The organism is Flagellimonas spongiicola (assembly GCF_023502425.1).
GTDB lineage: Bacteria > Bacteroidota > Bacteroidia > Flavobacteriales > Flavobacteriaceae > Flagellimonas > Flagellimonas spongiicola.
This window is the reverse complement of the sequence record NZ_JAMFMA010000002.1, coordinates 1-461,373: the sequence shown is the minus strand read 5'-3', so window position 1 is coordinate 461,373 and position 461,373 is coordinate 1. Positions and strand designations below refer to the sequence as shown.

Below are 461,373 nucleotides of genomic sequence, written 5' to 3'. Positions count from 1 at the left end.
TGATGATATTTCTAAGGGATTGTTCCATGGTCATACGTATACTGCTAATCCATTGGCATGTACAGCAGCAATGGCCGCATTGGAGTTGCTTCAATCAGACGAAATCCAAGGAAATATTGCCAATATCATTCAATGGCATAAAAGTTTTGACAAGACCATAAAAAATCATCCCAAAGTGGCAACTACCCGTCAATTGGGAGTTATTTATGCGTTGGATTTGAACGTGGAAATGGAGCGCTATGGGAATTTAAGGGACAAACTATTTTCCCATTTTATGTCAAATGGCGTGTTTTTACGCCCACTAGGGAATACCATTTATATTTTACCTCCTTTTGTAATTGAACAAGAACAGATGGATCAGATATATCAATCCATTGTAGATGTTCTTGAAATTGTATAGCTGTTGAATTATGTTGAAGGAGTCAATTTCAATTACTGCATTATCTTCCACGTCAGCATTGGGCGATACACCAGTGGAAGTCTGGGAATCGTATTTGGATGGTCAGCATAAAATGGCAGAGATCCAAATCGGAGAACATTCCGTTTGGGCAAGCAAGTTGACAACTATTGGTGAATCGAACATAAGGCAGTTACGATTATCGGATACAAAGTATAAGGAATTAGATCCATCGGTACTTTTGGCAATGCATACTGCACGTAAGGCTATAACCGCAGCGAAATGGAGGGAAGAATCCAATTTTGGGGTTAATATTGGCTCTTCTCGTGGGGCAACAACCCTTTTTGAAAAGTATCATCAATCGTTCTTAAAGGACAGTTCAGCTGCAACTTTGTCAAGTCCAACAACTACCCTGGGTAATATTTCGTCTTGGGTAGCCCATGATTTAAAATCCAAGGGACCTGATATATCTCATTCCATAACCTGTTCCACTGCGCTACATGCTGTTTTGAATGCGGTGGCCTGGTTGCAAAGTGGTTTGACGGATAAATTTTTAGTAGGTGGGAGCGAATCTCCGTTGACTCCATTTACAATTGCGCAAATGCAAGCTTTGAAAATATATAGTAAGGAGCGGGAAATTCCTTGCAGGGCCATGGATTTGGGCAAGAAGCGAAATAGCATGGTACTTGGGGAGGCTGCGGCAATGGCTTGTCTAGAGCTAGGTAAAAAGGGTAATGCACTGGCTTACATTGATGGAATAGGTTATGCCACTGAACCCTTGGAACATAATGTTTCCATATCCACTGATGCTAAATGTTTCCAGGACTCCATGAAGATGGCATTAGGAGATATGGACCCAACCACAGTAGATGCGATTGTGTTACATGCTCCAGGTACAATAAAGGGTGATCTTCACGAAAAAAGGGCTATCGAAAAAGTTTTCTGTAACAAAATCCCATTTTTAACTACCAATAAATGGAAAGTAGGTCACACATTTGGAGCCTCAGGTCTTTTGAGCATGGAATTGGCCCTTCAAATGTTGCAGCATCAAACCTATATTTCAGTTCCTTTTTTTAATCAAGAACCAAAGTCGGATACCATAAAAAAAGTTATGGTCAATGCCGTGGGCTTTGGTGGGAACGCGGTGTCAATATTACTTTCCAAATAAGACATTTTTAAATTATTAATGTCTTATCTTTTTGTTCAAAACAATAACCTTAAACTGTTGATTATGGATGAATGGTTCTCCGCCTTGACTTTATTTGAAAAAGTATATTGGATTACTGCAATTGCTGGTTCAATTATATTGTTGATACTGATGGTATTGACTTTTGTTGGAGGGGATGTTGACGATTTAAGTGGAGATGTGGATGTTGATATCGATGGTGATTCAGGTATAGGTTTTCAGTTCCTGTCATTCAAGAACCTCATGGGCTTCTTCACAATTTTTGGATGGTCTGGGATATCATGTATTGAAAATGGACTTTCGACCAGTACAACAATACTAATATCGGTTATATGTGGTCTTTTAATGATGCTGATTATGGCAGCCTTGTTTTACTACCTCAGTAAAATGCAAAGTAGCGGCACATTGAAACTCAAAAATGCATTGGATCAGATAGGCGAAGTTTACCTTACCATTGGGGCTAATAGGTCCAGTATTGGAAAAGTAAGCATCAATGTGCAAGGAACACTCCGCGAATTACAGGCCTTAACAGATGAGGACACCGACCTAAAACAAGGAAACGTTGTCCAAGTAAAAGAGGTAACCGATAATGGAATTTTAATTGTTCAACTCCTAAATAAATAATTATATGCTATTACTACCCTTACAGTTTGGTGGCGGTGCTTCACTGCTGACCATCGGTTTTGCAATACTTTTTGTATTTATCATCATCATATCCTTCATCAGGCGTTACAAAAGATGTCCGTCTGATAGAATATTGGTGGTCTACGGAAAAGTAGGTTCCGGCAACTCTGCAAAATGTATTCATGGTGGGGCTGCTTTTATATGGCCAGTAATCCAAGATTATGAATTTTTGGATTTAACCCCAATTTCCATTGAAGTGGATCTTACCAACGCTCTGAGTAGGCAAAACATTAGGGTAAATGTCCCATCCCGATTTACCATTGGTATTTCTACAGAACCTGGAATAATGCAGAACGCTGCAGAAAGACTACTTGGATTGGGAATGCAAGAAGTTCAGGACCTAGCCAAGGAAATTATATTTGGGCAATTGCGTTTGGTCGTTGCTTCCATGGATATTGAGGAAATTAATTCGGATCGGGATAAATTTCTTTCCAATATTTCCCAAAGTGTGGAATCGGAGCTGAAAAAAGTTGGTCTTAAACTAATCAACGTAAACATTACGGATATCGTTGATGAATCTGGTTATATAGAAGCACTTGGTAAAGAAGCTGCCGCCCATGCCATCAATGCTGCTCGTAAATCAGTGGCGGAAAAAAACAGGGATGGTTCCATTGGGGAAGCGAACGCATTGCAAGATGAAAGAACACAGGTTGCCGCCGCAAATGCCAAGGCTGTAGAAGGAGAGAACGTTGCCAAAATAGATGTTGCCAATTCAGATTCATTGCGTAGACAGCGAGAAGCTGAAGCGGAGCGTACGGCAATTGCAGCAGAAAAGGTGCAAGCTGCAAAGGCGCTTGAGGAGTCGTATGCCGCTGAAAAGGATGCGGAAATGGCACGGGCAGAAAGGGAGCGTAGTTCTCAAGTTGCTGATGTCGTAGTACCAGCTGAAATTGACAAACGAAAAGTTGAAATAGACGCGGAGGCGGAAGCGGAAATGATACGCAGAAAAGCAAAAGGTGAGGCGGATGCGATTTTATTTAAGGCTGAAGCAGAGGCAAAAGGTATTTTTGAGGTATTGACCAAACAGGCGGAAGGTTTAGATCAAATAGTAAAGGCAGCAGGGAACGACCCCAAGGATGCAGTTTTACTACTAATTGCCGATAAGTTGCCTGAATTGGTTGAAAAACAGGCAGAAGCAATCAAGAACATTAAAATTGATAAAGTTACAGTTTGGGATTCCGGGACTAAAACAGAAGATGGGAAAAACTCAACGGCTAATTTCATTTCGGGAATGTACAAATCAGTCCCACCATTACAAGAAATGTTCAATATGGCAGGGATGCAATTACCGGAGTATCTAAAAGGTAAAGATGTTAATGAGTCTGCGGCAAAACCAGACTCAAAGGATGAGCCAAAAGAATCTTCAAAAGATTGAATTATCCAAAGTAGCATAAAAAGGTCATGATTAATGTCATGGCCTTTTTCTTTTTAACGCCGTATAATTGCGGGGTTAATTTGAATTGGGCTATTTTTGAATTTGAATTATATTCAACCTATGAGTACACCAAGACACAACTGGACAAAGGAGGAGATATTAGAGGTATATAACAAACCCTTAATGGAATTGCTATATGATGCAGCAACGGTACATAGGGTACACCATGACCCTAATACAGTCCAAGTTTCTACACTATTGTCCATTAAAACAGGTGGCTGTCCAGAAGATTGCGGTTATTGCCCACAGGCGGCAAGATACCATACGGATATCGAAGGAAATGACTTAATGACCGTCTCACATGTGAAGGCCCAGGCTTTAAGAGCAAAAGCTTCAGGAAGCTCCAGAGTATGTATGGGGGCTGCATGGCGTAACGTAAAGGATGGGCCAGAGTTTGATCAAGTATTGGAAATGGTTCGTACGATAAACAAATTGGATATGGAAGTTTGTTGTACGCTTGGAATGCTCACGGAAAATCAAGCAAAGCGATTGGCTGAAGCTGGGCTATATGCCTATAACCATAATTTGGATACATCTGAGGATTACTATAAAGACGTAATCTCTACACGTGCCTTCCAAGATCGTTTGGATACCATTGACAATGTTAGAAAGAGTAATGTGACGGTCTGTAGTGGAGGTATCATAGGTATGGGTGAAAAGTTGGAAGATAGGGCAGGTATGCTTGTGGCTTTGGCTTCTTTAAACCCTCAACCAGAATCTGTCCCGATTAATGCTTTGGTAGCAGTTGAAGGTACACCTATGGAAGACATGGAACCTATTTCAATTTGGGAAATGGTCCGAATGGTCGCCACAACAAGAATTGTTATGCCTGAGACACAGGTTCGTTTGTCTGCAGGGAGAACTGAGATGAGTAGAGAAGGCCAGGCCATGTGCTTTTTTGCAGGAGCCAACTCCATCTTTGCAGGTGATAAATTATTGACCACTCCAAATCCTGACGTGAACGAGGATATGGAAATGTTTAAACTTCTTGGTTTGAATCCACAAAAGCCATTTACCAAAATTTCACAACCTAAAACCGTGGAAGCCTCTGATTCGGAATTTGTAGCTAAAGGAGAAAAACCAAAATGGACAAGACCCGAACATAAAATAGCCAGAAACGAGGAAGCAAAAGAAAAAGGAAAGCTGGTTGCTAAGGACTAATACTACAAATAGCCGTTTAAAAACCTTTTCTTAATTTAGTTGTTTCAAAATTTTTACATTTTGGAACTTAACCTTGAACAAATCCCGCGGGAAAAGAGTCTTTCCAAAAAAGATTTCCTAAAGAAATACTTTAAACCCCAAAAACCTGTGGTTATAGAGAATTTCATTGAGGATTGGCCTGCTCATTCCAAATGGAACTTAGATTACATCAAGGAATTGGCAGGAGAGAAGACGGTGCCGCTTTACGATGATCGCCCGGTTAAGCATGACGAAGGTTTTAATGAACCTCATGCAAAAATGAAGATGAAGGACTACATTGACCTTCTAAAAAGCAAACCTACCAAGTATAGGATTTTTTTATGGAATGTCTTGAAGGAAGTGCCTGAATTGCAAAAAGATTTTACGTATCCGGATTTTGGACTTCGATTGATGAAGGGGTTACCAATGTTATTTTTTGGAGGGAGTGATTCCCATACATTTATGCACTACGACATAGATTTGGCCAATATTTTCCATTTTCATTTTGAAGGTAAAAAGCAATGTATCTTGTTCTCGCAGTCTGAAACAAGATACTTGTATAAAATCCCGCATTCCCTAATCACCAGGGAAGATATTGATTTTGATAACCCGGATTTGGAAAAATGGCCTGCTTTAAAGCATGCTAAAGGTCATATAACCCAATTGGAGCATGGTAATGTGTTGTATATACCAGAAGGGTATTGGCATCACATGAAGTACAAAAGCCCTGGATTTTCAATGAGCTTGAGGGCAATTGCCAGAAAACCGGGAAATTTTGGAAAAGCGGTCTACAACATATTGTTTATGCGGCATTTTGATAACCTAATGCGAAGAATAAAAGGTCAGGAGTGGATAGATTGGAAGAATGAAAAGGCTGTGCTTCGAACCAATAATCTCGTTTCTAAGAAGTGAAACTTGTTAAGGTTTTAATTCTTGAATTTTCTCATAGACAAGATGGCTCTCCCAACCGCGATAAAACAAATAGTCTGTCAATTTTTTCTTGCGCCTTTGGAGGTTTTCAGTATTTAGTTGTTCCCACTTTTTAATTGCAAGTTCATTAAAGGCATTCAGGTAATCTTCTTCTGAAATTTCAGAAAGTGCACATTTGATATTGAATGTGGAAATTTGCCTACGTTTTAATTCATTCACAATCCTGTTTTTGCCCCATTTTTTAATGTTGAACTTGCCTCGGGCAAAGCTTCTTGCAAAACGTTCTTCATTCAGATAGTTTTCCTGGATCAAATGGGCTACGATGACATCAATAGCCTCAGGAATCATTCGCATTTCCTTTAACTTGCTCACCACCTCTAGATGACAACGATCTTGGTATGCACAATAGCGTTCCAATTTTTGCTGTGCCTCTTGTACGGTTATGTGTTTTCTCGAAGGATATTTTCCTTGCATCAAGATTTGGATTGGTGAACCACTATTTTTTGAGATGTGGAAGTAAATACCGTCTTGGAACCTGTAGTTGTGGTTTCAGCGTCGCCCTCCACAATTTCATAAGTGCTTTTAGGGAATTCCAATTGAACGGTCCATTCAGGATTTGATTGTATTACTTCAACCTGCATACCCTGTTCTCCTTTTTTATATGAAATGGAAATTGTGTTGTCTGCAACGGCTACATTTTCCAGTTTGGCGCCTTCTTCCCATTTTTTGGGCATTTGTGGCGTAATGATGACCTTTTTCTGACTTGCCATTGGTTGTATTCCAAAAAACTGCTGTACAATTGGAATGGCATAGGCGTAAATGTTCCAGGCTTGAGTCATCATGCCGTAATCCGGAGAAACTTCATAAATACTTCCCGGAAGGGCGTAGCTAAATGTTCGGGTCATCCGTTCTAGATAATCCAATGCATCATCTGGCCTGCCGTAGTTGTTTTCTGCCACAGCCAGCACCCCAGTTGGCAATGTCATTACTGCACCGGTATAGGAAAAGACCTTACTTCCTTCAAACGAACCGAAATCCTTTCCGGCTGAATCATCTCGGTCTATTCCGGTGACAAAAACCCCAAATGGATTGGTGAATTTTTTCGCTGTATCAAGACCGATTATTGCTTTGGAACTGTCCGTGATTTTCATTTCCATAGGCGTATTGACTACCCAATTGTGATGTAGGACAAATGGTTTCAATTTCTTTGAGGGGTTATGTTGAATTTGTGCTTTTGTTGTTTCCAGTTCTTCTATGGCCCATGGTTTGTTCAAAGTATCTGCTCTAACGATGGCATCCTCAATTAGATGGATTGCCTGTTCATCTGTACCTAAAAAATCAGCGTATGACCCAAAGTCATCGGACCATAATTCGGTATTGATTTTTAAGGCTAGTTCCTTGGCCGCACTGGCATATTCTTCAGCTAGGTTGGTTTGGTCCAGTTCCATGGCCATTTTGGACGCATCATCGAAAGCGCGCTGTGTATAGGCAGCTACATCTATCATCTCGCTGTTCAAGCCATGGATTTCCATCATCCCAAAGCCGTCTGGAAATAAGTTGCCGTTGCTATCGTTTTCCTCCATTAGCCAAACAAGGCCTTTTTGTACAGTGGGGAAATATTTTTCAAGGAATTGTTTGTCTCCGTTCCAAGTGTAGATTTCCCAAATCAATGATGCAAACTGCGGGGTTTCATTAATATTTCCCTTATTGAAGACAAATCCGTTGGTTGACATTTCATGCAGGATTTTGCCATTTCCATTTACTGCATTGGACACACTATCCAAAAGTTGGATTGTTTGGTTTACGATATTGTCTTGTCCTATAGCCATATAACCTTTCAAGGCGTATTCACTATCCACACCAAACCACCATGGGTAATCCGGGATTCCCGCTCCAATACCTGTACCTATTTCGGGAACGGTTCTTACCAGCCAATCGCAATTGTATTTTAGCCATTCAAAAGTTTGCTGAAGTTCTTTATCGGGAATGGTCAATTTGGATTTCTCAGCCAACTCACCATAACGTTGCTTCTTTTGGGAAGCCATTGCATGGAAGTTCTCAAGAATGGCATTGTACGTATTTAGTGCGTTTTCTTTGGATGTATAGGATCCTGCAATTGCAAAGGTTAAGGTATTTGGAGAAGAAGTCTTTAACTTGATTGAATAGGATAGCGAATTGGATGCACCATTACCGTCGCCGGTAAAGGTATCATGTTCGTTGGGGTTCCGGTCAGACCCGAAAATGGAGAACCAAGGATTATTGGTGTCCTTAACAATCCATTTGTTGTTTTCAAAAGTACCTTGGTCTTTGGCATCAATCATTTGTGTTTCTTCACCAAGCCATGTTGGCTGTAAATCTGTATGTCCAATAAACTCAAAAGTTGCCGCAGGTACGTTGTTGGCTGAGGTGATTTCAAATTGGACTAACATGCCTTCTTGCCCATCAGGAACAAATTGCCATCTTTTGACTTCAATCTCTTTTTCTGGCCATTCAAAACGATGCATATTGGCCATGGGGTAATTAACGAACTCAATGGCATTGTTTAAAGTTAGGGTATCATTAGCTACAACAATTTGCGCATCAAATCCATCCATTAACTTAATAGGATGGTTCCATATGCCACCCATTTCACCTTTTATATGCCATCCTAAATCGGGAAAACTACCATTCTGATGTCCAACCATATAAACACGGTCGCCGGCGGTAACGTAAGGAGAGTTTAAATAATTGGTGTTCCCTTTTATAACCGGGGAATCCGATAGGATTTCTGATAGCGTTTCAGTGGAATTAGTGGTACAGCTTAGGATAAGTAATGAAAAACATAGCGTGGAGAAGGGCTTCATAATCATGGCAAACTAGGTGATACCCAAAAATACCATAATGTTCTCAATTCCGTAAAACAAAAAAGCGACCCCAAAATTGGAGTCGCTTTTGTTATCTAATTGTTTTACCGTCTTTGTTTTTAAAACGATATTCAAGGTACGTGTATGCATCCCTTGGTTGGATTTTCACCCATTTTTTATACTCTAAAAACCATTTAAAGCGTTGAGATGGGAATCCTTGGTTGAGGTAAGCGGCAATGAATGGATGGATATTCAGAATAATACCCTTGTCTTTATGATTTCCTTTCATTATGCGTTCCAAATCCGAATTGATTTTGTCAATTAGGACAATTGGTGCTTCCACTTCCTTTCCTGATCCATTGGGATTTTCCTCACTGGTTTTGATATTCATCTCTGGTCGTACCCTTTGACGGGTAATCTGTACCAGACCAAATTTACTAGGGGGAAGGATTTTGTGCTTTGCACGATCATCCTTCATTTCTTCCCTTAAATGATCAAACAACTTACGTCTGTGATCACCTTTGGTCATATCGATAAAATCAATTACTATAATTCCTCCCATATCCCGCAAACGTAATTGCCTTGCGATTTCTGATGCAGCTAAAAGGTTTACTTCCAATGCCGTATCTTCTTGGTTCTTTGCCTTGTTGGAACGATTACCACTGTTCACATCTATTACGTGAAGCGCTTCGGTATGTTCTATTACAAGGTATGCACCTCTGCTCATTGACGCTGTGCGTCCAAATGAAGTCTTTATTTGGCGTTCGATGCCAAATTTTTCATAAATGGGTGCGGAACCGGAATACAGTTTTACTATAGATTCTTTTTGAGGAGCAATTTCATGCAAGTAATCCTTGATTTGATTGTAAAGTGTTTCATCATCCACATGAATTCCTGTAAAGGAATCATTGAATACATCTCTAAGGATGGAAGAAGCTCTATTGAGTTCTACTAATACTTTGGATGGATGATCAGCTCTATGCAATCTCTTGCACATTGTTATCCATTTGGAAAACAAATTTTGAAGATCTTTGTCGAGTTCTGCAACTTTCTTGCCTTCTGCAACGGTACGTATTATTACCCCAAATCCTTTGGGCTTAATACTTTTTACAAGTCGTATTAACCTATCTTTTTCTTCTTTGCTTCCAATTTTTTGAGAAACTGAAACTCGGTCGGAAAAAGGTACCATGACCAAATAACGCCCAGCTAATGATAGCTCGGAGCTAATTCTTGGACCTTTGGTGGAAATAGGTTCTTTTACTATTTGTACCAATAATGACTGATTGGCCTTAATAACTTCGTTAATACTGCCATTCTTGTCTATATCTTTTTCAAATGGAAAATCTTTGAGGGAATAATCCTTTACTTTCCCTGTTCTTGCTTTTTTAATGAATTTTAACATGGAGGACAACTGCGGACCAAGGTCATGATAGTGCAGGAACGCATCTTTTTCATAACCTACATTTACGAACGCCGCATTGAGGCCGGTAACGGGTTTTCTTATCTTGGCTAGGAAGATATCCCCTACTGAAAATTTGTTGTCATCCTCATCTTTGTGTAATTCAATGAGTTTTCCATCCTTTAACAAGGCAAAATCGACTGCATCGGAACTAGATCTAACGATTAATTCTCTATTCACCTGAATCGATTTTTATTTACCCCAATATTGCTGGGATAAATGATTAAACAATATGTAGAATCGGTTACTACCGATTGAAATTCTTTTCGTGAATCTCTATGTCAAAGAACGTAGGTGTGAAAAGTGAAAAAGTAGTTGTAACAACTACTTTTTCTTGTGTCGGTTAGCTCTTCTACGCTTTTTGCGCTTATGGGTAGCTACCTTATGTCTTTTTCTTTTTTTACCACTTGGCATATGGCTCTTCCTTTTGTGTTAGTTATATTATTTTACTTGAACGTTGCTCTTTACACCTTCAACAAACACTTTTGCAGGTTTGAAGGCAGGAATATTGTGTGCAGGAATTTTGATGGTAGTATTCTTTGAAATGTTTCTACCTGTTTTTTCCGCTCTCGTCTTGATGATAAAGCTTCCAAAACCTCTTAAATAAACATTATCTCCATTCTCCAAGGACGATTTTACCTCCTCCATAAAAGATTCCACTGTTGCTTGTACGTCTCCTTTTTCTATACCTAGTTTTTCTGAGATTCTAGTTACAATATCTGCTTTCGTCATTTCGTATTACTGTTTTCTAATTTTTTAGGCTTGCAAATATAAAAATTAAAATTAATCTTTCGTTTAAACCCTTTAATTTTAAGTATATAAACTGCTACTTTTAACCCTTATTATTTCCTTACATGTCTTTTTCGCAGATTATTTTGGAATGGTATGGTGTTCATAAGCGGGATTTGCCTTGGAGAACTACCATTAACCCTTATAATATTTGGCTTTCAGAGATTATGCTCCAGCAAACCCGGGTAGCACAAGGTATACCTTATTATAATAAGTTCTTAGAGGCCTTCCCAACGGTACATGATTTGGCAAGGGCACCTGAAGAAAAGGTCTTGAAGCTTTGGCAAGGATTGGGTTATTATTCCCGAGCACGTAATTTGCACACTACTGCAAAAATCATAGTAGATACATATAGTGGTGAATTTCCAACAACGTATAAGGAAGTCCTTACTTTAAAAGGTATTGGTGATTATACGGCAAGCGCCATTGTTTCCATTTGTTTCAATCAACCTGAACCTGTTGTTGATGGCAATGTGTATAGAGTTTTGGCTCGATATTTTGGAGTTGATATGCCAATTAACAGCACTTCTGGGATAAAGTATTTCAAATCCTTGGCACGGGAAGTCATGGATATTGAAAATATTAGGGATTATAATCAAGGAATAATGGAGTTTGGAGCAATTCAATGCGCACCAAAAAGTCCTGATTGTGATGTTTGCCCGTTAAACCATGCTTGTGTCGCACTAAAAGAAGATAGGGTGCGGGAATTGCCAGTTAAGTTGAAAAAGGCCAAAATCAAGAGTAGATATTTCAATTATCTTGTTTTTATTGATGAACACGGGAAAACCTTATGGGAACAGCGTAAAGGAAAAGGAATTTGGCAAAATATGTATCAATTTCCGTTAATGGAAACAGATCAATCAGTTGATGTAAGTAAAATTAGGGAATTGGCCGTCAAGAATATTGGCGTGGACGTTGGAAGGGTTACCTTATATAATACGGATGTAATCATCCATAAATTATCCCATCAACACCTTTATACACAATTCTGGGTTTTGGAGTCTACCACACCACTTACAAACGGAATATCTTGGCAAAGTATATTTGATTTTCCAGTTCCTGTTTTGATTTCAGATTTTATAAAGACGTTTAAAATTTAGTACTTTTGACCAATTAAAGAATTATGAGCGGAACATTGAACAAAGTGATGCTGATTGGGCATTTGGGTGATGAAGTAAAAGTCCACTATTTTGAAGGTGGTGGATGTGTTGGACGCTTCCCATTGGCCACCAATGAGACCTACACCAGCCGTCAGACAGGAGAAAAAGTCACTAATACGGATTGGCATAATATTGTGGTTCGCAATAAAGCAGCCGAAATTTGCGAAAAGTATTTAAGCAAAGGAGATAAAGTATATCTGGAAGGCCGTTTGAAAAACAGACAGTGGCAAGGAGAGGATGGGAATACACGCTACACTACCGAGGTGCATGTCCAAGATTTCACATTTTTGTCCACTAAGCAAGAAAGTATGGCAAATACGCAGCAATCACAAAACATGCCTGCACCTGAACAAACTGCCAAACCTGTTGAACCTGCGTCAACTGCTACCGAAACCGAACAGGATGATGACCTTCCATTCTGATTCATAGCATAAACCTTAAATTGTGGATCCCGAGCCCTATTGTTTGGCATTTATCTTTACTATATTTAATGGTATGTTCACCGCTAAAGTGATTGTGCTGTTGATTCTTCTTATCTGTTCGGCTTTGATATCCGGGGCCGAGGTTGCACTTTTTGGCTTATCCCAAACAGATTTAAACGAAATGGAGGAATCGGATAGCTCGCGGGATAAGCTTATTGTAAAATTGCTGGACAGACCTAAGAAATTGTTGGCCACCATCCTTATTACCAATAATGCCATCAATATTGGGATTGTCTTATTGTTCAGTTCAATAGGCAATGTCATATTTTCAGCTATTGACCAAGTCCTATTTGGTGTTATTTCTGTTCGCTTTTTGTTGGAAGTTGTAGTTGCTACCTTCCTGATTTTGATGTTTGGCGAAATACTACCAAAAATTTATGCCAACAGGAATCGGGTTCAGTTTTCGCAGTTCATGTCTTTGCCAATACGTGTCTTGAATACGCTTTTTACCCCATTCAGTGCACCTATGAGTTCGGCAACAGGTTTTTTGCAAGAGAAATTGGGGAAACAAAAATCCAATCTAAGCGTAGATCATTTATCGCAAGCCCTTGAATTGGCCTCAGAAGGCGATACCACAAAGGAAGAACAGAAAATTCTTGAGGGTATTGTGAGTTTTGGGAACACAGATACCAAGCAAGTAATGCGTCCACGCATCGATATATTTGCTCTGAATGAGGAGATGAAATTTCCAGAAGTACTAGAGGAAATCAAAAAGAATGGCTATTCCCGAATTCCAGTGTTTTCTGAAAATATGGATAATGTACTGGGTGTCCTATATGTTAAAGACCTTCTCCCATATATTGACCGGAAAAACTTCAATTGGATGTCCTTGATCAGGGAGCCCTATTTTGTGCCTGAGAATAAAAAGTTGGATGATCTTTTACTCGAATTTCAAGATAAGAAAAACCATTTGGCGGTTGTTGTGGATGAATATGGCGGCACCTCTGGTATCGTTACCTTGGAAGATATCATTGAGGAAATAGTTGGGGATATCAGTGACGAGTTTGATGATGAGGATTTGATTTTCTCCAAGCTAGATGACTTCAATTATGTTTTTGATGGCAAAACAACCTTAAAGGATTTTTACCGCGTGGTAAAGATTGAGGATGAAGAAGATTTTGAAAATCAAAAAGGAGAATCAGAGACCATAGCGGGATTTGTATTGGAGATTTCAGGGAGTTTTCCAAAAAGAGGTGAAAAAGTATTGTTTAAGAACTACCAGTTCTTGATTGAAAGCCTAGATAAAAAAAGATTGAAACGCATAAAAGTGACTTTGCCAAATGAATCGTAGTTGGATTGTTCTTTGTAATATATTAATTCTGTTGGGTTGCAAGGATGAAACTATCCCTAAACCAAATGCAATGCTACGTTTGGAATACCCGAATGCCACTTATAGCCTAATGGACAACGAGTGCAACTATACTTTTGAGCAAAACACACTTTCGGTAATGAAAGACAGCAAAGACTGTTCTTTGGTATTGGATTATCCAATGATGAACGGCTCGGTCTACATAACATACAAGTCCGTTGAAGGGAATCTAAGGACCCTATTGACCGATGCCCAAAAATTATCTTATGAGCATGTGGTTAAAGCGGACAATATTCTTGAACAGCCTTTTGTAAATACAGAAGATAAGGTCTATGGCATGTTCTATGAAGTCAGTGGTGATGCAGCTTCACAGTCCCAGTTTTATGTAACGGATAGCATTAATCACTTTGTGACAGGTTCGTTGTATTTCTACGCCAAACCCAATTATGACTCCATACTTCCGGCTGCGGTATATCTTCAGAAAGATATCCGTAGGATCATGGAAACCCTTAAATGGAGTGAATAATACTACTATTCTTTGCCTAACAGCGCTTCTGCATTTGCAATACTGGAGTTTATCTGCTCTTTTAGGTCCTTTACTTTTACTTCCTCTAAATCCAGCCATTTTTGCTTTTCATCAGAAAGTGCCTTGCCATTTAATATTTCATCCGAGTCAAAACGGTCACCAAATCCTTTCATCCAATCCATCATGGAATTATGGGCGGCTTGAAGGTCTTTCATGGCAGCTTCATATTTAAGTCCCATTTCAGTTGTATCGATTTTGGTATTTAATTCCCCGACCAATTTTCCAAGGGTGCTCATTTTTGGCATCACCTCGTCATGGATTGCCATTACTTGTTCCATTTGAGAAGGGCCTTCAACCTCCTTTTCTTTTTCTTTACAGGAGAATGATAAAGTCAAAAGCAATATGGTTAGATAAACGTAGTTTTTCATTTTTTAGATTTTTTATTGAAAATTCTTGATGTAAAAATATTGAATCTCAACGCAGAATATATACTGAAACTTTAAAAACATTCAGAATCGTCAATTAAACGCAAATACTATTTTTGGTTTTTTAAAAAGAAAAAAGGCGCCCATATTTTTGAGCGCCTTTTTCGATTATTGTTTTTTGGATTTACTCAAAATCAGATGGTACCACCCCTTCATTTACTTTGATTTCCTTTATCTGAAACTCAAAATTTTGAGGTCCAAAGGATTGTGTCATCTTAAAAGGAAATTGAATCCCCGAAACTTCTTGATACGCGTCGTAAATCAAGGTGTTTGGGATTGCTTGGCCTTGGATATCTTCGATGCTTACCTCTTGCAATTTTAATCCCGTTTCAGTATCGTAATAGCAATATTTGTTTTCGGTGATTTTAAGTTTATAGGCCTTTTTATCGCCAATGGTCTCTACACCTTCAACACTAATGTTTCCGGCTATTAGATAGTTCAATTCCGGAAATGCTGCAGATTCTTCTTTGATACGTTCAATCTCTTCAGGGGTTAGGTCTTTGCGTTGACCTTGTGCAATAGCGTACCCGGAATCACCATCCAGAACTTGTTTTTGCACCGAATTTCCCTGCACTTTAATATTCTGCATGAATTGATTTTTATCGGTCTTTTTCATTTCCAATTCCAGGGTCATTCCTTGCATTTCGGCTTCTGCTATCAAGGCAAATGAACTAACACCTTCCAATTTGGTTTTGCCGCCAATTACTTCAAGGTACTTCTCCAAAATAGATGTTGCATTAACACCGTCAGGAAGAGGGGCCGAATAATCAGGTTTATCAGTCTTGGTTGCATTTTTATCAAAATACAATACAGGAACTTTCTTGTCTTTATAGGTAACCTTTTCAAGGTTTTCCATCACTTCGCTTCCTTTTCCAGCAACCACAATTCTAGAATTGGAAGTTGTAAAGTGTTTTTGAGCTGCTTTCTGAACGTCTTCAATAGTTATCTTATCAATCCGCTCCAAATAGTTTTTATAGAAATCTTTATCAAGCCCCTCAGTCTCAATATTCAATGCATAATTTGCTACAGTTGCCGGACTTTCCAAGGCCATCACAAAACTACCTGCGTATTCTGCTTTGGCGTTTTTCAGTTCCTCTTCTGTTATGGGTTCCTGTATTATACGGTCTATTTCGTGTAAGATTTGGACAATTGAACTGTCGGTTACCATATTACGAACTTGGGCAAAGGCATTAAAACGCATGGGGCTGTATTTGTTATCCCGAATACTGGAATAACTACCATACGTGTACCCCTTATCTTCTCGCAGATTTTGATATAGTCTAGCTTGCGAACCCCCACCAAGAATCCTATTTGCAAGTAGTGCAGGTAAGTAATCCGGGTCTTTCATTTGAAGCTTCGTGATGTTCTGAACCGTGACCTCCGATTGCACTGCATTGGGCATATCAACAAAGTTGATTTGGCTATACTGAACATCTGTGGGTTCTGCATAGCTAAAGGAAGGTGGCGTGGCTTTAGACCATGGTGTGAAATGAGTCGTTACCAATTCTTTCGCGGTTTCAAAATCAACATCACCAAGAATGACCAAATAAGCATTGGCAGGCACAAAATATGATCTATAATGCTGGTCTACGTCTGCCAAGGTTACGTTATTCACTGTCGCCTCAGAAGTAATTTCCCCAAACGGATGCTTTTTACCGTAAGCAAGGGCAGATTGCACTCTATAAGCAATAGCGGATACATCTTTTTCTTCCGATTTTAGACCGGTTAAAATGCGGTTTTTCTCGGTGTCGAATTCTTCTTGGGTAAAATTGGGATTAAGAGCGGCATCAGCCATTAATTCCAATATCCTAGGGAAATATTTGGACAAACAGGATGCTGTAGCACTTTGGTCTCCAATACTGATACTCGCACCCAAGAAATCCACTTCTTCATAAAAATCATCTTTGGGGATAGACTTGGAACCTTTACCCATCAAACTTGCAGTTAAGCTGGCCACGCCTGCTTTATCACCTTCTAAAATTGGTGGATTGTCTATAGTTAAGTGCATGGAAACCCTAGGCAGTTTATGATTTTCTGCTACCATAACCTTCAAACCATTATTAAGTTCAAATTGGGTGGGTTCTTTTAAATTGACTTCAGGTGCAGGTCCTCTTTTGGGAGGTTTGGTGCGGTCAATTTGTCCGTGTGATAATGCGGCAAACAATACAATAAAACTAAATACGATATACTTTTTCATGCTAATTGGCTTCATTTTGTTCCGGTAAATATTCAAGTTCCACACGTTGATTGACCTTTAAATATTTTTTGGCCACTTCCATAATCTCTTCCCTGGTAATAGATCTATAGATTTCAATCTCCGTATTGATCAGATTTGTATTGTCTCGTAACATGTAATTTTCGGCAAGTGAATTTGCAATTCCAGAGATGCTACTATTGGCATTCACAAAATTGTTTTCAAATTTGTTTTGCAGTTTTTGGTAATCCTTTTCCGAAATCAATTCGGATTGTATTTTCAATATCTCCGCATCAATTTCGTTTTTGATATCCTGAATTGAGTTTTCGCCTACTGGTAAACCACCTACCACATAACAACTGTAATCTTCGGCGTTTATAGGGACTGAGAAAATTTGAAGGGCAATTTTCTTTTCGTCTACTAATTTTTTATAAAGTTTGGAGCTTTCCCCGTCACTTAAATAGGTAGAGATCATATCAACCACATAGGCTTCTCGTTCTGCCTGACCAGGGGTTCTATATGCCAACAAAATGGCTGGTATTTGAATATTGGAATCGTAATGAACCGCTTTTTTGGTGTTAACAATTGGGTCCTCAATTATGGTGGTTCTTTTTATGTCAGCTCCTCTAGGTATTGGTCCAAAGTAATCTTGGATCATACTTTTGGTTTTGGCGGAATCTATATCACCAGCAACCACCAGTACTGCGTTGTTTGGCACATAAAATGTTTCATTGAATTTTTTAAAGTCATCCAATGTTGCACTTGCAATATGATCCATGGAACCGATAACACCCCATCGGTATGGGTGCTTGGTATAAAGATTTTTAAGTAGGACTTCAAAAAATGCACCATATGGGGAATTATCCACACGGGAACGACGTTCTTCCTGCACCACCTCCTTCTGGGTGTCCACTCCAATTTGTCCAATTATAGGATGCATTAGTCGTTCAGATTCTAACCACAATCCCGTTTCCAAGCTGTTGGATGGAAATGTTTCGTAATAATACGTGCGGTCCAAAAAGGTATTTGCATTATTGCCACCACCAACGGAGGAGACTATTTTATCCCATTCGCCACGTTTAATATTTTTTGTCCCCTCGAATAATAAGTGTTCAAAAAAGTGGGCAAATCCTGTTTTTTCTGGATTTTCATCCTTGGAGCCCACATGATACATAACCGAAGTTGTGACCACAGGGGCAGAATTGTCTTGATGCAGAATAACATGAAGTCCATTATCAAGATCATATTCCTCAAAGACTACCTGCTGGGCAAAAAGAAACCCAAAGCTGCTAAATGTTAGAATTGCGGATAGTAGGTATCGCTTCATTAGAATTAGAATTTAAATTATTGTATTGATTTAGTGTGGAACTATTGATTGATGTTACACTAAATATAGGTTAAAATTTAAAAGTTTTAAGTTAATTTACTTTAGTCTTTTGCAATAAACACTAGCATAATTGCCCAACATTCAGTAAATTAAAGGATCCACCGCAAAATTTATTGAAATGAAAAATCTCACCCTCCCAATCCGATTTGGAATTGTGACCAGTGCCTGTTTGATGGCCTATTTCTTGATTTTGTCCCTTATGGGTAAACACACCAATGTTTTCTTTAGTTTGTTCAATGGCATAATTACTGGATTTGGGATCTATGAAACCATTAAGTACACCAAGATGCGTGAGGGGAATGATTTTAATTATGGAAAAGGATTTGCAGCGGGAGTTACCACCGGCTTTGTAGCCACACTTTTGTTTACCATTTTCTTTGCGTTCTATGCAACGGAATTAAGCGGAAGTTTTTTAACGGAACTCTCGGATGTGTGGTCCAAGGATTACAGTAATTTTGAAGGCATTGTATTCTTTACAGTAGCCGTTATGGGTTTTGCTACCACCTTGGTTTTGACGTTATCCTTTATGCAGCTTTTCAAAACGTCAAATAATCCTAAAAAATAATTGGTTAAATAGCCCAAGAATACTTGTTAATTAAGGATTTAAGGCTATATTTGCACCCGCTAATTTCAATAGCGCCAAAGTAATTTAATCTAATTAACGCATTATGTACGCAATTGTAGAGATGGCAGGGCAGCAATTCAAAGTTGCAAAAGACCAGAAAGTGTACGTTCACCGTTTGCAAACAGAAGAAGGTAAAAAGGTAACTTTTGACAAGGTGCTTCTTTTGGAGGATAATGGAAACGTAACTGTTGGCGCCCCAGTCATAGAAGGTGCAGCCGTAGAGGCAAAAGTAGTTAAACACCTAAAAGGAGATAAGGTAATTGTTTTCAAAAAGAAAAGACGTAAAGGTTACCGAGTGAAAAATGGTCACAGACAATCTTTAACTGAAATAGTAGTTGAGAGTATTGTTGCAAAAGGTGCCAAAAAAGCTGCTCCAGCAAAAGCAAAAGCTGAAAAGCCAGTAGCGGAACCTAAAAAGGAGGCAAAGCCAAAAGCGGCTGCTCCTAAGAAAGAAGCTCCTAAAAAGGAAGTAGCAGAGGATTTGAGTTCAAAAACTGTTGCTGAATTGAAGGAATTGGCAAAAGCCAAAGGTATTTCCGGAATTTCTTCCATGAAGAAAGCAGAGTTGATTGAAGCGTTATCAAAATAATAAAGAACTAAAATTTATATATCATGGCACACAAGAAAGGTGTAGGTAGTTCGAAAAACGGTAGAGAATCAGAATCGAAACGACTTGGGGTCAAGATTTTTGGTGGACAAGCAGCAATTGCAGGTAACATTATCGTTAGACAAAGAGGTACAAAACACAATCCAGGTGAAAACGTATACGCCAGTAAGGATCATACCTTGCATGCCAAAGTTGATGGTATTGTAAGATTCCAGAAAAAAGCTGGAGGTAAATCTTTCGTATCCATTGAGCCTTTTGAGGCATAAGGACACGGTTTTAAAAAAAATAAACGCCTTACTTTAAGAAGTAGGGCGTTTTTTTATGCTTATTTAGAAGCTAATAGTGAATAACAATTCAGTATTTAAAACCTAAGTTTTCTTTTGCGGGCGGTAATTTCCCAAGTATCGGTTTTAACGCCCGCTTCTATCAAGGAAACTTCATCATGTAGATTAATGGTGGGGCAAACATGATAGGGAACTCCGTACAGCACATCGCCAACATGATACTGGTCCCAGTCCTGCACTTGGATTACGCCATGTTCTTCACTTTGCGAAACAAGTTCGTAGTTTTCTAAATTGAGAAACTTGATTCGTTTATCAATTGGGTTTTCGGAGGCGATAGATTTATGACCCATATCAACAGTTATGATTCCTTCAGTTGGTTTGGAAATAATCCTTGTAACCAAGAGTGCGGCATAATTGAATTTTTGCTCCTTAAGTTTGTCGGAATAGCCCCAATCCCATAAAACACAGGTTCCTGGACTGGTAACTCTATTTTTCTTGAGCAAATGTGAAGTAAAGGAAGGCGTTCCTCCACAAATCATTTGAAGTGAAGGATGTTGCGCTTTCAAACGTTCAAATATTTCTGTAATAGCTCCAAATCCAGATTCGATTTTTTCATTTCTGAGGTTAAAATCGGTGTCGCGTAGATGACCATCGTAAACATGGAAACCGCTAAAAATCAAATTAGGACTTTCCAAGAGTGCATCAATTAACTCAAGTAATCCAGCACCAACTTCAATTCCTGAGCGGTTCATGCCATTGTTTATGTCAATATAAACACGTAGAGAAATCCCAATTTGACCGCATTTGTCGTTTAGAACTTTGACCGTGTCGAGACAGTCCACAATTGTCGAGAATTCAACGTGCTGATAATTTTGCGCCAAGTCCAACAATCGCTCCACTTTAGGTCCTACTAGTTGATGGGCAATTAAAACGGAACCGGCGCCAGCTTCCGCGGCAATTTCAGCCTCAGCAATGGTGGAAGCCTTGAAACGTCCAATTCCAGAAGCGACCAAAACTTCCATCACCTTGGGCATTTTGTTGGTTTTGATATGTGGCATGAGTCGCTCCATCTCTCCATCGACACCTGTAATCATGTGTTCGATATTTTGTGTTAAATGTTCCTTGTAAACTGCTACTGAGGGCGAGTCTATAGTGTCAATATTTTTAATTTCCCACCACATGTTGGTCATAATATAGGTTTAGAGGTAATGTACTCAATTGTTGATAATCAAGTACCGCTTAAGTTTGCTTTTTAATAATATCACGGACAATTTTTAGATGATGTAGCGTATGCAGTTTTAGAAACCGCTTCGTTTGGTTTTTATTGATGTTCTTGAAATAAGGATGCTTAAAATGAGCCCTCGCATCTAATTGTTCCAATTCCGAAACACATCCTCTAGCAGTAGCCAATTGATCATAAATACCATTAGTCTCTATCACATCAGAAGGTCTGACCGATCTTGGTGCTTTCGCCACTCCTCTGGGGATGTATCCTGTTACAAAAACCATGGTTCGGATAAAACTGTAACTAGGTTTGAATTCCTCTGGATTGGATTTTTGTAAAATGGCACAGGTGGCAATTATTACTTTGAGCATATGGTCTAGATGCCATGCTACATCCACTTTGGAGACCATCGAACTCTTGGAATCCCGGTGCGCTATATATCCGATTATCCGAGAAAATTCTTCATCCAAAAAGGTTGGTGGATGGTTAGGATCTGTTTTCAACAAAAATTGATTAAGCGTTTATATAACAATCGAAGATATAAAAAGAAACCCTCGCAATTGCGAGGGTCCTATATATTGTTTTCCAAGTTGACCCTTGGTCATCCACGTTGTTAATACCTGTAGTATTCTGGTTTGAAAGGTCCTTTGACCGTAACGCCGATATAGGATGCTTGATCTTCGCGTAATTCGGTCAATTCCGCACCTAAACGTGCCAAATGTAACTTGGCCACTTTTTCATCCAAGTGTTTAGGAAGCATGTAAACATCATTTTCATACTTGTCACTATTGTTCCAAAGCTCAATCTGCGCCAAGGTTTGATTGGTAAATGAGTTACTCATTACAAAACTTGGGTGACCAGTGGCACAACCAAGATTCACCAAACGGCCTTCAGCCAAAACAATAACATCCTTTCCGTCTATGGTGTATTTATCTACTTGTGGTTTTATTTCATCTTTAGTTGAACCATAAGTATCATTCAACCAGGCCATATCGATTTCGTTATCAAAGTGCCCAATATTACATACAATGGCTTTATCCTTCATTCCTCTGAAATGTTCTTCGCGAATGATATCCTTGTTTCCTGTGGTAGTGATGACCACATCAGCTTTCCCAACTACAGTTTCTAACTTTTTCACTTCATATCCGTCCATACAGGCCTGAAGTGCACAAATAGGATCTATTTCAGTAACGGTAACAATAGCTCCAGCGCCTCTAAAAGAAGCGGCAGTTCCTTTACCAACATCACCGTATCCGGCAACAACTACTTGTTTCCCCGCGAGCATGGTGTCCGTAGCTCTACGAATAGCATCAACGGCACTTTCACGACATCCATATTTATTGTCAAATTTTGATTTGGTCACTGAATCATTGACATTGATAGCAGGCATGGGAAGTGTACCATTCTTAACTCTTTCGTATAAACGGTGTACGCCAGTTGTAGTTTCCTCAGAAAGACCTTTAATTGCTGCAGTCAACTCTGGATATTGGTCCAATACCATATTAGTAAGATCACCTCCATCGTCCAAAATCATATTCAGTGGTTGCCTCTCTTCACCAAAAAACAAAGTTTGCTCAATACACCAATCAAACTCCTCTTCATTCATACCCTTCCATGCATATACTGGGATTCCAGCTGCAGCAATAGCAGCTGCGGCATGGTCTTGAGTGGAAAAAATATTGCAAGAACTCCATGTAACATCGGCACCAAGCTCCACCAAGGTTTCAATAAGAACCGCAGTTTGAATGGTCATATGCAGACATCCAGCAATTCGCGCGCCCTTCAAAGGTTGCTCGTCTTTATACTCCTCACGTAACGACATCAGTCCTGGCATTTCAGCCTCAGCCAACTCAATCTCTTTTCGCCCCCAATCAGCAAGGGAAATATCTTTTACCTTAAAAGGTACATACGGAATTGTCTTTGTACTCATCTTTGTTTTTAATTAACTTTATGTAGCTTAGCTTTTACAGTCAGCAAAGATACGAAATCACCCAACTATTAGTCGTGCCATTATATAAAACCATTACGGTATCACCCACTACATCGGTATACATTTGGAAAGTTACTGAATTGGAAGAAGAATTGTCCAAAGATGTGGTACTTACGGATCATTGTGCAAATCGAATGAATAGCATGAAGTCCGAGTTTCATAGGCGCGCTTTTCTCAGCATACGGCATTTAATGAAAGAGGCAGATTATGTTGACCACGATCTGTATTATGATGATTTTGGCAAGCCACATTTGCATGATGGCAACCATATATCGATAACCCATTCACATAACTTCACGGGAATCATTGTAAGTTCTACAGATGAAGTAGGGATTGATATTGAGATGCAGCGTGATAAAATCTTACGGATTGCCAATAAATTCACCCCTTTAGAGGAGTATAGGACCTTGGCGAACACAGAAGCAATAATCCGAAAATTGACTATAGTTTGGGGTGCAAAAGAATCGCTATATAAAATCTATGCGCAACAGGGACTTAGTTTTTTGAAGCATATTGATGTCATGGATTTTGCCTTTGATGATAAACGTACAGTGGCAAAGATCACGCACCAAGGAAACAAATCACATTACGGTATTGAGTTTTTGGAATTTGAAGGTTTTACTTGTGTCTTTGCGCAGAAGATGATGGGGCGTTGATAATACCCACTTTTTACTAGCTTTGCGGCTTAAATCCTCCTAACCTATGAACATTTCGGTAGAACTTACCTTAACCCCTCTTCAGGATAATTTTGAACCACCTATCATTGATTTTATTAAAAAACTGAGAGCTTCCGGGCTAAAGGTTCTTGAAAATCCGTTAAGCACCCAAGTTTACGGAGACTACGACGCAGTGATGGAATTACTGCAAACAGAAATTAAAGCGACCTTTATTAATTTGGAACATGTGGTTTTGACAATGAAGATGGTAAAATCTGACCGTAGTGGATATGAGCCAAATTTTTGAATGGATATTTTCCCAGTACGCTGGAGTTCCTACCCATATTATTGTTCTAGAGCTTGTTAGTGTTGTTTTTGCATTACTAAGCGTATGGTATTCCAAACGTGAAAATATTCTTGTATATCCAACCGGAATAATAGGTACTGGTATTGCGGCTTACATCTTGCTTTTTTGGGGGTTGTTGGGTGATATGCTCATCAACACCTACTATTTTATCATGAGTATTGTGGGATGGTACATGTGGACACGAAAAGTTGATGACACACATTTTGTTCCAATTACCAAGACAACCAAGAATGAAAAAAAATGGTCAGTCCTATTGTTTATCGGAACTATTGTTTTTGTTTCTGTTGTTTATGCCATTGCCGATAAGTTCAATGTATGGACTGCTTATGTGGATACCCTGACAACCGCCATCTTTTTTGTGGGTATGTGGTTAATGGCCAAAAAGAAACTGGAGAACTGGATATATTGGATTGTGGGTGATATCATTACAGTACCTTTGTATGCCTATAAAGGACTAATTTTTAGCTCACTCCTTTATTTTTTGTTAACCATAATTGCCATTTACGGGTATAAGGCATGGAAGAAAAACTTAGGCAAGAGCCCTCAAACCTTGTTAAAGTAGTCCTATTTGGACCGGAATCAACAGGAAAAACTACACTTTCCCAACAATTAGCTAGGCACTATAATTCTGTTTGGGTTCCAGAATATGCGCGGGAGTATCTACAGAACAAATGGAACAACGAACGCAAAACCTGTGAACCGAAAGATCTTTTGCCCATTGCATATGGGCAGATGACATTGGAAAATGAGCTTACCAAAAAGGCAACCGATGTTTTGATTTGCGACACCGACCTACTTGAAACAAAGGTGTATTCCGAAGCCTATTACTTAGGTTATTGTGACCCTTTATTGGAGAAGCATGCATTGGAGAATAGTTATCACCTTTATTTTCTAACCTACATAGATACACCATGGGAGGCAGATGACCTTCGGGATAGACCAAATGAAAGACAACGGATGTTCGATTATTTCCATGATACCTTGAAGAAATATGATCGGAATTTCGTTATTTTAAAGGGAGATAAATCCACTCGATTAGCAACAGCAGTCAAACATATAGATAAACTCCTAAATTCTATGACCAACCTAAACCAAAACGACTTGGATCAGCTTCAAAAAAAAGGGATTTCCAAGGAAAAAGTCGAGCAACAAATAGAAACGTTTAAAGCTGGAATTCCATTTGTGGATTTAGTGAAAGCGGCCGTTGTTTCAGATGGAATACTTCGCTTTTCTGAATCTGAACAGGAAGAATATGTACAATACTTTGAACAGTCAAGAGGAAACTTGCATCTACTCAAATTTGTACCGGCATCTGGTGCGGCGAGTAGAATGTTCAAGGCAACATTCAATTTTTTGGACGCCTTTGATCCAAGCCAAGAGACACTTGCTGACTATTTTAAGCGTACCGTGGATTCGGCAATGGAGAGTTTCATTTCAAGTATATCTCAATTTCCATTTTACAATTTGATAATGGAACGCATTAAAGAAAAAGCCAAAAACAAGGATGAAGAAGCCTATTTGTTTGTTAAGGAAATGTTGGTAGACCAAGGACTGAATTATGGCTTTTATCCAAAAGGATTACTTCCTTTTCATAAGTATAACGATATCTCCTCAACTCCGTTTGAAGAACATTTAAAGGAGGCTGCTTTATATGCCAAAACCGATGGAAAGGCCAATTTGCATTTTACGATTTCGGAACAGCACAATGCGATGTTCAAGGAAGAGCAACAAAATTCTGGACCTAGGGTTTCAGCAGCAACCACAACTGATTTCAATATATCGTATTCCAATCAAAAGCCCTCAACCGATACGATAGCGGTGGATATGGACAACAATCCCTTCAAAAACAATGATGGGTCTATATTGTTTAGACCTGGAGGACATGGGGCTTTGATAGAAAATTTGAACGATCAAGATGCAGATATCATTTTCATTAAAAACATTGACAATGTTGTAATTGATGAAAATCTGGAGGCAGTGGCCAATAGTAAAAAGATGTTGGCAGGAATCTTGAAAAAAGTGCAGGATCAGGCTTTTAAATATGCAAAATTGTTGGATGGAGGTTTAATCGATGAATCAACCCAAGATGCGATAAAATCATTTTTGGAAAAGGAACTGAATGTTCGGTTTTCCAACGATTTTGATGGTATGACTACCCAAGATAGATTGAAGCTGCTACAAGATAGAATCAATAGACCAATTCGGATATGTGGTATGGTAAAGAATGAAGGTGAACCTGGGGGTGGCCCATTCTGGATAAAAGATAGTGCAGGAAATGTTTCGTTACAGATAATAGAATCAGCACAAATAGATACTTCCAATTCCGCTCAAGCATCAATTTTGAAGAATTCCACCCATTTTAACCCTGTAGATTTGGTGTGTGCGGTTAGAAACTACAAAGGTGAAAAATTTGACCTACTGCAATTTGTAGATGAGAAACAAGGATTTATCACGGAAAAAACCAAAGAAGGAAAAGAACTCAAAGCACTGGAACTACCTGGGCTGTGGAATGGAGCAATGGCATATTGGAATACCTTGTTCGTGGAGGTGCCCTTGGTAACCTTCAATCCTGTAAAGACTGTAAACGACTTATTGAAACCTTCACATCAAGTCTAGACAGTGTATTTCAAAATTTAAAAGCCTCGCATCGTCGAGGCTTTTTTTTATGTAAATGTGACTTCTTAAAATATTTGGTGTCCAATAAATAGAAAGTAAATTACGATGAGGTGATGAGCATCGTAAAAGTCTAAATCTAAGCATAAGTAGCTTAGTTTTTTGGTTGGTTGATTTGGTTGAAGGTCGTACAAAGTGCGACCTTTTTTTGTGACTTAATGCAAATAGCAGTGTCAAATTAAATAGAAACCAAAACCATGCTATTTACCATTGTACTGACCATTAGTATCATTTCGTTTGTTCTGGCTATGATATTGGCAATACCACAAGTAAGAAAGGATTACAAGGCAAGGAAACGTAAGAAAAAAGGGTAATGCTATGCAAACACTAACCATGCGTTATCCATAGTGCCGGTGGGCGATCGCTGCCCCATGCAAGGTCAACTATTGGCACACAAAGCTCCGAGAAATCGGAGCTTTTCTTTTTTTGAAATTAGCCACTCTTTAGTTGTGAGAAGTGAAATGAGGTAGTACATTTGCGCCATCTCAAAGGGGTGCTTGTATATATCAGGCTGAGATTATACCCAATGAACCTGGGCGGGTAATGCTGCCAAGGGAATACGCAAAGCGTATCTTGGAATTTCTATGTTTCCGCGGAAACAAACATCAATTATTAACCAGAATAATGGCCCCTTTTATTCGTAAACAATTTTACGGATGAAACCATTTAGCTCAATGCGAACGCAAAAAAAGATATCATGGCGTCGCAAAAATTCATCACTGTCATTTTTACTCTTTTTGGGAATATCATTGACCGCAATGGCCCAGGAAAATCAAACGGACACCATCCAAGGAACCAAGGTTGTCCTTGATGAAGTATTGGTGCAAGCCATACGGGTGACTAAGGAGTTCCCAATCACTTTTTCCAATTTGGATAAGGAAGAGATTGCACCACGAAACTTGGGTCAGGACATCCCAATTTTAATGAATTACCTTCCGGCAGTTGTGACCACTTCTGATGCGGGTGCAGGGGTTGGATACACAGGCATACGTGTTCGAGGAAGTGATGCCACCAGAGTCAATGTCACCATTAATGGAATACCATACAATGATGCTGAATCACAGGGTACATTTTGGGTAAATATGCCCGATTTTGCCTCTTCTACCCAAAGTTTACAGTTACAAAGAGGAGTTGGAACGTCTACCAATGGGGCAGGTGCTTTTGGAGCGAGTCTTAACCTATTGACAGATGCTTTTTCTGAGGAAGCATACGGACAAATTTCTTCCTCGATTGGAAGCTTCAATACATTACGCAACAATGTAAAGTTCAGTACTGGGCTCATGAATGAGCATTTTGAACTTTCTGGTAGGCTCTCAAGAATTACTTCGGACGGCTATATTGACCGTGCAAGCTCCCAGTTGGATTCTTATTTCTTACAGGGAACATACAAGGACGACAACACCTTGGTCAAAGCATTGCTTTTTGGAGGACATGAAGTAACCTACCAGTCTTGGTTTGGCATTGATGCCGCAACCTTGGAGAGCAACAGAACGTTTAACCCAGCAGGGATGTATACGGATGAAAATGGAGTGACCCAATTCTATGACAAAGAAGAGGACAATTACAAACAAGATCATTTTCAATTGCATTGGAATGAAACATTAAATCCAAATTGGAGCGCGAACATTGCGGTACACTACACACGCGGTAGGGGTTATTTTGAACAATTTAGGGAAGACGATGATTTTGCTACCTATGGTTTTGAACCAATTGACGTAAATGGAGAAACTGTAAACACTACGGACTTAATCCGAAGACGATGGTTAGATAACGATTTTTATGGTACAGTGGCTTCCGTGAACCACACCAAGGAAAATCTGGATTTGATTATTGGAGGGGGTTATAACGTTTATAAAGGTGATCATTTTGGAGAAGTGATCTGGGCAAGATTTGCGGGGAATAGCTCCATTAGAGATCGCTATTATGATGATAATTCTACCAAGACTGATTTCAATTCCTACATTAAGGCAAATTACAAATTGGATGGTCGTTGGAGTATTTTCGGAGATTTGCAATACCGAGGTGTTGGCTTTGAGGCCAATGGTGAAGAAACAGGACTAGTGGATGATACTTTTAATTTCTTTAATCCAAAGGCAGGTATCACATTCAATTTGAACAAGAACAACAATTTTTACTTCTCTTATGCCAGAGCCAATAGGGAACCCAACAGGAATGATTACGAAAATGGTAATCCAAGACCTGAAAAACTAAACGATTTTGAATTGGGCTGGCGTTACGTTTCGTCAAGTTTCCAATTGAATGCCAATGCATATTATATGCGTTATAAGGATCAGTTGGTGCTCACTGGTGAGTTAAATGATGTTGGTGCACCATTACGAGCCAATGTTGGTGACAGTTACCGTCTAGGACTTGAACTTGATGCCAACATTTCATTGGGAAGCCAATGGGTCATTCGCCCAAACATAGCCTTGAGCGATAACCGAAATGTGGATTTTGTATTCCAAAGAGATGGTTCGCTTCAGGATTTAGGAAACACCAATATCGCTTATTCCCCTAACCTAGTCGCCGGAAACATATTGGCGTTTATGCCAAATGAAAATGTGCAGATTTCAGTATTATCCAAATTCGTAGGCAAACAGTACATGGGGAATATAGATTCTGATACATCGGTTTTGGATAGCTATTCCCAAACGGATTTGAATGTACAATACGTGATCAATACCAACTCATTTGTTAAGAGTATTGTACTTTCTGGTTTGGTGAATAATCTATTTGATGCCGATATCGTATCAAACGGTTACTTTTTCACTTTTGATGATGATTTTTCAAATCCTGGAACCATCACAACAGTTGAAGGAGCTGGGTTCTATCCTCAAGCAGGTATTAACTTATTAGTAGGGGCCACACTGAATTTTTAGTACATTAAAAGTAGAGTAATAAAGGGATTCTGTACATTTATCCATATGACAGAATCCCTTTCTTTTTTAAATACAGCTGCAGTCCGATGGGGTGTTATTGGCTGCGGTGGCGTAACTGAAATCAAGAGCGTGCCCGCTTATCAAAAAACACCTGGTTTTGAAGTAGCGATGGTCATGGGCAGGAGTGAATCAAAAGTTGCGGATTATGCAAAAAGACATGGCATCCCAGAATGGACTACAAATGCTGATGAACTTATAGAAAACCCTGGAATAGATGCCATCTATATTGCTACACCTCCTGATTCGCATAAGTTTTACGCATTAAAAGTGGCAAAGCACAAAAAACCTTGCTGTATAGAAAAGCCAATGGCTCCAAATTATGCGGATAGTTTGGAAATGGTAGAAGCATTTGCCGCAGCTGAAGTTCCATTATTCGTTGCCTATTACAGAAGATCGTTGCCGCGCTTTCTAAAAGTAAAGGAATGGTTGGATGACAAATTGATCGGAGAGATTCGACATATTCATTGGACCAAGACCAAATCGCCAACTCCAATTGATGAATCTGGTTCATGTAACTGGCGAACAGATAAGGCAATTGCACCAGGGGGGTATTTTGATGATCTGGCAAGCCATGGATTGGATTTGTTCATCTATTTATTGGGAGATATCAAGAAGGCAAATGGACTGGCTGTGAATCAACTTGGACTTTATTCTGCCGCTGATAGTATATGCGGCAATTGGCTTCATGAAAATGGAATTACAGGTGAAGGGTACTGGAATTTTGGAACCCATTTTCGGGAAGATAAGGTCGAAATACATGGGTCTGAGGGCAAAATTACATTTGCAGTTTTGGATGAGGCTCCATTGGTATTGGAAAATGCTTCAGGCAAAAAGACGTTGGAAATCGAAAACCCAAGGCATGTACAGCACTTTCATGTGCAAAACATCCATGACCATCTTAAAGGATTATCCAAACATCCATCTACCGGGACTACCGGGTTACAAACAAGTTGGGTTATGGATAAAATTTTGGGAAACTAATTGGAAATAGTCACAACATCCCCGTTTCGTACTGCCCTGTAAAACAATAAGTCATAATACCGATTACCATCATCTGGCCTGTTCAATTGCTGGCCTGTAAACAAGCTATAGGTGAAATCCTCACACGAACAAGTAACATTCTGGCCGTCCAACTGAAGGGTTGAACAACTACTAGGCGTATGATTAGGGCAACTGGCTTCAAAAGCGAAAAACGTATCCAGGCCAGTACGCATAACATAGGCACCTCGTGTACCAACACCATTATTACCCACATAAACTGGATTACCAATGTTGCTGAGGTCATTATACAATGGTAGATTCAAATTCAAATCAAACCTAAAACTTACCTCTTGCAGATAGGGATTTCTGTTGGTCGGGTCCGATTCACAGGATATAAGTAAAATCAATAATGGAAGGCCCCAGATGTATTTCATAGCACGGATTTGATAGTATTACAGCGGCAAAATTGGTCAAAAATTGCCTATATTTGCGTTAAATCCTCGCAAAAACTATGTTGAACGTAGTTGCAGTAGAGGATTTTTGTATTTGTAGCGAAACAGTGCATTGGGAAAATTTTTCATTTTCTCCAATGTTCTTTTGCTTTTAAAAAAGGACGATATGAGTAAAGTATCTTATTATACAGCTGAAGGATTAAAAAAGCTTCGAGAGGAATTAAATCATCTAAAGGATGTAGAGCGCCCAAAAGCTTCACAGGCTATAGCAGAAGCAAGAGATAAAGGAGACCTTTCTGAAAATGCGGAGTACGATGCAGCCAAAGAGGCTCAAGGCCTTTTGGAAATGAAAATCTCCAAAATGGAAGAAACCTTGTCCAACGCACGACTAATAGATGAATCTCAGTTGGATACTTCAAAAGTATTGGTATTGTCCACTGTTAAGCTAAAGAACCAGACCAATGGGATGGAAATGAAATATACTTTGGTAGCTGAGAGTGAGGCCGATTTGAAGGCTGGCAAAATATCAGTAACATCTCCTATAGGAAAAGGTCTCTTAGGGAAGTCGGTAGGTGATGTGGCGGAAATACAAGTACCTAACGGAACGTTAAAGTTTGATATTTTGGAAATTACAAGAGCCTAAAAGCATTAAAAAGTTCTAATTTTAATCCTGTCGAAAGACGGGATTTTTTAGTTCAGAACCAAACCAAACCACACCTAATGCCTAGTATATTCACCAAAATCATAAATGGGGATATTCCCTGCTATAAAATTGCCGAGGACGAAGATAATTTCGCTTTTTTGGATATCAACCCCAATGCCAAGGGTCACACCCTGTGCGTCCCTAAAAAAGAGGTAGACCGTATAATGGACTTGGATGAGGATGCCTATATGAAGTTGATGTCATTCTCCAGAAAAGTGGGGCAAGCGATTGAAAAATCAGTTCCATGTGAACGTGTTGGTATGACTGTAATTGGTTTGGAGGTACCTCATGTGCATGTACATTTAATTCCGTTGCACAGCATGAAAAATGCAACTTTCCAACACAAGGAAAAGTTGACTGCAATTGAATTTGAGGAAGTTGCGGAGCAGATTCGGGATGCTATTAAATAATCCCCTCCATGCGCAAGTAAATTACCGTGCCTACAAGACCAATAACCACTACCAAAAGGATATAGAATAATGTAGTGAACCTTACTTGAGGTTTATCAGGCTCTACAAGTTTGTTGTAATATTCAAAAACACGTTCAATATCATCTGTCCAATTCACCGGATAGATAATCGAATAGCATTTTTTACATTTAATTTCATGGGTGACCTTGTCAGTTGTCCTATGAAAAAATGCATTATAAGTATGTTTTTGATAAAATGTAAGTTTTAGCTCCTGATTGAAACATTCAGGGCAATTGTTGGTTATTTCTGCATCTTTAATTGCAATTTGTTTCTCTTTTGCCATGACTCCTACACATTTGTTTTTAGCGTAATTTGCATGATTGTTCCTTCTTTATTTGATGAAAGTACTTTAATTTTTCCTTTATGGTACTCTTCAACAATTCTTTTAACTAAAGACAGACCAAGCCCCCATCCTCTTTTTTTTGAGGTCACACCAGGATTGAAAATGTTCTGGAAATCGCTTTTGGGAATACCATGACCTGTATCAGATACTAAGATGTTCACGTTGGCCCCTTTTTGTTCAATCTGAATGCTTATGGCGCCTTTCCCTTTCATGGCATCAATCCCATTCTTGACTAAATTTTCAATACTCCAGTTAAATAGAGGAGGATTTAGAAGTACTGGTAAATGATCCACATCTGAACCAAATTCAAATTGTATGAGTTTGGAACTTCTTCTTTTAAGGTATTGATAAGCTCTTTCCGTCTCGGCAACTATGTCATGTTCTTGCAATTCAGGAATAGATCCAATTTTGGAAAAACGCTCGGTAATGGTTTGCAAGCGCGTAATATCTTTTGCTATCTCTTTGGTGATATCCGGATTGATGTCTTCGGATTTCAAAAGTTCATTCCATCCCAATAATGAGGTTAACGGAGTTCCAATTTGGTGTGCTGTTTCCTTGGCCATGCCGGCCCAAAGTTTGTTTTGCTCAGAAGCCTTGTTAGTCCTAAAGAAAAAGAAAATCACCGCTCCAAATAGGAAGATGATCAACAGCAAGGCCAATGGATAAAATTTCAACTTATTCAAAACCTCAGAATTGCCATAGTACAAAGTTTCCAAAAGCTCGCCTTCCTGAACAATGTGTATGGGCTCGTTTTCACTTGCAAATTGTCTAATCTTCTTTTGGATATATAAGCTATCGGATGCCCGTTCTTCTAGAATGTTATGAGTTTTAAAGGACCCTTCTTCATTGACCAAGATCATAGGTGTAGAAGTGTTGTTCCCCATGACCTTGAGCGTCAAATTTCCGAGTTCTTGGTCTACTGAAGATTGAATAAGTTCCAATTGGGCGGTAGCCCAAATCTCCATTTTCAATCGCTCTTCCTCTTTGAATTTCTTAAAAAAACTATTGGTGTTCCATAATATCAAGCTTACAATTACAAAGGCTGAAATCAATAAAGTGATATTGGTTGCTTTGTTCTTGCGGCTGAAGTTCATACGGCGGTGGAATTCTGATTAAAGATAATCGAATTGTGAGAATTTGTTGATAGTTAGGTGTTGCTGGACGTTTTTATTGGATGGCATTTTGTTTATTTTTGAGCCTTATTGAAAATAGCACTTATGGAAGTTCAGGGAAGAATTAAAATGATTGATGAAACCAAAACCTACGGTAATAACGGTTTTAGGAAAAGAGAAATTGTGATAACCACAGAAGAACAATACCCTCAGCATATTTTAGTGGAGTTTGTTCAAGATAAATGTGATTTACTGAACAGTTATAGTGTCGGTCAACAAGTGAAGATCAGCATCAATTTAAGAGGTAGGGAATGGGTAAATCCACAAGGTGAGACCAAATATTTCAATTCCATTCAAGGTTGGAGAATTGAAAACTTGGAAACTGCCCAACCTGCTGGTGATATGCCACCAGTTCCACCAATGGAAGCCTTTGAACCTGCCGATGATATCAATGAGGAAGATCACGACGATTTACCTTTTTAATCCATTTTGGCACTTACTCGGGTTATAGAAAAAGTGTTTAAAAGGTATTTGCCTTCACCTTTTACTATTGCCATATTATTAACGGTCGTTACCGTGATCTTGGCGCTTTGTTTTACCGAAAACAAAGAAGGTCATAATCATGTGGTGACCGTTCTTTCGTATTGGGAATCTGGAATTTGGAACAATGGGCTTCTGGTTTTTGCCTACCAAATGATGCTCATTTTGGTTTTAGGACATGTATTGGTACTAAGCAAACCAATGGAGAAACTGATCTTGGGAATCACAAGTTTGGTGAGAACCACTTCCAGCGCGGCTGTACTGGTGGTTTTACCAACAATGTTGGTTTCCTTTTTCAATTGGGGATTGGGGCTCATTTTTGGTGCTATTTTAGCTCGTAAGGTGGGTGAGTATGCGCAGGCGAACAATATTCCAATAAACTATCCATTAGTAGGAGCAGCTGGATATGGTGGACTGATGGTTTGGCATGGCGGTATAAGTGGTTCCGCACCAATTAAGGCTTCAGAAGAAGGGCATGTGCAAGAATTGATGCAGCATGTAACCAACAGTCAATTGTTGGAACAATTACCAGACATCATATCAACATCATCAACAGTTTTCAGTGCATGGAATTTGATACTCTTCACAGTTGTGGCGCTTTCTATCACTTTTGTGGTTCACTGGATGGGGAAAAAGACAGAACCAACAAAACTACATCTCAAGGAGTATCAATTTAAATCGGTTGATTCGGAAATTGTGGAGGGAGCGGAGCGATTTGACCGCTCCACATGGATGTCCACGATATTCGGATTACTACTTCTAGCTACATTTTTTATTCAGTATTTACCCGGATTGATTAAACTTAATATCACTCCGAACATGCTTAACTTTTTTATGTTGGGATTGGCAATTCTATTGCATGGAAGTTTCAAGAGCTTTTTGAATGCAGTGGAAGAAGCCATTGGGGATACTGCCGGTATTTTAATCCAATTCCCGTTGTATTTTGGTATTATGGGGATTATGGCAAATAGCGGGATGATCAATGGGATTTCGGATTTTTTCGTTTCCGTGAGTAATACCACCACGCTTCCAATATTTACATTTATTAGTGCAGGATTGGTCAATATTTTTGTGCCAAGTGGCGGTGGTCAATGGGCGGTTCAAGGTCCGTTGGTATTAGAATCCGCTTTGCAATTGGGTGTGCCCCTACCAAAAGCTGTTATGGCATTGGTATATGGTGATCAGATTACCAATATGCTACAACCCTTTTGGGCTTTGCCACTGTTGGGCATTACAAAATTAAAGGCCAAGGAAATTCTCCCCTATACTTTGGTATTCATGCTAGTCGGTAGTGTTATTTACATTGCAGGACTCCTTATTTGGTAATACATTTTCAGTAATTTTAAAGGAAAATTGTGCCATGGAAAAAGACAGTAACAACTTTCCATTGTATTTCATTGGGGAACGATTGGAGTTTCCATTACCGGATATGGCTAATGAAGATGGACTACTTGCCGTAGGGGGCGATCTTTCGCCTGAACGGTTATTGGCCGCCTATAAAAATGGAATTTTCCCTTGGTTCAATGACGATTCCTTGATTTTATGGTGGAGTCCGGACCCAAGAATGGTCTTAATACCAGAAGAAGTTAAAGTTTCAAAAAGTATGCGAAAATTAATTCGGGAAAATAGGTTTACCCTCACCCAAAATACCTGCTTTGATCGTGTGCTGGAACATTGTGCACATGTAAAGCGCAAAGATCAAGAGGGTACATGGATTACACCAAATATGAATTTGGCTTATAAGGAATTGTTCAATAGAGGAATTGCGAAATCTTTTGAGGTATGGGAAAATAATGAACTAATTGGCGGGCTCTACGGTGTGGATTTAGGCCATGTTTTTTGTGGAGAGAGCATGTTCAGTTTACGACCCAACGCTTCAAAGTATGCGTTCATTAAATTGGCGGAACATTGTCAATTGAACCACTATAAACTCATAGATTGCCAAGTTCATACTGCTCATTTGGAAAGTTTGGGGGCGAAGCTGGTGCCAAGGGATGATTTTCTGGCCAAATTAAAGGGATAGTTGTGCGCTGGTTAGAAAGAAGAGGATGTTCAATGGATTTTTCGCACCATAATTTTCCAAGCGATATTCCAATCCTCCCAACAATTTGAATCCTTTTTGAAGTTGCCAACCTATTTGTGTGTTCAATCGAATATCGAATTCAGGACGTGAGGTTTTAGCAAAACTGCCAAGTTGTTCTATGCTTGCAACAAAGAAAGGTTCGCCAATATCTACTTTTTCACCAACCAAAGGGAAATCGGAGGTAAATCTATACCGGAAACGATGGATGGTTGAATTCCTGGTAATGCGCTGTTCCGAACGAAATCGATGACCATACCGAACAACAAGTGGCCTTACTGTTAAATTGTATTGCTGGGTAAGGCGCAGTTCGTTGGACCCTCCATCAAAAATATCCCTGAACCGATATTGGATACCTAGTGCAAGACTTTGATTATCCTGAATTTCAAACTTTGAAAAATGCACCATGTCCAATTGCCGTCCCCTAAATCCAGAGTTTCCTTCTTCAATGAGATATGCGCGATGTGCCACGGAAAAATTATGAGTATAAAAACTACTAACCCTATAATTAAGCGCAACTTGCGGTTGCCAATAACTGGTAAAATTTTCTTGACCTTTCACCAATATTGGAATTAAGAATAGAAGCAGAATAAACCGCCAATCAATAGAGGATATGTTCATAATTGGCAGGGAAGGATTTGCGAAGCCGGATTAAATCCCCGTTAGCATCAAATAGTGCTTCATAATGTTGGTAACCCTTGGTTTCTTTGGTAGAAAAAACCAATTCGTAGTTGATGTAAGGAAGAATGAGATTTTGAAATGCATCTTTCAACACCATTTCCGTTTTCCTTTCTTGTGAGGGGTATTGCTGTTGTATTTTTCGAATCCGATGTTTTTCGAATTTCCTATTCAGTTGTGCATTTATATTTTCCCAACTTAGTTCAGGAACATCTGTGGGTTGGATAATGAATTCGACATCTTCCAATTTTCCCTCAATATCAAATTCCACACTATAATGGAGTTTTCCTTTTTTAAATTTCAACTCAAAGCTTTGCTTTAAGCTATCCGTTTCCTTATAAAAACGAATCCGCTTTGCATTATCCATATATGTTGAAACCAAATCAAATGCTTCACTTGGAAACTCGGATTTTGAAATACGAACTTCTTTTTCATACTTATTTTGACCAACAATAGCGTTGAAGCTCAATAGAAAAACAACCAGAGAAGGAAATTTATACTTCATGATATCTAATACAAGAAATTTCGTGGTCATTTAACATACCGGTCGCCTGCATAAATGCATAAATCACCGTACTTCCAACAAATTTAAACCCGCGTTTTTTCAAATCTTTGCTTATTTGATCTGAAAGTGGAGTTGTAGCTGGACAATCCTTATAATTTTCCCATTTGTTCTTAATGGGTTTATGATTGACGTAATTCCAGATGTAGGTGCTAAAACTTCCAAATTCTTCTTGCACTTGCATAAAAGCTATTGCATTGGATATGGTAGCATGCACCTTAAGTTTATTTCTTATGATTCCTGCATCTAAAAGCAAGGCATCTATTTTGGCTTGTTGATACTTTGCAATGGTTTTAAAATCAAAATTGTCAAACGCTTTTCTGAAGTTTTCACGTTTTCGAAGTACCGTTATCCAGCTCAGACCTGCTTGAAAGGTTTCAAGTACCAAAAACTCAAATAAGGTATGGTCGTCTTTCACGGGGACCCCCCATTCTTCATCATGATAGGCCTCATAAAGTGAATCGCCTAAACACCAACCACATCGATGTTTCTCCATAGTAAATTTCGCTTTCGATAAAGATAGCGGAATTGTGATGTAATTGATTTAGCGGTAGCTTTTTGTTATAACGATTTTCTTAATTCTCCATTTTCCAAGGCATCTTCTGCATTAGCAGTGAATGTGTTGTAAACCCTGAAAAATTTCTTCCCATCTTTTCGTTTCAAAGTGATTTTGGTTTCTTTTCCATAGCTTATGTCGGTAATAACGACGGCCCGATCGCTTAAACTTGACATATCAGCAATTCCCCCTCTTTTTATGATAAAATTCTTCCTGGGTACATCCACATATTTATAATGTGATCCGGCAGGCTCACCCAAAACCAAAACATCTCCAACCTCGAGGGTTGAGATATTATTTTCTTGTGCTGATGCGGTAAAAAGTGCAAAAACACATGCAATAACAGTACAGATTTGTTTCATTTTCGTCAGATTTTGTTTAACAGATTAAAAATCAGTCAATTTCTTTAAAATACGCATTTTAACTGACTTACTCAAGTGTAGGAAAGCAAATTTGCGTCTGTGAAAATAACGATTCGAATCAAAAATAACTTAAACACTTTTGTTAAAGTGTGTTAAACCATCAATATATGATAGTAATACTATTAAATTTGAGTGCAATTGATTAAAATAGTACGCCATGGATAGATTAATGCAATCCATTAAAATTGGAATTAACGAAAAGATCTATGTGAAAGATCCGGAATCATCAGACCTAGGGAAACGTATTGTTGAGCAAAGTATTTTGATGATTGATGAGATGGGTTTTGAAAGTTTTACATTTCGAAAACTAGGCGATCGGATAAACTCCAATGAAAGTTCCATTTATAGGTACTTTGAGAACAAGCATAAATTATTGCTGTACTTAACATCTTGGTACTGGGGGTGGTTAGAATACAAAATGGTGTTCGCCACAAACTCCATTTCCGAACCACATATCAAACTTAAAAAGGCCATAGAGGTCCTTACTCAAACTGTGAAAGAAGATATTTCGTTTTCGCATGTCAATGAAATTCTGCTGAATAAAATTGTTATCAACGAATATTCGAAGTCCTATTTGACCAAAGAAGTTGATCAGGAAAACAAGGAGGGATATTTCGTGATCTACAAAAGATTGGTCAACCGTCTTCAAGAAATAATTATAGCGGTGGATAAGGATTATCCATACCCTTCTAGCCTTGCAAGTACAGTACTTGAAGGATCATTGCATCAATATTTCCTTAGGGAGCATTTCCCTAAGTTAACGGATTGCAATGCCTCCGTTACCCCGACCCAATATTTTACTGATTTAGTTTTTAGAGCCTTAAACCATAACGACAATGGCTGAAATGGTCCTCACCGCTTGGCAACGATTAATGGGTTTACTGGCATTGGATAAAAAAGACATCCTTCAGATTTTCTACTATGCAATCTTTGCTGGGGTAGTCAATTTATCACTACCTCTTGGGATTCAGGCTATAATTAACTTGATTCAGGGAGCCCAAGTAAGTACCTCCTGGATTGTGTTGGTTATTTTGGTAACCTTGGGAGTTGCCTTCGCAGGAACTTTACAATTGATGCAGATGCGCATCATAGAGAATGTTCAGCAAAAAATATTTACAAGATCCTCTTTTGAGTTTGCCTATCGATTTCCTAAAATCAAGATGAACGAACTTCGGAATTATTATCCGCCGGAGCTGGCAAACCGATTTTTTGATACGCTTACGGTACAAAAAGGGCTTTCCAAAATATTGATTGACTTCCCTGCGGCTTTCTTGCAGATTGTTTTTGGGTTGTTGTTATTGTCGTTCTATCACCCGTTTTTCATAATCTATGGACTTCTATTGGTGCTATTGATTTATGTGGTGTTCAAATTTACAGCGCAAAGAGGATTGGAAACCAGTTTGGATGAATCGAAGAACAAATACAAAGTCGCCCACTGGATTCAGGAAGTGGCCAGATCATTGGTCAGTTTTAAATTATCCGGAAAAACAAGTCATGCACTTGATAAGAACGATACGCTCGTAGCAGATTATCTAGATGCCAGGGAAGGGCACTTTAAAGTTCTTGTTTTGCAGTTCATCCAGATGATTGGCTTTAAAGTCCTAGTTACCGCAGGTCTGTTGCTAATTGGTGGCTTGTTGGTACTCAATCAGGAAATGAACATAGGACAGTTTGTTGCTGCAGAAATCATCATCATTTTAGTGATAAGCTCAGTTGAAAAAATGATTTTGGGCCTTGAAACATTCTACGATCTATTAACCTCTCTGGAAAAATTAGGTCAAGTTGTAGATAAAAAGTTAGAGCCGCAAGATGGTGAAAAACCATTCGAAAAGGATCAAGGATTTACCGTGGAATTACAAGATGTGAGCTATCATGTTCCAGACAGGGATAAGAAGATAATAGATGATGTCTCGTTAACGATTTCCCCAACATGTACCATTTTACTCCAAGGGTCCAGTGGATCAGGAAAATCTACGCTGCTACGATTGATTGCAGGTATTTTGGAGCCGGATAATGGTAAAGTATTTGTGAATGATGTAGCTCTGCAAGGGATGAATCTCAACTACTACCGTTCCCATTTAGGTCAATCCCTTAGCGAGGAAACACCTTTTGAAGGCACATTATTGAACAATATCACTTTTGGAGATGCAAACGTAACTCAGGAAGATGTGTATTGGGCCTTGGAAAAGACTGGGTTGACCCAATTTGTTAAGGAACAACCCCAAGGACTGAATACCGTACTTTATCCAGAAGGAAGACAAATCCCCTATGCCATATCCAAAAAGATTGTGTTGGCAAGAAGCATTGTACGTAAACCAAAATTATTGGTTTTAAAAGACCCTTTAGATCAATTTGGGGAAGCTGAGGCAGTAACCATCATGGATTTCTTAACGGATCCAGCCAATGGATGGGCCTTGGTTATTGTAAGCGAAAATCCAAAGTGGATAGAGCGCTGTGGAAGGATCATAACCATGGAAAAAGGAAAAATAACGAACGAAAAATAAAGTCATGCTGAATATATCGCCCAACAAATTAAATGAAAAGGTGGATTTGAGCGTATACAAAGCGGCTCAAAAAGTCTTTGGCAGGAGGCACAATAAACATTTTAACCGATTGCTGACGGTGTTTTCCGTAATCACATTGATTGTAATGTTCTTGCCTTGGACGCAGACCATCTCCGGAAAGGGATTTTTAACCACCCTAAAGCCTGACCAACGTCCACAAACAATACAATCGCCAATACCAGGAAGAATAGAAAAATGGTTCGTTCGGGAAGGGGATTTTGTGGAGAAAGGGGATACCATTCTACATATATCAGAGGTAAAGAGTGAGTATTTTGATCCGAATCTAGTGGAAAGAACCGGCCAGCAGATTAAGGCTAAATCCATGGCTGTTACTTCCTATCAGGAGAAGGTTAAGGCTTTGAATAGCCAAATACAGGCTTTGACCACTGAAAGGCAACTAAAATTGAGACAAGCCAAAAACAAGTTGGTGCAGTCTAAACTTAAAGTGGAGAGTGACAGTATTGATTTGGAAGCTGCCAAGACAAACATCACAATTGCAGAAAGACAGTTTAATCGGATTGCACAATTGGAAAAAGAGGGCTTGAAGGCATTGACTGATGTGGAAGAAAAAAGATTAAAACTTCAAGAGACCCAAGCCAAGTTGATATCACAACAAAACAAATTACTGACCAGTAAGAACGAAGTCATTAATTCTGAAGTTGAAATCAATCGTGTTCAAGCCGAATATACCGATAAGATATCGAAAGCACGAAGCGATATGCTCACCGCGCAATCCAATCAATTTGATTCTGAAGCACAAGTAACCAAATTGGAGAACCAATACACCAATTACGAAATCCGAAATAGCATGATGTTTATTCGGGCTCCGCAAAGTGGTTTCATCAACAAGGCTTTGCAATCTGGTATAGGTGAAACGTTTAAAGAAGGTGATCGTTTGGTGGGTATCATGCCTGCAAAATATGATATGGCTGTTGAAACTTATGTAGAACCCATAGACTTGCCTTTGATTCACATAGGAGAAAAGGTCCGGATTCAATTTGACGGCTGGCCCGCAATTGTATTCAACGGCTGGCCCAACGTTTCGTTTGGAACGTTTGGGGGTGAAGTAGTGGCTATTGAAACCTTTATCAGTGATAATGGAAAGTATAGGGTGCTATTGGCTCCTGATGAGGAAGATGGTGTGTGGCCAGACGCCTTGCGGGTAGGTAGTGGTGCAAATACCATTGCTTTGTTGAATGATGTGCCCATTTGGTTCGAGTTATGGAGACAATTAAATGGCTTCCCACCAAATTATTATCAACCGCAAAATAACATGGCCAATGTGGGCAATAAATAAATCTCTAGTATTTGTTTTCGCATTCCTCTTGTCTGCGGTGTCTTATTCACAGCAAGATACCTTATTGTTGGAATTTCGGGAATATTTAGGCTATGTCAAGAAATACCATCCCATTGCTAAGCAAGCACAGCTTACTATTGCCATTGGGGAGGCTAATTTAATGAAAGCTCGTGGGGGCTTCGACCCTAAAATCGAGGTGGATTATGAACGAAAGGAATTTAAGGGAACCGAATACTGGGACCGACTGAATACCACATTTAAAATACCTACATGGTTGGGTATTGAGTTAAAAGGGAATTTTGAACAAAACCAAGGGGATTTCATTAATCCAGATGAGACCCTACCAGTGGACGGCCTTTACAGCGCAGGAGTTTCCATGTCACTTGCAAGGGGTTTTTGGGTCAATGAGCGAATGGCCACATTACGCAAGGCCAAGTTCTTCCGAGAGCAGTCCAAAGCAGATCAGGATTTGGCAGTTAACGAAGTACTCTTCAGGGCTTCTCTGGCTTATTTTGATTGGCTTCAGGCCTACCTTGATTTTAAAGTATACGATGCTTTTGTGTTAAATGCAGAGCAACGATTTGACGGAATAAAGCAGCGTGCAGCAATTGGTGATATGGCGGCAATTGATACTGTTGAGGCAAAAATTGCTTATCAGAGTAGATTGCTGGGCAGGGAACAGGCCAAGGTCAAATACATGAAAAAGTCATTGGCACTATCCAATTTTTTATGGATCAACGACATTCCTGTAGAATTGCAAGAGGAAGTGATCCCAGACACCCAATTGGATACCAAAGTGGATTTGGCATTGCAAATCAATGAGCGGCCCCTGGACAGTTTTACGCTGGAAAATCATCCCAAATTACGCTCACTTAATTATAAAATTGATGGATTGGTTGTAGATAAAAGGTTAAAAGCAAACAAGTTGTTACCTAAGCTGGATGTAGAGTACAATTTTCTGACAGAGACACCAGATCAATTGAATTCGTTTGTAACTGATCAGTTTAAAGGAGGAGTGACCTTTAGATTGCCCTTATTTCTAAGAAAGGAAAGGGGCGATTTAAAATTGGCCAAATTCAAATTGAGGGATGTTGAATTTGAAAGGGACAATGCTGAAGTGGAAATCTTTAACAAAGTCACGGCACTTTACCGTGAATTGGATTCATTTACGGTGCAAAACCAACTCACAACTGAGATTGTCTCCAACTATGGGAGTTTGCTTAGAGCTGAAGAACGCAAGTTCTCCCTTGGTGAAAGTTCAGTTTTCTTGGTTAATTCGAGGGAAAGCAAGCTGATAGATGCAAATCTTAAACAAAATGAGGTTCAGAATAAATTTCTGCACACCAAAGCAAAATTGTTCAAGAGTTTGGCCATAAACCCTATTGATATTTAAATCAAGTTATGCCGCAGGATAAAAGTAGGTTGATGACGACGAAAAAGACCAAATCAGGTAGAATCTTGAAGGATTCCTTCTTTATCACTATTGGAATCTTCGCTGCTGCTTTTGGCCTTGAAAGCTTCCTATTGCCCAATATTTTTATTGATGGTGGCGTAACTGGAATCTCATTGTTGATTTCCGAAATCACGCAAGTACCCTTGTGGTTGCTCATCGTTATAATCAATCTTCCCTTCATTTTCATGGCATACAAGGTGATAGGGAGACAGTTTGCGCTAAAAACAGCAATTGCGATTTTAGGTTTGGCGTTAACACTTTTGTTTGTTGAATTTCCAGAAGTAACCCAGGATAGATTGTTGGTCGCTGTTTTTGGTGGTTTTTTCTTGGGTGCCGGAATTGGGTTGTCAATTCGGGGAGGTGGGGTATTGGATGGAACAGAGGTTTTGGCCATATTCTTAAGTAAAAAATGGGGATTGAAAATTGGGGACATCATAATTCTCATCAACGGGGTTATTTTCTTAGCGGCTGCTTATTTGTTGTCCATTGAATCCGCTTTGTATTCCATGCTTACCTATTTGGCAGCTTCCAAAACATTGGATTTTGTTGTGGAAGGGATCGAGGAATATACTGGAGTCACCATTATTTCCAAACAAAGCGAGGAAATACGTAAAATGATTGTGGAAAAAATGGGAAGGGGACTTACCATATATGAAGCTAAAGGTGGCTATGGCAATCATGGGGAGCAAAACGAATACAATGTTATTTATACCGTCATTACACGATTGGAAATTCGCAAACTCCACATTGAAATAGATAAAATAGACAGTACTGCCTTTGTGGTTATGAGCAGTATTAATGATACCAGAGGAGGAATGGTTAAAAAACGGTTTTTGGGTTCTTAATTTCAGGTTAATCATTCCGATAATTGGGTTGAACTACCTGATTGTAAGGTTTGTTGAAAAAAACCAACCAATGACAAAAATCAGATTTAGGGTGAAAATGCTGAGCTAAATTTGAAAAAAATCTTATGGAAGTACTAAACGGAAATACACAGAAAGCTACATTGGACTTGGTTCAAAAAGCTATTGCAAAAGGGATGGACTACACAGCTTACAGGACTTTAGTTGGTGAATTGGCGGAGGCTAAACAAACCACTGGTCCAGAGCAGTTGGAATCATTGATAAATTACACGGAACTAAACAACCGTCGTATGAAGCGATGGGATAAGACCATTAAGCTTTCGGATGTAGCCAAAGCTAAAATTGCAAAAGTTGACAAGAAATTGGTCTTTTTGGTTCTTAGCGAAAGTTGGTGTGGTGATGCAGCCCCAAGCTTGCCAGTGATGAATAAGATTACGGAGTTGAATCCAAATATTGAGTTTAAAATTGTACTGCGGGATGATAATCTTGAATTGATGGATCAATTTTTGACCAATGGTGGCCGTTCCATTCCAAAGTTATTGGTATTGGACAAGGCGCAAAAGGATATCATTGGTGAATGGGGTCCAAGGCCAAGTATTGCAACGGATATGGTTCAAGCTTATAAATTGGAACATGGAGCATTGGATTCTGCATTCAAACAAGACCTTCAGGTTTGGTACAATAAGGACAAGGGCCAAAATATATTGGAGGATTTATTGGAATTACTTCCCTTGGAATAAATAGGTGATTGTACCTATTTGCGAAGATTTGGTAGATGGGCTGAACCTGGCCTTTTGGGCATAAGTAATTGCATTTTCAATAAGGCAGTAGTTATTGGTACCGGAGCTTTTGTCATTGAAACTGGCTTCCGTTACATAACCGTTAGTATCTACCTTGATATTTATGACCACTTTTCCACCCTCTATACAAGTATATATTGGAGGAGGTAATGCATACGCGTTTCGTTCAACCAAAGAGAATGAGATTGAAGTCCTTCTATCTTTGAGATGATTGGTGAATTCTTCTTTTTGGGCTTCTCGCTCTCCTAAAAGCTCTTTCTTCTCTTCCCTTTTTGCAGCGAGCTCTTTCAATTGATTGGCAAAGTCGCTGTCCGAATTTGAAAATTCACCATCTTCACTACTCAACGCCCTTTCCTCCATAAGTTCTTCCAAGGTTTTCAATGGCTCTGGATTTCCTATGGTAGGTTTTGCCGTTTCATTGAATGCCATATGGCTTTTAATAGGCTCATTGTTGGCCAGTTCCTCTAAACGCTCTTCCTCTTCTTCCAACAACTCTTGAATATCCTCATCCGCCAGACTCATTTCAATAACATACTCTTCCTCCTTCATCCCGCCCAAATGAATGTTGAAAAGCAACAATACCATTATGGACATGGAGAAAAAAGTTATTACTAACGATAACTGGTTTCTGTTCAAGTTCATGGTGCTAAATAATAACCACTTTTTTTTAAAAATATTTTATTGACAACCGTTCAATAAAACGCTTGTTTAAAAGGTATTTCTAGGCTTCCAGGCCAAGATTTTCCTTGAAAACTGCTGGGGTGACAGCATTATCTACGTTAAAATCGCCTATTTTGGTTCTTCGCAGCGCCGACAAATAAGCTCCGGTCTCCAATGATTTCCCAAAATCATGGGCCAGAGATCTAATATATGTGCCTTTGCCGCAAACCACTCTAAAATGCACTTCGGGCATGGTTATTTGCGTAATCTCGAATGTTGAAATGTGGATGGTTCTAGGTTTGATTTCAACCGTCTTACCTTCTCTTGCAAATTCATACAAGCGCTTGCCATCTTTTTTTAGCGCAGAAAATATAGGAGGATATTGCTCAATAGCTCCAATGAATTGCCTGGTTGCCTGCTGAATTTGATTTTCATTGATGTGATCAATAGGAAAGGTTTGGTCGATTTCAGTCTCAAGATCATAAGAAGGCCTTGTGGCACCCAAAGTTATTGTTCCTGTGTATTCTTTCACCTGCCCTTGCAGTTCAGGAATTTTCTTAGTGAATTTACCGGTACAAATTAGGAGCAGGCCAGTAGCCAAAGGATCTAATGTGCCTGCATGGCCAATCTTGATTTTTTTTAGATTGAATTTCTTCCGAATTGCCCATTTTAAAGCATTGACTGCTTGAAAGGAGCTCCACTCCAAAGGCTTGTCAATTACTAAAATCTGACCGTCTAAGAAATCTTCTTGTGTCTTCAACTGCATTAGGATTTGGGCTCAAAGGTAAGAATCCGTCCAAACTAGCCCCAAATACTCCATGCTATGGCGATCAATCCGACTACTAAGCAATAAAGGGCGAAATAGGTCAATTTACTCTGGCGGACCAGTTTGATCATCCATGTACAAGCAGCCAAACCTGCAATGAAAGCCGCTAAAAAACCAACACCCATCGCTACTGCTTGGTCCCCAACAAAATTAATGTCACCACTCAACAAATCTTTAGCCATTTTACCTATGATCAATGGAACAACCATCAAAAAGGAAAACCTAGCGGACTTACTCTTATCCACACCTAACAGAACAGCTGCGGAAATTGTAGCTCCACTTCTTGAAATTCCAGGTAATATGGCCACAGCTTGTGCCATTCCAATCACAAAAGCACTGCGATAGGAAACACCCTTATCCGTGGTTTTGGCCAAATCGGCCAAATAGAGCAATATTGCGGTAATGAGCAGCATGATTCCAACAATGATTATTGCACCATCAAAAAACACTTCCAAAAAATCTTCCAAGAAAAATCCGACCAATGCTGCGGGAATCATCGAAATGATGATTTTCAATGAAAATTGTGTTTCCTCGTTCCATTTAAATTGGAATAATCCGCTAAGGATTTCCCATACATCTTTTCGAAAAACCACAATAGTACTAAGCGCTGTTGCAAAATGTAGGACTACAGTAAACAATAGGCTTTCTTCGGGAAGGGATTCAGCACCTAAAATGGCTTTTCCCAATTCAAGATGACCACTGGATGATACGGGTAAGAATTCAGTAAGACCTTGAATGATTCCAAGGATAATGGCATCAATTAACTCCAAATTATTTCTTGTTTTTGTTAGGATTCAGCAATATGGCATATACTTGAATGCCAAGACCTATGAGGATTAATGTGGGTGCTAAACGGATTCTCCGAAAACTATAGATGTCTGGATTGAAAACATTTGGGTCATCGCTACCGCCCCCGCTCATGAGAATAAAACCCAACGCTATAAATGCCAATCCAATAAAAAGGAAAATGTAGTTTTTCTTTTGAAAAAGAAAAGGTTTAGTTGATTCTGGAACCTGTTTATTTTTCTTACTCATACTGTAAAGTTAATAATAAAGATCGTCAGTCCTTAAATTCAAAAAACGTTGTGTAGCAACATGCGTACTTGCCCATGAAATTAAAACGCCCAAACCAAAAACGCCACCGAACAACAACACAAGAACAAGAACATCCTGAAAGACATTCAATTCTGGGAACTGGGTATTCACATAATATAAAACTATGGCCAAAGCAATCAATGCCAAGGCAGACCCAATCATACCCAATCTGATGTTTTGCCAAATAAAAGGCCTGCGGATAAATTTCTTGGTTGCTCCAACCATTTGCATTGTTTTGATTATAAACCGTTTGGAGTAGATAGAAAGGCGGATGGAACTATTGATTAGCAAAACTGCGATCGCAGTGAACACAGCACTGGCAATCAATATCCAAAGACTGATTTTTCTAACATTGTCGTTAAGTAAGGCAATCAGCGGTTTGTCATAGCTTACATCTTCTACATACGTTTTTGCCATTAAATCGGAAGCAATCTCATCAATTTGCGCAGGCGAAACATAATCCGCTTTAAGATGTACATCAATTGAATTTTTAAGTGGATTGTAACCTAAAAATTCAACGAAATTCTCCCCAATATCCTCACTGTACTGCTCTGCAGCATCTTCTTTGGACACATAGTCTGCAGATTTGGTGTATTCTGCCAATGCCAGGCTTTTTTGTAATTGTTCAATTTCAGCAAGTTTGGCATTGTCCTTTAAAAACACAGATATCGTGATTTGCTCTTTAAAGTGATCAGCAAGTTTTTTGGTATTGAGGACCAGAAGGCCCAGAACACCCACTAAAAACAGGACCAAAGCAATACTTAAAACCACTGAAAAGTAGGATGAGATTAGCCTTCTTCGCTGATATCTTTCAATATATTGGCTCATATGGGAAAATCAGTACGTAAAAATAGAAAAGTAAATCGTAATTAGTGGATTAAAGCTATTTTTGCAATTCGAAAAATGACGGAAAGACCATGAATTACAATTTCAGGGAGATAGAAGCCAAGTGGCAAAAATATTGGGCAAGCAACCAAACCTTCAAAGCAACCAACAATTCGGACAGTCCCAAATTCTACGTTTTGGATATGTTTCCTTATCCATCTGGAGCGGGATTGCACGTTGGACATCCGTTAGGGTATATTGCCAGTGATATTTATGCTCGTTACAAAAGGCATAAGGGCTTTAATGTCTTGCACCCCATGGGTTACGATTCTTTTGGTCTTCCCGCAGAACAATACGCCATCCAAACAGGACAGCATCCTGCCATAACCACTGATGCCAATATCAAAAGATATCGAGAACAATTAGACCAACTAGGGTTCTCATTTGATTGGAGTAGAGAAGTACGAACCTCCGACCCAAAATATTACAAATGGACGCAATGGGTATTTATCCAATTATTCAATTCCTGGTACAACAAAGAATCGGACAAGGCGGAAGACATAAAACAATTGATTTCTGAGTTTGAAAAGAATGGAAATTCACAAATCAATGCTGTTTGTGATGATGATACACCTATCTTCAATTCAGAAGAATGGTCCACTTTTTCAGATAAAAAGAAACAGGAGATTCTACTTAAATACCGTTTGACCTATTTGGCGGATACAGAGGTGAATTGGTGTCCTACACTGGGCACGGTTTTGGCCAATGATGAAATCGTTAATGGGGTATCTGAACGTGGAGGTCATCCGGTAATTAGAAAGAAAATGACCCAATGGAGCATGCGCATTACAGCATATGCACAAAGGTTGTTGGATGGATTGGAAACAATAGATTGGCCGCAACCTTTAAAAGATACCCAAACCAATTGGATTGGTCGTTCAGAAGGAGCGCATGTGGAATTCAAGGTTAAGGATTCGGAGCACAGAATTCCAGTTTTCACCACAAGACCCGATACCATATTTGGAGCAAGTTTCATGACATTGGCGCCAGAACATGATTTGGTGTCCAAGATAACCACCGCTGAACAGAAAGAAGCCGTTGAGTCTTACGTGGAAGCTACAGCAAAACGCTCAGAACGTGATCGTATGGCGGATGTTAAAACTATTTCTGGTGTTTTTACCGGGGCATATGCAGAGCATCCATTTACAAAAGAACCAATACCAATTTGGATTGGTGACTATGTTTTAGCTTCTTACGGCACAGGAGCTGTTATGGCAGTACCATGTGGAGATCAAAGGGATTATGATTACGCCAAGCATTTTGATATACCCATACCGAACATTTTTGAAGGAGTGGATATTTCCGAAGAAGCATTTGCGGACAAGGCAAATACAATTATTGGGAATTCTGACTTTTTGAATGGTTTGGGGTTCAAAGAAGCCACACGAAAGGTTATTGATGAGCTTGAAAAAATCGGTCAAGGTCAGGGAAAAATCAATTATCGACTTCGGGATGCGGTATTCAGCCGACAACGTTATTGGGGGGAACCGTTTCCAGTGTATTACGTGGATGGAATGCCACAGATGATTGCAGATGAACATTTACCATTAGAGTTGCCAGATGTAGAGAAATACCTTCCAACCGAAGCTGGGGACCCACCTTTGGGTAATGCAACGCACTGGGCTTGGGACAGGAATAATGCCACTGTGGTCAACAATGATTTGATTGATAACAAAAATGTATTTCCATTAGAGTTGAATACGATGCCAGGCTGGGCGGGTAGTTCCCAATACTTTAACAGATATATGGACGCTCATAATGAAGAAGCTATCTATGACTCGGAAATTATAGGGTATTGGCAAGATGTGGATCTTTATATAGGAGGTAGTGAGCACGCAACTGGGCATTTATTGTATTCTCGTTTTTGGCAAAAATTTCTTTTTGATAGAGGTATAGCCCCTAAAGACGAATTTGCCAGAAAACTCATTAATCAAGGAATGATAACTGGTACAAGTGCATTTGTCTATAAGGATATGGATTCAGGTAAAGTGTACTCAAAAGGGTTAATAAATGGTAAAAATGTAATTCCCATCCATGCTGATGTTTCCTTGGTGAATGCTTCTGACGAATTGGACATTGAAGCATTCAAGGAATGGTTACCAGAATACAAAAACGCCACATTTGTACTTGAAGACGGAAAATATATAGTGGGTAGGGAAGTTGAAAAAATGTCCAAATCCAAATATAATGTTGTGAACCCAGATAATATCTGCGAAGAATATGGAGCAGACTCCTTACGCTTGTATGAAATGTTCCTAGGTCCGTTGGAGCAATCCAAGCCCTGGAATACAGCAGGAATAACCGGGGTGCATTCCTTCCTTAAAAAGTTGTGCAAATTGTATGGGAACATTCAGGATAATGCAGAACCTTCAGCAGAGAATTTAAAGACCCTGCATAAAACCATAAAGAAGGTGGAGGAAGATATTGAGAACTTCTCGTTCAATACCTCAGTGTCCACTTTTATGATTTGTGTAAACGAATTGACCGCTCAAAAATGTACAAGTAAGGCCATTTTGGAGCCGCTAGCTATTTTGGTTTCTCCATATGCCCCACATATTGCGGAAGAGTTGTGGGAAGAATTGGGACATCAAGAATCAATTTCCACGGCAGCTTTTCCAAAATTTGAAGCGCAATACCTTGTTGAAAACAGCAAGGAATATCCAATTTCATTCAATGGGAAGATGCGATTTAAAATGGAATTGCCGATGGACATGGGTAAAGATGAGATTGAAGCCGCGGTAATGGCACATGAAAAGACCATAGCGCAGCTAAATGGCAGAGCGCCCAAGAAGGTGATCGTTGTGCCAGGTAAAATCGTAAATATTGTGGGATAACGCATAGCGTCCCCATTTTTCAAATACTCAATAATGGATCCAATTGAAATAATTGGGCTGATTGCTGCCACGCTTACCACAAGTGCTTTTGTCCCACAGGTTGTCAAAACATGGAAGACTAAATCCACAAAGGATATTTCTCTAACCATGTATTCCGCTTTTTTCTTGGGTACGATGCTTTGGCTGTATTATGGATACGAACACCAAAGTTTGGCCATTATGCTTGCAAATGGCATCACAGGTATTTTGGTGATTTTCATGTTGGTGCTGAAAATTCGGCATAAGTAGTTTCGCTGAAACAGCTAGAAACAAAGCTTCGTTGTACAATTTGTCAGTAAAAATAGCCCTGCCATGGATTGGCGGGGTTTTTGCTTTAGAGTTGGTATCTTTATAAGACAAAACTAGAAGCTATGATGACATACTATATATTAATCGGTGGAATTGCTTTAATTAGTTGGTTGGTCAGCCGCCGCTTAAAAAGTAAATTCAAGACGTACTCTAAAATCCATTTACGAAATGGGATGAGCGGAGCTGAAATTGCACAAAAAATGTTGGATGATCATGGGATACATGATGTTAAAGTGATATCAACTGCAGGGATGCTCACCGATCATTACAATCCAAAAAATAAAACGGTTAACCTGAGTGAAGCTGTTTATGCGCAAAGAAATGCTGCTGCTGCAGCCGTAGCGGCCCATGAAGTGGGTCATGCCGTACAGCATGCGCAAGCTTATGAATGGTTGACCATGCGATCTAAATTGGTACCTGTGGTTAGTGTTACTTCCGGTATGTCCACATGGATTGTATTTGGCGGGATTGCACTTATGGCAGCAACTGGTGTAGCCGGCGGGCTTGGGTTTTACATAGCTGTGGCTGGATTGGTAATGATGGCATTTGCCACATTATTCAGTTTTATCACGTTACCTGTTGAATATGATGCAAGTAACAGAGCCTTGGCATGGCTAAAACAAAAAAATATGGTAAGCCAGCAGGAATATGCTGGAGCGGAAGATGCCCTGAAGTGGGCTGCAAGAACCTATTTAGTTGCCGCCTTAGGTGCTTTGGCCTCCCTCTTATACTGGGCGTTCCAAGTTTTTGGAGGAAGAGATTAATCCAATATTTATCGAATAACAAAAACGGAGCCTATTGGCTCCGTTTTTTGTTTTGAGATAGTTAGTTATCTATTCTATCCAGTTACCAACATGATCATCTATCATTTGAAGTCCAACACCCTCGGTGCCTGTAACTGAAATCATATCCAGAATGTCCCGGATTGTGTTTTCTTCTTCCACTTGCTCCATTACAAACCAGTCCAAAAAGCGTTCAGTGGCAATATCACCAACTTCCCTTGACTTGAGTACAATTGCATGAATGGATTTTGTCACCGCAATTTCATGATCTAAGGTAGATTCAAACACATCAACTATGGATGCATAATCGTGGTTGATGTTTGTAATTTCTGGCGAAATTGGACTGCCGCCAGCATCTATTAGAAAATTAAAAATCTTCATCATGTGTTCCCGCTCTTCTTCCGCTTGTTTATGGAAGAATTTGGCGCTGGTAAAAAAACCATTTTGATCACACCAGGAAGCCATTGCCAAGTAAGTGGCAGATGCATGTGCTTCCATTTTTATTTGAATGTTGAGCATATCCATGGATTCCACTTTTATGCTCATGCCTTGTCGTGCTATATCTTTCATCGCTATTTTTCTTGTGATTCCTGTAAAAGTAGGCAAATTCAATAGGAATTACTGTGCTAACAGCTTATTTGAAAGCAATTTAAGACTGAATAAAAATAAGAAGGGATTGCAACGATTTATGCCATTAAAATCTCTTCGGTAGAGGATATGCCAAGCTGAACAAAACCATTTTGAATCAGTTGTTTTAAATCCAGTACTTCATGTGTGTTCAGGATAAATAAATGTTCCTTGTTGCAAAGCTGCAACAACTCAAATCCGTGTTGGTTTAAATCACTATCAAAATGATCTTCAATTTCGATGGATAGAACTTTTTGACGAAGGGCTAATAGTTGACAAAAAGAGGCGCGCACAGTTTTTTGACCAAAGTCAATATAAAAGCATCGTTCCTGTTGCGATTGGAACAATGCATAAAACTGGGATTTATAAATCGCCTTCATGAAGGCAAAAATAAAATTTATTTAGATTGAATACAAATACTATATGCGTATTTGTCGATCAATTTGTTGGGCAAGTGAAATAAAGGTTTCAGTTCTAGATACGCCTTCAATGGGTTGTATCTTTTTATTGAGTAGTACCATTAAATGCTCATTGTCCATACAGAGAACTTTTATCAATATGGACCAGTTTCCAGTAGTATAATGACATTCTAGGACTTCTGGGATTTTTTCCAATTGCTTAACTGCTTGAGGATTTGCCATTGCCTTATCCAGAAAAATACCAATGTAGGCCATAGTCGTATACCCTAAAACCTTGGGGTTGATGACAAATTTCGACCCAGATAACAAACCGGAATCCTCCAACTTACGTAGCCTTTGATGAATTGCAGCACCTGAAATACCAATGTTCCTCGCTATCTCTAGAATAGGAGTTCGTGCATCTTCCATCAAAAATCTTAGGATCTTTTTGTCTATTCCGTCAATTTTAACGGATTTGTTAGGTTTTTTCATCTAAAGCTTCTTTTTTGAAACTAAAGATATTGAAAAAGTCACCAAAAATCAATTCCCTATAGAGTCTGGATTGTACCCTAAATAGGGCACTTCAAATTCATTGAATGTAATGCCATAGGTTTTTAATTCATCCAAAATAGGGCTATACACTTCTTTACTTATTGGAATTTGAACTCCAGCCGTTGTGATTTTTTTATTCAGGATTTGTAATGCTGCCATAGCAACAGGAAGACCTACTGTTTTGGCCATGGCAGTATAGGTCTGGTTTTCTCCTAAAACCACCATATTGGCATCCAGTTGTTTCTTCTCACCATTGATTTCATAGCCAAATTTATGGTACATGACAATCATGTCTTTTTCATTTGGTTCCAACGTCCAGCTATCTTCTAAAATGTGTTGTAGCATTTGTGCTGGAGTGGCGTTCTTTAATGGAATCTTATTGGTATGGTCAAAAAGGTTCAATTCCAATAGTTTTCCCCAACGAATATCATCTTGGTCGATTTTCAGATAATGCCGTAGTTTCAATTCTACGGAATCAGTAGGAGAGTAGGGCAAAAATAGATTGACGAATTCACGATAGGACATACCTTCGGAGTTTTCAATGGTATACGTATCGTCGGTCATGCCAAGCATTACAAATATGTGCCATGCTTTGGAAAAACCAACTCTTCTCATGGTACCTCTAAACAGTGTCAGGGCGTCTTGTAATCCATAGGCGTCCCTATATTTCAATGAATCCCTATTTGCATATACTTCGAACGTACCATAACCTTCAACATCAACCAATTCCGTACGCCTGAATATTTTTTGATAAGGGATGTATTTATAGGTCCCTTCTTGAATGAATTTTGCAGCACCCCCTTGAGCAGCCACGACTACATTTCTAGGATTCCAGGTGAATTTATAACTCCACAAATTCGTGTCATCCTCTGGAGCTACCAAACCTCCTGTAAAAGATTCAAATAGTAACATTTTTCCGCCTTTATCACGAATCCTGTCAATGATCTCCATTGCACTCATGTGGTCTATCCCTGGATCTAGACCAATTTCATTCATGAAAACCAGCCCGTGCTTCTTCGCGTCTGCGTCCAAAGCTTCAATTTCCTTACTTACATAGGAAGCTGTCACCAAATGCTTTTTGAATTCTATGCAGTCTTTTGCCACATTAATGTGCATTCGGGCAGGCAACATGGAGATGACCAAGTCGGAATTTGCAATAGCTTTTTTCCGTGCCTCGTCATCGAATATATCCAACTTGCAGACTTCACAATTTTCGTGTGAGGCAAATTCCTGAGGTATGTTCTCCGGATGGAGATCGCCAATGATCAACTTTAGATTTTCTGCTGTTGACTTTTTCAGAATGTAATCCAATAAGTAGGAGGTTGACTTACCTGCGCCGACAACCAAAATAGTGCGGACCATACGTTTTATTTACTTTTGATTAAAACGGATACTAAGGTATCAAATTGTTATATTTCTAAAAAAACAAAGCATAAAAGTTATGAACAGAACAATAGTATTGATGGGTATCATCTTGGGATTCTTAGCGATCATACTTGGAGCCTTTGGTGCACATGGGTTGGAAAAGCTAGTTCCTGAAAGTGCCGTGGATACCTTTGAAACAGGGGTTCGATATCAAATGTATCATGCTTTGATGTTATTGATTTTAGGGAGTTTTCCATTGGTGAGGAAATCTAAATTGAGGGTGGTATTTAGGCTAATATGTTTAGGTGTACTTCTGTTCTCAGGTTCGATCTATCTATTGGCCATAAATGGTATTACCACTTTTGATTTTAGAGTTATTGGATTTATAACACCAATAGGGGGAACCATTTTGATCCTGGGTTGGGCACTGTTGGGGTATTATGTTTGGGCTGATAAAACGAACAAATAATCGGAAAATAGGTTTGGTGGCGGTGAGAATTTTCTAGCTTTGCACCAATATAAAAACTAAACAATGGATACCTATACCCCAACTACGAAAACGATTTCGTTAAAGCAGTATGGAATAGCGCACAATAATGTGCATTATCAGCTGTCTCCCAAGGAATTACAGGGAGCTACAATTCAGAAAGAAATGGGTAAGCAAGCCTCGTCTGGAGCGCTCGCCGTAAATACGGGAGAGTTTACAGGAAGGTCCCCCATGGATCGTTTTATTGTAAAGGATGAAATTACCGAAGAGAAAATTTGGTGGGGAGATATCAATATCCCATTTGACTCTGAAAAATTCGACAAGCTATATGACAAAGTAATAGCTTATTTAAATGAAAAAGAGCTTTTTGTAAGGGATTGTTATGCTTGTGCAGATGAAGCCTACAAGCTGAACATCAGGGTAATCAACGAATATCCGTGGTCCAACATGTTTGCCTACAATATGTTTTTGAGGCCAACTGTGGAGGAATTGGAAAATTTCGACCCAGAATGGACGGTTGTCAATGCGCCTGGATTTTTGGCTGACGCGGATTTAGATGGTACTCGACAACACAATTTTGCGATTCTGAATTTTAGCAAGAAGATTGCCCTGATTGGAGGAACCGGTTACACGGGAGAAATCAAAAAAGGAATATTCTCTGCATTAAATTTTATCCTTCCAGTCTTCAAGAATACGCTACCAATGCATTGCTCTGCCAATATTGGTAATGATGGAGACACAGCTGTATTTTTTGGATTGTCTGGAACAGGGAAAACCACCTTATCAACGGACCCAAACCGCAAATTGATTGGAGATGACGAGCACGGATGGACCGCACAAAACACGGTTTTCAATTTTGAAGGCGGTTGTTATGCAAAGGTGATTGACCTTTCTAAGGAAAAGGAACCTGAAATTTATGGTGCTATAAAAGAGGGCGCCATTTTGGAAAATGTTATCATGGATGCTAATGGTGTGGTCGATTATGCAGATACTTCCATCACCCAAAATACAAGGGTAAGCTATCCAATCTATCATATCGATAATATTCAACAACCTTCCATTGGCGAGAATGTAAAGAATATATTCTTCCTTACTGCAGATGCCTTTGGGGTATTGCCTCCTATTTCTAAATTGACTCCATCCCAGGCTGCGTATCATTTTATTTCCGGTTATACCGCTAAGGTGGCAGGTACGGAGGCTGGTGTTGTAGAGCCGCAACCATCCTTCTCAGCTTGTTTTGGCGCACCATTTATGCCTTTACATCCTGCTGTATATGCAGAAATGCTTAGTAAGAAAATGCAAGAGTCCGGTGTTGATGTTTGGTTGATCAATACGGGATGGACAGGTGGACCTTACGGGGTGGGAAAACGTATGGAACTAAAATATACGCGAGCCATGATCACTGCAGTTTTAAATGGTGATTTAGGACTGTATAGCTATGATAATTACCATATCCATTCTGTATTTGGTGTAGCACAACCTAGGGAATGTCCAGGTGTACCTACACAGGTACTAAGCCCTAGAGCTACCTGGAATGACGATGAAGCTTATTATACAACTGCCTTTAAGTTGACCAACGCGTTCCGCGAGAACTTTAAAAAGTTTGAAGCTTATGCGAGCGAAGAGATTCGACGAGGAGGACCTCAACGATATGCCTTTTAAAAAAGAAAAGCCCCGAGAATCGGGGCTTTTTTATTTTTCACAGTGAAACAGTTATTTGTTTACACTGGTAATGTACTTCTGTAATGCCATGGTCATTGAAGGTGTTTCGGGAGTAGGGGCTTGAATGTCAATGCGAAGCCCTGCTTCTGTAGCGGCTTTTACCGTACTGTTCCCGAACACTGCAATTCGCGTGTCGTTTTGTTCAAAATCAGGGAAATTCTTCAATAAGGACTCTATGCCTGAAGGGCTAAAGAACACCAAAACATCATAATAGACATCCCTTAAATCCGATAAATCGCTGATAACCGTTTTGTAGAATATGCCTCTGGTCCAATCAACACCTAAATCATCTAAAGATTGAGGAACAATGGCCTTTAAGGTATCCGAAGAGGGTAAAAGGAATTTCTCGTCCTTGTACTTTTTAATCAACGGAACCAATTCATTAAAGGTGCGTGTGCCAACATAGATTTTACGCTTGCGATAAACAACGTATTTCTGCAAGTAGTAGGCTACAGCTTCAGATTGACAGAAATATTTCATGGTATCTGGTACCTTGAAGCGCATTTCTTCGGCAATTCTGAAAAAGTGATCAACAGAATTTCTGCTGGTTAAGATGATGGCCGTAAAATTGTTTAAATCAATTTTTTGCTGTCTTACTGATTTCGCTTGAACTCCTTCAACGTGAATAAAAGGTCTAAAATCCACTTTGACCTTCTCTTTCTCTATAAGACGTGAATAGGGGGAATTTTCTATTTTGGGTTCTGGTTGGGAAACCAAAATTGTCTTTACTTTCATAAGCTTTCAATCTTTTAGATAGCTTCCAACTATTACTAGGGGCGCAAATTCGAGTGTGCAAAGGTACAAAATAAAATAGAAAAAGTGGGAAATTATGACTTTTTGATGGTTCTTCAACAGCTTGAACAATCCAATGGCATTAATGGAAATAATTAAGACCAATGCCGTGATTATTACCACTTTTGAATCTTTTGCAATGTAGAAAAGGATGATGTTGGATATGAACATAACCAAGCTGCTATGGTTCAAATATGATATTTTGTTAAATATCAACTGTGCTATCAAACTTTCGGTATTGAATACATAGCCTTGACCCAACTGCACCAACATTTTCAATAACTCAAATGCTGAGAACAATCCTAATATGATGAAAAATTGAGTCAATTGGCTTTCTGTAGTGTAGGTAAAGAATACTTTTTGAATGGTCAGTGCAAAGAGTGAGATATTGATCAGTTGAAAGACAGTCAATATAATGTGAAACCAACTAAAAAGCCTTCCTTTTTTATTATGAAGGACCACATATTTGTTGTTGAATGGTAAAATCAGAAAATTTAGGAACTTGTTTTGGAAGAGGTATTTGCCCAACGCAAGTAAAAGCATGCTGAAAAACAACAATGATGTTGCCCAATCCAAATACTCAAAATGTTTATATATGGGTTCCATTATTCAATTTTGGTGGGCATGCCCTGAAGTCCTGTTAAAAGACCCTTATTTGCTAAACCAATCCTAAAATAGCTAGGTTTTTCCATTTTTTTGGATTTTGGAAGCTCAAAGCTGTAAAACACCGTATCCTTGGATTTTAGAATGTGCTGTTGTTCGTCAATGGATGTTACTTCTAAAGAGACTTGTTCTTTTACCTGCTTGTATGCATTGGAATAGGCAACAGCAAAATTCAAGTTTTCCAAGGGTACATCAAATTCGTATGGATTATGGATTTTAAGTTCCCAAGGTTCATTCTCATTTTCCTTTTCTACCAGACATTGTAATTTACGGTAAGATTGAAAGTCCTTTAGGAAACTGCCGTAAAAAACAGAACTATCTGGGTGTTTGAATTGCACATCTCCAGCATTTCTATATTTGGTAACATAAAGGACGTCCTTGCCTCTTACCCTATCTTCTGACCCATCAATAGAGTATTGGTTTTTCCGATACATAAAATTGTTCAATGAAAAAGAGGGCTTGCCAGCATAAAATTCGTACATCGGAGCCTGTCGATATGAATTCTCGAAAACCACAGGAACATCACCTGCTTTGGATTTAAGGTCCATCACCCAGTTTTTGTTTCCATGTGCTTCGTAAAGAATGGGTAACAAAGGTTGATAAATTAGCCAGGCTCTAGCGTAAATCAGTAAAATGGCGCTGATCATTGCCATTCGAAACATCCATTTTCTACTTTTCTCGTTTTCCAATAAGTGCCTAAAAGCAATGATTGCCATAGGAATGGAAATAACGATAATCCATTGGGTCTGCACCCTTCGGTTAAAACTGGAAACAAAAAAGAAAATCAGTACCCCATAGGTTAGATATCTCAAGGCTTTTGAAAATTGGTCCTTGCGTTTATCGGTTACTAAAGCATAGTACACCCAGTAAAACAAAAGTCCAAAAATTGCAACAAGGTTCACCAAATAGCCTAAAGTGAATTTTTCAAACGAATAAGCTTGATTAGGTCGCTCGAAAAGATGGTATTTTATGGATACAAAGTCATACTCCATCAACCATAAAAAATGAGGAACGTAACATACCAAAGCAATACCAACAGCAAGCCAGGCCTTCCAGTTGAACACCAATTTAAAATTGGATAAAAACACAAATAATATAACTAGGACCGCGTGATACTTGCTATACATCAACGCTGCCATTGTCACCCCTAATGCCAAACTGATATAGATGTTGGGATTATTCAGAAAGCGCTTATAGAGTAAAAGGAACAATGCGGTAAAAAACAACAATGGCGTATCTGGCAGGGTGAAAAATCCATAGGCATTCATCAACGTCATTGAAAACAGCAGTAGGAAAAAGTGGATCACATATTCCCTTTTTTTCGGATGGTCTATGATTTCCCAAACAATTAGATAAATTCCTACCGAAAGCAGGCAACTCATGAATCGAACACCCAATTCTCCCGTAAAAAACAAACTACTGATTTTTATAAGCAAGGCAACCATGGATGGATGGTCAAAGTAACCCCAATCCATGTTTTGGGCATAGTACCAATAATAGGCCTCATCATAAATCAGTTCCGTGAAAGCAGCTTGCAAGAGGTTGAGAACAAAAAGAACGGTTAGTAGAAGGTAAAATAACCGTGGAGTCTTTTGGGCCATCAATAGTTTTTTAGATGGCGCAAAGTTACAAATATTGGCACGTAACAAGAGGTGGGCAGTTGACCTAAAGACTTTCCGCTAACTAGAAAAGCTTATTTTTGCACTCTAATTATGCGCTAATGGCAGATGGTATCGTGATTATACCCACCTTCAATGAGATTGAAAACATTGAAGCTATCATTAAAACGGTTTTTGATCTTAAAAAGGACTTCCATGTATTGGTGGTAGATGATAATTCACCGGATGGAACGGCGCAAAATGTCCAACAATTACAAGAACAATTTCCAAATAGACTTTTCCTTGAGGTGCGTAAGAAAAAATCAGGATTAGGTACAGCCTACATTCATGGGTTTAAGTGGGCATTGGATCACGATTACGAGTACATTTTTGAAATGGATGCGGATTTTTCCCATCGCCCTGCTGACCTTTCCCGCTTGCATCGTGCTTGCTTAAATGGCGCTGACGTTGCCGTTGGATCAAGATATAAAAAGGGGGTAAATGTCGTAAACTGGCCTTTATTCCGGATTTTGTTGAGTTACGGTGCATCATTCTATGTCAAGATCATCACTGGTATGAAGGTCCACGACCCTACGGCCGGTTTTGTATGCTATCATCGAAAGGTGCTCGAAGCCATTGATTTGGACAGAGTCCGCTTTATTGGCTATGCCTTTCAGATTGAAATGAAGTATAGGGCGTATCTCAAAAAGTTCAGAATCGAAGAGGTTTCCATCATTTTTACCGACCGAATCAATGGAAAATCAAAAATGAATTCCGCAATCGTGAGAGAAGCCATTTTTGGGGTTATTGCCATGAAATTTAGAAGCATGTTTTTCAAAAAGAGTTTTTAGAATGTCCAAGATCTTACTTAAAAATGCGACGATTGTCAACGAAAACAAGGTTTTCGAATCTGATGTTTTAATCGATGGTGAACAGATCTCACGTATTGACAGGGATATTTCCAGTGAAAATGCCAAAATCATTGATTTAAATGGCGACTTGTTACTACCCGGGATTATTGATGATCAGGTGCATTTTAGGGAACCTGGTTTAACACATAAGGGAAACATTGCTTCGGAAAGTCGGGCTGCACTTGTAGGGGGGATTACCACTTTTATGGAGCAACCCAATACCAATCCGCAAACCACAACTATAGAAAAGCTTGAAGAAAAATTTACAATAGCCGCTAACAGTTCGTTTGCCAATTACTCTTTTCTATTCGGTGGCACCAATGATAATTTGGAAGAATTAAAGCGTTTGGATAAAAACGCTTGCTCTGGAGTTAAACTATTTCTAGGGTCTTCAACCGGTAATATGTTGGTCGATAATGAGGAAGTGTTGGAAAAGATTTTCAGCAACACAGAAATGGTCATTTCTACCCATTGTGAAGATGAAGGTACGATTCGCGCCAATCTGGCCCATTATAAAGAACTATACGGAGATGACATTCCAATTAAATATCACCCCGTAATCCGCAGTGCCGAAGCATGCTACCTTTCTTCATCCAATGCTATTGCCTTGGCAAAGAAAACTGGCGCAAGATTACATGTTTTTCACCTTTCCACGGGGATTGAAACTGATCTGTTCACCAATGAAATCCCGCTTGAGGAGAAGAAAATCACTGCTGAGGTTTGTATACACCACTTATGGTTTTCTGATGCCGATTATGATGAAAAAGGAACCTTGATCAAGTGGAATCCGGCTGTAAAAACAAGCGAGGACCGGTCCAAATTATGGGAAGCATTATTGGATGATAGAATTGATGTAATTGCCACAGACCATGCCCCTCATACTTTGGAAGAAAAGAACAATCCCTATACCAAGGCGCCGTCAGGAGGGCCTTTAGTGCAACACGCCTTGTTGGCAATGCTTCAAAAAGAAGAAGAAGGGATTATTAGCCTCGAGAAAATAGTTGAAAAAATGTGCCATAATCCTGCAAAACTCTTTGATTTGGACCGAAGAGGTTTTATACGAGAGGGATACTACGCTGATTTGGTACAAGTGAAAAGAAAATCACAAAATCAGGTTAAAAAATCCAATATTCTATATAATTGTGGATGGTCACCATTTGAAGGTGTTACCTTTGATTCTGAAGTCTTGCGTACATTCTTAAATGGCCATTTGGCTTTTGAAAATGGAAAAATTAGTCCAGAACGCCATGCAATGCGACTTACGTTTAATAGGTAATATGAAAAAGCTGATTATCTACGGTCTTGGATTGTTGATGCTCTCATGTGCAGAGGAGGTTATTGAAAAACCTCAAAATTTGATTCCTAAGGATAAAATGGTGGGAATCTATCATGATTTAGCCCTGTACAACGCAGCCAAAAACAACATCGAACCTATGATGGATTATAAGGAAATCTCCATTATGGAACACCTTTATGAAAAATATGGTGTGGATAGTGTTCAGCTTGCTGCAAGTGACTTGTATTATGCCTCTGTTCCACTTGAATACGAGGAAATCTATGAGAAGGTTGAAGCTATCCTAATGGAAAAGAAAAGTAGCTTGGAACTCAAAAATCAGCGACGGAACGACAGTATACGCCAAATTAGATTGGACAAGCAAGAAGCAGATAGGGCAGGCACAACGACTAAAAAAGAAGTTAGCGAGTATTAGGCTTTAAATTTTTCGCAGCAAAAATCCAAGGTCTCGTCCAAAGGTTCAAATGCAAACTCCAGGGCTTTTTTGATTTTGGAATTGTCATAAATTTCTTGATGATACATTCCTTTGACCATGTTTTTTGTCAATCGCCTACGTTTGCCTCTAATAATACTTCTAACCCAATCATACCTCCAGAATAATTCCAATGCCCAGAAAGAAACCTTCTTGTTAGGCGGATTTACAGCTAATCGCTGTGTAATTTTTTGAAACAAGGTTTGGTATGTCAAATTTTCGTTGACCAAAATAAAGCGCTCATTGTGGATATCCGAACGCATTAAACCTACCATGGCATTAACCACATCATTAACCGAGACAAAACCAGTGCCACCGGGTAGGAAGTGCTTTTTGCCTTTGTTTGCATAAGTAAACAATGATCCGCTGCCAGATTTCCAAAAACCTGGGCCCAAAATTACGCCAGGATTCACAACCACTACTTTAAGCCCCTCTTGACTACCTCGCCAGACTTCAAGTTCCGCATCATGCTTGGTAAGTCCATAGACCGAAACATTGGTTTCATTCCATTCATTTTCCTCATTCGCCATTTGTCCTTTGGTACTTGGACCAATCGCCGCAATGGAGCTAACGTAGCATAATTTGCGAACTCCATGGGCAACAGAAAGATTCACAACGTTTGCCGTTGCTTCTGGATTAGATCGTATTAAGTCATCCAAATGATTGGGGTCAAAAGATATAAGTGCTGCACAATGGTATACCTGCTCAACACCCGCAAAATGACTTTCCATGGATGATAAATCGGTGATATCTCCTTTGATCCATGTTATTTGTTCAATGAGTTTAGCAGGCGCTTCGGAATAATAAGAAAACACTTGGGTTACTTTATCCAGAGTTTCCTTTTTGCGGTAAAATGCTCGTATTTGTTTGCCTTGTTGTGCTAAATGGAACAACAAATGAGAACCTACCAAACCTGTACCACCCGTAACTAAAATCATGAAGTAAAAATACCTATTTGCATTGGAATTGTTAACGTAAGTAAGATCTTCATTTTATATTTGCAGCTATTCTAAGCAACGGTAATGGAAAAGAATTTTGTAGAAGAGTTACAGTGGCGTGGAATGGTACACGATATCATGCCTGGAGCCGAAGATCATTTGATGGAAGGAATGCAAGCCGCCTATGTTGGGATTGATCCAACTGCTGATTCCTTGCATATTGGTCATCTAGTGAGCGTGATGATGTTGAGGCATTTTCAGCTATCCGGCCATAAACCTTTTGCTCTTGTGGGAGGGGCTACGGGTATGATTGGTGATCCTTCTGGTAAATCTGCCGAACGGAATTTGTTGGATGAAGCAACGCTAAGACACAATCAGGAGGCTATAAAATCCCAATTGGGACGTTTTCTGGACTTTGAAAGCAATGCGCCCAACGCCGCTGTGTTGGTCAATAATTATGACTGGATGAAGGATTTTTCATTCCTTGATTTTATCCGTGATGTGGGCAAGCATATTACTGTGAATTATATGATGGCGAAGGATTCCGTTAAGAAACGACTTTCTTCAGACGCTAAAGAGGGAATGTCCTTTACTGAATTCACCTATCAGTTGGTACAAGGGTATGATTTTCTTTATCTCTTCCAGAACCACAATTGCACAATTCAAATGGGCGGGAGTGACCAGTGGGGAAATATTACCACCGGAACGGAGTTGATTAGACGAATTGGTGGCGGAAAAGGATTTGCCTTGACTTGTCCTTTGATTACAAAAGCAGATGGCGCCAAATTCGGAAAAACGGAAGGGGGAAATGTGTGGTTGGATGCAGAGCGTACCTCTCCATACAAATTTTACCAATATTGGTTAAATACCTCAGATGAGGATGCTGAGAAATACATCAAGATTTTTACGTTCTTAACACAAGATGAAATTAAGGACTTGGTGGAAACGCATAAAGCGGAACCTCATTTGAGAACGCTACAGAAAAAATTGGCCGAAGAAATAACCACAATGGTGCATTCCAAGGAAGAGTTGGACAACGCTATTAAAGCCAGTTCTATTTTGTTCGGAAAATCCACCTCAGAAGATTTAATGCAGCTGGACGCCAAAACCTTTTTGGATGTCTTTGAAGGAGTTCCACAAGCAGAAATTTCAAAATCAGATTTGGAATCTGGATTGGATATGATTGGTGCACTAGCTGCCAAAACGGGATTTTTAGGGTCCAATGGTGAAGCGCGTCGGGAACTAAAACAGAATTCCATTTCCGTTAACAAGCAAAAGGTCAAGGAAGATCACCAAATCACAACTTCTGATTTGATCAACAATAAATTTGTTCTGCTGCAAAGAGGTAAGAAGAATTATTTTGTGCTAGTGGTTAACTAAGAAGCGCAACCGAAGTAACTTATATTCATCTCATTGAAGTAATGGAATTCAATAGTATGAGATACGTATTAATTATATTATCCTTATTCTTGGTTACTTCCTGTTCTTCGGATAATGCCATTAACCCTGGCAACGATGTTTGGGTGCTACAAAATGTTTCTTGTTTTTGCTACTTTGGTGAAGATTATGATTTTAGTCAACACACCATCCAGTTTGATAGTTCCACCAAACAAGTAACCTTTTCGCACAACGGAGAATTGGAGTTTCTTGTACCTGCTGGCACGTACCCATATACGGACAATGGTACCGAAATAGGTATTGAAGGGCGGCAGTATTTATATCGTGAAGAAGGTGACTTGCTTGTACTTAATTATGTGGATAATCCTCAAATTGCAGATGATGAGGTCACGTATTCATTTCAGCGGAATTAAAGCGCCATTAAGTTGCAACCTCGTACATCGGAATGATCAAACCGGCCTATTACTTCAAAAGAACCATCTGAATAACATTTTCCCAAATCTTGTGTAGCAATAAATGAGCAGGAATTGATATTGGCTAAGTCAATAATATTTAAACCGCCGGTTTTGCCAAAAGATTGAAGCGTTAAAGGGTCTTCAGTGTCGCGAGTCACTATTTTCATCCATGGCGGACAGTTAAAAACACCGTTTCCTTTGGAATAGGCTTGTGATAGCAATTCCGTCATCCCATATTCGGAATGAATGTTTTCGACACCTAAACCTTTTCTTAAGATTTGATGCAATTCAGCTCGAATCAATTCCTTTCTTCTTCCTTTCATACCACCGGTTTCCATTATTGTGGTGTGTTTTAGATTCATTTGGAAGTCTTCAGCTAAATCCAGTAATGCAAACGAAACACCAATTAAAAGTGTCTTGGTTTCGGAAGTTTCCAGTTCATGCAGCTTTTGTTTTAGTTGACCTAAATCGTACAGATAAAAACCGCTACTGGGATGTTTTGATCGTTTCACCAAGTCGTTTACCATATAGACCAAGGAAGACCCATCGCGCTCTAAATAAGAAGGTAACAATGCTAAGATGCAATAAGAGTCAATGGGGCCATAGAACAACTCAAATGCTTGGATAAAGCTCTTTTGGTATACTTCCAAGTCGGTTACATAGTGCTTACTGGTATGGGTTTTGGTGGTCCCGCTACTTTCAAAAATCACCTGCGGTAATTTTGTGTTTGAGACGACTTTATGGGATTTGAAGAATTGTATAGGAAGAAAGGGAATAGCTGCAAGGGAATCTACATTATTTGAGGATTTCCCTAAATGCTTGCAGTACGTCTGATAGACGCTGTTATTTTCAAATTGGTACGAAAAGACCTCAAGAGCCAGGGCCTCAAATTCCTTTGTGGATGCTATAGAAAATACCCTTTGCGACAAACGCTGTTGCATGGGTTCAAAATTACCCAAAAAAAATACCCTTCTAAAGAAGGGTGATAAAAGTTTTTGCTATTTGATGACCAGTTTTCGGGTCATGGTTTTTTTGTCTTCGGTAACTTGTAAAACGTAGACACCAGGAACCAATCTTGAAACATTAAGTGTATTGGTTGAAATCCTATCGGTTAGTACCACATCACCAAAAACATCATAAATTTTGATTTGCTTGGTACCGTTGGTGGATGTAGTCACATAAACTTCATCCCCATAGGCTGGGTTAGGGTACATTTTAAAACCTTTAAGCTCCTGGACTTGTTCCGTGTTTACACTAACAAGCTCCTGACCGTAAGTAAATAGAGGTAAAGCCATAATAAGAACTAAGTAGATTTTCTTCATACATGCTGATTTGGGGTATAAGCAATATAAAAGTAGCCAAAGAGCCTTGAAAACGCTATAAAATGTTGTGAAACCGGGAAATGTGTAGGTAAAGAAGCTTATTTTGATGTCTGCTCGACGAAATGCACGGTAAAATGGCCCGTATTACTTGATAATCAACTTTCTGGTAGCCACCTTGTTGTGTTCAAAAACACGTAGAATATATACGCCTTTATCCAGATTGGAAAGATTAAGTTCCCTCCCCAAAATAGTAGTTTGTAACACTTGCGTGCCCAATACATCAAAAATTAAGATTTTCTTAGGAGCATTTAAGGTAGTCTCAATATAGACCTTGCCATGAGGAACCGGATTGGGATACAACTTAAACCCGTCAATATCTGAACCTGCTTGGGAATTCTGCGCGAATCCAAGGGTACAAATAAAAAAGAAGAAGACGAGGTAAAGGTGCTTCATAAAGTATTGGTTACAAAGGCTATGCCACAAATATAAAAAAATACAATACTGATTGTTGGGGTGTTACGGAAAAAACCCACACTTTTCGATGAAGTGCAAAAAAAAGCCTCCTAAAATGTAGGAGGCTTTTTATGAAAAATTGATTGTGAACTAGAAACCAGTGGTCCAGCCGTCAGCCCAAGTAGGTTGATCGGCGCCATTTCCTGCGCCTGTATTGTCACCTACAGTTATGAAATCTTGGTTTGCACCAGCATAATCGGTTCTAGCAAACCCATTTGCTGGATTGGCGAATTGCATTGGATCTAGAGAAAGTGCGTCAGCTTCGATACGCACCCCAGCTTCAACATCAGTATCTTTTACCTTTACCCCTAAATCAATACCACTTGTAAAGAAATTTGTAATTGTAAAGTTACCGCCACCTTCTTTAAAGAATAGCGCTCCTTCTGTTACAGGTCCTACTACGGTAATATTGCTTAAGGTAGTAGTTGTAACAGGTGTGGCATCGCCATCATCACCATTGTTAGAACCTTCAATACCTGCTTTTGCACCACCGGCAATGTACCAGTTACTTCCGTTACCAGTCCAGCCGTCTGCAAAATCTATGGAGTCATCTCCACTTCCTATTGATACCAAGAAATTTCCGTCTACAGTACCACCGAAGAACTCAATTCCATCATCTCCGCCATTAAAGGATTCAACATATTCAAAGGTGGTTCCAGAACCAACACCAAAAAGGGATACGCCGTTGAATTCCTTGTCATTTGAGAATGTAGCCCCTGTGTATTCTACACGTAGGTATCTGATGCTTCCAGAATTATCATCACTTACATTACCTCCATAGGTAAGTTCACCAACTTCGGAAGTAATATTAGTTCCCTTGTTGGTAGGTGCGTTTCCTGCAATTACCAATCCACCCCAATCACCAGGTGCTGGGGTATCACTATTGGAAGTCATTACCACTGGATTGTCAGATTCACCATTGATGAATATCTGTGCACCTCTTTCCACACCTATAAATGCTGCTGTACCCCCGGCTGCTTTAATAGTTGTACCTGCTGGAATGGTCAAAGATCCACCAGATTTAACAACCAATCCGCTGGTAAGGAAGTACTCTGTAGTAGCTGCCAAGGTAACATCGCCAGTGATTTCACCTGCTAGGTTTTCAGTTCCTGCGCCACTGTTGCTAAGACCTGTAGTCCATCCAGCTGCCCAAGTTGGAGCTGCAGCTCCATTGCCGGCACCAGAAGTTACACCTTCGGTATAAAAGGCTTGATTCGCACCGGTGTAATCGGTTGCTTCAAATGCTTGAGGAGCATCTGCAAATTGGATGTTGGTAATGGTCAAATCACCAGCTTCTATGCGTACTCTGGCTTCTGTGTCTGTGTCTTTCACCTTGATACCTAAGTCGATATTACTGGTATAGAAGTTGTCTATTGTAAAGTTACCGCCACCTTCTTTGTAGAACAATGCGCCTTCAGTAACTGGACCAACAACCGTGATATTACTTAGAGAAGTATTTGTTACAGGCGTTGCATCACCGTCATCACCATTATTGGAACCTTCAATTCCTGCTTTTGCGCCACCTGCGATGTACCAGTTGCTGCCACTACCGATCCAACCATCTGCAAAGTCTATAGAGTCGTCACCACTTCCAATGGAAACCAAGAAATCACCATCTACAGAACCGCCAAAAAATTCAATTCCGTCGTCTCCACCGTTAAAAGATTGGATATATCTGAAAACGGTACCAGAACCAACACCAAACAAGGAAACACCATTGAATTCCTTGTCGTTGGAGAAAGTAGCTCCAGTATATTCCACTCTTAAATATTGAATGGAACCGGAATTATCTCCTGCATTGGAACCACCATAGGTTAAGTCTCCAACCTCTGTGGTGATATCAGTTCCCTTATTGGTAGGAGCATCACCGGCAATTACCAGTCCTCCCCAATCACCTGGAGCAGGAGTAGTAGCGCCAGAAGTCATAACAACTGGATTTGAAGAGGTTCCGTTTACAAAGATTTGAGCGCCTCTTTCTACACCAATAAATGCTGCTGTTCCTCCCGCTGCTTTGATTGTTGTACCTGCTGGAATGGTCAAAGATCCACCAGCTTTGATAATGTATGCTCCGGTTAATGTATAATCTTGACTTGCATCTAATGTCACGTCTGTGTTAACATCGCCATTAAGTTCTACAGCATTTACAGGACATGCGTTACAAGATGATCCGCCGCAATCCACACCTGTTTCATCACCATTTTGAATACCATCGGTACAAGTAGCGCTGCCACTACCACCTGTACTGTCATCTCCACTGCATGAAACCACTAGGGTCATCGTGGAAAGTCCAAAAATGAATTTTAAAAGTGTTTTTTTCATTGTCTTAGTTTTAAAATAAAGGTTATTGAGAGTTTGATATTTGTTTCAGTGAATTTTAAAATCTATACGTCAATGACAATCTTAGGTCTATTCCTTTTTTATAGGTAAGAATGTCCACTTCCTCTTCAAGTAATCCCCGCTCTATGAAGATTGGGTCAATATCACCAGTTGCATCATCCTGATATCTTTCGACTGTTGGGTTCAATATGTTTTTTGCATTTAGCCCTAGTGAAAGGTGATTGTTGATTTGGTACTTTGTAATAAAGTCCAAGGTTGGTACACCGCGATCAATTAAATTACCTCTACCTTCCGAACCAAGTGCAAATACTCTTTCAGAGAAATAATTGAATGCCATAGTGGCTTGTAGGTTGCTATCTTCCTTGAATTCGGTATAGTAGCTTACGTCTGCATTGACAATAAAGTCAGATGCACCACTCAAATTTGTTTCGGTATACGTAGGTCTAACAGTAAATGTGGTTTCCTCGGCGATTTTATCCGGGTCTATTTTCTGATTTGTGTTCAGGTATGAAAAGTTAGCTCCAACGGTAAGGTTTTCGGTAAGAATGTTATCTGCTGTTTCCTTTTCCATAGAAAACAGCTCTTTTCTTACTTCCAATTCTGCTCCAATTGCTGTAGCATTGTCTCCTGTATTTGCCCAACTGATATCGTTTGCGGCAGATGCAACCGTAATTTGGTTGATAGGGTCTTGAATGAATCGTCCGAAAGCCGTCAAGGAAACAACTTCACTTGAAGAAGGGAACAATTCCCATCGTAGGTCAAAGTTGTAATTCGTGGAGCTTTGAAGATTAGGATTACCAAAGGAATCTTGGTTCACCTCTTCTTGGAACAAGAAAGGCGCTCTTTCCTTGAATTGCGGTAATGTGTAGGTTTTACTTGCCGCCAATCTTAAGTTTTGCTTATCGTTAAGCGAATATTTGAACGATACAGATGGAAGTACTTCAAAATTGTCCAACTCGTTACTACCTTCACCTTGAATTACCGTATTCCAATTAATGGATTGGTTGATTTGTTCTCCACGAATACCGGCAAGCAAAGTGAATTTGTCACTGAATTTGTATTCCAAGTTCAGATAACCAGCATGAATATCCTGACTACCATTATAGAACTGGGGCTGCAAAGCGCCTGGGAAAGACAAAGGCCCTCTAAAAGTTCTAATCTGGTATAAACCATTTGTAAGGTTTTCTTGGTTGAAGTAGGCGTCTATATTTCTTGGATCAACGATGGGTTGATCGATTGGGTTGTTGTTGGAATCCCGAAGTAAAATTTGGAAGTTGAATTGTTCAGCTTCGAATTCAACATCTTTAAGTCTTCCGCTATAGCCAAATGTGATTTTGCCGTCAAAGTCTTCATCGTCGTTCTCCTTGAATTTATAGGTGAACGCAAGATTGGCAGATATTTCTTCTTCATCCAAATCTTGAAAAAACCTATGGTTACTGGACGCAGCAGAAACCAAACGGAATGACTTTGGCCCATCAGGGTCGTTGTTGTTATCAGGTAAAACTGTATTCTGTCTTCTATCCGGCACTCTATTGGCCAAGAAATTGTACGCAGCTCCCCAGTTTACATCAAATTTTTCGCTGAAGTTATGTTCTCCTAATAATTGATGTACGAACAAAGTGTTTCTTGTAAAAGTGGCTCGTTGAATAAAACCACCACCTTCAGGAGCGTCATCTTCACGGTCAATAATTCCCTCAAACTCATCTTGTCTTTGGGAAGAAGTATTTAGGAACAGAAAATTATACTTAAGTCTATGTTGCTTGTGTTTAATTCCAATATTACCCATAGCTGTGGTATTGGTTGTATACCTGTAGCTTACATAGTCATATTCGGAATTGGGCAATGCGGTACCAATGTTCACACCACCATTATTGATTCCCTCCCTAAACTGGAAATTGTTACTAAAAGAACCAGTGGCAAAAAAGTTAATACGAGTGTCTTCCCCTAGGTTAAAACTGTCACCACCTCTAAGGGAAGCTCCAATATTGGTAGGAGAACCACCATCTTCACGATCCCAACTTGTGTCGAAGTTGTAGTTGCTCAATGGAAACTCAGGCGAGTTGGTATTGTAAAATCCAGAATAATTTGGTCCTTCATTAAGGTAGAAATCTTCACCAGCGGCTATGGTATTAATGCCAGATTGGATCCCTACTTCCAGAAAACCGGAACCATTGTAATCTTTGGATATAATGTCAATATTAGCACCTGCAAAATCACCATAATTTCGGGTGCTGTAAGTTTTATCAATTCCTATGGATTGAACAATGCTGGTCCCAAAAATCCCTAGGTCAATATTTTTTCTAGAAGGATCGTTGGAAGGCAAAGGAAGACCATTTAAAGTAGTTACGTTGTAACGATCACCAAGACCACGTACAAATACGTTACCAGAACCTTCTTGTTTGGAAACACCGGTTACTTTGGATACTGCCGTTGCTACGTCACCAACACCTTTTCGCGCCAATTCCTGGGCACCAATGGAAGTTTTTATTTCAACTGCTCTTTTTTGATCTAAGAGCAATGCGGCCTCAGAGTCTTTTCTTGCAACAGTGGTAACAACAACTTCATCCAATGCAAGTCCGGTAGAAGCGCTCATTGGAACATCAATATTGGTTACTTTATCCGCAAGGATCTCTACATTCGGAATTTCAATGGTCTCGTAACCCAAATAGCTAAATACAACAGTATAAGTTCCGGGTTCAATACCAGATATTTCATAGAGACCATCAAAATCAGATGTAGTCCCCATGGTTGTTCCTTTGATCAGTACATTGGCAAATGCCAATGGTTCATTGTTTAATTCTTTGTCAGTTAATTTACCCACGACGCTCCCCGTGGTTTCTTGCGCACTCATTTGCAATCCTACAAATAGTGTGAAAATCAATAAAATATACTTCATTAGGTAATAAATCTAGATGGCGCAAAGAAAGACCTGTGCTGTAAAAGCGATGTTACTTGCGTGTTAAGTGTTTATTTGAAAACTGTTACAATAATGTTATTAGATTAAATGAACGTTAAGCATTTATGCTGTTATAGTATTATCTTTACATTTGGGTGATCAACCCTATAAATTACCTTCTCATGAAAACCAAGGACATTAAGATTTTACTGGTAGATGATGAGCCGGACATTCTGGAAATTGTAAGCTATAACCTTTCTGCCGAGGGCTATGAAGTCTTTACCGCCAAAAATGGTGTAGAAGCAGTGGCAAAAGCCAAAAAGAAAAATCCACACTTAATTATTTTGGATGTGATGATGCCAGAAATGGATGGTATCGAAGCTTGTGAGATCATTAGGAATACCCCTGGCCTTGAAAACACGATCATAACTTTTTTGACGGCTCGTGGGGAGGATTATTCCCAGGTTGCCGGTTTTGATGCTGGTGCTGATGATTATATCACCAAACCCATTAAACCAAAGGTCTTGGTAAGCAAGGTAAAAGCCTTGTTGAGAAGACTTAAAAAAGAGAATGTCGAAACGGAGGATATTGTTAAAGTAGGCAATATCATCATCAACCGAGAAGAGTATAAAATCATCAATAATGGTGAAGAGATTATACTTCCCCGAAAAGAATTTGAATTGCTATCCTTATTGACGTCCAAACCCAGCAAAGTGTTTAAGCGCGAAGTGATTTTGGATAAGGTATGGGGTAATGAAGTGGTTGTAGGAGGCCGAACAATTGATGTGCACATTCGCAAATTACGAGGTAAAATAGGTGACGAACACTTTAAAACCGTAAAGGGCGTAGGCTATAAGTTTGTGTTATAATGGCTGTAAAATTAAGAAGGTCCTTTACTTTTGCCCTTAGATCTTCTATTCTGATTACCCCAATTCTTACGGTGCTCTACATTGCGCTGTTGTATTTTAAAGCACAGCTGGATTGGCTTTCACCATTCGTATTCGCCATAGCTTGTTTTGTCTTATGTTTCGCCGTGCTGCAATATCGCGTAGAACGTTTTATTTATAGACGTATCAAGAAAATCTACGACGATGTATCCTTACTTGAATCCTCCTCCTTTTCTTCCAAACCGGTTACTACCGATATGCGGACCTTGACCCAGGAAATTGAAAAATTTGCAGAGGACAAGAAAATAGAAATTGATACCCTTAAAATCCGTGAAGAATACCGAAAAGACTTTTTGGGGAATGTATCCCACGAATTAAAAACGCCATTGTTTACCGTTCAGGGCTATATATTAACGCTATTGGATGGGGCCATGCATGATAAAAAAATCAGGGAAAAGTACCTGAATCGCGCAAATAAGGGTGTGGAGCGCTTAATATATATTGTTCGTGATTTGGATTTGATCACTAAATTGGAAGTAGGCGGTTTAAAACTGGAGCGCGAAGAGTTTGACATCATTGAATTGGTTCAAAACGTATTTGAGCTACTGGAGATGAAGGCTGCAGAAAAGGAAATTACGCTCACTTTTGACATGGAATATGATCAGCCAATTTACGTGAATGCTGATCGCGAAAAAATACAGCAGGTGGTGACCAATCTTTTGGTGAATTCCATTAAATATGGGCATACTAATGGTACCACTGAGGTTAGTGTAGAAAACCTGATAAAAAACAAAGTCATTATCCGAGTGACCGATAACGGGGAAGGAATTCCCAAACAACATATTCCCCGGCTATTCGAACGTTTTTATCGCGTGGATCAAAGCGGTAGTAGGAAAGAAGGAGGTTCGGGCTTGGGGCTTTCAATTGTTAAGCACATCATTGAAGCACATGACGAGAAAATCTATGTTGAAAGTGAAGCAGATGTAGGTTCAGAATTCTCCTTTACTTTGGAAAAAACCTCGAAGAGCGTGGTATAATCCATCACAAAATCAAATCTGGCCAAGCCTTCATATTCATCTATTCTTTCCAGCTGCTCTAGTTTAAAATCCTCTTGCGTGCAAAACGGAACTAAACCTTGTTTTTGCAGTCTTTTTGCCAAATATTCCTGTTCATATTGGCCTGGAGTAGGGATAAAGAATGCTTTCTTTTCCAGTTTGGCCAAATCCATAACAGTCGTATAGCCGGAGCGACAAAGGACTTTACTGCTTTTGTTTAAAGCCTGTTGCAATTCTTGGGATTGCATAAAATTGTACAACGAAATGCGTCCAGTATCAGTTTTAAGTTGTTCGACGGTTTGCTCGGTTTCGATTTTTCCCTTAACAAACAACACATTGCCGGAGAAGCCTTTCAGCTCAGCTAAGATCTTATTTTCCAATAATGTACGCTGAGGTTCAGGGCCAGAAAGTAATACCATCAAATCATAGATTAATTCGGTTTCCTGTCTTTCGAATCTACTTAGCGGTCCAAGATATTCAATGGTGAATTTCTCCTTTTTTAAATGCCCGAGTTTGCCGGTCAAATTTGGCTTTCCTTTGACATCGGGTACCCAGCAAGCGTCATATTTCCTTATGATTTTCTGATGGGCTTTGGAACTCATCCAAGTCGTGTTCCCGGATAAGACATTTAGTTGATGGGTGATAAACACGCTGGGCACTTTTTTGGAATAAGCGCCTAGCCTATTATCTGAGATTATGCCTTCCAATTGATGCTCTTTTAGCAGTTTTTTTACCGCCTTTTTTTCATTTGCCATGGCCTTGACCACCTTTGGTGAATCCCAAATCATCTTGATTTTGAAGTTCTTTCCTTTTTCGGCATAAGTGATTTTGTAAGAGGGGAGTTCAAAGGAAGGAAGATTGGGAAATTCCTTTTGCAATAAGGCCAATGCCACACCATCTGAAGCAATATAAGGCTGGTGACCCGCCTCCACTAACGCTTTGATAATTGGTATACATCGTGTTGCGTGTCCCAGTCCCCAATTCAATGGTGCTACTAGAATTCGTTTGGAAGTTTCCATAAATGCAAAAGAACTGAACATAATTTGCAAGGGGATTTCCTTAGTTTTGCCAAAACATTAAATTTTGCACATTTTCGATTGTGGGAAGTAAGAATAAACTAAAGCGATTTAAGGAGAACGAAGGTTTTTCAAATGTAATCCAACCTACGCGTGAGGAGATATTGGAAGGCTTTGAATTGAAGGGGAATTGGCGTTCGTTTTTCAACAACGAAAACCCTATTGTCTTAGAATTAGGTTGTGGAAAAGGGGAATATACAGTTGGTCTTGCTAAACGTAATGCCGATAAAAACCACATTGGAATTGATATCAAAGGAGCACGATTTTGGCGTGGTGCCAAAACAGCCGTGGAAGAAGACCTTGGTAATGTAGCCTTTTTGCGCACCCAAATAGAATTGGTAGATCAATTGTTCGATGCCAACGAAGTGGACGAGATATGGATCACATTTCCCGACCCTCAAATTAAATATAAGCGAACAAAACACCGAATGACCAACCCGGATTTTCTATCCAAGTACAACAAGATATTAAAACCGGGAGGACTTATGAATCTAAAGACGGACAGTGAATTTATGCACGGATACACCCTTGGCTTGCTTCAAGGTTTAGGGCATGAAATTGTTTATTCAAACCACGATGTTTACAAAAACGCTGGTAGTCCTGAGGAAGTTTTGGAAATCCAGACTTTCTACGAAAATCAGTATCTTGAAAAAGGAAAACCAATAACCTACATCCAGTTCAGGATCAACTAACCAATGACGCATATCCTAATACTTTTTTTTGCCACCTTCTCGGCTGCATTTATGGCCACGGTTCCGCCAGGTTTATTGAATATGAACGCAGCTAAGACCAGCGTGGAAAAAGGAAAGCTCAACGGAGTTATTTTTAGTTTGGGCGTGTCCTCCATGATCATGCTCCAAGCCTACATTGCAGTATTGATATCCAAATTTCTGTATCGCAATCCAGATGTGATTGATATGCTGCTAAAAGCAGCGATTCTGGTATTTGCGTTTTTTGCCGTTTACTTCTTTGTGATTGCCAAACGAAATAAGGAAAAGCCGATTACGGATGTGAATCTTAGTAAGAAAAATAGCTTTTTTAAAGGGGTGTTATTGGCCGCTTTGAATCTGTTGACCATACCCTACTACAGTGGTTTAAATGCCATGTGGAACGAAGCCGGTTGGATTAAATTTGAAGCCGCGGATATTGTTACATTCATCCTTGCAGCCGGAACAGGCACATTCTCCGTACTCTATCTTTACACCTTCTATTTCAATAAACTAGAGCGTAAGACGAACCGGTTTTCAAGAAATTCCAATTATATCTTGAGTGCCTTGATGCTAGTGTTATTGGTTATAACTTTATTTCGAATTTTTTATCAGTAAATGCAGGAAGCCAATTTTTTTGATAAAGTTTATGAGGTCGCTCGCCAAATTCCTTATGGCAGGGTAACCTCGTATGGTGCTATTGCAAAATACCTTGGTGCGGCCCGTAGCGCTAGAATGGTCGGTTGGGCTTTGAATAATTCCGGAATTAAGGATGTGCCAGCTCATCGAGTGGTAAATAGAGTTGGAGTGCTAACAGGAAAACAACACTTTGACGGAACCAATCTCATGCAGCAATTACTCGAAAATGAAGGTGTCAAAGTCCAAGACAACCAAATAGTGGATTTTCAGAAACACTTTTGGGACCCAGTCAAGGAGCTGGATTAGCTTAAACAAGTTTAATTGTAGGGCTTTTAAGCAATAGTAATAGGCTATTTAACCATGTTCATTTTCAATGCCCAAACTTCTTATTCTAAGCAGCATGGACTATCTTTGTAATTTAGAATCAGTTTAAGCGACTGCTAGCAAAATAAGATAAATGAAGCTGAAAAAAGCAGACATCATAAAAGCATTGGAATTGATTTCCGCACCAGGAGAAGGACAAAATTTGGTGGAGAGCGGAGCAGTGACCAATGTGCAGGTATTTGGAGATGAGGTAGAAGTGGATGTGACCATCAAAAACCCAAGTCTTCAGGCCCGAAAAAAAACCGAGGTGGAAATCTTGAAAATTATCCATAGTGAGGTTTATGAAAAGGCGAAGATTAAAATCAATCTTAAGGTTGATGCTCCTGCAAAACCAAAGGTGAATCAAATAAAAGGGAATCCGATTCCAGGAATTCAGAACATTATTGCCGTAGCTTCCGGTAAAGGCGGAGTTGGCAAGTCCACGGTTACTGCCAATCTAGCCGTTACTTTGGCAAAAATGGGTTTTAAAGTAGGTTTATTGGATACGGACATTTATGGGCCATCCATGCCCATTATGTTTGATGTAGCCTTGGAAAAACCATTGTCCGTGAATATTGACGGGAAGAATAAAATGAAGCCCATCGAAAATTATGGGGTTAAAATTCTCTCAATCGGATTTTTCACACAACCCAATCAGGCAGTGATCTGGAGAGGGCCAATGGCTTCTAAAGCTTTGAACCAAATGATTTTTGATGCACATTGGGGTGAATTGGACTTTTTGTTGTTGGATCTGCCACCTGGAACTGGGGATATACATTTGAGCATTATGCAATCGTTGCCGGTAACCGGAGCAGTGGTTGTAAGTACGCCTCAGGAAATTGCCTTGGCCGATGCCAGAAAAGGAGTTGCCATGTTCAATCAAGAAGCCATAAATGTTCCTGTACTGGGCATTGTTGAAAATATGGCCTACTTTACTCCAGAAGAGTTACCTAACAACAAATACCATATCTTTGGTAAGGATGGGGCCAAAAACCTGGCAGAGGATTTGGAGGTACCATTCCTTGGAGAGATTCCTTTAGTACAAAGCATACGGGAAGCAGGTGATGTGGGAAGACCAGCAGCAATGCAGACCGCAACTCCAACAGAAACAGCTTTTGAGGAATTGACCAAAAATGTGGTTCAGGAACTGGTTCGCAGAAACACGGATTTACCTCCTACTGAGGCGATTAAAATTACCACCATGGCAGGTTGTGCTGCCGTTAAAAAGAAATAGGCATGACATCAGAAGAAATTAGAAGCAACGTAGAGAAGGCATTGGAAGAGATTAGACCGTTTCTACAAAGCGATGGAGGAGATATTTCATTGATTTCAATAGACAATGATAGTTCGGTAAAAGTGAAATTGGAAGGCAATTGCGTTGGCTGTAGTGTGAACCAAATGACCTTGAAAAGTGGTGTGGAAATGACGATCAAAAAGTATGCACCACAGATAGAAGAGGTCGTAAATGTAGCTTAATCTGATAGAAGTCATTTTTCCAAAGGATCACAAATCTTAAGTTGCCCAAAAATCCAAAATACCTCTATTAAATGATTAAAACCGATATTCTGATTATTGGTTCCGGACCTACAGGGCTTTTTGCCGTTTTTGAAGCCGGATTGTTGCAATTAAAATGCCATTTAATCGATGCTTTGCCCCAACCAGGTGGGCAATGTGCGGAAATCTACCCTAAAAAACCCATTTATGATATCCCAGGCTTTCCAGAAGTGCTGGCAGGGAAATTGGTGGATAACCTTATGGAACAGATAGCGCCGTTCCAACCCGGTTTTACTTTGGGAGAACGTGCTGATACCATTGAAAAATTGGAGGATGGTACCTTTATAGTGACAACAAATAAAGGAACAAAGCACCATGCACCTATTGTAGCCATTGCTGGTGGTTTGGGAAGTTTTGAGCCGCGGAAACCTCAATTGGAAAACCTCGCACAATTTGAAGATAAGGGAGTTGCATACATCATTAAGGAGCCAGAAGTTTATCGGGATAAAAAAGTAGTGATTGCAGGTGGTGGTGATTCTGCGCTGGATTGGTCCATTTTCTTGTCTGATGTGGCATCTGAAGTGACATTGGTGCACCGTAGAAATGAATTCCGGGGCGCCTTGGATTCTGTTGAAAAAGTACAACAATTGAAAAATGAGGGCAAAATCAATTTGATTACCCCTGCTGAAGTAAAACAGCTGGTTGGTACAGATCGTTTAGAGAAAGTAATTGTTAGAAAAACCGACAATTCCGAAGAAATTGAACTGGAAGTGGATAATTTCATACCTCTTTTTGGGCTTTCCCCTAAATTGGGCCCAATTGCGGACTGGGGCTTGGAAATTGAAAAAAATGCCATCAAAGTTGATAATACGTTAGATTATCAAACAAATATTCCTGGCGTGTATGCCATTGGCGATGTTAATACCTATCCAGGCAAATTGAAGTTGATTCTTTGTGGTTTCCATGAGGCAACCTTAATGTGCCAGAGTGCCTACCAGAGGATCTATCCGGATAAAAAATATGTCATGAAATATACTACCGTTGGTGGTGTTACAGGATTTGATGGAAGTAAAAAAGAGGCACCCAAAGCTGTAGTAAAAAGTATTGAATAGTAATGTCTGACATCAAGATAAAAATAACCGATAGGGATGGCGTACTACATGAAGTGGACGCACCTACTGATATGAACATGAACCTTATGGAGGTGGTTCGTTCTTACGAACTGGCACCTGAAGGAACCATTGGTATTTGCGGCGGGATGGCCATGTGTGCTTCTTGTCAATGTTATGTAAAGTCAGATCATGATCTTCCAGAAAAGTCAGATGATGAAGAAGCCATGTTGGCCGAAGCATTTTTTGTGGAAGACAATAGTCGCTTGGGTTGCCAGCTCCATATCACTCCAGAATTGGAAGGATTGGAAGTGGAATTGGCTCCAGAAGAGGGATAATCGGATTCGTTGGAGCAGTCGTATCCAACGTACATCATTTTTTTAAATTCGAGCTTGATAGGTAAAGAGGTTATAATACCTTCCTTCGGCCGCTATTAATTCATCGTGGGTACCTTGCTCTTTGATATGGCCATTTTCTATGACCAATATCTGATCTGCTTTTCTAATGGTACTCAATCTGTGGGCAATTACAAAAGTGGTTCTTCCCTTGGTAAGTTCTGCAAGACTTTTTTGAATCAAAGCTTCAGATTCAGTGTCCAAGCTAGAAGTAGCTTCATCCAATATCAGGATTTTTGGATCGGCAAGAACAGCACGCGCAATAGCAATACGCTGACGTTGTCCTCCGGAAAGTTTCACGCCCCGCTCTCCAATCAGGGTATCCAATCCTTCATCAAACCTATCGGTGAATTCATCTACATAAGCGGCCTTTATGGCTTTTTGCAAATGGGCCTCTGATGCCTCTGGTCTTGGGAATAGGATATTCTCTCGGATAGTGCCTTCAAAAAGAAAATCGTCTTGAAGAACTACGCCCAGATTCTTTCTAAAACTGGTTAAATCAACTTTTGAAAGATCTTGATTGTCAATGGTGATTTTACCACTATCCGGGGTTAAAAAACTGGCTGCCAAACCGGCAATAGTGGATTTACCTGAACCTGAGCTTCCTACCAAGGCAATTACTTGTCCCGGTTTTACATCAAACGAAATATTGTGTAATACCTCCTTGTCCTCTTCGTAAGCGAAGGACACGTTTCTGAAGTGCATTTTTCCAATTATGTTGGACAATACGATATTGCGTTCCCCAATTCGGGATTCTTCTTCCATATTCATCAATTCCTCTGTACGGTCCAACCCTGCCAAAGCCTCTGTCAATTGGCTGCCAATATTGCTCATTTGTACAATTGGTGCTATCATTAAACCAAGTAATACCGTGAATTCCACAAACTCGCCAACGGTTAATTCAGCTTGTATGATTTTATAGCCACCAAATCCCATAACACTAGTTGTTGCAACACCTAATAGGAATGTTGATGAACTGGTCATAAAAGCGGTGGTGGTTAAACTCTTTTTGACGTTTTGATACAATTTGTCTACCCCAGCTTCAAATACCTGTTGTTCCTGTGTTTCCGCATTAAATCCTTTAATGACACGGATACCACCCAAGGTTTCGGTAAGCCTTCCTTTTACTTCTGCATTTAGCTTCCCACGATCCCTGAATATTGGACGTATGATTTTGAATGCCTTTAATGCGATAATTGCGAAAATGATCAACGGGATGAAGGTGAAGAGCGTCATGTAAACATCGATGTCCAATAATAGTATCAAAGAAACCACAGCAGTAATAACACCACCCACGAGTTGCACCAAACCTGTTCCCACCAGATTGCGAACGCCTTCCACGTCAGTCATTATTCTGGACACCAACGCTCCTGATTTGGTGTTGTCAAAAAACCTAATGGGTAAGGCCAATACCTTTTTTTGAACCTGTGCGCGCAATTCACTTATCAAATATTGTGCTTGGACACTCAAAATCCGAGTCAATAAAAAAGAAGTAACCGCCTGAACCAAAATGGCCAGCATTACACTGGCAACCAGATATTTCAACATGGTAAGGTCCTTGTTCACGATTACATCATCAATTAGGTATTTGGAGGCAATTGGCGCGACAAAACTTGCGGCTTTACTTAATGCTATCAATAGCAATCCAATAAAAACCAAATTTCGTTTAGGCCAAATAATGGTTTTGAATGCGGTGAGTATACTTACTTTTTTATCGGGCATATTCAATGTAAAAGGAAGATGCAAGTTACTCCAAAAACCAAAAGGTTCATTGGCTTTTGAAAAAGTGCCGAAGGAACTTTCAATTCCCGTCCAACAAATGGTATATTTAGATGTTTCAATGCGTAGCAATTTGATTAAAAGAATGCTACATCAACATCTGGATAAATGAAAGCTATCTTCAATAAACTACCTATTGCTTTAAGCCTTGCTTTGGTACTAGCATGCACTGAAAAAAAGTCCGACGAGATTTTGGCTTGGGAGTCTCAGGCTGAGAATGTAACTATAATTCGTGATGATTTTGGGGTACCTCATATTTATGGTAAATCTGACGCCGATGCCGTTTTTGGGTTGCTTTATGCGCAATGCGAAGACGACTTTAACCGTGTAGAACAAAATTACATTTGGGCAACTGGGCGGTTGGCAGAAGTGGAAGGTGAAGAAGCTATTTATAGTGACTTAAGGGCGCAGCTTTTTATGACAAAGGAAGAAGCCATAGCAAACTATGAAAAAAGTCCTGATTGGTTAAAAGAACTATGCAATGCCTTTGCTGACGGAATCAACTACTATTTACATACACATCCTGAGGTAAAGCCGAGATTAATAACCCATTTTGAACCCTGGATGCCTATGTATTTTAGTGAGGGCTCTATTGGTGGTGATATCGAACGAATCTCAATTGAAAAGATAAAGGCTTTTTATGATGGTGGATTGGAACTTCCTGAAATGCAATTGAAACAACTCGAAAAAAATGCTGAAATGGCCGAACCACAAGGTTCCAATGGAATTGCCATTTCTGGAGAATTGACCGAATCCGGCAATGCAATGCTGTTAATCAATCCCCATACTTCATTTTATTTTAGGGGTGAAGTGCATGTAGTAAGCGAAGAAGGATTGAATGCCTACGGCGCCGTTACTTGGGGACAGTTTTTTGTCTATCAGGGATTCAATGAAAAAACTGGGTGGATGCATACATCGACCTACACTGATGTGATGGATGAATTTGTGGAAACCATAGTTCAAAATGACGGAAACTTATTCTACCAATATGGCGAGGAATTGCGTCCGGTGGATAAAATGGAGGTAAGTTTAAAATTTAAGGATGGAGAGGAATTAAGGGAAAAAACATTTCCAATGTACCGTACACATCATGGTCCTATTACGCATGCGGTAAATGGTCAGTGGACTGCATCTGCAATGATGTGGGAACCTGTTAAAGCCTTGGAACAATCGTATATCCGAACCAAACAAAACCGATATGAAGGCTTTCGAAATATGATGGATATACGAACCAATTCCAGTAACAATACGGTATATGCGGATGCGGAAGGAAACATAGCTTATTTCCATGGGAATTATATTCCAAAACGAGATACGATTTATGATTTCACAAAGCCTGTAGATGGAAGTGACCCAAATACGGATTGGAAGGGATTGCATACTGTTGATGAAAATATATTGGTATTGAATCCATCCAACGGTTGGATTCAGAATTGTAATTCCACACCGTACACCGCAGCTCTGGAAAACAGTCCACAGCGGGAAGATTATCCACGTTATATGTCCAGGGACCAAGAAAATTTTAGAGGCGTACATGCGATTGAATTGTTGACTGGAAGAGAAAACTATACATTGGATAATTTGATAACATTGGCCCATGACCCATATTTACCAGCCTTTAAAGCCTTGATTCCAGGTCTGGTAAAAGCATATGAAGCTAACCCAAAACCGGATTTAAAAGGACCAATCCAATCTTTGAAGGGGTGGGATTTCAAAACGTCAAAGGAATCAGTTGCGATGACCTTGGCACATTATTACGGCACCTTATGCTATAAAAAAGCGCAAAGACCCGAGGGAATGTACGCCATGCAACTGGTAGAATATTGGGGAAGCGATTCTTCAGATGATGAGAAATTAGCATTGTTTGAAGAGACCATTGCGAACTTAAATCGTGATTTTGGAACTTGGGACACACCATGGGGCGAAGTAAATCGATACCAACGATTAAATGGAGACATAACACAACCTTTTGATGATGCCAAACCTAGTATTCCAATTGGTTTTGCTAGCGGGAGATGGGGTGCTTTGGCTGCCTACGGTGCTCGTTACAACAATAACACCAAGAAAATCTATGGCACAAGAGGAAATAGCTTTGTAGCCCTAGTTGAGTTTGGCGAAAAGGTAAAGGCGAAAACCATGTTAGCTGGAGGGCAAAGTGGTGACCCGGAATCCCCACATTTTGATGATCAAACACAGCGCTACGCAGACCAGATGTTCAAAGATGCGGCTTACTATAAGGAAGATGTGTTAAAGCGTGCAGTTGAAACCTACCAACCAGGAAAAAGATAAGGGATGGTGGAAGCGACTACTCCGCTTCTTTAATCACAATTAGACTGGCTTTAGAACCTGTTGAAAGGTTCCACTTGTTATTGTGAATTACTTCACCTTTTTCGTCGGCAACGACTACTTGGGCGGTATTAGGTCCAGAAGATCCTTGGTTGAGTGCTTCAAAGTCCAAACGATTGAAGCCTTCTATTAAATCAATATTTACACCTTTAAAGTTTCCGGCCAGTAGAATATTGGGTTCAATAACCTCCCCGTTCAAGTAGATTCGGACTCTATCACCATCTACATATTCATGATCCCTACAAACGATACCGATAAACTTTGCTTTGGTTTTTACATCACCCAAGTACTGGTCGCCAAAATGTTCCTTGGAACCTTTCTTTTCCTTTTCACCTACTTTAGGATCGATCTTGAGATTGTATCCAGCTTGCAGTAATTCGCGGTCAGGAAGCATCTTCACACCAGGTTTGTCATTTTTGGAGGTCAAAGATTCATCTAAAACGGATGGAATGCGTAGGGAAGTACCTTGGTTACTGGGTAAAATATCCAAATTATTACGCTCGCCGATTTTCAACGGCTTGGTTGTGGGAATATCACCTTGAGCCAAAATATGGCCAAACCCAAAAGCGGTAAACAAGAAAATTAAAACCAGTTTTTTCATAGCAACTTGGTCGATAGCGTTAATTAAAGTTAACAAATACCTTGCCATCAACCTGATAAAGAGACGTTAAATAACAAATTATTCGATGAATAGTTGCCTTTTACTTTAACTCCTAAAAGTCGTAAATTGAATCGATTGGCATTTGTTAGTCAGTTGTTTAATAACCAAACCATGAAGAAAAGGCAATTTTTAAAGCATATAGGAATGGCGGCAATGGCCACATCTGTTGCTCCGCTATATGCCGGAAATAAGGATTTTGATTCGAATGCTTTAGAATATCCAAAGGGATACGGTGAAGATTTTTGGAATCGTATCCGTCAAGATTTTGACCTGAAACCTGATTACATCAATCTGGAAAATGGGTATTACTGTATAATTCCAAGACCAACGCTTAGTAAACTCCATGAGCTCACTAACATGGTAAACTATGAAGGTTCGTATTATATGCGAACCGTACAATGGGATAACAAGGAAAAAGTGACAAGCAGATTGGCCAATTTTGTGAGTTGCGACCCAAAATCCTTGTTGATTACCAGAAATACTACTGAATCGTTGGATATGATCATTGGTGGTTTTCCTTGGAAAAAGGGTGATGAAGCAGTTTTTGCATTACAGGATTATGGGGCAATGCGAGACCATTTTTATATGGTTCGCGATCGCTACGGTATAGTTTGCAAGGAGGTTTCAGTACCGAATAATCCCAAAACGGATGATGAACTTGTAGAACTTTATGAATCTCAAATTACGGCTAAGACCAAATTACTAATGGTCTGCCATATGATCAATATCACTGGACAGATTCTACCCATAAAAAAGATTTGTGCCATGGCACACAAGCATGGCGTTGAGGTCTTGGTAGATGGTGCTCATGCCGTTGGTCATATCGATGTTGATATTTCGGATTTGGACTGTGATTATTATGGCTCCAGCTTACACAAATGGCTAAATGCACCACTAGGAGTGGGCTTGTTGTATGTCGCGCCGAAGCATGTGGGTAAAATCTGGCCGTTACTCTCCGAATACAATCGTAAGCCTGATGATATTCTTCGTTTAGGGCATACAGGTACCAATCCAGTGCATATTTACCTTGCCATTGATGCAGCCCTTGATTATCTAGAACAAATAGGCATCCAAAGAAAGGAGGAGCGTTTGCACTACCTCCAAAGATATTGGAGTGATAAGCTACGAGGGTATCCCAAAATAGTGGTGAACACGCCTGAGCAAGCACATCGTTCGTGTGGTATCGCAAATGTTGGCCTGGAAAATATGAAACCTGCAGACTTGGCCAAAACCTTGTTGGATGAATTCAAAGTTTGGACTGTGGCCATTGACGGTGCCAACGTACATGGATGCAGAATTACACCGAACATTTATACAACCACTAAAGACTTGGATGTATTTGTGGAAGCTATGAAAACCCTAGCGCAAAGAGCGTAAATCAAGTGGATGGTTTAATCAATATAATCCACCAATTTTTCAGGTCCTTCCAGCAGGACTCTTACGATTTGTAGTGTGCCATCAGGTTTTGTGGCAATCTGCCATTTGATTAGTGACAATTCCCCATTCTCAAGTTCAATGCCTGTAATGCTTCGTGGGTGTACACAACTTCCATCGTTGAAAAACGGAATTTGACCTGGTTCCGGAAATCTAGGTCTGTGCGTGTGTCCGGCAATGGTGATTCTGAGATCATTCTCCAAAATCCATTTCTTAATCCTTTTTTCAATTCGGATCAGTTCCTTGTAATTTTTAGCCGGACTTGTTGGGTCGGCAATTCCAACAACCTGCAAGGGTTTCCAGAGTATACGTACCAAAAAACGACCTATTCGCCAGAAATTGTAGTTCCACCAATCTGCTTGATGGCCATGAGTACAGAATAATTCCTGTTGCGTTTCACGATGTTGTAACAATAAGGCTTCATGATAGGTGATTCCTTCAAATAACTCCTTGTCGGAATCGTCAATGGGTTCAAAATAGCTGGATAAATGTTTATCTACATACCATTTATTGCGATAGACCATATCGTGATTGCCCCAAACCATATGCAAGCGGTTTTCCATGTGGAACTGACGCAGCAACTGATACACATTTTTATGGGCTTCAAAAATGGATTCAAAATGGAGATTTTCCCAAAGCTCGTCCCCATCACCTAATTCGCAATACTGAAATCCATTGCGATAATAATGGTTCAATGCATGAAAATAGATGTTCCGATTATTGGCGAAATCATCCGCAAAACTGTTGTCCCCTCTATGACAATCACTAAAAAAGATGAACTTGGAGGTATCATCGAACGGGATTGTCTTGGCACTTTTATATGCTCTATCTAGCCTTCTTCTTGAGGACATGGATCAAATTTTCCTAAATATCCTAAAAATGTGAACAATAGCATAAAGATTCCCTTAACAAAGGGGCATTTTTTCTTTTTGTAACTTTACCTGCTAAAACTCGACTAAATAGGCATATGAAGCAGAACTACAACGATGATGGCCCAATGCTTCAATTGGTTAGCTTTAATAAGCTATTGGAGCATTATGACGAGCAGCTGAAAAGCAAGAACAAGTTTTTGGCTGATAGGGCTAAATACATATTGGAGGCGCAGGCCCCTTACCCAGAATTAAGGGAAGGTTTCAATGATGTGGCACTATTGGAAAAGCACAAGGAACTGATAGAGTTGATTCTTACAGACACCTTTGCACCAATGCTTACCAATAACGAAATAAAAGCAGCTACTACTCCTTTTGAAAATAATATTTTCAATTCCTCGGATAGGTTCAAGAAAATATTGAGTGAGGCCGGCGATGGTTTTGAATTGGAAATACGTAATCTGCCAAAGGACCTCAACTATATAATGAAATGTACCGTGGTCCTAGGGTTTTACTATGGCTTTAAAATGGATTTTAGAAGACCTCTGTTCTTCGATATTCCAGATGCAAACGGGGTTATGCGCCATTATAGAATCCTTTACAATGCCGATTTTATGGAAATAAGTCCTACGGAAAATGCCAAGGAACTTACCCAATCGGATGTAGATGAACTACTCGCCAATTTTGATGATATTGAATTGTGGAAGGAAAAGATTCCGCCACACAGTTTCATATCCAAAGGGTTTGTTATTGCCAATATGTTCGATGTTACCGCCGAACAGTCCATTTCTAATATTAAATCCACATTGATTGGGAACAATAAGCGGGGCAATGAAGATTTCATGGACAATTTCCAGGATACATTCAGGTCACTGTTCAATTTAAAAACCATCAATGTTGGTTTCACAGGATACGACTCCAAAACCAATAGATTTCTTAAGATTTACGGTAAGGGAATAGAAAGTTATATCCTTAAAGGAAAGGATATGGAATCTTGTGATAGTCTCTTGTGCGAATATTCCAAGGGCAAATTACTTGGTGAGATGAGTACATATTTCGCTATTCCTAATGTTGAAAAGATCTTTAAGATTTCTGAAGGAGGTCAGCCTTATGAAAACCTGCACAGGCAAGGCATCAAAAGTGCCATTTTAGCACCAATTACAGATGATGGTGTGTTGTTGGGTGTGCTGGAGTTGGTTTCAAACACGGTCAATGAGCTTAATAGTGTAAATGCCAACAAGTTGGATGATGTAATGCCATTCATTGTTTCTGCGGTTATACGATCTATTGAGGAGGAAGAGAATTTAGTGGATGCGATAATACAGCACGAATGTACCACAGTGCATTCCTCCGTATATTGGAAATTCCAAGAGGAGGCCAAACGATTCATGGCAGATGAACTGGTCGGCAACCAAGCAGTGTTCAAGGAAATCGTATTTAAAGATGTATATCCGCTTTATGGCCAAGTGGATATTAAAGAATCTTCCAAAGAGCGAAATCTTTCTATCCAAAAAGACTTGATGATTCAACTTTCTGAAATCAACACGGTCTTGGATGTGGCTTTCAAAGCCCACAAGCTTCCGATTTATGAAGAATTGATGTTTCGTGTAAATACGTATTTGGATGAAGTTAAGGAAGCTTTGTATACACATACGGAACAAGCCATATTCGATTTTGTCAAGGAAGAGGTCAATCCCGTCTTCAAACATTTAAAGGAAACGGATGCCAAAGTTGCTCCGTTTATCACGCAATATGAAGCTGATATAGATCCAGAGACGGAGTCTTACTATGACCATCGTAGAAATTATGACGATAGTGTGATGGAAGCCAATATGGAACTTGCCGCACTTCTGGATAAGAAACAGTTGGAAGCCCAAGAAATGTTCCCTCATTATTTTGAGCGTTACAAGACTGATGGCGTCGAACACAATATGTACATCGGTAGTTCTATAGCCAATGACAGGAAATTTGATGAACTGTACTTAAGCAATTTAAGATTGTGGCAGCTTCAGGTAATGTGCGATATGGAAAACAAGTACTATGCACTAAAACCGAAACTTCCGGTAAAACTGGATGTGGCTTCCTTGATTTTGGTATACAGTACTTCGTTGGCCATTCGTTTTAGGATGGACGAGAAACGCTTTGATGTGGATGGCACTTACAATGCGCGCTATGAGATCATCAAGAAACGTATTGATAAATCATACATCAAAGGCACCAATGAGCGCCTTACCCAAAAAGGCAAACTGGCCATTGTTTATAGCCAACGTAAGGATGAGAAAGAGTATATGAGGTACATCAAATTCCTGAAAGCCAAGGGGTACTTTACGAACAACATAGAAATTGTGGAGTTGGAAGGTTTGCAAGGTGTAACAGGCTTAAAGGCTATTCGTGCTGAAATTCTCTATACGGGTGATAAGGACACCAAATCCGAAAGGACGTACACCTATGAGGACCTTATGGAAGAATTGAAATCCTAATGTAAACTACATCCGTTCCAATCCGCCCAAGAAATTAAAGGATAGCGCGAATGTAATTACGGATATGATAATACCAAGCATGAAAATGGTATAGGTCAATCGAAGGATTTTGTATTTCCTGTTTAGGACTAACCCCAGAAAGTAAAGGTCTTTGGTTAAGGAGGAATAAATATAATCCTTGTCCTTTACCAATTCTTGAATTGCCCATTCATAATCAGCAAGGCTCATTTTATGGAAATTCCCAAAGAACAATAGGTTGACCTTCTTTTGTTCCACATCTGATTTTGTGAACTGCCCGCTGGTAACATTAGGTCTTGTTGCCAAAACAGCCAGAATCATGGATACTACGCTAAAGGTTATGAATACAGCAGTGGGCAATATCAAATAAGCATTGGTGGGGTTGTCCAGTTTAGGTATAAGATTGGACAGGGCCACCGAAATAATGATTGCATTTACCGAGAGTAGGATATTCGCTTTGGTATCGGCAATATCACTTAAGGTCAAATGGTTTTTAAGGGTGACCCGGAACAAGGTTTGGATTCCGCGGTCTGGGCTTTCATTCTTGTATTTGGCCTTAAGGGCTTCTTTTTTGGCAATTTCCTTTTCGGTCTTTTTCTCTTTTACCAGTTGTTTTAGGTTCTTCTCCTTACCATCAGACCAATTTTCCTTGGCATAATCTGTATAAAATTGATGTTCGTTACGGAACATCTTGATATTAATGTCTCGCCAATCTTTGTTGGAGTAATCCGCCAGTCCCAATTCTTTGAGTTCGTCCCTTAAGTAATCCGTGGTTTCCCAATAACTACCCTGCGCAAAATGAGACGCATCCGCATCCCTAATGATTTCTTCAGTAAGGTTTGTTGGTTCATGGTACCTTTTGGTGGCCATTATGGAAGCACAAATCTCTTCAATAGCATTTGCATCATACTTTTCTTTCTTCAAAAAGTCTGTGGCGATTACACAACTTGCTGCCTCATGGTCCTTCACACCTTTGGTGTATCCTGTATCATGAAACCAAGCGGTAAGCAATAGCTTTTCATCTGCAGCATCTCCCAGATTGTAGAAATTGAGCAATTCTTTAGTACTTTTAACTACACGTTGGGTATGTTTAAGATTGTGGTAAAGAAATTTGGGATCTAAATTTTTTTCCAAAATTTCCGTAACAAAAGATTCAGCTTTTTCTACAATTTCCGACATATTAGTACTTTGAACAATCCAAAATACAAAATTTTGGACTCAACCTCATCGATATGAAACAACATTACCTCTTAATACTCTTGATATTCCTTTCGGCTGGATGTGCCACTTATGAGGCCAAATATGCCGAGCCATTCGTTCCTAGTAGTATAAGTTCGGAAAAAGAAGTAGAACATACATTTTATTTGATCGGTGATGCTGGAAAATCTCCGGTTGGTGATTTGAACCCTGCTTTAAAGAAGATAAAGCGGGAATTGACCGATGCATCCAAAAACAGTACTGCGATTTTTTTGGGTGACAATATCTATCCTGCAGGTTTCTCTAGTAAAAACGAAGATCCTGAAGGTCATGAATTGGCAAAAAACCATTTGGACGCCCAGCTAGAGACCTTGAAAGAGTTTAAAGGTCGGACAGTTTTTATTCCTGGAAACCACGATTGGTATGCCAATGGTCTCAAGGGATTGGAAAGAGAGGAGAAATACATTCAAAAAGCATTGGATAGCAAAGAGGTGTTCTTGCCGGATAACGGATGTCCTATTGAGAAAATTGAGATTAGTGATAAGGTGATGGTCATTGCCATCGACACCGAATGGTATCTGGTGGATTGGGACAAACACCCCACGATGAACGACGAATGTGAAATCAAAAGCCGAACACGTTTTTTTGAGGAATTCGAAAGTTTGATCAAAAAGAATCTGGATAAAACCATTATTGTTGCAATGCACCATCCCATGTTTACTTATGGATCGCATGGAGGTTACTTTTCATTCAAACAACATATTTCTCCTAGTGGAAATGTACCCTTGCCTATTATGGGTTCATTCATTAACTTTTTACGTAGAACTTCCGGCGCAACCATTGAAGATGTTTCCAACAAAATGTACGATCGCCTTCGAAATCGGATAGTAACCTTGTCACAGTTTTCTGATAAGGTGATTTTCACTTCTGGACATGAACATACCTTACAATATATTGTTGAAGAGGGCATTCCACAGATTGTTAGTGGTTCTGGTGCAAAAAAGGGAGCCACTAAACTCTTGAATGGTAGTAAGTTCTCTACAGGAAAAATGGGCTATGCGGTGTTAACGGTATATAAAGACGGTTCTTCAGATGTAGATTTCCGGGGAGCTGAAGAAAATGAAGATGTATTATACCAAACCCAAGTACTTCCACCAGATGAAACGGGGCAAACCAATGATTATGGCAATGATTTTCCAGCTTATGGAACATCATCGGTATACACCGAAGAGGAAATTCAGGCGAATGGGTTCCATAAATGGTTTTGGGGAGAGCGGTATAGAAAATATTACGGGACTAAGGTAAAAGCTCCCACTGTACTTTTGGATACGATTATGGGTGGGCTGAAAGTCATTCGCAAGGGAGGTGGAAACCAATCCAATTCGTTACGACTACAGCACGCTGATGGTCGACAGTTTGTATTACGTGCACTACGAAAAAGTGCGGAACGCTATCTGCAAGCCATGTTGTTCCAAGAGTCGTATGTAATTGGAAAGTTTGAAGATTCATATCCAGAGCGGTTGCTACTGGATTTGTATACAGGAGCACATCCTTATGCACCATTTACATTAGGTCCTTTGTCAGATGCAATAGGTGTGTATCATACCAATCCAAAATTGTATTATTTACCTAGGCAGAATGCACTAGGGGACTTTAATAGTGAATTTGGGGATGAACTGGTCATGATAGAAGAACATGTGTCTAAAGGACATGATATTGAAAGTTTTGGGCGTACCAAGGATATTGAGAGTACATACGACCTAATCAAGAAGCTCCGAAAAGATGAAAAATATGCAATGGACCAGGTGCTGTATGCTAGGGCCAGACTTTTTGATATGATGCTAGGTGATTGGGATAGGCATGTGGATCAATGGAGATGGGCGGAGTTTGAAGAAGGAGATAAAGTAATCTATCGACCCATCCCAAGAGATCGCGACCAAGCTTATTCAATTTGGGGTGATGGATTTTTCATGGGAATTGCTTCCAAAACTGTTCCTAGCCTAAAAATATTTGAGGGCTTTGGTGATGAAATCCGAAGTGTGAAGGGATTTACATCTTCTCCCAAAACCTTTGCCTTGGATATGGCGGTTTTGTCTGAAACAACCCTTGAGCAATGGTTAGAACAAGCCAAATACATTCAACAGCATATTACTGAGCGTACAATTGATGAAGCACTGCTGTTGTTTCCTGAAGAGGTTCGGGATGAAACAATGGATGAAATCAAAAGAAAGCTGTTAAGAAGAAAGCATAATTTGGTGGAAACGGCAAGGGAATATTTTGGTGTCATCAACAAATATAGTGTGGTTACGGGTACGGACAAGGACGATTATTTTCATATTACCTCCGATGGCAAAGGGAATTTGGAAGTTCGTGCATATCGCATAAAAGGTGGCGAGCGCGAAGATTTGTTTTTCCAGAAAACCTATAAACCAGAGCATACCAAAGAAGTATGGATCTATGGTCTGGATGATGACGATGTATTTGACATAAATACCAATTCATCCAAAATTGTATTGCGATTGGTGGGAGGGCAAAACAACGATGTTTATAAAATCGCGGAACGATCAAAAAAGGTGCATGCCTACGATTCTAGAAGCAAGAACAATACCTATGATGAAGCTTTCGGGGGCAACATCCATAGAATCAACGACTATGATACCAATACCTATGATTTTCTAAAAATAAAAGCCAGTAGCAATACTTTTTTGCCTGCGGTAGGTTTCAATCCTGATGACGGCTTTAGATTGGGATTTGTAAATATGTATACGCATAATGGGTTTAGGCAAAATCCGTTTACCCAACAACATACATTTAACGGAGCATTTTACTTTGCCACCAATGGTTTTGATTTTGGATACAATGGTGAATTCGCCAATGTCATAGAAGGGGTGAACTTAGAGCTGGATGCACGGTTTACCAGCCCCAATTTTTCCATTAACTTCTTTGGTTTTGGAAATGAAACTGAGAACATTGATGATGATCATCCATTAGGCCTTGATTACAATAGGGTAAAGCTAAGTACAATCAAATTTGCACCAGCCTTGGTATGGCGTGGTCGATTGGGCTCTAAGGTTAAAGTTGGGGTTTCCTATGAAGATTATGAAGTGGAAGAAACCGAAGATCGATTCATCAATGAATTCTTTGTGGACAATGGCGAAGAAAATGAGCAGAGCTTTTTTGGTGTGGAAGCAGGGTATAGTTATTCAAATACAGATAGTGAAGCATTTCCAACCCTGGGCATGAGCATTTCAGTTGCTGGGGGGTTCAAAACCAATCTTACGGAAACCGGTAATAGTTACTCTTATTTGATACCTAGCTTATCTGTTGATCATAAACTAACGGGAGACGGAAATTTAGTATTGGCCACAAAAGTAAAAGGTCATATTAACTTTGGGGATGGATTTGAATTTTACCAAGGAGCAACTATTGGAGCTAATGATGGACTTCGCGGTTTTAGGTTTCAAAGATTCACTGGAAAATCCTCGTTTTATCAAAATACCGACCTACGTTTGAGCCTAAGGAAAGGAAAAGCAGGATTTTTACCCGTAACACCTGGTATATATGGCGCATTTGATTATGGTAGAGTTTGGTTCCCAGGTGATGATTCTGATAAATGGCATAATTCTTACGGTGGTGGATTCTTTGTGGATGGCGCGGGAATCTTATCAGCCAATATGGGATTGTTCGGGAGCGCAGATGGTATGCGTTTTGCCTTTGGAATCGGATTTGGTTTTTAGTCCAAGGTATACGAATACAGGTTTCTTCCTTTAGTTTTGGATTGCTCATCAGCAATCAAGATGGTTTTATTATCCTTAAAACAGATGGATTCCTGTTGTGTACGATGCAATACATCTATCGTTCGTAAGTTGCCTTTGGTGAAATTTTCAGAACCAAAATCACTGAACAACCAGATAAAACCAGAACCTAGTAAGACTACTTTTTTTCCATCCGGAGAAATAGCGGCACCAGTAATGGAACAGAATTGTGTGTCTTCACAGGATTTAAACGTGCCAATTAACTCAGCCTCGTAGTTCCCTTCTTTTGCTGGAATTTTATAAATGAACGCCTTCCCTTGGTATGGCCTTGACCTGTCTTTTGTAATCAAAAAAAGATGGTCTTCATGATGAAAAAAGGCCTCGCAATCAAAATGCAATTTTGATTTTTTGGGCGGGAATTTGGTCTGTTCGGGATAGTGGAAACTAATTTTTTCAGCTTTGATTTTTTTACCCTTCGCCTTGTCAGGATTAGGGATTTTAAGAATGCTTAGGTTTTTTCTGTCGTTGGCATTATTTCCAAAATCCCCTATGTATAAATTCCCAGAATTGTCATTCGCCAAATCTTCCCAGTCATGGTTTTTTCCATTTTCTATTTCAAATTCCTTGACTAAAGTCCCTTGCAAATTAAGCCCGTAGATATGGTCTTTATTGCCATTATCCTCTATGGCCCAGATTATTTTACCATTATTGGTAGCTATGCCTGAGACTTCATTAAGTTTGGCCGGCAGTTTTCCTAAATAATTAAAATCACCATACCAAGGTTTTTGAGCGCAAGCACTCATCATACTCAAGAGCAATAACAGGCCCGTTCTAATCATTGCTTTCCTTTATTGGCAAGTAGATTTCCGCTTTCCAATTCAATTCGTCACCACCCATATTTGGGTTATTGTAAAATACTTCCACAGGTTTGTTTTCAACGGCAATATTGTTCTTTTTCGCATAATCCAACAACGCATACCATGCTCTATCAGAAGTAATGTAATTGCCATTGTAAACCGCTTTGAGGGCTCTTTGAGGGAAAATTCGCTTGTATTGAATATCAGTTCCTATTGGAAGTTTTTCGGAGCGGATTATAGGATGCCCAAAATTGTATTCAATACTATCTTTTTCCATATCCCATTTTGTGACTTGCACCATTGGTGGGCCATTCAATTCCACTTGGTGTTCCAACAACATCTGGCTGATATAGGCTAGATTTTCCATCATGCCGCCAGCCTTTTGAAATTGGGTACACTTTACTGGAACGTAAGCAATGTATTTTTCCGGAATTTCTTCAATCCCTTCAATCGTTACCTTAAACTTATCAATATGATCATTGATGTTTTCCATAAAGTTGAGTACTGTTTTTCGAGATCGCTTCTCAAAATCGGTATCGGAGAAAGGAACTTTTATCTTGTTTGACAAGCTGAAATTCTCATCTCGAATATTCACAACAACCTTGGAAAGGGAGTCGCCCAGTGGAATAATTTCCCAGTCATAAATGTGTGTGGAATCATTGAACTTAAGCCTTTGGTGTAAGTGCAGTATATCTCTATCAAACTGTACCGGTGCATCGGAATCCAAACTTAAATTCCAAAGTTTTATGGTCTGGTTAATCGCTCCTGGAAATGTTTTTGCTTCAAATCGAATAGTGTAATCCGATGGTTTTACAAATAGATACCAGGCTAATAGAATTAAAAGCAGTGCTGAGAATATCCACAGAAATTTCTTCATTCCTTTTTGTCGTTCTAATATGATAAATTAATTCATGTCTAGATTATCCACCACAAATTGCCCAAGATCTCGGCCCTGTTTTACACCAACATTTACGGCCGCTCTATAATGGATTCCACCATACATACGACTTATTGCTGCTTCGTCTGCCGCAGCATTGAACGATTTAAATGATCTGACAGGAAGTCCATATGGGATTTCAGTGTCATCGTCAAAAGCAAAATTGTCTCCAAAGATGCTTGTCAATGTGATGCCAGCAGCACCAGAAACCACACTATGACCACTTGTGTATTCTGGGAATGGAGGTGTCTGCAACACTGGTTCCCAACTATCATCTATATGTTCATTGATCAATGTTTCTGGCCGAATTAGATTACTGCGGTACTTTTCATCCCAACAACTAATGAAGGCATCAGCGATAGCCATGGAAGTTTTGGTATAGGCATATACGGTTTTTGCAAAATCGGAATTTGTTTTGCGCGTAGCAATTTTAACAATACCAATCCAGTGCGCTCCAGGGGTTATTTTTTTTGTGGCAAACATTAAATGCCCACGAGTGACCGAAACATAGGGATTACAATCCCAGAATTGTGCAATGGCCACTTCCTCAGAATCGTCGCCTTTGGCGGTAATTTCCTGACTGATATCGTAAACTTCCTTCACTTCTTTGAAAAAATCCGTGCCTTCTTCCATAGAAAAGAGAGGAGGAGGTAATGGTTTGAATTGAGCTGCAGAATCGATGACAAAGGGTCTGATTTTACTCCAATGCGGTTCAATACCACTCATGTACGCCGGAGGCGTGGGTTGCCATCTTGACGGATTTTCGGAATTCACCGTAAACTTCGGCATGGTACGGGTCTGTTTGTAATTGTCCCCATCCATCCAAGCCCCTATATGATCAGAAACTTCCAGTGCATAAGCCTTCGAGGCATTGAACACAGTTTCATTTTTATCGGACCAAATGGCGTAAAGACTATCGCGGTAAGTTTCAATACGGTCTTCTGAGAAAATCAACTTTTTGCTCATATCGATATGCGCAATCAAAGCGGCTAACTCATAATTGATCACCTCTGGATTGGCTGGCGCAGGTATTTCAGTCAAATCCCTTGCTTGTCCTGCCAACGACTTATAATCGTCATGTTTTTGTGCTAGAATTTGATAGGCAGCAACGTTTGGATAGGCAAAAATCCGACTTGCGACTGGTGGTGAGAAAATATCATGAATCATCACCTCGGTGACTTTATCCACCGAACTGTGGTAGTCTTCTGGGCTAATGATTATTGCCTCTTCCTTTGGAGCACACGATGCCAATAGCAAAACAAGTAGTGCAATGGTTCCAATTCTCTCTTTCATTGTATCAGGTTTAGTTGTTGTATTTGTATAACTGGGCGCGATCATTGTTAAAGACCACCAACAAGTGTTTTTCGCCTTTAAATTCAATTATTTTCAAGTGTCTAATTGATTTTTTGGTGAAATCCAAGCCCAATTGATTTCCCAAAGTTACTTTTTCTTCATTTTCCAGCAATGCACCTGGAAATGAATCAAATCTACCATGATAAGGTTTAACACCAAAGTAGTTTCCGCCAATCAAAACTTCAGCATTCCCATCTCCGTCAAAATCGTCTGAAACAAAGTCCTTGATAGGTGAAAGTTGTAATTCCGGCCCAAATGGAACAAACTCAAATGTACCATTGTTGTTTTTAAGATAGCCCGAGTGTAGCGTATTGACTTCCAATATTGTAGCTTGACTCAATACTTCTTCCGGGAACAATCCATCCATTGTAGTACCGGCAAACGACTTATAGTTCGTGAAACGTTTTTTCAATACGACCATCTGGGAAGACAAGCCATCCAATGATTCCAATGGATAGTAGGTGCCATTTTTTTCCATGGCCGTTATGGTTTCTATCTGACCATTATTGTCAAAATCATGACGGTACAGCTTCATAGGGAAAGCTGTGGATGCTTTGAATTTGGAATTGGTCCCCCAATTGCCCAGTAGGTAATCTTTATCGCCATCTGAGTCAATATCAAAGGCTTCGATGGTTTGCCATAACCCATTTAGTTCTATCCCTTGGACTTGTATGAATTGTCCATTTCTGTTTTCAAAAAAAGTAGGGGACATCCATTCACCTATCACGATGAGGTCCGTTTGTCCATCTTTGTTCCAATCATCCCATAAAGCATCAGTAACCATACCTCGGAAACCGTTGTTGGCAAAACCTTTTTGTTCCGAAAATTGACCATTTTCATTGATCAATAACTGGGAAGGGATTGGTACACCAAAATTGGAGGTCAAAGTATGCCCGCCGATAAAAACATCAAGATCTCCATCATCGTCAATATCATAGGGTCTGATAACCGATGAATTTTGGAATAGTTTTGGCAATTCCTGTTTTTCGAAACCTTTATCATTTTGAAGGTAAAGCTGATCCAATAATTCTTCTGATTCCCCAAAGAAATCGCCACCCCCTGAGCTTATCAGGATATCCATGGTTTGATCATTGTTGAAATCGGAAATGACAGCATCCACATTTTCCTTAATTGAATCCCGCACTAATTCAGGGTAATATGATGCTTCAAAACCTGAATCTGTCTGAATATAAACTTTTGCTGACTTGTATTTAGAAGCCCCAAAATAGATGTCCGTATATCCGTCACCATTCAAATCGCCTAAAGCTACCGCTGGACCTTGATCGGAAATTTGATATGGAATCAGTTTTTCCCGGTTGAAATCAGTATAGATGTCTTCTTCATGAACATAGTCCAGACCTAAACTGTCCGGGATTTTTGTGAACAATGGGTTTGCGGCAGGAGTAAGCTGGCCATAGGAAAAAGGTTTTGTGCCCTCTGGGCTCACAATTATGGTTTGATTGACCGAAACATCCTTTAAAACTTGAAACTGTTTATTGGGCCACACAATTTTCATGGAATCCACCTGTGTGCTATTCCCAAATCCAAAATGAACAATTGGTTCTGAAGAAGCTTGAAAACCACGGGATGGAAACAATTCCTTGAATTGGAGTTTCCCATTTGTGTAGGCATACACTTTTGATCCAACTCCAAACTGGTTTTTTTCCGAAAAGTTCAGCTTCAAATTCAGATAATTCCTTTGCGCATCAGTTTTGTTAATGTAAAGTCGAGCCGGTGCGAATAAGTTGTTGGTCACCAAGTCCAAATCACCGTCCCCATCTAGATCACCCATGGCAGTGGCTCCAGAAATCAAGGTGTCGTTGGTAATCCAAGAGGTGGACATATCCTCAAATCCAAGTCCTTCAGTGCCTTTGAAAATGTAGTTGGAAGCTGTTCCCGACGGCATTAAACCCAACGCTTCCTGATCTACAAGTTTAGTGTTGTCAATCTTACTTTTGATTTGATCGCTAGAAAGAAAATTGATGAAATCCAAATCATTCGGTCGTTTAGGAATTCCATTGGAAACGAATAGATCCTGTTTTCCATCTTGATCATAATCCCCGAATAATGCGCTCCAACTCCAATCTGTTGCGGATACACCACTCATTAACGCAGTTTCCAAATAGTTGCCATCAGGTTGGTTAATGAACAGCATATTTCTCGTAAACTGGTAATGGTATCCAAATTCATTGATGCGGAGGCGCTGTGTTTGTATGTTGTCATCCCCTTCGGAGGATTTTAAGGCTACTTCATCCTCTGGTAACATATCCAAAGAAATTAAATCTGGCCGTCCATCACCATTAATATCCGCAACATCACTTCCCATAGAGAAGCGACTTGTATGACCAAAATACGCCCTTAAACTTTCGGTAAATGTTCCATCCCCGTTGTTCAAATAGTAGTAATCATCTTCATGGAAGTCGTTGCCAACATAAACATCTGGGTAACCATCTAGATTGAAATCGGATATGGCCAAGCCCAACCCATAGGCGTTGATACCGCCAAAAATCCCTGCTTCTTCGCTTACATCCACGAATTTGCCAGAATCATTGCGCAATAGTTTGTCCCCAGTCTCGTAATTGCGTTCAAATCTCAAATCGTACTTACCGTACGAATTTTGGGTATGCACCGCATGGTTGAGAAGATACATATCTAGGTCACCATCTAGGTCGTAATCGAAAAAAGCAGCATTGGAACTGTAAGAATCGAAGTCCAGTCCATACGCTGCAGCACTTTCCGTGAAGGTATTGTCACCATTATTGATGAAAAGCTCATTATAACCATCAAAGCCGTTTATTCCTACTACTGCGCAGGCATAAATATCCAAAAACCCATCACCATTGACATCTGCCATTACCGTACCCGTGTTCCAGCTGCTCTGGCCCTCAACTCCAGCAGATTCCGTAATGTCTTCGAATTTTAGATTTCCTTTGTTGAGATAAAGTTTGTTTTTTACTTGATTTCCGGTAAAATAAATATCTGGAAGTCCATCATTATTGATGTCACCAATGGCAACCCCTCCGCCATTATAAAAATAGAGGTAGTCCAAAATGCTGAGGTTTTCGGATTCGCTCAACAAATTTTCAAATTGAATTCCGGTTTCACTAGGGCTTGGATTTTTGAACAAATCCCCTTGCTTGGCACAACTTGCCACTAACAACGAACCAAAAAATATGCTAAGAATCCTATTCATTTATGGCAAAAATCTTGGGTTTTTCATTATTGATGGCTGCTATCAGGTATTCTTTACCAGCACTGTCCGTAATTTTTTGGAGCTGTTTTACCTCCTCTTTGATGGCAAAGCCGCTTTTATCATAGTTAAGCCATTCATAACCAAGGTTCCCATCACCCAATAGTAAATTTCCATAGCTGGCATCCAAGCGTGAAAATTGCGGTTTGAACTCAAAGTTGTTTCCCGCCATGATCAAATCTAAATTGCCATCGTTGTTTACATCCGTGCATGTGATATCGCAGATGCATGACAATTGGGCTCGAGGAGGTAGTTGTTTGATGGTAAATTTTCCTCCTCCTTCGTTTATGGCGATTACAGATGCTGAGGTGTTTACCTGCTTCACAATGGATTTATCCAATACTTCTTTTGGGATCAATTGATGAATGGTCCTTTTGGAGTAGTCTGAAGCCTTTAGGTTCTCTTTTTTAAGAGATACCATTTGCTCGGTTAACTCCCTTTTTTGATGGATTGGATAGTCACCTCCATCATAATTTTGGGTCACAATTTGTTCTATGGTTCCATTATCATCAAAATCGTTGATCCAGATTTTCATGGGTTGATATTCCAAGGGGCGATAATGGATATTCAGTCCTTGATTACCTAGAATCAAGTCTTGGTCGCCATCATTATCAAGGTCGGCTGCTTCCACGGTATTCCACCATCCATGTAAGCTATCCAAACTAGAAGGCATTGTGGACAAACGTCTTCCAGAATTTCTATAAATTTTTGGGGTACCCCATTCTGAACTTACGATCAAATCCAATTTACCATCCGAATTAACATCAGCCCACTCGGCATCCGTAATCATCCCAGCATCCTTTAATCCGTATGCCAATTTTTCCGTTGCATCAGCAAAGGTTCCATCACCTTTGTTTTCCAAAAACAAATGATCTGGTGATAGGCCATAAACACCAACAACACTTCGAGAACCAACAAAAACATCAATATCACCATCTTGATCAAAATCATGCGGAGCTAGTGTAGAAATGTTTTTGAAAGTGGAGGGAAGTTCCTGTTCTGATTTTGTAAAATTGCCTTTCCCATCATTAAGATACAGTCGTGCACGATATGTTGTTTGCTGGTTGACATTATTTCCGCCAGTACCCACCATAAGATCTAGGTCGGAATCCCCATCCGCATCGAACATTGCCGCAGCCACATCCTCAAAATTTTTGTCAAGCTCAAAAACTGGATTCGATTTTTGTTGGATGTTCCCATTGCCTTGGTGTAAATAAAGGGCGCCTGCTTGACCTTGTGCGCCTCCAATGAAGAAATCCTCATTACCGTCACCATTTACATCTCCAGTGGCCAATGATGGACCTTCTTGTGATAATTTGCTATAGATAAGACCCTCAAAATCAAAATCGTTGTAATGGTTCTCTTGATGACTTTGTAAGGTGTTCGAAGTCAACTCGGTAATCATAGTGGATTGACCATCAGGATTAGGTGGCGTATAATTGCCCGTATTGTTTTTGTAATCAACAGTGATGACTTGATTGGAGGGCACCTTGTTCAGTACTTGCGTTTTGTCATCTGGCCATACAATTCTGATGGAATCCAATTCGCTTGTTTTACCCAAGCCTAAGGTCATTCCATAATCCATTGAAGATTGAAATCCACGGGAAGGAATCAACTCTTGGTTTACAATATTTCCGTCAAAATAGAATTTTACCAATGTTCCAACTCCAAATTTGTTCGCTTCAGAACCGTTGAATTTTAATTGGATATAGTTATTGTCCAGCTGGGTGTTCGTGTTGTTTCGATAAATGAACGATTCGGTATTTACATTATTGATGACCATGTCCAAATCCCCATCATTGTCCAAATCCCCATATGCAGCTCCGTTGGAACGCGTTGGAAGTTCAAATCCCCATTCCTTGTTCGCATTTTTAAAGGTGATGTCTCCGTTGTTTTTATAGGCGTAATTGGGTTGTGGCTTAATTGGCATTTTGTTGATGATGGAATCAATGGATTCTTTCCGACCTGTCAATGCCATCTTTTGAATAATCTCATTGGCGAAGAAATCCACGAAATCCAAATCTGTCAGATCATGATTGATTCCATTGGTAATGAAGATATCCTTGAGTCCGTCATTGTCCATATCAAATATCAAACCAGCCCAACTCCAATCCGTTGCATCTATTCCGCTGTAATAGGCTACTTCAGAGAAAGTACCATTGCCATTGTTCAATTGCAAGGTGTTTTGAATATACTGCTGGAAGAAATCCTTGCTCTGCTTTAATTCAAAGACATTGTATCCTTCAAATTCCATTACGGATTTAACACGTTGTTCGTGTTCGGGAAGCATGTCAGTGATGAAAATATCGTTATGGCCATCGTTATTGACGTCTGCAATGTCTATCCCCATGGCGGAAAGACTCAGGTGCGATGTCCAATCCTTTATTTGCTCGTCAAACGTGCCATCTTTTTGGTTGATGTAGAGATAATCTCTTTCATAAAAATCATTGGAAACGTAGATGTCTGGATAAAGATCATTATTAAGGTCGGTCACCATTACGCCCAAACCAAAACCAATTAGACTGCCATAAATACCAGACTCTTCGCTGACATCCACAAAACGGCCATTATCATTTCGCAGCAACATATCACCCACACCTCTAAAAATATGAGGAACTCCTTCCCAGTCTTGTGCTCTTACTTCCCGTTGCTCTGCATAACCTAGACTACTTACTGGTATATTGCTGTTATTGAGGATGTAAGCGTCCAAATCGCCATCTTTGTCATAATCAAAAAAGGAAGCATGGGTCGTAAAACCTGTTTCCGCCAGATTAAATTCGGCGGCTTTTTCGGAAAAAGTCAAATCCCCATTGTTGATGTAGAGATCATTGTCATGGTTGTTTCCTTCCATGTTACCCGCGTTGCTTACGTAAATATCCAATAATCCATCCTGATTGATATCTACCATAACGACACCTGTGGACCATGGTTTGTTACCTGTAATACCTGCCGATTCCGAGATGTCCTCAAATTTTAAATCTCCTTTATTCAAGTACAATTTATTTGGCACCATATTCCCCGTTAGGTAGATGTCCGGAAGGCCATCATTGTTGATGTCACCAATAGCTACGCCACCACCATTGTAAAAATTACGGTATTTGAAAATGTTGAAGTTTTTTTGGTTTTCGACCTTATTAACGAAGGTCACCCCTGTTTCTTCTGAGGGTAATAGCGTAAATAGGGTTTCCTTATTTACATTGGAATCACTTTCATTTTGACCATTGCATGACACAAATAGAATAGTCAGTAAGGTTAGCTTCAATATGTTTGTGTTCATCTTCATCATTGTTGTCTTTTAACCAAAAATTTTGGTGCGGCATTGTTTCTACCCACGATAAAAACCTCTTTATCGTCTATGGTAATTTTTTTCATAGATCTTGTGGCACCGGAAACATCAAATCCAGTATTTTTCATCACCTCGTAAACTCCATTTGCGGTGCGGTGCAAAATTAGTCCATGAAAGGCATCCAACCTTCCTAATTGGGTGCTAATTTCATAGTTATTGCCCAAGAAAATCAGTTCTTTAACGTTGTCATTGTCCAAGTCTTCGAGGTCAATTTCAAACACGGCTGAGGACTGGACTAAATTAGGCAGTAGATACTTGGTAAATGTATCGTTGCCTTCGTTTATAAAATAGCAACTAGCCAATTCATAAACGTGTTTCGTTGTGGCGGAATTCAGCTTTTCACTTCCAAATAACTCGGTAATGGATGCTTTGGCGAATGTAGCGTAGGAGAGATATTTCTTGTTTAGAAATGGCATTTGCTTAACCAGTTCGTCCTTGGATGCAAATGGGGTTTCGGTATTCTTGTGAAAATGGGTCACGACGGGTTCCATGGACCCATTGTCATCAAAATCATTTAGATACAGATTTATTGGGTGGTTTGCGGTTGCTTTTAGTTTGCTATTAAGACCCCAATTCCCAGCTATCAGGTCTAAATCACCATCGCCATCCAAATCATCCATTTGTATAGTATTCCACCAGCCATGGGTATTTTCAAGCCCATTGTTCTTTTGTAGTGTTAAGGTTTGTCCGTCATTTAAAAAAACGGCTATGGGCATCCAATGACCGGCCACAATTAAATCCATAAAACCGTTATTGTCGATATCCACAGAAAGGGCATCCTTTATATTTCCCAATTCTACTAATTCAGGTATCGTTTGTTCGGTAGCATCAATGAATTTGCCTTGACTGTTTCTTTTTAGGAGATACTGCCTAGGTGTTTTTCCATATTGTGATGGAACTTGATCAGACAATAGGAGAATTTCCTGCACATTGTCATTATCAAAATCTACCGCCATAACTTTGGATGCATTGACTTCTAATTTGGGCAGTAATAGGGTGTCAATTTCCATTTGCCCATTTCTATTGAGGTAGATTCTTGGTTGAATTGGTTTGCCAGAGAGAAACTCATTTCCTCCACTACCAACCAACAAATCAGGATAGGCATCATCATTGGCATTGAAGACCGTATGGGTGACATCTTCATTGACCTTATCTTGATCAAATAGCTCGGGTTGACGAGTAGTAAAGCTTCCATCGGTCTCCTGAATGTAAAGAACAGAACTTTGTCTTTTCGCCCCGCTGATAAAAAAGTCCTCAAGGCCATCTTTATTCACATCAAAAACAGTAATATCCGGTCCTTGATTGGAATTGGCGAAAGGTATCAGGGGTTCACGGTCAAAATCTAATGAAGCTGTTTCACTATGTTGAAAATCCACCAGGGAATCCAAACGAACAAAGACATGCTCTTTTTCTTGTGTGGTATAGTGGTATTTTTTCAGTTTTGTAGCATCCTTTTTTAATGCTAAAGATGCAGATGCTTTTAGATCGTACAGCATTTGATATTTACCATCTGGCCAAATAATCTGAAGGGAATCTATAATAGAATCTGTTCCCAGACCTAGATGAATTGATGGGTCAACCGCGGACAAGTAGCCTTTGGAAATATAGTTTTCTTGTGTAATGGTTTTGGTTGGCGTGTAGGCTGTCACTTTTGTTCCAATACCAAACTTATTTTTGGGGCCTGCGTTGATTGTTAAAGACAGATGATTGCCAGACGTGCTGGTATTCTCCATGATAAAAGCTTGTTCGTCAACATTGTTTACCACAATATCTAAATCCCCATCATTGTCCAAATCTGCATAAATGCTGCCATTGCTAAAGGAACTTACATTACCAATCCAAGATGCTGTTTTGTCTACAAAACTGGTTCCGTCGGTATTTTTATAAATGTAGTTTGGAATTTTTTTAACTGGAATTTCATCGATCAAAGGCATGTCAGATTCCAACATTCCTTGACTTAATCGTTTTTGGATACCTTCATTGGAGATAAAATTGATGAAGTCCATGTCATTGGTGGCCCCTTTGATGCCATTGGAGATGAAAACATCCTTTAGACCATCATTATCAAAGTCTGCCAATAATGTACCCCACGACCACTCGGTTGCAGCAATACCGCTAAGACTACCAATTTCAGCAAAGTTTCCATTGTTCAAATTAAGGTGCAAGGTGTTCTGCATATATTGTGGAGCGTAGCCGTTTTTTAAATATTGCTGATAAATAGGATAGCTATATTCAAGTCCGGAGGTCTTATAAGTTTGTAGATTTTCAGGGAGCATATCCAAGGAAATAATGTCAGTAAGGCCGTCATTGTTTATGTCGGCTACATCATTACCCATTGAAAAATGGGTGGTATGTCCTAATCTATTGTTATCGTTGGAGATAATTTCCTTAAACGTTCCATCTTTTTGGTTGATGTAGAGGTAGTCATTTTCGAAGAAATCATTACCAACGTAAATGTCAGGAAATCCGTCGTTGTTTAGGTCGCTTATGGATAGGCCTAGACCATAGCCACTCTTTCCTTGAAAAATTCCTGTAGATTCACTTACATCATCAAATGTAGCGCCGTTATTTTCATAAATGCGATCACCAGAATAAGGGTCAACATTCTTTCTTTGCGAACCCCGGCCATATGCCCTATTTGGATATACAGAGTGATTCATGAGATATAGATCTAAATCCCCATCTAAATCATAATCAAAAAAGGCAGCGTGGGTTGAGAATCCTGAAAAGTCCAAATTGTATTTTGCTGCTTCTTCCTTGAATGAGGGCATGCCATCGGTATTAACACCTTGGTTTACATATAATAAATTATGCCCTGAAAGGTTTTGATATTGCCCGACTTTGCATACATAAATATCCAATAGACCATCGTTGTTGATATCAATGCTGGTAACGCCCGTTGTCCATCCGTCAGGGTTGTCAATCCCAGCAACTGCGGTTATATTTTCAAATTGGAAATCTCCTTTGTTTAGATAAAGTTCATCAGCAACTTGATTTCCTGTAAAGTAAAGATCGATAAGACCATCATTGTTAAAATCCGCTGATGCAACTCCTCCACCATTATAGTAGTAGAGGTAATTCAAAATATTCAACTCCGGTTTAACGTTCAGTGTATTTGCAAATTGGATATTTGTTTTTGAGGATGGGATTTTTTTGAACAAGGTGGTTTTCCCATTGTCGCAGGATGTGGCGCTAATGCATAGTAATAGTATGTATAACCAAGATTTCGTCATTAATCAGCTTGATATGCTAAATGCTTGTATATTAAGGATTTGCCCCAAATGGTTATGGGCCTTAAAACAGGGTATAATATAGGTGACTAAAAGCTATCTCGAAATAGACGAAGTGTTAATTTCTTACTTGTAGTGCTTATTTCCAGAACATGGCATAAAGCACTGCCAATACCAAAAGAACCGCAAAAGAGCCAATGTTGAAAGTTGGACTGGTTTTAAAGAGACTTTTTGATAATGGAATGCCTTTGGCATCATCCTGACCTTTATTTTGACTAAGACTGGCTAAAACAATAATCAACATGGTCAAAAGTAGGGTATAACCCATTTGGTCCAAGAACGGAACATCCACAAACAATGAACTTGAAGACCAACCTTTAGGTGCAACTTTAAAGTACATGGCAATTGGTATTGATACCAAAGCACCAGTAATTGCAGCTTTGTTTGTAGTTTTCTTCCAGAACAGTCCTAACAAGAAAACAGCGAGGATTCCTGGACTTACAATTCCTGTATATTCTTGAATGAATTGGAATGCTTGGTCTATTCCACCTAATAATGGTGCCATAATAGAAGCAATGATCAAAGCAACAGCAGCAGAAAGTCTACCAACATTAACCGTTTTTTTATCTGATGCATCTTTATTGATGTATTGACGGTAAATATCCATGGTGAATATTGTTGATGTTGAGTTGAGCATGGAGGCCAAAGAAGATACTATAGCTGCAGCCAAAGCCGCAAAAGCAAGTCCTTTTAGACCAACAGGTAGAAATTGCAGTAACCAAGGGTAAGCTTTATCCGCTTGTTCCAAACTTGGTAAATTGGTTACGGCAGCATCACCAAGGCCAGCTAAAATTTCAGGATCATTTACCATTACATAGGCTGCGATACCGGGGATTACTACAATCAAAGGAATGATCAATTTGAGACATGCCGCTAATAAAATACCTTTTTGTGATTCCCGAAGTGATTTGGCAGCAAGGGTCCTTTGAATAATGTATTGGTTAAAACCCCAATAATAAAGATTCGCGACCCAAAGACCACCAACCAATACCCCTAAACCAGGAAGATTCTTGTACTCTGGATTGGACTTGTCCAAAATCATCGCAAATTTTTCAGGTACATTTTCGAAAACGGTTTGCATCCCTGCCATTACACCTTCGCCTCCGGATACAGTATTTAGTGCCAAATACGTAGTGACCAATCCGCCCAAAATCAAGAATACCACTTGTATTACATCTGTCCAAGCTACTGCGGATAGACCACCATATAGGGAATACGCAGCTGCAAATAATGCTAGTCCTATAATACTATAAATCATTGGGATACCCATGATGGTTTCCATGGCCAATGAACCCAAGTAAAGGACTGATGCCAGATTTACGAATACGTAAAGCGCAATCCAAAACAAGGCTAAAATGGTCTTTAACGTTGTGGAAAAACGTTTCTCGACAAATTCTGGAATAGTATATAGCCCTTTTTCAATAAAAATGGGGAGGAAGTATTTTCCAACGATAAGGAGGGTCAAAGCCGCCATCCATTCATAGGAAGCAATTGCCAAACCTACCGCAAATCCGGAACCCGACATCCCAATAAATTGTTCCGCTGAGATATTGGCAGCAATCAATGATGCTCCAATGGCCCACCAAGGGAGTGATTTACTTGCCAAAAAGTAATCTTCTGCATTTTTTTGGTGTCCTTTTTTATCTCGGGAGACCCAAAGGCCAACCCCAAGGATTAAAACGGCATACAACGCAAAAACTAGGTAATCCCAAGAACTGAAAGAAGATGTCATAACTGGTATAGGTTGATTGTTGTTAGGGCGATACCCTTTGTTGCTAATTTAAACAAAAAAGGTCGCCAAAAAATTTGACAACCTTTTTATGTTTGTTATATACTCTTAGTAATCAGGGTTTTGAACCAAGTTTGGGTTAGCTAAAAGCTGTGGGTTCGGAATAGGGAACAATTTATACTTATCGTTTCCAACAGAATTGGCAGCTTTAAACTCCCATTGTCTTGTGTACTGTCCAAAACGGATCATATCATTCCTTCTCCAAGTCTCTGCGTAAAGCTCACGACCTCTTTCTGCCAATAACTCTGCTTCACCAACAGAAGCCAATGGTGTAGCTCCTCTAAGTACGCGAAGTTCGTTAACTTCAGAAGTTGGATCACCACCAGATCTCATCATAGCCTCAGCTCTCATTAAGTGGGCATCTGAAAAACGGAAAATGATTTCATGGTTTGTAAATCCACCGTTATAACGAGCACCGTATTTTTGAACACGGATACCTGTTCTTTCACTGTTATTGATCAAGCTGTTTGCACCGCTATTGTCAACAAAATCCCTTGAAAATTCCAATGGGTTTCCAGGACGATCATTCAATGGCGTACCATCTAAATCATATTGTTGCCCAACCAAGAATCCAAAACCTACGTTAGATCCTAGTTCGAAACCATCATCACTTTCTTCAGTTTGGTCAGCACCAGAGAAAACGGTTCCCATGGGAGGAACACCACCTCTACGCTCTTCTTGACCATCAATAGCAGCTCCAGAAGCATCCAATCTGTTGTTGTTGGCATCACCTTCAAACATGTCATAGTATTCAGCCAAAGTACTGAAACCATTCCATCCACCACCACCGTTGGAAGTGGAGTTGTAGTGAAGACCATTATAGATTCTGTTACCAGTACCAGCAGCCAACCACCAGATGGTTTCATTATCTGGGGAATCTCTAAATAAATCAAAATAACCAGCTTCCAAAGCATATCCGTCAGCTTCAATGGCATCAATCAAGGAAATTACCTCTGCCATATCTCCAGCGTTAGGAGTACCCCCGCCGCCAGTCAATTGATTTTCAAAGATGTGTCTGTTCAAAAGCACTTTTGCTCTAAGATATCTAGCTGCAGCTTTACTACCCGTTTGGTTGGCATCTCCGCTTCCGGCAGCAACTGTTGGAAGACCAGAAATGGCGGCATCCAAATCAGCTAAGATGAAATTTACCGCATCCGCCCCTGTCAATACTTCTGGAATTGAAGAAGAAGGAAGTTGGGTATCTCTAACTGGAACTTGGCCGAATAAATCCAAAATAATGTACATGGAATAGGCTCTTAAGAAGCTTGCATCCGCAACATCTTGTCCAGAAGGGTTACTTCTTGAATCCAGAATTTGGGAAGCTACCAATTGGTTACCGTTCCATTGTTGGAATGGTGTAACAATATCTACAGCTTCTGCATTCCATTCATGGGTATGCAAATTTCTCCATCTACCGTTATCCCCCCAGTCAGTACCTCTTGTTGGTACTAGAAAGGCATCGGTAGTAACTTCGTCCAAGGCAAACTTGTTTGCCTGATCAGCGTACTGCCCAGCAATAGAACTGTACAGTCCTGTAACCCCTGAGGCGGGGTCATCTAGACCCTGGAAACCAGCACTGATAATAGAATCAGTTTCTTCAATTTCCAAATCAGTACAGGATGCAATAGTCCCTACTGATAATAAGGTCAACAAATAAAATCTTATTTGATTTCTCTTCATGATAAACAATTTTTTTTAATTAAAATGATGCGCTAATTCCAAGTGTGAATGTTCTAGCAGCTGGGAAAGCAGCCCAGTCAATACCTCTTGTTGGGATACCAGAACCAAGGTCACCAGTTTGTACGGTAACTTCAGGATCAATACCACTATAATCGGTAATCAGGAACAAGTTTTGCCCAGTCAAAGAAAAACGTAGAGTCTTGAACAGCCCATCACCACTTACAGGCCAGTTATAGCCTAAGGTTGCGTTCTGTAACCTTACAAAATCACCACTTTCCAAGAAGCGCGTCGAAACATCTGCAGAAGCTCCACCAGCCTCACCACTTGTAATCACATCTTGCGTTACGTTTCGGGCGTTGTTGATTGAACCGGCAGTAAAGAAACCATTGGCTGAGTTATTGTATACATGGAATCCAAATTGACCTGCAAAATATGCAGAAGCATCCCATCTTTTTACTCTAAGGTTTAAAGAAAGACCAGTAGTGATATCTGGTAAAGCGTCTTCTCCAACGAATGTTTGGTCACCAATAGGATCACCAGTTCCATTACCATCTATATCTTGGTAAATTGGGAATCCATCAGAATCAAACCCTTCAAAGATGGCCATATAGTAGGAGAACAAGGATTGACCTGCTTCAAAACGCTGCGCAAATGCACCGGAAAGTCCCTGTCCATTAATTGCACCAGTGTTTGCAGAGCTAGCAAAATCCTGAACTTCATTTTCGTTATATGCAATGTTGAAAGCCGTAGAGAACGTTACATCCTCTGATTGAACCCAATCATAGTTGATTGCAAATTCAATACCCTGGTTGATGATAGTAGCATCTTGGTTACCAAACTGGAACGGGTCAACTGCAGGAGCAGCTGGAGGAGTTTGTAACAATACATCTGTAGTTTCGTTCTTATAAACATCGATACTACCACTTAATCGGTCATTGTTGAATCCAAAATCCAAACCAACGTTCAAGTTTAAAGTAGGCTCCCATTTCAAATCAGGAACATCTGTTGCAACAATTGCTAAACCGTTAGGGTTGATGGTCAAATCATTTTGAATACCTAGACCACCAAATCTTTGACGTGCAACGAAATTACCATATCCTAAACCATCTTGGTTACCAGTAACTCCAGCACTCAATCTAAGTTTTAAAGTGGAAACATTTTCACCTACAAAATCTTCTTCGGAAAGCTTCCAGGCAAATGCACCGGAAGGGAATACCCCGTATTGGTTATCAGGACCAAAACGAGAAGAACCATCCGCTCTTACTGTAGCAGTGAACAAATACTTGTCATTTAAGCTGTAGTTGACACGACCGAAGAACGATTGAAGTTCGTCGGTGAAATCAAATACATCACCAGTAACTGCTGTTACATTTCTTTGGTCACCAAATCCAACTACTTCACCAGCAACAACGTCTGGGAACAATCTGTTTACAACAACACCATTAGTGGCATCGTTTAAATAGAATTGTTGGTAGCTGCCTTGAATCGCATCATTTGTGCTCTCTACTGTTGAGATTAAATCTTGGCCCATTTGATCCAAGTTGGTAGTGGAGAAACCTCTACCTGCAGCATTGATACCGAAATCTTGGAAATCTTGATAAGAATAACCAACTAAAATATCCAAGTTGGAGTTACCAAAATCTTTTTGGTAGTTTAATGTGGCTTCAATCAATCTATTTTCTTTATTCAATACATTATAGAAAGCGGCACCTGTTTCTTCAATTCCTGTTAAGTTTTGAACGTTAGAAGAAATTGCGGAAATCGCCTCACTTTCAGACTTGTCATAACCTAGGTTGATTTTACCGGTTAATTCAGGAGTGAATTTGTAATCAATAGAACCATTGATCAATACTCTGTCCGTAAACGTTTGAAGTTGTGTGTACTCCAACAAGTTGGCAGGAAGAATCTGTGTACCTCCATCCGTAAAGTCAGGATCTGTTGGCCATGTTGGATTTGCTGAATAAACAGCACCCAATACATCCCCACGGAAACCAGCAGTTGCACTAAAAGGTGCAGTTTCATCGTTGGTTCTGGAAATAGTGGCGTTTAACCCTAAGGTCAACTTGTCATCCAATAAACGGTGAACTGCGTTGATTCTACCCGTAATTCTTTCTAAGTCTGTTTTCTTAACAATACCATACTGTTTACCATAGCTAAATGTAGCTCTCACATTTCCTTGCCCGTAATTGCGGGAGTAAGAAAGGTTGTGATTGTTGGAAGTAGCATTTCTAGTAATGAAGTCTTGCCAATCCGTATTCGCTCCAAAATCAACATCAGAAGCATTTCCTCCAAATTGCGTAACGGCAGCAAGGAATTGATCTCTATTTAGAAGATCGTACTCACGGATTGGTTTGGAGAAACCAAGGTTAGTAGTATACTCAATTGTACCTCCTTGACCAGTCTTACCACTTTTAGTTGTGATAATTACAACACCATTTGCACCTCTAGACCCATAGATCGCAGTTGCAGAAGCGTCTTTCAAGATACTGATGCTTTCAATGTCATTTGGGTTCAGGAAGTTAAGTGGGTTTCTTACAGCTGTATTACCAAAACCAGTATTACCTGCTGGAGAAGTGTCACCACCTGCCAAAGGAATACCATCTACTACGAATAGTGGATTGTTGTTGGATCGTACAGAATTCGAACCCCTAATGTTTACTGAGATTGCTGCACCAGGTTCTCCACTGGAAGCGGAAATGTTCACACCAGCAGTTTTACCTTGGATCAATTGTTCCGGAGAGGCAATAACACCTCCATTGAAATCTTCCGCAGTAACTGCTGATACCGAACCGGTGGCATCTTTAACGGTAGTTGTACCGTACCCGATGATTACTACTTCATCCAAGGCTTGAGCATCTTCCTGAAGTGTAACATTAATCGTGGTCTGCCCGTTAGCCGGCATTTCCACGGTAGTGTAACCAATGTAACTAAAAACCAAAACTGATGAACTTTCTACACCGTCCAAGGTATAATTACCATCAAAATCAGTTTGCGTACCATTGGTAGTGCCCTTAACAAGAACACTTGCCCCCGGTAACGGTCCGTTCACATCCGTAACAGTACCAGATACCGTCTGAGCCTTTGCCAAACCAAAGCATAAAAATGCTCCAGAAAGCAAAATGCTTTTTAGTAGCGTAATCTTCATAAATAATTAATTTTAAGTTTAGTTAATTTCAATTCAATTGTTAAACATATATAAAAAAAAAGTTAATCGGTAGTTAAGCTGAGAATGAAATGTAACGAAAACGGTTTCGTGTTAATAACTTTGGGATTTTGAGAGTTTGATAATCCTACAAAGCGTAAATCAATCATTTCATAAAAATTCATCCAAGATTTGGAGATATCTGCAATTTTAAGCTAATATACTATTTTTATTTTTTAGTAACTTTTAATTAAAATTAGGTTAATAATCAACCTGCTGTTAAGGAAGGTTTTTTCTGCTGTATTTTTTTGTCTAAGGGGGCTATGTGGTGTATATTGGCTTACCTCTAAAAGTTACCCTAAAATTAACACGAGCAAAAGTGAAATCTAAAATCACATTAAAGGACATTGCAAGGGAGTTGGAAGTCTCCATTTCGACGGTTTCAAAAGCGCTCAAAAACAGCGAGGAAATAAGTAGGGATACCAAAGAAAAAATCCAAGCTTTTGCCAAACTTTATAATTATCGACCTAACAATATTGCGATAAGCTTAAAGAATAAACGTACCAAGAATATTGGTGTGGTTATACCTGATATAGTACACCATTTCTTCACTACGGTTATTCGGGGTATTGAAAAGTATGCAAATGCAAGGGGTTACAATGTTATTGTGTGCTCTTCCGATGAATCCTTTGATAGGGAAGTCATCAACATGGAAATGTTAGCCAACGGGAGCATCGACGGTTTTATAATGTCCTTATCCTCTGAAACACAACTTAAAAACGATTACAATCATTTAAAGGAAGTGACCGATCAGGGTATTCCGGTGGTTTTGTTTGATAGAATTACCAATGAAGTGGAATGTGATAAGGTAATCATCGATGATCTGTTGGGAGCATACACGGCGACCAAGAAGATGATTGATCAAGGAAGGAAAAAGATTGGCCTAATTACGACTGCTGATTATCTAAGTGTGAGTAAGGCAAGGACGGATGGCTATCAAAAAGCACTGACCGAACATGGGCTGGAAGTTGATGAATCCAGAATCCTGAAGTTATCCAGTATGGAGATGGATGAAGAATTGATACAAGATTTTTTTGAAAACTCAGATATTGATGCATTACTCACTGTCAATGAGATTTTCGCAGTTTACAGTATGAGACTTGCACAAAAGAAAGGTATGCGGATTCCAGAGGACATGTCTTTCATTGGATTTACAGATGGTTTTTTATCGCAATATGCCTACCCGAGTCTTACAGTAGTTGCACAACATGGGATACGTATGGGCGAGGTAGCTGCACAAATGCTCATAGAAAAAGTTGAAAGCGAGGCGGAAGTTGAAACCTATCAAACCAAAATTTTGGAACCTACTTTAGTGGTTAGGGATTCCACAATTAATTAATTTTGCGCGCACTTTAGGCACACTTGTGCCAAAAACTAACTATTACTTATATACATAGCAGCTTAAGTTATGAATCAAGATTATATTAAGGCGGACGAGTGGTCCATCGTTGAAGAAGGTTTTGAAAAGGATCGAGTTAAATCTTCTGAAAGTTTGTTCAGTATCGGAAATGGGGCCATGGGTCAACGTGCCAATTTTGAAGAACATTATTCAGGGGCCACTTTTCAGGGCAGTTATATTGCTGGGGTCTATTATCCAGATAAAACACGTGTGGGATGGTGGAAAAATGGATATCCCGAGTATTTTGCAAAAGTACTGAATGCACCCAACTGGATTGGAATTGACGTGGTTGTCAATGGCGAACAATTGGATTTGAATTCTTGCAAGTCTGTCTCCAACTTTAGACGCGAACTCAATATGCAAGAAGGATGGTATCAACGTAGTTTTGAGGTAGAATTGCAGAATGGTGTTGCGTTAGCCATAAGATCCACGCGATTTTTAAGTTTGGATTTGGATGAACTTGGAGCCATTCGTTATGAGATACAAGTCTTGAACCAAGAAACCCAAGTTTCGGTTCAGCCCTATTTGGATAGTGGAATCACCAATGAGGATAGCAACTGGGATGACAAATTTTGGAATACAACAGCTATTTCGTCCAATAAAAATCGAGCGTACATTGAATCACATACCATGAAAACCAACTTTGGGGTATGTACTTATATGCAGAGCAAAGTTTATTTGGAAGGAAAAGAACTTAGCGAGGAACCTTCCTGTACTACGGACGAGCTATCCGTTAAAAACACATATACACAAACGGTTGCAAAGGGACAAAAGTTGACTGTTGTGAAGTTTGCTGGATATACCGTGGACCGTAACCACAAAACCGATGCGTTAAAAAGTGCAGCCGATGAAGTATTGGATAAAGCCTCAGAACTAGGATTTGAAGCCTTGATGGGTCAGCAGAAGGCCAGTTGGGGGAAAATCTGGGAAATGAGTGACATCACCATTGAAGGTGACGCCAAAGCACAACAAGGAATCCGATTCAATATTTTCCAGTTGAACCAGACTTACTTAGGGAAAGATTCAAGGTTGAATATTGGTCCAAAAGGATTTACAGGGGAAAAATATGGCGGAAGTACCTACTGGGACACCGAAGCCTATTGCCTTCCTTTTTATATGGCCACTAAAAATCAAGAAGTGGCTTGGAGTTTATTGGAATACCGCTACCACCATTTGGACAAGGCCATCGAAAATGCCGAAAAACTAGGTTTTGCAAATGGAGCTGCCTTGTATCCTATGGTAACTATGAATGGCGAGGAATGTCATAATGAATGGGAAATCACTTTTGAGGAGATCCATCGCAATGGTGCCATAGCATTTGCCATTTACAACTACCATAGATTCACTGGTGATTACAGTTATGTTCCTAAAATGGGATTGGAAGTTTTGATAGGAATCGCAAGATTTTGGCATCTGCGGGTAAATTTCTCCGAGGATAAACAGAAATACGTATTGTTGGGAGTTACCGGCCCCAACGAATATGAGAACAACGTTAACAACAATTGGTATACGAACTATTTGGCCAAGTGGTGTATTGATTACACATTGGAGCAGTTGGAGAAAGTCAAAACGGAATATGCCAGTGACTTTGATCGTATTTACACCAAAACGAAATTGTCTTCAGAAGAAACAGCAGATTGGAAAAAAGTTGCAGACAACATGTTCTTCCCATACTCGGAAAAGTATGAAGTTTACTTGCAACAAGATGGTTTCCTAGATAAGGAGCTGGTAAAGGTTCAAGATTTGGATAAGTCGGAAAGACCTGTTAACCAAAAGTGGAGTTGGGATAGGATCTTACGCTCACCTTACATTAAACAAGCTGATGTTTTGCAAGGGTTTTACTTTTTTGAAGATCATTTCACGAATAAGGATTTGGAAAGACATTTCAATTTTTATGAACCCTTTACCGTACATGAATCCTCGCTTTCACCATGTGTCCATAGCATTCAGGCTGCCAAATTAGGTAGAATGGAACAGGCTTACACCTTTTATTTAAGAACTTCCCGACTAGACCTGGATGATTATAATAAAGAAGTAGAGGAAGGGCTGCATATAACCTCAATGGCAGGAACATGGATGAGTATTGTGGAAGGATTTGGGGGTATGCGTATTGCCGAAGACCTGTTACAATTCACACCACAAATTCCGAACCAGTGGGATGCATACTCCTTTAAAATCAATTTTAGAGATCAGATTCTAACCGTGACCGTAAATAAGCAAGGTTCAACCTATCAGCTTTCCGGCGACCAAACCATTTCAATAAAAGTCAATAATGATTTAGTGAAACTTCAACCGGGACAATCTGTGGCAGTATGATGCGACTTTTCATTTTTACCCTGATTCTAATATGCCATACCACGTTGATTGGTCAGATAGAACGAATAGAACCGCTCAACTGGTGGGTAGGAATGAAAAACTCAGAATTACAGCTCATGCTTTACGGACAAGGTTTGGGAGCTTACTCGGTGACCTTGGATGATCAAGGAAATGGTGTTGAGTTAAAGAAGACGAATCCGGCGAAGAGCAAGAATTATCTGTTTTTGGATTTGCAGTTCGCAACGGACGCAAAGGCTGGAACCCTTTCTTTCACATTAAGTCATCCCAAATCCGGCGATTCCATTGTAATGGAATACGAATTGAAAGATCGAGACCCAAAGATGTTAACTATACAAGGTTTTGATAGTTCAGATGTAGTTTATTTAATTACCCCGGACCGATTTGCCAACGCAGACCCTGAGAACGATAGTGTTGAAGGTATGTTGGAGATGGATTTGGATAGATCCCATGATTACAAGCGGCATGGAGGTGATATTGGTGGGATTACCCAACATATAGATTATCTGGCCGATATGGGATTCACTGCAATTTGGTCAAGCCCAGTCTTGGAAAACAACATGCCCGAACAGTCCTATCATGGTTACGCTATGACAGATTTTTACAAGGTTGACCCTAGATTTGGAACTTTGGAGGACTATAAAGAGCTGTCCAATAAATCGTCGACTAATGGCATCAAGTTGATTATGGACCAAGTGGCCAATCATTGTGGTAGTGAACATTGGTGGATGCAGGATTTACCATTTGAAGATTGGGTCAATTACCAATCGGAATTTGAAAACGGGGAAAGACTTACCGTAACGAATCATAGACGTACTACAAATCAAGATCCATATGCTTCGGCATACGACAAACAATTGATGGAAAAAGGGTGGTTTGTATCCGCTATGCCGGATTTGAATCAGAACAATCCGTATTTGGCCAATTACTTAATTCAAAATAGCATTTGGTGGATAGAGACTTTGGCCCTAGGCGGCATCCGACAGGATACCTACCCTTATCCGAACAAGGAATTTATGGCCAAATGGGCAAATACAATTATGACCGAGTATCCTAACTTCAATATTGTAGGCGAAGAATGGAGCTATAACCCGCTGTTGGTTGGGTATTGGCAATCTGGTTCGTCCAATAAAGATGGGTATGAGTCACATTTAAAATCCACAATGGATTTCCCCCTTCAGAAGGCATTGGTAGAGGCTTTGACAGAAGAAGAAAGTTGGGATAAAGGTTTGATCAAGTTATATGAGGGGCTTGCAAATGATTTTCATTACACAGATCCAAATTCAATACTGTTATTTGGTGATAACCACGATATGGATAGGATCTATACACAGTTGGGCGAAGACGTGAACTTGACCAAAATGGCATTAGCATTTATTCTAACATCACCTAGAATTCCACAGGTATACTACGGTACCGAAATCTTAATGCAAAATTCAGCTAAACCAGGTGATCACGGCCTGATTAGAACGGATTTTCCTGGCGGATGGAATGGAGATACACAAAATGCCTTTACGGGAAAAGGTTTAACGGAAAATCAAGTTAAAATGCAGGAATTTTTGCGGACAATGCTTCAGTTTCGCAAAGGCTCAAATGCGATTCATAGAGGAACTACCAAACATTTTGCGCCAGCTAACGGGGTATATACGCTGTTTCGAACAATAGGTGATGAAATGGTAATCCTTATACTCAATAAGAATGAATCGCCGGTAACAATTTCATTGGATAGGTTTAAGGAAATGGAAATTGAAGGGAAACGATTTTTCGATGTTCTGGAAAACTATTCTTTGGAGTTAAATGGTGAATTGGATTTAGATTCTAGAGGCATATTGGTTTTATCTAAAATTGCTTCAAAATGAAAAAAAAGTCAATTACTCTGCTATTCTTCATAATCTGTTTACTTGCAAGTTGTGAACAGAAGAAGCCTATTAAAAAAGAAAAAGAAATGTCAATAGAAAAAAAGGCGGTCGTCTACCAAGTATTTACAAGATTGTTCGGAAACACTAATACGACCAACAAGCCTTGGGGCACAATTGAAGAAAATGGTGTTGGTAAGTTTGCCGATTTCACAGAAAAAGCACTTACCGAAATAAAGGATTTGGGTGTTACACATATCTGGTATACAGGTGTTCCGCATCATGCCGTAATCAATGATTATACTTCCCATGGCATTTCCAATGATGACCCAGATGTGGTAAAAGGTAGGGCGGGGTCGCCTTATGCGGTCAAGGATTATTACAATGTTAATCCGGATTTGGCCATAGATCCATCCAATAGGTTGGAAGAGTTCAAAGCATTGATAAACAGATCTCATGACGCCGGTCTGGAAGTTATTATCGATATCGTTCCAAATCATGTTGCACGAAATTACCAAGGTTTAACCAACCCAGAAGGTGTAAAGGATTTTGGGGAAAATGACGATACATCAGTGGCATATGCCCGTGATAATAACTTCTATTACATTCCCGGAGAAGATTTTAAAACCCCAAATTGGGAAAATAACTATTTGCCATTAGGAGGGGAGCCACAGGATATGGCAGATGGAAAATTTGAGGAAAAACCTGCGAAATGGACGGGAAATGGTTCTCGATTGGCGCAACCACATTTCAATGATTGGTATGAAACGGTTAAAGTAAATTACGGTGTTCGCCCGGATGGGAGCAAGGATTTTGATGAACTTCCTTCAGGGATTGAGCAAGAAGATTATAAAGCACACTATAGTTTCTGGAAAGGAAAGAATGTTCCTGATTCGTGGGTAAAGTTCAAGGATATTACGGCTTATTGGCTGGATTTGGGGGTTGATGGATTTAGATATGATATGGCTGAAATGGTTCCGGTTGAATTCTGGAGTTACTTGAATTCCAATATCAAAATAAAGAATCCAGATGCATTTTTATTGGCAGAGGTATATAATCCAAATCTGTATCGTGATTACATCCATAAAGGCAAGATGGATTACCTCTATGACAAGGTAGAGCTTTATGATAGTATCAAGCACATCATGAAGGGTTATGGATGGACAGATCATATTCCGGTAGTTCAAAAAGGAATGGCGGACATTGAACATCATATGCTTCATTTCTTGGAAAATCATGACGAACAACGAATAGCAAGTCCCGACTTTGCTGGCTCTGCCGAACTAGGTAAACCTGCAATGGTGGTTTCCGCAACATTGAGTACTTCACCTACCATGATATATTTTGGACAGGAAGTTGGCGAACCTGGAGCGGAAGATGCTGGTTTTGGAAAACCTACACGTACATCTATTTTCGATTACATCGGTGTGCCACATCATCAAAGATGGTCTAACGATAAAAACTTTGATGGTGGTCAGCTTTCCGAAGCGGAAAAAGAGCATAGGGATTTTTACAAGCGACTTCTTAATTTTACAATTGGCAGTGATGCATTGATGGGTGAATACCAAGAAATTCATTTTTACAACAAAGAAAATACGGAAGGTTATGACCATAGAGTATTGTCTTATGCGCGATGGTCAACTAACGAAAAGCTGGTGGTGGTATCAAACTTTGATGCCCAAAAATCGTATGCTTTTGATTTGAAGTTACCGGAGGATTTACTTCAAAAATGGGAGATTACAGATGGTACCTATAAGGTTAAGGATGAACTTTATGGGGAACTTGGTTCCACGCTTCAAATAATCAATGGTACGGGTAGTGTTGCGCTGCAGTTAGCACCCCTTCAATCCTATATTTTAAGTATCAAAAAATAAAAGGCGGATCATATAATGATCCGCCAAAGTTTGGTGGTTGGTTAATTACCGTTATTCCTTCGCTGCTGTTTTTTGATATACAAGTGCAATTACAGCACCTACTATTCCGTAATAAATAATATCCATTATTCCAGAAACAAGATGACCTGTGAGGTCCATGAAATTAGCAGTTGCGTACCATATCAAACCGACAGCTATACCTAGTAATGCGCCTATCCAAGCGCCAAACTGAAATCCTTGACCTAACGAATGATGTCCTCTGGCCCATTTGCTATAAAGCGTACTTACAATAAAGGCGCCGAGTAGATTTCCTAAAGCGATCATGCCCATGTCAGGAGGGTCTTTCATTACGTTGATAATTGAATGTTGATCGAAATAATCAGCCATGGCATACCCCCATATGAGATATCCCAAAAAGAACATTACAACGGCACCTGCAAGGGTAGCCAGTAAATTAGATTTTGAAAACATGTTGGTTAATTTATTGATTATTAGTCTTATAAAAATATCAAAATAAAATTAACGGTATCGTAATTAATTGAATAAAATATTGTGAATGTGTCAATTTCAGTCTAAAAAAGGATGTGTCAAAGGGTATTGCAATTAGACTGGTGAATATCATTTTCAAATTGTATTTTTAATGCCAAATAAACAATGGAATGAAGAAAAAACTACTTGGCTTATTTCTGGTAATTTTAATGTTAAATGGGTGTGGGATGATGGAATCAAAACCTTTGGTCATTGGACATAGAGGTGCAATGGGTCATGAAACTGAAAATACTTTGGCCTCAGTGCAGAAAGCCCTTGATCTTGGAGTGGATATGATAGAGATTGATGTGTTCAAGATTGAAAGCGGGGAAATAGTGGTATTCCATGATGAAAGAGTTGAACGTTTGTCCAACGGAGGGGGTAAATTGGAAGATTATAATATTGTGGATCTGAACCAATTGATTTTAGATGGCAACCACAGGATTCCAATGCTTCAGGATGTGCTCAAGTTAATTGATAATCAAGTAGCCTTGAATATTGAATTAAAGGGCGCCAATACGTCTGATCGCGTAAATTTTATTACCAATTATTATATCAAGGAAAGAGGCTGGTTACGCGAGAACATCCTTATATCAAGTTTCAACTGGGATGAGTTGAGAGCTTATCGTGAATTGAACCCAGAGGCTCAAATTGCAGTTTTGACTGAAGATGATCCTTTGGCTGCTATGGAGGTGGCAAAAGAACTAAATGCCATTGCAATACATCCAAATTACCAGATGCTAACTGCCGAAAACACTGCAAAAATGCAAGATGCTGGTTATAAAGTCTACACTTGGACTGTAAATGAGGCAGAGGATATCCAAAAAATGAAATCTTTCGGTGTTGATGGAATCATCACCAACTATCCGGAGCGGGCACATTAATGTTCGACGTAATCATTGTTGGTGGGGGTGCAGCAGGGTTTTATACGGCAATTCATATTGCTGAAAAATCACCTGCGCTAAAAATAGCCATATTCGAAAAAGGGAAAACCGTACTCTCCAAAGTGCGTGTTTCAGGTGGAGGTCGATGCAATGTAACGCATGCTGAATTTATTCCGCAGAATCTGGTATTGAATTACCCGAGAGGTCAAAAAGAACTGTTAGGTCCTTTTCATACACATGCTCCAGGAGATGTAATGGCGTTTTTCGAGGACCGGGGAGTATCATTGAAAATTGAGGAGGACGGTCGTGTTTTTCCAGTGAGTGATAATTCCCAATCCATTATAGATTGCTTGTTAGGCGAAGCAAACCGGCTAGATGTTCGGGTTCTAAAAAATAGCGCAGTCAAGCAAATTTCAAAATTGGAAAATGATTCATGGCAGATTACTACCATGAATAAGCATTATTCTACCAAGCATCTTGTTATTACCACAGGTAGCAGCCCAAAAGTTTGGAATTTTATGGCAGGGTTAGGGCATCAAATAGTCAGCCCGGTTCCGTCACTTTTTACGTTTAATATTAAAGATGAACGGTTAAAGGGAATACAGGGCGTTAGTAAGAATGTTTCTGTTGAAATACCAGCAAAAAAGATTTTTAGTTCGAAAGTTTCAGTCACTTTGAAAAGTGCCGTAATTGATGAACCTGTGTTACAATCCGAAGGTCCACTTTTGGTTACACACTGGGGTCTAAGCGGTCCGGCCATTCTAAAACTATCCGCTTGGGGCGCCAACATCCTTAACGAATACCAGTATAATTTTAGGATTACCGTTAATTGGATGCCCGACTATACTACTGGTGCCATGGAAAACTTTCTTTGGGAAATAAAAGCTTCGGAACCCAAAAAGACCGTGTTGCGCACCAAAGCCATGAACATTGCCAAACGTTTATGGATTAAACTGGTCTATGCCGCCGGTATAGAAAACGAAACACGTTGGGCGGATTTGACAAAAATCCAACTTCAAAATTTGGCCATGCAGTTAACGGCAAGTTCCTTTAAAGTGGAAGGTAAAAGCACCTTCAAGGAAGAATTTGTGACCGCTGGGGGGATTGATCTCAAAGAAATAAACTTCAAAACATTCGAAAGCAAGATTCACCAAAATCTATTCTTTGCAGGTGAAGTCATCAATGTTGACGCTATTACAGGTGGTTTCAATTTTCAAAATGCTTGGACTGGAGGCTATATGGTAGCACAAGCAATTTCAAAAAGGGTAAAATAAGCTTAGTGTTGAAGTAAAAAATCTACGCCAGCAGCTAGTGCGGCTCCAAGAACTGGTCCTATCACAGGAATCCAGCTGTAACCCCAACCGTTGGAACCCTTATCTTTTATCGGAACCAAAGCGTGAATGATCCTCGGGCCCAGATCCCTGGCAGGATTGATGGCGTAACCCGTGGTACCTCCCAAAGAAAGACCGATTCCCCAAACGATCAATGCCACTGGTAATGCCCCGAGGGATCCCAATCCAATTATGGTATTGTCGTCTGTATTTACAGCATCGGTGAAATAGAGTACGGCAAAGACCAATACAAAAGTGCCCATGATTTCAGTTAGCATATTCTGGAAAGTATTTGGTATGGCAGGTGCATTGCAGAACACCCCTCTTTTAGTATTGCCATCCGCTGTGGCGTCAAAATGATCCTTGTTCATTAACCAAACTATAAATGCACCAAGCATTGCGCCAATAAATTGGGCAATAACATAACTCGGTACATCATAAATTGAAAACTCTCCGGCCAGTGCCAATCCAATTGTGACTGCTGGATTCAAATGGGCACCACTATGCGGGCCAGCAACCACTACTCCCGTGAAAACGGCAAATGCCCAGCCTGTGGTTATTACAATCCATCCGGATCCGCTACCGTAGGTTTTGTTAAGTGATACATTGGCATTAACGCCACACCCCAATAAAATCAATAAAAAAGTTCCAATGATTTCAGAAATAAACGGAGTCATTTTATACGTGTTGGTTAAAAGTTAGGTTTGATTATCAATGTTGTTTTGCCCAGTGTTCCAAGGCTTCAACCGCTCTATGCCATCCTTTGATGCCATTTTCGATAGGTTTACGTTCCTGGGTTGGATTGAAATGAACGTCGGTTTGCCAAATATCATGAATTTCTTCTGCATTTTTCCAATATTCCACAGCTAAACCTGCTAAATATGCTGCGCCCATCACCGTGGTTTCAACAACTTTGGGTCGCACGGTTTCGGTTCCTAATACATCTGCTTGAAATTGCATTAACAGGTTGTTGACTGTTGCCCCTCCGTCTACCCTTAATTCATTGATGGAAATCCCTGAATCCGCTTCCATGGCTCTCAAAATATCCATGGTTTGGTAGGCTATGGATTCTAAAGCGGCCCGAGCAATATGTGCATCGGTGCTACCTCTGGTAAGTCCGAAAATAGTCCCTTGGGCATGTTGGTTCCAATACGGAGCACCAAGTCCAGCAAATGCGGGTACAAGATAAACACCTTCTGTACTTTTGACGGATGAGGCCAGTGCTTCGACCTCAGCAGATGTTTTTATGATTTTTAAGCTGTCTCTTAACCATTGAACCACTGCTCCGGCAATGAATACACTACCTTCAAAGGCATAGGTGGATTTTCCGTTGATTTTCCAGGCTATGGTGGTTAACAGATTGTTCTTGGAGACAATAGGTTGATCTCCAATGTTCATCAACATAAAACAACCGGTGCCATAGGTATTTTTGACCATGCCTTTTTGCGTGCACATTTGACCAAAAAGAGCAGCCTGTTGATCTCCTGCAATGCCTGCTATTGGAATTTTTGAGGCGAAGAAATTAGGACTTGTATAGCCGTAAACCTCACTTGATTGTTTGACCTCAGGAAGCATGCTTGCAGGAATTCCCATTAAGTCCAAAAGTTCTTGGTCCCATTCAAGATTGTTGATGTTAAACAACAATGTTCGGGAGGCATTGGTCACGTCAGTTATGTGCAATTGACCTTCGGTCATCTTCCAAATGAGCCAAGTATCTATGGTCCCCATTAATAGATTTCCAGCTTCAGCCTCAGTTCTGGCCCCAGCAACATTGTCCAAAATCCATTTCACCTTGGTTCCTGAAAAATAAGAATCGATAACCAAACCAGTTTTTTCCCGAATCATAGCAGATTTACCCTGGTCCTTTAGTTCATCACAATAATCAGCCGTACGCTTATCTTGCCATACAATTGCATTGTAAACCGGTTCGCCCGTGATCTTATTCCAAACGACTACGGTTTCCCGCTGGTTGGTAATTCCGATTGCAGCTATTTGTTCTGCCTTGAGGCCTTTTTGAGTAACTGCCTCTGCTGCCATTCCTGCCTGGGTAGCCCATATTTCTTTTGGATCATGTTCCACCCAACCTGGTTGTGGGAATATTTGAGTGAATTCTTTTTGAGCCACCGCCACTATAGTACCTTTTTTATCTACTACAACAGCTCTTGAGCTTGTGGTTCCCTGATCAAGGGCAAGTATATACTGGTCCATTTGATTTTTTAATATCCCTGAATTTAATAAAATTAATCTGCGTAGATTCACAATCCATATTAAGAAAAATGAAAACATATATCGTCCTACTTCGAGGAATCAATGTGAGCGGTCAGAAGAAAATCAAAATGGCAGAGTTGAGGAACAGTTTGAAGCAAAGGGGCCTTGAGCAATTGGAGACCTATATCCAAAGTGGAAATATAGTTTGCAAGACTAAGGAAATAGATAGCAAGGCAATTGAGAAATTGGTTCACGAAGCTATTTTGAAGGACTTTGGATTTGATGTTCCCACATTGGTTCTATTGAAAGAGGAATTGGAAGGGATTTTAAAGCACAGTCCCTATCTATCAGAAGAAGAAAAGAGTCAATACTTCGTGTTTCTAAAACAGACACCTAATGCGGAGCGGATAGAGGATTTCAATAAATTGAGCTTTGATCATGAGGATTTTCATATTACTACGGACTGTGTTTATCTCTGTTGTAAAGCGGGATATGGGAAAGCAAAACTGAGTAATAACCTTGTTGAACGAAAGTTACAAGTAAGTGCCACAGCGCGAAATCTTAAAACGGTAAGGAAACTATTGGAACTCTGTGAGGCTTAATTCAACTCCCAAATCTTGTAGTTCAGCAAGGTTGCAAAACAGACCCAAAGCAAATAAGGAATTAGCAAATAGGAGGCAGCTTTGCTCACCACTCGAAACCATTTTATAGTGAGCATAATGAGCGTTAATAGCACCAGAATAACCAAAAAAGCCCAAAACGGATTCTTAAGTCCAAAGAAAACAATACTCCACAGTGCATTGAAAAGCAATTGGAATCCGAAATGATAAAGGGCGGTCTTCACCCAAATATGATGGAAGCCTTTGGACCAAACGATTCCTGCAGCAATGCCCATCATGATGTATAAAGTCGTCCAAACGGGTGCGAATACCCAATTAGGGGGATTAAAGCTTGGTTTTATTAGTCCTACATACCAATCATTTACTGAACTTTGGGTGGCAAAACTAGAGAGAAACCCTATCAACAAACAGATGAGTACAGCAATGGTGATATAGGTCAACCTTTTCTTCATGGCAATTGTGTTCACGTCTAAAATAAGAATTTATTTAATCCCAATCCCAACTACGCCTTGTCCTGCCTTATCTTTGCCCAAAATCTATTAAATGACCGAAAAGGAGTTTTTGCCATCATACAATAACAACTTGCCCGAGTCGGGTACGGTAACTTGGAAAGCACCCAGTAATATAGCGTTGGTAAAATATTGGGGTAAGAAGGAAAATCAAATTCCAGCAAATCCATCCATAAGTTTTACCTTGGATGCCTGTGCAACTACTACTGCTTTAACCTATCAAAAAAAGGAAAATTCCGATGGTTTTGCTTTTGAATTACATTTGGACGGGAAACCAAAACCTGATTTTAAACCAAAGATTGAGCACTTTTTTACACGCGTCGAGGATTACCTTCCGTTTCTAAAGCAATATCACTTTACCATAAATACATCCAACTCATTTCCCCATAGTAGTGGGATAGCTTCATCTGCTAGTGGAATGGCTGCTCTTGCCCTTTGCTTGATGGAAATAGAGCGGCAAATCTCTGTTAAGATGGATGATGATTTTTTTAAAAGGAAGGTGTCATTTTTGGCACGTTTGGGCTCTGGGAGTGCATGCAGAAGTATTGAAGGAGATTTGATTCAATGGGGGAGTCATAATAATATTCAGAACAGTTCTGATCTATATGGAGTGCCTTATCCCTATCAAGTACATTCAAATTTCAAAAATTTCCATGATACCATTTTATTGGTGCACAAGGGTCAAAAACAGGTGAGTAGTACTGTAGGCCACAATCTAATGCATGGTCATCCCTATGCACAAACCAGATTTACCCAAGCACATGAAAATCTGGATAAACTACAATCCATTTTGGCAAAAGGTGATCTGGAAGGATTTATTGCAATTGTGGAAAGTGAGGCATTAACACTTCATGCCATGATGATGACCAGTTTGCCCTATTTTATCTTAATGAAACCGGATACCTTGGAAATCATCCACAAGATTTGGGATTTTAGAAAGGAAACCAAATTACCTATTTGTTTTACCCTTGATGCAGGGGCCAATGTTCATGTATTGTATCCTGAACACATTAAAGACCAGGCGATCACATTTATTCAAGAAAGATTAGTCATGCATTGCGAACAAGGGCATTATATCTGTGATAGGGCAGGAAATGGAGCGAAAAAAATAGTATCATCAACCGTATAATTGATTATTGTTTTCCACGTTTTGAAAGCAAGATTGTACATTATAGCTGTCAAAATGGTTGTTAATCAGTTGGGTTAGGCAAGGATTAAAGAAAAAACACTAATTTTACCTTCGATTTCAAGAAATGAAAGGACCTCTATTTTATTCCAAGATTCTTCTTTTTGGTGAGTACGGAATCATCAAAGATTCCAAGGGACTTTCCATTCCCTATAATTTTTTTAAAGGTGCGTTGAAAACGGATGATCAACCATCCGAGACAGCAAAGAATTCCAACAATGCCCTCAAAAGGTATGTGGAATATCTTAGAACTTTAGAAAATGAATCCAATGGACTTGTTTCGTTTGATTTGAAATCATTGGAAAAGGATGTGGACAATGGAATGTATTTTGACAGTTCCATCCCGCAAGGATATGGTATTGGAAGTAGTGGCGCTTTAGTAGCAGCTGTTTATGATAAATATGCCACAAACAAGATAACGGTCCTTGAAAACCTTACTCGTGAGAAATTATTGAAGCTCAAGGAAATTTTTGGAAAGATGGAGTCATTTTTCCATGGTAAGTCTTCTGGTTTGGATCCTTTGAACAGTTATCTGAGTATACCTATCCTGATAAATTCCAAGGACAATATTGAATCTACAAGCATTCCTTCTCAAAACAAGGAGGGAAAGGGCGCGGTTTTCTTATTGGATAGTGGAATGACGGGAGAAACTGCCCCAATGGTGCAGATTTTCTTAGAAAAAATGAAGCAGGAAGGGTTTAGGAATATGCTGAAAAATCAATTCATAAAGCACACGGATGCTTGTGTCGACGATTTTTTAAGTGGTAATGTCAAATCCCTATTTGGAAACCTCAAAGAGTTGTCGCATGTGGTTTTGGATCATTTTAAACCGATGATCCCTGCTAAATTCCACAAATTGTGGCAACAAGGTATTGAAAGCAACGACTACTATCTAAAACTTTGTGGTTCCGGTGGTGGAGGCTATATTTTAGGATTCACCCAAGACTTGGATAAGGCCAAAAAAGCGCTTAAAGACTACAATTTGGAAGTGGTTTACAACTTCTAGTCATCATCATGCTTAGTAGAAAAAATAAACTCCTGCTTTTTAAGCTAATGAGTTTATTTTCGGTGGTTCGTGGGTATAATATATTGGTCATAACCTTGGCGCAATACCTTGCGTCAATTTTTATTCTTTCTTCACAATCTAGCCTACGGGAAGTAGTATTAGACCTCAATCTCTTTTTGATTGTTACAGCTTCTGCCTTGGTAATTGCCAGTGGTTATATCATCAATAACTTTTATGATGCCGAAAAGGACTTGATCAACAAACCACGAAAGAGCATGTTGGATAGATTGGTAAGCCAAAGATTTAAACTTACCACATATTTTATCCTTAACTTTTTGGCTGTGTTGGCCGCTAGCTACATTTCGTTTAGGGCAGTGCTGTTTTTTTCAAGTTATATTTTTGGAATCTGGTTCTATTCACATAAACTTAAAAGAATTCCCTTTGTTGGCAATTTGATCTCCGCGTCCTTGGCCATAGCACCTTTTTTTGTGGTTTTTGTTTATTATGGAAATTTTGAGCAGGTCATTTTTGTTCATGCCTTGTTTCTTTTTCTTCTGATTTTGGCACGGGAAATGATCAAGGATTTGGAAAATATGGCAGGGGATATGGCACAAAACTATAAAACCATTCCTATACTTTATGGGCAGCGGTTTTCTAAAACGATTATTGCTTTGCTCATTGCTATGACCCTAATACCATCCTTACTGCTTATCAATTATTTTGATGTAGGATATATGTACTTGTACTTTATTGCCTGTATAATCCTGCTAGGCATTTTTATCATTTTATTATGGAAAGCAGCAGGTAAAAAACACTATGTTTGGTTACATAATATTCTCAAGTTTATTATTGTGGGAGGCGTAGTCAGTATTTTATTGATAGATGTTGATTTGGTCATAAATCGGTTTTTATAATGGAGAATTTACTTAAAGTGGGGATGGCCCAAATTGCCCCTGTCTGGTTGGATAAATTGGCAACAATCAAAAGAATTGAAACCAGTATACAACAGGCTGCCATGGAAAATGTTGAGTTGCTGGTGTTCGGTGAGGCGTTTTTACCGGGCTATCCATTTTGGCTGGCCCATACAGAGGGAGCAGCTTGGGATTTGAAAGTGAATAAGGAGTTGCATGCTCATTACGCTCGAAACTCAATCCAGATTGAGACTGGCGAGTTGAATTCCATTTGTGAATTGGCAAAAACAAATAAGATGGCCATCTATTTAGGTATGATGGAACGCGCCAAAGATCGTGGAGGTCATAGCCTGTATTGTTCTTTGGTCTATATTGATCAAACGGGAACCATAAAATCGGTACATCGCAAACTGCAACCTACCTATGATGAGCGTTTGACCTGGGCACCTGGAGATGGCAATGGATTACAAGTGCATTCCCTGAAGCAGTTTACGGTTGGCGGGCTTAATTGTTGGGAAAATTGGATGCCTTTACCTAGAACTGCGCTATACGGTCAAGGAGAAAATTTACACGTGGCAGTTTGGCCAGGAGGATTGCATAACACAAAAGATATTACCCGATTCATCGCTAGAGAATCCAGAAGTTTTGTGATTTCGGTTTCTTCTTTGATGCGTACTTCTGATTTTCCTGCTGAAACTCCACATCTTGATAAAATTTTGGAAAAAGCGCCCAAAATATTGGCAGATGGTGGAAGCTGCATAGCAGGGCCAAATGGTGAATGGGTTCTGGAACCAGTGGTAAATCAAGAAGGGATCATATATCAAACCTTGGATTTCAATCGGGTTTATGAGGAAAGACAGAATTTTGACCCAGTTGGACATTATTCGCGTCCGGATGTCACAAAACTTATTGTTAACCGTGAGCGACAATCCACGGTGGCGTTTGAAAAATAGAGAACTATAATGTCCAAAGCGACATAAAGCAGTACTTTTGCAAAAAATTAATGACTGATGGCGAAATCAGACAATCCGAGAAATAGGAGATCTTCACAACAATCTGGGCGAAACCCCAAAAAATCCTTCCGTAAACCGCAAGGGAATCAAACTCGAAAAACTGCAGCATCTAAAAAATCCAATCCGAATGAGATTCGATTGAATAGGTATATAGCCAATGCTGGTATTTGTTCTCGAAGAGAAGCGGACACCTATATTGCGGCAGGCAATGTTTCTGTTAATGGTAAAGTAATTACAGAGATGGGGTATAAGGTAAAACCATCAGACGAAGTGCGTTTTGATGGTCGCAAACTGAATCCGGAGAAAAAGGAATATATACTTCTGAACAAGCCTAAGAATTTTATTACTACAACTAATGACGAGAAAGGGAGACGTACGGTTATGGAATTGGTCTCCAGTGCCTCCAAAAATAGATTGCTTCCAGTAGGGCGATTGGACCGAAATACCACAGGTTTATTGTTGTTCACCAATGATGGGGATTTGACCAAAAAACTGACGCATCCTACACATGGTGTTCGTAAAATCTATCATGTACATCTGGATAAGAGTCTTGCTTTGACTGATTTAAGAAAAATTGAAGCAGGCCTGGATTTGGAAGATGGGAGTGTTCAGGTGGACGATGTAAGTTATATCCAAGGTGCTCCAAAACGAGAGGTTGGGGTGCAAATCCATAGCGGTAGAAACCGCATAGTTCGAAGGATTTTTGAGCATTTAGGGTACAATGTCACAAAACTGGATCGGGTGATTTTTGCTGGATTGACCAAGAAAGATTTACCCCGCGGCCATTGGCGGCATCTTACCGAACAGGAGGTGGTTAACCTAAAGATGATTAAATAAACATATCAATTTAAGGACACAGTAATTTACCGTCTCGAACCAGTTCATCGCACGGCTTTTCAAGGATAATAGTTTCAACTGTATTGGTGTCACAATCAAAGATGTAGTAACGGGGAATTACCAAAGTTGACGTTTCTGATTGCGAATCGTAGTAACAATCGTAAGGCGTTTTTGTTTTATCATTTTCAACCCAATCCCAGAAATAGAGTTTGTTAGCTAACTCAACAACATTTATGCAACAATTGAAGAAAGGATAGTACTTTTTACGCTCTTCTTGAACCATAGCATAATTGATTTGAGTTCCCGATTTGTCAAAAATGAGCATACCCCTATTGTTTTCCATTTCATCAAAGATTTGGACCAAAACAAATCTTTCCCCAACAGTAATGTCATGACCTTCTATTTGTTCAACACAAGAGTTGTTTGAAATGGCAATAGATGTAACTGTTCCAGAGGTAAATTGTTGAACACCGTCAACTGTTGTTATGGAATAGTTTAATTCTTGCTGAGCTGTCAAATACTTTAAACAGAACATACAACTTAAGAGACTAACAAATGATTTAAAGACCATAGAAGGAAGTTTTTGAATTGCTGTAAATTCCTTCTTTCTTTTCGTTTTTTAAGAAACGAATTGATGTATGTCAGATTTGAGTTGACGGATAGTCGCTTTTTTGGAAATCAGATTCTATTTTGAAATAACATTTTCCATCTTTTCTCGAATTCCATCCAAACATAAATTTCCTAAACTGCCTTCATGGGTATGGACAATGTTTCGTTTAGGTTTAAAAGTTCCATTCTCAATGGCTTTACCCATACTTTTATAAGCATCCCTAAATGGCATACCACTTTTAACCAGTTCGTTAAGTGTATCCACACTAAAAAGATAGTCGTACTTTGGGTCCTCTAAAATGGCCTGATTGATTTCAATTTCCTTGAGACTGAACGTCATCATTTCCAGACACGCTTTAATTTCTTGTATTGCAGGCACTATCACCTCTTTGACCAATTGCAGATCTCTGTGGTACCCACTAGGTAAATTATTTGTGATCAACGTCAATTGGTTAGGAACAGCCTGGATTTTATTGCACTTAGCCCGAATCAATTCGAACACATCTGGGTTTTTTTTATGTGGCATGATGCTACTACCTGTGGTCAACTCATTTGGGAAGGTGATAAAATCAAAATTTTGACTCATGTACAGGCAGATGTCCATTGCCAATTTAGAAAGGGTAGCTGCGACACTGGAAATTCCGAATGCGGTCGCTTTTTCCACTTTACCCCTGCCCATTTGAGCAGCGACCACATTGTATTTTAGTGTTTCAAATCCCATTTCCGTTGTCGTAAAGGAGCGATCTATTTGGAAAGAACTTCCATATCCTGCAGCACTGCCTAATGGGTTTTGATCGGCAATTTTAAAGGCAGCTTGTATAAATTGCAAGTCGTCTATCAAACTTTCTGCGTAGGCCGAAAACCAAAGTCCAAAAGAAGAAGGCATAGCAATCTGCAAATGGGTATAACCTGGTAATAAGACCGATTTATGTTGCGCTGCAAGATTGACAAGTAAATCAAAAAGTTCCTTTACCCCAGATTGGATTTCAGTTAATTCATTTTTTAGATACAATTGCATGGCCACCAAAACCTGGTCGTTTCTAGATCTCGCGGTATGGATTTTTTTACCTGTATCCCCTAGTTTCTCCGTAAGCATGAATTCGATTTTAGAATGCATGTCTTCAAATGATTCTTCTATGGTGAAATTTCCTTTCTCAATGTCCTTGGAAATACGTTTCAATTCTTTGACCAGGACTTTTACCTCCTCCTCAGAGATCAAACCTACCTTCCCTAGCATCTTTGCGTGTGCGGATGACGCAATTACATCATATTTGGCCAACAAAAGATCCAATTCCCTGTCATTTCCAACTGTGAAACGGTCTATTTTTTTGTCTGTACTAAAGCCTTTGTCCCATAGTTTCATACGAATTCTTTTTTTATGGTTTGGGTTTGATTATTGTAAAAAACCTGTTAGAAGTTTAATGTATAAGTCGATTCCATCCTTAATCTCATGGACATAAATAAATTCATCTGCGGAATGGGACCTCGTACTGTCTCCAGGACCCAATTTAACCGATTGACAGGTTAATGCAGCTTGATCTGACAGTGTGGGTGAACCATAAGTGCTGCGCCCCAATGCTAGACCGCTTTGAACCAGCTTATGATTCGCGTCAATCGCAGATGAATTCAATCGCAATGATCTTGGTGTCATTTTACAGGGTGCTTGTTGCTCTAAAAGCGTTGCAATCTCTTGGTTGGTGTAACAATCGTTCACGCGTACATCCACAACCATCTCCACTTGTGCAGGCACAACATTGTGTTGCTTTCCGGCATTGATTTGTGTTACTGTTAGTTTTACCTCACCCAATACCTCAGAAACCATATCGAAGGAACAGTCTTTGAACCAATTCAACACTTCAATGGTATTGTAAATGGAATTGTCCTTATTTGGATGGGCGGCGTGCGATGGTGTACCTGAAACCACTGCGTCAAAAACAATCAGTCCTTTCTCTGCAATGGCCAAATCTAACAAGGTGGGTTCCCCTACGATTGCCACATCGATATTTGGGAGGATGGGCAACAGCCCTCTGAGACTTTTATCCCCGGCGCTCTCTTCTTCTGCAGTTGCCGCTATTATGATATTATGGGATAGATTTTCCAACGTATAAAAATGAACAAATGTGGCCAACAAAGAAACCAAGCAACCACCGGCATCATTGCTTCCAAGCCCAAACAGTTTACCATTTTCAATATGAGGATGAAATGGATCCTTGGTGTAAGCAGCGTTGGGTTTTACGGTATCATGATGCGAATTCAGTAGTAACGTAGGCTTGCGTTCATCAAAATGTTGGTTGAAGGCATAAATATTGTTGAATTGTCGCTTCGTTTTCACTCCATAGGTGTGTAACCATTCCGCAATGGCATCTGCAGTTTTATCCTCCTCACTTGAAAACGAAGGAATTGCAATTAACTGCTGTAACAGTTCTATTGCACTTTGGGTTATTTTTTCTTGATCTACTTTCATAGCGTTAGTGTGGTGAAGTTTGTACTTCCTTCTTGGAGCATCGTTTGATCCCCAATACAGACCTGTTTGACATGATTTTGAAGCGCATGAAAGCAATTATGCATTTTTGGGAGCATACCATCTGCAATTATGCCTTCATTTAAGAGTGTTTGGTAATTTTTTGAATCAATATGTTGGATAACAGAATCCGCATTGGTAATATCTTGAAGCACACCTTTCTTTTCAAAGCAGTAGAATAGGGTAGTATCAAAATCATCGGACATACCTATGGCGATTTCAGCTGCAATGGTATCGGCATTGGTGTTAAACAACTGGCCTTTTCCATCGTGGGTCAAAGCACAAAATATGGGCGTAAAACCAGATTTCAATAGTTTGAGCACATTCTCAGAATTGACGCCTTCAACATCACCTACCCAACCAAAATCTACCTCTTTAACCGGTCTCTTATGTGCCTTTATGGCATCTCCGTCGGCACCGCTCATTCCAATAGCATTAACCCCAAACCCTTGTAGCTGTGCTACCATTTTTTTATTCACCAAACCTCCATATACCATGATCGCAACATCCAAACTATCAGAATCCGTGATACGACGGCCGTTGGTCATTTTGGTTTCTATTCCCAGTTTTTTATTCAGTTCCGTAGCTTTTTTACCTCCACCATGAACTAAAATCTTGTGCCCTTGGATTTGGGAAAATAATTGCAGAAGGTCCGTAAGTTGTGTTGGGTCGCCAATCACATTTCCTCCAATTTTTACTATGGATAATTTCTCTTTCATGTTTATGCGTTTAGTATGCCGCCATCAATAGTCATAGCAGTACCTGTTATCCACGAAGCATCTTCCGAAGCCAAGAACAACGCCAATTTGGCGATATCCTCTGGAGTACCTAGTCGGTTTAATAAAGTAGCATTTTTTGCATTATCTACAGCAGCTTCAGGATTAGCAAAGGCTTTTGCGGAATCCCATATCAAAGGTGTGTCCACAGGGCCAGGACATATAGCATTAACCCGTACTTTAGGTGCGTATTCCACAGCCAATTGTTTCATGAGTCCCAGAGAAGCTGCTTTTGAAGCACAGTAAGCTGGGTGATTTGGAAAACTTTTATACGCAGCAATTGAGGCATTGATAAGGAAGTTGCCACCATTTTTCTGTAATTCGGGTATGGCGTATTTGGACATGTAGAATATAGCACTCAAATTAGTGTCCAAGGTTTGATGCCATGCTTCTTTCGTTAAATCGATAACATTACCTAAACCTAAAACACCTGCATTTAAGGATACAATGTTCAACTGGCCGAAATTTTCAATTGCGGACTTCACCAAGCTTTCGTTGTAGTGGATATCACTTACGTCTCCTGGTATGAAAATGCTGTTTGTCAGTTGCTTGGCGAGTTGCTTTCCACGTTCCTCATTACGACCGGATAAAATCAATTTTGCACCATGATCATGAAAATGGGTTGCAATTGCTTTACCCATGCCACTGGTTGCTCCGGTAACGATACATACTTTATTTTTTAGTTTTTGTTCCATATTAGAGGCTTTCCAAGATTTTTTGTAATACGATTTGCGCAGCAAAAGTTCGATTGTTGGCTTGTTCTAAAACCAAGGATTGAGAGCCATCCAATACCGCATCTTCCACAACAACATTTCTTCGAACTGGCAAACAATGCATAAACTTGGCACTACCTAATTTTTCTTGAGTGATCATCCAGTTATTTTCCGTGTCTAGAATTGCACCATAATTTGAATAGCTACTCCAATTTTTGGCATAAACAAAATCTACATTTTCCATGGCTTTGGCCTGATCGTATTCGATGGTACAACCCGCCGTGATCTTAGGGTTCAATTCGTAGCCTTCAGGATGGGTGATTACAAATTCGGCATCTTGTAACTTCATCATTTCTATAAATGAGTTCGGTACTGCATGTGGCAGTGCTCTAGGATGGGGTGCCCAGGACAGTACTATTTTGGGTTTTGCTGTAATAGCGTTTTCCTTTACGGTAATGGCGTCTGCGAGAGCCTGTAAAGGATGTCCAACAGAACTTTCCATGTTGACCACAGGGATACTCGCATGTTGTTTAAACCCATTTAATACTACTTCTGCCTCATCTTTTTCTTTGTCTTTTAAACCAGCAAACGCTCTAATGGCGACAACATCACAATATTGAGATACTACTTGCGCTGCTTCTTTTATATGTTCCGCTTTTCCTTGGTCCATGGTTACACCATCTTCAAATTCCAATTGCCAGCCTTCGCTACCAAAATTCATGACCATTACATCCATTCCCAAATTCATGGCTGCCTTTTGTGTACTTAAACGTGTGCGTAAACTGTTACTGAAAAACAACAAACAGATGGTTTTTTGCTCGCCCAAATCCTTATATGCAGTTGGGTTTTGTTTGAGGGTTATTGCTTCGCTCACCCACATGGGAAGAGAATCAATATCATTTACGGATAAATAGTGTTTCATGATAGTTCTTTTTTAAGACCTTCAAACAGTAGGTCAATATGGTCTTTAGTGATGTTCAAGGCTGGCAATATGCGCAGTAGGTTCTTATTTTTGGCCCCACCGGTAAACATATGCTGATTATGGATCAGTGCTTTTCGAAGTGCTGCTACTTCAAAATCAAATTCCAGCCCGATCATTAGCCCTCTTCCTTTTACGTTTTTGATTTCTGGTAGTTCGCTTGTTTTACTTTTGACATAATGTCCAAGTGCATCGGCATTTTGAACCAACGCTTCTTGCTCCATGACATCCAGGACAGCCAAGACAGCAGCACAAGCTAGGTGATTGCCACCAAAAGTGGTTCCTAAAAGGCCATAACTTGCTTTGAAGGAATCATGGATAAGAACACCACCAACTGGAAACCCATTGCCCATACCTTTGGCAATCGTGATGATATCCGGCTGTATATTGTGATGTTGATAAGCGAAAAATTTACCGCTTCGTCCAAAACCACTTTGAACTTCATCTGCAATGAGGACAACTTGGTGTTCCTTACATTTTTCAGCTACAAATTGAAAGAACTCTGTTGTGGGTTCATCCAATCCACCGACACCTTGTATCGGCTCTAAAATTACCGCACAAAAGGAATCACCTTCAATGGTGTTCTGGAACGCTTCAAAATCGTTAAGCGCTACAAAGCTAACTTCCTGTTGTTGGTTTAAAGGTGCATTTATACTAGGATTATCTGTTGCCGCCACCGCTGCGGAAGTTCGGCCGTGAAATCCATTTTTGAAGGCAATTACTTTGGATTTACCCGTATGGAAAGAAGCCATTTTGAGTGCATTTTCATTAGCTTCTGCCCCAGAATTGCACAAGAAAAGACTATAATCGTTACATCCGGAAAGTTCACCGAGCTTGTTTGCCATTTTGCGCTGCAACGGATTTTGGATGGAATTACTGTAGAAACCTATTTTATCCAATTGTTCCTTAAGGCTAGATACATAGTGAGGATGTGTATGACCTATGGAGATTACGGCATGTCCTCCGTAAAAATCAAGGTATTTTTGTCCGTTGTCGTCTGTGACTTCTATCCCTTGTGCAGCTACCGGTGTAACATCATAAAGAGGGTATACATCAAATAATTTCATGAGAATTAATGTTTGGGATTAACCCTTTTTTATTTCATTGATTTTTTCGAAACTCGTTACTATCCCTCGAATCAAGGAAGAGCTTAAACCTTGATGTTCCATTTCGTTAAGTCCTTCAATGGTGCATCCTTTGGGTGTTGTTACCCGATCTATTTCCTCTTCGGGATGACTCCCGGAATCTATTAGAAGACTGGCTGCACCATTACAGGTGTGCATGGCCAACTCTTGTGCTTCTTTGGCATCAAATCCCAGTTGGATCGCACCTTGCGTGGTTGCTCGAATCAATCGCATCCAAAAAGCAATACCACTTGCACAAATTACCGTGGCAGCTTGCATTTGTTCTTCTGGGATTTCCAAGGTATGCCCCATTCGATTAAAAATAGCCTTGGCGAGATCTATTCGCTTTTTACCTAGTTCGTTGCTACAAATACAGGTCATGGAATTCCCAACGGAAATAGCCGTATTAGGCATGCTTCGTATTACGTATTTGTCTGAACCAACAATTTCCTCCATTTTGGAAATACTGAACCCGGTAATAGTACTTATCAATACATGATTCTCGGTCAATATGCCCTTAACCTCATTTAGGATTTTTGAGAAATGTCCGGGCTGCACGGCAAAAATCAAGATATCGGATTGTTTTACAGCTTCTTGATTGTCTGATGTAACGACCACGTTGCCATATTTTTCAAAAGCTTTGATGGCGCTAGTGTTTCTTTTGGTGAGGTACATGGTGGTGGCCCCATTGCTGTGTAAAACTCCTTTGGCAATGGACAACCCCAAATTTCCTGCTCCTATGATTGCTATTTTCATATCGTTCTTTTTAAAATACCCCTGCTTTAAGTTGTAATCCCGTTTGTTCCTTTAGATTGAACATTAGATTTAAATTTTGTACGGCCTGGCCTGAGGCACCCTTCAATAAATTGTCAATTGCCGAAGTGACCAATAACAGTTCTTCATGTTTATGTAAATGGATGTGACATTGGTTGGTATTAACTACCTGTTTTAGATGTAGGGGTTCATCCGAAACGTGAGTGAAAGCAGCGTCGGTATAGTAGTCTTTAAATAGTTCCTGTGCTTCTTCGAGTGTTCCATCAAAATTGGTATAGGCAGTTGCCAATATTCCTCTTGTGAAGTTTCCCCTGTTGGGAAGAAAATGTAGCTTTCCTATTACGTTGCCATAAGAAGCAAGACTTTCACCAATCTCCCCCAAATGTTGATGGGTAAAGGGCTTGTACCAAGACACATTGTTATTTCTCCAGCTGAAGTGAGAGGTGGCGGAAAGACCTACACCCGCACCAGTACTCCCTGTTACCGCATTAATATGCACATCATTTTCAAGGAAACCATTTTTAGACAATGGAAGCAAAGCCAATTGGATTGCAGTTGCAAAACAACCTGGATTTGCAATTGCTGTTGCCTCTATGATTTTGGAACGGTTGAGTTCTGGAAGACCATAAACAAATTTTAGATTGTTCCATTCAGCATCATTTTGTAAACGGAAATCATTACTTAGGTCTATAATTTTGGTCTGTTCTGAAAATGAATGTTCCTCTAAGAATTTTGTTGAATTCCCATGTCCCAGACAAAGAAAAACAGCATCCACATCCGGATTCACAGTGCCTGTGAACAATAGGTCTGTCTGGCCTAATAAATCGGCATGCGCAGCGGTTACAGCTTTTCCTGCGCGAGTGGTGCTGAAAACAAAATCAATTTCGGTTTTCGGATGGTTTAGCAAAAGACGAATAAGTTCTCCGCCAGTATATCCCGAACCTCCTATAATTCCAACTTTAATCATTTTCCTGATTTACATGGTTAGCAATTTTTCCTGGATTGGAAAGTATTTTGATAAACCCTTTCGCGTCGTCGGCAGTCCAGCCTTTATTCATTTCACCATAGCTGCCAAATGAAGCATTCATTAGGTCATTTGAAGAGGAAATCCCATTCAATTCAAACCGGTAAGGGTGCAGAGTCACAAATACGTCACCTGAAACATTCTTTTGGGTATCGGCTAGGAAAGCTTCTATATTTCGCATTACCTCGTCCAAATAATTACCTTCATGAAGAAGCATACCATAGAAATTCCCCAGTTGTTCTTTTTGATATTGCTGCCATTTGCTTAAGGTGTGTTTCTCCAACAAGTGATGCGCCTTGATAATAATGGTTGGAGCGGCCGCCTCGAATCCTACTCTTCCCTTGATTCCAATTATGGTGTCACCTACATGGATGTCACGTCCAATGGCATATTTGGAGGCAATACTTTCCAGCTTTTCAATGTTGGCCACGGGCGTTCCGCTTACACCGTCAATTGCAGTTAATTCACCTTTAATGAATGTCAATTTCAACTCTTTGGAAAGTTCTTTTTCCAATTGGCTAGGATAAGCACTTTCTGGGAGGGAAAGATGTGAGGTCAGGGTTTCATCACCACCAACGGAAGTTCCCCAAAGACCTCTATTAATAGAATACTTGGCTTTTTCCCAAGAGTAATCAATTCCATTTTTTTGAAGGTATTCTATTTCCGCTTCCCTAGATAGTTTGTTATCCCTGATTGGAGTAATAATATTAATGTCTGGTGCAGCTATTTGGAATATCATGTCAAACCGAACTTGGTCATTTCCAGCTCCAGTACTTCCGTGGGCAATGTATTCCGCACCTATCTTTTTGGCATGATCCACAATTTCCATGGCCTGCACGATACGTTCTGCACTTACCGAAAGTGGATAGGTGTTATTTCGCAAAACATTACCGTAGATGAGGTATTTCACCACTTTGTCATAAAAATTGGAAACTGCATCTATTGAAGTATAACTGGTAGCACCAAGCGCCAGGGCTTTTTGTTCGATTTCCTTGATTTCTTCTGGGCTAAAACCTCCGGTGTTAACGCTAACTGCGTGCACTTCAAAACCTTTTTCCTGTGATAGGTATTTGGCGCAATATGAGGTGTCCAAACCTCCACTATATGCCAATACAAGCTTTTTCATTTGTTTTTCTTTTTTAAGAAAAGGCTCTCTTTCATTTTTTTGAGTCTTTGAAAGGCCTTTCCATTTAATTTTTTTGATTGGGTCTTATTGGATATTGGATCGTACAACATACCGGTACACAAGCACATATTTTTATCGGTTCGTGTAAGAATATCAAAGTTTTTACAGGTTTGACAACCTTTCCAAAAATCAGGGTCGTCTGTCAGCTCTGAAAATGTGACTGGTTTATAACCCAATTCATAATTCATTTTCATGACTGCTAGACCTGTTGTGATTCCGAAAATCTTCGCTTCTGGAAATTTTTGTCTGGATAGTTCGAAAATGGCTTTCTTAATTTTCTTGGCCAAACCTTGTTTTCTGAAATCTGGATGTACGATCAATCCGGAATTGGCCACAAAATTCTTGTTTCCCCAAACTTCGATATAACAGAAACCTGCAAATTTTTCTCCTTCTAGCGCGATAACCGCATTCCCGTTTTCCAATCGTTGCAAAATATATTCGGGAGTACGTCTTGCTATCCCCGTACCACGTACTTTGGCAGATTCCGTTATGGTATCGCTGATTATCTGAGCGTATTTAAAATGTGATTCGTTAGCAATTACAATTTCCATTGCTAGGCTATTTTGTACTAATAAAAATTTGAAAACTGATGGTAATTTGCGGAAATGGACTCACCTATTTCCATAACTAGTGTGCACCCTTACGGGCGACGACGGCGGGGAGCGAATGGACGTACTGGCGAAGAGATGCCAGAGATAGATACTATGTGTGTTTGTCCTTTCATTTCGGGTTAAAAGTACAAATTATATCCAATTGACCTAAAAAGGCATATATTTTTTGAAGAAATCTAACTTTTTTCGGTCTTTACCCACAATTTCATAAATCAGGTAGGCGAATACCATCAGATATTCAATAGCCAGTAGCCATAGATTTTCAGAATAGTCCGCCTTGGAATAGGCATAATAACTTAGGATTACCAGCAATGACCATAGTATCGCAAAGCGATATTTTGTAAAGCAGGCTAGTGCAATAAGGAATACAAGATACCAAGGATGAACCGTAGTTGAAAGAAGGTAATAGCCTGTCAAGACCATCAACATTGAAAGCATTACCTGGTCTAAGGTTTCATTTTTACGTAGTAATGCGATAAGTAAAGTGCCCAGAATTGTAATGCGAACAACCCAGCTACCATATACCTTTATCAGTTCCCAAGGTTTTGCATCAAATAATCCTACGGCAATTTGTTTTAAACCATTGTAGATGCCAGCATTGAACTCGAAATTGGAAAACCAAAGCCCAATTGTTTCAGCATAGTTATTTACAAAAGCTACATCGTGGAATGGTAGAAATAGCAGAATGCAGACCAAACCAACAAAGGTGTAAAAAAGCGCGCTTCTTTTAATGCCGAAATACCGAAGGAACAGGGGTAAAAATAGAATGGGAACCAACTTCACCATTATGGATGCCGCATAAATTGGACTGGCCAAAATCCATTTTCCTTTTGAAATCAAATACATGGACCATATAAAAAAGAACAGCATCACACCTTCAAAATGAAGGTTTCCTGTAAGTTCAATGATCACCAAAGGGTTAAGGAAATACCAAAAAGCCGCATGTTTTGGAAGATTGAATTGTTGTAGTAGTTTTTGCCCAAAAAACAATATTCCAATATCGGTACAAAGAATCAATGTTCTCATGGCCACGATGGAGCCCAGGATACTTCCTCCCCCAAAAAAGACAGCAATAGAAAACAAAATTTGATTGATGGGAGGGTAATTGCTAAAGTGTTTTGCACTCAAGGACCCCATACCATTATACAACTCAGCCTGGTTGGGAATGGCAAAATCGGGCTGTTGCATTAGATCATTTGGTATATGTATATAGGGATTGTATCCAGCCCAGATCAATTCACCATCCCATATAAAACGATAAAAATCTTGGGATAAATTTGGTTCGGCAAAAATAAAGACGAAACGAAAAAGTATACCAATTACCAATAAAAACTTGAGGTTCCATGATTGGAATTGAACCAGTTTGTAATGGAGAAAGAAGAGCGCAACGAATAAGGTTAAGAGCTTTGGGAAATCATCCCGAACCAAATCGTATGCAAATGCAAAATAGAAGAGCAGGCTTCCAATTCCCAGTAGAATTGAAGTCTTATGCAATTTTAGAAAGGAAGTGTAATTATTACTCATCAATTCAAAAAACTCTTTAGTCAATATTTTTGATTAGGATTACCATTGAAAATCCTCAATTACCCCTTGATTTAAAAGAACCTTGATGGTATCTTTTTGGGCATACACAATATAATGTACAGTGTTATTCTCAAGTATTACCTTATAATGTTCTAAATTACTTTTGGGTTTGTTTACATTAAGAATTTCGGATAAATCAAAATCATCTTCCCTGGAGAATTTGATGAATTCAAGTGAGTTCGAAATCAAATTGTAAATTCGGAGTGAATAGAAGTCTTTTCCCTTTTCAGTGGTATTGTAAATTAGTTTACTACTGTCTTTAGACCAACCGATCACATAAGTTTCTGGTTCTGGAAAACTGTCAATTTTATTATTTGATTGAAGTCTAAGATTCTCAATTTTAAGCATGTCTTTTCCTTGATCTCGTTCAAAAGAAGCTATAAGGTTTCCGTTGGGTGCTAGAACACCTTTATGTGAGTTATTACTTAAAAGTTTTATTGCAATTATGCAAATGGTCATAACTGCAGCTATAACCATAAAAGGATTTCGCAATCTCCTACTTCTTAGGAAAGGATTTCCATCTAGTTTTTCATAATCAGCAATAAGACGGTATCCTTTTCGAGGTAAAGTTTCAATGTATTGAGGATTGACACTTGAATCTCCTAAAAACTTCCGAAGTCCCGAAATTGATTTGTCCAAAGAATTACCCGTCACTATTGTGTTTTTCCATACGGATTCCATCAGTTCTTGTTTAGTCATCATTCCGTTGGGAGCCTCCAACAAAGCCAATAATACTTGAGCAACTTTGTTTGGAATAATGATTTGATCAGTTCCACGAGATAGTTCGGAAACTTGCGGGTCAAAAATCCAATCTTTGATCTTGTATAATTGTTTCGTTTGCGACATGCTTTAATTTGGCGCCTTCCATAAAAATTTGAAAGAGGTTTAATTTCAGAACTAATTCAGGAGTAATTGTCTGGTCTAGACATCATAAATTATAACATTGCGACATTCATCAAAATTTTATTCAAATGCAAAATAGGAAACTCATATTAATTCTTTGTCTTCTGATTAATCTAAAAATAACAGCGCAAACGAACAGTTTTAAAATTCAATCTGAAATTTTAGGAGAAGAAAGAGAGATATTGGTTAGTCTTCCTGCCTCGTATGGACTGGATGGGAGTGATTGTAATTACCCTTTGGTTCTTTTGACTGATGGTGAATGGCATTTTAATATGGTTCAAGAAATGTCCAAATTGTTATACCAAGATGGTCTGCCAAAAATGATTGTCGCCGGAATAGTAAATACTGACAGAGGAAGAGATTTAACAATTTCCAATACTGACGAAATACCAAATAGTGGCAAATCTGCTACATTTTTGGAGTTTATAGAAAAGGAATTAATTGGAGCCTTGGAAAGTAAATATAAGGTGTCTAACTATCGGGTACTTCTGGGACATTCTGCGGGGGGCTTGTTTGCTACCTATTCCATGATACAGCGGCTAAACTTGTTTGATGCTTATGTTTCAGTAACCCCAACAATACGGTGGGATGATTTTAGAATAATGGATTTGTTAACAGTGGATTATTTGAAAGCATTGAAAGACAAAAGCCCAAAATATGTGTTGGGTATTGGTAATGAAGATGGATTGGAAAAGGAAGGTGTTTTTCGTTTAAAGGTTAAAATGGATTCTTTGAAACTCGTAGATTACCGATTTGAAGTTTACCCTAATGACTCTCACGTAATGGTTCCTTGGAAAGCTTATTTTGATGGTTTAAAACATGTTTTTGAACCCTTTAAAATCCCTAAAGAATATTCAGGAATGGAATTTTCCCATACAATCAAATACTATAAAGAAATAGGTAAGGAATATAAATACGATGAACGGGTACCGCAAAGAATTCTATTGAATCGTGGGTATTTAGCCCGTGAATCCAAAAATTATTCAGACGCAATTCTAATCTATGAGTATTTCAAAGCAGAATATCCTAATATTCCAATACCATATATGGCTTTGGGAGACATATATTTTGAGTTGAAGGAATACAAAAAAGCTCGTGAAAATTACGGTTCTATTGACAATGTCATGCCATCGGAACATATCTCAACCAGACTTAAAGAAATTCAAAAACTTCTAGAAATTGATTAAGCCTTTGAAGTCAAGGATTTGAAAAACACGAAAGAGAATCCCATGAACAACATTAAATGGAATGGAAACAATCCGTAGTCATTCAATGGAATTGCACTGTACATTCCAAATAGGAAATACACCATTAGGGCAAATTCCAAAATCATGTTCGGTGACAGCTTCTTCGTGATGTATTTATTGCCTTTCCAACTGTCTTTTAAACTATTGATGTTGAATTTAGGAGTTCTCACGAATTCACTTCGTTTTCCCAAATGGCCCTCCAAAACAGCAACCGTGTTGTGCAGGGAAAAACCAAGGGCAACGGAGAAAAAGGTGAAAAACAGTTTTATATAGTCCACAAAATTGTCAAAACTGCTGCCCTGTATACTCTTATAAGTAAACCAATAGCAGATGAACAGGATTATGGTGCTAATAATAAAGAAACTGGTCACCTCAAAAACCCATCCTAAATGGCCGTAAGAATTTTTGATGTACAGCATTGGTATGCTTAAAATCGCTACAATGAATACACAAAGGAACATGGAGCTGTTCAAAAGGTGCATTACACCGTGGAACTTTGTTTTAAAAGGAATGTTCTTTGCTGTAATAACGCTCCAGACCGTCTTTCTGAAATTCTCAGCGCCACCTTTATTCCAACGGAATTGCTGTGATCTTGCTGCGCTGATTACCACTGGCAATTCGGCTGGGGTTTCAACATCCTCCAAATATTTGAATTTCCAATTTTTTAATTGGGCTCTATAGCTTAAATCCAAATCTTCAGTCAAGGTATCACCTTCCCAGTTTCCAGCATCCAGGATACATTCCTTTCTCCAAATTCCGGCAGTACCGTTGAAGTTTATGAAATGTCCTTTGGAATTTCTTCCAACCTGCTCCAATGTAAAATGCGCATCCAATGCAAATGCCTGGATACGGGTCAATGTTGAGTAGTCACGGTTGATATGTCCCCAACGTGTTTGAACCACACCAATTTCTTGATCCTTGAAATAAGGAACCGTCTTTTTAAGCCAATCGCTTTCAGGAAGGAAATCAGCATCGAAAATAGCAACGAATTCACCTTTGGCAATCTCAAGCCCTTCTTTAAGGGCTCCAGCTTTGAAACCTTGACGGTTTTCCCTTCGGATGTGCTGGATATCCAAACCGCTTTTCTGCAACTCTTCAATCCTTCTTGCGGTTTCTATTACGGTATCGTCCGTGGAATCATCCAATACCTGGATTTCCAATTTGCTTTTTGGGTATTCTATTTTTGAGATGTTGTCCAACAATCGCTCCATCACATATTCTTCGTTGTAGATGGGCAGTTGAATAGTAACAAAAGGGATTTCCTTGGGATCTAATAAATTGAATTTGGGAGCTTCTTCGTTTCGCTTTTTGTAGCCTAGGTAATTGACGAGGAGATTCAATTGAGCCAAACTGTAGCAAAAAATCAAGATTAATGCAGTACTATAAATAGCGATAATGATAAAAGCGATAGTTAGTCCCATATTATTATTTCAAGCTGTATTTAAAAATCCAACCCAGGATTTTTATGCCCGCAAATATAGTACCTTTTACTGTACCGGACACTTTTGAAATACCAATTCTTCTTTTATAACGTACTGGTACTTCGATATATGACATTTTTTTTCGCAAAACTTTAAGCTGCATTTCCACGGTCCACCCATACGTTTTGTCCTGCATCTCCAATGTTTTGAGCTTTTCGTATTTAATGGCCCTAAAAGGTCCTAAATCCGTAAATTTTGCTCCGAAAAACAATCGCATTAAGAATGTGGCCAACTGATTGCCAAATACTTGCTGCGGTGTCATAGATCCTGGTTCCCGAAGGGATTTTTTTCGGGCTCCCACAACAAAATCAATGTTTTGTTCCAAAATTGGGGCAACCACTTTATCCAATTCCTCCGGATAATCGGAATAATCTCCGTCAATAAATACGATAATGTCCGGTTGTTTGGATTGTTTGGAAACATAATCCAAGCCTTTAAGACATGCGAAACCATATCCACGCTGCTCTTCAGTCAATACCGTGGCCCCTGCTTTTTGGGCATTTTCAACGGTATCATCAACAGAACCATTGTTCACTACAATGATTTCAGATACTGAATCAGGAAGTTCAGAAACTACCTTTGCAATGGAATCCCCTTCATTGACTGCGGGTATAATGACTTTGATATTTGTCATGACTTTAGATCGGAAAGCTTGTTTTCTTTTTTAAAGCTCCCAAAGCTAAACCATTCCTTTATCTTTTTTCCGTTTTTATACTTTTCTGCGGATTTGAGCGCTTCATCTGTGTATTTAAGGCAGTAGCCATTTTTCACACCGTTTTTCAACTGGCATTTATGGTTGATTTTTCCATTTTCATCATAAAATAGCCACCATTTCACCTTTTGGCCATTTTTAAAATGACCTTCCATTTCCAGATGCCCGTGTTCATCCATGAAATACCAATAGCCATCCATTAATCCCATTTTATAGTGACCATTGGCTTGAAGGTTGCCGTTGGGGAAATAATGTTTCCAATAGTCTTCTTTAAGTTGATTTTCTTTCCAACCTTCTTCTTTCAATTGTCCATTTTCATAATAATTACGATGGTACATTTTTCCATGGGTGAAAGAAGACAGAACCAACACGAATAAAACAGTCCGAAGCATTTTATTTTTTGTTCACTAGGGTCATAAGATCAACATCATTGCCAAGCAATACTTGATTGCTGTCAATTCTCCCTTCCAATGGGCCGTTTTCCAATTTTAATACTCCGCGTGGGCAAACTGCGGAACAAATACCACAACCAACACAGCTAGAGCGAACGATATTCTCTCCTTTTTGGGCATATGCACGCACATCAATACCCATTTCGCAATAGGTGGAACAGTTTCCGCAAGAGATACATTGACCTCCATTTGTGGTAATTCTGAACCTTGAGAACAATCGTTGTTGAAAGCCCATCATTGCGGCCATAGGACAACCGAACCTACACCATACCCTATTACCGAATATGGGGTAAAAACCTGTTCCAATTACCCCGGAGAAAATACTACCTATTAAAAAGCTGTAGGATTTACGAAGCGTTTCAGATTTGAACAAAAACACGTTTCCGTCACCGCTAAAAAAATGAAAACCGATAAGTGCCATAATTATCACGAAATATCCTATGGCTCCGTAGATGGCATCCTTCTGGAACTGTTCTCTTTTGAAAATCATTACCCAAGCAAAAACCACGGTAAGTAGCACGGCAACACTTATTAGGAACGTGCTTTTGGTCAACCAATATTTGCTGGTGTCCGTTCCCAAGTAGGAATATATTACAGCTGTGGTCATCAAGGTGACAAAAACTACAACGCTATGTACGACCCAACGTTCAACTTTCCATGCGCTTACAGATTTATCACTCAATTGTCTGAATGCATCACCGGCAGTTTCCGCTAGACCACCGCATCCACATACCCATGAACAATACCAACGTTTCCCGAATTTGTAGGTCAAAATAGGTGTAATGACAAACACGGATAAGATTCCAAAAATCAATAAGGCAAAACCGATGTCACCCGAACTGAGAAACGCTTTGATTCTATAGCCTTCAAAGTTATAATAGTTCAAAGGCCAAACATTTTTTAAATCATAATAAGGCAGGCTTCCGCCATTTAATATCTTATCGCCATTAAGTCGTGCCATTAACTCAGGGATGATAAACGCAAAGGCGGTTTGGAAAAACATAACGCTCATGGTGCGAATTCGCTCGTAGCGGTTATGTCTGTATTTCCATAAAAACTTTATCCCAAATGCAAAAATCGCCACGGTGTATAGGGTACCGTAAACGAACCATTGACTGGCTGGATTGCCACTTAATAACCTGCTTAATGGGTCAAACAAACCAATTACCCCTTTATTGCTACCGTCTTTAACCAGACCCAAATATTCCGGATAGAAATAGAGTATAATATAGAATGATGTTAGGGCAATTCCCGCTATCCAACCCCAAAATCCTTTACTGGAAATAGATTTGAACCAAACGCCATCATTTTTAATGCCAGGTAGTTTTTGGGAATACGCATCCCAAGAAAACCAGACTGTCCCGGCAGAAATGGCCATTAAGGAAATCGTTAGCCACATTCCCTTATTGGGAAAGCTAACATTGAAGGCGGCCAATAATAGGATGGCCAAACCAGACATGCCAATGAGAGTGGCAATTTTTTGGTTTCTGCTTAGAATTTTTGGTGGTTGACCTGTAAGGGCCATACTTCTATCGTATGTGCTCATTGTTCCAGCTATTTAGGGTTAATGATGATGGACATGCATTAGCCCATTGCAAATATTCTTTTTAGACTTTTCTTTCTTGATTTTATCGATTTTCCAAAGTCAGTATTGAATTTGGATACTATTGCCACTTCATGGGCTTTGTAGAATTCTGGGTCGAAATTGGCATCTGCTAAATGTTCGATGACATGATCCACGGTCTGGTTTTTGGATAACCATTTATCAAATACTTGATGTCGCATTCGTATTCCAAAAGTGTTTATCCCAAGAAATTCATTGGTTTCCTTATTGAAAGCGATAGTAATGCAGATTTTTTCGCTAGGATGTCTCCAATGAAAATGTGCCTCGTAATCCTTCATTCCTCTTTCCGAGAATACCCATCCATATGTTTGGTACTCAATATCAAGGAATTTGGCAGAATTGAACCAATGTCCCGGTTTGTATTCGAGGCGATTCCCACAAATGGTCTGTGCAACCGTTTCACCCATCATTCTTCCGGTGTACCAAACCGCTTCAATAGGTCTGCGGTTTCCTATGGGTTCATGTTGTTCTGCACAATCGCCTATGGCATATACATCTTTAACATTGGTCTCCAAAAAGCGGTTTACCTTCACGCCTCTGCCCAAATCTATACCAGAACCTTTTAGAAAGTCGATATTCGGAGTGACTCCTGCAGTAAGACCAACAATATCACACTGAATTTCTTCTCCCGTTTCTGCTACGATAACGGATTTTACTTTGCCATTCTCATCCGCAACTATTTCCTTTAAATTGGTAGCCAAACGAAGATCAATATGATGTTCCAAAATATGTTCGTTGATCATTTGAGATTCTCCATTGGGAAGAACACCATTCCAAAAACTATTCTCGCGAACCAAGAAGGTCACGGGAATATCGCGACTCCTTAGCATTTCCGCCAGTTCAATCCCAATTAAACCTCCACCAACAATTACTGCTCTTTTGCAAACATCCTTGTTGGGAGCATTTACCTCCAACAGATCCAGGTCTTGTTTGGAATAAAGACCTTGTACTCCATGTAAATCTTGACCAGGCCAACCAAATTTGTTTGGTTTTGAGCCTGTGGCTATTATGAGTTTGTCATAATGAAGCGCCCGAGATTCATCAATTACGAGTTGCTTGATCTCAGGGTTGACTTTGGTTACGTATCCCCGAACCAATTCGATTCGGTTTTTCTCCCAAAACCAATTTTCATAAGGTTGTATGTGGTCGAATTTCATGTGCCCCATGTAAACGTACATAAGTGCAGTTCGGGAAAAGAAGTAATCCGTCTCCCCAGAAATTACGATGATTCTTTTGTCTGATAGTTTTCGAATGTGTCTTGCCGCCGAAATACCAGCAATACCATTACCAATGATAACAATGTTTTCCATGAAACTGTGTTGGTGTTGCTATTGTGTCGTACTTAAATATAGGAACTTAATCTCCTGAATTAATTTAGAAACAATTTAAATTTTAATGCAATCGGTAAGGTTTTTGGTTGGATTTCGAACGTCTAATTCGCTGAATATTAAAATCTTAAAAAAATCATAAAATCTTTAATTTTCTGTATGGCCGAAAAATTCCGTTCGACAGATTCGGCAGTTCAATCAACTATCACACAGAAATGAAAATACTAAACACAATTACATTAACCCTGCTTTTTGCAACCATGCAAACAAGTTTTGGACAAGACTTGGATAGCTTCTTCAATCAAGCTGATGCTTTCTTTGCAAAGCACGTGAGAAATGGTAGAATAGATTATCAGGAAATCAAGGAGAACCCAGCCGAATTGCATTTACTTTTGGAAACGGCTCAAGGTATTTCAATACCTAAAACAGATGCAAGTTACTTCCAAGCATTCTGGATAAATGGTTATAATCTTTTCGTAATCAAAGGTATTGTGGATGATTATCCCATTAAATCCCCATTGGATAAAGCTGGCTTCTTTGATAAGATAACCTATGAAATTGGTGGTAAAAAAATCACACTAAATGATATTGAGAATAAAATGCTAAGGGCAAATTTCCCGAAAGAAGCCCGTTTTCATTTTGTTCTAGTATGTGCGGGATTGGGTTGTCCTCCCATTATTGCCAATGCCTATTTTCCCAACACTTTGGAAAAACAGCTTCAGACACAGACAGAATTATCGTTGAATGATCCGGGGTTTATCCAATTGAAAGGTAAAAAAGTACTACTGTCCCAAATATTTGAGTGGTACAAAGGCGATTTTGTTCAAGGCGGTAAAAGTCTAATAGACTTTGTGAATGGTTACCGTAAGGAAAAACTAGACGCCAAATCGAAAGTGGGTTATTACCCTTACAACTGGAGTCTCAACGAAACCGATTAATTCAATATAACAACTTTACAATCATGAAAAAGAAAAGTAAGTTAATCCTTCTTGCAGGGATGATAATGTGTTCAATTTTTGCCTTTGGTCAGGATGATTCCAATGCCCCGGCCCAAAGTAACATTCAACAGTATACCCCGTCCAAGCTGATTGGCCAAGGTCAATGGGATTTAAAATGGTTCAACAACCTCTATACACAAACGGAAAGCACATTTACGGATGGTGATGAACCAAGACAAACATTTTTTACATCAACGCTTGAAGTATATACGGGTGTAGGAAACAATAAACGTTGGAATGTAGGTGCCATTTTTGAGTTTCGTTCCAATGTAATTGCAGATCGGGGCGCTTTGGAAGTGTTTCAATTTGATGGTGAAACAGGAACAGCCAGATCTGGATTCACCTCATTTGCTCCTTCTGTGAAATTTGTGCCGATAGCTTCGGTAAGCAATTTTTCCATTCAAAGTTCCTTTTTTATTCCACTAGTGGATAATGAAACTGAAGAAGGGGTGTTTTTGGACCAAAACGGCTATATCTGGCAAAACCGGTTCTTTTATGACCACACTTTTGCTGGAGGCAAATGGCAACTTTTTACCGAACTTAATTCTGAATTAAGTTTTGGTGATAAAGATGAGAGCTTTGCCAATAATAGTTTGAATTTGACCCCGGGGATGTTTTTAAGCTATTTCCCAAGTTCTAAATTTACAGTATTGGCCTTGGCGCAACATTCTCAACGGCTAGATTTGGGTAACGATTTTACCCAAAACTTCACGGCCTTGGGTGGCGGTTTAAAATACCAATTGACGGACGAATTGAATATTGAAGGCTTGTATACCAACTTTGTACGAGGAAACAACACGGGTCTTGGTGAAACATTTAACATTGGTTTGCGAGCAATTTTTTAAACCTATGATCTAAAAGGTTATTTTAGGAGTCTTAACTTTTGGCTATGAAAAGATTAGGGCTCCTATTGCTTTGTTTACTGCAATTCTCCTGTAGCGGACAAAATCCTGAGAAAATCAATGGAATCAGTTTTGTTGGTTCACGGATAAAGGCCAATCAAGAACACATAGATCCGGTTGTAAAGCTCAATGCGAATTACGCAGCGGTAATGCCATTTGGGTTTGCCAGAAATCTCAACTCCCCAAACATCATTTTTGATACGGAAAGACAGTGGTATGGGGAGACTAGGAAAGGTGCCAAGCAATATATTGACCAACTAAGGAAAAACAATATCAAAATCATGTTAAAGCCACAAATCTGGATTTGGAGGGGGGAATTTACAGGAGACATGATGATGCAATCTGAAGAAGATTGGAAGACATTGGAAGAAACCTATTCCAATTTTGCTTTGACCTTTGCAAAACTGGCACAGGAAACAAAAGCCGAAGTGTATTGTATTGGCACCGAGTTGGAAGAATTTGTTAAACACCGACCTCTATTTTGGCAGGAACTCATCGAAAAAATCAAACAAATTTATTCAGGGAAACTCACCTATGCTGCTAATTGGGATGAGTACCCTAGAGTTCCATTTTGGAATCAATTGGATTTTATAGGCGTAGATGCCTATTTCCCATTATCTATAGAAAAAGACCCCTCTATGGATGATTTGCGAACTGGCTGGCAGCGTTGGAAATCCAAATTGTATGACTTATCAAAGCAAGAAAACAAGCCCATTCTATTTACTGAGTTTGGTTATCGAAGTATGGATTACACTGCAAAAAAACCATGGTTGGTGGATCGCAATCAAATGAATGTGAATTTAACCGCACAAGCCAAAGCCACTGAAGCTGTATTCCAAGAGTTTTGGGAAGAAGAATGGTTTGCAGGAGGTTTTATCTGGAAATGGTTCATTCAACATGGCGATTCTGGAGGAACTGAGGATAATCGTTTTACCCCTCAGAACAAACCTGCGGAAAAAGTATTGCAGGAATATTTCAAGGCTTACAACGGATCTAACCATTAAGCCGTGAGAAATCCCCATTTTTTAATCGTATTGATTCTTGTCTACCTCAGTGGGTATCAAACCTATGCCCAGAATTTTGTTGCCGATGTCAAGATACAGGGAAATGAACGGACCAAAACTGGATTTATAAAAAAGGTGATACGGCTGAATTCTGGAATGGAATTGGATTCAACCCTGCTAAGGGAAGATGTGCAAAGATTAAAACGTTTACCCTCTATTTCCCATGCCTATTTCCAAGTGTTTCCAGCATTGGAGGAAGGGACTTACAATGTCTTTTATGGTGTTGAAGAGAACTTTACGTTGATTCCGTTTGCTAATGTTTATACCTCAAATAATGACGAATTTGCATTTAGAATTGGGTTACAGGAGTTTAATTTATTTGGGCAAAACATAACATTAGGAGGATTCTATCAAAGGGATATCTTCAATTCATACGGCGCGCACATACGAGCACCTTACTTATTCAATAAACAATGGGGATTAGCCGTAAGTTATCAAGATTTGCGGACCCAGGAACCTGTGTTTTTGGAATCAGGAACCGCTGACTATCGCTACAATAACAAGTCGGTGGAAGTCCTTGGACTTTTTGAGCTGAACTTCAAAAATCGATTTGAATTTGGAATCAATTTCTTTACTGAGAACTACGACTATCTGTTTGGCGAAACAGACCCGAGCGTGCCACAGGAGTTAGAGGTGGACAAGTACTTACTTAAGTTGATTTATAATTACGATGCCATTGAATATTATTATCAATATTTATCCGGTTTTAGAAGTGCGTTGAATCTTCAATATGTACACAGTACGGATCGGATGTTGCCTGAATTTGTAATAGGGTTTAACGATTTTACGTATTTCCTTCGGGTGGGTCAAAGGGGAAATTGGGCCAATAGACTTCGCTTAGGACTTTCCAGTAATATTGATAGCCCGTTTGCACCATTTGCAGTGGATAACAACCTTAACATTAGAGGTGTTGGAAATACGATTGATAGAGGAACAGGAGCTATTGTGCTGAATACTGAATACAGGCATACTCTGATTGATAAGAATTGGTTTGTTTTACAAAGCAATGTATTTATTGATGGTGGTACATGGCGTAATCCTGGGGGGGATTTCAGCGATTTTGGGGATGCCCAAAACCTAAGAATATACCCTGGTTTTGGCATTAGATTCATACATAAACGGATTTTCAATGCCATTTTCAGGATTGATTACGGTCATGGCATTACAGATCAGGGAACCAGAGGAGTTGTATTTGGTATTGGTCAATACTTCTAGATTTCTAGGAAAATTAGTTCAATATTTCTTTCCCAATCAAACTCTTTTTGCCAACTTTGTTTTGCACCCCAGCAACACTTTAATTTAATGAAATTAATACCAGCACTATTGTTGTGGGTGGGCGTAAATTCCGTGCTTTTTGCCCAAGAAGATTATTATACCGTTACTGCCCAAAAAGGCGATGGGATTTACTCCATTCTTCGCAAACAAGGGTTGGACCCAGTAAAACATTATGAGAGTTTCGTCCTGCTAAATGAAAAGGATATCAAAGATGGTAGTCTGCTTCATGTTGGAAGAGAATATAAGATACCAGTCACTGACGATTCTTATAAGAAAAAGGGCATGATTCTAATGGCAGACAATTCCACTGAAAAACCAATTTTTGATAAGGAATTGGGACAGATGAGTCACAGTGGCAGTGCACTAAAAAATGCGGTTTACTACATTATATTGGAAGATAGTAGTGCTGCAGCGAGTTCCTTTATGGACGACGTTTCCAAAAATTTAGCAGCTAAGTTATTGGAACAAGGAGCTTCTGTTTTTGTGATGGGCGGAGAAGAAGAGGCTAAGATTGCCTTAACACCACAAGAAAGACTAGGTAATTATGTAGCTTCGATAAATAAGCGATTTCTACAAAACCAAGGAAAATATCAACGATTATTAGTTATCAAGTCCAATGGTACCATACAATCGGGAAATCTTGATGTCATGGTCTTTCATCACGATAAAAGTGAACAAGGACAACGCATGGCCGAAAATCTGCAACAAGTGTTCAAAAAGAACAGCATAGTGAAACGCGAAGAGGCTTCAAGTCAAACGTTTGAAGATAAAAACATGTTGTTCCTTGCAAAAAATGCGCTCCCAGCAGTAAGTTTAATTACCCTATCCAAACAAGAAAAAACTGGTGATGAGGTTATTTCAGTACGTTCGGATAAACGCAAGTTCGCAAATTGGATTACAGATGGAATTCTTAAGGATTATGCTGATTTACAGATAGAAAATTGATGCGCTCAGTAACTTAGGCCAGAATATTTTTTTTGTAATAACTGTATAATTCTTCGGGTTCAGCTCCCATGTAATTTTTTAGATGTATCATTCCAAAGTGATATTGAACACGAAGCCAACCTTTCTCCCTGTATTTCCTTGCTGAGGTTATTACGGCATCTGGAATTATCTTGAATTTGGACTTTTTATAAAGTCTAGTGATGAATTCCGTGTCTTCGTAAATAAGATATGCTTCGTTAAAACCCTCAGTTTTATTGAATAAGTCTCGTTTTACAAACAACGATTGATCCCCACCTCTGCACAGCCGATGATTAATTCGAGATAAATAAGCAAAAAACCTTAAAATAGGATTTCTAGTATCAAATTTCATACGGAAACAGCCGGAATCGTACCCTTGTCCAATGGCTTCAAGAATTTGTTCATCGAACTTTTGCGGAGTGAACGTATCGGCGTGCAAGAAATAGAGTATTTTACCTGTAGCATTTCGCGCGCCCTTGTTCATCTGTTTAGCTCGTCCTTTACCAGATTCAATCACTGTGGCCCCTCGAGTCTTTACAATTTCACATGTATTATCACTACTCCCTCCATCCACACATAAGATTTCCTTGATGGCAAGCGTGGTACTGGTTTTATGAAGATGGTCAATCACTTTCCCAATCAACCGTTCTTCATTAAGGACAGGAATGATTATGCTTATGGAATTATTTGGACTCATTCAATTTCCAATCATATTCTAGGTATTCCACTTTTGCTCCTTTTGATATAGGACTGTCAAGATATACGTTCACATATTCCAATAAGGTGGAATTCGTGGTGAAATCTTCGCTGAACCATTTAAAGATTCTGGATAACTCGGCCTTTCCACTGCCAAATCGATTTCGTTTGTCGTCATTTACAAAATCAACTGCTGCTTTGGAAAGTAATCGTTCCATGCTTTGAGCTGTAAAAGGCATGTTCATCAATTTTGGGCAAGAATACGATGCGCAGTTAATTGCAAAATGAATTCGGGGTTCTCCCATTTTTCGTAAAACCTGATGCTCAATATAATTTAATGAAACACGGTCATCTCCAATAGGTATCCATTTTTTCTTCCATCTACTTGGGATGTCCTTTATGCTATTAACTGGGTAATGGTCCACAATCAATTTAACTGTAGCCGCATTGTATAGATTGATGTAAAATGCGAGTTTTTGTTGCTTGCTCCAATTTGCTTCCGGAGGATTTGCAGCAAGTAATGCTAAATAGGATTCTAGCTGGGCAACATCCAATTCAAATCCTTCGTAATCCACATTACCATCCAAATCCACATGTTTTTTCAGCAAAACACCCCATTGGTCATGTTTGACCATCGAGCTTTCGCTTTCAGCAGGTTGTGCATTTGAAATTGGTGTGCCTAAAGCCATCACCAATAGCAACACTAATGGATTACGAAGTAAGAATTTCATGCAATTTTTTATTCACTTTTTTTGCGATTGATGTGCCAAAATTTAGCAGCACCCACCACCATTATAATGCCATGTACTTTCGCTTACAAATATCTCGTCTGAAGCTTTGGCCAAAGCAGCAGCGGTCTTATCGCATACCGCTAAAGGTTGATTTTGTAAAAGAACATGTCCCAATCCGTCATCAAAGTACTCCTCCTCACCATAGTAAATGGCCGTTTTTCCAGTAAACATGCAAGGTCCATCTTCAGGCATCGGGTCTTTTATGGCGGCTATTTCAATGGATTCTATATACACCAGTTCATCCGTTGGATAGTGGTTGGGAGTCAAAACACGATAGGCTCTTCTGCCTCGTATTTCAATCGTACCGAAACCTGCATCGGTAAGCACCTTGACATAATCCTTAATTGGGATGCTTCCGCTTAAGCATAGCGCTCTTAGGCGGTCATCATTTCTTAATTCATCATTCATGGGTTGTTCGCAGGTTGGATCACTCATGACCAATCTTCCGTGTGGTTTTAAAACGCGGTACATTTCGGCTACTGCTTTTTTTAAATCGTCCATTTTAAAGATGTTGAACAGACAGTTTTGCGCGGCAACATCAATACTCTCATCAGGAACAGGCAGGTTTAAGGCATCACCTTTGACCAAATCCACATATTCGCTTTTAAACCAATCGTTTTCTTCCTCGGCGATTTTGAAATTTTTTCGGGAAGCTTCTAACATTTCGTCCACGGAATCCACGCCGATCACACCACTTTTTTGACGCGAAAAATAGGAGAATTGCAATAGTTCCATTCCACCACCTACTCCAACATATAGCACTTTAGGATCGTTTACCAAATCCTGCGCAGATACCGTACTTCCACACCCGTAATTCATTTCCTGCATGATTTTAGGGATGGAAAGGCCTGGAAACTGCCAAATGGGATTGGTTGTACAACAAAGACCGACGTCAGGGGATAATGCCGCTTCTTTGTATAAATCTTGTGTTGCATCTAAATAACTCATATTGCTTTAATTAGTTCTTTGAAGAGTTTAATCATTTTTGGTTCAGTATTGCCGGCGATTTCTATAATTTCCTGAATGTTAACCGGTTGCAAGTTGTCAGGGTCGCATTCATCCGTTAAAACGGAAACGGCTACAATGGGTAGTCGTAAATGATTGGCAACAATTACTTCGGGTACGGTACTCATTCCCACTGCATCGGCACCCAATATTTTGAGCATGCGGTATTCCGCTTTGGTTTCCAATTGCGGACCTACCACTGACGCATAGACACCTTTTTGTAGCGAAATTCCATTTTCCTTTGCAATAGCTTCAACTTTGGTGCGCATTTCCAAATCGTAAGGGTCTGCCATGTCCACAAAACGATCGCCAAATTCGGCGACATTTTTAAATGCCAAAGGAGATCCACCTTGCAGATTAATATGATCTTCTATAAGCATCATATCGCCTTTTTTGAAATTCAAATTGATGGCGCCAGCTGCATTGGAAACAAACAATTTTTTAATACCCAACAAGTGCATAACTCGAATAGGGTAGGTAATGTCTAAAAAGTCATAACCTTCATAGAGGTGGAAACGCCCTTGCATCACCACTGCCTTTTTTCCGGCTATTGTACCATAAATCAGTTTTCCTGAATGGAATTCCACTGTTGCCAATGGAAAGTAGGGGATGTGATTGTAATGGGCTTCAATTGGATTTTCGATTTCCGAAACCAATTGCCCCAAGCCAGTACCTAACACGATTCCAATTTCTGGGGAATCAAAACCTTTTTTATTTAGGTACTCTACAGATTCTTCAAGTTGTTTTTTGGTCATTCTTTTATATGTTTTATAAAAGGCTGAAACGCCTCAATGTCTTTAATGTCTTCATAGTGATCCACGTCGTTTTTTACCGGTAACAACGCTATTTTTTCATCTTCAATATTCTTCAATGTAGATGCAAGGACACTTGATGTGCCCCACTCTTTATTTACGAAAAGGGCCTCATTCAGTTGGGTCATCCCTAAAAGGTAGTATCCGCCATCTTCTGCCGGTCCAATTACATAATCGTTTAATTCCAATTGTTTAAAAGCATCTTCCAGTTCAGATAGGGAAAGATCGTACATATCACTACCAATGATAATAATTTTTTCATAACCAGAATCAAAACCATTTTGGAAAGCGTTTCTCATGCGAATGCCCAAATTTTCGCCCTTTTGCAGTTCTTTCTGATAAATGGTATTGGGCCATATATCTTCATCCCAGATTTCCTCTGAGTAGTATACTTTTTTTGAAGTTGCCAGATCCTTAGTGAATGCAACGGTGCGGTTGAGTAAAAACTTATAGATTTCCAAGGCCGCAACATCACCCGTTTTTGCGGCCAATCGTGTTTTGCATTTCCCCAATTCAGGATTACGGGTAAATATGAGCAATAAATTCTTGCTGGTATCCAATGTATTATTCTTTTGTGCTGTAAACTTTTCTAGCATTGGTCAATAGCTTACCCCAATACTTACTAAATGGATGCACGTTTTCTGTAGGTTGGTTATTGGCGTCATATACAGGGAAACCTTTGTTCTTCCATTCAAAAATACCTCCATACAAATTTTGAATATTGGAATAACCTTCCGTCTTTAGTATTTCCGCTGCATCTTCGGAACGAACACCGATGGAGCAATACACAACAATTGACGAATCTTTATTAGGTATGCTGGCACCAATCGATGTCAGGTCAATGTTCTTGTCGCCTATCCAAATAGCTTTTTCAATGCGGCTTACATCATATTCTTCTTTCGACCTCGCATCCAATACAACCGTGTTCTCAAGTTTTGCGAATTCTTCGACACTTATGTACGGTATGGATTCCTCATTCAAAGATTTCAGCACAGAAGGTATGGTCAATTGCCCTCTTACCGCATAAGAAAATAAGAAAATTGAACTTAAGATTGCTCGAATTGACATAGATCAAATTTGTACTCAAATATAATCCTTCCAGTTGTCAAAGGATAAATATGACTATCTTAATGCAAGGTTTTAAATCCTTGACTATGTTACGAATTATTCCCCTCTCATTTTTGCTGCTGGTCATGGTCGGATGAAAGGACCCTATCAGACCCCTACAACCAATTACGTATTGAAAACCATGATTCACAACATAGCATTACGGATATCACAAATCTGTTTTGTAGGTTAAACAATCATTAAATTAGAGTTGTGGTGATTTAAATCAGAATCGAATTGCAAAACACTTGTTTACTTTGCTGCTTAATCCATGTTTATGAATCTTCCTCAAGACCAAATTCACCAATTAACCAATAGGATATCAGAGATCATCAAGAGCTTAGAGGAGCAAGAACAGGAGCATATTCAAGCCTTAAGCTCAGTTAGTGAAAGGTATAGTGGAAGTGGAAGAAATCTGGTGCATTATGGAGCATTTAGAGGGCATGATATTCGAACACTACAACAACAATTGAAGCTATTGGGATTAAGTCGATTGGCGAATGCTGAGGGCAATATTCTTGGTAGTCTAATAAGTGCCCAGCATAATTTGTTCCAATTAGGACAGCAACCATCACCTGTTGCTACTACAAATTTTTTGAACATTGGCGAAGGCCGTACTATCCTAAACAGGAATACAGAACTTCTATTTGGTGGAAATCGAGAAAATCGAAGGGTTAGAATTATGGTGACACAACCAACACTTTCCGCCACTGATTATGATATGGTTTTGGAAATGGTGAAGGATGGGATGGATTGTGCAAGAGTTAACTGCGCACATGATAATCCAAAGGTCTGGAAAGCCATAATTGATAATGTAAGAAAAGCTGCTAAAGCCTGTAGCAGGGAGGTTAAGATTGCAATGGATCTTGCTGGACCAAAAATTAGGACTGGTCAATTAACACCAGGTCCCATGGTTAGAAAATTTAGACCCATGCGTTCAGATTTGGGACATGTTCTGAGTCCGGCGGAGGTGAACTTGGTGAGTGATTCAGAAGCTAATTTTTTAGCGAACACCCTACCGGTAACGGAAGAGCAATTGCAACAACTACAACTTGGAGATGTACTGACATTAACAGATAGCCGTGGAAAAAAACGCAAATTAAGCGCAGTTGCGCTTGAAAAGAACAAAGTCACATTAAATAGCTACAAGACTCTTTACGTGACAACAGGAACCGAATTGCGAATTAAAGGTTCCAAAAAGAATACTATAATTGTTGGCGAATTGCCAAAAGTGGTTTCGTTTATACCACTCTATGTTGGAAATACGTTATTGGTCACGAAAAACCCAGAGCATGGATCATTACCCGTATTTGATACGGAAGGAAAGCTCGTTGAACCGGGCAAGATACCCTGTATTCCTGCATCAATTGTTTCCAAGGCCAAGGAAGGGGAGGCGATTTTGTTTGATGACGGTAAAATAGAAGGTGTCATAGAAAAGGTGCATTCTGATTATTTTGAAGTTCGTATCGTAAAAGCAAGTGTCAATGGGTCTAAACTGCGTGCGGAAAAAGGAATCAACTTTCCTACCATGGATTTGGGATTGTCCGGTCTTACAGAAAAGGACCGCCAAGATTTGGAATTTGTGGCACAATACGCAGATATTGTCAACTACTCCTTTGTTAATACCGCTGATGATGTACAAGAATTACTTGAAGCATTAGAGCGACTTCATGTAAAGGACAAGCTGGGCTTGATTTTAAAAATCGAGACACGATTTGCTTATAGAAACCTGTTTAAAATACTACTAGCTGCTATGCAAACCCAACAGGTGGGTGTTATGATTGCTAGAGGAGACTTAGCCCTAGAAGTGGGCTGGAAAAATATGGGCAAGGTGCAAGAAGAGATTCTTTCCATTTGTAGTGCTGCGCATGTACCGGTTGTTTGGGCAACACAGGTATTGGAGGGCTTGGCTAAGAATGGTTTGCCTTCAAGATCAGAGATCACCGACATTACTTCATCAATACGGGCAGAATGTGTTATGCTCAATAAAGGGCCCTATATCAACGAGGCCATAAAACTGCTGGATGAGATCCTCGGTAACATGGAGAGCCTTCACGACAAAAAGGAAGGTATGTGGCCTAAAATAGAGTGGTTGTAAACCCAATCAAAACTGTAATTTTTTCGTTGTAAATCGGACTAAGGGAAGGTAACAATTTAAGAACCTTAAGAACATTACAATGAAAATAGGAATTAACGGTATGGGCCGTATTGGTCGTGCCGCTTTAAAAGTGATCAACGAGACTCCTGGTCTGGAAGTTGTAGCCGTAAACGATATTGTTTCCATTGAGAATACCGCTTACTTGTTAAAGTATGACACGGTCTATGGAATCTATGAAAAAGAAGTATCCCCAGAGGGAGATAAGCTTGTAGTGGATGGACAAAAAATCCATTATTCATCCATCAGAAATCCTGAAGAACTTCCGTGGGAGGAATTTGGTGTTGACTTGGTAATTGAAAGCACAGGCGTATTCACCAAAGGTGAAGATGCCGAACGTCACATCAAAGCAGGGGCTAAAACAGTAATCATCTCGGCGCCTACAAAAAGTGAGGATACGCCGACGGTAGTACACGGTGTAAACTCAGATGATGGTCAAACCAGCGTGTTCTCATGTGCTAGCTGTACTACGAACAATATTAGTCCTGTGGTTGAGGTGTTAGGTCGCCGAATTGGGATTAAAAAAGCGATTATGACCACTGTTCATGCATATACAGCATCTCAAGGTATAGTGGATGCCCCATCAGGTAAAAATTTTAGAATGGGAAGGGCAGGTGCCCAGAACTTGATTCCAACTACAACAGGCGCAGCGATTGCAACTACAAAAGCATTGCCTGCTTTTGCGGGTAAATTTGATGGTGTTGCCATCCGGGTTCCAATACCTGTAGGTTCTATTTCAGATATGACCTTTGTAATGGAGCGCAATGTTACTCCAGAGGAAGTAAACCAAATTTTAATGGAAGAAGCAGAAACTGCCCGTTATGCAAATGTGTTGGATACCACGGATGAACCAATTGTATCTTCCGATATCATAAAAAGTCCGTATGCATCGACTGTGGATTTATCTATGACTCGAGTTGTGGATGGCGATTTATTGAAGGTGATGACTTGGTATGATAATGAATGGGGCTTCACCAATCAAATGGTACGTCAAATTTTGGAAATCAAAGGATAGAAAAAACAATAGGAAAAGAAAAAGGGACCGAATTTCGGTCCCTTTTTTTAGTTGATATAATGGTATAAACTGGTAATCAGTGAACATACTGAACATACCAATACAAAATACCAGAAGAAATATCCAATTTTTTCATCTACAGTGTCCATGTTCCCGTTTGTTTAATGTGGTTGATTTTAATAGCTCTTCGAAATTAAGGAGATTGCCATTCCATGGTTTCATAATTTTATTTATGGGGTCAAAATCCACATAAATGGTAGCTTTTTTTTTGTGAATGGTATATGGCTTTAAATTGTGCTTGTAGGAAGAATTTCAATAGGGTGGAATTTTGTAGGAATCCTTGGGATTACTTTGAAATTGAAGCTGTTGGCCCTAATTTTATACTAAAATCCAACAATGGACCAAGCGACATTAGATCAAGCGATATCGGGTAGAATGCGTAAATGGGGCATTCCAGCAGTACGTATTTCCTTTGCCTTAATCTTCTTCTGGTTTGGAATTCTGAAACCCTTCGGCCTATCTGCCGCCACAGATCTATTAAAAGCCACAGTGGCTTGGCTTCCATTTGGCAGTCCTGAAGGTTGGCTTGTGGTAATTGGCTGGTGGGAAGTAGTTATTGGAATTACCTTTTTATTCAAGAAAACAACCAAAATTGCCATTGGACTGTTGCTTCTTCAAATGGTAGGTACATTTATGCCATTGGTGTTTTTACCGGATATTACTTTTCAACAGGGCAATTATTTGCTCCCTACACTAGAAGGTCAATACATCATTAAAAATGTAATGATCATTTCCGCGGCACTGATTGTGGGAGGAACTTTATTTAAAAAGAAATAGGGCCAAAAGTCAACACCCTATCGAAATCAATACAGTTTATACTAGGGGAGTACCTTTAAGACGCTTTTCAATCTTGCGTTTCTTTTCGGTCAAGGCCTTCATGACATCCATTAAATTGGAGTCTTTGGTCTCTTTGTAGATTTCGTTAATAGAAAGTATAAGTGCCTTGGCCTCTCTTGAAGCTGCAACCCGGTCACTTGTTGACATATGACTCAAAGTTCTGTTTTCAAACTCTTTTGCCTTTGCTAATAAATCTTCGGTCATTTTTATTTAAAATTAGTCTAGTATCGGATAAATATAAGTGTTAGTTTGATATTTTCTACTTATAGTGGTATTCGATTTTTGTATTTATGATATCATTAAGAGCCAAAAAAAACGGAATACGCAATAATAGTAAGCTTTTTAGTCGAGATTTTGTTAAAAAAATTACACTAATGTCAAAAAATGGTAAAAGTGCTGCCGCCAAATTCTAAGGCTGTAGATACTCCGAAGGCGTTTTTCCGGCTAGTTTCTTGAACACGCGAAAAAAGGTGGATTTGGATTGAAATCCTGAAATATTCCCAATGGCTTCTAGGGTAAGTTGCTTATTGTCGGGGTTTTTTAATTGTCTTTTCGCCTCCAAAACCCGATAGCCATTTACGAAATCCGTAAAACCAATACCCATGCCATGATTAATGGCCTGGGAAATGTATTTGGAATTGGTTTGTAGTATTTCAGCAACATTAGAAACGGCCAAATCCGGGTCCAAATAAGACTGTTCCGCATCCATCAGTGTCTTGAGTCGTTCTAAAATGATGGCGTATTCGTTTTCTTGCAGACTACTGGCTGCATATTTTTTTGGTGGCAGTAAGCTGCTTCCAGAATTTACCAAGAGCCCCATAATCGTAAAAAGACCTAACAAGGCAATCAAGAAAACAATGTCCACCGGCCATTCAATAAACGAAATGGATGTGGTATTAAATAATGCGCCGTAAATCCGATTGGAGGTGGCTGTAAATAGAAAGTAGACCACAATACTAATGGCCAGCAGAGAGGCCAACAATCTATCTGTTCTTTTATTGGGTGACTTAAGGAAACCCAAGAAGCTATAAACCCCAGGAATTAGGAAAGCCATGGGCAGCAACAGACTTTTGACAAGGGTTCCCAAATTATTCCAGTAGTTAAAAGGTCCCGGCCGTTTGTCCGCATAAAAATTTTGGAGCATTTGCCGCTTGGTTTCCATGTCTAGGGCAAGCACCAATGCTAGTTTATATAGCGCATAAAAGATAAAAGGAAGCACCAGTAGCATCGTCCATTTACTAGCTAAAGGTTTTTTAATGGCGGCCCGGATAAAGACAAAGAACACGGGATACAGTAGCAGATTATAAAAGCGACCTGGCGAATACCAAAAAGGATAGTCCAGAAACAGTCTGCTATGCACCAGGGTCTTAAAACCCAGTTCCAAGGACAAGAGGAGTAACAGTACATACAGCCAAATATAGCTGTCATCCCCGCGAATATTAGCGATGAGCAAGAACAGGGAAAAGAACAAGCCTATTGCTGTGAAACCAAGCCCAAAAATTGAAATAAGGTCCATGAAATGTCCTTCAATTGGTAGGGTTAAAGATACCGAATTGGGGTTTCCAACCTGTTGAGCGATGGTATTTTTTCAAAAGCAAGTGGGTTACTAAAACTATGTGTTAGCTGCAACTGCATTGTCTTGGTGGTGGCGTTGATGCCAAAACGCAATACCAGTTCATTAGCATTTAGTTCCATTGTGCCGCCGGTCAAGGGCACAGGTAGGTAATGCATTTTGCCAGAATAGTGCTCGGTATTGGATGGTTTGGCAAATTGAAAGGGAAAATAGAACATTTGGGTGTCCATGACCAGCATTTGAGCCAGATTGCTTCCCACAATATTGGTGATCAATATTCTGCTTTTGTTAAAGGTTTTGGCAGGTAAAGTGCTGCCCATTTTTGCACAGTTTACTTGATGTGCACCAAAGGTGATTTCCATGGCTGTAAAAGGGCCATTCCCCAAAAACTGTTGGATGGTTTGAAGTAAATGAACGGATTGCATAACATCTTGGATTGATTTGGGGGTTATGCAAACAACGGGTTTGCAATATATCGAATATTTACGACATAACACCATACGGTGTTTTTTTGAATTGATAGGAATAGGCAATTTGCCTTATGCCCAAAAAAATATCCGAAGAAGAAAAGTTGTATCTAACTGAATTTGGTAAACATATTCGAATTTTGAGGGAAGCTAAAGGTTGGACTCAAGCGGATCTTGTTTATGAAGCCGGAGTTCATGGTAATTTAGTTGGAAGAATTGAAAGAGGAGAGAGAGCTGCCAATATCCTTCAGCTTAAGAAAATTGCAATTGCCTTGGATGTTAATGTTGTTGATTTGTTTAAATAATTAGCTAAGCCAGGAGTAATTGGGAACCAATGAAAACAAAATGTTTTTATTGCTACAATTTACAGGGAAGATTTATTTCTATATGTATTACATTTTAAGGCATGAGAAACAAACTTAGCCGAGAAGAAAAGCTATTTATCAGAGATTTTGGTATGAATCTCAAAGCGCTGCGCGAAGAAAGAAATTTATCCCAGACTAAGCTTGAAGCCATTTCAGGGTTATCCAAAAATCAAGTTTGGAGAATTGAAAATGGCGAAGTCAATACTACAATTTCAAATTTGGTTTTGCTGTCAAGTGCTTTAGAAATAGAAATTCCAGAGTTGTTCAATTTTAAATCTTGATTTTTTGAAAATCCAATTCCTGTTAGCATTCCTTGTAGTTACTTTGGCGTCTGCCCAAAAGACAACTTTAAAGAGAGAAACACTTGTTGGTTGTTGGACAATGATATTGGAAGAGGAGCCCAGTTCGGATTATTTGAGTTTTCAAAAGTGCACAGACCTTTATGATAGCAAGGTAAAAGTTACCCTCTTGACGTTTGATTTAAAGCATGATGGGAAACTGTCGTTTTTCCAAGAAACCTCCAGTCCAATTTGCCCTGGTTTTGGAAATGCAAAATTTGAAGGCACCTGGTCATTCCATGAAGACACGGCAGTGTTAACATTGCATTACACGAAAGGACATCACGGGGTACAAATTATTGATGGGCAAATGGGTGAAAATATAAAAGCGGTCGCATTTCAATGTACTATAGAAACGCTGCTTCCCGATTTGTTTACTACACCCTTGGAATCTATTGTTCTGGATGAAAATTAATATGTCAACCTTTGCTTAATACGTTACCTTAATCGGAAAGCTAAACGGATAATCGCAGGGTTTGCCCGCTTTGGTTCCCGGAATAAACTTTGGGAGTCTATGTAGCATTTTGATCACGGCTTTTTCTAAACTGCCCGTGGGATCATCAGAATACAGAAACTCAATTTGACCTATTTCACCATCTTTTTGGAAAATAAATTTCACCTCCAATGTTACCTGGGTTCCTGCCACCCCATCCGAAGGTAAATACAGTTTGTTCCGCACGTTATCATGAAACACCCTGTCAAAACATTTAATGCGTTCATCCCTGTTGGTGGCCTTTTTGCACTTATTAAAAACAGGAACTACAAATTCCTCAGTTAGCGCATCTGGGACTACAATTCCTTTCTTGGGTTTTACATACTCTTTGTAATGCCGCGCTCGCAGTGAATCTTTGCCACTTTCACTTTCAAAAGTGGGTTTTTCCTGGGCGTGAGCAAAGCTTGCCATTCCCATGAAGACAAAAAATAAAAGGGCCTTTTTAAAACAAGGGGTTCCCATAATTAAGGATTTGGTCATTACGGTTTTCTAGATTTGACGGGGATTAATATTCTGAAGTTACGCCTTCATATTCAAATAATTCTGAAGCCTCTTCCACATTGCCCAAAGCATTTTTTCCACGTAATTTACCCACGCTATGCGCCTGCATTTCGGTTTCGGGATAACTCTTTATCAAATTTTCTATGGCAGCTTGAGCCAATTCCTCTTCGTAATTTTCCAACCACTGGTCTTCCAATTCTTCGGGCAAGATCAATGGCATACGTGGGCCTTGCAATTTTGGATTGTTATGTATTTCTGCCATCATGGGATTGCCCTCGGTGGTCACGATGGTAAATGTATTGAGGATTTCCCCTGTTTCAGGGTCTGTCCACTCATTCCAGAGACCGGCCAAAGATAAAGGTTCACCATCCTTTTTGGAAACATAAAAAGGGATACGTTCCTTGCCAAAATGGTGGTGTTCGTAAAAACCGTTTACCTGAATAATGCATCGCTTTCTTTTGGCCGAACTTTTAAAGGAATTTTTCAAAAAAAGGGTCTCCCCGCGTGCATTCAGCGTTTTGTTCCAGATATCCTTTTTATCGTGGGCCCAACCCGGCACCAAACCCCATTGTGATACTATGGGATAACTGGGACTTTCATTGGTGTAGATCAACATTTTTGGGTGCTCAAATCCAGAAACATGGAAAAGCGGCAGGTCAGTTTCCCGCGCCAGTTTCTTTTTGATTTCCTGGATGGCGTGTTCATCGCCATCACGTTTTGCCCGTTTGAGTTGTGCATCCAACTGGGCATTGACATCGTAGCACATGTAGTTGAGGTTGAATAGACAATGTACCAAAATCCGATAGGTTTTGCAATTGCAATGGGAGTGCTATTGGTCAATAGGACTTCTGAAGGATCAATACAATTCTGAAATACTGGGATTACCTACGGCAATTTTTAAAAGAAGAGTATCCCCTACCTGAACAAAAAATCTATTTTTCCAAATATCGAACGAGGCATTAAATGTATCGCCTTGATACTCGTATTCAAATGTTGCTTCTTGGTAATAGTAGCTTCGAACAAAGTGCACCATGTGTTCTTCCTTTACAACTGCAGGGATTAAAGCAGTTCTCCGCCCTACAAACTTTAACTCATCAATCCACCACAAATAAGTGGCGGTAAAAATTAAAATCGTGAAACAGAAGATTATGATATTCTTTTTTTTCTCCGCTTTCCGAGATGCTTCAAAACGAGATTTCCAGTTTTTGTAGTTGTGATTAGTTTCCAAGACTGCTATTGAAGTTTCAAATTAAAAAAGAAATGGTGATTTGAAGCAATAAGGGTGAATTAACTCGATTCTCACCAATATTCAATCAATTGGAACATAAAATCAAATTAATCTGAAAAAAAGCAGCAGGCTAGTTTTAATGGGTGAGCTGTTCAATGTTTTTGCCATGCTCATCCGCCATAAAGATAAAGGTGTTGCCATCCGTTTCCATTCCATAATTACCCGCATCATAAACCAATTTGGAATGGCCGAGGCTGGCATTGAGTTCTTGGCGGTCTGCAAAAAAGGAGACCTGTTTGGTCTTGCCCGTTTTATGGTTTCTTTTATGGAGGTCAAAAGTGTGGCCGCCAGCATTATTGCTGTATAGTAAGTATGCACCATCCTGAGACCAATTTGGCATTCGTTCACTGCTATTGGGGCTATTGGTGAGGTTGGTGATTTTTTTGGTGGAAACATCCAAGGAAAACAGGTCAAAAATATAGGTGGAATCTTTCGCCATGTTTTTGAGAAAAACGATTTCATTGCCATTGGGATGCAAGGCGGGCTTGTAGAACTCATCCCCACTTTTCTTGGATTCTAAAACTACTTGAACTTCATTACTTGCGGTATTTCTCAGTATCAATGCCGTTTTTTTGTCCGGTCTAAACTCTGCATAAAGCATAAATTTTCCATCAGCAGAAAAACTGATTTCGGAATGTCGAAAACCCTTTTTTGGTTTAGTAACTTTTTCTAAGGAAGAACCATCTGGTTTTATTCGGAAAATGCTCATTTCCCCATCCCTGTTCGATGAAAAATAGATATAGGAGCCATCCGATGACCAGGTGGGATTTAAATCCCAGGAAGAAGTACTAGCCGTGATTTGCAATTCGGTTCTAGAATCCAAATCCATTAGATAAATATCAGGAAGCTGTTCATTGCGATAGGAATAGTAAACGACCGATTTGCCATTTGGTGAAAGACGTGGGCCAAAGTCTTGTTGATAGGATTCTTGTGCTAACCCAAAATTGCTGAGCCATGCCGTTAAAACACACAGAATAATCATTTTATAGTAGATCATGGTAGGGTCTGTTTAGATAATTCAATTAAATCTAAGGCAATGCAGCTTCAATTTCGATCAAATTGATTTGGGCACCTTTAATTATGTGATGAAAGCTATGAAATGGTGATGAGTAGCTTTTTAATGCCTGCCAATTCACTTTGATTCGGTTTGTTCGGAATTGCAATTCCGAACAAGGTTCAATTTAGTTTGCTGCTTCTAATTGATATAATTGACCTTCATCAATAGGGTACTGCCCTGTCATCAATCAAATCAATTAAAAAATGGAAAAACGATTTACAGAAAAATGGAAGCTGATAGTTGATATCGCCATATTTGTTTTAGTGGTATATCTGGATGCGATAAATGTGTTGCCAATCTCCCAAACCATTTATTTGGTACCCCTTATTTTCCTAATACTTCGCGTACGAAAAGAAACTTTTGCATCCATTGGGTGGGGTTTTGGTGGAGCTAATGTCTATAAGCAGATTGCTCTTGGGGTTTTAATAGGAGTACTCATGGAACTCTTCGCAATTTTTGTCTTGTCACCGATGATCAATGGTTATTTTGGAACCTCACCAGATTTGACTGAGCTTTCTGAAATTAAAGGAAATCTTGTGTTGTTGGTCATCTATTTGGCTTTATCATGGCTGTTAGGTGCTTTCGGTGAGGAAATTTGTTTTAGGGGATTTTTGATGAATCGAATCGCTGGATTATTCCAAAACACAAAACTAGCATGGTTTCTGGCTGTTGTACTATCCAGTATCTTGTTTGGTTGGGGCCATACGGAGCAAGGTGTTTCCGGATGGGTTCAAGAAGGAATCAATGCGATACTCTTGGGAGTCGTTTTTATTTCTTCCAACAAGCGGTTGCCTGTGCCAATTGTTGCGCATGGTGTATCTAACACACTCGCACTTGTTTTGATTTATCTTGGCCAGTATCCTGGTGTGTATTAAATCGTTCCTTCGGTTTTAACTCAATAAAAAGAAAAACCCCTGCAAAAGCAATGTTTTACAGGGGCTTTATGTGGTACCTCCAGGAATCGAACCAGGGACACACGGATTTTCAGTCCGTTGCTCTACCAACTGAGCTAAGGTACCTCCCATGCCTTTACAAAGGCGGGTGCAAATATAATTTCAAAATTAGGATATACAAACAAAAACAAGAAAAAAGGCATTGGTTTTTTTCCATTTCTCGATCTTTGTGGTATGAACCTGGTCATTGATATTGGCAATACAAGAATCAAATACGCTGTATTTGAAAACAGTACATTGGTTTTTGATGAAAGTTCGGATGCTGGAATGTTCGTTTCAAAAGTGAAACAATTGTTTGAACAGTATCCTAAAATCAATCGGGCGCTCATAGCTTCGGTGGGTAAATTGGAGCACAAGGAAAAGGACATTGTTTCCTTATTCTGTAAAGTCCATGTGTTGACGCACGAATCCAAGGTGCCATTTAAGAATAGCTATGCTACGCCCAATACCCTTGGTATGGATAGAGTAGCCTTGGCAACAGCAGCATTTTACAAAAATCCGAGGAGGAACACTTTGGTCATAGATGCTGGTACCTGTATTACCTATGATATGATAAATGATGCAGGTGAATATGTTGGAGGTGCCATTTCCCCTGGAATCCGTATGCGCTATAAAGCAATGAACAACCAAACGGCAGCGTTGCCTTCTTTGGAACCAGAGGAACTTATGGATTTTATTGGCAACACTACGGAATCAAGTATGCACAGTGGTGTGATTAATGGTGTTTTGCAAGAAATTGATGGCGTAATTGATCAGTATCGGTCTCGCTTTGAACATTTAACAGTTATTTTAACAGGAGGTGACTTCCATTTTTTTGCTAACAAGCTAAAAAATACCATATTTGCGAATTCTAAATTTCTCTTGGAGGGGCTAAACTACTTGCTGGAATACAACAAACGCTAGATGATTAAGAAATTTTTGATCGCTTTTTTTTGCGTGGCCGCTCATGGCATCTTCGCGCAAAATGCAACCATATCACCTTATTCTTATTTTGGTATCGGAGACCTTAGAACGGGTGGTACTGTTGAGAACCAAATGATGGGTGGATTAAGTCTATATACGGATAGTATCCACATGAACCTCAGGAATCCGGCAGCCTATTCCAAACTTCGTTTGACTACGTATACTGGGGGTATTTCCCATACGCGATTCAATCTAAAGGATGCAACTGAAAGTCAAAGTGCCAAAGTCACCAATTTGGATTACTTGGCCATTGGATTTCCTATTGCCAAAAAATTAGGTGTTGGATTTGGTTTGATGCCATTATCTTCCGTAGGTTACGAGCTTCGGGATGATAGTGCGGATGGAACAATTTCCAATGCATACACTGGTGAAGGAGGATTGAACCGAATATTTCTCTCACTTGGTTTTGAACCGATAAAGAATGTAAGTATTGGGGTTACCGGAAACTTTAATTTTGGAACCTTGGAATACCAACGAATCCAAAGTGTGGAAGGCGTGCAATTTGGTACGTTGGATCGTCGTGAGTCCAGAATCAACGGTTTGGACTTCAATTATTCCCTTAATTATACGCCAACAATTAAGGACAAGTATACCTTATATACCTCTATAATGGTGAATACCCAGGGCAACCTCGCTTCTGAGAATTCCGCAAGATTAGGTTCTTTTTCAACGGCCAATGGAGCTGAGATTGAGGTATTGGACGTGGACTTGGATGCCACCAACCTCAGAAATACAGAATTGAAGATTCCAACAAGGACTACTTTAGGACTTGGATTTGGAGAAAACAAAAAATGGTTTTTGGGAGGAGAGTATAGCTTCCAACAATTCAGTGATTTTACCAACGATTTCCTAGGGATACAAAATGTGGAATACAAAGATGCCAGCACAATTGCAGTTGGGGGTTACTATATACCGGATTATAGATCATTATCAGGCTACCATAAGCGAATTACCTACCGCGCAGGATTTAGATACGATGTTACCGGTTTGGAGGTCAATGGTGAAGCAATCAACGATTTTGGCATAAATTTTGGATTTGGGTTACCGTTGGGTGCTAGTTTTTCCAATGTGAACATAGGTTTCGAATATGGAAAACGCGGCACAACAGACGCAAATCTAATCGAGGAGAGTTACTTTAAATTCAATTTTGGACTATCCTTGAATGATAGATGGTTTGTTAAAAGAAAAATAAATTGATGGGGGTTTTATTCTGATATTTTCAATTAACCATTGATATCCGCTCCTTTAAGATATTTTTTTTGTAAAAATTTGTACATTAACCACTTTAAAATTAGTAAGATGACGAAGAAACACTACTTAACGATGATAGCGGTACTTATGTCGATGGGATTAAGTATGGCACAGGCGCAAAATCCTGAGTGCATGACCAATCTTTCCATTTACGCAGAACACGCAAAAGTTAAAAATTACGATGCCGCTTACGAGCCATGGAAAATGGTGTATGAGAGTTGTCCTGACATCAACAAGGCCAATTTCTCTTACGGGGAGAAAATCCTGTCCCACAAAATCAAGAATTCTTCTGGTGCGGATAAGGATGGTTACATCCAGGATTTGATGTCGTTATATGACAACAGTCTTAAGTATTTTCCAAACAAATTTGCAGTTGCAGATGTTGCTATAGACAAAGCACTATTGTCTTATGATAACAAAATGGCATCAGACGAGCAATTGTACGCTATGTTGGGTAAAGCATTTACAGAAGACAGAGCACACTTTAAAAACCCAAAAGCACTTTACCTGTACTTTTCTACATTGGTAGACCTACATGGGGCAGGTAAAAATGACCTTCAAGAAGTTTTTGATGTATATGATGATGTTACTGGAAAGGTAGAAGAAGAAAACAAAAAACTTACGGAGTCCTTAAGTAAATTATTGGAAAAAGAAGATGCTGGAACTGCTTTGACTTCCAAAGAGTCCAGAAGAAAGAGGGTGTATGAAACCAATTCTAAATCGTACGGTAAGATTGCTACCAGTATCGATTCAAAATTAGGGGCACTTGCAGATTGCGGCAACTTGATACCTTTATATGAAAAAAGTTATGAGGCCAAAAAAGGTGATGTAAATTGGGTGAAACGTGCTGTGGGAAGAATGTTCTCCAAAGAATGTACTGATGATCCAATGTTCCGGAAGCTTTTTGAAGCACAATTGGCGCTTGACCCATCCGCAGACGCATACATGTATGGCGGTGTGTTAAAGCAAAAAGCTGGAGACAACAAAGGTGCCATTGCTGATTTTAACAAAGCTGTGGAATTGGAAACTGATGCCTTTAAAAAATCCAACATCCTTTATAAAATTGCGACCACGGTTAGAAGAAGTAGCAAGTCCCAAGCTAGGAGTTATGCCCTTAAGGCCATTGATGCCAATCCATCTAACGGTAAAGCGTATTTGTTGATTGCCAACTTGTATGCAGGAAGTGCAAATGCCTGTGGTAGTACACCTTTTGAAAAAAGAGCAATCTATTGGAAGGCTGCCAACATGGCTAGAAAAGCAGGACGTGTTGATCCATCGTTAAGTGGAAGAGCAAGTAAGTCTGCCGCTAGTTATACAGAAAGAGCACCTTCAAAAGAGATGATATTCAGCTCTGGAATGGCAGGTAAAACTGTTACCTTCAGTTGCTGGGTTGGCGGAAGCGTAAAGGTGCCTAACCTATAAGGTGAAGAGAACATCCAAACATATTTTAAAGTGTTTTGCCACGGTTTTTACCGTGGCAATCCTTTTTATGTCCTGTAAGGATGACTATCAAAGGGTTGGGGAGGAAGCTGTAAAACCTGTATTTCCTCAAGGAATTGCCCAGAACTTTACCCTTACATATACAGAGACCCAAGAAGAAATGGGTACAGAGGATGAGGCAGATTCAAAGGTAATTGCCATTCTAACCAGTCCTATCACTGAGGACTACGATAATCAATCTTTTAAATTCCGTACCTTTCCTAAAGGGCTAAAGGTTGATGTTTACGATGATCAAGATCAGAAAAGTGTCATCACAGCAGATTATGGGATTGTATACTCACAAACCAATCTTATCGATTTGCAAGGCAATGTGGTGATATTAACCCATGACGGCAAGAAGTTGGAAACACCACAGTTGTTTTTTGATCGGAAGAACAATTGGATTTTTACGGAACAGGCGTTTACTTATACAAATCCTGAGGATGGCTCTGTTATGGACGGCGAAGGGATGGATTTCAACAAAGATTTCAGCTATCTAAAAGCACACAAGACCTTTGGTCTTATGACCATTAAAGAAAAAGAACTCAATGATTAAGATTTTAAAATACACCGAATATCTATACTTGGTAGTGGCTATACTGGCCATTTATAAAATAGCCACACTATGGTCCGTTAACCCAAAAGAAACCTATATTTTCATCTTTTTTGCGGTTGTTTCCATTGCCATGTTCCTGTTCAGAAGACGTTATCGTAAGCGTTTTGAGCAACGAAAAAAAAATAACCAACACTAAATTTGTTTGGACTACTCGCTTTTAATAATTGTACTGTCCTTACTGTTTTCCGCATTTTTTTCCGGAATGGAGATTGCTTTTGTCTCCGCCAACCGAATCCATATTGAAATAGAAAAAAAGCAAGAAGGGTTTTTTGCAAAAGTTTTGACTTGGCTCACGGAAAAGCCGTCCAAGTTCATTGCTACAATGCTTATTGGAAACAATATTGCTTTGGTGATTTATGGTATTTTAATGGGGGATTTGCTCATGGAGTGGTTTCAAACCGTTCTGCCATCAGAGAGCAATTTCGTTAATGCCTTACTCACGGATTTCAGTTTGTTGTCCAAGACGGTGATATCCACTTTTATTATTCTGATTACCGCAGAATTTCTTCCCAAGGTGTTATTTCAGATTTATTCGAATACCTTGCTTAAGGTTTTTGCTTTCCCAGCATATTTTTTCTATGTGCTGTTCTCATGGATTTCCTGGTTTGTTATCAAGGTATCGGATTTCGTTTTAAGAGTGTTTTTCAAAACAGAAGGAGATGAGGTGCAATTGGCCTTCACCAAATTGGAGTTGGGTGATTATATCACTGAGCAGATGGAAACCGTAGAGGAAGAAGACGAGGTGGATTCTGAGATACAGATATTTCAGAATGCCTTGGAGTTCTCAGCAGTCAAAGCACGTGAGGTTATGGTGCCAAGAACAGAGATTACAGCAGTGGAATTGGAGGAGACGCCAAAAAACCTCACCAAACTTTTTACAGAAACTGGGTATTCAAAAATTCTGGTCTACAAAGAAAATATTGACGAGATCATAGGTTATGTTCATTCCTATGAATTGTTTAAAAAGCCCAAAACCATTAAGAGTATTCTGCTTCCTGTTGAATTTGTCCCGGAAACCATGCTGATTCAGGATATTTTGAATGTATTGACCAAAAAGCGTAAAAGCATGGCGGTGGTTCTTGATGAATATGGAGGTACTTCTGGAATCATGACTGTTGAAGATATAATCGAAGAACTCTTCGGGGAAATTGAAGATGAACATGACAGTACAGATTTGCACGAAGAACAGCTTAGTGAGAATGTGTACAAGTTTTCAGCCCGTTTGGAAGTGGACTACATCAATGAGAATTATAAGCTGGAATTACCCGAAAGTGAGGAGTATGAAACATTGGGTGGTTTGATCATGAACGGCACCGGTGAAATACCAGAACAGGACGCAGAGGTCAAAATTGACAAATTCGAGTTCAAGATTTTGGAAGTGTCCAATACCAAAATCGATTTGGTAAGTGTCCACGTTCTGCCTGAAGATTAACAATTTCCATCCTTTTTTGGGCTTTCCTATTTGAAAAGAAAATGGTATTTTCGCCCACTGAAAATATAGAAAACAAGCAGTAAAATGGCAATATTAGAGAATATTAGGAAACGAACAACAGTGCTGATTTTGATTATCGGTATGGCTTTGTTCGCCTTTGTAATATCCGGAGTCTTCACCAGTAATGATTTTGCAGGAGGTGCTAAGATGGGTTCCGCAGTAGCTGAGGTAAATGGGGAGAGTATTTCCATCGATGATTTTAGAAAGGAAGTAGAAACTGCTTCAAGACGATTTGGTCCTTCTTTTTCTTCTACCCAGTTGGTAAATCAAGTGTATGATCAGCAGATCAGAAAAACCATTTTGGATCAACAATTCGAAGATTTGGGAATTGAAGTGGAAAGTGATCAGATCATTGATTTCGTGAGAACTTCAGGCTATGCGCAAATACCGGAATTCCAAGATGAAAATGGAATTTTCAATGCAGAGGTCTTCCGCAGTACTATTGCAGATTGGAGTGTAAATGATCCATTGCGTTACGATGCTTGGTTACAAGATGAGCAACGTATCATCCAATTGGCCAAAGAGCGTTTGTATTTCAATCTAATCAAAGGCGGTGTTGGTGCTACTTTGACAGAGGGTGAGTTCGATTATCAAATGGCCAATGAAAAAGTGGATATTCAATATGTAAGAGTGCCTTACAACTCTATTGCGGATAGTACCATTCAGGTTTCCAAAAGTGATATTCAAGCCTTTGTAAGCAATCATCAAGAAGACTTTAAGCAGGAAAAAGCCAGAGATATCCGTTTTGTGTATTTCGAGGAAAAGGCTTCTGCAGAAGATGAGAAGGCCGTAGAAGACGCCATAACTGCACTTTTGAGTGACACTGTGGAGTATGTTCAAGAATCCAACTCCACCGATACTATTCCTGGCTTTAGAAGTACTCAGGATATGGCAGCCTTCCTAGACCGTAATTCAGATACCAAATTCGATACCATTTATCAACCTAAAACGGCGTTGCCAGCAATAGCTGCTGATACTTTGATGGCGTTAGCTATTGGAGAAATCTATGGTCCTTATAGAGACGGTGACTTCTTTAGGGTAAGTAAGGTGATGGACAAGAAACCAGAAGGGTCCGTTAAATCCAGTCATATTCTTTTTGCATACGAAGGTGCGCAACGTGCTGGTGCAAATGTTACAAGAACCAAAGAGGAAGCTGAGGCTGCTGCAAATGACATGTTAGCGGAGGCACGAAAAGCAGATGCTAATTTTGCAACATTGGCACGAGAAAATTCTGATGATCCAACTGCCGTACAACGATCAGGGGATATAGGATATTACACCCAAGCCGACATAGGTTTGGCAGAAAATTATAGAAACTTCTTGTTTGAACATGATTTGGAAGAAATCGGTATGGTAGAAACACCATTTGGATTCCACATCATTAAAATTGATGACAAACAAGATTTGGTTCAGGTAGCTACCTTGTCTCGTGAAGTAGCACCTTCAGAAGAAACCATCAACACCTTGTTTACAGATGCCACTAAGTTTGAAATGGCAAGTATTGATGCAGAACCTGAGAACTTTGGAACTATAGCAGCAGAAAGTAGCTACACTACAAGACCGGTAAACAGAATTAAAGAGATGGACGAGAACCTTCCTGGACTGTCCTCTCAGCGTGGTATAGTACAATGGGCGTTCAATGATGACACTGAAGTAGGTGATATCAAGCGATTCAATGTGAACAACGGGTATGCTGTTGTGCAATTGGTAAAGAAATACAAGGAAGGATTGATGTCCCCAGAGGATGCATCCACCGCAGCGTTGCCAAGAATCAGAAAGGAACTAAAAGCTGAGCAAATCATCGCGGCCAACCAGAACAAAAGCATGGAAGCGATTGCTTCCGATAATAGTGTTGCTCAGTCCAATGCTTCTGCCCTGACTATGAAGTCACCTACCTTACCAGGTGCAGGTAGAGAGCCATTGGTAGTAGGAAACGCATTTGCGTTAGGTCAAGATGGCACTTCAGATTTGATTAAAGGTGAAACGGGAGTATTCAAAATCAAGGTGACCAAAAGGGAAGTTGCTCCTAATGTAGATAACTTCAGTACGTATGCAAATACCTTGCGAACCAACGCCGCTAACCGCGTTAACGGTGAAGTTTTCAATGCCTTAAAAGAAGGTGCTGAAATAGAGGATAAGCGCGCTACTTTTTACTAGTAGTAGTTATACGATAAAATGAAAAGCCACCTTTTAGGTGGCTTTTTTTGGTTTTGAAAATTGACGGACTAATTGGTTCCTATATGAGCATTGTAGTTCAATGAGGAGCAAATGGATATCGGCTTGTTATCTTTCCTGGCAAACTTGAGTTTTCCCGACGTAAGTAATTCAGGTCCATTTAGAATTCTATAATCCCCTGTTCTTTTTAAATTTCTGGCTAAAGCTCTGCCAATGGTAATTTCATTGGAATCTTCTCTGGCTTGCTTACCATTCAATTCTAAAATTATTGGATTATTGTTAGGCAAGTAGTCGCCTAGATTTAAACTGTCCAAATGGCCAACATGAGTGAAATCAATACCATCAATTGATAAAAAATCTTTCTTGCTATAGATGAAAGGCCTAGTAAATAAAATAACCACCTCAGGACCTTCAATACAGCTGCTTTTTTTTGAAGTTCCTCGTATACAACTGGTAATTGCTATTGGAATAATGATAAACCAAGAGACTTTCTTAATGATAGAAAGCCGCTTTAAAAGCGGCTTTCCTTTTTTGATTAATTGCATAGGTCAATAAACAAGGTCAATATTTCGCCAGTCATTATCGCCTGATGCTGTTCCTGTTTCGCCTGCCGCGGCAGGACCACCAAAAGTATATATCTCATCCTGAGATATTTCCAATTCTGATGCTGGAACAGGGTACATTGTGGGTGATCCAGCTTGCAACATATCATGTCTTCTCATAAACCACCATTCAACACAAATTCCTGAAGCTAAATCCAGTTCAATTGAAACTTCATATAACAACGCATTAAGCACATTGGGGCCTGCGGCAGTAGTTGATTGGTTTCCTACGGTCCCTCTGGGTGAGGAATCGAGTACTGCAACCGCTGCATCGTAATTTCCCAATCTATAATGGCATTCTGCGATGATGTACTGCATTTCAGCAGCAGCCATTATATTGGTAGGCAGTCCCGTTTGATTTTGGTCGTTACCGTTATAAAACTTTTTAGTTCTATAACTCGAGAACAAATATCGTCCACGGGATGCTCGTAAAAAACCAAACAACTCGCCTACATATTCGTAATATTCCTCAAATCTTGGATCCCCATTGTCTATGGCAGGATCTAAAATAATTGTTTCATCAGTGGGGTAATCAGTATCATAAGTAGGGTCTACTAAATGAGGAATTTTTTGATCGGAAGGCATATACCCAGCCCCATCACTTAACAAGAACAAGGACCAATCTTGCAAATTGTTGAAAAAAACAGATTCTGTAGCTTCTGGACTAAAATCTTCACTAATACCATTACTAGCATAATTTATAATGGCATTATAGTCTAAACTTGATGCTTCCGTGTTCGTTCTTGGTAGACCAATGGAAAGCCTTGCTAAATAGCTATTCGCTAATTGCTCGAACATCATTTCATCTAAGATTTGACCTCCAGGATACACTTGGTATGTAAATTCTGCAACTGATTGAGCCAATTGCAGACCTTTTTCGATATTGTCAACGCCAGCCTCAAATACTTCCTGGTATGTGGAAAATTCCAAAGCACCAGGGTCGGTATCTGGATTAACAATATATGCCTTATCGTAAATTAATGCTAAGTAACCTTGGGCAACACCTTTATCAAAATAAGCGGCTGCCAATTCTTGATCGGTTAAGTCTACTTCATCTACGATTACTTGGCCGTCATTATTTTCAATGTTGTCAATGACGATGTTGGCATTGTTGATGACAGAGTTAAAACCATTCCATGGTCCACCAGCTTGAAGACCAAGGTCGTCATTTGCAGTTGAATTTATGACTTGTCTTCTAGGTTGGTCACAAAAATCCCAAAATCCCCTGAATGCATTGGTTGTAGAAAACTGATCTGCCAAGGCTCTAAAATAAATACCTTGAAACTCAATTTGGTTGTCAAATAAAGCTGAATGATTTGAGATATTAAAATTTTGGAAATCGGTTGCATTAGCCAAAACACGTTCAGCATCTGCTTGATTGTTGTTTGGAATATTGAATTCCTCTTGCGAACATGACAAGATGGTCATTGTAATTAAAAAACAAACTATTTTTCGCATGATATATTTTTAAAAAGTTATCTGAATAGAAGCGGCGTAGGTTCTAAAATTTGGAAAAGAGAACTCGTCCATTCTAAAGATTGGACTGCCACTTAACGCCACTTCAGGATCATATCCGGAGTAATCTGTCCATGTGTATAGATTTCTTCCAGATAGGGTAAATTGAACATTATCTATTGGGATTTTAGGCCCAAAGACGTTTTTATCCAAGGTATAGGTCAATGAAACTTCACGTAATTTGGTAAAACTTGCATCTTCCACGAAATAATCGATTGGAGCTGCACCATTATATATGGTAGAGCTAGCGTTGGCATAAGATGATTGTTGACCAGCTGCACCAAAGTCATCCAAATCAGCATGTCGATCATTGAAATACAAAAACTGTCGAGTATAATTATACACATCGCCACCTGATTGAATATCGATTAAGGTGTATAATCTTAGATTTTTATAGGTAAAAGTGTTGCGAATACCCATAATGAAATCTGGGTTGGTATCACCAATAAAATCAACTGCGAGTTGATTGGTATCTGCATCCCATTTTCGAATAGCTTGTTCACCACCTGCATTTACTAATCCTGGTTGATCTTCGTTTGCCGTTACGATCACGTGCCCGAATTCGTTAACAGAAAAATCAGTTAAAGGTAGATTCAGACCTTCATTGATAACGAGCCCATTTTCTACTGTTAATTCATCCAGAGATTTCACAAGTTGATTCCCGTACATTGCGCCATAAGGTTGACCTGGTTCAACTCTAAATACATTAACAGCTGGATCAGCATCCAATTGCACATCACTTCCACCTGCAGCAAATCCTTGGATTACTCTATTAAACGGTGCTACATCGCCTAAGCTAACGACTGTGTTTTCTACCGTAGCAAAAGTCACACCCGTGTCCCATGTAAAATTCTCTGATTGTATTGGTGTGCCACTTAGAGAAACTTCAATTGCTTCATATGCCGTTTCTGCCACATTTTGTACCTGAACGGCACCTGGAACAGCACCTGAAAGTGGAACGGTTAATAAGGCATCTTCTGTTTTGGAATCAGCATAAGTAAAACTGAGTAATAACTTATTGAAAAGTCCAATATCCGTTCCTACTTCTAACTCGCTTATTGTAGGTGATTGTAAGTCAGGATTTCCAATTTGTAGTGGAGTTATACCTGTCTGACTTACATTGAAAGTTTCAAAAATATCACCAAAAGATGGTCGAAGTCCGGCAGTACCATAGGAACCTCTAAATTTAAATTCATCCAGCCATTCCAATTTTAAATCTTCGCCTAGACGATAAGCAAATGAGCCTCTCCAAAAAATCTGATCTCTATTGTCTTCTCCAAAAAGTGAACTACGATCTTGTCGTACAAAACCTCCTAAGATCAATTTTTCTTTCCAGTCAAAATCGGCAGTTAAGAATACGTTTTGTGTTTTTTCACGAAAAGAACCAGAGCCAATTAAAATGTTTTCTGTTCCTTGTTGAAGATTAGTCACCCCCTCAGTAAGAAAATTTGAGCTTTGTGCTCTTTTAAAGGAGGATTTTATGTCTTCGAATAAATATCTTAACGAGCTTTTAAAATTAAAATCTTCCCCAATAGAAGTGTTGTAGTTCAGCTGGGCATAAGAGTTGTTGCGAACATAATCACCGTCTATATCAAAAATAAATCCGTTGTCGGTATTGGCATTGAATTGAGATCCCGAAACATATCCTTTTGGAAAGAAGTTAATAAAACGATTGCGCCCTCTATCTGTAGATACTTGGGTTTCTAGAACCAAATCATCTGTTATACTATATTTTCCTGTTACAGAGGATATCATACGTGTGTTTACATTGTCAAACCTTTGATTTGAAACTACGTATAAAGGATTTTGATATTCGTTGATAAAACCATTACCATCATAAAAGGGAATAAAATTTCCGTCTTCATCTTTTTGATCTAAACGTACAGTAGGATTTGCCGTAAGTAAATTGAAAAATACATTGTCCCCTTGTCCTTGCTGGGTAACCTCTGTACCTGTTTGGCGTACTAAGTAGTTGGTTAATTCCAATTTGAATTTATTTGTCAAGTTCAAATCTAGATTTAACCTTGCATTTTGCCTTTTAAATGGGTCTAATCCTCTTAAAATGCCTTGTACTTCTGTTTGTTCCGCTGAAATGAAATAATTGACTTTTTCCATGTTCTGGGATACACTTACACCAATTTGACTGTAAGGTTGCGAAGAGATGAATTCTTCTACATTGTTGATTAAGGTTCCAGGCCATGGGTTGTCAAAGATTCCATCTGGATCAGCAACAATACTGCCACTCGTTTCGTCAAAATTCCCTTGTGCATCCAAAAGACGATCATGGTTCCTTGCCAATGGATAATCATTTTGGGTTTCCGAGAATCCATTTTCAAACCTCAATTTAACTTGTGGTTTGTCTGTTTTACCTCTTTTTGTAATTATTTGGATTACTCCGTTTCCTGCTAAAGAACCATATAGGGAAGAGGCTGCGGCACCTTTTACTACTTCGATAGAAGCAATGTCCTGAGTGCTGATTTGATTTAAATTTCCTTGGGTAATGATACCATCAACAATAATTAGTGGATTGGAATTACCTTCAATTGAACTAGCTCCTCTCAGGATAACAGCTGATTGTCTTAATGGATTTCCGCCTCCTCTCACAATCTGGGCTCCTGCAACTTTTCCAATCAGTGCAGATGCTGCATCTGGAGTTGGCACGGTTTGGACACCTGATGGATTCACGGTTTCCACTTTAAATGCTAATTTCCGTTGTGATGTCCCTTGGGCAACACCAGTTAAAATAACTTCATCCAATGCTTGGGTATCTTCCTCTAAACCCACGTTTATTACCGAAGCTGATCCCACGGTTCTTTGAATAGGTTTTTGACCGATGTAACTATAACGTAACACTTGTCCGACATTAGCTATAATGGAGTAGTTTCCATCGAAATCGGTCTGCGTTCCGGTAGTAGTGCCCATTACCACAACTGAAACCCCAGGTAAGGGCAGACCATTTTGGTCGGTTACGGTACCCGACACTGTTTTTTCTTGAGCTTGTGTGTACATGCACATGCACGCGAACACAAACATCAACCATAGATTTTTAAATTTCATATTTAAATGTTTGAGTTAGTAAGTGCAATCACACGAGCAGGAGGAAAACATAAATTCGTAGGCTAATTCAACAATCCTCCAGACAAATCCTTCAAATGAGAAAATTTCACTCCTGTCGTGAGGATCGCGCAGCAAATGAAATGAAAGAAAGCCCCGTCTTTGTTAATGCTTAAAAACCTTTACACAATTCCCGATATGGATTTACTGGCGGGAAGGGCTAAGTTTTCTTTGCGGTGAAAATTGGATTTATAGATGGAATTTTGGCTTGTAGATATTCCGTAGGAGTTGTATTTGTTACTTTTTTGAAGGCATTGTAGAACGAAACCCGATTGTTGAAACCCGATTGATATGCAACTTCCGAAATTGATTGAACATCGTTTTCTTGATTTCCTTCTAGTAAACGTTTTGCTTCCTCTACTCGATAAGCATTCACATAATCAAAAAAATTCAAGCCGTAATTTTCATTGATTACTTGAGAGGCATGGTGTCTTGATATGTTCAAAAGTTCCGCAATATCATCTAGTCTTAATTCTTGACTTAAGTATGGTTTTCTTGTCTGCATAAGCATATCCAATTTGTGCTTTAACTCTTCTGAAAAAGCTTTAGAAAGCCCAGTTTTCCCATACTTGCTGGGTTGGTTTTTGGTGTTGAGCTTACGGCTTGTTCCCTTTTTACCGGAATCTGGATAACGAGTGGTCCAAATGAAAAAAACTATACATAGAAAAATTGCAAAAGTGAGCAGTGTATTTAGTTTGAGAAAAATAGAACTCGATTTATTGATCCATAAGAGAAAGGTGAAAAACGAATTATAGGAAAGTAACATGGTAAACAGAAAAATCAGTTTTAGCCTATTCTGGCTGTTTGCCTTATTTCTGCCCAATACCATGGCGATTAAAACAAATTGAAAACAAAAAAACAGCAGTAAATATTCCCAAGACAGCATAAAAATCTCGTTTAACAGATTTGGACAGTGCCAAATTGTTAAAACTTAGAAGGAAATGTAGCTTTAAATTGATGAATGCCCTTTTTGGATTTACGAATGATGAAAATTCAAGAATCCATGGCTAATTTTGAGATCAATAGGTCGTCGTTAGCTACTATTGCCCTAAAATCATTTCTGAATATCGCAAAATTGTCGAGTAGCCTTTATTTCTAAAGTAGTCGTGGTAAGTTTCAGGACCGGTAACTAATACAAAATCCCCGCCCCATGCACCGAGACTTTTTATTTCACCTGGATAATCACCGAACAATTGAGACTTAACAGTTGGCTCAGCCAGTACTTTAGAAAGTAGTTCTTCGTGTACCGTCATCAATTCTTCAAATTCTGAAAGCTGGGAACATGTAATCATTTGTGAGGTGATTGATGCAATTGTTTCTACGAGATGCGATTTGTTTGTTTTGGTGTTTCGATACTTTACAATTGCCTCCCTACTGTTTCTTTTCTGGTTTAAATAAACAAAGAAAAACTGGTCTTTAAAGACAGGGTTGAAATCCACCAGTTCCACTTCTGGACCATCAGGTCCAAGTTTGTAATTCAATGGCTGATTATGTTGAGCACATGCTATGTCATAGCCACTGCCGCCAAATGTTAGCCCTAGCAACTTGTAAGCATCCACTTTGGCCCAGTTTGCAATACTATTGATTAAGGTAGATGAGGTTCCCAATCCCCAATCTTTTGGGAAAGTCAGATGCGTTTCTATAGATAATCCTTTTTCCGAGGTCAAGAAATCCGGGTTTAAAACTTTACATGATCTCAGAATTTGCTGGAGCATCTCGGTGGTTTGGTCAGCTTGATTTAGGACAACTTCAAGACTTGGCAAATCAAATTGTGATTCGAACCATTGCTTCCCGTTGGCGTTAAAACTCTTCCAGTGCAGCAGGCCAGTATCAGTGGCTTTAAGTTGTAATGATTGGCCATACTTCGTAGGCAGTGCCAGTCCTTTCGCTCCGTCCAGAATGGCATATTCGCCAGAGATCAATAGCTTGCCATTACTGTAAAACTCGTGTTGCATTATTGAGACTGGATTTTGTCCAATGCTTCTTTTACGGAGGCATTGGTTACTGTATGGTCCTTAAAATACGTAATGAGTTGTTTCTTCTCATCCTCATTGGCACCCATCTGATTCAGCATATTCAGCAAGTGCATTTTCATATGCCCTTTCTGGATTCCGGTAGTTACCAATGAGCGTAATGCGGCAAAATTTTGCGCTAAACCAGCGACTGCAACTATCTGCATTAATTCCTTTGCGGTAGGATTATCCAAGATTTCCAAAGCCAATTTTACCATTGGATGAAGTGATGTAAGACCTCCAACTGTCCCCAAGGCCAATGGAATTTCTGTCCAAAAGTAAAAGACATCATTTTCTATTTTCGCATGGGTCAAACTAGAATAATGGCCATCCTTAGTGGCATAGGCGTGAACGCCTGCTTCAATAGCTCTAAAATCATTTCCCGTAGCCAAGATAACCGCATCAATACCATTCATTACGCCTTTGTTGTGCGTTACTGCGCGGTGGGGTTCCACTTTGGCAATTTCAATTGCTCTTACGATTTTTTCGGCGAATTCCTTTCCACTTATGCCTCGTTCCTGAATTGCTGAAACCGGGCAACTTACCTCAGCCCTTACCAAACAATTGGGAACGTAATTGGAAAGAATACTCATTACCACCTCAATTTCCGCTTCTTCCGCATTAAATCTTGAATACGTTTTCGCCTCTGATTTCAGGGTCTTCGCAAACTGTTCCAGACATGAATTGATGAAATTGGCACCCATGGCATCCAGGGTCTCAAAAGTGCAATGCAGTTGGTAGTAACCTTTAAGCTTATCGTCAAGACTGCGAAGTTCGATGTCATTGATACCGCCCCCACGTTTTTCCATGTTTTTGGTAATGGAAGCGACGCTGGAAAGGAGCTTGGTCTTAACTTGGGTAAAGAAATCCTTTAGCTTCTGTTCTTCCCCATAAAACATAAAATGTACTTGCCCCACTTTCTCCGTGCCCAGGATTTCCGTTTTGAATCCGCCGTGATCCAACCAGAATTTTGCAGCTTTACTTGCCGCTGCAACCACGGAACTTTCCTCAATTACCATGGGAATTACACGGAATTTTCCGTTGATAAGGAAATTTGGAGCTACTGCAAAAGGAAGATAGTAGTTGCTTAGGGTATTCTCTATGAATTCGTCGTGAATTTTTTGTACTTGTGGGTCCTCGTTCCAATACCGTTCCAATACCTTTTTTGAGGCTTCAGGGTTTTTAGTGCAGTGTGTTGCCAACCAATTGATTTTTTCAGTCTTGGAAAGCTTGGAAAATCCTTCAACAGGAGTATTCATGGTGCGTGGTTAAAGGCCTCAAATATACGTATTATGTCATTTTGGGTCGTTTTTTGAAGGAAATCAAATCAAATAGCTGTTAGAAGTATAACAGCAATGTTCATAAATTGATAAAATATTAGTAAACTTGATGGTTTTTAATCAATTTCTAACATACATGGGAAACAAGTTCCTAATTTACCTATTCGCACTCGGATTTTTAACCCTATCCCAAGCCCAGAAAAAGAAAATTACATTAGAAGAAATTTGGAGAGGTTCATTTAGAACCGAATACATGGATGCCCTACGCTCCATGAAGAATGGGGAAGATTATACCATTCTAAATTATGACCGATCTTCAGGAACCAGTAGTCTTGATAAATACAATTACCAAACTTCCGAAAAGTTGGAAACCATTGTGGCATCCGGTGGTTCGGTACCTTATTTTAGTTCCTATGAATTCAGCGGGGATGAATCACAAATAATCCTTGCAACTGAAATTGAACCCATATTTAGGCATTCAAGATTAGGAATTTATTATGTGTACGATGTGGCAACCAAGAATATTACCAAGATTTCGGATGTTAAGATTCAAGAGCCATCACTTTCGCCTGACGGAGCCAAGGTGGCCTATGTGTACGATAACAATATTTATACTTTGGATATTGCTTCCAAAACCACTAAACAAATTACTTCTGATGGTAACAAGGGAACCATAATCAATGGCATAACGGATTGGGTATATGAGGAAGAGTTTGCGTTTGTTAGGGCATTTGCATGGAACAGCGATGGAAGCAAAATCGCTTTTTTAAGATTTGATGAAACCAATGTGCCGCATTTTTCAATGGATGTCTTTGGGGAAAACCTTTACCCTTTTCAATATGAATTTAAATACCCAAAGGCAGGAGAGGAAAATGCCAGTGTGAGTCTACATATGTACGATGTTGCTTCTGGGAACACCTCAGATGTTGATTTGGGTGATACATACTATATTCCAAGAATCAAATGGAAGCATAATCCGAATGAGTTAAGTGTACAGACCATTAATAGGCATCAAAACCATTTGAAGATGTATACCGTGGATGCTACAAATAATGCGGTTTCCTTGTTGTTGGAAGATACGGATGCAGCTTACGTGGACATTACGGATGATTTGACTTTTCTGGACGACGATAGTTTCATCTGGACAAGTGAAAGAGATGGATATAACCATATTTACTGGTATGCGAAAGATGGCCAATTGAAAAACCAGGTTACGAAGGGGCCTTGGGATGTAACCCGTTATTATGGTTATGATAGTAAGCGAAAAAAAATCTATTACCAATCCGTAGAGAATGGTTCTATTAAAAGGGATGTGTACAGCATCAGTACAAATGGGAAGAAGAAAAAAAGACTTTCTACCAAAGAGGGCACCAATTCAGCAGCCTTTAGTGCCGATTTTTCATACTTCATTAATACGTACTCAAGTGCAACAACTCCTTATGAATTTAGCTTGCATCAAGCAGCTGATGGTAAGTTATTGAAGGAAATAGTAAACAACAGTGCCTTGCTGCAAAAACTTGCGGGGTATGACATGAATCCAAAGGAATTCTCAACAATTGAAATCAATGGAAATGATTTGAATATGTATATAATCAAACCTTCCAATTTTGACCCAAATAAGAAATATCCGCTGTTAATGTTCCAATATAGCGGTCCTGGTTCTCAACGGGTTAGTGACAGATGGTTGAACGGCAATGATTATTGGCATCAACTATTGGCCTCTGAAGGTTATATCATAGCTTGTGTTGATGGTCGTGGGACTGGCTACAAAGGGCGTGATTTCAAAAAGGTCACCTATATGAATTTGGTTAAATATGAGACCGAAGACCAAATAGCGGCGGCTAAAAAATTATCGGAATTACCCTTTGTAGATGAAACTCGGACAGGAATTTGGGGATGGAGTTATGGAGGTCATATGAGTACCAATTGTTTGCTGAAAGGCAATGATACTTTTGAAATGGCCATTGCAGTTGCTCCGGTAACCTCATGGCGTTTTTATGATACGATTTATACCGAGCGCTTTATGCGTACTCCTGCAGAGAACCCTTCTGGGTACGATGACAATTCCCCATTTAATTACCCGGAATTGTTAAAAGGTAAATATTTAATGGTACATGGTTCTGGGGATGATAACGTTCATGTACAAAATTCCATGCGCATGATTGAAGCCTTGGTGCAAGCCAATAAGGATTTTGATTGGGCCATTTACCCTGATAAAAACCATGGTATTTATGGGGGGAACACGAGGTTGCATCTGTTTAGTAAGATGACCAAGTTCGTGAAGGAAAACTTGTAACCAAATTAATCTAATATATGTCAGATATTGTTAAACCGGCCAGTGAGAAGCAGATTTTAGGGCATCCGCAAGGCTTATTCTACCTGTTCTTTGCGGAGCTATGGGAGCGTTTCAGTTTTTATGGGATGCGTGCCTTGCTTACGCTTTACATGGTCAATGTGGTTTTTGAAGCTTTATCCTCAAGAGATTATGCTGCTGCCGCTGTATATGCCTCTTATGGATCATTGGTTTATGCATCCACTGTAATCGGCGGTAAAATATCAGATTCCATCTTGGGAATGCGTTCCTCTATTTTCCTGGGAGGAATATTAATGGCTTTGGGGCATTTTGTCCTCGCCATTGAGAACAACATTGCCTTCTTTTTGGCATTGGCCTTCATCATTGTCGGTAACGGATTCTTCAAACCCAATATTTCCACTTTTGTGGGAACGCTTTACAAAGATGGTGACCCTCGTAAGGATTCAGGATTTACCATTTTTTACATGGGGATCAATATAGGTGGATTTATTTCACCATTACTCTGTGGATGGTTAGGTCAAGCCTATGGTTGGCATTATGGATTTGGACTCGCAGGTATTGGAATGTTAACTGGACTGTTGTTTTTCTGGAGCGGGATTAAAAAGAACGTTTTCGGGGATGGTGGGAAACCACCAAGCGTAGAAGTTTACGAAAGAAAGGTGCTTGGAATTCCCCAAAAACACTTGATTCCAATCTTGGCATTCTTCTCTGCACCCTTGATAGCTTTTCTTCTTTACTCCTATAAATCTTTGGGAGAAGCTGGAACTGCTTTCGCAGACACAAATATCGTAAACTTGTTGTTTTATTTGGTGGGTATTGCAGTGCTGATATATATGGGGACAATTATGGTCAAATCAACTATGGATGAACGTAAGAAGCTCTTTATGGCCTTATTGATTACCTTCTTCATGACCATTTTCTGGGGCTTCCATGAGTTGCATGGCAGCGTTATTACGCTTTTTGCGGCTAGGAATGTAAACCTATCATTGATTAATGCTAGTCAGACCAATGCGCTAAATTCGATGTTCATTGTAATTCTATCGATACCAATTTCGATAATGTGGACGTACATGGCGAAAAAGAAAATCAACCCTAGAACTCCATACAAGTTTGGAATGGGATTGCTTCTTGCAGGTTTGGCCTTTTACGTAGTTTCCCTAAGTGGAGGAAGTGCAGATGAAAATGGGATGGTTCCTTTTTCTTATTTGTTAATGTTGTATTTCTTGATTTCTATAGGTGAATTGTTTATGTCACCTGTGGGTCTTTCAAAAATCACTGACTTATCACCCAAGCGGATTGTTGCCTTTATGATGGGTGTTTGGTTCCTTTCATCGGCCTATGCATTCCAAATCGTAGGATTTATTTCCAAGCAACTAGCAATTGAAAGTGATGACAGTAATGTAGGGGGGTTAGATACCTTGAACATCTATTTAGATGGATTTAGCCTAATTGCTAAATACGCATTAGTTGCTGGTGTTGTTGTATTGTTATTCGGACCATTGATGAAGCGATTAATGGGCAAGGTTCATTGACCTTTCATTGATACAAAAGATAAATATCCCTTTTCACTCGTATTGTGGAAAGGGATTCTTTTTTTTTGACAGCTTTCTTTCCATCGCCTTATTGAACTTTTGTAATTACTTCCATCAGCTATAACCAATTTGGGATGTAGCTGCTCCAACAATCTATCCAAATGGATTTTGGGCGAATACGTAAGCATTAGGTAATCTGCTTGTTCAGGATAGATTGCCAAACTATCCATTACATAAAGTGAACGATTATTGAATAAATAGGTATTACCAATGGGATGGTATAAAATAGTATCAAGGTGTTCGGCTATCGCAAAATCTTTGATCCAAGTGATTTCATTTTTTGGCTGGCCGGCATAGATGTTAAGATTGCTGCCTTTTTGATGAAGTACAATGGAGTTTTTAGTTTGATGTCCTACAATGAGTTGCTCTTCATTTTGCACTAGTAATAAAAAGCTAATACCATGGATGTGAAATCCAATAATGGCAATTGCCACCAACCCCCATCTTTTAAAATTCCCATTGGATAGCGCATTGACCAGTGCTATAACAAGAATATATCCCAAGACCATTTGAAATGCGTCAAAAGAGATATTTCTAAAAATAAAACCTTCTTGTTGGGCGATCCATGAAACTAGGGAGTTCATTTGACGGATAAGAAAATCATAAGCAATGACCAGATGTTGTGGAACTAGTTCCAGTAGGGACAGTACAATGGTCAGTATCCCCATTCCCAATAAAATGCCTAAAAAAGGAACAATAAGGAGATTGGAAACAAAAAACAGTGCCGGAAATTGATGAAAGTAAAATAAGCTAAGTGGTAAAACACCAAGCTGTGCTGAAATACTAACGGAGAGTAACTGCCAACTTTTACGAATAAACCAATTTTCGGGATACCAGAATCGCTGTAGTTTGGGGTAAATCCATATAATGGCAAAAACAGCAGCGTAACTCATTTGGAATCCAACTTGAAATAAAAACAGGGGATGAATCAACAAAATAAAGAACATGGATAGTCCTAAAATGTTGAACGAGTTTGCTGGTCGGTTTAAATACATAGCATATGCGAAGAAAGAAAACATGGTAACAGCACGCACTATACTTGGAGAAAGGCCGGCAACAAATGCATAGCTCCATAATAGAAGAATGAGCAGTATTAATTTAATGGATTTTCCTTTTGGAATATATTCCAAGGGAGATAATAGGAATTCCAAAAGCAATAACAGAATACCTACATGCAGTCCAGAAACGGCCAAGATATGAATGGCTCCTGCATCTTTGTAATCGTCAAACGTATTGGTGGATATTGCATCCCTTTTACCTAATATCAAGGCTTGAATCACACTGAATTCATCGCTTCCAAATTTTTGCTTTTCGAGTTTTGAAATGATATGATCTCGAAGCTCAATGGCAAAGCCATACAAGGTACGGGTTGGTCGGTCTTTAATCCGAAGTTGGCCTTCATTTTTGGCCCTGAACTGATATTCAATACCATTTTTGGCCAAGAAGCCTTTGTAATCAAAAGTGTGCGGATTTCGAGGGGGTGGAATTTCTTCCAGTCTACCAATGAATACAATTTCATCATCTACAATAACCGTCGACCCTGAATGATTCCCGGTAAGGTTTAAGACAACCTTGCCTTTTGTTGGTTTTCCGTTTTGAAATTGAATATTGGCTATAAAACGTTTGGAATATGGCGTTGGTTTTAATGCCTCGATAACCTTGAGATCCCAAAACTGGGTTGTATCCATATTTGTGACTTTAATTGTGTTGGTTGTGGAAAGCCCAGTCACAAACACGCCTACTGCCGTAACAATCAATATGGCCAATAGCTCAAAATATGGAGGTCCTTGTTTAGTACGTCTTTTGGAAGCCAGATAGAAAAAGGGGAGAAGGGATAGTATAAAGATCAATGCGGGATTTGGAGGAATGTTTAAATAGAAACCACCCACTATACCTGTTATAAGGCATATGGTCAATTGAATTGACACGAAATTGAATTGTTGCATTACAATATCCTCATGGCCTTCACAAAGGCATGGTTCCAATAGCCTTCCCTAAGCGAGGAAACTATGACACCACGTGAGGTTGTAGCGTGAATGAATTTAATTTCGTTTTTAGTTACATCGACCACAAGTCCAACGTGGTTAATGCGCTTTCTGCTTTTGCCTGTATTGAAGAACAACAGATCGCCTTTTTCCACTTGGCCAACTTTTATGCGTTTGCCACGTTCCGCCATTTGATAGGAAACTCTTGGGAAAACGATATCATTTTCCTGTAAGGAAACAAATACCAGTCCGGAACAATCCATGCCTTTTCGAGTGGTACCACCAAATTTATATCGGGTCCCGGCAAATGTCATGGCTGTAGAAATAATTCGTTCAGCTTTCGCGTTCTTGCGATCTTCTTTTTTGGATTTTTTTGGAGGTGGTGATTCTTCAGGAGAAGCTTCCACTGTCACGGTCCGTGTTTTACTATAGGTTCTTTTCTTTTTGGCTCCGCAACCAATAAGAAGAAAAAGGACCATTATGCCTAATGCTCTTGTTAACATTTAAGTAGGTTTAAGACTTGAGGTCATAAATTAAGCATTTTCAACAATTAATTTAGCTGCCAATTGACTTGCGCCTGTTCCGCCTAGTTTTTTTCGAAGCGTTTCATAGTCCTCCAAAATCTGATTTCTTGAAGTGCCTTCAATGATTTTACTTAGTTCGATTTTTAAGTTGTTAGTATTCAAGTCATTCTGAATGAGCTCTTTGACTACTTCTTTGTCCATAATCAAATTCACCAAGGAGATAAAATCCAAGGTGATTATTCGTTTTGCTATTTGATACGATATCCAATTTCCTTTATAGCAAACCACTTGAGGGACATTAAAAAGTGCGGTTTCCAAAGTAGCAGTACCACTAGTGACCAAGGCAGCGTGTGCGTAGTTCAATAAAGCATAGGTTTGATTGGAAACATAGCCCACTTGTCCTTGTTCTAGATAGGATTTGTAGAAATCATCTGGTAAGCTTGGTGCGCCTGCAATCACAAATTGATATTCTGGATAGTCCCTGCAAATGGACAACATGATGGATAGCATTTTTTGCACTTCCTGTTTTCTGCTCCCGGGTAGTAAGGCTATAATGGGTTTGGATGTATCCAACCCGTTTTTGGATCTAAAGTTGTCTCCATCTTGGATAGGAGTATTCTCAATGGCATCAATTAAAGGGTGACCAACAAAATGCACGGGATACCCATGTTTTTCTTCATAAAACTCCTTTTCAAAAGGTAGGATTACGTGCATTTGGTCAATATCTCTTTTGATTTTCTTTATTCTTCCTTCGCGAGAGGCCCAAATCTGTGGTGAAATGTAGTAATTGGTTTTGTAGCCATTTTGTTTGGCCCATTTGGCGATACGCAAATTAAATCCAGAAAAATCAATGAATACGATTACATGGGGTTCAAACTTTTCAATATCAGCTTTGCAGAAGGCGATATTCTTGAAAATGGTGGGGATGTTCTTTATGACTTCCAAGAAGCCCATAAAGGCCATGTCCTTATAATGTTTGGCCAACTCCCCGCCAGCTTTTTCCATCAAATCCCCTCCCCAACATCTAATTTGGGCTGAACTATCTTCTTTTTTTATAGCCTTGATTAGATTGGAACCATGGAGGTCTCCAGAAGCTTCACCCGCAATGATGTAATATTTCATGGGATAGATAGGAATTGATGGTCCATCATATTAATTGAAAAATTTATAGTACATGATCACCAAGGCAGTAAGCAAGGTGGCGACCATAACCCCACGTGCCCTGTGGTCGCGTTTTAAGCGCAAAAAGCCAAAAAAAGCAACCAGATTAAGGATGGCGCCCAAAGCCAGCAAACTACCAACATGACCTTGCGTTACAGCAGCATTGAAGGTGTCTACAATTCCTAAATCCGAAAAAAGTAAGATATAACCTAGGGTTCCCAACGAATTGGCAATCACGCCAACAGCAAAACCAATTAAGACTTCTTTTCTATTATTCATTCAAATTCCAATTATTGATTTGCCCAATGGCATGGTGTGCGGTTAAATCAAATTCTGTGGGAACAACGGAAACATAACCATTCGCAAGTGCCCATTCATCCGTGTCTTCACCTTTGTCCAGCAGTTCAAATACGCCAGATAACCAATAATAATCTTTACCTGTAGGACTGGTACGTTTGTCAAATTGCTCCTTCCAATTGGCGCGTGCCTGACGGCAAACTTTTATTCCTTTTGGTTCGGAATCGGTTTTGGGAAAATTGACATTGAGTACCGTCCCTCTTGGGATTCCGTGTTCCAAGGCTTCCTTAACAATTTTTCTTACCGCCTTGGTAGTGTATTGAAAATCAGCCTCCCAAGAATAATCACATAACGAAAACCCAATGGCCGGAATGCCTTCAATACCTGCTTCTATGGCTGCGCTCATAGTACCGGAATAAATGACATTTATAGAAGAATTGGAACCGTGATTGATTCCGCTGACACAGATATCGGGCTTTCTGTCAAGTAATTCTTGCAGCGCCAATTTTACACAATCTGCTGGTGTGCCACTACAACTATACTCTAATGGTGCACCTTCATTTTGGTCAATGACCACTTGCTTGGAGTACAAGGTGCTATCTATTGTAATCGCATGACCCATGCCGGATTGAGGACTGTCAGGTGCTACAACCACAACTTCGCCTATTTCTTTCATCACCTTGATCAAGGAGCGTAATCCAGGTGCGGTGATTCCATCATCATTGGTAACCAAAATGAGCGGTTTTTTCATTTTGTATAATTAATAGAGTAAAAATACGTTTTTCATTAGGATATGAAACTCTAGGTGTTTAACAAAAAATTAAAAGGAGGCCTCCATTGTGGCACGGTTTTTTCTGTATCTTAGGGAATTCATACTAGTAGAAACTGTGGATGAAGTGATGATTATTTGGTTGGATGACCAACGAGTTTCGTTCCCAATTAAACAACCTTATTTATGAAAAGGAAATTTACCTTGGCACTTATGGTAATTCTGGTTGCGGTAGCATCCTGTAGTTTTACCAACAAATCGTTTGAGAATGATGATAAGGATAAGCTGCTATTAGACTTGATCACCTACGTTCTTGAGAGAGGTCATTATGAACCTAAAAACTTGAATGATAATTTCTCATCAAATGTCTTTGACGATTTCATCGATATTTTAGATCCTACCAAACGCTATTTTTTGGCCAGCGACATTAGGGAATTTGAAAAGTATCGTTTTCAAATTGATGATGAAATCAAGAATACGGATATTACCTTCTTCAATATAGTTTACCAACGTTTGATGAAACGTATGGATGAGGCCAAGGATATCTACAAGGAAGTATTGGCGCAGCCTTTCGATTATTCCGTGCAAGAAACCATCAATATCGATTATTCGGAGCAAGATTATGCTTCCAATCGAAAACAATTAAAAGATCGATGGAGGAAACAACTTAAATACAACACACTTTCTGTTTTTGATGGAAAAATAGAAAACAGTATCACTGATTCTGGCGATACCAAAACTAATGTAGCTGATTTGACTTATGCTTCGCTACCTTCTCTTGTGAACAAAACACAGTTGGAAGAAGAAGCGCGTGAAAATACGCAGTCCACTTTGGATGAATTTTTCGATTTTGTGGACGACCTGGAGCGCAAGGACTGGTTTGTACAATACATCAATACAATTGTAGATGAATTTGATCCGCATACCCTTTATTTTGCTCCAGAAGAAAAAGAGCGTTTTGATATTGGTATGTCTGGAAAATTTGAAGGTATTGGTGCGCGATTGCAAAAACGTCCAGAAGGTGCTCGGATTATAGAGATTATTTCAGGTGGACCTGTTTGGAGAGAGCAGAGTCTGGAAGTTGGGGATGAAATCCTAAAGGTGGGTCAAGATGGCGGAGAACCAACCGATATAGTTGGTATGCGCTTGGAAGATGCTATTAAGATGATCAAAGGCCCTAAGGGAACTACAGTAGATTTGACTATAAGAAGAGTTGATGGTACCATAGAAGTAATCTCGATTACGCGTGATGTAGTGGTAATGGAAGAATCGTTTGCCAAATCCGCTACCGTTGAAAAAGAAACGCATAAATATGGCTTGATCAACCTTCCCAAGTTCTATGTGGATTTTGAAGATTATACCGAAAGAAACGCAGCTACAGATGTGGCTAAGGAAGTAGACCGCTTAAAAGAAGCAGGAGTTGAAGGAATTGTCCTGGATTTAAGAGACAATGGTGGTGGTTCATTGAAGACTGTTGTGGAAATGGCAGGACTATTTATAAAAGATGGCCCGATTGTACAAGTTAGGTCTTCTGGTCAGCGCAAGGAAGTTCATGAGGATAAGGACGAGCGCATCCAATGGGATGGTCCGTTGGTAATCATGGTAAATGAATTATCCGCGTCCGCCTCTGAGATTTTAGCAGCAGCCATGCAGGATTATAAACGTGCCGTGGTAATCGGAAGTAAACAAACGTTTGGAAAGGGTACGGTTCAGAATGTTATTCCACTTGATAATATTGTTCGAAGTAATGAGCATGGAGATTTGGGGGCGATTAAATTAACCACCCAAAAATTCTACAGAATCAATGGTGGTTCTACCCAATTAGAAGGTGTAAAGAGTGATATTGTTGTTCCGGATCGTTACAGCTATATCGACTTAGGAGAAAGGGATCAATCCAATCCACTTGGTTGGGATAAGATTTCACCTGCGGATTACGAAATATGGGATGGCTACATCGATTTTGAAACTGCGGTTTCCAATAGTAAAAAGAGAATGGAGGACAACCCTCAAATCAAATTGATTGAAGAAAATGCAAAATGGTTGAAGGAGCAGCAAGACGAGGTAATGGTTTCCTTGAGTTATGATGATTATAAAATTAGGGACCAAGAAGTTCAAAAACGTTCCGATCATTTCAAAAGTTTAAGAGAATATGATTCTAAACTAACTTTTGAATCCTTGAAATATGAAACAGAGTTATTTACTCAAGATCCGGTGCTTCGCGAAAAAAGAAACCGCTGGCATAAAAGTTTAGCTCGGGATATTTATGTGGAAGAGGCGATTAATGTGTTAAGAGATCTTCAATTGAATAATATCAAAAGCAGTGAAAGAAAGTTGGCAAGCGTGAAGGGCTAATAACTTTCTTGTTAAAATACAAGCCGACTTCTTTAGGAGTCGGCTTTTTTTGTTTGTAATCCTAACCTATCTTCATTCCATGAACAACAAGAAGCTTTATACCCTACTTATTATACTTTGTATAATAGGTTTTTGGGTTTTTGATAACTTCTATACGCCAGATTCATATACCAATCCTGAGGGCGACAGGGCGGGCATCGCATCAATATTAGATTACTTGCCCCAAAGTACTACTGGAAACATTGTTGAGCATGACTATTTTGTGTTATCCTACAATGAACCATATGAACAGGCCGAGTGGGTGGCATATCCATTAAAGAAAGAGCATCTTACCTATGATGACCGTGACCGACCTTATTTTATAGAAGACCCAAAGGTAAAGACCAAATCTGCTGACTGGAGAAATTATAAGGGTTCGGGATATGATCGAGGGCATTTATGCCCCGCTGGAGATAGGCGTTTTTCTGAATATGCCTATAACGAGACCTTTTATACAAGTAATATCAGTCCACAAAATCGAGAATTCAATGCAGGAATATGGAATCGTTTGGAACAGCAAATACGTAAATGGTGCAAAATGTATGGCGATTTGGTCGTCATTACAGGAGGGGTTTTGGAACCTGGATTAGAGGAAATTGGTGAGGAGGATGTGGATGTGCCTGATGCATTTTTTAAGATTGTTGTAAAAGGGGATGGAAAAGATGCAAAGCTATTGGCCTTTCTCTTTGCAAATAAAGAAAGCAATAGACCCTTGTCAGATTTTTTGATTTCGGTAGATACATTGGAACACCGCACCGGAATTGATTTTTTTGAAAAACAACCACAGGATTGGCAAGTCAAATTGGAAACGTCCGTTGAAAAATTGGGGTGGAAATTTTAGATACCGTCTTTTAACCTATTGGAATCCAACTTCAGGAATACAAAGAGTAGCATTGTAAAAAAGATAAGACCTGAACCTCCGTAACTAAAGAAGGGTAGTGGTACACCAATAGTTGGCAAAAGCCCTATGACCATACCAATGTTTATGAAATAATGTATCAATAAAATTGAAATTACGCCATACCCATACATTCTGCTGAAATCACTTTTTTGGCGTTCAGCTATAAAAATGAGACGCAGAAAGAAAATGGAAAAGAGTAGAATAACCGTTGCTGTGCCCAAAAACCCCCATTCTTCGCCTACAGAGCTGAAAATATAGTCTGTGTGTTGTTCCGGCACAAAATCTCCTTTAGTACGAGTTCCCTCCAAGAATCCTTTACCGAAAAATCCACCGGATTCGATTGCTTTTTCGGATTGATAGGTATTATAACCTATGGTCTTGCGTATTTCTTCTAATTTCTTTTCATCTTTTTCTAAACTCAGCCACAATGCAAAACGGTCACGGTGGCGTTGTTCAAAAACATTGTCAAAAACAAAGCGCACAGAAAATGAAAACAGGACGGCTGCTCCCATGATGGCAATAAAAGGAAGTAATGGAATCTTTGTCGACTTCTTTTTAAAACCGAAAATAAGAATGGTCAACATTAAAAGTCCAATAGAAACCCAAACTGTTCCAAACATCAATGTGGTGGCAAATAAGGCGACCATAACAACCAATATACCCAAATAATAAAGGGGGAATCCTTCCCTAAAAAGCACAAAAAACAGCGAAAAATAGATTAGGGAACTACCAGGGTCTGGTTGAGGTAATATTAAGAGTGCTGGGAGTAAAATTATGGCCAGTGCATATATTTGGTGCTTTCTGGATCTAATATCTGTTTGGATATCGCTTAAATACTTTGCAAGGGCTAGTGCCGTTGTCATTTTTGCCAATTCTGAGGGCTGTAGATTGAAAAATCCAAGGTCATACCAAGAGGTTGCTCCAGCAATTGTTTTTCCGAAAACGAATAGGCCAAGCAATAAGATCAAAGAGATGATATAGAATATTGAAGCAAAGCGTTCAAAGAAATTAGTTTCTATGAAAAGCACGAACAGTATGCCCAATCCTGCTAAACCTATAAAAAAGAGTTGTTTGCCGTAAAGTGTGCTGAAATCAAAAATTGAGAGGTCTGGGTCGCTCAAGGTCGTGGAATAAATATTGACCCAGCCAACTAAGACCAATAATACATAAAGAAGAATGGTAAGCCAATCTATTCGGCCAAACAGTCCTCTGCTACCAAACATATTCGTTGATCTTAAAAGGTTCCCCACTCAAAGGTTTTGCATACTCATGCTCCAAGGTTTTTTCCAGCATTCGCTTTTCCAAATCAGTACGCGTGATTTCACCTTTAAGATATTGCTCTATTAATAATGAAGCAATATGACCAGCGTACCTTGCACCATAATATCCGTTTTCAATATAAACGGCGATGGCAATTTTTGGATTTTCCACTGGTGCAAAAGCAACAAAGACAGAATTATCCGTAAGTTGTACTTTCTGTCCGTCTATTCTAGTAAAGTTTTCTACTGTTCCTGTTTTACCTGCAATATCAATACCTGGGACTTGCACCCATCTTGCAGTACCATATTTATAAACGTTGGCCATACCTTCAATCACAGGTTCAAAGTGTTTCCTGTCGATTGTGGTGTAATGTGGTTCGGTATATTTAAGGTCTATAGCACCCGAATTACCAACGCTCTTTAAAATATGTGGAGTGTAGTAATAACCTCTATTGGCAATTGCTGCAGTCATATTTGCCAATTGGAGGGGAGTGGCAGCCACTTCGCCTTGACCTATACTATTGGAAATAATGGTGGATGATGCCCATCTACCATCTCCATACCATCGGTCATAGAACTCTTTTCCGGGGATTCTTCCTGGTCTACCAGTAGGCATATCAGTTCCCAAATAATTTCCTAATCCAAAACTCTTGATATGCTTTTCCCAGACATCCATTCCTTCATCGGTGGTAGGGTACTTGTCATAGATCTTTCGAAAGGCACCTGCAAAATAGGCATTACAAGACTGATAGATTCCAGAATTCATATCCCGGACACCGCCTCCACAATGGCACCCTTTTTTCTGATTACCCACGTAGAATCCGTTGTAGCATCTGAATTTAGTATTGGGGTCTAATACACCTTCTTGCAATCCAACTAAGGCATTCAATGTTTTAAACGGTGAACCCGGTTCCTTCTCAAAGGAGATGGATCGGTCAAACAAAGGTTTGGAGATTGAATCGTAGTGTAATTTACTATAGTTTCTTGATCGTTCCCTGCCAACTAAAAGCGAAGGATCATAGGTTGGACCTGATATCATGGCAAGTATTTCGCCTGATTTTGGTTCAATGGCAACAATTCCACCGCGTTTACCGTACATTAAGCGTTCCCCATATTCCTGAAGGGTTTTATCAAGTGTGATCCGTAACTCTTTACCTTGCTCCGGTAAGGTATCTAGCCTACCGCTTTTATAAGGGCCAATGTCCCTGTTAAACCGATCTTTCTGAATATGTTTTACACCTTTTCTACCTCTTAGGATCTCCTCATACTGTTTTTCAACACCTGTTCTACCTTTTAGCTCTCCAGCTACGTAGTAAGGGTTATTGTCCAAGTCCCATTCATTGACCTCACTAATGTAACCCAATACGTTGGCAGCACCTGTGGTAGTATAGTAACGCAAAGACCTTTTCTGAATGTAATAGCCTTCAAAATGCCGCATTTTTTCCTGTAATCGGGCATAGTCTTCCTTGGAAAGTTGTGGGACTAATACGGAGGGCAGTCTAGGGGAATACGTTCTGGCCTTTTTCATCTTGTTGATAAATTCAGGCTTGTCAATACCCAACAAAGCACAAAACTCCAAGGTGTCCAATGGTTTTGCTTCCCTTGGGATCACCATCACATCATAGGCAGGTTGGTTTCCTACCATGAGTTCGCCATTCCTGTCATAAATATATCCGCGCTCGGGGTAATCGTAAATTTTCTTTATGGCTGGATCATCTAAAATCTGATCTGGAGAAAATCGAAAAAGCTGTAAATAGGAAAGTCTTCCGATGAAGGTAAATCCTATGATAACGATAATGGAAGATAAGAGTAGCTTTTTCATTTAATCAAGGGTAGACAATTGGGCCTATTAATTCAACGGTACTTTACCACTTTTATTCACTTTGCGGGCTAAAAAGTGAGCTAAATAACGCGCATATGATCAAAGTTACAATACCTGTAGCAAAAACCTTTTTCAAAATTAGAAGGAAATGGGATACGCTCAATACTTCAAACGAGAAATACACTAATTGATGAATCAAAACCAGTAACCCTAAAAAGGTCAATCTTTGGATTTGTGTAGTGTTCTTGAAGCTGAAGTTCTGGAACTCATAATTCACACCAAAACAAAACCTCATGATTACGGGACGGATGTAGGCCACCGTTAGCGATGCTATTGTATGCAGGGCAAGTGTATCCGAAAAGATATCAATCATAAACCCAAGGAAAAAAGCAGTAAGCATAAATACGGCTCTATTGCTTTTCAATGGATACCAATAAAAGAAGATCACATAAACCAAGGGGTTTACAAACCCTAAAAAATTCAAGGTATTGAAAATCAATACTTGTGTAAGTACAAGAAGTACAAATCGAAGTCCGTTAAGTATCAAAGCGCTATTCATCTTCTGTAATTGCCTCTAATTCTTGTATTTCCTCTTTGTTTTTGTTGATGATCAGGTAAACATTTTTGATGTTGGACATATCGTTGAACAACTCCACATCAATATGATAAAAACTCCTTGAGGTATCCAAGTCGTATTTTTTGATGACGCCAATAGGAATATTTTCAGGGAAAATACTGGACATTGCTCCTGTTACAATGGTATCGCCTACTACCAATGGAACCAATCTGGGAATGTCTACTAATTGGACTACATTGTAATCGTTAACATCCCAAGTCAGTGATCCAAAGTAATCTGAATTCTTGATTTTCGCGTTGATGTTCGATTTGGTGTTCAAAACACTTTGTACTGTAGCAAATTTGGAAGAAGTATTTTCCACAATCCCTAAGATTCCTTTCGTTGTTATTACACCCATATCCGTAGCAATACCATCTTGCGCTCCTTTGTTGATGGTAAGGTAATTTCTGGGCGAGGCGATACTATTTTTGATTATATCCGCACTTATTACTTCAAAATCCAGGACTGTAGAATCAAGGGGGTTGGCGCTTATCTGTTCATTCTGATTGAACAACAATTTTCTCAATTCTTCATTTTCCGCGACCAACCTTGCATTTTCTTCCCTCAGTCCAAAGTAGGATGATATGTTGGCGGCTGTGCCATATACATTACCGCTGATCCATTTGGAGGAATTAAAGAATTTGGATTGATGATAGGAGTGTGACCTTATGGTCATAACTAAAGCAATAACCATAAGAAAGCAATAAAGAAACGCATTTCGGTAACTTAAAATAAAATTGATAATGCGCTGCATGCAATACTATCGTTACGAAAGTTCTTTAAATTTTAAATAAAGTCATCGGTTGGGACTCCGATTACTTGATTAAAATGCTTTTGTAGCGTTCAAGATTCTTTAAGGCAATTCCAGTACCTCTTACTACAGCTCTTAAAGGATCTTCGGCTATATAAACCGGTAGGTCGGTTTTTTGAGAAAGTCTTCTGTCCAATCCGCGAAGCATTGAACCTCCACCGGCAAGATAAATTCCTGTGTTATAGATGTCGGCAGCCAATTCAGGCGGTGTCTGAGACAAGGTTTCCATAACAGCATCTTCCACACGTAGGATACTTTTGTCCAAAGCCTTGGCAATTTCTCGGTAAGAAACCTGAACTTGTTTGGGCTTACCAGTCAAAAGGTCTCGACCTTGTATAGATTTATCATCTGGGGGTGATTTCAAATCTTCTGTAGCAGAACCAATCTCAATCTTGATGGCCTCCGCTGTACTCTCACCCACATAAAGGTTATGTTGGGTTCGCATGTAATAGATGATATCGTTAGTAAATACGTCACCTGCAATCTTTACTGATTTGTCGCACACGATACCCCCCAAAGCGATTACCGCAATTTCCGTGGTACCACCTCCAATATCAACAATCATGTTTCCTTTGGGCTGCATTATGTCCAATCCTATACCAATTGCCGCCGCCATAGGCTCATGTATCAAATAGACTTCTTTGCCGTTAACACGTTCTGCGGATTCACGAACCGCACGCATCTCCACCTCGGTAATACCTGAAGGAATACAGATCACCATTCTAAGGGCAGGAGGGAACCATTTTTTCTTTAATGCTGGAATGTTTTTGATGAACATATTGATCATCTTTTCAGAGGCATCAAAGTCTGCGATTACACCATCTTTCAATGGTCTAATCGTTTTTATGTTTTCATGGGTTTTCCCTTGCATCATGTTGGCTTCCCGACCTACTGCTATGATTTTACCAGAAATCCGGTCTCGTGCAACAATAGAAGGGCTGTCCACAACAACTTTGTCCAAATGTATGATAAGGGTGTTTGCAGTACCGAGGTCAATGGCGATTTCCTCGGTCATGAAATCAAAAAATCCCATAGAAAGCGTTGGTTTTTTAGATTAACGGTAAATTTTATCGGCTAATGTACTAAAATTAATGCTTAAAATGCCGTGTGCCTGTCATTACCATAGCCAGTCCATTTTCGTTGCAATAATCAATGCTTAATTGGTCTTTTATAGATCCACCTGGCTGAATAACACTTTTGATTCCTGCTTTATGTGCAATTTCCACGCAATCTGGGAATGGGAAGAATGCATCACTTGCCATTACGGCACCGTCCAGTTCAAAATTGAAGGATTGGGCTTTGTGGATGGCTTGGTTTAATGCATCTACGCGTGAGGTTTGACCGGTTCCGCTGGCGCAAAGTTGTTTGTTCTTTGCCAAAACAATGGTGTTACTCTTGGTATGCTTGCAAAGTTTGGAAGCAAATATGAGGTCTTCAATCTCATCTGAAGATGGCTTAAGTTCCGTGACCGAAGTCAATTCTTCCTTGGAATCGGTTTTAAAATCCTTGTCTTGGACCAATACCCCATTTAAACAGGTACGCACCAACTTTTCTGGCAACACAACTTCATTTTGAATAAGTATGATCCTGTTTTTCTTTCCTTTGAGAATTTCTAGCGCGTCATCCGTATAACTTGGCGCTATAACAACCTCACAAAACAGCTTGTGGATTTCTTCTGCGGTTTCTGCATCGATTTCCACATTGGAAATCAAAATTCCTCCGAAAGCGGATACTGGATCACCGGCCAATGCATCCACATAAGCTTGCTTAATGGTGCTCCTAGTTGCTAAACCACAGGCATTATTGTGCTTTAAGATGGCAAATGTAGGATCATCATTTACGAATTCTCCCATCAAATTCACGGCAGCATCTACATCCAAAAGATTGTTATACGAGTGTTCTTTTCCATGTAATTTGGAGAACATGGCATCAAAATCCCCAAAGAAGATGCCTTGTTGGTGTGGATTTTCACCATAACGAAGAACTTTTCCCGATTGTTCACTGATTTTCAAAGCGGTTTCAGAACCATTGGTGTTGAAATAATTGAAAATAGCTGAATCGTAATGAGAAGAAACATTGAAGGCTTTAGTTGCAAATTGTTTGCGGTCGTCCAAAGTGGTATTCCCGTTTCCTTCGGAAATAACATTCAGGAAATCGCCATAATCTTCCATCGAAGAAACACAAAGCACATCTTTATAGTTTTTGGCAGCTGCGCGAATCAAGGAAATGCCTCCAATATCAATTTTTTCAATGATATCCTGTTCTGAAGCTCCACTTGCCACAGTTTTTTCAAATGGGTACAAATCAACAATTACGATATCCAATTGGGGGATTTCAAATTTTGACATTTGTGCAACGTCGCCGTCATGGTCTTGTCGATTTAAAATACCTCCAAAGATTTTGGGGTGTAAAGTTTTAACGCGACCACCAAGAATGGATGGGTAATCGGTAACATCTTCAACAGGTATTACATCAATACCTAAATCTCTTATGAACTTTTCCGTCCCACCCGTTGAATACAGGCTAACTCCTAGTTCGTTAAGTTTTTTGACAATAGGTTCCAATCCGTCTTTATGAAAAACGGAAATCAGTGCTGCAGAAGCTTTTTTGGTGGTAGTCATCGGTGTCTTAAAAAATCAATTTCTTAAGCACACAAAAGTACTTTATTTGCCACTAAAAATGCGGGCTTCTTATCAACAATCCTGCACTAGTTTTAAAGAATTTGTGATACTTTTTGGTTGACGAATTCCAAAAACCGTTCGTCAGCCTCCGTAAATGGATCGGGAGTGTTCGAATCAATGTCAATCTGACCAATATTTTCTCCGTTGAGGAACAATGGTACCACGATTTCAGCTTTTACGGTAATACTGCAAGCGATGTAATTATCCTGCGCAGCTACATCAGGTACCACAAAATTTTCATTGCTAACAGCTACTTGCCCGCAAATGCCTTTACCAAATGGAATAATCGTATGATCTGTTGGTTCTCCAGCATATGGACCCAACTTCAGTTCTTCTTTATCTCCATTTTTAAAGTAAAAACCGACCCAATCATAATATGAAATGGTTTCCTGCAATAAATTGCATACTTCCAACAGCCGATTATCCACACTTTCATTATTGTTTTCAAGAATGGCTTCCACTTTGGGTTTTAAACTTGTAAGCATCTAATAAAAATTTTTTGCAAAGTTATTTTAAATGGAGTTCTAAGTCGAACTCTACGACGGAAATTACGCAATTGGCAACCTAAAATTTCGTTAAGGTATTGAACTTAAAGGCATCAAATAGCAAATAATTGGTAATTTTGGGCTTGTGAAAGGAGTATTCCGTAATATCGCCTCCGTTTTTCTCGCTGTAATGGTGTTACTCTCTACGGTCTCATGGACGGTAGAAAAACATCTATGTATGGGACGAGTAATGGACATTGCTTTGTTTTCCGGTTCTAGTGGTTGTGGAATGGAGGAAGCAATGATCGTTTTTATGGATGATGACCAAATGGATGGTCATTGTTGTGCCGATGAAACATTTACAGTAAACGGTCAGGACGATCTTAAACTGTCCACGTACGATTTAGATTTAGAGCACCAAATTTTCTTGGTGGCTTTTGCCAAATCCTTTATTGATTTATATGTTCCTCTTGAGGAACTGCCAATACCTTCGGAGGGGTATCCACCTCCCTTGATAACCCACGATATCCATATTCTGGATCAGGTATTCTTGATTTGATTTTTAGAACATCCAATGGTTACCCGTGTCAATACTTTGATTCGGGCTAAATAGATTGTTCATAATGTTAAAAAATCAAATGAAATACATTTTAATAGCAACGTTTTTACTTCCGATTATGATATGTGCCCAAGATAAAGTGGAGGGTATGATCATGGAGGCAAATACAGAGAACAAACATATTGGCCTGGCTGGTGCCAATGTGTATTGGATGGATTCCCAATTGGGAACCATTACTAAAGAGGATGGGACTTTTAGTATCCCTTACTCGAAAGAATACAGCAAATTGATCATTAGTTTTGTCGGTTTTAAATCCGATACTTTGACTATTGATGCACCTAAAATGGTTCATCATTGGTTGGTCCCTACCAATCAATTGGATGAGGTGGTGGTTCAAAAGGAAAGAGATGCAGTTCAGAAAGCGTATTTCGCACCTCAAAATGTGATAACAGTTAATAGTGCGGAATTGTTAAAGGCGGCCTGCTGCAACCTTTCGGAGAGTTTTGAGACCAATCCAGCGATTGACGTAAATTTCAATGATGCCTTGACCGGTACCAAGCAAATTCAGATGTTGGGTTTAACGAGCCCCTATTTGTTGATTACCCAAGAGAATATTCCTATGGTGCGTGGTGCCTCCCAAGCCTTTGGATTGACATATACGCCTGGCACATGGGTTGAAAGTATCCAAATTACCAAAGGAGCGGGTAGTGTAGTGAATGGCTACGAAAGTATATCGGGTCAAATCAATACAGAGCTGCAAAAACCTTTATTGGATAATCCAATTTTTGTGAATGGCTATGCCAATGTGAATGGTAGATTGGAATTCAATACCCATTTGAATACAAAACTATCAGACAAATGGAGTACAGGTTTGTACATCCATGCCAATAGAAGGGATGCCGATGTAGATAACAATGATGATGGTTTTTTGGATAACCCATTGGCCAATCAAATCAATATTATGAACCGTTGGCAGTATCAAAATCCGGAGACTGGCTGGGTCAGTTTTCTTAATGTTCGTTACCTGAATGATGAGAAGCAAGTTGGACAAGTGGACTTTAATCCAGATACGGATAGATTTACGACAAATGCTTGGGGCAGTGAGATAGATACTAATCGTTTTGATGGTTCTGTTAAACTGGGGTATGTGTTTCCAGAGTTACCTTTTCAAAGTGTGGGATTCCAGGCATCCTATAGCAATCATCAGCAGGATTCGTACTATGGTTTCAATATTTATGATATAGATCATACGAGTATCTACTCCAATCTACTCTTCAATTCCATTATTGGAAATACCAAAAGCAAGTTCACTACGGGTTTGACTTTTGCTTATGATGGTTATAAAGAGTTGGTAAATACTCAAGATTTTGAACGTGTAGATCGTTCTGCCGGGGCATTTTTTGAATATGCCTATACCAATCTTGAAAAGGTAAGCTTTACTGCGGGTCTGCGTTTTGATACGCACAATCGATTAGGCAATTTCTTTACCCCTCGTTTTCATTTGAGATATACCCCTTGGGAAAGATCAAGTTTGCGCGGTTCTTTTGGAATTGGAAGGCGAGCTGCAAACATATTTGCTGAAAATCAGCGAATGTTCGCATCTTCAAGAACGATACAGTTACAGGGAAATGGAGGTTCCATTTATGGATTCGATCCTGAAAAGGCTACCAATTTTGGAGTTAGCTTTTTACAAGGATTCGATTTGTTCGATCGTCCCGGTAATTTTTCTGTGGACTTTTATCGCACAAATTTTGACAATCAAATTGTGGTGGACTGGGAAAATCCACAGCAAGTTACCTTTAGTAATTTAGAAGGTAAGAGTTATGCTAATAGTTTGCAGGTAGAAATTGATTATGAGGTCTTACCACGTTTGGAATTGAGAACTGCATATAAATTTTATGATGTAAAGACCGACTATCAAACTGGTAGACTACAAAAACCCTTGCAGGCAAGACACCGGTTTTTCACCAATATTGGGTACAATACAGAACTAAAGGAAAACGGTTCTCAATGGCGTTTTGATTACACTTTCAATGCTTTGGGCGAACAACGCCTACCTTTTACGGCAGCAAGTCCAGGAGATTTGGTTTTTGATGAATTTGCTGAAGGCTATAGTTTGATGAATGCCCAAGTGACCAAGGTATTCTCTAATAGGTTTGAAGTGTACGTAGGAGGAGAAAACCTTATGAATATTAGACAAGATAATGCGGTTTTGGGTGCAGATGACCCGTTTGGAACCAACTTTGATACAACCATAGTGTATGCCCCTGTTTTTGGGCGTATGATCTATGCAGGTTTTAGATTTAAATCATAATATGAACTCAAAATACGAATGAAAAACAGGATTCTAATTTTAACGATGTTCTTGGTATCAACCATTGGTCTGGCACAGGACAAAAACAAAAAAATGATCATGGATGTCAATGGCAAGTGTGAAATGTGCAAGATGCGTATTGAAAAAGCTGCCTTAGGTGTTCCCGGTGTTAAATTTGCAAGCTGGGACATTCCTTCCCATCAATTGACCTTGGTTATGGATGAGCGAAAAACAGATGCTATGAAGATAAAAACGGCATTGGTTGAAGCTGGTCACGATACAAAGGAACTCAAGGCGACGGAAGAAGCCTATAAAGGTCTGCATGCATGCTGTAAATACCGGGAGGACAACTCGGATGACAGCAATCAACACCATGATGGCAGTCATTAATGAAGCATAAGTATAGCATATCAGGAATGACCTGTAATGGTTGTGTAGCTTCAGTTGCGGATAACCTTATGCAGGTCAGCGGGGTGGAAACTGTGGATGTGAATCTGGAGACATCTTCTGCTGAAATCACTATGAATCGACATGTTGACTTGGCTGAACTGAAAGCGACTTTACCCAGCAAATACACCATTTCCAATGAGGAGTATATTCCCTCGACAAGCGTGGAAGCTGAAGTCCAGTCCAAATGGGTGCAATTGCGACCATTGTTTTTGATTTTTGCCTATTTATTCGGTACGGCTTTTTTATTGCATTGGAAGGATTGGGATTCTAATGAGGCCATGTTGGATTTCATGGGGCTGTTTTATATCGTTTTCAGCTTTTTTAAATTTTTGGATTTAAAGGGCTTTCCAGAAAGTTTTGCAATGTATGACCCATTGGCTAAGGCCTTACCTTTTTATGGTTGGATTTATCCATTCTTGGAATTGGTATTGGGCCTAATGTTTTTGATGCGATTTGAGGTACAAACAGCATTGATTTTAACCATCATAGTATTGGGAGTCACTACAATTGGGGTGACCAGAACATTGTTGGATAAAAAAAGCATCCGTTGTGCTTGTTTGGGTACGGCACTTAAATTACCCATGACTGAAGCCACATTTATAGAAAACGCCATTATGCTGATTATGGCATTTTGGATGTTATTTGTTTAGTGCGTTAAGAGAGCCCCTCGGTTTGTGCCTTGGGGCTTTCTTTTTAATTGTTAGTCAATGATAATTTCGTCCGCAAATACCCAAGAAGGAAGTCCTGCGGCGTGATGCCAATATGGTGTTTCAGTGTTCCGTGCCACTACTTTTACATACCGATAACTTGCTGGGTCAAATTCCAGGTCAAAATATTGGATATCATTCACCTTACTGGATTTGGTTAACGGCTTGGGAGAGTTTATGGTTCCAATTTCTGTAAAAGTCTTATTATCAACTGACCCAAAATAAGTGACTTCGCTAGGGAAGAAAACCACATGATTCGTCACCTGTAAAAATGCCATCGAAATGGTGTTTATGGATTCCGTTTTTCCTAGGTCTACAACAACTTCCATATCATTGCCTTCATAACCCAACCAATTGGCATAGAAGCTACTACCGCCCAAGGCTCCATCAGTCAAAACCATAGGGTCTTCGTTCGCATATTTTTTGGGCTTCGTTAGAGTGGTGACTTCAGAATCTCGGGCTTTATTCGGTCTTTTGGCCATCTCCAATGCAGATAAGAAGTTGGCACCATATTCGTTTACTGTAAAGCCCATTTCGTTCATGAGGGTAATGTCATTGTTCTTTGCGGTGTTACTGAAATTGTCCAATAGCATTGCAACATCTGGATTTATAGACTCTATCCCGTCAGCATCCGCTATCGTAAGACTGAGTTGATCCGTTATGTTTTTTCTGCTAGCCTCCAGCATTGCATAATCAATGCCCAAACGGGCCATCTTTACACGATTGAGAATTGCTGGTTTTTCGGCTACCGCTTCTTCCGCAGCATCAAATAAATTGGCATATTGTGCTAAAAGATCTGGTTTCAAATAAGAATCGAATGCTTCGGAGGGATCTCCATACAGAAAGAGGAAAAAGTCCTGATCATTAGCCAATTCTTGATGAATTTGGTCAACATAGTTTTTTATAAAAGGCCCAGCCTCTTGATAATAGCCATTGGTAAACTCTAAGAGAAGGTCGTTGAAATCAAGATCTGGGTTCCATAACAATTTTGCCGTAACGTAAGAACGCAGTTCAAAAAGCTCACTTGGGTTATTACTGTGTTGTTCAAATACCCATTTGGCATTGTTGTCTCTAAATAAATGGATATTGGGTTGTATGGTGTGAATGTTCGGAAATGGTGCCAAAAAATTTGTGAATTGGGTTGTATAATCCCAAATCCTGATGTTGTCGGTGAGTTTGCCCCATCCAATAAGATCTTGGGCGAAATCTTCGCATTTATCGGCTATCGGAGCGCTTCGATCACATTCAATAGAACATAAGGTGATCAAAACATTAGGATCTGGAGCAGTTTTTGGAGGTTTTCTAGTGTGTTGATAGGCCAAGGTCGATATGGTTTTATCCGGAAAAGCTTTGGCGACGTTGTTCACAAAACGAACCATTGTCCCTGCAGGACTACCTTCCTCCTCATCAATACGACTGCACAAGGGGCATTGACAATATTGTTGGTTGTCATCTTGACTTACCGATAGGACAGCAGCCTCTGGATGTCTTTCAAAAAGAGCGGCTACAGAATCCTTTACAATTTCAAGAACATCAGGATTGGTCAAACACAGTTGGGTAGGTAATCGCTTATCACCTCTCAAAGCATAATATTCGGGGTGATCTTCATAAAAAACCTCCTCCGGCATAAATTTATGGAAGGTGTGGACTCTGGCAGAAGGTACATACGTTGGAAACGCTTCATAGGTAACCTTCTGTTGGTCAGCAAAATCATGATTTTGATAGAACAATCTAGAATGGACCGTTCTGGTACTAATTTCTGGAATATACGAATAATCCATTTCGTTGAGCGTAATGGATTTTTTCAATGGTATGGCTTCTACTCCTGGGGCATACCATTTGCAATTAAAATACCGTTCAAGGAATTCATAAACGGCATTTTGCACGGCTTGATGGGAACCGCCAAGGATGTGTAAATTACCATCCTGGGTTTTGATTTGTATATTCTCGGAAGGGGACGAATCTTCGAGTAAACCTAGAACAATTTTTGGAGTGGCTGAATCTAAATTCCCTTCTGTCAATTCCAACTCGACCCCGCTAATTTTCTCCAGATAATTTTGGAGAACTTTAGCGGATTCATGGTCTTCCTTGGTATAGGTGATGACATAGTCAGACTCACCGTTTTTAACCAATTTCAATTTATTTTGACTGCAACTTGTTAACAGTAGTAGTGCCCCGATTAGTGCGAATGTAATTTTTTGCATGGCTCTAATTATTTGATGGATGCTTCGTACATGGCTTTCAACAAGCTATTTGAATCCTTGGTATCATTTCCCAATTGCCAGAACATGATACCTCCTAATTTTTTGTTGATGGCATACTCCGTTTTCATTCTGACCGATACTGTGTCGTCATAACTTATAAAAATACTATCCTTTGCATTGTACAGATATGGTGCTTTTGCAATGGAATCCCAAAATCGAACATAATTCTTGTCTGGCTCAAATTCTGAACGGATCTGTCTATAAGTACTCCATCCTATATGCGCTCCAGAATTTGACTGGTACAAACCATTATTTTTAGTAGGAACTCCTTTCCATGCACGACCATAGAATGCAGAACCAATGACCAATTGTTCTGGCTTGACACCCTCGGCGATGCAGAACTCCACGATTCTTTCCGCGGAACGCGGATCTAAAGTAATTCCTCTTTCCTTGAGCTGTTCCCGACGCTCATTCATGTAGTCCCAAGCAAAAGTATCTGTAACATCTTCCTCTTTAATTAAACCCAATGGTGTGTGATGCCCGGTGAAGGGGGAACTGGATCCGACTTGGTCATATGTCATGATGTTCATATAGTCAGCATACTTCATTACCTCATTCAGTTCGACGTTTTTATAGTAAGGTTTCCATCCTGCGGAGGCAAAAGTCAAAGTCTGTTCGCGGTCCAAAGTATCTAAGGCTTCCCTTAGTTCTTTCATCAAAAACGTAAAGTTTTGCTTGTCTTCTGGGCGTGCTCCGGTACCTGCTGCAGGAATCGCAGGATATTCCCAATCAATGTCCAAGCCATCCAAATCGTATTTCTTATTGAATGCTACGACACTTTCAACGAATTTTTTTCTATTCTCCGCAGTGTAGGACATGTCTGAAAATCCATCAGCGCCCCAGCCACCGCAAGCAATCATGATTTTTAGGTTGGGATGATTTTGACGTTGTGCTACCAAAGATTCTAATTTTGGTCCGCTTTCTGCGTTCTCAAATTTCATTTCGCCATCCACTACATGGGTAAATGAAAAAATGATGTGCGTTAGTTGTTCCAGCGGTAAGGATTCTGGCGCATAATTTTCTTCTGGTACGTAATAGGCCATTACAGCAATGGGCTCTTTTGTGCTGGTTGTCTCAGGTGCTTTTTTTTCTGTTTTGCAGGCAGATACAATTGCCAACAGGAGGAGTAAAAGGTAATTGGTGTTGAAATGTAATGATTTCATGATTGGTTAAATTTTGTGTTTAAAATTTAGCCAAAGTGGAGCAGATTTCGGAAAGATTTAGACAGGTAACGAGGTTGAAAGTACCAACGGCAATTTTGCTCAAAAAAAAGCCCGTACCAACACGGATACGGGCTTAACTTTATGATCAGATGTGATTTACATCATCCCTGGCATTCCTCCGCCACCTCCCATTGGAGGCATTGCAGGTGCATCTTCTTTTATATCGGTCAATGAACACTCTGTAGTCAAGATCATACCTGAAACCGAAGCCGCATTTTCAAGTGCAATACGGGTCACTTTTTTCGGGTCAATGATACCAGCTTTCATCATCTCAACGTATTGATCGGATTTGGCATCGTATCCAAAGTCAGCCTTGCCGTCCATCACTTTAGCAACCACTACGGAACCTTCTCCACCAGCATTTTCAACAATTGTTCTTAATGGGGCCTCAATAGCTCGGGCTACAATTTGAAGACCAGTTTCCTCATCAGCGTTTACAGACTCTACTTTGGAAAGTACAGCTTTAGCTCTTACCAAAGCAACACCACCACCAGCAACGATTCCTTCTTCAACTGCTGCTCTTGTAGCATGCAAAGCATCATCAACACGGTCTTTTTTCTCCTTCATTTCAACTTCAGATGCCGCACCCACATAAAGTACGGCAACACCACCAGCCAATTTAGCCAATCGCTCCTGTAGTTTTTCCTTATCGTAATCAGATGTAGTAGTCTCGATTTGACTTTTGATCTGGTTTACACGTGTTTTGATGTTGTCCGTATCACCAGAACCGTTTACAATCGTTGTGTTGTCCTTGTCGATCGTGATACGCTCACATGATCCTAGCATGTCAACGGAAGCATTCTCCAAAGAGAAACCTCTTTCTTCTGAAATCACAGTACCATTGGTTAGGATAGCGATATCTTCCAACATTGCCTTTCTTCTGTCGCCAAAACCTGGAGCTTTTACTGCTGCTATTTTCAACGATCCTCTTAGTTTATTCACAACCAATGTGGCTAATGCTTCACCATCCACATCTTCGGCAATAATCAGTAGCGGCTTGCCGGATTGTGCAACTGGTTCCAATACAGGAAGCAAATCCTTCATGGAAGAAATCTTTTTGTCGAACAATAAGATATATGGGTTCTCTAGATCGGCGATCATTTTTTCAGAATCGGTAACGAAGTATGGTGAAAGGTATCCACGATCGAACTGCATTCCTTCTACAACGTCTACATAGGTGTCAGTTCCTTTGGCTTCTTCAACGGTGATAACACCTTCTTTTCCTACTTTTCCGAAAGCTTGGGCAATCAAATCACCTATTGCTCCGTCATTGTTTGCGGAGATAGCTGCAACTTGCTTAATTTTTTCTGAGGAATCACCCACTTTTTTGGATTGTTTGGAAAGGTTTTCAACGATAGCTTCAACTGCTTTGTCAATACCTCTTTTCAAATCCATTGGGTTGGCACCTGCTGCAACATTTTTAAGACCTTCCTTTACAATTGCTTGTGCAAGAACGGTTGCAGTAGTTGTACCATCACCGGCCAAATCATTGGTTTTGGAAGCAACTTCCTTTACCATTTGGGCACCCATGTTTTCTAGGGCGTCTTCCAATTCAATCTCCTTAGCTACAGTAACACCATCTTTGGTCACTTGAGGAGCACCGAAAGACTTATTGATGATTACATTTCTACCTTTTGGTCCCAAGGTAACTTTAACTGCATTGGCCAAGGCATCCACACCTTTTTTGAGGCCGTCGCGAGCTTCTATATCGAACTTAATATCTTTTGCCATTTTTTATTTTGATTTTTTCCCGCTTTCAGGGGAACTTTAGATTTAACTATTGATTGTCTATTGCAATTAAACGATTGCTAGAATATCACTCTCGCGCATCATTAGGTAATCGGTACCGTCCAATTTCAATTCAGTACCTGCATATTTTCCGTAAAGTACGGTGTCACCCACTTTTACAGTCATGGATTCGTCTTTGGAACCAGGACCAACGGCAACTACATTTCCTTTTTGTGGTTTTTCCTTGGCGGTATCAGGGATTATAATTCCAGAAGCTGTTGTAGTCTCAGCTTCAACAGGTTCGATAAGAACCCTATCCGCTAATGGTTGGATGTTTACTTTAGCCATATTATTAATCTTTAGGTATTTGTTTTAAAAATTCTCGAATAATTGGACAGAAATTATGCCATTATCGTGAAAACTGACATTATAGAAAACAAAAATGCCAGCTTGTCATTTACAAGCTGGCATTATGTATTTTTATCTGTCACGATTGTTAGTTTATCGTGTCTGCTGGATTAGTATTGTCAGTTGTAGGTAATTGCTCAGGTACCGTTTCTGGAAGTGTTTCCGGAACTGTGTTTTCTATGTCGTCACCTTGCAACAATTTAGAACCTGCCTGAGAGTAATTTCCTTTTAGGGAAACATTGGACAACAATATCAAAACGATTAGCAGACCAGCTAACGTCCAAGTACTCTTATCCAGAAAATCCCCAGTCTTTTTTACACCGCCAACTACTTGGTTTCCACTGCCACCAAAAGATGAAGATAATCCTCCGCCTTTGGGGTTTTGTACCATAATCACCAATACCAATAATAGGCACACAGCAATGATCAAAATCAGGAATATAGTAAATGTACTCATGGTAAAATCTTATTCTTTTTCTTTCTGCAGCTTCTTCACTGCGCGAATTTGATCTGCAAAGAAACCACTTTTTTCTGGATATTTCAAACTCAATATTTTATAGGCTTGAATGGCTTTTTTATACTTTTTCTGCTCCAGATAAACCTTGGCAAGTGTCTGTGTCATCAGCTCATTTTTATCCATCTTCACAGACTCCTTGATATTGACTTTAGGTCTGGATTCCTCACTTGGAACGATCTTGGGCCTGCTTTCAATGAATTTGTCCAAAAGTTCAAACTTTTGTTTTTTGTCCATTGCAGGAGTATCCTTTTCTTTTGTGTCTGATTCCTCTGGATGTTTGGACGTGAGTTGAAGCCACTCTGCAAATGAATGCCGCTCTTTTTTGGTAAATGGAATTGGTTTGCCCAACTCCAAATCCATTTCCGCTTCAGGAACGACTTCGGAATCTTCTTGAACTTCCTCCTTTTCATTTTTGGATTTGAAAAGACCAGGATTCAATATTTGTTCTGCATCCGAAATGTTCTGAGGTAAGGCTTCTTCGGACTCTCCCAACAAGCTCCCCGTTTCAGTGTTGGGTTCTATTTCCTCGGTAACGGCTTTCTTTTCTTCTAGTTTTGGTGCGCGCCCAGCCAAGGTGTCGGCAATATTGTTTTGGACAAAATCTTCAGATGTGATAAAGTCAAACAACACATCTCGATCGGCAGTATGGGCTGCAGTCACTTTTAATGCATTGTTGTATTTGTAGCTGTCTAGATTTTTCAATCCTTTTAAGTGTAAGGCTCGTGCCGCTTGGAAATAAGGATATTCTTCGATGATGCCTTCCAATTCCCTCGTTTGTTTTGGGGATAGGATGGTATCCGATTTTTGAAGAATCTCTATAAAATCCGAAACATTCATTTACTTACCAATTACCTAACGACGCATTGAAAATGTCCTGCGTTATACGATCAAAAATTTCTTCGTGGGCCGCTGCTTGTACCGATGGCAGTGAGGCTGCTGCATCAAAATCAAAGAAGAAGGAGAAACGACGTTCAAAATCCGCATCTTCCTTGGTTCTGTTGAAGAATCTAACATTTACGGTCATGGTTAACCTGTTCTGGGCAGTCAATTGATCTGAAGTTGCCGTCATCGGTGTGACCTTGTATTCCACGATTTCACCTTCGTACAACAAATCACCATTACTTCCGGTCAATGATAAACTGGTTAGATTGTTTATCAATTCCTGTAAGGCATTGGTGAATTCCCGATCTAAACCAGGTTCTATGGTTGAACCGGGATTTTGGTCCGCATAATTTTGAAAGAAGTTCACTTGAAAACTTTCAGCTGTGCCAATGTCGGCTCCCGAGAAATTGTAGGCTCCGCAACCATAAAATACTAAAGTCAGTGCTAGAAGTGCTACTTTATATCCAGTCTTTTTCAATGCTTTCATATATTTTTCCAACCGCGTATTTAGAGATCGTATTGTTTTATTTTACGGTATAGGGTTCGTTCCGAAATACCTAATTCCGTTGCGGCCGCTTTTCGTTTTCCCTTGTTTCGTTCCAAGGATTTTTTAATCAATTCAATTTCCTTTTCTTGTAAAGATAGGGTTTCTTCTTCTTGGATTTCTTCTGCAAAATGATAGCGATCTTCCGGTGTTGGAACTATGGGAGTGGTTGCTTCAATTACAGGCGGTTCAGGTAAATGCAATACCTCGGTTACATTGGTTTCATGTTGAGGGGCTTCTTCGTCTTTTTTGCCGTAAATCTTGCGAATAAGGTTTTCATTTTCCTCCTGGACTTTTTCGGTATCATTGTTCTTCAACAATTCCAAGGTCAACTTTTTAAGGTCGTTGAGGTCACCTTTCATATCAAACAAAACCTTGTAAAGGATTTCTCTTTCGTTACTGAAATCACTTTCTTTTTTGCCGGGTTCCACTACAGCTGGCAGATTGGTATTGCTCGAATTGGGCAAGTAACTATGTAGGGTTGAAGCAGTAATGTTTCGGTTTTCTTCCAAAACAGATACTTGCTCGGCAATATTCCGTAATTGTCGAATATTTCCCGGCCAACGATACTTCAATAGCAACTGAACTGCCTGTTCGTCTAAACGGATGGTTGGCATTTTGTATTTCTGACCAAAATCCGAGGCAAACTTCCGAAACAATAAATGGATATCTTCTTGTCGCTCTCTTAATGGTGGAATATTGATTTCGACGGTACTTAACCTGTAATAAAGGTCTTCTCTGAATTTCTCCTTTTTAATGGCTTCGAACATATTGATGTTGGTTGCCGCAACGATACGAACATCAGTTTTTTGGACCTGTGAGGAACCGACTTTTAAAAATTCCCCGTTTTCCAAAACACGAAGTAAACGCACTTGGGTAGTCAAGGGAAGTTCACCTACTTCATCCAAAAAAATAGTACCGCCATCTGCAACTTCAAAATAACCACTTCGCGTTTGTGTAGCTCCAGTAAAAGCCCCTTTTTCATGCCCAAACAATTCACTATCGATAGTACCTTCAGGGATGGCTCCGCAGTTTACCGCAATGTACTTGGCATGCTTACGATGTGAGAGGGAGTGAATGATTTTTGGTATGGCTTCTTTACCGACCCCACTTTCTCCGGTGACTAACACTGAAATATCCGTTGGGGCTACTTGTATAGCTTTTTCCAATGCTCTATTGAGCTTAATATCGTTTCCGATAAGCTCAAATCTTTGCTTTGTGGATTGTATGCTTTCCATTATTTATTTAGGATACTGGTCACAAGCTTTAAGTCACAAGACTCTAGTGTTTCTAAACTCTTAATATCCTATTTCCTTTTTAATTGTTTTCACTCATACCAACCGCTTCACCTAATAGTGTTGCAGAGGTACAATCGTTGATTTTCACATTGACAAACTCACCTACCTTATAATTTTCCTTTGGAAACACTACCACGGTATTTTGCGAGTTCCGTCCCATCCAGTGGGCATCTGATTTTTTGGAAGCACCTTCAATCAAAACCTCTTCTACTTTTCCCACGTGTTGCTCGGTTCTGTATAGACTGTGCTTTTGCTGTATTGCGATAATTTCCTGAAGTCTTCTCTTTTTGGTCGCCTCTGGTATGTCGTCCTCTAATTTTCTTGCAGCTAAGGTGCCTGGTCGCTCAGAATAGGCAAACATAAATCCAAAATCATACTTGACATATTCCATGAGACTTAAAGTGTCTTGGTGGTCTTCTTCTGTTTCTGTTGGGAAACCAGCAATCATATCTTGACTTATGGCACAATCAGGAATAATCCCTTTGATGTTATCTATAAGTTCAAAGTACTCGGCGCGAGTATGTAATCTGTTCATAGCTTTTAGTACTCGATCACTTCCACTTTGCACAGGTAGATGTATGTATTTGCAAATGTTCTTGTATTTGGCCATTGCTTCAATAACATCCAAGGTCATATCCTGAGGATTGGAAGTTGAGAACCGAATTCGCAGCTTTGGTTGTGCCAACGCCACCATTTCCAATAATTTGGCAAAATTGACCGAGGTGGCTTTCTGCATTTCGGACGCTTTTTCATAATCCTTTTTCAAACCACCACCGTACCATAAATAACTGTCCACATTTTGACCTAGGAGGGTAATTTCCTTGAATCCACGCTCCCATAGATCATTTACTTCCTCTAAAATGGATTGTGGATCCCTACTTCGTTCGCGGCCTCTGGTAAAAGGCACCACGCAAAAGGTACACATGTTGTCACATCCTCTGGTAATTGAGACAAAGGCTGTTACACCGTTGGAATTTAATCGCACTGGGGCAACATCGCCATAAGTTTCATCTTTGGAAAGAATAACATTGACCGCATTTCGACCTTCGTCAATTTCCTGGATTAGATTTGGTAGGTCTTTGTAGGCATCCGGGCCAACCACCATGTCTACAATCTTTTCCTCTTCAAGGAATTTACTTTTGAGACGCTCCGCCATACACCCTAGTACGCCCACTTTCATACCAGGATTTGTCCTTTTTACAGCATTGAACTTTTCCAAGCGTTTGCGGACGGTCTGTTCAGCTTTTTCCCTAATGGAGCAAGTATTTACCAACACCAAATCGGCTTCTGCCAAGTCTTGTGTGGTATTGAAACCTTCTTTGGCTAAAATGGATGCAACTATTTCGCTATCAGAGAAGTTCATTTGACAGCCATAACTTTCTATATAGAGCTTTCTGCTGTTGGAGTCATTCTTTTCCAACGCCAAAGCACTTCCTTGCTGATCTTCGTCTATTATCTTTTCGATTTCTTCGTTCCTTATCATTTCAAAATAATGGGATGCAAAGATAATGCATTATCCAGATTAGTGACAATTTGGCAGTTGTTTAATATGGATTTAGCATTTTTAAAGAAAATCGTCGGAAGCTTTGTACGCCTGAATAACCGCTTGTTCCCCGCTCGCACCTTCTTTAGAATTGCCGTGTTCCATGCCCAAAATTCCATCAAATCCCTTGTTGTGAATGAATTTGAAGACATTCTTATAGTTTATTTCACCAGATGTGGGTTCATTTCTACCCGGATTATCCCCGATTTGGAAATATGCTATTTCGTCCCAACAGGCTTCAATATTTGGAATTAGATTGCCTTCTTGAATCTGTTGGTGGTAAATATCGAATAGGATTTTACAGGATGGGGAATCAACCGCCTTGCAAATTTCAAAAGCCTGTGGACTCTCAGATAAGAAAAGTCCAGGGTGGTTTCTAAAATTCAATGGTTCCAACACCATAACCAAACCATGTGGTTCCAATATCTCGGACGCCCTATTGAGGGATTCTATTACGTGAGCGGTTTGATAACCCATGTTTTGTCTTAGATCCACGTGGCCAGGAACCACTGTCATCCATTTTGCATTGACTCTTTTGGCAACCTCTACGGATGAGGCAATTTGTGAAAGAAATTCTGAGCGCTTTTCTTTGTCTCCGCTCGCAAGATTTGGTTCTTTCCAATAAATTTCATGTGCTACAAAAACACCCATTTCTATACCTCGTTTGGCCATAGTGGAGGCCATTTTTTCTTGAAGTTCCAATGGACGGGATTTCATGCCGTTATCTTCAAATGCAGTAAAACCTTGATCGGCCATAAAATTTAGTTGATCTATGGGGTCTTCGCCTGCCAAGTGTTTAAACATGCCCAAATGAGGGGCGTACTTTAAATTGAATTTGTAGGCCGTACCCATTGTTGATTTTCCAAACATAGAAGGTGAGATTCCTAGAGCTGTTCCAGCCAGAACACTTCGGTTGATAAATGATCTTCGTTTCATTGTTTTGTAAGTTTTTGTTAGGCGAATTTGGTGATACCGGGCATTGGGATTGGGTATCTTCCATTTTCATCTGGCATGGTTGGAGGATTACTGTCCCATGAAGGACTTTCAGGTATTAGGCTCAAATCCGAATTTAAGACCTGTTCCCATGTTATAGTTTGTCCGGAGTAGGTTGCCATTCTGCCCATTATCGCTGTTAAAGTGGACTTTGCTCCATGTTCAGCATCAGCAATAACTTCACCGTTCCGTATTGCGGCAAACAGTTTGTCGTGTTCCACCTGATACGGATTTGGGTCATCTTGCTTGCTTGCGTCAAGAATTGTGGATCCATCTAAATCTGTCACCAAACCTTTTCGGGCTATAATTGAACCTTTGGTACCTTGGAACACTTCGTCAACTCTGGTGTAACATCCTTTTTGATGCCTACATTGACTGGCTATCACGGCTCCACTAGGATAGGTAAACTCCACAAAATGATGGTCGTATATTTCACCGTGATCCAAACCATTTCGGGTTTGTCGCCCACCCATACCTTGGGCCGAAACTGGATATTCCCCAATGAACCAGTTTGCTACATCTATATTGTGGATATGTTGTTCCAAAATATGGTCTCCGCATAACCAATTGAAATAATACCAATTACGCATTTGGTATTCCATTTCAGTTTGTTCAGGTTGTCTGGCTCTTACCCAGACCCCTGGACTATTCCAGTAAACCTGCCCTGATACAATTTTACCGATACTTCCTTTTTGGATTTGGTCAAAAAGGTTTAAATATTTTTTCTCATAACGCCGTTGGAGCCCAACAACTACATTCAGGTTCTTCTCCTTTGCAATTTTGGCACTTGCCAATACCTTTCGAATTCCCACGGGATCGGTAGCAACAGGTTTTTCCATGAAGACATGTTTGCCTTGTGCTATTGCATACTCAAAATGCAAAGGACGAAATCCAGGAGGTGTGGTCAAGATCACTACATCGGCCATATCGATGGCATTTTTATACGCTTCAAAACCAGAAAATTGGTGTTTTTCCTTAACCTTGATTTTTCGTTCGCCTTCAAAATGTTCTGAGATTCCAGCCAGACTTTTTGTGATCTGATCTTGAAAGGCATCGGCCATAGCTACTAATTCAACATCTGGATCTGCAGTTAGCGCCTGAACCACCGCTCCTGTTCCTCTTCCGCCGCAACCAACAACAGCGAGTTTAAGTTTGTTCTTTGGGGTCACGTACCCCATTGCATTCAATGGTAATGAGGTGCTCAAGAGCGCACCAGTTGCAAGGCCTGTGGTTTTTACAAACGAACGGCGATTTAGCTTTTCTGTTTCTTTGGTTTTTTGGTTATCTAACATGACTTTATTTTGTGTGTTTTTCTTTCCAGTACATTTGTTGTGTTTCCGCGTTTGGGGTATGGTAAGGCCTTACAATGCGGAATCCGATAAAAGGAGCATCTGTATGCCACCATTTGCTTTTAGGAATCTGAGGGTCGCGCATTTTCCATTTTTTATCCGATGCTTTTCGGGATGCACTCCGTAATTCTGAGGTATCATCCATCCAAGACCCACCGCGTAACGTTCTGGGGTAGGTTTTGTCTGGTTTTTCAAAGGGGTTTTCAGTTAAGGTTTTGCTTCTTGAAGCGTAGCAGTTTGCTATGTATTTGTCCAAAGTCCACTCGGCAACATTGCCATGCATATCGTACAGACCCCAAGCATTTGGTTTTTTGAGGCTAACCTTGTGTGTTGTGCCTTCACTGTTTTCCATGGACCAACCATATTCTTCCAGCAATGCGAGATCATTACCAAAAGCAAATGCGGTTTCCGTTCCCGCCCTACAAGCGTATTCCCATTCTGCTTCAGTGGGTAATCTGTAAAAGTTCCCAGTCATTGCAGACAACCATTCACAAAATTTGCTCGCGGCAAACTGGGTTACATTGATGGCCGGAAAACCTTCCACACCCATCCCAAAATCCATATCCACATAAGGGATAGTGGCACCGGTAACTGCGTCCACGGAAAGCGCTACTTCATCACCTAATCCTTCTGACGTTTTTATTTGGTCTATTGTTCGATTAACAAACAAATTATAGAGGTCCCAAGTAATTTCGACCTCGGCCATCCAAAAAGGGTCGATTTTTACAGAATGACGAGGTCCTTCATCTGCAGATCTCCCTTTTTCAGATTCTAGACTACCCATCTGAAATGATCCACCAGGAATGGGAATCATGGTAATTTGTAATTCAGTTCCTGAAATCTTTTGGTGATAGGATTCAAACGGTTTTTGACCATAAACAGTCAAACCTACAACTAGTGCGGTTGCTAAAAAAAGTGTTCTCAAATTGAAGAATTGTCATTAAAAATAGAACAATATCCAGTACATGTTCAAACTTTTTTGTGATATGTTGACGCAACTTTGTTTAATAGATTCAATCTAAATAGTGCTATCTAATCCAAAAAACATAAACAAAATGAAAAAGAAAATTGTAGTAATCCTATCACTCTTAACGCTGCCCTTTGTGTCCTGTGACGATAAAGACGGTGAATATGCAGACTATGTTGTTGCGCGACCTTTGGTGATCAATCAATCTGAATTGGCAACAATTGATATTATAGCACCAAGGCCGGTAGATGAGTCCGGGAAAGTATACACCTACCAAGATTATATTTTTGTGAACGATAAGTATCAAGGGGTACATGTGATTGATAATACGTTTCCTCAACGTCCACGTAAAATCGCTTTTATCAAAATTCCAGGGAATGTAGACATTTCGGTAAAAGATGATTTTCTCTATGCGGATAGTTTGACCGATTTGGTAGTGTTGGATATTTCTGATATTGAAAACATACAACAAGTCAATCGATTGGAAAATGTGCTTTACAATAATATTATATGGCCGTTTGATGCTGATATTATAGAAGATGAAGGTTTTGATTATGAAACGGAAGTTTTGATTGGATGGGAAACTACCACGGAGCGAAGATTGATTTCAGAAGTGGAAGAACGAGGCGGAGGTATTTTTATTGATGATATGGCCTTTGCTGAAACTGCAAATGCAAGCGATACTGGTCAAGGTGGTTCATTGGCGCGTTTTAAAATTGTAGAAGATTTTCTATATGCTGTCGATAGTCACAATATCAACGTATTCAATATCTCGGATTTGGATAATCCTGTTGATTTGGAAGATGTCTATGCTGGGTTTGACATTGAAACCATTTTTAATCGTGGGGACCATTTGTTTTTAGGAAGTATGAGAGGAATGTATATCTACGATATTTCTTCTCCTGCTACACCAACATACGTTTCCGAATTTGAACACGGTACAGCATGTGACCCTGTAGTGGTAGATGGCGATTATGCCTATGTAACACTTCGCGGGGGTAATGGCTGTGGTGCCTTGGAAAGTGGTTTATTCATTGTTGACATCTCCGATATTGCAAATCCAGAGTTGGCTATTGAGTACGCTATGGACGAACCCTATGGTTTGGGAATCCGAGATGAAAAACTCTTTGTTTGTGATGGGGAATCTGGTTTAAAAGTTTACGACAAAACCGATGTAATGGAATTGGAACAGTTAAATCATTTTAAAGATATAGTTACGTTCGATGTCATTCCATTGGAAAGTCATTTAATAATGGTGGGTGATGAAATCCTATATCAATATGAATATTTGGATGATGATATCAAGCTTATGAGTCAGATAGATCTGAAGTAATCATACACAATAACCCAATTGAATATCCCGTTTTTAGCGGGATATTTTTTTGCTTTAAATTTTATCGAAAATCCAAAATCGAAAAATTGATATACTTTTGTTACCTCAAAACCCCTTTGCATGCCTAAGAATTTAGTTATTGTTGAGTCACCTGCTAAAGCAAAAACCATAGAGCGTTTTTTGGGTAAGGATTATCAAGTGGAATCTAGTTTTGGCCATATTGCTGACCTGCCTTCAAAAGAACTCGGTGTGGATGTGGACAACGGATTCAAACCTAAATACACTGTTGACAAGGAAAAGAAAGCCTTGGTTAAGAAACTCAAGGATTTAGCCCAAAAAGCAGAAACCATTTGGTTGGCAAGTGATGAGGACCGGGAAGGGGAAGCCATATCTTGGCACTTGGCAGAAGCGTTGAAATTGGACAAAGCCAGAACCAAAAGAATCGTTTTCAATTCCATTACAAAATCCGCTATCCAAAAAGCCATTGAGAACCCACGGGAAATCAATTACAATTTGGTGAATGCCCAACAAGCTAGAAGGGTATTGGATCGTTTGGTGGGTTATGAACTTTCACCGGTACTTTGGAAAAAAATAAAGCCAGGATTATCCGCGGGTCGTGTGCAATCGGTTGCGGTTCGGTTGATTGTTGAGCGCGAACGTGAAATTGAAGGTTTCACCCCTGAGGCCTCGTACCGCATTCGTGCAGAATTTAAAACATCAAACGGGAATGTTTTTGGGGCCAAACTCAATAAAACCTTTCCAACAAAGGAAGCTGCTGAAGCTTTTTTACAACAAAATATCGGGGCTGATTTTTCAGTGGCAAGTTTGGATAAAAAACCTGCTAAAAAATCACCGGCTCCGCCTTTTACCACATCAACATTACAACAAGAAGCTTCACGAAAGTTGTATTTCTCTGTGAGTAGAACCATGCAAGTAGCACAACGATTATATGAAGCAGGTCTGATTACCTATATGAGAACCGATAGCGTCAATCTTTCCAATGAGGCATTGAATGCTGCGAAAGAGGCCATTGTCCAGAATTACGGTGAGGCCTACAGCGAGGTTCGCAATTACACCGGGAAGTCCAAAGGAGCACAAGAAGCTCACGAGGCAATAAGACCTACGGACATGAACCGTCAATCTCCTTCTTTGGAACGAGATCAAGCTAAACTTTACGAATTGATTTGGAAACGTACGCTTGCTTCACAAATGAGTGATGCACAATTGGAACGTACCAATGTAAAGATCAAGACCAATACCCATTCGGAAGAATTCTCTGCAAACGGAGAAGTAGTGAAGTTTGATGGCTTCTTGAAAGTCTATTTGGAAGGGATAGATGAAGAAGATAAAGTAGAGGAACAAGAAGGAATGCTTCCAGCGATGAACGTTGGGGAATCCTTGGAGAATAATTTTATTACAGCAACGCAACGTTTTACGCGACCGCCATACCGATATACAGAAGCTTCCCTTGTGAAGAAATTAGAGGAATTAGGCATAGGACGACCATCAACTTATGCGCCAACAATCTCCACAATACAGAATAGAGGTTATGTGAAAAAAGGAACTGTTGAAGGCACAGAGCGTAAATACACCCAAATGGTTTTAGAAGCTGGTGATTTATCGGAAAAAACCCTGTCTGAAATGATAGGTTCCGACAAAGGAAAGCTAGTGCCAACCGATATTGGAATGATCGTCAATGATTTCCTTGTAAGCAATTTCACGACGATCTTGGATTACAATTTTACAGCTAAGGTTGAAGAAAACTTTGATGAAATAGCTGACGGCGAAGAAGATTGGCAGCAGATGATGCAGGAATTCTACAAGGACTTCCATCCACAAGTTTTGCATGTGGAAGAGAATGCGGAAAGAGCCAGTGGCGAACGCGTATTGGGAACAGACCCAAAATCTGGTCGTCAGGTCGCTGCAAGGTTGGGACGATTTGGACCAATGGTTCAAATTGGTACGGTAGATGAAGAAGAGAAACCGCTATTTGCCAGTTTATTGCCAGAGCAATCCATTTCCACGATTACTTTTGATGAGGCCATGGAGCTTTTCCAATTACCAAGAAAATTGGGAAGTTACGAAGGTGAGGAAGTTGAGGCAAATGTTGGTAGGTTTGGTCCGTACGTCCGTTTTGGAAAAAAGTTCATCTCACTGGACAAAGGAGAAAGTGCTTTTGATGTTGATATGGATCGTGCCATAGAACTCATAATTGCCAAACAAAAAGCTGATGCACCCATCGCCGCTTATGAAGGTAAAGACGTAACTAAGGGTGTAGGTAGGTTTGGACCGTTCATTAAATGGGATGGGATGTTCATCAATGTGAACAAAAAATATGATTTTGACAATCTATCCCAATCCGACATAGGCGAATTGATAGAAGCTAAGAAAATCAAGGAAGCCGAAAAATTGGTTCAAGAATGGCCAGAGGAAAAAATCAGGATTGAGAAAGCCCGTTGGGGTAGACATAATATTATCAAAGGAAGAGTCAAAGTAGAACTTTCCAAAGATGTGGATGCAACCAAGATCTCATTGGAAGAGGCGCAGGCTCTCATTGAAAAAAAGACACCAAAAAAGAAAACCAAGGCGAAAGCAAAGAAATAAATGGCATTTGATTTTTTAGTTCCGGTTAGTGATAAGGTACTTGCCTATTCAGAACTACTCCCACCCCAGGCTCTAGGAAATAACATTCATAAACACACTGAGAAAAAGGGACTGCCGGTTTTCGCGAATGCCACGGTCGCCATTTTTGCCGTTAACGAATCGAGGAACGCGTTTGAGAAAAAAATGGAGCGCTTGGATGTGGATGAAATCCGTATCCAACTTTATCGCCTCATGATGGGGAACTGGAATTCCACGATTATAGATATTGGCGATATTGAGGAAGGTGAAACGGTTGAGGATACCTACTTTGTGGTTAAGGAAGTTGTAGCAGGCCTTTTAGAGGAAAATATTATACCTATTATTATAGGTGCAACCCAAGATATTACTTTCCCAACCTATAGAGCTTTTGATAAGATCAAGGATATGGTCAATCTGGTGTCCATTGACAGCAGGTTCGATTTTGGTGAAGAAGACGAATTGATTTCCTCGCATTCTTATATGAGCAGGATCATAACGGACAAGCCCAACAACCTTTTCAATTTTTCCAATATTGGTTACCAGAGTTATTTCAATGCCCAGGAGGAAATTGATTTAATGGAACGCCTGTTCTTTGATGCTTACCGTTTGGGAGATATTGCCAATAACATTTCTTTGGCGGAACCTATCTTGCGCAGTTCCCATATTGTGAGTTTGGATTTACGTGCTATCCGTGCTGCTGAAATGGGATTGTACAAAAACTTTTCCCCCAACGGATTTACCGGACGTGAGATTTGCGCAATAGCCAGATATGCTGGAATAAGCGATAAGGTTTCCCTTTTTGGAATCTATGAAGGCGAGAATTCACTACAGGCCTTTCAAATGATTGCCCAAATTATTTGGTACTTCATTGAAGGCATCAGTTTTAGGGTTACGGAATTTCCGAGTTCTAAGAGTGAGGACTTTACCAAGTTCACCGTACCTACGGATACAGAAGAATTGGTATTCTACAAGAGTCATATAACAGAACGTTGGTGGGTTGAGGTTCCATCTATTTTGCCCGAACATACTAAAACAAATTCGGTGGCGTTATTACCATGCACCGAAGAGGACTATTTGGATGCTTGCAACCAGATCATCCCCGAAAGGTGGTTCAAAGCTTACAGAAAGGGCTTTAACTGAACAAATTAAATTTTGAGCATTAACTGTTTTTACACAATAATTTATTCAAAAATCAGTTTTGAGAATAAGAATTTTGTGTAGCACAGTTTAAAAATCTTAAATCGAAAATTTAACCTAAAGTATGAGAAAGCTATTCTTTTCATCTCTAGCATTTGTTTTTTTACTAGCAAGTTGCGGTTCAAATTCAAAATCAAAAGGTGAACTAGTTGGAGCCAAAGGAAAAAAATGGTATCCAGAGAAACCCTACGGAATGGAATTGATTCCAAGAGGCTCCTACGTAATGGGTAAGGCTGAAGAAGATCAAGCTAAAGTCTTAAACGCTCCCACAAGAACAGTGACCGTACGTTCCTTTTATATGGATGATACGGAAATCACCAATAGTGAGTACCGTCAATTCGTGGAATGGGTAAAAGATTCCATCACAAGAACAAAATTGGCTATCCTTGCCGATGAACTGGGTATAGGCCCAGAAGATGAAGGAATTGGTGAATATGCCTTTAAGGATACCGATACTTCCAGAATTTCCGTTTACGAAAAATATATGCTCGACAATTATGCCGGACTCGGTGAGACCGGTTATGAAGGAAGAGCCTTAAATACAGATGTTGACCTGGTTTGGGACACATCCGAATATCCGGATGAGTACTATGCTGAGGTTATGGATTCCATTTATTTACCTGAAGAGGAAAGCTATAATGGTTTGCGTACACTAGATGTTACCCAATTAAAATACAAATACAATTGGATGGACATTGAAGCCGCAGCCCGAGCTAAAACAGGAAGAAGAAAAGACTTTATCAAACAAGAAGAACTTCGAATTTATCCGGATACCACCGTGTGGATCAAGGATTTTGAGTACTCCTATAATGAACCTATGCACAATGATTATTTTTGGCATGATGCGTACAGTGATTATCCTGTAGTAGGGGTGAACTGGATGCAGGCCAAAGCATTCTGTAACTGGAGAACCAAGTTCAAGAATGATGATCAAAAATCGAGAGGCAAGCAATTTGTGAACCAATTTAGATTGCCAACTGAAGCAGAGTGGGAGTATGCCGCTAGAGGTGGTATCGAAGGAGGTACTTACCCATGGGGTGGACCATACGTTATCAGTGATACCGGATGTTTCATGGCTAACTTCAAACCACAACGTGGGGATTATGCAGCGGATGCAGCACTATATACCGTAGAGGCTAAATCCTATGAGCCCAACGATTACAACTTATACAATATGGCCGGTAATGTAGCGGAGTGGACTAGCTCTAGCTTTGACCAAGGGGCCTACGAATATTTGTCCACTATGAACCCAAATATCGGTTCTGGACAAAACCAAAGAAAAGTGATCCGTGGAGGGTCTTGGAAAGACGTTGCTTATTTCTTGCAGGTGAGTACACGTGATTACGAATACCAAGATTCTGCTCGTAGCTATATCGGATTTAGAACCGTTCAGGATTACATGGGCGAGGAAGATTCCACAAGCGGTAAAAGAAACGGGTTGCCTTCTGCACGATAATTAAAAGAGAGAACATTATATAAACCAGTAACCAAATACTTATTTATATAACTTAATTAAAACTAGAATTATGGCACAGTCAAAATCAACAAAAAAGCTGTTTAACATGGCCTATGGCCTTGGAGCATCGGTAGTAATTATTGGTGCACTTTTCAAGATCCTACACTGGGAGTTTGGACCACTTACAGGGGGACTACTTCTTGCGGTTGGACTTATTACCGAAGCATTGATCTTCGCTATCTCTGCATTTGAACCAGTAGACGATGAGTACGATTGGTCTTTGGTATACCCAGAATTGGCTAACGGTCAAACCAAAGGAAACAAGAATGACGTTAAGCAAGCTCAAGAAGCTGAAGGTCTTCTTTCCAGAAAATTGGATGATCTGTTAAAAGAAGCCAATATCGATTCTGAGTTGTTCACTAGCTTAGGTGACAGCATCAAAAACTTTGAAGGCGCTGCCAAAGGTATTGCTCCTACAACAGATGCTATCCAGCACACTAAGAAGTACTCAGAAGAGTTGTCTCATGCAGCCGCTCAAATGGAGTCTTTGAACAGCTTGTACAAAGTACAGTTGGAAAGCGCTAGCCGTCAAGCATCCATCAACGAAGAAGTTGTACAGAATGCCGGAGCTCTTAAAGAGCAGATGGAATCTTTAGCAACGAATCTTTCTTCCTTGAATGGAGTATACGGTGGTATGTTGTCTGCAATGGCAAAAAACTAATTAGGAGGTAATTGATATACCAAACCCCAAGTCAAATTAATTATTAATTCTAATTAGATAAAAAACATGGCATCAGGAAAACAGACACCACGTCAGAAGATGATCAACCTTATGTACTTGATCTTCATCGCGATGTTGGCATTAAATATGAGTAAGGAGGTTCTCGCTGCATTCGGTTTGATGAATGCTAAACTGGAGACTTCCAACGAAAAAGCCGAAGCTAACAATTTGGCCTACTTTGAAGGTCTAGGGACCAAAGCATCAGAAGATGCGATCAAATATGGTCCATTGTATGAAAAGGCGCAAACTGTTCAACAACTTTCCAATGAGTACTACGCGTACTTGGAGGAATTGAAAAAAGGTATGTTGGCCGATCAGGAAGACCCTAACAATTACGTTGTTATGGATAAGTCCGATTTCTTGGACAATCTTTTCTTCCAAGGTGACAACCTTAAGCCAGAAGGGCAAGAGTTTTTGAACAACATAACCAATTATCGTGAAAAGATATTGGCTGCACTTCCAGAGAATATGTCCGAAATCAAAGGGGCTGTTCAAACACGCTTCGAGACTGGAGACAAAGATGGAAAGGTGACCAGACTTCGTGATAAAGTAAAAGTAGATTGGATCAACTATCACTTTGAAGGATACCCATTAGTGGCTTCTTTGACTAAAGTGACTCAGTTGCAGGCAGATATCATGTCTACAGAGCAAGAAGTATTGAAAGGACTTTTGGAAGGTAACTTGACAGAAGCCGTTTCCTTGAAGAATTTCGCTACCTCCTTGTCCGCTTCCAAGACTGCTTTTTATACAGGTGAGAAGTATGATGGTAAGATTATCATCAGTAAGACCGATAACTCTTCCAAACCGGTTAGAGCTGAGTTGAAGTTGGACGGTAGAAACCTTACTGCTGATAAGGATTATGTATTGGAAGAAGGTGGTATCAAGCTGTTGATCAGTGCTGGTACTGCAGGTGACCATACTGTTTCTGGAACTATGTTCTTTATGCAGGATGGTGAGGAGATTCCAGTAGAAGTGAACAATACGTTTGCTACGATTACCAAGCCTAATGCTGCGGTTATTTCTGCAGATAAAATGAATGTTGTTTACCGTGGTGTGGCCAACCCTATGACCATCTCCATTCCTGGTATTCCAGATAATAAAGTTAATGCTAGAGCAACTGGTTTGACCAGAAGAAGCGGTAGCAACTATATCATGAATCCAGGTACAGGTAGAACAGTTACCATTACTGCTTCAGGTACATTACCTGATGGTCAAGCGATTTCCACTAGATCTGAATTTAGAATCAAGGATATCCCAAGACCAGGTGGTACAGTACGTGGTGAAGCTGGTAGCGTTAAAATGCCAAGAAGAAACCTTGAGATTTCTACAGTTGGCGCTATGTTGGAAGACTTTGATTTTGACTTGAACCTTGCCGTTAGCGGATTTAAGTTCAAGGTGCCAGGTCAGCCAACCATTAACGTAAACGGTAACAAATTGGATGGAAGAGCCAAGTCTGCCCTTAAGAGAGCTAAGCGTGGTGATGCCGTTCAGATATTCGATATCAAAGCTTATATCACTAACAACAGAACATACAAGTTGAAGAAAGTATCTCCTGTTGTAGTAGAGCTTACTAATTAATTAAGTATAGAAGTATAATCATGAATTGGAAAAATGCATTAATCATTGGAGCGTTGGCTTTTGCGCCAGTATCCATGCTGGGACAGGCAAACATTTTGAATGCCAAGTTGCCACAGGATATTGGAATAAAGACCGAAGCCCAGAAAGAACAGGACAATGACGCCCCGCTTGCCTACGGTTATGTAGACGACAGGGATATCCTTTGGTCCAAGACCGTATGGGAAACCATTGACCTGGACGAGCGTGTTAACTTTCCATTGTACTATCCAACCGATACTATAGGTATTGGAGCGGACAGAAGGTCACTTTACCATGTGTTGATGAAAAACATCAGAAATGGGAAACTGACTGAGGTGTACACCGATTCGTATTTCACTGAAAAACGAACTTTAGGAGACTTGTCCGCTACGTTAAGCAAGGTAGATACTACCGATCTTGGTTACGAGCAATTGAATGCTGGTGAACAGATTTCTGCGGAATTCATTAACCAAAGAGATTTGAGTGCAGCTGATATTGAAGAATATCGTATCAAGGGAATGTGGTATTTTGACAAACGTCAAGGAGAGTTGAAGTATAGACTATTGGGTATTGCCCCTGTAGCTCCAGACGTAAACTTTATTGACGATGAATCAGTAGATCCAGGCGAAAATAAGGTAGAACTTTTCTGGGTATGGTATCCTGCCGCCCGTCAAGTACTTCATGATGCCAAGGTCTATAACCAACGCAATTCCGCAAGACCTATCTCTTATGACATGCTCTTGAACGCAAGACGATTCAATGGTGTGATCTATAAGGAGGACAATGTCCATGGGGATCGCGAAATAGACGATTACGTATTTGATAACGCCTTGTTCCAATTATTGGAGGCCAAACGTATAAAGGAGGTCATCCGAGACAGGGAACAAGATATGTGGGCCTACTAGACCTGCTAAAATAATTTTCCAATTCTATAAGTTAAACGCCGCACATTTGTGCGGCGTTTTCTGTTTTAACTATTTAGAGAATTGCTATACACTTTAACAATTACATTTCTTCTAAATCCAGCAAAGGTGTGTATCTCCAGAAGCTTTCCAGTTCAGGGTCTATTCCTGAACCCTCACCACCATAAATATATATATGCCCACCTGTAGCCACAGATGTTGCACCTTGTCTACCACCACCTGGGAAATTTGATTTCTGTGTCCATTGGTTGGTGCCTCCATCATATTCCCAAATGTCTTCTAGGTATTTCGATAGAGTATGATCGATTCCTAGGCCAACATATGCCTTATTACCCAATCCTATACCAATGGCGTCTTTTCTTAAAGTAAAAGGAACAGGAGCTAATTGATCCCATTCATTGATATTCAATCGATACCTATAAAGTGAACTTGCATAATTTTCGCCAACAGTTCCAGTTACTATGAATCCAAGACCGCTGATTGTAAAACCTACTGCATTTACGATTCCTTCATTGGAAACAGTAAAACTTTCTCTATCCGTCCATGACCCATTATAGAATTTTAGTTTACCTTTTTCAGTATCTTCCTCAGCGCCGTATACAAAACAGGCTAGATCTGAACAAAAGGATGAAAGTCCACTGCCCCAGTCTGTTGTGCCTAGGTTTTCCCATGTAGCTGATGCAGGGTCAAATGACCAACTATCATCAATATCACCATTGCCGTTTTTACCGGTTATTATGTGCCATTTGTTGTTTAATACAAAGGATGTAGCTTCAAATCTTGGAGTTGCCATTGAGGGTTGTCTTTTTACCCATGAATCGTTTACAATATCATAAACATAAATGTCATTTGAATAAACAAGGGAACCATTGTTGTATCGCCCAAAACCAAAATAGATTTCAGCGTCTCCATTTTCGTTTTCCAAAACTGCCATGTTGCCGCCCTGTATCGGATATTCAATGTCGGAAGGACTTGAAAGTTTCTTCCATGGCCCAACCGTAAATTCGTCTGCACTTTCTGTGGTTTGCCCTGCTACTTCAACAGAAATGTTGCCCGTTGTAGCTCCATTTGGCAGAATTACAGTAAGCATAGTAGATGTTGCATCTGTTACTTGAGCTGCAACGTTATTGAATTTCACGACATTATTTTCGGGAACAGTGCTAAAATTGGAACCGTTGATTTCAACAATAACGCCTTCGTTTTCTTGGTCTGGAGTAAATCCAGAAATGGTTGGGCCAACCGTAAAGGAGGCAGTACTTGTTACCGTTTCATTTCCAACTGTAACCTCAATGGGCCCAGTGGTTGCTCCCTCTGGAACTTTAACCAATAGTCTTGAATTTGATAATTGATCAATATCAGTGGCTGTTCCGTTAAAGTATACTGTAATATCCTCAAAGGATTCTCCAAAATTTGATCCGTTGATTTCTATTTGCGTACCGATGGATCCCTTTTGAGGTTCAAAATCTGAAATGGCAAGTTGTGAATTGGATATAGTAGTCACGGTAAATGATTCCGGACTGTTTGCCGTTTCACCATTTACTTCTACGCTTAATGTACCTGTGCTTGCACCAGTGGGGACAATTGCTTTTAAGAGACTAGTCGTGTTCGTGGTTACTGTGGCATTTGTACCGTTAAACCTCACTTTGTTTTCACCAGCAGTGGCACTAAAATTGGTTCCGTTGATGGTTACTTCGGTGCCCACGGGTCCTTCTGGTGGGCTAAAGCTTTTGATAGTTGGGGGATTTGTACCAGGCGTTTCCTGATCTTTTGGGTCGTCTTTGCCGCAAAACACAAAAAGTAGCACGGCTAGTATGCAAGAGGCATACATTAAAATAGATTTGTTCATGATATAGCATTTTTAGAAACTATAAGAAATACAATTGTCTCTGGGAATCACGGCCTTAATTCATGGATGTAGAGTCTGACTTGATGAATCCCCCTTTTGAATTGATGGTGCTTTTTTAAATAGTAAGTGCCAGAGTTAAATTTGCCCATGGAGTCATGCTGAACTAAGTGAAGTATCTTATTGTCAGCATACCTCCATTTTAAAACAGGATTAATATCTTCGCCTTATGTTGGATTACCTTATTGTTGGCCTTGGATTGGCAGGGGTCTCTTTTTGTGAACAATTGGAGAAAACCGGGAAAACCTATCATGTGATAACTGATGATTCCCAGCAGTCGTCCTTGGTGGCTGGGGGTCTTTATAATCCCGTTATCTTAAAACGATTTACACTGGCTTGGAATGCGTCTGGGCAATTAAAGCAGGCTATACCTTTTTATTCGGCACTAGAGGAAAAATTGGGTGTTCAACTGGACTATAAGATTCGCGTTTTGCGAAAGTTTGCCTCTATTGAAGAGCAGAACCTATGGTTTGAAGCTATGGATAAACCAGGTCTGGATGAATTTCTTTCCACGGATATCCTGGAAAACAATAATCCTGCCCTGAATGCACAATTCGGCTTCGGGGAAGTGAAGCATACAGGGCGTATCGATACAGCTAAGTTGATTGCATCTTACAGACAACATGTACAAGAAAAAGGAAATTTATCCTTTCACCCCTTCAATTTTAGCCATTTTAAGGTGTTTCCTGATCATGTTTCCTACGAAATGATGAAAGCAAAACAAATAGTGTTTTGCGAAGGCTACGGCCTTAAAACCAATCCATTTTTCGGGTATTTGCCGTTAAATGGTACCAAAGGTGAGTTGTTGACGATTAAAGCAAAGGATTATCGAGAGGAGAATGTTATAAAATCCTCTGTTTTTACGATTCCTTTAGGTGAAGCTGTGTATCGCGTAGGTGCTACGTATAAATGGCAGGATAAAACCAATGCCCCAACAGATGCGGCAAAAAAGGAATTGATTGAAAAATTGGAAACCTTTTTGAAATGTCCTTATGAAGTAGTGGGTCATGTTGCCGGCATTCGACCTACTGTGGTGGACAGAAGGCCATTAGTTGGAGCGCATCCGGCACATGGCAATTTATACGTGTTGAATGGATTCGGTTCACGTGGGGTGATGATAGCGCCTTATGCCGCAGCACAACTGTTCAATTTCATCGAAATGGGAACTCCTTTGGAAACCGAACTTGATATCAGTCGTTTTACAAAAAAGTACTACTCCAATTGACCCTTTACCTGATTGGGTTCATATTTAAAAAAGAAGTTGATCCAAATGTTCCGTGACAAGCGAATAATGATTGGCAGGGATACGATCAAAGTAAGCACAATTGCTATGAATGTGTTAACCAAAGATGCATTCAATATCAAGTAAGCAATAACAAAGGCCGCAGTGGCAAATGCGATTCCCACAGCATAACTAACGTACATGGAACCATAAAAGAATGAAGGCTCAATCTTGTATTTCGTATTACAATGCGAACAGCGTTCGTGCATATTGAACAACTGCGAAAGCGCATACGGATTTGTATTCTCATACATGCTTTCCTCATGGCATTTTGGGCAAGTTCCTGTTAAAATACTGTAGAGTTTGTTTCCTTTTTTTAACATTTGCAGCGATTTTTATGCAAAAGTACGGATTAACCCTCTTTTGTTATGTAATTCAGGTCACATAAAATGCTCAATATCCATAATCTTTCCGTTGCCTTTGGCGGTGAATACCTTTTTGAAGAAATAGCCTTTCGATTGAACGGTGGTGACCGCGTTGGACTCATAGGAAAAAACGGCGCTGGGAAGTCTACCTTGCTAAAGCTATTATCCAAGGAAATGGCCCCAGATACGGGTACCATTGCTATGGAAAAAGATATCAAAATTGGATTTTTGAAACAAGATATCGATTTTGAACAGGGTCGGACAGTATTGGAAGAATCCTATCAGGCATTCAGTGAAATCAAGGCCTTGGAACTTCGGTTGGAAAGCATCAATCAAGAATTGGCCGAACGGACAGATTATGAAAGTGAAGGTTATAATCAATTGATGATTGATTTGACCGATAGTACGCATCGATATGAAATCCTTGGAGGTTACAACTATCAAGGAGATACCGAAAAGGTATTGACGGGTCTAGGTTTTAAAAGACCGGATTTTGATAAACTCACTGATACCTTTTCCGGTGGATGGCGAATGCGAATTGAATTGGCCAAGCTCCTGTTACAGAACAATGATGTTTTACTATTGGATGAACCTACCAACCATTTGGATATTGAATCCATAATCTGGTTGGAACAATTCCTGAAAAACTATAGCGGCGCTGTTGTAATTGTATCCCACGATAAAATGTTCCTGGACAATGTGACCAATAGGACGATTGAAATATCGTTGGGTCGTATTTATGATTACAATAAACCCTATTCCAAATATTTGGTGCAACGCGCAGAGATAAAAGAACAGCAGTTAAACGCCCAAAAGAATCAAGAAAAACAGATTCAGCAAACTGAACGTCTTATTGAAAAATTCAGGGCTAAGGCATCAAAGGCGTCCATGGCGCAATCCTTGATTAAAAAACTGGATAAAATAGACCGCATAGAAGTGGATGAAGAGGACAACAGTGTGATGAATGTGCGTTTTCCAGTGTCCATAACCCCGGGTAAAGTTGTGGCGGAATTGGAGGATTTATCCAAGAGTTATGGGGACAAGGAAGTTTTGAAAAGCATAGAATTACTGGTTGAGCGAGGCAGTAAAACCGCTTTTGTGGGTCAAAATGGTCAGGGAAAAACAACTTTGGCCAAAATAATGGTAGGCGAATTGGAGCATGGAGGTCACCTTAAAATAGGACACAATGTCCAAATCGGATATTTTGCCCAGAACCAAGCAGAATATTTAGATGGCAGTAAGACCATCTTGGATACGATGATTGATTCGGCTAATGAGAGCAATCGAAGTAGAGTACGCGATATCCTAGGGTCATTTTTGTTTCGAGGCGATGAGGTGGAAAAGTATGTGAAGGTACTGTCCGGAGGAGAGCGAAATCGATTGGCATTGGCAAAAATGCTATTACAGCCCTTCAATGTTCTTGTGATGGACGAACCTACAAACCATTTGGACATCAAATCAAAGAATGTATTGAAACAAGCTCTTCAAAATTTTGAGGGAACTCTGGTTCTGGTTTCGCACGACCGCGATTTTCTTCAAGGTTTAACAGATAGGGTCTACGAGTTCAAAGATGGCAGCATAAAGGAGTATTTGGGGGATATCGATTTTTATTTGGAACAACGAAAGGCCGAAGACTTTAGAAAGATTGAAAAGGGCGAGAAGAAACAAGAACAGCTCAAAGAGAAACCCAAGGCAAACGATTACCAGACCCAGAAGAAACAAAAATCGCTTAAAAACAAACTGAGTGGGGTGGAAAAGAAGATTTCCCAATTGGAAAAGGAAATTGCGGAGATCGATCATCAAATGCTCATGGATTACGATGCTACAATCGCCAAACCTGGTTTTTTTGATACCTACCAAGGAAAAAAGAAGGATTTGGAGGCACTAATGGAAGATTGGGAGAAGCTCTCTGAAGAGCTTGAAAACCTGGATTGAGCAAACTTACCCAGCGGTACACAACAGCTTTAGATACTTTTACAACAGTTTTGGGGTGCTACGCCTATTTAATTTGTGGGTTTTTTCTTACTATTCTTTATTTGTAGGTATATTCTTATAAATTAATAGCATCAACTTTATGACGCGCCTTATAACATTGTGTCTTTTAGTGATAGTTTCACAGCAGCTTTTTTCTTTTGAAGGAGTATCCGCAAAGGAAAAGATGGCTTTGGTGGAATTATTCCAAAGTACCAATGGCGATAGTTGGAAGGTAGCATGGGATTTGAATTCTCCCGTTCAGAATTGGAAAGGTGTGACAATAAAGGACAATCATGTTGTCGGTTTAAACCTGTTCATGAACAATCTGGAGGGAACGCTTCCGGAAAGCATTGGGAAACTCAAGTATCTCACCCACTTAAATCTGGCTTTTAACAGCATAACAGGGGAATTACCTAAGGATATAGTGAAACTCAAAAGCCTTAAGGTGTTGCGATTGGAAATGAACCGGATTAAGGGCTCTTTGCCAACAGGTGTTGGACAAATGCAAGAATTAAGGGTTTTTTCAATGTTCAATAACTTTTTAAGTGGTTCCATTCCCCCAACATTCGGTGAGTTGAAAAATTTAAGGGAACTCAATCTGTCCAGTAACAATTTGAAAGGTATAATTCCAAGATCCATCGGCAACCTTACTAAACTGGAAGCCTTGGGATTGTTCGAAAATGGATTGGAAGGAAGTATACCAGTGGAAATGGGAAGGCTTTCTGAGCTCAAGGAGTTGGTTCTGGCCAACAACCATTTGGGAGGGGATATACCCAGCGAATTTGGTCAATTGGCAAGCCTTAAAATATTACAACTGCAAAACAATAGGTTTAAATCCTATGAAGGATTACAAAATATGGATACCAATCAATTTTTGGTATTCGACACCGATGAGAAATCATTGAATCCAAGATTTAACGAAATACAGCTACAGCGTACACGCATGGCTGATACAAAATTTGAAGATGTTGACGATAATGAGTAGTTAGTTATACTTTAGTTTGTTTGGTTTGGGGATACAGGCGTGTATCCCCTTTTTTTTGTTTCATCTTTAGCGAATTCACCTTAACATTTATGAAATATTTAACCTAGCAAACCTTTTGTAGCGAATAGCTTTGCAAAGACTAATCTTGTACCAACACAATGCGTAAGCTTATTTTATCGGCCGTAACGGGCGGCTTGGTTATATTTCTATCTATTTTTCTTGCTAGGATGATTGCGGGAAGCAAGAAAACCCGAAGACCCCCTTCACAAAAAGTAGTAAAAACAGTATTTGTGGATACGGTTAGGAACGAAGCCATTCCTATCGTAGTTCCGGCAAATGGTAATCTTAGAGCCAAAAAACGGGTTGAACTTTTTTCTGAAGTACAAGGGGTTTTCAGAACGGGCAGTAAACTCTTCCGTACAGGTCAAGAATACAATTCAGGGCAGACCTTGATTCGCATAGACGCCAATGAGTACTATGCCACGGTGCAAGCTGCAAAAAGTAATCTGTATAATCTGTTAACTTCCATAATGCCAGATTTGCGTCTGGATTATCCTGAGATCTATTCGAAATGGCAGAGTTACCTGAATGGGTTTGATTTGGATAAAACCACACCGACCCTTCCAGAAATGGATACTGAAAAAGAAAAATTCTTTATTTCTGGTCGTGGTATAATATCCAGTTATTACAATGTGAAAAATCTGGAGCAACGGCTATCAAAATATACCATTTCCGCGCCTTTTAAAGGTGTATTGACAGAGGCGTTGGTTACTGAAGGTACATTGATTCGAGTAGGACAAAAGTTAGGTGAATTCATTAATACTGGGCTGTATGAACTGGAGGTATCGGTAAGCAAAACCTATGGGGATCATTTAACGGTAGGAAAACAAGTGGAACTGTCCAATCTAGAGAAGACACAGACTTTTAACGGAAAAGTCATCCGTGTCAATGGACGCGTAGATCAAAATTCCCAAACCATAACCGTTTATATTGAAGTTAGTGGTGCTAATCTTAAAGAAGGTCAGTATCTGGAGGCTAGTTTGGAAGCCAAAGAGGAATCTAATGCCATAGAGGTAGATCGTTCTCTATTATTGGAAAATGATCAGATTTTTGTAGTGCGAGATACCATTTTGGATGTCATTGATGTAAAGCCAGTGTACTTTACGGATAAGACTGTAGTTCTCAAGGATGTGCCAGATGATGAGATAATTGTATCCAAGGCGGTATCTGGTGGGTACGCAGGGATGGAAGTAAGGGTGTTTGAAGGTGCCAAAAGAACCAAGTCGTGAGAAAGGTCATATCATATTTCATAAAATACCATGTTGCGGTCAATGTAATAATATTGGCTTTCTTCATATTTGGTATCGTTGGGGCACTTTCCCTGAAATCCTCCTTTTTCCCTCTGGTAGATTCGCAAAATATCTTGATAAACATCACCTACCCAGGAGCTTCCCCTCAGGAAGTTGAAGAAGGTATTGTCTTGAAAATTGAAGACAATCTCAAAGGATTACAGGGCGTAGAACGGGTTACATCCACCTCAAGGGAAAATAGTGGAAGTATCAATGTTGAGATTGAAAAAGGTCGTGACATTGATTTTATGCTATTGGAAGTGAAAAATGCTGTAGACCGTGTGCCTACTTTCCCAACGGGCATGGAGCCCTTGATTGTTTCAAAATTGGAAGCGGTCAGGCCTACCATTAGTTTTGCTGTCAGTGGTGAAAATATTCCCCTCGCTACCTTAAAACAAATTGGGCGTCAAATAGAAAATGATTTAAGGGCTATTGAGGGAATTTCCCAAATCCAGATTTCTGGATACCCGGAAGAGGAAATTGAAATTGCGGTCAACGAAAATAGTTTGTTGGCCTACAATCTCACCTTTAATGAAGTGGCCCAAGCAGTAACCAATGCCAACATTTTGGTTACAGGTGGAAATATCAAAACGGATTCCGAGGAGTATCTGATTCGGGCCAATAATCGCTCGTATTATGGCGATGAATTGTCCAATGTAGTGGTCCGTGCAGATGCATCTGGAAGAACGGTCCGATTAAAGGACGTAGCTGAAATCCGTGACCGCTTTTCTGAAACACCCAATGCATCCTATCTCAATGGTGAGCTATCCGTAAATGTTACCATAACAAGTACAAATACCGAAGACTTGATTGGATCCGCCGAAAACGTAAAGGAATACGTGGCTGATTTCAATAAAAAATACACCAACGCCAAACTGGAAGTAATCAGCGATCAATCCGAAACATTGACGCAAAGGACCGATTTACTTACCGAGAATGCCATTATTGGGATGCTGTTGGTATTGTTGTTTTTATCACTGTTTTTGAACACTAGATTGGCATTTTGGGTGGCATTTGGATTACCCATCGCTTTTTTAGGAATGTTTGTCTTTGCTCCTATGTTGAATGTTACCATCAATGTATTGTCCTTGTTTGGGATGATCATTGTAATAGGGATATTGGTAGATGACGGAATTGTTATTGCAGAGAACATTTATCAACATTATGAAAAAGGTAAAACTCCAATTAGGGCGGCAATAGACGGTACGATGGAGGTAATCCCTCCAATACTTTCGGCTATTATTACCACAATTTTAGCGTTTTCCCTATTTCTATTCCTAGATGGACGAATCGGAGATTTCTTTAGTGAAGTTTCTGTAATTGTTATTTTAACGTTGGTGGTTTCTTTGGTGGAGGCCTTAATAATTCTTCCGGCGCACTTAGCACACTCCAAAGCTTTGAGACCAAAGACCCATGATCCAAGTACTGGATTAGGAAAGGTTTTTGCCAAACTAAGGGGCATCAACAAATTGGGTGACCAAGCCATGGCTTACATGCGGGACAACTGGTATAGCCCAACCTTGAAATTTGCCTTAAACTATAAATTTTTGACGTTTTCATTGTTTTTTATGGCATTGGTGTTAACGTTTGGGTCTATAGGTGGTGGCATTATACGTACCGCCTTTTTTCCAAGGATTGCAAGTGATAGAATAGCTGTTGAGCTTCAAATGCCAAATGGAACAAATGAGAAAGTCACGGATTCCATTATAACCATGATCCAAGAAAAAGCGCAGATTGTCAATGAGGAATTGTCAGCGGAATATCTTCCAGGTACGGACAAAGTGTTGTATGAAAACATGCTGAAAACCCTAGGCCCAGGATCTTCATCAGCTACTTTGATCATCAACTTATTGCCTGGTGAGGAACGTCCGGATGAGATTGTAGCCAGCATGGTTACTGGAAGACTACGGGAAATGGTTGGTCCGGTAATCGGAGTGGAAAGTTTGATTTATGGTTCAGGTGGGAACTTTGGTGGTGACCCAGTATCAATTTCTTTATTAGGAAATAATATTGAAGAATTAAAGGCAGCAAAAGACGAATTGAAAGCTGCTATGTTGAACAACGCCTTACTTAAGGATGTTGCGGACAATGACCCTGCCGGCATTAAGGAAATCAGGCTGGAATTAAAAGAGAATGCCTATTTGCTAGGACTGGATTTAAGAACTGTTATGAATCAGGTTCGAGCAGGATTTTTTGGAAGACAGGCGCAGCGTTTTCAACGCGGACAGGATGAAATAAGGGTTTGGGTGCGTTACGACCGAACCAATCGTTCATCAATTACAGATTTGGATGAAATGCGAATTCTTACACCATCTGGAGAACGTGTGCCGCTAAAAGAAATTGCTTCATACTCCATTGAACGTGGTGATGTAGCAGTAAACCATTTGGATGGGCAACGGGAGATTCAATTGACATCTGATTTGGCCAATCCGGAAACAACGAGCGCCATTGATATCATGATGTGGATAAGAAATGAGGTTATGCCGGATATATTATCCAAAAACCCATCGATAACACCATCGTATGAAGGTCAAAATAGAGAACGGAACAAGTTTCAGAATTCCCTCAATTTTGCAGGCTTAACGGTGTTGATCCTAATCTTCATTACGATTGCATTTACCTTCCGGAGTTTTAGTCAACCCTTATTACTCTTGTTGTTGGTCCCATTCAGTTTAACCGCTGTGGCTTGGGGGCACTGGATACATAATTTCCCCATAAACATATTATCGTTATTGGGTATTATCGCGTTAATTGGAATCATGGTGAACGATGGATTGGTACTCATCGGTAAATTCAACAACAACCTTAAAGAAGGACTTAAATTTGATGAGGCCATCTATGAGGCTGGACGCTCGCGTTTTAGAGCTATTTTCTTGACTTCCATTACCACAATTGCCGGTTTAGCACCGTTGTTGTTGGAAAAAAGTAGACAGGCACAATTTTTAAAACCCATGGCACTATCCATTGCCTATGGAATTGGATTTGCCACGGTGCTGACGCTATTAATGCTACCTATTTTTCTTGCATTTGGTAACAATGTGAAGGTATTCTTTAAGCAAATGTGGACTGGCGAAAAGGCTACAAGGGAAGAAGTGGAACGGTCAATACGGGAACGTAATGAAGAACAGCATATGATGGAAGATGGCTTATACAGTCAAAACGGAACCAGCACCCACCAAAAGAAAGAAGATACTTCAAAAGTACTAGAAGGCACACTGGAATGAAATACTATTTAACTACTATACCCTTTCTATTCACGGTTTTATTTGTTTCGGCTCAAGAGCAATTGCTCACGAAAGAAGAAGCCATTGATTTAACCTTGGAAAATAACCTTGGTATTCAAGTTGCAAGAAATACACAGCGGATTGATGCCAATAATGCCAATATTCTCAATTCTGGATACCTGCCAAGTGTGACCGCCATTGCTGGAGGGACCATTGACAAACAGAATACTGAAGGTACCTTGGGTGATGGTAACACGAGAACGGCTGATGGCGTTGAAACTAGGCGCTATAATGCTTCAGTAAATGTTAACTATACTTTGTTTGATGGATTGGGAAGGCATTACAACTACAAAAGCTTTAAAGAGCGTTCCCAACAATCCGAATTGGAAGTACAGCAATCCATTGAAACTACCATTCTGCAGTTGTTTACGGTCTACTATGAGGTAGCTCGCCTAACAGAAAATACGGAAAACCTGTCGCAAGCATTGGAAATTTCCAAGGAAAGGTTAAAACGTGCGGAATATCAATTTGAGTACGGTCAAAATACGGGTTTAGACGTGTTGAATGCGGAAGTGGACATTAATACGGATAGTATAAATCTATTGAATTCCAGACAGCAGCTTCGCAATACCATGCGTGATTTGAATCTTATCCTGAACAGGGAGTTATCCGTGACATTCATCGCGGATACCACAGTAAATTTTGTGCCAGGCCTAGAGATGGAAAACATGCACAACGAGGCCAAACTCAACAATATCCGATTACGAATTGCGGAAAAACAACTGAGCATTAATAATTACAATTTTAAATCTGCCAAAAGTGCGTATTTGCCAACAATAGGATTGACAGGGACTTATGGTTGGAATGAGTCCAATAACAATAGCCCATTGGCATTTGTGGTTCAAAACACTGCTACAGGTGTAACTGGGGGAGTTAATTTGACTTGGAATCTCTTTGATGGAGGTAGAAGTATAACCAATATCAAAAACTCCAAAATCAATTATGAAACCCAGGAACTGCTTCAAAAGCAAATCGATTTGGAGGTTGAACGGGATATTAGGAATGCATGGGACAGTTATACCAATGCCTTGTATGTATTGGAAGTGCAAGAAAAGAACCTACAAACCAATCTAGACAATTTCAATAGGACGGATGAACGCTATAAACTTGGTCAAATAACTTCCATTGAGTTTAGGCAGGCACAATTGAACCTTTTGAATGCGGAATTGGCACAAAGTCAAGCTAAATACAGTGCTAAATTGGCGGAACTTCAAATGTTACAAGTTAGCGGACAGCTGCTGAATGTAGATTTTTAGTGGATATTTTGAGATTCAGGAATCATGCTGGAACACTTTTTTCAATGTCCTTATTGTTGGGAAGAGATTTCATTTCTTCTAGATAATTCAGTCTCCAAACAATCTTATGTGGAGGATTGCGAAGTGTGTTGTAATCCAATTCAGATAGATTTGCGTTTTGATAATGGTGAACTTCTTCAATTTGAAGCAGCAGAATTAGGCCAATAAGTCAATTTAGCTTCACCAGTTGTAAACTATCCTGGTTTTTTGTGATTAATAGGGCTTTTTCATGGTTCGTTAATTCAATAGCTGAGGCATGAACGACGTCCCCTTTTACATACAACCCATTTTCATAAGGCATTTGTGGCTGAAAATTACCTTCGCCATCACCTAATAATAAAATGCCGTAACCGGAATCTTGTCGTGGTGTTTCCACTTCAAAGCCAAAAAGGTTGCCAAATAGCAGGACATCCAGATTTCCATCGTCATTCACATCCTCAGCAATAATTTCAGTAATTGTGGTCTGTTGCGCCAGATTTGGAAGTTTAAGTGGCATAAATTGGCCGTTTCCATTATTTTCAAAATAGGTAGTTGCAAAACTATTGGCTTTGTAGTGTAGTGCAGACGCAAGGTTTTCCTTTCCGTATACATCTTCTAAGCTTGCAGAGGCAAAATCATGGTAGGTAGGAAACTTCTTTTTGATAAATGGCATTTGATTAGAACTACATTCACGACCACGTAGCGGATATTCTTTTCCCTCTTGATGATATCCTAATACAATATCCAAAGAGCCAGTTTGGTCAAAATCTTTGGAGTAGATTTCAAAAGGAGCGTCTATTGCCGCTTTATATTTGCTATTAAGACCAAGGTTTCCTGCGATTAAATCCATGTCGCCGTCATTGTCAAAATCTGCTGCTTTAACACTAAACCACCAGCCAGACTGATTATGTATACCCATGGCCACGGAAGCATCGGATAATGAACCTTCGATATTCTTTAAAATCTTAGGCGCCAGCCATTCTCCTACAATCACTAAATCATTCCATCCATCCCCATCTACATCTGTCCATGTGGCATCGGTAACCATTCCTAAATCCTCTAAAAGTATTTCATTGGTATTGGTGAATTTTAGTTGTCCATTGGAGGTATCGTTTCGCCATAGAAAACTTTTGCCAGAAAAGGGGTATTTTCCAGGGGTCTGACGTCCGCCAACAAATAAATCCATATCGCCGTCGTGATCAAAATCATGTGGCACAACCACTGAACCAGAGGCATGAATCACCTCGTTGAAAATACCATTGGATTTTTGAAAATTGCCGTTAACATTAAGGTAAATACGATCTTTATAGAACTCGGAATTTGGGATTTCTTCATTACTGCCACTGACTACATACAAATCTAAATCCCCATCCTTGTCTGCATCAAAAAACACCGCATCAACATCTTCATGGAATTTATCTTGCTCAAATACCAGCTGCTTTTGATGATCGAAGTTACCATCGGCATTCTGAGTATATAACTTGCCCATTTGTGCTTTGGAACCACCAATAAAAAAGTCATCCAACCCATCTTGATTGATATCACCAATGGCCAAAGCAGGTCCTTCTTCAGACATTTTATGAGGTAACAAGGACTCCATTTTAAAATCATTATAAGCAGACTCCTGATGCACCGGCAAGGGGTTGATTTGATTTGTAATTGTGGTAAATTGGATGTTAGACTCAGTTGTGAATTCAGGAGTTGAAGTTTGGGCGTCTGCATAGTTTAAAGTCAATCTTTGATTTGCAGGAATATCGTGAATTGACTGTTGCTTGCCATCTGGCCATAAAATGGTTAGGATTTCTATGTTTTCAGCATCTCCGACACCAAAATGAAGCACATTGGACATACTTGATTGATATCCTCTGGTGGGATAATTTTCTAGGGTTTGAGCTCTATCTTTTATTTTCAACGAAACTTTGGCACCAACACCGAACCGATTTTTACCTGAGCCCTTAAGCGTTATCTGTAGATGATTTTGAGTGCTTAGATTTTCCAAAACGGTTGCGGGTTCGTCAACATTATTAATTACGAGTTCCAAATCTCCATCGTTGTCCAAATCAGCGTAAGCCGCTCCATTTGAAAAAGTTGGTATGGTGATGCCCCATTGCGTGGTTTGGTCTACAAAGGTTAAATCGCCATTGTTTTTGAATATGTAGTTAATGGTTTTCCGTTCTGGGGTTCTCCTGACAAGTTCTTCCATTACGGTGGCCATATTTTCCTTCGCATGCTGCGCCTTTTTAAGTCGCTCAAGCTTGTACTTTTTAAAATCGTTATTACGAAAATCCCTTTTTAGGCCATTAGTTACGAACAGGTCCTTAAGACCATCGTTATCCAAATCGGCGAGTAAAGGAGCCCAACTCCAATCTGTGCTTGAAACATTGGCCAATTGCGCGATATCACTGAAATGATTGTTGCCATTATTCAATTGAAGGGCGTTGTACATGTATTGGTAATGAAAACCCTGGTCAACTGCAAGATTGAATGCTTCGGGGTTCATCCCACTCATACTGGTTTTAATTCCGTAATTGTCTTGGGCTACCATATCCAGTGACATAATATCTGTAAAGCCATCATTGTTGATGTCTGCCATGTCTGTGCCCATAGAAAAATTTGAGGTATGGCCCATTGCACTTTTTAACTGTTCCCTAAATGTGCCATCTCCCTTGTTGATATATAGGTAGTCTTGCTCTATATAGTCATTGCCTACATAAATGTCAGGCCAATTGTCATTGTTGACATCACCCATGGAAACTCCAAGACCAAAACCCATAATGTTTTGAAGAATACCAGCAGTTTGGGATACATCTGTGAAAATTCCGTTGTCATTTCTGTACAATCGATCCCCGACAAATTCGTTGTACTCATTTTTGAATTCCCCGGGGTTATTGGTATTGATTGGGTTTACATTGTGATTGAGCAAGAACAGATCAAGATCCCCGTCCCGATCGTAATCAAAAAAGGAGGACTGTGTGCTGTATCCGGCAAAATTCAACCCAAAAATTGCGGCTTGTTCTGTAAAGGTTCCATCTTGATTGTTGATGAACAACAGGTTCTCACGATCCTGGACTTTTCCTTTCCCGGATTTACATACATAGATGTCAAGCCACCCATCCGCATTAACATCTGCCATGCTAACACCAGTGGTCCATCCAAAACTACCTTTTACACCTGCTTTTTCCGTGACATCCTCAAATTTCAGATTTCCTTTGTTTAAATAGAGTTTGTTGCCGGTTAGATTTGCTGTGAAGTAAAGATCTTCCAGACCGTCATTATTGATGTCACCAATTGCCACACCGCCACCATTGTAGAAATACTCATAGACCATACTGTTCATTGCAGCGCTTTCTGGGAGGCTGTTTGTAAACATGACGCCACTTTGGTCACTTGGAACAGGTTTAAAAAGGATTTGGGACACTTTTTCCACAGTATTGGATAGAGGTTTGGGTTCCTGATGGCAAGAAGCCAAAAGAAGTCCAACTATTATACTAATGCGGAAAAAGTACGTCTTCATGATTCTTATGGATACAACAAACACCTAAAGGTACGCCTACCCTTAGGTGTTGTTGTCTAAACTAAACTTAAAACTAACTACCAGATTAAAATTTTACCACCCCGGATTTTGGTCGAGATTCTCATTGATGTTAATCTCTTGCAAAGGAATTGGGTAGAGTATATGTTTATCTTGGAAGTTCTCAGCAAATGGTTTGCCATGGTTTTCCAAGGTTGTTCCAATGGATTCTGTTGCAGTACTGCCACGTTGCCATCTGTATAAATCAAACCAACGGATACCGAATTCCATGGATAATTCCACTGGTCTTTCATGATGACGGATTTGCGTACGCAAATCGCTTTGAGACATAGCTGCTAAAGGGACTGCTCCTCCACGTTCCCTTACCTTATTGACTTCAGCAATTGCTTCCGTGGTTTTACCGTTTTCATTCAAGGCTTCGGCATACATCAACAATACGTCGGCAAAGCGGATTACAGCAATGTTGGTACCGTTGTAAAAATTAGTATCCTCATTGAAGGAGTACTTTTTAAAGTACTTTGGATGGTTTAAATCCCCAGCAGCATCAGTATAGGCTACGTTATCATCAATGTCCCTGCTGTACATTTCCGAGCCTGGATCATCAAAAAAGATACTTGCATATACTCGATCACTTGGGTCGCCATCAGTGTTTAAATCGGTTCGCATCTCGTCTACCAACCACTGTGATGGGTAAAACAATTCCCAACCACCAAAAGCGTATGGCGAAACCTCGAAATTGAATACTTGACGTTCATCATTTCCGTTGGAACGGTCGCCCGTGAACTGGATTTCAAAAACACTTTCAGCACCGTTTTCCCCACGACCATTGAAATTGTCTTCATAGTTCTCCAATAAATCGTAATCCATGGCTACTACTTGTGCGAACTTAGCTTCGGCTTCGGTCCATTTTTCTTGGAACAAATAGGCCTTACCCAATAATGCACTTGCAGAACCTACCGTGGCACGACCACGCCATTCGGCTGCATGCTCCGTAACAAGATTTGCCTCGGCTTCCATTAAATCAGTTTCAATTTGTGCCCAAACCTCTGCAGTGCTAGCTTGACTAGGAAACAAACTTTCTGGAGAGGTTTCGTAGGTGGTCACCAAAGGCACGTTCTCAAAACCGGTCACTAACCAGAAGTAATAGTAGGCTCTTAGGAATTTAGCTTCCGCTACAATTACATCTTTGGTTTCCTGAGATAAAGCTTCCATTTCCGGAACTCTTTCCAAAATTTGATTGGCTCTGCCTATACCGGCATAAGCACTTCGCCAAATATTGAAAGGTCCACTTTCTTCTGTAGTATTTGTAAAACTCGCCAAGGCCCTGCTGTAGGTCTCTGCGGTGTTATTTATCATATCATCTGCCTTGTAGGCCATGGCAGTATAAATTTCCTCAAAAAATGCCCATTTACTTCCACTGGAACTGTGCAAAGCTGCATAGGTTGAGGTCAATGCTTGTAAAGCATGGTCTTCGGTTTGCCAAAAACTTGAATCTGTCAAGACTTCCTTGTTTTCGACCTCGATAAAGTCATCTGAGCATGAATTTAGACCAAGTATGGCTAAAATCACGATTATGATATACTTATTCCTTCTCATGATCTTCATAATTATGTTGTTCAATTTTTTAATTATAACGATAAGGTCAATCCAAAAATCAAAGACTTGGACAATGGATAGAATCCTCTATCTACACCTCTTGTAAATGTTCCACCATTTCCTAGCGCAGGATCAAAACCGGAATAGTCGGTGATGGTGAACAAATTGGTAGCTGTTAAATACAGACGAAGGTTATCAATTGGCATTTTCTCCATAATGTTATCAGGGAAAGTATAGCCAATCTGTGCATTTCTCAATCTAAAATAAGAACCGTCTTCCAAGAAATAACTGGATGGTCTAATGTTGTTGTTAGGGTCACCAAAAACATTCCTTGGTACATTGGTATTCGTGTTCTGAGGTGTCCATGCGTTAACAAGGTCAGCTGACATATTAGATCTATCGGTTCTGTAAAGCCACATTCTAACACCATTGTAGATGTTATTTCCATGCGTGCCTTGGAAGAAAAGACTTAAATCAAAATTCTTGTAAGAAGCGTTAAAATTGATACCATATTCAAAATCTGGTAGTCCACTGCCCATGAATTGTTTGTCATCGTCATCTAGGGTTCCATCGCCATTGGTGTCAACAAACCTTAAGTCACCAGGAGCTGCATTAGGTTGTACACCATGTGCATCAACTTCTGCTTGGGTTTGGAAAATACCATCGGCTTCATACAAATAGAACCTACCAATTTCACCACCCACTTCCGTTCTAGTTGTTGGGAAGTTGTTGAACTCGATAAATCCATCTGTGAACGATTCATCTGCTACACCCAATTGGGTTACTTCGTTGGATGTTCCGCTGATGTTGGCACTGATGCTATATGTAAAATCATTACCTGATCCATTGTTATAGGATGCAGAGAATTCCCAACCATTGTTTTCCAAGTTACCGCCATTGGTAAGTGGGAAAGCCGTAATACCAGAAGTAGCAGGAATTGGGACATTTACCAACATGTCAGTAGTCTTGGAGGTAAAGTAATCAAAAGAAAACTTTACTTGGTTTTGAAGGAACCCTAAATCAACACCAATATTTGTAGTCGCAGTTTCTTCCCACTGTATATCTGGCGTAGGAAGCGAAGTACTGATGGCTCCCACAACAACTGGTTGACTTGCACCTTCTCCAAAGGGATAGTTTAATTGTTGCCCACCTGAACCGATTCTTGCCAAGAACAAATGATCTCCAATTAATTGGTTTCCTAAAGTACCGTAGCTAAATCTTGGCTTGAACTGACTGATGACCTCTGAATTGAAGAAGTCTTCGTTATGAATGGCCCAACCAAGTGATACCGAATAAAAAGTACCATACTTGTTAGTAGATGCAAATCGTGAAGAACCATCACGTCTAATACTACCTTGAACATAGTACTTATCATCAAAATCGTAACTAAGACGGCCAAAGTAGGATTGCAATGTACTTGTGGAGTTGAAACCAAAGGAGGACTCATCGCCAATTCCTGAACTTAACGCTCTTAATTGATCGGATGCCAATTCGTTATTGGAACCGCCAACAGACCTGAATTCGCTCTTCTCTCGGGATACACCCAATAATGCTTCTATATCGTGAGGGCCAAAAGACTTGCGATAGTTCAAAGTGTTGTTCAATGTCCACTCATTGGTTCGCGTTCTGTTTTCGCTCAAAAATGGATTTTCATTAATGGCCTGTGGTCCGAAATTATATGTAGGTAAGAAGTTGGAAAAATGCGTATTCTCAACGTTAGCACCGTATTGGAATTTATAGCTTAAACCATCAAATAGTTTTAAGGTGGCAGAAACGTTGAATTGCAAATAATCATCTTGATCTGCTCTGTCGTTTAATTCCGACTCACCTACAGGGTTACCAGAACCTAATTCCGGTGGTGGTGTAGCAAAACCGCTTAACGAATTGTTATCAAAAATTTCCTTGTGCGGTAGTTGCTGATAAATCTGGAGGAATGGAGAGAAACTTGCATTTCCTCCCCCAATTGGCTCAAAAATTCCTTTAGTGTTTTCTCTGGTGTAACTCACCCCAGGGGCGATATTCAGACGTCCGTCCAACAGGTCAAAATCCAAGTTGAAACGGGTGCTCGATCGGTTGAAGTCTGTATTTACGACCGTACCTGTATTTTCAAAATACCCTGCGGAGAAATTGTACTTCATGTTTTCAGTACCCCCGGAAATTCCGATATCGTGCTTTTGTTCAAATGCATTGTCTATATAAGCTCCTACCCAATCAGAATCCGCATATTGGGTTCCGTTGGTCAGATAAGGTGCTGGAGTGTCCCCTGCATTGGCAAAAGCCTCTAATTTTATTTGATTGTGCTGATCTCTATTAGCTACATCAACATTATCGCTTACCCATTGGGTACTTGCATATGAACCAATTGTAACACGTGGATCTCCGGTTTTTCCTCTTTTGGTGGTTACGATCACAACACCATTAGAAGCTCGGGATCCATAAATTGTTGCTGCAGAAGCATCTCGTAGAATACTTATGTCTTCAATATCTGAAGGATTAATGTAAGAGAGGTCACCTGGAATACCGTCAATTACTACCAAAGGATTGTTGTTTCCTATAGTACCCAATCCCCTGATCCGGATAATTGGATTACTACCTGGGGCTCCAGTCGCAATGGCAACGTTCAAACCTGCAACTTGTCCTTGTAATGAAGTGGCTACATTAGCGGTCGGTATCTTTTGGATTTCCTCTACATTTACAGAAGAAATCGCCGCTGTCAATTCAGCCTTTCTTTGCGTACCGAAACCAACTAGGATGACTTCTTCCAAACCTTGCGCATCCTCTTCTAGCACAACATTGATTGAAGTTTGGCTGCCTACTACAACTTCCTTGGTAATGAATCCAAGGTATCTGAATACTAAAGTAGATTCACCATTTGGCACCTCAATGGAATAATTACCATCAAAATCCGCTTGGGTACCAACAGTACTATCTTCCTTCAAGTTCACCGTAGCGCCTGGGAGCGGAACACCATCTTTATCGGTGACCGTGCCTGATACAACCTGCTGGATTTTTTTAAGAACAGGAGTTGGCGTGTTCGATTGTTTTATTAATAGTATAGATCCTTCGTTGGAAAGTTGATATTCAAAATTTGCAAAAGACAGCGTGCGCTGTAACAATTGATTGATTTTGGTCTTACCTTTTTTCACGGCCACTTTAGGGGCATTGGCAAAAAGGTCGGAACGGTAAATGAACGAATAGTCCGTTTGTTCCCGAATCAAATCGAAGACTTCCTCAACGGTTAGTTCTTGGTTCGCATCGATTACAATTTTTTTGTCCTGCGAGAATCCTATTTTGGTACTAAAACCAAAAGACGCTATGCAAAATAAAAAGATAAAGGTCCTCATAATGACAAACAGGAGCTTTTTCCTATATAACATAGGTAGCCCAACAAATTTTGTTTTCATAAATTTGAAGTTGTTAGTTAGTTAATATTTAATTAATTGATCGACATGGGATGGAAGTTTAAATTGTCCAGGTCTAAGCTCCATCCCTTTTTTTATTCTACCATAATTGTTTTTCCTTGTGTTTTGAATTTGGCTTCGTTCGTGTTTTCAATTATTGAAAGAATATTTTTGAGTTCTTGATTTCGGTTGAATACCCCGTTAAAGGTGATTTTTCCTTTTGCACCATCCATTATTTTAACATCTACATCATACCATCTGGAAAGTACTTTCATGATTTCTTCAAGTGGCATGTTCTTAAAGCTGAACAAACCATCTTTCCAAGAGATTACGTTGGATACATCTGTAGCCGCTATTCGTATTTCCCTTGTTGTCTTATTTATTTTCGATTGAAGTCCAGGAGATAAGTTGTTAATGGAATTTCCGTCCTTAATGGCCACTTTTCCATTTACCAAGGTTGTTTCTATAAAAGTATCCTCACGGAATGCCTTAATGTTGAATTCCGTTCCGAGTACATCCACTTCTTGACCTTGTGTTGCTACAAGAAAATGTGTGCCATTATTTTGGATGCTTGGCGATACTTCAAAATACGCTTCACCATAGACAAGTTCTACTTTACGTGGTGAATCTGGTCCAAAATCAACGGGGTACTTCAATTCGGTATCTGAGTTCAACCATACTTTTGTACCGTCAGCCAATACCAAATAAAACTGTCCACCACGGGGAATGGTAAGGGTGTTTTGCTTTATTTGACCATTTGCATCTTTGTTCGCTGCATAAACCAATTGCTGACCATTACTTGTAAGTGCTTGCGTAGTGTAGGCTTTTCCTTTTTCAAGGGCTACTTTCGTTCCATCCTCCAAAGTCAGCGTGGCTTTATCGGTTCCAATAGTAATGGACTCTTCAACAACTTGAGGCGCTGTTGTATCTACGGGTGTTTCTGTAGGAATTACAAAAGGAAGGGTCAATAGCAAGATGATAACTGCAGCGGCAGCATATTTCCAATAGGTGCTAACCCCCTTTGGCGATTTTATTTTTGAGTTTATTCGTTCCCAACCTTTCCTTATATCTACAACGCTGGAAGTATCTTGGTAGCTGTTTTGAACTTTTTCAAAATAAGATCTGTGGGTTTCTGATTCAGAGATCCAAGCTTCAAATTGCTCTCCTTCCGCTTTAGTGAGCGTGTTGTTTAACTTCTTAAGAATCAGTTTAAATTCCATTATATCAGTTGCATGCTTTTAGACTAGACAATCAGAAAAGTAAAATGGGTGACAAAAAAATGAAAAAAGTTTAAAAAAAAGCAATTGAAAAAATGAAATCAGTAAAAAACAATGCCATTTATTGCGTCATTAACAGTGCAATTAGCATGGCCATTTGCTCGCCTATTTTTAGTTTGGCCCTTTTTAATTGTGTTTTTACCGTATTGACCGAAACACCAAGTTCTTCGGCAATTTCGACATATTTGTAGTTTTCAATAAAGCGCATTTTGACGATTTGCTGCATTTTACTGGGAAGCCCTTCTACAACTTTAAGCAATTGGTGGTGGATTACTTTTAGGTCATCACTTGAAAAGAATTCCAAGTCATAATCTGAACTAAGCATGGATTGCATATCCAATACTTTCGCATCATCAGTTATTTTAAGTGATTTTAAAAAATTGAGGCAGCGATTCCGGACCATTGAATACAAATATCCCTTAAGGGATGATTTGATTTCCAATTCATTTGCTTTTTCCCATAAATGGATAAAGACCTCTTGAACAATATCCTCACTCCAGTTTTGGTCAAAGAGGTAACTATTCGCATAGTGGACCAATTCCGGATAAGTGTCTTCAAAAAACTTCTTGTAGACAAATTGGTTTTGGTTCCGAATTTCCTGTATTACTGAATTAGAGTCCAAGTTAGATTAGCTAGTGCACCAGGTCTTTCGCATCTCCAATTCCAATTACCCCGAATTTTCCTAAGAAAATAGGGCGTAATGGGGGATTAAATTAAACCTAGGTAACAATCAAAAATAGCTATTATTAAAAAAATGGAAAGCTAAAGATTTTGATCATTCATCTTTACAATGAAATTTTTGTACATTGCAAGCGTCCAATTGATCGACGTTTTTTCCTTACGTTGAAATTTACACTTCGTTCGTATTGTTTGAAAGATCAAAGTAATCTTTTAACTGAGCCATAAATGATGGATACGAAACTATTGAGACCAATCTTCCTTTCATTGATTGCTTTGCAATCTTTTTTGATCAGTTGTGAGCAGAAGCCGCAACAAGCTAAGACTAATGAAGATATTACGAATAGGGAATTTACCAAAAACATAATTGATTATGTGGGTGTGCCAGATGCACCTCGGGACCGTAATATTTTGGTGTTTTCTGATCAAGGGGCCTGGTTTGGCTTTAGCTTACCGGATAATAAGCAAAAATATGGTGGATTTACCGGCCCATTTTTGATGACTCAGCAAAATGGTGTTTGGGCTAGCAAGAATAGTATGCAGGTCAATCTTGTATCTCAACAAGGTAATCCAAAGCTAAATTGGGAAAATGCATTAATAGAATGGGATGGAACTCCTAGTAGATTGTATGTAAAGTACGAAGATGCCGAGTTTCAAGTAGAACAACAATTGACTTATCTATCTGGACACACGGCTTTGGTGCGCACGATAGTCCAAAATGTTTCCGGCAATTCGGTTGATTTTATTCTGGAATATTCAGGGGAATTGTTTACAACGGGCTTGAAATTTCAAACTAAGGAAAATCTTGTGCAAATTGATTCAGAATATAGCAATGCCAAAGGGTATCTAAAGTTTTTGGGGGATTCCCTATCTATTTCTTCCGGTTCTGTGGATTCCTATCGGGCAAATTCTGAATTGGTTGTTTTGGAACCTGGTGAATCCAAATCATTTTTGGCATCACAGACCTTCATTTTTCCAGAATATTCATGGGATGAAGAACAACGAAGGATTGAGGATGTCGAATTTGGGGCACTTTTGGAACAACGCAGCATTGAGAAAGAACAGCAATTAAATGCCTTGTTGACTAATCAACCCGAACAATTCAAGGATTCCCTGTATTCATTCGTTTTGGAGAAATCATTACTTACCCTACAAAACAATTGGCGTATCCCAGCTGGTGAGTTAAAACATCAGGGCTTGTTTCCTAGCTATCACTATGAATGGTTTCATGGTTTTTGGTCGTGGGATTCGTGGAAGCATTCAGTGGGGTTGTCGGCTTATGCACCCAAATTGGCGAAAGATCAAATTAGGGCCATGTTCGATTTTCAAAAAGAGAATGGTTTTATTGTTGATTGTGTCTATCGCGATACCACCATAGAGGCCCATAATTATCGCGATACCAAACCTCCATTGGCAGCATGGGCCGTTGCAAAAGTACTTCGAAAGAACCCAGATCCCCTTTTTGCCAGCGAAATGTATCCCAAATTAAAAAAGTACCACCTTTGGTGGTATACAGATCGCGATCACGATCAAGATGGGTTATGTGAGTATGGATCCACGGACGGCACCGTTATTGCGGCCAAGTGGGAAAGTGGAATGGATAATGCTATTCGATTTGATTCTACCAAAATGCTTCAAAATTCCAAGGATGCGTTTTCCATGGACCAAGAAAATGTTGATTTAAACGCTTTTTTATACGCGGAAAAAGGCTATCTCGCTGAAATCGCAACCATTTTGGGTTTAAATGAAGAATCCAGTAAATGGAAACAAGAAGCGTCAGAATTGAAAACACGTATTCAAACGCAATTTTTTGATGAAGAAGCAGGATGGTTCTATGATACCAATCTGGATGGTGATACCTTTATAAAGGGAGCTGGAAGTGAAGGTTGGATTCCGCTTTGGGCCAAAGTTGCCAATGAGCAACAAGCTGAAATAGTAAAAAATAAAATGATGGATCCCAAAAAGTTCAACGTAAAAGTTCCTTTTCAGACAATGGCTGCAGATCACCCAAAATTTGACCCCATGAACGGCTATTGGCGAGGGCCAAATTGGTTGGATCAAGCCTATTTTGGAATCAAAGGGATTCGGAACTACGGCTATGAAAAAGAGGCAAATGAGATAACCCTCAAACTGCTTATTGGAGCCGAGGGTTTATTGGAAAAGGGAAAACCCATTCATGAGAATTATCATCCTTTGACCGGAAAAGGCCTGTATGCCAAAAACTTTAGCTGGAGCGCCGCTCATTTAATAATGCTTTTGACAAACGACGAATAGTCCATGGAATACACCACAATGAAATTAAGCACAACTAAGGCTGAAAACTTAACTGAAAGCCTGTTTGGTATTAAGGGTAAAGCAACAGCTTTGCCTGGTGAAATTGATTTTAATTTTAAAATTGAAGTATCAGGCGCAGATGGATACATTTTAAAAGTATCGCGATTAGAGGAGGAACTTTCGTACTTGGAATATCAACAAGAAATGTTACAACATGTTGCGAAGAATCCGAAAGTCCAATCCCCACAGGTAATAAAGGATGTTAACGGCCGCGATGTTTCTAGCTTTGAGGATGACCAAGGCAATACAAGAAGAGTTAGACTGCTCACTTGGATAACCGGTCGTGTTTGGAGTCAAGTAAATCCGCAACTGGATGATTTGAGAAACAGTCTTGGTATCCAATGTGGTTTACTTAGCAAGGCCCTTGCTGATTTTGACCACCCAATGGCCCATCGGGAATTTGTTTGGGACGTTGCGCAAGGATTATGGACAAAGGAACATCTTCATTTGTTTGATGATGAACAGCGAATCATACTCTCTCATTTCATTGGGATTTTTGAGGATAGCGCAGCTGGTTACTCCGTATTAAGAAAACAAGTTGTCCATAATGATGCCAATGACAATAATATCATAGTAACAAAAACGCTTATTGGTCCTTCTGTTGAAGCATTTATAGATTATGGTGATGCAATTTATACCCAACTCATCAACGATTTGGCTATTGCATGCGCCTATGCCATAATGGGTCATAACGATCCTTTGGATGCCGCTTTGCCAATTGTAGCAGGATACCATCATTCTTATCCGTTAATGGAGGAAGAACTGGAACATCTTTTTGTGGCTATCGCAATGAGACTGATTATTTCGGTCACCAAATCCGCCATCAACAAAATTGAAGAGCCAGAAAACACCTATTTGTTGATCAGTGAAAAACCGGCTTGGGAAGTACTGAACAAATGGTACAAAGTGCAAAAGGACTTTGCACATTATTCTTTCCGAAGCGTATGTGGCTTCACTCCTCATCCGGACCATGATAAATTTATAACGTGGACCCAAGAAAGTACCCCGGAGTTAAAGGACCTATTCCCTACTATAAGTTATAAGGATGTTTTTCCTATAGATCTTAGTGTTTCCAGTACTTGGGTAGGGCACCAGGAGGAATTCAATGATTTGGATTTTTTGCAATTCCGTATTGAACAGCTACAAAAAGAGCATCCGGAAAAAGTAATTGCAGGTGGCTATTTGGAGGCTCGTGCATTATACGGTACATCTTCCTATGGAAAAATGGGGAATCAGGGAAATGAAAGTAGAACTGTTCACTTAGGAGTTGATTTCTGGCTGCCGACCCACACTCCGGTACATGCAATGTGGGATGGCGAAGTAGTTACGGCAATTAATGATGCTGGAAACAAAGAATATGGTGGTTTGGTGATATTAAAACATCAAAAAAAAGACTTCCATTTTTTTAGTTTATATGGTCACCTGACTGTTTCAAGTGCTACAGCTCATAAGGTTGGGGAACTTATCAAAGCAGGTGATGCAATAGGTGAGTTGGGGAATTATCCGGAGAATGGAAATTGGGCACCGCACCTACACTTTCAATTGATGCATTCCCTCTTGGGTTTTAAAGATGATTTTCCAGGTGTCGCATATCCGAATCAAATTGAAGTTTGGAAAGGTTTGTGCCCTAATCCCAATCTCATATTTAAGAAATCTGCATTAGAACAAACGCAAAAGTTGACCAATTCAGAACTGATTGCCTTTAGAAAAGAACATTTAGGGAAAAGTTTAAGCTTGCAATACAAAGTGCCAATTAAAATGGTGCGCGGGGCTGGACAATATCTCATGGATCAGTTGGGAAGGAAGTATTTGGATATGGTGAATAACGTGGCCCATGTTGGACACGAAAATCATGCGGTTGTTCGTGCAGGTCAAGAGCAAATGGCATTGTTGAATACGAATTCGAGGTATTTGCATGAGAACATCAATGCGTTTGCGGAAGAACTATTGGCAACCTTGCCCGATGAACTGTCGGTACTTCATTTTGTGAATTCTGGGAGCGAGGCCAATGAACTAGCGATTCGTATGGCAAAAGCAGTTACGGGTCAAAGAGATATTATTGCTTCGGAAGTAGGGTATCATGGCAACTCTAATATGTGTGTGGATATCAGTTCGTATAAATTTGATGGTAAAGGCGGCAGCGGAGCACCGGAACATACACATATTTTTCCACTCCCGGATGCTTTTCGCGGCAAATACCGAGGAGAAAATTCTGGAGCACAATACGCCGAGGAAGTAAAAAAACAAATAGAGATTATTGAGGCAAAAGGTCGTGGAGTATGTGCGTTGATCGTGGAATCCATTATAAGTTGTGGTGGACAAATAGAACTTCCGCGTGGGTTTTTGTCAAAGGCCTATAATTATGTACGAAGTTCCGGAGGCATTTGTATTGCAGATGAGGTTCAGGTGGGATGTGGAAGAGTGGGTAAATCTTTTTGGGGATTTGAATTACATGGCGTTGTCCCAGATATTGTAACCATTGGGAAACCGATTGGCAATGGCCATCCGCTCGCCGTTGTGGCGTGCACGGAAAAGGTGGCAAATAAATTCGCCAATGGGATGGAATACTTCAATACGTTTGGTGGCAACCCTGTTTCTTGTGCCATTGGATCCCAGGTTTTAAGGACTATACGACAGCAAGAACTTCAAGAAAATGCGTTAACAGTCGGAATCCATCTGAAGCAACAACTCAATGAACTGTCATTGGATTATCCAATTATTGGGGATGTCAGAGGACAAGGTCTGTTTTTGGGTTTTGAATTGGTTGATCACCAGTTGAATCCTTTGGCAGATCAGGCAGATTATTTAGCCAATAGAATGAAGGATCATGGCGTACTGATGAGTACAGATGGACCGGATAACAATGTCCTCAAAATTAAACCTCCTATGGTTTTCACGATGGAAAACGCAGAGGAACTACTGTTTTTGCTATCCAAGATATTGAGTGAAGATTTTATGCAAATCAACTAATCAGAATTCGGTTCGATGAAAATTAAGCATTACTGTATTATCGCGGCAGTTTGCTTTGTGTCATGCACAAATCAAGAATTGCCCAAAATTGGGGAACAAACGTATCATTTTGACCATAAGGTGTTTGAAGAGCACAAACTGCCATCGCATGCAACTTTTTTCGGTTTGGAATCATCGGAAATAGAAAGCAAGGAATTGTCAACAAGGTTTATGGATTTGAATGGTCCCTGGAAGTTTCATTTTGTAAAAAATCCCAAGGATAGACCCAAAACATTTCAAAATCAAGAATTTGATGATAGTGAATGGGATACCATCCCGGTGCCAGCCAATTGGGAAGTGCATGGTTATGATCGCCCAATTTATTTGGATGAACGATACCCTTTCGATACAAAATGGCCAAATATTCCGCAAGAATACAATCCAGTTGGCACCTATCGCAAGGAAATGGAAATTCCTGCAAGTTTTTTAGAGGAACTGGTTGTTCTTCATTTTGAAGGTGCAAAATCTGCAATGTATGTCTATGTGAACGGTTCTTACGTTGGCTATTCGGAGGGAAGCAAAACTCCTGCTGAATTTGATATCACATCTTACCTGAATCCAGGGCGGAATCTTCTTGCGTTACAAATGTTTCGATGGAGTGATGCCAGTTATCTTGAAAGTCAGGATATGTTGCGTATGAGTGGGATAGAACGTGGGGTCTATCTCTATACTAGGCCCAAGGTTTTTGTGGCTGATTATTACTCGTATACTAATCTAGATGACAGTTACAAGAATGGAGTTTTCAATCCAAGAATTTCAATTTTTAATGAAACGGATTCATCTGCAAAACGCACGTTGAAGGTAGAACTAGTAGATGATGGTCAGGTGCTTTATGATGCGTTAGAGGAAATCGAATTGGAAGCCAATAGTAGGGATGAATATTCTTTTGAAACCATAATTGAACAGGTCAAAAGATGGTCCGCTGAGGTACCAAATCTATATGGTGTAAGAATTGAACTAATAGATTCAGCAAATGTTAAGAATAATCAATATATAAGCGGTCATGTTGGTTTCAAAAGAGTTGAAATAGTTGATAGTCAAGTGTTGGTAAATGGGAAACCTATTTACATCAGAGGTGTAAATCGGCATGAAACTGATCCATATACCGGGCATGTGGTTAGCAGATCTTCCATGGAAAAGGATATCAAGCTAATGAAACAAAACAACATCAATGCAGTACGGAGTTCACATTATCCAAATGATCCATACTGGTTGGATTTATGTGATAAATATGGTCTGTATGTTGTGGACGAGGCAAATATTGAAAGCCATCCATTGGCCATTGATGCAAAAACGCAGATCGGTAACGAAATGGAATGGCTTTCGGCCCATATGGCTCGTACCCAACGCATGTATTATCGGGACAGAAACCATCCATCTATATATTCATGGTCACTTGGGAATGAAGCAGGTGAAGGTAATATTTTTAAAACAACCTATGCTTGGCTAAAAGAACAGGATAACAACAGGATTGTGCAATATGAACCTGCAGGTAAAGAAGATTACACGGATTTATACTGTCCGATGTACCCTAAAGCCGAATATCTTCTAGAGCATGGTAAATCAAATTCCGATAAGCCATCTATAATGATAGAATATGCCCATGCCATGGGTAATTCTGTTGGGAACTTACAAGATTACTGGGATACCATTGAAACCTATCCAAATTTGCAAGGTGGTTTTATATGGGACTGGGTCGATCAGAGTTTGGAATACAAAGATGAAGATGGAAAACCGTATTTGGCTTATGGTCATGATTATCATCCGGATCTGCCAACAGATGGTAATTTTTTAAACAATGGTTTGGTAGATCCATATCGAAATCCACATCCCCATTTAACGGAAGTGAAAAAGGTCTATGAACCAGTGCAGTTTTATTGGTTGGGAAGTAATCAAATAAAGCTCCAAAACAAGAACTTTTTTAAGGACTTATCCAACTTAAAACTTTCTGCTAGACTATTGGTGGATGGCCAAGAAGTTAAGGTTCAAGATAATATTCCATTTGAAGCGTTACCGCAAATGTCAACGGTGATTGCACTGAATCTCATTCCAGATATGTTTCAGAAGGGTAAGGAATACATTTTGGAGGTTGGGCTTTATCAAAAGGATGAGACTCGATATGCCTCAAAAGGACATGAAGTAGCTTGGGATCAGTTTGTCTTGCAAAATGGTGTTATGGAATCACCAAAAAACGAGATAAAAGAAGCTTTGAAAATTGAACGTAGTGGAAATGTATTTGAGATAGCCAACAGCAGTACTACTTTAAAATTGCAAGCTGATTCCGGGGAGATACTTCAATGGAAATACAAAGCTTCTGAAATCACTGGTAATGCCATCAGGCCAAATTTCTGGAGACCCCCAACGGACAATGACCTTGGAAATGAAATGGTAAAATGGGCCAGCTTATGGCAAAACGCTTCTTACTTGTACCAATCTAAACTTATAAAAGAGCCCATGGTTACCAAAGAGGGACAAGTGCAGTTTGCGATTGAATATGAATTACCAACCAAGCAAGCCGAAGTTTCTATAGCTTATTCATTATCAACAGCTGGCCAGCTTACCATGGATTATGCGTTTAGGCCATTGGAAAACGGGCTTCCAAAATTACCCAGGCTTGGCTTGTATTTAACCTTGGATAAGAGTTTTGGTGACATTTCATGGTTTGGGAATGGACCAGAAGAGAGTTATTGGGACAGAAAAACTGGGGTGAAGGCTGGAATATATACAGGCAAAGTAGAAAAGCAATTTCACATGTATTCCCGACCCCAGGAAACTGGAAATAAAACGGATGTACGATGGATGGAAGTGTCCAACGGAAAAATTGCCATTAAGGCCTGGAGCAATCAATTATTGAATGCTAGTATTTGGCCTTTTTCCATGCAAGAACTCGATTTTAACGCTGAAGAAGATGGTGAGGCCTCTGCTTCTGGTTTGGTGCCGGTAACTAAGAAGCACGGTGCGGATATTAAACTTGGCAATACGATTCAGTGGAATCTTGATGCCTTGCAAATGGGTGTGGGTGGTGATACGTCCTGGGGGAGACCGGTTAGGGAGGCCTATACTATTGCGCCAAAGAATTATGATTATCAGATAACTTTAGAACCAAGATCCATTGAAAACCAAGTGCAATAAAATTTATTTAGATAAGATTGATCTTCTTTAGCAGTGCATCCTTGTTGGATCTCCCAATTGGAATCATGTTTTTTTGAATGTAAATTGTATTACCCATTATTTTGGATATTTTCTCAATGTTGATAATATAAGACTTATGGCACCGGAAGAATTTGGTTTTAGGGAGAACTCCTTCCCAAAATTTCAGGCTATAGGCTAACAAAAGTTGTCGATTTTCAAGAATAACAATAGTGAAATCCGTATCCGATTTTATAATTTTTATATCCTTTAAGTAAATTTTGATTATAGAATGACCATCTTTTGCAAAGATGAATTCCTTGGATAAGGACATGCCAGATTCATCAGTTACATCGCTATTCTTATTAACCCGGGAAATCGCGGTTAAAAACCTTTCGAAGGAAATTGGTTTTACCAGATAATCAGTTACGGCTAAGTTAAATCCTTCAACCGCGTATTCACTATAGGCTGTTGTTATTATTATGGACGGAGGATTGTCAACACTTTTTAAAAAATCGATTCCATTGATTCTAGGCAGGTTAATATCCAAAAAGACTAGATCAATGTTGTTTGATTTCAACATAGGGGTCGCTTCTAAAGCATTGGTGTACGTACCTAGAAGCTTTAAGTGAGGGATTTTTTCTATGTGATTTTTTATCACTAGTTGTGCTTGAAGTTGGTCTTCAATAATTATACAGTTGAGTGTCATTTAAAGTAGATTGAGTTTTAGCCATACTTCAAATAGTTGTTGATTGGACGAGATGTCTAACTTATAATCGCCTTGGTACATTAGCTCTAGTCGTTGCCTTGTATTTACAAGACCAATTCCATTTGATTCTTGATTCGGAGTATCAAATTTTTCATGAGGGTTAGAACAGTAAAAATTCAAAACACCGTCAATGATGTCAATCTTTATGACAATGTCGATGTCAGATAATAAAGTATTTGTACTGTGTTTAAAACAATTTTCAACAAACGGCAATAACAGTAAAGGTGCAATTGTATACCCGCTGGGTTCAGATTTGTTTATATATGTTATTTTACCTCTACCTTCCAATTGTATTTCTTGCAATTCAAGGTAAGATTCTAGATTTTCAATTTCTCGTGAAAGTAGAACAACTTTTTCGGTGCTATCATAGATGACATAACGCAAAAATTTAGATAGTGTTAATATGGCATCTTTGGCTCTGGAATCATTTCGTAAAGCCAATGAATAAATATTGTTCAAATTATTGAAAAGTACATGAGGATTAATCTGGGACTTTAAAAAACTAAGCTGACTTTCTGATTTTTCTTTTTCAAGTTTATTGATAAGGTGCTCCCTTTTATTGAAATAAAACAGAAATTTTATACCAAGAAAAATGGCCAGTGGAGTGGCATATCCAACAAATACGGAAACAGGTGGTGCAATTCCATGGGTATTTGGGTCGAAGTCCAAATAGGGTTCAATCAATATTTCTTCAACATATCCAAAGAAGAAGATACATCCAATAACTATAAGAATAAAGAACCACAACTTTTGTCTTAAATAGAAATTTGGGAAAATCACGTAATTGACAACAATGAACATCAGTAATTTGTTCACGGTAATAATAAATTCATGAAAATGGATATGGTAATTGTCCTTGTCAAATGTTGTCATCAGAATGATCGTAATCCATAAAACCACTATGATTACAATATCACTCCTGAAAAAATCAGTGCTATTTTTTTTGTCTAGGGCAATCACGCGTACAATTTAGGAAAAAGCAATTGGCTCGCTAAATTATATCCTTCAACAACCTTATTGAGTCCTTTAACATGAGAGTTAAGCCTTTTTTTGGGCAAATAAAGAACATACGGTCTTTGAATTTTTATAAACCTGCTAACTCTGCGGTTTAAGGTGTCAGAAATGCAGTTCAAGGATTTGCTACCGTTTTCCTGTTCATAGTCAAATAATTTGAGAGAAAATTTAAGTGCCAGATTATGAACAGAAAAACATTCCTAGTCCAAGGGATTAGTAGTTTGACTTCCTTGTCTGTTTTTGGGTTTTCCAGCAAGAAGGATAAATCAAATTGTTGGACTCAAACAGATGATTTAGGCCCTTTTTATAGAGAGAATGTGCCTCTTAACAATCCAATGGTCAACGACACCAATACATCCAAATTAAGAATATCTGGGATTGTTTTTGATGGTGAATTGTGCGATAAAGCCTTGGCAAAAGCCACCATTGATGTCTGGCATGCGGACCAAAATGGCGATTATGATAATTCTTCATCAAAGTTTGCTTTTCGAACAAAAATAGTAACAAACAACAGCGGAGAATATGGGTTTAAGACCCTTATGCCAGGGCATTATGGAAATAGGCCTAGACACATACACTTTAAAGTTCAGCTTGACGGCTATTACCCTCTAATTACCCAATTATACTTTAAACATGATGAAGCAAATTTTGACTACTTATCAAAACAAGCAAATGTTGAAAGGATACTTCGCATTACAAAGAGGGGAGACGTATGGGAAGGAACATTTAATCTTTATCTAAGAAAATATCAATAACAATTATGAATGTAAAAATGGGTGTTACCCGCTTAATCGTTGTACTAAGTATTGCTATGTTAGTGCCATTTGTTTCTTCTGGGCAAGACAGTTTGGATACCAGAAATAGATTTAATTATACAATCCAAAGAACGATCCAACCAATAAAAGTTGATGGTGTAATAGACAATCTCTGGGAGAAATTCGATACGGCATCCCCTTTCTATAATCACACACCCACCGATATGGGATTTTCCGAATTAAAAACAGAAGTAAAAATAACATATGATGATAAATTCATATTTGTTCTTGGAATTTGCCACGATAAAGGCAAAAGGGTAGTGCAAACCTTACAGAGAGACAATACGGGATACTACAGAAGCGATCATTTGACGTTTGCAATTGACCCAATAGGGAATAAACAAAATGGATTCATGTTTGGTGTTAATGCTGGAGGAGCCCAGTTTGAAGGGAGTTTGTCTTTGGATGGAACCAGCGTGGAAAATGCAATTGTCTGGGATAATAAATGGTATTCAAAAGTTAAAGAATACGATGACTATTGGGTGGTAGAATATGCAATACCTTTTAGAACATTGAGGTATAATTCCAAGAATAGAAATTGGGGTGTTGGATTTGTAAGACCGGATATTCAGAACAATAAATTGACAACTTGGACGGAGTTTCCAAGAAATTTTGGTGCGGACGACATGAATTATATGGGTACACTGCATTGGAAGGAAGATGTACCCAATAATGGAAGACCTTTTAGCGTAATACCTTATTCAACGGTTTCATCAGTTCGCGAATTCAATGATAGTGAACAGACATCTGCAAATAAGGATTTCAAGGTTGGGTTAGACGCTAAATTAAATATTACAAGTTCTTTGAATTTGGATGTTACGATCAATCCTGATTTTTCGAATGCAGATGTGGATCAACAAGTTACTAACCTAACGCGATTCAATATTTTCCTGCCTGAAAGACGTAATTTTTTTCTTGAAAACAATGATATCTTTTCAAATTTTGGTGGATGGGGCATAGAACCTTTCTTTTCCAGAAGAATAGGTTTGAACAACGGTCAGATAGTACCGATTGACTATGGAATGCGAATAACGGGTAACCTTGCTAAAAAAACCAGAATTGGGGCACTTCATATTAGAACAGAGGGCTATGAAAGTCTGGAAGCGCAAAACTTTACTGTTGGCGCAGTGCAACAACAGGTTTTGGATAAATCCGTAGTAAAGGCTTTAGTTATTGATAAACAAGAAGCTGGTAACGGGGCTAACTCATATTCGCGAAATTTGGGGTTGGAGTTTGCCTATGTAGGCAAGAATGGAAAGTTCAACAATACTTTTAGATTGCATAGTTCACATACAGATGAACAATTGGATGACAATTTTTATTATGGGTTCAATGGAAATTATAACACGCGAAGAATTAGATCGGGTTGGACGTTTGATGTTGTTGGTGAAAATTACATCACCGAGGTGGGAATTAACCCGAGATTAGAAAACTACAATGCAGAAACGGATGAATTAGTTCGAATAGGGTTTATAAAATTCAACCCCTATTTTAGGTATCTTTTTTACCCTAAAAAAGAGGAATCCGTATTAAACTGGCATGGCTCTAGAACCTGGCATGTTGTACATTTCAATCATGATGGGAGTTTAAATGAAACAGAAAACAATTTGGCGTATGATTTCAGTTTTAAGAACACAGCATCGTTAACTGCAGATGTCCGTTACAGACAAATAAACCTGCCGTTGCCCACTAGCTTTTTGGGAGATTTCACGCCTTTACCTGTATCCAATTATACTTTCACGCAATTTGGATTAGAATATAGCACAGACAATAGAAAACAAATAAGAGGCGATATTCGAACTAGTTACGGAGAATTTTTTAATGGGCATAGATTTAACTTGTTGCTAAATGGTAATATAAGAATACAACCTTGGGGAAATTTTGGTCTTAGTTATAATTATAACAATGTTAAATTACCGGCCGATTTTGGGGAACGAGAAATACATTTATTGCGTTTCAATAGTAATATTAGTTTTTCCACGAACATGTTTTTAACTGGCGTTGCACAGTATAATACACAATCAGATAACTTCTCAGTTTTCTCACGCTTTCAATGGAGGTACCTTCCTATGTCTGATTTGTTTTTGATTTACACAGATAATTATAATACGATAAATGGCCTTCAACCAAATAATAGAGGTTTTGTATTGAAACTCACGTATTGGTTTTAATGTTTAACCTTGTTGTTAAAGGACTGGGATATTAATTCTATCAATTCAACCATAATTAGAGGAGGTCTTAATCGTATCCAGAATTAGAAAATCCAAATAAAAATACCTTTTCAATTGGGCAACTTGGGCATCAATCTGTGTAACCAAAAATGTCTTTGTTTTGAAAAGATCGTTTGTTTGTTGTTTATTTTTTTGTGCCTCAAATTTATTTTTTGGCCAAGATTCGGAGTCTACACGTGAGAACTTCCAATATAGAATCAAGTCCACTGAAAACACCATAAAAGTTGATGGGATTATTGACGAAGGAGAATGGGAGGGACATGAAATCATAGAACAGTTTTACAACCATAATCCCAGCGACCAAGGTTTTGCCAAGAACAAAACAGAAGTTCGAATTACCTATAATGAACAAATGCTTTTCGTTTATGCTAAAATGTATGATGAAGGCAAACGAATAGTACAATCACTGGATAGGGATTCAGACAATGCGCATTGGAACAGCGATTCTTTTACCATTGTTATGGACCCAATTAACAGCAAACAGAGTGGGGTGCTTTTTGGGGTGAATGCAGGTGGGGCAGAACTGGATGGTAATCTAAGTATTGAGTCCTCATTTACCTTTTATTCGGAAACTTGGGATGAACGCTGGTTTTCGGCAGTACGGAATTATGATTCCTACTGGGTGGCTGAATTTGCAATTCCTTTTAGCAGTCTTAGGTTCTCGGAAAGTAACTTGGAATGGGGTATCAATTTTATCCGAGGTGATAAGATTGAAAATTTCTATTATACCTGGACCCAGTTTCCGGTCAATTTTAATGGCATAGATGTAAACTATATGGGGACCTTGATCTGGGAAAAACTGCCGACTTCTAAAACCAACTCGCTATTTGTGAAACCATACATAACAGCAAGTAGCCAAAAAACCAAACTTGATGATGGTTTTGCTACTAATGAAGAATTTGATGCTGGTTTGGATGTGAAAATTCCCATTACAAAATCGCTCTATGCTGATTTAACCCTTAATCCGGATTTTTCCAATGCGGATGTGGATCAAGAAGTAGTCAATATTAGTCGATTTGATATTTCGTTACCTGAACGCCGTGAGTTTTTTCTAGAAAACAATGACATCTTCACCAATTTCGGGTTTGAAAATTTCAGACCCTTTTTCTCAAGGCGCATTGGCTTGGAAAATGGTGAGAGCGTTCCAATAACCTTTGGTGCAAAAGTAACGGGGAATTTAGGACCAAACTTGAGAATGGGGGTCATGAATGTGCAAACAAAGAAGACCGACCAAAAACTTGCCGAGAACAATACAATCATGGCAATGAACTATAGGGTGCTAAAGCGCTCAGTAATCAAGGGGATGTTTATCAATAGAAGTACAACCGGAGATAATCCTGTAGATGATCATAGTCAGAATTATGGATTGGAATTCAATTACCTTTCAGAAAAAGGAAATTTCAATAATTGGGTGAGCTATCATGGGAGTAAGGCCAAAGACTTTTCAGATGGACATTTTTTTGGGGTCGAAGGGAGTTATGCTACAAGAAAATTCGGTACAGGATGGGTTTTTAACACCTTGAATGATCATTATCGTGCTGATTTGGGATTTACCCCAAGACTGTTCAATTTCAATGCGGACACTGGTGAAGTAATCCGGCAGGGATATACTTTGGCAAATCCTTGGGTACGCTACACGTTCTTTCCACAAAAAGAGGATTCCGCCATAATGCGTCATGGAGCACGTACTTGGCATTACTTTTATTTTAATAAAGGCGGCTTCTTTGAGCGACAGAATAATTTGGCGTATGATATCTTTTTTAGGAATACGGCCTCTTTAGTAGTTTCAGGAACCAATCGGGAAATAGATTTGCAATTCCCAACCAATTTTTTAGGCGGCGAGTTTGACAATTTACCTGTCCAAAACTATAATTTTTGGAGTGGTACGCTAGAATACAATTCAGACATAAGAAACCAATGGACGTATAGTGCTGGTGGTACCGTTGGATCATTTTACAATGGAAACATTACCACCCTGTTCGCATCCTCGAATTTTAGGTTTGGACATTGGGGGAATTTTAGTCTTTCCTATGATTTCAACTCTATCGAATTACCCGATAATTATGGCAACATAGACATCCATCTTATCAAATTCAATAACCTTTTAAGCTTTACGAACAAGCTATTCTTAAGTAATACCGTACAGTACAATACCTTGAGTGATAATTTCAGTGTTTTTACTCGATTGCAATACCGTTATGCACCACTATCAGATGTATTTCTGATTTACAATCAAAACAATGACACCAATGCATTTGATCTTACCAATAGATTGATAATTCTAAAGGCAACCTACCGCTTTGGTGTCTAGATTGTAAAGGTTACGGTGTTTTATTTTACGAAATGCTTTTTCTGGTATTCTGTTGGATTCATACCGGTTACCTTTTTAAAGGCTGCATAAAATGTTGAAGGGGTATTGAAACCAGCGGAATAGGCAAGTCCTTCTATCTTATTGTACCCCTTGTTTTCATTGGATAACTCCTGTACAACATCCTTAATGCGCATATAATTGATAAGTTCCGAAAATGACTTTTGATACTTTTCTTTTATAGCATTTGAGACTTGGTAGGATGGGCAGTCCAATTCCCTAGAAAATTGATCTAAGGTCAACGAAGGCCTTCTATATATTTTATCGGCGTCTATGGCATGGCATACTTTTTCAACGACTTTGGGATTAATGTTTACTTTTTTTCGAATAACTGGGAATAATATGGGGGTTTTTATGGCAAAAAACAGAAGGAGGTAGAAGGTGATGGATGCCAATGCCGCGCCTATGGTATAATAATATAGATGGTCTGTGTGGTATTGAAACAGGAAAATACCGCATAAGGCAGTTATGGAACCCAGCAGTAGCATGTTCCATTTCCCCAAGGCGTTTTTGTTTTCGTTATTCAACAAGTAGATTTTTGACCATACTATCACCACATAAGCTAAAAGTATGTAGTTCGTGTAGAAATACAGGTCTATGGCAAAATCCCTACCGAATACAAGTATAGCAGATGAACCCAAAATTGCTGGCAGAAAATGTAGGTAGTCATTGTATAACAGGTTTTGGATGCCTGTTTTATCAAAATATTTCAAGTAAAGCCATAGTAAAGGACCTATAGTGGCAAGACCTAAATAGCCTAAGGACATGCCTACCTCTGGCATTCCTAATGTATAGCAAAGAAATGATTTAGAACAACGCAATGATAACGCAATGAACAAGGCCGTAAGTAAATTCAATTTTAGTCGATGTTCCTTACGGATGTAATAGAAATAGGCGGCCACCAATATACTCCCAGGGATGGATGCGCCTGAGAAAAACGACAACATAATTAATGAGTTCATATCAAAACATCTCTTGAATTAGGAAAACAGGAGATAACAATTACGTTGTCTACCTACTTTCGGAAAATTAGTTGATGTAAAATCAACTAGTTATATAATAAAATGTTAAAACTTTAAAAAACTACTAATAGTGAACTCAAAAATGATTGAATCCTTGAAAGCAATTATCCGTAAAAATCTAAATATTGTCTGTTTGTGTGCAATTGTTCTAATGGTATTCCAAAATCTTCAAGCTCAAGAAGACCATGAAAAATATGGGCAGTATACCAAAACAATAGACAGCACCATTGATGCCCTTTATGCTGTCATCTCTGGTGAAAAGGGGGAAGCTAGGGATTGGGATCTCATGCGCTACATTTATCACCCAAACGCCATGTTGGTAGCTACTGGCAAAAACAGCCAGGGACAAGTTGGAGCACGGTACGTTACCCCGCAGACTTATGTGGAAAGGTCCGGTAAATGGCTTGTGGAAAATGGGTTTATTGAAGATGAACTGCATCGTGTGACCGAGGTTTTTGGGAACATTGCCCAGGTATTCAGTACCTATCAAAGTTTTAAAAGTAAATCAGATACAGAACCATTTATGCGTGGGATAAATGGAATCCAATTGTTGAATACCGGAGATCGTTGGCGTATTATCAATATTTTTTGGATGCAGGAATCAGAAGAATTTACAATACCTGAAAAATACCTACCAAAATCTTAGGGTCAATTGGAATTTTCAAAACTTTTATACAATCATTCAGGTCGTTTAAGGACGATATTCAAGCTTTTATCTTTTCTATTGCTCTTCCAACTTATTGGAATCTTATTGATAAGATTGATCGTCCCATTGTTTAAGGACAATGCATTTTACCTCTCATTTATGGTAAACGTACTGTCATGCATAGCTGTTTTGGTCGCTCTTTACATTTTCTCGAAATATTTGGATAGGAGTTCCATGGCTCGATATGGCTTATACCCTGGAACGCAGACATTGCTTTTGATCGTTCGTGGAGCCATGCTAGCTTCTGGGGTTGCAGTGTTACTGATAATGATGCAGTTTTCACAAGCGGTTATTGTATATAATCCCGGTAGCATCTATGAGAGTTATGGGCTGCTATCTGCATTTTTAGGTCAAGTTTTGCGTTACCTGTCCGGGGCAATATTTGAAGAAGTGTTAGCCACTGCTTTTTTGTTTGTTCTTGTGATTTATGGTATACCAAAAAAAATGAAGTTCCATAAGAATAAGGATTGGATTGCCATAGTGATTTCTGCAATTGTTTTTGGACTAATACATTCATCCAATGCAAATGCGACTTATTTGGGGATTATCAATTTGGTGCTATTCGGAGCCATTACCACCGTCAATTTTGCAAGAACAAGAAATTTGGCATTCGCCATAGGTTTTCACGCCTTATGGAATATTTCCCAGAATATATTGATTGGACTGCCCAATAGTGGAAAACCGCCCGAAGTTTGGATTTTTAAGACAATATTGAACTCAAGCGATTTGATTTCAGGAGGAGCTTTCGGATTAGAAGGAAGTCTGCTATGCACATTTCTTTTTCTATCACTATTGATTTATGAACTGAACAAATTCAAATTCAAAATTCAAAAGCTACAAAATGAAGCTTAACCCAATATCTCTTTATTATTTTTTGTTTTTCACTGGTCTGTTGATGGGACAGAATGAGGCTGAATCTGTTAAAATTACAGGTGAGCTGAATGCGGTTCAACAGGTGATTTACAATACTGAAAAATCATTTCAAAAAATGACTGCAGTTGACGGAATCGCGCAAGCTTTTTCGCATTATGCGGCTGAAGATGCTACGATTAATCGCAATAACAACCTGGTAAAAGGAAAATCAAATATTTTTTCATTCTATGATAACCAGGTCTATAAGCAAGCAAAAGTAGATTGGGAGCCGGAACAGATCGTGGTAAGCGATTCTAATGACTTAGCGTATAGTCACGGAAAATATCATTGGCAAATACCTGATCAAAATGGTGAATTACAAAGTTACCGAGGAATCTATCTGACCATTTGGAAAAAACAAGATGATGGATCATGGAAATATATGTGGGACTGATTTATAATTACTATTCGAATTATGGATTTAAAAGAAATTACCAAATACGGAGGAATACTAACAATTGTTCTTATAGGTTACTTCTTGACCACCAATCTGATAGGTGTTTCTGGCAATAGTGCCATTGGTTGGTTAACGTATATTTTTTACGCTTTCGTGATTTTTTATGGGCTTTCGCAATCTAGAGAAACCTTGGAGAGCTATCGGGAAAAGTTTTTGTTCGGTGTGCTGGTTAGTGCCATTGGCGCAATACTTAGTTCCATTTTTATGTTCATCTATCTAAAATTTGTAGACGATTTAATGATACGCACTGCCATAGCTAATGAAATCGGAAATTTAGATAGCAATAGCGCAACTTATGAGCAAACTGTTGAAGCACTTAAAACTGCAATTACTCCAGCCTTTTATCTGCTTTTCGGAATGATTTCAGGAACAGTTATTGGCAGTCTTTTATCACTTCTGATCCCACTGACAATAAAAAAAGGGAAAAAAGAATGAGTTTGGTCTATCTCCGAAAATTAGCACAATTAGGTTTTAGAAAATGCAGGAAATTAATTTTAATGGGTATGTTCTTTTCAGCGGGTTGTTTTGCACAAGAATCAAACAGGGTACTTAAGCAAATCAATTTATCGGGTACTGGTTATAAATTGGGTTTGCAGCATGGTACGCAATTAAAAGAAGAAATTGGGGCGCTGGTCATAGCCTGGAAAAAAAATACCAGCGATCAATTGGGCAAAGACGCAGATCAAGTAGTGGCAGAATTCTTTGATTATGCAAATTTCACGAACAGCATTAAACAATGGACGCCAGAACTATACGAGGAAATCATTGGGATAGCTGATGGTGCCGACCAAAATTTTCGAGATGTATTCGTTCTCAATTTGTTGGATGAATTCTGGGTATATGTGAATAATATTCACAACCATCACTGCAGTGGAATGGGGGTGCCAGCTATTGATGGAAATCCGGGATACCTTTCCCAAAACATGGACTTGGAGAATTATACGGATGGTTTTCAATTGTTGATGCGTTTGGAACGTTCCAAAAAGAGACCAGAACAACTTATTCTAACACAACCAGGGCTTATTGCACTTAATGGGTTAAATGAAAAAGGAATTGGGGTGTGCGTGAATACTTTGATTCAACTAAAGTCCAATGCTACCGGACTACCTGTTGCCTTTGTCATACGTAGAATCATCAACTCCAAAACCAAGATAGAAGCGTTGGATTTTATTAAAAAGGTGAACCATGCTTCGGGACAAAACTATATTGTAGGGATAAAAGATGAAGTTTTTGATTTTGAGGCATCTGCAAACAAAGTCGAACGCTTTATTCCTGAAAATAGCAATGGAGCTGTATACCACACCAATCATCCTTTGGTAAACAACGATTTAAAAGCTTGGTTTGAAGCGTATAGTCCAGAACTTCCACAGGGTGTAAAGTCTCTAAATACCGACAGTCATTACCGATTTAGAGCTCTTGAAAAAAGGATGAAGGTTAAGAAGGAAATTACCGATCATTCGCTAATTGCTGCGTTGCGATCTAGGGATCACAAAAACAACCCTGTTTGTAAAACCAATGTTAAAAATGGTCAAGGCTTTACGTTTGCATCCGTGGTAATGACTTTGTCAGAACCGCCAACACTTCAAATTGTATCGGGACCACCGGATGAGTCGGAATTTATGACGATTCAATTTACTGAAAATGAAAACTAGAAAATTGTAGGGTCAGAATCATTAAAACTAATAAAAGAATTCATGATTAATAAGAAGAATATTGTGCAGCTGCTTTTTGCTTTCGTTGTTTTATACAGTTACCAAGAAGTAACTGCCCAGACCAAGGTAAATGTGTTGGATAGCTATGAAAACGCGGAAACACCTGTGCTGTTTTACCCTGGGGCTATTTCGATAAACGGAATACAATGGAACAATGCTTTGAGTCAGAAAAATGAAATCATATTCTATTGTCAACAACTACCCACCCGTGCACGATTGGTGTATCAAGAATTCAATGGTAGAAGTTTTGATCCGCCTGAGACTATTCCGTTCGATACCATTTATAATTATTCTGATCCCTACCTTAATTCAAAAGGCGATCATATGATATTTATGGCCAATATCCCATATCGGATAAGTCAAGATAGTGTCACATCCAATTTTCAACTTTGGCAATCGCATCAGGTGAATAAAAAGTGGAGTAAGCCGGAAATTGTTTTCCCAACTGCGGGAAGTGTAGGTTACCCTTGGAGGGCTAATGACGGCACTTTGTTTTTTTCCATGATGCCGTTGGATGGTAGTGGCAAATCCAATATTTATTATGCGTCTTACAGCAATAAAAAATATGGCGCTCCTCGTGCACTACCTGATAATATCAATTCCAAAAATAGATTTGAAGGCGATGCTTATATTTCGCCAGATAAGAACTTTTTGATATTTGTGGGTTTTGATAGGTCAGATAGTCAAGGATACTCAGATTTGTACATCACTTTTAGAATAGGTGAAAATCAATGGACAGACCCTAAATCCTTGGGAAGCAATATCAATTCAGCAGGATATGATGGTAGCCCATATGTGACGGATGATGGTCGATTTTTGCTGTTTACCAGCAGTAGGAACAGTCCCGGAAATAGCAGCTTTTTTAATACCTACATTGTTCGGTTTGATAAAACAAATTATATAGATTGAACTAAATTAAATCAGTTTAACGCTTTCGATTTTTTAGTCTACAGATAGATTAGTTTACCCCCATTCTTTTTAGTGCATCCTTTAAATGGATTAAGATATTATTTTGATATTCTTTTTTATGTACTTTAATTTCTTTCTTAATTCCTTTTTCAAGTTGTAAAGTCATTTTTTTATCGATGGTTTCTCCCCTATTGATAACAATATGAATATTTTTTAGATGGGAGATGTCCAGCAATGGGTTTTTGTTAAGTATCAGAATACTAGCTATTTTTCCTTCGGAAATACTCCCATATTTGGATGTGATGCCCAAGGCTTTACAAGGATTTATAGTTGCTGCCCGTATAGCATTGAGGTTGGATATTCCTAATTCATTTACCATTAATTCCAATTCCATATGTAGACTACTTCCGGGGAGCAGACCTGGAACTCCTAAATCAGTTCCAGCTAAGAGAGTAGAGGGGTTCAATATTTTTTTTGAGAAGTTGTTGAATACAGTATACAAACTATCCCATTGCATAGGGGATTCCAAAGCCTTGATAGCATCAAATACTCTCCAGTTTTCATCCAATTCAGGACTCACAAATTCCGATGCTGCTGCCGGTAATGAATCTTTGATTCTAAAGTCTACTAGGCGAGTAGCTTTAGTTGCAATAAGAGTAGGTGTAAAAAATGGTGAGTTTCTTTTGAATGCCTGAATTATTGAATCTCTTTTGGATGGACTTGCCTTGAGAACCTGAAAGAATAATGCATGCTCAACTGAAAACAAGCCTGATTCTAAAGCGTGTACAATATCTAAGTTTGGTTCAATATGGCCTACCAGCCTCATTCCCTTTACTTTACACGCCTTTGTTATGGCAGATAAGGTTGCTTTATCTTTAACAGTTCTGACTTTTATAAAGCGAATCCCCTCTATGTATAGAGAATCAATGGCCTTGTTTATATCTACTTCAGAATCAATGGGAATTCTAGATTTCACAAATTCAGGCCCCATTAAGGTCTGGACAAGTTGATAAAAAGCTTTGGATTCCAAAATAGGGCCTGGCGAATATATTACTGGCCAATTGGAGCTGTTTTGCGTCTGCCATGTTTTGAGTTTATTCCAATCACCACCCATATCGCGAACACCCGTGACTCCATTGATTACGAACAAAGGAAATGAAGAGCTTCCAAGATTAGTGAGATGTACATGCATATCCCAAAGCCCTGGAATCATATATTTACCTCTTAGATTTATTCTTTTTCGGGCATTAACAAAAGGTTTAGAACCAATACTCTCTATGTACTCACCATTTAAAAGGATGTTTTGGTTTTCATTGATAGTACCAGATAGTACATCAATTATGTTTACACCTTCTAAGGAGACGGTTTGGGAATATGTGTTAATGCCTACTAGAATTATAAGAAATGATAATCTCATCGATTGTTTTGGGCAAATCTTATAAGAAATCCCGTGGTAGTTATCTGAAATCATGATTCCAGATATATTTTTTTGGAATCAACCCTTAAAATCTTTCTTGTATTGCATTGGTGTTTTTCCCGTAATTTTCTTAAACCAGAAGTAAAAGGAATCTTTGTTGTTAAACCCAGATTCGAAAGCTACACCAATGATTTTCATATTTCTGAGCTTCTCAGACTTTAAAATTGTCTTGGCATATGCAATACGATATCCATTTATGTATTCGGAATAGTTTTTTCTCCCTAACTGATTAATGACTTGGGAAAGTTCTTTTTTATTCACATCAAGATAAATTGCTAAACTTTTTAAGGATAGATCAGGATCTAAATAAATCATTTTACGCTCCATTTCTCGTTCCAGCATTTCGAAAACTGCGATTGCTTTAGACTTAGAGAGATTATTGGAACTATACTTTATTACTGTTGGTTTTGACAGATGTTTTGGGAAAAAGAAACCTAGGTACCCAAGTATCAAAACAGTTACCGTCAATAATAGCGCATAAACTGATTCCGTCATGAAATAGCCGGTCAATAAAGAAGCCCAAAAGATGATTTGGATTAAAACCAATGCGCTTATGATAATAGGTAAAGGGTTTTTTAAGCTAATAGGCTGTTTCCTTATCATTAGAAATGAAACTAAGGTGTAACATAATAAGTGAATTCCTTTGAACAATCCAATGGGTGATTTCCAATAATCTCTAGGACCTGTATTTTCATAATCAGCTACAAGTCGGTTAGGTACACTTTCCAAATAACTATGGAAGTAGATCAAAATCACTAAAATATAAAGTAGCGCAGGTACAAAATGTAATAGGGTTTTATTGCTGAATGTTTTTTTCTTATTGTGTCCAGTAGATTTAATGTGCAATAGTAAGATGGGACCTACAATTAAAGGGGAACTAGTAGTGAAAATAAAAAATGACGGAATGGATTTATAGTATTCTGATTCAGATAAATACTGACCTATTATCCAAAGGGTTGAAGACAGAATAAGTATTGAAAACCAAGGAAAACCATCCTTTTTTATTAATCCTTGAAGTAGTAACCCAAATCCTAAAATGAATCCTTGTATAATGCCTAAGATTAATAAGCTTTCGATTGTGCTGTAATTTGCGTTTAATAGCATTGCTGTATGCTAACGAAGGGATTTTGCATTAATCTAAGTTACATAAATTTTTAACCGATATCAGATAGTTAGAATCTCTTTAAGCCGTTAATATAACTGAAGATTTTTGACGTCATCAGCTATTTGATAATAAATCCCAAATGAATAAAGTTTAAAGAATAGTAGTATATTTTATGTATCTTTCGGCTAATTCAACCTTAGTATTGCGATTTTGGAACAATCCGCCAATCTTTCTAAAGATTTCGCAAAAGAGCTTATCGTTGCTAGAACAACAGTTGCTCAAGAGCAATTCGATTCCAATGTGGAATGGAGGTTGTTTTGTGATGGAAGTGAATCTGCATTCATCAAATTATACAATCATTATTTTGATTTGCTGTATAACCTGGGCAGACAATATTCTGGTGATGCAGAATTATTAAAAGATGCGCTTCAGGATGTTTTTGTCAATATTCGAAAAAAGCGAAGTAAACTGCACAAGGTGAAATTCGTAAAAGCGTATTTGATCAAGTGCTATCGGAATAAAATAATCACTGAACAGAAAAAGCAAAAACGAAAGTCCAGATATAAATCAAATTCTGGTGCGTTTGATTTTTATTTTGCACCCTCTCATGAAAGTGTACTGATAAATACACAATTCCGGCAAGGGCAAATTCAACAGATAAAGAAATCGTTGAATAAGCTTACAAGAAGACAGAGGGAAGCATTGTATTATTTCTATTACAATGGTCTGTCTTATGCCCAAATCAAGGAAGTTATGGGCTTTTCAAGTGTTAGGGCCGCACGTAATTTGATTTACAGGTCATTGTCGCAACTAAAGAAAAACTTTCAAGATCTAAATACCAATTCTTAAAATAAACGCTTTTTCTAGGTTTGATAATTTCCTATGTAAAATGCTCCTATTGCAATTTATCTACATGAATAGGTTTTAAAAAATATAGATTCATTTACTTTTCTTAAAAAAAACTAAATTTTTTTGATGTCATATGTAAAGTTCTGATGTCATAAATATAGCACAGGCTATATCTATGGAATATCAAGAATATGAATTAGAAGATTTTTTAGCTGATCCCGAGTTTCGGGATTGGGTGTTAAAACCAGACACCACTTCACATTTCTTTTGGAAAAAATGGTTGGCAGCCAATCCTTCAAAAAAGAATATGGTCTTAACTGCAAAGGAAATTATCCTTTCTCTTGAGTTTCACGCTCAGGATGATATTGAGCTAATATATCGTGAAGAGCTATTGCAATCCGTTTTAGGAGATCAATCCATCAATTTAAAGAGAAGAAAAGCTAATAGACGATCAGCTTGGTTAAATGCTGCGGCGAGCATTTTGCTGTTGTTGAGTTTTGCTGTTGGGAATCACTATGGTACCTCAACGAACTTAAAGTATACTTCCGTACCAGTAAAACAATTGGTAAAGGAAAACCTTAAGGGGCAAAAGTCAAGGATTAAATTACCTGATGGTTCTACGGTATATCTTAACTATAATAGTCGAATTTCATATGCTTCGAAATTTAAGAATAAACGCGAAATATATTTGGAAGGTGAGGCATTCTTTGAGGTAGCCAAAGATTCTACAAGGCCTTTTTTGGTTAACTCGTCTGGTTTAGTCACACGTGCCTTGGGGACTGCATTCAATGTAAAAGCCGAAAAAGGGAAAAAGGTAGAAGTTGGCCTTGTAGAGGGTAAAATATCCGTAGGGCCAAGTTTTGGTGAAAAACAAGCTGAGATAATAGATGATACTGGTGGTAAGGCAACTTACGATGCCACCAAGGGAGAAATTGAGATTTCAGCTTACGATGACATGGATTTCTATAAATGGACTAAACGTGTTTTGGTGTTTAAGGCCGCAAGTTTTGATGAAATTGTGGAAACACTTGAAAACTGGTATGATGTGGAAATAAAAGTCCACAATCTAAATAGACGCATTACCTACACGGGAGAGTTTCCGAGTGAGAGCTTGGAAAGCGTGTTGGAACGAATTGCATTTGTGGAACAATTTTCCTTTGAAATCGATGAGGACAATGAACGTGCAATTACTGTAAGATTTAAATGAGAACTACTAACACCAGAACCTATGAGAATAAAAAACTATCCATAAGATAATTGGGCCCCAAAGAAAGTAGTGCTTTCAGTGGAGGTGAATTTATCTTCAATAACTCAATTAAAGTAAGTCAACTAAACCGATGTTAACAACATGAAATTTAAATTATCTAAAACAATCGCTATGCTCTCTAGGATATTTATTTTACAACTAATATTCTGCTATTTCGCGATGGCAAACGAGGGTTATACGCAAAGTATGAAGGACATTTATCTTGAATGGAACTCAACGAGTGAAGTCAAGGTATTGGATGTCTTCGATGAAATCGAGAACCAATCGGCTTTCAAATTCAATTACGATGAGAAAGACGTGAAAGGAAAAACAAGATTCCTGATTGCTCAAGGACCACATTCTGTTTATGATCTATTGGAGCAAATAAGTACAGAAGCCTCTTTGAATTTTAGAAGGATAAACACAACTATCGCCGTTACTCCGAGACCTAAAAAAGAAGCACCTGTTGTCATTGAAAAGGACATAGTACAGCGAACAGTAACGGGAAATGTCTCAGATGCTAATGGTGGTCCGCTACCTGGAGTTAGCATTTTGGAACAAGGGACAACCAATGGTACCCAAACTGATTTTGATGGGAATTACTCCATCGAAGTGTCCGATGGGGCGGTTTTGGTATTCTCATACCTGGGTATGTTATCGCAGAACATTTCTGTTGGCTCTTCCAACGCAATCGATGTAGTAATGCAGGAAGACGCTAGCCAACTGGATGAGGTGGTTGTTACGGCCTTAGGTTTAGAGCGTTCAGAAAAATCACTTTCTTACGCCAACCAGCAGGTTAGCACAGAAGAATTGACTCAAGCTCGACCAGTTAATGTTTTGGAAGGTTTGAGCGGGAAAGTCGCAGGTTTGTCCGTTACACAATCGGCCGCTGGTGTAGGTGCCCCGACCAAAGTATTGCTTCGTGGTAACCGTTCCATTAATGGAAGTAGTCAACCTCTTTATGTGGTAGATGGGATTTTGTTAAATGGTGACATCAATAATATTAGTCCTGATGACATTCAAGAAATATCGGTCCTAAGAGGTGCAAATGCAGCAGCACTTTATGGAAGTAGAGCGGCCAACGGCGCAATTGTGATTACAACTAAATCAGGAAAAGGTGCTCCGGAAGGTGTTTCTACTTCTGTAAGTTTTACCGCAAACTTTGCTAGTGCCATTAACCTTTTGGAATTGCAAAATGAATATGGTCAAGGAGCTGGAGGTGTATATGGCGAACAAGCTACCACTTCTTGGGGACCAAGATTCGATGGCAGCCAGGTAGCACATTGGTCCAATAATCCTGAATATCCTCTATTTGGGCAGACCTATACGTATGAAGCTCAGCCTGACAATGTTGATGATTTTTTCCAAGTTGGACATAATTTAGCTACCAATATTGGTGTTAATATCAATAGTGAAAAATCCAATGTGTTTTTAGGGTATACCTATACTGATGCAGGAGGAATTGTACCAGGAAATGATTTGCAACGACACAGTATTTCCACACGTATCAATTCTAGAGTAACGGATAAATTAACGACAGATGTAAAATTGAATTATATCCGTGATGATTTTTCCAACCAATTGGCCACAGGTGAAGGTTTTGATAACCCGGTACGTTATTTGTATAAAACGCCACGTAACATCCGTACCGAGGATTTTGAAAACTTCAGTTTTGTAAATGCGGAGGGAAAAGTTCGTCAACACTATTTTTTGCCCCAGTTTAATGGTGGTGGTAACCCGTATTGGACAATTAACAATGTCTTGCGTCCAAGAATACAGGAACGTGTACTTGGTTTGTTATCCCTAAAATATCAAATAACGGACGACCTATATATATTAGGGCGTTCCGCATTGGATAGAGATAGCTATAGATCAGAGATTCTACGGTCAAATGATACCTATACGGTGGCACAATTTGGTAGTTATCGCAACGAACAACAGGTGATATCAGATTGGAATACCGACGTGCTTATAAACTTCAACAAGAATCTTTCCGAGGATTTTAGTATAGATTTGAATGCAGGTGCCAACCTTAGAAACTTCCGAAGAGATAGACTATGGGGAGAGGGATCTAATTTTTCTATTGAAAACCTCTTTGCACTTGGGAATACACAAGACCCCACGGCACGTGAAGAATTTGAAACATTTGAGACACAATCAGTTTATGCATTTGGGGAATTCTCCTATAAAAATGCAGTGTATCTGAATATAACGGCAAGGAATGATTGGAGCTCCACACTTCCAGAAGATAATCGTTCATATTTCTATCCATCTGTTGGTTTAACTGCAGTGGTAACTGATTTGTTTGATGCTGATTTTGGTCCAATGAGCTTCTTGAAATTGAGAAGTAACTGGGCAGAAGTGGGTAACGATACTGATGCCTTTTCATTATTCCGACAAGCAAATATTATTGCTGGAACGGGTGAATTAGATGAAGTATTGCCGAATCCAAATCTACGTCCTGAAACAACGCGGTCTTTAGAACTTGGATTTGATTCTCGTTGGATGGAAAATCGTTTACGATTTGACTTTACTTGGTTCAAGACCAATACTTTTGATCAGATATTTGCAACACCAACACCTGTCGCATCTGGAATCGCCAGTCGTTTCCAGAACGGAGCAGATATTCAGAATAAAGGTGTTGAGATTATATTGGGTGCAACGATTATCGACAATCCAGATTTTACATGGGACTTGGATGTGAATTTTGGAACCAACGAAAGCGAGGTTTTGGCGATTGCCGAAGGTTTTGACCGCTTGACGACCAATAGCGACTTTATTAGAGACTATGTTTTACAAGTTGGCGGAGAATTTGGAGATATCTACTCCCGTGGTTTTCAAAGAGATGATCAAGGCAGGGTACTTATTGACGACTTGGGCTTGCCCTTGATCACACCAGGAAGAAGCGACGTGTTAGTCGCAAATTTCAACCCTGATTGGTTGGGTGGTGTTCGAAATTCTTTCCGTTACAAAAATTTCAACTTCAGCGCATTGATAGATATTCGTCAAGGAGGTACTGCGACCAATTTCACTGATGCTATTTTAGCTCGTGATGGGGTATTGGAATCAACCCTTCAAGGAAGAGAAGGTGGGTTGATAATTGGTGAGAACTTTTTGGCAGGTGAGACAGCGATTGTTCAATCAAGTGGAGCAGCAAACAATATCTCAGTTACCGCTGAAGACTACTGGAACCGTGTTGGAGGTAGAAATACACCTGTAGGTGAGGCTTTTGTTACTGACCTGTCCAACGTTAGACTAAGAGAATTGGTGATTGGCTACTCTGTACCCCAGAGTGTGTTGTCCAAGACTTTTATAAAGACAGCAAATGTTTCGTTCGTGGGAAGAAATCTTTTCTTTATCTCAAATAAAGCGGAAAGTTTTGACCCAGATTTGCTTGCTAGTACAGCAAACAATGCAGAAGGTACGTCTGCTTTTCCTTTACCAACGACAAGACAACTTGGTTTATCAATTAACTTTGGATTCTAAAAAAACTGTAATTTAAAAGAAAAAACATGAGAAGAATTATCAAAAAATTATTTATGGGCATGATGCTGGCAGGATTTCTGCTGGGATGCACAGATGACTTTACAGAAACAAATACTGATCCAAAAGTTCTGACAACTGATGGTGTGACCCCTGCAGATTATCCGCTATTTGTAAAAAGGGCCTTATATACACCAAATTTTATGCCTTTTGATGCGGCAAGGGGACCTTTCCAATTATGGCAATCCTTGTTTTCAGATGTATATGCCAATTATTTTGCAACAACAGCACCTAACTTTGATAGTGATCAATTCATATTAGTTGGTGGTTGGCTCAATGGCGCATATCGCTATTTTTACAGTAGATCTGCACCTCAGATAAAATACGTTGAGGATACTGCTGAAGAGTTGGGCTTTGAGTTGGAGAATGCGATGATGAAGGTATGGAGAGTATATGCATACCATAGAGTTACAGATTATTGGGGGCCGATTCCTTATTCCAATTTTGGAAATTTGGAAAATACGGTTTCATATGACTCTCAAGAAGCCATTTATAATGACTTTTTTACCACACTGGCCGAAGCGACAACTGTTTTGCAGGCCAATGCAGGAACAACTTCCTTTTTAGGAGCAAATGATGTCCTTTTTGGTGGTGATGCGAGCAAGTGGCTAACATTTGCAAATACGTTACGTCTTCGTTTGGCCATGCGAGTTAAGTATGTAGCTCCAGGCTTGGCGCAATCCAATGCGGAAGCCGCAATTGCTGGTGGTGTGATGATGTCCAATGATGACAATGCATTAATCCAAACAGATTTAAATTTCACAAATAGTTATACCACAATTACGCAATGGGGCGAATTCCGTATGAGTGCTGATATGGAAAGCATCCTTAAAGGATACGAAGATCCTAGGGTTGCAACTTATTATGCTCCCGCTGCTTCTCCAGATGCAGCAGATGACCCTGTAGGGGTAGAATTTCCATACGAGGGAATGCGAAATGGCCAGACTGCATCAGCAAAGGCAACAACGCCTTTCAATGATTTAGCGTCAAACATGGCAGGTCCATACACTGCTGGGGGGGATCCAGGACCAACTGTAATTGTTATGGCTGCATCAGAGGCATACTTCCTTAGGGCTGAAGCCGCACTTGAAGGATGGGCTGCAGGAGGTACATCTGAAGATCTTTACAATCAAGGAATCACTCAATCACATTTGCAACATGGTTATGATGGTACCAATCTTTCCGGAAATGATTATGTAACGAGTGCATTGATTCCTGCAGCTGTTGATGGAGCTAATCCTGCTGTTTCGTCCGTTCCTGTAGCCTATAATGCTGCCGGCACCTCTGAGGAACAATTGGAACAAATTATCACACAAAAATGGATTGCCTTATGGCCAGATAGTGCTGAAGCCTATGCTGAGCGTAGAAGAACTGGCTATCCAACACTCTTTAATAGATTAAATTCGCTTAACCCGGATATTGCAGTAGATGAGATTCCAAGAAGGATGACCTATACTGCCACGGAATATGCCGACAATACAGATGCTGTTAATGAAGCGGTATCTTCTTTGTTAGGCGGCCCCGATCTTGGTACCACTAGACTATGGTGGGACGCTAAAAATTAGTTTTGAGTTAGGTTTAAGTTCCGAAAATACCAATGCTGTTTATAGCATTGGTATTTTTTTCTATCATTGTTTGTTCCTAGGGTCACATTCACCTGGGGTGTCTTAATATAACCTAATCTTTAGATATGCATTTTTTTCGCTTAAAGTTTTTTTTGTCGGGCCTATTCTTGCTTTCCGTGCTTTCTTGTTCTAACCCTGGAAACGATACCATGTTTACACTAATGCCAGCAAATAAGACAGGAGTCAAATTTGTGAACAAGCTGTTGGAAACAGAAGAATTTAATGTCCTCGAATATAGCTACATGTACAATGGAGGAGGCGTCGCAATTGGAGATTTAAATAATGATGGTCTTTTGGACATCTATTTTACTGGAAATATGGTTGGTAGCCATCTATACCTTAATAAGGGGGATTTCGTATTTGAGGAAATTGCAAAAGAAGCAGGTGTGTTCGCAGATGGATTTTGGAATACAGGAACCACAATGGCTGATGTCAATGCAGATGGCTTATTGGATATTTACGTATGTCGATCAGCAGCGAAAAGTCCCCATAAACGTCACAATCTGCTATTTATAAATAATGGCGACCTTACATTTACAGAGAGTGCCGAAGCATTCGGTTTGGATGATACAGGGTATACGACGCAAGCGTCCTTTTTTGATTATGATAACGATGGAGATTTGGATTTATATCTTCTTAATCATTCAACCCAGGAATATGCAGGCTTTGATCGAATAACATACAAGCTCAAAAATCGAAAAAACGAGGCATATTCGGATAAACTTTACAAAAATGAGAATGGTTGGTTTTATGATGCCAGTGGCGAAGCAGGTTTGGTATCCAACGTTCTCGGCTTTGGCTTAGGTGTATCAGTTTCTGATGTAAACAACGATGGTTGGTTGGATATTTATGTTTCCAATGACTATAATGAACAAGATTACCTCTATCTCAACAATCAAGATGGAACATTCTCCGAAAGTTTGGAGGATTATGTAGGTCATACATCCTTGTTCTCAATGGGCAGCGATATTGCCGATATCAATAATGATGGGTTTACGGACATTATGACCTTGGACATGCTCCCAGAGGATAATTACCGCCAAAAAATGGTTTCAGGCCCAGATAATTTTGAAAAGCATAGTCTGCTGGAAAAGTCGGGATTTTATAATCAGACCATGCGCAATATGATGCACTTAAATAACCACGGAAATTCCTTTTCGGAAATAGGGCAATATTCAGGAATATCAAATACGGATTGGAGTTGGGCGTCTCTTATTGCTGATTATGACAATGACGGCCATAAAGATGTGTATGTCACCAACGGTTACAAACGTGATTATACCAATATGGATTTCATCAATTATGCTGTACAGGAAAAATTGAATGAAAATAGAACAGGACAAAAAACAGCTATCACTGAGTTACTTACCAATATGCCTTCGGCAGTTGTGGAGAATTACATGTTCCACAATAATGGCGATCTAACTTTCACTAAGAAAAACTTGGATTGGGGGTTGAATCAAAAGTCATTGTCAAATGGTGCCGCCTATGGCGATTTGGATAATGATGGCGATTTGGATCTTGTGGTAAACAATATCGATGAAAAAGCCTTTATCTACAGAAACAATAGCGAGCTTCACCTCAATAACAATCATCTCAAAGTCAAATTGATTGGCAATAAATGGAATAAGTTTGGTGTAGGTGCCAAGGTGGTTTTGGAACAAAATGGAAAATCCATGGTACAGGAAATGATACCTAGTCGTGGATACCAATCTTCCATGCCTTACAATTTGATTTTTGGTTTAGGCACAGATTCTATTGTTGAGCGTGTTATCGTGAATTGGCCAGATGGTAAGATTCAGGAGCTGAAAAATAGTAAGGCCAATACAACACTAGAGTTCTATCAAGTCGAAGCGGTTACCATCCTTGAAAGTACCATCAGCGAAGAAGCAAAAGGTTTGTTTTCCGCCACGGAACCAGGTAAAATGGCTTTTGAGCATAAGGAAAATGAATACAACGATTTTAAACGAGAGCGTTTGTTGCCGCATCAATTATCAACCCAAGGTCCTAGAATTGCATACGGGGACGTTAACGGAGATGGTCTTGACGATGCATTTATTGGAGGGGCGAAGGGAAGTTCCGGTGAGTTGTTGGTGCAAGACAAGACTGGAAATTTTGTAGCGCAGAACAACGGGTTTCTTAACCAAGATATAGATTCAGAAGACATAGGGGCCCGCTTTTTTGATGCCGATGGTGATAGGGACTTGGACTTGTATGTGGTGAGTGGGGGTAATGCTTTTGAACCAGACGACCCAGCACTGCAAGACAGACTTTATCTTAATAATGGACGTGGTCAATTTAGGAAAAGTACAAGTAGCTTACCCCAAATGCTTACTAGTGGGTCATGTGTCAAATCTGGCGATATTGATAATGACGGCGATATGGATTTATTTGTAGGTGGGCGATTATCTCCTGGCGCTTATCCTACTGCACCACGTAGTTATGTATTGCTCAACGACGGTAATGGAAAATTTGAAGACCGTACTAAAGAAATCCACCCAGATTTGGAATACCCAGGAATGGTGACTGATGCCTTGTGGACAGACTACAACGCAGATGAACAACTGGATTTGATTCTCGTTGGTGAATGGATGCCAATACGGTTCTTTTCAGGGAATGGAAACAAATTAGAAGAAGTGACCAATAGTACTGGTGTAACCAATAGTGAAGGGTTTTGGAATACAATTGCAGAAGATGACTTAGATGGTGATGGCGATATGGATTATGTACTCGGAAATTTTGGGTTGAACTCCCAACTTAAAGCATCACCTGAAGAACCTGCCACGCTTTATGTTAAGGATTTTGATGACAATGGATCTATAGATCCCATTCTGTGCTCCTACATCATGGGCGAAGAGTTTCCTGTTTTTTCAAAGGATGACTTGGTAGAACAATTAAATGGTTTGAAATCCAAATACGTCAACTATGAGGATTATGCCAATGAAAAGATCACAGATATATTCTCACCTCAGGATTTGGAGTCCAGTTCGGTGATGCAGGTCAAAAATTTTCAGAGTAGTTATTTGGAAAATTTGGGCAGTGACCAATTTCAATTTACAGCATTGCCAAAAGAAGCTCAATTGGCTCCGGTATATGGAATTTTAATCGAAGACTTTAATAATGACGGAAACCTGGACCTATTGTTAGGGGGCAATTTCTTTGGTACTCGTGTGAAGTATGGAAGATACGATGCGAACAAAGGAACCTTATTATTGGGGGATGGCAAAGGTAATTTCGAAAATGCGAATCCAGTTGAATACGGACTGAATGTTGAAGGCGAGGTTCGGGATATAGCACTATTGGAATTGGCCAATGATTCCAAGCTGTTAGTGTTTGTAAAAAACAACGCACCGCTTGAAACCCTGCTTTGGGCAAACTAATCTATAGACACAACCAACTAAAACCAATAGGATATGAGAACACTATTCAGAAAACCAACTGATAAGTCTAGCACTAGATTGTATGGAACGCTGATGCTATTGTTTTTGATACCGTGTTGGTTACTTTCCCAATCAGCAACAATTACTGAGGAAATACGTCAATTGGATACCTATGGATTTGATTCGCCGAACCCTGTTCCAATACTAAATGAGAACCCTAAGATATTTCCATACTTCAAATATGAGGGCTATTCCCATACTGCACAAAAAAAAGGATGGAAGGTTGTAAAACTTGAAAATGAATTCATAGAAGTATATGTCTTGCCAGAAGTTGGAGGAAAGGTCTGGGGAGCAATAGAGAAAAGTACAGGAAATGAGTTTTTGTATCGCAATGAGGTAGTGAAATTTAGAAATATTGCCATGCGAGGCCCTTGGACCTCTGGAGGAATCGAATTCAATTTTGGGATTATTGGACATCACCCATCAACCGCTACACCCGTTGATTACAGTACTAGGAAGAATGATGATGGAAGTGTAAGCTGTGTAGTAGGAAACCTTGATTTGCCTTCAAGAACATATTGGCAGGTAGAAATCAAGTTGGAAGGGGACAAGGCCTATTTTGAAACCAATGCCTCTTGGTATAACGGAACACCTTTAAATCAGTCGTACTACAATTGGATGACTGGTGCGGCACCAACTGCTGATGATTTGGAGTTCTTTATTCCTGGGAATGGCTTTTTGGAACATGATGGAACATGGCGTAAATGGCCTATTGATGACAAAGGCAGGAATTTGGCGATGTACCGCAATAACAATTTTGGGCCTGCTAAATCCTATCATATTGTTGGGGATTATCAAAATTATTTTGGAGGATACTACCATGATCGAAAAGTTGGATTTGGACACCTTTCTTCATATGAAGAAATGCCTGGACAAAAATTGTGGTTATGGGCGTTGTCAAGAGCAGGGGGTATATGGGAAGACCTATTGACAGACACAGACGGGCAGTACATAGAATTTCAAGCAGGCCGTTTGCTCAATCAGTATTTTCCAGGGGCGGAAAACCCAGTTTCCCAAGCAAATTTTGACCCATACATGATGGATTCTTGGAACGAAATATGGTTTCCAATAAAGGAAATTGGAGGTATGGAAGCCGTATCTGAATATGGGGTGCTTAACGTTGAACGAAATGGAGCTAGCGCCACACTGGGTATCAATGCGCTTCAGGCTTTTGACCAGCCATTACAAATTTTTGTCAATGGAGAACAAGTATTTTTCCAAGAAAATTTACAAATGAATCCAATGCAAGTGTTTGAGCAATCCGTTGATTGCAAGGATGATGACACATTGGCTATTTATTTAGGGGCGGACAAATTAGTCTATACTTCAGAAAAGAAGACCATTCTTAAAAAAGATTTCAAATACAATCCAAAGGTAGCTGCTTCAAAGATTGAGAAATTGTATCACGAGGCGTCTGAAGCAATGAAATACCGAGAATATGCCTTGGCAGAAGAAAAACTTCAAGAGTTATTCAAATTAGATGCTTTTCATGCTAGAGCCCATACACTTATGGCGGAAGCTGAATATAGAAAAACCAGATATTCAAATGCATTGGGGCATACAGCTAAGGCACTGCAATTGGATATTTATGATCCCAAGGCCAATTATCTATCAGGACTTGCCTATTGGGCTCAAAATGACGCTGTAAATGCGCTGGAAGCACTTGGTTGGGCAGCAAGATCCATTCAATTTAGATCAGCAGCATACGCCGTCATGGCGGAAATTTACATGCATGGGAAAAATCTGGAAAAGGCCGTGGAATACGCTGAGAAATCATTGGCATTCAACACCTACAATCTTAACGCAAGACAAGTGTTGCTGGTAGCAAGTAGAATTTCGCAAAACGTAGATGAAATCCGAAATCAGCTTAGACGTATTGCTGAAATAAGTCCGATAAACCATTTTGCTAACTTGGAAGCCCTAAAATTAGAAGGTAAGTCAACCTCCCAAATCCTTCAAAATGTTCAGAATGAATTTGGAAATGAGACCATTTTGGAGTTGGCCATAACATACCTGAATTTGGGACAAGAGCAAATGGCAGAAGAGCTTTTAGCTTTAAACACTGACGATAGTAAATCTAAACTACTGTTAGCTTATATAATGGCTAACACCAATTCTTCAAAAAGTGAAGTATTGTTACAGGAAGTGGCAGCGGCTTCACCTGATTTTGTCTTTCCGTATCGTCGTGAAATGGTTCCTGCAATGGAGTGGGCAGTCAATAGCAATACTAATTGGAGGTTCAAGTACTTTCTAGCGCAAAACTATATGGCGGTGGGACTGAAAGACAAGGCCCTAAAATTGCTTGTAGCATGCGGAATGGAGTCAGACAATGATGCTTTTTACAAGTTTAGGGCAGAATCGACTACCATGGCCAGTTATGATGCTAAGTTGGAGGATTATCAAAAAGCAGTGTCCCTAAATACCGGATATTGGAAAAACTGGGACGATTTAATGCGCTTTTACTTATCCCATTATAAAATGGCGGAAGCTGTGGTTTTAGGTAAAAAAGCGACCCGAAAATTTCCGGACAACTACAATTTGGGATTGAGTTATGCAAAAGCTTTAGTTGGGAATAGATCCTATTCAAAAGCGATAAATGTATTGGCCGAATTGAACATTCTTCCTTTTGAACATGCATCTGAAAGCAAGAGAATTTATGATCAAGCTCATGTGTTTTTAGCCAAAGAGTTAATGGGTAAAAACCAATTTAGCAAGGCAAATACACTTTTAGAAACTTCAAAAGCATGGACGGAGAATTTAGGAGTAGGGGCACCATACAACCCTGATACCAGGATGCCTGATTATTTGCTTGGAATCAATAACCAAAAACTGGGAAACAACCAGGAGGCGCAAAACTATTTCAAGAAGGTTGTGGATTATGATGCTGCCGGCACGATCAATTTGAATACCATATTTACCTTATTGTCTTTGGATAAGTTGGGCGCTACGGCGAAAAAGGAAGCACTTTTGGATAAAATTGAAGCGGCTACTTCAACTAACACCAATGCTCAAAACGTATTGGCAATGTATCAAAAAGATTTTCAGACAGCGCAAAGCCTGGTGGATGCAAAGAAACTGGATCAAAGACGGCTCGAAATCATCAAATATGCCATAAATAATTAGTAGATACCTTTCTAATATATCGGCGTTACGAAATAATTACGAAAACCTTTTCGAAAACTTTTCGTAAAATGGATTGATTTTTAAGAAGCTGTAAATCAGAAGTATACAATTGTCATAACCACCTTACAGCTATACCAAGGAAAGCCAAATTCAGGTTTTGTTTGCTGTCAAAAGTGTTTTTCGATATCGCATTCTTTACATTTGATAGGACTCAACAAATTCGTAATCAATGTATTATTTAGGAATCGATCTCGGAAGCTCTTCGATAAAAATTGCCTTGGTAGCACAAAGTACTGGTAAGAGTGTTATGGTCGTTCAAGAACCCGAGCAGGAAATGTCCATGCATGCCCCTGAAAAGGGCTGGGCAGAGCAAGATCCCGAAACTTGGTGGAATTTGGTGTGTCAAGGTATTTCAAAAATCCTCCAATCGGCTTCAATCAAACCAAAAGATATTCTCGGAATCGGAATAGCTTATCAAATGCATGGTTTAGTAGTAGTGGATACGGAAGGGAAACCGCTGAGAAATTCCATTATTTGGTGTGATAGTAGAGCTGTGGAAATTGGAAATCGGGCATACCATAAAATTGGCGCTGCTAAATGTGATAGCGAGTTATTGAATTCTCCAGCAAACTTCACTGCGGCCAAATTGGGTTGGGTCAAGGAAAATGAATCGGAAACCTATAAAAAGGTGCATAAGTTCATGCTTCCGGGGGATTACTTGGCATTCAAATTCACTGATGATTATCAAACTACAATTTCTGGGCTGTCTGAAGGAATTTTTTGGAATTTTCAAGATGAAGATGTCTCAGAAGATATTTTAGATGCATTTGGGATTTCAAAAACGTTGGTACCAGAAGTAGTGGATACATTCGCTGTACAAAGCAGTGTGTCCGAGAAAGGTGCCAAGGAGAGCGGCCTGTTGAAGGGGACACCCATTTTATATAGGGCTGGTGATCAGCCTAATAATGCCCTTTCTTTAAATGTGTTCAATCCTGGTGAAGTTGCGGCCACAGGTGGAACTTCCGGTGTTGTTTATGCAGTTACCGATAATCTTTCAGTGAAGGAAAGCGCAAGGGTGAACAATTTTGCCCATGTGAATTATCTCAAAAACACCCAACGCAATATTGGCAAATTGCTATGTATTAATGGAGCTGGTATTCAGTACAGATGGTTGCTGAATAATTTATCGGTATCATCCTATGAAGAAATGAACAGCTTGGCCGGGGCTATAGCTATTGGGTCCGACGGTGTTTGTGTTATTCCTTTTGGTAACGGCGCAGAACGCATGCTGTTAAATCAAGATGTAGGTACAAGAATCTTGAATTTGGATTTAAATCGGCATACCAAAGCGCATTTATGTAGGGCAACACTTGAAGGAATTGCGTTTTCATTCGTTTATGGCATGGAAATTCTGAAATCGGATGAAATCGCTGCTAACGTAATACGGGCGGGTAATGACAATCTTTTTCGTTCGGAAATTTTTTCAAATACCATCGCAACATTGATACAACAGGAGATAGAAATTTACAATACCACTGGGGCAATAGGAGCTGCTAGGGCTTGTGAAATTACAACAAATGGATACCAAAGTTTTTCAAAATATATGGAAAACGACCATGTGATGACCTATATGCCCTTTAAGGATAAAAAGGCATATGAGTTGGCATATAATAATTGGAAAAAAGAATTAGACTTAATCATAAACAAATCGTAAAATGGCACTAATTGGAGATACGGAATATTTTAAAGGGATTGGTGAAATCATGTATGAAGGAAAGGAATCGGACAACCCCATGTCCTTTAAATTTTATAACCCAGAGCAAGTAGTGGCAGGGAAAACCATGCGTGAACATTTTAAGTTTGCTATGGCCTATTGGCATACACTATGCGGAACTGGTGGAGATCCTTTTGGGCCTGGCACCAAAGAGTTTCCATGGGCAACCGCTACTGATCCAGTAGAGGCTGCAAAACAAAAGGCCGACGCGGCTTTTGAGTTTGTAACAAAAATGGGCTTTGATTATTACTGTTTCCACGATTATGATTTGGTAGATGAGGCCAAGACATTAAGTGAGTCTGAAAAACGAATTCAGGAAATCGTGGCCTATTTACAGCAAAAACAAGAAGCGTCTGGTGTCCGATTGTTGTGGGGAACTTCCAACTGTTTTTCGCATCCTAGATACATGAACGGGGCCGCGACCAACCCTAATTTTGATGTTGTGGCTCGAGCCGGCGCTCAGGTAAAAATTGCCTTGGACGCCACCATTGCCCTAAATGGGGAGAACTATGTGTTTTGGGGAGGTAGAGAAGGATATATGTCGCTTTTGAACACCAATATGAAATTGGAGCAAGACAATATCGGTAGGTTTCTAAATATGGCGAAAGACTATGCCCGTAGTCAAGGTTTTAAGGGCACATTCTTTATTGAGCCAAAACCTATGGAGCCTACCAAACATCAATACGATTTTGACTGCGCCACTTCCATAAACACCATAAAGGAATACGGTTTGGAGAATGATTTTAAACTTAATATAGAAGTAAATCATGCGACGCTAGCACAGCATACATTTCAACACGAACTTCAAGTTGCCGCTAATGCTGGCATGTTAGGAAGCATTGATGCCAATAGAGGAGATTATCAAAACGGATGGGATACCGATCAATTCCCGAATAATGTATTGGAAACCACGGAAGCTATGCTGGTATTTTTGAAAGCTGGTGGACTTCAAGGTGGCGGAATAAATTTTGATGCCAAAACGCGAAGAAACTCAACGGATTTAGAGGACATATTCCTGGCACATATTGGAGGCGCTGATACCTTTGCAAGAGGGTTGTTGATTGCGGATGAGGTATTAAGATCTTCACCCTACGAATCATTGTTGTCCAAACGCTATTCTTCCTTTGATTCTGGAAAAGGAGCTTCGTATACAGCAGGGAAACTTTCCTTGACGGATTTGTACGACTATGCTCAAGAACAAGGCGAACCTGAGCAAATCAGTGGTAAACAAGAACTTTATGAGAATATATTGAATCAGTATAGTTAAATAATTACGGGCTATGATTGGTCTGGTAGTGAATTGGTAGCATGAAAAAGACAACCCTGAAAGATATCGCAACACATTTTGGCGTTTCAATTTCAACGGTGTCCAAAGCTATTAATGACAGCCATGAAATAAGTAGCGAACTAAAATTGAAGATTCAGGACTTTGCCCAAGAAGTTCATTACCGACCAAATCATATTGCCTTAAGCTTACTCAAAAAAAGCACCAAAACCATTGGTGTGATCGTACCCAATATTTTAAATTACTTCTTTACCCAGGTGTTTTATGGGATAGAGCAGAAAGCCAATTCCCGAGGCTACGGAATCATTAGTTGTATTTCTGATGAATCGTTGCAGAAAGAGCGCCAGACTGTGGATTTGCTAAGTTCAGGAACGGTAGATGGCATAATCATGTCTTTGTCTGAAGAAACCCAAGCCAAAAAAGACTTGACCCACTTACAGGATTTGATTGAAAACCAAATTCCCATGGTGATGTTCGATCGAGTAACTGATCAGTTGGATTGTGACAAAATTGTAGTAGATGATTTTGAGGCAGGCTATAAAACCACCAAATATTTGGTAGAAACAGGCTGTAAGAAAATAGCTGTCATTTCTAGCATATCCAATTCAAGTGTTGGAAAACTTCGTGTTGCTGGGTACCAGAAAGCGCTTAAAGAAGCTAATATAACTTTTGAAGATCGATTACTGGTCAAAGTTGGTAAAAAGGACGATTTGCAGGTGTTGATAGCCCTTTTAATCGCAAATAATGACGTGGACGGTATTATTGCACTTGATGAAATTACAGCTGTTGATACATTGAACATCCTTAAACTTAAAGGCGTTCAAGTTCCTGATGAGATAGCTGTTGTGGGCTTCACCAATGGCAGATTATCCAAGTACGTTTCGCCATCGCTCACCATGGTCAGTCAACACGGTAAATATATTGGGGAATTGGCAGCGGACATACTTATTGATAGAATTGAGCATGATGGCTTAATGCCATTTACGACCAAAACCGTTAAAACCACGCTAATCACTAGGGAATCTACAAAAAACATCCCCTAATTCAATAATTCAATACAATCCAATTGGCGTTTGCTACAAAGCGTTCCGGGTCCTCCGTATTGTTGAAGACCAAATAAAGTGTTCCATTATTCAATGTAGCATTTATTGGAATGGAATAGCTTTTCAAAGCTTCATTGTTCTCATCGAAATAGGCCAATTTTGTTGACCCTATTATTTTCCCCGTTGGTGAACCTTCGCGTATTTCCAAGCGGCCTTTATAATCGTAATTGGCAACATAAAACGCAGAAAAACTAACGCTTTTTAATTGTTTTAGATCAAGATTTTCAAAGCCGATGTGACTATTGTTTCGTATGGAACCTACGAGCTCCGCCCCTCCTGCGGCCCACGTGGACAGGTCATCACTAAGAATAGAGGCCTTTTCAGCTTCAAGCTTAGGCGCTTTGAAAATCATTTGTGCACTTGTGGATAGAGAAGAGTTGGGAACATTTTCATTTCCAGTATCTAGATAGGAAGCCATCAAGACATATTTCCCGCTGTTATTGTCGCCTATATGTTCATTGAATTCCAAGGTGCCGGATAAAGGAAGAGGCTCTCCATCCAATTGTTGGTTGGGGTCAAGGGATAGGATATAATCAACCATTTTGCCAATTTCTTCAACCGATAATTGTGGGTGGGCCGACATCAAGGATTCTCCCCAAACTCCTGAACCACCTTTTTTGATTCGATCTATCAAGTAATTACGGTCTGTCTTACCATATTTATCAGCAATCTCCATATAGCTAGGGCCATTTACTTTTTCATTGATGTCATGGCATGCTCTGCAATCTGTTTCTTCCATAAGTAGCTTTCCTTCGGGCACTACGTTTTGTTGATGTCCTAGGGTTGCCTTAATCAAATCTTCCCCTTCTGGAATATAGCTGAAGGTCACTTTGATTCGTTCCTGAGGAAAGTTTTTGTCATTGGAATTTCCATCTTCCTTGTCGATGACATTCACTTGATAGGTGACTTTTTTATTATTGTAGTAAAGAGAATCAGATGGTTCAATTTTAATGTTTAGTTCTGGAGAAGTATTCCCCACTAATATCTTTGCGCTTGTTTCCGATGAGTTACCTGCCGGGTCGGAAACTTTTAGATTTACCTGATACACACCTGCTTTTTCAAAAGTATATGTTGGATTTGACGCTTTCGAATCAACAATGGATCTGTTTTCGAAGGACCATTCATATTCGAGTTTATCCCCATCGTAATCTTTGGAGGCATCTGCCGAAAACTGGATAGTCAGTGGGGCAGCTCCAATTTCTTTGTCCATTTGTAAATGGGCAACCGGTTTTCTGTTTCCGGGGATATAGGAAATTCTACTTAGACGCGCATCCAGGTTTTTTGCATTCCATTTCTGCCCGTATTCAAGAAGGTACATATTGCCATCGGTTCCAAAAAGCATGTCCATTGGATGTGAAAACTCGGTATTTGGCATAAAGGGATCCGCTTTCACATAATTCTGGGACTCATCCAGCGTAACCACATAGATCCAATCGCGCATCCATTCGTAAACAAACAATTTGTTCTCAAAATAAGAAGGAAAGGAATTCTCATTTGCATCAGGGTAATCTGCCGAATGATAGACGACACCAGCCATGGGATTTACGCCACCTTCGCCCAACCAAGGAAATTCTTCAGAATGATCATAGGAGTACCAAATCAAAGATTCTTGGGCTGGAGGAAGGTTTTGAATACCTGTATTGTTTGGTGAATCATTTACCAAGTTTTGGGGATCAAATTTTGGTCCTGATTCCAATTTGGTGAAATCGTAATCGTTGTATTGTTGGTTGTTTCCTCTTACATATGGCCAACCCCAAAATCCAGCTTTTCGAGCCTGGTCAAACTCTCCCATTCCTTTAGGGCCTCTTACGGGGTCATCTTGCCCGGAATCCGGACCTACATCACCCCAATACACAAATCCGGTCTTGGAATCAATAGAAAATCGAAATGGATTACGACATCCCATGACGTAAATTTCAGGACGTGTATTAGGCGTTCCAACGGGAAAAAGATTGCCTTCGGGAATTGAATAGGTGCCATCAGCTTCCGGTTTTATGCGCAGGATTTTACCTCTAAGGTCGTTGGTGTTGGCAGCGGACCTTTGCGCATCCCACAAAGCTCTATTGGCTCGTTCGTCAATGGGTGCAAACCCTTGGGACTCGAACGGGTTTGTATTGTCTCCAATTCCAATAAAAAGATTGCCGTTTGGTCCAAATTCCAAACCACCGCCGCTATGACAGCATTCGCGTAAAACAGGGATGTTCAGTAGTATTTTTTCAGATTTAAAATCTAGCTGACCATTGTTTAAATCAAACCTCGAAACCCGCTGTTGTTTGCTTCCATCTGCAGCGCTGTAAAACAAATAGATCCAGTTGTTTTCTTTATACTTTGGATCTACTGCTAACCCAAGTAGTCCATCTTCGTTTCCATAGAATAGATCCATGGTTGCGATTTCGGTGGTACTGGAAGTGTCAAAATTGAAAAATTTGAGATGCCCCCTTCGCTCAATAAATAAGATACCTTCGCCAGGAAGTTCTGCCAATTCCATAGGTTCGTCCAAATTAAAATCCAACACTTCTTTCACAAATCGGTTTTCTGGAGGAATTCGCTCTGTTTTGGCTTTTGAGTAATCCAGTGGGCCGTTACTTGCTACATAATCGATGCCGCCAAACAGATGTTTCAAGAAAGTAGGGTCCGAAAAAGACGCATCAGTGTGACCCATGGCCGTATAAAATGCCCTGCCTCCATCAAATTCGTGATACCAAGCTGTCGGATGATGTGGGCCGTGATCACCACCTTCATAAGAGGTTTCATCCACTTCCAATAATACATTCACATCGGAATTGAAATTTTTGAAATTGTACCATTCGTCAGTATGAATCCAAACGCTATCCAGAAATTGGGTACTACTGTGTTTATTGTCTATCACATTTATATGTGCGGTCTGAACTTCGGGATGTCCTTTAAATTGCGCTCCAACCAGTTCTGTGAACCAAGGCCAGTCGTATTCTGTGTCTGTAGCTGCATGTATACCTAAAAATCCACCACCAGCTTGAATATAGCGTTCAAAGTCAGCTTGTTGAACAGCGTCTAGAACATCTCCAGTGGTATTTAAAAAAACAACAGCATTGAAGGTTTTTAAAGAATCCTCCTCAAAATATGACGCATCTTCGGTGGTGGTAATCTTGAAATTATGATCCTTTGCCATTTGATGTAATGCGGTTAGTCCCGCTTCTATGGATGTATGGCGAAAACCTGAAGTTTTACTGAAAACTAATATTTCCCTTTCATTAGAACTGCATGAAAATAGAAAGGTCACCGTTAGAAGTGCTAATACCGATTTATAAAGATTCATTGCTGAATAATCAAAATTTCATTAAGAGAAGAAAATTAAGCAATTATATGCTACTTACTGTGCGATTTAGATCAGTGAAAAAAATTATACAAACACGATGAAGGGTATCACAGCTTTAGGTGTGCTCCAAAGAGGAGTATTGGTTTTTATTTTTTTAGATGGGAAATCAACTTCAAAATGGTAAATCCTTTGTTTGTAGGTGTTAATGATGTCAACTATTTGTTGCTTGGAGGCTTGTGCACGCCATCTGTCTAAATTCAATTGTGGAGTGTGATTTTTTGGTTACTTTTCAAATTGATTTATAAGGAAGGTGAATGAAAGGAAGTGTACAGGAAATCCAGCCATATAGAGCTGAAGGCATCGTATACCAAGCGGATAAATGTCTGCCCTTGGTTGACGCGACCCATCGGAACAAAATCAAGTCTGTGATGTTGTCTCGTCATACCTATCCCGGAGACAGATTAGACGAAAATACATTAGGCTTGAATAGTATCGGGTATTGGGATGCCCATGAACCACAGGATTGGGGACTGGATTGGCATAGAAATGAGGGATTGGAATTTCATTTTTTAGAATCGGGTACCATGCCTTATGCTCAAGAGCACAGAGAAGTACTATTGAAACCCGATTATCTGACCATCACGCGGCCATGGGAGGTGCATAAAGTGGGAAACCCCTTCGTGGGTATGGGTAAGTTTTATTGGCTTATCCTGGATTTGGGTGTACGGAGACCCCATCAGCAATGGAGGTGGCCGGATTGGATCACCATGACTCCAAAAGATCTTCAAAAGCTCACCTTGATACTAAGACAAAATGAACAATCTATTCTAAAGGTAAATAAGGAGGTAAGGACCTGTTTTATCGAACTCGGAAAGGTAATAGAAAATGACAAGCAGGGTAGCAATGCATCCAAGATTCGATTGTATATCAATTATCTATTGGTCCTGTTGTTAGATTTGTTGGATACCGATGATATAGTGTTGAACGAAGCCTTAACGGAAAGTTCAAGAAGCGTGATCTTCTTTTTAAAGGAACTGGAAAATAGTTTGGCGGAAGATTGGACTATTGAAACCATGTCGCAATCAGCTGGAGTAGGGATAACCAGATTTACTCATCATTGTAAACAAATCACGAATTTGACCCCTATGCGCTACCTTACATTGCGACGTGTGGAATTGTCCAAGAAACTGTTATTGGATTATAGGGAGCTAACGATTTCCGAGATAGCATATCAGTGCGGATTCACCACGAGTCAGTATTTTTCCTCGGTGTTTAAGAAGCATGAGAAATGCACGCCAAATCAATTCAAACAAAAACAAATGGAACTGCAGCCAGATTAGGAGGTTAAAATGCTAAAATGGTGACCTTATTCATTGAGAAATCTAGTATTGATAGTTATGTGTAAATCCAATTTTGGTGTTTTTGGCAGTTTGTTGATTCTTGTCCTTCTATTAGCGTCTTGTGGCGGTAAAAAGGAGGAAAAAGACATCAATCCGAACGAAAATATTGAATATGGGGCTTTAGCGTTTGTAGATTTATTTAACGCCACCAAGGACTCATCTGTTGCTTGTTATCGTATTCCCTCATTGATTACTGCGCCCAATGGCGATTTAATTGCTGCTATAGATGAGCGAGTACCTTCATGTGGTGATTTAAAATGGAGTGAGAACATTAATATAGTCCTTAGACGTAGTTCTGATAATGGCAAGACTTGGGGTGATATTCAACGAATAATCGACTACCCAGAAGGGCAATCGGCCTCTGACCCTTCCATGATCGTGGACGAAATGACAAATGAGATATTCATGTTCTACAATTTCATGGATCTCCAACTAGAGCCTAATGTTTACTATATGAACATGGTGAAAAGCACTGATAATGGACGAACCTGGAGTAGTCCAATCGATATAACATCCCAGATAACTACACCAGACTGGAAAAAGGATTTTATGTTTATTACCTCAGGAAGAGGATTTCAAAACACTAATGGCACATTATTACACTGTTTAGTGAATCTTGAAAAAGGAATGCATGTTTTTGGTAGTGATGATCATGGTGATAGTTGGCATCTCATCAATACACCAATCTCACCTGCTGATGAATCTAAAATCATAAGTTTGGAAAATGGCGATTGGATGGTGAATTCAAGAGTTAACAATAGCGGCTTGCGTTATGTCCATTTATCGGATGATGAAGGACGGAGCTGGTCTTCAAAACCTGATTCCACATTGATTGACCCAAGTTGTAATGCAAGCCTAATTCGCTTTACATCAAAACGAAAAGGATTCGCGAAAAATCGCTTGTTGTTTGCAAACGCCAAGTCAAAAGATGAACGTATTAATATGGTAGTTAGGATAAGTTATGACGAAGGTCGGACATGGTCTGAGGGGAAGACGATTTTTACAGGAGCTTCTGCATATCCTTCACTTACCGTATTGGAAAATGGAAACATTGGTTTGCTTTTTGAAAAAGATGAATACACCCAAAATGTATTTACCCAATTCTCTCTTGAATGGTTGACCGATGGCAAGGATCAACTTTCAAAGCCGTATCGAGTAGGGGAATAGTTGATTTAAACTACTTAAAGAATATTTACACCTGCATTTCTATAACTATCCAGGATTGGTGAGTTTGGATCTAACTCTGTGATAATCGTGTCCAGCGTAGAAATCTCACATACTTTATAGCGATTTGAGGTGTTCAATTTTTCTGAAATCGTAAGTGAAACGGTTTTTTTAGATGCCCTAATCATTGCTTTCTTCATTTGTGTGATTTCCCAATCCAGCTCACTAATACCTTTACTAACATCGATATAACCTGTACCTAAAAAACAAATATCGGCTGTTATTTCTGATAAAATGTTGATGGAACTACCTCCAATTGCTAGTTGGGATTTCCGCGACAGCTTACCGCCCACAAGATAGACCTCATAATGCTCGGGTGCATTTGCCATAAGTTCCACCGCCATGGGTAAACTCGGGGTAAAAAGCGTTAAATCCATATGTTTTGGGAACAACTTTACCAATTCCAAATTTGTGGAACCACCACTGATCAGCACAATATCTCCATCATTTAATAACGAAATTCCTTTTTGTGCGATAATGGATTTACTGCCCAACTCATAGACTTCTCCAAGGCGATTGGAATATACATTGAAACCATTGGAAACTGCTCCACCATGAACCTTCTTTAGTTTTTTCAACTCGTCCAACTCTTTAACGTCTCTTCTGACCGTATCCATGGAAACATTTAGCATGCTTGCTAAATCGGTAAGAAGAACTCGGTTTCGAATTTGAATCTCGTGTAAAATGATGTGATGTCTCTTTTCTTTATTCATACTTTCTAATTACTGCAATATAAAACGGCAATATTGCAAGATAAAACGTCAAATTAACATAATATTTGCATTTATGCAATGATTACTTGCAAGAAAACATTGCAAATACAAATTTATTGTCATAGGTTTGTTTACAACTCTCACTAAAAGAACACAATTATGAAAAAAAAATTTGATCATTTATTGTTCTTGATGTTGATTTTTTTTGTTCAAACTACTTTTGCACAGAACATTACAATTTCAGGAACGGTCAACGACAATGGAGGTCAGCCATTACCAGGGGCTAGTGTCTTCATTCAGGGGACTTCTTCGGGAGGAGTCACTGATTTTGATGGAAACTTCAGTTTTACAGCAAGTGATACCGCTGGAAAATTGTTGGTTGTCAGCTATGTTGGATTCAAGCAACAGGAAATTTCACTTACCGGTTCCGACCAGCAAATTAAAGTAGTACTTCTTGAGGATTCCAATAATTTGGATGAAGTAATCGTAGTTGGTTCCTCAATCACTCAAGAACGTAAAAAATTAGGCAATGCAATTACCACAGTAAAATCTGTAGAACTTGTAAAAGCCGCACCGCTTAATGTAACAACGTCTTTACAAGGAAAAGTACCAGGAGCACAGATTACACAGAATTCAGGTGATCCTGCAGGTGGTTTCTCCATTCGGTTAAGGGGACCTAGTACCATACAGGGATCTTCTGAACCACTTTATGTAGTGGACGGGGTTGTTGTAAGTAATTTAACCACCAATGTAACCAACTTAAATGTTTCGGCTGGTGACGCAAGTCCAGGACAAAATAGAATGGTGGATATCAATCCAAACGACATTGATAATATTAACATTCTTAACGGTGCAGCCGCTGCTGCAATTTATGGCTCCCGAGCTTCAAATGGTGTTGTGGTCATCACCACAAAAAAGGGAACCTATACTGAGGATGGTCCTGAGCTGTTTTTTAAGAGTACGCTAAATGTAAATGCTGTTCGTAAAAAACTGGATTTAAATCTGCGCGGCGAGGAATTCGAAACAATTGCGAACAGTCCGCTATCCGGAAGGTTATGGCCAATTTTTGGCTTCGACCCAGACACGGGAAATCTTACACCTTTCCGTTTTCTATCTGCCAATAAATTCAATACCACCAGATATGATTACCAGGATGCCATATTCCAGACAGGATTGGGTACGGATAATTACATTTCTATGCGGGACGGTAACGAGACCATGAATTATAACGCCTCCATTGGCTATTTGAGCAATGAAGGTATTATCAAGAATACTAAGTATAACCGCCTTTCAGCTCGATTGAATTTTAGCCATAACGTCACGGATTGGTTGTCCTATGATCTTGGATTGTATTTTGCCAATAGCAACTCAGATGAAAAACCAGATGGAAATGTGTTCTGGAGTCCAATAAACTCCGTAAACATTACCAATAACGTATTTGATCTTTCACAACGTGATGCGAATGGCAACTTACTTGCTGTTGAGAATACGCGGGTAAACCCACTGTCTATTATCGAAACCTTCGATATTACACAAAAAGTAAATCACTTCATTCCAAGTTTGCACGTAAAGCTTAATCCAATTGAGAATTTGACTGTCGACCAGATTATAGGTGTTGATACGTACAATCAAAAAGGAAACATCTTTGTGCCGATCTATCCGTACGAAAATGTTAACCCAGCTTACTTCAACTTGGGGTATCGCGGGGAAGCAGAAGCCAAGGTGTTCAATTGGAATTACGATATCAACCTTACCTATGATATTGATATTTCCGAAAAACTGAATTCGAGAACAACTGCAGGATACAGCTTCCAAGCTAGTGAGTTGGAGTTTGATGGTACCCAAGGAAGGGACTTGGACGCTTCAGGAAATCCAACAGTACCATTGCAGACTCAGCCAATCGATTCCCAATTGGATATTTTCGGGTTTTTCTTGCAAGAAACATTGTCTTTTGATGATAAGTTATTCTTGACCTTAGCAGGAAGAGTTGACGGCGCAACTAATTTCGATGAAGACCAACGTTCCAATTTCTATCCAAAGATTTCTGGTTCTTATTTAATTTCCAACGAACCTTTTTGGTCAGAAGACAGTTTTATTAATTCTGCTAGGCTTAGAGCTTCTTATGGAGAGGCGGGTAACCTTACTGCAATTTCACCATTTGAAAGATTTGGGAGTTATACTTCCAATGATTTCTTAAACGATACGACCTTACAACAAAACAATCGATTAGGAAATGAAGATTTGGTGCCAGAACGTACCAAGGAATTCGAAATAGGTGCTGATCTAAGTTTCTTTGATAATCGGGCGGGATTATTGTTTTCCTATTATAGCCAACAAATTGAAGATTTGATTGTTAGTAGGGTATTGGCACCTTCCATCGGTGGTGCTTCAAGGACCGAAAATGTCGGTACTATGGAAAATAAGGGTGTTGAAATTTATGCCAGGGTAACGCCTGTAAAGACGCAGGATTTAACCTGGAACATTACGGCAAATTACAGTAGAAACCGAAACAAAGTTTTGGAAACCATTGGAGGTGATATTACCATTGCTAATGTTGCAGGGGCTCCACCAGTGGTTCAGGAAGGGCAGCCTTTAGGGGTATTCTATGGGACCTACTTTGCTACAGACAATAACGGGGAACTTATCCTGACTGGGCCATCTACCAATGGTGTGCCAGTTGGAGTACCACAAGTTGAACGTGGTGATTTGGCTACCGGACAATCTCAAAGGGATGCCAATGGGCAACCAACAGGAGATGTTCTTAGAAGAGTGATCGGAGATCCCAACCCAGATTACATTTTGGGTCTAGGTACCGATTTGACCTACAAGAATTTCTCGTTCTCAATGTTGTGGGAATCCGTGCAAGGGTTTGACATTTTTGATGCGGACAAACGTACAAGACAAGGTGTAGGTCTGGGAAGATTGGCTGAGCAAGAGCTCACTGGCCAATTGCCTAGAGGTTACATTGCAGGAATCTACCCAATAGAAGAATTCAGGATGGAAGATGGTTCATTTGTAAAACTAAGAGAGGTGGCGCTTTCTTACGAATTTCCTTCCTTGTTCAACGACAAGTTGAAGAACACGCGAGTTTCCTTAATAGGTAGAAATCTCATTTCTTTTGATGATTTCTTCAGCTATGATCCAGAGACCAATGCAGGTGGACAATCCAACCTGTTACGGGCAGTGAACTTTGGTAACGTCCCTATTCCAGCGACAGTTGCCTTATCTGTAAGCACTAATTTTTAAAAGAAAAGCCATGAAAAATATTAAGAATCTAATTCTATTGGGCATATTAGTGGTCTTCGCAAATTCTTGTGACAAAGTTTACTTGGATCCGAATTCCACACTGGAACCAGACGTTGTAAATAGTACTGATAATTTGGTGGCCTTGATCAATGGTGTCCAGCAACGCTGGAGTACTGATAGAGCAGGAATTATCTACACCAGTGTACACCTTACCGGTTTGAATACTGGCGAGTTAAGGCTTTTAAACCCCGGAAACCTAGGGGAAAACGAAGTATTGTTGGGTGGCGATGATATTAATGGAGGAAATGAAATCCTTAATAACATTTGGACCAACGCAATGCTATGCCGAAAGGAGGCGACAACGGTAATAACGGCAGCTGATAATGCTAGTGAAGATAGTTCTGTTGCCAACTCACTTAAAGCATATGGTTTGTTTTATAGAGCTTTGGTACACGGAACTTTAATCCAATATTTTGAGAGTATACCATTGGAGATAATTGAAGATGCACCTTTTGTAAGTCGCGATGCCGTATTGCAAAATGCGATTGCTGACCTCACGGAAGCACAAGGGTACATCCAATCAGGATTGGCTGCTCAGATTACCTCTGGGGTTTTTAGTTCGGTTGACCTGGGTAATTCCGTTAATGCATTGTTGGCACGCTTCAATTTAATGACAGGAAACTATGGTGAAGCAATATCAGCGGCAAACAATGTGGATACCGCTGTACAATCAACTTGGGAATACGATGCAGCCATACCAAATCCTTTGTCATTTTGGTTTGGATCTCAAAATGTAACCCAGGCAAGAGACGTAAGTTTCACCTTGCCTGCAAGCTTAGCTCCTGACGCAGCAGATGAAAGAGTTCCATTTTATGTCACTGCGGATGATTTTAACGCGCCTAGTCCGGATTATCAAATACTAGGATTCTTTGATGATAATTTAAAGGAGATTCCGGTTTATTTACCAGGAGAGCTAATGTTGATTAAAGCAGAGGCTTATGCACGTTCCAATGATTTGACCAATGCGGTTAATGAATTGAATGATGTATTAACGAAAACGGCAGCGGGTGATACCTATGGAGTTGGTGCAAATCTACCAGCCTACGCCGGAGCTGTTGATCAGCAATCCATTTTGGATGAAATCTATCGCAACCGAAGAATTGAATTGTATTTGACAGGTCTTGGTTTGGAAGATAGCAGAAGGTTCAATAGACCAGGTCCTTCAGATGCCAATCCTGAGCGAAATCGTAATTATTACCCTTATCCAAATGCAGAACGGGACAATAATAGCAATACACCGGCCAATCCTTCATCATAAACAAAGCATTTATGCTTCATGATAAGTTAGTTTTAAGTTAGTTTGTTTCTATGCCCAAGACCTGTTTACCGGGCTTGGGCATATTTTCTTCAACTCGTCGTATGTCAAAAAAAGTTAAGTTAGGTTTGGATGTCTTGGTTAAAGACAGCAAATTGCAAGAGGATTTTAAAGGAAATGTAGCCTTATTGTGTCATAATGCTTCCGTAGATGGAGATTTAGTGCATGCAACCTATCGTTTCAAGGAAATGTTTGGGGCTAGATTTATAAAACTGTTCGGTCCACAACATGGATTTTCCACTGATGTTCAGGACAACATGATTGAAACGGACCACTCGATACACCCTTATTTTAAGGTTCCCGTATACTCACTCTATTCGGAAACACGCATACCAACGGATGAAATGCTTGAAGGTATCGATCATTTATTTGTAGATATGCAGGATGTTGGTTGTCGTATGTATACCTATATCTATACATTGACACTTCTATTGGAAAAATGTGCCACGCAAAACATTGAAGTTATAATTCTAGACCGTCCAAATCCGTTAAATGGCGTTGATTTGGAGGGGAATATTTTGGATATGGAATTCGCTTCATTCATTGGACTGCATCCCATACCTGTGAGGCATGCATTGACCATAGGCGAAGTGGCGGTCATGCATCAAAAATATTGGGCTAAAGCTTCGGCCAATTTCAGGGTTGTACAGATGAAGGGTTGGGAGCGGGATATGTATTATGAAGATACAGGTTTACCATGGTTGTTACCATCACCCAATTTACCTCGGGCGGAAAGTGCGTTTACCTTTCCCGCAACTGTAATGTTTGAAGGAACTCAGTTAAGTGAAGGCAGAGGTACAACGCAATCCTTGGAAATAGTGGGTCATCCAAGTATTGAACCCTATGGATATTTTGACGAACATCTTTCGCAGGTGATGCATAATTCTGGACTTAAAGGTTTTGCTATACGACCAATTACATTTCTTCCTACCTTCCAAAAACAAGCCGATAAACCTTGTGGCGGATTTCAAATCCATGTAACTGACAAAAGCACATTTACACCTTGGAAAGTTGGTCAATTGCTGATGCGAGAACTATACCATCATTTGGGTGAAGAGTTTCTGTGGAAGGAGCCACCCTATGAATATGATTATGACAACATGCCAATTGATATCATCAACGGCTCGGATTCACTACGGAAATGGGTAGAGAATAATGGTGAACTCGATGCACTTATTGAGATGGAGCAATTAGGGTCATATCAAGAAATGCTGCATTCCATAAAACTATATTGATATATCTAAGCTGGTAAAGTGAGTCCAATTTTGGTGTTTTCGGTAATAGCATTCTATTTTGTGCTATTGATGGTTATTTCCTATTTCACTTCCCGAAATAGGAGTGACGATTCCTTTTTTACGGGTGATCGCCAATCTCCTTGGTATTTGGTGGCCTTTGGGATGATTGGAGCAGGACTTTCTGGAGTTACATTCGTTTCCGTGCCAGGAATGGTGGGTAACAACTATCTGTATTTTTATCAGTTTATCTTGGGAAATGTGGTGGGTTATCTTTTCATCACTTTTGTATTGATACCCCTCTATTATCGATTACAGCTTGTCTCCATTTATGGATATCTAAAATCCAGATTTGGTACGAGTTCGTATCGCACAGGTTCTCTGTTTTTTTTAGTTTCACAGTCATTTGGCGCAGCGCTTCGGTTGCTTTTAGCAGCTAAGATTTTGCAATTTGCCTTTTTCGATACCATGGGCATTCCATTTTTTGCGACGGTCATCATTATTTTGATATTGGTTTGGTTGTATACCTATAAATCTGGAATTAAGACCATAGTGTGGACGGATACCATGCAAACCACATTTTTGATTCTTGGGGCTGTATTGACTATTGTGGCCATAATGCAATCATTTGATTTCACTATTACGGAGGCTTATCATGAAGTAACACATCACAAGTATTTTGAAGTGTTCAATTGGGATGGAAAATCAAGTAATAATTTCTATAAACAATTTATCGCGGGAATTTTGATAGCGATTGCCATGATGGGTTTGGATCAAAACATGATGCAAAAGACCTTGACCTGTAAAAATCAGTGGGATGCACAAAAGAATACGCTGACCTATAGCCTGATACTGGCTTTGACGCAGTTTTTGTTTTTGGGATTGGGGATTTTACTCTATCTCTATGCTGAAGAAAAAGGAGTAAAACTCTCTATCGGCGCGGAGGGTCAATTCTTGGATACGGATACACTTTTTCCAAACCTGGCATTGAACCATTTGGGTATTTGGGCAGGGATAAGTTTTCTTTTGGGAATTATTGCAGCTTCCTTTTCTAGTGTTGATTCGGCATTAACAGCATTAACTACATCTTTCACTTATGATTTTCTAGACATTTCCGAAAAAAGCAGCGAGGAGAAACGCAAATTGAAAAATCGAGTGTTGTTTGGTTTTTCCTTAGTGCTGTTTGTGATCATTATGATATTTTCAGGAAGTCGCGGGGATGTTATTTCCTTGATTTTCAATGTTGCCGGATACACTTACGGACCCTTGTTGGGACTTTATTTATTTGGAATGTTCAGTAAGATTTCGATTAAGGATAAATGGGTTCCATTGGTTTGTGTACTTGCCCCTTTGTGTACTTTCGGTGTTGGCACTTTTTTGAATAGGACACTAGATTTTGATTTTGGGTTTTTCAGTATCGCGGTAAACGCCTTGTTGACTGTAATTGGTTTGCTAATTCTTAAAAAAAATGAACATGGATAATCCCACGACAGAACGATCGTCAAATTATGACGATTTGGAAAAAATGAGCACTGAGGAGCTTCTTTCAGCGATTAATCAAGAAGATAAAACCGTACCACATGTTCTGAATAAGGCTATTCCTGCAATTCAACAATTTGTGGAAAGTGCAGTTGACAGAATGAAAAATGGTGGACGACTGTTTTATATCGGTGCAGGCACTAGTGGGCGCCTGGGAGTCTTGGATGCCTCAGAATGTCCTCCAACCTATGGAGTATCGGAAAATTGGGTGATTGGTTTGATTGCAGGAGGGGACGTCGCGTTACGGAAAGCTGTGGAAAATGCTGAAGATGATTTGGATCAAGCATGGATGGATTTACGGACCTATAAAATAAACAAGCAAGATACCCTTCTTGGGATTGCAGCTTCAGGAACAACACCCTATGTTGTAGGGGGCTTAAAAAAGGCTCGAGAGAATGAAATTGTTACGGGCTGTGTAGTTTGTAACGAAGATTCGCCAATGTCCAAAGTATCCGATTTCCCAATAGAACTCGTGGTTGGGCCAGAATTTGTGACAGGAAGTACGCGTATGAAGGCGGGTACAGCTCAAAAGTTGGCCTTAAATATGATATCAACTTCGATTATGATCAAGTTGGGAAGGGTTAAAGGAAATAAAATGGTGGACATGCAACTTTCCAACGAAAAATTGACCAAAAGAGGTGTTAAAATGCTTATGGATGAGTTGGGAGTAGATGAGCAAAAGGCCGAAGAATTGCTAGCAAAATATAAAAATGTACGTGAAATTTTGGATAGATTCGGCAAAGATGAATAGACCGTAAAACATGGAATGTACTTTGCTTACAAGCGCACTTACTTCAATTTAACTTTTAAAATGTAGCTATCTGCTGTGATGAAAAGCATACTTTCATCGGTTGAAAATGCGCAATTTGAAGTGGCTTCTCCTGTCCTGATTTTTGCCATTGGTTTACCTTTAGGGTTAAATATCCATACTCCACCAGGGCCTGTCGCAAATAAGTTACCGGAGCTATGTATTTTAAATCCATCAGGAAGCCCTTGTTCACCTTTCATGCCTACTAGGCTGCTAGCATCATAGAAAATACGCTTATTGGCTATGCTGCCAGGCTTTTCAATATCAAATTGGTACCATACGGCGTGTTTCGGGTCAGATACTGCGACATAAAGCGTTTTTTCATCTTTTGAAAGGCCAATCCCGTTAGGTTTCGAAATTGTACTGTCAAGAAGCTTTATGTTTATTCCATGCTCCACAAAATAGACACCTTGGAAACTTAACTCCTTTGAAGTGTCTTTTTCCATTCTTTCCAGGCCATATGGTGGGTCAGTGAAATACAGATTTCCAAGCGAGTCGAAAGTGCCATCATTGGGACTGTTTAGTTTTTTGCCTTGGTAATCGCCCACAATTGTTGTGAAATTTGAGGAAGGCTGATCTATGTTTGAGTTCATTCTGGCAACTCGCCGGTCACCATGTTGCATAAGGACCAATTTTTCCTCCTTATCCAAAAGCAAGGCATTTGAGCCAAGTTCTCCACCTCTTGGCTTGCTGCCGGTATACCCGGAAGGATTTAGGTACTCTTCAATGGAGCCATCTAGTCTCAATTTATTTATGATATTATTTGGGATATCTGAAAACAACAAGTACTGGCCTTTATTAATCCATAATGGACCTTCAGTCCAGTTATGTCCTTTACTTAGAATTTCAATTTTAGCATTTGGATTGATGACCTCCTTGATGTTGTCATCATAAATATCAATTGATGCGCCCGGTTTAGAGCTACTACTTTCATTTTTCATACAGGATGATATTAATGACAATACGATGCAAATGGATATTAAAGATCTCATGATTTTGGAAAAGTATCAATTTAAAATTAAGGATGTCAAATAAATCAGCCCCATTGCAGTTAAACCAAAAATTAATGTTCCCACGGTTTGAATTTGATTTCCTTGACGAATGTTCATGCCGGTTAATTGCGTGAACACCCAAAAGAAACTGTCATTGGCGTGAGATACAACCGCGGATCCTGCACCAATTGCCAATACGGTAAGTGTTTTCATAAATGAATCATCCAGACCTAAGGCAGGTAATATGGGAGCAACTATGGAGGCTGTTGTAATCAGCGCAACTGTAGATGAACCTTGTGTGGTCTTAAGGCAGGCAGCAAGTAAAAACGGAAAGAAAAGTCCAATATTGATTCCGTTAATATTTTCCGTAATTACTGTGGCCATGCCGGAATTTTGGAGCATTTTTCCAAATATTCCGCCTGCACCAGTAATCAACAGAATTGGTGCTGCAATTCTTAGGGCGTCACCAAGCCATCCTGATGCTGAGTATATTTTTTCATCTAATTTTTCCGGAAGGAACAAGGTTAATAGTACTCCGATGAATAATGCTATCATTGGAGTTCCTAAAAAGGCTATGAACGGATACAACACATTTTGCTGAAGATTAAATTCTGGGTAATCAAAAATTGATTTCAGAATAATCAGAACAATTGGGACGATAATTGATAATAAAGAATTCCAGAGTTTTGGCAAATGAGCTGGATTTTCAATGGTTTCCAGTCGATAGGGGACATTGATTTTAGCGGCGATTTTTGTGGCAAAAACGTAACAGGTGGTTAAGGATAACAAGCTTATTATTACGCCCCATAGAACAACATTGCCTAATTGTGCGTCCAATATGCCGGCGGCTGCAATTGGTCCTGGAGTTGGCGGTACCATCACATGGGTTGCGGTCAACCCCAATGCTAATGCTGCCGTTGTTCCGGCATAAGGTACTTTGGCTTTATGGGACAATGCTTTATTCAATGAATTCATCATTAAAAAAGCACTGTCTGCAAATACAGGAACGGAAAGTATGTAACCGGTAAGCATCATTGCCAGATGTATTGGTTTGTCGCCTATCTTTTTTAAAATGGAATTGGCGATTACTAAAGCTCCTCCCGATTTTTCCAGAATAGTCCCTATTACAACCCCAAAAAATATGATTAACCCTATTTTTCCCATTATGCCTCCAAAACCGTCATTGATGGATGAAATGATGAGATTGACATCCATACCGGTCATAAATCCATAACCAATGGCGGCCAATAATAGAACAAAAAATGGATGAATGTTGATTCGTACGATGCCTATAACAAGAAAGATCAAGGCGAGAATAAGAGATACAATATAGAGCATAAAACAAAGTCGGGATTACTATTTTAAATGGATAAGATTTCAATTGGAATAATTACCATTCAGCAAAACTTCCATCTGCATTTCGCCAAATTGGGTTGCGCCATTGATGTCCGATTTTTTGGGCGATTTTAAGTTCATCTTCATTAATTTCAACCCCTAAACCAGGAGCATTCAGTAAGGAAACATACCCATCTTTCAAATCAAAAATTTCAGGATTTTCCAAATAATCCAATAAATCATAACCCTGGTTGTAGTGGATGCCCAAACTACTTTCTTGAATAAAGGCATTGATGCATGTAAAGTCTACATGCAAGGCGGATGCCAATGAAATAGGGCCTAATGGACAGTGTGGAGCCAGTGCTATATCATAGGCTTCAGCCATAGAGGCAATTCTTCGTACTTCCGAAATACCTCCAGCATGACTCAAATCGGGCTGTATGATATCAACCACACCTTTGTGTAAGATGTTTTTAAAATCCCATCTAGAAAACATCCGTTCTCCCATAGCAATTGGTATTGGGCTATAGGAGTAAATATGGTCCAAGGCCTCATCATTTTCTGAGAGAATAGGTTCTTCAATAAACATGGGTCGATAAGGGGCAAGTTCATCAATAAGAGGTTTTACCATTCCCTTATGAACCCTACCATGGAAATCCAGACCTATATCAATGTTATCGCCAAATTCTTCTCTCAATAATTGGATGTTTTTTGCAACGCTTTTGATTTTCTTAATGGAATCAATCCATTCTAGTGCTCCAGTAGCATTCATTTTTACTGCTTTGTACCCTTCATTGACTTTGGCCTGTGCCTGCTCAATGACTACATCTGGGCTATCCCCGCCTATCCAGCAATACATTTTCATTTTTTCCCTAACTGCCCCACCCAATAACTCATGAACGGGAACGCCTAAAGATTTTCCTTTAATATCCCAAAGGGCTTGGTCAATTCCGGCTAAAGCACTCATTAATATAGATCCGCCACGATAGAATCCGCCGCGATACAATGTTTGCCAAATGTCTTCTATGGAATCCGCTTTGCGACCAATAAGATGTTGCGATAGTTCTTGTACGCAAGCGGCTACAGTGTCAGCCCTACCTTCCACAACAGGTTCGCCCCATCCTATGATACCGCCTTTAGTTACAATCTTCAGGAACAACCATCGAGGGGGTACTTTAAACAGTTCTATATTTTCAATTATCAATGCATCCATATGTCTTTGATATCGGGGTTTGTTTTATTAAGTGCTTTTATCGAATTACGTGTCCCGATAAATCACCTTCCATAATAACCTCTATTTCTTGCTCAGAACTGGTGTTGACATCACCAATAAGCGTGTGTTTGTATGCAAACGCAGCGGTTGCAAAATCTATTGATTTCTTCAGTGGCCACTCCCTGCCCAGGGCATGAAGGTATCCGGCTGCAAATGCATCACCAGTACCGAAGCGATCAACAACTTCCACTTGGTATGTGTTGGACCGAATAATATTGCCATTTCGATACCCGATACCACAAAGTTTATTTTGAGAAGCGGATTGGTGCTCCCTAATGGTGAACGCCATTTCGGCAATTCCGAAAACAGTACTCGCTTTTTCCATCGCCAACATGGTTTGATCTTCTTTGTTTTTTCCAGGAAAAGAATAGTCGTAAACATCCTTAAGCGCACCTGTATTGGCGAACAGGATATCTGTAGAAGAAATTATGTTGTCAAATATGGCCCTGGCTGATTTTCTATTGGGCCAAAGACTTCTCCTGAAGTTTAGGTCAAAACTGACTTTTACCCCCATGTCTTGAGCTGTTTTTGCCGCCAAGATTGTTTCTTCGGCACATTGTTTTGACAGTGCCGGTGTGATGCCTGATAAATGAAGCCATTTTTTGTTTGATAGGATTTTTGTCCAATCAAATTCGCCTGAAGCGATGGCACTTAAGGCAGAACCTGCTCTGTCGTATACCACTCTTGAGGGTCTAATTGACGAACCTATTTCTATGAAATAAGTGCCTATTCGATTTCCGCCGCGTAATGAGTTTTTTGTTGTTACACCATATTGTCTTAAACTGGCCAATGCAGCTTCACCCAATGGATTGTTGGGGAGTTTGGTGACAAATTCAACTTCATTGCCCAGGCAAGCTAAGGAAACGGCGATATTGGATTCTGCACCAGCATAGCCCACAGAAAATTGATTGGAAGACAATATTCTTTCGTTTTTATACGAAGGTGTTAGCCGCAACATGATTTCTCCAAAAGTGATGAAGCCCTTCATGACTTGGTAGTGTTTAAATAGTTTTCCCGGGTTACCATTATATGTTCACGCATATAGGTCTCCGCATTATGTGGCTGTTTAGCGATAACAGCATCCGTAATCTTTTGATGGTAGTAGAGCATTTTTTCCTTGGCCTCTTTAAGATCACCTGATATGGTTTTGGCAAAAACGTTGTGTTTGTACTTTGGGGTAAGATTGAATATAGGATCAATCAACAAACTTATTACAAGATTGTCCACACAATTAAGAAGAATTCTATGAAATTGATTGTCAAGTTCCGCTTCCTTTACTTTGTTATCAAGTGCGCATAAATGCATTTGCTCCATATTTTTCTTTAACTCTGCAATATGCTTGTCGTTTCTGATATTGGCAGATTGAGCTGCGATAATCGGCTCGATCATTGCCCTAGAATCTATTGTATGTATAATGATATCTTGATTGGATGAAAGTCCAAAAAACAGATTCAGTGTTTCTGCAGCGTTTTGAATACTCATTTCCGAAACATATACTCCGCTGCCCTTTCTTACATCAACAATGCCCTTTGCGTTTAACCCTTTTACAGCTTCTCTTACCACAGTTCTGCTTACATTGAAAATAGAGCACAATTCATTTTCTGTGGGGATTTTCTCTAGAGGTCTATATTTTCCTTTTTGAATGGCTTTAGTTAATTCGGCTTCAACTAAACCACTTAATGATTTTCGTTTTGCGATAGGTTCAAACATCGTATATTATTTATGTGATGTAATACATCATACAAATATATGATTAAATGAGAACTTAAAAACCACTGGGCTTTATAATCCATCAGGATGTAGTCATCGAAGTTTTTGGTTAGGAAAATGCCTATAAAAGTCGAAAGCTTTTTTTAAGTGGGATTAAGAAAGGGTTACCTTTTTATAAATAGACGAATTAAATATTAAGATTATGTTTCTTTATTTTTGGAATTCTATATATTTGAAAATCCGAAAATTAGGAGATTCTTTCCCCCGAAGAACATTATTTATTAACGTAACACCCCACGAATGAAAACAAAAATTACTCTTTTTGTTGCATTTTTTGCTATTGCCCTAACTCAACAGGGTTTTGCACAATGTAACGGTGCTGATTTCGAAGAAGTAAACGGGATTGCCGTCTACGAAATGGAATCAGGCGCAACTCCAAGCAGTTGGAATGTTGAGACCAGTACTTCTGGTTATACCGGTAGCGGTTTTATTACTTGGCGCGGACCTAGTTATTTCAATTCACCAGGTAACGGAACAATATCCTATCGAATTCGAATCAATAATCCCGGTACTTATCGATTTATATGGCGGAGTAGATCGGGTAAAGGAACCAATTTTACAGAGCATAATGACACATGGTTGAAGTTTCCTGATGCCAATGATTTCTTTGGTAGACGGGGCAGTAGTACCATCTATCCGGTAGGTTCTGGGAAAACCCCAAATCCAAACGGATCAAGTTCTGGAGGATGGTTCAAAGTTTATGTGAGTTCTTCCAATTGGAGTTGGCAAGCAACCACAAGTGACAATGACGGTCATCCAATTTATGCTCAATTTAATTCTGCAGGAGTTTACACCATTCAAATATCGGCGAGATCAGACGCGCACTTCATAGACAGAATGGTTATTTATAATGAGAGTCAGTATTCACTTCAACAAGCAGCTGACATATCGAGAGCGCAAACAAATTGCAATGGTGGTACGCCACCGCCACCGCCACCCCCGCCACCATCTGATGATGACGGCGAAAATACCGCTCCTACCGTGAATATCACAAACCCAACAAACGGTCAAAACTTCAACGTAGGGAGCAACATATCTATAGGTTTAAATGCAAATGATTCTGATGGTTCTATTGTAAGTCATCAAATTTATGTAAACGGCACTCTTGCCGATACTGATGGCGGAGGTTATACGCCACATATAATATCAAGTGCAAGTGCTGGGAATTATACCGTTAGGGCAGTGGTAAGGGATAATGATGGGGCTACTTCAGAAAACACAGTGCAATTCTCCGTAGGCAGTAATAACCCGCCGCCGCCGGATGACCCTACCCCTCCAGATGATCCCACCCCACCTGACAATGGCGGAAACAATCCTCCTACCGTAAGTATTACCAGTCCTAATAATGGTCAAAATTTCAATCCAGGTAGTACTGTAACTGTAAACTTGAGTACGGGCGACTCTGATGGTAGTGTTGTGTTTCATCAAATTTTTGTGAATGGTAACTTGGTCGATACTGACGGTTCTAATTTTACACCACACCGAATCGTAAATGCAACGGCCGGAAATTATACGGTTAGAGCGCTGGTAAGAGATAATGATGGTGCAAGTTCCGAAACAACTATTCAATTCTCTGTAGGAAGTAATAACCCGCCACCCCCGGATGATCCTACCCCACCAGATAATCCTACTCCTCCTGACAATGGCGGAAACGGAATACCAACAGTAACCATTACAAGCCCAACCAATGGCCAAAATTTCAATCCCGGCAGTATTGTACCTGTTGCTTTGAATACAAGTGATTCAGACGGAAGCGTTGTTTTCCATCAAATTTTTGTTAATGGTATTTTAGTTGATACCGATGGTGCCAATTTCACCCCACATTATATAAATAATGTCGCAGCTGGAAATTATACGATAAGGGCATTTGTAAGAGATAATGATGGGAACTCCGCCGAAACTACAACTCAGTTTTCTGTTGGGGGAAGTAATCCACCACCACCTCCGCCAAGTAATGGGGATAATGAACCACCAACGGTTAGCATAACCAGTCCGTCAAATGGTCAGAGTTTTAGTCCTGGTAGTACTGTTACAGTTGCCCTAAATGCTAACGATGCGGATGGAACTGTGGTATTTCACCAGATTTTTGTTAATGGAACATTGGTGGATACGGATGGTGCCAATTTCACGCCGCATTATATTAATAATGTAAGTGCAGGTAATTATACCGTTAGGGCATTTGTTAGGGATAATGATGGGGCTTCGTCGGAAACTACAGTGCAATTTTCAGTTTCTAATGCTGCTTCCTCAATTCAAAAGGCTATTGCATTTCCAAATCCGGTGGTAAACTCTACCGTTACGGTCAAAGTAGCAGAAAGTGTATCAAGTCCTGTGGCATATACTGTTAATAATTCGTCAGGAGTTGAAATCTCCAAGGGCACAATTCTGCAAAGTGAAATCAACAATGCCAAAGGAAATCTAGACATTGATTTACCATCAGGCACAGCTCCAGGTATTTATTATGTCGTGCTGCAAACTTTGAATGGTAAGAAAACGATACCTATAATTAAAAAATAGGATGTAAGTAATTGTATTGAAAAACCTCCCGTAATCAGGGAGGTTTTTTTGTGCTTAGAATTAACTAGATATTGAATTATAAAAAATACAGCAGAAGGAATAAGAGTTCAGCATTTTATAATTTGATTGTCGAGTCCCTGACAATTAGGCTGGTTTTGACTATCCGCAAAGTTTCAACAAGCTCTTCAAATCCAAGACAGGGGTGACCCCGTCTAAATTCCGAGAGCTGAATCGATCATTAATTCAAATGATTTTTTAGGATTTGCCAACGCAAGGCCAAGAAATTACGAAACCCTTTTCGAAACTTTTTTGCGAACTGAAATAAATCATAAAACATTAATAATCAGAAGTATAACACTGATTGTTGATCTTGGTGTCCAAATGGTTTAGCCGAAACCAATTCAAATATTATCCCGCGAATAGTCTTTTTTCCGCTCATTTTTTATTTTGTAAGCTATTGTTCAGCTAGGAGCTGGTAGAACATTCTTTTTATTAGTCCGAACAATTCTTCAAAAGCGTAGTATGGAATCAATTTTAGAGACGGTAGACTGGTGGGTACTTGGTGCTTACTTGCTGGCGTTGATAGCAGTGGCCATTTGGGTGGTTTTGCAAAAAAACAAAAACACAGAAGACTATTTTCTTGCAGGAAGAAACGTTGGCTGGTTCTTGATAGGAGCTTCAATTTTTGCATCAAATATTGGTTCAGAGCATGTTGTAGGTTTAGCCGGAACAGGTGCAGAGTCTGGAATGCCTATGGCGCATTACGAGCTACATGCATGGATTGTACTGCTTTTAGGCTGGTTGTTTTTGCCCTTTTATTTTAGAAGTGGCGCTTTTACTATGCCAGAATTCTTAGAGAAAAGGTTTGATGCTAGGTCACGCTGGTTTCTTTCGGTTTTTTCGTTGGTAGGTTATGTGATTACTAAGGTATCTGTAACGATTTATGCTGGTGGTATTGTGGTTTCCGAACTTTTAGGAATACCATTTTGGTACGGTGCTATTGGCATTGTAATTTTTACAGGTGCATATACCATCATTGGGGGCATGAAAGCTGTAATATACACAGAAACCTTGCAAACTGTAATTCTGATTGCTGGTTCGGTTATAATCACCTATTTAGGTCTTCAAGCAGTTGGCGGATGGGAAGAGTTAAGGAGTATTGCCGGAAGTCAGCATTTCAATATGTGGCGCCCTATATCCGACCCGGATTTTCCCTGGACCGGGATGCTGATTGGAGGAACAATAGTTGGAGTTTGGTACTGGTGTACAGACCAATATATAGTACAACGAACCCTTGCTGCAAATAATATAAAAATTGGGCGCCGGGGAGCTATTTTTGGTGCTTATCTGAAATTGCTTCCAATCTTCATTTTTTTAATTCCAGGAATTATCGCATTTGCATTGGCCCAACAGGGTGTGTTAAGTTACGATAAGAGTGATGAGGTGTTTCCTGTCTTAATAAAAACCTTATTACCAGTGGGATTAAAAGGTCTAGTGGCTGGTGGACTTATGGCAGCATTAATGAGTTCATTAGCTTCAGTTTTCAATTCTTGTTCCACCATATTTACAATTGATATTTATAAAAAATTGAGACCCAATACCAACGAGAAAAAACTATTGAGAATTGGAAAGATTGCAACATCCATAGTAGTTGTTCTTGGAATAATCTGGATTCCAATAATGGACAAAATAGGGGGTGGCGTACTTTATCAATACCTACAGAGCGTACAATCTTACATAGCACCTCCAATTACGGCAGTTTTCTTATTGGGAATACTTTGGAAAAGAGTCAACTCAATTGCGGCCATCGTGACTTTGATTTCAGGCCTTGGATTTGCTGCCTTGCGAATATTGGCGGAAATATATCAGTCTGAGCTCACGGGCTTTATGTTGTCGTTTGCTACCGTTAATTTTGCTCATATGGCCATCTTCATGTTCATCGCATCAGTAATGATATGCATTAGTGTTAGTTTACTGACCAATCCCCCAAATTATACAGCAATTACAGGATTGTCTTTTGGTACTTTGACTGATAGTGATAGCGCTCAGAATAAGGAAAGTGCTACTACTTTGGATATTATCCTATCTGTCTTATTACTCGTAATTGTGGTTATTGTTTTAACCTATTTTACAGGTTAGGTGGAGTTACATAAGGAACTTGGATTCCAAATTAATCAGTCCATTTTTTGTGTAGATTACCGAAGTTTCCTTGAATTCTCAATGGGATGAAGACAACCTTTCACTATAGCCATTCACTACAAAAACAAATTCTCTAATCATTAGATATTGTTGTACTTTTAAGAACAACCAAAAAACAATAAAAACTGGAATTTATGAACAAGTTACGTTACGGCCAATCCATCGTTTTGATCCTTTTCATTATGCTGGCAGCTTGCAAGGAAAAGACTGCACCTGTTGAAGCAAAAACCGAAGAGGAACTGCTGGTCGAAAAAGCATTGGAAATCCATAAACGAATACTTACTTTGGATACCCACGCAGATACACCTTTGCGCATGATCGAACCTGGATTTGATATGGCGGAGCGCCATGATCCAAATGAAACAGGTTCTAAGGTTGATTATCCTAGGATGAAAGAAGGTGATCTTGATGCCATCTTTTTTGCTGCTTTTGTTGCACAAGACATACGGGATGATGATGGTAACACCAGAGCTAAGGCATTATGCCTTCAAATGATCGATTCCGTTGTAGCTTCTACTGAGCGTAATTCGGATATTGTTGGCTTGGCATTGGATCCTGATGATGCGTATGAATTGGAAAAGGAAGGCAAAAGAGCTATATATATTGGTATTGAAAATGGTTATCCAATTGGTAAGGATGTGTCCAATGTGTCCCTTTACTATGACAAAGGTGTACGTTACATCACGCTTGTTCATTCATCCAATAATGATTTGGCAGATTCTGCCACAGATCCCAATGGACCCGAACATGGAGGTATTAGCGAATTTGGCAATAAAGTAGTTGACGAAATGAATCGTTTAGGGATAATGGTAGATGTTTCACATGGAAATGATAGTGTGTTTTATGATGCCATCAAAATGTCCAAAGCACCTATCATTGCAAGTCACTCTAATGCTAGAAGTGTTACCAAGCATGATAGGAATATGACCGATGAAATGTTGAAACTAATGGCTGATAACGGTGGCGTAGTCCAGCTGACTATGTTGGCCGATTACCTAAGGGAAGCACCGCCAAATGCTGAACGCGATTCTGCTATGGCTGCATTGAGAGCTGGTATGAAGCCTATCAGTGAAATGACAAAGGAAGAACGTACTGAGCTTAGAAAAACATTTCAAGAGCTAAACGAAAAGTACCCTGCTCCTCCTGCAACAGTAACCCATGTTGCCGATCATATTGATCATATTGTGAAAATTGCCGGTATTGACCATGTGGGAATCGGATGTGATTTTGATGGTGGTGGCGGAATAGAAGGCGTGTTTGACGCTAGTGAAGTCATGAACATTACTATTGAATTGGTGAAAAGAGGTTATACGGAAGAAGAAGTTGCCAAAATTTGGGGAGGCAATTTAATTCGTGTATTCAAAGAAGTACAAAAAGTGGCTTCGGATCTCCAATCCGACCAATCTTAAAAGGAAAGCTGAAGGGGAGTGATACGATTGTTTTTTGTCCTGATTGCACTGGGCATTGCCAAACCGGTAATTGCCCATCCGCTTAGGTTGTCCCTTTGCGAAATTGAGTACCATTCAAATAAAAAACTGCTTTCGATAAACTTAAAACTTTTCTTGACGGATGTAAACGAGGCTATTGTTTTTGATCCTTATAGCAAAGAGCTGGCTTTTTGTCAACCAAATGAATCTGCCAATGCCGATCAATTACTTTTAGAATACTTGAATCGGTTTTTTCATGTAAAGATCAATGGTAAATTGGTTGATTTGAAGGTGAAACGCAAGAAGTTGAGCGGGGAGGGGGATAATACGGCATTGTGGGTGTATTTTGAATACCGCCAAGATGCACCTTTGTCTACCATGGAGATAAAAAATGCGGTTTTCACTGATCTTTTCTTTGATCAAAACAATATTGTATACGTACATGTCAATGGCGAATCCAAGAGCTTAATGCTAAATAAGAAAACAGCCGTTCACCAGTTGAAATATTAAAATGCACCCATTCGATTTTTATTTAAAATTAGGATTCGAGCACATATCCAATCTTGCCGGATATGATCATATTCTATTTTTAGTGGTTTTATGTGCGGTTTACCGGGCACAACAATGGAGAAATATTTTGATATTGGTTACGGCGTTTACCATCGGACATAGCGTGACTTTGGCTTTGGTCTCTTTGGAGATTATTTCCATTCCTTCCAACATCATTAAGTTTTTGATTCCCACTACAATTTTTATAACAGCTTTGCACAATGTAATAGGTTCCAATGTGGGGAATTTATCAGTCAGTATGAAACGCAACTATGCAATGGCTTTGTTCTTTGGCTTCATTCATGGCATGGATTTTTCCAACTATTTCAAGGCCTTGCTTATGGACCCCTCGGATGTATTGATTCCTCTTTTAGGATTCAACATAGGCATAGAACTGGGGCAATTACTCGTAGTGGCGGTCATTGTAGGTATCTCCTTTCTTTTTCTGGATATTATCAAAGCCAAGCACCGCGATTGGAATGTTTTCATTTCTGGGGCGGCAGCAGGTATGGCTTTGATTTCAATGTTGGAAAACAAGTTTTGGTAATATCGGGATTCTAATCGCTTCTGATTAAAGTAGGAGTAGGGACTTTTTTAAAGCATTTTATATTCAGAACTCAAAATTCCTGGATTAAGCTAAGTTTATGATTTAATAATTTTTGCTCTAACCATTAGAATTTATATTTGAGCATATAACTACATGCCCATGCGCAAACTTTTTTATTTATGCTTCGTCTTAGTGTTATGCAGTCATGACCTGTATATGAAAATGGACTCTTATTTCTTGAAGCCAAATCAAGAAGCGACTTTGAGTTTATACAATGGGACCTTTGAAAAGAGTGAAAATATCATTACCCGGGATCGCATGTTGGATGCCTCCTTAGTTGCACACGGGAAAAGGACAACAATTAGCCCTGAACGATGGAATGATCAGGATAGTACCATTACGCAACTACCGATAAAAGCCGGTAAACCCGGAACGTATGTAGCTGGAGTATCCACAATGCCACGAAACATAGAGCTTAGCGCTGAGGATTTCAATTCTTACTTGGAGCATGATGGTGTATTGGATATGCTGGAACAAAGAACTAAAGACAGTGTTTTAGATCAAGATGCAGTTGAGAGTTATGAAAAACATGTAAAGGCTATTTATCAGGTAGGGGATGTTAAGACCAACGATTGGAGTATGCCATTGAATTATCCCATCGAGTTTGTTCCGATTACGAATCCTTATGAAAAATATAGTGGAGGCAATCTTGAGGTTCAGTTGTTGCTCGAAGGCAAACCGCTGTCCAATCAACTTGTATATGCCGATTATGTAGGTAAGGACCATCACACACATGGTGATGGCGGGCACGAGCATTCCCATGGTTCGGACACTGAATCCCATACCCACACAAGTGGTCAAAAATTGCGAACCAATGATCAAGGCATTTTTACTGTTGAGCTCCCAGCTGAAGGCATTTATTATATGCGAACCATTTATATGACAACTATTCCGGATAGCGAGGAGTTAACACACCGATCAAAATGGGCCACCTTGTCATTTGAAGTAAGTCATGAGCATGGGGAACATACCCATACCCATGATCATAATGATGAAGGTATTCCAACTTGGCTATTTGTTGTTGGAAGTTTTGTGCTTATTGGGTTGTTGTTCCTGGTTTTTAAGAAAAAGAGCTAACAATGCGGATCAATTTTAAGCAAGCATTGTTACTGTTCGTATTGTTGTTTCCATTTTTAGGTTTGGCGCACGATGTTACAAGTGCAGACCAGGAAATACTCCATAATGGCGGATTGTGGGCCTATGTCCGTGTAGGGGCAACACATATGCTTACCGGATATGACCACCTACTTTTCCTCACCGGTGTGCTGTTCTTTTTAAATAGTTTTAAGGACATCTTAAAGTTCATCACTGTTTTTACCATAGGTCATTGTATAACGTTGATAGGGGCAACGTATGCAGGGATTACGGCAAATGAGCATTTGGTGGATGCTGTAATTGCCTTAAGCGTCTTATACAAAGGCTTTGAGAACTTGGGAGGCTTTGAAAAACTTAAAATCCAATCTCCTAATTTGCTCATGATGGTTGGTTTATTTGGTTTGATACATGGTTTCGGGCTTTCCACACGCTTGCAATCATTTGATATGGGGGAAGAGCAATTAATGGCCAAGATATTAGGCTTTAATCTTGGTGTGGAAATAGGTCAGATATTGGCTTTGATTCCAATTGTTTTTGTGATAACCACTTGCCGTAAGTACCCGCAGTTCCCTGCTTTTTATAAGGCGGTGAATTGGTATCTGGTACTTGCAGGCATTGGGTTATTCGCATATCAGATCTACGGTTACTTTGTGGGGCATTAATCATAGTTGAAGTAGCAAGGATGGATACCATCGATAGTTTTGATATCTGGTTGTGGACAGTTTTTGGTATTACTGGATTGATTTATCTATTGCTTCGAAGGAAAAAATTGATTGCCAAAGATGCCTCATCTATTGAAAAGCGATTGTTGATAGGACTGATTATGGCTTTGGTGATTTGGATATACTCACTTTTGTTTGACTAGAGACCTTATTTGACAACCAACAGGATATATCAGCGATTAACGTGGATGCCTCTGGTATTGACTTAGGGTGGTTCCAAAACGTATGAAACATGTTCTGGTATAATTTAAACTCCAATTTTGTAGAGGTATTCAATAGCCTCCGCTTCAATTCCTCTGTTTGACTGAACAAGATTTCAGCGCTGCCAATACTAATGAACGTAGGGGGTAAATCAGAAAGGGTTGAGTGTTCAATTGTCATGGGATACCTCGGGTTTTCAATCTTGCCCGCTAAATAGAGCCGGTAGCAATTGGTCACAAATGTTCGGTCTCCAACATCATTTCCAGCGTTGTAATTTATAGAGCCACTTGTCGCTAAAGGTTCAATCCACGGTGATACCAAAACGATAGCTTTAATACGTCCTTTAGCGGAAGGACCCAAGTTTCCATAAGTTGATAAAACCAAGGCCGCTCCCGCCGAATCTCCCATTAGGACGAGGTTTTTGTATGTGTTAACGAGATGATTTGTGATTTGTTCAGCACTTATATGCGCCTCCGGATATGTTTGCTCAGGAGCTTTTGGGTAATCGGGGATAAAAATGGTCGTATTGGCTGTAAGGCTTAAGGTTGATGTAAATTCTAGAGTAGCTTCTGGAGATCCCAATACGTATCCTCCACCATGAAAATACACAATGGCCGTATCTAAGTTTTTGTTTTCTTTTGGACTGATTTTCAAGCAATGTACTCCGTTGATATTTGTGGATTCAATAGTACTTTTTTTACCACCTTTAAGCTTTGGTGTGAGTTTTTGCGATAGCTTTTTGAGCCATGGTAACCCATGTTCATTTGAAGAAAGCAGGGTATATCGGCTAGTGGCCCAGATGATTTCGGTTTTTAAGGACCAATTCGGATATTTTTTGAGCTTGCGAAACCTACGGAAGATAACTTTTAAGCTTATGGATGTAAGATTCAGGAAGTACTTCAAATCATGCATACTTGTAAACTTTGGCATCAGTTTGCAGTACGGATTTAGCAACTTTCCAATTAGGAAATTCACCTGCCTTCAACGTTGCTACCCTAATTTCCTTAGCTAATGACTTGCTTTTGGAAATAGCGAGCAAATGATTCCCGCTATGGGCAAAGCTTTTTAGGTCTTCCTTATTTCTCCATAAGGTCATGGTGTAGTGCTTTGTCCAAAAACCAGTGGATTTGTAATTGATACAAGGAGTTCCTTTCAATTGATTTAGTACTCTAAACGAATTCATTGAAAGACGAAAGAACAATAAAGGGGAGCGGAGGTGTATACTTGTAATTACCAATATCATGTTTTCGAAGTTAAGGAACAGTCAGAAAATTCGCGGGGGTTGTCTATAAAATTCCCCGTGATCTTCTGACCTGATAGATTGCTAATTACCCTTGTAATATTCTCTTGTATTTCTAACAATTGAATAGGACAATTCTTGACTAGCATCACCATTATTGGTTAGAATTATGATTTCTAGATTTAAATCCGGGTTAATGGATAGGATGCTTCGGTAACCATCAAAACCTCCAATATGCCAGTAATCGTTGGAATCGGTTAAATTGATTTCTTGATGCCAGTAATTGGACCCAGTTCCAGTAATCCATCCTAAACCATAATCACCCAACCATGAAATTGAAGATGAAGGAAGAATCATAGAATTTAGCGTGGTCTCCATTACAATTTCATGTCTTAAAACCGCTTCAACAAAAAGGTTAAGGTCATTGATGGAACTAACAATGCCACTAGCCCCATAAATTAGGGAGTTAAAACCTTTAACCTTGATGAAATTGCCAAAATTAAGTGCGTAGTTATCGTTTCTATCCCCTAAATGTTCGTTTTCACTGATTACAAAAGTATTGCTCATGCCCAAAGGTGTAAAAATGTGGTTTGCCATGTATTCGGGGTAGGTTTCCCCACTAATTTTCTCAATAATCAAGGCGAGAAAAACATAGCCTGTGTTGGAATATTCGGCGGCAGAACCGGGTTCAAACAAAAGGTTTTCCAATCCAGAAATTGGTATTAGGTCAATCACCTGCGATGTGGTTAAATTGTCCAGGGCTGTAATATCTGTGTTGTCATCGATATAATCCAATAAACCAGTGCTGTGATCAAGTAATTGTTTTACGGTCATAGCAGTGTAAACATTTGGTAATTCTGGAAGGATATCCACGATTTTATCCTCTAAGGAAATCAAATCTTGTTCCACCAGTTGCATTATGGCCAATGCAGTGAAGGTTTTGGTAATAGATCCAATACGAAATCCTGTATTTGGATTTATTGGAAGGTTATCACTTATTCTGGCTAATCCCTTGGTTTGTTGATACGCCAATTGCCCATCTTTTTTAATCAATACGGCAAGACCAGGTTGATTGGCAGGTTGTCCCACAGATAGTATATCGTCTATTATGGACGTAAGGTTTTGGGGAGTTTCATTTATTCCTTCATTTTCGGTATCATCACTACTGCAACTTTGTAGGATAATCGTAGCGGATAGCATTAGAATTACAGAGAGGTGGGTTTTGAATCTTAGAAATTCAGTTTTCATTTTTAAGCACATTGTATCGTTTTTTATTTGGCGCAAATATCTATTCATGCCGCACGACAAATGCCTCATTCGGTAATTTGAGTCCTATTTAAAATGGTTTTTGGAACTAAGCTATCAAGTATCCTGAATACTTTTTTGGAAATCCTTGGGCGATTTGCCCTCGTAGTTTTTAAATACCCGATTCATGGACGCTTTTGAATTGAAACCACTCTCGATGCCCAAGGAAAGGATGGTGAATTTTCGGTGTTTCGGATCTGAGAGCAATTTCTTGAAGTATTCAACACGGTAACGGTTTACAAAATCGTAAAAATTGTTATTGGATTTGGAGTTGATTACTTGGGAGACCTTATGGACTGAAATATCCAAGGTTTTGGCGACATCATCTATTTTAAGTTGTGGCTCCAAAAAAACGTTTTCTTCATCAAAAAGCTGAACTATTTGTTGAAAATGTTTGTCTATGCTTAAGTCATCAAGGTTGGAGGATTGGTATTTTTCAATATTGGTGGGCTTGTGAATTGCATTGGGATTTTCAAAGTTCAAATCTGCAATTGAATATTGTCTAATTCCATTATAACAGAGATAAAACAATAACAGAACGAAGATTACGTATTCAATACCAAATGGGATTTCTATATTCTCAATAAATCCAAGGCTAAAACAAAGGAAAACTACAAAACCGGTGCAACTCAATCCCAGCAGTGCTACCGTAAAATTCCGGAACCAGTTTAAATTGATGTGTTCTATGCTGGAATGAACATTCTTGATCGCTAGGGTATAGAGATTCAGTTTTCGGGCTAGCCAAATCAACAGCACGATGACATAGATATACTGGGTTATGTAAAAGAATAATTGATAATCTGATGGTTTTTTAAATAAGGCTTCTGGCTTGATCATGGTGTTGTAATCATTGAAGACAAAAAGATCGAGAACCAAGAACACATTGTAAATCACGGGATATGCGAAAACCCAGAGCCAATTTCGTTGAAGCTTGTTTTTTCCGTCTAACAGAATGAGCCCATAAATGACCAGAACAGGAAAATAATAAGTGTTTAAAAAGAGGACAATCAAATAAATTCCAACAGAAGGCCAGTTCTCCATTAAAATCTGGGATGCAAGAATGCCCATAAAAAACAAGATAATAGCAATTAGGTATTTATCGCTTAGGACCTTGTTCTTTTTGTTGATGGTGAACATCAAGAAAATGGACAATATCGTCAAACCTATGACAATGGGAAAAATCATTCAGTTGAGGTCGGTTTTATTACGAACGAAAAAAAGGATAACTAAAAACCTAAAGTTCGATGAATTGCCTTTACAAACTTTAGGTTCTCGATATATTTCATGTATTCAAGGCATGTTTAAAATGCTTCTTCAAATAGTTCTTGTAGACTAGCCCAAGACTTAGCATCTGCATCTGCATCATAAGCTAACGGTAAATCGAACTTTTTACCGTTGGCATCTGCTTCCTTGCTGGTGAAACTGTGCAATACACCTGGGTACGCAATGTATTTGTAGTCTGCGTTTACAGAATCCAATGCATGTTTAAACGCCGTTATGGATTCAGCACTTATAAAAGGGTCGTCGGCTCCATTGCAGACCAAAATCTTTGCTTTTAGGTCGGTGCTAGGCATTATTGGTAACTGCACACCGCTGTGAAAAGCTGCTACTGCATCCAAATCCGCGCCAGAATTGGCCATGGTCAATACTACGCTGCCTCCAAAACAGTATCCGATCGCCGCTGTTTTCTCTACGTCTACGGATGCATGCGATTTTAATAAAGCCATTGCAGCATTAAACCGGGCCGTAGCTTCAGGTAGGTTGGACATTACGCTCATCGCAAATTTGCCGGCGTCTTCAGGATGCTCTGCTAATTTACCATCTCCATACATGTCAACCGCCAATGCCGTATATCCCAATTCTGCCAACATATCGGCACGTTGGCGCACATAGTTGTTGTGGCCCCACCATTCATGTACAATTAATACACCTGGGCGTTTTTCTGTGGCGTTGCTATCAAAAGCAATGTAACCTTTAAGGTTTGTTGAATCAGAAGCGTAAATCACTTCTTCTCCTTTAATTTCAACTGGAAGTTCTTCTGAAACTTCATTTGATTTTGGGGTTTGCTCGGATTTGGATTTACAAGACGCAAATACAATCAAACCTAAAACAAACATGAGGGTAAGGTATTTTTTCATTTTCTTGACTATTAGCTTTGTTTAAAGATAGTCAATTGTTAAAATTTCTCGTTCTAGCCAAGATTCAATGCTAATTGGGATTTAGCAAAACCATTAAGGTAGTCGCAAAATCAAAACGTAGGAATCCCTAGTTTGGAATCGTATTCAAAAAATTACTGATAAAGTACATACCTGGGTGGTGTAATATCATTTAACCGAAGATACACCAGTAGTTGACCTCTGTGATGTGTGATATGGTCGGCAAGTAATAGGAATATCTGCCGTTTGGTTCGAGTAAGTCCAAAATAATCAAGCTCCACTTTAAACGTATCCGTGTTGAATTGTTTGATGAAGGCTATGGATTCTTGAAACGTCTTGTTAATTGTCCGAATTATTTCTTCCTTGGATTTATTCGCAACCTTATAGCGTTTGTCCGTGTTCCAATCCCTGGATGCCCGTTCTCCCAACAGTGATTGTGTGTGCCAATCCATGGCATAGCCAATATGCATGAGGTTTTCGGCGAAAGTCAAAGATTCGTTTGAGGCCTTATAATCATATTTATCTTCAGGCATTAACCGGGCTACTTTCAAAAGGTATTCTCTGGAGTTTTCAAAACGATCTAAGTACTCGGTGATAAAATCAATTTGCTGTGCGGTAACTGTGGTTGCCAAAAAGTTGGTAAAAAAAATGGTAACGAATAATAGCTTAAGTTTCATATGCTCTCACTTTAAGGGTAAATAAACAGTAAAAACAGCAAGATCGTAAAGAATCTAGGTCTGAATTTGGTACTAGTACTTGAATTGGACAACGATGCTGATTATTCGTTAATTTAGGAGAAACTAATTCAATGGAAATAAGACAACGAATTAGAACTCATCACTTATGGCTTTGAATATGAAGCATCTAAAAAGTAAATCCATAGTCCTCCTTCTGTGTTGTGCCAGTGTTGTCTTAGTTGGTTATTTTATCCTTCGCCAGACCGAACGCCTACTGCGGGAAACTTTTGAAGATAAGGTCGTGATGATAAGTGATTCGTCAGCCTTCAAAGTCACGCATGGAGGATTGGATATTTCCATTGTGAAACAGTCCTTTGAGTTAAAGGATGTACTTATTTTGCCAGATTCTTTACCTCAGGATAAACAAATCTCTCAATCCCATATTGCAATAGCTTCCGTTAAAGCGATTGATTTTGATTTATTTCCCTTACTCTTTCGTAAACAACTAAATATAGGACAGATTGATATTAATGGCTTGGAATTGACGTACCATAAAGGTCAGATGAAAAAACCTAAACCCAATAGTTCTGTACTTCGAAAAAGTAAAAAAGAGAATCAACTAAGTAAAGTGGAAATTGCGAGCATTTCGATTACGGATTACCACATCACAAAATTGAGTGATAATCTCAAAGATTCGCTCTCAACATTAAAAGGGGAGACGCTTACCATTACCGATGTAAATTTTGAAAAACCGATTGACAAAAAACGGCTCCGATTGAATCCCTCTCAACTAGGATTGAGCGCGACCAAGCTTTTTGGAACACTTGGCGGCACCGAAGTGAAACTCCCGAAATTCCATTTCAATTGTGAACAAGGGAGTGCTAGTTTAGAGGGGCTGCAAATTGGAAACCCTGATTTGTTAAGAAAAAAGACAGAGCGGCAGCAATTCAATACACCTGTTAATTCAGTTCAAATTCCTGAGATGAATTTCTATGGGATTCAAACGAAAAGCTTATTGGAATCCAAGAACATCCTTGCAGATAGTTTGGTAATTGATGAGGCTGTTTTTACCATTGTAAAGAATACAGCCAAACCATGGAACACGAATAAAACCATTGCACTGCCCCATCATCTACTGCGAAATACAAGACCAAAAGTACGTCTGGAAAAGCTTTTGATGCATGACGCCGTTCTGGGCTACAAAGAATACCATAATGCAAAAGAAATGCATCTTCCTATAGATCAAATTGAACTTGTAGTTGATAATCTGGGATGGAATAATGATAGTAAAAAGGAGAATGCTATGAAGGTGGATATTACAGGAAGAATGTTCGATGACTTTTTGGTTAATATGAAAATTAACTTTCCAGATCCTATGGAAAGTGATAGGTTTCAATTTACGGGTTCCACCGATTCCTTCAATTTTGAAACCTTCAACCCCATTATGGTGCCCACTTCCAATATTAAATTTGAGTCGGGAAGGGTACAACGAATCAATTTTAATGGAACCGGCAATGCCGATGAAACTTCAGGGGAATTTGTTATGGTCTATGATAATTTGACCACCACAGTTTTACGACATAAGGACCAACGTAAAAACAAAACGTTTTCTTGGTTGGCCAATACCGCAGTGCGCAAGGAAAACCCGAAACATGGGAAGCTTAAGATTGCCCAAATGGAATATCAACGTGTTCCTTATAAAGGATTTGGCAATTATATGTTCAAGACTATAGAGTCCGGTCTTATTAATTCGGTTTATCCTTTTGGGAAACGTAAAGCATATCGTTGATAACGCTATTGACCCGTCGCCAATAACCCATATCAACCTGCTTCCTTGCGCAGTACTTCCAATGGCGGACTTTGAAGGACACTTTTACTATTTAACATGCCGATTAGCAGTACTAAGAGTATGATGCTAGGAAGGACTACTACAAACGGAATGATTGAAGGTGAAAAACTGGTTTCAAAGACAAATTGTGCCAATAAAAGACTGCCCAAAAGTGAAAGTACAATCCCGATTCCGCCACCTAAAAGGCCCAAATAGAAATACTCCAAGGCTGTTATTCGCAAAATTTGCTTGCTTTTGGCACCTAAAGTTCGCAACAACACATTTTCTTTTATTCTTTGATACTTGCTATTCCGTACAGATCCAATTAGGACAATGACTCCCGTGAGGATACTAAAAAATGCCATAAAGTTGATGACCCATGCAATCTTGCTTAGGATTCCTTCTATTACGGTAAACAATTGGCGTAAATCAATTATGGAGACGGATGGGAATTTGCGGACAAGCTCCCGTTGTAAAGAAGCAGATTTGTTCGCATCCGGCGCATTCGTAGTCAATACGTGAAATTGCGGCGCCTCCTCTAAAATCCCAGAGGGGAAAAGGATGTTGAAATTGATTTGCATTCGGGCCCAATCCAACGAACGAAGATGTGCGACTTGAGTTTCCATCAATACACCCTGAACATTAAAAACTAGAGTGTCACCCAATTTGACTTTTGCATCGGCGGCAACATTTTCAGACAACGAAATCGGGATAAGCCCATTGTCTTTTCGTTCAAGTGGCCAAGTTCCTTCCACTGTCTGTTCGGATGCAATCAACGTATCTCTATACGTCACACGAAACTCATGAAATAATACCCATCGATTTTGTAATGCTGTTGTATCCAAAATTAGCTCACGTACCGGACGGTCCTTTATTTGATGCATCCGCATCGTGATTATAGGAATGTTGTTCAATACTTTCAGGCCTGATGCTTCTATACTTGTGGCAGCCTCAAGTTTTTCTTCGGACTGTACGTCCATCAAAACAAGGTTTGGGGTGTTTTCTGAAGTATCCAGTGAAACCTGGGATAAAAGAATGTCTTTAGTGAAATATAGGGTGCTAATAAGAAAAGTACCTACACCAATAGCCAAAATCAACACCGAAGTTTGATTGTTTGGACGATATAGATTCAATAGGCTCTGTCTTGATGTAAATCCCCAGGAAGTGGGGAAAAATCTCTTAATTGCCCGCATAAAAAGCGTGGCAACCCCTCCTAGAAGCGCAAAGACGACAATGATGCCAAGGACAAAATACAATGCATACTTAACATTCCCCAACAACCAAAACGAGAAGGCAAATACAAATACGATGATTGCAAGGACTACCCACAACTGTAATTTTCGCGATTTGGGGTTTTTGGTATTGTCAACCCTAAGTACCTGTAATGGTGAAACAAACCAGGTATTCAAAAGCGGCATCAATGCAAATAATACGGCCAACATTATACCTAAAATTAAGCCGGAAAACAAGGCTTGGGGAACTAGTGATATTTCGACTTCAAAAGGCAAAAAGCCCTGTAGCAATAAAGGAAAGGATTGCTGAAGGATTAAACCTCCAAATATCCCAAGTACACCGCCAACCAAGCCCATTCCAGCGACTTGTAGCAGATAAATCAAGAAGGTTTGTTTGCGTGTTGCACCAATGCATTTCAATACCGCCACTGAACGCAGTTTTTCCCTAATATGGATGTGTACCGAACTGGCCACACCTACGCAACCTAACAAGAGGGCAATAAATGCCATTAGATTTAAAAACTTACCGAAATTATCATAGCTTCGACCGAGTTGGGCAGCAGTACTCATATGTGTATCCAAATCCGCATTTTCAACATCTAATTGGGGGTCTACAATATCCTCAAGCTCCTGTAAATCTTGTTCTGGTTCTGCCACAAAGTAGAAATCGTAACCTACTCGACTACCCATTTGAATCAATCCGGTGCCTTCTACAGCTTCATATGGGATAATAACTGGTGGTGCTATGGATGCTCCTATTCCAGAAGTTCCTGGGGCTGAAATCAATGTACCTTGAATGGGAAACATGGAATTTCCAAGCTTTATTGAGTCACCAACGCTCAAACCGTATTGTAGCATAAGCGTGGCGTCCACCAATGCGCTGCCGGATTTTTGATAATTCTGAGCAGCATCAGTAGGCTTGGTTTCCAGTTCGCCATAAAATGGGTATTCCCCTTCAATGCCCCTTACGCCCACTAATTTGGCATCTCCATTTTTTGGGAAAACAGCCATAGAAGGAAATCCAACTGAACGCCCATCAGCACCCCCTAAAGAATCAATAATTGCCTTGACCTTTTCATTGGGGGGTTGGTTACTGTCAATAACGAAATCGGCTCCCATCAAGGTTTTGGATTGCAAGGCAATGTTTTCTTCCAGATTTTCACTGAAAGATTGGATGGATACTACCGCAGCAATGCCTAAAATGATGGAGGCCGTGAATAACAGTAGACGTCCTCCACTGGCTTTACTATCCCGCCAAGCCATTTTAGCCAACCATTTCCAACCTGCACCGGATTGTTTGTCAACAGAATGCTTCAATTCTCAATCAAAATTTCGTTCGATATTACTTTTCCTCCGCGTAAACGCAATTGATAGTTGCATTTTTGTGCCAATTCCAGATCATGGGACACTATTACCAAAGTTGTTCCGGCCTCTTGGTTGAGTTCAAATAACAACTGAACGATTCGGTCACCAGTGTCTTGGTCAAGATTTCCAGTTGGTTCATCGGCAAACAATATAGCAGGGTTGTTGGAAAATGCTCGTGCCAGGGCGACACGTTGTTGTTCACCACCAGATAGCTGTGAAGGATAATGATGCATTCGGTCAGTCAATCCAACTTTACCTAATAGTTCCTTGCCAATTTTGGTCGGATTTTTCGCTCCTTGAAGCTCTAATGGTACTACTACATTTTCAAGGGCTGTAAGGGTAGGGAGCAACTGAAAATTTTGAAAAATAAAGCCCACTTTTTCGTTGCGCAATCGGGCACGTTCATCTTCATTCAAACTTCCCATATTTACCCCTGACAACTCCACTGTTCCTGCATCAGGATGGTCTAAACCGGCACAAAGACCCAATAAGGTGGTTTTTCCACTACCCGAAGGTCCAATTATTGCAAAGGTCTCACCCGAATCAATGCTAAAACTGACATCATCCAAGACTGTTAATTGTTTTGAACCACTCGTGTACGTCTTCCCAAGATGCGCTACGTTTAATATCTTTGACATAGTACTAACACTTCCTTTATACTTAAGTTGGGAAATTAGGTAAATGATTTTATTTCAAGACCTTTATCATATGCAATACCTCTTAAAGTTTCGTTATTTTTTTATTTTTTGCTTCCTGATTTCCTGTCGGGATACTCCAAAATCGACTATGCCGGCATCAGAGGCAACTGTAACCGAGGAAATAGTGGATACCGAAGAAGTTGCCGAAAAGGTTATTTTGTTTTTTGGCGATAGTTTGACGGCGGGGTATGGTTTAGAGCTTGAAGAAGCTTTTCCAGCACTTATTCAAAATAGGTTGGACTCACTGGGACTTGATTATACCGTAATCAATTCTGGGCTCAGTGGGGAGACCACAGCTGGAGGGCGTAACCGTTTGAGTTGGGTATTGAGTCAAAAAGTAGATGTGTTTGTACTGGAATTGGGCGCCAACGATGGACTTCGAGGAATTCCTTTAGTGGAAACCCGTAAAAATCTACAAGCTATTATTGATGTGGTCAAGGATAAGAACAGTGCTACGAAAATTGTATTGGCCGGGATGCAAATACCACCCAATATGGGGCCGGAATATACCACCGAGTTTCGCAAAATTTTTCCGGAATTAGCAGAGGAAAACCAAATTGCGTTGATTCCTTTTTTATTGGAGGGAGTTGCTGGAATTCCAGAACTGAACTTAGAAGATGGTATTCACCCTACTTCCAAGGGTCATCAAATTGTAAGAGAGAATGTATGGTCTGTTTTAAATACGATGCTTGAGTAGGTAGTTGAACTACACTGGATAATTCCTATTTAGGTAATTCGCTTTTCCATTTCTCAAAAGTTTGGATTAATTCATTATCGGTCAGAGGATAAAGTCCTTGTACTTTGCTCCCCTTTTTTAATTCTTTTACTACAAATTCTTCGTAAATAGCCATTTGTTTGCATTCTTGGGCTACGCGATTAGCCAAATTTGATGGGATAACCATGACACCATCTAAATCCCCAACAATATAATCACCTGGAAAAACGGCAACCTCTCCACATGCTATGGGTTCGTTCAAAGCGATGGCGTGATGCAATGTTAAATTAGTTGGTGCGGATGGTCTAGTATGAAATGCGTGAATATCCAAGTTGCCTATTTCTTGTGTATCTCGAAACCCCCCATCTGTAACTATACCTTCGACACCTCTTTGTAGTAAACGAGTAACAAGAATTGAGCCAGCTGAAGCTGCCCTGGCATCCCTTCTACTATCTATTACCAGTACATGGCCTTTGGGACATTGTTCTATTGCCAATCGTTGCAGGTGTTTGGGGTCTTTAAAAACTTCTATTGGATTTAAATCTTCGCGTGCTGGAATGTACCTAAGTGTATAAGCACGACCAACCATTGGTGTGCCTTTGTAGTTTATTGGGCGAACATTTTGAATAAATTGATGCTTCAGTCCAAGTTTAAACAAACAAGTTGCAATTGAGGCCGTGTTTGTATTCTTCAATAAGACCTCTATTTCTGTTGATTCTTTCATTCTAGGAAGTTTTAAGTGGCTGATTGGATGGTTTTTTTGTTAAAATTTTGGATGTTTCACAAATATACATATATTTGGTTAACCAAACTGGTAAACCAATTTTAAATGATGACTACAAAATACGTCGAAAGAGGAATACTGGGTTGGTGCACCACTCTTAAAACGAATAGAGTGAATAGTTTAAAAAGTCCATACCATAACTAACAGGTTCTAATAGTTAAACTTTATGAAATATTATATCCACAACTTGAATATCAAGAATAGCATAATGATACTTGGAATCCTGCTGGTGTTTAATTCTTGCTTAAATCAAAAAAAGCAAGAGCAGTATGGAGATACTAAAAATGTTGCGACCGGAGTTTCAGCAAATGACGTGATTCCTTTTTTCGAGCATTGGAACCTCATACTTGGAGATGGTTCAAATGTAGGTCAAGCAAGCACCTATAAAAATGAAGATTTCTTTTACACTGCAAATGATAATAGTGAAGATTGGGTGGTATTTAAGTCACCAAATGCTGGAAATACCCATGGTACATCCAATAATACTAGAACTGAGTTGGCACAATTGAAAAAATGGATGCCAAATACGGAGGATGCGCAGATGAACGCAACCTTGAAGGTAATGAATGTGTCTAAAACTGGAGACGCAAGTGTTGCTGCTACATATTCAGTAGTGGTGGGTCAAATTCATAGTGCAGATGGACATGAAAATGAACCTTTAAAAATATTTTACAAGAAATTCCCCGGTCATACCAAAGGCTCCGTTTTTTGGAACTATGAAATTAACACTGACGGGAATGATAATTCTAAACGCTGGGATTACTCATATCCAATATGGGGCTATGATTTTTCGGTAGTTGGATCCTCGTCAAATACCTATCCACCAGAACCTTCAGATGGAATAGAACTTGGTGAGGCGTTCAGTTATGAAGTAATAGTCCGGAACGGTGTTATGTACCTAACTTTTAAAAGTGAAGGGCATGAAACCAAGACCTTCACAAAAAATCTTGTAAACTCAGAATACAAAGATCGGGCGGCAATACCCAGACAAGTACAGGAATTGTTTGTGCCAATTGGGCAAGATGGCGTGGAACGTGAGAATGCCTATGAAGGTGAGGGACTGTTTTTTAAACTTGGTTGCTACAATCAAACAAATGGGAAAGATCCAAAGGTTAATAAAGTATGGTGTTCAGGAGCGGAGACCCATCAAGGAGATATTCAAAAGCAATATTTTGATGGGAATTACGCAGAGGTGTGGTTTAAATCTGCAGCCATCCAAATAAGTAAAGATGCAGTTTCCAATGCGGGCTATTTTGAAGCTAATGATGGCCTTAGTTCAAAAACGGTTTACCCTAGCGAAGTGATTCCTTTCATGGACAAGTTCAAAATATTGATGGGTGATGGTACCCATGTTGAAGAACTAATAGATTTTAAACACAAAGATTTCTTCTATACCGTTATTGATGGTACAAGACGATGGGTGGTCTATAAAACACCTAATTCTGGTGTAACCTCAAAAAACTCAAGCAATACAAGAACCGAATTGCATGAAAAAAGGGAATGGACACCAGAAGAAGGTGGTAATTTAACAGGTACTTGCAAGGTTATGCAAGTATCCACATCAGGTGATGCTAGGGTCGCTGCGTCATATGCAACTGTAGTTGGTCAGATTCATAGTGGTGAGGGGCATGAAAATGAACCACTTAAAATATTCTACAAGAAGTTTCCTGGACACGATAAAGGCTCCGTTTTCTGGAATTATGAAATCAATACTGAAGGTGATAATTCTAAGCGATGGGATTATTCAACACCAGTGTGGGGATATGATATGTCAGTGATTGGAAAGACTAAAGATGGCTATCCTGCCGAACCCAAATATGGTATCGAATTAGGGGAAGAATTTAGTTATGAGGTAAATGTTTATGAAGGGATTATGTATTTAACGTTTACCAGTGAAGGACACGAAACCAAAAAGTTTGCAAAAAACTTAATCCAATCGGAATATGTGACTCACGCGGATTTACCAGCTCAAGTCGAGAAATTATTTGTACCAATAGGTCAAGACGGTACAGAAAGATCTTCTGCCTATAAAGGCGAGTTAGGGTACTTTAAGCAAGGTGCATACAATCAAACCAATGGGAAAAGTCCTGATGATAACCTAGTTTGGTTTGCAGGTGCGGAAACCTACGGAGGAGATATTGCCAGACAATACGAGAATGGTTGTTATACAGAAGTTTGGTTTAGGGATGCTACTGTAGGCCCGGGTAAACCACAACAAGGAACCGATGAATAATAGCAAATGACAAAATAAAACTGATAATAGTACAGAATCTAATCAATATGAAAACATTTGGAACAAGTAAGGAATTTATTAATGGAGAAGACCTGGATTGGGAAGTGGTGGGTGATGGGTTGAAAAGAAAAATCATGGGGTTTGATGACAAAATAATGTTGGTTAAGGTCCATTTTGAAATTGGTGCTGTTGGGCAAATGCATGAACACTATCACTCTCAAGTCACCTATGTGGAGAGTGGCAGTTTTGACGTTACTATCAATGGCCAAACGAAAACCTTAAAAGGGGGAGACTCATTCTACATACCACCACATGCCATGCACGGGGCAATTTGCACAGAAGCCGGAGTGTTAATAGATGTTTTTAGTCCCATCCGAGAAGACTTTATGCAAGATCAATAAAAAGTCTAAGTGATTTTTGCCAGAAAGCAAGTTCATTGACGCATAAATCTTCAAATAGTTAAAAATTTAACATACTAATTGGTTTAGGTATTTTTTTTTAACCTATCAATAACATATATTTGGTAAACCAAATTGGTTGACCAGTTTGGAATACCAATAAAACAACATGATATGAAAAAAACCTAACGCATAAAAAAAAGGATAGGTGCACGCCTATCCTTTTATGAACATTACTTCTTAGGAGGGAAGTAACATTAAAACAAATACACATTACTGTTACTTGTCAACACAAAACTAAACAAAATTCATTTGATTTTAGTACTGGTTCGTGTTGGCAAATGACCAGGACTTTGATCACTTTTTACAAGTGAATGGAATTAACTAAGTAAGACGAATTATTGAAACTAACTAAACAGATGAATTTTAAATTAAAATTAGTAATGATAATGTCCTTATTAATAGGGCTGCAATCATTCGCACAAGATTTGACAGTGACCGGTAAGGTCGCTGATGCAAGTGATGTTCCTGTAATTGGAGCTAACATTGTTGTTTTAGGAACAACAAGAGGGGTACAATCCGATTTTGATGGTAATTATTCCATATCGGTTGCATCTGGGGAGACCTTGCAGTTTTCCTATATAGGATTTGAAACCCAAAGTATCGTAATTACAAATCAGACTACCATCAATGTGGTTTTATTAGAAGATACAAGCCAATTGGATGAGGTGGTGGTAATTGGTTACGGAACCAGGAAAAAATCATCGTTAACTGGCGCAGTTGCCAAGGTTGAAGGTGGAGATATTGCCGCTATTCAAGCACAACGGGTGGACGAAGCATTGGGAGGTAAACTCTCAGGTGTTTTGATTCAGAATCAAGATGGGGCTCCAGGAGCAGATCCCAAAATTCAGATAAGGGCAGCCTCTTCAATAAATGGAAATTCAAACCCATTGATTGTAGTTGATGGATATCCTATTTCTGGTAGTTTGGCGACTGTTAATCCAAATGATATTTCCAGTTTAGAAGTATTAAAAGACGCTGCATCTGCGGCAATCTATGGTTCCAGGGGGGCAAATGGTGTGATTCTGGTAACTACAAAAAAGGGGAGGTCTGGAAAGGCAAGCTTCAGTTACAATACCTACACGAGTACATCCAGTAGATATCTTAGAGACAATATTAAAACCACTGCGGGTGATTATGCCGCAATCGCGGAAAGAAATATTGCTGACGGCACTTTCAACGTATCTGATTTGGACCCGGCAATTGTTGATTATAGACTTAACGCATTTAGGGATTCCCCAGATGTTGTTGGAGTAGAAGATTGGTTTTTTAGAAATGGATCAAGTACCAGTCATGATTTTAGTATGAGTGGTGGCAGTGAAAATGTAAACTACTTTGCCTCTGTTGGATATTTGAATACTGACGGTATTGCTATCGACCAAGGTTTCGAAAGAGCGAATGCAAGATTGAATATTGATGCCAAATTGGGCGAAAAATTCAAAACTGGTGTTAGTTTCAATGGATTTATTTCAGACCGTGAAATTGTAGGTCATGATATGAGAGATTTGTTAAGAGCCTACAGTGTACACCCAATATATCATACCGAGGCATCCATTGCTTTTGTGCAACAATTAGATCAGCAGGCTCAGACGCTTGGTCTTGCTTCATTTGACTCAGGATATAGAGGTGGGGCGGACGCTCCTTTCAATAATAGTATTTACACTTTGGAACCAGGAATGACTGCTCAGGATTGGCATTACGGTAGAAGTGGTAACGGAATTGGAGGTTCTGGTGATGCGGGACCAGCAACGAAGTTGGATAATACTGATAGATATCAAAAAACATATTTTGGAAATATTGCCACCTATCTTCAGTACGCCATTATTGATGGTCTTAATATAAAAACTGTACTAGGTGCAGATATGCGCGATACGCAAGATTATTTCTGGAGAGGATTGGAGTTCGATTCCAGAGCAAGAAGTAATCAAACGGCATTAGATCAAACAGATGTAAAACGCTCATCGATTTTAAGCGAAACTACATTGAATTATTCCAACGTAATTGGGAAACATGATATCTCGGCCGTTGCTGGTCTAGAATTTCAAAATTTCTATACCAAAGGAACTTCATTGCAGGGAACTAATGTTCCATTTGGGGATATTATTAACTATAATCTTTTGGACCCTGCGGATATCGCGGTAACTGAACGGGACGAAACCATTGCAAGACGAAGTGTATTTGGAAGGATAAACTACGCTTATGATAATCGCTTTTTATTCTCTGCTTCAGTGAGAAGAGATGGTGATTCCAGATTCGGTGCAAACAACAAGTATGAAACTTTTCCAGCACTTTCTTTGGGATGGAACGTTCACAACGAATCATTTTGGAAATCTGAGACTTGGAGCTTATTGAAGCTAAGATTTAGTACCGGTTCTTTAGGGACTACTTCAGATTTAGGTGCCTATAATTCGTTGAGTCTATTGAATCCTCAGGCAACGGTACTTGGCAATGGGTTCCTGATTCCTTCGGATGTTGCCAATGATAACCTTACATGGCAGACAAATACGGAGACCAACTACGGTGTAGATTTAGGATTCCTGAATAACCGTTTGAGACTGAGTATGGATTACTATACTTCTGATATCGAAGATATTTTGATCAATCAAAGTGTATCAGAAGTTTTAGGTACCACATCCATCAGACTTAACTCTGGTGACGTAAGAAGTTCAGGTTTAGAATTTGAACTATCAGCATCCCTGTTCCAAAAAGGAGATTTTTCTTGGGATGTAAATGCCAATTTATCAACCGTAGATACCGAAATCACTGATTTAGGGGGGCTCGATGAATTACCACAGACCATTTATGGCCAAAGCGGCAGAGGTCCTGTTTTTAGAAATTATGTAGGTGGTGAAATTGGTGAGATGTGGGGAATTGAAACCACTGGAGAAGTGGAAATGGAATACCTCGCAAATCCTATAGAATTCCCTGATCAAGAAAGTGGTTGGAGCTATGCTGTAGATCAAAACAATGATGGAGTTATTGACAGAACACGAACTGTTGAGGAAGGTGGCGACCTAGTGAAAATTGGTCAGAACACTCCAGATTTTTATTGGGGACTCAATAGTAATATGAGGTATAAGGCATTTGATATGGCGTTTCAATTTCAAGGTGCCCAAGGAGGGGATGTGTATAACATAGATCCCTTGTATTACGGCTCCCAATGGGGTAGGTCTTTACTTGATGCATTTGATTCTGATGACAATGGTTTGGCAGATAATAATGGTCAACCATATGTTAGAAATAGGGATCAAACAGATTCTATGATTCAGGATGCATCTTACGTTGCATTGCGCAACCTTACTTTGGGATATACCATAGATTCAGATTTAGTAAGTAAAGTAGGAGTGAATTCCGCAAGAATCTATGTTGCAGCTACTAACCTATTGTACTTATGGGGTGACGATTATACCTCTTTCAATCCTGAAGGTGTTGAGACTACAAATACTGGATACCTAGGCCCAACAACCTATGGTGTGCAAGTGGGAGCAAGTCCAATCGTGAGAAGTTTCACAATAGGGTTAAACCTTAATTTTTAATAAGCAAAAAAATGAAAACCATATATAGATTAACATTAGGATTATTGCTGTTACTGACAGCATGTGATAATGATTTGGACCAAGTTCCACCAAACATTGCCAGTGCGGACTCATTGGAGGATTTTACAGGGGTTTTAAATGCAGCATATTTCTATCAGCATGGTTCCGTGACACCACTAGCGGTTATGGGTGACTTCCGCGCTGATAACGCTTTGATGGAGGAAGAACCTTATCCAACCTTCGATAGGTTCACCAATGAATTGACAACTATGGAGGATCAATTTTTTGGTCCATTTTATACGGCATTGTATAAATCGATTTTAAGTGCAAATAATGTAATTGAGAATTCGAGCAATGCCACTCATGTAGGTGAGGCGAAGTTTTTAAGGGCTTTATCTTATTTTAAATTGGTTATGGTTTTTGGTGATGTACCGGTGAACCTTTCTTCAGCACCAGCCACAGATGATACATCCATTTTGGCCAGACAACCAGTTTCAGAAATCTATGACAATATCATTATACCAGATCTAACGGACGCCATTGCGGCCTTGGATACGCAGATAAATAATGGTCGCGCATCTAGACTTGCAGCCCAAGGTATATTAGGCAAAGTGTATGTATATACGGGAGATTTTGCAAGTGCAGAATCACAATTAGCGGCAGTTGTAAATGGAGCTGCGGCAGCAGGGATTAGTTTGCAGGCTAATTTTTCAGAAATCTTTGGGGTTGACTTTGATTTGAATCCCGAAATCATATTTGCAACACAAGTTTCAAGCTCTGTGGTAGATGAATATGGGTTCTCTGAATTCTGGTCTTGGTCAGGAGGATTGGATACAAAGTCTTTAATGCCTTTGGATTCGGATTTGATTGCGGCATTTGATGCCAGTCCAGGAGATTTAAGAAGGGCTGTGACAATTGATGAAGTTTTGATGGCATCCCCGAAATTTCCACAGACCGGGGGACCTGATCATGATTGGATTGAGTTAAGATTGGCAGATGTTATTTTGTTGTATGCCGAAGCATTGAATGAAAATGGTGGCTCAGCAGAAAATGTATTGGATATTTTGGATCCCTTAAGGGCAAGAGCTGGTGTGCCAGCACTTGATCATACAGTGATAAACACCACAGCATTGGTAAGGCAAGCTATACAGGATGAAAGAAGATTGGAATTGGCCTTTGAAGGGCAAAGGTGGTTCGATTTGGTGAGAACCGGTACTGTAGATGCCGAAATGGGAGAAGCGGTCAATAGCAATTATTACCTATTTCCGATTCCAGTTTCAGAAGTATTGGCCAGTGGGGGAGTAATAACACAAAACCCCGGATATTAAATAAAATTGAAACTTGCTCTTTAACCAATAAGAGCATGCGATTAGAATAATTATAGGTTGAACATTGAGTTAGTTAAGTTTGGTGACTATTGGCCAAGATTCTTGGCCAATAGTTATTACAAAAATTGAAAATCAATTAGGTGTTGGAATCAGTGTTAATAGTACTTTCCTGATTTCGGCAAATTGACTAAATTTAACAGACCAATCTGGTTAACCAATTTTGAAGAAATAGTTTACATGAAGGTTGAAATACTTACAAAAAGCGAAAACAGAGGCATCCAAAAGGAGATTATTTCCAAATTAAGGGAACTGATTAATTATAAAAATCTTGAGCCTGGGGATAAGTTACCTTCTGAGCGTATGCTTTCAGAGAAATTTGGCGTAAGTAGAAGTAACCTTAGAGAAGCCATTCAGAAATTGGAATTTTTCGGGATATTGAAATCCAGACCACAGAGCGGAACTTTCATTGCGGATATTGGGCAAATCGCAATGAGTGGTATGATTGATGACATTCTAAGATTGGAAGATCCAGATTTTAAATCTCTGGTGGAAACAAGGATACTTTTGGAATTAAAAACCGTCCGACTAGCCGCACTAAGAAGAACGGAGGATGATTTAAAGAAAATTAGGGAAGCGCTTGACGCATATAATTCGAAAGTGCTTGCTGGCAAAGAAGCTGTTGAAGAAGACTTATTGTTTCATTTGGCAATAGCCAAAGCAAGTAAGAATAGTACAATGAATACGTTCATGCTAATTATTACTCCTGAAATCATAACCAATTTTGAAAAGTACCATGTTTGTGATAACAATCAGTCTTTTTTAGGTATTCAAGAACACGAAGATATTTACACGGCAATAAAGAATCAGGATCCACAAGAGGCCAAGGCGAAGATGAAGGTCCATTTTAAAATACTATATCAATACTGTTATAACGCATAGACAATGTTCAAAAGATTAGAATAAGAATGCACGCTTTTATTCTGATAAGATCAATAATAATTGGGGGGAAGACTATAAAATAAAACACGGGATCGGGTCTTATAATTCTACAGAGACCTTAGACCAAGGTTAAGTTTTAACGGATGTTTTTAGATGGGTTTGATGGGAATCAATCAATATCCAAAAAGGAAACATATGTCTAACCTATAAAAACAAAAGCATGAAATTAAAAGGTTTACGATGGTGGGTTATTGCCTTGATCTGCGTAGCAACGGTAATCAACTATATTGACAGAACAGCATTTGGTGTCATGTGGCCAGAAATGGGAAAAGATCTCGGCATGGACGAATCTGACTATGCCGTAATGCTTAATGTTTTCATGATTACCTACGCCCTTGGCAAGTTCTTGTCCGGCAAACTATATGATAAAATTGGTACAAGATTGGGGTTTGTTTTTTCAATTGTATTGTGGTCCACTGCGGCAATCTTCCACGCATTTGCTAAGGGATTACTGTCATTATCGCTTGTGAGGGCGATGTTGGGACTAGGTGAGGCTGGAAATTGGCCCGGTGCAGTTAAAAGTAATGGTGAATGGTTCCCTATTAAGGAACGAGCTATTGCGCAAGGCATTTTCAATGCCGGGGCATCTTTGGGCAGTGTAATTGCACCAGCCTTAATAGCATTTCTGTATGCACAATTTGGTTGGCGCACTACCTTTATCATATTAGGATTGTTGGGTTTTGTATGGATTTTTCCATGGCTGTTTGTCAACAAGGCCAAGCCTGAAAATCACCCTTGGCTTACCGAAAATGAAAGAGAATTGATTCTTTCGGATCGGATTGTACCGGTTGCCGAGGATAAAAAGGATAAAGGCTTGACACTATTGGAAATATTGAGTTTTAAGGAGTCTTGGGGGGTTTTGGTATCTAGATTCTTCATAGAACCTATTTGGTGGCTCTTTGTAGGGTGGATGCCACTTTATCTAAATTCCAAGTTTGGTTTCAGTATTGAAGAAATTGGATCCACGATATGGATTTCTTATTTAGGTGGTATGGCAGGTAGCATTCTAGGCGGATGGTTCTGCGGAAAGTTAATGGAAAAATACTCTGTCGATTACTCGAGAAAGCTATCCATTTTAATTGGTGGGACGTTAATATTCTTGGGTTTATTGGGGATAATTTTCTTGGTAAAAGGGAATAACCCAATGACTTTTATTTACATCGTTGCTATAGTATTGTTTGGATTTCAATTTGCAATTGGAAATATACAGACACTATCCAGTGATTTGTTAAAAGGTCCTTCCGTAGGCACCTTGGCTGGGTTAGCTGGTACGATTGCGGCCATATCCGTGATCATCATGAACTGGTTGATTCCAAAAATCACTACGGTTTCCTATACCCCAGCATTTATTGTAATTGCTGTGTTGGCGCCCTTAGCAGTATTATCGATTTATGTCTTAATAAAAAAAATAAAACCGGTCGAAATTGAAACGGCCTAATAAAATCAAAAAAATCAAATGAGTACAGATAAAAAAGTAGCGATCATTACTGGTGCAACAGGCGGTATTGGCTTTGCGGTTGCAAAAAGACTTGGCAAAGATGGATACGTGGTTATTTTAAATGGAATAGAGGATGCTGCAGGTGGTCAACGGGTTAAAGAGTTGGAAAAAGAAGGAATAACTGCTGAATATTATGGCTTTGATGTTACTGATGAAAATGCAGTGACCTCAGCAATTACTAAAATAGGAGAAAAATACGGTAGAATCGATGTATTAGTAAACAATGCAGGTGGTTTGGGTGGCAGATCTAGATTTGAGGATATGACTACGGATTTTTACCGGTTCGTGATGGCATTGAACCTGGACTCCGTTTTCTTTGCTTCCAGAGCAGCCATTCCCTATTTGAAAAAAGGAGAAAATGCAACGATAATTAATTACGCATCCAATGCGGGATGGAACGCCGGTGGACCAGGAGCTGGCGTCTATGGTACGTCAAAAGCTGGCGTACATGCCATAACAAGAGCTTTGGCAAAAGATCTTGCAGAATATGGGATTAGGGTAAATGCGGTTTCACCTGGAACTATTGACACCCCTTTTCACGCACAAATTAAATCGACCAAACCTGAAGTATTTGCGTCTTGGAAAAACAACATCTTATTGGGAAGACTTGGACAACCTGAAGAAGTGGCTTCGGTGGTCTCTTTTTTGGCAGGGGATGGCGCATCATTCATAACTGCTGAAACCATTCAAATTGGAGGAGGTCAAGCTTTAGGTATTTAAAAATAAAATACGAATTAAATCGAATCATAAAACAGTTCAAATGAATTTAAAAGGTAAAGTTGCTGTTGTTACAGGCGGTGCCAGGGATATTGGAAGGGAAGTTTGTATAAAACTTGCTAAAGAAGGAGCTAATGTTGTGGTGAATTTTTTTGATTCCGAAGCTGACAGTCAAGCTACATTGGCTACAATCGAAGAAGTGGGAGGTACTGCAATTGCCGTTTATGGCGATGTTACCAATCAACATGATATTGATAATTTGGTAGATAAAACAAAAGAAGCTTTTGGCGAAAAAGTGGATATTTTGGTAAATGTCGCTGGAGGTCTTTTTGCTAGAAAAACAATATCAGAATTAGATGAGGATTTCTATAAGTTGGTAATGGATGTCAATTTCAAAGGAACCGTCTTCGTAACACAGGCTTTCAAACCTTTGATGTCCAAAGGAGCATCAATTGTGAACTTTGCGTCTCAAGCAGGACGAGATGGCGGTGGGCCAGGCTCTGCACTTTATGCATCTTCCAAGGGGGCAGTAATGACTTTGACCAGAAACTGGGCCAAGGAATTTGGTCCAGAAGGAATACGAATAAACGCGGTTTGTCCAGGTATGATCGCGACTAAGTTTCACGATGATTTCACAAAAGACGATGTTAGGGAAAGAGTAGCGTCAAGTACGCCATTAAGAAGAGAAGGATCCGCAAAGGAAGTTGCAGATCTAGTAGCATATTTGGCATCTGATGAATCTTCTTTTGTTACTGGTAATAACATTGATATTAATGGAGGTTTAGCGTTCAGCTGAGCACAATAATCAACCAAATAAAGGATTTAAAATGAAAAAGGTAGTTACGTTTGGAGAAATAATGCTTCGTTTGGCGCCTCAAGAGTTTTTGAGGTTCTCACAGGCCAATAATTTTGATATTATTTATGGAGGTGGTGAATCCAATGTAGCCGTTTCTTTAGCCAACTATGGTGTTCCCGTTGACTTTGTGACGAGACTTCCAAATAACGATATTGGTCAATGCGCGTTGATGGAGATGCGTAAACGAGGAGTTGGTACTGGCCAGATTATTTTTGGTGGTGATCGTTTAGGGATTTATTTCTTGGAGACGGGTGCAGTCAGTAGAGGCAGTAAAGTGGTCTATGATCGCGCACATTCTGCCATGGCAGAGATCGAGCAAGGAATGATCGATTGGAAATCTGTATTTAAGAATGTGGAATGGTTCCATTGGACAGGAATAACTCCTGCAATATCAAGAGGCGCAGCAGATGCTTGTTTGGAAGCAGTGCGTGTAGCAAGTGATATGGATGTTACGATATCGACAGATTTGAACTATCGCGCTAAACTTTGGAAGTATTGTGATGATGCAGAAAGAGAAAATATCATGTCCGAATTAACTTCCTACTGCGACATTGTATTAGGCAATGAGGAAGATGCTGAAAAACATTTCGGGATTAAACCAGAAGGGTTGGATATTACAACTCAAGGAGAGCATGTCAAAGCAGAGGCGTTTTTATCTGTCTGCGAGCAAATGATGAAACGGTTTCCACGCGCCAAAAAAGTAATTACGACATTGCGAGGGTCCTTATCTGCTTCCCATAACACCTGGGCAGGCGTACTTTATGATGGAAACAAAATGTATAAATCCCCTGAATATCAAATCACCCATATCGTAGATCGAGTTGGAGGAGGAGATTCTTTTATGGGTGGCCTTATTTATGGACTGCTAAAGTATCCTGATGATGACCAAAATGCTTTGAATTTTGCAGTTGCGGCATCCTGTCTTAAACATACCATTAAAGGTGATGCTAATTTAGCAACAGTTCAAGAAGTGGAAAAGTTAATGAGTGGGGATGCTTCCGGAAGGGTAGCAAGATAATTTTATTATGGCACAGTTTTCAAGGATAGAGGTGGCAGAGACCATGAAAAGGACAGGTTTAGTGCCTCTTTTTTACCATCAAGACATCGAATTGGGAAAAAACGTTTTGACTGCTTGTTACAAAGGTGGAGCACGTTTGCTGGAGTTTACGGCTAGAGGAGATTTCGCTCATGAGGTTTTTCAGGAACTCGGTAAATACGCCCAAGCAGAATTACCAGAACTGATTTTAGGTGTAGGGTCAATTACGGATGCAGCGGCGGCTTCATTATATATGCAAATGGGAGCTAATTTTGTGGTGACCCCTTCTTTGCGAGAAGACATTGCGAAGGTTTGTAACCGTAGAAAGGTTTTATGGTCACCTGGTTGTGGATCCCTGTCCGAAATAAACAAAGCAGAAGAACTGGGCTGTGAAATCATAAAGTTATTTCCTGGAGCCACTTATGGTCCTGGTTTTGTCAAGGCCATAAGAGGTCCACAACCTTGGAGTTCCATTATGCCAACAGGTGGTGTCAGTACGGATGAAGCAAATCTCAAAGCTTGGTTTGACGCTGGGGTAACATGTGTGGGAATGGGATCTAAACTAATTAGTAAGGAGATTTTGGATAGTAAGGATTTTCAAGGCTTGGAGTTAAGGGTTAAGAATGCTATAGAAACAATCAAAAAAGTTAAGATTTAATTAGTTGGAGTCTAGGATTCACGGATTACCGTTCATAAAAAAGCTTATTGCAATCCTTTTAGCGTTTGGACCTGGAATATTTGCAATTGGATATACTATCGGAACAGGGAGTGTTACTTCGATGATTGTTGCCGGGAGTACCTATGGCATGCAACTGCTTTGGGTTTTGTTACTAAGCTGCATTTTTTCTGGACTTCTAATGTTCGTTTATGGAAATTATGCTTTACTCACTAATGAGACTGCCCTTTTCGCTTTTAAAAAGCATCTTAAATGGGGCAAATGGATTGCAATTCTGATAATTATTGGTGTTTCATTTGGACAATGGAACTCCTTAATGGGTATTTTGGGGATTTCTGCAAACATCATCTTTGAAATCATTCGAATTTATGTTCCTGGTCTCACGGATTATCAATATGAATCAGTTTTGATAATTGCAATTCTTATCATTGTATTGATGTATGCCTTGCTCCTCGTAGGCAAGTATAGTTTTTTTGAAAAGATACTTGTTGTTTTCGTTGCTGTAATGGGTTTTTCATTTCTAATTTCCTTGTTGTTTGTCTACCCGCAGCCAACGGAAGTACTTCAGGGCTTAGTACCTTCAGTACCAGAAGTTAAAGGGGGTAAAATGATGGTAGCGGCATTTGTGGGTACAACAATGGCAGCAGCTACGTTTTTGTCTAGGCCTTTGTTTGTTAAAGGTAAAGGATGGACCGACAAAAATTTGAAGCAGCAAAAAAAAGATGCAATAATAGCTGCCTGTCTTGTTTTCTTAATCAGTGGAGCAGTTATGGCAGTGGCTAGCGGAGCGCTATTTCATCAGGGACAGCCAGTATCCAAAGTTCTTGATATGGTAGGAACACTTGAGCCTGTTGCAGGAAAATTTGCATTGACCTTGTTCTTTTTTGGAACTTTGAGTGCAGGTTTGTCCTCCATATTCCCTTGTCTATTGATAGCACCAATATTAATATCTGATTTTCAATCAGGTAACTTGGATACCAATTCTAAACAGTTTAAGTTAATAACTGCTTTTGCTTGTCTATTTGCCTTGATCGTCCCGGTTTTTGGAGCCAACCCTATTGAAATGCAGATTGTTTCCCAAGTTTTCAATGTCTTTGTATTGCCGTTAGTCATATTGGGGATACTCATTTTGGTAAATCAAAAAAAATTTAAGAAAGTATATAGAACTAAGCTGATAATAAATATTGGATTGATAGCAGCATTGTTTTTTTCAGTTGTGATTTCATTCAACGGCGCTACTGCTTTATTCCAGTATTTTTAACAGGAAGTTTTGGAAACAAAAAAGGATCACTTTAAGTGATCCTTTTTCTTTGTAGCGGGAACAGGACTCGAACCTGTGACCTTCGGGTTATGAGTTCCAAAAAGTACACACTATTCAAGATTTCCCGGCTCAATTTTGTACAAAAACGTGTACGGTATCGTGTACGATTTTCATGACAAATATAATCATTTGATTTAGCTTGATACTTTTATTTAACTTCCCATAAATTGGCCTGAAAAGGTACGTCCACTGGAGTTTGGGCTAAATGGTCCATATAATTGGTCATTACTTTGAAGCCTACAATGGTAATTACTTCTAGCATTGCCTCTTTTGGATAGCCAGCGTTTAAAAACTTATTGATGTCTTCATTGCTTACTTGACCTCTTTTGGTCGTTGTCGCTTTGACATATTCACTCAGAGCATTCAGTTTTTTATCTGGCAATTCCCGTCCTTCACGCAAAGCATCTATGTTTTCTTGAGAAACCCTATGCATTTGTGCAATACTGGAATGGGCAGCCATGCAATATCGGCAATTGTTTTCATAGCTCGATGCCAAAAATGCAATCTGCCTTTCTTTTGCCGTAAGCACGCTGTTTTTGGTTAAAAATTTATCACCTTCCCAGTAGGCGTAAAGTAATGCTGGGTGATTTGCCATCAAACCCAACAAATTTGCGTCAAATCCATAGGCTGATTTAGCAGCTGTTAGTATGGATTTTGATGCCTCTGGGGCATCTTCGATAGTTCTGATTTTGAATTCTACATTTTGCAATGTTTCCATTTTACTGATATTAAATTGACTTTGTTTATAAATAATTAATGTTTTCCGTTAAGACTAGATGTCTTTCAATAGATAGATCCATATGATCCTTGAAATGCGCATATTGAAAGAGGAGAGCGATATTAAAACAACCGCAATCCAAATGAAAATTTGGTAATTGAAGATGTTTTCATAATAAAAGGTACCGGCAAAAACAACCATAATAGCTTCTATGATTCCTATTGCATAACTGACATACATGGCGCCAAAAAAGAAGCCTGGCTCTTTTTCAAATACATAACCGCAATGGGTACAACTTTTATGCATTTGCGGTTTATGCCAGTTCTCCAAAAAATTTTTCTGTTTGTAGATTTTACCTGTGCGGCAGTTGGGGCATTTATTTGAGAGTATATTCTTAATCATTGGATTGTGTTTTTTGATGATTGATTATTAAATTCTCTTCAAAACTTAAACTCAGTGGTAAAAACAAAGTGAAACAGACTGTTTGTTAAACCACTTTGCTTCAGAAAGGAACCTGGAAATATAAAATTGGTTTCCAGTTCCAAACTCACATATTCATTCAACTCATAACTTGTGAAAGTACCGAGTTGTGTACCTATATAGGGCTGGTTGTTTAAAGAGGGATACTCTAGTTGCAGGGCGGGATTGTAAACCCCATCCTTTGTAGATTCACGCCAAAAAAAGTCGATGTCAAATTCATAAAAGAAACGGCCCCTTTTAAAATTGATATAAGGATGGATGTCGATAAGATTTGATGGTCCAAAACGTGCTACACGTCCAAAATAAGCTCCCTTAGGGTAGAAGGCATCAAAATTTCCAACCTTATTGTCTTCCGGGTCGTCATCCCCATCAATGACTTCAAATTTCAATCCTGTTTTTAGGTTGTTTGGCGTATTTTGAAATGCATACTCGACTTGAAAATAATAGGCCAATGCTGAAATTCTGGAATCCTCAAAGCTTCCAAATTGGTGGATTATTTCATTGTTGTAACTCCAACCTTTCAAAGTTCCGTAATGGTGAATGCCCACAGCGCTTCTCCGTTCATTTCCCGTAATGTTGTTATAAACTACATCATTCTGCTTCTGGAAGAAATAGTACACATCTAAATTGATTAAACCAGAGATGTAATCGGAAAAATGAAAACCATAAAAAGACTCCTTGAATTCGAAAAAGTCATTGTCTAGAACACCTACTTCATTTCGAACTATGGAGGCTATGAAAATATCTGCTTCAAGTGTATTTTTTATGAATTTTAGTTGTAGAAGGTCAAATGATCTCCTCACATTTGGGAGGTTGCGGATGTCCACTAATCTTCCAGAGCCATAACTCAAGTTCTTCCTGCCAACCATCATTTGGAGTTCGGGCATGAATTTGTATTGGGCAAAGATTTGGTTGAAGGCAAGTACGTCTTTATCCACTGCGGTTAAATCTTCTTTTCCAATCACTGTGCTTGAGGAAAGCTCAACAAAGGCATTTAGGTTTTCACCAAAATTCCAGTCTGCATTTAGCATAATGCGATTAAGTAGCCAAGCATTATCTTGTCCATCATGGGAGCCAAATTCCTCATTAATGAATGATTCTGCTTGGAAACGGTAGTCACCCCCAATGGATAGTGTGGTGTATTCACCTAGTTTAATCCCCTTTAACCCGGTCAGAATTGGGCGTTCTTCAGTTTTTTCGGTAGCATCAATATGTTGAATATGCTGACCATACAACAGATTACTCCAGAACAATAAGAGTATAATAAGCTGGACACATCGGTTATATTCAAACATCAATCGATTTATATATGTGCAAAAAGCTTTGTGCTGCGTTCCTTTTTTCATAATAAGTCGATTAAAAATTCATGGCCACTCCAAGTCCGTTTCCTTTTATAATCATTCTCCAGGCCACCCTTTTTTTCCTTTTGCGTACGTTCTCCTTAGATTGATTTTGATATCGCCCATCCAAATACTTGTCAATTGCCTCAACAGTAGCTACACTTAGCACAACACTAAGTGCTATATCCGTTAGCCAATGAGCTCCATTCCAAAGACGGGTCAAAGGAGGAATGCTACCCAACACATATATACCGCTTTTGATCCATGGATTTTTGAATTGTTTGGCCAAGGCATGCGCATTACTAATTGCAAGTGCAGTATGACCGGAGGGAAAAGAATGAAAATCAGAGTCTCGTTGAAAAGGCCTAAAGTCATTTTTATTCAGACCTGACCTTGGTCTTGCCCTACCCACCAAGGACTTGGAAATTTGTTGCAATACACCTGTAGCGGTAGCAGATGAAATCATAAGCACACCTGTGCGACGTATTTTGTCATTTTTGCTGAACAAGCCTGTGAGGTATACAATACCGTTGAACGCATAATTGTTTTGAGGATTCCCGTAGTACCAGCCATAATCTTTTAGGAGTTTGGGGATATGCGGTTCTTGATTTCTGAACCACCTGTCAGCATCATCATCAATGGAATACAAGCCAATTGTTCCTAAAATTGTACCTGCAAAAAGCCCTACTTGATTGTTTTCCCATGAAAGAGGACGTGTATAAGCATGACCAACCCCTCCTAAAATGCTGTTCAAATCATAGGTGAACTTTTCCCAATTTGAATCTGATGTTGTCTTGTTAAACTGCTGAGTAAAAACAGTGGAAGTTTGTATCAGCAGTAGTACGGCGGTGAAGAGATAGTTGTTTTTCATGATTCAAAACTAGAATCATGGACGAAGATGTTTTTTAAGGAAATGAGCTACTTGTTCAATTATTGCTCCTTCCTTTAAATGGAAAAACCCAAGCAATTGCCTGGGCTTTTTGAAGATGTAATGTTTTTTGATTTTATAGCTTATTTCTCTTAACTACTTTTAGAAATTTAAGGGTTTAAGTTCGCCCAACATGGTAGGAATAAGTTCCGTAACTGTTGGGTGTATATGCACGGCGTTCAATATGGTCCTATACGACGCTTTTGCGTACATAATGTCCAGCATACCATGAATAATTTCATCACCATTAAGGCCAAGAATAGTTGCACCTAGAATTTGTTCTGTGTCTGCATCGATGATTACTTTCATGAATCCATTTTCCTCGCCATTTTCCTTGGCTCTTGAAATCTTGAAAAAAGGGCGATGCCCAATTAGAAGTTTATTGTTTGATTTAAGGGCCTCTTTTTCGGTAATACCGATTCTCGCTAGGGGTGGATCTGTGAATAAAGCATAACAAGGAATTCTATCGTTTATACTTCTTTTGGAGTCTTGAAAAATATGATCCGCTACAATTTCAAAATCATTGTATGCGGTATGTGTAAAAGCACCTTTGGCATTCACATCACCCAAAGCCCAAATACCCTCAACATTAGTTTTTAGATATTCATCTACAGCTATATATCCATTTTTATTAAGAATTAGATCTGTATTTTCCAGGCCTAAATCATGAGTATTGGGGAGCCTTCCCGTTGCCACAAGAAGATGTGATCCGATTAAATTAATTGCTCCATTGTTGGATTCAAGACTTATTTTAATTCCTTTGGAATGTTGTGAGGCATTAAGGTTGGTTGCTCCCAATTTAAATTCAATCCCTTCTCCTTCCAAAATATTTTTTAGCTCCTTAGAAACATCACCGTCTTCTCGGGGTACAAGTTCCGTGTTTGTTTCGATTACGGTTATTTTACTACCAAACCTTCGATACATTTGTGCAAATTCCAATCCGATGTAACTTCCTCCTAAAATAATAAGATGTTTAGGTACAAAATCAACATCCATGATCGTGCTATTTGTAAAATGGGGCACATGCTGAACATCCTGGGGGACACGCGCTCTCGTTCCTACATTAATAAAAATCTTAGGTGCTGAAATTTTTCTTTCACCAATTTGGATTATCGTATTAGCCATAAATTTTGCATGGCCTTCAATGATTTCAAGGTTAGTTACATTTGACAACCAATTTTGAAGACCATTTGTGGACCTTTGCACTATTTCGTCCTTTCGCTTTTTTACAAGTTTCATGTCCGTTTTAATTTCCCCCAGCACGTTAAAGCCAAATTCAGCTCCTCTTTTTGCGGTGTGAATGGCTTTTGCACTTGCTATCAGTGTTTTAGTAGGAGTACAGCCATTGTTGACACAAGTACCGCCCAACCATTTTCGTTCAACCAGCGCTGTTTTGTGGCCTTGTGCAGCAAACTTGGCTGCTAGTGAAGGGCCGGCTTGTCCAGCTCCTATAATTATTGCATCGAAATTTTCCATGGTATGAATCTGTTTTGTTCGTAGTGGTGTGTTATGCTACAATTGGATTGAGTGTGCAATTTGTACAACCCAATTGAATTATTTTAATCTTATTCTAATCGCTCTGAAGAATTCAATTAATTTGATTCCTACAAAGTACAAATACAGTTGTAGGTTGGTCCATGTTTTCCAAAGGACTTCGTTATTAGGCCACATTATACCAATTTTCACTTAGATATTGTTGAAGTTTCTTCCGAGCCCTATGCAAGAGTACCCAGCAATGCGTGCGACTGATTTGCAACTCTTCACAAATTGCCTCAGTACTGAAACCGTTTTGCTTCAATTCCAATATTTGGTTTTCACTTTTGGATAATGTACTCATGCCAGTATTGAGTACTAGTTTTAAGTCATCCTCATCAAGGCTTTCAGGAATAGGGTCGTAGGTAAACCGGTGATTGGATTCTATTTTTCTTTCAGAACTCAATCTGGATTCGATATTTTCCCTTATGTGGTATTGCTTGCCGTTGTTGCCTCTGTAATGGTCTGCAATTTTGTATTTTAAAATAGCAGTAAGCCAAACCCTTTCACTGGAAGTACCCTTAAATCTGTGCGCAGAATTCAAAGCAGCTAGAAATGTATCCTGCACAATGTCTTCTACAAGGTCTTGTGGCAGTTTTTTGTAGGCGAAATGGAATAAATACCCTTTGTGTTTGTTTACCCAATTCTGGGGTTCCAATTGTCGTAGAGGTTCCGTGGAATGCATGATTGTTCTTATTGATTGTTAATTAAAATTTTAATGGACAACTACATTTATTAGCTTGAGTATTGACCTACTCTCACATAGTTTTGTAGTTGTTTGTTCGTTTTTAGGTGTTCAATAATGGCAGGACACTGTGTGAAAACCTCATACTCCATTCTTCGAGCATGAACCATAATTCTCTCAATCAATGCTAGTGTAACGTCTTCAGCCAAATATTTTGATTTATTGATGTTCATGAGCATTAGCTGATTTTTATCTATAAACCGATATTCAATTGAAGCGGACTGACCATTTAGAATGAATTCATAGAACAATTGATTTTCATCGCTTCTGAAGATTAATGGGATAATAGCGTTCTCGTACATGATCCTTTTATTTTCTTATGCTAAAGCTCCCAAATATTCAAGATGTATTTATGGCAGATTCTGCTGTTTTGTTCTCAAATTGATCTTATGAATATGAAGCATAGTCGTAATCAGGATTGATGATTTTATGATGAATAGCCTAAATCAAAAAAGGAGTAGATCCCCGATCTACCCCTTCTTCCATGGTACTTCTAAAAGAAACTTAATTTCCGTATTTAAAATTCAAGATTATTGAATTACAATACGGTAAATTAACTTTTGAATTTCTCCATTGTCTCCCAGTTTTTGTCAGCCTGCGAGATGTGTTTTCCACGACCTTCTTTTTCCCAAACTTTTACGAAATCCCCTTCAACGTTGCGAGTGAACATATATAGTTTCCCGTTCACAACCCGGAACCTGAATGGATCTGGTTGGAATTTACCGCCAAGAGATACGGCAAAAGCACACCAACCTCCATACTGTGGTTTGTATTTCAATGGATTGGCGTCAAAAGCCTCCTGTTGTTTCTTGTTTGTGAAATAGTAGGCAACACCATCGTATGTGGATTTGTATTTCTTGTTGCCTAATTCTGCTTTTCCAAGATCAACGTAGGAAACAGGACTATAGCCTTCCAGAGCAATTTTACTGTCATCAATGCTGTAGCTATGGGATTGAGCTGATAGTGTACCCAAACCCATAAATAAAATAACAGCTAGCCCACTAACTGCTTTAATTAAATTAAGATTACCAATAGTTTTCATTTGATATAATTTTAATAATGAATATGATTTATTGGTAAAAGTATATTGATGGTGAAGCTGGAAATTTAGTGTATTAACCGTCCTATCGAATACTTGCTATTATTGCTTTGAATTTTTGGAATGGAGCAACAAAAAAAGCAGGACAATCTAGTCCTGCTTTTATTATTTATGGTTTATTATGTTCATCAAAGTTTTCGCTCTGATTCTTGAATTGGAACGTCATTGATGCTGGCATATCTTTTTCGCATATAGCCCTCATCGTCAAATTCCCAGTTTTCATTTCCGTATGCTCGGAACCACTCACCAGATGGGTTACGGTATTCATATTCAAATCGGACAGCAATCCTGTTCTCTGAATGTGCCCAGTATTCCTTTTTCAATTTATAATCTAATTCGTTTTCCCATTTGTTGGTCAGAAATTTTTGGATTTCCTCTCGTCCATAGATGAACTGCGACCGATTTCGCCATTCGCTATCAATTGTGTAAGCTTTAGACACCTTTATAGGATCTTGACTGTTCCACGCATCTTCTGCTAATTGTATTTTTTCCTCCGCGCTTTGCCTTGTGAATGGAGGTATAGGATTTTTTACCATTTTAAATATGCTATTGTTGTTACTAAAAAAAGGTCATCCGGACGACCGTTCAAACCACTAACTCAAACTATGAAAAAACTAAACTTTGTGCACGCATCTTCTTAAGCTTAAAGTATAGGACAAAATTCGCCGAAGATTCGATTGTAATACATTTAGAAATTGCCTCTATATTCAGATTTTGCGTTCACCAGGGGTGGACCAAATATTTTTGATAGAAATCACTTGAATTAATTGGCTATGAATTGTGAGAGGGAAGGCCTTGGAACACGGATTTTATCCGAATAGAATTAATCCGAGGACGGATTTGGCGTGAATCTTAGATAGGATGCTTCTTCAGAGGATTCGTAAGGGTAAAGTTCTTTGGCTTCTTCATCACTTAGGGAAACGTCCACAATGACATCGTCACCTTGGTTCCAGTTGGCAGGAGTAACAACTTGGTGTTTACAACTTAACTGTAGTGCATCTATAACACGTAAAATTTCATCAAAGTTTCTACCAACGGACATGGGATAAGTCAAATGCAATTTAATTTTCTTGTCAGCGCCAATGACGAACACCGATCTAATAGTATGGGTAGAGGAGCTATTCTCGTGAATCATACCATATAATTGAGCAATTTTTGCATCTTCATCAGCAATGATCGGAAATCCAATTTTCACATTCATTGATTTCTCAATTTCAACCTTCCATCCATGATGTGACTCCAAACTGTCAACACTCAGTGCAATTGCCTTGACATTTCTATCACTGAATTCCTTTTCCAATTGTGCCACGGCACCAAGCTCCGTTGTACAAACAGGGGTATAATCTTCAGGGTGGGAAAATAATAAGCCCCAGGCGTCTCCCAACCAATTATGAAAATCAATAGGTCCACTGGTAGTTATTGCCTTAAAGTTAGGCGCATTGCTTTCAAGCCCTAATGCCATGATAAACTTCTGATAATAAGCCCTAAATTAACATATTAGTTTTATTTAAATTATATTTAAAACAAATATTTCAAATATTCTGAATTGGTGGAAATACGTGCGGTTATAGTAGATGACGAGGAACGACATCATAGCGTATTGGATAAGATGTTAAAGAACTTTTGTCCAGGAATACTAGTAGAAGGAAATGCATTTTCAATTCGTGAGGCCGTCCCCATTATTGAAGAAAAACAACCACATTTGGTATTCTTGGATATTGAGATGCCAGGAGGTAATGGTTTTACAATTTTTGATCATTTTGAGGAACCGCCATTCCAGGTCATATTTACGACTGCATTTGACCTCTATGCCATAAACGCCATCAAATATGCAGCTTTGGATTATTTGTTGAAACCAATCAACATTCAGGAACTGAAAAATGCAGTGGCCAGAGCTGAAAAAGTATTGGAAAAACAGAGTAAGGAGAATATTGAAAAGATACAAGCACTTAAATCCAATATTCAACTGGAAGATAGAAGTTTGACCAAAATTGCATTGCGCTCTTCTGATGGGATAGATTTTGTGGAAGCCAAGGATGTTATTCGGGTGGAAGCCAATCAAGTGTATTCCAATTTCTACCTTCAAAATGGTAAGAAAATATTGGTGTCCAAGCCATTAGGGGAATTTGAAAGTATGTTGGAATCCTGTAACTTTTTTAGAGTGCATAAATCGCATATGGTCAATCTGGATCATATAGTTAAGTATGTGAAAGGTAAAGGAGGTTATGTAATAATGAAAGATGGTTCCAATGTTGATGTTTCGGTTCGGAAAAAGGAAAAATTCTTAAAAAGGTTGGTTTAACTTCTCACTGGCCTTCCTTTTTTGAAGATTCCACAACATGTTTTCTTCGCATTAATAATCAAATAAAAAGAATGGTCAACATCAATATTCCGATGAATGCGAATAACACAGAAAAACCTACTTTCAAATACTTTTCAGGTAGAATTTTTTGCAATCGTGGCCCAAGCTGGCCTCCAATCAATACGCCTGGTATTGTGAAGGTTACTACGTTTACAACCTGATCCATCACGCCTTCTTCAGAATTGAAAAAGAACTCGTAAAAATGGCCAGAGGAAGCGACTAAAACAGTAATTACAACACAAAATATGGCAGTTCCCACAGCTACTGGCGTTGGAACCTTACATTTTGATACAAGGTGATAGTCCAAAAGTTCACCCAAACCTACCGAAATCAACCCTACAAAAGCGCCTCCAATAAATCCAAATAATCTTGCTCGTGGTTTATTGCAATAGGTGTAATGGTAAACTTGATTTCTACTATCAATAAGGGTAGTCTCGTAATTTTCCTTTTCAAATTGGTTTTTTCCAGACTTGTGTTCGTTGACTTCTTTACTATAGGATCTATAGATTTGGATGCCTATATAAAGAATTCCAATTCCAAAAAGAGCCTTTAAAAAGTCTGAGGGAATATAAGATGAAACCAATGTTCCAATAATTGCCGCGGGAATAGAGAATTTCAGGATGTCTTTCCCCAGTTTAAAGTCAATCAGTTTACTGCGGAAATATGCAACCAATCCGGAGGAAAATCCAAACAACTCAGTTAGTAACGCGGTTCCTATTGCAACCTGAGCATCAAGCCCGAGGACTAAAATGAACAAAGGGGAAAAGAAAATTGCGCCGCCAACACCGGAAGCCATTGCTATCGTAGCTATTGCTGTCGCTACGGGAAATAAATACCATAATTCTGTTGCCATTTCCATAATGATGAGTTTAGTGATGATTGAACTAAAAAAGGTTTTTGGATTTGGTCAAAGGCTCCCAAGATCAGTAGATTATGGAAGCCATTCAACCTAAAATATCCTGATTAATTGATGTTGATTCTATCGGTGGTGGAGATTTAGGACTCTACAACACCTACCAATTCTTTAGTGGTGAATACGTGGCTAGCCAACATTGCGTAATTAGTTTGAGCGGCAAGGTCACCGTCCAAGTTTGGTAATTTTGCGGAACCCGTTGCATCCCCAACAACAGCGACTTCAAAACCACATTCTAACAATTCTCGTAAATGCGATTCTACACATAAGTTTCCAGACATACCTGCCAAGATAACTTTGTCGACTTTTCGTTTTCTTAGTTGCAATACGACATCGTTGTTCTCAGGTCCAAAAACCTTATGTGGACTAGTAACCGTAACGTTGTCTTTATTGTTTATGTACTTTTTGTACTGTGGTAGCCAATCTGCACCAGAACCTTCAAAACCCTCAATATTCAATTGGTCTCCACGGTCGAACATCTTAATGTTATGCATCAATTTTTCCAGAGCACCTTCAAAGTACCATTTATGGTCATGCTCGTAATAATAATGGGGAGAAACAAATACATGGATGCCATTATCTGCACCCAGTTTGAAAAGGGTCTCCAAGTTCTCAATGGTACCATTTTCCGTAACGCTCTCACCAACTACTGGCCATGCTACCCCTTCTGTGCTCAAAAAATCATTTTGGGGATCAATGATTAAAATTGCGGTTGTTTCATCAATTTCGAAACCAGTTTCGGGTAATTGTGCCTCGCGCTTTCCTTGCATGGCTCTTTCTGTAGAATTCATAAGATTAATTTTTTAGATTATTAACTATGTTGATATCCATTTGGATTTAGAGCAAACTTCGAGGAATACAATCGGTTTAATTTTTTGTATTTAGCCATTATGTTGGAAAATTGATGCTACGTAGATTTCGAGCTTGGGGTAGAATATTTAAAAGGCGGAAAGGATATTGTTGGCGCGTTTAGCTAAGATTAAAGTTCTAAGCAATGCAATACTTTGAACTAAGTCATCAAATTAATCAGGTCAATAAAGAAAAGGCAAAGGGTCAAAGGTTAGTGAAGGTCATTTGGGAAGCACAGGGATACTATGGTCCCCGCAGGAGAATCATTTTCTACAATATCTTCGATTACTACCTTGAACTCTTTCATTTTTGCGTCAAGATTAAGTAATTCCAATCGTGCTTCAATATTCGACATTGCAATGGATCTATGTTTTCTTGGATTGTCTAATTCAGCTTGTTTTCTACCAATTCCGTTATCCGTGATGATACATTGAATTCGATTGTTTTGTTCTTTGACCAACAATGTCAGTTTACCTATGCGGTCAACTTTGCGAAGTCCGTGTATAATGGCATTTTCCAAATAAGGTTGAATAATCATGGGTGGAACCATAATATCTTGGAATTCATCAATTTCCAATACAATTTCAAATTCAAAGGAATTATTGAACCTAGTTCGTTCCAAACTTAGATAGGTTTCCAAAAATTGCAGTTCATCTGCCAAAGTAATGTAAGGAACCAATGAATTTTCAAGATTTTGACGCATCAAACCGGCAAATTCAGAAACATAATCTATGGCTTTGTCCGTTTCATTGGATAAAATGAACTCTTGGATGGAAGAAAGCGCATTGAATATAAAATGGGGGTTCATTTGTGATGACAACATTTTCATTCTTGCCTGAAGCGCTTCTTCACGTTCATTTTTTATTTGATTTAGATGAAATCGCGAAGCGGAAATGACAGATGAAACACGAACTTTAAGTACCAAATGATTGATGGGTTTCCTAATATAATCTTGCGCTCCTAAGGCAAAACACTTGGTAAGGGTTGTGTCTTCATCTTCGCCGGTTATAATGATTACAGGTAGATTATGGTATTTAGGATGTTTTCTAATTTCCTGAAGTAAATCATAGCCACTTATTCCAGGTAAATTGACATCCAGCAACACCAAATCAAACTCTTGTCTGTCCAATCGTTGAAACAGAAATTCACCTTTTGGTATAAATGAGATTTCAAACCCCTCTTCGGCCAAAATATGATTGACTTGTTCCAGTACTTGGCGGTTGTCATCCACCACCAATATTTTTGCAATTTTATTGGGCATTGATGGTATTTGATAAAAGGGTTCTCAATGCTTCATCGTCTCCCGAGTAAATAGCTTCTTCCAGTTTATTGAATTCATCTGGGTGTAGGATTGAATTCAACGGCTCTGCTGCAACCACCAACTTTTCAGTTTCAAAAATAGGGAGTTGATTAAGTGAATTGAAAGCGTAGTCCAATACCTGTTTTTCTTCTTCGCTTAAAATTTTGACTGCCGGGATGCTGTTTTCTATCTTAACATAAAGGTATTTTTTTAGTACACGGACTAATTCTGTTATTTGAATTGGTTTTGTGAGATAATCACAAAATCCAGAATTTAACGCTATCTCACGATGTTCTGTAAAAGCATCTGCGGAAAGACCAATTATTGGAATCTTATTGTTCATTTTCCGTATTCTTTTGACAGTTTCAAATCCGTCCATGGTTGGCATATGTACATCCATGAATATAATTTCTGGATGATATGTTTTGGCGATGTTAATCCCGGATTCACCATCCTTTGCCAACATGATTTCCGATCCAAGTTCTGAAAATAGAGCTCTGATCATTTCCTGATTCATTGCATTATCTTCAACTACCAGTATTTTTTTGTTGGGCGGGATTTTAAAATCTGCTAAAGATGTTTCCTTTTCTTCTATCCAAGAGTTCTTGGCTTTTTCAAAAGGAAGATAGATTTTAAATGAAGTACCTTGGCCTAATTGACTCCTAACTTCAATTTTTCCTTCCAACAATTCAATAAGCTTTTTAGTTATTGTCAATCCAAGTCCGGTACCTCCAAATTTGCGGTCTATTCCTGCATCGGCTTGTATGAATGGGTTGAAAATATGTTGTAGCTGGTTCTCAGGTATGCCGATACCTTCATCCGCAACTTCGCACACAATCCAGGAATTTTCGCGTTGTACATTCACATATACATTTTTCCCTTCTGGCGTAAATTTTATGGCATTTCCGATTATGTTCATTAAAATCTGTTTCAGTTTACTGCCATCGGTGTAAACATATTTCGGAAGTTTATCATTGAAGTTACTATTAAGTTTGACTTCCTTTGTCTTCCCTAGTCCTTTGTTGATGCGACAGACGGAGGTAACGATTTGGTTTAAGTTGACGTCCTCTTTAGTAATTGTAAATTTGCCGGCCTCAATTTTGGATAAATCGAGAATATCGTTAATAACCTCAGAAAGTGATTCTGCACTTTGGTTGATATTATTCAGATACCTTTCGAATTTTTGGGTTAAGTCTAGATTTTTACCTTGGTTTAGTAAAATTTGCGAGAAGCCTACGATTGCATTGAGAGGTGTTCTGATTTCGTGACTCATGTTGGCAAGAAATTGCGTTTTTGCACTATTAGCATTGTCCGCATCATTTTTTGCATAGATTAAGTTCTTTTCAGCTTTTTTACGCATTTCAATCTCTTGCTGAAGGTGCTCGGTCCTTTTTTTGATGCGATCTTCAAGAACTTCGTTTATTTTGGCCAATTCTTCTTTGGATGAAGATAATTCCTGATTTAAGGTATTGGATTTCTCATACAGTAATGTATTGGTAATGGAGATTGCCGCTTGGGAGGCAATAATTCGAAGAATTTCCAAATCACCTTCCGTAAAAAGACCTTTTACTTGTTTGTTTTCCAAGTAGAGCACACCCACTAGATCTTTCTGTTTGAGAAGCGGTAAAATTATTAATGAGGAAATAGTATTATTACGGAAATAACTTTCCTTAGGATAATTGGTGTTTATGACATCATCTATACTCAGCTCTTTCCTTGTAGAAATAACATGCTCTATAATATTAACCGGTAACTGTGCGCAATTCCGTAGTTCAATTTCAGAGAAACTGGAATTATTCTCGCTGTTAGTGTTGACAATCGACTCTAGATAAGGGGTCCCGTTTTTCATCAGAATAAGTGCGCCTTTATCGGCACCAGCATTTTCCATAACAATATTCAACAGTTGCTGCACTAGGCTACCTAGATTTACTTCCGCCGAGATTGCCTGTGTGGCCTTTAACAGACTTTGTGTGTCAAAACTAGAATGGTTTGGTTGTTGTTCTGGGGCCGATATTGAGTGGCCATCAAATTTCTGAGGGTATAGTGAAGCCTTCCATTCCTCAATAACTTGCTGTTTTTCTCGTTTTAGATGCTTGATTGAAAAACCAAAGTTTTCTTCAGGTAAAAGTTTACTGCCTAGATCACATAGGAGTGCTTTGGTATTGATCAAACCTTCTCTTTCTGACCATTTAATACCTTCTTCAAGTCTAAATAACGCTTTGCTAAAATCATGGTTGCATATGGAAATCAGAAACTCAATTAATTCATAATCGGCCCTAAAATTCTTAGGGCATTCAATTGACCACGGTTCAATCTTTTTGCGCATCTTTTCTAGATTAACCACAATTTTATTTTTGGGAGAAGTGCCCAAACTAAATTCGCAGATTACCCTTAGCATACCTTGGCGTATTACTTGTGGTTGGGAGGTGGCCAAACCAATAAATTTCTTATTCTCATTCAAATAAAACAGGGCCTTTTTATAATCACCGAGTAAGCAATTGGTGAGACTTTTGAAAACGTATTGTTCGGAGAGAATGAAGTAGCATTTCTTTTTGAGTAGCGTCTCTATTGCACCAGCATCGGAGGTTAAACTTTTCAATTCCTTTTGAGACAGCAAATTCGCAAGACTATTTTTAGTCAGAACTAGTTGCGCACCAAAACATTCACTGTACTCCCAAGGCATAATCTCGATGGCCTTTTCGCAGGTATTTAAAGTCTCGGTTAAAGTTTTGCCGGTAAGAAGTTGGTTTCTTACACTTACTCTGCATAAGGCGTTAATCGAATTATAATCGCTGGTCTTCATATGCTCAGCCACTCTTTTTTCAAGATCATGTTGAATTGACGCGTATGATTCCTTAAAATGATTTACCAAATCGTAATGACATAATATAGCTCGGGATATGTATTTTTCTGAATTTGACCGATCCAGCAACTTCATTCCTAAATTGATAATTTTTATGCCTAATTGTAACTGGTTAAACTCATTGATGAGGACGGAACCTAAATGCACAAAAGCAAAAGAAGATGAATCTGCTAATCCATTTTTAAATGTATGAATGGACATTTTAAGAACTGTCCATAAGTACAGTTCTTTTTTTACATGAGCTGCAGATATGACCATATTCGCAAATACATTCATTTGGTCCCGCTCATGACCATCATTCATTTCTTTCTCGAAATATGACTCTAAGGAATAACTGTTTTGGAGTATATTCATTAGGTTGTTGTACTCGGCATCAACTCTTTTGGCCATTGCATTTCCCTTGTCAATTGCATTTCTTGAAAGCGTTTCATTAAGCAGATTGAGAATGGAAATTCCGGCATCTACGCTTTCGTCATAAAGGGTGAATGCTTCATAAAAGTCCTGCTTTAATCGCAGTAACTGGATTTTTTCATTCTTATTCTTGGATGCAATACTCGCTTTATCGGCATATTCATTCCCTTTTTCAATGTTCTTCATTAAAAAGTGTGCTTTGGCAAGTCCATAAAGCATAGGAAACGAAAATTCCACAATATTGAATTTTACTGCCAAATCAAGCCCAAATTTATAATACTGTTTGGCAGAAGCTGAAGAATTGGAGGCGGTAGCCAAATCGCCCGCTTTTACAATATACTTCAGGGCTTTGTTTACCGTGTTTTTGGAAAGTAATTCTCTAGAAGAAATCAAATGCCTGACAAACTGATTTAACTCAACAAAGTGTTTGATATTGTTAACTCGAAGCTTGTATAATGCAATTTTATGGTGTAGCTGTTCATTATTGAAACTAAATCCAGGTATCGTGAGTTCAAGTGCCACTTTTTGGATTCTCTTGTGATTGAAAATATAAGTGCCGTGAATAGGATCCAATTTAGTCAGTAGTCCTGCTTCCGAAAGAATGTCCAATAATAGGGTTATAATTTGTGGAGCGGTATCTCCAATGGTAGCTAAAAGTGGTATGTCAAAAATACCATTATTGTAGGCAGCTATTTTCAGTAATACCTGTGCCTGGTAGGATTGCAGTTTGATCTGCTCTTCAATATGCTCCACTACATTTTCCCTTACTTCTTGAAGTTTTACCTCATTTAAGTTGTAATTCCATTTGTTTTCTTCTTCATTGTAATAAAGAACATTATTCTTGTATAGTGACTGAACCAGATTATTTATTTGCTGTGGATTTCCATGTGTTTTAGCATATATAGTTTTGGATAGCTCATTAATGGGTTTACTTTGCTCCATTAAGATTTTGGATACCATACTAGCCGTGGCGGATTTCGAAAGTTCGTTGAGATGTATATGATTTATCAAATAATCACTTTTGTCAAGGTCCTTCTTAAGTTTCTGAAGCGGATGGTTTTCATTTACGAATTTCTTGTTGTAGGCCAGTATGAACATTACCCCAGATATTTGGGATTTCGTAAGATATCTTATCAAATTCAACGACGATTCATCAAACCATTGAACATCATCAAAAAATAATACTCGTTTCAGCCCCAGTTGCCCTAATGTTCCACAATACCTTACAAAGACATTGAGAAATCGATTCTGAGTTTCAATCGGATTTAACTGTTCTGGGGAATCAGTGAATCCTGTTAATTCCTTTAAATCTGGGATGACGTCAAAAAGAAGGGATAAATCCTTGCCTACACCAGTTTTGAAAATAGCACTTAATTGAGCATGGCTTTTGCCAGTTTTCATTAATAATCTTCGGACAATATCCTGGAAAGCAAGGTGAAAGGCCAGATAATCCGACGATTGGAATTGATCTGAGCAAGCATTGAAAAAACAAGCTTCAGTATCCGTTACAACATTCTTCAATTGATTGCTAAATGATGTTTTTCCTAATCCTTCATCAGATTCAACAAATGCGATGGATACACCACCCTTCTTTGTTTCTTCATAGCATTCAGTCAACAGTCTCATTTCATTTTCACGTTCAAAAAGCACTGCTTCGGAATTTAATACTCCTGGATTGTGGTAAATACTTAATTCCGGCATTTTGGAAAAGTCCTCTGAATCCAAAAGCGCTCTTAAAGAAACAAGGTCTTTTATGATTCCTTCCGTAGATTGATATCGCTCTTTGGGATTCTTTTGCAGTAATCCCGAAATGATCCGGTAAATACCAGTGTAATGCCATAAACAATTCTCAGAAGCTTTATAACTTTTTGTGAGGTGTTGGTGCATAATAGCTTGTTCGTCTTCTGCATCAACAAAATAGCTCCCGGTCAACCAATAGTTCAAAAGAACCCCAAAGGCATAAAAGTCTGCCCTGTAATCTGGATTTTGATTAGATCTGGAACTGAATTCAGGAGCCATATATCTGTATGCTGATTTTCCATACGCTCCTGCATTTAGTGTATTGTATTTTTTCCGAATTGCAGCTAGACCAACGATTATTAATCGCTCCTTTTCATCTATTAAAAAACGTTCTTCGTTTAATAGGCCGAAGAGGTACCCAGCCCTATGAACAGCAGCCATTGATTTAGATATCACTATTGCTAAATCCAAAAAACGAACAAATTCATTCTTGTTTTCAGGTATAGTAATCAATTCTGTTTGGAAAGGAGGAATACTATAAGTGATATTGTTGTCTTCGCCAAGGGTGATGTCAGCAATAGAACTAAATTCAAAAAAACCAAGTTGTTTTAATGTTTTTAGAGCCGCGTGGTCCAATTCCTCATTTAATCGTTCATCAACAAAATACCTGTTGATTTGTTCATCTTTCCTAAGATCCACATGTAAAATTTTTGTGGCTGGCATGGCACATTAATTAGACTTCAAAGTAGTGAATTTATCCTAAAATAGCGGTACGTTAAGAAGTTAAACGGCTACGTTAAGAAGATCTTTCTTCCTTCAGATTTCACCTAAAATTGAGGAGATTTCAAAGTTTTAGGCACTCAGTTACGATTATTAGAAAAGCACCAACGCTTATATACTTTGACTGGTGATTACATATTTGGCAAACTAGTTTTGAGTCAACAATTCAGAAATCAAGACAATCATCAAAAACAACTACTATGGAATATGTGAATAAACTTAAAGAGATTATTGGGGACAAGAATAGGGTAAGAACATTGGCGCACAAGAAAACGGTTTTTCTTTTCCTAATTAATGATAGGGAAAATGGAGCAGCGTTAAATAATGCCAAGAAAAACTATCAGTTCCTTTTTCAATTGGAATTACTGGACCCTTCTGTTATTGAAGGGCCTTTGGTATTGGGAATGTATAATGGGGTTTTCGGGAAAATGGATTTAAGTCTTGAAGTGGGAAGCTTTAAGAAATTGTCTTATTTGGATGACGCCTTAAGTAATCAGTTGGCAATTTATTTAACACAAGAGCTGCTTTACAAGCCCAAAGAGGATAAATGGTATTTGGAAAATATGGTGGTAACGATGACTGATTATTTAGTTAAACAGACGTCCCGAAACTTATCCAATACAGAAGAGCATAGGATGGGAATAACCCCATTTCAAATGCAAAAAATCAAACACCATGTTCTGGAGCATATTGATCATCAAATCAGTACCACAGAATTGGCAGCTCTGGTAAAATTAAGTGTACATCATTTCATTAGAATGTTCAAACGCACAACTGGTGAGACACCGCAGCAATTTACCAAGCGTCTTAAAATGCAACGCGCTAAGGAACTCTTATTGTATTCAGAGGATAATATAATCCAAGTCGGTATGGGTATAGGTTGTGACAATGCAAGTCATTTCACTCAGCTTTTCAAAAGTAGCTATGGCATAACTCCCTTAAAATTTAGAAAAGCACACAGACAAATGACCTTGGCTGCTTCTTAAACAGATTCATCAATTCAAATAAATGGGATATGAAATATCGAGGAAACCACAACGAGTTAAGTAAGAGCAGATTTAAAATGATCAGTGCCGAGGATGATCTAAGACCTCTTTTTAAACGAATCAAAAGAGATATTGAAGAAGCTAAATTCGATTGGGTCATCTGCTTGAATTAGAATCAATCGGAATAGCAACAAATTATTAACGAAAAAAGAGTCATGAAAATCAAAGAAATTATTGCTGCAATACCAATTAATGACGTAGACCGGGCAAAAACATTCTACACAGAGATATTAAATTTTGAATTGGAAACCCTAAGCGAAAAAATGAACATGTATTGGACCAAGGGAGCTGGAGCTAAATTTCTACTTTATAAAAGAAATGATCCAAATCTGGCAGAACATACAGCACTAAGTTTTTCAGTTCAGGATATTGAAAGTACAGTACACGAACTTGAGGAAAAGGGTGTGGTGTTCTATCAGTTTGAAGGGCAAAAAATCTTCGATATGGATGGAAGTTTATCTGCTTGGTTCAAAGATCCGGAGGGAAACAATCTGGAAATAAGTAAAAGACCATAATCTGAATTTGTCTGAACTACATAATCTAAAGTCATGTTTTAAAATGAAAACAATTAGAGAAACTACAAATGAATTGCTGTATTTACTTCGATTTCGGACTAAATCGGCACCAAATATTAGTAAACAAAATGACAACTATTGTGACCCTGGTATCCAATCAGAATACTACTGCGACGAAAATGGATGGTTTGTATAGGATAAATTGATCATAGAGCATAAACGAAACTTCACACTCTGGCTTTTAGGGTACTTTCTTCTTTACCCAATAAAATCACCTTTGGATTATTCCTTAGGTGATTTTTTGTTCTATGGGGTTAAATTTTCATATCGATAGGAATAAAGCAATCACACAACATTCCGGTCAGGATAGCACATTATTGGGTGTATTCACAAGCTACTTTTGGGACTGTAAATGATATGGTAATAAACCATCGCAATTACCAAAGGTGAACAAAAGATCACCATAAAACCTATCAAAAATTAATTGAACGTTTAACGTAAAATCAAGTAAAATGAAAAACAGGATTACCAAAACATTACTGATATTGACCATCATGGTAGTATCAAGTATTAGACTAAATGCACAGATACCTGATCCAGGTTTCCAAGTGGATGAAACAACCGCAATTGTTATTACGGATCCTCAGAATGACTTTTTAAGTCCGCAGGGAGTTACATGGGGTGTTATTGGAGAAAGTGTAATAAAGAACAATACCGTCGAAAACCTGGAGACCTTGTTCAAAATAGCAGAAGCGAATGGTATAAAAGTATTTATCTCGCCACATTATTATTATGAACACGACCATAAATGGCAATTTGAAGGTGCGCTTGAAAAATTAATGCATGATATAGGGATGTTCGACCGCGGAGACCAATTGAACAAAGAAGGTTTTGAGGGGTCAGGAGCCGATTGGTTGCCTAGATATAAGAAATATATTGAAAAAGATTTTGTGACCGTTGTTGGCCCCCATAAAGTCTATGGTCCTGAGCAAAATGATTTGTCACTTCAGTTAAGAAAGCAAAAAATCGATAAAGTAGTATTAGCAGGAATGTCAGGAAACCTATGTGTTGAATCGCATTTAAGGGAATTATTGGAAGATGGTTTTGAAGTGGCGGTAGTCAAAGATGCAACCGCTTCAGCTGTCGCCCCGGGTTATGATGGGAATTTGGCAGCTGAAATCAATTACAGATTTGTGGCGAGTCATGTATACACTACTGAGGAGTTTCAATCACTCTTTAGGTAAGCAAGTGCAATTGTGTTTAGTGTGTAAGGGTAGGGTGAAAGCCCTACCCTTTTATCGTTTTGTAGCACATGCAAAATTCCTGCTGATTATGAAGCCACTGTTGACTCAATGATGGCTGAATTGTAACAATAGCTTTACCCATTCGTTTACGAATAGAACCTTATTTGACATGAAAAATACATCTCCATTTTATATCGGTATTGCTATAATTGGCATTATTTTCCTAATCATGATCATTCCAATTGATGTCATGCTTTCCAATACTTTGTTGTCTGAATTCCAATTGGAATATGTATCGCTTGCAATTAAAATGTTATTGATTTTTATGGTTGCAACGGTGGGAGTATATCGATTGAAGTTAATAGCTCTTTCCGGATTGTCCTCAGAGTACGGATGGACGTCCAAACTTCTGAATCTGATACCGGTCTACCTTTTTATTATCGGTATTTTAGGTTTCATGGGCAAGGATATGTCAGGGATAAACATATTAAACCTCCTGTTGTTGCTATTTGCTTGTCTATCTGTAGGGTTTGCCGAAGAATTTATGTTTCGAGGATTTCTTCAGCCCTTTTTCATTCAAAAGTATTTGTCAAAGCGGAAAGGACTCTTTAAAAGTGTTCTTTATTCTGCAATGTTTTTCGGGGCTTCACATCTGATTAATTTAATGGTGAATGACAATATTCCACAAGTGATAGGTCAGGCGATTTATGCCGTATTAATTGGATTTTTCTTTGGTGTATTGCTATTGAAAACGAATAAATTGATACCCCTGGCCATCACCCATGGCCTCATCAATTTTTTCTTTTTGATTGGTACATTACCAGGATTGCAAAATACTAAAGACATTGCTTTAGAATCCCAAACCCTTCCTAGTTTAACGGAGCAAATTTTGGGAGGACTTTTGCCAATAATCATATTCTTGCCTTTGTTTATCGTTGGCGTGGTAGTGTTAAAGAAAATAAATCAGGATAACATTCAGGAGAAGTTAGGTCATTAGGAAGTGAAATTGAAGGCATAAAAAAAGGATCACTTAAAGTGATCCTTTTTCTTTGTAGCGGGAACAGGACTCGAACCTGTGACCTTCGGGTTATGAGCCCGACGAGCTACCTACTGCTCTATCCCGCGATGTGGACGGCAAATATACGACCGTTTTTCCTTTATATCCAAATTTGCTAGAACAAGAATTCAAAAACTATAGTTTTATGCCTACAACCAATTCGTTTTCTCTGAATTGGCTACCTTCGAATCCATGGAACAACTCAACAGCTTTCTGGTGGATGCCAATTCGTGGGTCAATTGGCCCATGTTTATTTTATTGATCGGTGGTGGTCTCTTTCTCATTTTTTATTCCGGATTAACCCCTTATCGTTTTTTTGGACATGCAATTGCCATAATTCGCGGGAAATACGATGATAAAAATGCCAAAGGTGATGTGAGTTCATTGCAAGCGCTATCCGCTGCTGTTGCGGCCACTGTTGGGCTCGGAAATATTTCTGGAGTGGCTATTGCAATCCATGATGGAGGCCCAGGTGTGGTCTTCTGGATTTGGATGACGGCTCTTATTGGAATGTGTATAAAATTCTATTCGTGTAGCCTGTCCATAATGTTCCGCGGCACTGATTCTGAAGGTAAAATGCAAGGTGGACCAATGTTCTATATTACCCAGGGGTTGGGAAAAAAATACAAACCCTTGGCAATTTTCTTCTGCCTTTCAGGAATATTTGGATTTTTAGGAGTTTTTACAGCCAATCAGTTTACGGAAACTTTTATGAGTGTTGTGCAACCTTCGGAAACGCTGATTGAAATGAGCGATTACAATTGGAAATTGACCATTGGGATTATCCTAGCCATCATAACTTCATTTGTCATTTTTGGTGGGTTGAGCAAAATCGCAAAAGTGGCAACAGCCATTGTACCCTTTATGGTGATGGTTTATTTGGTAGCTGTAATCGTGGTAATGGTCTTGAATGCTTCCCAGGTTATTCCAGCATTAAAACTCATTGTTTCAGAAGCATGGAATTTCAACACCATAGTGACAGGGGGATTTTGGGGCTTGGTGATTATTGGGGTTAAACGCGCCATGTTTTCTAACGAAGCAGGTTTAGGTAGCGCTCCAATGTATCACGGACAATCCAGAAACGATGAACCTATTCGTGAAGGACTAGTAGCCATGTTAGGTCCATTTATAGATACCATTTTGGTATGCACCTTTACGGCCGTTGTTATAATTTTAAGTGGGGCGTACCTAGAAGATGGAAGTGGAATAGTTATGACGTTAAAGGCTTTCAGGACTACGCTTTTTGGGTTTGGGGATGATTTGCTTATGGTGATAGTTACCGCTTTTGCATTATCAACCCTATTTACCTATTCCTATTATGGTGTCAAATGTCTGTCTTTCTTGACCAACGCAAAAATAGGCCGGTTTTACAACCACTATTTTGTGATAATGATCGTATTTGCAGCAATAGCCTCATTGGATTTGGTCAAAAACTTGATTGACCTTTCTTATGCCTTAATGGTGATTCCGAATATGATTGCCATATTGATTTTGGCACCAAAAGTAAATGCAGCTTCCAAGAAATACTTTTCAAAATTGAAACATGAAAAAGCATAAAGCAGGATTCGTAAATATTATTGGAAATCCCAATGTGGGTAAATCCACTTTGATGAATGCTTTTGTCGGTGAGAAATTGTCCATTATCACCTCAAAAGCCCAGACCACCAGACATCGGATATTGGGAATTGTCAATGGGAATGATTTTCAAGTGATATTATCCGATACTCCGGGAATAATCAAACCGGCCTATGAACTGCAAACAAGCATGATGGATTTTGTAAAATCCGCCTTCGAAGATGCTGATGTCTTGCTTTATATGGTCGAGATTGGCGAAAAGGGACTGAAGGATGAAGCATTTTTCAAAAAAATTGAAAACAGTAAAATCCCAGTATTGTTACTGGTGAATAAAATTGATACCTCAGAACAGGAAATCTTGGAACAACAAATCCAGCATTGGCAAAGTTTGTTGCCCAAAGCAGAGATTCATCCGATTTCCGCTTTAGAAAATTTCAATGTATCTGAAGTTTTCGAACGAATTTTAGAGTTGTTGCCTGAAGCCCCGCCTTATTATCCCAAAGATCAATTAACGGATAAACCGGAACGCTTTTTTGTGAATGAAACCATACGGGAAAAAATACTACTGAACTACAAAAAGGAAATTCCGTATGCCGTGGAGGTGGAAACCGAGGAATTTTTGGAGGATACCGACATTATCCGAATCCGTTCGGTGATTATGGTAGAACGCGACACCCAAAAAGGAATCCTAATTGGACATAAAGGTAGTGCGCTTAAAAAAGTTGGGGTGCAGGCCAGAGCCGATCTTGAAAAGTTTTTTGACAAACAAGTCCACATTGAGCTTTATGTAAAGGTGAACAAGAACTGGCGTAGCAGCGCTCAACAGTTAAGGCGTTTTGGTTACAATGGGTGATATGCGTTATCGTTTCAATTCAGCAATCAACTGCCGAATATAGGTTTTGAGCTGTTCCATTTGAGGACCACCTTTGGATTTTCCCAATCTGCCAAAAGCATATAGGCTAAACCAAATCAATACAAGAAAAGACATTCCCACTAACCAAAACGTAATGTCATGACCCAATGAATAGTTGGAGTAGGCGAACACACCTAGTATGATGAATAGCGTGCCAACACCAAAGTGAAGAAACATAAAGAAGGTCCATAAAGTGGGATTTGGACCAAATACACCGTGGATTTTGCTAATACCATCTTCAAAGGAAGTTAGCTCCATATGCACCTGTGGCGTCCAAAAATTTGTTTCAGATTTCTTGAACCGAATATAGACATGCTCGTCCAACCGTTTCAATTGAAAAGGATGCGGTGCGCTTTGGTCAAAAGCCCGTTTTAAATGTTCCAAATCCGCTTTTAAAGGGATTTCAAAACGGGGCCTTAATACGATTTCATTGGTGAAGTCACTCATATGTCACTGAAATTGACAAAAAAAGGTATCATTTTTTCTTCATAAATAATGGTATTTTTGCCAAAATTTGAAGCGGATGGGTGCTATTGTCGCCATTGTAGGTAGGCCAAATGTGGGGAAGTCCACATTCTTTAATCGATTGATCCAAAGAAGAGAAGCCATTGTGGACTCTGTCAGTGGGGTAACCCGTGACAGACATTATGGGAAAAGTGACTGGAATGGAAAGGAATTCTCCTTAATAGATACGGGTGGATATGTTGTTGGTAGTGATGACATTTTTGAACAGGAAATCGATAAGCAGGTAGAACTGGCCATTGATGAAGCGGACGCCATAATTTTTATGGTGGATGTGGAGTCCGGGGTTACAGGAATGGATGAAGACGTGGCCAAATTGTTACGAAGGGTCAATAAACCGGTTTTTTTGGCCGTAAATAAGGTTGACAACGCGCAACGACATGCAGATGCTGTGGAATTTTATGCCTTGGGACTTGGCGATTATTATGCCCTGTCAAGTATTAACGGTAGTGGTACAGGGGAATTGTTGGATGCGGTTGTAAAGGAATTGCCGGAGCTAGAAGAGGTGGAAAGCGAATTGCCAAGGTTTGCAGTAGTTGGTCGACCTAACGCTGGTAAATCATCCTTTATAAATGCATTAATTGGCGAGGACCGCTACATCGTAACCGATATTGCCGGTACAACGCGTGATAGTATCGACACCAAATACAATCGCTTTGGTTTTGAATTCAATCTGGTGGATACTGCAGGAATCCGAAGGAAGTCCAAGGTAAAGGAAGATTTGGAATTTTATTCCGTAATGCGATCCGTTAGGGCGATTGAACATGCGGATGTCTGCATCCTGCTTTTGGATGCTTCAAGAGGATTTGATGGACAAGTCCAAAATATATTTTGGTTGGCGCAACGCAACAACAAGGGTATCGTGATCTTGGTGAATAAGTGGGACCTTGTTGAAAAAGAGACAAATTCCGTTCGGGATTACACCGCAAAAATCAAGGAAGCCATTGCACCTTTTGATGATGTTCCTATCATTTTCATATCGGTTTTGAACAAGCAGCGCATTTTTAAAGCCATTGAAACCGCTGTGGATGTATATAAAAACCGTTCCAAAAAAATTGCCACGCGCAAATTGAACGATATTATGCTTCCTATTATTGAGCATACCCCACCACCGGCCTACAAAGGTAAATTTGTGAAAATCAAGTTTTGTACGCAATTGCCAACCCCTTACCCGCAGTTTGCATTTTTCTGTAATCTTCCGCAATATGTACGAGACCCTTACAAACGGTTTTTGGAAAATAAACTGCGAGATAATTTCGATTTCAGCGGAGTGCCGATTACTATTTTTATGCGGAAAAAATAGTTTAATCCCCATCATGGGACCTTCTTACATAAATTGATTTAACAATACGATTTCCTAACTCGTCCATGGCGGTTAATGTATGTGATCCCGTTTTAACTGGTAAAATCAATTCATGGAACTCTTTGGTTGAACTTACATAAGATTCATCAAGATACCAGTGTACCGTGCTTTCCTTTAATGGGTGGGCTACCTTAAAAATCACTTCATGGGATGCAGCTCCAAAATCCTTGGGAACAATGATTTCCTCATTAGCCCTAGGATAGATGAATTCCATAAGATTTTGGTTTTCATTGGAACAATTCGCTGCATGGGGTGGTAATGGTTTGTAATTTGGATTGGTGTTCGAATAATAATATGCGATACTGGGAGGTAAGACAAACCAATTTTTATGGACCATATCAGCCAACGGATAACAACCTGAGTTTACCTGGTAAGAAACAGTGGCATCCATGGTTATTTGATGATGGTAGGGGCAGATTGGACTTTTAATACCGCTTTCAGGGAGCAAGGACGTTTGGGTTTCATCACAATAAATCGAAGCTCTAAACCCACTGTGCTTACAAGTTTTCAATTCAACAAGGTCGTCATAAGGTTCTAGAAACCATCCACTATGCGGTAATTGTCCCACTACATCGAACAAAATAGGTGCCGCAGCGGTAATACCGGTTAGGCCAGGACGTCCTTCACCATCGGCGTTTCCTACCCACACACCTATTGCATATTTTGGGGTGGTACCTATAGCCCAAGCATCCTTGAACCCAAAACTGGTTCCTGTTTTCCATGCCAAGGGTTGCGAGGAATCAAAAAATTCCCAGTTTTCATCACCTTCAGGACGATTTACCTCCCGCAATGCGTTGAACGTATGGTACAAAGCCCCACTGTTGTAGACAGGTGCTTGGAATTGCGCTTTCCCAAAATCAATGGCAGCTTCTTGTAGATAACTGGCTTCAGCAAACTCTCCTGATCTGTAGGTGCTTGATGAACCCACATAATGATTCAAACTGGAAGCTACCGCGGCATAAGCATTTGTCACTTCCCAAAGGGAGCTTTCGGCACCACCTAGGATTAACGGAAGACCGTAATGCTCAGCGGTGCGGTCTAGTGATTTCAACCCAATTCGTTTCAAATCATTATGGAATTTTTGTAATCCATAATGTTGAAGTTGTCGTACTGCAGGTACATTGAGCGATCTTGACAAAGCTCTTGATGCCGCAATGGCCCCACTGTAACTGTGATCAAAGTTTTCTGGATGATAACCATTGATTACGGTTGGGACATCGGTGACCAAACTGTTGGGTAGTACCAGTCCTTCGTCCATTAGTGCAGCAAATAAAAAAGGTTTTAAGGTGCTTCCGGTACTTCTTTTTTTGGTAATTATATCCACATAATTATGATGTTCATGGTCGGTTGGAGAATTGCCAATATAAGCCAAGACCTTTCTATTCTCCACATCTAAAACTAGGATGGATAGATTGTGAATTTGATTGCTTTTTAAATTGGAATAGTGTTGCTGTGCAATACGGTTCAATTGCAATTGCAGATGCCTATCCACTGTGGTTGTGATGTGTTTTCCTGGATGTTCTTTTTTGATGCGCTCCGTTAAATGCGCTGCAATATTTGGCAACGGTAAAGGTTTCTGCGGTAAGGGTTCCGCAATGGACAACTCAAAAGTGGTTTGGTCAATAATACCCTTTGAATGGAGTTTTTGTAACAATCGATCTCGTTTTGCTCTTAGTTGTGCTTCATTCCTCCCGGGAAATATCAATGCTGGGGCATTAGGTAAAACCGCTAACGCCGCCGATTGCCCCCAACTTAACTCGTGCGAGGGTAACCCAAAATATCGCCAGGATGCTGTTTCCAGACCCACCACATTTCCTCCGTATGGCGTATAACTTGCATAAAACTTTAAGATTTCCTCTTTGGAATATCTGAATTCCAACCTTGTGGCCATTAATAATTCAATACCCTTTTCCCAATAGGTTCGTTGTTTGTTCTTTCGTGATAATCTAATCAGCTGCTGTGTGATGGTACTGCCTCCTCTGCGGGAATCACGGGTTAGATTATGCTTAAGGGCTTTTGCAATGGATATTGGGTTAAACCCAGGATGCTTATAGAAATATTCATCTTCAAAATGTAAAATACAAGTTTTGAAACGCTGTGGGACTGAATCCAAGATTGGGAATCGATACTGGCCATCAGTTGCTACCCTAGCTCCAATCAAAATGTTGTCAGAACTACTCACAACAGTTGATACAGGGTCTTTGAAAAGGGTAGATGGAAGACAGAACAACCAATAAAGGAAAACAGGTGAGGTAAGTACAACCAAATATTTGTACTTCAACGCCCATTTTTTTACTATGTCTATTACTTTGACCAAACGCTTGGTTTATTGAATTACTTTAACCCATTGTCCCTTGTTCCTGGCATAGTAATTTCCATCGTACATACCTTCTACTTGGGAACCTGGTAAATAATAATCCCCTAAATATGAGGCATTCAGCTTTACGGTGAAGGTTTTGCTTTTTTTCGCCCCTAAGTCAAAGTAAAAATGTGTTCGGTCATCACGTGTATCCATAAAATCTACATGCGCAGCATTTGGATTTGATCCTGTAGCATAGGACGTATCTACAATTTCCCATCCGCTTGGCACAATCTGCGTCAATGCAAGATCCGAAATCCAATCTGCGGAATTGTTATAGACGTTTATTTTAGCAGTTAATTCTGTACCCTGACGCAATTGCGAAATATCCATTTTTTTACCTTCAGCATCCAGATAGTTAATCGTAATGGAAAGATTCTTGCGTGATTCCAGTTCCTGTCCTACGGGAAGTTTCCCGCTTTGGGACAAAGTCACATAAACCGTATTGGCTTGATTGTTTTGAACAGGAATATCTATTTTGTTAGCTGTAACTGGGATATCTCGTTCCGCAATGGCTCTATCCGTTTTTACTTGATTTTCTTTGTTGTTGAGCCTATAGTTTACGGCTATGGATTTACCGCCATTTTTACCCACCATTTTTGCAAGGGCCAATAAGGCATATGCCGTTTCTTGTGTGCTATACCAGCTTTGTGACGAGAGATTTCTGGCCAAGGATTCAGCAAGGTTCCTTTGGTCGTTTCGTTCTAACAATACCATAGCTTCCAGTGCCATGGCCCTGTTTCTGAAGACCGAACCATAGGTTCTATAATCGTAATTACGTGGTTTGAAATCGATGTTCGCAGTTTTGGCTAATGCTATGGCCACTTCTTTTTTTCCCGTTAGTGCGTAAGCGGCAGCAAGTCGCCATTTGGCTTCGTTGCTCAGGTTACCTGATTCCCGCAACCGGTTCATCGCGGCCAATTCAGGTTGTTGCGCCAATGCCAAAGTATATAAACGATAAGCTTGCGCAATGTCATCGTTATAACGCGTTTGCCTGTTACTCCATTGACGGGCTGTGTTCTTTTGATAACGTAACCAATTGCTCAAAAAGGTCAACGGTAACTGATAACCTTTTTGCTTGGCTTCCAACATAAAATGACCTGCATATGAGGTTCCCCAATCGTTCGTGGAGCCATATCCCGCCCAATAACTTAAACCTCCATTTGGTGTTTGAAAATCATTTAGGCGTTTTATGGCTGTTTTTATGTTTCGCTCCGCATCTTGTTTTCTTTCAAAGGTGATGTCAAGGACATCATTTAAAAATAATTGCGGAAATGCCGCTGAGGTAGTTTGCTCAACACAGCCATGAGGGTACCGGATTAAGTAATCGAGGCGGCGGGAAAAATCCATAGGTGGCAAGGTGGAAAATTCCATACTAGCCGTATTGGTGCCAGAAGTGCCAAACGTTTCCATTGGTATACTGATGGATTGGTTTGGGTCTATAGTAAACAAGGTGCTCTTTGTAGTGATCGGATTCGGGTTTTCCACATCAATTTCGGTTTCACTTGTAGCACGCTCACCAGCTCCGGAGGCCGTAACTTTGATATTTTGATACGAGCTTGCAGGATTTACTTTGAATTCGAAATTCACGATTTGTTCCCCAACTGAATCGAATGAAATGTTTTTGGTTGTAGTACCAAGTGCTTCCAGTGCGTTATCCGTTTCAATGCTGACCGTGACATTTTTTACTTTTTTCTCCATTGCAAATACGGTAACCGGAATGGTAACTGTCTCTCCTGGAGATAGTTTTCGTGGAATGGAAGTTAGTACCATCAATGGTTTCCTCACCGGTGTGGTCTCATCAGATTTACCGTAAGCACCCTTTTTGTTGCCAGCTATAACCATTGTTCGTACCGAGCCAATATAGTTTGGCATTGCTATGGTGTGCTTTGCCGTTTCATTGGCATTCAAATTGAACGGACCCAAATAGGTGACAACTGGTTTGAATCGCTGTGCTTTGCGGTTTTTGGCTCCTTCCCCAATTCCACCGCCACCAATGGCGTAGATATTGTCGACGCTAACGGAATAGGCGCCCATTACATCATCAAAAATGTCGAAGGTTTTAACGCCCAAGGCTTGCCTAGCATAAAAAGCCTTATGAATTTCTGGGGTTTTAAATCGTGTAAGGTCCAGCAGTCCTTCATCAACAACCGCCAAAGTATAGGTCATCGGTTTTGCCTTCGATTCGGAAACCGTGACAGTAAAATCCTTTTCGGGTTCCAATACTTGGGGCATTTGCAATTTTGGCTCCAGGAAAGTCGCTGGGTTTTCAACTTCAATTGGTACCACGCCATACAATCGGATCGGTAAGTCATTGGCGACTTGGCCATGCGGTTGTAATAGCGAGATATTAACGTAAACATTTGGCGCCATTTCCGGTGTTATGGGGATTCTTGCCTGTGTTTCACGTGCATTTGTTTCAATCCACTGTTGGGAGAGTACCTCGGAACCGTTTTCAATACTTACCAGGGCTCGACTGCCTAAATCGGAAGGAAAAGTGATAATCGCTTCTTCACCTATGGTGTACTTTTCCTTATTTGCAGCAAAAACCAATATTTTGGAACTCTCGCTATCACCACTTGCAGGTCGTCGCCACCAATTCCTGTAAAAGTAAGCGGTCCTTCCTGTGGCGTGACCAGAAACTTCATCTATTACCCGAATTAGATACCGACCACCATCAACATCCGGAATAGTAATATCGAAACTTCCCTTGCCCTGTGCATTAGTTGTTAACTCAAGCTCTTTGAACGGTCTGTGGACAGTAGCATTTTCATATCGAGAGAGATTGTCTCTTCCACGATTCCACCACCAACGCCATTCAATTTTATAGATCTTTACATTCAATTTTCGGTTCCCAGTGGCCTTTCCTTCTGCATCAACACTTACAACCTCAAACGTGTTGGTATCATCCGTGAGAAAAGAACCATAACGCTTTGCTTTTGGTGAACGTAGACCCACAAAATGGTTGAAAGGGGCCAATTTTTTGGTGAAGACATCAATTGAAAAATCCCCGCCACCTTCAAAAACCTTAGTGGTGAAAACGGTTTGCAGCATTCCTGGAGCGTTACCATTTATAGGAATCTTTTGGTTAATTTCAATCGAGCCATTGGCATCTAACTTTGAGTTTAAGAATTGCGATTCCAGGGCATCGAAATTCCGAACAGGGTCGCTGAACACATAATTATCATAACCTTTGAATGCACTGGTTGTGGGTTCAATTTTGGTCTTGACATCTATTTTTAAGTTTCTAGCCGGTGCACCGTGGAGCCATTTTACACTTATATCCCCTTTAGTATTGGCATTGGCTTTTAAAACCTCGTCGTTGAATGCAAAATCAACTTTTAGTCGATTAGGTTTAATCGTTGCAATTTTTAGGTTTTTCGTGAATTCCGCACTGCCCACAATGATTTTAGCTGTCCAATTACCTGTAGGAGAGCTTGTTTTTGTGGGAATGGGGAAATAATGGAACTGATCCCTTTTGTTTGCATAAAGACCTTCCTGCACTTGAACGGGATTATTTTTCAAAACCGTACGCTGTACCAATTTTCCTTTGGAATCTGTTACTTCAAGCACTACTGGATGACCTTCTGGAAGTGGATTCCCTCTATCGTCCAAAACATAGGTAAGGTGTGCTGTAACCCCAGGACGATAAACCCCACGCTCCGTATAGATGAAACCTTGTATTCCACTTTGTAATTCTTGGCCGCTCACATCAAATTTGCTAAGTGAGAGCGCATTTCCATCTACCAATTTGGCGTAGGCATAATTGTTGTTTTTTTCAGCCACAGCAAATGCCAAAGTTTTCGCTCCGTCATAGATGGTGAAGCCTTCGGAATCAGTTTGTACTTCCCCCAATAATTGCTGTTGATAGTTGTATAGTTTTATGTTCGTATTTCCTTCAGGTTTCGCGGATAATATATTTGTTGTAGTAAAATGGTAGGTGTTGTTATTGCCTTTTTTAACTATAAGACCCAAATCGCTACCCAGTAAATTGGTGGAGGCAATTCGATCATAGTTATAGTAAGCTGGATGGCAGGGGTTGTCTTGTTCTTCCCAATTGTAATCAATGTTTCGCCATGAATAAATTTCATTGTCCCAATAGCGTTCTTCGTCGGAATCGGTTTCCCTGCTTGCAGTCTCAATTTGGGTTGTTAAGCGATCATCCGATTTATTACCGCAATCGTAAGTGGTGTGTTCTTTATTAAAACTGAATTCCACACGGTAAAGCGAACCGGGATTGACTTGTATGAGCTCGGATAAATTCAATGCATGGGCTTTCCAGTAGCTATTGTTGACCTCGCCACTCGCTGTTAGTTGCAGTACCTTATGTGCAACCTTGCGCCCCACTCGTTTTAAGTTTGGATAGTATTCAGGGGTAAGGTTATTGTTTTGAAGGTATTGCAGCATATTGTTTTGATAGACTTGGATAACCCTTACTTCTATAGCGGCTAGATTCACAGTTTCGAAGTAAATGGGTGTTGCTGTGGCATTAGGTAATATGGTGCCTTTGGATACCAAGCGCACATTAGGCTTAAGCTGTTCAAATGAGAGGTATTCTGAGAATGGCTTTTTTAAATCAAAACCAAAAGCGCTTTTTATGCCTTCGTAGACATTGACCTTGGCTTCTCCAACGATTTTATTTGAAGGGTATACGCGTAAGACATTACCATCTGTTTCATATCGTAAAGTAGTTGCCCCTTCAACGGTTACGAGACCATTTAGATTCTGATTTTCTGCTAAAGGTTCTGAAAAATTCAAGGTCAATGAAGAATTGGCACCAGTTGAGGTTTTGGCATCCACGACAACGAATTTGTTCAAACCTGGAATTGTCAATTCCTCCTCACCTTTGTTTTCAATACCTAAATCAGCTCCATTCCAGGTAATGCGAAGACTACTATCATCAACCTGTCTTTTTATACTATCTATTTTAAAATTGAAGTAGGATGCTTGTTCCTGCCCTTTTTCCCAATTAACGGATAGTTTTCTAGCAGCTTGGGTGGCGGTAATCACTTTGAAGACCTCTATTGCGGCCAATAAATCGGAAGCTTCAAGACTTCCTGTAAGATACTGCCAGTTTTTATCATAGGACTGCAAATTGCCTAACGAAATCTTGAAATTAGGCTCCAAGGTTTTGAATCCAAAACTATAAGTCCGGTATTCTTTATCAATGCCTTCAAATAGTTCATGTAATGCCAAAGTTACCGTGTATTCTGTGTTCGGTTTTAGCTGTTCGGTAGGTTGAAAGACTAGTTCATGACCATTTTCAATAACGAGTTTGCCATTTACTTTTGGTGCTATTTTCAAGTATTCAGAAGGTAATTCCTGGGTTATTTCATATTGCTCCAATGGTTGTGCCAAGGCAATTCGAATTGGAGATACAATACTCTGTCTTCCATGCGTATGGTAGCTGATGTAGTCCTTGAATTTGAAAAGATTGTCCAAGTTTTCTGGGTCAACCTGTTTTTTACATGAAAAGTTGATAATAAGTAGGAAAGCTGTTAAAAATCGAAGGTAACGTGCCATTTGGAAAAGGGAATTAATTCAACAATTGATTTGCCAAAGACAAGATAACTTAAATTCAAAAAGAGAACGGGCACGATCTTATGAAGAACGTGTAAAGATTTACGGATGGTTTGAGGATTTCGATGGAACCTTATGAAATATTTATGATTTTGTACGGAACGAGTGCCTTTTAAATACAATATCTTAACAGTCTATAACAACCTAAAAACGAACATCATGCGCAATTTTTTGCTTTTATTGTGTGCTGTAGGATTCTTCACGACAGCAAACGCACAATCTGATTATGAACTGGTGGAACAGACCCTAAATTATTATATGGAAGGAGGATCCAACCGGGATTTTAGTACCTTAAAGAAGGCATTTCATGACACAGCTACAATGAAATATATCACCGATGAAGGGTATAAAGAAGTAAATGCTCTTGAGTTTTTCAGTGGGATGAAACCAGGTGATCGTGTGGACCGCAAAAACCGAATTGCGGAGATTACGATATCAGGACATGCAGCCAATGCAAGATTAGAGTTGGAGTACGCCGATTTCACTTTTGTGGACTTCATGAACTTGCTCAAAATCGATGGTGAATGGAAAATCGTAAATAAAATTTTTTACAAGAGGATGGATTGATCCTTAATCCCTAAACTTTATTCAAAATGAAAAAAACTGTAGTGTTACTTACGGGAATTCTTGCATTGTCTGCGTGTAACCAGATGGAAAAGCCGCAACAGCAAGAAGTAATATCGGAAACCATAACCAAAGATGAAGCCTTGGATTTGCTTCACACATGGACCAATGCTTATTTGAGTGGAGAAGCCGCCCCATTGATTGAAGTATTGGACGATTCTTGGGTCTATTCAGGGTCAGGTGATGGGACAACATCCAATAAAGTGGCGACCATAGATGAATTCAGTAGTGCCGATTACTCTTTTGATGAGATAAAATATCAAAATCTCGATGTTCGCCTGTATGGTGATATTGCTGTGGTAAGGGGTAGTGAGCGCATGGTGATTTTGGACAGTACTAAGCAAGATACTACCATATTACGACTTCGGTTTACCGACGTTTACCAAAAGAAAGATGGAAAGGTAAAAGCGATAGCTACGCATAGTTCACCTATTGTGGAATAAGGATTTTACTTGACAGATGATTTAGCATTTTGGTTGAAAAAAGTTAAATAAATCTAAGTAGGGATTCGAATCAGTTGTAACTTGAATAGTTGTTTAAATCCTTAACGAAAGTGCTATCATGCCCAAAACCCAATATCAAGTTTATGTGATTGAGTTGTCTAAAAAGGTGTTTACGGAAAACGCAAGATTTCGAAATGCAAATCCCCAATTCAACGGAGTTTTACAATGTTTGTACGTTGGGATGACTAGTAAGACCCCTAAAGAACGCTTTCAACAACATAAGACCGGCTACCGCAATAAAAAAGGCCATAAGTTGTCCTCAAACATTGTGCAGAAATATGGCATGTATCTCAGACCAAGTCTGTACAATCATATCGCCCCAGTATCCACTAGGATGGAGGCACTTAAATTGGAAGAGAAGTTGGCTCTGGAATTGCGTAGACAGCGGTATGCGGTTTGGTACAATTAAAAGGATGAAAGTGACCCCAATCTTGTACAGAATATTAGGTTTGGCATGAAGTTTAACCGAAAAAAACTACATAAAAAAGAAAGAAATTTCATCTTATTTTAAAATCCATTAAGTTAGAGGTTCAAATATCAACCTACTAGTCTACCTCTAGATGTTTAAAACCCCATTCTCTTTTAAAGGCCGTATCCGCAGATTGGAATATGGCCTGAGTATTATAGTTTATTACCTAGTCCTAGGATTTTTTGCCATTATACATGAACAATTCCTTTTGGACGATTTTTGGTGGTTACTACCCATACCGATTTTAATGGCGTTTCTCTTAGCGCAAGGTGCCAAGCGTTGCCATGACCTTGGGAATAGTGGTTTTTATCAATTAATTCCCTTTTACGGCATAGTCATGCTGTTTGTGGAAGGTAATGCAGATGAAAACAAGTTCGGACCCAATCCTAAAATGTCTATTCCCAAAACTAAGGATGAAAGTTTCAATTCAAAAGAATATTCCCTAAGACAGTTGATGAAAATTGCGCTTCCTGCAATCTTAATAAATGTTTTCATTATTGCTGTCATTATGCAAATGTTCCAAGATAACCCTCTTTTGGTTGGCATTATGATTTTCGTTCCTATGTTCATTTGTGTATTCCTGATGTTATTAGGTATGGGAGGAGGAAAGGACTTATATACCCAGTCAAAAACGCTGTTATCATTGATTTTGACATACACGTTTCTATATTACTTCTTTCTTAGGATTTATACCGTTGTTGTATTTGATTCAACCCCAAAACTGGAAGAATGGTATTTCGAGTTGATATTGTTAGCCGTCTTCTTTTTCATTTGCTTAGTCACCTTCATCCTCTATTTTTTGATTTTCAGAAATAGAAAAAACAAAGGAAGTATTATCGTACCAAAGTTTGTTTCTGTCCTAGTATTCGGTATGATTTTGATGCTTGGCTTCATACAGGGTACCACTACAAGTTCTAAAGCTATAATTAAATGGTCCGATAAAATCTTGACGTGGGAAGATTTTGTTTTGGTAAACACAATGGATGAAGACTATGTTGCTGATATTTATTCCAACATTGAATGCCCTGAATTGATAACTGATGGTAATTCAACTGTTTACGCTTATATGGATCCTAATTATTCTCATAGACTAAAAGGTGAGTTTGATTCCTATAATGTATTGGTACATGAGCAATACCATTTCAACATCACAGAATATGTTGCACGATTACTAAGAAAAGATTTAGTAGAACTAGGTCTGGGTGGTTTAAACTTTGATATAATCAATGATCTTAAAACAAAATATGACAAAAAGCTGGATAGCCTACAAAACGTTTATGATAGTATATCGGATCACAATGGAAATTACAAAGAACAGCGTTACTGGGAGCTCAAAATAGATGATTGGTTAAGACAAACAGCATATTACGAAAATGAAGATATTCATCAATATCAAAACTTTCAAAAAGGGAGAACCAATTTCTTTAAGCATATCTACTTTACCAAAACCAACAAAATTTTGACCTCTTATCCGGTAATGGAAGCAAATGCCAAATTCGGTGCGGTTTATGAAGTCATTTATCCTTATCACGGTGAGAAAATCATAAAGTACTATAAGAACGGAATACTTCAAAATGGAGGATATTTTAAAACGGCAGTAACCCGGTTAATAGAAAAGGATAATGGTGTTTTTGAAATACATTATTTAAACTCCAAAGAACTTTACAACACAAATTTGAAGTTTTCCCTTTTAAAACGTACTTCAGACGAGGATCAAAATGTAATACTTCATTACTACGATTCAGAAGGTAAAAGAGTCGAAAATGGCAGTGTTTTTGAAACAAGATGGCATTACAACAGTGGCGATAATTCTTTTCTCTCTAATTATTATGATTCAAAAGGAAAAACAATTAAAAATGATGAGGGCATATTCTCCGTTAGAAGAACCCTTGACTCTCTAGGTAGAACTCGAGTCTATGAAAACCTTGATTCGAAGGGAAGGCTTACCATAGACGGCGATTTTGGAGCAAAATATGTGTATGAGCTAAATGAAAATCACAAGAAAACCAGTTATAGAATCTATGACAGTAACAACAAACCTGCATACCATTTAAACGATTATTACTTGAAATACGAATATGATGAGCGTGGCAATACCGTTAAAGTAAGTTCACTTAATGAAGATGGTCAAAATACCTACGATAGCAATGGAGCTTCTATTTACACCTTCACTTATGATTTAAATGACCGTCAAACAAGTGTAAAACGCTTTAATAAAAATGGTAAAGCAATTGTTGCCAATGATGATTACCATTCGCAGGTCAAAGATTATGACTCTTTGGGGAGAATTCAGTTCGAAGCATATTATTACCCTGGGTACGTATTAAAATATAGTGATAACAAATGGGGTGCAAGGAAATACGAATATATTGGTGACAGTATTGTAAGAGAACATAATTTAGATGTCTATGGTGATGCATTGGAAAACAACTCTGGTGTTGCTATGATCCGAAAAAAATTAGATGGGAATGGAAATCTGAAATCAGAAGTGTATTATGATTCTGACGGGGGATATGCCAAGACAGATGATGGTGTTGTGGAACATAAATACGAATATGACAGCAACGGAAATAAAATTGAGAATAGTACCCATGATTCCCTTGGGGATTTAATAGCGTTTGAAGCAGATGTGGCGATTATAAGGTGGGAATACGATAAACGGGGTAATAAGTTGAAGACCACCTATTTTAATAAGGATAATGAGCTGGCAATGGCCAATCAAGGTGCAACCTATAATGTCTATGCTTATAATAAGAAAAATCAAATTATAAGAAGAAGTAATCTCGATATTACTGGGAGCCCTGTTACCCATGATGGAGTATACCAAACCAAATTCCTATATAATCGTTTTGGCTTGGATTCGGTAAAACTTGAATATGGAATTGATGGCAACTTAAAAAATGGTGTAGCCATTACTAGATATTATTATAATCGTTACGGAAATAAAGTGCTTACTCAATTTTATGATGCCAGGAATAATCGAATTGAAAATTCAGATGCCGTGAGTGCTATTAAGATTAGATACAATGGCCGTCACTATGTAGACAGTTATGAATATTTGGGGCGTAATAATAGATTAGCCAATAATGTGGATGGAATTGCCGTGGAGTCTTACGTGTTAAATGAATTGGGTCATACAATGAGTTATAAGTATCTGGATAAAAATAGAAAACCTGTAATTGGCCCCAACGGCTATCATAAAATCCAATATGAATGGGGCGAAATGGGTGAGACTTCCAAATCAACGATTTATGATACAGATTTGAGTTTGTTGGAAGACGTCAACGGAACTGCAATTTATGAATACCAATTAGAACCTTCTGGAATTTACTCTGAAGTAAGACGATATAATAAAAAAGGAAAATTGTCCAATAACAATGATGGAGTTGCTATTACTAAGTATACACCAGCATTGGACGGATTGTATTTTTTGGAAGATGAATTAAATGCCAATAGAGAGTCCGTTAGAGATACCATTTCTGATTAAATCGGACTTGTTTGGAGGTTCCAAGGAATTAATAATTCATAAGTAATTATCTTATGCGTCAGTTTTATTACGCAAACTTCTTTCTATAAATTTCATAAATAACAGAAATTGGAAGTTCTTACCATACAACTCGCAACTCAAAACTCCATTCCATGAGACAAGTTTTTCTATTATCTGTAATCGTTCTCTGCTTTTCCTGTAAAAAAAAGGAATCGATACCAACGCTTGAATTCACTGCTGATGGTTTACAGGAATCTGTCGAAATTGTACGGGATAAATGGGGGGTAAATCATATTTATGCAAAAAATCAGCGTGATCTATTTTTTGCCCAAGGTTATTCCGCCGCGTCCGACAGACTTTTTCAGTTTGAAATTTGGCGAAGACAAGCAACAGGAACCGTTGCGGAAATACTTGGTCCAACAGAGTTGAATCGGGATATTGGGACACGTTTGTTTATGTATCGGGGCGATATGACCACCGAAATGAATCATTATCACGATGACGGTGTTGAAATCATAACAGCCTATACGGACGGCGTGAATGCTTACATCGATGAGATATTGAAAACCCCAAATAATCTGCCTATTGAGTTTAAGTTACTAGGGATACAACCCGAAAAATGGACACCTGAAGTAGTGATTTCCCGACATCAAGGATTGCTGGGCAATATCACCCAAGAACTGCAAATAGGAAGAGCGGTTGCTAAACTTGGCGAAGAAACGGTAAAGGACTTGTATTGGTTTCATCCAAAAGAGCCAGACTTGAATCTGGATCCCAGCATTGATTCTGATTTGTTATCAGATGACATTTTAGCCTTGTACAATGCCTATCGAAAGCCGGTTGCGTTTACGAGCGATCATGTAATCCCGGAATATAGGAATACAACAGCGGAAGAAATTTTAACGTTTCAGGATCATTTGCAAGGAGATTCTTTGGCTATTGGCAGTAATAATTGGGTGATAGAGGGAAATCGAATGGTAGATGGCAATACGTATATGGCCAATGATCCCCATAGAACATTGGCTACCCCATCCTTGCGGTATATGAACCACCTTATTGCACCTGGGTGGAATGTGATCGGTGGTGGAGAACCCGAGATTCCTGGTATTTCCATAGGTCATAATGAATATGGTGCTTGGGGATTAACGGTCTTTAGAACCGATGGAGAAGATCTTTACGTTTATGAATTGAATCCAAATAACCCAAGCCAGTATAAGTACAAGGGAGAGTGGGTGGATATGACACAGCTTACTGAAACCATTAAAGTAAAAGGGCAGGAAGACCATGAGGCGAAGCTCTTTTACACCGTTCATGGTCCAGTGACCTATATTGATACTGAAAACCATGTTGCCTATGCCGTACGTTGTGCTTGGTTGGAACCCGGTGGTTCCCCATATTTGGCGTCTTTGCGGATGGACCAGTCTAAATCGTGGGATGAATTCAGAAATGCGTGTGATTACAGTCATATTCCTGGAGAAAATATGATTTGGGCGGATAAAGAAGGAAATATTGGCTGGCAGGCTGTTGGAATAGCTCCTGTCCGCAGAAATTTCAGTGGTCTTGTGCCTATACCCGGTGATGGTAGATACGAGTGGGACGGATATCTACCAATTATCGAAAAACCCAATGCCCATAATCCAGAAAAAGGTTATATAGCCACGGCCAACCAAAACGTTACTCCTGAAGATTATGCCCATTGGGATGCTATCGGGTTTTCATGGTCGGACCCCTATCGTGGGGATCGTGTGGATGAGGTTTTGACTACCGACAAAAAGTTGACCATGGAAGATATGAAGGCGTTACAAACGGACTATGTCTCTATCCCCGCAAGAATTCTTGTTCCTATGTTGGAAAAACTTGTTTTTGAGGAAAGCGCAGCGAATGCAAAAGAACGGTTGGCAGATTGGGATTATAAGCTTGAAGCGAATTCGATAGCAGCAGCTATTTATGTAGCATGGGAAAATCAAATTAAGAAGATGGCAGGTGAACAATTCATTCCAGATGAAGGTAAAGGGATTGTGCCTGGAATTCAGCCGGCTCGGATTATGGAATGGTTGAAAAACCCCGATGATCGGTTTGGTCCAACACCAGTTTTAGGACGAAATGAATTTTTGACCCATGCGTTTTCCGCAGCTGTTCATGATTTAGAAGTTTCATTGGGTTCAAATATGGATTCTTGGCAATACGGGCAAAGAAAGAACAAGCATACGTATCTGGAGCATGCATTAAGTAAAGCAGTTAACGATAGCCTAAGAACCAAATTGGATTTAGGCCCCTTACCAAGAGGTGGAAATGCCTATACTCCAGGTTCTACAGGAAGTAATTTACGTCAGAGTAGTGGGGCTACCTTTCGCGTTATTGTGAATACGGGGGATTGGGATGCTGCAATTGGCACCAACAGTCCAGGGCAATCAGGTGACCCGGATAGTCCGTTTTATGGTAATTTGTTCGAATCGTGGGCAAAGGATGCGTATTTCCCGCTCTATTATTCCCGACCAAAAATAGATTCTGTGGCAGTATCTTTGACTCATTTGCTTCCTAGAGGGAATCATTAAAAAAAACCATCTGGCGGGTTACTAAATTTTAGTAAACGAATTATTTAAGGAATGCAAAATGAAATAATAATTATTCAGAATTCACCGAGAGTTGAAGTCGTTTTCCGTGAGGATGACTTTGAGATATTGAAGTCAGGTTCCATACTAATTAATCCTACTAATTATTCTAAAGTTAGAAGAGTGAATTTTGTTAAAGGGAAAATTCCTTGGTTTACGGGAATGTTAACAACGATAATCGATTTGATTACAGGACATGGGGTAGGTCATTGGAAAAGGGGAAAAGGTAAATTTGAGTTGAAGACTGAAGATTATGATTATAGTATTGACCTTTTAAAGTATGATAGAGACCAAACTCCATTAGCAATTAAAATGTTAAATGAAAAGTCCAGTTAGAAACTTCGAACTTACAATTGCTCCTTAATCTTTAATAATTCCGCCTTTACCTTTTGTAGTTTTTGAATTACCTCAAAAGTGGAGAGGGTTTTTTGTTTTTCTTCCTTCAAATGGATTTTTGCTCCTTCGAGGGTAAATCCACGTTCCTTGACCAAATGGTAGATCAATTGAAGGTTGTGGATATCCTGGGGTGTAAATTTTCGGTTACCCTTGGCATTCTTTTTAGGTTGCAATACATCAAATTCCTTTTCCCAAAAACGTATCAGAGAGGTATTCACGCCAAATGCTTTGGCAACTTCGCCAATACCGTAATATCGTTTTTCAGGAAGGTCTATGTGCATTAATCCAAGGATTGGTTCTCCTGTGTAGCAAACTTGAGCATATTCTCAAACTCTTCCGCTGTTAAACTTCCATAGTAGAAGTTAATAGGGTTGATGCGCTCTTTGTCTTTAAAGACCTCGTAGTGCAAATGTGGTGCCTGTGAGCGTCCTGTGTTGCCAATAAAACCGATTAAATCACCACGTTTAACTTTTTGTTTTTTGGTAACATTGTATTTGCTCAAATGAGCATATAATGACATATAGCCGTAGCCATGATCTATTCGTATGTGTTTCCCATATCCAGAAGAGCGATTATCTGCCCGTACCACCACACCATCTCCTGTAGCGTAAATAGGCGTGCCTCTTGGTGCAGTAAAATCCATACCACGATGCATTTTTCGCGCTTTGGTAAAAGGATCGGAACGCCATCCATATCCAGAGGCCATTCGAGTTAAATCCTCATTTCGTACCGGTTGAATTGCAGGGATGGCTGCTAGTAATTTTTCTTTTTCCTCAGCCAGCTTCGCAATTTCGTCCAAGGATTTGGATTGAATGACCATTTGCTTTTGGATGATGTCCAATTGCTGGGTGGCATTTATGATGATTTCCGAATTATTGAAACCTTCCAAGGATTTATAGCGATTAACACCCCCAAATCCAGCCCTTCGCTGTTCTTCAGGAATCGGATTGGCCTCAAAATAGAGTCGATAAATATTATTGTCACGTTCCTCAATATTGGCCAATACCTGCTCCATCTGCTCCATTTTCTTGGACAATATCTCAAACTGAAGCTCATAATTTCGGACCTCACGATCTAAGGACAATTCCTTTGGCGTATTGACCCAACTTGTATTCAATAAGATGATTAATCCTAGAAAGCCAAAAAGTGCAGACCCCAAGAGAAAAAAGAAGAGATTCCGGTACCGTTTGGATTTTTTGGGCTCAATCTTTCGATATGAGAGGGTATCCGGATCGTAATAGTACTTAACTTTAGACATGAAGGGATTTTATCCTATTTTTGCGCATTCTATTTTAAGGAGAACAAACAAATATAAAAATTGTTTTACTTAAACTGTTAATTTTAATAAAACCCTAGCATTTCCGATGACATCCCAAGAAGTAAGAGCACAGTTTTTAAGTTTTTTTGAAGGCAAAAAACATAAGATTGTTCCTTCTGCACCAATGGTCATGAAAGATGACCCAACATTGATGTTCACCAACGCAGGGATGAACCAGTTCAAGGAGTTTTTTCTAGGAAATTCAATATCCAAATCCAAAAGGATCGCGGATACGCAAAAATGTCTTCGTGTTAGCGGCAAGCACAACGATTTGGATGAGGTGGGAAAAGATACCTACCACCATACCATGTTCGAGATGTTGGGCAATTGGAGTTTCGGGGATTATTTTAAGAAAGAAGCTATCCATTGGGCCTGGGAATTGCTCACTGAGGTCTATAAAATAGATAAAGAAAGCCTGTATGTGTCTGTTTTTGAAGGAAGTGAAGATGCGGATAATTTAGAAATGGACAAAGAAGCCTTTGATTTATGGAAGGCTATTGTGCCAGAAGACCGCATCATCATGGGCAACAAAAAGGATAATTTTTGGGAGATGGGTGATCAAGGCCCTTGTGGTCCTTGTTCAGAAATCCATGTGGATATAAGAAACAAAGAAGAAAAAGCAAAAATTCCCGGTGCTTCACTGGTAAATCAGGACCACCCAGAGGTCGTGGAAATATGGAATTTGGTCTTTATGCAGTACAATCGTAAAGCCAACGGTTCCCTAGAAAGTCTGCCTGAAAAGCATGTGGATACTGGGATGGGTTTTGAACGATTATGCATGGTATTGCAAGGTGTTCAATCCAATTATGACACCGATGTTTTTACCCCGCTCATTCGGGAAATAGAGATTATTACTGGTAAAAAATACGGGAAAGCGGAAGATACGGATATCGCAATTCGTGTTGTAGCTGATCACATTAGGGCAGTAGCTTTCTCCATTGCTGATGGTCAGTTGCCTAGCAACAATGGTGCAGGCTATGTCATCAGAAGAATTTTAAGGCGCGCAATACGCTATGGGTTTACATTTTTAGGAACTAACAAGCCCTTTATTTACAGGTTGGTAAAAGTATTGGGGGAGTCCATGGGGAAGGCCTTTCCAGAACTTCGTGAGCAATACCAACTCATTGAGAATGTGGTCAAGGAAGAGGAAAGTTCCTTCTTGAGCACCTTGGAACAAGGACTTGTGTTGTTGGATTCCGTAATCAAATCCGCGCCTACAAAGACCATTGATGGGGAAAAGGCTTTTGAATTGTATGACACTTTCGGGTTTCCAATTGATTTGACCACCCTCATCTTGGAAGAAAAAGGCTATACTTTGGATGTAGATAGCTTTGAAAAAGCACTCAAAGCCCAAAAAGACCGTTCTAGGGCAGCATCAGAAATATCCAAAGAAGACTGGACAATACTCTTAACGGATGCTGAACAGGAATTTATTGGATACGATCGATTGGAAGCCGATGTGAAACTAGTGAAGTATCGTAAGGTAACTTCCAAAAAAGGCGGTGACCAATATCAATTGGTCTTCAACCTTACCCCATTTTATGCTGAAGGTGGTGGTCAAGTTGGTGATAAAGGATATCTGGAAGCCTCAAACGGCGATGTGATCTATATTCTGGATACCAAAAGGGAAAACAACGAGATTGTTCATTTTGCTGAGAATCTCCCAAAAGATACCTCCGGGACATTTAAAGCGGCGGTTGACAAAAAACAACGTTGGAGAACCGCAAGTAATCATACAGCGACTCATTTACTGCATCAAGCCTTACGAGAAGTCCTAGGAACCCATGTAGAACAAAAGGGGTCTGCAGTCCATTCCAAATACCTACGATTCGATTTCTCCCATTTTTCCAAGATGTCTACGGAAGAACTTCGGAACGTGGAGAATTTTGTGAATGCTCGGATAGAAGGCCAATTACCTTTTGAAGAAAACCGAAACATTCCGCTGCAAGAAGCGATGGATCAAGGCGCAATGGCTTTGTTTGGTGAGAAATATGGAGACACGGTAAGAACGGTGCGCTTTGGGCAATCCATTGAGTTGTGTGGTGGCACACATGTAAAGAACACGGCGGATATCTGGCACTTCAAGATTGTTTCCGAGGGTGCGGTTGCAGCCGGCATTAGACGTATTGAGGCTATTACATCGGATGCGGTCAAGGAATTTTATTTCAAGAACAACAGAATGCTTTTTGAAATCAAGGATCTTCTGAACAATACCAAAGAACCAGTAAAAGCAGTTGCAAGTCTGCAAGAAGAAAACAATTCCCTTAAAAAGCAGGTAGAGCAGCTTTTGAAGGATAAGGTAAAAGGTCTTAAAAGTGAATTGATCTCAGAATTGGAAGACATCAATGGTATCCAATTTTTGGCCAAACAAGTAGACTTGGATGCTTCGGGAATAAAGGACTTGTCCTTTGAAATTGGAGGTCAAGTAAGCGAATTGTTTCTGCTCTTGGGGTCCGAAAAGGACGGAAAAGCCATATTAAGTTGTTACATTTCAAAGGATTTGGCGTCCAACAAGGGATTAAATGCCGGTGCCATTGTTCGGGAACTGGGTAAATTTATCCAGGGAGGTGGAGGTGGACAACCGTTTTTTGCTACCGCAGGAGGTAAAAATCCAGCGGGGATTCCTGAAGCCTTGAGCAAGGCTATGGAAATAATAAATGCCACAACTTAAAAAGTGTCCTTTAGACTAAAGCATATTAACTGGAAATATATTGTTGGGGAAATCCTATTGTTATTTGTGGGCATTAACTTGGCCATATGGTTCAACGATTGGAATTCAGCTAAATCCATTCAAAAAGACAAGGAAATTGCCCTCACCAAGATTAAGGGTGAAATAGAAGCCAATTTGGTGCAACTTGTTGAAAATCGCACTGAAAATCAAAAAATCCCGCCTTTTGTTCATGAATTGGACGGTGCGCTGAATGAACAAGATCAATTGCTGTTATCACCTACTGATTGGGAAAATTTTAGGGCCAAATACCCAAATTTTATTGTAGCCATTGATTCTGTTTTTATAGGCGATGGCATCTATAATTATATCAGTGATACCAGTTTGTATTTGGAAATAACGGATTTGAGCAGCATTGCTTGGGAAATTTCAAAATCTACCGGTATTTTCCATGAATTTGGTTATGATTGTTTATACGATCTTCAAGGCATGTACTATACCCAGGATTTAGTTCGTGATGAGATGAAGAAGGCTACAGATGCGCTGAGCAATCGAAGTATTGACGATTTAGTTAAGGTGCTCAAAATTATAAACCAATTGGAGGTACAATTGGAAGGGCAATATCGCGATATGATAGAGAATATTGATAATTGCAAATAACATGCAACTTCAAACAACGATTCCGTGGCAACCATCGAAAAACCCTGTTGGTTATGCTAGTAGAATACTGCTACTAGGTTCTTGTTTTGTCGAAAACATTGGCAAAAAGCTGGATTTTTATCAATTTGCAACAAGGCGTAATCCTTTCGGAATATTATTCCACCCCTTCGCAATACAAAATTTAATCCATAGGGCGCTAGCAAGTCAATGGTATACTAAAGATGAAGTTTTTATGCAAAATGGCCGCTGGCTCTGTTTTGATGCACATTCTGATTTAGCTGCCACTTCACAAGAGCGTTTAGTGGATGATTTGAACAATGCGCTTAGAAGTACAAAAGAGGAATTGGAATCGGCCACCCATCTAATCATTACGCTGGGGACGGCTTGGGTTTATCGGAATAAGGCAACCACTAAGGCTGTGGCAAATTGCCATAAAGTACCTCAGAGGGAATTTGATAAGGAATTGCTGAACCTGGAGCAAATTTCAACTTGTTTAAACGGTATTGTAGCGCAAGTTGCGGCTGTGAATCCAAAGGCCCAGCTTATTTTTACACTTAGTCCGGTTCGGCATATAAAGGACGGATTTGTTGAAAATCAACGGAGTAAGTCGCATCTACTAACGGCAATACATCAATGTCTCAGTCAGAATGAAGCCACTGCTATGGTGTCCTATTTTGAAAGTTACGAAGTCATGATGGATGAACTTAGGGACTATCGGTTTTACGACAAGGATATGGTACACCCCAATAGTGTAGCAGTTGACTACATCTGGGCGCGATTTAAAAGTGTATGGATTTCCCAAGGGGATTACGAAGTAATGCACAAGGTAGAGGAAGTACAAAAAGGCTTAAACCATAGACCATTCAACCCAGAATCTTCGGATCACCAAATATTCCTGCAATCCTTGGAGGCCAAAATCACGTATCTACTACAACGATATCCGTTTATGAAATTCAGATAAATGAGAAAGATACTGCTAGGTGCCTTAATTGCGCTGACGTCTATATTTATTTATAAATCTTGTTCGGAGTACACAGATAGGAAAGCGCTATTGAAGGAAAATTCAATGTTAATTCAAACGGAATTGCAGCATGTTTCCAAATTAATTGTAACTGAAGGTCATTTTGTCGAGGTGTTGAATTATGCCGACACCAAGGAATTGTTTGGACAATTGCTAACAGCGGATAAAAGAGCCTTGGTTGTTGTTAATGCAGACGTGACCATTGGATACGATTTATCCCAACTGGACTATACATTGGATGAGGCTCGGAAAACAATCACAATAGAGTCAATTCCAGAACCGGAAATCAAAATCAATCCTGACTTTCAATATTATGATGTAACGGCCGATTACTTTAATCCTTTTGACGCCTCAGATTATAATACCATAAAGGATAACGTAATGGATGCTTTGCGGATGAAAATAGAGGCTTCAAACCTTAAGTCCAATGCGGAAAATAGATTGATCAGCGAATTATCTCGAATTTACCTGATTACAAATTCTATGGGTTGGACTTTGGAATACCATGGTGAAGTCATCTCAGATACTTCAAATTTTTTGGATTGATTTGTTTTTGTAACATTGACGGGATTTATCAGTCTTAAAATAAATTCGAATCATGTATAGATCAATTGGTGCTCTTCTTGTTGTATTACTAGTTCTTGTTTCATGTTCCAATCCCAATCCCAACCAAATTGATTACAACATCACCGTGACACATAAAGATTCCATTGATCAACTGAAGGTTGAAATGAAATTTATGCCTTCACAAGATGGCATCACCATATTGGAATATCCTAACAGTGCATGGGGACAAGAAGAACTACATAATGCCATCAAGGAAATGGCGTTGGAAAAAGTTTCCGGAACAATTGAAGTGAACAAGGATAGCGGTTGGATTGTTTTGAACCATCCCGAAAATCTAAAGGAGCTTCATTTTCGTTATGTTTTACAACAGGATTTTGAAAAGCCCATCACATCTAGAAAGACCTACCGACCAATTATTCAACCTACCTATTTCCATTTATTTTCCCATAATTTATTTATGGTACCCAAATCAGCCGGTGAATCCTTAGATCTGGTGATTAATTGGAATGGTTTGGGGCCTAAGGACGTAATTCAAAACAGTTTTGGTTCACAACAAAAAACACAACATCTAAAAACACTTCCCAAGCAGGAATTTTTAGAAGCAATTTTTGTAGGTGGGGACTTTGAAGTTAATGCAATCCCTATAAAGGATAATACGGTATATCTCGCAACCCGAGGAGAATGGGTGCCCTTTACGGTAGGTGATATGAAAGCCATTCTCAAAGAAACGATCATCGCGCAGCGGGATTTTTGGAATGATCATACACAGGAATATTTTACAGTGACCATGCAGCCCATTTATACGCCAAACGGCAGTAGTTATCAAGGTACGGGAATAACCAATTCCTTTGCTACCTCCTTCTCAAACAATGAGTTTATGGAAGTGGAACAGATGGTGCATTTGTTCAATCATGAATTAATGCACAATTGGATAGGGAGTATCATAAAAAATGAAAACGAAGAGGAGCAATATTGGTTTAGTGAAGGTTTCACCGAGTATTACGCCTTCAAGAATATTGCTAAGAACAATATTAATGAAGCTGGTTCTACGCATTTCATTAATGAAATGAATTCGATTATACGTAAACTTTATAACTCACCGGTGTTCTTAGCTCCAAACTCGGAGATCAACTATGAAAATTTTTGGGCGAGTAGGGATTATGCAAACTTACCCTATTACCGAGGGGCTGTTTTTGCATTTTATCTAGATCTTGAAATACGTCGCCTGACTGATGGTGAAAAAAGCCTTGATGTTGTAATGCATCAAATCCTTGAAGATGCCAGGGAAAAGGATCAAAAGCTAAATCATGACTATTTTTTGTCTGTCATGAAACCAATTCTTGGCGAACAGTTCCAGGAGTTTTTCAATAAACACATTGAAAATGGCGAGCCATTGCCATTGGGAGATTTGTTCAATAAACTGGCAGTTGACTTTAGTCCTCAAAGCGATGTGTTCGAGCTTGGGTTTACCTTTAATGAAGAGCATAAGGTAATTTCCAATGTAATTGAGGGCAGTACGGCGTACATGGCAGGTATTCGCAATGGAGACAAAGTTATATCCAGTAACATTTGGTATGGTGATATTGAGCGAAACGCGGAAATTGGTATCGAAAGGAATGGAAGTACTCAGAACTTCAGTTTTTTACCAGTAAAAAAAGGTCCGGTACCGCAAATTCAAAATACCGATGAAAACTTGACAAAGCTTGGGTTTTAACGAACCAAAGCCTCGTCAACCAATGCTAATCCATCATCAATCAAGTGTCCCACTTCGGGCCTTGATTTTTTGACTTCCTGCAAATGATTTTTGATTTCTTGCGCCAAGGCATCGCGTTGTCCATTTTTGGCCAGTTCATATAATTCTACAGGCAGTAACCAATCTTCTGGGAATTCTTCTTTGATTTCTTCGAATAATTTGCTTCTGGAGATGTAGGTATTGATTCCGTCTCTATAATCGCGAACACGTTGGTAATAGCCTTCAAGCTTTAACCTACGTGCATTTGAAGTTTTCTTGATTGTGGTTTCCGTCAATTCATGGGAAATCAAATCAAAGCTATGCAAGTCAGCAGGGCCATTGAATGCCGAATCCACGTTTTGCCCAACAGCCATATGATATAATCCCCATTCTGGAAGAAAAAGAACCTGATCATTATGGGTAACCTTACAATCTTTAAATGTGATTAACAGGATTTTACCCTGAAGGTTTCTGGTTCCGGTGACGATTGTTCCCTCAACTTTGATACCGCCCTCAAATTCCAATGTAACTTCTTCCTCTTCGAAAATCTTATAAGCTTTCAAATCACGTGGCCCCATATCTTCAATAGCTAGATTGATGCCTTTGAGCTTACCTATGGGTGAGCCAAAACCTTCCGCATGATCCAAAGTACTATGTCCAACAAGTTCTTTTTCCCTAAACGCCAATGCGGTGGGCCCGTTGGTTTTGATATAGATGGGCTTGCCATTGTGTTCAATTACTTCATTGAAAGTTCCAGATATCTGAAGACCTGTACTGAGTTCCAAAGTACCCAAAGCATTGGAATTGATTAATTTTTGAACCCCAGAAAGCCCTCCAGTGCGTAGGGCCATGGTATTTGCAAAATCTTCCAATACCTGGCTCAAGTGCGCAAAATTGGGTGTTACGAACAATTGCGGTTGTGGTTTGGTAATGTCAAATGCCTTGTGTGTTGCTTCAATGGTGTAGGGAAGTTTTACCACATCATCTGTCATGCACCATTTGCTTTCTCCAATTGAAGATAGCAGACCTGCGCCATATATTTTAGGTTGTGATACCTCACCAATAAGTCCGTATTCAACAGTCCACCAATGTAGGTTACGAATCAGTGCCATTTCACTGGGTTCTCCCATATTATCTTGAAGAAATTCAATATGCTCTTCGGCCTTTTTAATCTCTTCCTGAGGAGTTCCTGCAGCTTCTTTTATTATTGAAAGATGTCGAACAGCTTCGTACAACTCATAATCCTTGGCACTTGAAATGGCCTTACATCCAATTTCGCCAAATCTTCTTAAGTACTCGGCATACTCGGGATTGGCAATTATGGGTGCGTGTCCGGCACCTTCATGAATTATATCCGGTGCAGGGGTATATTCGATGTTTTCCAACTGTCGGATGTCGGAAGCAATTACTAGAACATTATATGCTTGGAATTCCATGAATGCGGCTGGCGGTATAAACCCATCTACCGCAACAGCAGCCCAACCAATTTCTTTTAAAATTCGATTCATCCCATACATATTGGGAATGTCATCAATGGATATACCAGTTTTATTTAATCCATCTACATAGGACTTATGGGCAACTTGACTTAGGTAATCCACATTTTTTCGCATCACATATCGCCATACGGCCTGATCAATGGCGGTATATTCTTCATAATTCTGAGGTTTTATGAATTGCTTAAGATGTTCTGGAAGCTTGTCCAGAATAGGATTGGATTCGTAACTCATGTTCTTGTATTACTTGCCTTAAAGGTACAAATTCAAGTCCTCATTTCCGATTTTTGTTGAGTATGCAACAAAAAAAACCGCCCTTTCGGACGGTTATATTTTAGTTGGAAGCTACAGCAGGTATTGGCGGATATTCTTTTAGAATATGCGATACAAATTCCTTGATACGTGCTTCTTTCTTTTCAATCTTGCTGGTGTTGTTCAAGGTACCGATTCCACGACCTTGCCATACCAGTTCTTTCTTATTGGCATCGATTACATCTATATATAATGAACCTTCAGTTCGGGTACTCACGTTGTTGCCGTAGCCGCCCCAGCCCCAGCCAGGACCCCAGACCCAAGGATTGTAAAAACCGCCCCAAGCTCCACCCCAACCAAAGTTGTTGTTGTAAACATCCACACGTTCTCGCTCTTTGGTGAAAATGCTGATCAGCACATCTGGTTTCTGGGATTTAGCAAAGCCACGAGTGGTCATTTCAGCTTCAATAGCTCTTAGAATTCGTTTTTTGTCCAAATCAGAGATTTGTGCCTTGTCAATACCAGTTTTATAGAAGGCATACGTCTGGTATGTGCCAAAATCAGTTTTGGTATCATAATCGGAAACAACCTTGACGGAAGAACAGGAAACCATAAAGAATCCTGCTAAGGCGAATAGGGTAACTAATTTTACATTTTTCATATCAAATTTTGTTTTGAGTTGCTGTTAATGGTCTTGTTTTTAACCACAAATACTATGCCGAACAGGGCCTACCCTTGGGTATTCGTTTTTTTATCATAACCATAAGGACAATGCCTGCATCCACTCTCGCAACAATAACCTCTTTTTAAGTGGAATTGTTCCGTAAAAACCTTATACCCTTCCTCTGAAAGGTAATAATCTCCCTCTTCCAAGGGAATGTGTTCTTTCATAAAAGATTGAAATTGTACCCTAAAATTAAAATATTCCGATGAATGGAAGGAATTTCCGTTCATTAGGTAATTCACCGAAATTGTTGATGATATTATCCGACATAACCAATATCGTGTAACTGCAAAAGTTATATTTGTAAGAATCCTATGATAGTTTAGCGTGATTTTAGTTTTCAAACACTTCTTTTATCGCAACTATGTTGGCTTATCCCTTTGGCCTTTCATTATTTTGAAGGAGGGCGCATTGAAATCCGATGAGGTGCTTATCAATCATGAACGCATCCATCTGAAACAACAGAGGGAATTGCTGATCATACCTTTTTATTTCATTTATCTTCTGGAATGGCTGCTACGTACGCTATTGTATTTGAACAGCTACAGGGCCTATCAAAACATTAGTTTTGAACGGGAGGCTTATGCCAATGAACGTGATATGGATTATCTTTCACGCAGAAAAGCATACAGTTTCCTAAACTACCTGATGCGTTAAGCTGTACCCATTGAATATTCCCAACCAGTTTGTACAATTGCCACTTTTAGAAAAGCATGATGTGCGACTAGCCCTCAAAAGGGAGGATACCATTCATCATTTTGTTTCGGGGAATAAGTACCGTAAACTCAAATACAATCTATTTAGGGCACAACAGGATGGATTCAAAACCTTATTGACTTTTGGAGGAGCATTTTCCAACCATATTGCCGCCACTGCATTTGCAGGTCAAGAGTCTGGTTTGAAAACCATCGGGATTATTCGTGGTGACGAACTGGAATCAAACTGGGAAGGCAACCCTACCTTGAAATTGGCAGCTAAACATGGTATGGATTTTCAATTTGTATCACGTGAGGATTATCGCAATAAAAAAAACGAGTCGTTTTTAGGGGTATTGCGGAAAAAGCATGGGGATTTCTATTTAATTCCTGAAGGTGGGAGCAATGAACTGGCCATAAAAGGTTGTGAAGAGATTTTGACGAAGGAAGACGATACTTTTACTCAGATTTGTTGTGCCGTGGGAACCGGTGGGACAATTTCGGGATTGATCAACTCAGCTAAAAAACATCAGAAAATATTGGGGTTTCCAGCCTTGAAAGGCGATTTTCTAAAATCGGATATCCGTAAATTTGCCCAAGCCGAAAATTGGGATTTGGTTATGGGCTATCATTTTGGAGGTTATGCCAAGATCAATTCGGAATTGGTACAATTCATAAACGATTTTAAGGCAACAACAGGAATTCCATTAGATCCCATATATACCGGAAAAATGGTTTTTGGTATTTTTGACCTGATTAAGAAAGGATATTTTAATCCGGGAACCCAAATTTTGGCCATCCATACTGGAGGACTCCAAGGTATAAAAGGAATGAACGAGGTACTGAAAAGGAAAAATTTACCGTTATTGGATTTATGATCAGAAGAATAACCTATGTTGTTGTGCTTGTGCTCCTTATGGCAAGCTGCAAATCCAAGAAAAGGACGGTAACACGTCAACCCCAACCTAAGCCTGTGGTTGAGACCAAAACCCCTAGAAATCCAAATCGGGATTTACCAAAGGATGGGCCTAAGGAATACGAATTGTTTCCCTTACCTCCAAACCCTGGCCGCTTTGTGAAATTCCCAATTGCCAACACAAGGGAGTATATTGAAACGTTTGCGGAAATGGCACAATACGAAATGCGTGCATTTGGTATTCCAGCCAGTATCACTTTGGCCCAAGGCATTTTGGAAAGCGGGTCCGGTAGAGGTGAGCTCACACGTAAAACCAATAACCATTTTGGAATTAAATGCCATACCGGCTGGGACGGCGAATTTGATTTTCACGATGACGACGCCAAGGGGGAATGCTTCCGTAAATATAATCATCCAATGTATTCATTCCGTGATCATAGCATATTCCTAAGCTCTCGTTCCCGTTATAGTTTTCTTTTCAACTACAGAAGAGACGACTACAAGAAATGGGCTTACGGTTTGCGACAGGCAGGTTACGCCACTGATCGAAAATATCCGCAAAAATTGATCGCCCTAATTGAGCAATTTGATTTGGATTCGTATGATGCTGAAGTTGTGGATGGTGGTTTCGATACGGTTCGTGCCCCTAAAAAATATGATGTATTTACCCATGTGGTGGAACGAGGGGACACACTTTATGGTATTTCGAAAAAGTATACCATTTCCGTGGATGAATTGAAGCGCCTCAATAACTTAAGAAACAATACCATATCTGTAGGGCAGGTACTCAATATCAGGAAAGAAAAAACCAAATAATCCCACTAATTGTATTGAATCGTTTGAAATTTCAATACAACGGGATTCAAGAAAACCAAGAACACTAATGCTATACCAACGAAGCAGCGCACTTTTTGCTGAAGCCAAAAAATTTATTCCAGGTGGAGTTAACTCACCTGTTCGGGCATTCAAGGCCGTAGGCGGAGATCCTATTTTTGTAAAAGAAGCAAAAGGAGCATACCTCTATGATGAAGATGGCAATCAGCTCATCGATTATATCGCCTCGTGGGGACCCCTAATTTTAGGTCATGCCCATGAACCCGTAATCAATGCCGTAATTGAAAAAGCCAAAAAAGGAACCTCCTTTGGGATGCCAACTGAAATTGAAACGGAATTGGCGCAATTAGCGGTATCCATGGTGCCCAATATTGATAAAATCCGTTTTGTGAACAGCGGTACAGAAGCTTGCATGAGCGCGGTACGCTTGGCTAGAGGCTATACTGGCAAGGATAAGATCATCAAATTTGCGGGCTGTTATCACGGACATTCCGATTCCTTTTTGATACAAGCTGGAAGTGGCGCGGTTACTTTTGGAAGTCCTAATAGTCCTGGGGTTACCCAAGGAACGGCAAAAGACACTTTATTGGCCGATTACAATGATTTGGATGGTGTAAAGTCACTTGTTGATGCGAACAGTGGTGAAATAGCTGCAATTATACTTGAACCTATTGCCGGAAACATGGGTTGTATCATTCCTAAAGAAGATTTTATCCATGGGCTCCGTGAGCTTTGCACCCAAGAAGGTATATTATTACTTTTTGATGAGGTGATGACCGGTTTCCGATTGGGTAAAGGTGGCGCGCAGGAAGCATTGGGAATTGATGCGGATATTGTCATGTTCGGGAAGGTGATTGGCGGCGGTTTACCTGTGGGTGCTTTTGCAGCCCGTGCCGAAATCATGTCCCACTTGGCACCTGAAGGACCGGTTTACCAAGCAGGGACTTTAAGTGGAAATCCATTGGCCATGAGTGCTGGACTGGCTATGCTTAGCGAACTCAATGCCAAACCTGAAGTGTTTACCAGTCTAGCCGAAAAAACTGAATATTTGCATAAGGGCATTGCGGAAGTATTAACTGAAAAGGGAGTAGTGCATCAAATCAACCGTTTTGGAAGTATGATCTCTGTTCACTTCTGTGATGAACCAGTAGTTGATTTTGCAAGTTCCGCTAAAGGAAATAACGATACGTTTAAAAGGTATTTTCATGGTATGTTAGATCAAGGGGTATATCTACCACCATCTGCGTTTGAAAGTTATTTTTTGAATGATGCCTTGAGTTATGCGGATTTGGACAAAACGATTGAAGCTGTCAAGACTGTTTTTTAAATAAATTCCACAACCCAATTGCGGGCCCTAGGACCAAAATCACAAACAGATAGTTTGGAGTAACTATAGCTTGAAGGTGATTCAAAAGTTGTAAACTCAAAATTGTAATCGCAAAGCCAATACAGTTTACAATGGTCAGAGCGGTTCCTTTTATTTCAACGGGGGCATTTTTCGCGACTAAAGTGGAGAATAAGGGTGAATCCGCAATTACCACCATTCCCCAAAACAAAAGGAATAGTATAAATACTGGTGTAGAAGCATAGCTTAAAAACACTGGGGATAACAGACAGCATAAACCAGAAAGACCTAAAGCTATTGCAGCTGTGATCTTGGCACCTTTTCGTAGCGAAATATAGCCGCCTAATACACAAGCCAGGCCACCAATGGCTATAATCCAAAAGGACCAAAACGAAACTGGTAAGCTATTGATGGATTTCAGTTCCATATGCAATCCCAGAAGAAAAGGCACAAAGGCCCAAAAAGTGTATAATTCCCACATATGCCCAAAGTAGCCAAATGCAGCAGCTCTAAAACCCCGTTTTTTAAAAACCGTGAAACATGCTGTTAGGTCCAACCGTTGACTTGGTTTTCTAAAAGGTCCATCAGGCACTAATAAAAACATCAACAAACCACCAATAATGGCTAAAACGGATATGGAATAGATAACATACTGCCAAGGAAACACAGCAGCCCACCATTTCAAGAAATGGGGAAGGGCAGTACCCACCACCAAAGCACCAACTAAGTACCCCAAAGATTTACCGAGACCTTTATCGTAATAATCGGCGGCGATTTTCATTCCCACTGGATATATACCTGCTAGGAAAAAGCCAGTGAGAAATCGGGAGGTTAAAATCATGGTCTAGCCTGAACCGTCTAGTACAATTCCCAAATTACTTAGTGCACCTAAAACGGCGCTAACCAAGAAAACTTTGGAAGGCGAAAAACGATCGGTCAAAGTCAAAACGGCAAAAAGCAAAGTGCCTGTAATAAATCCAAATTGAACCGCTGAGGTAATGTTCCCTAAACTGTTTACACCTAAGTTGTATTCGGCTATAAGTTGTACCAATACCCCATTACCTGCAAACCACAGCGAGGTGCAAAAAAACTGTGCAATGACAATGGTAGGCAGTATATACTTGGGTGGGTTCATATAGTAACTGGAAATCTGTCGTAATTAAAGGTTACTTCATACTAAAGTAAAAGTATCTGATTTGTTTAATTTAAAAACGAATAAATATAAATATTTGTTAAAATATTACCGAACGTTTGGTAAAATTGAAATTGGTTGTACATTTGTCCCATGAGAATGGCAAAAGTATCAGATCAGGAAATTTTAATCGGGCTTATGTCCGTGTTCCGCTCCAAAGGTTACGACGGGGCCAGCCTTAATGAATTGGCTGAAGCTACGGGCCTTAAAAAAGCCAGTCTCTATCACCGTTTTCCTGGAGGAAAAAAGGAAATGACGGATGCCGTCCTTGACTTTATGGAAAATTGGGTAAACGAAAAGATTTTTAAGGTCATGTCCAATGCGGAGGTGGCTCCCCAAATCCGGCTAAAAGATGCACTGTACAATATTGGAGAAGTGTATGGTAACGGTACCGAAGTATGTTTGTACCGTTCATTGAGTATGGATACGGGAATGTCCCTTTTTGGAGCCAAAATAGAACGCGGCATCAACCAATGGTTGGAAGCTTTTACTGTATTGGGCAAGGAAATGGGTCTAGATAAAGAAAAAGCGTTTAAGGTAGCACAACAGAATTTTGTAGAAGTGCAGGGTAGTTTGGTCTTAAGTAAGGCCATGGACAATACTGCTCCGTTTGCAGAGGCCCTAAAAAATATTGAAAACAGGTATCAAACCTAAAAAAATTTATTCATTAAAATAACCGAACGTTCGGTAAATAAAAATAAGCACAACAATTAATACGTAAAATCATGAAAACAAGTAAATCAATTCTAGTAGTATTTGTAATGGCACTTTTTGTGGCCACGAACCTTAACGGACAACGAAAAAAGTCCGGTGTAGACAGTTATCCAACCACTTTCCATACCGCCAAGATTGCAGGATTGGATATTTTTTACCGCGAAGCGGGTCCCCAAGAAGCTCCAACTTTAGTTTTATTGCACGGTTATCCTACCTCTTCGCACATGTTCCGAAATTTAATGCAAGACCTTTCCCAAGACTATCATTTGATCGCTCCGGATTACCCCGGTTATGGACGCAGCTCCCAGCCACCAATGGCTGAGTTTGAGTATAGTTTTGACAATTTTGCTGAGATCGTTGATACGTTATTGGTGCAACTTCAAATCAACAGCTATAGTTTGTATTTGATGGACTATGGGGCACCTGTGGGGTATCGCATTTTTGAAAAACACCCAGAACGAGTAGAGGCCTTTATCGTGCAAAATGGTAATGCTTATACCGAAGGTTTGGCTGATTTTTGGGACCCGTTACGAAAGCTATGGGCCGACAACTCCGAAGCGAACAAAAAACCATTGGAAGGTTTCCACGCCATGGCCGGATTGCAATGGCAGTATTTACATGGGGTGCAAGACAGTACCAAAGTGAGTCCAGATAACTGGCATCATGACCTGCAGCACTTGACGCGCCCAGAGAACAACGAAATCCAATTGGCGATGTTTTACGATTACCGCACAAATGTGGATCGTTACCCAGGGTGGCAAAAGCTCTTTAGGGAATATCAGGTACCTACCTTGATCGTATGGGGAAAGAACGATTACATTTTCCCACCATCCGGAGCATATCCTTATAAACGCGACTTGAACAATGTGGAATTCCATTTATTGAACACGGGTCACTTTGCCTTAGAGGAAAAAGGGGATGAAATTGCGAATTACATCAGCAAATTCCTGACAAAGAACAAAATCAAATAACCCATAATTCCAGTAACTCGGTGCACTGCCCGTAGCTCATCTTTTTCATGAGGTTGCGGGTAGTGTTTTTAGTTTTTATCCGACTTAATGAAACCTAAACAACAAACAATGGAACATGAAGTAAAAATGCCGGTTCCCCCGTTTACTTTGGAATCGGCAAAACAAAAGATACAACTGGCTGAAGATGCATGGAATAGCCAGGATCCTATAAAAGTTTCCAAGGCGTATACGGTGGATAGTGAATGGCGAAACCGTTCAGAATTCATCCAAGGGCGGGAGGAAATCCAGGCATTTCTGAAGCAAAAATGGGAAAATGAAAAACAGTACAAACTTAAAAAGGAGTATTGGGCACATGGTGATGACCGTATTGCAGTACGTTTTGAATATGAATATCAAAATAAGCAAGGCGAATGGTATAGAGCCTATGGCAATGAAAACTGGGAGTTTGACACCAATGGACTAATGAGGAAACGTTTTGCAAGCATTAATGATGTACCAATTGAAGAAGGGGATAGACGATTGTAACCCTTCTAATTCCAAATGCGTTGCTATTGCTTCCTTTCTTAAACGAGAGGATTAGTTTATTGTTTCCAACAATAGTTTCTTACCAACCAACAACGAGGAAATTTTCAAAGTACACATGGGATAAAAAAACGGGGCCTTTTAAGGCCCCGATACAAACAAAAATCTAACTAACTGTGACCTAACCTACTCAAGAGGTCTGATCCAAAGTAAATGTTCCCACTTACTTCTTTCTTTAATGATGAGCAAAACGTTGATAGCAAACAAACCTCCTGTTTGAAGCAATTCGCCAAGTTCATCAGCTTCCAGGAACACATGGAACAAAAAAATGTGCAATGTGATAGGAAGTAAGAATATTGCTCCTACAAAGCTTGTGCCTTGGAGCAGTACCAACAGACCAAATATCAGTTCGCAAATCCCAAGGACCTGCCAAAAGTACCCAGTCTGTTTGGCTCCACTGATGTACAATATTTTTTGAAGCGTACTTTCTTTCTCCGGTGCGGTGAATTTTTCCGCTTTTTCCACGACTTCAACTGGAGAGGGGATAGGCTTTTGGAATTTTTGGATACCTCCATAAACCATCATACCTCCCAAAATCAATCGAAGGATAATGAAAATGATACTTTTGATTCCCATAATCAAGACTTAAAGACGTTCATAAGTGAATTGTGCATTACCACGCACGCCTTCGTTACTTACATAGGCTGTGAACATCAATTTATAATAGTTGTTAGCTGCATCCTTGAGTACATAATATCTGTCATCGCGCAAGGTTCCGCCAAAAGCATCTCTCCATCCACTACCAATTACGGTTCTGTCGTCATAAATAAAAGAGGATTCGTCTACATCTCCTCTCGCAAAATTCGCATAGGATGGCACATCAAACTCAGTGACAACACCCTCTGAATCCCTTTCGTAGGTTGTAACTTGATACAAGCCAACACCTCCTAAGGTGTTATGCACAGCGTAATCAGAATAGGTCAAACCAGCAAATAAAGGTCCTTGACTCCCATAGTAGGAAAAGACTCCACTGAAATTAATGTCCCATGAATCCTTGGCTGGTTCCACACTAACAGGCTGTCCTTCGGTTAAACTAAATGCGGAAAGAATGTAGCTATCGTTCTTTGAAACAGTGACTTCGGAGAAGTTGGTGGTCTCTTCTAAATCAGCGTACTGAATAGTGTAGCTGTTCCCATCAGATAAAATGCGAACTTTCATAAATCCTCTATGATCGCCTGTAGTATTGATACTTCCCGGCTCAGCAGCTTCTGTAGGAATGGCATTTCCCAAACCAATGATGTAAACGTTGTTCTCTGAAGCTGTTGTGGATACTTCAGCAAATGCAGTACCTTCCAATTCTCCTGCGCCACTATCGGTAAAGACAATGTTCTCCTGGATATCACCATATTGGAAATACCCAACTGGTAGTCCCTGCAATAAGTCAGAAACGGTATTTACGGTAACCGTGGTAGGTTGAAAAGTCATGGGATCCAAGGTGTTCAATTCCAAAGGTGAACTTAAATCCGTGGTTTCTGTTACCGATAATAAATCGGTGATTCCTTCCAATTCTGCGGCAGATACCAATAAGGAAGAATTTAGATACACCCTGTTTTCGGTCCCATTGTAAAATGCAAGTTCCCAAGTATCACGCTTCACCGCAGTCTGTACGCCACTGCTGAAGTCAAAGTAAACTTGGTTGGGCATGTTGGAACCACCATTTTCCAAGTCGATAATGCCATTTAAAGCTGCAATTGGTGAAAAACTAACAGTGGAAGAGGTCAAAGAACCATTCATCCAATCGGTATTGTCAAATCCATCCAAAGCGAAAGTTACGGACTTGGTTGTTCCTTCAACAGGGTCCAAAATCTTTGTCAACGTGATGCTGGTATTCAAATCGCCAACGGACACAGGAATACTAATGCTTCCCGCGTTACCTGCAGGTGCCGTGGAGAAATCCGTACCATAGGTGGCGTTTTCCCCAGAATAAGATACAGTGATGGTACCTGCTTCCGTGGCAGCCCTGGAAAAGTTTAAGGTGATTTCCGTGGTTGTCTCTGTTTCGGTAGTACTTATGGTAGCCGTATTGAAGGTCACCGAAAAGTCAATAAGGTCATCCGAGTCATCGTTACTGCACGAACTAAGGATGGCTAAGAACAATGTCACATATAAAAATGTAAGCTTTTTCATGGTTTTTAATTAAAGTTTAAATTGTATGATAGTTTTAGAAAATAGGATCTTCCATTACCGAATAAACGCGCTGAACCTGTGGAAGAACCGTGAGCTCCAGTAGGCACATCAGATGCATTTACGGTAACTATATCGAAGATATTTCGTGCACCAAGGGTTACTCCCAAATCCTTGGTGATATCCGTCTTGATGGAGGCATCCATCCATGTAAAATCGTTGGTTTGACCCACTACTGGACCGTTAGCTCCGGGAACAAGAACCTGGGTACGCCCTGTATACTTTAATTGTGCGGAAAGAATGGTGTTCAACCTAGGAATTGAATACCCTAAATTTGACTGGAGATTAAAGCTCCATAAGTAATCACTATTGCTATCAGCGGATTCGTTTACAGCGGTAGCTTCACCCATGTAGGTAGCTCCTAGTCCAAGTTGCCATCTATCTAGTTTGATGCTGTTTTCCCATGAAAACCCGAGGATTTTGGAATAGTCCACATTGGCGAAAGTGAAAAGACTTCTGTCATTTTCATCAGCAGTGACAACACTTGCAATCTTATCTTGAATATCAAAATAATAGGATTTGAAGGCTGATTTAAAGATTCCACTTTCACCAATTTGGTACTTGTTTTCCAAGTTTAAAAAGACAGAGATACCATCTTCAGGTTGTAAGTCTGGATTTCCTTGAACATTATGGTTAGCGTCTACAAAGTAGAAGAACAGTTCCTCAAAATTTGGAGCCCTGAATGCAGAACCCAATACAGCTTTGAGTTTAAAAGTTTCAGTAAAATCGTAAGTAGATGAAATGGACCAGATAAACTGATTCCCAAATTGTGAATTGTTGGTAAACCGTGCTCCAGGGTAGAAGGACAGTTTGTCCGTGACATTCAAGTCAAATACACCAAAGAAATCATAATTCTCCAAGGTATTTTCTACCACGTCGTTGGAATAGTCTCCGGTTGCTATGGCATCAAAACCACTTTGACGCGTGAATTCATAACCCAATTGAGCATTGAAGAATGCGGATTTAGGAACAATGTTGGACACAAATCCCTTGGAATACCAAATTTCGCTTGATTGGCTTAGATCATCAGCTATGAAGGATTCAATTCCTTGCTGTAAAATATTATAGACATATTGTTGGTAGTACCTCTTCTGATCTTGGAAAGAGAAAAACAAATTATAATTGGTTTGACCTTTTAATGGGCCAGAAACGTTAAGGTTATTGACCCATCTATCCGTCTCAAAAATTTCATCTAAGGCAGTAGGTTTTACCAACCCGGTACTTGTGTCCAATCTACCTGTGACGTTTCTGTCGTAGACAGTAACAGCCTCATCAAAATATTGCAGTTTATAGAAGATATTGTGTTTACCAATGTTGGCGTTTATATTTCCGAAGAAAGTCAATTGCTCTTTTGGGTTCCATTCGGTTCCTCTAAGGCCATCATTGACTACAGCATTATCTTCAATGTTTACATAGTCCTTTCCTAGGAATCCGTTATAGAAACCAGCATAGTCATTACGTGATGCCCCTAGGGAATAGCTCAATTTGTCACTGACTTGGTTACTAATTTTAAAGTTTTGGATATGACGACCTTCATCAAACAATGAGAATTCGTTGCCGATGGTTTCTTCTTGTACAGAGACTTGCACTTGCCAAGCGTAATCACCTTCAAGTCCTCTTTTGGTAACTATGTTAATGACTCCTGCCACGGCATTATCTCCATATAGAACACCCATGGACCCCTCAACGATTTCTATCCGTTCCACGTCCTCCAAGTTGATTTGCGTGATGTCTATATTGTTGCCCACACCGTTATCACTGGCAATGGGAATCCCGTCCAATAGTATTTTCACGTACTGTCCATCCAATCCGAACATGTTCACAGTGGACCTGCCTGTGGAAGCGTCTGGAGTGATGGTGATGTTCAAATTATAGTTTAGAATATCTGCTAAGTTGTTCCCGGCTACTTTGGCAATGTCTTTTTGTTCTACCACACCGACAGCAAATAACTTTTTACTAAGGGACATTACTTTACTTTCCCCAGTAACAATGACCTCTTCCAATTGCTTCATTTCCATGGACTCCCGGGCAATGGTATCTCGTTGTTGTGCATACAGACCAATGCTAATAGTGGAGCAAAAGGTGAATAGGAATAGTTGCTTATTTAGATTCATTCTGGATTAATTGTTGGCAAATATATATGTTATTTTTATTCAATCTAAATAAAATTAATATTTTTGCTCCCAGAAATAATAATCATGTTTAATACTACCACTATGAAAAAATCAACCCTGGTATTGGGAATGCTAGTAGGAGTCATCTTCACGATGTCTGCACAGAAGAAGAAGGATTTAGACCGAGAAGCTATTCTAGATATGTGCGGCTGTTACGAAGTAACTTTTAAATACACCGAGACCTTTTCCCCTGAAATTGATTACGAAAAGAAAATGGATTACACTTCTGGTGCCTTGGAATTGGCATTGCCCATTGTTGATGAAAAGAACAAGATTTCCATACAACATCTGTTGGTAATCAATGATACTATGATCATTAAACACTGGCGCCAAGATTGGGAGTACGAAAATCAAGAAGTTTTTTATTACGATAAGGATAACAATTGGGTTTTTGGAACGCTGCCCAAGGAGCAAGTTAAGGGGCAATGGACCCAAAAAGTGTTTCAAGTGGATGACAGTCCCCGGTATTCTGGTTCTGCCACCTGGGTGCATTTTGATGGAAAGCATTATTGGGAAAACAAAACCGATTCTCCTTTACCGCGGCGAGAGTATTCCAATAGAAGCGATTACAACGTCATGAAGCGTGGCAATCGTCATGAGATTACCGCTTATGGGTGGGTACATGAGCAGGATAACGACAAAATTATTAGGGAAGATAATGAAGCAGATATTTTGCTCGCTCAAGAAAAGGGTATGAATACTTACAAAAAAGTAGAAGATAACAAATGTCAAGCAGCTGTAAACTGGTGGAGCAAGCACAAATCTTTTTGGGCAAATGTTCGCGATTCCTGGGATGAAGTTTACAATAGAAAGGGAGATTTGACCTTACGTAAAAAGTTGGATGGTCAACCCATGTTCATGCATTTCTATCCGTTAGAGAAAAAGGAAGCTTCCGCGGCTGAAATAGCACAATTAATCAACAGTTTTGTTGTAGACTGTGAGCCAATTCAAAATGCAGAAGGTAAATAACAGCATGAAGCGAATCGTTTTTGGTACAGTTGTACTGCTCTGCATGTCTTTTATGAATGATAAAATTTCACCTCGGTTGCAGCAAAAATTGCATAACGCGGTCGCAACTTCGTATGAAATTGAGGAGTTTGAACTTACACCACTGGAAGCAACTTTGGTTGAAGATCATCTCTTTACCATAAGTTCAGCGGAAGGGCAATTGGGGTTTGCTTATTTAGGTCGAGCCGCGAGTATGAAAGAAATGTTCGACTATGTGGTGCTACTGACCCCTGAGCTGGAAATAAAAAAGGCAAAGGTGTTGATATATCGTGAAAACCATGGAAGGCAAATTGGCAGTCAGCGCTGGCTAAAACAGTTTATAGGCAAAGGGTCAAGAGATTCACTGGAGTATGGTGGTGAAATAGATGCTATTTCCGGAGCAACAATTTCCGCCAAGTCCATGACAAAAGCTGTAAAAGAAGTTTTGAACAAGATGGAAGCCCTTCATACAAAAGGGGCCATCTAACCTACTGAAAAAGCGGGGCTTTGCCCCGCTTTTTATTTTATTGAAGTGCTTCACCAATTACGAAAACCAAGTTTTTCAAACTGTCATCACGTTTAGGAAACAGGGCTTGCATGCGTTTGTCTTCAACCATATGCTGCATGCCTTCCGGACTATCGAAATAAAACCGGTGGATTTCGTTTGGCTGTTCCACTAAATCATTTGCGGCTGCAAAAGGAATCAGAAAGCGTTCAAAATGTGTCCCGAATTCTGGGATGATCTCACAGGCTTCGTTGTGGTATTCGGTGAATTGTTCAGCATATTGTTTACCGTCCTTGTAATAGATCAAGGCTATACCATAAGTTTTTGTTACGTCACCAATCTCCCGAAAAAACTTAAAATCGGGGTCTTTCTTGGTAGCAAATCCAAACATTTTTTCAACTGAGGTTGCTATGTATTCCTGCTTTAGTTTGATGAATTCAGGATCATTATCTAAAGCTTCTTTGGCTTTCATATTTGGGTAAACTGCAAAATGGATTTCGTCAGGTAGTTCCATATCTCCCATTGCAATCATCTTTGGTTTGATCACGCGTTCGATTTTTGCGCCGTATTTTTCTAGAAGTACGTTGCCTCTACTTCTTAAAATTTCAAAATCCTTTTCTTTTCCTTCCTTCAGATAAAAGAATGCGGTGTTGATGATTTGTTCTTCCTTACTCACTGTTGTTTCCATAGCTTCCTTTTTCAAATTTTCACTGATTATAAATCCGCTTAAAACGCCTACTGCCGCTAGGGACAGACTTAAGGCAATTACTTTTTTCATGTGTCATTTTTTTTGATTAACCAATTCAATGACACAAAATTGCGGAAGCTTTGGATTTGTTTTTTTGATAAAAAGCTCAACTATTTATCTACAAAGCTCATTCTGAAATGTGAAGGTGCTGCACCATAGGTTTCCTTGAATTTTTTAGAAAAGTGGTGAAGGGAACTAAATCCTGACGAGTAGGCAACATCGCCTATGGAAAGGTCGGAAATGAGCAATAGCTCTTTGGCTTTTTCCAATCGTTTTCCTAAAATGTATTGCAGTGGTGCTATGCCATAAAGTGCCTTAAATCTTCTTTTAAATGAAGACAGACTCATATTTGTAAGCTGAGCAAGTTCCAGTATGGATATTTCATGAAACAAATGGGACTCAATTGTAGTTTTGAAATCAACCGCACGCGGGGTAAAAAGGTTTTCCAGGATTGTTTGTATGCCTGTTGCATTTTCTGTATGCATTAAAAGCAAAATGATTTCCTTCGTTTTTAAGACCAACATTTCCTCATTGGCCAAATGTGGATTGTCAAAATAGAACAATACATCATCTATATACTTATCAACTGCTTTGGAGGCAGGTATTAGGGCCATGTTGTTTCTGGAAGGATGTTTTTTCTTTTTTATAAGAAACTGGGGAAGATCGTTTTTGTATATAGTACGCAGAACTTCTGGATGAAAGTGTACAGCTACAGCTCGATATTGTCCGGTTTTTTTGTCGGCTAACATTTGTCCGACATAATTTCCACATTTCATTAGCACCGATTGCTGACTTTTTACATGGAGAATTTCTTCCTCCGACATTGAATTATAGGCTCCTTCCCTAATATGAAGAAAACACGCTTCATTTACCATTGGATTAGGTGTTTTAAATGGTGGGATAATCCTTGCTGTTTCAAACAACAACCGTCCAAATAGGTCAATGCGTTTATAGGTAACAATCATTGGTGGTAAATTAAAATCCAAGTATGATGATAGGGCGGGACTAGACCCCGCCCTTGAAATCAAGAAACATTCAACCCATCATATAGAATGCATTTTCCAATACCATTTTTTGGTTCTTGATTTATTGCTTTCATGCATTCAGTTTCTAGAGACCGTAAGCAAGTGTTCCATTTGCAGGGCTTCTTTTACCAATGCATCTTGAATGGGTTGGGTCTTTGCATTGTATTCCACAGTGCCATAGTCAATGCCGGAAACCGTGCGAGTAGGTCGTGTACCTTTCTCCATCTCAATAAGTTTCAAAGTGTCATCGGCTACCAACTGTGGGTTGATGGCATCTTCACTGTCAAAAAAGCCTTCGAAATTTTTAAGCATTGCTTGGGGTACGTCCTTAAATTCTCCATAAGCTTCAAATGTGTTTTGGTCTGCTTCTTTGGGTCCAGTAAACAATAGGTTGGTGCCAAAGGGACCTGGTTCTACAATACAAACTTCCACACCAAAAGGCGCCAATTCGTAACGCAGTGATTGTGAATAGGCTTCAACCGCATGCTTGCTGGCACAATACACTCCGAAATATGGGAAAGCCAATCTGCCAGCCAAACTGGTGGTGTTGATGATCAATCCATCACCAGAATTCCGCATATGTGGCGTTACTGCTTTTACCATTCTCGCAATTCCAAAGAAATTCACATCGAATTGTTTTTGGATTTGCTCCAAACTGTAGGCTTCTGTAATACCGACGAACATAACCCCTGCATTGTTCACCAAGACGTCGATGTTTCCATCTTCGGCTATAATGGTTTGCACAGCTTGGTCTATAGATTCGGAATTGGTTACGTCCAGCTCAAGAACCCGTATTTGCAGCTTACCTTCGAGGGCAATTTGCTCCAATTCTTCCTTCTTTTTCCTGTTCTTGCCTTCAACGTTTCTCATAGTGGCCCAAACTTTTTGGCCGGCTTTGGCGGCGGATATCGCTGTTAGATATCCAAAACCGCTACTACTTCCTGTAATCAATACATTCTTTTTCATAATGATTTGTTTATAGTAGACTAGTCGTCTACTAATTTGATAAAAAAATTTAGGTTAACAATTCTTCAGTAAATTCAATAAACAGTGACAAGGGTTTTTCGTTCTTTTGTGATTTCATTCTAAGAATAGCGCCTTCCCAGTTGTTTAGTAAGTATGCTGCTAGTTTTTGAGCATCATTGTTGTTGCAAATACTGCCATCTTCCTGCCCTTCCTTAATGCAAGCTTCAAAAAGAGCTTCCCATTTATCCAATTCTGTTGCTACACCATGGGCATAACTGGATTTAAGATCACTCAATTCCAAGCTACAGTTACCAAGCAAGCATCCTTCGGTAAAGTCCTTTTGGATGTATACCAGTCTGATATCCCTAAAGAAGGTCATAAACCGTTCTTTTGGGGTTTTGCTTTCATCCTCTAAATAGGAGCGAAGAAGCTTTAAGGATTCTTCACCATAGTTTTTAATGACTTGAAGGCCAAAATCTTCTTTACTCTTAAAATAGTAGTAGAATGATCCTTTTGGAATATTGACAGTACTTAGGATTTCATTGAGTCCTACATTGTTGAATCCTTTTTGGATAATCAATTCACCTCCTATCTTAAGGATTCTTTGTAACGTATGTTCTTTGGCGGTTTCCATTGTATATTAGACCAGTCGTCTACAAAATTAATCTATTTTTTTTACTTCACAAATTTTCTGCAAACTTTGGTTTCGAATCATGCTCCATCTTACCAATAGGAATTTATGCCAAATGCGTAACTTTAAATAGTTGTTTGCGCATATGACCCGGGATTTTTTACATATTAATGATTTTGTGATTCTAGTGGAAGAAGGGAATTCAGACATTGTCACTATAGATTCCTGCACTTTTGATGAGCAATTGATAGCTGTTGCGTTTTATGGGATGGGAAATGTAACCTTAAACATAAAATACGATGGTAAGGAAAAGGCATATAAGCATAGTAAAGGCCTTGCCTTATCTTTTTACGCGGATGAAAAGGTGGAATTTGTCCACACGGTATCGGCCAACAAACCTTTGGAGTGTATTTTAATCGCAACATCTCCAAGGAATCTATCAAAGTTACCACATGGTGAAGGCGAGTTATTTGCTCAAATGCTGAATCAATTGGTAAATCCTTCTGATCATTATGTGCAGGGTCCAAAATTTTATATGACCCCGGAGATGCAATCCATAGTAAATCAAATGTTCCATTCGCCTTATGAGGGCAAGACCAAAATGATGTTTTTTCGAAGTCAGGTAACTGCTTTACTTTCCCACTTTTTTGGACAATTGGCACTACAGGATTCAGATGGAATCAAAAGCTCAGAAAAAGAAAAACTGGTCCAAGCAAAAGAGATACTTTCCCAAAATTTGGATTCCCCACCGTCACTCTCAGAACTTTCCAAGCAAATTGGTGTGAACAGCTTTAAATTGAAAAAGAACTTTAAAGCCTATTTTGGGGTGCCTGTTTTTAAGTACCTTCAAAACGAGCGACTTTCCAAAGCCCATGACCTTTTAAGGCATCAAGAGGCTTCGGTTCAGGAGGCAGCTTGGCAGGTAGGTTATGATAGTTTGAGTTCGTTCTCTAATGCTTTCGCCAAAAAATACGGCTTTCGCCCAAGTGAAATTAGAAGTTGACAGGTTCCCGGTATACGGAGCAAATGGCCACTTTACCTTGCTTTCCTTTAAGTGGCACACTTCCCATGGGTTTAAAATGAAATGTGTCCGTATCTAATTTGGATTTTAGTGCTTCGGAAACCAATAATTCACTTTTAAGATTGTTGCATTGTCCCTGAATTCTCGCAGCGGTATTTACCGTATCACCGTGATAGGCAATCTCTTTTTTATACTTCCCAACTTCGGTAACGGTGACCACGCCAACATGCATCCCGGCCTTAAAAAAGGGATGGCAACCGTATTTGAGTTCGTAATATTGACGTTTGTCCTCTAATCGCTGTTTAAACCTGTAGAACGTATTTAGGCAGCTTAAGTTTTCAATTCCAGATTCCATTTCCCAGGTTAGTACGGCTTCATCCCCCACATATTGGTAAATTTCAGCATCACTTGAAGCAACAATCCCCAAATCGTTGAAACAGTCCTGCACTAATTTACTATACTGCACATGTCCTAATTTTTCGGCCATTGGGGTAGAGGACTTTAAATCCAAAAACATGAAGATACGTTCCTCTTCCCGTGGCGTATAAAAGTGACCCATAAGCAGCTTTCGAAGATTTCCTTCACCCAACATCAAATTAACCTGACGCAATACGGAAAGCATAAAATCCACCACTAGGACATAAAAATAGATGGCCCAACTACCTTCATCAAAGGCAAATTGAATAATTCCTAATTCGGTTCCAAAAAGTACCTGATAAACACTGTAGGCTGCCATTACAACGACTATTAAAAAGCCGATAGTGTATAAAAACCGAATCAGCAAAAAGCGTTGAATGGAAATGAACTTGTATATGCGCTCTTCTGTAAGGATTTGGGCAAGACCAGAAACGAGACCCATAATAGGACCTAAGGTAAAAGAAATCAAGATACTTTGGTCAAACTCAAACTTTAAACTGCCTAATTCCTCGGTACCAACACCGCGTACAATACTTAGAAAAAGACAAGCCAAGGTCCAACCCACAATATAGAATCTTAAGATTCTCCACCTCCGTTTATTGATTCGTGAAAGTCCCATGTTCTTCAAAGTTATCCTTTTCGAACAAATCTTCCTCCGTTTTGAACAAATTGGCTGGGAGTACGCATAATAGCTTTGTCCTGTAATTAAAATCGAATAGTTATGAATATTATAAGAGCACTTTTTATCGGAATCCTCATTTGGATTATTGGGGTGACAGCATTTACGGTCTTCTTTGAGATTCCTTTTCTAGAGGACAGCTATCCACAAGCAAATATTGGATTGGTAATCGTGGTGCCTTTTTTAGTATGGAATGGAGCTAAAATGTACTATCGAAAAGGAGCATTGACCCATGGTATTGTGACGGGTTTAATTATGCTAACTGCCAGTGCTGCTCTTGACGCATTAATAACAGTTCCTATGTTGATAATTCCTTTTGGTGGAAGTTACGCGAGCTTCTTTGGGTCGCTGGACTTTTGGTTGATTGCTGCGGAGTTTATCGGCGTAGTTTTCCTGTATTGGTTGCTAAAAATTAGAACAGTCAATACAAATTAAAATACAATCATTAACCAATAAATACAATCATGGGAAATACCACTCTTTTTATCGCAATCATATTAACAGGCCTATCGGCGGGACTTTGTTTCACTTGGGGAAATGCAGTGGCTACTGGAATTGCCAATTTAAATGACCAAGGATATTTACAAGCATTTCAAGCTATGAACCGTACCATCCAAAACCCATTATTCTTTTTGGTCTTTTTTGGTCCGGTACTGCTTACATTTTGGAGTTCATTCATCAATCGAACAGATTCAATTTCCATTTTTTGGCTTTGCTTTTCCGCCGGGTTGATTTACCTGGTGGGATTAGCATTGGTCACCATTTTTGGAAATGTTCCCTTAAATGAAATGTTGGACAAAACCGATTTGTTGTCCAGCAGTGTTGAGGATCTGGCGCAATTGAGAAATCAATTTGAACAACCGTGGAACCGATTCCACACCATTCGCACGGTATCCTCGACAATCTCATTTGGTCTATTGACCCTTGCAGCACTAATTAAGTAATAAACATAACATCAAAATACAATTATCATGAAAGAGCAAATTTTAGTTTTAGGAGGAAAAGGCAAAACTGGCCGAAGAGTAGCAGAGCAATTAAGCAAGTTAGGCCATCATGTACGAATTGGTTCACGAAGCGAAACCCCGGTATTTGATTGGGACCAACCGGAAACCTGGCCAATTGCCATGGAAGGTATGGATAAGATTTATATTACGTTTCAACCTGATTTAGCGGTTCCTGGAGCTTTTGAAGCGATAAAAAGTCTGCTTGAGGCGGCCAAACAACAAAATATTAAAAAGGTTGTTTTGCTATCCGGTAAAGGAGAAACCGAGGCCGAACGATGTGAACAGTTAGTAATTGAATCTGGAATACCGCATACCATTGTTAGAGCCAGTTGGTTCAGTCAAAACTTTAGTGAGAGTTTTTTCTTGGACCCAATTAAAGGTGGGTTTGTGGCTTTACCTCATGCAGATGTGGAGGTTCCATATATTGATGCTGAAGATATAGCAGCTGTAGTGGTGGAAGCCTTGTTGAATAGCGAACATGATGGTGAGATTTATGAATTGACAGGTCCACGACTTCTAACCTTCAGGGAAGTGATTCATGAAATCGCTGAAGCGACCAATAGAGAAATCGCATTTGAAGCAATCTCGTTGGAAGCTTATATCCAAGCCTTAAAACAACACGATGTACCAGCAGATTATGTGTGGCTGATTGATTATCTGTTTAGCCATGTACTCACCAATCCGAACAACCAATTAATTACCCATGATGTTGAAAAGGTATTGGGCAGAAAACCTATCGATTTTTCAGATTTTGTTAAATCAACAGTAGTAACAGGAGTTTGGGATGGAGTAGAGCAGTAGTTGAGACTACTCAAATGTTGGATAAGGCGGGCCATTGGCCTGCCTTTTAAAGCAAGGAGTCTAAATTTTTATAGAGCATTCCAGAAAGTATGGCCAATCCAAAACTCAGCAAAGTGCCTATTAAAACATATTCGGTTAATTTACGATTCTTGCCTTTGTTCAGATCTCCAAATCGGAATACGGATTTAGCAGCTATCAATAATCCAATAGCGGCCCATTGCCCCATAAGAATAAAGCCAAATACGAAGAGTCTTTCCAACATTCCAATGTAGGTACCGGCGTTTTTTAAGGATCCTCCTTCGGCGGAATTATCTTCTGTAATCACTTCCTTGATGTAAGGCGCTAACAACATCCGCATCAATATACCCGAAACAAAGGTCACAAAAACCAAAAATGTAGCTAGTAATAATAATTTGTCGGAAAACAAATAGCTCCATTCCATTTGAAAAGGATGCACCCAATGGACCGCAACTGCGATTACCGTTAAATGTGCCAATTGGTCCAATGCAAATACCCAGCGGTAATTTTTTGGGTTGGAAAAATGCAATTTCAGTAAGTCAATACTAAAGTGACTGATGACGATAAGAGCGATAATACCCAGTAATTGAAATTGTAATAGTAATACTAAAAGGGCAAGGTGGATCGCCATATGCCAATAGAGATATTTGGATTTCCATTTTTTCTCTAATTTATCTTCGACCCAACGGTTGGGTTGGAGCATAAAGTCACCGATAAAGTGGGCAAGCAAAAGTTTTAAGGCTAGTACAATCATGGTTTTGGGTAATGTGATTTATAGAAGCGAATCATTTTCTGTAAGGCATCAAAACCAGCTTTTGTCAATTCTTCACTGATATTTCCTTGCGATTTTTTGAGCAACTGTGCCAATTGCTTCTGGTTTTTATTAGGATTCAATAGGGCATACCTCACTGTTGAAGCTGTTGCAGGTGGCCAATTGTCCATGGTCAACAGAGCGAGTTCTAGCAATAGGTTGATATGTTCATCAAAAGTTTTATTGGAAGATTTGATGCCTAAGTTTTGCTTTTTTAATCCTTCAAAACACTTTCCGGAATTTACAAATGCTTCACCATTGGACTCAGTTATCTTTTCCGCTTGGTACTGCTTCTCGCCTAAGCCAATTGCAATACGGACATCAAGGTTTTTGAATTGTTTGATGCTGGCCTTGATGCTAATTGCGGCATCTAAGGCATTATTGGGCAAGGTTTCCAATTGGAAGCTGTCACCTCTGTATATTTCCCATGCCTTGGGCTCCGTTCCGTAAGTATCCAAGGCTGATTTAAGGGCAGGCATCCATTCAGAAGCATCTACCCCAGTTGAGTTTTTAATATCCCCAGTAAGTACTGCAATCATGGTAATATTGATTAATAATATCTGTTGATCGACAGATAATCGAAATATATCTGTTAATAAGCAGATAATCAAAAATATCTGTAAAATAGCAGATATACAAGAAATATCTGCTAAAAAACAGATAATAGGGTGCTAATGGGCGCTTATTTCCTCAAATTCGGGGACCAATTGGCCATCAATCCAACTTAACTCGCGAATTTCAACGGAGGTTTTTGTCCAATTTGTAGCTTCATCCAGCATTTCACCAGCTTCTTTCTTGAACAAGATTTTATCCTCAAGCCCTCCGGAATCTGCGGGAAAAATGAAACGCTCATGGTGAAAATAAACTCCAGCATCTGAAACCTTGGTCAAAGAAGCTGTAGGGGTCAATAACCCATTGTGGGCAAATACGTAGATTCCCCCGCCATCAACACCACATGCTTCGGACAGATAATCGATATAAAACATACCATCTAATCCAGGTACGCCTTTATCGTCATATGTTGTAATGCTGAAGGTTGTGTTGGACAAAGGAGTTTTGACTTCAACATAATCACCATTTTCTACATGGCGAATATTCAAAAAGGTTTTTTTGTGCCTTTTGGAATACGCGAAATAATAGTTGATACCGTTGAGTTTTATCCGTTCCAATGCAAGTAGACCACCAAGAATGTATCCCGTGGATTCATTATTGTATCGCACTTCATAGAAAAAGGAATCGAATCCATTGTAGGGCCATGAAAAAGCTGTTTTTCCCACAATTACAACGGATTCCCCAATTTTCAACAGATCCAATACCTCGGATTCCGCACTTGGTTTTGATCGGAGTTTAACATCATTGCCAAACACATAAACTTGTTGGCCAGGCTTAAAAGCACAGGATTCATCCAAGCAATGGTATTTGTTTTGGGCAATGGTAAAAGAACTAGTAATTAGGAAGGTTAGGGCCGTAAATAAAACTTTGGTATTCATATTTGCTGTGTTTTAAATTAAGACAGCCCAAACGGGTGTTATTTTATATACGGCGCAAATTGTTAAAATGGTTTATATGGCAAGAATCCTTGTAAACAAAAGAAGCCCCGTCCATGGCAAGGCGGGGCTTCTAAAATCAACAAAAAACACTATCCTCTTCTTCCCTTCTCCTGCATTTTCTTTTTGCCTTTCATTCTTTTTCCTAGCGTAATTTTTTTCCAGGTTTTATACTGATCTTCTGTCAAAACCTCCTTCATTTGTTGATGATGCGCTATTTGGCGATCTAAACGGGCATTTTCAATTTCAAATCGTTCATCAGCGGTTGGTTTTTGCCAATCCCCGCTTTCTTTTTTGGCTTTAATCTCGGCTCTTTTGGTCTTCATTTCCACTGCTTTGGCCAAATTGATTTCCATTATCTGACGTTGTTGCCCTTCGGTCAAGTCTAGCGTCAAAGTCATCTTTTTGGTGTGCAGCGTAGCCAACTGTTCGGCTGTCATATCAGCCTTCATTTCTTTACCAAATCGCTTTCCATGTTTTTGGGCAGTTGCTCCAATAGCTACCAAGAGGAACAAGGCCATTACCAATTTTTTCATATGCTTAAATTTTAATGATTTTGGAAATTGGACATACCAAGTACCAAATGGTTTAAAACCAAATCAAATTTTAATAAGCTTTTATGAAATTTGGGTTGCCCGGAATCTACTCTTGGGCCAGTTCCAACTCCTCTGTGTTGTTCTCTTCGTCCAACGATTCTTCAAAATCAGTTTCTGCTAGTTCCTTTGCTTGAAGGTGTTGTTGGAACTCTTGGTGTTCTTCCATCACATAATACATAGTGGAAGAACCCATAAAAAACAAAAAATAGATAAGACTCTTGATTTTGTAGGTCATGATTTTAGGATTTGGGATTACTAAAATAGGCAAACCTATTGCCAATATTCACGATATGTTGTGAAACTAGCGATTTAAGATGTGAAAGGGACAAAATGCATGGTATAATCGATAAAATGCATGGTTTGCCCCTTTTTACTTCTTAGTTGTGATATATTCCTACAAAATGCGCCTAGCTTGGATCTAGGATTTGATCGATTCGTTCCAAGGCGTCCTGCAAGTGGTAGCGGCTCATACGATCAGAAATCTGGCTAAGACCGTTACGTATGTCCCTTTTTAGATTATTCAATTCTGCACGTGCTACGGAACGTACATCTGATTGCACTGTATTAATAGCGGTTGATTTACGATAACCTCCAAAATCTGAAAGTCTACCCAAGTTTTCGGCTGTCATCAAATAGCTCAGTCGGTCTATATGTGCTTTTTGCAGATTTCTACGGTAGGTGTCGATTGCTTTTCCACTGCGTGTCTCGGACCAAATACCCTGTCGTAGGTCTTGCATCATTTCCAAAAGACCATACGCATCCTTTCCGTTAATAGTTTCATTTTCTATAATACGGGCCAGTTTCCCCAAATGAAGTATGGTGTTCAGGTACCTTACCTGCGTTGAGCGGATATTTTCCACACTACCTGAATACTGGATCTTGTTGAAAATATCTTGATCAATCAACCATTCTGGCGTGGCAAATAATTGTTCTTGAATAAATTCCATGCAATTCTTTTGATGTGCTTTGTCCACATGTGTGTAAACGGCACCTTCCTGGTCAGCGGTTTTGTGGAATTCATAGACCCCACCAATATTGTTGGAAACATGGCCCATGTAACGCCTATATTGCGCCACAACTTGACCATACAAAGTTTCGAGGTTGTCATAATTACCACCTTCTTCAGTTGTCCAACTGGTTAGATTTGGAACAATCCGCTTTAAGTTGGCAATACCATAGAGACTCGCTTTGATTGCGTCGTCACCCAAATCCTCAGTTTGTGAACTTGGATCATGTATATCGCCAATTTGTTGGTGACCAAATCGATACATAGGATCATTTTCATGTTCCCTTATCCAGCTATTCAAAATAGGTTTTTCATCCTCAGCCGAAGTATCTAAAATTGGTTGATACCCCCATTTGATGGAATATTTGTCATAAACACCAATGTTAGGCATCATTGCAACGCCTTCATCCCCAGGTTGGGCCACATAATTAAATCGGGCGTAGTCCATTATTGAAGGTGCAGTACCATATTTATTTGTAAATGCCGCAGATCGCAAGGAATCCACAGGATAGGCATGACTACTTCCCATATTATGCGGTAGTCCAAGCGTATGTCCTACCTCGTGTGCAGAAACAAAACGAATCAACCGTCCCATGATTTCTTTTTTGAATTCCACGTTCTGAGCATCCGGGTTGATTGCTGCAGTTTGTACAAAATACCAGTTTCGAAGCAGGGTCATAACATTGTGGTACCAATTAATATCGGATTCTAGGATTTCACCACTTCGAGGATCACTAACATGTGGTCCGTTGGCGTTGGGGATAGGCGAAGCCAAATACCGCACTACTGAATATCTGACATCCTCTGGAGACCATTCAGGATCTTCTTCCACTGTAGGTGGGTCTTTGGCAATAATCGCATTTTTAAAACCTGCGGCTTCAAAGGCAACTTGCCAATCTTCTATACCTTGTTTTATAAAAGGCACCCATGTTTTTGGTGTAGCACGGTCAATGTAATAAATAATTTGTTTCTTAGGCTCCACCAACTCACCGGCCTTAAACTTTTCAATGTCCTCATCTTTTACTTCCAAACGCCATCTGTCCAAATAGCGTACAGTCCTACTTTCTTGAGCATCTAATCCGTAATCTACCTGCCCACGGGCAAACCATCCAACACGTTCATCAAAATAGCGTCGTTTCATAGGTTCTTCAGGTAATAGTATCATGGAATTGCTGATTTCTACCGAGATGGAACCTAAACTTTGGTTACTTGGCGCAGCACTTGCGATATAGGTTTTTACGTGTCTTGCCTCTACATTTAGGGGGTAACTTTTTAAGGATTCGATATAACTGCGATCGGCTGCCAATCTACTTATCCTATACTGTGTACGGTAACGTTCTGGCATTCCTAATGCCTTCACATCTTTTGTGAACAACCCATCCACCTCAATAACAGTTGCGGGATTCAGCGAGTCTTTTTTGTTGAAAGCTTTGATATCGAAAGCATAAAGAACTGGCTCAAAGTTGGAATTGACCACCGCCTCATGAATCGGCAGTGAATCTGCCGCAACATTGCCATAGGAAACAACCCTAAGCAATACTTTTTTAGGTTTTTTCTCCCATCGAAGCACTTGGGTGTTGATTTTTCCGCCACCAAAACCAATTCCGGTCGCAGTTTTGGATATTCTGCTCACCATGAGCATTTCCCTATTGAACAAGGAATCTGGAATTTCGTAATACTGTTTGTCATCAACCTTATGTACGGCAAAAAGACCAGGGTCGGTTTCTGCATCTTTGGTAATAACCTTGTCATAAGGTTTTATGGCGTCCTTTTTAGGTTTTTCGCTTTCCTTTTTGGCCGTGTCTGCCTTTTTCTTTTTGAAAAGTTGCGCGTCTGAATGATGAATTGAACCTATTAATAGGAATACCAATAGGATTTTGGGAAGTACTTTTTGAAACATTTATAATCAATTTGGTAATCTCAATGCGCCCAAAGAACCTAAAAAACACGATAATAGACTGTTAAAAAATTACTAACTCTATTTTTTTGTGGGAGAGGTGCTAATCTTTGGGAGTCCTGCATTTTACTGATGGTTTGGCTTGAAACCCTACCTATAGCTGGGCTGAGCCACGTTTGAAATTTCCCTAAAAAAATCAAAATGCTGTAACATTCTTGGAATATGATAGTCTTATAAGCATACATCATCAATCAAAAAATTCAATCAAAAATGAACAAATTATTAATGATTTACGGATGCGTCCTCTTAAGTAGTACCGCCGTAGCAAAAGAGCAACAAAGTGCCGCTGCAGCTGTTGTAGAAAATCATACCGAACAGGTAGGCACGTTTGAGAACAGTGTTAAGCTATTACACGTAAGTAATGGTTTTGAAGATGAGACCTTTAGATTTTATAATTTATGGAATGAAGGGTCCTATGAGTTAAATTTAAGTGATATAGAGTTCTTGGAAGAGGACATGGATATGGACCTAGGTTTTAATACCTCGGATTACCTTCCATCCGATTTTAATCCTTACGAGACCTATTTTGATTTGAATTCCCTTATATATATTGAAGAAAATGAACTGCAATTGGATTTTGACACCAATCGCTATTTACCTGAAGGCTTTGATGCCTATTCAGATGTAGTTGATGTTCATGCCATCAATTATTTGGAAGAAGAGGATTTAGATCTTGGTTTCAACACGGAAGATTACCTTCCAGCTGATTTTTCGGCTTACGAAGCATATATGGATTTAAACTCCATATCATATATAGAGACTGAAACTGAGTGGGAATTGGGTGACGATTTTGAGTATACTTTACCTGAAGGTTTCGATCCATACACCGAAGTATTGGAAGTAGCTTCCATCAATTATATGGAAGAAGAAGATTTGGATTTGGGTTTTGATACCTCAATCTACCTTCCAAAAAACTTTAACCCCTATACCAGGGTTGATTAGGTAGGATGTAATTTTCATTTTACAAATTTTTGAGTTAGTTAGTCAAGAAAGACCCCCTTTTAGGGGGTTTTTCGATTTATGGAGCTAATACAACTCATTTCCTGCTAGTTAACAAAAAAATAACATAGAATTCGATGAAGTGTTTTTGTTAAAATAAACACTTTAACACTATCAATCTGACAAAATATAGATGCTTTGATCAACAGGTTTTCAATGGCGGATTCGAAGCGTTACCAACTCCATTTTTCGGTCGATTTTACCCTAACGTTAACGAAAATCTAATTGTAATAATCTTCACAATATGTGGTTATATCTTTGTCTTAAAATTGAAAAACGACGGTTATGAAAATTAGAAATCTGATTGTAATACTTATTGCCGTAACAACCATTTTTGCTGCGGCGAACAGCCCTAAAAAAAACAATGCCCCAATTCATTATTTTGATGTGGATACTTTAGTATTCATTGAAGAAGATGAACACGGACTAGGTTTTGATACCGCTCCATATCTTCCTGAGAATTTTGACCCTTATAATGGTGAATTTTTCTTGGATGCCATCAATTATATTGATGAAAATGATGACTTGGAGTTAGATTTTGATACATCCGGATATCTACCAATTGGTTTTGATCCGTATATACAATAAAGTTAGTTTCTTACTATTTTTTTGAGTTAGTTAGTTTGTTAGGAGCCCCTCTAAAAGAGGGGCTTTTTTTACTAGAATAATAATGGAATCACAAACTGAAAGACCAAAATCAACAATCCAACTGCGATAAGGTTTAATATGACCCCTACCCGTGCCATTTGTGGCACTTTGACATAGCCACTGGCAAAAACAATTGCATTTGGAGGTGTAGCCATCGGTAACATAAATGCACAGCTACTGGCAATGGTCACAGGTATCAATAAATACAGGATTGGGATATCCAGACCTATGGCAATACCCGCCACTACAGGAGCCAATACGGCTACCAAAGCCACATTACTCATTAATTCTGTCATAAACAGCATTAGGGCAATCAATAAGGATGCTGTGAGCAAGATGCTAATATCACTGCTGGCTATGGCATTGGCAACAATATCGACAATACCGCTAGATGACATTCCTTTGGCCAAGGCCAAACCACCACCAAACAGAATCAAGATACCCCACGCAAGTTTTGAGGTATCTTTCCATTGGATGATAAAATCCCCTTTTTTTAAGTTATAAGGAACTGAAAACAATGCTATAGCAGCAAAAATACTGATCATGGTATCCGACAATCCAAGCGATGGAAAGATACTGTTGATTAGTGTTCGGAAAATCCATAGGAAAACCGTTACGGCGAAAATGGCCAACACCAATTTTTCCTTGCCCGATGTCGGACCCAATTTTTCAAGTTCTTTATGAATTACTTCTTTGGATGCATTGAACTGTAGATCTCGGTTGGGGTACATCCATTTAACCAATACCAAATAACAAATCCCGACCATAACAATCGAAAATGGCAATCCTAATGTCATCCATTTCAAAAAGGAGATTTCCGTATTGTACTCATTTTCCAAAAGTCCAATTAAAACGGAATTAGGTGGCGTTCCAATTACGGTAGCAATCCCTCCCGCGTTGGCGGAAAAAGCAATACCCAACATTACGCTCAAGGCAAAATTTCGATCATTCTTTGTAAAACCATCTTCATCATTGATCAATAGGTTGATTACTGATAACGCAATGGGTAACATGACCACAGTACTTGCCGTATTGCTAATCCACATACTCAATGATCCAGTAGCAATCATGAACCCCAAAACCACTTTGTTGGGTGTGGTTCCAGTCAACTTAATAATATTCAATGCAATCCGTTTATGTAGGTTGACTTTTTCCAAGGCCAACGCCATAACAAAACCTCCAAAAAACAAAAAGACAATTGGACTGCCATAGTTCGCACCAACCTCTCCAATGGGCAATACCTTTAGAATTGGAAAAAGCAATAATGGGAGCAAGGCGGTTACGGAAATGGATACGGCTTCCGTGATCCACCAAATCAACATCCAAACAGCAACGGCTATTACGGGGTCACCTTTTTCAGAAATTAATTCCATGGGAAGATAGGTCAATAAAAGGAATACAATTGGGCCAAGAATAAGGCCTATGATTTTGGATTTTTCCATAGTAGGATATAGGTTCGATGGCTTAAAGATAACGGGTGTGATCCATATGAAAAAACCTTCCCGTATTGGGAAGGTTTCACACTTAACTAAACTCGCCTAATTCAAAGCATTGGAGAGCAGAACTATAAGCTAAATCGTAGTCGGGCAAATAGGTATCTACCACTGTAACCAAATTGAGAGGTTCTTCTGGAATACACAAATTGATCTCCGGAAGTACCGCCAGCTCTGTTTTCATCAGGGTAAACGTCAAATAGATTGTTCGCACCAACGGTTAATGCCAGATTTTCCGAAAATGTCTTGGTAACGGTTAAATCGGTAACCAGCTTACCTCCATATATAGCGTCATCACTTATGGTTGTTCCTTCAACTCTTGCGTCTCCATTAAAATCATCGGGGTCAGTAACTTCTCCAAAGAATACATTTCTCAACAAGAAATCCCATGAATTATAAGACACCAAATTGGTAAGGTTCAATTTTGTCCGGGGCTGTGCCAAGGTTAGGAATGCTTCTTCCTGACCGTCAAAAAATGCACCGCTCAACCCCGCATTCTCAATCAATTCGGGTACGAAAATGTCTTCAACCTCGGTTTTATTGAAGGTGGCTGCGAAATCGTTTTTAAGTATGGCATCACCTAAATTGGTTTTATGTGACAGTACGATATCAACCCCGGAGGATTTGGTATCGATGGCATTAACAAAGAAACGCGCACTTGTGGCTCCTGCAGCTTCAAAAATAGCCTCTAACTCTGGGTCATCCCCATCACCAAAACTACCGGAGTATACAATTCGATCATCAATGTTGATCAAGTAGCCATCTACCGTGATCGTGAAATCACCAAATGTTCCCGTAAAACCAGCGCTAAAACTATTTGAGGTTTCTTCTTTTAGTTTATCGATACCAATCAAGGCGGCGGCTCTACTGTCGTTAGTAAAAGTACCTTGTTCAAAAGGAACATTATCTACAAATACAGTGCTGGTTCTACTAAAAAACTGTTGGTGTAAAGAAGGTGCCCTAAAACCAGAACTACTTGCTCCTCTTAATGCGAGGTTATCTGAAAGTTTGATGCGGGTTGCCAGCTTGTAATTGAATGTACTTCCAAAGTCGGAGTAATTCTCGTATCTACCGGCAAGGCTTAACAGCCAATTCGCTGTAAAGTCTGCTTCAAAATCGGCATAAAGGGATATATTGTTCCTAAACTTTTCTGTGGCATTTCCTGGGTCATATCCCCTGAAAACTTGTGCGCCACCACCTAAAGCTGCACCTGTGAAGTTGTTTCGTACCAATTGATCATTAGGGGTTACACTATTCACAGGATTACCATTGATGTCATAACTGGTATAGGAAGATTCCTCTCCAGCGATAATTTCATACTTTTCCACTTTGTATTCTGCTCCAAACGCAGCGTTGAAACCTTCAAATACATCATCGTAAAACCGATTAAAGTCCAAGTTGGTGGTATTTTGACTGAATCCTAATCCTCCAGCATCGAAAGTTCGCGGGGTGGCTACACCCAAGGTTCCATTACTTGAGTTTCCTACTGTGATATCAAATGAATTTTTTCCATAGGTATTGGAGAAATCCACATCCCATTCGTTAACCTTACCTCGAATACCGATTGCAAGGGATTGATCAAGGATGTCCGTGCCTATATTAGGTAAAAATCCATTGGGAAATGCAGGGGTATTGGCCCGTCCATCACCTTGAGCGGGTCTTCTGTAGAACCCGGATGCCAGACCTTGTCGGTAACTGATACCACCAAAACCATAAATTTCGGTATTGTCGGAAACAGGAATTGACATATTGGCGAAGAACTTTCCTTCTCTTAATCGTGATGTACCTACTTTAAATCTAAAATCTTTTCTAGTTAAACCGCGAGCGGCCAATTCGTCTTCATCTGCATCAAATCCCAATAAATCACGAAAGGTTCCTATATCATCGTCATTGGATAGGTCTAGACCAGCAATTTGATCTTTGACACTTTGGTCAAGATAACCTATGCCTTGTGCGGCATTGGCATAATCCTGCAAGGTCATATCAGCTACTGTGCCTCCGCCATTGGCAAAGACTCTTTCAGCTCCATGAAATCCTTGGAAAATATCCCCTGCATAGTCCTTGTTGCGTAATGCAGGTTCCCGTGTAGACAATGAACCCGTAAAATTGATGTATCCGCCATCGCCAATTGGTAATCCATAATTTGCGTCTAATTGGAACTTTTCTCCGTCACTTCCGCCTTCAAATTGGTTGCTGTTCTCACTGAAATTTGCACCAGTGGTCAAGGATAAATCCAACTTACCAGTTGACTTTTTCAGTACAATGTTGATTACACCGGCAATGGCATCTGAACCATATTGTGCAGCGGCACCATCTCTCAGTACTTCAATGCGCTGAATTGCGGCTGCTGGTATAGCGTTCATATCCGTACCCACGCTACCTGCACCTACGGTACCATTCACATTGATCAAAGCAGTAGTGTGTCTACGTTTTCCGTTAATCAATACCAACACTTGATCCGGGCCCAAACCACGCAAAGAAGCGGGATCAATGTGATCTGTTCCATCCGAAACGGTTTGGCTTTGCGAGGTAAATGATGGCGCTACATAATTTAAGATTTGATTGACACTTACTTGAGGTCCTTGATTTGCAATTGTAGCAACATCAATTACATCAACGGGTACGGTGGTTTCGGTTGCGGTTCTATTTGGATTTCTTGAACCTACCACAACCACATCCTCGAGTTGGGCGGCATCTTCATCTAAGACAATATCAATATTTGATTGTCCGTTTAATGCAATTTCCTTGGTCTTGAAGCCAAGATAGGAGACCACCAAAATAGCATTGTTGTCTTCTAATTCCAGTGTAAAATTTCCATCAAAATCAGCTTGGGTTCCATTTGTGGTTCCTTTTACTAGAATATTGGCACCTGGGAGCGGACCACCTTGACTGTCCTTAACTGTACCTGTGAGTTCATATTGGTCAACCTTTAGATCATCAATCGTTCCTAGCTGTACTTTTTTAAGGACGATTTGATTACCATTGATGGTATAGGTCAATCCTTCGTTTGAGCTCAATCGATTTAAAACAGGAAAAACATTTTCATTGTCTGCAATAAGTGAAGTCTTTTTATCGTCGTTGATTTCGTTTACGTTGTAAAAAAACCGATATCCGGATTGGCTTTTTATTTCCTTGAGGATTTCTTTTAACGGAGTGTTTTCAAATTGAAAACGCATTTTCTTCTGCGAATAGATGTCATTCGCAGTGAGTTGGCAAATCATGAAGAAACTGAGTATTACACTTAATTTCATCTTTAGCGTCATTTTTTGGTTAACCATCCAAATTCTGGATGACTTGATAACCATGCTTTTTTTCATAATTTTGAATGTTTGATTGTTAATAATCTGAGTTAGCGATCTAATATTGGGAAGGTGCTGCAACACCTTCCTTTTTATTTTGATATTGTTATGACATTGTTTTCTATTGTATAGTTAAATGGTGTACTAGAGGCAATGGTGTTTAGAATATGTGTTATCGATTCATTTTCAAACTCACCCATAAATGCCTCATTGTTCAAATCCAAGTTTTTATTGATAAAGGTTACATTGTGTGAGCGCTCTAATTTCTTAAGGATATGGTCAAACTTTAAATTGTCTATGATCAGCAGGTTTTGCATCCATCCTGTATAGATTCTTGTATCCACAAAATGTTTCGAGAACGTACCGTGCTCTTTTGCAAAAGCCGCTTGGTAGTTTGGTGTCAACTTCATTTTAGTGTCCGGATTGGAATTTTCATATACGCGTACTGATCCCTCTACAAGTGTTGTTGCAATAGCCCCATCCGATTTATAGGCTGATACGTTGAACTGGGTGCCTAAAACTTCGATGTCCAGATTTTCTGCGTTTACAATGAATGGACGATTTTTATCTTTGGTTACATCAAAAAAAGCTTCACCACTTAAATAGACGATTCTGTTTTTTGTTGCTGTATTCAAATGTTGTGGAAACTTTAGACTAGTGCCTGCATTTAGCCAAACTTTGGTCCCATCAGATAATGTAAGCGAAAAGGTTTGCCCATAAGGCACGTAAATTTCATTGAATACAAGTTGGTCCTCTTGGGTTGAAGAAGTGCCGCTAAAATCAAGTTCTTTACCATTTTTAACTGCGATGACTTTGCCATTCTTGTTGCTGATGGTACCCGTGTCATCTTTGGACAATAGTTGTTTTGTTCCGTCGGCCAAGGTAATCACCACCTGGTTTAATTGATTTATTTCTTGGTGTTCAGTGGAAGTGATTTGCGAACTTTGTTCAGAATTCCAAGGCTTGGCCACTATTAAACCCAGAGATATCAATCCAATAAAGATTGCTGCATATTTCCATTGATGCTGAACAAAAGGATTACGTTTCTTTCTTTTTTCGATTGATTTCAGGAATGTGACATACGCATCTTTACCGTCAAATTGATGGTAAAGGTTGTTTTTGGACCTATTCTTGATTTCTGTTCTAAAGGTTCTGAGGTTGTTGTTATTTGCCAAAACCCATTTTTTGAGCTGTTTTCGCTCTTTTTTGCTAATCGTCCTATTCAGGTACTTTTCGATTAATTCTTGCATATAATGGCAGTCTTTCATCTTAAAGATGCTGAATTGACAAAAAACCCCTACGTTTTTTATAAATTTTTTACTTTAGTCCATATTTTCTTGAAAATGGATGAACAATTACTCTTATCGAAACTTAGGTCCGGCGATGTTTCCGCCTATGAGTATTTGTTTGACGAGTACTATGATTGGCTTTGTAATTACATCTTTCAATTAAGTGGTAATCGCAGCCTATCCAAGGACATTGTGCAGGAGGTTATTTTAAAACTATGGGAAAAGCGTAAAAACTTGAACATCAAGGGTTCATTAAAGTCTTACTTGTTTAAGGCTTGCCATAATCAATTCCTTATGCACATAAGAAAGGAGAAAAATAGGGCTGATCTATTGGATAAGGTACGCTGGGAAACTATTTATGATAGCTATTTTGAGCAAAAAGAAGAGGATTCCACTATGAAATCCGTGTTCGACAAATTAGAGGAGTTGATTGAAAAACTTCCTCCAAAATGCAAGGAAATATTTATCATGAATAAGTTAGAACGACGCAAATACCGCGAAATAGCGGAAGATATGGGAATTTCCATAAAAACCGTGGAAAATCAAATGTCCAAGGCACTTAGAATCATCCGCGAAAATGCCTCAGTGTTAATGTTCTGATATGAATTTTGACATCTTAGAGGTAATTATTTACTTCGCCAATCACCACATTGTCCACTATTGAATCTTTCGAAATAGCCAATTAGCTTTAACTCATCAAATGCAGGAGGTTTAAATTTTGATTTATTAGTTAGGCAAGGTGCTTCATTTAATAGTTGACCGAAATAATGATTGTTTTCCTTAAGGAATTCATTTCCTATCTGTGTTGGTTCACGCATTATAAAATATCGTTTGTATAGTAACTGAACGATATCATTATTATGGTCTTTAATGAAGAACTTCTCTATACCATCAAAACTGGACTTATAAAGTGGAACTGCTCCATCTACCAATAACTCCAATGGTAATACCCTTGTTTTAAGGTCAAAGGATCCATCTCGATCCAAAAAAAGTAATTTGGACATTTCATTTGACCTATTATCAATTTCCACCTTGGCAATACGGATTCTTTTTTTATTCCGGACAACGATTTCAATAACTTCTGAGGCATTTAAACTTAAAATCTCTGCTTTCCTATCCTTTTTATAAAAAACCTGCGTTACCTCTTTGGTTTTGGAAATATGAGCTACAAAGCATTTAAGTTTTTCGCCATTTGTTTTGACAATTTCCGCTTTGCTAAAATTAATCTGTGCGCTTACCGTCATGGTGCACAGAAGTGTGAGGTAATACAATAAAATCTTCAATGGACTTAGATGTTTTTATGAATGAAATGAATCATTATAAATCGCAAAAACTATAGATTTATTGCTTTAGTTTAGCAAACAAACCATCATCGTTTTTCTCAACTTGAAATAAGCCCAACTTTGCCAAGTTTTTAGTGCTTTTATCCCACTTTTTACCGCTTAATCCTGCTTGGCTTTTAAGTTCCGCTAATAGCATTTCACCTTGAGGTTTTAAAATCTCCATGATGACCTTTTCCTCGTCAGTTAACTCCACTTGTTTTTTCTCAGGTCGCATTTGTGGGAAGAACAGTACCTCTTGGATGGAGGAGTTGTTGGTCATGAGCATTACCAAACGGTCAATTCCAATTCCAATTCCAGAGGTAGGTGGCATACCATATTCCAAAGCACGAAGAAAATCCTGGTCAATGAACATAGCCTCATCATCGCCTTTTTCAGATAATCGTAGTTGCTCTTCAAACCGTTCACGTTGATCAATAGGGTCATTAAGCTCAGAATAAGCATTGGCCAATTCTTTACCATTGACCATCAACTCAAAGCGCTCCGTCAAAGCTGGATTACTTCGATGTTCCTTGGTCAAAGGACTCATTTCCTTTGGATAGTCGGTTATAAATGTAGGCTGTATGTAGTGATGCTCACATTTTTCGCCAAAAATCTCATCTATAAGTTTTCCAACGCCCATGGTTTCATCCACCTCTATGTCTAACTTTTGGGCTACTTCACGCAATTGCGTTTCGTCCATACCTGCAACATCATGACCTGTGTGAACCTTGATAGCCTCCAAAATAGGTACTCTGGCGTACGGTGCTTTAAATTCGATTTCGTTTGCACCAACCTGGATCTTGGTACTACCATTGGCATCTATGGCAATTTTTTCCAAAAGCTGTTCGGTGGTGTCCATCATCCAATTGTAATCCTTATAAGCAACGTAAAGTTCCATTACGGTGAATTCCGGATTGTGGGTGCGGTCCATTCCTTCATTTCTAAAATCCTTGGAAAATTCATAAACCCCATCAAACCCACCAACAATTAATCGTTTTAGGTATAATTCGTTGGCAATTCTTAGGTATAAAGGAATGTTCAACGCATTATGGTGTGTTAAAAATGGTCGAGCCGCAGCACCACCGGGAATAGGCTGTAAAATTGGGGTTTCCACCTCCAAATAGCCTCTTTCATTGTAAAATTCCCTTATGCTATTGGTGATTTTGGTCCTTTTAATGAATGTTTCCTTTACCGACGGATTTACTACCAAATCCACATAACGCTGACGGTATCTTAATTCAGGATCATTGAATTCATCATAAACGTTCCCGTCAGCATCAACTTTGGGCAATGGTAGTGGACGTAATGCCTTGCTCAGCAGACTGAAGTTCTTGACCATTACCGTTTTCTCTCCAACTTGGGTCGTAAACAACTCACCTTCTATGCCAATAATGTCACCTATGTCGAGCAACTTTTTATAGACCTCATTGTATTGGGTTTTATCGTCTCCAGGGCAAATTTCATCCCTATTGAAATAAACCTGGATTCTACCTTCACTATCCTGCAGTTCGGCGAAGGAAGCCTTTCCTTGGATTCGACGAGACATCAATCTACCGGAAACAACCACCTGTTTACCTTCTGCAAAATCGTTTTTGATGCTATTTGAAGTAACATCCACTGGATATAATGCGGCTGGGTAAGGGTTTATACCCATTTCCCTAAGCTTTGCCAATTTTTCCCTTCGAACGATTTCCTGTTCCGATAGTTGCATAGTCTATAAAAAATTAAAGCGCAAAATTACACTTTTGCGCTTTAATTCCTCATTTTGCCTTGCTTAAAGTGGCGTAATTGGGTGTATAGGATTTTCCGGATAGGATTTGTGCCATGTCCTCTTCCAGCGTTTCAATCGGACTTTCTACAATTCGGTTGACTTCTTTCCCATTTTTGTAGAACAATATGGTGGGCACTCTTAGAATGTTCAATCCTCGTTCCTCACCTGTTGGACTGGTTTTGACTTTACCTTCTCGTCGGTCCAATGCGACAATATCCAAGTTGTCCATTGGGAAATTGGATGCCTCTAGAATTTTAAGGATACGAGGGGTTTCCCGTTTACTATCGCCGCACCAGGTACCCAAAAATAGCTTTACATGGTATTCTTGTAGATTGGTTTTGAACACATCAATAAGGGATTTATCCACCGCATAAGCCTGATAGTTGGAATTGAACCAATCGCTATAAGGAGCATTCTGAAGACCTTCCAGCGTGATTTTTCCTAATAGAAAGGTTTTGCCATCTTCCAGTTTTACTTCTTGGTTAAAGCTTTGGGCGCAGCCTGTTGTTACCCCCAACATAAAAATTGCAATTAAAAAATGTTTCATGTTTTTCGGATTAAAGTTTCTCCGAAAATGCGTGATTTCTTAGGTGATTAAGATTTTCCTAGGTTGGATTTTGGGTCTAGACCCCCGGTGGATTTTAATTTTTGAAAAGCGCAACAACCTCTTGCCTTGAGCTGACATTCAATTTTTTGTAAAGATTGTTGATATGCGTTTTAATCGTGCTATGACTAATGAATAAGTCGGCAGCAATCTCTTTATTGGTCTTGTCTTCCATGATGAGTTGGACAATTTTTTGTTCTTGCGGGGTTAACATTTGCAGTTGAGCAGAACGGTTATTTTTTTGTCTCTTTTTATACCGATTGAGCAAATACAAGTTGAAGCTGACGGATACTGCCAACAACAACCCTAAAATCCATTGCCAATTCACGGGTTTTTCACCACTGAATGATGCTAATTGTTTATCCGCATTGATTTCTGCTTCAAATTGTCGGGTAAAATCAGCACCTACATAATTGTTGTTTAACCGCTCATGCAATCCAATATAATATGGATTGTTGGATACATCCTGCAAGTAATAGGGATAGGTCTCGTTTTTACGATCGGATAAAAAATCAAAAATGTATAATTCTGTGAGCGGTTCTTTTGCGTTTAGGCCAAATTCCTGTAAACGGGCAAACCATTTTTTGGAATTCAACTTTTGATTGGCCTCACTTCTAAAATCCATGAAGTCAAAAATCATTTCTTCCTTAAGTTGTGCAACCTGCAGTAATTGCCCTGATTTGCTATTTGAAGAATGAATTGTACAAAGGTCTTGGTCAGTAAATGAAATAGGGAAATGCACCGTGTCGTTATTATTGGCGATAAACAGTACACTTTGACTACTGTTGCACTGTCCCATAAAATGATGGGTATCATCTTGTTTTTCGCACTCGTCCAAATGGATTCGATAAATACGGTTTGTGGTGGAAAGATTGTCACCGACAAAGGCAAAATTGCCTACAGAATCCACGTAGGATCTACTTATGATCTGTTCCAAGTAAATGCGGGAGGACTTTCTGTAATCCTCCACTAAGGACAAATAAACCGGATTGCCAACAAATGTGGAATCTACTTGACCATGGAATTTATATTGACTGTGGCCCAATAATCCTATGAGCAATGCAATTATTGTAATCCTAAAACGCATACGGTTAACTCTGGATTTAAAAGTAAGGGTTTTGTGTAACAAATTACGGGTTTGTGCGACCTATATATGTCATCAATCAATTATCAAATCAATGAGTTTCTTACGTGTTTTATTGGCCATAATCTTCCCGCCCTTGGCGGTTATAGGAAAAGGTTGTGGTTCTTTCTTTATCGTTTTGCTACTAACTTTTTGTGGTTGGGTGCCAGGTGTAATAGGTGCACTTGTCATACTCAATAACACAAATTAGAACTTGGATTTCAATCTGCAAGCTCGGAGTAAGCCATAGGTTGTATCCTGCTCACAAATTCTTCGTATGCCAAGGCAGATAAATGCAATCCATCCGGAGCTATGTACTCAGGTTTTTCTAGACCTTTTCTGCTGATATCCGTAAAATCGGCGAACTGGCAACCTGTTTGCTCAGCAATAGTGGCTATAAACCCGTTGCACTTGTCTATCTCGGAAGAATCCTCATCAGAAGCATAGACGCTTCCCAAGGAACTATAGGTGTAATCCGGAATTGAAATGAGTATGACACGTTCTGGCTTATTATTGGCTAGATTAATTGAGTGTTCGACGAGTTCACTGAATTCCATCGTGAATTTTTCGTAATCAAGACCTTGAAACTGATTGTTTACACCAATCAAGAGCGTTATCAAATCATAGGAATCCCTGTCTAGTTCTTGAAAATTGCTTAATAGATTGTCCGTACGCCAACCATTTACGGCCAATATTTCTAAGTTGATGCGTGTGTTTAATTGTACCGCTAGCGAAGTTTGAAGTTGATTGGGAAAACTTTCTTCTTCAGAAATGCCAGTACCAAGCGTATAGCTATCACCTAATGCAGCATAATACAGCATTTTTTGAGCGGTATCATCTTCGTTGCTCTCGATTTTATTCTTATTCAGGGCAACGTTCTCATTTGCATTGGTCTGTATTGTGGTTTCAGCTTGGTTTTTTGTGCAGGAACTACCCAATAGCAGAAAAAAAAGGCAGATAATAGAGTGAAATACAATTATTTTCATAGCCATTAAAAGATACGAAAATAGTTGCGGACGCTAAATTCTGTGTTTTCGACAAAAACCATATGATCCCAACGATTAAATGTGGCTCTTTGTGCGTGAATGGTTATTTTAGGTGTTGAAATAATCCAACACAAAAAATATTGACCATTATGAAGACTATCCATAAAATTCTTTTTCTTGTTTTTACAGTTTTACTTGGCGCCTGCAATTTTACGGAGGAGATGTACCTCAATGAGGATGGTACTGGTAAACTCTCTATAAATTTTGACGGGTCCGAGTTGATGGAAATGGCCGGGGAAGAAATGATGAAAAGTGATGAAAAGGCCGTTGATTCCCTCATTTCCTTTAAAGATTTACTGGAAGAAAAAAAGGATAGTATTGCCCAATTATCTCCAGAAGAACAAGCAAAATTGAAGCGCTTGGAACCCTTTAACATGCATATGGTCATGAATCCTGAAGAAAAGGTGATGAAATTTGATTTGTTCAGTGAATTCACCAAAGTTGAAGAGGTTAATGATGCCTTCAACGCTTTTCAAGGCGCAAGTACTTTTGGGCCAGATAATGGAGGCGATAAACCGGGTGGATTGGGCTCCGAGGAACCAACCACTGAGGTGAACTATACTTTCGACAAGAAAACTTTTAGTAGAAAGGCCAAAATCCTGGACGAAGTTTTGTTTCAACAAGGGTTGGACAGTTTACAAGGCGCTGAGATGTTTCTTTCTGGCTCAACGTATACGCTGAAATACCACTTCCCAAGAAGGGTGAAATCCGCAAATGTGGAAGGAGCCACTTTTAGTGCAGATGGCAAGACACTATTCCTCGAAGTTGGATTTATGGAACTCATGAAAAACCCCTCTGCCTTGGATTTGGAGGTAGAGCTGGAAGACTAGGCTTCTATAGAGGTGCTTCGTATCTTTGCAGGATGAATAAAAAAGTTGCACTGCAGGATTTGGGGCTTAAGGACTATAAGGATACATGGGATTATCAAGAATTGCTTTTCCAAAAGATTGTAGACTTAAAAATCCAGAATAGAAGATCAGGTACTACAACTGAAACTCCCAACCATTTTCTTTTTGTTGAACATCCGCATGTTTATACACTGGGTAAAAGTGGTGATATCAATAATCTTTTGGTCAATGAAGCCCAACTAAAGGAGAAGGAGGCAACTTTTTACAAAATCAATCGAGGAGGGGATATTACCTACCATGGTCCAGGACAAATTGTAGGTTACCCCATATTGGATTTGGATAATTTTTTCACGGATATCCATAAATACCTTCGACTTTTGGAGGAAATAGTAATACGAACATTGGCAGAATATGACCTGAAAGCTGAACGTTCTGAAGGCGAAACGGGAGTATGGTTGGATGTTGGAACACCGTTTGCCAGAAAAATATGTGCCATGGGTGTTAGGGCAAGTCGTTGGGTAACCATGCATGGATTTGCATTTAATATTAATGCAGACCTTGGGTATTTTGATTTGATGATACCTTGTGGGATTAAGGATAAATCTGTTACCTCATTAAATGTGGAATTAGGAAAAAAGGAAGTGGACATGGAAGAGATAAAACAAAAATTGCTCTACCATTTCAATGACCTCTTTGAAGCAGAACTAATCACAAAAAAAGCCGAGGTATAGACCCCGGCTTTCATTTTTTGGTTGGTTAACGAACTATTGTTGGTAAGAAGTAAGCAAACTGATGCTTCTTAATTTCCCTCCTTTTTTATTGTAATCTTCGGTTTTAACCATTCCAACATCTTCTGCAAGCCATTGTTTGGTATACCCTGAACTTTTGATGCCCATTTTCATTTCAGTGGTATAGGTTAATATTTTGCACTGAAATGTTCCTGCAGGAGTAGTAACTGCTTCTTCACCAATTACAGTCCTGTCCACCATTTTTATAGTTGATGTCATCGCAATAGGAGCACCGGTAACGGTAATTTCCATTTCGGCATCAGGTAACACATCATATACAGACAGATTGTTGGGCAAATAAATATTGTTGCCATTAATATCCACTTCCATATTTTGAAACTGGCTGGTCATCCCAGAATTCATCATCGATTTAAAATCAATAGAAACCCCATCATTTTCACATTGCATACCATAAGTGGAATCTCCCAAAAGAGCATCTTTCTTATCATACATTTCCATGGTATACAAAATTTTGTCTCCGCCATCATTGATTACAGAATACGCTACTTTTCCTTCTTTCTTCATTTTGCCATTGTACAGGGAAATTTCAAATTTGGCCCCATCGGAAATAGGATAGTATTTACTGCAGTCCGTTTGCGCACATGCACCGGAAATTCCGATTACAAATGCCAATAAGCTGATTAACACATTTTTCATGATTACTGTTTGATAAATTCTACTCGTCTGTTTTGTGCCTTGCCATCTGGAGTGCTGTTATCCGCTAGGGGTTCACTTTCACCTTTTCCATCAACGGTCAATCGATTGCCGTTGACACCATAAACGGAAACCAGTGCATTTTTGACCGACTCGGCGCGTTTCTTTGATAAATCCATATTGTTCGTATCACTTCCGTCACTATCCGTGTGTCCAACAATCTTCAAATTGATGGTGGCATCTTGTTGGAGTACTTGGAAGATCTGTCGAATGATACCCATGGACTCCGGTTTGATATTGGCGGACCCAGTATCGAATAATATACCATTAGTGGAAATTTTTCCTTCTGCTATCAATTTGCGCCTTAAGTCAACGCCACCCTCCGCAATTTTAAGGTTGGAAATGAAAACGCCCTCTTTGCCATCTTTAAAGTTGTTGATGTGGAATTTTAAGGTATTTAGAACAGAGCCACTTGGAACCAATTGAGGTACATCAATGTATTTGACTTCATTGACCCAAAGTCGGAATCGAAGTTTGTTCACCGCTATGGATATATGTGGGTTATCTAAAATCTCATCACGGAAGTCCGCTTTCACCGTGCTACGGATTTCCCGTCTGTTATTGATTCTATTTTGTACGGTTACCCCAATTGCAGCGTATTGGCAAAAAGGTATTTCGGCATAAGCGTAGTTGGAACCTTCTGCAAATTTTTCATCATTGCTGAGCATGATTTGAAGTTGTGCGGTTGAAGAGGTATTTCGGTCCAATCCAACAGCTGCAATATCAAATTCTATAGTGTACTCCTCAGGGAGTTGAGGGGCATTGGGAATGTAATAAATATTGTATCCAGATTTTAACCCAAGCCATTTTTGCGGAGATTCACCAAGAGTGACTACTTCGCCACCGGCATTAGTATTCCATTTAGAAGGGAAGTCACCGATAAAATCGTTGCTGAAATCATCGAAGAACAACTGTTTGTCTCCTGGGACATAATCGAACTTACTATATACTTGAATGGTTTTTGGGCCACTGGAACCTAAGGGTGCTGTGGTTTGCCCATTACCAGACTGCCCACCTTGTGCATTAGGGTCACCTCCTGTTGGTTGCGGTTGATTAGGCCCTTGCTTGTTTCCTCCAGAGCCTGGCTCAAGTATACTGTCAAGTGCTTGATCTGTTTTTTCGGAAGTTTCCTTTTCTACGCGTCTTTCAACGGTTCGTTCCGCTGCTTTCTCGGCCTTTTTTGCCAGTTTTTTAAAAAATTGGGCATTGCCATTAAGACAAAAGCCAAAGACAAAAACAAAACCCAAAAGGATTTTGCCAGGGGATGAGGTTTTCATTTTTATAGTGTTTTGATTGTGTGTTCTTTAAACAAAAAGATTCTAGGTAAACTACAAAAGAAATCACCCGGTCCTTAGCCAAGATGTATGATTTGTTTGAACTAATGTATAAGTGGCAGTAAAGCGGTTTTAATTCATGCGGTAAACAATGATGGAATTTTCTTGATCCTTGGCAACTAATTCAAGTTTGCGGTCATTGTCCATATCCACTAGGTCTATAATTGAGTTGCCAAACACAGGAAAGTTGGGAATGCTCTTGGCTTGACTGTCATACAAATGGATTTTCTGGTTTTGAATGTCAGTAACGCTGACATAGATTTTGTCGTAGATGTAAAAAATCTTGGGTTTGGTGTAGACACCCAAATCAAGTTCCACCTTTTTGCCTTTTATGCTCAAAATATTGTCATCCATAAAAACAAGGGTTTTACTTGTGGTGTACATACCATGGTCAGGGCTCAGATTGAAGTTAGAACTTGTTAATTTTCCACGGGAATCCACTTGATGCAGCACACCCTTTTTATTGGTAACGGTAAATTTATCTTTATACAAAAACACTTCGTTGTCTGAAAAATCTATTTTTTCAGCAACTTTCAATCGTTCGCCTCCTGCGCGATGGAGTATTTTTAGGCTTTTGTCTTCCAGTTGAAACACCAGATAGTCTTTATTTGAAATTCTAAAATGTTTCGGGGAATTCAATATCGGACTTTGAGCACGGGTATACTTGAATCCATCTACTATTTTCCCACGATTGTTGTACATGAACACGCGTTCGCCTTGGGTAACTAAAAATCTATAATCTTTTCGACCTTCATAATCAAATACGGAAAGGGGGTTTAGGTTGCCTCCATCAAAGCTTATGCTGAACGGTGCCACTTCATCTCCATTTCGATCAAGAATCAAAAATTGGTTGTTGGTGCAAAATGCCAATTGTAGTCTCCCATTTTTATAGATGTCCACTTGCGCTATTCGACCTTGGATTTTACCCTCCAATTGTTTTTTCCAAAGGACTTTTCCGTCCGTGGAAATGAGATACAAAATGTTATTTTGATCTTGCACTACAATTTCTTGTTTGTTGGTGCGATGGTTTTTAACAAATTGGGGATCCACGATCAAATCAGTATCTAACTCTAGGGTAAACAAGGGAGTGACGGATTTGGATACAGTGCTTTTGGCGATTTTTGTGATCAGCATATTCGCATGAGAAAAACCGTTATCTGCAACTACTTGGGCTGCAAAGCAATGTTCCTCGAATTTTTTTGCATCAAACATTGAAGATAGACTCTCGGTCAAATACGATGTTGTCATTTGTTCAATTCCATTCGCATTGGCGATATAAAGTATAGATGCTTCATTGGCCAATTGGCCAGTTGCAGATGAGTAAGTAGCAGTATTCGAAAAGACAGAATTGCTTTTGTAGTTGCTGAGTAAGGTTTGCAAACCCTCCTTATTTTCTGAAAATATGAAGGTGTTTTCTAGTATAGTGCAGTAATTGGACTTAAAATCCTTGAGCAATGGCTCAAATCCTTTGTTCAGGAAATCTTGGGATTTTAATTCGATAATTTCACTGCCTTGGTAGTTGGACGTGCCATTGCTATCGGCGTTCACAAAATCCAATATATTTTCAGTGCCGTAAGCATTTAGAAGTACTAGTTTTTCAGCATTTACCTCTATAACCCCAAGTTCTTCAACCGTGTTGAACAAGGTGTCGATTGGTTTGACACGATCCAAATAGTCATTCTGGTTCTTAGCAAATTCGGAGTAATCGTCAAACGTATAAGAGATCAACCTCTTTGTGTTTTGAGGAGCATAGAGCGGTGTTTTGTTCTGCAAAGGAGAAGTGCCCTTGAATAAATTGATGAAATTTTGAGTGGAATCTGAAGCCAAGGTAACCCCACTAAAATTTATTTGGTCGGAGTTGGCTGTAAAATCCAAACTTATCCAATCAGCAAAAGCATCCAATGTCTGCTGATCGTCTTTCATGTGGGTGGATGCCATAGCGCTAGGTTCATCCATATTCATGAAAAAGGTTGCAGATTTACTAGTACTTGAACTATTGTATAAACGCTCCATACTACGATTGGTTCCCTTTGGATAAGGAGAGCGGATAATATTCTCAATCAAGATTTGATTGGAAGCTATTTGAAGTGCATCTCCTTGTGCAACACTATAGAATTCATTTCCATCCAAGGTGTATTTGGTGATGGAATTATTCTCATATGTCAGGGTTTCAACAGTTTTGTTTTCCAAACTATCAATGTCAAATTTAGTTTGGTTGCGCTTTAAGGTCAGGATGTATTCGTGGTTGTTCTTTCCAACCTCATAAAATGCAACCAGCGCATTATCATCAGTATTCAGGTACTGTAGGCCGTCCAATTTGTCAGTGAGTGCCTTAAAAAGCCCGTTTTCCTGTGTGATGTCCAAAAAAGAACTATTTTTCAACTCGCTTTTAAAATTGGACAAATTATTGATTTTAATAAGCAACGTGGAATTTGGTAAAACATGCCCCAATAGATCGTCTGTGCGTGGCACTTCGGGTTTACAACAAAGAAAGAATAGGGTTAATAAGGGTAGAAGCGCCTTAGATTTCATTTTTGAAGTTTGACACAAATTTAGGATTTTACAAACCCAGTGTCAACTGTTCTGGAAGTTGTCGGAAACTTTTTCGATGGTATTTCGTAATTCCATATTTTTTGATGGCCTCGCGATGTTCTTTCGTTGGGTACCCTTTGTTCTTTTTCCAATTATACATAGGGTATTCTTCATGAATCTTTAGCATATAAGCATCTCGGTGCGTTTTGGCCAAGACAGATGCGGCCGCAATACTCATGAACTTTCCATCACCCTTGATCACACATTCATATAAAATATCTTGGTAGGGTTTAAATCGATTACCGTCTACTAGAATCATGCTCGGTATGGAAGTTAACCCATCAAGTGCTCTATGCATGGCCAATATGGAGGCGTTCAAAATATTGATTTTATCAATTTCATCTTCAAAAACATGGCAAACTGAAAAACTTATTGCATCCTTCTCTAGGATAGGTCGCAAGTTCTCGCGTTTTAACTCCGATAGTTGCTTGGAGTCATTAAGTATGCTGTTCTTAAATCCCTCAGGTAGAATTATGGCACCGGCAGTTACCGGTCCGGCAAGACAACCACGTCCAGCTTCATCGGTGCCTGCTTCATTTGAAAATTTAAAATGACTTTTGAGCATAGGATTGAACAATTAACCGTAGCGGGACCGAAAACTAAGAAGAAATATGCAATTGGAAAACCTTGTGATTTTGTGAAATAAACTTTCACATTTCTTTAGAAACAAAACATATACCTTTGCCTGACCAATAGACTGGAATGAGAATATTATTTTTTGCCCTATTCTTTTTGTTGAGTTTTTCCTTGTTTGCACAACAGGATTCCATTCCACCTCCAAAAGAAACAGACTCTATTGTTGTTGAAAACGATTCCATACGTCCAAAAATGGAATTGGATTCCTTAAGAAGTCGGGATTCCATTAAGGTAAGAAAACCAAAGCTTAGACGGCCCAAAACCGTAGTACAACAAGTAGACACTATTTCCATAAAAGATTACAAGATTATCTCATATGCAAGGGATACCATTATATTGGATACATCCTTGACAATCCATAAAGAATATAAGTACAACTACCTGCGCACCGACGACTTTGAATTGATGCCTTTTGAAAACATTGGTAGGCCTTATAATACGCTGGGAAGAACCTTTGGCAGGGACTCCTATTATCCTAGACTGGGCGCCAGTGCCATACATTCCAATTATTTCGAAGTGGAGGATATCAATTATTATAACGTAGCCACACCAATGACGGAGTTAATGTTCAAAACTACGTTGGAGCAAGGGCAATTGCTTGATGCCTTGTTGGCTTTTAATTTTTCCAAACGATTTAGTGCATCAATAGCGTACAAGGGTTTTAGGTCCTTGGGGAAATATAGGTTTGATCAAACGCAAGCAGGTAATTTCCGAACCACTTTTGCATATTCCAATGAAAAAGGAAATTATGCAATACGCGGACATATTGCAGCACAAGATTTGGAAGCTGAAGAAAATGGCGGACTATTGGTAAGAGAGCAATTTGAAGGAGGCGAAGATGAATTTAGTGATCGCTCCAGGATTGATGTGCAATTTACAGATGCCAATAATCGTATTCTTGGCAAACGTTATTATTTTGATCATCAATTAAAACTGTTCAATGTAAAAAAGGATTCCACCAAAGGTCTCCCTACCTCATTGTCGCTAGGGCATGAATTTACTTACGAAACCAAGTTTTACGATTTTACCCAAACGGCACAAAATAGTGCTTTTGGAGATGACCCTTTTGTAACTCCAATAGAGGACCGAGCTAGACTTAAGACAATGTTCAATAAAGTATCAGCGGAGTTTTCCAATCGAATTTTGGGGCGATTGACAGGAACGGCGAGTCTTTATAACTATAATTATTTCTTCAACAGTTTATTGCAGACTGATGAGGGTATAATTCCAAATAAATTGGAAGGTGAGGAGCTTAGTATAGGAGGCACCTACTTTAAGGATTTGGGAAGATTGAGTTTGCAAGGGGACGTTAATTACACCATTACAGGTGATTTAACCGGAAATACGTTTAATGCGCAGGTAGATTATCAATTGAACGATAAGATCAGGATTACCGGGGCTATCCATGCCTCGTCTAGAATGCCAGATTTTAATTTCCTGCTATACCAAAGTGATTACAGAAATTACAATTGGTTAAATACAGGGGCATTCGAGAATCAGCAGATTCAAAATATCCGTTTCGGTTTGGATTCCAAACTGCTTGGTAAACTGGAAGCAGAATATAGTGCTATTGACAACTATACCTATTTTCAATCCACGGCCAGCCAGGATCAAATTGATGCTGGACAGGAAACCGCTTTTGTAAAACCGTTTCAAGAAGCCGGTACAATTAATCATTTGAGGGTAAAATATTTCAAGGAGCTCAATTGGAGAAAATGGGCCTTGGCAAATACCGTACTTTATCAGGAGGTAACACAGGACAATCAGGTGATGAACGTGCCTCAGTTATTGACAAGAAATACTCTTTATTATTCCAATGATATTTTCAAAAAGGCAATGTTCATACAAACAGGGGTGACCTTTAAATATTTTACTTCCTATAATATGAATGCCTACAATCCTTTGTTGGGTGAATTCTATATTCAGAATAATGAAGAGTTCGGGGCATACCCTTTATTGGACTTTTTTATTAATGCCAAAGTGAGGCAAACAAGAATTTATTTAAAGGCAGAACATTTCAATACTTTGTTTTCTACAGAGCCAAAATATTATTCAGCGCCAAACTATCCATATCGGGATTTTGTGATTCGGTTTGGGCTTGTTTGGAATTTCTTTTCTTAAAGTTGTCCTAACTCTAAATTAATTTCCTGTTGAAAAACAGCATGTTACAAATTAGTCTGTTTTTTTTGAAAAAAATATCCGAAAAACTGTTTGTTGGATAAAAATAACCTGCTTATATTTGCACCCGCTTAGCTGATAAGGCTGGGCGTTTTTTAAGTGTCGGGAAAGGGTTTTGGA

387 protein-coding genes and 2 tRNA genes (1 of these 389 only partly in view) are annotated in these 461,373 nt (G+C 39.4%); 195 read left to right on the top strand and 194 right to left on the bottom strand.

The window, feature by feature from the left end; translation table 11 throughout:
* From bioA to M3P19_RS08255, 6 genes are all read left to right on the top strand, one after another.
* Positions 1–400: the 3' portion of an adenosylmethionine--8-amino-7-oxononanoate transaminase gene (bioA, locus tag M3P19_RS08280; protein WP_249657192.1), read on the top strand. Its footprint begins 887 nt before the window's first position; 400 of the gene's 1,287 nt are visible here — the last part of the coding sequence; its start codon lies beyond the left edge, outside the window; its stop codon occupies positions 398–400.
* Positions 401–410: 10 nt separating this feature from the next.
* Positions 411–1,565 (top strand): beta-ketoacyl synthase N-terminal-like domain-containing protein, encoded by a 1,155-nt coding sequence (locus tag M3P19_RS08275; RefSeq protein ID WP_249657191.1) that lies wholly within the window; start codon positions 411–413, stop codon positions 1,563–1,565.
* 63 nt (positions 1,566–1,628) lie between these two features.
* Entirely contained in the window at positions 1,629–2,207 is a 579-nt protein-coding gene (locus M3P19_RS08270) for a hypothetical protein (protein WP_249657190.1), read from the top strand.
* 4 nt (positions 2,208–2,211) lie between these two features.
* Entirely contained in the window at positions 2,212–3,642 is a 1,431-nt protein-coding gene (locus tag M3P19_RS08265) for a flotillin family protein (protein ID WP_249657189.1), read from the top strand.
* A 120-nt stretch (positions 3,643–3,762) separates the two neighbouring features.
* A complete protein-coding gene (gene bioB, locus M3P19_RS08260; protein ID WP_249657188.1) occupies positions 3,763–4,863 on the top strand; it encodes a biotin synthase BioB in 1,101 nt (366 codons plus the stop codon).
* A gap of 60 nt (positions 4,864–4,923) precedes the next feature.
* On the top strand, positions 4,924–5,793 hold the full coding sequence (locus M3P19_RS08255; protein ID WP_249657187.1) for a cupin-like domain-containing protein: 870 nt from the start codon (positions 4,924–4,926) through the stop codon (positions 5,791–5,793).
* A gap of 6 nt (positions 5,794–5,799) precedes the next feature.
* Here the strand turns inward: M3P19_RS08255 and M3P19_RS08250 are convergent, their stop codons facing one another.
* The 4 genes from M3P19_RS08250 to M3P19_RS08235 all read right to left on the bottom strand — a co-directional run bounded on the left by M3P19_RS08250 (position 5,800) and on the right by M3P19_RS08235 (position 10,845).
* Positions 5,800–6,285, bottom strand: coding sequence for a regulatory protein RecX (locus M3P19_RS08250; RefSeq protein WP_249657186.1), 486 nt, complete (start codon positions 6,283–6,285; stop codon positions 5,800–5,802).
* On the bottom strand, positions 6,285–8,654 hold the full coding sequence (locus tag M3P19_RS08245) for an alpha-L-rhamnosidase-related protein (protein ID WP_249657185.1): 2,370 nt from the start codon (positions 8,652–8,654) through the stop codon (positions 6,285–6,287). The genes M3P19_RS08250 and M3P19_RS08245 overlap by 1 nt, the downstream gene beginning before the upstream one ends.
* 91 nt (positions 8,655–8,745) lie before the next feature.
* Complete coding sequence (locus M3P19_RS08240) at positions 8,746–10,293, bottom strand: Rne/Rng family ribonuclease (protein WP_249657184.1); 1,548 nt, start codon at positions 10,291–10,293, stop codon at positions 8,746–8,748.
* A 261-nt stretch (positions 10,294–10,554) separates the two neighbouring features.
* On the bottom strand, positions 10,555–10,845 hold the full coding sequence (locus M3P19_RS08235) for an HU family DNA-binding protein (RefSeq protein ID WP_036380395.1): 291 nt from the start codon (positions 10,843–10,845) through the stop codon (positions 10,555–10,557).
* A gap of 122 nt (positions 10,846–10,967) precedes the next feature.
* Here M3P19_RS08235 and mutY point away from each other — a divergent pair, with 122 nt between their 5' ends.
* The 4 genes from mutY to gldD are packed head-to-tail and all read left to right on the top strand — an operon-like array spanning position 10,968 to position 14,379.
* A complete protein-coding gene (gene mutY, locus M3P19_RS08230; RefSeq protein ID WP_249657183.1) occupies positions 10,968–12,002 on the top strand; it encodes an A/G-specific adenine glycosylase in 1,035 nt (344 codons plus the stop codon).
* 23 nt (positions 12,003–12,025) lie between these two features.
* The gene (locus M3P19_RS08225; protein WP_249657182.1) at positions 12,026–12,484 is read left to right on the top strand and encodes a single-stranded DNA-binding protein; all 459 of its coding nucleotides are present in this window, start codon (positions 12,026–12,028) and stop codon (positions 12,482–12,484) included.
* A gap of 22 nt (positions 12,485–12,506) precedes the next feature.
* A complete protein-coding gene (locus M3P19_RS08220; RefSeq protein ID WP_470299680.1) occupies positions 12,507–13,835 on the top strand; it encodes a gliding motility-associated protein GldE in 1,329 nt (442 codons plus the stop codon).
* Entirely contained in the window at positions 13,825–14,379 is a 555-nt protein-coding gene (gene gldD / locus M3P19_RS08215; RefSeq protein WP_249657180.1) for a gliding motility lipoprotein GldD, read from the top strand. Before M3P19_RS08220 ends, gldD begins: the two co-directional genes overlap by 11 nt.
* Before the next feature lie 5 nt (positions 14,380–14,384).
* On the opposite strand, the gene M3P19_RS08210 is transcribed toward gldD, so the two are convergent.
* The 3 genes from M3P19_RS08210 to M3P19_RS08200 all read right to left on the bottom strand — a co-directional run bounded on the left by M3P19_RS08210 (position 14,385) and on the right by M3P19_RS08200 (position 18,385).
* Positions 14,385–14,807, bottom strand: coding sequence for a hypothetical protein (locus M3P19_RS08210; protein WP_249657179.1), 423 nt, complete (start codon positions 14,805–14,807; stop codon positions 14,385–14,387).
* A gap of 181 nt (positions 14,808–14,988) precedes the next feature.
* Positions 14,989–17,061, bottom strand: a complete 2,073-nt coding sequence (locus M3P19_RS08205; RefSeq protein WP_249657178.1) for a M16 family metallopeptidase — start codon at positions 17,059–17,061, stop codon at positions 14,989–14,991.
* 1 nt (position 17,062) lies between these two features.
* The gene (locus tag M3P19_RS08200) at positions 17,063–18,385 is read right to left on the bottom strand and encodes a M16 family metallopeptidase (RefSeq protein WP_249657177.1); all 1,323 of its coding nucleotides are present in this window, start codon (positions 18,383–18,385) and stop codon (positions 17,063–17,065) included.
* A 178-nt stretch (positions 18,386–18,563) separates the two neighbouring features.
* Between M3P19_RS08200 and M3P19_RS08195 the strand changes: the two genes are divergently transcribed.
* The 3 genes from M3P19_RS08195 to rpmA all read left to right on the top strand — a co-directional run bounded on the left by M3P19_RS08195 (position 18,564) and on the right by rpmA (position 19,943).
* Positions 18,564–19,010 carry a DUF4199 domain-containing protein gene (locus tag M3P19_RS08195; RefSeq protein WP_249657176.1) on the top strand — a complete coding sequence of 149 codons (447 nt, stop codon included), beginning with the start codon at positions 18,564–18,566 and terminating at the stop codon, positions 19,008–19,010.
* Positions 19,011–19,113: 103 nt separating this feature from the next.
* A complete protein-coding gene (gene rplU / locus M3P19_RS08190) occupies positions 19,114–19,659 on the top strand; it encodes a 50S ribosomal protein L21 (RefSeq protein WP_249657175.1) in 546 nt (181 codons plus the stop codon).
* 23 nt (positions 19,660–19,682) lie between these two features.
* A complete protein-coding gene (gene rpmA / locus M3P19_RS08185) occupies positions 19,683–19,943 on the top strand; it encodes a 50S ribosomal protein L27 (protein ID WP_249657174.1) in 261 nt (86 codons plus the stop codon).
* Positions 19,944–20,038: 95 nt separating this feature from the next.
* Here the strand turns inward: rpmA and M3P19_RS08180 are convergent, their stop codons facing one another.
* From M3P19_RS08180 to ahcY, 3 genes are all read right to left on the bottom strand, one after another.
* Positions 20,039–21,151, bottom strand: coding sequence for an alanine racemase (locus M3P19_RS08180; protein WP_249657173.1), 1,113 nt, complete (start codon positions 21,149–21,151; stop codon positions 20,039–20,041).
* A 49-nt stretch (positions 21,152–21,200) separates the two neighbouring features.
* On the bottom strand, positions 21,201–21,689 hold the full coding sequence (locus M3P19_RS08175) for a DUF1569 domain-containing protein (RefSeq protein ID WP_249657172.1): 489 nt from the start codon (positions 21,687–21,689) through the stop codon (positions 21,201–21,203).
* A gap of 110 nt (positions 21,690–21,799) precedes the next feature.
* Complete coding sequence (gene ahcY / locus M3P19_RS08170) at positions 21,800–23,116, bottom strand: adenosylhomocysteinase (protein WP_249657171.1); 1,317 nt, start codon at positions 23,114–23,116, stop codon at positions 21,800–21,802.
* A 74-nt stretch (positions 23,117–23,190) separates the two neighbouring features.
* Here ahcY and M3P19_RS08165 point away from each other — a divergent pair, with 74 nt between their 5' ends.
* The 6 genes from M3P19_RS08165 to M3P19_RS08140 all read left to right on the top strand — a co-directional run bounded on the left by M3P19_RS08165 (position 23,191) and on the right by M3P19_RS08140 (position 30,792).
* A complete protein-coding gene (locus M3P19_RS08165; RefSeq protein ID WP_249657170.1) occupies positions 23,191–23,832 on the top strand; it encodes a 4'-phosphopantetheinyl transferase family protein in 642 nt (213 codons plus the stop codon).
* A 46-nt stretch (positions 23,833–23,878) separates the two neighbouring features.
* Entirely contained in the window at positions 23,879–24,139 is a 261-nt protein-coding gene (locus M3P19_RS08160; protein WP_249657169.1) for a thiamine-binding protein, read from the top strand.
* Positions 24,123–24,761 carry a nicotinamide riboside transporter PnuC gene (gene pnuC, locus M3P19_RS08155; protein ID WP_249657168.1) on the top strand — a complete coding sequence of 213 codons (639 nt, stop codon included), beginning with the start codon at positions 24,123–24,125 and terminating at the stop codon, positions 24,759–24,761. The genes M3P19_RS08160 and pnuC overlap by 17 nt, the downstream gene beginning before the upstream one ends.
* A complete protein-coding gene (locus M3P19_RS08150) occupies positions 24,716–26,815 on the top strand; it encodes a DUF4301 family protein (protein WP_249657167.1) in 2,100 nt (699 codons plus the stop codon). Before pnuC ends, M3P19_RS08150 begins: the two co-directional genes overlap by 46 nt.
* A gap of 815 nt (positions 26,816–27,630) precedes the next feature.
* Positions 27,631–29,751 carry a TonB-dependent receptor gene (locus M3P19_RS08145; RefSeq protein ID WP_249657830.1) on the top strand — a complete coding sequence of 707 codons (2,121 nt, stop codon included), beginning with the start codon at positions 27,631–27,633 and terminating at the stop codon, positions 29,749–29,751.
* A 45-nt stretch (positions 29,752–29,796) separates the two neighbouring features.
* Entirely contained in the window at positions 29,797–30,792 is a 996-nt protein-coding gene (locus M3P19_RS08140) for a Gfo/Idh/MocA family protein (RefSeq protein WP_249657166.1), read from the top strand.
* Here M3P19_RS08140 and M3P19_RS08135 read toward each other — a convergent pair.
* The gene (locus M3P19_RS08135) at positions 30,789–31,226 is read right to left on the bottom strand and encodes a Rieske (2Fe-2S) protein (RefSeq protein ID WP_249657165.1); all 438 of its coding nucleotides are present in this window, start codon (positions 31,224–31,226) and stop codon (positions 30,789–30,791) included. The genes M3P19_RS08140 and M3P19_RS08135 overlap by 4 nt on opposite strands.
* 184 nt (positions 31,227–31,410) lie before the next feature.
* On the opposite strand from M3P19_RS08135, the gene greA reads away from it, so the two are divergent.
* Together greA and M3P19_RS08125 are read left to right on the top strand one after the other, a co-directional pair.
* On the top strand, positions 31,411–31,887 hold the full coding sequence (gene greA / locus M3P19_RS08130) for a transcription elongation factor GreA (protein ID WP_249657164.1): 477 nt from the start codon (positions 31,411–31,413) through the stop codon (positions 31,885–31,887).
* Between the two features lie 77 nt (positions 31,888–31,964).
* Entirely contained in the window at positions 31,965–32,357 is a 393-nt protein-coding gene (locus tag M3P19_RS08125) for an HIT family protein (RefSeq protein ID WP_249657163.1), read from the top strand.
* On the opposite strand, the gene M3P19_RS08120 is transcribed toward M3P19_RS08125, so the two are convergent.
* Both M3P19_RS08120 and M3P19_RS08115 read right to left on the bottom strand, forming a co-directional pair.
* Positions 32,350–32,700: a hypothetical protein gene (locus M3P19_RS08120; protein WP_249657162.1), complete on the bottom strand. Its 351-nt coding sequence runs from the start codon at positions 32,698–32,700 to the stop codon at positions 32,350–32,352. The two genes, M3P19_RS08125 and M3P19_RS08120, sit on opposite strands and share 8 nt — an antisense overlap.
* A gap of 5 nt (positions 32,701–32,705) precedes the next feature.
* Positions 32,706–33,854 (bottom strand): sensor histidine kinase, encoded by a 1,149-nt coding sequence (locus M3P19_RS08115; protein WP_249657161.1) that lies wholly within the window; start codon positions 33,852–33,854, stop codon positions 32,706–32,708.
* A 123-nt stretch (positions 33,855–33,977) separates the two neighbouring features.
* On the opposite strand from M3P19_RS08115, the gene M3P19_RS08110 reads away from it, so the two are divergent.
* From M3P19_RS08110 to aat, 3 genes are read left to right on the top strand one after another with little or no spacing between them, the layout of a single operon-like run.
* On the top strand, positions 33,978–34,355 hold the full coding sequence (locus tag M3P19_RS08110) for a DUF3127 domain-containing protein (protein ID WP_249657160.1): 378 nt from the start codon (positions 33,978–33,980) through the stop codon (positions 34,353–34,355).
* A gap of 6 nt (positions 34,356–34,361) precedes the next feature.
* Positions 34,362–35,738 (top strand): short-chain fatty acid transporter, encoded by a 1,377-nt coding sequence (locus M3P19_RS08105; protein ID WP_283777924.1) that lies wholly within the window; start codon positions 34,362–34,364, stop codon positions 35,736–35,738.
* Positions 35,739–35,772: 34 nt separating this feature from the next.
* Complete coding sequence (gene aat / locus M3P19_RS08100) at positions 35,773–36,435, top strand: leucyl/phenylalanyl-tRNA--protein transferase (RefSeq protein WP_249657158.1); 663 nt, start codon at positions 35,773–35,775, stop codon at positions 36,433–36,435.
* Here aat and M3P19_RS08095 read toward each other — a convergent pair.
* The 4 genes from M3P19_RS08095 to M3P19_RS08080 all read right to left on the bottom strand — a co-directional run bounded on the left by M3P19_RS08095 (position 36,424) and on the right by M3P19_RS08080 (position 38,650).
* Positions 36,424–37,113: a DUF2490 domain-containing protein gene (locus M3P19_RS08095; RefSeq protein ID WP_249657157.1), complete on the bottom strand. Its 690-nt coding sequence runs from the start codon at positions 37,111–37,113 to the stop codon at positions 36,424–36,426. The genes aat and M3P19_RS08095 overlap by 12 nt on opposite strands.
* Positions 37,094–37,675, bottom strand: coding sequence for a hypothetical protein (locus M3P19_RS08090; RefSeq protein WP_249657156.1), 582 nt, complete (start codon positions 37,673–37,675; stop codon positions 37,094–37,096). The genes M3P19_RS08095 and M3P19_RS08090 overlap by 20 nt, the downstream gene beginning before the upstream one ends.
* On the bottom strand, positions 37,665–38,228 hold the full coding sequence (locus M3P19_RS08085) for a DNA-3-methyladenine glycosylase I (RefSeq protein WP_249657155.1): 564 nt from the start codon (positions 38,226–38,228) through the stop codon (positions 37,665–37,667). Before M3P19_RS08085 ends, M3P19_RS08090 begins: the two co-directional genes overlap by 11 nt.
* Before the next feature lie 65 nt (positions 38,229–38,293).
* On the bottom strand, positions 38,294–38,650 hold the full coding sequence (locus M3P19_RS08080; RefSeq protein WP_249657154.1) for a dihydroorotase: 357 nt from the start codon (positions 38,648–38,650) through the stop codon (positions 38,294–38,296).
* Positions 38,651–38,867: 217 nt separating this feature from the next.
* Here M3P19_RS08080 and M3P19_RS08075 point away from each other — a divergent pair, with 217 nt between their 5' ends.
* The 6 genes from M3P19_RS08075 to M3P19_RS08050 all read left to right on the top strand — a co-directional run bounded on the left by M3P19_RS08075 (position 38,868) and on the right by M3P19_RS08050 (position 45,627).
* Positions 38,868–39,554, top strand: coding sequence for a TetR/AcrR family transcriptional regulator (locus M3P19_RS08075; protein WP_249657153.1), 687 nt, complete (start codon positions 38,868–38,870; stop codon positions 39,552–39,554).
* Positions 39,547–41,214 carry a peptidase domain-containing ABC transporter gene (locus M3P19_RS08070; RefSeq protein WP_249657152.1) on the top strand — a complete coding sequence of 556 codons (1,668 nt, stop codon included), beginning with the start codon at positions 39,547–39,549 and terminating at the stop codon, positions 41,212–41,214. Before M3P19_RS08075 ends, M3P19_RS08070 begins: the two co-directional genes overlap by 8 nt.
* Before the next feature lie 4 nt (positions 41,215–41,218).
* Positions 41,219–42,571: an HlyD family secretion protein gene (locus M3P19_RS08065; protein WP_249657151.1), complete on the top strand. Its 1,353-nt coding sequence runs from the start codon at positions 41,219–41,221 to the stop codon at positions 42,569–42,571.
* Positions 42,555–43,964: a TolC family protein gene (locus M3P19_RS08060; protein WP_249657150.1), complete on the top strand. Its 1,410-nt coding sequence runs from the start codon at positions 42,555–42,557 to the stop codon at positions 43,962–43,964. The genes M3P19_RS08065 and M3P19_RS08060 overlap by 17 nt, the downstream gene beginning before the upstream one ends.
* Before the next feature lie 32 nt (positions 43,965–43,996).
* Entirely contained in the window at positions 43,997–44,869 is an 873-nt protein-coding gene (locus tag M3P19_RS08055; RefSeq protein WP_249657149.1) for a YitT family protein, read from the top strand.
* Between the two features lie 125 nt (positions 44,870–44,994).
* Positions 44,995–45,627 (top strand): thioredoxin family protein, encoded by a 633-nt coding sequence (locus M3P19_RS08050; protein ID WP_249657148.1) that lies wholly within the window; start codon positions 44,995–44,997, stop codon positions 45,625–45,627.
* Here M3P19_RS08050 and M3P19_RS08045 read toward each other — a convergent pair.
* The 5 genes from M3P19_RS08045 to M3P19_RS08025 all read right to left on the bottom strand — a co-directional run bounded on the left by M3P19_RS08045 (position 45,610) and on the right by M3P19_RS08025 (position 49,096).
* On the bottom strand, positions 45,610–46,281 hold the full coding sequence (locus tag M3P19_RS08045; RefSeq protein WP_313791619.1) for an energy transducer TonB family protein: 672 nt from the start codon (positions 46,279–46,281) through the stop codon (positions 45,610–45,612). The genes M3P19_RS08050 and M3P19_RS08045 overlap by 18 nt on opposite strands.
* A 127-nt stretch (positions 46,282–46,408) precedes the next feature.
* Complete coding sequence (truB, locus tag M3P19_RS08040) at positions 46,409–47,113, bottom strand: tRNA pseudouridine(55) synthase TruB (RefSeq protein WP_249657146.1); 705 nt, start codon at positions 47,111–47,113, stop codon at positions 46,409–46,411.
* 35 nt (positions 47,114–47,148) lie between these two features.
* A complete protein-coding gene (locus M3P19_RS08035) occupies positions 47,149–47,943 on the bottom strand; it encodes an undecaprenyl-diphosphate phosphatase (RefSeq protein ID WP_249657145.1) in 795 nt (264 codons plus the stop codon).
* A 1-nt stretch (position 47,944) separates the two neighbouring features.
* Complete coding sequence (locus tag M3P19_RS08030) at positions 47,945–48,208, bottom strand: DUF3098 domain-containing protein (RefSeq protein ID WP_249657144.1); 264 nt, start codon at positions 48,206–48,208, stop codon at positions 47,945–47,947.
* A 9-nt stretch (positions 48,209–48,217) separates the two neighbouring features.
* The gene (locus M3P19_RS08025; protein ID WP_249657143.1) at positions 48,218–49,096 is read right to left on the bottom strand and encodes a cell division protein FtsX; all 879 of its coding nucleotides are present in this window, start codon (positions 49,094–49,096) and stop codon (positions 48,218–48,220) included.
* A gap of 89 nt (positions 49,097–49,185) precedes the next feature.
* On the opposite strand from M3P19_RS08025, the gene leuS reads away from it, so the two are divergent.
* The 3 genes from leuS to M3P19_RS08010 all read left to right on the top strand — a co-directional run bounded on the left by leuS (position 49,186) and on the right by M3P19_RS08010 (position 53,099).
* Positions 49,186–51,987: a leucine--tRNA ligase gene (gene leuS / locus M3P19_RS08020; RefSeq protein ID WP_249657142.1), complete on the top strand. Its 2,802-nt coding sequence runs from the start codon at positions 49,186–49,188 to the stop codon at positions 51,985–51,987.
* 33 nt (positions 51,988–52,020) lie between these two features.
* Positions 52,021–52,275, top strand: a complete 255-nt coding sequence (locus M3P19_RS08015; RefSeq protein WP_249657141.1) for a SemiSWEET family sugar transporter — start codon at positions 52,021–52,023, stop codon at positions 52,273–52,275.
* A gap of 122 nt (positions 52,276–52,397) precedes the next feature.
* Positions 52,398–53,099: a zinc metallopeptidase gene (locus M3P19_RS08010; RefSeq protein ID WP_249657140.1), complete on the top strand. Its 702-nt coding sequence runs from the start codon at positions 52,398–52,400 to the stop codon at positions 53,097–53,099.
* Between the two features lie 69 nt (positions 53,100–53,168).
* On the opposite strand, the gene M3P19_RS08005 is transcribed toward M3P19_RS08010, so the two are convergent.
* The 4 genes from M3P19_RS08005 to M3P19_RS07990 all read right to left on the bottom strand — a co-directional run bounded on the left by M3P19_RS08005 (position 53,169) and on the right by M3P19_RS07990 (position 56,056).
* A complete protein-coding gene (locus M3P19_RS08005; protein ID WP_249657139.1) occupies positions 53,169–53,687 on the bottom strand; it encodes a ferritin in 519 nt (172 codons plus the stop codon).
* 116 nt (positions 53,688–53,803) lie between these two features.
* Entirely contained in the window at positions 53,804–54,124 is a 321-nt protein-coding gene (locus M3P19_RS08000; RefSeq protein WP_249657138.1) for a hypothetical protein, read from the bottom strand.
* 39 nt (positions 54,125–54,163) lie between these two features.
* Complete coding sequence (locus M3P19_RS07995; RefSeq protein ID WP_249657137.1) at positions 54,164–54,634, bottom strand: Lrp/AsnC ligand binding domain-containing protein; 471 nt, start codon at positions 54,632–54,634, stop codon at positions 54,164–54,166.
* A gap of 48 nt (positions 54,635–54,682) precedes the next feature.
* On the bottom strand, positions 54,683–56,056 hold the full coding sequence (locus tag M3P19_RS07990) for a saccharopine dehydrogenase family protein (RefSeq protein WP_249657136.1): 1,374 nt from the start codon (positions 56,054–56,056) through the stop codon (positions 54,683–54,685).
* A 79-nt stretch (positions 56,057–56,135) separates the two neighbouring features.
* Between M3P19_RS07990 and M3P19_RS07985 the strand changes: the two genes are divergently transcribed.
* Both M3P19_RS07985 and pckA read left to right on the top strand, forming a co-directional pair.
* Complete coding sequence (locus M3P19_RS07985) at positions 56,136–56,528, top strand: DUF423 domain-containing protein (protein ID WP_249657135.1); 393 nt, start codon at positions 56,136–56,138, stop codon at positions 56,526–56,528.
* Positions 56,529–56,591: 63 nt separating this feature from the next.
* Positions 56,592–58,208, top strand: coding sequence for a phosphoenolpyruvate carboxykinase (ATP) (pckA, locus tag M3P19_RS07980; protein ID WP_249657134.1), 1,617 nt, complete (start codon positions 56,592–56,594; stop codon positions 58,206–58,208).
* 51 nt (positions 58,209–58,259) lie between these two features.
* Here pckA and M3P19_RS07975 read toward each other — a convergent pair whose 3' ends face one another.
* Genes M3P19_RS07975 through M3P19_RS07965 form a run of 3 tightly spaced genes read right to left on the bottom strand, consistent with a single transcriptional unit; the run spans position 58,260 to position 61,324 of the window.
* Positions 58,260–59,003 carry a uroporphyrinogen-III synthase gene (locus tag M3P19_RS07975; RefSeq protein ID WP_249657133.1) on the bottom strand — a complete coding sequence of 248 codons (744 nt, stop codon included), beginning with the start codon at positions 59,001–59,003 and terminating at the stop codon, positions 58,260–58,262.
* Between the two features lie 6 nt (positions 59,004–59,009).
* Positions 59,010–59,666 (bottom strand): DUF4271 domain-containing protein, encoded by a 657-nt coding sequence (locus M3P19_RS07970; protein WP_249657132.1) that lies wholly within the window; start codon positions 59,664–59,666, stop codon positions 59,010–59,012.
* Complete coding sequence (locus M3P19_RS07965; protein WP_249657131.1) at positions 59,666–61,324, bottom strand: ArnT family glycosyltransferase; 1,659 nt, start codon at positions 61,322–61,324, stop codon at positions 59,666–59,668. Before M3P19_RS07965 ends, M3P19_RS07970 begins: the two co-directional genes overlap by 1 nt.
* Positions 61,325–61,443: 119 nt before the next feature.
* Here M3P19_RS07965 and M3P19_RS07960 point away from each other — a divergent pair, with 119 nt between their 5' ends.
* The 3 genes from M3P19_RS07960 to M3P19_RS07950 are packed head-to-tail and all read left to right on the top strand — an operon-like array spanning position 61,444 to position 63,941.
* Positions 61,444–62,172: a polyprenol monophosphomannose synthase gene (locus M3P19_RS07960; protein ID WP_249657130.1), complete on the top strand. Its 729-nt coding sequence runs from the start codon at positions 61,444–61,446 to the stop codon at positions 62,170–62,172.
* Position 62,173: 1 nt separating this feature from the next.
* On the top strand, positions 62,174–63,508 hold the full coding sequence (locus tag M3P19_RS07955; RefSeq protein WP_249657129.1) for a dihydroorotase: 1,335 nt from the start codon (positions 62,174–62,176) through the stop codon (positions 63,506–63,508).
* A gap of 1 nt (position 63,509) precedes the next feature.
* Positions 63,510–63,941 carry a DUF4296 domain-containing protein gene (locus tag M3P19_RS07950; protein ID WP_249657128.1) on the top strand — a complete coding sequence of 144 codons (432 nt, stop codon included), beginning with the start codon at positions 63,510–63,512 and terminating at the stop codon, positions 63,939–63,941.
* On the opposite strand, the gene M3P19_RS07945 is transcribed toward M3P19_RS07950, so the two are convergent.
* Positions 63,938–64,936, bottom strand: a complete 999-nt coding sequence (locus M3P19_RS07945) for an NAD-dependent epimerase/dehydratase family protein (protein ID WP_249657127.1) — start codon at positions 64,934–64,936, stop codon at positions 63,938–63,940. The two genes, M3P19_RS07950 and M3P19_RS07945, sit on opposite strands and share 4 nt — an antisense overlap.
* Before the next feature lie 84 nt (positions 64,937–65,020).
* On the opposite strand from M3P19_RS07945, the gene tyrS reads away from it, so the two are divergent.
* Both tyrS and M3P19_RS07935 read left to right on the top strand, forming a co-directional pair.
* Positions 65,021–66,316 carry a tyrosine--tRNA ligase gene (gene tyrS / locus M3P19_RS07940; RefSeq protein ID WP_249657126.1) on the top strand — a complete coding sequence of 432 codons (1,296 nt, stop codon included), beginning with the start codon at positions 65,021–65,023 and terminating at the stop codon, positions 66,314–66,316.
* 56 nt (positions 66,317–66,372) lie between these two features.
* Positions 66,373–66,747, top strand: a complete 375-nt coding sequence (locus tag M3P19_RS07935; protein ID WP_249657125.1) for a hypothetical protein — start codon at positions 66,373–66,375, stop codon at positions 66,745–66,747.
* Here the strand turns inward: M3P19_RS07935 and M3P19_RS07930 are convergent.
* The 5 genes from M3P19_RS07930 to M3P19_RS07910 all read right to left on the bottom strand — a co-directional run bounded on the left by M3P19_RS07930 (position 66,744) and on the right by M3P19_RS07910 (position 73,857).
* Positions 66,744–67,730 (bottom strand): LuxE/PaaK family acyltransferase, encoded by a 987-nt coding sequence (locus M3P19_RS07930; protein WP_249657124.1) that lies wholly within the window; start codon positions 67,728–67,730, stop codon positions 66,744–66,746. The two genes, M3P19_RS07935 and M3P19_RS07930, sit on opposite strands and share 4 nt — an antisense overlap.
* Before the next feature lie 57 nt (positions 67,731–67,787).
* Positions 67,788–68,111, bottom strand: a complete 324-nt coding sequence (locus M3P19_RS07925; protein WP_249657123.1) for a T9SS type A sorting domain-containing protein — start codon at positions 68,109–68,111, stop codon at positions 67,788–67,790.
* A gap of 144 nt (positions 68,112–68,255) precedes the next feature.
* Positions 68,256–68,564, bottom strand: coding sequence for a T9SS type A sorting domain-containing protein (locus M3P19_RS07920; RefSeq protein WP_249657122.1), 309 nt, complete (start codon positions 68,562–68,564; stop codon positions 68,256–68,258).
* 150 nt (positions 68,565–68,714) lie between these two features.
* On the bottom strand, positions 68,715–70,943 hold the full coding sequence (locus tag M3P19_RS07915) for a beta strand repeat-containing protein (protein WP_249657121.1): 2,229 nt from the start codon (positions 70,941–70,943) through the stop codon (positions 68,715–68,717).
* Positions 70,944–70,998: 55 nt separating this feature from the next.
* A complete protein-coding gene (locus M3P19_RS07910) occupies positions 70,999–73,857 on the bottom strand; it encodes a TonB-dependent receptor (RefSeq protein WP_249657120.1) in 2,859 nt (952 codons plus the stop codon).
* Positions 73,858–74,039: 182 nt separating this feature from the next.
* On the opposite strand from M3P19_RS07910, the gene M3P19_RS07905 reads away from it, so the two are divergent.
* Together M3P19_RS07905 and M3P19_RS07900 are read left to right on the top strand one after the other, a co-directional pair.
* Positions 74,040–74,726 (top strand): response regulator transcription factor, encoded by a 687-nt coding sequence (locus tag M3P19_RS07905; RefSeq protein WP_249657119.1) that lies wholly within the window; start codon positions 74,040–74,042, stop codon positions 74,724–74,726.
* Entirely contained in the window at positions 74,726–75,781 is a 1,056-nt protein-coding gene (locus M3P19_RS07900; protein ID WP_249657118.1) for a sensor histidine kinase, read from the top strand. Before M3P19_RS07905 ends, M3P19_RS07900 begins: the two co-directional genes overlap by 1 nt.
* On the opposite strand, the gene M3P19_RS07895 is transcribed toward M3P19_RS07900, so the two are convergent.
* Positions 75,706–76,818 carry a glycosyltransferase gene (locus M3P19_RS07895; protein ID WP_249657829.1) on the bottom strand — a complete coding sequence of 371 codons (1,113 nt, stop codon included), beginning with the start codon at positions 76,816–76,818 and terminating at the stop codon, positions 75,706–75,708. The two genes, M3P19_RS07900 and M3P19_RS07895, sit on opposite strands and share 76 nt — an antisense overlap.
* Before the next feature lie 80 nt (positions 76,819–76,898).
* On the opposite strand from M3P19_RS07895, the gene trmB reads away from it, so the two are divergent.
* From trmB to M3P19_RS07860, 7 genes are all read left to right on the top strand, one after another.
* Positions 76,899–77,567 (top strand): tRNA (guanosine(46)-N7)-methyltransferase TrmB, encoded by a 669-nt coding sequence (gene trmB, locus M3P19_RS07890; protein ID WP_249657117.1) that lies wholly within the window; start codon positions 76,899–76,901, stop codon positions 77,565–77,567.
* A gap of 3 nt (positions 77,568–77,570) precedes the next feature.
* Positions 77,571–78,200: a LysE family transporter gene (locus M3P19_RS07885; protein WP_249657116.1), complete on the top strand. Its 630-nt coding sequence runs from the start codon at positions 77,571–77,573 to the stop codon at positions 78,198–78,200.
* Positions 78,201–78,527 carry an MGMT family protein gene (locus M3P19_RS07880; RefSeq protein ID WP_249657115.1) on the top strand — a complete coding sequence of 109 codons (327 nt, stop codon included), beginning with the start codon at positions 78,201–78,203 and terminating at the stop codon, positions 78,525–78,527.
* 151 nt (positions 78,528–78,678) lie between these two features.
* Positions 78,679–79,818, top strand: a complete 1,140-nt coding sequence (locus tag M3P19_RS07875) for an Mrp/NBP35 family ATP-binding protein (protein WP_249657114.1) — start codon at positions 78,679–78,681, stop codon at positions 79,816–79,818.
* Positions 79,819–79,820: 2 nt separating this feature from the next.
* Positions 79,821–80,060, top strand: coding sequence for a NifU family protein (locus M3P19_RS07870; protein WP_249657113.1), 240 nt, complete (start codon positions 79,821–79,823; stop codon positions 80,058–80,060).
* 71 nt (positions 80,061–80,131) lie between these two features.
* On the top strand, positions 80,132–81,190 hold the full coding sequence (locus tag M3P19_RS07865) for an NAD(P)/FAD-dependent oxidoreductase (protein WP_249657112.1): 1,059 nt from the start codon (positions 80,132–80,134) through the stop codon (positions 81,188–81,190).
* A 2-nt stretch (positions 81,191–81,192) separates the two neighbouring features.
* On the top strand, positions 81,193–81,525 hold the full coding sequence (locus M3P19_RS07860; RefSeq protein WP_249657111.1) for a 2Fe-2S iron-sulfur cluster-binding family protein: 333 nt from the start codon (positions 81,193–81,195) through the stop codon (positions 81,523–81,525).
* A 42-nt stretch (positions 81,526–81,567) separates the two neighbouring features.
* On the opposite strand, the gene M3P19_RS07855 is transcribed toward M3P19_RS07860, so the two are convergent.
* Complete coding sequence (locus M3P19_RS07855) at positions 81,568–83,304, bottom strand: ABC transporter ATP-binding protein (RefSeq protein ID WP_249657828.1); 1,737 nt, start codon at positions 83,302–83,304, stop codon at positions 81,568–81,570.
* A gap of 165 nt (positions 83,305–83,469) precedes the next feature.
* On the opposite strand from M3P19_RS07855, the gene M3P19_RS07850 reads away from it, so the two are divergent.
* Positions 83,470–85,650, top strand: coding sequence for an acylase (locus tag M3P19_RS07850; RefSeq protein WP_249657110.1), 2,181 nt, complete (start codon positions 83,470–83,472; stop codon positions 85,648–85,650).
* A 16-nt stretch (positions 85,651–85,666) separates the two neighbouring features.
* Here M3P19_RS07850 and M3P19_RS07845 read toward each other — a convergent pair whose 3' ends face one another.
* Complete coding sequence (locus M3P19_RS07845) at positions 85,667–86,308, bottom strand: hypothetical protein (protein ID WP_249657109.1); 642 nt, start codon at positions 86,306–86,308, stop codon at positions 85,667–85,669.
* Positions 86,309–86,479: 171 nt separating this feature from the next.
* Here M3P19_RS07845 and M3P19_RS07840 point away from each other — a divergent pair, with 171 nt between their 5' ends.
* Positions 86,480–87,745 carry an aminotransferase class V-fold PLP-dependent enzyme gene (locus M3P19_RS07840; RefSeq protein ID WP_249657108.1) on the top strand — a complete coding sequence of 422 codons (1,266 nt, stop codon included), beginning with the start codon at positions 86,480–86,482 and terminating at the stop codon, positions 87,743–87,745.
* A 14-nt stretch (positions 87,746–87,759) separates the two neighbouring features.
* Here M3P19_RS07840 and M3P19_RS07835 read toward each other — a convergent pair whose 3' ends face one another.
* Positions 87,760–88,653, bottom strand: coding sequence for a metallophosphoesterase (locus tag M3P19_RS07835; RefSeq protein WP_249657107.1), 894 nt, complete (start codon positions 88,651–88,653; stop codon positions 87,760–87,762).
* Between the two features lie 116 nt (positions 88,654–88,769).
* On the opposite strand from M3P19_RS07835, the gene M3P19_RS07830 reads away from it, so the two are divergent.
* A complete protein-coding gene (locus tag M3P19_RS07830; protein WP_249657106.1) occupies positions 88,770–91,151 on the top strand; it encodes a GAF domain-containing protein in 2,382 nt (793 codons plus the stop codon).
* A gap of 6 nt (positions 91,152–91,157) precedes the next feature.
* Here M3P19_RS07830 and M3P19_RS07825 read toward each other — a convergent pair whose 3' ends face one another.
* Positions 91,158–92,348 carry a Pycsar system effector family protein gene (locus M3P19_RS07825; protein ID WP_249657105.1) on the bottom strand — a complete coding sequence of 397 codons (1,191 nt, stop codon included), beginning with the start codon at positions 92,346–92,348 and terminating at the stop codon, positions 91,158–91,160.
* 53 nt (positions 92,349–92,401) lie between these two features.
* Here M3P19_RS07825 and M3P19_RS07820 point away from each other — a divergent pair, with 53 nt between their 5' ends.
* A complete protein-coding gene (locus M3P19_RS07820; protein ID WP_249657104.1) occupies positions 92,402–96,103 on the top strand; it encodes a metallophosphoesterase in 3,702 nt (1,233 codons plus the stop codon).
* Here the strand turns inward: M3P19_RS07820 and M3P19_RS07815 are convergent.
* The 9 genes from M3P19_RS07815 to M3P19_RS07775 form a co-directional block, all read right to left on the bottom strand.
* On the bottom strand, positions 96,100–96,960 hold the full coding sequence (locus M3P19_RS07815) for an NHL repeat-containing protein (protein ID WP_249657103.1): 861 nt from the start codon (positions 96,958–96,960) through the stop codon (positions 96,100–96,102). The two genes, M3P19_RS07820 and M3P19_RS07815, sit on opposite strands and share 4 nt — an antisense overlap.
* Positions 96,953–97,855, bottom strand: coding sequence for a GyrI-like domain-containing protein (locus M3P19_RS07810; protein WP_249657102.1), 903 nt, complete (start codon positions 97,853–97,855; stop codon positions 96,953–96,955). Before M3P19_RS07810 ends, M3P19_RS07815 begins: the two co-directional genes overlap by 8 nt.
* 27 nt (positions 97,856–97,882) lie before the next feature.
* On the bottom strand, positions 97,883–99,208 hold the full coding sequence (locus tag M3P19_RS07805; protein WP_249657101.1) for a vanadium-dependent haloperoxidase: 1,326 nt from the start codon (positions 99,206–99,208) through the stop codon (positions 97,883–97,885).
* A gap of 10 nt (positions 99,209–99,218) precedes the next feature.
* On the bottom strand, positions 99,219–102,461 hold the full coding sequence (locus M3P19_RS07800) for a CRTAC1 family protein (RefSeq protein WP_249657100.1): 3,243 nt from the start codon (positions 102,459–102,461) through the stop codon (positions 99,219–99,221).
* The gene (locus tag M3P19_RS07795; protein ID WP_249657099.1) at positions 102,454–105,795 is read right to left on the bottom strand and encodes a VCBS repeat-containing protein; all 3,342 of its coding nucleotides are present in this window, start codon (positions 105,793–105,795) and stop codon (positions 102,454–102,456) included. Before M3P19_RS07795 ends, M3P19_RS07800 begins: the two co-directional genes overlap by 8 nt.
* Before the next feature lie 5 nt (positions 105,796–105,800).
* Entirely contained in the window at positions 105,801–109,097 is a 3,297-nt protein-coding gene (locus tag M3P19_RS07790; protein WP_249657098.1) for a VCBS repeat-containing protein, read from the bottom strand.
* A gap of 136 nt (positions 109,098–109,233) precedes the next feature.
* On the bottom strand, positions 109,234–110,886 hold the full coding sequence (locus M3P19_RS07785) for a sodium/sugar symporter (protein WP_249657097.1): 1,653 nt from the start codon (positions 110,884–110,886) through the stop codon (positions 109,234–109,236).
* A gap of 105 nt (positions 110,887–110,991) precedes the next feature.
* Entirely contained in the window at positions 110,992–112,623 is a 1,632-nt protein-coding gene (locus tag M3P19_RS07780; protein ID WP_249657096.1) for a RagB/SusD family nutrient uptake outer membrane protein, read from the bottom strand.
* 19 nt (positions 112,624–112,642) lie between these two features.
* Positions 112,643–115,768 carry a SusC/RagA family TonB-linked outer membrane protein gene (locus M3P19_RS07775; RefSeq protein WP_249657095.1) on the bottom strand — a complete coding sequence of 1,042 codons (3,126 nt, stop codon included), beginning with the start codon at positions 115,766–115,768 and terminating at the stop codon, positions 112,643–112,645.
* A 376-nt stretch (positions 115,769–116,144) separates the two neighbouring features.
* Between M3P19_RS07775 and M3P19_RS07770 the strand changes: the two genes are divergently transcribed.
* The 4 genes from M3P19_RS07770 to M3P19_RS07755 all read left to right on the top strand — a co-directional run bounded on the left by M3P19_RS07770 (position 116,145) and on the right by M3P19_RS07755 (position 123,288).
* Positions 116,145–117,164, top strand: coding sequence for a LacI family DNA-binding transcriptional regulator (locus M3P19_RS07770; protein ID WP_249657094.1), 1,020 nt, complete (start codon positions 116,145–116,147; stop codon positions 117,162–117,164).
* A gap of 69 nt (positions 117,165–117,233) precedes the next feature.
* Positions 117,234–119,540 carry a glycoside hydrolase family 65 protein gene (locus M3P19_RS07765; protein ID WP_249657093.1) on the top strand — a complete coding sequence of 769 codons (2,307 nt, stop codon included), beginning with the start codon at positions 117,234–117,236 and terminating at the stop codon, positions 119,538–119,540.
* Positions 119,537–121,417, top strand: a complete 1,881-nt coding sequence (locus M3P19_RS07760; protein WP_313791618.1) for a glycoside hydrolase family 13 protein — start codon at positions 119,537–119,539, stop codon at positions 121,415–121,417. The genes M3P19_RS07765 and M3P19_RS07760 overlap by 4 nt, the downstream gene beginning before the upstream one ends.
* Entirely contained in the window at positions 121,414–123,288 is a 1,875-nt protein-coding gene (locus tag M3P19_RS07755; protein WP_417953612.1) for an alpha-amylase family glycosyl hydrolase, read from the top strand. The genes M3P19_RS07760 and M3P19_RS07755 overlap by 4 nt, the downstream gene beginning before the upstream one ends.
* A gap of 51 nt (positions 123,289–123,339) precedes the next feature.
* Here the strand turns inward: M3P19_RS07755 and M3P19_RS07750 are convergent, their stop codons facing one another.
* Positions 123,340–123,759, bottom strand: coding sequence for a hypothetical protein (locus tag M3P19_RS07750; RefSeq protein ID WP_249657091.1), 420 nt, complete (start codon positions 123,757–123,759; stop codon positions 123,340–123,342).
* A 188-nt stretch (positions 123,760–123,947) separates the two neighbouring features.
* On the opposite strand from M3P19_RS07750, the gene M3P19_RS07745 reads away from it, so the two are divergent.
* Both M3P19_RS07745 and M3P19_RS07740 read left to right on the top strand, forming a co-directional pair.
* Entirely contained in the window at positions 123,948–124,700 is a 753-nt protein-coding gene (locus tag M3P19_RS07745) for a glycerophosphodiester phosphodiesterase (RefSeq protein WP_249657090.1), read from the top strand.
* Positions 124,700–125,974, top strand: coding sequence for a BaiN/RdsA family NAD(P)/FAD-dependent oxidoreductase (locus M3P19_RS07740; protein ID WP_249657089.1), 1,275 nt, complete (start codon positions 124,700–124,702; stop codon positions 125,972–125,974). Before M3P19_RS07745 ends, M3P19_RS07740 begins: the two co-directional genes overlap by 1 nt.
* Before the next feature lie 2 nt (positions 125,975–125,976).
* Here M3P19_RS07740 and M3P19_RS07735 read toward each other — a convergent pair whose 3' ends face one another.
* Together M3P19_RS07735 and glpK are read right to left on the bottom strand one after the other, a co-directional pair.
* Positions 125,977–126,708, bottom strand: a complete 732-nt coding sequence (locus M3P19_RS07735; protein ID WP_249657088.1) for an MIP/aquaporin family protein — start codon at positions 126,706–126,708, stop codon at positions 125,977–125,979.
* A gap of 34 nt (positions 126,709–126,742) precedes the next feature.
* Positions 126,743–128,239 carry a glycerol kinase GlpK gene (glpK, locus tag M3P19_RS07730; protein ID WP_249657086.1) on the bottom strand — a complete coding sequence of 499 codons (1,497 nt, stop codon included), beginning with the start codon at positions 128,237–128,239 and terminating at the stop codon, positions 126,743–126,745.
* A 68-nt stretch (positions 128,240–128,307) separates the two neighbouring features.
* Between glpK and M3P19_RS07725 the strand changes: the two genes are divergently transcribed.
* Positions 128,308–128,841 (top strand): DUF1697 domain-containing protein, encoded by a 534-nt coding sequence (locus tag M3P19_RS07725; protein ID WP_249657084.1) that lies wholly within the window; start codon positions 128,308–128,310, stop codon positions 128,839–128,841.
* Here the strand turns inward: M3P19_RS07725 and M3P19_RS07720 are convergent.
* Positions 128,838–129,311 carry a TspO/MBR family protein gene (locus M3P19_RS07720; RefSeq protein WP_249657083.1) on the bottom strand — a complete coding sequence of 158 codons (474 nt, stop codon included), beginning with the start codon at positions 129,309–129,311 and terminating at the stop codon, positions 128,838–128,840. The two genes, M3P19_RS07725 and M3P19_RS07720, sit on opposite strands and share 4 nt — an antisense overlap.
* A gap of 91 nt (positions 129,312–129,402) precedes the next feature.
* Between M3P19_RS07720 and M3P19_RS07715 the strand changes: the two genes are divergently transcribed.
* From M3P19_RS07715 to M3P19_RS07695, 5 genes are all read left to right on the top strand, one after another.
* A complete protein-coding gene (locus M3P19_RS07715) occupies positions 129,403–130,497 on the top strand; it encodes a diphosphomevalonate decarboxylase (RefSeq protein WP_249657082.1) in 1,095 nt (364 codons plus the stop codon).
* 124 nt (positions 130,498–130,621) lie between these two features.
* Positions 130,622–131,560 (top strand): mevalonate kinase family protein, encoded by a 939-nt coding sequence (locus tag M3P19_RS07710; RefSeq protein ID WP_249657081.1) that lies wholly within the window; start codon positions 130,622–130,624, stop codon positions 131,558–131,560.
* Between the two features lie 8 nt (positions 131,561–131,568).
* The gene (locus M3P19_RS07705) at positions 131,569–132,474 is read left to right on the top strand and encodes a geranylgeranylglycerol-phosphate geranylgeranyltransferase (RefSeq protein WP_249657080.1); all 906 of its coding nucleotides are present in this window, start codon (positions 131,569–131,571) and stop codon (positions 132,472–132,474) included.
* Positions 132,474–133,424 carry a carbon-nitrogen hydrolase family protein gene (locus M3P19_RS07700; protein WP_249657079.1) on the top strand — a complete coding sequence of 317 codons (951 nt, stop codon included), beginning with the start codon at positions 132,474–132,476 and terminating at the stop codon, positions 133,422–133,424. The genes M3P19_RS07705 and M3P19_RS07700 overlap by 1 nt, the downstream gene beginning before the upstream one ends.
* A gap of 57 nt (positions 133,425–133,481) precedes the next feature.
* Positions 133,482–134,321 (top strand): pseudouridine synthase, encoded by an 840-nt coding sequence (locus M3P19_RS07695; RefSeq protein WP_249657078.1) that lies wholly within the window; start codon positions 133,482–133,484, stop codon positions 134,319–134,321.
* 10 nt (positions 134,322–134,331) lie between these two features.
* On the opposite strand, the gene M3P19_RS07690 is transcribed toward M3P19_RS07695, so the two are convergent.
* The 13 genes from M3P19_RS07690 to M3P19_RS07630 all read right to left on the bottom strand — a co-directional run bounded on the left by M3P19_RS07690 (position 134,332) and on the right by M3P19_RS07630 (position 147,068).
* Positions 134,332–134,892, bottom strand: a complete 561-nt coding sequence (locus M3P19_RS07690) for a hypothetical protein (protein ID WP_249657077.1) — start codon at positions 134,890–134,892, stop codon at positions 134,332–134,334.
* 114 nt (positions 134,893–135,006) lie between these two features.
* Positions 135,007–136,293, bottom strand: coding sequence for an argininosuccinate lyase (gene argH / locus M3P19_RS07685; RefSeq protein ID WP_249657076.1), 1,287 nt, complete (start codon positions 136,291–136,293; stop codon positions 135,007–135,009).
* A 30-nt stretch (positions 136,294–136,323) separates the two neighbouring features.
* Positions 136,324–137,394 carry a M20 family metallo-hydrolase gene (locus M3P19_RS07680; protein ID WP_249657074.1) on the bottom strand — a complete coding sequence of 357 codons (1,071 nt, stop codon included), beginning with the start codon at positions 137,392–137,394 and terminating at the stop codon, positions 136,324–136,326.
* Positions 137,391–138,170, bottom strand: a complete 780-nt coding sequence (gene argB, locus M3P19_RS07675; protein ID WP_249657073.1) for an acetylglutamate kinase — start codon at positions 138,168–138,170, stop codon at positions 137,391–137,393. Before argB ends, M3P19_RS07680 begins: the two co-directional genes overlap by 4 nt.
* A gap of 2 nt (positions 138,171–138,172) precedes the next feature.
* Positions 138,173–138,922 (bottom strand): SDR family NAD(P)-dependent oxidoreductase, encoded by a 750-nt coding sequence (locus M3P19_RS07670; RefSeq protein WP_249657072.1) that lies wholly within the window; start codon positions 138,920–138,922, stop codon positions 138,173–138,175.
* A 1-nt stretch (position 138,923) separates the two neighbouring features.
* Positions 138,924–139,862, bottom strand: coding sequence for a Rossmann-fold NAD(P)-binding domain-containing protein (locus tag M3P19_RS07665; protein ID WP_249657071.1), 939 nt, complete (start codon positions 139,860–139,862; stop codon positions 138,924–138,926).
* Positions 139,859–140,986 carry an aspartate aminotransferase family protein gene (locus M3P19_RS07660; RefSeq protein ID WP_249657070.1) on the bottom strand — a complete coding sequence of 376 codons (1,128 nt, stop codon included), beginning with the start codon at positions 140,984–140,986 and terminating at the stop codon, positions 139,859–139,861. Before M3P19_RS07660 ends, M3P19_RS07665 begins: the two co-directional genes overlap by 4 nt.
* 18 nt (positions 140,987–141,004) lie before the next feature.
* A complete protein-coding gene (gene proC / locus M3P19_RS07655; protein WP_249657068.1) occupies positions 141,005–141,799 on the bottom strand; it encodes a pyrroline-5-carboxylate reductase in 795 nt (264 codons plus the stop codon).
* Between the two features lie 10 nt (positions 141,800–141,809).
* On the bottom strand, positions 141,810–142,784 hold the full coding sequence (gene argC, locus M3P19_RS07650) for an N-acetyl-gamma-glutamyl-phosphate reductase (protein WP_249657067.1): 975 nt from the start codon (positions 142,782–142,784) through the stop codon (positions 141,810–141,812).
* Complete coding sequence (locus tag M3P19_RS07645; RefSeq protein ID WP_249657066.1) at positions 142,777–143,967, bottom strand: argininosuccinate synthase; 1,191 nt, start codon at positions 143,965–143,967, stop codon at positions 142,777–142,779. Before M3P19_RS07645 ends, argC begins: the two co-directional genes overlap by 8 nt.
* On the bottom strand, positions 143,964–144,578 hold the full coding sequence (locus tag M3P19_RS07640) for a GNAT family N-acetyltransferase (RefSeq protein WP_249657064.1): 615 nt from the start codon (positions 144,576–144,578) through the stop codon (positions 143,964–143,966). The genes M3P19_RS07645 and M3P19_RS07640 overlap by 4 nt, the downstream gene beginning before the upstream one ends.
* 207 nt (positions 144,579–144,785) lie before the next feature.
* Entirely contained in the window at positions 144,786–146,186 is a 1,401-nt protein-coding gene (locus M3P19_RS07635; RefSeq protein ID WP_313791617.1) for an MptA/MptB family glycosyltransferase, read from the bottom strand.
* A gap of 15 nt (positions 146,187–146,201) precedes the next feature.
* Positions 146,202–147,068 (bottom strand): winged helix-turn-helix domain-containing protein, encoded by an 867-nt coding sequence (locus M3P19_RS07630; protein WP_249657063.1) that lies wholly within the window; start codon positions 147,066–147,068, stop codon positions 146,202–146,204.
* 125 nt (positions 147,069–147,193) lie between these two features.
* Here M3P19_RS07630 and M3P19_RS07625 point away from each other — a divergent pair, with 125 nt between their 5' ends.
* The gene (locus M3P19_RS07625; protein WP_249657062.1) at positions 147,194–148,312 is read left to right on the top strand and encodes an alpha/beta hydrolase-fold protein; all 1,119 of its coding nucleotides are present in this window, start codon (positions 147,194–147,196) and stop codon (positions 148,310–148,312) included.
* Here the strand turns inward: M3P19_RS07625 and M3P19_RS07620 are convergent.
* From M3P19_RS07620 to M3P19_RS07600, 5 genes are read right to left on the bottom strand one after another with little or no spacing between them, the layout of a single operon-like run.
* Entirely contained in the window at positions 148,309–149,793 is a 1,485-nt protein-coding gene (locus M3P19_RS07620; RefSeq protein WP_249657061.1) for a cellulose synthase family protein, read from the bottom strand. The two genes, M3P19_RS07625 and M3P19_RS07620, sit on opposite strands and share 4 nt — an antisense overlap.
* 4 nt (positions 149,794–149,797) lie before the next feature.
* Positions 149,798–150,487: a glycosyltransferase family 2 protein gene (locus tag M3P19_RS07615; protein ID WP_249657060.1), complete on the bottom strand. Its 690-nt coding sequence runs from the start codon at positions 150,485–150,487 to the stop codon at positions 149,798–149,800.
* Complete coding sequence (locus M3P19_RS07610) at positions 150,484–150,903, bottom strand: toxin-antitoxin system YwqK family antitoxin (protein ID WP_249657059.1); 420 nt, start codon at positions 150,901–150,903, stop codon at positions 150,484–150,486. Before M3P19_RS07610 ends, M3P19_RS07615 begins: the two co-directional genes overlap by 4 nt.
* Positions 150,904–150,958: 55 nt before the next feature.
* A complete protein-coding gene (locus M3P19_RS07605) occupies positions 150,959–152,563 on the bottom strand; it encodes a 4Fe-4S binding protein (protein WP_249657058.1) in 1,605 nt (534 codons plus the stop codon).
* Positions 152,564–152,601: 38 nt separating this feature from the next.
* A complete protein-coding gene (locus M3P19_RS07600) occupies positions 152,602–153,951 on the bottom strand; it encodes an NAD(P)/FAD-dependent oxidoreductase (RefSeq protein WP_249657057.1) in 1,350 nt (449 codons plus the stop codon).
* Positions 153,952–154,184: 233 nt separating this feature from the next.
* On the opposite strand from M3P19_RS07600, the gene M3P19_RS07595 reads away from it, so the two are divergent.
* The 5 genes from M3P19_RS07595 (at position 154,185) to M3P19_RS07575 (ending at position 159,153) form a co-directional block, all read left to right on the top strand.
* Positions 154,185–154,907 carry a DUF547 domain-containing protein gene (locus M3P19_RS07595; RefSeq protein ID WP_249657056.1) on the top strand — a complete coding sequence of 241 codons (723 nt, stop codon included), beginning with the start codon at positions 154,185–154,187 and terminating at the stop codon, positions 154,905–154,907.
* Between the two features lie 23 nt (positions 154,908–154,930).
* A complete protein-coding gene (locus tag M3P19_RS07590) occupies positions 154,931–155,812 on the top strand; it encodes a hypothetical protein (RefSeq protein WP_249657054.1) in 882 nt (293 codons plus the stop codon).
* A 44-nt stretch (positions 155,813–155,856) separates the two neighbouring features.
* On the top strand, positions 155,857–156,873 hold the full coding sequence (locus M3P19_RS07585) for a glycoside hydrolase family 113 (RefSeq protein ID WP_249657053.1): 1,017 nt from the start codon (positions 155,857–155,859) through the stop codon (positions 156,871–156,873).
* Positions 156,874–156,876: 3 nt separating this feature from the next.
* On the top strand, positions 156,877–158,148 hold the full coding sequence (locus M3P19_RS07580; RefSeq protein ID WP_417953599.1) for a POTRA domain-containing protein: 1,272 nt from the start codon (positions 156,877–156,879) through the stop codon (positions 158,146–158,148).
* 87 nt (positions 158,149–158,235) lie between these two features.
* Positions 158,236–159,153, top strand: a complete 918-nt coding sequence (locus M3P19_RS07575) for an N-acetylmuramoyl-L-alanine amidase (protein WP_249657052.1) — start codon at positions 158,236–158,238, stop codon at positions 159,151–159,153.
* A gap of 13 nt (positions 159,154–159,166) precedes the next feature.
* Here the strand turns inward: M3P19_RS07575 and M3P19_RS07570 are convergent, their stop codons facing one another.
* Genes M3P19_RS07570 through M3P19_RS07545 form a run of 6 tightly spaced genes read right to left on the bottom strand, consistent with a single transcriptional unit; the run spans position 159,167 to position 163,543 of the window.
* Entirely contained in the window at positions 159,167–159,868 is a 702-nt protein-coding gene (locus tag M3P19_RS07570) for a TIGR04283 family arsenosugar biosynthesis glycosyltransferase (RefSeq protein ID WP_249657051.1), read from the bottom strand.
* A complete protein-coding gene (locus M3P19_RS07565; RefSeq protein ID WP_249657050.1) occupies positions 159,855–160,598 on the bottom strand; it encodes a DUF547 domain-containing protein in 744 nt (247 codons plus the stop codon). Before M3P19_RS07565 ends, M3P19_RS07570 begins: the two co-directional genes overlap by 14 nt.
* 42 nt (positions 160,599–160,640) lie before the next feature.
* On the bottom strand, positions 160,641–161,606 hold the full coding sequence (gene arsM / locus M3P19_RS07560) for an arsenosugar biosynthesis arsenite methyltransferase ArsM (protein WP_249657049.1): 966 nt from the start codon (positions 161,604–161,606) through the stop codon (positions 160,641–160,643).
* Complete coding sequence (locus M3P19_RS07555) at positions 161,603–162,418, bottom strand: purine-nucleoside phosphorylase (RefSeq protein WP_249657048.1); 816 nt, start codon at positions 162,416–162,418, stop codon at positions 161,603–161,605. Before M3P19_RS07555 ends, arsM begins: the two co-directional genes overlap by 4 nt.
* Positions 162,415–163,071 (bottom strand): TIGR04282 family arsenosugar biosynthesis glycosyltransferase, encoded by a 657-nt coding sequence (locus M3P19_RS07550; RefSeq protein WP_249657047.1) that lies wholly within the window; start codon positions 163,069–163,071, stop codon positions 162,415–162,417. Before M3P19_RS07550 ends, M3P19_RS07555 begins: the two co-directional genes overlap by 4 nt.
* On the bottom strand, positions 163,040–163,543 hold the full coding sequence (locus M3P19_RS07545) for a rhodanese-like domain-containing protein (protein WP_249657046.1): 504 nt from the start codon (positions 163,541–163,543) through the stop codon (positions 163,040–163,042). Before M3P19_RS07545 ends, M3P19_RS07550 begins: the two co-directional genes overlap by 32 nt.
* A 316-nt stretch (positions 163,544–163,859) precedes the next feature.
* On the opposite strand from M3P19_RS07545, the gene M3P19_RS07540 reads away from it, so the two are divergent.
* From M3P19_RS07540 to M3P19_RS07530, 3 genes are all read left to right on the top strand, one after another.
* Complete coding sequence (locus M3P19_RS07540; RefSeq protein ID WP_249657045.1) at positions 163,860–165,680, top strand: pyruvate kinase; 1,821 nt, start codon at positions 163,860–163,862, stop codon at positions 165,678–165,680.
* Between the two features lie 79 nt (positions 165,681–165,759).
* Positions 165,760–166,752 carry a type I glyceraldehyde-3-phosphate dehydrogenase gene (gene gap / locus M3P19_RS07535; protein WP_249657044.1) on the top strand — a complete coding sequence of 331 codons (993 nt, stop codon included), beginning with the start codon at positions 165,760–165,762 and terminating at the stop codon, positions 166,750–166,752.
* A 396-nt stretch (positions 166,753–167,148) separates the two neighbouring features.
* Positions 167,149–167,589 (top strand): hypothetical protein, encoded by a 441-nt coding sequence (locus tag M3P19_RS07530; RefSeq protein WP_249657043.1) that lies wholly within the window; start codon positions 167,149–167,151, stop codon positions 167,587–167,589.
* A gap of 36 nt (positions 167,590–167,625) precedes the next feature.
* Here the strand turns inward: M3P19_RS07530 and M3P19_RS07525 are convergent, their stop codons facing one another.
* The 3 genes from M3P19_RS07525 to M3P19_RS07515 form a co-directional block, all read right to left on the bottom strand.
* Positions 167,626–167,853 (bottom strand): hypothetical protein, encoded by a 228-nt coding sequence (locus M3P19_RS07525; RefSeq protein WP_249657042.1) that lies wholly within the window; start codon positions 167,851–167,853, stop codon positions 167,626–167,628.
* A gap of 205 nt (positions 167,854–168,058) precedes the next feature.
* Entirely contained in the window at positions 168,059–169,165 is a 1,107-nt protein-coding gene (locus M3P19_RS07520; protein WP_249657041.1) for a helix-turn-helix domain-containing protein, read from the bottom strand.
* Positions 169,166–169,188: 23 nt separating this feature from the next.
* Positions 169,189–169,647, bottom strand: a complete 459-nt coding sequence (locus M3P19_RS07515) for a hypothetical protein (RefSeq protein WP_249657040.1) — start codon at positions 169,645–169,647, stop codon at positions 169,189–169,191.
* Between the two features lie 116 nt (positions 169,648–169,763).
* Here M3P19_RS07515 and M3P19_RS07510 point away from each other — a divergent pair, with 116 nt between their 5' ends.
* The 3 genes from M3P19_RS07510 (at position 169,764) to M3P19_RS07500 (ending at position 170,807) form a co-directional block, all read left to right on the top strand.
* Positions 169,764–169,994 (top strand): helix-turn-helix domain-containing protein, encoded by a 231-nt coding sequence (locus tag M3P19_RS07510; RefSeq protein ID WP_249657039.1) that lies wholly within the window; start codon positions 169,764–169,766, stop codon positions 169,992–169,994.
* Between the two features lie 101 nt (positions 169,995–170,095).
* The gene (locus M3P19_RS07505; RefSeq protein WP_249657038.1) at positions 170,096–170,335 is read left to right on the top strand and encodes a helix-turn-helix domain-containing protein; all 240 of its coding nucleotides are present in this window, start codon (positions 170,096–170,098) and stop codon (positions 170,333–170,335) included.
* Between the two features lie 4 nt (positions 170,336–170,339).
* Entirely contained in the window at positions 170,340–170,807 is a 468-nt protein-coding gene (locus tag M3P19_RS07500; RefSeq protein ID WP_249657037.1) for a hypothetical protein, read from the top strand.
* 15 nt (positions 170,808–170,822) lie between these two features.
* Here the strand turns inward: M3P19_RS07500 and M3P19_RS07495 are convergent, their stop codons facing one another.
* The 4 genes from M3P19_RS07495 to M3P19_RS07480 all read right to left on the bottom strand — a co-directional run bounded on the left by M3P19_RS07495 (position 170,823) and on the right by M3P19_RS07480 (position 173,671).
* Positions 170,823–171,347: an energy transducer TonB gene (locus tag M3P19_RS07495; RefSeq protein WP_249657036.1), complete on the bottom strand. Its 525-nt coding sequence runs from the start codon at positions 171,345–171,347 to the stop codon at positions 170,823–170,825.
* A gap of 43 nt (positions 171,348–171,390) precedes the next feature.
* The gene (locus M3P19_RS07490) at positions 171,391–172,152 is read right to left on the bottom strand and encodes an SOS response-associated peptidase (protein ID WP_249657035.1); all 762 of its coding nucleotides are present in this window, start codon (positions 172,150–172,152) and stop codon (positions 171,391–171,393) included.
* A gap of 90 nt (positions 172,153–172,242) precedes the next feature.
* Complete coding sequence (locus tag M3P19_RS07485; protein ID WP_249657034.1) at positions 172,243–172,614, bottom strand: hypothetical protein; 372 nt, start codon at positions 172,612–172,614, stop codon at positions 172,243–172,245.
* A 136-nt stretch (positions 172,615–172,750) separates the two neighbouring features.
* Positions 172,751–173,671, bottom strand: a complete 921-nt coding sequence (locus M3P19_RS07480; RefSeq protein WP_249657033.1) for a TolB family protein — start codon at positions 173,669–173,671, stop codon at positions 172,751–172,753.
* A 263-nt stretch (positions 173,672–173,934) separates the two neighbouring features.
* Here M3P19_RS07480 and M3P19_RS07475 point away from each other — a divergent pair, with 263 nt between their 5' ends.
* Entirely contained in the window at positions 173,935–174,606 is a 672-nt protein-coding gene (locus M3P19_RS07475) for a CPBP family intramembrane glutamic endopeptidase (protein WP_249657032.1), read from the top strand.
* Between the two features lie 71 nt (positions 174,607–174,677).
* On the opposite strand, the gene M3P19_RS07470 is transcribed toward M3P19_RS07475, so the two are convergent.
* Positions 174,678–174,750 (bottom strand) — tRNA-Phe (locus tag M3P19_RS07470).
* Between the two features lie 108 nt (positions 174,751–174,858).
* Here M3P19_RS07470 and M3P19_RS07465 point away from each other — a divergent pair.
* The 7 genes from M3P19_RS07465 (at position 174,859) to M3P19_RS07435 (ending at position 182,642) form a co-directional block, all read left to right on the top strand.
* Positions 174,859–175,587 carry a type III pantothenate kinase gene (locus M3P19_RS07465; protein ID WP_249657031.1) on the top strand — a complete coding sequence of 243 codons (729 nt, stop codon included), beginning with the start codon at positions 174,859–174,861 and terminating at the stop codon, positions 175,585–175,587.
* The gene (locus M3P19_RS07460; RefSeq protein WP_249657030.1) at positions 175,588–176,844 is read left to right on the top strand and encodes a BamG family beta-barrel-assembly machinery protein; all 1,257 of its coding nucleotides are present in this window, start codon (positions 175,588–175,590) and stop codon (positions 176,842–176,844) included.
* 102 nt (positions 176,845–176,946) lie between these two features.
* Entirely contained in the window at positions 176,947–178,320 is a 1,374-nt protein-coding gene (locus M3P19_RS07455) for a tetratricopeptide repeat protein (protein ID WP_249657029.1), read from the top strand.
* Position 178,321: 1 nt separating this feature from the next.
* Positions 178,322–178,933, top strand: a complete 612-nt coding sequence (gene lptC, locus M3P19_RS07450) for an LPS export ABC transporter periplasmic protein LptC (RefSeq protein WP_249657028.1) — start codon at positions 178,322–178,324, stop codon at positions 178,931–178,933.
* A complete protein-coding gene (locus tag M3P19_RS07445; RefSeq protein ID WP_249657027.1) occupies positions 178,926–179,129 on the top strand; it encodes a hypothetical protein in 204 nt (67 codons plus the stop codon). The genes lptC and M3P19_RS07445 overlap by 8 nt, the downstream gene beginning before the upstream one ends.
* 6 nt (positions 179,130–179,135) lie before the next feature.
* On the top strand, positions 179,136–180,425 hold the full coding sequence (locus tag M3P19_RS07440) for a hemolysin family protein (protein ID WP_249657026.1): 1,290 nt from the start codon (positions 179,136–179,138) through the stop codon (positions 180,423–180,425).
* Between the two features lie 84 nt (positions 180,426–180,509).
* Positions 180,510–182,642, top strand: coding sequence for a peptidylprolyl isomerase (locus M3P19_RS07435; protein WP_249657025.1), 2,133 nt, complete (start codon positions 180,510–180,512; stop codon positions 182,640–182,642).
* Positions 182,643–182,710: 68 nt separating this feature from the next.
* Here M3P19_RS07435 and M3P19_RS07430 read toward each other — a convergent pair whose 3' ends face one another.
* The 6 genes from M3P19_RS07430 to M3P19_RS07405 form a co-directional block, all read right to left on the bottom strand.
* On the bottom strand, positions 182,711–183,205 hold the full coding sequence (locus M3P19_RS07430) for a hypothetical protein (RefSeq protein ID WP_249657024.1): 495 nt from the start codon (positions 183,203–183,205) through the stop codon (positions 182,711–182,713).
* Positions 183,206–183,208: 3 nt separating this feature from the next.
* Positions 183,209–184,720 carry a RagB/SusD family nutrient uptake outer membrane protein gene (locus M3P19_RS07425; RefSeq protein WP_249657023.1) on the bottom strand — a complete coding sequence of 504 codons (1,512 nt, stop codon included), beginning with the start codon at positions 184,718–184,720 and terminating at the stop codon, positions 183,209–183,211.
* A 9-nt stretch (positions 184,721–184,729) separates the two neighbouring features.
* Positions 184,730–187,834: a SusC/RagA family TonB-linked outer membrane protein gene (locus tag M3P19_RS07420; protein ID WP_249657022.1), complete on the bottom strand. Its 3,105-nt coding sequence runs from the start codon at positions 187,832–187,834 to the stop codon at positions 184,730–184,732.
* 217 nt (positions 187,835–188,051) lie between these two features.
* Positions 188,052–188,396 (bottom strand): helix-turn-helix domain-containing protein, encoded by a 345-nt coding sequence (locus tag M3P19_RS07415; protein WP_249657021.1) that lies wholly within the window; start codon positions 188,394–188,396, stop codon positions 188,052–188,054.
* A gap of 535 nt (positions 188,397–188,931) precedes the next feature.
* Positions 188,932–189,846 (bottom strand): GYDIA family GHMP kinase, encoded by a 915-nt coding sequence (locus tag M3P19_RS07410; protein ID WP_249657020.1) that lies wholly within the window; start codon positions 189,844–189,846, stop codon positions 188,932–188,934.
* Positions 189,846–191,162, bottom strand: coding sequence for a hydroxymethylglutaryl-CoA reductase, degradative (locus M3P19_RS07405; RefSeq protein ID WP_249657019.1), 1,317 nt, complete (start codon positions 191,160–191,162; stop codon positions 189,846–189,848). The genes M3P19_RS07410 and M3P19_RS07405 overlap by 1 nt, the downstream gene beginning before the upstream one ends.
* Positions 191,163–191,319: 157 nt before the next feature.
* Here M3P19_RS07405 and M3P19_RS07400 point away from each other — a divergent pair, with 157 nt between their 5' ends.
* On the top strand, positions 191,320–193,479 hold the full coding sequence (locus M3P19_RS07400) for a S9 family peptidase (protein WP_249657018.1): 2,160 nt from the start codon (positions 191,320–191,322) through the stop codon (positions 193,477–193,479).
* A 17-nt stretch (positions 193,480–193,496) separates the two neighbouring features.
* Positions 193,497–195,029 carry a peptide MFS transporter gene (locus M3P19_RS07395; RefSeq protein WP_249657017.1) on the top strand — a complete coding sequence of 511 codons (1,533 nt, stop codon included), beginning with the start codon at positions 193,497–193,499 and terminating at the stop codon, positions 195,027–195,029.
* Here the strand turns inward: M3P19_RS07395 and M3P19_RS07390 are convergent.
* Genes M3P19_RS07390 through surE form a run of 5 tightly spaced genes read right to left on the bottom strand, consistent with a single transcriptional unit; the run spans position 195,023 to position 199,807 of the window.
* On the bottom strand, positions 195,023–197,017 hold the full coding sequence (locus M3P19_RS07390; protein WP_249657016.1) for a ComEC/Rec2 family competence protein: 1,995 nt from the start codon (positions 197,015–197,017) through the stop codon (positions 195,023–195,025). The two genes, M3P19_RS07395 and M3P19_RS07390, sit on opposite strands and share 7 nt — an antisense overlap.
* A gap of 17 nt (positions 197,018–197,034) precedes the next feature.
* Complete coding sequence (locus tag M3P19_RS07385; protein ID WP_249657015.1) at positions 197,035–197,577, bottom strand: C40 family peptidase; 543 nt, start codon at positions 197,575–197,577, stop codon at positions 197,035–197,037.
* A gap of 30 nt (positions 197,578–197,607) precedes the next feature.
* Positions 197,608–198,720, bottom strand: coding sequence for a lipid-A-disaccharide synthase (lpxB, locus tag M3P19_RS07380; RefSeq protein ID WP_249657014.1), 1,113 nt, complete (start codon positions 198,718–198,720; stop codon positions 197,608–197,610).
* Between the two features lie 30 nt (positions 198,721–198,750).
* Positions 198,751–199,038, bottom strand: coding sequence for a hypothetical protein (locus M3P19_RS07375; RefSeq protein ID WP_249657013.1), 288 nt, complete (start codon positions 199,036–199,038; stop codon positions 198,751–198,753).
* Positions 199,031–199,807 carry a 5'/3'-nucleotidase SurE gene (gene surE / locus M3P19_RS07370; RefSeq protein ID WP_249657012.1) on the bottom strand — a complete coding sequence of 259 codons (777 nt, stop codon included), beginning with the start codon at positions 199,805–199,807 and terminating at the stop codon, positions 199,031–199,033. The genes M3P19_RS07375 and surE overlap by 8 nt, the downstream gene beginning before the upstream one ends.
* Before the next feature lie 204 nt (positions 199,808–200,011).
* On the opposite strand from surE, the gene M3P19_RS07365 reads away from it, so the two are divergent.
* Both M3P19_RS07365 and M3P19_RS07360 read left to right on the top strand, forming a co-directional pair.
* Positions 200,012–202,177: a carboxy terminal-processing peptidase gene (locus M3P19_RS07365; RefSeq protein ID WP_249657011.1), complete on the top strand. Its 2,166-nt coding sequence runs from the start codon at positions 200,012–200,014 to the stop codon at positions 202,175–202,177.
* A 79-nt stretch (positions 202,178–202,256) separates the two neighbouring features.
* A complete protein-coding gene (locus tag M3P19_RS07360; protein ID WP_249657010.1) occupies positions 202,257–203,057 on the top strand; it encodes a DNA/RNA non-specific endonuclease in 801 nt (266 codons plus the stop codon).
* Here the strand turns inward: M3P19_RS07360 and rodA are convergent.
* The 7 genes from rodA to M3P19_RS07325 form a co-directional block, all read right to left on the bottom strand.
* Positions 203,054–204,340 carry a rod shape-determining protein RodA gene (rodA, locus tag M3P19_RS07355; protein WP_249657009.1) on the bottom strand — a complete coding sequence of 429 codons (1,287 nt, stop codon included), beginning with the start codon at positions 204,338–204,340 and terminating at the stop codon, positions 203,054–203,056. The genes M3P19_RS07360 and rodA overlap by 4 nt on opposite strands.
* A complete protein-coding gene (locus M3P19_RS07350) occupies positions 204,330–206,198 on the bottom strand; it encodes a peptidoglycan D,D-transpeptidase FtsI family protein (protein WP_249657008.1) in 1,869 nt (622 codons plus the stop codon). The genes rodA and M3P19_RS07350 overlap by 11 nt, the downstream gene beginning before the upstream one ends.
* A 52-nt stretch (positions 206,199–206,250) precedes the next feature.
* The gene (locus tag M3P19_RS07345; RefSeq protein WP_249657007.1) at positions 206,251–206,757 is read right to left on the bottom strand and encodes a rod shape-determining protein MreD; all 507 of its coding nucleotides are present in this window, start codon (positions 206,755–206,757) and stop codon (positions 206,251–206,253) included.
* The gene (mreC, locus tag M3P19_RS07340; RefSeq protein WP_249657006.1) at positions 206,750–207,568 is read right to left on the bottom strand and encodes a rod shape-determining protein MreC; all 819 of its coding nucleotides are present in this window, start codon (positions 207,566–207,568) and stop codon (positions 206,750–206,752) included. The genes M3P19_RS07345 and mreC overlap by 8 nt, the downstream gene beginning before the upstream one ends.
* 61 nt (positions 207,569–207,629) lie before the next feature.
* Positions 207,630–208,658, bottom strand: coding sequence for a rod shape-determining protein (locus M3P19_RS07335; RefSeq protein ID WP_055396723.1), 1,029 nt, complete (start codon positions 208,656–208,658; stop codon positions 207,630–207,632).
* A 55-nt stretch (positions 208,659–208,713) separates the two neighbouring features.
* Positions 208,714–210,246 carry a bifunctional phosphoribosylaminoimidazolecarboxamide formyltransferase/IMP cyclohydrolase gene (purH, locus tag M3P19_RS07330; RefSeq protein ID WP_249657005.1) on the bottom strand — a complete coding sequence of 511 codons (1,533 nt, stop codon included), beginning with the start codon at positions 210,244–210,246 and terminating at the stop codon, positions 208,714–208,716.
* Positions 210,247–210,338: 92 nt separating this feature from the next.
* Positions 210,339–210,791, bottom strand: coding sequence for a GAF domain-containing protein (locus tag M3P19_RS07325; protein WP_249657004.1), 453 nt, complete (start codon positions 210,789–210,791; stop codon positions 210,339–210,341).
* A 145-nt stretch (positions 210,792–210,936) separates the two neighbouring features.
* On the opposite strand from M3P19_RS07325, the gene M3P19_RS07320 reads away from it, so the two are divergent.
* The 4 genes from M3P19_RS07320 (at position 210,937) to M3P19_RS07305 (ending at position 214,764) form a co-directional block, all read left to right on the top strand.
* Entirely contained in the window at positions 210,937–211,350 is a 414-nt protein-coding gene (locus M3P19_RS07320; protein WP_249657003.1) for an HYC_CC_PP family protein, read from the top strand.
* A gap of 79 nt (positions 211,351–211,429) precedes the next feature.
* Positions 211,430–213,664, top strand: a complete 2,235-nt coding sequence (locus M3P19_RS07315; RefSeq protein ID WP_249657002.1) for a TonB-dependent receptor — start codon at positions 211,430–211,432, stop codon at positions 213,662–213,664.
* Positions 213,665–213,682: 18 nt separating this feature from the next.
* The gene (locus tag M3P19_RS07310) at positions 213,683–214,054 is read left to right on the top strand and encodes a heavy-metal-associated domain-containing protein (RefSeq protein ID WP_249657001.1); all 372 of its coding nucleotides are present in this window, start codon (positions 213,683–213,685) and stop codon (positions 214,052–214,054) included.
* A complete protein-coding gene (locus tag M3P19_RS07305; protein WP_249657000.1) occupies positions 214,054–214,764 on the top strand; it encodes a heavy-metal-associated domain-containing protein in 711 nt (236 codons plus the stop codon). The genes M3P19_RS07310 and M3P19_RS07305 overlap by 1 nt, the downstream gene beginning before the upstream one ends.
* Positions 214,765–214,814: 50 nt before the next feature.
* On the opposite strand, the gene M3P19_RS07300 is transcribed toward M3P19_RS07305, so the two are convergent.
* From M3P19_RS07300 to M3P19_RS07245, 12 genes are all read right to left on the bottom strand, one after another.
* Entirely contained in the window at positions 214,815–217,025 is a 2,211-nt protein-coding gene (locus M3P19_RS07300) for a DUF4838 domain-containing protein (RefSeq protein WP_249656999.1), read from the bottom strand.
* An 8-nt stretch (positions 217,026–217,033) separates the two neighbouring features.
* Entirely contained in the window at positions 217,034–218,248 is a 1,215-nt protein-coding gene (locus tag M3P19_RS07295) for a glycoside hydrolase family 18 protein (protein ID WP_249656998.1), read from the bottom strand.
* Positions 218,249–218,404: 156 nt separating this feature from the next.
* Entirely contained in the window at positions 218,405–220,039 is a 1,635-nt protein-coding gene (gene groL, locus M3P19_RS07290) for a chaperonin GroEL (RefSeq protein WP_249656997.1), read from the bottom strand.
* A 66-nt stretch (positions 220,040–220,105) separates the two neighbouring features.
* Positions 220,106–220,384, bottom strand: coding sequence for a co-chaperone GroES (locus tag M3P19_RS07285; RefSeq protein ID WP_249656996.1), 279 nt, complete (start codon positions 220,382–220,384; stop codon positions 220,106–220,108).
* A gap of 148 nt (positions 220,385–220,532) precedes the next feature.
* Positions 220,533–220,901, bottom strand: a complete 369-nt coding sequence (gene secG, locus M3P19_RS07280) for a preprotein translocase subunit SecG (protein ID WP_249656995.1) — start codon at positions 220,899–220,901, stop codon at positions 220,533–220,535.
* 9 nt (positions 220,902–220,910) lie between these two features.
* Complete coding sequence (locus tag M3P19_RS07275) at positions 220,911–221,798, bottom strand: hypothetical protein (RefSeq protein WP_249656994.1); 888 nt, start codon at positions 221,796–221,798, stop codon at positions 220,911–220,913.
* 4 nt (positions 221,799–221,802) lie between these two features.
* Positions 221,803–222,330: an LptE family protein gene (locus tag M3P19_RS07270; RefSeq protein ID WP_249656993.1), complete on the bottom strand. Its 528-nt coding sequence runs from the start codon at positions 222,328–222,330 to the stop codon at positions 221,803–221,805.
* Positions 222,331–222,350: 20 nt separating this feature from the next.
* Positions 222,351–223,625: a sigma-54 interaction domain-containing protein gene (locus tag M3P19_RS07265; RefSeq protein ID WP_249656992.1), complete on the bottom strand. Its 1,275-nt coding sequence runs from the start codon at positions 223,623–223,625 to the stop codon at positions 222,351–222,353.
* Between the two features lie 79 nt (positions 223,626–223,704).
* On the bottom strand, positions 223,705–225,168 hold the full coding sequence (gene miaB / locus M3P19_RS07260; protein WP_249656991.1) for a tRNA (N6-isopentenyl adenosine(37)-C2)-methylthiotransferase MiaB: 1,464 nt from the start codon (positions 225,166–225,168) through the stop codon (positions 223,705–223,707).
* A gap of 81 nt (positions 225,169–225,249) precedes the next feature.
* The gene (locus M3P19_RS07255; protein ID WP_249656990.1) at positions 225,250–226,164 is read right to left on the bottom strand and encodes a hydroxypyruvate isomerase family protein; all 915 of its coding nucleotides are present in this window, start codon (positions 226,162–226,164) and stop codon (positions 225,250–225,252) included.
* A 17-nt stretch (positions 226,165–226,181) separates the two neighbouring features.
* Positions 226,182–227,513: a Gfo/Idh/MocA family protein gene (locus M3P19_RS07250; RefSeq protein WP_249656989.1), complete on the bottom strand. Its 1,332-nt coding sequence runs from the start codon at positions 227,511–227,513 to the stop codon at positions 226,182–226,184.
* A 4-nt stretch (positions 227,514–227,517) separates the two neighbouring features.
* Positions 227,518–228,495, bottom strand: a complete 978-nt coding sequence (locus M3P19_RS07245; RefSeq protein WP_249656988.1) for a formylglycine-generating enzyme family protein — start codon at positions 228,493–228,495, stop codon at positions 227,518–227,520.
* Positions 228,496–228,625: 130 nt separating this feature from the next.
* Between M3P19_RS07245 and M3P19_RS07240 the strand changes: the two genes are divergently transcribed.
* The 7 genes from M3P19_RS07240 to porN all read left to right on the top strand — a co-directional run bounded on the left by M3P19_RS07240 (position 228,626) and on the right by porN (position 238,427).
* Positions 228,626–229,870, top strand: a complete 1,245-nt coding sequence (locus tag M3P19_RS07240; RefSeq protein WP_249656987.1) for an LVIVD repeat-containing protein — start codon at positions 228,626–228,628, stop codon at positions 229,868–229,870.
* A 120-nt stretch (positions 229,871–229,990) separates the two neighbouring features.
* Positions 229,991–232,474, top strand: coding sequence for a type I DNA topoisomerase (topA, locus tag M3P19_RS07235; RefSeq protein ID WP_249656986.1), 2,484 nt, complete (start codon positions 229,991–229,993; stop codon positions 232,472–232,474).
* On the top strand, positions 232,475–233,632 hold the full coding sequence (locus M3P19_RS07230) for a formimidoylglutamase (protein ID WP_249656985.1): 1,158 nt from the start codon (positions 232,475–232,477) through the stop codon (positions 233,630–233,632). It abuts the gene before it with no gap.
* Between the two features lie 121 nt (positions 233,633–233,753).
* Positions 233,754–235,145 carry a T9SS ring complex lipoprotein PorK/GldK gene (porK, locus tag M3P19_RS07225; protein ID WP_249656984.1) on the top strand — a complete coding sequence of 464 codons (1,392 nt, stop codon included), beginning with the start codon at positions 233,754–233,756 and terminating at the stop codon, positions 235,143–235,145.
* 70 nt (positions 235,146–235,215) lie between these two features.
* Complete coding sequence (gene porL / locus M3P19_RS07220) at positions 235,216–235,866, top strand: type IX secretion system motor protein PorL/GldL (RefSeq protein ID WP_249656983.1); 651 nt, start codon at positions 235,216–235,218, stop codon at positions 235,864–235,866.
* A 66-nt stretch (positions 235,867–235,932) separates the two neighbouring features.
* Positions 235,933–237,504 carry a type IX secretion system motor protein PorM/GldM gene (gene porM / locus M3P19_RS07215; RefSeq protein ID WP_249656982.1) on the top strand — a complete coding sequence of 524 codons (1,572 nt, stop codon included), beginning with the start codon at positions 235,933–235,935 and terminating at the stop codon, positions 237,502–237,504.
* 20 nt (positions 237,505–237,524) lie between these two features.
* On the top strand, positions 237,525–238,427 hold the full coding sequence (gene porN, locus M3P19_RS07210; RefSeq protein WP_249656981.1) for a type IX secretion system ring subunit PorN/GldN: 903 nt from the start codon (positions 237,525–237,527) through the stop codon (positions 238,425–238,427).
* A gap of 100 nt (positions 238,428–238,527) precedes the next feature.
* Here the strand turns inward: porN and M3P19_RS07205 are convergent, their stop codons facing one another.
* The gene (locus M3P19_RS07205) at positions 238,528–240,291 is read right to left on the bottom strand and encodes an IPT/TIG domain-containing protein (protein WP_249656980.1); all 1,764 of its coding nucleotides are present in this window, start codon (positions 240,289–240,291) and stop codon (positions 238,528–238,530) included.
* Positions 240,292–240,517: 226 nt separating this feature from the next.
* On the opposite strand from M3P19_RS07205, the gene M3P19_RS07200 reads away from it, so the two are divergent.
* Positions 240,518–241,573, top strand: a complete 1,056-nt coding sequence (locus tag M3P19_RS07200) for an NAD(P)/FAD-dependent oxidoreductase (protein WP_249656979.1) — start codon at positions 240,518–240,520, stop codon at positions 241,571–241,573.
* Here M3P19_RS07200 and M3P19_RS07195 read toward each other — a convergent pair.
* Positions 241,561–241,953 (bottom strand): DUF983 domain-containing protein, encoded by a 393-nt coding sequence (locus M3P19_RS07195; protein WP_249656978.1) that lies wholly within the window; start codon positions 241,951–241,953, stop codon positions 241,561–241,563. The genes M3P19_RS07200 and M3P19_RS07195 overlap by 13 nt on opposite strands.
* A 66-nt stretch (positions 241,954–242,019) precedes the next feature.
* Here M3P19_RS07195 and M3P19_RS07190 point away from each other — a divergent pair, with 66 nt between their 5' ends.
* The 6 genes from M3P19_RS07190 to M3P19_RS07165 all read left to right on the top strand — a co-directional run bounded on the left by M3P19_RS07190 (position 242,020) and on the right by M3P19_RS07165 (position 251,050).
* Entirely contained in the window at positions 242,020–243,930 is a 1,911-nt protein-coding gene (locus M3P19_RS07190; protein ID WP_249656977.1) for an ABC-F family ATP-binding cassette domain-containing protein, read from the top strand.
* Positions 243,931–244,069: 139 nt separating this feature from the next.
* Positions 244,070–244,954 carry a leucine-rich repeat domain-containing protein gene (locus tag M3P19_RS07185; RefSeq protein WP_249656976.1) on the top strand — a complete coding sequence of 295 codons (885 nt, stop codon included), beginning with the start codon at positions 244,070–244,072 and terminating at the stop codon, positions 244,952–244,954.
* A 158-nt stretch (positions 244,955–245,112) separates the two neighbouring features.
* The gene (locus M3P19_RS07180; RefSeq protein ID WP_249656975.1) at positions 245,113–246,243 is read left to right on the top strand and encodes an efflux RND transporter periplasmic adaptor subunit; all 1,131 of its coding nucleotides are present in this window, start codon (positions 245,113–245,115) and stop codon (positions 246,241–246,243) included.
* Positions 246,240–249,527 carry an efflux RND transporter permease subunit gene (locus M3P19_RS07175; protein ID WP_249656974.1) on the top strand — a complete coding sequence of 1,096 codons (3,288 nt, stop codon included), beginning with the start codon at positions 246,240–246,242 and terminating at the stop codon, positions 249,525–249,527. The genes M3P19_RS07180 and M3P19_RS07175 overlap by 4 nt, the downstream gene beginning before the upstream one ends.
* Positions 249,524–250,843 (top strand): TolC family protein, encoded by a 1,320-nt coding sequence (locus tag M3P19_RS07170; RefSeq protein ID WP_249656973.1) that lies wholly within the window; start codon positions 249,524–249,526, stop codon positions 250,841–250,843. The genes M3P19_RS07175 and M3P19_RS07170 overlap by 4 nt, the downstream gene beginning before the upstream one ends.
* Positions 250,844–250,867: 24 nt before the next feature.
* On the top strand, positions 250,868–251,050 hold the full coding sequence (locus M3P19_RS07165) for a CPXCG motif-containing cysteine-rich protein (protein ID WP_249656972.1): 183 nt from the start codon (positions 250,868–250,870) through the stop codon (positions 251,048–251,050).
* Position 251,051: 1 nt separating this feature from the next.
* Here the strand turns inward: M3P19_RS07165 and M3P19_RS07160 are convergent, their stop codons facing one another.
* From M3P19_RS07160 to M3P19_RS07140, 5 genes are all read right to left on the bottom strand, one after another.
* Positions 251,052–254,375 (bottom strand): VCBS repeat-containing protein, encoded by a 3,324-nt coding sequence (locus tag M3P19_RS07160; protein ID WP_249656971.1) that lies wholly within the window; start codon positions 254,373–254,375, stop codon positions 251,052–251,054.
* Between the two features lie 93 nt (positions 254,376–254,468).
* Positions 254,469–255,989: a RagB/SusD family nutrient uptake outer membrane protein gene (locus M3P19_RS07155; protein ID WP_249656970.1), complete on the bottom strand. Its 1,521-nt coding sequence runs from the start codon at positions 255,987–255,989 to the stop codon at positions 254,469–254,471.
* Positions 255,990–256,021: 32 nt separating this feature from the next.
* On the bottom strand, positions 256,022–259,333 hold the full coding sequence (locus tag M3P19_RS07150; RefSeq protein WP_249656969.1) for a SusC/RagA family TonB-linked outer membrane protein: 3,312 nt from the start codon (positions 259,331–259,333) through the stop codon (positions 256,022–256,024).
* Between the two features lie 152 nt (positions 259,334–259,485).
* Positions 259,486–260,610 (bottom strand): FecR family protein, encoded by a 1,125-nt coding sequence (locus tag M3P19_RS07145; RefSeq protein WP_249656968.1) that lies wholly within the window; start codon positions 260,608–260,610, stop codon positions 259,486–259,488.
* Between the two features lie 118 nt (positions 260,611–260,728).
* Complete coding sequence (locus tag M3P19_RS07140) at positions 260,729–261,289, bottom strand: RNA polymerase sigma-70 factor (RefSeq protein WP_249656967.1); 561 nt, start codon at positions 261,287–261,289, stop codon at positions 260,729–260,731.
* 284 nt (positions 261,290–261,573) lie between these two features.
* Between M3P19_RS07140 and M3P19_RS07135 the strand changes: the two genes are divergently transcribed.
* From M3P19_RS07135 to M3P19_RS07125, 3 genes are read left to right on the top strand one after another with little or no spacing between them, the layout of a single operon-like run.
* Positions 261,574–263,619 carry an MGH1-like glycoside hydrolase domain-containing protein gene (locus M3P19_RS07135; RefSeq protein WP_249656966.1) on the top strand — a complete coding sequence of 682 codons (2,046 nt, stop codon included), beginning with the start codon at positions 261,574–261,576 and terminating at the stop codon, positions 263,617–263,619.
* Between the two features lie 3 nt (positions 263,620–263,622).
* A complete protein-coding gene (locus tag M3P19_RS07130; RefSeq protein ID WP_249656965.1) occupies positions 263,623–266,649 on the top strand; it encodes an aminotransferase class III-fold pyridoxal phosphate-dependent enzyme in 3,027 nt (1,008 codons plus the stop codon).
* A gap of 15 nt (positions 266,650–266,664) precedes the next feature.
* Positions 266,665–269,820 (top strand): glycoside hydrolase family 2 TIM barrel-domain containing protein, encoded by a 3,156-nt coding sequence (locus M3P19_RS07125; protein WP_249656964.1) that lies wholly within the window; start codon positions 266,665–266,667, stop codon positions 269,818–269,820.
* A gap of 7 nt (positions 269,821–269,827) precedes the next feature.
* Here M3P19_RS07125 and M3P19_RS07120 read toward each other — a convergent pair whose 3' ends face one another.
* A complete protein-coding gene (locus tag M3P19_RS07120; RefSeq protein ID WP_249656963.1) occupies positions 269,828–270,526 on the bottom strand; it encodes a LytR/AlgR family response regulator transcription factor in 699 nt (232 codons plus the stop codon).
* Positions 270,527–271,546, bottom strand: a complete 1,020-nt coding sequence (locus tag M3P19_RS07115; protein ID WP_249656962.1) for a sensor histidine kinase — start codon at positions 271,544–271,546, stop codon at positions 270,527–270,529.
* Positions 271,547–271,782: 236 nt separating this feature from the next.
* On the opposite strand from M3P19_RS07115, the gene M3P19_RS07110 reads away from it, so the two are divergent.
* The 3 genes from M3P19_RS07110 to M3P19_RS07100 all read left to right on the top strand — a co-directional run bounded on the left by M3P19_RS07110 (position 271,783) and on the right by M3P19_RS07100 (position 276,957).
* Positions 271,783–272,355 carry a dioxygenase family protein gene (locus M3P19_RS07110; RefSeq protein WP_249656961.1) on the top strand — a complete coding sequence of 191 codons (573 nt, stop codon included), beginning with the start codon at positions 271,783–271,785 and terminating at the stop codon, positions 272,353–272,355.
* Between the two features lie 5 nt (positions 272,356–272,360).
* On the top strand, positions 272,361–274,586 hold the full coding sequence (locus M3P19_RS07105; protein WP_249656960.1) for a DUF5916 domain-containing protein: 2,226 nt from the start codon (positions 272,361–272,363) through the stop codon (positions 274,584–274,586).
* A 160-nt stretch (positions 274,587–274,746) separates the two neighbouring features.
* Positions 274,747–276,957 carry a DUF5916 domain-containing protein gene (locus M3P19_RS07100; protein WP_249656959.1) on the top strand — a complete coding sequence of 737 codons (2,211 nt, stop codon included), beginning with the start codon at positions 274,747–274,749 and terminating at the stop codon, positions 276,955–276,957.
* Between the two features lie 20 nt (positions 276,958–276,977).
* On the opposite strand, the gene M3P19_RS07095 is transcribed toward M3P19_RS07100, so the two are convergent.
* Positions 276,978–277,976: a helix-turn-helix domain-containing protein gene (locus M3P19_RS07095; RefSeq protein ID WP_249656958.1), complete on the bottom strand. Its 999-nt coding sequence runs from the start codon at positions 277,974–277,976 to the stop codon at positions 276,978–276,980.
* 130 nt (positions 277,977–278,106) lie between these two features.
* On the opposite strand from M3P19_RS07095, the gene M3P19_RS07090 reads away from it, so the two are divergent.
* From M3P19_RS07090 to M3P19_RS07065, 6 genes are all read left to right on the top strand, one after another.
* Entirely contained in the window at positions 278,107–278,682 is a 576-nt protein-coding gene (locus M3P19_RS07090; RefSeq protein WP_249656957.1) for a hypothetical protein, read from the top strand.
* Positions 278,683–278,787: 105 nt separating this feature from the next.
* Positions 278,788–279,594, top strand: coding sequence for a CPBP family intramembrane glutamic endopeptidase (locus M3P19_RS07085; protein ID WP_249656956.1), 807 nt, complete (start codon positions 278,788–278,790; stop codon positions 279,592–279,594).
* Positions 279,584–280,048: a YybH family protein gene (locus M3P19_RS07080; RefSeq protein WP_249656955.1), complete on the top strand. Its 465-nt coding sequence runs from the start codon at positions 279,584–279,586 to the stop codon at positions 280,046–280,048. The genes M3P19_RS07085 and M3P19_RS07080 overlap by 11 nt, the downstream gene beginning before the upstream one ends.
* Before the next feature lie 21 nt (positions 280,049–280,069).
* Entirely contained in the window at positions 280,070–280,546 is a 477-nt protein-coding gene (locus tag M3P19_RS07075; protein ID WP_249656954.1) for a DUF4199 domain-containing protein, read from the top strand.
* Positions 280,543–281,763 (top strand): C45 family autoproteolytic acyltransferase/hydolase, encoded by a 1,221-nt coding sequence (locus M3P19_RS07070; RefSeq protein WP_249656953.1) that lies wholly within the window; start codon positions 280,543–280,545, stop codon positions 281,761–281,763. Before M3P19_RS07075 ends, M3P19_RS07070 begins: the two co-directional genes overlap by 4 nt.
* 42 nt (positions 281,764–281,805) lie before the next feature.
* Positions 281,806–282,732: a TolB-like translocation protein gene (locus M3P19_RS07065; protein ID WP_249656952.1), complete on the top strand. Its 927-nt coding sequence runs from the start codon at positions 281,806–281,808 to the stop codon at positions 282,730–282,732.
* Between the two features lie 49 nt (positions 282,733–282,781).
* On the opposite strand, the gene M3P19_RS07060 is transcribed toward M3P19_RS07065, so the two are convergent.
* Entirely contained in the window at positions 282,782–284,149 is a 1,368-nt protein-coding gene (locus M3P19_RS07060) for an amidohydrolase family protein (RefSeq protein ID WP_249656951.1), read from the bottom strand.
* A gap of 78 nt (positions 284,150–284,227) precedes the next feature.
* Positions 284,228–284,965: a helix-turn-helix domain-containing protein gene (locus M3P19_RS07055; RefSeq protein ID WP_249656950.1), complete on the bottom strand. Its 738-nt coding sequence runs from the start codon at positions 284,963–284,965 to the stop codon at positions 284,228–284,230.
* A 559-nt stretch (positions 284,966–285,524) separates the two neighbouring features.
* Between M3P19_RS07055 and M3P19_RS07050 the strand changes: the two genes are divergently transcribed.
* From M3P19_RS07050 to M3P19_RS07010, 9 genes are all read left to right on the top strand, one after another.
* Positions 285,525–286,163, top strand: a complete 639-nt coding sequence (locus M3P19_RS07050) for an RNA polymerase sigma factor (protein WP_249656949.1) — start codon at positions 285,525–285,527, stop codon at positions 286,161–286,163.
* 175 nt (positions 286,164–286,338) lie between these two features.
* A complete protein-coding gene (locus tag M3P19_RS07045) occupies positions 286,339–287,370 on the top strand; it encodes a FecR family protein (protein ID WP_249656948.1) in 1,032 nt (343 codons plus the stop codon).
* A 246-nt stretch (positions 287,371–287,616) separates the two neighbouring features.
* Positions 287,617–290,895 carry a SusC/RagA family TonB-linked outer membrane protein gene (locus tag M3P19_RS07040; RefSeq protein WP_249656947.1) on the top strand — a complete coding sequence of 1,093 codons (3,279 nt, stop codon included), beginning with the start codon at positions 287,617–287,619 and terminating at the stop codon, positions 290,893–290,895.
* 26 nt (positions 290,896–290,921) lie between these two features.
* Positions 290,922–292,517, top strand: coding sequence for a SusD/RagB family nutrient-binding outer membrane lipoprotein (locus M3P19_RS07035; RefSeq protein ID WP_249656946.1), 1,596 nt, complete (start codon positions 290,922–290,924; stop codon positions 292,515–292,517).
* Between the two features lie 209 nt (positions 292,518–292,726).
* Complete coding sequence (locus tag M3P19_RS07030; RefSeq protein ID WP_249656945.1) at positions 292,727–295,957, top strand: VCBS repeat-containing protein; 3,231 nt, start codon at positions 292,727–292,729, stop codon at positions 295,955–295,957.
* 33 nt (positions 295,958–295,990) lie between these two features.
* On the top strand, positions 295,991–299,140 hold the full coding sequence (locus M3P19_RS07025) for a DUF5107 domain-containing protein (RefSeq protein WP_249656944.1): 3,150 nt from the start codon (positions 295,991–295,993) through the stop codon (positions 299,138–299,140).
* A 229-nt stretch (positions 299,141–299,369) separates the two neighbouring features.
* Positions 299,370–300,854, top strand: coding sequence for a xylulokinase (locus M3P19_RS07020; protein WP_249656943.1), 1,485 nt, complete (start codon positions 299,370–299,372; stop codon positions 300,852–300,854).
* A 1-nt stretch (position 300,855) separates the two neighbouring features.
* Complete coding sequence (gene xylA, locus M3P19_RS07015; protein ID WP_249656942.1) at positions 300,856–302,181, top strand: xylose isomerase; 1,326 nt, start codon at positions 300,856–300,858, stop codon at positions 302,179–302,181.
* Between the two features lie 41 nt (positions 302,182–302,222).
* The gene (locus M3P19_RS07010) at positions 302,223–303,242 is read left to right on the top strand and encodes a LacI family DNA-binding transcriptional regulator (protein WP_249656941.1); all 1,020 of its coding nucleotides are present in this window, start codon (positions 302,223–302,225) and stop codon (positions 303,240–303,242) included.
* A 1-nt stretch (position 303,243) separates the two neighbouring features.
* Here M3P19_RS07010 and M3P19_RS07005 read toward each other — a convergent pair whose 3' ends face one another.
* Positions 303,244–306,597 (bottom strand): ThuA domain-containing protein, encoded by a 3,354-nt coding sequence (locus M3P19_RS07005; protein ID WP_249656940.1) that lies wholly within the window; start codon positions 306,595–306,597, stop codon positions 303,244–303,246.
* 314 nt (positions 306,598–306,911) lie between these two features.
* Between M3P19_RS07005 and M3P19_RS07000 the strand changes: the two genes are divergently transcribed.
* Complete coding sequence (locus tag M3P19_RS07000; protein WP_249656939.1) at positions 306,912–307,937, top strand: AraC family transcriptional regulator; 1,026 nt, start codon at positions 306,912–306,914, stop codon at positions 307,935–307,937.
* A gap of 33 nt (positions 307,938–307,970) precedes the next feature.
* Positions 307,971–309,164: a sialidase family protein gene (locus tag M3P19_RS06995; RefSeq protein WP_249656938.1), complete on the top strand. Its 1,194-nt coding sequence runs from the start codon at positions 307,971–307,973 to the stop codon at positions 309,162–309,164.
* 14 nt (positions 309,165–309,178) lie between these two features.
* Here M3P19_RS06995 and M3P19_RS06990 read toward each other — a convergent pair whose 3' ends face one another.
* The gene (locus tag M3P19_RS06990) at positions 309,179–309,934 is read right to left on the bottom strand and encodes a DeoR/GlpR family DNA-binding transcription regulator (protein ID WP_249656937.1); all 756 of its coding nucleotides are present in this window, start codon (positions 309,932–309,934) and stop codon (positions 309,179–309,181) included.
* Between the two features lie 159 nt (positions 309,935–310,093).
* On the opposite strand from M3P19_RS06990, the gene M3P19_RS06985 reads away from it, so the two are divergent.
* The 5 genes from M3P19_RS06985 to murQ all read left to right on the top strand — a co-directional run bounded on the left by M3P19_RS06985 (position 310,094) and on the right by murQ (position 318,077).
* On the top strand, positions 310,094–313,180 hold the full coding sequence (locus tag M3P19_RS06985) for a SusC/RagA family TonB-linked outer membrane protein (RefSeq protein WP_249656936.1): 3,087 nt from the start codon (positions 310,094–310,096) through the stop codon (positions 313,178–313,180).
* A gap of 10 nt (positions 313,181–313,190) precedes the next feature.
* Complete coding sequence (locus tag M3P19_RS06980; RefSeq protein WP_249656935.1) at positions 313,191–314,498, top strand: RagB/SusD family nutrient uptake outer membrane protein; 1,308 nt, start codon at positions 313,191–313,193, stop codon at positions 314,496–314,498.
* A 101-nt stretch (positions 314,499–314,599) separates the two neighbouring features.
* Positions 314,600–315,790, top strand: coding sequence for an exo-beta-N-acetylmuramidase NamZ family protein (locus M3P19_RS06975; RefSeq protein ID WP_249656934.1), 1,191 nt, complete (start codon positions 314,600–314,602; stop codon positions 315,788–315,790).
* An 18-nt stretch (positions 315,791–315,808) separates the two neighbouring features.
* Positions 315,809–317,269 carry a sodium:solute symporter gene (locus M3P19_RS06970; RefSeq protein WP_249656933.1) on the top strand — a complete coding sequence of 487 codons (1,461 nt, stop codon included), beginning with the start codon at positions 315,809–315,811 and terminating at the stop codon, positions 317,267–317,269.
* Complete coding sequence (gene murQ, locus M3P19_RS06965) at positions 317,256–318,077, top strand: N-acetylmuramic acid 6-phosphate etherase (protein ID WP_249656932.1); 822 nt, start codon at positions 317,256–317,258, stop codon at positions 318,075–318,077. The genes M3P19_RS06970 and murQ overlap by 14 nt, the downstream gene beginning before the upstream one ends.
* A gap of 38 nt (positions 318,078–318,115) precedes the next feature.
* Here murQ and M3P19_RS06960 read toward each other — a convergent pair whose 3' ends face one another.
* From M3P19_RS06960 to M3P19_RS06940, 5 genes are all read right to left on the bottom strand, one after another.
* Positions 318,116–319,075, bottom strand: a complete 960-nt coding sequence (locus M3P19_RS06960; protein ID WP_249656931.1) for an SMP-30/gluconolactonase/LRE family protein — start codon at positions 319,073–319,075, stop codon at positions 318,116–318,118.
* Between the two features lie 66 nt (positions 319,076–319,141).
* A complete protein-coding gene (locus M3P19_RS06955; RefSeq protein WP_249656930.1) occupies positions 319,142–320,464 on the bottom strand; it encodes a GntP family permease in 1,323 nt (440 codons plus the stop codon).
* A gap of 52 nt (positions 320,465–320,516) precedes the next feature.
* Positions 320,517–321,674 (bottom strand): galactonate dehydratase, encoded by a 1,158-nt coding sequence (gene dgoD, locus M3P19_RS06950; RefSeq protein WP_249656929.1) that lies wholly within the window; start codon positions 321,672–321,674, stop codon positions 320,517–320,519.
* Positions 321,675–321,711: 37 nt separating this feature from the next.
* Complete coding sequence (locus M3P19_RS06945; RefSeq protein WP_249656928.1) at positions 321,712–322,722, bottom strand: sugar kinase; 1,011 nt, start codon at positions 322,720–322,722, stop codon at positions 321,712–321,714.
* Entirely contained in the window at positions 322,719–323,444 is a 726-nt protein-coding gene (locus M3P19_RS06940; RefSeq protein ID WP_249656927.1) for a FadR/GntR family transcriptional regulator, read from the bottom strand. The genes M3P19_RS06945 and M3P19_RS06940 overlap by 4 nt, the downstream gene beginning before the upstream one ends.
* Positions 323,445–323,744: 300 nt before the next feature.
* Between M3P19_RS06940 and M3P19_RS06935 the strand changes: the two genes are divergently transcribed.
* From M3P19_RS06935 to M3P19_RS06905, 7 genes are all read left to right on the top strand, one after another.
* Positions 323,745–326,021, top strand: a complete 2,277-nt coding sequence (locus tag M3P19_RS06935; RefSeq protein ID WP_249656926.1) for an Ig-like domain-containing protein — start codon at positions 323,745–323,747, stop codon at positions 326,019–326,021.
* 522 nt (positions 326,022–326,543) lie between these two features.
* Positions 326,544–328,160, top strand: coding sequence for a sodium:solute symporter (locus M3P19_RS06930; protein WP_249656925.1), 1,617 nt, complete (start codon positions 326,544–326,546; stop codon positions 328,158–328,160).
* 194 nt (positions 328,161–328,354) lie between these two features.
* Positions 328,355–329,629, top strand: coding sequence for a dipeptidase (locus M3P19_RS06925; protein WP_249656924.1), 1,275 nt, complete (start codon positions 328,355–328,357; stop codon positions 329,627–329,629).
* Positions 329,630–329,647: 18 nt separating this feature from the next.
* Positions 329,648–330,157: a DUF6702 family protein gene (locus M3P19_RS06920; protein WP_249656923.1), complete on the top strand. Its 510-nt coding sequence runs from the start codon at positions 329,648–329,650 to the stop codon at positions 330,155–330,157.
* 1 nt (position 330,158) lies between these two features.
* Positions 330,159–330,743, top strand: coding sequence for a HupE/UreJ family protein (locus tag M3P19_RS06915; protein ID WP_249656922.1), 585 nt, complete (start codon positions 330,159–330,161; stop codon positions 330,741–330,743).
* Positions 330,744–330,902: 159 nt separating this feature from the next.
* A complete protein-coding gene (locus M3P19_RS06910) occupies positions 330,903–331,880 on the top strand; it encodes a DUF4198 domain-containing protein (protein WP_249656921.1) in 978 nt (325 codons plus the stop codon).
* A 2-nt stretch (positions 331,881–331,882) separates the two neighbouring features.
* Complete coding sequence (locus M3P19_RS06905) at positions 331,883–332,560, top strand: HupE/UreJ family protein (protein ID WP_249656920.1); 678 nt, start codon at positions 331,883–331,885, stop codon at positions 332,558–332,560.
* A 159-nt stretch (positions 332,561–332,719) separates the two neighbouring features.
* On the opposite strand, the gene M3P19_RS06900 is transcribed toward M3P19_RS06905, so the two are convergent.
* The 6 genes from M3P19_RS06900 to M3P19_RS06875 all read right to left on the bottom strand — a co-directional run bounded on the left by M3P19_RS06900 (position 332,720) and on the right by M3P19_RS06875 (position 338,199).
* Positions 332,720–333,751, bottom strand: coding sequence for an alpha/beta hydrolase (locus tag M3P19_RS06900; RefSeq protein ID WP_249656919.1), 1,032 nt, complete (start codon positions 333,749–333,751; stop codon positions 332,720–332,722).
* On the bottom strand, positions 333,726–334,064 hold the full coding sequence (locus M3P19_RS06895) for a DUF3291 domain-containing protein (protein WP_249656918.1): 339 nt from the start codon (positions 334,062–334,064) through the stop codon (positions 333,726–333,728). Before M3P19_RS06895 ends, M3P19_RS06900 begins: the two co-directional genes overlap by 26 nt.
* Positions 334,065–334,145: 81 nt before the next feature.
* The gene (locus M3P19_RS06890; RefSeq protein ID WP_249656917.1) at positions 334,146–335,309 is read right to left on the bottom strand and encodes a serine hydrolase domain-containing protein; all 1,164 of its coding nucleotides are present in this window, start codon (positions 335,307–335,309) and stop codon (positions 334,146–334,148) included.
* A gap of 114 nt (positions 335,310–335,423) precedes the next feature.
* A complete protein-coding gene (locus tag M3P19_RS06885; protein ID WP_249656916.1) occupies positions 335,424–336,551 on the bottom strand; it encodes a helix-turn-helix domain-containing protein in 1,128 nt (375 codons plus the stop codon).
* A gap of 116 nt (positions 336,552–336,667) precedes the next feature.
* Positions 336,668–337,504 carry a dienelactone hydrolase family protein gene (locus M3P19_RS06880; RefSeq protein ID WP_249656915.1) on the bottom strand — a complete coding sequence of 279 codons (837 nt, stop codon included), beginning with the start codon at positions 337,502–337,504 and terminating at the stop codon, positions 336,668–336,670.
* A 152-nt stretch (positions 337,505–337,656) separates the two neighbouring features.
* On the bottom strand, positions 337,657–338,199 hold the full coding sequence (locus tag M3P19_RS06875) for a DinB family protein (RefSeq protein WP_249656914.1): 543 nt from the start codon (positions 338,197–338,199) through the stop codon (positions 337,657–337,659).
* A gap of 166 nt (positions 338,200–338,365) precedes the next feature.
* On the opposite strand from M3P19_RS06875, the gene M3P19_RS06870 reads away from it, so the two are divergent.
* Positions 338,366–339,988 carry an AsmA family protein gene (locus M3P19_RS06870; RefSeq protein WP_249656913.1) on the top strand — a complete coding sequence of 541 codons (1,623 nt, stop codon included), beginning with the start codon at positions 338,366–338,368 and terminating at the stop codon, positions 339,986–339,988.
* A 32-nt stretch (positions 339,989–340,020) separates the two neighbouring features.
* Here the strand turns inward: M3P19_RS06870 and M3P19_RS06865 are convergent, their stop codons facing one another.
* Positions 340,021–342,522, bottom strand: coding sequence for an ABC transporter permease (locus tag M3P19_RS06865; protein ID WP_249657824.1), 2,502 nt, complete (start codon positions 342,520–342,522; stop codon positions 340,021–340,023).
* Between the two features lie 50 nt (positions 342,523–342,572).
* Positions 342,573–343,262 carry an ABC transporter ATP-binding protein gene (locus M3P19_RS06860; RefSeq protein ID WP_249656912.1) on the bottom strand — a complete coding sequence of 230 codons (690 nt, stop codon included), beginning with the start codon at positions 343,260–343,262 and terminating at the stop codon, positions 342,573–342,575.
* Positions 343,263–343,410: 148 nt separating this feature from the next.
* Between M3P19_RS06860 and M3P19_RS06855 the strand changes: the two genes are divergently transcribed.
* Entirely contained in the window at positions 343,411–344,019 is a 609-nt protein-coding gene (locus M3P19_RS06855; protein ID WP_249656911.1) for an arylesterase, read from the top strand.
* A 25-nt stretch (positions 344,020–344,044) separates the two neighbouring features.
* On the opposite strand, the gene M3P19_RS06850 is transcribed toward M3P19_RS06855, so the two are convergent.
* On the bottom strand, positions 344,045–344,761 hold the full coding sequence (locus tag M3P19_RS06850) for a ribonuclease activity regulator RraA (RefSeq protein ID WP_249656910.1): 717 nt from the start codon (positions 344,759–344,761) through the stop codon (positions 344,045–344,047).
* A gap of 226 nt (positions 344,762–344,987) precedes the next feature.
* Between M3P19_RS06850 and M3P19_RS16945 the strand changes: the two genes are divergently transcribed.
* The 11 genes from M3P19_RS16945 to M3P19_RS06790 all read left to right on the top strand — a co-directional run bounded on the left by M3P19_RS16945 (position 344,988) and on the right by M3P19_RS06790 (position 359,419).
* Positions 344,988–347,054 carry a polysaccharide lyase family 7 protein gene (locus tag M3P19_RS16945; RefSeq protein WP_313791616.1) on the top strand — a complete coding sequence of 689 codons (2,067 nt, stop codon included), beginning with the start codon at positions 344,988–344,990 and terminating at the stop codon, positions 347,052–347,054.
* A 47-nt stretch (positions 347,055–347,101) separates the two neighbouring features.
* Positions 347,102–347,455, top strand: a complete 354-nt coding sequence (locus tag M3P19_RS06835; RefSeq protein WP_249656909.1) for a cupin domain-containing protein — start codon at positions 347,102–347,104, stop codon at positions 347,453–347,455.
* Between the two features lie 446 nt (positions 347,456–347,901).
* Positions 347,902–351,048: a SusC/RagA family TonB-linked outer membrane protein gene (locus M3P19_RS06830; protein ID WP_249656908.1), complete on the top strand. Its 3,147-nt coding sequence runs from the start codon at positions 347,902–347,904 to the stop codon at positions 351,046–351,048.
* Between the two features lie 11 nt (positions 351,049–351,059).
* Entirely contained in the window at positions 351,060–352,376 is a 1,317-nt protein-coding gene (locus tag M3P19_RS06825) for a RagB/SusD family nutrient uptake outer membrane protein (protein ID WP_249656907.1), read from the top strand.
* A gap of 237 nt (positions 352,377–352,613) precedes the next feature.
* Entirely contained in the window at positions 352,614–353,315 is a 702-nt protein-coding gene (locus tag M3P19_RS06820; protein ID WP_249656906.1) for a FadR/GntR family transcriptional regulator, read from the top strand.
* 220 nt (positions 353,316–353,535) lie between these two features.
* Entirely contained in the window at positions 353,536–354,813 is a 1,278-nt protein-coding gene (locus M3P19_RS06815) for an MFS transporter (RefSeq protein ID WP_249656905.1), read from the top strand.
* 18 nt (positions 354,814–354,831) lie between these two features.
* A complete protein-coding gene (locus M3P19_RS06810) occupies positions 354,832–355,593 on the top strand; it encodes an SDR family NAD(P)-dependent oxidoreductase (RefSeq protein ID WP_249656904.1) in 762 nt (253 codons plus the stop codon).
* A gap of 40 nt (positions 355,594–355,633) precedes the next feature.
* Entirely contained in the window at positions 355,634–356,386 is a 753-nt protein-coding gene (locus tag M3P19_RS06805; RefSeq protein ID WP_249656903.1) for an SDR family NAD(P)-dependent oxidoreductase, read from the top strand.
* A gap of 31 nt (positions 356,387–356,417) precedes the next feature.
* Positions 356,418–357,464, top strand: a complete 1,047-nt coding sequence (locus M3P19_RS06800; protein ID WP_249656902.1) for a sugar kinase — start codon at positions 356,418–356,420, stop codon at positions 357,462–357,464.
* A 7-nt stretch (positions 357,465–357,471) separates the two neighbouring features.
* Positions 357,472–358,140: a bifunctional 4-hydroxy-2-oxoglutarate aldolase/2-dehydro-3-deoxy-phosphogluconate aldolase gene (locus tag M3P19_RS06795; RefSeq protein WP_249656901.1), complete on the top strand. Its 669-nt coding sequence runs from the start codon at positions 357,472–357,474 to the stop codon at positions 358,138–358,140.
* A gap of 4 nt (positions 358,141–358,144) precedes the next feature.
* Entirely contained in the window at positions 358,145–359,419 is a 1,275-nt protein-coding gene (locus M3P19_RS06790; protein WP_249656900.1) for an Nramp family divalent metal transporter, read from the top strand.
* A 208-nt stretch (positions 359,420–359,627) separates the two neighbouring features.
* Here the strand turns inward: M3P19_RS06790 and M3P19_RS06785 are convergent, their stop codons facing one another.
* From M3P19_RS06785 to M3P19_RS06740, 10 genes are all read right to left on the bottom strand, one after another.
* Positions 359,628–360,197, bottom strand: coding sequence for a carboxymuconolactone decarboxylase family protein (locus tag M3P19_RS06785; RefSeq protein ID WP_249656899.1), 570 nt, complete (start codon positions 360,195–360,197; stop codon positions 359,628–359,630).
* A 54-nt stretch (positions 360,198–360,251) separates the two neighbouring features.
* Positions 360,252–360,599 carry a DUF983 domain-containing protein gene (locus M3P19_RS06780; RefSeq protein ID WP_249656898.1) on the bottom strand — a complete coding sequence of 116 codons (348 nt, stop codon included), beginning with the start codon at positions 360,597–360,599 and terminating at the stop codon, positions 360,252–360,254.
* A gap of 38 nt (positions 360,600–360,637) precedes the next feature.
* Positions 360,638–362,023 (bottom strand): alginate export family protein, encoded by a 1,386-nt coding sequence (locus tag M3P19_RS06775; protein ID WP_249656897.1) that lies wholly within the window; start codon positions 362,021–362,023, stop codon positions 360,638–360,640.
* A gap of 10 nt (positions 362,024–362,033) precedes the next feature.
* Positions 362,034–362,888, bottom strand: a complete 855-nt coding sequence (locus M3P19_RS06770) for a phosphatase PAP2 family protein (protein ID WP_249656896.1) — start codon at positions 362,886–362,888, stop codon at positions 362,034–362,036.
* Between the two features lie 159 nt (positions 362,889–363,047).
* Positions 363,048–364,421 carry an FAD-containing oxidoreductase gene (locus tag M3P19_RS06765; RefSeq protein WP_249656895.1) on the bottom strand — a complete coding sequence of 458 codons (1,374 nt, stop codon included), beginning with the start codon at positions 364,419–364,421 and terminating at the stop codon, positions 363,048–363,050.
* Between the two features lie 184 nt (positions 364,422–364,605).
* Positions 364,606–365,163: a sigma-70 family RNA polymerase sigma factor gene (locus tag M3P19_RS06760; RefSeq protein WP_249656894.1), complete on the bottom strand. Its 558-nt coding sequence runs from the start codon at positions 365,161–365,163 to the stop codon at positions 364,606–364,608.
* 50 nt (positions 365,164–365,213) lie between these two features.
* The gene (locus M3P19_RS06755) at positions 365,214–365,525 is read right to left on the bottom strand and encodes a hypothetical protein (RefSeq protein WP_249656893.1); all 312 of its coding nucleotides are present in this window, start codon (positions 365,523–365,525) and stop codon (positions 365,214–365,216) included.
* Positions 365,526–365,776: 251 nt separating this feature from the next.
* Positions 365,777–366,265, bottom strand: a complete 489-nt coding sequence (locus tag M3P19_RS06750; protein ID WP_249656892.1) for a YHS domain-containing (seleno)protein — start codon at positions 366,263–366,265, stop codon at positions 365,777–365,779.
* A 185-nt stretch (positions 366,266–366,450) separates the two neighbouring features.
* Complete coding sequence (locus tag M3P19_RS06745; protein WP_249656891.1) at positions 366,451–366,858, bottom strand: nuclear transport factor 2 family protein; 408 nt, start codon at positions 366,856–366,858, stop codon at positions 366,451–366,453.
* A 287-nt stretch (positions 366,859–367,145) separates the two neighbouring features.
* Positions 367,146–367,787 (bottom strand): peroxiredoxin, encoded by a 642-nt coding sequence (locus tag M3P19_RS06740; protein ID WP_417953857.1) that lies wholly within the window; start codon positions 367,785–367,787, stop codon positions 367,146–367,148.
* Positions 367,788–367,871: 84 nt separating this feature from the next.
* Here M3P19_RS06740 and M3P19_RS06735 point away from each other — a divergent pair, with 84 nt between their 5' ends.
* Positions 367,872–368,624: a LytR/AlgR family response regulator transcription factor gene (locus tag M3P19_RS06735; RefSeq protein ID WP_249656889.1), complete on the top strand. Its 753-nt coding sequence runs from the start codon at positions 367,872–367,874 to the stop codon at positions 368,622–368,624.
* Between the two features lie 58 nt (positions 368,625–368,682).
* Here the strand turns inward: M3P19_RS06735 and M3P19_RS06730 are convergent, their stop codons facing one another.
* The 4 genes from M3P19_RS06730 to M3P19_RS06715 all read right to left on the bottom strand — a co-directional run bounded on the left by M3P19_RS06730 (position 368,683) and on the right by M3P19_RS06715 (position 377,483).
* On the bottom strand, positions 368,683–369,537 hold the full coding sequence (locus M3P19_RS06730) for a sulfite exporter TauE/SafE family protein (protein WP_249656888.1): 855 nt from the start codon (positions 369,535–369,537) through the stop codon (positions 368,683–368,685).
* 143 nt (positions 369,538–369,680) lie between these two features.
* Positions 369,681–370,388, bottom strand: coding sequence for an isochorismatase family protein (locus M3P19_RS06725; RefSeq protein WP_249656887.1), 708 nt, complete (start codon positions 370,386–370,388; stop codon positions 369,681–369,683).
* Positions 370,389–370,657: 269 nt separating this feature from the next.
* Entirely contained in the window at positions 370,658–371,707 is a 1,050-nt protein-coding gene (locus M3P19_RS06720) for a response regulator (protein ID WP_249656886.1), read from the bottom strand.
* Positions 371,697–377,483: an ATP-binding protein gene (locus M3P19_RS06715; protein ID WP_249656885.1), complete on the bottom strand. Its 5,787-nt coding sequence runs from the start codon at positions 377,481–377,483 to the stop codon at positions 371,697–371,699. Before M3P19_RS06715 ends, M3P19_RS06720 begins: the two co-directional genes overlap by 11 nt.
* A gap of 257 nt (positions 377,484–377,740) precedes the next feature.
* Between M3P19_RS06715 and M3P19_RS06710 the strand changes: the two genes are divergently transcribed.
* From M3P19_RS06710 to M3P19_RS06690, 5 genes are all read left to right on the top strand, one after another.
* Complete coding sequence (locus tag M3P19_RS06710) at positions 377,741–378,526, top strand: helix-turn-helix domain-containing protein (protein ID WP_249656884.1); 786 nt, start codon at positions 377,741–377,743, stop codon at positions 378,524–378,526.
* A 29-nt stretch (positions 378,527–378,555) separates the two neighbouring features.
* On the top strand, positions 378,556–378,699 hold the full coding sequence (locus tag M3P19_RS06705) for a hypothetical protein (RefSeq protein ID WP_249656883.1): 144 nt from the start codon (positions 378,556–378,558) through the stop codon (positions 378,697–378,699).
* Positions 378,700–378,741: 42 nt separating this feature from the next.
* Positions 378,742–379,101, top strand: coding sequence for a VOC family protein (locus M3P19_RS06700; RefSeq protein ID WP_249656882.1), 360 nt, complete (start codon positions 378,742–378,744; stop codon positions 379,099–379,101).
* A gap of 512 nt (positions 379,102–379,613) precedes the next feature.
* A complete protein-coding gene (locus M3P19_RS06695) occupies positions 379,614–380,345 on the top strand; it encodes a cysteine hydrolase family protein (RefSeq protein ID WP_249656881.1) in 732 nt (243 codons plus the stop codon).
* A 169-nt stretch (positions 380,346–380,514) separates the two neighbouring features.
* Complete coding sequence (locus M3P19_RS06690; protein ID WP_249656880.1) at positions 380,515–381,342, top strand: CPBP family intramembrane glutamic endopeptidase; 828 nt, start codon at positions 380,515–380,517, stop codon at positions 381,340–381,342.
* 55 nt (positions 381,343–381,397) lie between these two features.
* Here M3P19_RS06690 and M3P19_RS06685 read toward each other — a convergent pair.
* Positions 381,398–381,470: transfer RNA gene (locus M3P19_RS06685), tRNA-Met, on the bottom strand.
* A gap of 124 nt (positions 381,471–381,594) precedes the next feature.
* Between M3P19_RS06685 and M3P19_RS06680 the strand changes: the two genes are divergently transcribed.
* Entirely contained in the window at positions 381,595–382,959 is a 1,365-nt protein-coding gene (locus M3P19_RS06680) for an alanine/glycine:cation symporter family protein (RefSeq protein ID WP_249656879.1), read from the top strand.
* Positions 382,946–383,830 carry a GTPase Era gene (gene era, locus M3P19_RS06675; RefSeq protein ID WP_249656878.1) on the top strand — a complete coding sequence of 295 codons (885 nt, stop codon included), beginning with the start codon at positions 382,946–382,948 and terminating at the stop codon, positions 383,828–383,830. The genes M3P19_RS06680 and era overlap by 14 nt, the downstream gene beginning before the upstream one ends.
* A gap of 6 nt (positions 383,831–383,836) precedes the next feature.
* Here the strand turns inward: era and M3P19_RS06670 are convergent, their stop codons facing one another.
* On the bottom strand, positions 383,837–384,337 hold the full coding sequence (locus M3P19_RS06670) for a GTP-binding protein (RefSeq protein WP_249656877.1): 501 nt from the start codon (positions 384,335–384,337) through the stop codon (positions 383,837–383,839).
* A gap of 76 nt (positions 384,338–384,413) precedes the next feature.
* Here M3P19_RS06670 and der point away from each other — a divergent pair, with 76 nt between their 5' ends.
* Positions 384,414–385,715 (top strand): ribosome biogenesis GTPase Der, encoded by a 1,302-nt coding sequence (der, locus tag M3P19_RS06665; RefSeq protein ID WP_249656876.1) that lies wholly within the window; start codon positions 384,414–384,416, stop codon positions 385,713–385,715.
* 1 nt (position 385,716) lies between these two features.
* On the opposite strand, the gene pbpC is transcribed toward der, so the two are convergent.
* A complete protein-coding gene (pbpC, locus tag M3P19_RS06660) occupies positions 385,717–388,092 on the bottom strand; it encodes a penicillin-binding protein 1C (RefSeq protein WP_249656875.1) in 2,376 nt (791 codons plus the stop codon).
* Positions 388,093–388,101: 9 nt separating this feature from the next.
* On the bottom strand, positions 388,102–393,657 hold the full coding sequence (locus tag M3P19_RS06655) for an alpha-2-macroglobulin family protein (RefSeq protein ID WP_249656874.1): 5,556 nt from the start codon (positions 393,655–393,657) through the stop codon (positions 388,102–388,104).
* A gap of 216 nt (positions 393,658–393,873) precedes the next feature.
* Between M3P19_RS06655 and M3P19_RS06650 the strand changes: the two genes are divergently transcribed.
* The 6 genes from M3P19_RS06650 (at position 393,874) to M3P19_RS06625 (ending at position 401,745) form a co-directional block, all read left to right on the top strand.
* Positions 393,874–394,281, top strand: coding sequence for a nuclear transport factor 2 family protein (locus tag M3P19_RS06650; RefSeq protein WP_249656873.1), 408 nt, complete (start codon positions 393,874–393,876; stop codon positions 394,279–394,281).
* Between the two features lie 26 nt (positions 394,282–394,307).
* Positions 394,308–394,781, top strand: coding sequence for a nuclear transport factor 2 family protein (locus M3P19_RS06645; RefSeq protein ID WP_249656872.1), 474 nt, complete (start codon positions 394,308–394,310; stop codon positions 394,779–394,781).
* Positions 394,782–394,899: 118 nt separating this feature from the next.
* Positions 394,900–395,250, top strand: a complete 351-nt coding sequence (locus M3P19_RS06640; protein ID WP_249656871.1) for a GIY-YIG nuclease family protein — start codon at positions 394,900–394,902, stop codon at positions 395,248–395,250.
* Positions 395,251–395,401: 151 nt separating this feature from the next.
* Positions 395,402–398,797 carry a DUF805 domain-containing protein gene (locus M3P19_RS06635; protein WP_249656870.1) on the top strand — a complete coding sequence of 1,132 codons (3,396 nt, stop codon included), beginning with the start codon at positions 395,402–395,404 and terminating at the stop codon, positions 398,795–398,797.
* A 152-nt stretch (positions 398,798–398,949) separates the two neighbouring features.
* On the top strand, positions 398,950–401,352 hold the full coding sequence (locus tag M3P19_RS06630) for a penicillin acylase family protein (protein WP_249656869.1): 2,403 nt from the start codon (positions 398,950–398,952) through the stop codon (positions 401,350–401,352).
* Between the two features lie 51 nt (positions 401,353–401,403).
* A complete protein-coding gene (locus M3P19_RS06625; protein WP_249656868.1) occupies positions 401,404–401,745 on the top strand; it encodes a hypothetical protein in 342 nt (113 codons plus the stop codon).
* A gap of 11 nt (positions 401,746–401,756) precedes the next feature.
* On the opposite strand, the gene M3P19_RS06620 is transcribed toward M3P19_RS06625, so the two are convergent.
* Entirely contained in the window at positions 401,757–402,086 is a 330-nt protein-coding gene (locus M3P19_RS06620; RefSeq protein ID WP_249656867.1) for a MerR family transcriptional regulator, read from the bottom strand.
* Positions 402,086–403,063, bottom strand: coding sequence for a M23 family metallopeptidase (locus M3P19_RS06615; RefSeq protein ID WP_249656866.1), 978 nt, complete (start codon positions 403,061–403,063; stop codon positions 402,086–402,088). Before M3P19_RS06615 ends, M3P19_RS06620 begins: the two co-directional genes overlap by 1 nt.
* A gap of 106 nt (positions 403,064–403,169) precedes the next feature.
* Between M3P19_RS06615 and alaS the strand changes: the two genes are divergently transcribed.
* Genes alaS through M3P19_RS06590 form a run of 5 tightly spaced genes read left to right on the top strand, consistent with a single transcriptional unit; the run spans position 403,170 to position 409,753 of the window.
* On the top strand, positions 403,170–405,794 hold the full coding sequence (gene alaS, locus M3P19_RS06610; protein WP_249656865.1) for an alanine--tRNA ligase: 2,625 nt from the start codon (positions 403,170–403,172) through the stop codon (positions 405,792–405,794).
* Positions 405,795–405,797: 3 nt separating this feature from the next.
* The gene (locus M3P19_RS06605) at positions 405,798–406,451 is read left to right on the top strand and encodes a hypothetical protein (RefSeq protein WP_249656864.1); all 654 of its coding nucleotides are present in this window, start codon (positions 405,798–405,800) and stop codon (positions 406,449–406,451) included.
* A gap of 1 nt (position 406,452) precedes the next feature.
* The gene (locus tag M3P19_RS06600; RefSeq protein WP_249656863.1) at positions 406,453–407,412 is read left to right on the top strand and encodes a GSCFA domain-containing protein; all 960 of its coding nucleotides are present in this window, start codon (positions 406,453–406,455) and stop codon (positions 407,410–407,412) included.
* Positions 407,413–408,018, top strand: a complete 606-nt coding sequence (locus M3P19_RS06595) for a DUF4230 domain-containing protein (RefSeq protein WP_249656862.1) — start codon at positions 407,413–407,415, stop codon at positions 408,016–408,018. It abuts the gene before it with no gap.
* A 52-nt stretch (positions 408,019–408,070) separates the two neighbouring features.
* The gene (locus M3P19_RS06590) at positions 408,071–409,753 is read left to right on the top strand and encodes a M1 family aminopeptidase (protein ID WP_249656861.1); all 1,683 of its coding nucleotides are present in this window, start codon (positions 408,071–408,073) and stop codon (positions 409,751–409,753) included.
* Here the strand turns inward: M3P19_RS06590 and M3P19_RS06585 are convergent.
* The 3 genes from M3P19_RS06585 to M3P19_RS06575 all read right to left on the bottom strand — a co-directional run bounded on the left by M3P19_RS06585 (position 409,750) and on the right by M3P19_RS06575 (position 412,410).
* Positions 409,750–411,501, bottom strand: coding sequence for an aromatic amino acid hydroxylase (locus M3P19_RS06585; protein WP_249656860.1), 1,752 nt, complete (start codon positions 411,499–411,501; stop codon positions 409,750–409,752). The two genes, M3P19_RS06590 and M3P19_RS06585, sit on opposite strands and share 4 nt — an antisense overlap.
* A gap of 100 nt (positions 411,502–411,601) precedes the next feature.
* Positions 411,602–412,180 (bottom strand): DUF4136 domain-containing protein, encoded by a 579-nt coding sequence (locus tag M3P19_RS06580; RefSeq protein WP_249656859.1) that lies wholly within the window; start codon positions 412,178–412,180, stop codon positions 411,602–411,604.
* Between the two features lie 68 nt (positions 412,181–412,248).
* Entirely contained in the window at positions 412,249–412,410 is a 162-nt protein-coding gene (locus M3P19_RS06575; RefSeq protein WP_249656858.1) for a DUF5522 domain-containing protein, read from the bottom strand.
* Between the two features lie 160 nt (positions 412,411–412,570).
* Between M3P19_RS06575 and M3P19_RS06570 the strand changes: the two genes are divergently transcribed.
* The 4 genes from M3P19_RS06570 (at position 412,571) to hemL (ending at position 416,015) form a co-directional block, all read left to right on the top strand.
* On the top strand, positions 412,571–412,900 hold the full coding sequence (locus M3P19_RS06570; RefSeq protein WP_249656857.1) for a hypothetical protein: 330 nt from the start codon (positions 412,571–412,573) through the stop codon (positions 412,898–412,900).
* A gap of 10 nt (positions 412,901–412,910) precedes the next feature.
* The gene (locus M3P19_RS06565) at positions 412,911–413,816 is read left to right on the top strand and encodes a 1-aminocyclopropane-1-carboxylate deaminase/D-cysteine desulfhydrase (RefSeq protein WP_249656856.1); all 906 of its coding nucleotides are present in this window, start codon (positions 412,911–412,913) and stop codon (positions 413,814–413,816) included.
* Positions 413,813–414,670 (top strand): glucosaminidase domain-containing protein, encoded by an 858-nt coding sequence (locus tag M3P19_RS06560; protein ID WP_249656855.1) that lies wholly within the window; start codon positions 413,813–413,815, stop codon positions 414,668–414,670. The genes M3P19_RS06565 and M3P19_RS06560 overlap by 4 nt, the downstream gene beginning before the upstream one ends.
* A gap of 67 nt (positions 414,671–414,737) precedes the next feature.
* Positions 414,738–416,015, top strand: coding sequence for a glutamate-1-semialdehyde 2,1-aminomutase (gene hemL / locus M3P19_RS06555; protein ID WP_249656854.1), 1,278 nt, complete (start codon positions 414,738–414,740; stop codon positions 416,013–416,015).
* Here the strand turns inward: hemL and M3P19_RS06550 are convergent.
* Both M3P19_RS06550 and M3P19_RS16940 read right to left on the bottom strand, forming a co-directional pair.
* Positions 415,999–416,874 (bottom strand): MFS transporter, encoded by an 876-nt coding sequence (locus M3P19_RS06550; RefSeq protein WP_313791615.1) that lies wholly within the window; start codon positions 416,872–416,874, stop codon positions 415,999–416,001. The two genes, hemL and M3P19_RS06550, sit on opposite strands and share 17 nt — an antisense overlap.
* Before the next feature lie 3 nt (positions 416,875–416,877).
* Positions 416,878–417,168 (bottom strand): hypothetical protein, encoded by a 291-nt coding sequence (locus M3P19_RS16940; RefSeq protein ID WP_313791614.1) that lies wholly within the window; start codon positions 417,166–417,168, stop codon positions 416,878–416,880.
* Positions 417,169–417,324: 156 nt separating this feature from the next.
* Between M3P19_RS16940 and M3P19_RS06545 the strand changes: the two genes are divergently transcribed.
* From M3P19_RS06545 to M3P19_RS06535, 3 genes are all read left to right on the top strand, one after another.
* Positions 417,325–417,879: a TetR/AcrR family transcriptional regulator gene (locus M3P19_RS06545; RefSeq protein WP_249656853.1), complete on the top strand. Its 555-nt coding sequence runs from the start codon at positions 417,325–417,327 to the stop codon at positions 417,877–417,879.
* Between the two features lie 71 nt (positions 417,880–417,950).
* A complete protein-coding gene (locus tag M3P19_RS06540) occupies positions 417,951–418,910 on the top strand; it encodes an alpha/beta fold hydrolase (protein WP_249656852.1) in 960 nt (319 codons plus the stop codon).
* Between the two features lie 108 nt (positions 418,911–419,018).
* The gene (locus tag M3P19_RS06535; RefSeq protein WP_249656851.1) at positions 419,019–419,435 is read left to right on the top strand and encodes a nuclear transport factor 2 family protein; all 417 of its coding nucleotides are present in this window, start codon (positions 419,019–419,021) and stop codon (positions 419,433–419,435) included.
* A 183-nt stretch (positions 419,436–419,618) separates the two neighbouring features.
* Here M3P19_RS06535 and M3P19_RS06530 read toward each other — a convergent pair whose 3' ends face one another.
* From M3P19_RS06530 to M3P19_RS06520, 3 genes are read right to left on the bottom strand one after another with little or no spacing between them, the layout of a single operon-like run.
* Positions 419,619–420,068: a DoxX family membrane protein gene (locus M3P19_RS06530; protein ID WP_249656850.1), complete on the bottom strand. Its 450-nt coding sequence runs from the start codon at positions 420,066–420,068 to the stop codon at positions 419,619–419,621.
* Between the two features lie 9 nt (positions 420,069–420,077).
* Positions 420,078–421,619, bottom strand: a complete 1,542-nt coding sequence (locus M3P19_RS06525; RefSeq protein WP_249656849.1) for an HmuY family protein — start codon at positions 421,617–421,619, stop codon at positions 420,078–420,080.
* Between the two features lie 5 nt (positions 421,620–421,624).
* Entirely contained in the window at positions 421,625–423,790 is a 2,166-nt protein-coding gene (locus M3P19_RS06520; protein WP_249656848.1) for a TonB-dependent receptor plug domain-containing protein, read from the bottom strand.
* A 102-nt stretch (positions 423,791–423,892) separates the two neighbouring features.
* On the opposite strand from M3P19_RS06520, the gene M3P19_RS06515 reads away from it, so the two are divergent.
* The gene (locus M3P19_RS06515) at positions 423,893–424,819 is read left to right on the top strand and encodes a DUF6607 family protein (protein WP_249656847.1); all 927 of its coding nucleotides are present in this window, start codon (positions 423,893–423,895) and stop codon (positions 424,817–424,819) included.
* A 4-nt stretch (positions 424,820–424,823) separates the two neighbouring features.
* The gene (locus M3P19_RS06510) at positions 424,824–425,324 is read left to right on the top strand and encodes an FMN-binding protein (protein WP_249656846.1); all 501 of its coding nucleotides are present in this window, start codon (positions 424,824–424,826) and stop codon (positions 425,322–425,324) included.
* A gap of 37 nt (positions 425,325–425,361) precedes the next feature.
* On the opposite strand, the gene M3P19_RS06505 is transcribed toward M3P19_RS06510, so the two are convergent.
* From M3P19_RS06505 to M3P19_RS06490, 4 genes are all read right to left on the bottom strand, one after another.
* Positions 425,362–426,120, bottom strand: a complete 759-nt coding sequence (locus M3P19_RS06505) for a hypothetical protein (RefSeq protein WP_249656845.1) — start codon at positions 426,118–426,120, stop codon at positions 425,362–425,364.
* A gap of 80 nt (positions 426,121–426,200) precedes the next feature.
* Positions 426,201–427,055, bottom strand: coding sequence for a helix-turn-helix transcriptional regulator (locus tag M3P19_RS06500; protein ID WP_249656844.1), 855 nt, complete (start codon positions 427,053–427,055; stop codon positions 426,201–426,203).
* A 138-nt stretch (positions 427,056–427,193) separates the two neighbouring features.
* Complete coding sequence (locus M3P19_RS06495; protein WP_249656843.1) at positions 427,194–428,081, bottom strand: SDR family oxidoreductase; 888 nt, start codon at positions 428,079–428,081, stop codon at positions 427,194–427,196.
* Between the two features lie 49 nt (positions 428,082–428,130).
* The gene (locus tag M3P19_RS06490) at positions 428,131–428,715 is read right to left on the bottom strand and encodes a TetR/AcrR family transcriptional regulator (protein WP_249656842.1); all 585 of its coding nucleotides are present in this window, start codon (positions 428,713–428,715) and stop codon (positions 428,131–428,133) included.
* A gap of 142 nt (positions 428,716–428,857) precedes the next feature.
* Between M3P19_RS06490 and M3P19_RS06485 the strand changes: the two genes are divergently transcribed.
* Positions 428,858–429,715 carry a helix-turn-helix transcriptional regulator gene (locus tag M3P19_RS06485; RefSeq protein ID WP_249656841.1) on the top strand — a complete coding sequence of 286 codons (858 nt, stop codon included), beginning with the start codon at positions 428,858–428,860 and terminating at the stop codon, positions 429,713–429,715.
* Here the strand turns inward: M3P19_RS06485 and M3P19_RS06480 are convergent.
* Positions 429,705–430,769, bottom strand: a complete 1,065-nt coding sequence (locus tag M3P19_RS06480) for an adenylate/guanylate cyclase domain-containing protein (protein WP_249656840.1) — start codon at positions 430,767–430,769, stop codon at positions 429,705–429,707. The two genes, M3P19_RS06485 and M3P19_RS06480, sit on opposite strands and share 11 nt — an antisense overlap.
* A gap of 102 nt (positions 430,770–430,871) precedes the next feature.
* Between M3P19_RS06480 and M3P19_RS06475 the strand changes: the two genes are divergently transcribed.
* Genes M3P19_RS06475 through M3P19_RS06465 form a run of 3 tightly spaced genes read left to right on the top strand, consistent with a single transcriptional unit; the run spans position 430,872 to position 432,634 of the window.
* Positions 430,872–431,264 (top strand): DUF5367 family protein, encoded by a 393-nt coding sequence (locus tag M3P19_RS06475; RefSeq protein WP_249656839.1) that lies wholly within the window; start codon positions 430,872–430,874, stop codon positions 431,262–431,264.
* Between the two features lie 29 nt (positions 431,265–431,293).
* Complete coding sequence (locus M3P19_RS06470) at positions 431,294–431,773, top strand: anthrone oxygenase family protein (RefSeq protein ID WP_249656838.1); 480 nt, start codon at positions 431,294–431,296, stop codon at positions 431,771–431,773.
* A gap of 27 nt (positions 431,774–431,800) precedes the next feature.
* The gene (locus M3P19_RS06465) at positions 431,801–432,634 is read left to right on the top strand and encodes an NmrA family NAD(P)-binding protein (RefSeq protein ID WP_249656837.1); all 834 of its coding nucleotides are present in this window, start codon (positions 431,801–431,803) and stop codon (positions 432,632–432,634) included.
* A gap of 46 nt (positions 432,635–432,680) precedes the next feature.
* On the opposite strand, the gene M3P19_RS06460 is transcribed toward M3P19_RS06465, so the two are convergent.
* The 6 genes from M3P19_RS06460 to M3P19_RS06435 all read right to left on the bottom strand — a co-directional run bounded on the left by M3P19_RS06460 (position 432,681) and on the right by M3P19_RS06435 (position 438,512).
* Positions 432,681–433,406, bottom strand: a complete 726-nt coding sequence (locus M3P19_RS06460; RefSeq protein ID WP_249656836.1) for a DUF3307 domain-containing protein — start codon at positions 433,404–433,406, stop codon at positions 432,681–432,683.
* Positions 433,403–434,002 carry a transcriptional regulator gene (locus M3P19_RS06455; protein ID WP_249656835.1) on the bottom strand — a complete coding sequence of 200 codons (600 nt, stop codon included), beginning with the start codon at positions 434,000–434,002 and terminating at the stop codon, positions 433,403–433,405. The genes M3P19_RS06460 and M3P19_RS06455 overlap by 4 nt, the downstream gene beginning before the upstream one ends.
* A 132-nt stretch (positions 434,003–434,134) precedes the next feature.
* A complete protein-coding gene (locus M3P19_RS06450; protein WP_249656834.1) occupies positions 434,135–434,953 on the bottom strand; it encodes an SH3 domain-containing protein in 819 nt (272 codons plus the stop codon).
* Positions 434,954–435,102: 149 nt separating this feature from the next.
* The gene (locus tag M3P19_RS06445; RefSeq protein ID WP_249656833.1) at positions 435,103–435,546 is read right to left on the bottom strand and encodes a hypothetical protein; all 444 of its coding nucleotides are present in this window, start codon (positions 435,544–435,546) and stop codon (positions 435,103–435,105) included.
* A gap of 106 nt (positions 435,547–435,652) precedes the next feature.
* Entirely contained in the window at positions 435,653–435,841 is a 189-nt protein-coding gene (locus M3P19_RS06440; RefSeq protein ID WP_249656832.1) for a hypothetical protein, read from the bottom strand.
* A gap of 172 nt (positions 435,842–436,013) precedes the next feature.
* Positions 436,014–438,512, bottom strand: a complete 2,499-nt coding sequence (locus M3P19_RS06435) for a zinc-dependent metalloprotease (RefSeq protein WP_249656831.1) — start codon at positions 438,510–438,512, stop codon at positions 436,014–436,016.
* Between the two features lie 267 nt (positions 438,513–438,779).
* Between M3P19_RS06435 and M3P19_RS06430 the strand changes: the two genes are divergently transcribed.
* Positions 438,780–439,511, top strand: a complete 732-nt coding sequence (locus M3P19_RS06430) for a hypothetical protein (protein WP_249656830.1) — start codon at positions 438,780–438,782, stop codon at positions 439,509–439,511.
* A gap of 342 nt (positions 439,512–439,853) precedes the next feature.
* On the top strand, positions 439,854–440,156 hold the full coding sequence (locus M3P19_RS06425; RefSeq protein ID WP_249656829.1) for a hypothetical protein: 303 nt from the start codon (positions 439,854–439,856) through the stop codon (positions 440,154–440,156).
* A gap of 71 nt (positions 440,157–440,227) precedes the next feature.
* Here M3P19_RS06425 and M3P19_RS06420 read toward each other — a convergent pair whose 3' ends face one another.
* The 3 genes from M3P19_RS06420 to M3P19_RS06410 form a co-directional block, all read right to left on the bottom strand.
* A complete protein-coding gene (locus M3P19_RS06420; RefSeq protein ID WP_249656828.1) occupies positions 440,228–441,658 on the bottom strand; it encodes an SLC13 family permease in 1,431 nt (476 codons plus the stop codon).
* A gap of 122 nt (positions 441,659–441,780) precedes the next feature.
* Complete coding sequence (locus M3P19_RS06415) at positions 441,781–445,026, bottom strand: TonB-dependent receptor domain-containing protein (protein ID WP_249656827.1); 3,246 nt, start codon at positions 445,024–445,026, stop codon at positions 441,781–441,783.
* A 74-nt stretch (positions 445,027–445,100) separates the two neighbouring features.
* Positions 445,101–446,258 carry a FecR family protein gene (locus tag M3P19_RS06410; protein WP_249656826.1) on the bottom strand — a complete coding sequence of 386 codons (1,158 nt, stop codon included), beginning with the start codon at positions 446,256–446,258 and terminating at the stop codon, positions 445,101–445,103.
* Positions 446,259–446,261: 3 nt separating this feature from the next.
* Here M3P19_RS06410 and M3P19_RS06405 point away from each other — a divergent pair, with 3 nt between their 5' ends.
* Complete coding sequence (locus M3P19_RS06405; RefSeq protein WP_249656825.1) at positions 446,262–446,897, top strand: RNA polymerase sigma factor; 636 nt, start codon at positions 446,262–446,264, stop codon at positions 446,895–446,897.
* 26 nt (positions 446,898–446,923) lie between these two features.
* Here the strand turns inward: M3P19_RS06405 and M3P19_RS06400 are convergent, their stop codons facing one another.
* The 4 genes from M3P19_RS06400 to M3P19_RS06385 form a co-directional block, all read right to left on the bottom strand.
* The gene (locus M3P19_RS06400; protein ID WP_249656824.1) at positions 446,924–447,580 is read right to left on the bottom strand and encodes a hypothetical protein; all 657 of its coding nucleotides are present in this window, start codon (positions 447,578–447,580) and stop codon (positions 446,924–446,926) included.
* 58 nt (positions 447,581–447,638) lie between these two features.
* Positions 447,639–449,330: a lysine--tRNA ligase gene (gene lysS, locus M3P19_RS06395; protein WP_249656823.1), complete on the bottom strand. Its 1,692-nt coding sequence runs from the start codon at positions 449,328–449,330 to the stop codon at positions 447,639–447,641.
* Positions 449,331–449,379: 49 nt separating this feature from the next.
* The gene (locus M3P19_RS06390) at positions 449,380–449,937 is read right to left on the bottom strand and encodes a thioredoxin family protein (protein WP_249656822.1); all 558 of its coding nucleotides are present in this window, start codon (positions 449,935–449,937) and stop codon (positions 449,380–449,382) included.
* Between the two features lie 94 nt (positions 449,938–450,031).
* Positions 450,032–451,081: a response regulator transcription factor gene (locus M3P19_RS06385; protein ID WP_249656821.1), complete on the bottom strand. Its 1,050-nt coding sequence runs from the start codon at positions 451,079–451,081 to the stop codon at positions 450,032–450,034.
* Between the two features lie 91 nt (positions 451,082–451,172).
* Between M3P19_RS06385 and M3P19_RS06380 the strand changes: the two genes are divergently transcribed.
* Positions 451,173–451,328: a YqaE/Pmp3 family membrane protein gene (locus M3P19_RS06380; protein ID WP_249656820.1), complete on the top strand. Its 156-nt coding sequence runs from the start codon at positions 451,173–451,175 to the stop codon at positions 451,326–451,328.
* 10 nt (positions 451,329–451,338) lie between these two features.
* On the opposite strand, the gene M3P19_RS06375 is transcribed toward M3P19_RS06380, so the two are convergent.
* Positions 451,339–452,103 (bottom strand): SGNH/GDSL hydrolase family protein, encoded by a 765-nt coding sequence (locus M3P19_RS06375; protein WP_249656819.1) that lies wholly within the window; start codon positions 452,101–452,103, stop codon positions 451,339–451,341.
* A 149-nt stretch (positions 452,104–452,252) separates the two neighbouring features.
* Between M3P19_RS06375 and M3P19_RS06370 the strand changes: the two genes are divergently transcribed.
* Complete coding sequence (locus M3P19_RS06370) at positions 452,253–452,993, top strand: hypothetical protein (RefSeq protein WP_249656818.1); 741 nt, start codon at positions 452,253–452,255, stop codon at positions 452,991–452,993.
* Between the two features lie 32 nt (positions 452,994–453,025).
* Positions 453,026–453,742 carry a lipoyl(octanoyl) transferase LipB gene (lipB, locus tag M3P19_RS06365; RefSeq protein ID WP_249656817.1) on the top strand — a complete coding sequence of 239 codons (717 nt, stop codon included), beginning with the start codon at positions 453,026–453,028 and terminating at the stop codon, positions 453,740–453,742.
* A gap of 33 nt (positions 453,743–453,775) precedes the next feature.
* Here lipB and M3P19_RS06360 read toward each other — a convergent pair whose 3' ends face one another.
* From M3P19_RS06360 to M3P19_RS06345, 4 genes are all read right to left on the bottom strand, one after another.
* Positions 453,776–454,456, bottom strand: coding sequence for a TapB family protein (locus M3P19_RS06360; protein WP_249656816.1), 681 nt, complete (start codon positions 454,454–454,456; stop codon positions 453,776–453,778).
* A 2-nt stretch (positions 454,457–454,458) separates the two neighbouring features.
* Entirely contained in the window at positions 454,459–455,790 is a 1,332-nt protein-coding gene (locus M3P19_RS06355; RefSeq protein WP_249656815.1) for an OmpA family protein, read from the bottom strand.
* A 129-nt stretch (positions 455,791–455,919) separates the two neighbouring features.
* Positions 455,920–458,379 carry a ribonuclease HII gene (locus M3P19_RS06350; protein WP_249656814.1) on the bottom strand — a complete coding sequence of 820 codons (2,460 nt, stop codon included), beginning with the start codon at positions 458,377–458,379 and terminating at the stop codon, positions 455,920–455,922.
* Positions 458,380–458,407: 28 nt separating this feature from the next.
* Entirely contained in the window at positions 458,408–459,004 is a 597-nt protein-coding gene (locus M3P19_RS06345; RefSeq protein ID WP_249656813.1) for a ribonuclease HII, read from the bottom strand.
* Between the two features lie 137 nt (positions 459,005–459,141).
* On the opposite strand from M3P19_RS06345, the gene M3P19_RS06340 reads away from it, so the two are divergent.
* The gene (locus M3P19_RS06340) at positions 459,142–461,196 is read left to right on the top strand and encodes a putative porin (RefSeq protein ID WP_249656812.1); all 2,055 of its coding nucleotides are present in this window, start codon (positions 459,142–459,144) and stop codon (positions 461,194–461,196) included.
* Positions 461,197–461,373: the final 177 nt, after the last annotated feature.

Excerpts from the sequence above, each read along its gene's own strand:
- M3P19_RS07570 (WP_249657051.1), bottom strand. The coding sequence starts at position 159,868 with ATGAGTCCAAATAATTCCATAAGCATAATCATTCCTGTCCTTAATGAA.
- M3P19_RS07415 (WP_249657021.1), bottom strand. The coding sequence starts at position 188,396 with ATGCAGACAAGAAAACCATACTTAAGTCAAGAATTAAGACTAGATGAT.
- M3P19_RS07160 (WP_249656971.1), bottom strand. The coding sequence starts at position 254,375 with ATGAAGACGTACTTTTTCCGCATTAGTATAATAGTTGGACTTCTTTTG.
- lpxB (WP_249657014.1), bottom strand. The coding sequence starts at position 198,720 with ATGAAATATTACATCATTGCGGGTGAAGCTTCTGGAGACCTCCATGGT.
- M3P19_RS06525 (WP_249656849.1), bottom strand. The coding sequence starts at position 421,619 with ATGAAAAAGCTTACATTTTTATATGTGACATTGTTCTTAGCCATCCTT.
- M3P19_RS07065 (WP_249656952.1), top strand. The coding sequence starts at position 281,806 with ATGATTAATAAGAAGAATATTGTGCAGCTGCTTTTTGCTTTCGTTGTT.
- M3P19_RS07400 (WP_249657018.1), top strand. The coding sequence starts at position 191,320 with ATGGGAAACAAGTTCCTAATTTACCTATTCGCACTCGGATTTTTAACC.
- M3P19_RS06425 (WP_249656829.1), top strand. The coding sequence starts at position 439,854 with ATGAAAATTAGAAATCTGATTGTAATACTTATTGCCGTAACAACCATT.
- M3P19_RS07955 (WP_249657129.1), top strand. The coding sequence starts at position 62,174 with ATGTCCAAGATCTTACTTAAAAATGCGACGATTGTCAACGAAAACAAG.
- M3P19_RS07750 (WP_249657091.1), bottom strand. The coding sequence starts at position 123,759 with ATGTTTTCAAAATCTAATTTACTGGCTACCCTTGCAGGTGCCGTTGTA.
- M3P19_RS07670 (WP_249657072.1), bottom strand. The coding sequence starts at position 138,922 with ATGGAACAAAAACTAAAAAATAAAGTATGTATCGTTACCGGAGCAACC.
- M3P19_RS07000 (WP_249656939.1), top strand. The coding sequence starts at position 306,912 with ATGAAAGGAAGTGTACAGGAAATCCAGCCATATAGAGCTGAAGGCATC.
- M3P19_RS06405 (WP_249656825.1), top strand. The coding sequence starts at position 446,262 with ATGGCAGTCTTTCATCTTAAAGATGCTGAATTGACAAAAAACCCCTAC.
- hemL (WP_249656854.1), top strand. The coding sequence starts at position 414,738 with ATGCTATACCAACGAAGCAGCGCACTTTTTGCTGAAGCCAAAAAATTT.
- M3P19_RS06670 (WP_249656877.1), bottom strand. The coding sequence starts at position 384,337 with ATGAGTGACTTCACCAATGAAATCGTATTAAGGCCCCGTTTTGAAATC.
- M3P19_RS07435 (WP_249657025.1), top strand. The coding sequence starts at position 180,510 with ATGGCAATATTAGAGAATATTAGGAAACGAACAACAGTGCTGATTTTG.
- M3P19_RS16940 (WP_313791614.1), bottom strand. The coding sequence starts at position 417,168 with ATGAACCCACCCAAGTATATACTGCCTACCATTGTCATTGCACAGTTT.
- argB (WP_249657073.1), bottom strand. The coding sequence starts at position 138,170 with ATGAAAGAGAAATTATCCATAGTAAAAATTGGAGGAAATGTGATTGGC.
- M3P19_RS06385 (WP_249656821.1), bottom strand. The coding sequence starts at position 451,081 with ATGCGTTTTAGGATTACAATAATTGCATTGCTCATAGGATTATTGGGC.
- M3P19_RS07780 (WP_249657096.1), bottom strand. The coding sequence starts at position 112,623 with ATGAAGAGAAATCAAATAAGATTTTATTTGTTGACCTTATTATCAGTA.
- era (WP_249656878.1), top strand. The coding sequence starts at position 382,946 with ATGAAAAAGCATAAAGCAGGATTCGTAAATATTATTGGAAATCCCAAT.
- M3P19_RS06940 (WP_249656927.1), bottom strand. The coding sequence starts at position 323,444 with ATGTTTGAACCTATCGCAAAACGAAAATCATTAAGTGGTTTAGTTGAA.
- M3P19_RS06780 (WP_249656898.1), bottom strand. The coding sequence starts at position 360,599 with ATGATTAAGAATATACTCTCAAATAAATGCCCCAACTGCCGCACAGGT.
- M3P19_RS07035 (WP_249656946.1), top strand. The coding sequence starts at position 290,922 with ATGAGAAGAATTATCAAAAAATTATTTATGGGCATGATGCTGGCAGGA.
- M3P19_RS08200 (WP_249657177.1), bottom strand. The coding sequence starts at position 18,385 with ATGAAGCGATACCTACTATCCGCAATTCTAACATTTAGCAGCTTTGGG.
- M3P19_RS07860 (WP_249657111.1), top strand. The coding sequence starts at position 81,193 with ATGTCTGACATCAAGATAAAAATAACCGATAGGGATGGCGTACTACAT.
- M3P19_RS08160 (WP_249657169.1), top strand. The coding sequence starts at position 23,879 with ATGAACATTTCGGTAGAACTTACCTTAACCCCTCTTCAGGATAATTTT.
- M3P19_RS07775 (WP_249657095.1), bottom strand. The coding sequence starts at position 115,768 with ATGAAGATTACGCTACTAAAAAGCATTTTGCTTTCTGGAGCATTTTTA.
- M3P19_RS06650 (WP_249656873.1), top strand. The coding sequence starts at position 393,874 with ATGCGCAATTTTTTGCTTTTATTGTGTGCTGTAGGATTCTTCACGACA.
- M3P19_RS07515 (WP_249657040.1), bottom strand. The coding sequence starts at position 169,647 with ATGCAATCCGTTCATTTACTTCAAACCATCCAACAGTTTTTGGGGAAT.
- M3P19_RS08055 (WP_249657149.1), top strand. The coding sequence starts at position 43,997 with ATGACGACGAAAAAGACCAAATCAGGTAGAATCTTGAAGGATTCCTTC.
- M3P19_RS06975 (WP_249656934.1), top strand. The coding sequence starts at position 314,600 with ATGTCAAAAAAAGTTAAGTTAGGTTTGGATGTCTTGGTTAAAGACAGC.
- M3P19_RS06500 (WP_249656844.1), bottom strand. The coding sequence starts at position 427,055 with ATGATTGTTACCTATAAACGCATTGACCTATTTGGACGGTTGTTGTTT.
- M3P19_RS07810 (WP_249657102.1), bottom strand. The coding sequence starts at position 97,855 with ATGAAGAAATTTCTGTGGATATTCTCAGCACTGCTTTTAATTCTATTA.
- M3P19_RS07430 (WP_249657024.1), bottom strand. The coding sequence starts at position 183,205 with ATGCAATTAATCAAAAAAGGAAAGCCGCTTTTAAAGCGGCTTTCTATC.
- M3P19_RS07095 (WP_249656958.1), bottom strand. The coding sequence starts at position 277,976 with ATGAACTCATTAATTATGTTGTCGTTTTTCTCAGGCGCATCCATCCCT.
- M3P19_RS06355 (WP_249656815.1), bottom strand. The coding sequence starts at position 455,790 with ATGAAAACCTCATCCCCTGGCAAAATCCTTTTGGGTTTTGTTTTTGTC.
- gap (WP_249657044.1), top strand. The coding sequence starts at position 165,760 with ATGAAAATAGGAATTAACGGTATGGGCCGTATTGGTCGTGCCGCTTTA.
- M3P19_RS06450 (WP_249656834.1), bottom strand. The coding sequence starts at position 434,953 with ATGAATACCAAAGTTTTATTTACGGCCCTAACCTTCCTAATTACTAGT.
- M3P19_RS07505 (WP_249657038.1), top strand. The coding sequence starts at position 170,096 with ATGAGAAACAAACTTAGCCGAGAAGAAAAGCTATTTATCAGAGATTTT.
- M3P19_RS07305 (WP_249657000.1), top strand. The coding sequence starts at position 214,054 with ATGAAGCATAAGTATAGCATATCAGGAATGACCTGTAATGGTTGTGTA.
- lipB (WP_249656817.1), top strand. The coding sequence starts at position 453,026 with ATGAATAAAAAAGTTGCACTGCAGGATTTGGGGCTTAAGGACTATAAG.
- M3P19_RS06475 (WP_249656839.1), top strand. The coding sequence starts at position 430,872 with ATGAATATTATAAGAGCACTTTTTATCGGAATCCTCATTTGGATTATT.
- M3P19_RS06710 (WP_249656884.1), top strand. The coding sequence starts at position 377,741 with ATGGAATATGTGAATAAACTTAAAGAGATTATTGGGGACAAGAATAGG.
- M3P19_RS06340 (WP_249656812.1), top strand. The coding sequence starts at position 459,142 with ATGAGAATATTATTTTTTGCCCTATTCTTTTTGTTGAGTTTTTCCTTG.
- M3P19_RS06360 (WP_249656816.1), bottom strand. The coding sequence starts at position 454,456 with ATGAAAAATGTGTTAATCAGCTTATTGGCATTTGTAATCGGAATTTCC.
- M3P19_RS06550 (WP_313791615.1), bottom strand. The coding sequence starts at position 416,874 with ATGATTTTAACCTCCCGATTTCTCACTGGCTTTTTCCTAGCAGGTATA.
- M3P19_RS06930 (WP_249656925.1), top strand. The coding sequence starts at position 326,544 with ATGGAATCAATTTTAGAGACGGTAGACTGGTGGGTACTTGGTGCTTAC.
- M3P19_RS08125 (WP_249657163.1), top strand. The coding sequence starts at position 31,965 with ATGCCTAGTATATTCACCAAAATCATAAATGGGGATATTCCCTGCTAT.
- leuS (WP_249657142.1), top strand. The coding sequence starts at position 49,186 with ATGAATTACAATTTCAGGGAGATAGAAGCCAAGTGGCAAAAATATTGG.
- M3P19_RS07760 (WP_313791618.1), top strand. The coding sequence starts at position 119,537 with ATGATGCGACTTTTCATTTTTACCCTGATTCTAATATGCCATACCACG.
- M3P19_RS07870 (WP_249657113.1), top strand. The coding sequence starts at position 79,821 with ATGACATCAGAAGAAATTAGAAGCAACGTAGAGAAGGCATTGGAAGAG.
- M3P19_RS06905 (WP_249656920.1), top strand. The coding sequence starts at position 331,883 with ATGCGGATCAATTTTAAGCAAGCATTGTTACTGTTCGTATTGTTGTTT.
- M3P19_RS07825 (WP_249657105.1), bottom strand. The coding sequence starts at position 92,348 with ATGTCGGAAATTGTAGAAAAAGCTGAATCTTTTGTTACGGAAATTTTG.
- M3P19_RS07510 (WP_249657039.1), top strand. The coding sequence starts at position 169,764 with ATGCCCAAAAAAATATCCGAAGAAGAAAAGTTGTATCTAACTGAATTT.
- M3P19_RS07970 (WP_249657132.1), bottom strand. The coding sequence starts at position 59,666 with ATGGAACCCATATATAAACATTTTGAGTATTTGGATTGGGCAACATCA.
- M3P19_RS08135 (WP_249657165.1), bottom strand. The coding sequence starts at position 31,226 with ATGAAATACATCTGGGGCCTTCCATTATTGATTTTACTTATATCCTGT.
- M3P19_RS06545 (WP_249656853.1), top strand. The coding sequence starts at position 417,325 with ATGGCAAAAGTATCAGATCAGGAAATTTTAATCGGGCTTATGTCCGTG.
- M3P19_RS06745 (WP_249656891.1), bottom strand. The coding sequence starts at position 366,858 with ATGGTAAAAAATCCTATACCTCCATTCACAAGGCAAAGCGCGGAGGAA.
- M3P19_RS07575 (WP_249657052.1), top strand. The coding sequence starts at position 158,236 with ATGAAATTAATACCAGCACTATTGTTGTGGGTGGGCGTAAATTCCGTG.
- dgoD (WP_249656929.1), bottom strand. The coding sequence starts at position 321,674 with ATGGATGCATTGATAATTGAAAATATAGAACTGTTTAAAGTACCCCCT.
- M3P19_RS07075 (WP_249656954.1), top strand. The coding sequence starts at position 280,070 with ATGGATTTAAAAGAAATTACCAAATACGGAGGAATACTAACAATTGTT.
- argC (WP_249657067.1), bottom strand. The coding sequence starts at position 142,784 with ATGATTAAAGTTGGAATTATAGGAGGTTCGGGATATACTGGCGGAGAA.
- M3P19_RS06620 (WP_249656867.1), bottom strand. The coding sequence starts at position 402,086 with ATGCACATAGACCTTCCTGAAAAACGATATTACGGTATTGGCGAAGTT.
- M3P19_RS08145 (WP_249657830.1), top strand. The coding sequence starts at position 27,631 with ATGGCCCAGGAAAATCAAACGGACACCATCCAAGGAACCAAGGTTGTC.
- M3P19_RS08070 (WP_249657152.1), top strand. The coding sequence starts at position 39,547 with ATGGCTGAAATGGTCCTCACCGCTTGGCAACGATTAATGGGTTTACTG.
- M3P19_RS06715 (WP_249656885.1), bottom strand. The coding sequence starts at position 377,483 with ATGCCAGCCACAAAAATTTTACATGTGGATCTTAGGAAAGATGAACAA.
- M3P19_RS06485 (WP_249656841.1), top strand. The coding sequence starts at position 428,858 with ATGACCCGGGATTTTTTACATATTAATGATTTTGTGATTCTAGTGGAA.
- xylA (WP_249656942.1), top strand. The coding sequence starts at position 300,856 with ATGGCACTAATTGGAGATACGGAATATTTTAAAGGGATTGGTGAAATC.
- M3P19_RS06800 (WP_249656902.1), top strand. The coding sequence starts at position 356,418 with ATGAAAAAGGTAGTTACGTTTGGAGAAATAATGCTTCGTTTGGCGCCT.
- M3P19_RS08195 (WP_249657176.1), top strand. The coding sequence starts at position 18,564 with ATGAAAAATCTCACCCTCCCAATCCGATTTGGAATTGTGACCAGTGCC.
- M3P19_RS07815 (WP_249657103.1), bottom strand. The coding sequence starts at position 96,960 with ATGATTAGAACGGGCCTGTTATTGCTCTTGAGTATGATGAGTGCTTGC.
- M3P19_RS07480 (WP_249657033.1), bottom strand. The coding sequence starts at position 173,671 with ATGATCTACTATAAAATGATTATTCTGTGTGTTTTAACGGCATGGCTC.
- M3P19_RS06510 (WP_249656846.1), top strand. The coding sequence starts at position 424,824 with ATGAAGCGAATCGTTTTTGGTACAGTTGTACTGCTCTGCATGTCTTTT.
- M3P19_RS07250 (WP_249656989.1), bottom strand. The coding sequence starts at position 227,513 with ATGTTAGATAACCAAAAAACCAAAGAAACAGAAAAGCTAAATCGCCGT.
- M3P19_RS08110 (WP_249657160.1), top strand. The coding sequence starts at position 33,978 with ATGGAAGTTCAGGGAAGAATTAAAATGATTGATGAAACCAAAACCTAC.
- M3P19_RS06630 (WP_249656869.1), top strand. The coding sequence starts at position 398,950 with ATGAGACAAGTTTTTCTATTATCTGTAATCGTTCTCTGCTTTTCCTGT.
- M3P19_RS07360 (WP_249657010.1), top strand. The coding sequence starts at position 202,257 with ATGAACAACAAGAAGCTTTATACCCTACTTATTATACTTTGTATAATA.
- M3P19_RS08090 (WP_249657156.1), bottom strand. The coding sequence starts at position 37,675 with ATGAAGTATAAATTTCCTTCTCTGGTTGTTTTTCTATTGAGCTTCAAC.
- groL (WP_249656997.1), bottom strand. The coding sequence starts at position 220,039 with ATGGCAAAAGATATTAAGTTCGATATAGAAGCTCGCGACGGCCTCAAA.
- M3P19_RS06915 (WP_249656922.1), top strand. The coding sequence starts at position 330,159 with ATGCACCCATTCGATTTTTATTTAAAATTAGGATTCGAGCACATATCC.
- alaS (WP_249656865.1), top strand. The coding sequence starts at position 403,170 with ATGACATCCCAAGAAGTAAGAGCACAGTTTTTAAGTTTTTTTGAAGGC.
- M3P19_RS07030 (WP_249656945.1), top strand. The coding sequence starts at position 292,727 with ATGTTTACACTAATGCCAGCAAATAAGACAGGAGTCAAATTTGTGAAC.
- ahcY (WP_249657171.1), bottom strand. The coding sequence starts at position 23,116 with ATGAGTACAAAGACAATTCCGTATGTACCTTTTAAGGTAAAAGATATT.
- M3P19_RS07720 (WP_249657083.1), bottom strand. The coding sequence starts at position 129,311 with ATGAAGAAAAGGTTGACCTATATCACCATTGCTGTACTCATCTGTTTG.
- M3P19_RS07120 (WP_249656963.1), bottom strand. The coding sequence starts at position 270,526 with ATGACACTCAACTGTATAATTATTGAAGACCAACTTCAAGCACAACTA.
- M3P19_RS06590 (WP_249656861.1), top strand. The coding sequence starts at position 408,071 with ATGTATAGATCAATTGGTGCTCTTCTTGTTGTATTACTAGTTCTTGTT.
- M3P19_RS06455 (WP_249656835.1), bottom strand. The coding sequence starts at position 434,002 with ATGATTGCAGTACTTACTGGGGATATTAAAAACTCAACTGGGGTAGAT.
- M3P19_RS08150 (WP_249657167.1), top strand. The coding sequence starts at position 24,716 with ATGGAAGAAAAACTTAGGCAAGAGCCCTCAAACCTTGTTAAAGTAGTC.
- M3P19_RS07180 (WP_249656975.1), top strand. The coding sequence starts at position 245,113 with ATGCGTAAGCTTATTTTATCGGCCGTAACGGGCGGCTTGGTTATATTT.
- rplU (WP_249657175.1), top strand. The coding sequence starts at position 19,114 with ATGTACGCAATTGTAGAGATGGCAGGGCAGCAATTCAAAGTTGCAAAA.
- M3P19_RS06350 (WP_249656814.1), bottom strand. The coding sequence starts at position 458,379 with ATGAAATCTAAGGCGCTTCTACCCTTATTAACCCTATTCTTTCTTTGT.
- M3P19_RS06695 (WP_249656881.1), top strand. The coding sequence starts at position 379,614 with ATGAAAAACAGGATTACCAAAACATTACTGATATTGACCATCATGGTA.
- M3P19_RS07925 (WP_249657123.1), bottom strand. The coding sequence starts at position 68,111 with ATGAAGAAAATCTACTTAGTTCTTATTATGGCTTTACCTCTATTTACT.
- pnuC (WP_249657168.1), top strand. The coding sequence starts at position 24,123 with ATGAGCCAAATTTTTGAATGGATATTTTCCCAGTACGCTGGAGTTCCT.
- M3P19_RS06730 (WP_249656888.1), bottom strand. The coding sequence starts at position 369,537 with ATGGCAACAGAATTATGGTATTTATTTCCCGTAGCGACAGCAATAGCT.
- M3P19_RS07990 (WP_249657136.1), bottom strand. The coding sequence starts at position 56,056 with ATGGTCCGCACTATTTTGGTTGTCGGCGCAGGTAAGTCAACCTCCTAC.
- M3P19_RS07690 (WP_249657077.1), bottom strand. The coding sequence starts at position 134,892 with ATGGTCTTTAAATCATTTGTTAGTCTCTTAAGTTGTATGTTCTGTTTA.
- porN (WP_249656981.1), top strand. The coding sequence starts at position 237,525 with ATGAATTGGAAAAATGCATTAATCATTGGAGCGTTGGCTTTTGCGCCA.
- M3P19_RS07835 (WP_249657107.1), bottom strand. The coding sequence starts at position 88,653 with ATGTCCTCAAGAAGAAGGCTAGATAGAGCATATAAAAGTGCCAAGACA.
- M3P19_RS07905 (WP_249657119.1), top strand. The coding sequence starts at position 74,040 with ATGAAAACCAAGGACATTAAGATTTTACTGGTAGATGATGAGCCGGAC.
- M3P19_RS16945 (WP_313791616.1), top strand. The coding sequence starts at position 344,988 with ATGAAATATTATATCCACAACTTGAATATCAAGAATAGCATAATGATA.
- gldD (WP_249657180.1), top strand. The coding sequence starts at position 13,825 with ATGAATCGTAGTTGGATTGTTCTTTGTAATATATTAATTCTGTTGGGT.
- M3P19_RS07150 (WP_249656969.1), bottom strand. The coding sequence starts at position 259,333 with ATGAGGACCTTTATCTTTTTATTTTGCATAGCGTCTTTTGGTTTTAGT.
- M3P19_RS07595 (WP_249657056.1), top strand. The coding sequence starts at position 154,185 with ATGAAAATACTAAACACAATTACATTAACCCTGCTTTTTGCAACCATG.
- M3P19_RS07285 (WP_249656996.1), bottom strand. The coding sequence starts at position 220,384 with ATGGCTAAAGTAAACATCCAACCATTAGCGGATAGGGTTCTTATCGAA.
- M3P19_RS07715 (WP_249657082.1), top strand. The coding sequence starts at position 129,403 with ATGACCGAAAAGGAGTTTTTGCCATCATACAATAACAACTTGCCCGAG.
- M3P19_RS06855 (WP_249656911.1), top strand. The coding sequence starts at position 343,411 with ATGCCGGCATCAGAGGCAACTGTAACCGAGGAAATAGTGGATACCGAA.
- M3P19_RS06460 (WP_249656836.1), bottom strand. The coding sequence starts at position 433,406 with ATGATTGTACTAGCCTTAAAACTTTTGCTTGCCCACTTTATCGGTGAC.
- M3P19_RS07710 (WP_249657081.1), top strand. The coding sequence starts at position 130,622 with ATGAAAGGACCTCTATTTTATTCCAAGATTCTTCTTTTTGGTGAGTAC.
- M3P19_RS06435 (WP_249656831.1), bottom strand. The coding sequence starts at position 438,512 with ATGTTTCAAAAAGTACTTCCCAAAATCCTATTGGTATTCCTATTAATA.
- M3P19_RS08270 (WP_249657190.1), top strand. The coding sequence starts at position 1,629 with ATGGATGAATGGTTCTCCGCCTTGACTTTATTTGAAAAAGTATATTGG.
- M3P19_RS08115 (WP_249657161.1), bottom strand. The coding sequence starts at position 33,854 with ATGAACTTCAGCCGCAAGAACAAAGCAACCAATATCACTTTATTGATT.
- porK (WP_249656984.1), top strand. The coding sequence starts at position 233,754 with ATGAGAAAGCTATTCTTTTCATCTCTAGCATTTGTTTTTTTACTAGCA.
- M3P19_RS07105 (WP_249656960.1), top strand. The coding sequence starts at position 272,361 with ATGAATGTAAAAATGGGTGTTACCCGCTTAATCGTTGTACTAAGTATT.
- M3P19_RS06785 (WP_249656899.1), bottom strand. The coding sequence starts at position 360,197 with ATGGAAACATTGCAAAATGTAGAATTCAAAATCAGAACTATCGAAGAT.
- M3P19_RS07315 (WP_249657002.1), top strand. The coding sequence starts at position 211,430 with ATGAAATACATTTTAATAGCAACGTTTTTACTTCCGATTATGATATGT.
- M3P19_RS06865 (WP_249657824.1), bottom strand. The coding sequence starts at position 342,522 with ATGGCTTGGCGGGATAGTAAAGCCAGTGGAGGACGTCTACTGTTATTC.
- M3P19_RS06925 (WP_249656924.1), top strand. The coding sequence starts at position 328,355 with ATGAACAAGTTACGTTACGGCCAATCCATCGTTTTGATCCTTTTCATT.
- M3P19_RS07550 (WP_249657047.1), bottom strand. The coding sequence starts at position 163,071 with ATGCTAGAAAAGTTTACAGCACAAAAGAATAATACATTGGATACCAGC.
- M3P19_RS07375 (WP_249657013.1), bottom strand. The coding sequence starts at position 199,038 with ATGAATAATAGAAAAGAAGTCTTAATTGGTTTTGCTGTTGGCGTGATT.
- M3P19_RS06380 (WP_249656820.1), top strand. The coding sequence starts at position 451,173 with ATGAGTTTCTTACGTGTTTTATTGGCCATAATCTTCCCGCCCTTGGCG.
- M3P19_RS07845 (WP_249657109.1), bottom strand. The coding sequence starts at position 86,308 with ATGAAAAAACTGGTTTTAATTTTCTTGTTTACCGCTTTTGGGTTTGGC.
- murQ (WP_249656932.1), top strand. The coding sequence starts at position 317,256 with ATGAACATGGATAATCCCACGACAGAACGATCGTCAAATTATGACGAT.
- glpK (WP_249657086.1), bottom strand. The coding sequence starts at position 128,239 with ATGGACCAGTATATACTTGCCCTTGATCAGGGAACCACAAGCTCAAGA.
- M3P19_RS06540 (WP_249656852.1), top strand. The coding sequence starts at position 417,951 with ATGAAAACAAGTAAATCAATTCTAGTAGTATTTGTAATGGCACTTTTT.
- M3P19_RS06860 (WP_249656912.1), bottom strand. The coding sequence starts at position 343,262 with ATGTCAAAGATATTAAACGTAGCGCATCTTGGGAAGACGTACACGAGT.
- M3P19_RS06375 (WP_249656819.1), bottom strand. The coding sequence starts at position 452,103 with ATGAAAATAATTGTATTTCACTCTATTATCTGCCTTTTTTTTCTGCTA.
- M3P19_RS08205 (WP_249657178.1), bottom strand. The coding sequence starts at position 17,061 with ATGAAAAAGTATATCGTATTTAGTTTTATTGTATTGTTTGCCGCATTA.
- M3P19_RS07985 (WP_249657135.1), top strand. The coding sequence starts at position 56,136 with ATGAACAGAACAATAGTATTGATGGGTATCATCTTGGGATTCTTAGCG.
- M3P19_RS07975 (WP_249657133.1), bottom strand. The coding sequence starts at position 59,003 with ATGAAAGTAAAGACAATTTTGGTTTCCCAACCAGAACCCAAAATAGAA.
- M3P19_RS07790 (WP_249657098.1), bottom strand. The coding sequence starts at position 109,097 with ATGACGAAATCTTGGTTATACATACTATTACTATGCATTAGCGCCACA.
- M3P19_RS07200 (WP_249656979.1), top strand. The coding sequence starts at position 240,518 with ATGTTGGATTACCTTATTGTTGGCCTTGGATTGGCAGGGGTCTCTTTT.
- M3P19_RS06890 (WP_249656917.1), bottom strand. The coding sequence starts at position 335,309 with ATGAAAACTGAATTTCTAAGATTCAAAACCCACCTCTCTGTAATTCTA.
- M3P19_RS07005 (WP_249656940.1), bottom strand. The coding sequence starts at position 306,597 with ATGAATCTTTATAAATCGGTATTAGCACTTCTAACGGTGACCTTTCTA.
- M3P19_RS07425 (WP_249657023.1), bottom strand. The coding sequence starts at position 184,720 with ATGCGAAAAATAGTTTGTTTTTTAATTACAATGACCATCTTGTCATGT.
- M3P19_RS06945 (WP_249656928.1), bottom strand. The coding sequence starts at position 322,722 with ATGAAGGGCTTCATCACTTTTGGAGAAATCATGTTGCGGCTAACACCT.
- M3P19_RS08025 (WP_249657143.1), bottom strand. The coding sequence starts at position 49,096 with ATGAGCCAATATATTGAAAGATATCAGCGAAGAAGGCTAATCTCATCC.
- M3P19_RS08065 (WP_249657151.1), top strand. The coding sequence starts at position 41,219 with ATGCTGAATATATCGCCCAACAAATTAAATGAAAAGGTGGATTTGAGC.
- M3P19_RS06495 (WP_249656843.1), bottom strand. The coding sequence starts at position 428,081 with ATGAAAAAGAATGTATTGATTACAGGAAGTAGTAGCGGTTTTGGATAT.
- M3P19_RS07700 (WP_249657079.1), top strand. The coding sequence starts at position 132,474 with ATGGAGAATTTACTTAAAGTGGGGATGGCCCAAATTGCCCCTGTCTGG.
- M3P19_RS07935 (WP_249657125.1), top strand. The coding sequence starts at position 66,373 with ATGAGATACGTATTAATTATATTATCCTTATTCTTGGTTACTTCCTGT.
- M3P19_RS07910 (WP_249657120.1), bottom strand. The coding sequence starts at position 73,857 with ATGAAGTATATTTTATTGATTTTCACACTATTTGTAGGATTGCAAATG.
- M3P19_RS06530 (WP_249656850.1), bottom strand. The coding sequence starts at position 420,068 with ATGGGAATCAAAAGTATCATTTTCATTATCCTTCGATTGATTTTGGGA.
- M3P19_RS06480 (WP_249656840.1), bottom strand. The coding sequence starts at position 430,769 with ATGGGACTTTCACGAATCAATAAACGGAGGTGGAGAATCTTAAGATTC.
- M3P19_RS07880 (WP_249657115.1), top strand. The coding sequence starts at position 78,201 with ATGCAGGAAGCCAATTTTTTTGATAAAGTTTATGAGGTCGCTCGCCAA.
- M3P19_RS06755 (WP_249656893.1), bottom strand. The coding sequence starts at position 365,525 with ATGTACGAGAACGCTATTATCCCATTAATCTTCAGAAGCGATGAAAAT.
- M3P19_RS07585 (WP_249657053.1), top strand. The coding sequence starts at position 155,857 with ATGAAAAGATTAGGGCTCCTATTGCTTTGTTTACTGCAATTCTCCTGT.
- M3P19_RS07615 (WP_249657060.1), bottom strand. The coding sequence starts at position 150,487 with ATGACAAATATCAAAGTCATTATACCCGCAGTCAATGAAGGGGATTCC.
- mreC (WP_249657006.1), bottom strand. The coding sequence starts at position 207,568 with ATGCAGCGCATTATCAATTTTATTTTAAGTTACCGAAATGCGTTTCTT.
- aat (WP_249657158.1), top strand. The coding sequence starts at position 35,773 with ATGGAAAAAGACAGTAACAACTTTCCATTGTATTTCATTGGGGAACGA.
- M3P19_RS06910 (WP_249656921.1), top strand. The coding sequence starts at position 330,903 with ATGCGCAAACTTTTTTATTTATGCTTCGTCTTAGTGTTATGCAGTCAT.
- M3P19_RS06955 (WP_249656930.1), bottom strand. The coding sequence starts at position 320,464 with ATGCTCTATATTGTATCTCTTATTCTCGCCTTGATCTTTCTTGTTATA.
- M3P19_RS06420 (WP_249656828.1), bottom strand. The coding sequence starts at position 441,658 with ATGGAAAAATCCAAAATCATAGGCCTTATTCTTGGCCCAATTGTATTC.
- M3P19_RS08005 (WP_249657139.1), bottom strand. The coding sequence starts at position 53,687 with ATGAAAGATATAGCACGACAAGGCATGAGCATAAAAGTGGAATCCATG.
- M3P19_RS07805 (WP_249657101.1), bottom strand. The coding sequence starts at position 99,208 with ATGAAAGAGAGAATTGGAACCATTGCACTACTTGTTTTGCTATTGGCA.
- M3P19_RS06720 (WP_249656886.1), bottom strand. The coding sequence starts at position 371,707 with ATGCCCAATAAAATTGCAAAAATATTGGTGGTGGATGACAACCGCCAA.
- M3P19_RS06885 (WP_249656916.1), bottom strand. The coding sequence starts at position 336,551 with ATGATTTTTCCCATTGTCATAGGTTTGACGATATTGTCCATTTTCTTG.
- M3P19_RS06640 (WP_249656871.1), top strand. The coding sequence starts at position 394,900 with ATGCCCAAAACCCAATATCAAGTTTATGTGATTGAGTTGTCTAAAAAG.
- M3P19_RS06580 (WP_249656859.1), bottom strand. The coding sequence starts at position 412,180 with ATGAAAAATGTAAAATTAGTTACCCTATTCGCCTTAGCAGGATTCTTT.
- rpmA (WP_249657174.1), top strand. The coding sequence starts at position 19,683 with ATGGCACACAAGAAAGGTGTAGGTAGTTCGAAAAACGGTAGAGAATCA.
- M3P19_RS07155 (WP_249656970.1), bottom strand. The coding sequence starts at position 255,989 with ATGAGAAGGAATAAGTATATCATAATCGTGATTTTAGCCATACTTGGT.
- M3P19_RS07195 (WP_249656978.1), bottom strand. The coding sequence starts at position 241,953 with ATGTTAAAAAAAGGAAACAAACTCTACAGTATTTTAACAGGAACTTGC.
- M3P19_RS07640 (WP_249657064.1), bottom strand. The coding sequence starts at position 144,578 with ATGGAAATTGTAATTGCTAACGAATCACATTTTAAATACGCTCAGATA.
- M3P19_RS08210 (WP_249657179.1), bottom strand. The coding sequence starts at position 14,807 with ATGAAAAACTACGTTTATCTAACCATATTGCTTTTGACTTTATCATTC.
- M3P19_RS06430 (WP_249656830.1), top strand. The coding sequence starts at position 438,780 with ATGAACAAATTATTAATGATTTACGGATGCGTCCTCTTAAGTAGTACC.
- M3P19_RS07365 (WP_249657011.1), top strand. The coding sequence starts at position 200,012 with ATGAAAAGGAAATTTACCTTGGCACTTATGGTAATTCTGGTTGCGGTA.
- M3P19_RS07460 (WP_249657030.1), top strand. The coding sequence starts at position 175,588 with ATGATTAAGAAATTTTTGATCGCTTTTTTTTGCGTGGCCGCTCATGGC.
- M3P19_RS07865 (WP_249657112.1), top strand. The coding sequence starts at position 80,132 with ATGATTAAAACCGATATTCTGATTATTGGTTCCGGACCTACAGGGCTT.
- M3P19_RS08265 (WP_249657189.1), top strand. The coding sequence starts at position 2,212 with ATGCTATTACTACCCTTACAGTTTGGTGGCGGTGCTTCACTGCTGACC.
- greA (WP_249657164.1), top strand. The coding sequence starts at position 31,411 with ATGAGTAAAGTATCTTATTATACAGCTGAAGGATTAAAAAAGCTTCGA.
- M3P19_RS06345 (WP_249656813.1), bottom strand. The coding sequence starts at position 459,004 with ATGCTCAAAAGTCATTTTAAATTTTCAAATGAAGCAGGCACCGATGAA.
- M3P19_RS06815 (WP_249656905.1), top strand. The coding sequence starts at position 353,536 with ATGAAATTAAAAGGTTTACGATGGTGGGTTATTGCCTTGATCTGCGTA.
- M3P19_RS07130 (WP_249656965.1), top strand. The coding sequence starts at position 263,623 with ATGGAATACACCACAATGAAATTAAGCACAACTAAGGCTGAAAACTTA.
- M3P19_RS07545 (WP_249657046.1), bottom strand. The coding sequence starts at position 163,543 with ATGTCAATTCGAGCAATCTTAAGTTCAATTTTCTTATTTTCTTATGCG.
- M3P19_RS07070 (WP_249656953.1), top strand. The coding sequence starts at position 280,543 with ATGAGTTTGGTCTATCTCCGAAAATTAGCACAATTAGGTTTTAGAAAA.
- M3P19_RS07765 (WP_249657093.1), top strand. The coding sequence starts at position 117,234 with ATGAATCAAGATTATATTAAGGCGGACGAGTGGTCCATCGTTGAAGAA.
- M3P19_RS06615 (WP_249656866.1), bottom strand. The coding sequence starts at position 403,063 with ATGTCTAAAGTTAAGTACTATTACGATCCGGATACCCTCTCATATCGA.
- purH (WP_249657005.1), bottom strand. The coding sequence starts at position 210,246 with ATGACTACCACCAAAAAAGCTTCTGCAGCACTGATTTCCGTTTTTCAT.
- M3P19_RS06515 (WP_249656847.1), top strand. The coding sequence starts at position 423,893 with ATGAAAAAATCAACCCTGGTATTGGGAATGCTAGTAGGAGTCATCTTC.
- M3P19_RS07725 (WP_249657084.1), top strand. The coding sequence starts at position 128,308 with ATGAAAACATATATCGTCCTACTTCGAGGAATCAATGTGAGCGGTCAG.
- M3P19_RS07630 (WP_249657063.1), bottom strand. The coding sequence starts at position 147,068 with ATGTCGCAAACGAAACAATTATACAAGATCAAAGATTGGATTTTTGAC.
- miaB (WP_249656991.1), bottom strand. The coding sequence starts at position 225,168 with ATGATAAGGAACGAAGAAATCGAAAAGATAATAGACGAAGATCAGCAA.
- M3P19_RS07295 (WP_249656998.1), bottom strand. The coding sequence starts at position 218,248 with ATGAAATCATTACATTTCAACACCAATTACCTTTTACTCCTCCTGTTG.
- M3P19_RS07965 (WP_249657131.1), bottom strand. The coding sequence starts at position 61,324 with ATGGCCCAAAAGACTCCACGGTTATTTTACCTTCTACTAACCGTTCTT.
- M3P19_RS07605 (WP_249657058.1), bottom strand. The coding sequence starts at position 152,563 with ATGAGCACATACGATAGAAGTATGGCCCTTACAGGTCAACCACCAAAA.
- M3P19_RS07620 (WP_249657061.1), bottom strand. The coding sequence starts at position 149,793 with ATGGGACTAACTATCGCTTTTATCATTATCGCTATTTATAGTACTGCA.
- M3P19_RS06770 (WP_249656896.1), bottom strand. The coding sequence starts at position 362,888 with ATGAAAAACAACTATCTCTTCACCGCCGTACTACTGCTGATACAAACT.
- M3P19_RS07895 (WP_249657829.1), bottom strand. The coding sequence starts at position 76,818 with ATGGAAACTTCCAAACGAATTCTAGTAGCACCATTGAATTGGGGACTG.
- M3P19_RS06825 (WP_249656907.1), top strand. The coding sequence starts at position 351,060 with ATGAAAACCATATATAGATTAACATTAGGATTATTGCTGTTACTGACA.
- M3P19_RS07080 (WP_249656955.1), top strand. The coding sequence starts at position 279,584 with ATGAAGCTTAACCCAATATCTCTTTATTATTTTTTGTTTTTCACTGGT.
- M3P19_RS07185 (WP_249656976.1), top strand. The coding sequence starts at position 244,070 with ATGACGCGCCTTATAACATTGTGTCTTTTAGTGATAGTTTCACAGCAG.
- M3P19_RS06900 (WP_249656919.1), bottom strand. The coding sequence starts at position 333,751 with ATGCCAAAGTTTACAAGTATGCATGATTTGAAGTACTTCCTGAATCTT.
- surE (WP_249657012.1), bottom strand. The coding sequence starts at position 199,807 with ATGAAAAAACCGCTCATTTTGGTTACCAATGATGATGGAATCACCGCA.
- M3P19_RS08235 (WP_036380395.1), bottom strand. The coding sequence starts at position 10,845 with ATGACGAAAGCAGATATTGTAACTAGAATCTCAGAAAAACTAGGTATA.
- M3P19_RS07395 (WP_249657017.1), top strand. The coding sequence starts at position 193,497 with ATGTCAGATATTGTTAAACCGGCCAGTGAGAAGCAGATTTTAGGGCAT.
- M3P19_RS08015 (WP_249657141.1), top strand. The coding sequence starts at position 52,021 with ATGGATCCAATTGAAATAATTGGGCTGATTGCTGCCACGCTTACCACA.
- M3P19_RS07590 (WP_249657054.1), top strand. The coding sequence starts at position 154,931 with ATGAAAAAGAAAAGTAAGTTAATCCTTCTTGCAGGGATGATAATGTGT.
- M3P19_RS07745 (WP_249657090.1), top strand. The coding sequence starts at position 123,948 with ATGAAGAAAAAACTACTTGGCTTATTTCTGGTAATTTTAATGTTAAAT.
- M3P19_RS06895 (WP_249656918.1), bottom strand. The coding sequence starts at position 334,064 with ATGATATTGGTAATTACAAGTATACACCTCCGCTCCCCTTTATTGTTC.
- M3P19_RS06835 (WP_249656909.1), top strand. The coding sequence starts at position 347,102 with ATGAAAACATTTGGAACAAGTAAGGAATTTATTAATGGAGAAGACCTG.
- M3P19_RS07900 (WP_249657118.1), top strand. The coding sequence starts at position 74,726 with ATGGCTGTAAAATTAAGAAGGTCCTTTACTTTTGCCCTTAGATCTTCT.
- M3P19_RS07045 (WP_249656948.1), top strand. The coding sequence starts at position 286,339 with ATGGAATATCAAGAATATGAATTAGAAGATTTTTTAGCTGATCCCGAG.
- M3P19_RS07060 (WP_249656951.1), bottom strand. The coding sequence starts at position 284,149 with ATGAGATTATCATTTCTTATAATTCTAGTAGGCATTAACACATATTCC.
- M3P19_RS07680 (WP_249657074.1), bottom strand. The coding sequence starts at position 137,394 with ATGAAAGTAGATCAAGAAAAAATAACCCAAAGTGCAATAGAACTGTTA.
- M3P19_RS07445 (WP_249657027.1), top strand. The coding sequence starts at position 178,926 with ATGATTAAGATTTTAAAATACACCGAATATCTATACTTGGTAGTGGCT.
- M3P19_RS06765 (WP_249656895.1), bottom strand. The coding sequence starts at position 364,421 with ATGGAAAATTTCGATGCAATAATTATAGGAGCTGGACAAGCCGGCCCT.
- M3P19_RS07170 (WP_249656973.1), top strand. The coding sequence starts at position 249,524 with ATGAAATACTATTTAACTACTATACCCTTTCTATTCACGGTTTTATTT.
- M3P19_RS07520 (WP_249657041.1), bottom strand. The coding sequence starts at position 169,165 with ATGGACCTTATTTCAATTTTTGGGCTTGGTTTCACAGCAATAGGCTTG.
- M3P19_RS06810 (WP_249656904.1), top strand. The coding sequence starts at position 354,832 with ATGAGTACAGATAAAAAAGTAGCGATCATTACTGGTGCAACAGGCGGT.
- M3P19_RS07610 (WP_249657059.1), bottom strand. The coding sequence starts at position 150,903 with ATGTACCATCGTAATTATTATGAAAATGGACAATTGAAAGAAGAAGGT.
- M3P19_RS07530 (WP_249657043.1), top strand. The coding sequence starts at position 167,149 with ATGGACCAAGCGACATTAGATCAAGCGATATCGGGTAGAATGCGTAAA.
- M3P19_RS06960 (WP_249656931.1), bottom strand. The coding sequence starts at position 319,075 with ATGAAAAATGAAAGTAGTAGCTCTAAACCGGGCGCATCAATTGATATT.
- pckA (WP_249657134.1), top strand. The coding sequence starts at position 56,592 with ATGGATACCTATACCCCAACTACGAAAACGATTTCGTTAAAGCAGTAT.
- M3P19_RS08045 (WP_313791619.1), bottom strand. The coding sequence starts at position 46,281 with ATGTCCATAATGGTATTGTTGCTTTTCAACATTCATTTGGGCGGGATG.
- M3P19_RS07850 (WP_249657110.1), top strand. The coding sequence starts at position 83,470 with ATGAAAGCTATCTTCAATAAACTACCTATTGCTTTAAGCCTTGCTTTG.
- M3P19_RS07625 (WP_249657062.1), top strand. The coding sequence starts at position 147,194 with ATGCAAAATAGGAAACTCATATTAATTCTTTGTCTTCTGATTAATCTA.
- M3P19_RS07275 (WP_249656994.1), bottom strand. The coding sequence starts at position 221,798 with ATGAATGTTTCGGATTTTATAGAGATTCTTCAAAAATCGGATACCATC.
- M3P19_RS06805 (WP_249656903.1), top strand. The coding sequence starts at position 355,634 with ATGAATTTAAAAGGTAAAGTTGCTGTTGTTACAGGCGGTGCCAGGGAT.
- M3P19_RS08080 (WP_249657154.1), bottom strand. The coding sequence starts at position 38,650 with ATGAAACAAATCTGTACTGTTATTGCATGTGTTTTTGCACTTTTTACC.
- M3P19_RS06390 (WP_249656822.1), bottom strand. The coding sequence starts at position 449,937 with ATGAAACATTTTTTAATTGCAATTTTTATGTTGGGGGTAACAACAGGC.
- M3P19_RS07240 (WP_249656987.1), top strand. The coding sequence starts at position 228,626 with ATGAAAAAGAAAATTGTAGTAATCCTATCACTCTTAACGCTGCCCTTT.
- M3P19_RS06980 (WP_249656935.1), top strand. The coding sequence starts at position 313,191 with ATGAAAAATATTAAGAATCTAATTCTATTGGGCATATTAGTGGTCTTC.
- M3P19_RS07885 (WP_249657116.1), top strand. The coding sequence starts at position 77,571 with ATGACGCATATCCTAATACTTTTTTTTGCCACCTTCTCGGCTGCATTT.
- M3P19_RS07665 (WP_249657071.1), bottom strand. The coding sequence starts at position 139,862 with ATGAAACACTATTTATCCGTAAATGATATTGATTCTCTTCCCATGTGG.
- M3P19_RS07755 (WP_417953612.1), top strand. The coding sequence starts at position 121,414 with ATGAAAAAAAAGTCAATTACTCTGCTATTCTTCATAATCTGTTTACTT.
- M3P19_RS08180 (WP_249657173.1), bottom strand. The coding sequence starts at position 21,151 with ATGACCAACATGTGGTGGGAAATTAAAAATATTGACACTATAGACTCG.
- M3P19_RS06775 (WP_249656897.1), bottom strand. The coding sequence starts at position 362,023 with ATGAAAAAAGGAACGCAGCACAAAGCTTTTTGCACATATATAAATCGA.
- M3P19_RS07525 (WP_249657042.1), bottom strand. The coding sequence starts at position 167,853 with ATGACCGAAGATTTATTAGCAAAGGCAAAAGAGTTTGAAAACAGAACT.
- M3P19_RS06750 (WP_249656892.1), bottom strand. The coding sequence starts at position 366,265 with ATGAAAACTATTGGTAATCTTAATTTAATTAAAGCAGTTAGTGGGCTA.
- M3P19_RS06505 (WP_249656845.1), bottom strand. The coding sequence starts at position 426,120 with ATGAAAAAAGTAATTGCCTTAAGTCTGTCCCTAGCGGCAGTAGGCGTT.
- M3P19_RS07555 (WP_249657048.1), bottom strand. The coding sequence starts at position 162,418 with ATGACCAAAAAACAACTTGAAGAATCTGTAGAGTACCTAAATAAAAAA.
- M3P19_RS08075 (WP_249657153.1), top strand. The coding sequence starts at position 38,868 with ATGGATAGATTAATGCAATCCATTAAAATTGGAATTAACGAAAAGATC.
- M3P19_RS07540 (WP_249657045.1), top strand. The coding sequence starts at position 163,860 with ATGAATCTTCCTCAAGACCAAATTCACCAATTAACCAATAGGATATCA.
- tyrS (WP_249657126.1), top strand. The coding sequence starts at position 65,021 with ATGGAAAAGAATTTTGTAGAAGAGTTACAGTGGCGTGGAATGGTACAC.
- M3P19_RS07165 (WP_249656972.1), top strand. The coding sequence starts at position 250,868 with ATGCTGGAACACTTTTTTCAATGTCCTTATTGTTGGGAAGAGATTTCA.
- M3P19_RS06465 (WP_249656837.1), top strand. The coding sequence starts at position 431,801 with ATGAAAGAGCAAATTTTAGTTTTAGGAGGAAAAGGCAAAACTGGCCGA.
- M3P19_RS07920 (WP_249657122.1), bottom strand. The coding sequence starts at position 68,564 with ATGAAGCACCTTTACCTCGTCTTCTTCTTTTTTATTTGTACCCTTGGA.
- argH (WP_249657076.1), bottom strand. The coding sequence starts at position 136,293 with ATGAAACTATGGGACAAAGGCTTTAGTACAGACAAAAAAATAGACCGT.
- M3P19_RS06760 (WP_249656894.1), bottom strand. The coding sequence starts at position 365,163 with ATGCATTCCACGGAACCTCTACGACAATTGGAACCCCAGAATTGGGTA.
- der (WP_249656876.1), top strand. The coding sequence starts at position 384,414 with ATGGGTGCTATTGTCGCCATTGTAGGTAGGCCAAATGTGGGGAAGTCC.
- M3P19_RS07915 (WP_249657121.1), bottom strand. The coding sequence starts at position 70,943 with ATGAAAAAAACACTTTTAAAATTCATTTTTGGACTTTCCACGATGACC.
- M3P19_RS06820 (WP_249656906.1), top strand. The coding sequence starts at position 352,614 with ATGAAGGTTGAAATACTTACAAAAAGCGAAAACAGAGGCATCCAAAAG.
- M3P19_RS07785 (WP_249657097.1), bottom strand. The coding sequence starts at position 110,886 with ATGACATCTTCTTTCAGTTCTTGGGATTACCTAGTTTTTGCGTTGTAT.
- M3P19_RS07230 (WP_249656985.1), top strand. The coding sequence starts at position 232,475 with ATGGCATTTGATTTTTTAGTTCCGGTTAGTGATAAGGTACTTGCCTAT.
- M3P19_RS06795 (WP_249656901.1), top strand. The coding sequence starts at position 357,472 with ATGGCACAGTTTTCAAGGATAGAGGTGGCAGAGACCATGAAAAGGACA.
- proC (WP_249657068.1), bottom strand. The coding sequence starts at position 141,799 with ATGAAAATAGCAATCATAGGAGCAGGAAATTTGGGGTTGTCCATTGCC.
- M3P19_RS06370 (WP_249656818.1), top strand. The coding sequence starts at position 452,253 with ATGAAGACTATCCATAAAATTCTTTTTCTTGTTTTTACAGTTTTACTT.
- M3P19_RS07110 (WP_249656961.1), top strand. The coding sequence starts at position 271,783 with ATGAACAGAAAAACATTCCTAGTCCAAGGGATTAGTAGTTTGACTTCC.
- truB (WP_249657146.1), bottom strand. The coding sequence starts at position 47,113 with ATGCAGTTGAAGACACAAGAAGATTTCTTAGACGGTCAGATTTTAGTA.
- M3P19_RS06830 (WP_249656908.1), top strand. The coding sequence starts at position 347,902 with ATGTCCTTATTAATAGGGCTGCAATCATTCGCACAAGATTTGACAGTG.
- M3P19_RS07020 (WP_249656943.1), top strand. The coding sequence starts at position 299,370 with ATGTATTATTTAGGAATCGATCTCGGAAGCTCTTCGATAAAAATTGCC.
- M3P19_RS07820 (WP_249657104.1), top strand. The coding sequence starts at position 92,402 with ATGAAACAACATTACCTCTTAATACTCTTGATATTCCTTTCGGCTGGA.
- rodA (WP_249657009.1), bottom strand. The coding sequence starts at position 204,340 with ATGTTTGGTAGCAGAGGACTGTTTGGCCGAATAGATTGGCTTACCATT.
- lysS (WP_249656823.1), bottom strand. The coding sequence starts at position 449,330 with ATGCAACTATCGGAACAGGAAATCGTTCGAAGGGAAAAATTGGCAAAG.
- M3P19_RS07855 (WP_249657828.1), bottom strand. The coding sequence starts at position 83,304 with ATGCCCGATAAAAAAGTAAGTATACTCACCGCATTCAAAACCATTATT.
- M3P19_RS07385 (WP_249657015.1), bottom strand. The coding sequence starts at position 197,577 with ATGTTAACAAGAGCATTAGGCATAATGGTCCTTTTTCTTCTTATTGGT.
- M3P19_RS07830 (WP_249657106.1), top strand. The coding sequence starts at position 88,770 with ATGAAGCAGAACTACAACGATGATGGCCCAATGCTTCAATTGGTTAGC.
- M3P19_RS07205 (WP_249656980.1), bottom strand. The coding sequence starts at position 240,291 with ATGAACAAATCTATTTTAATGTATGCCTCTTGCATACTAGCCGTGCTA.
- M3P19_RS07930 (WP_249657124.1), bottom strand. The coding sequence starts at position 67,730 with ATGCAACAGCGTTTGTCGCAAAGGGTATTTTCTATAGCATCCACAAAG.
- M3P19_RS07025 (WP_249656944.1), top strand. The coding sequence starts at position 295,991 with ATGAGAACACTATTCAGAAAACCAACTGATAAGTCTAGCACTAGATTG.
- mutY (WP_249657183.1), top strand. The coding sequence starts at position 10,968 with ATGTCTTTTTCGCAGATTATTTTGGAATGGTATGGTGTTCATAAGCGG.
- M3P19_RS07600 (WP_249657057.1), bottom strand. The coding sequence starts at position 153,951 with ATGGAAAACATTGTTATCATTGGTAATGGTATTGCTGGTATTTCGGCG.
- M3P19_RS07660 (WP_249657070.1), bottom strand. The coding sequence starts at position 140,986 with ATGAAATTATTTGATGTATACCCTCTTTATGATGTTACACCGGTAGCT.
- M3P19_RS07800 (WP_249657100.1), bottom strand. The coding sequence starts at position 102,461 with ATGAATAGGATTCTTAGCATATTTTTTGGTTCGTTGTTAGTGGCAAGT.
- M3P19_RS08095 (WP_249657157.1), bottom strand. The coding sequence starts at position 37,113 with ATGAACATATCCTCTATTGATTGGCGGTTTATTCTGCTTCTATTCTTA.
- M3P19_RS07705 (WP_249657080.1), top strand. The coding sequence starts at position 131,569 with ATGCTTAGTAGAAAAAATAAACTCCTGCTTTTTAAGCTAATGAGTTTA.
- porL (WP_249656983.1), top strand. The coding sequence starts at position 235,216 with ATGGCACAGTCAAAATCAACAAAAAAGCTGTTTAACATGGCCTATGGC.
- M3P19_RS07490 (WP_249657035.1), bottom strand. The coding sequence starts at position 172,152 with ATGTGCTACGATGTCAATGCCCAGTTGGATGCACAACTCAAACGGGCA.
- M3P19_RS07255 (WP_249656990.1), bottom strand. The coding sequence starts at position 226,164 with ATGAAACGAAGATCATTTATCAACCGAAGTGTTCTGGCTGGAACAGCT.
- M3P19_RS06415 (WP_249656827.1), bottom strand. The coding sequence starts at position 445,026 with ATGAAAAAAAGCATGGTTATCAAGTCATCCAGAATTTGGATGGTTAAC.
- M3P19_RS07840 (WP_249657108.1), top strand. The coding sequence starts at position 86,480 with ATGAAGAAAAGGCAATTTTTAAAGCATATAGGAATGGCGGCAATGGCC.
- M3P19_RS07335 (WP_055396723.1), bottom strand. The coding sequence starts at position 208,658 with ATGGGATTTTTTGATTTCATGACCGAGGAAATCGCCATTGACCTCGGT.
- M3P19_RS08140 (WP_249657166.1), top strand. The coding sequence starts at position 29,797 with ATGACAGAATCCCTTTCTTTTTTAAATACAGCTGCAGTCCGATGGGGT.
- M3P19_RS06655 (WP_249656874.1), bottom strand. The coding sequence starts at position 393,657 with ATGGCACGTTACCTTCGATTTTTAACAGCTTTCCTACTTATTATCAAC.
- M3P19_RS06520 (WP_249656848.1), bottom strand. The coding sequence starts at position 423,790 with ATGAATCTAAATAAGCAACTATTCCTATTCACCTTTTGCTCCACTATT.
- M3P19_RS06490 (WP_249656842.1), bottom strand. The coding sequence starts at position 428,715 with ATGGAAACCGCCAAAGAACATACGTTACAAAGAATCCTTAAGATAGGA.
- M3P19_RS07995 (WP_249657137.1), bottom strand. The coding sequence starts at position 54,634 with ATGAAAAAACCTAACAAATCCGTTAAAATTGACGGAATAGACAAAAAG.
- M3P19_RS07265 (WP_249656992.1), bottom strand. The coding sequence starts at position 223,625 with ATGGAAAGCATACAATCCACAAAGCAAAGATTTGAGCTTATCGGAAAC.
- secG (WP_249656995.1), bottom strand. The coding sequence starts at position 220,901 with ATGAGTACATTTACTATATTCCTGATTTTGATCATTGCTGTGTGCCTA.
- M3P19_RS07645 (WP_249657066.1), bottom strand. The coding sequence starts at position 143,967 with ATGAAAAAGCTTGTATTGGCATATAGTGGAGGTTTGGACACCTCATAT.
- M3P19_RS07465 (WP_249657031.1), top strand. The coding sequence starts at position 174,859 with ATGAACCTGGTCATTGATATTGGCAATACAAGAATCAAATACGCTGTA.
- M3P19_RS07795 (WP_249657099.1), bottom strand. The coding sequence starts at position 105,795 with ATGAACACAAACATATTGAAGCTAACCTTACTGACTATTCTATTTGTG.
- M3P19_RS07190 (WP_249656977.1), top strand. The coding sequence starts at position 242,020 with ATGCTCAATATCCATAATCTTTCCGTTGCCTTTGGCGGTGAATACCTT.
- M3P19_RS06880 (WP_249656915.1), bottom strand. The coding sequence starts at position 337,504 with ATGAAAAAATACCTTACCCTCATGTTTGTTTTAGGTTTGATTGTATTT.
- M3P19_RS07740 (WP_249657089.1), top strand. The coding sequence starts at position 124,700 with ATGTTCGACGTAATCATTGTTGGTGGGGGTGCAGCAGGGTTTTATACG.
- topA (WP_249656986.1), top strand. The coding sequence starts at position 229,991 with ATGCCTAAGAATTTAGTTATTGTTGAGTCACCTGCTAAAGCAAAAACC.
- M3P19_RS06990 (WP_249656937.1), bottom strand. The coding sequence starts at position 309,934 with ATGAATAAAGAAAAGAGACATCACATCATTTTACACGAGATTCAAATT.
- M3P19_RS06470 (WP_249656838.1), top strand. The coding sequence starts at position 431,294 with ATGGGAAATACCACTCTTTTTATCGCAATCATATTAACAGGCCTATCG.
- M3P19_RS06935 (WP_249656926.1), top strand. The coding sequence starts at position 323,745 with ATGAAAACAAAAATTACTCTTTTTGTTGCATTTTTTGCTATTGCCCTA.
- M3P19_RS07040 (WP_249656947.1), top strand. The coding sequence starts at position 287,617 with ATGAAGGACATTTATCTTGAATGGAACTCAACGAGTGAAGTCAAGGTA.
- M3P19_RS07735 (WP_249657088.1), bottom strand. The coding sequence starts at position 126,708 with ATGACTCCGTTTATTTCTGAAATCATTGGAACTTTTTTATTGATTTTA.
- M3P19_RS08275 (WP_249657191.1), top strand. The coding sequence starts at position 411 with ATGTTGAAGGAGTCAATTTCAATTACTGCATTATCTTCCACGTCAGCA.
- M3P19_RS07135 (WP_249656966.1), top strand. The coding sequence starts at position 261,574 with ATGATGGATACGAAACTATTGAGACCAATCTTCCTTTCATTGATTGCT.
- M3P19_RS07405 (WP_249657019.1), bottom strand. The coding sequence starts at position 191,162 with ATGAATACTCCTGTTGAAGGATTTTCCAAGCTTTCCAAGACTGAAAAA.
- M3P19_RS07125 (WP_249656964.1), top strand. The coding sequence starts at position 266,665 with ATGAAAATTAAGCATTACTGTATTATCGCGGCAGTTTGCTTTGTGTCA.
- M3P19_RS07475 (WP_249657032.1), top strand. The coding sequence starts at position 173,935 with ATGGAAAAACGATTTACAGAAAAATGGAAGCTGATAGTTGATATCGCC.
- M3P19_RS06700 (WP_249656882.1), top strand. The coding sequence starts at position 378,742 with ATGAAAATCAAAGAAATTATTGCTGCAATACCAATTAATGACGTAGAC.
- M3P19_RS07695 (WP_249657078.1), top strand. The coding sequence starts at position 133,482 with ATGGCGAAATCAGACAATCCGAGAAATAGGAGATCTTCACAACAATCT.
- M3P19_RS08030 (WP_249657144.1), bottom strand. The coding sequence starts at position 48,208 with ATGAGTAAGAAAAATAAACAGGTTCCAGAATCAACTAAACCTTTTCTT.
- M3P19_RS07010 (WP_249656941.1), top strand. The coding sequence starts at position 302,223 with ATGAAAAAGACAACCCTGAAAGATATCGCAACACATTTTGGCGTTTCA.
- M3P19_RS06445 (WP_249656833.1), bottom strand. The coding sequence starts at position 435,546 with ATGAAAAAATTGGTAATGGCCTTGTTCCTCTTGGTAGCTATTGGAGCA.
- M3P19_RS07410 (WP_249657020.1), bottom strand. The coding sequence starts at position 189,846 with ATGCAACACGAGTTTTACAGTAATGGCAAGCTATTGATCTCTGGCGAA.
- M3P19_RS08085 (WP_249657155.1), bottom strand. The coding sequence starts at position 38,228 with ATGGAGAAACATCGATGTGGTTGGTGTTTAGGCGATTCACTTTATGAG.
- M3P19_RS08120 (WP_249657162.1), bottom strand. The coding sequence starts at position 32,700 with ATGGCAAAAGAGAAACAAATTGCAATTAAAGATGCAGAAATAACCAAC.
- M3P19_RS07960 (WP_249657130.1), top strand. The coding sequence starts at position 61,444 with ATGGCAGATGGTATCGTGATTATACCCACCTTCAATGAGATTGAAAAC.
- M3P19_RS08060 (WP_249657150.1), top strand. The coding sequence starts at position 42,555 with ATGTGGGCAATAAATAAATCTCTAGTATTTGTTTTCGCATTCCTCTTG.
- M3P19_RS08010 (WP_249657140.1), top strand. The coding sequence starts at position 52,398 with ATGATGACATACTATATATTAATCGGTGGAATTGCTTTAATTAGTTGG.
- M3P19_RS08000 (WP_249657138.1), bottom strand. The coding sequence starts at position 54,124 with ATGAAGGCGATTTATAAATCCCAGTTTTATGCATTGTTCCAATCGCAA.
- M3P19_RS07325 (WP_249657004.1), bottom strand. The coding sequence starts at position 210,791 with ATGCTTACAAGTTTAAAACCCAAAGTGGAAGCCATTCTTGAAAACAAT.
- M3P19_RS06870 (WP_249656913.1), top strand. The coding sequence starts at position 338,366 with ATGGCTTTGAATATGAAGCATCTAAAAAGTAAATCCATAGTCCTCCTT.
- M3P19_RS07310 (WP_249657001.1), top strand. The coding sequence starts at position 213,683 with ATGAAAAACAGGATTCTAATTTTAACGATGTTCTTGGTATCAACCATT.
- M3P19_RS06560 (WP_249656855.1), top strand. The coding sequence starts at position 413,813 with ATGATCAGAAGAATAACCTATGTTGTTGTGCTTGTGCTCCTTATGGCA.
- M3P19_RS07300 (WP_249656999.1), bottom strand. The coding sequence starts at position 217,025 with ATGCAAAAAATTACATTCGCACTAATCGGGGCACTACTACTGTTAACA.
- M3P19_RS07875 (WP_249657114.1), top strand. The coding sequence starts at position 78,679 with ATGAAGCTGAAAAAAGCAGACATCATAAAAGCATTGGAATTGATTTCC.
- M3P19_RS06575 (WP_249656858.1), bottom strand. The coding sequence starts at position 412,410 with ATGAAAGAACACATTCCCTTGGAAGAGGGAGATTATTACCTTTCAGAG.
- M3P19_RS07950 (WP_249657128.1), top strand. The coding sequence starts at position 63,510 with ATGAAAAAGCTGATTATCTACGGTCTTGGATTGTTGATGCTCTCATGT.
- M3P19_RS07495 (WP_249657036.1), bottom strand. The coding sequence starts at position 171,347 with ATGGGAACCCCTTGTTTTAAAAAGGCCCTTTTATTTTTTGTCTTCATG.
- M3P19_RS06985 (WP_249656936.1), top strand. The coding sequence starts at position 310,094 with ATGAAAAAAAAATTTGATCATTTATTGTTCTTGATGTTGATTTTTTTT.
- M3P19_RS06850 (WP_249656910.1), bottom strand. The coding sequence starts at position 344,761 with ATGAAAGAATCAACAGAAATAGAGGTCTTATTGAAGAATACAAACACG.
- M3P19_RS07420 (WP_249657022.1), bottom strand. The coding sequence starts at position 187,834 with ATGAAATTTAAAAATCTATGGTTGATGTTTGTGTTCGCGTGCATGTGC.
- M3P19_RS07345 (WP_249657007.1), bottom strand. The coding sequence starts at position 206,757 with ATGAATAGCGCTTTGATACTTAACGGACTTCGATTTGTACTTCTTGTA.
- arsM (WP_249657049.1), bottom strand. The coding sequence starts at position 161,606 with ATGAGTTATTTAGATGCAACACAAGATTTATACAAAGAAGCGGCATTA.
- M3P19_RS07270 (WP_249656993.1), bottom strand. The coding sequence starts at position 222,330 with ATGAAAGCATTGAAAAAGACTGGATATAAAGTAGCACTTCTAGCACTG.
- M3P19_RS07350 (WP_249657008.1), bottom strand. The coding sequence starts at position 206,198 with ATGAAAAAGCTACTCTTATCTTCCATTATCGTTATCATAGGATTTACC.
- M3P19_RS08050 (WP_249657148.1), top strand. The coding sequence starts at position 44,995 with ATGGAAGTACTAAACGGAAATACACAGAAAGCTACATTGGACTTGGTT.
- M3P19_RS06440 (WP_249656832.1), bottom strand. The coding sequence starts at position 435,841 with ATGACCTACAAAATCAAGAGTCTTATCTATTTTTTGTTTTTTATGGGT.
- M3P19_RS06875 (WP_249656914.1), bottom strand. The coding sequence starts at position 338,199 with ATGAAACTTAAGCTATTATTCGTTACCATTTTTTTTACCAACTTTTTG.
- M3P19_RS06690 (WP_249656880.1), top strand. The coding sequence starts at position 380,515 with ATGAAAAATACATCTCCATTTTATATCGGTATTGCTATAATTGGCATT.
- M3P19_RS06705 (WP_249656883.1), top strand. The coding sequence starts at position 378,556 with ATGAAATATCGAGGAAACCACAACGAGTTAAGTAAGAGCAGATTTAAA.
- M3P19_RS07145 (WP_249656968.1), bottom strand. The coding sequence starts at position 260,610 with ATGGAATTTAAACTGATTCTTAAGAAGTTAAACAACACGCTCACTAAA.
- M3P19_RS07945 (WP_249657127.1), bottom strand. The coding sequence starts at position 64,936 with ATGATTTTAGTTACGGGTGGTACAGGTTTGGTAGGTTCTCATTTGTTG.
- M3P19_RS06725 (WP_249656887.1), bottom strand. The coding sequence starts at position 370,388 with ATGAATTCTACAGAAAGAGCCATGCAAGGAAAGCGCGAGGCACAATTA.
- M3P19_RS06535 (WP_249656851.1), top strand. The coding sequence starts at position 419,019 with ATGGAACATGAAGTAAAAATGCCGGTTCCCCCGTTTACTTTGGAATCG.
- M3P19_RS08250 (WP_249657186.1), bottom strand. The coding sequence starts at position 6,285 with ATGCAAGGAAAATATCCTTCGAGAAAACACATAACCGTACAAGAGGCA.
- M3P19_RS06410 (WP_249656826.1), bottom strand. The coding sequence starts at position 446,258 with ATGCAAGAATTAATCGAAAAGTACCTGAATAGGACGATTAGCAAAAAA.
- M3P19_RS06595 (WP_249656862.1), top strand. The coding sequence starts at position 407,413 with ATGAGAAAGATACTGCTAGGTGCCTTAATTGCGCTGACGTCTATATTT.
- M3P19_RS06645 (WP_249656872.1), top strand. The coding sequence starts at position 394,308 with ATGAAAAAAACTGTAGTGTTACTTACGGGAATTCTTGCATTGTCTGCG.
- M3P19_RS07455 (WP_249657029.1), top strand. The coding sequence starts at position 176,947 with ATGACGAAGAAACACTACTTAACGATGATAGCGGTACTTATGTCGATG.
- M3P19_RS06600 (WP_249656863.1), top strand. The coding sequence starts at position 406,453 with ATGCAACTTCAAACAACGATTCCGTGGCAACCATCGAAAAACCCTGTT.
- bioB (WP_249657188.1), top strand. The coding sequence starts at position 3,763 with ATGAGTACACCAAGACACAACTGGACAAAGGAGGAGATATTAGAGGTA.
- M3P19_RS06635 (WP_249656870.1), top strand. The coding sequence starts at position 395,402 with ATGTTTAAAACCCCATTCTCTTTTAAAGGCCGTATCCGCAGATTGGAA.
- M3P19_RS06625 (WP_249656868.1), top strand. The coding sequence starts at position 401,404 with ATGCAAAATGAAATAATAATTATTCAGAATTCACCGAGAGTTGAAGTC.
- M3P19_RS08245 (WP_249657185.1), bottom strand. The coding sequence starts at position 8,654 with ATGAAGCCCTTCTCCACGCTATGTTTTTCATTACTTATCCTAAGCTGT.
- M3P19_RS06585 (WP_249656860.1), bottom strand. The coding sequence starts at position 411,501 with ATGAGTTACGAATCCAATCCTATTCTGGACAAGCTTCCAGAACATCTT.
- M3P19_RS06680 (WP_249656879.1), top strand. The coding sequence starts at position 381,595 with ATGGAACAACTCAACAGCTTTCTGGTGGATGCCAATTCGTGGGTCAAT.
- M3P19_RS08225 (WP_249657182.1), top strand. The coding sequence starts at position 12,026 with ATGAGCGGAACATTGAACAAAGTGATGCTGATTGGGCATTTGGGTGAT.
- M3P19_RS07565 (WP_249657050.1), bottom strand. The coding sequence starts at position 160,598 with ATGAAATTCTTACTTCGTAATCCATTAGTGTTGCTATTGGTGATGGCT.
- porM (WP_249656982.1), top strand. The coding sequence starts at position 235,933 with ATGGCATCAGGAAAACAGACACCACGTCAGAAGATGATCAACCTTATG.